Origin of the sequence: Mucilaginibacter metallidurans, assembly GCF_003286435.2 — a bacterium.
GTDB classification, from domain to species: Bacteria; Bacteroidota; Bacteroidia; order Sphingobacteriales; family Sphingobacteriaceae; genus Mucilaginibacter; species Mucilaginibacter gossypii.
Genome location: NZ_CP043449.1, coordinates 4,315,617 through 4,776,989, shown reverse-complemented (window position 1 = coordinate 4,776,989; position 461,373 = coordinate 4,315,617). Strand labels below are relative to the sequence as shown.

Here is a 461,373-nt window from a genome sequence, read left to right as displayed (position 1 = left end):
AAGGATAAAGGCGGGTGGCAAGATATTTCTCTACTGCTTCGTAATCGTCAACGATCGCGTTAAAATCCTTATCGAACAGATAAGTCCTTATCAGTGCATCAAAATGGCCGGAAATTAATTCATAGTAGTTTCGCCTCTCGTCTTGCTTGCATAATTGTGCAACATTTGTTAAACCTAAAATATTCAATCCAAAATCGTTAGGCCCAACCTTTATTGAAGCATCATCTTCTATCTTGTAACTGATGTTCTTCTTGTAAAAAAACTTATCAATTGCCTTAATAAAATCCCGGTATTCAGCGTCACTAAAAAAAGAAGCCCATTGGGGTGCTACAACATTATTACGATGGCATTTAAAAAAGGAAAACATATTTAGGATTTTATGTTAAAGATGCCGAACTTTTTTCCATCCACAAATAAATTAACTACAACTACGGGTTTCCTCCACCATTATTTTGACATTCGCCTACCCAACCTTCCCCTGCAAAATCCCTATCTTTGCGGCAACATAAATTATCATCTATGCTTAAAGGATTTTTTAATGTTCCGGCACCGGTAAATGAGCCCGTTTTAAATTACGGTCCGCGGAGTTTGGAGCGTGTGGCGCTTAAGGCAGCTTTAGAAGCCGGTCGTGCCCAACAATTAGATATACCTATGTACATTGGCGGCAAGGAAGTACGTACCAACACCAAGTTGGAAATTCGTCCGCCGCATGATCATAAACATTTGCTGGCTACCTTCAGCGAAGGTGATGCAAGCCACGTTACCGCAGCCATTGATGCTGCCCTTGCAGCCAAAGCCGACTGGGAAAACCTGGCCTGGGAACAACGTGCTGCCATATTCCTGAAAGCTGCCGAACTGATTGCCGGCCCATACCGTGCCGAAATCAATGCAGCCACCATGCTTGGTCAGTCAAAGAACGCTTACCAGGCCGAGATCGATTCGGCTTGCGAGCTGATCGACTTCCTGCGTTTCAACGTGGAATACATGACCGAGATCTACAAACAACAGCCGCCGGTATCGGGCAAAGGTGTTTGGAACCGTGTAGAACAACGCCCGCTTGAAGGCTTTGTGTTCGCGCTTACGCCGTTCAACTTTACGGCTATTGCCGGGAACCTGCCGGCATCTGCAGCCATGATGGGCAACGTAGTGGTTTGGAAACCTGCTTATACGCAAATCTACGCTGCTAACGTGATCATGAAGATTTTTAAAGAAGCCGGCGTACCCGATGGCGTTATCAACCTGATTTATGTTGATGGCCCGGTTGCAGGCGAGGTGATCTTTAACCACCCTGATTTTGCTGGCATCCACTTTACAGGTTCAACCAAAGTGTTCCAGAACATCTGGCAAACAATTGGTACTAACATCCACAAATACAAAACCTACCCGCGTATTGTAGGCGAAACAGGTGGTAAAGACTTTGTGCTTGCCCATCCGAGTGCCAACGCCGATGTGGTAAGCACTGCCCTTGTTCGCGGCGCTTTTGAATACCAGGGACAAAAATGTTCGGCTGCTTCAAGGGCTTATATCCCGGCTTCATTGTGGCCTGCGGTAAAAGCAAACATGCAGCGTGACATTACTTCGTTTAAAATTGGCCCGGTAGAAGATTTTGAAAACTTCATCAACGCGGTAATCACCGAAGTATCATTTGATAAACTGGCCAAATACATCGACGCTGCCAAAACCGACGAGGGTGTTGAAATTGTTGCCGGCGGTAACTACGATAAAACCAAAGGTTGGTTCATTGAGCCAACCGTGTTAAAAGTTGAAGACCCATATTACGTAACCATGTGCGAGGAGCTTTTCGGCCCGGTATTAACCGTATATGTTTACGAAGACGATAAATTTGATGAGATCCTTGAGGTTGTAGATAAAACATCTATCTACGCGCTTACAGGCTCAATCATCTCGCAGGACAGATATGCTATTGAAAAAGCTACTACCCGTTTACGCAACGCGGCAGGTAACTTCTACATTAATGATAAACCTACAGGAGCGGTAGTTGGTCAGCAGCCATTTGGCGGCGCCAGGGGATCGGGCACTAATGATAAAGCCGGTTCAATGATCAACCTGTTACGTTGGGTATCCCCACGAACTATCAAAGAGACCTTTGATCCGCCAAAGGATTACAGGTACCCGTTTTTGGCGAAGGAAGTATAGCCCCCCGGCCCCCTAAAGGGGAGCAATGGACAACGATATAAAAAAGCGATGAGTTTATTAATTCATCGCTTTTTTTGTGCAAAAAACTCAAAAACAACTTGTCATTTCCTTTGGTTTAAAGGAAATGACATTTTTTTAAATAGAAAAGCGATGAGTCGACAGACTCATCGCTTTTCTATTTATCCTCTATTCCTCCCCCTTTAGGGGGCCGGGGGCGACTATTTAAATTTAAACACAGCATCCATTTTCTCATTGCTGGATGTGCTTACTTTCATATCGTTGATAAGGCCGGTGCTGAGGCTGTAAACCCAGCCGTGTACCGAAAGTTCCTGGCCGTTTTTCCAGGCATTTTGCACTATGGATGTTTTGCAAAGGTTGTTTACGTTTTCTATCACGTTTAGTTCAACCAGGCGGTTACTGCGCTCGGTTTCATCCGTAATAGCGTCAAGCTCATCGGCGTGTAAACGGTAAACGTCTTTAATGTGGCGCAGCCAGTTATCAATCAGGCCGAATTGGTTGTTACTCATAGCGGCATTAACACCACCGCAACCGTAGTGACCGGTAACAATTACGTGTTTTACTTTTAATACGTTCACGGCATAGTCAAGTACGCTCAACATGTTCATATCCGAGTGGATAACCATGTTGGCGATGTTACGGTGCACAAAGATCTCGCCCGGGGCGGTATTGGTGATCTGGTTGGCAGGCACGCGACTGTCGGCGCAGCCTATCCAAAGTATAGGGGGCTTTTGCCCGTTAGCCAGTTTATCAAAATATTGCGGATCTTCGGCTAAAGCACCTTCAATAAATTTTTTGTTTCCTTCCAGTAAGCCTTCATAGGTGATATGACTGGTATCATGAATTTGAGCACACATATATTTAAAAAATTGATGTTTTAAGATGCGGTTTGACGTTTTCTGCCTGATGCAAACATACGGCTAAGTTTATGCAAAGCAAGCGGCGAAACATCATAATACATAATGGTGAGCAAAATAACAGGGATAAAATAAAAAATGGCAAACTCATACAGGTTAAAAAAGTATCCGCCTGCCAGTGCACCAAACAGGTAAAAGCCAAGCACCGTAAACCTGATCAGTATTTTATTACCGGCGGCTTCCGTATTTTTGGTACGCGGATGGAACCATTCGGCCACCTCACTGCCCAGGTCGGTAAATAAACCGGTTAAATGACTCGATTTGATCAGGCCGCCCGAGATATTGGAAACCAGGCTATTCTGCAATCCCATCGAAAACAAAATAGCGCTGATCACAATTTCGCGCTCCATCTGTGTTTCCCGGTAAAAATTATGCCCGTAAATGGCAACTCCCAGTAAAATAACAGCTTCAATTACCATTGGGGTGGAGTTTGCCCGCCACCTGCTTTTATCATCAAATGAGCGTACAATAAAACTGGATACAAAAGCCCCGGCAAAGAACATTAGCAGCCAAACTAAAAATATGATCATCTGGCGGTAGTTTTGTTCAATGATGTGTTTGGCGAGGTTAGCCACATGCCCGGTAATATTTGAGGTAAAAGCCAAAAAAGCCAGCATGCCCGCCACATTGGTAACGCCTGCTACAAATGCCGTTGATGAGGCCAGCATCAGGTTTTCTTTAAGGGTACGTTGTTCTTTTACAGCTTTAAGCATAGATATTTCACTGCAGGGGTTTCTGTTAAAATTACAAAAAACTTAACCGCGTTTATGCCCGCTTGTTTGATACAACGGATAATAATTTAAACGAATTGGGAATAATATAAAAAAATGTCATTTCGACGAACAGTGCTGGGGAGAAGTGGGTGAGAGCGAGGAGAAATCTTGTACGCCTGGTATATTGAACTATGCGCATCCGCTTTACAGGGCGTAGAAGATTTCTCTTTCGCACCTGCGCTCTATCCCCACGCTGCTCTATCGAAATGACATTTTTTATTAAAGATTTTTAAGCCCTCCCTTCCGGGGAGGGTTTGGGTGGGGTGGTAAAAAAAATCCCGGCCACTTCCTAAGAGCCGGGATCAACTTAACAATCAAACCTCCCTACGCCCCTTACGGCGTCGGAAGCACTGATCAAATTATATTTTAGTGTGCTGCTACAGCTTCAACGTCAAGCTCGTATACGTAGCCTAAATTATGAGGGCTGCTGCTGCTAACTTTCAGATCTTTAACCAGGCCGCTGCCCAGGTCAATTACCCAACCGTGTACTTCAAGGTCATGACGTTCTTTCCACGCGTTTTGGATAATGGTGGTTTTACACAGGTTATATACCTGCTCGGTAACGTTAAGCTCAACCAGGCGGTTAACTTTGGTGGCCTCGTCGGTTATACGGTCAAGTTCATGGCTATGCAAACGGTACACATCCTTAATATGGCGCAGCCAGTTATCAATTAAGCCAAATTGTTTGCTGCTCATAGCAGCGGCAACACCGCCGCAACCGTAATGGCCGGCAACAATAACGTGTTTTACTTTCAGTACGTTAACGGCATAGTCAAGTACGCTCAGCATGTTCATGTCCGAGTGTACGCATACGTTGGCAATATTGCGGTGCACAAATACTTCGCCGGGTTTGGTTCCGGTTACTTCGTTAGCCGGTACACGACTGTCTGAGCAGCCTATCCACAGCACTTCAGGGCTCTGACCTTTGGCCAGGTTCTTAAAGTACTCACCATCCTCGGCAAGTTTACGCTCAACCCAGGCGGCGTTGTTTTTAATTAAAGTACTGTAACTGCTTGATTGGGCCAGTTTAATATTGTTTGTATCTATTACGGCTTTGCCGTTTGTTTTTTCTTGTGTTGACATTGTTTTTCGATTTTTTAGTTAGGGTTATAAACCAGTTCTTTTAAAGGAGGTACATCGTACTTGTCCTTTACTTCGTTCAGTTGCACAATAATGCCCTTGGTATAGGCATTGTGCTTGTAATTGTGGATGATCTCCAGCACATCCGGATCGATGTACCTTGAGTTCGATCCGTCGATCACCACTTCGGCGCCTTGAGGTAAGCTGGTAAGCGTTACCTGTATGGCAGCCTTGTTCAGGAAGGATACTTCCTCGGCCAGCTTAATCCTGATAACTTTTTTGCTGCCGTTTTTTTCCAGATGATAGAAATAAGGATTTCGCAGGTTGGTACGCAGAATATAAAAGATCCCCACCAGCATGCCTATGCCCACACCAATAAGCAAATCGGTCATAACAACGGCCACAATGGTAACTACGAAAGGGATAAACTGGCTCAAGCCTTGGTGCCACATGTGTTTGAAAAGGCTTATCCGGGCCAGTTTATACCCAGTCATAAGCAGGATCGCTGCCAAACACGACAGCGGGATATGGTTAATTAAAGACGGTATCGCCAGTAAAGCAACCAATAACAATATACCATGCAGTATGGCGCTCACTTTAGTGCGGGCACCGGCATTTACGTTTGCCGACGAACGAACAATTACTGCCGTCATGGGTAAGCCGCCAAGCATACCGCTAACGATATTGGCGGTTCCCTGTGCAAGCAGTTCGCGGTTGGTGGGCGAGATACGTTTGATTGGATCTATTTTATCTACAGCCTCCAGGCTCAGCAGTGTTTCTAAACTGGCAACCACCGCAATGGTGAAAGCCGTTATCCAAACCTGCTTGTTGCCTATCTGGCTAAAATCAGCTGATTTAAACAGCGCAAAAAATTCGGCACTGCTGTTTACCAGCGGTATGCGTACAAACTGCTTATCAAGCAAGGCAAGGCCTGTTCCGGAAAACGCGAGGCTTAGCCCGATACCGGCCAGTACCACCAATAAAGGAGCCGGAACTATAGCCAGCTTTTTGAACTTAGGCCAGTAGATCATAAAAGCCAGGGATACCACGCTGATGATCACTGCGCCATAGTTTATCCTGGCGAAAGCGCGTGTTATACCCGAAAAAGTGTTATGTTCATCAATTTGGCGAAAGCCCTCATCGCCCTCAAAATCGGCATCATAGCCAACTGCGTGCGGAAACTGCTTCATGATCAAAATAATACCTATCGCTGCCAGCATCCCCTCAATAACCGATGACGGGAAGTAATTGGCAATGGTGCCGGCTTTAACAATTCCAAGTATGATCTGGAAAACACCCGCCAGTACCAGGGCCATTAAAAAGGTTTCGTAAGCGCCAAGCGTAGTAATGGCATTAAGTACAATTACTGTTAAACCAGCCGCAGGACCGGCCACACTCAGTTGCGAGCCGCTAAGCGTACCTACTACTATACCGCCAATAATGCCTGTTAATACGCCCGCGAAGAGCGGTGCGCCTGATGCCAGCGCTATACCTAAACATAGCGGCAAAGCCACCAGGAATACAACGACACTTGAAGGAATATCCCTTTTTAAATTTTTGGGCAGAAAATATTTTTTTAGGTTGAGATTGCCCATAGCAGCCTCACCTTGCTTGATTTGCATAAGAATGAAAGTTGAGTAAGATTGTTAAAATGAATTAAAAAGCATTGCTATCCGGATAGGGAAGTATCCGGTTAAATTCACCTTATGCGTTTGGAGGGGGTGTAGGAACTACAGGGTGATAAACCTGTTTATATAAGGCGTTTTCCTGGTTGTGGAGAACTTTGGTTTCGGCAATAAATGTGATGAAGTTTATGGTATGAAGGTCATACTCATCGAAGATTTTTTTCTCCTTCACAAGGTCTTTTTCGGGGCTGTCTTTTTCAGTTTTGCTTTCCTGCTCCAACTGTAGGATCACCGCACTTACCGTTTTATTATCAAGATATAAAAAAACAGGTGCAAGCGAGATGCCCATCTTTATTACAAAGACGGTCATGAACAGCGCCACTACCCATATCTTATTATTCCTGATCTTCATCAACACAAATATATAAAAATCCGTTATTAAACCACCAGAATAAGTAAGCAAAAGCTATTCTTACAATATAATTACTATTTTTAGACAATTACTAACAACCTGAATTGTGGATAAAAAGCTTGATCTGTTAAGGCTAAAACGTCATGAAGCCATGCAGGGCGGAGGCCCGGTACGTATTGAAAGTCAGCATAAAAAAGGAAAATTAACGGCACGTGAACGTTTGCATTTTTTATTGGATGAAGGCTCGTTCCAGGAGATAGGGATGCTGGTTACCCACCGCTCCATTGATTTTGGTATGGAGAAAGAAAAATATCCTGGCGACGGTGTTGTTACAGGTTATGGCACCATAAACGGACGGCTTACCTACGTATTTTCCCAGGATTTTACAGTGTTTGGTGGCTCGCTTTCCGAAACCCATGCCGAAAAGATCTGTAAGATCATGGATCTCGCCCTAAAGAATGGCGCTCCCCTTATCGGCCTTAATGACTCGGGCGGTGCGCGCATCCAGGAGGGTGTGGTATCCCTTGGCGGTTATGCCGATATTTTTTACCGCAATACCATGGCATCGGGCGTTATTCCGCAAATCTCGGCTATTATGGGGCCATGCGCAGGCGGTGCTGTTTACTCGCCCGCCATTACCGATTTTATTTTAATGGTTGAGCATACCTCATACATGTTTGTTACCGGGCCTAACGTAGTAAAAACGGTTACGCATGAAGTGGTAACCTCCGAAGAACTGGGCGGCGCCAACACCCACGCCAGCAAATCGGGTGTTACTCATTTTGCCTGTGCCAATGAAATAGCCGCCATTCAGCATATCAAAAGCCTGCTGAGCTATATGCCTCAAAATTGTGAGGATAAAGCTCCTGCCGCTCCCTACGAAAACGGCGACGAGCTTAGGCCCGAGTTAAACACCATCCTGCCATCAATAGCCTCACAACCCTATGATATCCGCGAGGTTATTGATCATATCATCGATAAAGCTTCGTTTTTGGAAGTGCATAAAGATTTTGCCGAAAACATTGTGGTGGGCTTCGCGCGCCTGGCAGGCCGCAGCATTGGCATAGTCGCCAATCAGCCCGCTTTTTTAGCCGGAGTATTGGATATCCATTCATCAACCAAGGCTGCCCGTTTTGTGCGCTTTTGCGATTCCTTCAACATTCCGCTGCTGGTGTTTGAAGATGTTCCCGGCTTTTTACCCGGTACCGACCAGGAATGGAATGCTATTATCACCAATGGCGCTAAACTATTATATGCTTTTTGTGAAGCCACCGTTCCGCGTGTTACTGTAATTACGCGCAAGGCTTATGGAGGTGCTTATGATGTAATGAATTCCAAACATATTGGTGCCGATATGAACTTCGCCTGGCCATCGGCCGAGATTGCGGTAATGGGAGCCAAAGGTGCCGCCGAAATCATTTTTAAACGGGAGATCACGAAGGCCGAAGACCATGAAGCCAAGTGGCTGGAGATGGAACAATTATATTCCGATACCTTTGCCAATCCCTACCGCGCTGCCGAACGCGGATTTATTGATGAAGTTATTGAACCCGCCGAAACGCGCATTAAACTGATCCAGGCATTTAAAATGCTGGAAAATAAAGTAGTAAACAACCCGAGGAAGAAGCACGGGAATATTCCTTTGTAGGTTAAAGGCGAAAGGTAAAAGGCCAAAGGTTTGCATGTCCGTTTTTTCTGGCTCAAGTATTGTAGGGCTGCCAGTGCAGGGATTACTTGTGCCTTTTAGCCTATCCGGTGCCATTAAAAGCTTTGCGTTTGGCGAATTTGAAAAAAACCTTTTACCTTTCGCCTTTACCTTTCGCCTCAAAAAAAATGAAAAACATTTCTATCGAACAAATCCGTCCGGAGCTTACCTGGCGGTTAAGGCAACGTATCTTATATCCCGAAAGCAAACTTTATGAAATGGAGATGGAGGAGGATAACCATGGGTATCACTTTGCTGCTTTTAAAGATAATCATATCATAGCGGTAGTATCCCTTTTTAATAAAGGGAACGATTGGCAGTTTCGCAAATTTGCTGTTGATGAAACAGTTCAGAAAATGGGCATCGGTAAAGCAATGCTGGAGCATATAACCGATTTTGCCCTTACCAATGGAGGCGCGTTATTATGGTGCAATGCCAGGGTATCGGCCATTGGTTTCTATTTAAAACATGGCTTCACACATACCGGCAAGCTTTTTTCAAAAAACGGCTTCGACTACGAGATCCTCGAAAAACAACTTATTCCTTCCCCAGGCCAGCAATAACAAGAGTGGTAAGCTATCGAGCGCACAACTGTTTTAGGCTTTGTGCATTTTGCTTTCCGCTTTATAATTACTCTTTCATCAAATCAACAATAATAGCTTTGGCAAAATCATTGGGCTGTTTCTGGTTCGAGATCTTAGCCACCTCAAGTGCGGCCTCGATATCGCCCTGCGCCTCATAAACCACCGCAAGGTTGTAAGCAGCCCTGCTGGCCAGTTTTAGATCGGGGCCGTCAATAAGCGGGTTTAGTACCTTGAAAGCCTGATCAAATTTTCCTGCTTTGATCAATTCTACCGAGCTGCTTAGCTGGTCGCCATTGGTATACAGGGGCCTGTCATGATAGTCGGTGTACGGCAGGTAATCCTTTAGGGCATCCAATGCCGAATTACGGATAGCATCAAATAAAGGTCCGCCATGGGCAAGTAAGCTGGATGCATTACCATAAGGATTATTATCATTTATTTCAGCCTCGCCGTTTAGCCTTTTAAAGTAGATGCCATTGGCTTCATAAAGGGTAAAGCTGGTTTTAACCACCGATACCCGGTAAACCGACGGTACGCCGTTATAATACTCCTGCTGCAATTTGGTTTCGCCTTTAAAATCCTCAAACGCGAGCACATAAGAAGCGTTGTATTTTTTTGCCAGAAACTTCACCGAATCGGTATTGGCGGTAAAGTTAACCGAATCAACCAGTTGTACAACTTTTACACCGGGCAGCGCATGCAGCTGTACCGCTGCATGGTTTATAGCGGTATAAGCGGCGGCTTTAAATGTAGTTAATACGCGTTTATTGCGGTTACGGGCCGAATCGGGCATGTAGTGGTTAATGACCACGATGGTTGTTTTTGCCCTGTTGAAATTCAGCTTCGGCGCGTAATCAACCGGAACATTTACATATTGAGGTACGCTGCATGCCGTTAAAAAACATGCCGCAAATAGGATACAAGTTAGCCTGAATAGTTTCACCTTATTAAAAATTAAATATCGCGGAAAGGTATAACATAAGCATGAAAGCTTTATGAAATAACCGGTCATTTTTGTATCAAAACAAACCAGTGCCTTCATTGTGACTAAATATTTTCAAAAACGTTTAATATTGATTTTATATAATTGATATACCGCTTATATCCGGTTTAATTTTAGTGCAATGTCATGAGCTTTATTATATTTGCTGTATTACTACATTTAGATTGAAAACATTAATTCAATATGGCTAAAAAGAAACCTGACGCCCCGCAGCATACTTCCGTTGTAAACGAAACTTCCCTCGCGTTTTTTGAAAAATATATCAACAACCCCTCACCTACAGGTTTTGAATGGAAAGGCCAGGAGCTTTGGCTCGAATACCTGAAGCCCTATATTGACACCCATTATGTTGATAATTATGGCACCGCGGTTGGCATCATCAATCCCAAAGCCGATTACAAAGTAGTTATTGAAGCTCATGCCGATGAAATTTCATGGTTTGTGAATTACATCACTAACGATGGCTTAATATATGTTATCCGCAATGGCGGCTCCGATCATCAGATAGCGCCTTCAAAACGTGTAAATATCCATACTGATAGTGGCGTGGTTAAAGCTGTTTTCGGCTGGCCTGCTATCCACACCCGCCTGGGCGGTGATAAAGAAGAAGCGCCTACCCTTAAAAATATCTTTTTAGATTGCGGTTGCACCTCAAAAGAAGAAGTTGAAAAACTGGGTATCCACGTAGGTTGTGTTATCACTTACGAAGATGAATTTATGGTGCTTAACGACCGTTATTATGTTGGCCGTGCGCTTGATAACCGTGCAGGCGGCTTCATGATTGCCGAGGTTGCCCGTTTACTTAAAGAAAACAATGTAAAACTTCCTTTCGGTTTATATATAGTTAACGCGGTACAGGAGGAGATAGGTTTACGCGGTGCCGAAATGATAGCGCATAAAATTAAACCCAATGTGGCTATTGTTACCGATGTTACGCATGACACTCAAACGCCAATGATCAACAAAATTACCCAGGGCGACTTAGCCTGCGGTAAAGGCCCTGTTGTATCATATGCTCCGGCAGTACAAAACAACCTGAATAAGCTGCTTATTGAAAGTGCTCAAAAAGCGGGCATACCGTTCCAGCGTCAGGCATCATCACGGTCAACAGGGACTGATACCGACGCCTTTGCTTACTCAAACGACGGCGTACCATCTGCATTGATCTCATTACCTTTACGTTATATGCACACTACCGTCGAGATGATCCACAAAGAAGATGTTGATAACGTGATCCGTTTGATATACGAGTCTCTGCTGAATATCCAGGCCGGTCAGGACTTTAGGTACATCAAATAACAAAAAGTACAATTTGTAAAACAATAAGGGCAAAAATCCATTCCTTATTAACATTAATTATAAAATAGCTTTTAACAAATACCCCCGATACTATCTATGAAACCAACCTTACTGATATTGGCCGCAGGGATGGCCAGCCGTTATGGCAGTATGAAACAAGTTGACGGCTTTGGCCCCAACGGCGAAACAATTATTGATTACTCAATATATGATGCTATAAAAGCTGGCTTTGGCAAGGTGAGTTTTATTATACGCGAAGAGTTTGCCGAAAACTTCAAGGCGATTTTTGAGCCTAAGCTTGCCGGCCGCATTGAAACAGACTATGTATATCAAAGCTTTGATCTTAAGCCATTCGGTATTGATAAAGAGATTGAACGTGCCAAACCATGGGGAACAGCCCATGCTGTGTTAGCAGCCCGCAACCAGATCAACGAGCCTTTTTGTGTGATCAATGCTGATGACTTTTACGGCTATGATTCATTTGAAAAAATGGCTAAATTTTTAACCACCGACGTTAAAGACGACCAGTATTCAATAATAGGATACCAGATTGACCGTACATTATCTGACTATGGCTCGGTATCGCGTGGTGTTTGCAGCGTTGATGATAATGGTAACATGGTTGAAATTAACGAACGCACTGAAGTTTATTTTAAAGAGGACGGCAGCGTAGCTTATAAAGATGCAACCGGCGAACATCCGCTTGATAATGAAACACGTGTATCGATGAATTTCTGGGGATTTACACCGGCTATTTTCAAGCAAAGTGAGGATATGTTCAGGGAGTTTGTTGCTGCTAACGAAAACAACCCGAAATCGGAGTTCTTTATTCCCCTGGTTGCCGATAAGCTGATCAAAAATGGTACAGCCTCTTTTAAGGTGATCCCAACCGGTGCAAAATGGTTTGGAGTTACTTACAAGGAAGATAAACCAATAGTGCAAAAATGTATCTCCGACCTGGTTACAGGCGGCGTTTACCCCGAAAAACTTTGGGACTAATTAATATTTGCTCCTTCAAACAAAAAGCTCCCGTTCCAACCGAACGGGAGCTTTTTGTTTGATATGGCTTCCTTAATTAGTCCTGGTAAATAAAGAATGTTTTTTGATCACCGTCTTCATAAACGTGCAGGGTTTTCTTAACTACCTGGTTATTGGTTTTAACTTCCATAATGTAATCACCATCTTCAAGGTTGGTTAAAACATAACCCCTTTCAACATCGGTTTTGGTTGATACAACGTCTTTCAGCAAAAGTTCATTTTGTTTGCTGTAAACGCGTACAAATGAACGGCCGTTTTCTGATTTTGCAAGCGTTAACTTAACACCGCGGTCGTGGTCAAGAGCTTTAAAGGTAACAACCTCTTTAGCTTTAGGAGTTACATCGACGGCTTTAGCTGCTGTAGTAGCAAATACACCTGCGCTTAATAAGAAGAATAATGCTGATAATTTTATTGAAGTTTTCATGATTTTGAGCTTTTAAGTATGTTAAATATTTTGTGTTTGTTATTTTCAATGATCAAATGAACAACATTAATTTTAACTGCTAAAAAGTGTTATACCAGCACCGAAAAGATATAGACCAATACCCGAAAGCATTCGGCAAACACCAAAAACTCATTAATTATCAGTATTTTACAAGTTGGTCGAAAATTAAAGGGCGTTTATCGGGCAGGAAAGCGGGTTGGTCGTTTTCGGGGATGAAATAGAAAAATCTATGCAACGTTTTTGAAGCTCAATTAACAACCATGTCGTTGCGAGGAGCCGCAGGGGAAGAAGCCCCTGGGGCGACGTGGCAATCTCGTAGCTATACAGATCGGACTTGCATTGGCTACGAGATTGCCGCGCTGCGCTGCAATGACAACTTAAAACGGGTGTCATGCTGAGTGTTTAAATCCGGGGCTTCTGAAGGTGAAATGACAAATCCACCACGTCATTGCTGAGTTACGAAGCAATCCCCGACAGGATGGTAACGGGCTTCATTAGTATTTGACTTACATCGTCGCGCTCCTGGCCGCGCGGGCCAGTTACTTTTGTCGCCACAAAAGTAACCAAAAAGGCTTGCAGCAGAGAGGCTTCTTTGCGCACAACCTGGCCCCATAGCCATCGGCGCGGCCTTCACCCTGCAAAACGAACAGAACCACGGCTGCAATTATTTTGCCCCGCTTCGCACACAATGCCACCACTTCTGCAAAAACTTGCTATGCCCTGCAGCCGCACCGCCTAGCATCGTTCTGCTCGTTTTCACCCGAAGCTGATCTGCTGCGAAAAACCACATTTTTTATCTTGTCATGGGTAGCCTGTCGAAGCATGGTGGGTAAGCCTCTGCGCGCGAGTCTTCGACAGGCTCAGACTGACTGGCCCTCTTTTGTCATTTCACCTTCAGAGGCCTCCGGATTTAAACGTAATGACATTGTTTCTATTTGTTTTCCAAAGCAACTTTCTTCTTCCCAATACCTATGGTTACAAACGAGCGAGAGCTAAATGAAAGAGGAAAATCCGTTGACGTTTTATCTCAAACTCACATTTTACAAAACCAAGCATAACAAACGGCGTTGCCTTTAAGTACCTTTATCTATTCCGGGTACACCACAGGCATGAATTTAGAAATTGCAGGTAACGTACAGGGCTTTAAACAACAGGATGGTATTTTAACAATTAAAACCGCCGAAGCCGAAGCAAGGGTTTATATCTATAGCCCTACAATTATCAGGGTAAGCATCAGTAAAAATTTCAACCCGGATGATCCTTCCTTTGCGGTAATCAGGCAGCCACTGGCCGATTTTGATTTTGATGAGTCATCGGCCAATATTGATATTACTACACCAGCCTTGAAGCTCAGTATTCAGAAATCGCCTTTAAGGTTCAATTTTTTTACGGCTGCAGGTAACTCGCTGAGTGAAGATGACGCCCGCTTTGGTACAAACTGGCAGGGCGAACGGGTGATCTGTTATCGCCGGTTGTTTGAGGGTGAACGGTTTATTGGCCTGGGCGAAAAAACCGGTAACCTCGACAGGCGTAGCGCGGCCTATGTAAATTGGAATACCGATGCGCCAAACCACACGCCAGAATCCGATCCGCTGTATAAAACCTTTCCGTTTTTTATAGGATTACACAGCGGGTTAACTTACGGTTTGTTTCTCGACAATACCCATAAAAGCTACTTCGACTTTGGTGCATCCACAGATGAGGAAACAAGCTGGTTCGGTGCAGATGGCGGCGATTTGAATTACTACTTTTTCGGGGCACAAGGTGTTGCGAAAATAATTGAAGATTATACCTGGCTTACCGGCAGGATGGAAATGCCGCCGCTCTGGAGCCTGGGCTACCAGCAATGCCGATGGAGTTATATGAGTGCCGATGAAGTGTTGAACATCGCCCAAACCTTCCGCAAAAAACAGATCCCTGCCGATGTAGTGTACTGCGATATCGACTATATGGACGATTTCAAGATCTTCACCTGGAACAAAAAAACTTTCCCTAAGCCCAAGCAAATGCTTGATAAACTAAAGGCGATGGACTTTAAGCTGGTTACCATTGTTGATCCGGGAATTAAGGTAGAAGAAGGTTATAAGGAATACGATGAGGGTATTGAGCAGGATTATTTTGCCAAATATCCCGACGGCGAAAATTATACCGGCTATGTGTGGCCGGGCCGCTGTCACTTTCCGGATTTTTTCAGGGAAGAGGTACGCGAATGGTGGGGAGCAGCCTTCACCGCTCTTACCCAACCCGGCGTTGAAGGTTTCTGGAATGATATGAACGAGCCTGCCGCCTGGGGCAAAATATCCCCTGGATAGTAAAATTTGGAGATAAGTTTATGCCGGAAGTGCGTAATGCCTATGGTATGCAAATGGCCCGCGCCACTTATGATGGCACAAGAAAGATCATGGGAAACAAACGGCCGTTTGTACTTACCCGCGCCGCCTATTCGGGCACGCAGCGCTATTCGGCCGTGTGGACGGGCGACAACACCGGCACCGATGCCCATATGCTTTTAGGACAACGACTGGTAAATAGTTTGGGTATTACAGGTATGAGTTTTATCGGGGTGGATATCGGCGGCTTCAGCGGCAACCCTACGCCCGAGCTCATGGTACGCTGGAACTCATTGGGCGTATATACCCCAATGTTCCGCAACCATGCCATACAAGGCAGTAAAATGCGCGAACCATGGGAATGGGGTAAAAATAATGAACAGATCATTAAGAAGGACATTGAACAACGGTATAAACTCCTGCCCTACCTCTACAGCAGCTTTTATCAATCAACCCAAACCGGCCTGCCGGTAAGCCGTACATTAGCTATTGAGCACAGTTTTGACGGGAATGTTTTTGATGAGCGCTTTCAAAATGAATTTATGTTTGGCGACGCGATACTGGTTACTCCTGTTGAAAGCACTAAACTAACCGAAGATGTTTATCTGCCCCAGGGCTCGTGGTATAGGTTAAGCAGCGATAAGTTTTATGAGGGAGAACAGATTGTTAATGTTCAGGCGCCGCTAACAGATTTGCCGGTATTTGTTAAGGCCGGCGGTATTATCCCCATGCAAAGTGTTGTACAAAGCACCAATGAAAAAGGCGATGGTATTTTGAGAATCCACATCTGGAATGGCAGGGAAGCAAATAGTTTTATTTATTACGAAGATGATGGCGTATCATATGATTATGAGCAGGGTGTTTATTACAAACGTGTTATCAGTTTCAATCCCATAGAAAAGAGCCTCAGTTTATCGTTAGTTGAAGGCTCATTTAAATCGAGGTTTATGCAGTTGAGATTTGTTTTGCATGGTTTTGATGGGGTTAAGCTGCAGGAAGAAATAGTAGAGAATAAAAACGGAGAGATTGAAGTGAAATTGTAATTGTTGTTTCATTTGTTTGAGTAGTGATTGAACCAGTCTCATGGTTTGTAATATGCGGCGGGAAGGGCTCAGGCGCCCAAAACAGGCTGGCCTGCCATTCGGCCTCAGAGAGGTATGATAGTCATAGAAAATTTAAAGAATGGCGGGCTTCAGCGGAGTCTCCAAATCGTGGGCTAAACATTGGCTAACCTTTTGCCGGTACTCATCGTTCAAAATGGGTATAAACAACATTATAGTTTTTTCTGTCCTTAAATATTTTCAAAATTTCTTTAATTAATTGATAATAAGTAAATTTGTGCGGAATTAAAATCCTAAACATGAAACACAAGTACATAATTATAGTATTACTGCTTGCCGGTATTACTGCCATTTACACCTCGTGCCATAAGCTTAACATGGCGCCTAACAATCAAAGTACAGTAAGTAAAAAAGAAGCGAGTGTGCAAATTGCGCAAAGCCTTGTTGGTATTTTTAACCCCGAAAACGGCGGGTTTGATTTTAAGAGCGGTTTAAGTATGCCAACCGATCTTTCCTTGAACAAAAAAGGTAAGATCAAAGTACAATCTGTTGACCCTCAGCCACAGTGCGGCGCCAAAATGGATACCACGATAGCATTTAATTTAGATCAAAGCGATACCTCTAAAATTGATATCTGGGCTAAGGTTAAATATGAGCTTACCTGTACCAATGGAGTGCCTTCAGGTGTTACTGCTAACGATAGCTTAAATATGACTATGGCAGGCAGCGGTTTTACAATGGTTTTAAAAATGGGTGAAAACCTGATACTCAGAAGCCTTAATCCGGGTGTTGAACATGCGCAATACTCTTTTGATGGCCCTGTGAATTATTATGCCAGGGTTAACTACACCAAACCTACAACAGACCAGCCAAATGTTGAAGGCACGTTTAACTACAATTTTAAATCAATTGTTGTTGATCCAACAAAAGCCCCCGATTTTATTTTAAGCGGAAGTGCTGCCTTTTCGAGTAAAGGAAGTATTGGAAAAAATGTCTGGAACTATAAAGGGACGATAACATTTTTAGGGGGACACAAAGCAACGATCACTATAGACGGTACGGTTTACACCGCCGATCTGATGACCGGCGAAGTTAACTAACCAGGTTTTAAAATATATGAAAAGCCCTGCTCCCTAACCGGATGCAGGGTTTTTTATATGCTATGGTTTTTTAAATGCGGCATGCTTTTTATAGCCGACATACTTGACAAAAAAATGGGGATTATTTTCCACGTATTTTTCCCCGAAGCGGGGAAAGCAGGTAGTGGGTGTGTTTTGTGTTCCGTTGCTATCAGTAGTATAAATCGTTAACTGTTTTATAAAAAAGGAAAATGAGCCTAAAAACACATATCCCGGCCGTTTTTTGGCGAATTTTTTACCTGGTGGTATGCTTATTGCCAATTGAGGCAAAGAGATCTAAACTTTATCTTATACGTTTATGAAACTAAATCTACGCAGTGTATTACCTTTATTAGCGGGTGTGGCTATTCTTTATTCGGCCTGTACAAAAACAGGAATTAATGTAAAATCCGATCCATCAACTGTAAAAGCAAGCGATAATGTAGCCAGTTCGGCAATCGCAGATAACCTGGCAAAATCATTGGCCGGTTCTTTTGGAGGGGCCAGCCTTGACGACGGTGTTACCCCCTCAACCAATGCCTCATCAAAGCTTAAAGTACAGAGTACGTATAGTTGCGGTTTTTATATTGATACCAGCCTGAACCGAGTATTTAATCAAGGTGACACCTTAAAAGCAACCAAAACAGGCGGTACCAAATATTATTTTATTTGTGACGGCAACAAAACTGTTGGTTACGATTCGGTTGATTCATTAAATACGGTAGGCAGTGGCCCGGGTTATTCATTCGTTTACAATATTGTTCAGAAATATAAGGTTAGGGGCCTTAACACCAATAACTCAAACTTCTCGCTTGATGGTCCGATGAAAGCCTATGTTGATAACGAATACACAAAATACAAAACGTTTAGCAGGGTGCATAATACCTACGTGTTCACTAACCTGTATGTACATGGCAACGATAAGTTTGATATCACCAGCGGTACAGCTACTTTCCGTTCGGAAGGAAAAACAAACGGCGGGGGCTGGGATTACAGCGGCACCATTGTTTTCCTGGGCAACCACAAGGCAAAGCTAACTTTCCTTAATAAAATTTTCTTAATTGATTTACTAACCGGTAAATCAACACCTGCATAATCACGATCTTTCAATCAATAAATTATGCCCTGTGCCGGTTTCCGGTACGGGGCTTTTTTGTGCCTGAAACAATAACTTATTATATTGCCGTCCCATCCTGTTGCTCCCCCTTTAGGGCGCCGGGGGATCAATCATGAAACGCCTCTTATCAAACCTAACTTTCCAGGTACTTATTGCCATTGCCCTTGGGGTAGTGGCCGGCTTATACGTTAAAGGCTTTGCCCCAACTGCCGAACTCATCAGCAAAACGTTTATCAGTCTGATCACCATGTTAATTGCGCCTATCATATTTTTAACCATTGTGCTGGGCATTGCCGGCATGAGCGATATGAAAAAAGTGGGCAGGGTAGGTGGTAAAGCTTTGTTGTATTTCGAGATCGTAACCACCTTCGCGCTTGTCATCGGCGTTACCGTAGCCAATATTATTAAGCCTGGTGCAGGTTTTGAAAACCATGCTGCAAAAATGGATACCGGCAAATTAGCCGTTTACGAAAAAGCTGCCGCCGAAATGCACTGGGGCGATTTTATTGCCCATATAGTCCCCTCAAATATGTTTAAAGCTTTTGCTGAAGGCGATATTTTGCAGATCTTGTTTTTTGCGATACTGTTTGGTTTTGGGTTAAGCCGGATGGGTAAAAGTGGCGAAGCGGTTATCCAGCTATTTGATAAACTTTCGAAAGTGTTTTTTAATATCATGAAAATAGTGATGAAGGTGGCGCCGATAGGGGCCTTTGCAGGGATGGCTTTTACGGTAAGCAAATATGGTATCCAAACCCTTAAACCGCTGGCTTTGTTGATGGGCTCGGTTTATCTGACCATGTTCCTGTTCATATTTGTAGTATTGAATATTATTTGCCGGCTGTTTAAGTTCAGCCTTTGGGAATATCTGAAATACATCAGGCAAGAGATCCTGATCGTGCTTGGTACATCCTCATCCGAATCTGCTTTACCTGCTATGATGGAGAAAATGGAGAAGTTTGGCTGTTCAAAATCGGTTGTTGGTTTGGTGATCCCCACGGGGTATTCTTTTAATTTGGATGGCACTACGATTTACTTGTCCATGTGCGTGATATTCCTGGCGCAGGTGTTTAATATCCCGCTTTCATTAGGGCAGGAGTTAACGATTATCGGGATCCTGATGATCACTTCCAAAGGAGCAGCAGGTGTAACCGGAAGCGGTTTTATTGTGCTCACCAGCACGCTCACAGCCATCAAAATAATCCCGGTTGAAGGTTTGGCGATATTAATAGGGGTCGACAGGTTTATGTCGGAAGCGCGGGCCATTACCAATGTAATTGGCAATGGTGTGGCGACAATTGTGATTGCGAAGAGTGAGGGGGAGTTTGCCCCAAGAGAATGATTTCGGAATTCGGATGTTCGAGTTCGGGTTTTGTCTGAACCGGGATTTGAAGGATTTTTTTGATTTACGGTTTTTTTTGTCTGAACCCGAATCTACCAGAATGAAAAGCAAATTCAATAAATTGCTAAAATTAATTTAATTCGAGTTCAGACAAATAGCCTGGGCCGCAGGCAACGCCCTAATTTAGTTGGCAGTAGATAGTTTTCAGTTGGCAGTTTTATTCAACGGGAACTTTATAATCATAAAAAACTTAAAACACGTAAACACCCTGTAACCACATCCATTCCTCTCTAAAAGTCACTTTTATGTTAACATATAAATTTAGATTACAATAGGGTTTGACATTCGGGCAAAAACTTTAGCTTTGCCGTACTAAAACGAAAAAACCAATGAGTGTACTCGTAAATAAAGATTCAAAAGTTATTGTACAAGGTTTCACCGGTAAAGAGGGTTCATACCATGCCGAGCAAATGATTGCTTATGGCACTCAGTTAGTTGGTGGTGTTACACCAGGTAAAGGTGGTCAGACCCATTTAGACAGGCCGGTTTTTAACACGGTTAAAGATGCCGTTGTTGCAACCGGTGCCGATGTATCCATCATTTTTGTACCTCCTGCTTTTGGTGCAGATGCTATTATGGAAGCTGCTGAAGCCGGCATTAAGGTTATTGTTTGTATCACTGAAGGTATCCCTACAAAGGATATGATTGCAGTAAAAGAATATCTTACAGATAAGGATGCACGCCTGATTGGTCCTAACTGTCCGGGCATCATTACTGCTGATGAGAGCAAAATTGGTATCATGCCTGGCTTTATTTTCAAAAAAGGTAACGTTGGCGTGGTTTCAAAATCAGGTACTTTAACTTATGAAGCGGTTGACCAGGTGGTTAAAGCCGGTTTGGGTATCACTACAGCTATCGGTATCGGTGGCGACCCGATCATTGGTACACCAACGAAAGAAGCTGTTGAGTTATTAATGAACGATCCGGAAACTCATGGTATCATTATGATTGGTGAAATTGGCGGAAACATGGAAGCTGATGCTGCCCGCTGGATCAAAGCAAACGGTACTAAACCGGTTGTTGGTTTCATTGCTGGCCAAACAGCGCCTCCGGGCCGCCGTATGGGCCACGCTGGTGCTATAGTAGGTGGTGCTGATGATACAGCTGCTGCTAAAATGAAGATCATGGCCGAGTGCGGGATCCGCGTGGTTGAGTCGCCGGCTGAAATTGGCGCTGCCATGGCAGAAGAATTGGCTAAGTTAGCGTAAAGCTTAAGGCGAAAAGCCGAAAGCGAAAAGCTTTTTAATATTGAAGATCCCGGTCATGATTTGGCCGGGATTTTTTAGTTTAAGATGATTACTTCTTAAATCTCAAAAAATATGTCATTGCGAGGAGGAACGACGAAGCAATCGCATGCTATACAGGGCGGTTATGCCTAGCCACGCTGCGTTTGCAATGACATATTTTATTAACAGTATTCAAATGGATGAAATAGCTCAAAGCGATAGGATTCTGCAATTCAGATTCAGACAATTTTTCCGTATCTATGTATATGGTCAAAAATCTACTTAAATCCGCTTTTGCCCTCTTGTTGGCTACAGTAAGTTACACCTCCACTGCCCAACCCTACAAGCCCGCAACGTTTACTGATCCCGACAGGTTAAAAAAAATCCGGGCTACGTTCCCTGTCATCGATCAGCTTTATAAAAAATATGCTGAAGATAATCACTGGCCGGGATTGGTGTATGGCATTGTGGTTGATGGTAAACTGGTGCACAGCGGTGGTTTAGGGTATACCGATATTGATGCTAGGATCAAGGCCGATTCATCGTCGGATTTTCGGATCGCCTCCATGACCAAAAGCCTTACCGCTATGGCTATCCTAAAACTCAGGGATGAGGGCAAGCTAAAACTGGATGATCCGGCTTATATTTATATCCCCGAGATGAAGGGGTTGAAATATTTGACCAAAGATGCTGTCCCTGTAACCGTAAGGCATCTGCTTACGCATACAGCAGGTTACCCGGAAGATAACCCATGGGGCGACAGGCAACTTGCAGTTAGCGATGAAGAACTCCTGGCGCTATACAAAAAAGGCATTTCATTTTCCAATAATCCTGGTCAGGGCTATGAGTACAGCAACCTTGGTTTTGCTACGCTGGGATATATCATCAAAAAAGTATCGGGCAAAACTTACGAGCAATACATCACAGAAAATATCCTTAAACCGTTAGGTATGATACATACCTATTGGGAATATACCAAAGTGCCCAAAGATAAACTGGCGCATGGCTATCGCTGGCTTGATGGTAAATGGATTGAACAGCCTCTGCTGCATGACGGGGCTTACGGTGCGATGGGCGGCCTGATAACCACTATTGAGGATTTTAGCAAATACATGGCTGTACATATGGATGCCTGGCCCCCGCGCGATGATGCCGAAGCCCTGCCTGTAAAACGCAGTTCTATCCGGGAAATGCAATACCCCTGGGATGTGAATTATTTAACTGTAAATGCTAAAACAACCACAGGAAGGCCATGTCCCAATGTAAGTGCCTATGCCTACGGTTTACGTTGGGCAAAGGATTGTGATAACCGCGTATACATTGGTCATACAGGGGGCTTACCGGGTTTCGGCAGTCAGTGGAATATCTTGCCGGAGTACGGTGTGGGCGTTGTTTCGTTTGCCAACCTGACTTATGCCCGTGCTGGTTATCCCAATAACCAGGCTCTGGATACTTTATTGGCTCTTTCGGGTATAAAACCACGGCAATTGCCGTCATCAGCCATATTAGAGCAACGTAAAAATGATCTGCTTAAAGTCATCGCTGATTGGAGCAAGGCTAAAGAAAGTGGCATTTTTGCTGATAACTTTTTTATGGATTATTTCCCCGATAAACTTCAAGCAGCCGCAACGGAAGCTTTTGCAAAAACGGGCAGAATAATAAGCGCCGGTGATATTGTTGCCGAGAACCAGTTGCGCGGTTATTTTATAATCAAATGTGAAACTGGAAATATCAAAGTGAGTTTTACACTTACACCCGAAAACCCGCCATTGGTGCAGGAGTTTCATTTTGATGTGGTGCAGTAATAATTGTTAAAATCTTGGGCTCGTTTGTGACGAGCGCGCTTAATATGGTTTGGTGATTGCATTGCCTCTTGCGTTACAAACGCAAACCCAGGTTGCGCACTCGTTACAAACGGGCTCGAGTATAAAGCTTGTTTGCAAATGAGTGCAAGTAGGAATCTCAAAAAAATGTCATTGCGAGAAGGAACGACGAAGCAATCGCATGCTATACAGAGCGGCTATGCCTCCGTGCGGTTGCCACGCTTCGCTCGCAATGACATTTTTATTATACATCTTTTAAAAGCAATCACGTCTTCTGCTTTTTCTTCTTCGCCGCCGGGAAAAGCACATTGTTTAATATCAGCCTGTAGCCAGGAGAATTGGGATGAAGCTTAAGATCTGTCGGCGGATCATTTACAGCATGCTGGTAGTCTTCTGGGTCGTGGCCGCCGTAAAAGGTCCATTGGCCTTTGCCGTATTCGCCGTGAATATAGCGGGCCTCGTTGGCGGTTTTCATTTCGCCCATGATGGTAACGCCGGGTTTGAGCATGCTTTTGTTGTAGGCCGTAGTTAAGCCCATAAAACCTTTTATTACTTTGTCATGATCCTGCGTAAGCATGCTCGGCACAACATCCCATTTGGCCGAAAAATCAAACAACGTAAAGAAATCCCGGGTACGATCAACCTGGCGGGTGGTGGTAACGTCGATATTGCTGAAGGAATGTGAAATGGGGTTCATATCCAGCGTAAAATTCTGAAAGGCGAACGTTTGACTAAAATCGAGTTTGGATTGCGCGTCCTGGTCGGCAGCATCACCGTCGAACATACGTTCGCAGATATCTGTGTTAGCAGCCGATAGTGCAATGTCAAAAGTATCGGTACCTGAGCACATGGCAAACAGGAAGCCGCCGCCTGCGCAAAAATCGCGGATGTTTTGGGCTACGGCCAGCTTCATTTTTGATACCTTGCTAAAGCCCAGTTTATGGGCCATGGCCTCCTGGATCTTGATATCATCGGTATACCATTGCGCATAACGGAACGCACCGTAAAACTTGCTGTATTGCCCCGTAAAATCCTCATGGTGCAGGTGCAGCCAGTCATACTTGGGTAATTCGCCGTGGATCACCTCTTCGTCGTAAACTACGTCGTACGGAATTTCGGCATATTTTAAAACCAAGGTAACTGCATCATCCCAGGGCAGCTTGTTTTTGGGGGAGTAAACCGCCATGCGGGGGGCTTTCTCCAGTTTAACCAGGTCCATATTTACCGATGGATCGCTTACTTCGGTAATAATTTCGGTGGCTTTGGCATCGGCAATAACTTCGTAGCTCACCCCGCGAATCTTGCATTCTTCCTCAACTTTTTGGCCGTACTTCATCATGAAACTGCCACCACGATAGTTGAGCAGCCAGTCGACTTCTTCGCCGTTTTTGAGCACCCAGAAAGCTATCCCGTACGATTTGAGATGGTCCTTTTGCTCATCATCCATAGGAATTAATATAGATGCAGCCCTCGACGTAAAAGGTAAAAGGTAAAAGGCGAAAGGTAAAAGGAACTTTAGCTTTATAAGTAAAAGACGAAATGTAAGAGGTGAAAAGTTATTGCCTGATGAATTATTCACGATCCTTGTTGATTTGTTTACTGCCGGGTTATCAAATGTAACGAATAAAGGGCTAATGTATTTTAACCATTTTTAACACATAAGGGCTTCTGGCTTTATGCATGTTGTTTTAGTTTTATGGCGTTGTTAAATCCGGTCCTTAAATGAGTTTATCTGTTACTATCAGAAATATTTTCCTTGTCGGTATTTTATCAATATCCTGTTTGGCCGCGTACGCGCAGAATGGAAGTAAGGGTATGCGCCTCAATCGTAATGTGTTGATTAAAAAGCTTACAGAAGCCGATAGTAGTCTTGTTTTTAAGCAGGACACAGATATCAGCCTGCTACCAAATTTTGTCGCAACAGATGCCAATGGAAGCCGGGCCCAACTAATTGGCAAGCCCGATGAGCTGGCAATAGTTAAGTGGACTTACGTTTTTACGGCCGACGAAAAAGTGAACCTTGCCGAACTGCAAAAACTGGCCTGGTTTGCTAATACTTTAGGTGATCAGGAAGGACTCGACTGGTTTTTTGCCCAATTGGCCGAATTGGGTAAAGATTATAAAAAGCCGCTTTTGGAAATTAAAATGTTTGATTCAAAAAGCAAAGGCGAGATTAGTTATTCGCCAAAAGAAAAAGTACTTACCATAACTTTTACACCCTGGTAACCAATAAATATTGCAAACCTTTCGCTTTTTACCTTTCGCCTTTAACCTTCTATTTTATTACCTTTGCCAACTGTTTTCAAAAAAACAAAAACATGAGCAAAGCAATAATCAAAACCGAAAAAGGCGACATGACCGTAGAGTTTTACGATCAGGATGCCCCTAATACCGTTGCTAACTTTAAAAAATTAGCAAAATCAAACTTTTATGATAACGTGATATTTCACCGTGTTATCCCTAATTTTATGATTCAGGGCGGCGATCCAACCGGTACCGGTGCTGGTGGTCCAGGCTACAAAATTGATTGCGAGCTTACCGGCAACAACCAATACCATGACCGTGGTGTGCTTTCAATGGCACATGCAGGCCGCAACACTGGTGGCTCACAGTTTTTCATTTGCCACAACCGCACAAACACTGCCCACCTTGACCGTAACCACACCGTTTTTGGTAAAGTGATTGAAAATGTTGACGTTGTTGACGCTATTCGCCAGGGAGATAAAATTTTAGGAATCGAAGTTATTGAAGATTAAGTGAGTAGTTGATGAGGTGAGTAGTTTATTGGTTAAACATAATAAACTACTCATCTAATCAGCCCCAACAAAAAATATATGAATTTACAGGGAATTGTATCGGTATCAGGAAAACCGGGTTTATGGAAAGCTTTGGCACAAAATAAAACCGGCTATGTGCTGGAAAGTTTAGATGCACAGAAAACAAAGCTGATAGCCAACCTTTCTACAGCCAAATTAGCTGCTTTAAGTGAGATCACCATTTTTGGTGTTGAGGATGATATCAGGTTAACTGATGTGCTTGAGCGCATGAAATCAGCATCAAACATACCTGATGTTAAAGCCGATGGAAAAGCATTGCGTACCTTCTTTTATGAAGTAGCGCCTGATCATGACGAAGAGAAAGTTTACTCATCGGATATTAAAAAGGTAATAGCCTGGTTCCAGATATTAAAGCCGCTTCCAATTTTTGAAGAGGCCGATCCTACCCAGGCACCTGCCCCGGTTGCAGAAGAACCCGTTGCCGAAGCTGTAACAGCTGAACCGGAAGCTGAACCAGCAACTCCAAAAGCAAAAGCTAAAAAAGCCACAAAAAAAGCCGAATAATCGGCTTTTTTTAGTTTAAGATATATTTTACTTCTTAGCTAAATAATTAGGATTGGGGATAAAATCTCCTTCAATTATTCCACTTGAATCCACTTTCCAGGCGCCTTTGATAGCTTGCGGCGGCACGTTTACATCATGCTCAAATGTGGCGTCTATTTCATACACCCAACCGTTAGCATGATTCAACGCTTCTTTTATTGCGCCGGGCGCTGGCCTTCTTTTTAAAAGTGGTGTTTCCTCCGGAGTAATAATGTCGGCGCAGACTTGTTTCGCGGTAAATAGGTTTTTGAAATTAAACATCCATCGCATCATAAACAATAACCTTTTCCCAAAGGTGGCTGCAGTTTTTAATAAACTCCAGGTGGATAGGGTGGGTTTGATAGGTTGCCTGTCCGGCCAGGTCGCTGAAAAACATCAGCTCGGATACCGCCCAGGAGTTATCTACTACGTCGCGTTTTTCGGTACTGGCTACAATACCTACACGAAGTTTGCGCACGGTTTCAATTTTGGCAAGGGTTTTAACACCCGCTACCAGTTTATCGCGGTCTTCTGTTGATCCCGGATTTTTAAGCCAGAAAAATACATGGTGAACTATTGGCCATTCCTCTTTTTGCTCTTTCAGCGATATTGCCGATGCTGTAACTGTACCTGCAGCCAGTGCCGCTGTTGTGGTTATAAATTTTCTTCGGGTTGATTTCATGACAGGTTAAATAATCGCTTTCAAGGTAGTAAGAATTATTTAAAAGGTTTATAAGTTGTTTCAATCAAAACACATCCAAAACATAAAGCAGCGCAATAACAGGCAGCACATTTAAAAATATTACAAGCCCTATGTTCTGATCCTGCACGTCTCTTTGCGCATAACGGGACAGGAATATGATAAAAACCACATAGTAAATAAGCGGAAAAACGAATATTACGGAAAGCAGCAGTCCCGCCGAGCTCATAAGCTGGCCCCAGCCCAATATAATTGGCCATACCACCATTCCGACGATTTCAAGAAAGGTGATAACGGATAGTACTTTTAAGGTTTGGGCTTTGCTCATTTTAAGGTAATTGTTTACCTTAAAAATAAGAAAACTGAGGGGTTTTATGAAATATGAAGAAGTAGCCTATAAACACTCCGGCTGCTTACACCCTTCTTCCGAAAATTCGGGTTCAAAGGTACTGTGGCTGATATCAAGATGCTCCAGCCGATGACGGAGATCATGCTTGATATTATCAAAATCGGGCATTGCTTCGGGTTTGATCACCAGGTGGGCAGTAAGTGCGTTTTCGGTGGTGCTGAGTGCCCAAACGTGCATGTGGTGAACATCAACCACACCTTTGGCTTTTTTAAGTTCGGCTTTGATCTTGTCAAGGTCCATTTCGGCAGGTACGCCGTCCATTTCCAAACGCAGGCTGGCTGTAAGCAGGCTCCAGGTGCCGCGTAATATCACAAAACCAATTATCAGGCTCACTGCGCTGTCAATCCAGTACAGTTTGGTAAAGTATATGATAATACCAGATATCACCACTCCAAAGGATACTATGGCATCAACAGCCATGTGCAGGTAAGCGCCTTTAATATTGAGGTCGGTATCTTTATCTTTCACAAACAGCCAGGCTGTAAAAGCGTTAATGCCAATGCCTATAAAAGCAACCCAGGCCATGGTGCCGCCCGATACTATTTCGGGGTTCATGAAGCGCGTAATAGCCTCATAAATAATAAAACCAACGGCTGCAAATAATATTACCGCGTTAAAAAAAGATACGATGATAGTCGACCGCTTATAGCCGTAGGTATACTTACTATTAGCGCTTACTTTGGTGAGTTTAAAAGCAAGTAAGGCTAATGCGAGCGAGGCCACATCGCTCAGGTTATGACCTGCGTCGGTTAACAGTGACAAAGAGTGGGTAATAAAACCTGTAATAGCCTCAACCACCACAAACACCGAGTTAAGTACGATGCCCCAAATAAAAGCCGAATTTAAATGACCAAGCTTAGGGGCATGGTCGTGATGATGGTGCCCGTGCGAATGTGAGTGTGAATGATCGTGACCTGCTGACATTTAGCAAAGGTAGGGGAAAATTTCAGATGTGAGGATGTGCAAATATGCAGATTCATCTATTGTTCATTTTCTGAACCCGGATTAAACGGATGTAAGGATTTACAGGACTTTATTTTCAGCTTTAGTAGCAAGTATTGAAAAAATCCTGTGATCCGGAAAATCTCCCCAAATCCCGGTTTTACTCATGATGATAAGGCTCTCCCTTCATAATAGTATATGCCCTGTACAGTTGCTCCACAAAAAACAGGCGTACCATTTGGTGCGAAAATGTCATGCGCGAGAGAGAGAGCTTGTCGTTAGCCCGCTGGTAAACGGAAGTATCAAAACCATAAGGCCCGCCTATGATGAATATTAAATTGGCAGATGTGGTAACTTCTTTTTTATTGATATAGGCTGCAAACTGGCTTGATGTAAATTCCGTCCCTTTTTCATCCATCAGGATCACAAAATCAAGCGGGGTGATTTTCTTGAGAATCAACTCGGCTTCTTTGGCCTTTTGCTGCTCGGGGCTCAGGGCTTTGGTGTTCTTCAGCTCGGGGATTTCGGCAAGCTCCAGTTTGGTATAGTGTTTTAGCCGTTTTACATATTTATTAATGCCTTCCTTCAGGTAGGCATCCTCTGTTTTTCCAACGGTAAGGAACGTGATCTTCATATCTGAAACAAATAAACGTTTATTTAAAATATATGTGTTTATTTTGGTTGAATTTATCTGCACATGGAACAAACAATTATAAACGATTATACCCAAAGGGCAAGCCTCGCCGCTGCAGAAGCGGCCAAATATAAAAAGCTTGCCAATACCTATTCACTGCTGAGGCTCGGCATTTTTGCCATGGTGGCTGTAACTATAGCCTTTGCCATTCATTTCGACAATTTTAGCATCATCGCCATTGCCTTTGTACTGCTGGTTTTTGCCTTTGCCTGGCTGGTAGCGCGCCAAAGTGCGTTTGAAAAGCAGAAACAGTATTATGACGATCTGCAGCAGGTAAATGAAAACGAGATAGTTAGTATCCAAACCCACGGCAATATCTACAACGATGGCGCGCGCTACGCTAACGACAAACACTTTTACACTTCCGACCTGGATATTTACGGCAATGCCTCCTTATACCAACTCATCAACCGCACCGCCACCACGCCGGGTAATAGTAAACTGGCGGGTTGGCTCAATGCCCGGCAAGCAAACAAACGGTGTTACAACGTCAGGACGCCGTTAAAGAAATAGCCGCCAGGAACAGCTGGAAGCTCGACCTGCAAACACGGCTCATTTTCGCCATTAAGCAGGATGTTAACCAGCTTAAAAACTTGTTTAAATACCTGCACATTCCGCTCGATATGCCAGGCGAAAAATGGCTCGCCGCCTATACCAAAATAGCGCCTTACCTGTTTACGGCGTTGCTGGTAGTCGCTTATTTTTATTTGCCGACTAAGCTTGCGGCCATCGTGGTTGGCTTGTTTAATATGGGGGTGGTGTTTTCAAAAGCAGCCTACATCAGCAAAGCCGATCTTATTGCCGGTAAAATAGGCGATACTTTATCCAACTATGCAAATGTATTTAAGTGCATTGAAGACCAGCAATGGCAAGCTCCCTATAACAATATATTAGCACAACAGCTTAAAACAGATAAAACATCGGCTAAAATAAAAGAACTGGGGCAACTGATCAATAAACTTAATTATCATCTTAACCTATTAATCGGCTTTGTGCTTAACCTGTTTTTCTTATGGGATATCCGCCAGATTATTGCCATTGAAAACTGGAAACGTCAAAACCAGGACAGCCTTGAAGCTTCTTTTGATGCCATTGCTGAATTTGAATCACTCCTGAGCCTGGCCGGTTTAGTAGTAAACTATCCGGATTGGAGTTTCCCTGTTATTGACGACAGGCCGGGCTATACCCTTACAGCTAAAGCCATTGCCCATCCGCTTATTGACGCCACCAAACGTATCGAAAATGACTACGAACTGGATAATACCTTTAAGGTTGATATCATAACCGGATCAAACATGGCCGGTAAGAGCACCTTTTTGCGTACCGTGGGTATTAATACCGTGCTGGCCTTAAGCGGTGCACCTGTGTGCGCCAAAAGTATGCAGGTATCGGTGATCACCATGATCAGTTATATGCGCATCAAAGATTCGCTCAATGAAAGCACCTCAACCTTTAAGGCCGAGCTCGACCGTCTGCAAATGCTGTTGGCTGCCGTTGAAAATGAGCCAAAAGTATTTTTCCTGATAGATGAAATGCTGCGGGGTACCAATTCGGTTGATAAATACCTCGGCTCAAAGGCGGTTATCGAGCAGCTCATCCGCAAAAATGCGGTGGGTATGGTAGCCACTCATGATTTGCAGATAGCCCATCTCGAAACCAAATATCCTGATTACGTACGTAATTTTTATTTTGATATCCAGGTAATGAACGGCGAAATGCTGTTTGATTACAAGATCAAGCACGGCGAGTGCAAAACTTTCAATGCCTCGCTATTGCTTAAACAGATAGGGATTGAGGTGGACGCGGAGTAGAACCGGGATTTTAGGGGATTTACGGGATTATAGGATTTAGCCTGCCCCTTGATTTATGGATTTGCTGGATTATGGAATGGTTTTGTCAACCAAAAGAGAAAATCCAAAAATCAGAAAAATCCTCCCAAATCCTGGTTCAGAAAAAGAGCCGGAAGCATTTACGCTCCCGGCTCTTTAGTTTTTTCTTATATCCTGACTCTAACAGTCTTGACTCTTAAAGATTATCGGCCTCCTGTAGGTGAACCGCCGGCACCCTGGTCGCCTTGTTTCATGTCATCATTGTTGATGCCTTTTTTCTGTTGATTAGGGTTGCTGAAGCTTAATTTACCGAAGCTGTAGCTAAACGTTACACCAAACGAACGGAATGGGAACGCGAATTTGCTGCTTTGTGTAAATGTTGGCGTTTTTATGTCGGTATTAAAGTTTTTGTAAGTATTGAATGGCTCAATGGCATTAATACCCAATGCAAGTTTCTTTTGCATAAACTGTTTTTTAAAGCCAAAGCCCATAATGCTGAACGATGGGTTTGAGCCCTGAATGGTGCGGCGTGCCGAATTTTCAACAGCAAATGCCTCAGCTATAAAGTTGTTTGGCAGTGTAAGCTGAGCACTTAAAAATGCGTTGTACTGCACATAAGTATTGGTTTGTGTTTGCTGGTGCGTAAACTGGTCAATAGCGGTTGGCTTATAGGTGTAAGCGTTGATTTGCCCGCGTATGGTCAGGATTTTGAACGGGGTTACCGACCCAAAAAAGCTTGCGCCATATGAGTTATTTACACCAATGTTTTGATAGGTAGTTAAAGTAGCGTTCTGATCACCATTAGGTGGCAGGTTTTCAACTATACCTTCAATTAAGCCTGATGTATGCTTATAATAAGCAGACAGGTTGATCACAGACGATTTTATGAATGTGTTGTAACCCAATTCAACTGTTTGCGATATTTCGGGCGCTAAGTCGGGGTTACCAACTGTTTGCGCTGTAATATTGCTCCTGTTAACAAACGGGTTCAAAAACTGTAAGCTTGGGCGTGTTATACGCTTGCTATATGATAATTTGATAGTTTGAGTAGGTGTAAGCGCCTTTTGAAAAGTTAAGCTCGGTATAAACGTATTATAGTTTTGATCAAAAGGGCTAAGGTTTTGAGCGCTATTGATTGGCTCGCCGTGAATATCCGTATTTTCAAGCCTTGCACCTGTCATAATGGAGTAGCCTTTAGGCAGAGAGAAAGTTAATACGGTGTAACCGGCCCAAACGGTTTGATTATAATTATACCTGTTTGAGTTTGGATCGCTGAATACAAAACCGCCGTTTCCGTCCGGTACAAAATAATCCGAAATACTTTTTATCCTCCTGATGATGTTTTTACCACCGGCTTCCAGCTTAAGTAGTTTGCTTACGGGTAAAGTATAGTCGGCTTGTATGGTATACTCGTTGTTTTTACCATTAATATTGTTTTCAAGGGAATCAAACACCGCCGAATACAGGTTAGTATAATCGGTAACAATTTTGCTATGGCTCCATTGTGCAGACAGGTCCAATTCATGACCTTCTTTTTTAAATTTGTGTGTGTAATCAATGTTCCAGTCAAAGCCACCAAAACTATTGTGACCGCGACCATCAGAAGTGTAAGACTGGTCTTTGGTGTGATCAAAATAATAAGTTTGATTTGTGGTTGACAGCGAATGCGGATCAAAACCACCCTGATTTAAACGGATAGAAGTACGTAAGTTGTTGTACGCGTTAAAATCATAGCCAGCCGAAACAGAACCTATTACGCCGTGACGTTTAACGCGGCTGGTTCCGGTAGATGTTTGCTCATAGTGTTTGGTAGGATCGTTATAATTAAAATTCTGATCACTTGAGGTAAGCGAGGTTTGAGGCCATGTTGCGTTACCACCTGCGTTTGCCGATAAGCTAAACCTGTTGTGGTTATAGTTGATATTGGCGTTGCCGTTGTTTTGACGTGTACCAACACCACCGCTGATTGAACCGCTGATACCTGAAACATTTTTTTGCTTGGTAATGATGTTCAAAATACCGGCCGAACCTTCTGCATCATATTTGGCAGATGGTGAAGTTACCACCTCGATACTCTTGATCTGGTCGGCGGGGATGGTTTTCAATACATCCGATAAGCTGGCAGATGTAGCACCGGATGGCTTGCCATTGATCAATACACGTACGTTCTGGTCGCCGCGGATGGATACGTTACCATTTAAGTCGACAGCAACCAAAGGCACTTTCTGTAACACATCGGTAGCGTTGCCGCCAGCGGCAGTAAGATCTTTCTCCGCGTTATAAACTATCTTATCGATCTTATTTTCGATTAATGCGGCCTGGCCAACTACCGAAACTTCTTTAAGCGCGTGTGAGCTTGGGGCCAACAGTACCTGGCCAAGTTTAGCATCTGGTTTTGATGGGGTAGTGGTTACCTGATCAATATATTTAGTTGGGTAACCTATAAAAGAGATAGCCAGCTTGTATACGCCCGGCTTTACATTGTCCAATTTAAAGTTACCTTTTTCATCGGTTACAACACCGGTAATTGGCGATTTGCCTCCGCTGCGATATAAACCAACCGAGGCGTAGTCCATTGGTTTTTTGGTTAGCGAATCAATGATAGTGCCTGATATTCTGCCTGTTGTTGTAGGTCCGCCGCCGCCCACACCAAACTGGGCCTGAGCCGATAACGCGAAGCAGAATAATGCAATAAGTATGTAAAAACGTTTCATTTAGTATTATTTTGGTAATTGGAGGCGAAAATACTTTAAATGTTACATGCTGAATTTTTATTTTTTTACAAATAGTGCATTTGTAATGTATAAGTTACACTATTATGATGTAACCGGGGATTTTACAATGGGGGATTAAAAAGAGGGATTTGCAATGAGGTGACAATGATATAAAAACCATGTCAATTAGGAGTGATAAAACTTAGGGAAGATTTACGAAGTTTTGAAACTTGGTAAATCTGGATTCAACCGTTTTTTAGGAAAGGCACAAGTAAGCCCGGACCGGGGCAACTTGTGCCAGTAGAATATTCAATACCAATTATCAGATTTTACTCTGTCGTTACCCTCAAATTCAAGGTATCGGCTTGCATAGCGGTAAAAATACCGAGGCCGTTAACAACATTGGTTGGGGTATTTACCAGGTTTTGTGAGCTGCCGCGGGTATTGCTGGTTAATATATTAATGTATTCGTCGTTTACCCTTAGCAATATTACTTTATAAGCCCCGTAGTATTTGAAAGTGGTTTGCGTTATGCTGTATGTAGAGGCTCTTTCGGTATTGATCTCGAAGCTTGGGTTCCTGTTGTTCCTTACCGCTATAATCTCAAAAGGATTACTATCGGTGTTTTTGAAAAGCAACATATGCTGTAGCGAATCGGGGTTGGTCCAGGTAATGGTAGCGCGCACCTTATCGTTATAAGCCTGATCAAGCGTATTAGGCTCATGGAATACACTGTCGGTTAGTTTAAATCCAACTGGTTTGCCCGGCATCACTGTTGACGCGCTCACAGCCACATTATTATAAGTAAACTGCATGGAGTAAGTTTTACCGGCAGTTACGAACGAGGCATCGCTGTAAGTGTAAGTTCCGTTTGTTCCTTCGGTAAGTTTTACGGTCTGTGTACCATTGCTTACATTAATTGTTAGCCCGGTAATGCCTGATCCATAAGTAGCAGTATCCGTCAGGTCTTTTTGCTGATAAACTTTTACTGAAAGCGGTTGGCCGGCAACCAGGTATGCTTCAACAACAGGTTTGTTCACCGCATCCGTATCAGAAGAGTTTTTTTTGCAGGCCGATGCCATCATCAGGCAGCCGGCTATCAGTGCAAAAAATCGTATGTATGTTTTTATTTCCATCTTAAGCTTAATGTAACGTTAGGGGTAAAGCCGAGGTAGTTAACGTCGGTGGTAATAACCTGGTTGTTCTGCATTTGGTATTCGCGGTACCAGGTGTTGGTATGATTGTAAACGTTAAACAGCGACAAGCCTATAGACCCTATTTTATGCCCGTCTATCTTCAGCAGGTCATATGACACCGACATGTCCAGCCGGTGATAAGCCGGCAAACGTTCGGCGTTTTTATCGCTGATGTTGAGGTAAGTGATGCTGTTGCCGTCGACCGTTCTAATGGTATAGCTGGATAAGGGGGCAGTATAAGGATGCCCGGTGCTGAACAGGAAAGTAGCAGCAAAATTCCAGCGCTCATAATGATACATGTTGATGGATTTAAACTCATGGCGCACATCCTGGTCGGCGGCGTAATAATCAGTGCCAAAAGCTGAGAATTTATTCTGCGCCTGGGCAAGGGTATAGCTGATCCACCCGGTATAACGCCCCATTTTTTTCTGCACCAAAAATTCAACGCCTTTGGCACGACCGGTTCCCTCGTAAAAGTTTTCAGTTACGGTTTGTGTTTGATTTTGGTTAGCCTCCATCCTGAAACCACCTCCTGCGGGCTGTGTTTGCCTTACGGTATACTGGGTAAGGCCGCTAAGCGTTTTGTAGTATCCTTCAACGCTAAATAAAAGCTCGTCTGTTTCGTAGCTGGTGCCCAATATGAAATGTCTTGACCCGCCAACGGGGATATTGCTGTTGTTTGATAGTACCCAGAAATTACGGTTCCCCGCCAGTATATCCTCGCGGATCACCTGGTTTTCAAACTGGTAAAACTGCCCGGTTGCGCCTTTTATGGTAAATTTATCGGTAAGACTATAACTTGCCGACAGCCGGGGTTCAAAGTACGGTTTGGATGTAGGGCCGAAATAACTGGCCCGCAAACCAGGCTGAATATGAAATTTATTGTTTGGGTCGATAGCCAGCTCGGTGTAGAAACCCGCTAACATGGCATTGTTATGCTGGTTGATGAGCTTGCTGGTATCGTTTTGGGTATACTCGTAATCTATTTTTTTGTAGGATGCAAAACCGCCGAAGAGCAGCTTATACTTGTTACTAACTGTCCATTCCCACTCAGATTTATAGCTTGCATCCTTCAGGTTGTTGGTTTCAAGCGTGCCGTTGCTCAGCGTATGTGAGATACCGTTGGTATCAATTTGTGAAAAGCCCGAAGTACTGCGGTTCCTGTCGTTGAAATAGGACGAGTAGGTGATGTAGTTATTGGAGTATAGTTTCTTATTCCATTGCCTGAACCATTTGATACTGCTGCCCAGGTTACCGTATTTAGTATAATCGGTTATGTTGATACCGCTGCTGCCCGACGACAGGAACGATGGCAGGCCCAGTTCCCTGCTGTTATCTGTTTTATCGGTACCTGTGTACAAAGTCCATGATACTTTATCTTTTTGACTGATGCTGTACGTGTACTTGGCATCAAAATCATAAAAGTAGGAGCTTGGGGTTATCTGGTTAGCAAAACCGCCGCCGCCAAAGCCTCCCCGGCCGCCGCCACCCGGACCGCCCCCCTGCGTGGTTGATGTTTGATTAAACTGGTTAAAGATCTTGTTATAAAACGGCCCCTGGTATGAGCGCCTTACTGCTAACAGCAAGGTCGATTTATCAGAAAGCGGCGTTTCCAGGTAACCGCTTGCGCTCAGCAAACTCAAATCGGTACCGATGTTGGTTTCGTTCTTGTTACCCTCTTTGCCGTTGAGTTCGGTAACGCTCGAAAGCCTGCCGCCATATTTGGCCGTAAAGCCGCCTTTATATAATTGCACATCCTTAATGGCACTGGCATTGAAAGCACTGAAAAAGCCATACAGGTGATCAACCTGGTAAATGGTAAAACCATCCAGTACAACCAAATTTTGGTCGGGGGTACCGCCGCGTACGTATGCACCTGATGATGACTCGTTGGTACCGCTTACGCCGGGCATCAGCTGGAAAGCCCGCAGCACGTCCTTATCGCCCATGGTTGGCAGCTTATCTAAATTGGCCGGCGAAAGCTGTAACACGCCAACCTGCCTGCTATCGGTATTCATAACGCCGCTTTTTTTACCCGTAATAGTAACCTCGTTTAAGCTATTGAGCGATGAATATAACCCACAGATCAGCGGCGAATTCAGCTTTTCGCTGCTCAGCCTAAAATAGTCCGTTTGGTAACCTGTATAGGAGACCTCCACTACCGATGTATCTGAAGGTACCCTGAACATCGTAAAATAACCATCAGCATTGGTCATAACGTTGAGGTCGGTCCCCCTGATCTTCACCGTAGCCGATGGCAGCGACTCGCCTGTTTGCTGATCAATTACCCGCCCGTTAATACTCACCAAAAAATGTTTGGGTTTGGCTTTGGGCGCTTCAATCTCTTTAGCCTTTACCGCATTGGCTGCCTGCAATGACAACTTGTTGAGTTTTTGCAGCCGCGCCAGATCGTCGGTGTTTTGGAGGATGTAGATAGTGCCGGTTGATTCTATCCAGTAATGCAGACTGTTTTCATTGCAAACCTTGGCAATTACATTTTTAAGCGGTTCTTCAAAAAAGTGCTCCACAACGTCCATTTCATGTAAAGGCTCCCGTTCAAATACTATGCGGACTTTATAGTTCATGGCCAGTGTATCAAAGAGCTCATCAAGCGGGCACGAAAAAAAATGGTTAACTACAATCTTTTTTAGCTTTTGTTGGGTTTGCTGACTATGGGCCACCGTACCGCACAAAATCAGGGAGCTTATTAACATTAGGGAAAATTTCTTCATGTAGGGGTATATTTTCTTCGATGCCGAAAATGCACCATGTTTTGAAGCGCCTCAAATAAAATCGACCATGGGAGGCTTTGTGTAGACCAGATGCCCGGATGTGTGGCAGGGGGATTTTGCTTAGTAGCAGTTGTTGTGCTATAAAAAGAGGGGGGAATATACGATTCCCCTCTTGAGAGGGGCGGAGGGGTGTGTATCTGCTTTGATATGCCTATTGTAGAAACACACCCCTGCTACCGCACTTTCTATCGCGCCCCCTCTCAAGAGGGGAATTTGAAAATATCGATTAAATTATAGGGAATGTCATTCGAAGCAGTAACGATTAAGCAATGACATATTTTTTGTATTGAAGGCCTACACCTTCCCAATCATCCTGTTTATCACATCACGATATCCATCACTTAATGGTATCTCGGTGTTGATGAGTTTGATACGGGCACGGCGCATTTGGGATACATGGTCGAGGTTAACGAGGTATGATTTATGTACCCGGAAAAACTGGTCTGGCGGTAATTGCAGCTCAATAGCTTTGAGGCTGATGCGGGATAATACCGGTTTTTGCTGATTGATGAGGTGAACTTTTATATAATCTTTAAGCCCTTCAATGTATTCAACCTGGTCAAAACTGATCTTAACGAGGTTATAATCAGCATGCAAAAAGAAATAGTTTTTAGTGGTTGGCTGCGGCACATAACTGCGGCGAAGCTCATATAAGTCGAGCGCTTTATGGCAGGCTTTTAAAAAACGGTCTAAGGGTACGGGCTTAACCAGGTAGTCAACCACATCAAGTTCAAAACCTTCAACCGCAAATTTTTCATAAGCGGTTACAAATATCACCATGGGCTTCTGTGTCAAGCTCCTGATGAGTTGTAAACCGTTAATACCCGGCATGTATATATCGCTGAAGATAAGGTCTATCTGTTCTTTTTGCATGGCAATGATCGCCTCGCCCGCGTTGCGGCAACGCGCCACTACCTGTATGGTGTTTACATGCTTCAGGTTGTCTTCCAGCAAGTCGAGCGCAAGCGGCTCATCGTCAATTATTAAACATCGCATCATTTAAGTTCCAGTTGCAGCATAACTATATAAGCCTGCTCGTTTTTGTTGATATATAGATTGTGTTTGCCGGGGTATAACAGCTCAAGCCGGCGTTTAACATTAGCCAGACCAATACCCGAGGCGTTATCTTTACTTTCTTCGGTTGGGTTGTACACGTTTTGTACGCTGAAACGCAGGTTCTTTTCGTCGGTAAAAAGTGTGATGGCTATAGCCGGCGACTCAATATCGCCCGTGCCATGTTTAAAGGCATTTTCAACAAAGGGGATCAGCAGCATGGGTTCAATACTTTTTTCGGGAGCTTTGATATCCGAGCTGAAGCTGATCTTTACCTGGTCGCGAAAACGGAGCTGCTGGAGTTCGATATAGCTGCGGAGGTAGTCTTCTTTTTGGCACAGCATAACTTTTTCGGCATCGGTTACATAAAGCATATAACGGAGCAATTTAGAAAGCTGGATGAGTGTAGGCTCAACTGCCGAAGGGTTTAAACGTGAAAGCGCCACCGCACTGTTAATCACATTGAAAATAAAATGCGGACTGATCTGCGAACGTAAAAATGCCAGTTCAGAGATCAGCGAAGCATTATCAATGTCCTTTTTTTTATTGATGGCTTTAAACTGATCGGCCAGGTAGTGATAAGCAAAGCTGCCGGCGGTAACAGATAATAAGGGGAAAATAACCAGGAACGGCCCCGGCGGGCGACGATGATGCCCCATCCAGGGAAAATGAGGCACAGGGAAATAATGTCGTACTTCCATTAGTATTACATTGAACACCACAAAGGAGGCAAGCAAGGCAAAAAAGTAAAGCCAGATATTATTTTTTAAGATCCTGGGAATAAGAAAAAACGCATTCAGGTAGAATTCGGCCGCGAGCACCAGGTTAAAACTGATAATGTGCCCCAGCGAAAAAGCAGGCTGCGGAAAGCCGCGCATATCCGGCCTGGAAATGATGGGCGTAAAAATGATCAATGCCCAAAATAACAGGTGGATACAAATTTCGATAATCAACGCTGGCTTTATCCGTTTAAACATATCATGCTAAGGTAGCCTCATTTTAAACCCGCACTCAATGTAATAGACGATGGGGCAAAATGTGCCGACGAAAGTACAGTATCTGTTGTACGGAAACCTAACTTCAGGTGCTGCACAAGGCATATTTAACATCTATTAACATTTGAAGGCAGCTAATTGAAAACAAGCGGTTTCGCTGTATAAAAAAGGTGGCATTTTCCGTTAAATTTGTTTAACAACTAATTACCTATGTCAATAACAAAACCCATCCTCCGAATTTTTGATTATGATAAAGCCATTGAATTTTATATCAACTGGCTTGGCTTTAAAACTGATTGGGAACACAAACCCGAAGGTGTGCCGGTATACATCCAAATTTCCCTGCGCGATGTAGTGCTTTACCTCTCCGAACATCATGGCGATGCCAGTCCGGGCAGCCATATAGCGATCGATGACTTTAGTGAGCTAAGGGATTACCACGCCCACCTCATCGCCAAAAAATATAAATACAACCGCCCCGGTTTGGAAGTGCCCGAATGGAATGACAAGGCTATTATGATGACGGTTCACGACCCGTTTGGTAACCGGTTAACCTTTAGTGAAGAATTGAAGGGGTAAGGCTGTTGATTCCTTCCTTTTTTAGCGCAAGTGTTGTGTGGTTGGCTGGAGGGGCGCTCACTTGTGCTTTCTTTATGCTTTTATAATTGTATTTAACTATTTTCAGTGCGTGAGTACTAAATACAAATTCGCTAATCCGGAGGGGATATACTTCGTGACTTTCGCCATTGTTCATTGGGTCGATGTTTTTACAAGAAATATCTATCGTGATATCTTACATGATAGTTTTCGTTATTGTATAAAGGAAAAAGGTTTAATTATTTATGGGTTTGTTATTATGAACAATCATGTTCATTTGCTCATAGGCAAAAAAGGGGATCAAAGTCTATCAGCCATTATGCGGGATATGAAAAAGTTTTCATCTGTTAAGATTATCAGGGAAATCATAGAAAATCCGGTAGAAAGCCGAAAACTCTGGATGCTTAAACTCTTTGCTGACACAGGAAAAGCAAATACAAATAATACCCATTATCAGTTATGGCAACAAGAAAATCATCCGATAGAAATTGAGCCACACTCAAATATGTTTGATCAAAAGTTGAATTACATTCACCAAAATCCTGTTAAAGCAGGATGGGTTAACGAACCTTCAGCATATGTTTATAGTAGCGCCGCTAATTATGAAGAAAAGGGTGGGGTTTTGTTGGAAGTTGAAGTAGCATATTGATTTAGATTTTTTTTGAGTTTTAGCGCAAGTCTTGAGCCCCCGGAGATGCGTAGTTGGAGACTTTGTGCTTCGACAATATGTCTTGCTGTCTAAAGCCAAAAGGCACAAGTCATCCACCCCCAATGCCAGCCACACAAGACTTGCGCCAGAAATGATAATAAAAGCCCGAAACTAACTTAATTTGTTTCGGGCTTTGTATTATATAAGGTTAGTCTAATTATAAAACGTCCATGAAACGCCGAACTTCAGGATGGCATCCTGTTGTGGGTAACGGTTAACCGTGTAATAGCCTTTACTCCAGGCCCGCTGGTTGATGTAATCATAAGCAACAAACAGGTTGGTACGCTGCAGGGTTGCTTTGAAAAATACACCAAATATTGGATAGGACGAAAACGTTACGTTTGCGCCGTTATAAAACTGGCCCAATCCCGGGGCATATGAAGGGGCAACATATTCTGTATTATACCTTCCATTTATACCCATACTGGCATGCAGTACATTAAGTAAAACCCTGTTAATATATAAGCTGCTGTAAGCATATACTTCCGGGGTACGAAGCGTGTTTTGATAATCGGTTTTTTGGTATACCACGTAATTATCAAAGTGCAGGCTCCGGTAAGTGAAGTTTTTACCCAAACTTACTTTTAACAGGTTGATAGAGTTGTTAAGCTGAGCCGGGCGCGCATCGGTACCGCCATCCTGGGCTGTAAAATACAGGTAATTGCTGATCAAAAAGTATTCGGCTTTTAAATCAATTTGCAGGGCATTGTTAATGTAGTTGAACGAAGCGCTGGTTGTTTTTTGATTACTGAAATCATTATGAAAAATATAATGATTAGAGATCCAGTTATTATAAACCAGCGGAGGCGAGCTGTTTTGTGAATAGGCTTCTAAAACGATCTTGCCGGTTTTTTTGCCGCCTGCCAGGGTAAGTTTGGCATCATATAAGTAATTACCAAAATCACGGCCCTGGGCAATCTGCCTGAAATCGGCGTCGAGCGCAATGCGGTCGCTAAAGCGATAACCCAGTTTGGCTTTCAGCGTAATATCCTGGAAAGTGTTGTGCTGTACCTTGTCCTGGTGAACGTATTTTACACCATACTCGTTTAGGGTGGTATCGCTAACATATTGGTTATACGAATAAAAATCGTGTACAAGCCCTAAGTCAAGCTTAAGCTCGTTCTTTACAAATTTTACTGATTTACTTCGCAGATAAAAGCTATACGAAAACTCATTTTGAATATGCGTGACGACTGTTGAATCCCTTGACCGGTTATTGCTGTAATAATAATCGGGGAACACATTATAGGTATCAACACCGCTTTGCTTATAAAGGTACCTGCTGTTTGATACATGAAGGGTATGCGATACACGTTGGGTAGGGAGGATCTTTGAATTGTCTTTCCCCTTATTCAAACTATCTATCCGGCCTAAATAATAAAACTGTTTAATGTAAAGGCCCTTATCGTTCCAGTTTTCATAACTATACGGTAAACGTACCGCTGCCCTGTCTTTTGAAAAGGCGTTGTTTACATTGGTACTGGTAAATACCGAATCGTTGAGAATGCTGCCGGTTTCGGGGGCCTTAAGATTGTTGAACAAAAGGTTGGCCAGCAGGTTATATCGTTTGCTTTTTGATTCGTACCAGGTAAAAATAGAGGCATTCAAATCACTCACGTTTTGGCCAAGCACATTGTTAAAATTGTAGAAACCCCTTGATCCGTTGAAATTAAGGTTAAAACCGATGTTCCAGTTGGGCTTTATGTTTTGGGTATGAACGATATTAAACAGTTGGATGGCCGAACCACCAAAGGCATTATACAATGTTAGTTTGGTATAAGGTACACGCGTGTTATAGTAATTAATATCCTGGGGCTTTAAAGCGTAAATATCAAGCGCATGCAAGCCCAGGTCAAAGCCTATGGTTCTGCTGGGCTCAAAAAGCAAAGGCCGTTGTGACAAACCAATATTACCCAAATGAATTCGGGGACTGCGCGGATCAATGAGCGGGCTATAAATCTCAAAGTTGGTGATACCAGTATCAATCGGAAACAGTTGTGTACTATCATTCAGCAAACGCTCGTTGGTAACGCGGATAAATTTGGAGCTAAAAACTACCGAATCCTTTTTGTTTTCTTCCTTTCGCCTTAAACTGTCCAGCAGCTGATCGTCGGTCATTTGTTTTTCCTGCCGGCGCGCGGTATCACGGGTAGGCAGGTTACGCGGATTTGTACGGGTACCATACTGCGCAAAAGCGGCCTGTACTGATAAGCACATCAGTAATAAAAAAATATATTTGAGCTTTTGGCGCATTAATTACCGGCTATCAGTTCTTTAAGTATCAGGGTCATTTTGGGCTCGGCTTCCTGCGCAATAGCAATAATCTCCTCCAATGTTATGGGCTTAAGCACTTCCGGGAAGCCTTCATCTGTTAATACCGAAATAGCAAAAGTCGGGATCCCCATATGGTTAGCAACAATAACTTCGGGTACGGTGCTCATACCAACGGCATCGCCGCCAATGATACGCAGGTATTTGTATTCGGCACGGGTTTCCAGGTTAGGACCGGTTACGGCTACGTATACCCCTTTATGGCAGGTGATGTTATTTTTCTGAGCGATGGCTAAACCCTTTTCGATCATATCATGACGGTAAGGTTCGCTCATATCCGGGAACCGTGGGCCAAGCTCTTCATAATTGCGGCCAACCAGCGGGTTTTGAGGCTGCAGGTTAATATGATCTTCAATGATCATCAGGTCGCCCTTTTTAAAATCGGGGTTAAGCGAGCCGCTGGCGTTTGAAACATACAGCGTTTTAATGCCCAGGTATTTCATCACCCTAACCGGGAAGGTGATCTGCTGCATATTGTAACCTTCGTAATAATGCAAACGGCCCTGCATGGCCACAACTTTAACACCTGCAAGGGTACCAAAAATCAGCTTACCCGAGTGGAACTCCAATGTTGAGATAGGGAAATCAGGAATGTTGGAATACATGAGCTGTTTTTCAACCTCAATTTCTTTTACCAGGCCACCAAGGCCGGTACCTAAAATTATACCCACTTCGGGTTCAAAATCGCCTATCCGGTTTTTGATGTACCGGGCGGTGCCTTCAATATTGTCTAACATATGTTTGTACTAATTCGTCAAATTGTTGTTGCCCGTTATTTAAAAAACTAATGCCTATGGGCAGCACCAAAATGGGCAGTTTTTTAACCATCGCAAGCAGGTCCTGTTCCCCTAAACGCTGTGCATCCTTTTCTGTTGTGATGATCACTTTTTTTTGTGATGCACAGGCCGAAAATTCATCGGCAAGTTTAGTGATATTTTTTAAGCTAAAACGGTGATGGTCGGGATAATTATGATGAACAACCAGGGGTGTTTGCTTTTTCAGATGCGACAATAAAGGTTTTGGATTAGCTATTCCCGTAAGCAGGAAAACCGTGGTTTGATCGTCGATGGCATTTGTAACCGGGGCACCATAGAGAGTTTGGGCCGGCAGATAGTTTATGGTGGTAAAAAATAGCGACTGGTGCGGATACGGTTTGACTCGTTTAATCACGCAGCCTTGTTCCAGATCGGTAAGCGAAGCCGGACATTTACTGATGATGATGACATCCGCCCTTTTACGCCCGCCGAATGGCTCGCGCAGGTTACCCGCCGGGAGCAGGAAATGAGGTTCGTTAACACGGCTGTAATCAAAAAGCAAAATGCTCATGCCCGGTTCAAGCGCGCGGTGCTGGTACGCATCATCCAAAATAATAACATCATGATCGTCTTTTAACTGCTCAACGCCATCAACCCGTTTTTCGCAAACGGCAACATCAAGACCCGGGAATTTATGTTTGAACTGCGCAGGTTCGTCACCGATATCCGAGGCTTTACTTTCGCTAGATGCCAGCAAAAAACCTTTGGTAATACGACCGTAGCCCCGGCTAAGCGTGGCAATTTTATAATTGTCCTTCAACAGCCTGATCAGATATTCGGTCATGGGGCTTTTACCGGCGCCGCCAACATCCAGGTTGCCGACTACGATCAGCGGCATGTCAAAACCTGTGCTTTTGAAAATTTCCCGGTCGTAACACCAGTTGCGAATAGCCGTAACCAGGCCATAGATCAGCGAAAATGGAATTAAAAGCCAGCGGAAGAATTTCATAAATGATTTTGCGGGCCGTCATTGCGAGGTACGAAGCAATCCCCGATGTGCAGGTCGGCAGTGCAAGCCCCTCTGTATAGTTTGGGATTGCTTCGTACCTCGCAATGACGTCTTTCTTCTTTTAAATTTCTGAAGAACAACAAAGTTAATATTTGATGCCGATTTACTATCAGTCTATCACCCCAAACTGCTTCAAATGATGTGTAAAATGCTTTCCGTGCCATATGGTCCACTCATAATAATCCATAGGGCCAAAGGCGCCGTGGATCACTTTAACATCGGGGGTATTAAAATACCTGTCGAAAGTGTCAAGTTCTTTCATTAGCTGATTAATAGCTGTTTCCAAATTGGGGTAGATTAAGGTATCCGCCAATTCTTCCACAAAAATATTACGGGGTATTTCTGCATCGGTATAAATGGCGGCGTGTTTACGTACAGCTGTATTATCATCCGGGCCATCCCAGGCTGGTATTTTTACACCGTTGGTATACTGAACCTGGTCAATAAGGTGTTCGATCATTTGCTGCGGTTTCATTTTGCCCCAAAGTGGCGCTGCTTCGGGCCGCAGGTTGACCATTAAGCGGTACAGCACTTTGCGGTTGGTAATATCAACAAAATGGTTCATGGGCTAACGGATGTTTTAGCAAATATAAACGAGTGATTGCCTGTTATATTAAAATTTGTATTTTCATTTTTTAAATTGCTATCACATGAAACATAAACTTACCTTACTGTTGTTGACATTGTTAGCAGCACCGGCATTTGCACAAACCGACAGTAAACTCACCGCTAAATTGAATGAAGCTGTCAAAGATTTTCAGGGCCAGGTTGGCATTTATGTACATAATTTAAAAAACGGCAAAACGGCGGAGATCAATGCAGATACGCTGTTCCCTACAGCCAGTATGATCAAAGTAAGTATCCAATGCGGGGTGATGGATAAGATAGAGAAAGGTGAGCTAAGGTATAATCAAAAATTAGTTTACCGCGATTCATTGCTTTATGCCGGCGAGGATTTGCTGGGCTCGTTCAAAGATAAAGACACTGTACAATTGAGTAAAGTGGCTATGCTCATGATCACCATGAGCGATAATACCGCAAGTTTGTGGCTGCAAAAGCTGGTGGGCGGCGAATATATCAACAACTGGCTCAATCAAAATGACTTTAAGGTAATGCGGGTAAATTCACGTGTGGCGGGCAGGGAAGCTATCCGCAAGGTCTATGGTTGGGGAGTAAGCACCCCCCGCGAAATGTGCCGCCTGTTCGCTATGATCCGCGAAGGTAAGGCGGTAAGCCCGGCAGCCAGCGAGCGGATGTACCGTAACATGGGCCGCATTTACTGGGATGAGCACGCGTTGTCGCAAATTCCGCCTTATGTACATACCATTTCCAAACAGGGAGCGGTTGATGAATCAAGGTCGGAAACTGTGCTGGTAAATGCCCCGCATGGAGATTATGTGTTTTCGATCATTACTAATCATAACAAGGATACCAGCTGGACACCCGACAATGAAGCCGGATTGCTGATCAAAAAAGTATCGGCCCTGCTTTGGCATTATTTTGAACCTGGAGATAAATGGCAACCTGCACAAGGAGTTGACAAGTTTATGTTGAATGAGTAAATAATTACAAGGCATTGCTGCTTCTTTTAGCGTAAAGTCTTGAGAGAAAGCCGAGAGACATATGTTTTCGGTATCCGGATAGAACGATGCAGACACCATTCTGAATATACTGTTAAATTAAGATGAAAAAAATATGAGATTTATATAAATGGATGTTATATGGTGCAAAAGAATTAAATTGTAACAAACCCCATAAAATTATTAAAAATCATTTTTATATTTACAATTCAATTACGGGTATCCAAACCCGGATTTGTGATAAGGTTTAGGTTTAAAGCCCCATGCAGCGAGTGCTATGGGGCTTTTATTTTAGGGTATCATACTCAAAAAACTTAAAAACTAAACTTGGTAAGTCTGCGCATTTGCACTGCTAACTGCCACTGCGCACTGCCGGCTTACCTCATGGCGCTTCACTAAACTCTTCATCCACACTTTCGCGTAAATCATACAGTAACCATTGCTTACCGGCAATTGATCGTGTTTTTGACTGCAGTAGTTTAATGAAATCGTTAACGCCTACAGGTTCATTGCCGTTTCCGTGTATGAGCACAATACTGCCATTTTGGGGTTGTTGGCCTTTAGCCAGCCATGCATCGGTGCCAACCGGGATCAAGCCGAAACCGGTAATCCGGTATACTAACTGCTGATCAGATACCAGGCCGGGAAACCTGAAAAATACCGACGGCAACAGGCCATTACGCAGCATGGCCTGTTCCGTTTCCAGTACTTCATAACTAATATCTGTTCCTGGTTCAAGTAAAAAGTTTTCTTTAAGCGGGGCTTTCAGGCTAACCCGGTGATTGAAGGAATGATTGATCCAGGTAATGTAGATCTCACGGTTGGCCTGCATTTGTTTTAGCCAGGCCAGGTCCTGCGGGTGCTGGCGCATCCAGATGCCGGTTATGGAAAGCGCTATTGGTACTGGTCGTTCTACTTTTTTAAATTCGGTGAAAATGTCGGTGAAGATGCGCTTATCCAGCGGGCGGTGCGATGGGCAAAGGTCGGCGGTAAGGCTGATGCCGGTTTGTTTGGGGATTCCGCTTTCGATGCCTGCGTCCTGAATGTTGACAGATTGTTTTTCGGCTTTACTGAGCGCTTTTTGATAAGGTGTACTTTTAAAAAACTCACGCGCCTGCCCCACCGTCATGGGTTTGATCTGGTAAAAGCTGCTTTCGTTTATTTTGGTTTCCAGTGTTTGCGGGTTCACCATCAACAGATAATTGCGCCCCTCATTATCAAAGCAGCGAAGGATCATCCAGTCTTGCGGATAGTTGCGCGCCCAGCCATAGTAAACCTTGTAGTTTTCTATTTTGCGATAAACGGTTTGTGCAAAAGTACCGGTACAAAGAAGTGCAAGAATAAAGAGCGGTAGAGATATCTTAAGAAATTGTTTGTTCATGGGTATTTGTTTGCCAGTTTTTACCGGTAAGTATACTGCTTACAACTAATATCAACATAAAAATGGTTATTGGAATAAACATGTAATTATCAAAATGTTGATGTCTGGTTATTTCGGCAGATGGAGATTGATGGCCTAAAGCCGAAAGCGGGGGATATATCGTCCAGCCGCCTTTGGTGTTTACATCCAGTGTTTGCTCTAAAAGCAAAATCATCCGATATATCCTTATCAGCATAATAATCAACAAAAAGTCGCTTGTTATTAAAACGATATTGACTATTTTGTTTTTATATCGTTTGACAATAGCACGGATAAAATAGATTAGCGTAGTCAAAATGGAAAAAGTCCCCAATACCAGGAGCTGAAAAGAGGATGCTGACATCACAAAATAGGTATCGTGCATGTTTATATCAAGTGTCATATTGCCGTATATTGTTCCTGACAAAACAGGCCAACAAAAAAAGGCCAGCGCATATATGGCAAACAGTACGCACAGTTCGATAATGACTTGTTTAGGCTTCATGGTTTAAAGTTAAATATATCTGCCAACTTATCTAAATGATCTATAACTTTGAAGTATGACCCGTCTATCTGTCAACATCAACAAAATAGCCACCCTTCGTAATTCGCGTGGCGGCAATAATCCCGACCTGATCCAGGTTGCTAAAGACTGTGAACGTTTTGGCGCGCAGGGAATAACGGTGCACCCCCGGCCCGATGAGCGCCACATTCGTTATAGCGATGTGTTTGAGCTTAAGAAAATTGTTACTACCGAGTTTAATATTGAAGGTAATTGCCAGGAACAAAAATTTATCGATCTGGTGCTTGCCAATAAACCCGACCAGGTTACCCTGGTACCTGATGTATTAGGGCAGATCACCTCTAATCATGGCTGGGATACCATCACTAACTATCATTATTTAAAAGATATGATAGCGGTATTTAAAGAAGCCGGGATCAGGGTATCTATTTTTGTTGATCCAATACCTGCAATGGTTGAGGGCGCAGCCAATACCGGTACCGACCGTGTAGAACTTTATACCGAAGGCTATGCTACTCATTTTCCGCAGGGGAAAGAACTTGCTATTGCTCCTTATATCGAGGCAGCAAAAGCGGCTCAGCAGGCTGGTCTGGGTCTTAATGCCGGTCATGATCTGGATTTACATAACCTGAAATATTTTGCAGAAAATATACCCGGCCTGCTTGAGGTAAGCATTGGCCATGCCCTGGTAAGCGATGCCTTGTATTATGGTTTGGAAAACACTATCCAAATGTACCTGAGGCAATTATCGCTAACGGATAATGCTTAAACTGCCCGATAATAAGCCACAGCCCGAGCTGAGGTTAATGATATAATAATAGCTGCCCGTAGGTAATGGTTTGCCATTATAGGTGCCGTTAAACGGGTGGCTGTATCCTATGGAGTTAAAAATATTTTTGCCATACCGGTTAAATATTTTTATGGTGGCCAATGGATAGTTTTCCATTCCTGCTATCTGCCAGTAATCATTGATACCATCGTTATTGGGGGTAATTACATTGGCAATATTAAGGTTTGAAAGGCCTACATTTACATCAACCTTTGTGCGGGTGCTTTCACAAGCGTTGCTAAAACGGCTTATATAATAACTCCGGTTGGCGGTAACGTTCACTTTAAATTTGCCATTGGGCTCTTCATCAAGCGGAGTAGTACTGGTTTCACTATCATAAAGCCTGTAGGTTGACGTTGCTACGGGGTTTTTTACTGGTATTATTGTTTCGCCCGGACCGCACAATTGAAAGCTGCTTATCACAGGCGGATCGATAACAAGCTCCTGGTTAAGCAGGGTAATGTGATAGGGCACGGCGCAACCGTCCGGATCGATGGTTAATGTATATGTTCCGCCGGGAAGCCCGTCGATATCCAGTGTGTTGCGTATTACATCTCCGGCTTCATTTGTCCACCTTAATGGTGGTGTACCGCCGTTTGTATTGATAAGCTTTAAATTACTGATGCTGCCATTTGCTGCATCGCAGGAAGCATTCACTTTTTGAAGCCCTGAATCATCTATACCGGGATTTGAACTGGTTAAGGTTATGGGGATAGATTTGGCAAAACAATTTCCGTTATAGCATTTGGCGTAATAGGTGCCAACGCCAACACCCTCCAGTTTAGGGCCACCGGATTGTACTAATTGATCCTGGTCATTATACCAGTCAACCCCGATAACGTTCTTTAAGTTTTGCAGGGTGATTGATCCGTTGTTTTTAAAACAAGTAGGATTAGCCTTCACATAATCGGCGGCCGATGTCGAAATCACCGGTTGGGTAAATTCGGATGAGCTATTGTTAAGTGTAGCATTTGCCACCAGTTTTTTGTTATGCAGATCGCCGGTAAACTTCCAGTTACCCGCTGCATCTGCAACAACCGTAACCAGGTACTGTACCGGGTTGCAAACAGAACAATCTGTATTGTCATTATAAATATAAATTGCGGCTCCCGGCGATGCCGTTCCTGAAAATTCGGCGGCACTGTTTACAACTATATTAATGTTGGGAATGGCTGTGCCACTTGATATCAGGTATGGTGTTGTATTACATGAGATACTGTTTTTGGCAATAGTAATATTGTTTGATTCGACCGCATAGAAAGCGCCGCCGTCATTACTAAAGATATTGATATCGTTATCATTATCATCGCCAATAAAAGCATTATTGCATTTAAATAAGTACATACCCGAATTACCCGGTATACTGCTTTGCTTATTACGCATAAAAGTGAAGCTGTTTACAGATATAAACTGAAATTGTGTAGAACAAAAATCATTGTCGGCTACCTGCGTATTGCTTCCCTGAAACCGTACAAGTATGGATGCCCCGTTTACGCGGTTGTCCTGCCCGTTCACATCAAGTGAAAGCGAGTTGTTGATAAACTTATTATCAATTCCGTTCAGGGCTATCGCGGTAGCAAAATAGTTTCTTTCTTTGGAGGTAGGGCCACCCACTAATGAGTTATCGGCGGTTATATCAAGTGCATACCCTAATTCAACAACATTTGTTCCCGATTCATCATAACCAATAAAATTTGATTGGATATTGATATTATCATTATTCTTTGAGTCGGTTAGTGAGTTGGTGCCGCAATACACACCGTAGATGTTATCGCAAAAAACATTTCCTTTATCCGGTGCGCCTATGGTAATATTGGTACAATCGTAAGCGGATATAGCGGTGAAAAGCAGGTTGCCGTTAAAGTTTGTGAGTTTGCTGCTGTAACCTTTTATGCATAAGCCATATATTTCCACATTGGTAACTTCGGTCATGATCAGGGCTGCTGCCTTAGTCCCCGGAAAAGTATAGCTAACATCAGGTATGATATAAACCCTGGCGTCACTTCTGCCGAGTTTGGGTGTTGGCTGTGTGCTGCCGTCGATAATTAAATTAGAGGTAACCTCGGGGAGCTGCGTAAAAAGTGTGATGGTCACGCTGCCCGGCAGGTTAAAATTAATAATATCCTGCTGAATTGTGCCGTTAGCGGCTGCATTAGTAAGGGCCTCACGCAGTGTGCCTGTTCCTGCATCGGCATTACTCGTAACGGTAAATACCGTGGCCTCTGCATTTAAACAGGTCAGCAATAGAAATAGCGTAAACAGAAACAACTTGTGTTTCATGGCGGCAACACAATCTGGAATGTTAGTTTATAAATTGATTTGGGCAATAAACCGGTTCGTTAGTATTGGTTGATATTGCCTGCCAGTAAGTTACGATTTTTGTTGATATATTGTATGTAATATACCCGCCGCAAAGGGGAGCGGCAGGTTATTCATGATGTTGTTAAAATTTACCTGATCAATGTAAGATTGCCCGATAGCAGCTTACAAGGAGTATTGAGGTTAATGATGTAATAATACACCCCCGAAGGCAGCAGCCAGCCATTAAACTGCCCGGAAAATGGCGTGGCGTATTCTTTTGATTCGAATACCCTTTTTCCGTAACGGTTAAAGATCTGAACTAAGGTGCCGGGGAATTTTTCAAGGCCTTCTATCTTCCAGTAATCATTTACACCATCGCCGTTGGGGGTTATGGTATTGGAGAATTTTACGTCGACCAATACAACTTCGATATGTGTTTTGGTGCGCGGGCTTTCGCATGACCCTATGCTGTATGAGATATAATAATCACTGGTTTCGGTTATTAATACTTCAAAATTACCGGTATTACTGGTTTGAAGCGGCGTTGTTGATGTAGCATCGGCATATAAATTATACATGCCTGTAGTTTTGTTTAAAACAGACAGGCCCACTTTTCCGGGCAGGCAGATCCGTTGGTCGTTTAATACAGGAGCGTCTGGGATAAATTTTTGGTTGCCAACCTCCTTGCTGAATGGTAACGGAATTGCACAGGTGGTAGCATCAGTAACTATTAACGAGTAAGTGCCTTTACCCACGTTTATTAAATCTTTTTCGTTTCCTACGGTATTGCCGGTGGCGTCGGTCCAGATAAATTTATATGGAGGCACACCGCCGGAAACATCGATGCCCGTAATGCTGCCCAATAGCTGGTCGCACTCATCGGGCTTGGCTACCGGGGCATTATTCGCCGAAAATTGTAGCAAAGGGGTTGCCTGTATTACCCAGGTACCCAATACAGAAGCACAGCCATTTTTATCGGTTACATGAAGCGTATATGAACCGGGGGCGGCGTTTGGAACATCGGTACCGTAACTTACTGTTGTACCGGCTGCATCAACCCATTGATAAGAACTTGGCTTTATACTTCCCTCAAAATCAATATGGAGGCTGCCATTGTTGAGCCCGCAGGTTGTGGGAACGTTAATAAGGTTCTTGATTGTAAATACTTCCGGAGCCAAACGGCCAACCGGAAAATATTTATCATTACTACAATGCGTAATAGAATTTATCGCACTTAGCCGGTATAAGCCATCAGCAAGATTAAAAATGTCGAGGTTTGCAGGATTGGTAGGGATGGGATTACCCTGAGGATCATACCATTGTAGTTGATTGGCATTTTGATATCCAACACCGGTTATCGAACCATTATTTTCACCACATTTGGCAGGGGTAATAAAGCCATCGTAAATGATTACCGAATTTGTTTCTGAGATAAATAATGGTGAAGTGGCATAGGGGCTACATTCACTTTGGTCCATCAGCACCAGGGTATACAAACCGCCTTTTACACCTACCAGGTCTTTCGAAGTACTGACGGTGTTGCCTGCAGCGTCGAGCCATTTGTAGGTAAGCGTACCAATACCAACTTTGGTTGTAATATTTTTTATGCTGCCGTCGGCTATACCGCAACGGGCAGGGGTCACAGCCATTGTAGATAAGTCATAATCGGGGCCCGGTTTGGCTTTTATAGGTGGCGTAAGGGTTGACGTTGCCGAACACCCGGCCTCGTCCTGAATAGTTACAGTAAATGAGCCTTCGGGTAGGTAGGGGGTCTGGGTATTGGCCACTACGTTGCCGTTCTTGTCCTTCCATGTAAAAGTGAGATTGCCTGCACCACCGGTAAAGTTTACGTTAAAAGGGAACAGTTTTTGGCGGCATTCCGGAACCGGAACAATTACGTTTTGGATCTTGATCCGAAGATCTTTTATTTCAAAAAGTTGTGTTACCTTCTGGCAGCCACCCGGGTATTGAACCGTGAGCTGATAGGTGCCGGGTAAAAGGCCCGAAACATTCTGACCATCTTTTATTGCTGTAAGGCTGCCGTTCTGCTCCTTTTTATCCCAGTGAAATAATAACCCGCTTCTGTCTTGCTTTATAGTGATGCTGCCGGGGGTACAGGTATAATGTTTAACAACTATATCATCATCACGTATTACCAACGATGAAAACGGAGAAGTGTTGTTACTGCCATCGGTAGCAGTGGCTATTACTGCTTTGGCGATACTGCCTGAATATGTCCATTTGCCGCTCGCACCCGACTGAACGGTGGTAATATAGGTTTTGCCCTGACATATAGTTCCGCAATCGTCTGAGAAGAAAAGTTCGATAGCCGAGTTTGGTGTAGCTACTCCCGATACCGCTGTACTGCTAAAATTGAGCACCTGCACAAAAGGAACGGTGTAATAATTACTTATGACGCTTATGCCATAATCTTTATTACAAAAAATGCTGTTCCGGGTTATGAGTGTATGCCTGCTGTTAAGGGATTCAATGCCATACTGATTATAACCAATGTAGTTTTTATTTGCTGCATTCGGCCCTCCAATGGTGCCCGACGAACTTTCGCCAACCCTGATGCCTTCGCCGTTTCCCAGATCGGCCGTGCCGGTTATATCAGTACCTATCTTATTACCTGTAATGTTAAATGTAGCCTGCTCAATAGCGATCCCTGCAAAACGTTGCCCCGAAATAATATTGGCGCTGATATTCGCCGTAGTATTAGTAGCATTGATACTGATGCCATAAGCCTTCATAAACGCGTTCTGCTGAAATATCGGGATGTTTTTAAAATCCTTTTTGCCGGTATAATCAGTGCCTATTTTGTTATTTTGAATATTGATAGTCCCTGGCACCACAGTAAAATTGGACGTGTTGCCGATACCGATGTTTACAGCGTTGGCCGATATGATGTTGCCCATATTGGCATTTGCACCACCTATGTTAACAGTTTTGCTGATAAAAAGGTTCAATCCGTCAAAATTGCTGGCGGCTGTATAGCCGTCGTCAAGTAAACCGATTATATTGCTTTGAATGCTTGCATCGGCAAGGCCGTTAACGTTATAGTAGTTTGAATAATTAACAATACCATTAAGGTTTCCGCATATAACGTTGCCTTTGCCCGGCGCGCCTATTATGATATTTGAGGCATCACCTAAAATATAAATACCCGAACCCTGGTTAAAATCGGGATTGGAGAAATTGGTGATCTTGGCAAAGTTGCGGATATACAGGCCGTAGATCTCAATGCTTTTTGCTACCGCCCCTCCCGAGTTTGGATCGCCGTTAATAAAAAGACCGCTGAAATTTACAGGCGTTGTTTCAGGCTCGATGATAACCCTTGCATCAGACACGCCGAAGGCTATACCGGGCTGACTTGTTCCATCAATAACAACGTTAGATGTAATGGCAGGCAACTGGCTTCTTAGCCTGATGGTTCTATCAGATACGAGTGTTCCCGGTAATTTAAACTGGATGATGTCCTGTGTTGCGGTACCGTTAGCTGCTGCATTTGTTAAGGCTTCGCGAAGTGTTCCGGGACCGGCATCTATATTGCTGGTTACTATAAATGTAGCACCGAGAGCCACATTGCAACACAAGATCGATATGAGTAGTACTAAGAGTGATAATTTTTTGATAAACATGATTTAGGTAATCAGCTGCAAAATACACTTTTTTGCTGTAAGTACACTGTGAATATTATATTGATCAGGTGGTGCTTATACAATAAACAACATCAAAATGGTGAAATGCTGTATAGTTACCTGATGATTGACAAACTGCCTGAAAGCAAATTGCAGCTTTTACCGAGATTTAAAATATAATAGTACACTCCCGAAGGAAGTTTGGTGCCATTATAAGTTCCGTCAAATGGTACGCTATAACCTTTTGATTCAAATACTTTTTGCCCGTACCTGGTAAATATCTGGACTATTGCCTGCGGATAGTTTTGAGCATTGTTTATTTTCCAGTAGTCATTTTTACCGTCGCCATTAGGTGTGAACGCGTTTGGGATATCAATAGCAGATAAGCTGATGGTTATTTGCGCCTGAGTTCGTTCGCTTTCGCACTGGCCGCTAACCCGGCTTATATAATAAGTGCTATTGGGGTTTGCTTTGATTTTGAAGATGCCATTGGTTTGTTCATCCTGGTACTGAGTGCTTGTTTGCGAATCATAAAGACGATAGGTATTCCCGGCAGATGGGGAACTGACGGATAGCAAAGCTTCGCCCGGGGCGCATAATTGCAAGGGGGCGATTAGCGGCGCATCTATGCTGCTGTTTTCATTTAAAACGGTATAAATGCGACTTGCCATAACGCCGCAACCACTGGCGTCCTGAACCTGCAGCGTGTAATCCCCGGCACCGACGCCTGTAAGATCTTGCGATGTAACCAAATGCTCACCGGCTACATTAAGCCATAAATAGGTGTAGGGTTGTGTGCCGCCTTTAACCTGAATGTTTTTTATACCCCCCGTATTTAATCCGCATTGATCATCGGTACGGGTTTCTGAGTTTGCCACTATTTGCAGGGGATCAATTTCGTTAACGGTAAAATCATGCGGATAAAGCGTTTCACAGCCGCTGGCATCGGTAAAGTAAACTTTATAAGTGTCGGGTTTAAGGCCGTGTGGATTTGCATCCGTGCCTGCGGGCTGCCCGTTGCCATCAATCCAGCGCATGGTTTTAACCAGGGGATCGGTTGTAAGAGTGATGGAGCCACTGTTTTGGCCGGAACAACTGTTGGTAATGGAGAAGGGATAAACAGGGTAGGTGGTGGGTCGGGTGGTGTTTATGGTATACTCTATGCTTTTTTCGCTACATCCGAAATCATTGTTTGCAGTCAGCTGATAAGTACCTGGTCCAACATCTCTAAGATCGCTTGAATTGCCTGCAATTTGGTTGTTGATTTTATTTATCCACTGATAACGTGTTGCGTTTGATGCGGTTATGCCGGTAATTGAACCAGTAGATCCATTACAGCCCGCATTGGTTGTTTTTAAATTAGAAAGGTCAAGGTTGATAGTAAGTGATTGAAGCTGAATTGGTTTTGAAAATGCTGAGCCGCATCCACTTCCCTTAACCTCGAGCGTATAGGTGCCGCTTGGTACACCGGTTAAATCAAGGTCGTGTCCTACCTCAATACTGTTTTCATTTGTCCACGTGTAGGAATAAGTATCGTTAGTTCCACTAAGGTTTGTGATTTTTATATTTTTAATAGAGCCGTTGCTCATATTACAGCCGGGCAACATTTTAACGGGATTGGAATCATCAAGATTTAAAAAGCCATACGGGTCTGAAAAGGTTGAAGTATAGGTATTTGCCGTTGCTGAAGCTATTACGCTACCGTTAACCGGACCATTGTAAACCCAGTTACCGGCATTGTCGGCAGTGGTGGTACCAAAATAAGTTTTAGGAGCAGGAGGGCCGCAATCGCAGTCGGCTATAAAGAGTTCGATAATTGCCCCCGGCGTGGCAATGCCACTAACGTTTGTTGTACTTACGGTTTGTATTTTAATAAAAGGATTGCCGGATCTGTTGCTGTAAAACAATGCATGATCATTATAGCAAAATATGCTGTTCCTTGAAACAATAAAACCGTTAGTTGGGGTACTTATAATGGCATCGGAGCAATAAGCGATAGCGTTTCTTTGTGCGGTGTTAGTGCCGCCTATCAATACCTTTGCACCACCAGAAAAAGCAATGCCACTTGTTGCAATACCCTGGTTATTTGTATTTAAGTTGATTGTCCCAGCCTGGTTGGTGTTGATACCATTACCCTGAATAGTAAGATTGCCGCTTGGTGCATTTACAAGTAAAACAGCTGTTTGATAAGTATTGGCCAATAAGTTATTGCTGATGCTGCCATTTACAGGTGTGTTTTTTGCTGCTCCGGTTGAGAGTGAGCTGGGGTATATACTGATTCTTGGATTTTGCACTACACCCGCCGGTGCATTTGTGCCTTCAATGTTAGTCCCCATTTTGTTATAACTAATATTGAAATCGTTGTTAACCGGATTGTCTATAACGATTTGCATAAAACCACCTATCATATTTCCAGTGCTGGCGCTGCCTCCAATAGTAATTTTATCGCAGCTGTTAATATCCATGCCTCCATTATACACTTGCTGACCATCAAGGCTGCTCCAGCAAATATTATCTTGAAACGTTAGTGTTTTCCCTTTATTGAACCCGATATATGCGGTTTCTACATAGTTTCCTTTTGATGCTGCGCCTATCGTAATATTACCGTAATCATTAAAGGAAAAGGCGTCGGCGTCGCCGTTTAACCATATACCATATATTTCAAGTTCATCGATATTCTTGCCACCAAAAGTATATTGGTTACTACCAGGTATATAGAAGCTTCTTACTTTAACTTTAGTATGAGTAACTCCAAAGCTGCTTCCCAGTTGGGTTGTTCCATCAATTGCCAAATTTGATGAAACATCAGGCAATTGTGTCAACACCGATATCGTTCTCCCAACCTCGCTTAAATCTGGTAAATTAAAATAAATATAATCTTTGGTAACACTGCCATTGGCCGCGGCAAGCGTTAATGCTTCGCGCAAAGTACCCGGCCCCGAATCTGCATTGCTGGTTACCGTGAAAACAGCTGAAAAGCTTCTAAAGCTGATAAAAAGAAAACCAGTGATAAAAAGTAAAACTCGCCTGCCCGTCATGTTTAGGTATTCAAGAGCCAAAATACATTTTTTTCCTGTAAATGCATTGTCAATATCATATTAGCTAATTGTTACTCATGTTGCAAAATCGTACCTTTGCGGTAAATTTAAGAGGGACGATTAATTCATGAAGTTGAATACAACCTATCAGGAGCAGTTTCAGTCGAGGCACATTGCTCCAAGCGCGGCCGACACGGCCAAAATGTTAAAAACCATCGGTGTAAGTACGCTTGATGAATTAATAGAGCAAACCATACCGCAAAAGATCAGGCTTGCCAAACCGCTTAACCTGCCCGCGGCAAAAAGCGAGTTCGATTACCTGAACACCTTAAAGCAAACGGCTTCAAAAAACAAAGTTTTCAAGTCATTCATCGGCAAAGGTTACTATGATGTAATTGTACCGGGCGTTATTCAGCGCAATATTCTTGAAAACCCCGGATGGTACACGCAGTACACCCCATACCAGGCCGAAATTGCACAGGGCCGCCTGCAGGCTTTGCTAAATTTCCAAACCATGGTTATTGACCTTACCGGTATGGAAATTGCCAATGCTTCTTTGCTTGATGAAGGTACTGCCGCTGCCGAGGCTATGTTTATGCAATATACCTTGCGTAAAAACAACAGCGCCAATGTTTTCTTCGTTTCTGAAGAAGTGTTCCCGCAAACTATTGATATCTTAAAAACCCGTTCAGAGCCTTATGGCATTGAGCTGAGAATAGGCGACCACCGTACCGTTGAGTTAACCGACGATATGTTTGGCGCTATTGTACAATATCCTGCCGGCAATGGCGCGGTTTATAACTACGCCGATTTTGCTGCAAAAGGTCATGAAAAAGGTATTAAGCTTACCGTTGTTGCCGATATCATGAGCCTTGCGCTATTAACCCCTCCGGGCGAATGGGGCGCCGATATCGTTGTTGGTTCATCGCAACGTTTTGGCGTACCGATGGGCTTTGGCGGCCCGCATGCCGCTTTCTTCGCTACTAAAGAAGAGTATAAACGTTCTATCCCGGGCCGCATCATCGGTGTTACTATCGACAGCGCCAATAATTATGCCCTGCGCATGGCCCTGCAAACCCGCGAGCAGCATATCCGCCGCGATAAAGCTACCTCAAATATCTGCACCGCACAGGCACTGTTAGCTATTATGGCTGGTATGTACGCCGTATATCATGGTCCGGATGGTATTAAGCTTATAGCAGAGCGCATTCACGGCTTAGCAGTATTATTAGCCAAAACCTTAGGGCAGCTTGGCTATGAGCAATTGAACGAAGCTTACTTTGATACTGTTAAGTTTGATGTGGGCAACCTTGTTGGGCCTATCCATTCGGAAGCATTAAATAACGAAATGAACCTTAACTACGAAGGTTCAATAGTAACTATAGCAATTGATGAAACAACTTCGGTTGAGGATATCAAAACCATAGTAAGGTTCTTTGCCAAAGTTAAAGGTAAAACATTTAACGATGTTGATTTCGATGGCGTTAATGCAAGCCTTGAAACGGTTATTCCTACAGAACTTCAGCGTACCTCTGCATATTTAACGCACAGCCTGTTCAATACCCACCGGTCTGAACATGAAATGCTGCGTTATATCAAATCATTGGAGGCGAAAGATCTTTCGCTTTGCCACTCTATGATAGCTTTAGGCTCTTGTACCATGAAACTGAACGCTACCACCGAAATGGTACCTGTTACCTGGGCCGAGTTCAGTAAAATCCATCCATTTGCCCCAACCGACCAGGTTGGCGGTTACATGCAGTTGTTTGATGAGATCAACAATTGGCTAAGCGAAATCACCGGTTTTGCAGCCATGAGCCTGCAGCCAAATGCCGGTGCGCAAGGCGAGTATGCCGGTTTAATGGTAATCCGCGCTTATCACAATGACAGGGGCGATAGCCACCGTAATATTGCTCTGATCCCTTCATCGGCACACGGTACCAACCCTGCATCTGCAGCTATGGCCGGCATGAAGATAGTGGTGGTTAAGTGCGATGATAACGGAAACATTGATGTTGCCGACATGCGCGCCAAAGCTGAGCAATACAAAAACGAGCTTTCATGCCTGATGGTTACTTATCCATCAACGCATGGTGTGTTTGAAGAAAGCATTATCGAAATTTGTGAGATCATTCATGAAAACGGCGGCCAGGTTTATATGGACGGTGCTAACATGAACGCGCAGGTAGGTTTAACCAGTCCGGCCAATATCGGTGCCGACGTTTGTCACCTTAACCTGCATAAAACATTCTGTATCCCTCACGGTGGCGGTGGCCCCGGCATGGGCCCAATTGGTGTTGCTAAACATTTGGTTCCTTACTTGCCTGGTCATGCTGTAGTTGATATCGACAGGGGGAAATCAATCCATGCAGTATCTGCAGCGCCATGGGGCTCTGCATCTATCCTCATCATATCACATGCTTACATTGCCATGATGGGTGCCGAAGGCTTGACTAACGCTACCCGTTATGCTATCCTGAATGCCAACTACATTAAAGCCAGGTTACAGGAGCATTACCCTGTACTATATGCTGGTGCTAATGGCCGTTGTGCGCATGAAATGATCCTGGATTGCCGCTCATTTAAATCGGCAGGTATTGAGGTTACGGATATTGCCAAACGTTTAATGGATTATGGTTTCCATGCGCCAACTGTTTCGTTCCCGGTTGCGGGTACGGTAATGGTTGAGCCAACCGAATCAGAGCCTAAACATGAGCTCGACCGTTTTTGCGATGCCATGATCTCCATCCGCCATGAAATTGCCGATGTGGTAGATGGTTTATCTGATAAAACAAACAATCCGTTAAAAAATGCACCTCATACCGTAGCTGTAATTACCGGCAACGAGTGGGAGCATCCTTATACCCGTCAAAAAGCGGCATTCCCGCTGCCTTACGTTGCTGCCAATAAATTCTGGCCTTCGGTGGGCAGGGTTAATGACACTTATGGCGACAGAACGCTGATCTGCTCATGCCCTCCGCTGGAAGAGTATGAGTTTGAAGAAAGCGTGATTGAATAGCTTTTAAATCAACCCTCCCCTAAACAAGGAGGGTTTTTATTTTTCACACAAATATATATTATGAGTTTAGCTAATCCCGAAGGCAATACAAAAGTCTCCCCCTTTAGGGGAGATTTAGAGGGGCTTATCGCCCAAACACCACAGCCCCCTTATTATGCGGTAATATTCACATCGGTACGTACCGGTGTAGAGGAAGGCTATGGCGATATGGCTAATGAAATGGTTGAATTGGCGCGGCAGCAGGAAGGTTTTCTGGGCGTTGAATCGGCGCGTAACAATGTTGGAATTACGGTGTCTTATTGGCAGTCGGTTGAAGCTATTAAGAATTGGAAAGCTAATGCCCGGCACCTGTTTGCCCAGCAGCAGGGGCGCGATAAATGGTACCTGAATTATAAAGTACGCATTTGCCGGGTGGAGCATGACTACGCCTTTTAAATTCAATGGCTAATTTCTGTCCCGTATTTTTTTGAACTTTATTTAAGTGGCCAGATCAAATGAAATATTCACGCTGCAGAGCCGTTTAAATGTATTGTTTTTTATAATTTACAACTATAAGGAATATAACTTTTTGAATCGTGGTCTCGTATAAAACAACGCGCTTAAATTTTAGATATGAATATTAACAATAAAGCCATAAGTGTATTACTGGTTGATGATGATGAGATAAATAACTTTATCTCCATAAAACTGATAAAGAAAGCTTTACTTAATACAGAAATTATGGCCTGCCTGAACGGAAAATATGCGATTGAGCAACTTTCTGATATCCAGAGAAAAGACCCTAATAAACTGCCCGATTATATTTTGCTTGATATTAATATGCCCATTATGAATGGCTGGGAATTTTTGGATGAGTATAAGCGCCTCAACCTTGATCCCCTGGGCAAAAGCAAGATCTATATTATATCATCATCAGTTTTTAGCAACGATATTAACAAAGCGCGTTCATATCCGTTGGTTAAAGATTTTATCTCCAAGCCGCTCAACGTTGAAAAGATAAAAGAACTTTTTGAGGTAGCTGCCGAAAATTAAACCGGTTTAACCTTAAAATGGTCTCCTTCTGTTTCAACGGTTCCGATAGTGAATGATTTAGCATGGTAAAACAGGCATTTCCATCCTTCGGCGGCAGCCTTTTTACCATATTCTTCGCGCAGCATCATAGCCTTGCGGCCGTCCATGTCGTACTTGGCTATGAATTTCCTCAACAGTTGCTCTGGTTCGGGAAGCTCATCACCGCCAAAAAATACTTTTTCGCCTTCTATATCAAACCAAAATACCTGATGCGCCGGGCAATGACCACCCGAATGTTCATACCTGATACCCGGTTTAAACTCACCGCTGCCTTCAACGAAAGTTATCTTAGCTCCTTCGGCCTGTAACGCTTCAAATATTTCAACATGGTATGATGAGCCTTTGCCGCTGATCCCAAACTCCCATTCCTGTTTATTGATCACGTGCTCGGCCTGCGGAAAGCTGGGTACTAATTTACCATTCCGTTCAACTACCAAACCGCCAGAGTGGTCATAATGCAGGTGAGACATCATCACCAGGGTTACATCATCCGGATCGAAACCCGCATTACGGATGTTTTGGTGCAGCATGAGCTCGTCGCGGGTATCTTTAAAGCCGAGGCCGGTATCCAATACAATCAGATCGGTTTTTGTTTTGATGAGGAAGGGGTTAACGTGAATAAACAACGAAGCCGGGCGGTCTTTGGGGTTATCAGTTTCCGGGTTAAACGGGATAAATTTCTTGGTTGCATCAACCGAATATGAGCCCTCACCTAAAGCAAAAAATTCCATAGTAAACGTAGTATCAGATTTTGAATGTACCTTTGGCTCTTTAACAGAGCATAAGTATATTTACTGTTTCAAGCTGCAAAGATATGAATAAACGTTGGGCGCTAAAGGATAATACAAACCATGATGATGTAATAAAATTAGCCGCCCAACTCAACATTGATACCGTACTAAGCGCTATGCTTGTGCAGCGTGGTATTACCACCTTTGAAGATGCCCGCTATTTTTTCAGGCCCGATCACCGGCATCTGCACGATCCATTCCTGATGAAGGATATGGAAAAGGCCATCCTCCGTATTGAGCAAGCCATAGCAGCAGGCGAAAAGATCATGATCTACGGTGATTACGATGTGGATGGCACCACAGCTGTCGCGCTAACCTACAGTTTTTTCAAAAAGCTGTATACCAATATTGAATATTATATCCCCGACCGCTACAAAGAAGGTTATGGGATATCTACCCAGGGAATTGACTATGCTGCTGAGCACGGAATCACCCTGATCATAGCGCTGGACTGCGGCATTAAATCAGTTGATAAAATTGACTACGCCAATGAAAAAGGCATTGATTTTATCATCTGTGATCACCATTTGCCAGGCACATCTATTCCGGCAGCGGTAGCGGTGCTTGATCCCAAACGCGAAGATTGTGAATATCCATATAAAGAATTATCCGGCTGCGGCATTGGCTTCAAGCTGATCCAGGCCTATGCCGAAAAAAATAATATTCCAATTGAAGAAGTAAACTGCTATCTCGACCTGGTGGTGATCAGCATCTCCTGTGATATTGTTCATATCACAGGAGAGAACAGGGTGCTAGCTCATTTCGGCCTGCAAAAAATAAATACTGACCCATGTATAGGCGTTAAAGCCTTGATGGAGATAGCGGGCAAGACAGGGACATATACTATATCGGATGTTGTATTTTCGCTTGGTCCGCGGATTAATGCAGCCGGCAGGATAGACGACGCCAAACATGCGGTTGAATTACTGATAGCTACCGATAAAGACGTTGCCAAAGAAAAAAGCGCCATGATCAACGTGCGCAATACCGAGCGAAAAGGGCACGATCTTAACATTACCGACGAAGCGCTTGGCATGATAGAAAGTGATGAGGTGCTTATAGCCCGTAAATCAACCGTGGTGTTTAATGAAGATTGGCACAAGGGAGTTATTGGTATTGTTGCCTCAAGACTAACCGAAAAATATTACCGACCAACCATTGTGCTTACCCGTTCAAACGGGCATGTAGCCGGGTCGGCACGTTCGGTTTTAGGATATGATTTGTATGAAGCGCTTTGTGGCTGCAAAGATCTGCTGATCCAGTTTGGAGGGCATAAGTATGCAGCGGGCCTTACCATGGCCCCCGAAAATCTTGAAGCTTTTATTGAAAGGTTTGAAGAGGTGGTAAGCTCTACCATAAAACCCGAACAATTGATACAGCAAATACAAATTGACGCCGAATTACGTTTAAGCCAGATAGAACCAAAATTTTTCAGGATCCTGAGTCAATTTGCTCCTTTCGGACCTGAAAATATGGCGCCGGTTTTCATAAGTAAAAATGTGTATGTTAGTGGTAACGCCGGTTTGGTTGGCGGCTCGCACATTAAAATGAGCGTAATGCAGGAAGGATCGGCAGCGTTTGATTGCATAGCCTTTAACCACGGCCAGTACCTGGAACAATTAAGGCCGGGTGTTCCGTTCGAAATGTGCTATTCGATAGAAGAAAATGTTTGGCGCGAAAGAAGAACCATACAGTTGAATGTGAAGGGGATAAGGTTTAGTGATTAGAGGTTGGTGATTGGAGATTAGTTGGGCTGGCAAATAGTTCATGGATCATAGTTCATAGTTGAAAGTTTTTATCAGCGAAATCAAAAGAATCAACGGTTAAAACTAATCGGTGAAATCAAAATAAACAATCGGTGTAATCCCGGTAAAAAAATGATACTAAGAGCAGATAATTTAGTTAAGAAATACAAGCAGCGTACCGTTGTTAACGACGTGTCTTTTGATGTGGCACAGGGCGAAATTGTTGGTTTACTTGGGCCTAATGGCGCGGGTAAAACCACATCATTTTATATGATAGTAGGTTTGATAAAACCTAATGAAGGTACTATTCACCTGGATGATGAAAACATAACCCAGGACCCCATGTACCGCCGTGCCCAAAAAGGGATAGGCTACCTGGCGCAGGAAGCCTCGGTATTCCGCAAACTTTCGGTTGAGGATAACATCAAAGCCGTGCTGGAAATGGGCGATATGTCAAAGGATAAGCAAAAAGACAAGCTGGAAGAGCTGATCGATGAGTTTAGTTTGCACAAAGTGCGTAAAAACCGGGGCGACCTATTATCGGGTGGTGAGCGCCGTCGTACAGAAATAGCCCGAGCGCTTGCTGCCGAGCCTAATTTTATCCTGCTGGATGAGCCCTTTGCCGGGGTTGACCCGATTGCGGTAGAGGAGATCCAGGCGATGGTGGCCAAACTGCGTACCCGCAACATCGGGATATTAATAACCGACCACAACGTGCAGGAAACGCTGTCGATCACCGACCGCGCATACCTGCTTTTTGAAGGTAAAATATTAGAATCAGGCGTACCCGAGGTATTGGCTGAGAATGAAATGGTGAGGAAAGTGTATCTTGGGGCAAACTTTGTGCTTAAAAGAAAGGTTTTTCCTCAATAATAGCCCTATGACCCTCTTTAACTCCGTATTTACCTGGTTCATGAAAAAGCGTATCCACCAGATAGAGCTTTTTATGAAGTACCCTAATGAAGTGCAGGAAGAATGGTTTGAGCAACTGGTATCGGTTGCTGAAAACACGGAGTGGGGCAAAAAACACCATTATAAAAGTATCGAAAATCTGGGCCAGTTTAAGGAGCGGGTACCTATACAAAATTATGATACGTTAAAGCCTTACATCGAGCGGATGCTCAAAGGCGAAAAAAATGTGCTGTGGCCTTCAGAGATCCGCTGGTTTGCCAAATCATCGGGCACTACCAGCGACAGGAGCAAATTTATCCCGGTAAGTGAGGAAGCGTTGGAAGAATGCCACTTTAAAGGCGGTAAGGATCTGCTTACCATTTATTTTAATAATCAGCCTAACGCGCGTATGTTTACAGGGAAAATCCTGACGCTCGGGGGCAGCCACCAGATCAGTCAGTTAAGTCCGGATACTTCCTTTGGAGATCTTTCGGCGGTGATCATGAAAAACCTGCCCATGTGGGCCGAGTTTCACCGTACACCGCATTTAGACATCGCCCTGCTCGAAAACTTTGAGGAAAAAATTGAGAAGATAGCCCATGCTACCAAGGATGTTAATGTTACCAGTATCAGCGGCGTACCCACCTGGAACCTGGTGTTGTTTAAACGCATCCTGGAGATCACCGGCAAAAATAACCTGCTTGAAATTTGGCCCAACCTGGAAATGTATTTCCATGGCGCGGTGAATTTTACACCTTACCGCGAGCAGTTTAAAAAGCTGATCCCTCACGAGGATATGTATTACCTCGAGAATTATAACGCTTCCGAAGGCTTCTTCGGCATACAGGATACCAAAGAACCCGGCGATATGCTGCTGATGCTTGATTACGGTGTTTTTTACGAGTTTTTACCGATCGAAAACCTTCACGATGAAAACCCTGAAACACTTACCCTTGATGAGGTGGAACTAAACAAAAACTACGCGCTCATTATATCAACCAATGCAGGCCTGTGGCGCTACATGATAGGGGATACCATTAAGTTTTCGTCACTTTCGCCGTTCAGGATCCAGATTACCGGTCGCACAAAGCATTTTATTAATGCCTTTGGCGAGGAGGTGATCATTGATAATGCTGAACGTGCTTTGGAAGAAGCATGCCTTCAAACAGGAGCTGTGATCAGGGAATACACCGCTGCCCCAGTTTATTTTAACGGCGATGAATGCGGTGCCCATGAGTGGATCATTGAGTTTGAAAAGAAACCGGCCGAGTTTGAGCGTTTTGTTGACCTGTTGGATGAAACCCTGCGCCGCATCAATTCTGACTACGACGCCAAGCGTTTTAAAGACCTTGCACTGCGCCGCCCGATAGTACGCCGCGCACCTGATGGTACTTTCTTTAACTGGATGAGGGAAAAAGGAAAATTAGGCGGTCAGCATAAGGTACCACGCCTGGCTAATGACAGGGAATATGTTGATGCTATTTTGAAAATGATGGACGGGGCTTTTCAGAATCAGGACTTTAAGAATTAAGAAGCAAGAAAAAACGAATTAACAGGCCAGACGCCTGGTGATAGTTACCACTCACTCGGCAGGAGCCGAGCGTCAGCGGGAATTAGAATCAGGATTGTAAAAGTCAAGCGACAAGAAAGATTAGAATACTCTGTTCTGCTATATAACCGAGCGTCAGCTCATAATTATAGCCGCAACATCCTCCCAGCAAATCCAATGCTCATTTAAATGCCCGCCGCCATATTTTATATAAAATGCCCGGTAGGGGGTATTTTTTGCAATGCCAACGCATAAGCTTTTCGTGTGCTGCGTTTCAAGCCAGTTTACTGCATTAAGTAATAGGCCTGTTCCTATCCCTTTTCGCTGATATTCCTTAAGTACATAAAACGATTGGATCTCTGCATCTTTTTCATACCGGGTAGTTAAATGAACAGCGATATAGCCAATTATAGAATTATCTGCTACAGCTTTAAACAAAACCCGCTGCGGTTTGGAAGTGGCTGGTGATTGCGCTGCGAACCATGTTTTCCAGCGGTATTGCCGGGTTTCAAAATCAATATCATGAGGTTCAACCAAGCTCGGAAATGAAGCCATTTTGCTCCTAATCTCCACGTTGGTGATCTCATCAATATCGTTTGTTGTCGCAGGTAATATCTCCATAAGTAAGAATTATTGGCAAGCCTCCCAAATTTGCACCGCTTCCGCAGCCTCCTTCACGTCATGCACCCTCAAAATATTGGTACCTTTCGTCAATGCAATAGTATTTAAAGCTGTAGTACCATTCAACGCCTCTTCCGCCGTATTCCCCAATAAACCGTAGATCATCCTTTTACGGGAGATACCAGTAAGCACCGGTAAACCCAATATATTAAATTCATTCATCCGGCTCATCAGTTCATAACTATGCTCCGCTTTTTTAGCAAAGCCGAAACCTGGGTCAAGGATCACATCATGTACCCCAAGGCGTTTTAATTCGCTGTATTTCGAGATAAAATAATCAAACACCTCACCAAATACATCATCATATTTGGCTAGTTGGTTCATGGTTTGCGGGGTGCCTTTCATATGCATCAAAATATATGGCACCTGCAGGCGGGCAACAGTAGCAAACATGTCAGCATCAAGCATGCCGCCTGATATATCATTGATAATATGTGCGCCGCCCTTTACAGCTGCTTCGGCAACATTCGCCCGGAAGGTATCTATCGACATAATAACCTCCGGGAATTGGGCAGCAATAGCTTCAACAACAGGCAATAACCTGTCCGTCTCTTCCTGTGCTGAAATATCAACCGCTCCGGGGCGTGATGAGTATGCGCCGATATCCAGAAATGTTGCACCATCGGTCAGCATTTTTTCTGCTTGTTGTAAGGCTTCATCAACGCCGGGTTTGCGGCTGTCGGCAAAAAACGAATCGGGTGTGATATTGATAATGCCCATCACTTTTGGCGATGAAAGATCAATCAATCGGCCCCCGGCATTAAGTGTAACTTTTTTACGGAAAAATGTATTTTTAGTCACGGTTAGTTAAGTGTTACAAAGTTATAATACGGCAAAGTTAACTAACTTTACAGGCGCAGGCTTCAAAACCTTCCAACATTTAAGCTTTACAACGTTACAACAAACAAAACACATCATCTTTTGACTAATACAGCAGCAGAATACGAAGGCGTTATTAATATATGTAAGGGCCTATTCATGAAAAAGACCCGCGATTATGGCACCGCATGGCGCATCCTCCGTCCGCAATCCATTACTGATCAGATTTTTATCAAGGCCCAGCGAATCCGCACTTTAGAAGAGAAGAAAATTTCAAAAGTGGGCGATGATATCACCGGCGAATACATCGGCATTGTTAACTATTGTGTGATAGCCATGATGCAGCTGGAATGCGGCCCCGAAATGTCGACCGAGCTTAACCCTGATCATGTGAGCCAGATGTTTGACGAGAAGGTGAATGAAACCAAAGAGCTGATGTTTGCCAAAAATCATGATTACGGCGAAGCATGGCGCGATATGCGCATCAGTTCATTGACAGATCTGATACTGATGAAACTGCTCCGCGTAAAACAGATAGAAGATAATCAAGGCCTTACAGAAGCTTCAGAAGGTGTAAAAGCCAACTACCAGGATATGCTGAACTATGCCGTTTTCGCGCTGATCAAGCTTAATATACATCTGGGCAAATAAAGCTTATGAAAAATACATCATCAAATAGCGCTGTAATATGGATCCCACGCTTATTGGTGGGCTTGTTGTTTATATTTTCGGGAGCGATCAAAGCCAATGATCCGTTGGGCTTTTCGTATAAGCTGGTTGAGTATTTCGAGGTATTTCATATCACGTTCCTTAACGGCCTGGCGCTAACGATGGCGATTGTGCTTTGCGCGCTTGAAATGCTATTGGGTTTTGCTTTGTTGATAGGTGCGCGAGCTGTTAAAGTTGCCTGGGGCTTGTTATTGCTGATTATCTTTTTTGGCTTTTTAACTTTTTACTCGGCCTTTTTTAAAGTGGTGCAAACCTGCGGCTGCTTTGGCGATGCCATTCCCTTAACACCATGGCAGTCCTTCAGTAAGGATATGGTTCTGCTTGCTTTGGTGCTGGTATTGTTTGTAAAGCGCAAAGAAATTAAGCCATTATTTAGCGCGAAGGTTGGCGATAAGTGGCTGATCTGCGCTGCCGTAGTTTCGGTTGGCTTCGGCGTATACACTTACAACTTTTCGCCGGTCATTGATTTTTTGCCATACAAAATAGGTGCTAACCTACCCGATGAAATGAAGATTCCGCCCGGTGCACCTCTTGACGAGTTTGAACTTACCTATCACCTCAAAAACAAAAAGACTGGCGCTACCAAGGTGATGAACGATAAGGAATACCTTAAAAGTAATATCTGGAAGGACGCCAGTTGGGAAGTTGTTGGTGACCCGGAAAACCGCCTGGTGAAAAAGGGATATGAGCCTAAAATTCGTGACCTGGCTATCCAGGATGAACAGCGGAACGATTATACCAAAGAATTACTTTCGAGCCCTTTTTATAGCCTGTTCATTGTAGCCTATGATTTGAGCGAAACAGATAAAGATGCGATCAATCGCTTAAACGCATTGGCCATTAATTTGACTGATAATTATAATATCCGTACCGTACTGCTCACTTCAAATTCCGCAGCCGATGCCAAAGCGTTTGCCAAAGAGCATAAGCTGATCAGCGAGATCTTTTATGCAGACGGTGTTCCGCTGAAATCAATGGTGCGTTCCAATCCGGGCGTTTTGTTAATTAAGAATGGCACCGTTATTAATAAGTGGCATTATCATTCGGTGCCTAAATACGAAGACATAGTAAAGGAATACTTACAGAAATAACCAAATGATCCCTTACCTGCTCCGCAAATTAATGTACGGGCTGGCAGTAATGCTGGGGGTAGTGTTTGTTGTTTTTTTTCTGTTCAATATCCTGCCTGTGGATCCTGCCCGCATGACCCAGGGACAGCGTGCCGACGTACAATCGCTTCAGGCCGTACGCAAAGAGTTTGGGCTGGATAAACCGGTGCCGGTGCAATTTGCCTATTATCTGAATGATCTTTCCCCATTAGGTATCCATCTTAATACGGCTGACGAGCAACAGCGCTACGGCTATGTAAAACTATTCCCGGTGAGCAAAAGCAAAGTGCTGGCGTTGAAATGGCCTTATTTAAGGCGTTCATACCAAACCCGTAAAGATGTAGCTTCATTATTGATGGAAGTGATCCCGAATACACTGGTGCTTGCAGCTGCCGCTATGATCTTCGCTATCATTATCGGTGTTTTTTTGGGCGTGGCAAGCGCGGTGAACAAAGATACCTGGATTGATAAGCTGGCTATTAGTTTTTCAACACTGGGCATTTCTGCCCCCTCTTTTTTTGCCGGGATTATCATTGCCTGGACCTTTGGTTTTGTGCTAAGTAACTACACGCACTTAAATATGTCGGGCAGTTTGTATAGCTATGACCCGTTTAAAGGCGAAGTGATCACACTGAAAAACCTTGTACTGCCGGTAATTACTTTGGGTTTGCGTCCGTTGGCCATTATTGTACAGCTTACACGCAATGCGATGCTTGATGTTTTGGGGCAGGATTACATCCGAACTGCCAAAGCGAAAGGATTAAGTAACCGGACGATTATTTACCGTCATGCACTTAAAAATGCCATGAACCCCGTAATTACCGCCATTGCCAACTGGTTTGCGTCGCTATTGGCAGGTTCGTTTTTTGTGGAATACATTTTTGGTTATAACGGATTGGGCAAAGCCACGGTTGACGCTTTGGAAATGTCGGATTTTCCGGTGGTGATGGGCTCTATATTGTTTATCGCGTTTATATTTGTGGTGATCAGTATCCTGGTGGATGTTATCTATGTTTGGATAGACCCGCGAGTAAAATTAAGCTGAAGGAATTTTTATGAAATATTTTATTGTGGGCTTTATGGGGTGTGGCAAAACAACCTGGGGCCGCAAACTGGCCGCCAAATGGGGCTATGAATTTATTGATCTTGACCATGTGCTCGAAGCCAAAGCAGGCATGAGCATAGCCGAATATTTTTCCTCATTTGGTGAAGATGCATTCCGTAAACTGGAATCGCAGGTATTGAAAGAAACTGAATATGCCGAAAATACGGTGGTATCAACCGGTGGAGGATTGCCTTGTTTTTTTGATAACATGGATTGGATGAATGCCAACGGTAAAACCCTCTACATAAAACTATCTCCCAAAACCCTGGCCGACAGGTTGGAGAACAGCAAAACCATTCGTCCGGTATTGCAAGGGAAAAAAGGTGATGAACTAATTGAATTTATAACCGGCAAACTGGCCGAGCGCGAAGGCTTTTATCTGCAGGCAAGCAACATCGTTGAAGGGATAGATATGTCGGTTGAGAAGCTGGAAGAGGCGTTGGGGTATAATTAACCTCTACGATGTCATTGCGAGGTACGAAGCAATCGCATGCTGTGCAGGGCGGATCTGCTTATGTGCGATTGCCACGCTATCGCTCGCAATGGCATGAATTTTATATATTCTGTATCTTACCTCAAATAAACCGCATCCTCTTCACCATCTTCTTCGTCAAGCACTACATCAACATGTTCTTTAATAACGGTTGAAAGGGCTACACCTGCAAAGTCAGTAGTGATAGGGAAACTTTTATGATTGCGGTCTACCAGTACCGCGGTACGGAGCTTTTTTAGCGGAACATCTAAAAACACACCAAAGCCATAAGCAAGGGTTTTACCGCTGTTCAGCACATCATCAACCAGGATCACTACTTTATTGCTGCACTCTTCAACCTCAAAATCAATATTGGCGCTCAGGCTGCTGCTTTGTTTTTCCAGCTCGATGGTGATGATACGGCTTTTGAAAGGCGCAATGCCGTCAAGTATGGTTTTCAGGCGTTCGGCAATGTGGTTACCGCGCGGCAGAATACCGGCTATCAATATTTCATCCTCGTCAAAATTATCCTCCAGTATCTGGTAGGCCATCCTGTCGAGCTTTTGCTGGATCTGTTGCTTATTTAATATGAGAAGCTTTTTTTCAGGCATTTTTATCAGCATTATTTGTTGCTCTTTTTAAAAGAGCTTTTATGCGGAATGGTGATAAAACTACATTAGGTTTATTTCCCGCACGTCTCAAATTTATATAAATAAAACTTACTTAGCGTAAGGGAAAAACACAAAGTTTGCGCCTTCGGGAACCACTACAAATACGCACATAAATTGGTACGGATCTTTGTAGCTGTTAACAAAGCGCTCTTTCAGTACAGGCTTTATAACGTCTCGTTCTACAAATTCTTCCAATGTAGAAGCATGAATGCTCCATTCCGAGTTTAAATCATGACGATCAAGGATTAATTCGCCTAAACTAAGTTCGTGCTGATGAGCTATGAAAATAGGGTAGGAAGAGAGTCCTTCGTTAATGATCTCTTCGGCTATCTCTTTAATTGAGTCGTTAAAATATTTCAGGTCACGCTCCAAACTTATCAGCGGACTCTCAGCCGCCGGTTTGTTGCGTTCATTTCCTTCGTTAAGCAGTTCTTCAGGGTTCATGACCGTTGATTTTTTTGATTACGCTGATTTCGTTGATTTTTTGGTATTTCACTGATTATTAGATGATTAAACCGATTTGTTTTTGTGATCGTACCGATTCTTAAACATCATAGCTATGAACTATCAACCATGAGCCATGCGCTAAGAACAACTAATCTCTAACCTCCAACCTCTAATCTCTTAACAAAAGTAACACCACATTCTCCACGTGCTGGGTATGCGGAAACATATCTACCGGCTGAATTTTAACCGTATCATATTTTTCTTTTAGCACCAGCAGGTCACGGGCCTGGGTGGCGGCATTGCAGCTTACATAAACAATTTTAGGGGCTTCAATTTCCATTAAGCGGGCTACTACATCAGGGTGCATGCCGGCACGTGGTGGGTCGGTAATGATCACATCCGGTTTGCCATGCTCAGCTACGAAATCGGCCACCAATACATCTTTCATATCACCGGCATAAAACTTGGTGTTGGTGATATTATTAATGGCCGAATTTACCTTAGCATCTTCAATGGCAGTAGGTACATACTCAACACCAACAACTTCGCGCACGTGACCGGCAACAAAGTTGGCAATGGTGCCGGCGCCCGTGTAAAGGTCATAAACCAGTTCATCGCCTTTAAAATCAGCGAAATCACGGGTTATTTCATACAGACGAAGTGCCTGGATGGAGTTGGTCTGGTAAAATGACTTAGGCCCTATACGGAACTTGATGCCATTCATTTCCTCGTGGATATATTCGGGGCCTTTAAAGGCTACAACATCCTGGTCAAAAATAGTATCGTTCTTTTTCTGGTTTACGATATATAACAATGAAGTTATTTCCGGGAAACGGGCGTCAATATGGCTCATCAGGCTATCGATCTCGCTTTGTTCTGCGTAAGCGAAAACTACAATCACCATGATCTCGCCGGTTGATGAGGTACGTACAACCAGATTGCGGAGCATACCGCTGTGATTACGCAGATCGTAATACGTATAACCCTGTTGAATGGTAAAATCACGGATCTCATTACGCAGACTGTTGGAGGGCTCGGCCTGCAGGTAGCAATGGTTTACATCTAATATTTTATCAAACCTGCCCGGAATGTGGAAACCCAGGGCATTCATATTTAACGTGCCGTCTTCCTTGTTTTCACCATCATAAAGCCAGCGTTTGTTGGAGAAGGTAAACTCAAGCTTGTTACGGTAATACCTGTCGGCAGGCGAAGGTACGATAGGCATAATGCCTTCAACGTTGATCTTAGCCAGGCGACTTAAAGCATCGACAACCGATTTTTGTTTGAATTTAAGCTGGGCCTCGTAGGTCATGTGCTGCCATTTGCAGCCACCACAGGTGCCGAAGTGTTCGCAAAAAGCTTGCGTGCGGTATTCAGAAGCTTGTTTTAATTCGGTGATCTTGCCTTCGCCGAAGTTTTTCTTACTACGGTATAGCTGTACATCTGCCACATCGCCGGGTACGGCCTTATCTACAAAAAGCACAAAGTCATCGGCTTTGCCTACCCCTTTGCCTTCTTCGGCAATGTCAATGATCTGTACATTCTCAAAAAACTTTGGTTTGTTAGCTTTACTCATCAGGCTGCAAAGTTAACCCTATTTATTTAATCCTGAAAATGGGAGAGGAGGGACAAAAGAAAGCCGGTCGCCTTTAAAAGACGTTACGATACTAAAACAAGCTTTTTAAACAAATAAGCTTAGCAAATATTTAACCATATCAGTGGTATCGATATCTTCTATCTCAAATTGCTCATCAATCAGGTCGGAAAGCTCTGTTAGTTCGCGGCTCATAAAACAAAAAATTTACTATGCTAACATAGTAAATTTTAAACTAAAAACCAAATCGGTATAAAGTTTAATTAATAATCAGCAAAGATTTCCGAAACCTTTGCTGATTAACGCATACAATAACTAATTTTTATCCCAGTTTATCTTGCGCGAAAAGTACATCAATACAGCTATAATGATAAACAGCGCGATACTGCCAACCATTAAGGCAAGATCTTCCAGTTGAATGATCACAAAGATGAAGGTATAAAAGACAGCCAAAATAAAGGCGAACAGTAACGCCGCCTTCCCGTTTTTGAGCAGGGATGATATAAATACCGATATAAGCGCTATGGTTGATACAGAAGCAATTAGATAAGCCATGTTGTAGCCAACCTGCTCTGAAAACGATAATAGCAACGTATAATAAATAACCATAGCCGCACCAATCAGTATGTAATTGAACATATGTATCGGTTGCTTGCGGATAACCTCGGTTAAAAACAAGGAGATAAAGGTGAGCAGGATAATGAATATCGCATACTTACTGGTACGCATGGTTTTCTGATACTGGTCAACCGGGAGACGAAGTTTTACACCAAAAGTGGCCTCTTCCAGTTTTTTGTCGTTATCCAACGTTTTTTGCTGACCGGTCCACTGTTGCGGGAATGGCCGGTTGTAATACATCATACGCCAGCTGGCGCTAAAGCCGCCGGTGTCAACTTTAGCATCATCGGGGAGGAAATTGCCATCAAAGCTCGGGCTGCTCCAGTTGCCATTTACCCGCACATCGGTAGTTTTACCCATTTGTAAAAAGCTTAATCCTTCACTGCCTTTCAAATCAAGCGTGAAATCAAATGGAATTTCGTTATTGTTTATTGCTGAAAGATTAACACCGGCTTGCAAACCATTGCCAAATACGGATTCAAGTGAAGGTTCGGCGCCAAGTATGGGTTGAGTTGTTTTTATAACTGGGTTACTTTTCAAACCTTTCAGATCGCTCACACTAAATTCAAACCTGGCTTTGTTTAAAAGAAGCTGGTTTATATTTATACCGAGTGAGGAGAGATCAAGCCTGGCAAAATTACCGCTTACTTTTACCTGCGTATTGTACACCGCCACGTCAAAAATGCCCCGGTGCCTAAGCTGTGTTGTAAGGCCTGCCTTAATGTGAAGGTTGTCGGGCAAAATGTACAGGTTTTCTATAGGCGCCTGCTTAGCGGTATCGGTCATATTTATTCCTTTTTTATAAGGGATAACCAATATAGGGCCTTTGATGATCTGGCTGGCCGACCAGCTTTCTGATACCTCTTTGGCCGTTTCACCCTGTCTGACTGCACGTTCGGTTACCAGGTTTTGGACGAACGCTGATGGAATTAAGAGTAAAAGCGCCAATAGCCCGATAAAGATCAATTTAAATGTTGCCGACTCCCTGAGCCAGCCCAATGTTGTTTGTTTTGGTGATTGTTCCTCTATCATGATTGTTTAAATATGAAGTACTTTGTATTTCAAAGTTTATAATTAAAAAGAAAGGGCTCTTTGTTAAGCCTGTGACAAATATAGTATAAAGTACTTTGTATTTCAAAGTAAATAATGGAGATTTTTACTCAAATAGTTAAAAACTGTTTGAAGGCCGGTCAGATAGCTATCAAATAAATTCATTGCCGTTGACTTTAGTCGACGGAATTATTGCCGAAAGACAGAAGGCTTTAGCCGAAATACAGCTTGGATTTGGGCTGAAGCCCGGCTGTCGACTTCTTTAATCCGTTGACTAAAATCAACGGCAATAAGTAGGTCTTCCTTTAGGTAGTTTTTAATTGAAAGGTATTCTTACACCGAAACCGCAGCCTTAACCAGATAAGGTAAAATCTCTTTCTGAAAAGAAACAAAATTTTTCCTCACATCCGAATCGCTTACCGAGGTAAAGGCGAAACTGAACACAATGCTTTTACTGCACTTGATCAGGAAGCGTAAGCGCTGCTGGTAGGTTTCGTGCTTGCGGATACCTGGCAGCTGGATAAACGATGCCATAAGCAATTCTTCCAGCTCATTAGAGAGATTTTTTAAAAAATCCTGGGAATTGGTTGATTCTCGGATAAAGTCCCAGCCAATAAACTCGTTACAAACGGTGTAGGAGAGGCGGCAGGTTTTCATGATGAGGTTGTTGAGATAGGCCTCTTCATCAATATCGTTGGCGTTGACTTGTACCAGGTCGTCAACACTGGCTTTAATGTAGTCCATCAGCAGTACGTGTAATACTGCCTCTTTGCTGTCGAAGTATTTATAGATGGTTGCCTTGGCAATTTTTGCCTTTTTGGCAATTTCATTAACACTGGTTTTATGGTACCCGAATTTGCGGAAAAGTTCCTGTGCCGCCCGCTTAATACTATCTTTTATTTTATCGGCTTCCATTAATTAGTTACTTGAATTTCAAACTGGGTAACAGCTACCCTATAGGTTCTTAATGCCTTTGTTGCCGGGGCTTTTACCGGTGTGCCATCTTCAAGGCTAAACTTTGAACCGCTGCAGGGATCGGTTACCGTAAAGCCTGTATTGTCAATTGTTACGGCGCATTTTTTTTCGGGCTGATAGCTGCTGCACCTGTCGTAGGCGGCATAAGTGCCATTCACTTTACGGTAAATGATCAATCCGGACACACCATAACCATTAATGGCCACCGCGCCGCCCGCAACGTTAAGGGGGCTCAATGCCGGTGTGCCCAACGCGGCCTGGAAATTAACAGGTACGCTCGGTACATTATCGGTTGCTTTTCCGCACGAAAAGCAACCGATAACTACCAATAATATTATAGTGAGTTTCCTCATAACATTTCAGTTTGGAACTGTTTAAGGAAACGTACATCGTTTTCTGAAAACAGGCGCAGGTCGCGGATCACATATTTTAGGTTGGCGATACGCTCCATACCCATACCAAAGGCAAAACCTGTATATTTTTTACTGTCGATACCGCAGTTTTCCAAAACGTTAGGGTCAACCATGCCGCAGCCTAAAATCTCTACCCAACCGCTGTGTTTACACATGTTACAACCGGCACCACCGCAAATGGTACACGAAATATCCATCTCGGCTGATGGCTCGGTGAACGGGAAGTATGACGGACGGAAACGTACCCTTGTACCTTCGCCATAAAGCTCCTGTACAAAGTGGTAAAGGGTTTGTTTCAGATCGGAAAAAGATACATTCTCATCAACATATAAACCTTCAACCTGGTGGAAAAAGCAATGTGCACGGGCTGAAATAGCCTCATTACGATAAACCCTGCCCGGCATAATTGCACGGAATGGTGGTTTGCCTGCTTCCATCATCCGTACTTGTACCGATGATGTATGGGTACGCAGCGCAATATCATCTTTACCATTATTCTTTTTAATAAAGAAGGTATCCTGCATATCACGTGCAGGGTGCTCTTCGGGAAAGTTCAGGGCCGAGAAATTATGCCAGTCGTCTTCAATTTCCGGTCCTTCGGCAACAACGAAACCTAAGCGCTTAAAAATATCGATGATCTCGTTACGAACCAACGACAGCGGATGGCGTGAGCCAACAGTAAAGCCATCACCGGGTAAAGTAAGGTCAAGGTCATTGCCTTTGCTTTGAGTGCCTGTAACAATGTTTTCTTTTAGTTCGTTATACTTAGCCTCGGTCAGTTGCTTAAACTCGTTAAGTACCTTGCCAAAGGTGCGTTTCTCTTCCGGACTAACGCTTTTAAACTGCTCAAAAAGGTCTTTAATAATACCCTTGGTGCCTAAAAATTTAATACGGAACGCTTCCAGTTCGTCGGCATTGGCTGGCGAAAAAGCATTGATCTCGGCGGTATATTGGTCTATCTGAGCTTGCATTATAATGTATTTAAAAATTGTTCGGCTGTTAAAACCGGTATTGTTGAATTTTTATAGTCTTTTATATTTCGGGTGATGATGGCATCGCAATTATGTTTTTGGGCAATGTGAAATTGGATGGCATCTTCAAAATCTGTGATATCACTTAATATTGCTGTTTCTATTGCATCGAATTCGAAAGGCAACACTTTTGCAGAATTAAACAGATTCTTTAAATTCTCCTTGGCTTTCAATATCCCAGCCTGTTTCCTCAACACGTAAACTATGTTTGCTATTACCAATGAGGAGGTTCGCAATTCGATATTTCTTTTTATGCACTCAATTAGCAGTATCTGAGTGTGAAAGAAAAAAGGTTCCCTTTTCAAAAACATGTCCAGTAAAACATCGCTATCCAGAAAGAGGCGTTTATAAGCCATATTTCTCTTTGAAGTATTCCTGTTTCATATCGTCGTAGCTCATATCCGGATTAGGATCTTTCACTATACCTGTAAGTTGTGTTATCCATTCAGGTATTTCCACATTTTTATACTTCTCTTTTATCGGATCGTCCTTTTTTTCCTGCTCTGCTATGCCATCAAGAAATTCCTGCACCAGTTTGGATACACTGGTGTGCTGCCGTTTGGCATACTCCTTAACAAGAGATAGCGAATCGGCCTTGACACTCAAAGTTAACTTTGTACTTTCCATAAAAAGGAATTATATCTACAAATATAAAAAAACTACGCGTGTTATTTAAGCACTCCCAGTTGCTTCCCAACCTTAGTAAACGCTGCGATAGCTTTATCAAGGTGGTGCATATCATGCGCTGCCGAGATCTGTACCCTGATCCTTGCTTTACCCTGCGGTACAACCGGATAGTAAAAGCCTATTACATAAATACCTTCGTCAAGCATTTTGGCTGCAAATTCCTGGGCCAGCTTGGCATCATATAACATAACCGGGACTATAGGATGCACGCCGGGTTTAATGTCAAAACCAGCTTCGGTCATTTTTTGACGGAAGTATTGCGTATTGCTTTCCAGTTTATCGCGAAGCTCTGTGGTTTCGCTTAGCATATCCAGTACCGCAATTGAAGCGCCGGTAATTGCTGGTGCCAAAGTATTAGAGAACAAATACGGACGCGAGCGTTGACGTAGCATATCAATAATTTCTTTACGACCAGATGTAAAACCACCCGATGCGCCACCCAAAGCTTTACCTAATGTACCGGTGATGATATCAATCCTGCCCATCACATTATGATGTTCATGCGTACCACGACCATTTTTGCCCATAAAGCCCGAACAATGGCTCTCATCTATCATTACCAGCGCGTTGTATTTATCGGCCAGGTCGCAGATTTTATCTAACTGGGCAATGGTGCCGTCCATGCTGAAAGCACCGTCGGTTACGATGATGCGGTGGCGTAACTCCTGTGTTGCTTTTAATTTTTCTTCCAGGTCGGCCATATCATCGTGCTTGTAACGGTAGCGTTGGGCCTTGCAAAGGCGCACGCCGTCAATGATCGAAGCATGGTTCAGTTCGTCAGATATGATAGCGTCCTGATCGTTAAATAAAGGTTCAAACACGCCGCCGTTGGCATCAAAAGCCGCAGCGTAAAGTATGGTATCTTCAGTGCCCAAAAATTCAGCTATCTTTTTTTCAAGCTCTTTGTGTATGTCCTGTGTACCACATATAAACCGTACAGACGATAAACCGTAACCATGCGTATCCATGGCATCTTTGGCGGCCTGTACTACTTTGGCATTACCCGATAGGCCGAGGTAGTTATTGGCGCAAAAGTTAATTACTTCGGCACCGCCCTGAACAGTAATATCGGCGCCCTGGGGCGAAGTAATGATCCGTTCCTTTTTGTATAACCCGGCGTTTTCAATTTCGGTTAACTCCTGTTGTAAAACCGGCTTTAGTGTGTTGTACATAGCATGCGTGTTTAAAGAGGGCAAAATTAAGCATTCGCGGGCATTTGATAGGGTTTATTAAACCTTAAATAATTATTAAGTGAATAATAAAACATTTTTAAGCCCTAATGCATTACACATAAGTAACATATGAGAAAATATATACTACTATTAATCACGGCTTTCAGTGTAATAACCGCCTCCGCACAGCAATCCCTTTTAACAGGGAAGATAACCGATAAAAACGGGCAGGTTATTCCATTTGTTTCTATTTATATCCGCAATTCCACCTATGGTACAACGGCCAACGAAAACGGAATTTACCAGTTTAAACTTGCCCCCGGTACCTATAACGTCATATATCGCTATGTTGGTTATACTGAAAAGATTGAAGAGGTTACCATAGCTGATCATGACCAGGAGCATAATGTACAAATGGCCGATGAAGTATTTGCCACCAACAGGGTAGCCGAAACCTATCGTAAAAACCGGGATGCTGCCGATACCATCATGAAGCAGGTGCTAAAAAAACGTAAGTACTATATTGAGGAAGCTACTTCGTACTCCTGCGCGGTTTACATCAAAGGAGTGCAAAAATTACTGAGCGTACCTAAATCATTGTTGGGGCAGGAGGTAAGAAAAACCCTCGACCTGGATACCAATGGCCGGGGAATCCTTTATCAATCCGAGTCACTATCTGAATATAATTTTCAAAAGCCCAACAAGGTACGGGAGATTACCATTGCCAACCGGATGGCTGGCCAGAATACAGCATTTGGCTACAAAAAGGCATCTGATCTACAGGCTAATTTTTACCAGAATGTATTTACTATAAACGGGTTAGCTACCCGTGGCTTTGTTTCTCCGGTTGCTTCATATGGTCCCAGGTTTTATAATTACAAATTGCTGGGAACTTCTGTTGAAAATGGCCATACCATCCACAAAATCCAGGTGATTCCGAAACGCGGGCATGGTCAGTATTTTCAGGGCGATATTTATATTGTTGACGGCGACTGGCGTATTTATAGCGTTGACCTGTTTATTGAAAATAAAACAAGTAACCTCAACCTGGTTGATACATTAAAGATCAGGCAGCAATACGTAGCCATAACCGATAGCGTATGGATGCCTGCATCAACCCAATACAGTTTTAAAGGGGCCGTTTTCGGATTTAAATTTGGCGGATATTACGCCGCTGTTTATAATAACTACAAAATCAACCCGACATTTCCTGATAATTTTTTTACCGGTGAGATACTGAAAATTGATACGGTAGCTAATATAAAAAAACCGGGCTACTGGGCCGATGCAAGGCCCATACCTTTAACCGCTTTTGAGGATCGTGATTACAAAAAAAAGGATGCCTTTGAAGAATATAAAAAGACGGATACTTATCTGGATTCGCTTCAGCATCATAAAAATCATATCAACTATCCTGGCTACCTGATTTTTGGTTATGCCGCCAGCAATAAAAGCAACAGGGATTCATTATACATCTTCCCGTTCATACAAACCTTTTATTACAACACGGTTGAGGGTTTTGGTATTAACGCAAAGGTAAGCTATATCCGTACCATTGATGATTTTCATTCATTGACAATTACACCCGCCTTGCGTTATGGTTTCTCTAACAAAATCTTCAGCGCCAACATGGGTTTTGAGTATAAGAACGATCCTTTCCATAACGCTAAGTTTTATGCTGATTTTGGCAGCGATGTGCTTGATCTTAACAATGTAGGCACGCGTTCCTTATATTTCAACACGCTGAGTACGCTTCTGAGCGAAAATAACTATGTTAAATATTACCGAAGCCATTATGGCGATTTCGGCTATCAGCGCGAAGTGTTAAATGGCGTGTTTTTAAAAGGAGGTTTGTCGTATTCAAGTCGCTCGCAGCTTTACAATACGTCTTTTAGCAAGATAAAGGATATTAAAGATCGCCAGTTTACATCAAATAATCCATTAGCCCCTCCGGGTACTCCGGCAGATGATCATTCCTTTTTGTTTCCGGATAACCAGGCGCTGGTATTTAACGCATCGGCTACTTTTACTTTTGATCAGCGGTATGAAACCCGCCCCACCGGCAAGTTTAATCTGCCTTCAAAATATCCAACCTTAACGGTAAACTACCGTAAAGGGTTTAAAAATATCATCGGCTCGGATGTAGATTACGATTTTGCTTCTGTCGATCTCTCGCAGGACCATATCCGCGTAGGCCTTTCGGGCTATTCATCATTTAAAGTATCGGGCGGAGGCTTTTTCAATAACAACAACCTGTACTACATGGATTATAACCACTTTTTAGGTAACCAGGGTACCACTTTTGATCCTACCTATGTAGGTAGTTTCCACTTCCTGCCTTTTTATACCTATAGTACCAACGGTGCGTTTTTAGAGGCGCATTACCAACATAATTTTGCAGGTTCACTATTTAATCATATCCCGTTGTTAAGAAAGTGGAAGCTTGAAGAAATTATCGGTGCCAACTACCTCACCACAAAAAATAACCGCAATTACCGCGAGTTTTACGTAGGTGTACAGCGCCTAATTTTCCGTGTTGACTACGGTATCTCCTACGCCGGCGATAAAAAATACATCCAGGGCTTCAGGATCTTTTACGGGATAAGGTAAGCTTAAAGCCGAAAGCTGAAAGCAAAAAGCTTTTTAGAAGCGCTCGGTTTTTTTAGCTTTAAGCCTTTTGCTTTGAGCTTTGAGCTCAATTTCGTATCTTTGCGTCGCTCATTTAACACTGTTTGCAGCAGTATCAATGATTTTATGAAAATGTACAATACCCTACTATACTATTGTTATTCGACAATAGCTAATGCGGAGCAATTTGCTGCCGATCATTTAAAATTTTGTAAAAGCTTAGGTTTAACCGGGCGCATTATTGTGGCCGATGAAGGGCTTAACGGTACTGTTTCTGGTACCGTTGAGGCATGTAAAACCTATATGGATACCGTACACGCCGACGAGCGTTTTGCCGGTATCGACTTTAAAATTGATGAAGTAGATACGCCTTCCTTTGTAAAAATGCACGTGCGTTATAAATCAGAGATCGTACACTCTGGACTGCGTGACCCTAACGTTATCGACCCGAAACAAAAAACCGGCAAACACCTGGAGCCAAAAGAGTTTTTGGCTATGAAAGACAGGGACGATGTTGTTGTTTTGGATGTGCGCTCAAACTATGAACACTCATTAGGCAAATTCAAAAACGCGGTAACCCTTGATATTGAAAACTTCCGTGATTTTCCGGCAATGATCAATGAGTTGGCGCAATATAAGGATAAAAAGATCCTGACTTATTGCACCGGTGGCATCAAATGCGAAAAGGCATCGGCCTTGTTGTTGCACGAAGGTTTCCCCGAAGTGTACCAGTTGCATGGCGGCATTATTAAATATGGTAAAGAAGCGGGCGGCGAGGATTTTGAAGGCAAATGCTATGTGTTTGATAACCGCCTTTCGGTTGATGTGAACAGCGTTAACCCGGTTGTTATTTCAACCTGTTTAAATTGCGGCAAAACCACACCAAAAATGATCAATTGCGCCAACCCCGAGTGCAACGAACATTTTACCCAGTGCGATGAATGCGGAACCGCTATGGACGGCTGCTGCAGCGATGCTTGTAAAGAGCATCCGCGTAAACGGGTTTATGATGGTACCGGGTATTATGTAAAAGTACCTCAACCGGTAAATGTGAGTAAAAACAAACTGCAGCCAATAGCATAACAGCTGTGGCACAATTAATTATATAAGGCTTACCCTCAAGGGTAGGCTTTTTTATTTTGTCGGGTACAAACACTACTTTAGCAAATTGAGCCGCTACATCCTATGCGTAAAACCTTGTGTATTATTATCGTTCTTGCTTTTATATCGGTTTGGCCCGCGTGGTCGGTAGATATTAAGAGCGTAGGTGTTCCGTATGTGCAAAATTATACAAAGGCCCTTTACCAGTTTGGTAACCAAAACTGGTCGGTAACGCGCGATGAGCACGATATCATGTACTTTGGTAATGCCGAAGGCCTGCTCACCTTTGATGGTAAATACTGGCAGCAGTACCACATGCCCAATGGCTTAATTGTACGCTCAGTTAGTGCTGATGGCAAGGGCAGGGTGTATGCCGGCGGATATGGTGAATTTGGCTATTGGCATAACGATGGTAAGGGCATTTTAAAATACACCTCGCTGATTAGCTTGGTACCGAAAAACTTTTTACCGGTAACCGAAGAGATCTGGAAAATATATTGCGATAACAACAGGGTGCTTTTCCAATCATTTGGTGCTATCTATATTTATTCGGCTGGTAAAATTGAAGTGGTAAAAACACATGAGCCGTATTTGTTCCTTTTTAAATGTGGCAGCCGCTATTTTGCAGAGCAATTAACAAAAGGGCTTTTTGAGCTTAAAGGTTCAAGGCTTGAATATATTGAAGGCAGCAATATTTTAGGTGCAAGTGGTGTGTTATCTATTTTGCCATTTCAACAGGGGAAATATCTCATTGGTACGGCAAAAAATGGTTTATTTATCTACGATGGTAAAACAGTTAAGCCATGGGTGAGCCAGGCAAATGATTTTTTAAAAACCTACCAGTTGAATAATGGCGCGGCCATCGCCGATAAGTATTTCGCCTATGGTACCATTCTTAATGGTATTGTGATCGTTGATACTGCCGGTCGTGTAGTGCAGCATATCAATAAAGCCAGCGGTATGCAAAACAATACGGTGTTAAGCCTTTATACTGATGCCAGCCAAAACCTTTGGGCCGGACTGGATAATGGTATCGATAGAATTGAGGTTAACTCGCCTTTGTATTTTTATTTCGATAAAACCGGGAAATTCGGTACGGTTTATTCAAGTATCATTTTTGATAAAAAGATCTATCTCGGCACTAACCAGGGGCTATTTTACAGCGATTGGCTGCCCGATAATCATAACAGCCCCTTTCAAACATTCGACTTTAAACTGATCCCCGGTTCGCAGGGGCAGGTGTGGGATTTGTCGTTACAGGATAATAGGTTGCTTTGCGGCCATAACGACGGAACCTACCAGGTAAACGGAGCTTCGTTAAAAAAGATCTCGGATGTAACAGGCGGTTGGACCATTAAGAAAATGGCCCCCGATATGCTCATGCAGGGTACTTATACCGGCCTGGTGATCTACCGGAAAGATGCCGCGGGCAATTGGCAATTCAGCCATAAATTAGCGGGTTTCAGTGAACCTTCACGCTATGTTGAACGTGATGCCAAAGGTCAAATTTGGGTAAGCCACGCTTATAAGGGTATTTATAAACTCACTTTAAGCGCCGATCAGCGCACTGTGGTATCTCACGTTTATTACGACCAAAAACAGGGTTTGCCGGGTAGTTACAACATTAATGTATTTGATCTCGATAACCGCACGGTTTTCTCGTCAGATTTGGGTTTTTATGTGTATGATGATATTACCGACAGGTTTTATAAATATCAGCAACTTAATAGCAAACTGGGCACATTTGCCACCTCAAGTAAGATCATTAAGGCCATAGGCAAAAAATACTGGTTTATTAACCAGGGCAGGGTAGGTTTGGCCGATATGTCTGTTACCGGGAAGCTAACCATCGATACCAACAGGTTTTCAATCCTGAACGGACAGATGGTACAGCATTATGAAACTATTAACCGTATCAACAACTCAACCTATTTGATAAGTGTTGATGACGGGTTTGTGATATTAAACGATGCAGATGCTCAACTGCCCAATAGGATCAAAATACCTGATGTTTTGATCAGGAGGATAGAGAATGTTACCGATAAGGTATCGTTGATAACTGAAGCAGCAGAACAGAGCAATAACATTGAAATACCTTACGCCGAAAACAACATTCGCATAAGTTATTCTTTGCCCTATTATACGCAAGCCAAAATAAGGTTTCAGTATTATCTGGAAGGCTATTCGCATCAATGGAGTGAGTGGATGCCGCAAAGCCAAAAGGAGTTTACCAATCTTAACCAGGGTACCTATAATTTTAAGGTGAGGGCTAAGATCAATGATCAGTACCAATCTGCCGTTTCAACAATAACTTTTACGGTATTGCCGCCATGGTATGCCGGCAAAATAGCGCTGGTGTTTTATGTATTGCTGGCTGTATTGCTATTTTATGTGATCAGGTATTACTACGGGCTTAAATTGAAAAAACATCAGCAGCAGATCCAACAAAAGCTGCAGAAAGAGAAGGAAGAATTTTTGAAGCAGGAGGCTATAGCTAATGAACAGCATATCATCAACATAAAAAATGAACAGCTGCAAGCCGACCTCGCCAGCAAAAGCCGTGAACTGGCGAATTCGGCCATGAACATAGTTTACAAAAATGAACTGCTGCAAAAAATAAGCGACGAGTTAACCCACCTGAAAGGGGGCGATGGTAAGAAACTTGCCGACGAACAATTGCGCCGCATCCAGAAAGTGATTGATGAAGGTATGAGCGATGAGCGTGACTGGAACATTTTTGAAACCAGTTTTAACGAAGCGCACGAAAATTTCTTTAAAAAATTAAAAGCCGGTCACCCCGACCTGGTGCCAAATGACCTTAAGCTATGCGCGTACCTGCGCATGAACATGAGCAGTAAGGAGATGGCTTCATTGCTTAATATTTCATTACGCGGTGTTGAAATTAGGCGATACAGGCTGCGTAAAAAGCTCAATTTGGAGCATGATAAGAATCTCACCGAGTTTCTCATCGAGCTTTAACACTACATCATTACCTCTCATGGTGTCATTAATACATCAATCCGGTGTAGCCGGTTGTGTAGTATGTACGGTATATACTTTGCGTATGCATGTATTTAATTATCAGTATATTATAAAATAGTAAAATAGCTTTTGAGAAAGTATTTTTATGATGATGTATTAATGTTGAGTATCAATATTTGTTAAAAAAACATTATCTGTTCAGCTTTGTAGAATAATAAACCAATTATTTCTAATCCGCTTTTTATTTAATTAACCACTATGAAAAGAATTTTTACTATTTCAGGGTTGATGTTATTGCTTCTTTTTTCTTTTGACGCTGCGTTTGCACAAAACGTTACAGTAAAAGGAAAAATAACCGACGCTGCTACCGGCGAAGCCTTGATAGGCGTATCGGTACAAGAAAAAGGAACAACTAACGGCACCCAAACAGATGTTAACGGCCTTTACTCAATTAAGGCATCAAAAAATGGAATCTTAACCATTACCTATATCGGTTATGCAACCAAGTCTGTACCGGTAAACGAACAAACCACATTGAATGTAACGCTGCAGGCACAAGCAAACGAATTGGCACAGGTTGTTGTGGTTGGTTACGGCACCCAGCGTAAGCTTGATGTTACCGGTTCGGTAGCATCGGTAAAAGGTACCGAAATTTCAAAACAGGCTTCGGTAAACCCAATAAGTGGTTTACAGGGTAAGGTTGCCGGTGTGCAGATCACCAACAGCGGTTCTCCGGGCGCTTCACCTGCGGTAAGTATCCGCGGTTTAGGTACTGTATTTGGTAATGTAAGCCCATTGTTTGTGGTTGACGGGGTTTGGTATGATGATATCAGTTTTCTTAACCCGCAGGATATCGAAAATATCTCTATTTTAAAAGATGCCTCAAGTACTGCTATTTATGGTATCCGTGCAGCCAATGGTGTTGTACTGGTTACAACCAAGCGCGGGGCCAAAGGCAAACCTGTTATCAATTATAACGGTTATGCAGGCTGGCAGTCGGTTACCAACCAGGTAAAAATGGCTAATGCTACCGAGTACGCAACGGCTATTAATGAGCTTTATACTTCTAATAACGTAAGCCCGGTATTATTCAGCGATCCGGCAAGCTACGGAAAAGGTACTGATTGGTATGGGCAAATCTTACGCAATGCTTTTGTAACAAATCATGAACTTTCAGTAAGCGGCGGCACCGAAAAGGTAACATACCACCTTTCATTCGGTTACCTTGACCAGGATGGTTTGGCTAAAACAAACAATTACAGGCGTTACACACTTCACTTATCAAACGATTTTAAACCTGTAAAAGGGCTTAAATTAGGATATACGTTAAGTGGTTTATCCGGGAAATCGGCCGATGTAAACGGTGGAATTTTCCATCAGTTGTTTGGTGTGGCCCCAACCTTACCTGTTTATTATAAAGATGGTGCTTATGGCGATCCTAACGATTACCATACAGGTGATGGTAATAACTATAACCCGCAGGCTACACTTGATTTTTTCAATCAGAAATCAAGAAACATGCGCTTTACTTACAATGGGTATGGTGAAGTATCTTTTCTCAAAAACTTTAAATTTAAAACAAGCTTTGGCGGCGATATAGGTCAGGCCGAAGTTAGAGGATACACTCCGGTTTATGCCGCCACATTTGCACAAAAAAGCCTTGTATCAAACCTGGACGTTAACCACAGCGAAACCCGTAACTGGATCTGGGAAAACACACTTACCTACGATGTGAAAATCAAGGATCATAAAATAACCGCTTTATTAGGTTACAGCGCGCAAAATTATCGTACCAAACAGTTAGATGCGCATGCGCAAAATGTACCTTACGTTAGTAGCGGCAGCCAGCGCGGTTCGTTCCCTGATACGGCTAAGGTAACTTATTACGCTACTCCGGGCTCGCAGGTATATACCCGCGCTTTGTCGCAATTTGCGCGTGTTAACTATTCGTTTAAAGATAAATACCTCTTAAACGCCTCTATACGCCGCGATGGTGCATCGCAGTTTTACGGCGACCATACCTACGGGTACTTTCCGTCGGTAGGCGGTGGCTGGGTTATCACCAACGAGGATTTTATGAAAGATCAGAAGGTGTTTAACACTTTAAAACTACGTGCCAGCTGGGGTAAAGTGGGTAACTCAGGTGTACCTATTAACCCGAGCATCCTAACCGTATCTGCCGATCCTTATTTAACAGCGATATTTGGCACACCTCAAACAACGTTCCCTGGTGCAAGCGTTAACACAGTAGTACCGCCAACTATATTTTGGGAAAAAACCCAATCGACCGATTTTGGTATAGAGGGTGCTATTCTTAATAGCAAATTATCGTTTGAGGCCGATTATTATGATCGTAAAACCAAAGATGCCATCTATCCTCTTCCAATACTTGGATCGTTGGGTACAAATGGCGGCGTAGTGCTTGGCAACCAGGCTACCATCCAAAACCGCGGCGTCGAGTTCTTATTAAGCTGGAAAGACCAGGCTACCAAGGATTTTTATTACAGCATCAGCGCTAACCTTGGCATTAACACCAATAAAGTGTTAAATGTATTATCAGGGAATATTCCTATTTACCAGGGCGGTAATGGCATTGCCAATGGTCAGTTGGCTACCCGTACTGTGGTTGGTCAGCCCATCGGCGAGTTTTATGGTTACCAGGTAACCGGTATTTTCCAAACGCCACAGGAAGTTGCGGCATCAAAACAAACCAGCGCCAAACCTGGCGACTTTAAATACCAGGACACCAATAATGATGGTGTGATTGATAGCAAAGACCGCGTAGTTTTAGGTAGCCCGCTGCCAAAATATAACTACGGTATCAATACCTCGTTCACTTACCGAAACTTTGACCTGGCTCTGGATTTTCAGGGTACTGCAGATGTAAGTGTTTATAACGCCAATATTGCTTACCGTTTTGGTAACGAAAACTTCACCAAAGATTTTTTTGATCATCGCTGGCATGGCCCGGGTACTTCAAATACCTATCCATCAGTAAACGTGGGCTCGACAGACAATGCAAAACCTAACTCATTTTATGTAGAAAGCGGTGCGTACTTCAGGCTCAGAAATGCGCAGTTGGGTTATACCTTGTCGGGCAGCATCTTAAGCAAATGGAAAATTCAAAAAGTCAGGCTGTTTGCCAACGCTCAAAACGCCCTTAACTTTTTCGGCTACAAAGGCTTCAGCCCCGAAGTTGGCGGCTCTATAGGCAATATGGGTATCGATGCTAATGTATATCCATTATACGCAACCTACAATTTTGGTGTTAACGTTACTTTTTAATCAATATAAAGATGAAAAACAGTAAAAAAACTTTATTGCAAAAGGCTGTTATTTTAGGCCTCGTTGCATCCGCAATATCATTTCAGGCTTGTAAAAAAAGCTTCTTAAATGTGGCTCCGGCGGGTAATCAATCTGCCACACAGTTTTGGAAAACGCAGGATGATGCTACCAAGGCCGTAAATGCCATGTACGCAAACCTGCGCGAGTGGAAAAACATCGCCTTTGCCCCGATAGCTGTTGAAAGCATGGGATCGGACGATGCAGAAAAAGGCAGCAGCCCTACCGATGCTACCTTTATGAACAACTTTCACAATTTTACGGTTACAGCGGGCGAAGGCCAGGTTTCCGATTTTTGGGCAGGTCAGTATCAAACCATCAACTTCGCCAACCAAATACTGGGCAACGTGCCCGGCATAACTATGGATCAGGGCCTGAAAGCAAGATACCTTGCCGAAGCCAAATTTATCCGCGCTTATGCTTATTTCAGGCTGGTACGCGCTTTCGGTGATGTGCCACTGCGTTTATCGTTACCCAAAAATGCTTCTGATTACAACCTTCCACGTACTGCAAAGGCGCAGGTTTGGGCAGCTATTGAAAGCGATTTGAATGATGCGGCGGCGGTTTTACCGCAATCATACGCTTCGGCCGATATAGGACATGCCACCAAAGGCGCCGCGCTTGCTTTACATGCAAAAGCAGCCCTGTATCAAAAAAAATGGACCGATGTGGTTACCTATACTACCCAGGTAATGGGATTGGGTTACTCGCTGTATCCTGATTATGAGCAGTTGTTCCGTACTACGCACAAGAATAATCAGGAATCTATTTTCGAGGTACAGTGCATGCTGGTACCTAATAACCCGGATGCTTCTAATTCACAGTATTCGCAGGTACAAGGCGTACGTGGCTCAACAGGCGGCGGCTGGGGCTTTAATGTACCAACTGCCGATCTGGCGGCTGCCTATGAAACAGGCGATCCACGCCGTGATGCTACCATCATCTTCCGCGGTGAAACTACGCCCGAAGGTGATAAGATCCCGGCCGATGGCGATAACCCGATGTACAATCAGAAATCGTACGTGCCATTTAGCCTGTATGTATCTGGTTTTAACGAAGGCTGTCAGCAAAATAAAATTGTTTTGCGCTATGCTGATGTGTTGCTGATGAATGCCGAAGCCAATAATGAGTTAGGTAACTCAGCACCTGCCTTAGCATCGCTTGAGTTGGTTCGCGCCCGCGCAAGGGCTGGCAACGCGGCTATATTGCCTAAGGTAACAGTTACAGGACAGGCCGATTTACGCGCCGCTATTTACAAAGAGCGCCGTGTTGAATTTGCTATGGAGTTTGACCGCTATTTTGACGTGATCCGCCAGGGACGAGGCGCTGCCGTATTTGGTTCACGAGGCTGGAAGGCTGGCAAAAATGAGGTATGGCCTGTGCCGCAAAATGAAATTGACATTAGTGGCGGCACCTTAACACAAAATCCGGGTTATTGATCATCAAAAATTCAGCAACAATGAAATTACTACTTAACAATAAAATAAAAGCAATTCTGCTGGCCGGTGCTGTAGCGTGTGCCGGGATTACATCGTGCCAAAAAAGCTTTGACGCTAAATCGTACGCGCCGTCAAAACCGTTGCCAACTTATGGCGGTTACAGCAGCAGTAAAGATATCGAGCCGGCCAGCCTTGTGGCATATTACCCATTCACAACCAACCTGGCCGATAGCATTGCAGGTGGTACCGGTGTTGCCACCGGAACCAGTTTTGCCAAAGGTTTAAACGGTAACGGCTTAAAAGGAGCAGCCAGCGCTTACGCGCTTTATGATACCCCTGCCGGCATTAAAGCGTTGAAAAGTTTTACTGCCAGTATCTGGGTGAATATGCCTCAGAACAACGCCGCCATAGGTTTAATGGATATTCAAAATGATCAGCCCGGCGGTGCCGGTTTTTGGGGCAGCCTCGCCATATTTTTCGATAATGGCGGCTCGGCATCAAAAGGTGTACTTAAGGTGCATGCCTTTAACGTAGCAGGCAGCTCGGCCGGTGTTGATGGCTGGGAGGGTGGCTACAGCGTAGATGATCCATGGAATAAATGGATCAACGTAACCGTTTCGTTTGATGCGGCAAGCTCAACCATTTATGTTTATTACAACGGCGCGCAGGCTGGTAAAAACACAGTTACCGGTTTTGCACCGATGGATTGGAGCAAGGCTGCGAAAATGGTATTCGGTACTTTACAGTTTCAAACCACGCCTTCGCTTACCGCAAATACAGGTGCGCAGGGTTGGGCAGGCTATGTTACAGGTACTTTAGATAATATCAGGTTTTATAATAAAGCGCTTACAGCATCGCAGGTTTCGGCCCTGTACAACCTCGAAGCTGCCGGAAGATAACACACAGTTGATTGATTTGGGTTGCCCTGCCCTTGGGGCAGGCAACCTTTTTACACCCTCTCTACAATGATGAATACTAAAAGCAATTTGGTATTTGGAGCCATCGTTTTGTTTTTTGCCTGCGGTAAAAGCTCAAAAAGCAATCCCGATCCGGTTACCCCTGTGTCATCGTCATTTACTTTCAGCACACTTAAAGTTAATGGACAGGCCAGCGGTTTCATTTATACAAACGTAAATGCAAAGCCGGCTATAGCTATTTCATTTTCCACCCCGCTTGGCCAGGCTTCGGTAACGGGAAGTGTTAGTCTTGCTACTAAAGCCGGAGCAGCTGCAGCTTATAGCGTGGCTTTTCAGCATCATGATAGTACAGTTGTGATAACACCTACGGGGCTTTTGCCCATTACGCAATACTCACTTAAAGTTTCAACGGCTTTAAAATCTGCAAAAGGCAGTAATCTGCAATCGGCACTTGAGGTACAGCTTACTACCGCAATAGACAGTACTGCAAAGTTTCCGACCATAACCGATGAACAATTGCTTGATCTGGTTGAAAGGCAAACACTTAAATATTTTTATGATTTTGGCCATCCCACCAGCGGCCTTGCCCGCGAACGTAACTCATCGGGCGATGTAGTTACTTCGGGAGGGTCGGGTTTTGGCATTATGGCTATTGTTGCAGGTATAAGCCGCGGCTATATCTCTTACGCCGACGGCCTGGCCCGGATTCAAAAAATAGTGAGCTTTTTAAATACCAAAGCTCAAAAGTTTCATGGCGCGTTTCCGCATTGGCTAAACGGCGCTACAGGTGCGATAGTGTCATTCAGCACGCAGGATAACGGTGCCGACCTGGTTGAAACATCATACCTGATGCAGGGATTAATCACTGCCCGACAATATTTCAGCTCGGCCAATGCAGCCGAAACTCAATTGCGTGCAGACATCAATACTTTATGGAATGGTGTGGAGTGGGATTGGTTTAGGCAAAATGATCAGAATGTGCTGTACTGGCATTGGAGCCCAGATCAGGGCTGGGCTATCAACATGAAAATAACCGGTTGGAATGAGGCTCTTATTGTTTATGTACTCGGCGCGTCGTCAACAACACACAACATCCCAAAGACAGTTTATGACCAGGGATGGGCAGGTAACGGCGGTATTAAAAATGGTAAAACCTTTTATGGCGTAACCCTTCCGCTTGGGCCTGACAGGGGAGGACCATTGTTTTTTGAGCATTACTCATTTTTGGGTATTAACCCAACAGGTTTAACAGATGCTTATGCCAACTACGAAACGCAAACCAAAGCTCACGCCATGATCAATTACAACTATTGTGTGGCTAATCCTCTGGGTAATGGCGGTTATAGCGCCAACTGCTGGGGATTAACAGCGAGCGATATTGAGGGAGGGTATACGGCAAGCTCACCAACTAATGATGTAGGGGTGATTGCGCCTACTGCCGCAATTGCGTCATTGCCTTATACGCCAACCCAATCGATGGCTGCCTTACGCTTTTTTTATTATACCCTTGGTGATAAGTTATGGGGCCAATATGGCTTTTATGATGCTTTTAACTTAACCAACCCCTGGTTTGCCAATTCGTACCTGGCTATTGACCAGGGTCCTATCGTGGTTATGACCGAAAACTACAGAAGCGGGTTACTCTGGAGACTTTTCATGAGCGCGCCGGAAATAAAAACGGGAATGAAGAATTTAGGCTTTAGCGGACCAAACTTATAATGTGATTAATGATATATTAAATGAAAAAACTAATATTATTCTCCTTGTTAATGATGCTTGTATTGAGCGCCTTCGCCCAAAAGCAAACAAAAAAAACAGAAGACGGCATTAAGCCTGTAGGTATTATCAAAAACCTTACGGATAGTGCTTTGCTTGATGTGGTGCAGCGACAAACCTTCCGTTATTTCTGGGATTTTGGCCACCCGGTTAGCGGCCTGGCCCGTGAGCGCAGTAATACTTCTTTTGATTACGGTAACGAGGTGGTAACAACAGGTGGTTCGGGCTTCGGTATCATGTCGCTCATCGTGGCCGATAGCCGCAAATGGATCAGCCATGAGCAGGCGGTTGACCGTATGGTGAAGATCGTTAACTTTTTATACAAGGCCGATGCTTTTCATGGCGCTTTCCCGCACTGGTTAAACGGCGAAACCGGTAAAGTGATCCGTTTTGGCCGTAAGGATGATGGGGCTGACATTGTGGAATCGGCTTATCTTTTTCAGGGTTTATTGTGCGCGAGGCAGTATTTTACTGCCGATGATCCGAAAGAACGCCGGATCCGGGATGTGATTAACTGGATGTGGGGCGAAATGGAATGGAGCTGGTTTACCCGCGATGGCCGCGACTACCTTTACTGGCACTGGAGCCCCAACAATGGCTGGGCCATGAATTTCCCGATCCACGGTTTTAACGAATGTTTGATCACTTATGTGCTTGCCGCATCTGCTGAACGTTACCCCGTTAGTGCCAATGTTTACCATAATGGCTGGGCTCAAAGCGATTTCTTTAAAAACGGGAAAACTTTTTACGGTTTTAAACTACCGCTTGGTTTTGATTATGGCGGTCCGTTGTTCTTTTCTCAATATTCTTTCCTTGGCCTTAATCCTAAAGGTTTAAAGGACGAGTATGCCGACTATTGGGAACAAAATAAAAATCATACGCTGATCAATCACGCTTACTGCGTTGATAATCCTAAAAAGTTTAAAGGCTATGGCGAAAACTGCTGGGGACTAACTGCCAGCGATAACTTTGAAGGATATAACGCACATTCTCCAACTAACGACCTCGGCGTAATTACGCCAACGGCGGCGCTATCTGCGTTCCCATATACGCCGGAATATTCGATGAAAGCGTTGCGCCATTTTTATTATGACCTGGGCGATAAGATTTGGGGCGAATATGGCTTTACCGATGCCTTCAGCGAATCGCATAACTGGTACGCCAACTCCTATTTGGCCATCGACCAGGGCCCGATCATTGTGATGATTGAAAACTACCGGACCGGCTTGCTCTGGAAACTTTTCATGAGTTGCCCTGAAGTACAGGGAGGCTTGAAAAAGCTTGGTTTTGAAAGCCCTGCTATCGCCAAAAATTAAATCGATATAAAAAATAAACAAAAGGCCGTTAAAGAGGTTAAATTTGTTTTGAAGCCCGGGTGGCAATCACGCCGGTTGTAAAACAAAGAAGTATTTAACCCATGATTAAAGTAATACGAATTACAGGAATGCTAAGCTTGCTCTTAGCATTCTCTTTTTTAGCCAGATCCCAAAATTTGACCTCGTTTGACAGGGGCAGCTTTATTTTTAAAGTAGACACACTGCCATACCGAATTTTATTTCCGAAACATTTTAATCCGGGTCAAAAGTACCCTTTATTGTTTGTATTACACGGTTCGGGCGAACGGGGAAACAATAATGAGTCGCAACTGGCTTATGGGGCACAACGGTTCTTACAGGACAGCTGCAGGGAGTTATATGAGTCTATCATTGTTTTTCCGCAATGCCCGGCAAAAAGTTACTGGAGCAATGTAAAGCAGGTTACCGATTCGGCAACCAATAAGCGCAAATTTATTTTCCAGGAAAATGCGCCGCCAACAATGGCGATGATCATGTTGATGGGACTGGTTGACCAGTTTTTAGATAAGCCATTTGTTGATAAGCACAAAGTTTATATGGGAGGCCTTAGCATGGGTGGTATGGGGACATTTGAAATCATTGGCCGCGAACCTAATGTATTTGCAGCAGCCTTTGCCATTTGCGGCGGCGATAATACGCTGAACGCGAAGAAATACGCTAAAAAAGTTCCGCTCTGGATCTTTCACGGTAATAATGACCCGGTAGTACCTGCCGATCACTCGCAGGTAATGGTTGATGCTATTAAAGAGGCGGGAGGCAAGCCGAGGTTTACGCTATATCCAGGTGTAGGGCACAACAGCTGGGATAATGCGTTCAACGAGCCTGATCTGTTGCATTGGTTGTTTTCGCATAGTAAGTAGAGGCGGGTAACATAAAAATCATATCATTGAGGAGGGAAGGCGAATCAATCGCATGCTATACAGGGCGGTCACGCTAAACAAAATGAAAATTGCTTTAAATAAAAAATGTCCTTTCGATTGAGCAGAGGTGGGCAATAGCGCTGGGGCGATAGAGAAATCTTATACACCACGCAAGTCCGATAAGCATGTCGGCTCAGCAGGGAGTATAAGATTTCTCACTCGTTCCTCTATCGAAATGACAATAAATTTGTTGAAAGTTATTAACCTATTCGTCCTCTTCTGATTTCTTGGGAAGATTTTTGGCGTTAAAACGTGGCTTGAATCCCAATTTAGGTGCCGGAGTTTCTTTAGCCGGCGACTGAGGTTCTTCAGTTGGCGTATCCTCTTTTTTATCTTCTGAGGATGCTTCGGCCTCAGTAATTGTCGGCTTCATTGCAGCTGCATTAAAGCGTGGTTTAAAGCCAAGTTTTGGTGCGGGAGGTTCAGAACCCTGTTTTGCTTCTTCAATTGTTGGTTGCGGAATCTCGGCTGATGGTTTTGCCTCTTCAACTGGTTGTTCCGATTCAACCGGTTTAGGTTTCATCATAGCCGCGTTGAAGCGTGGCTTGAATCCCACTTTAGGGGCAGGTGCTTCGGTTACCGGCGTTTGAGGCTCTTCAGGCGGAGCATTCTCGTTTTTCTCTTCAGCAGGCGCTTCATTTTCTACCGGTTTGGGTTTTACCATACCGGCATTAAAGCGTGGTTTAAAGCCTATTTTAGGTGCCGGTGCATCCGCAGGTGGAGTTGTCGGAGTTTCTTCCTTTTTGTCTTCTGCCTGTGTTTCTGTTTCAGCTGGTTTCGGTTTTACCATGGCAGCATTGAAACGTGGTTTAAAGCCAGGTTTGGCAGTTGGTGCAGGTGTTTCTGTAGCAGGAGCCCCAGCTTTTTGTTCCTTTTCGTTTTCAGGTGATGCTTCGCTCACTGCTGGTTTAGCTTTTGCCATAGCCGGGTTAAAGCGAGGCTTGAACGTTGGTTTGGGGGCAGTTTCAGGGGATGAAGGTTCTGACGTTGGGGGCTCAACTGCCTGTTGTTTAAATTCTTCAGCAGGAGCTGCAGGTTTTGGTGCAGCCGGACGGAACTTAGGCGTAAAGCCAACTTTGGCCGGCGTAGCGGGTTCTGTTAAACTTTCGGTTATGGTTTGTTCGGCAAGCGGGTTTTTGATATGTGCTTTTTCGGTTTTAACTTCAAGCGGAACCGGGAACCGCCGCCTTAGTTTATTAAACCAGTATTTTTTGGTATGGTCGAAACTTTTTTCGCCCATTTGTTCAAAGTGATCTTTAAATTCAGAAAACAAAGCAGGTTCGCCCTGTTGCAGAGCAGCAAGATCAATTCTTTTCTTCTTTAAAAATTCTTCAAAAACCATTTTTGTTTAGATATGAGATGTTAGATATGAGATTTGAGATAATTGAAGGTTTAGAGCCTTGTCTCATATCTCACGTCTCTTATAATGTTACATCTACACCCAGCTTGTTAAAACGGATGCCTTTTTCGGTTTGGCTCCAGTCTTCACGTTCCTCATCGGTAGCGTTTAATAACTGTGGAAACCATTCCAACGGGAAAGCCTGCGGCTTGCCACCATCAGTTTCCACAAAAAGAAGGCCGTTAGCAAAGGTAACCTTTACTTTTTTCTCTCCTTTACGTGTGTTGAATAGTGGCATGATGTTTCTTCTTTATGTCATTGCGAGGAGGAACGACGAAGCAATCGCATGCTGTACAGAGCGATGATGCTTCTGTGCGATTGCTACGCTATCGCTCGCAATGACATGGTGTTTATTGTTTGAGTGGAACTAAATCGAAATCGAAATTCCGGAATCCGATACTTGGATTACTCCGCCATATTATGGTAAACAGCCTGCACGTCGTCGTCTTCTTCCAAACGGTCAATCAGTTTCATAATTTCAGGCACCTGCTCTTCGCTTACAGCATGGAATGACTGCGGGATACGCTCCAGCTTGGCCGATTTTACTTCGATACCCATTTCTTCCAACGCTTTTTGCATTTTACCAAAATCTTCAAAAGCTGTATGGATTACCGCAATATCGTTGCCATTTTCATCGGCTTCAACAAATATTTCTTCCAAACCTGCGTCTATCAATTCAAGTTCAAGCTCTTCCAGGTCGCGATCGCCTGGCTCAAAAGTGAAAACTGATTTACGGGTAAAGATAAAATCAAGCGAGCCGGTTTTTCCTAATGAGCCACCGTATTTGGTAAAATAGCTGCGTACGTTGGCAACGGTACGGTTAGTGTTATCGGTAGCGGTTTCAACCAACACGGCAACCCCGTAAGGCGCGTAACCTTCGTAAACAAGCTCTTCGTAATCTTTTTCGTCGCGGCTGCTGGCGCGTTTAATGGCGGCTTCAACACGGTCTTTAGGCATGTTTACAGCTTTGGCGTTTTGCACAGCGGTACGTAAGCGCGAATTGGTGTTAACATCGCCGCCGCCGGCTTTTACAGCCATTACAATTTCCTTACCTAAACGGGTAAACTGCACTGCCATTTTGGCCCAGCGCTTAAACTTTCTTTCTTTGCGGAATTCAAATGCTCTTCCCATGTTTTTTTAGTTCATTGTTCATGGTTGATAGTGATAGATCAACCTTGTTGTATTACAAAGCTTTGCCTTATAAAGACAAGGCGGTAAATATAATATTTGTTTATATAATGACGGATAAAAACCTTTATCCTTTCGCCTTTAACCTTAAATTATCGTTTTCAAATTGGTCAACATGTCGGCCACCATTTTTGGTAAGTCATATTCCAGTTTCCAGCCCCAGTCGTTTTGCGCGTAACTGTCATCTATTGATTTCGGCCAGCTATTGGCGATGGCTTGCCGCGGGTCGTTATTACTGTAACTGATTTCAAATTTAGGGATCAGCTTTTTGATTTCAGCCGCCAGTTGTTCGGGCGTAAAGCTAATGCCAGCCAGGTTATATGATGAGCGGATGCTGATCTGTTCGGCAGGTGCATCCATCAAACTGATGGTAGCCCTGATGGCATCATCCATATACATCATCGGCAGGGCAGTCCCTTCGGCCAGAAAGCTTTCATAGCTGCCCGTTTTTAATGCCTGGTGAAATATATGTACGGCATAATCTGTAGTGCCGCCGCCCGGATTGGCTTTCCAGCCGATCAGGCCCGGGTAACGGATACTGCGTACATCAAGACTGTATTTATTAAAATAATATTCGCACCAGCGCTCGCCGGCCAATTTACTAAAACCATAAACCGTGTTAGGATCCATTACACAATACTGCGGTGTATTATGCTGCGGTGAATGCGGCCCGAAAACCGCTATAGAACTTGGCCAAAAAACTTTACTTACTTTAAACTCAACTGCAAAATCAAGCACATGCAGCAAACCGGTCATATTCAGGTCCCAGGCCATTTTGGGTTTTTGCTCGCCTACTGCCGAAAGAATGGCAGCTAACAGGTAAACTTGTGTTGGGCGGTGCTTATCAAATATATGGTGCAGGTTGTCTTTATCAAGTACATTGATCAATTCAAACGGTCCGCTGCTGCCACGCATAGCATAGGTAGGGCTGTTAATATCCGAAGCTATAACCGCTTCGGCCCCGTGTATATTTCTCAAAGCCATTACCAGTTCGGTACCGATCTGGCCGTTGGCGCCTATCACTAAGATCTTTTCGCTCATGCAATATTGAGTTTACCGCGCAAAGGTAGGGTTTTTAGGTGAGTGGTTAATTAAGTTGATTAGGTGAGTGGTTGTTTTGTTTTTTGAGATTACGCCGATTAGGGGATTGATTACGTAGATTTTTTGTTTGTGTTGCCTGTTGGTTTAATGCTTACGGGTGCTGCGTTAGCGATAGTAGCGGATACCGGCCTGTGGCTAATGCCTGTGCAGTATGAGCGTATAGCACGGGCCGCAGGCAACGCCATTATTCTGAACCTGGATTTTTACGATTTAAGGATTGTCAGGATGTGATCTGAAACTCGAATTAAACGAATTGTTTGAATTTCTGAAATTTTGCATGGTATTCACTTAATTCTAAAAATTCCGGTTCAGACAAATTAATCGTTTTTTAGAAGTCACAAGTCAGCCACCCATTAGGCCTTCGCTCAAGACTTGCGCCAGTAAGGGAAAATTTTGATTCAGACAAACAAACCACTCACTTAATCAACCCAATCAACCAATGTCCATAAAAACCATAGACTTTATATTTTCAGGATAGCAAAAAAATGTGCATATTTGAGGGTTTAACTTTTAAAACACATAATTAATTAAAAACAGGCGCTGTGAAGCAGCCTGATACATTTCAAAAACAATTTAAAAAATGAAAGTCGCAGTAGTAGGTGCTACAGGATTAGTAGGCACCAAAATGTTGCAGGTTCTTGCAGAACGCAACTTCCCCGTTACAGAATTAATTCCCGTAGCTTCAGAAAAAAGTATTGGTAAAGAAATTACTTTTAAGGGTAAGCAGTTTAAGGTGGTTTCTGTTGAGGATGCGATTAAGATGAAGCCGGACGTAGCAATTTTCTCGGCCGGCGGAAGCACTTCATTACAGCAGGCTCCTTTATTTGCAGCTGCTGGTACAACTGTTATTGATAACTCATCGGCATGGCGTATGGACCCAACCAAAAAATTGGTTGTTCCTGAAGTAAATGCTGATGTACTTACAGCCGAAGATAAGATCATTGCCAATCCAAATTGCTCAACCATACAAATGGTAGTGGCTTTAAAACCACTGCACGATAAATATAAAATTAAAAGGGTGGTAGTTTCAACCTACCAATCTGTTACCGGTACCGGTGTTAAAGCTGTTGATCAGTTATTTAACGAGCGTAAAGGTATCGACGGCCCTAAAGTTTACCCTTACACTATCGATTTAAACGTGATCCCGCAGATTGATGTATTTACCGAAAACGGTTATACTAAAGAGGAAATGAAAATGATCCTTGAAACCAAAAAGATCATGGGTGATGACAGCATCAAAGTAACTGCTACAACAGTGCGGATCCCGGTTATGGGTGGCCACTCGGAATCAGTTAACATTGAGTTTGCGAAAGATTTTGACCTGGCGGAAGTTCGTGAACTGTTAGCTAACGCGCCGGGCATTGTTGTGGTTGACGATACTGCTAACCTGAAATACCCTATGCCGCTTGACGCGCATGATAAAGATGAGGTATTTGTAGGCCGCATCCGTCGTGACGAAACCCAGGACAATACGCTTAACTGCTGGATAGTATCTGATAACCTGCGTAAAGGTGCAGCTACCAATGCAGTACAAATTGCCGAGTACCTTGCTGCTCAGCACCTGATCGGTCAGCCGGTTGAGGCATAAGTAAATGAGAAAATATAGGCCCCATAGCACATATGCTATGGGTTTTTTTGTGAAGAATATTTCTTAAATTTGAATATGAACGAAATATTTTTCCTTGTTGAAGAAGCGATAGAGGGCGGTTATAACGCGAGGGCAATCGGCGAGTCGATTTTTACAGAAGGAGATACGCTTGATGAGCTAAAAGCCAATATTCGCGATGCTGTCCATTGTCATTTTGATGAAGATAAACTTCCTAAAATCATTCGGCTCCATTTGGTTAAGGAGGAAGTGATAACCGTTTAATTTTTCTGAAAATAGCTATGTCTCCAAGAGCTCCCCGTGATGTTTCAGGAAAAGATCTGATCAAAGTTTTATTGAAATATGGTTACGAGGTTATAAGACAAACCGGAAGCCATATCAGGTTATCGATTACGCTTAATGATGGCGTAAAGAATATTACCATCCCAAATCACGATCCTATAAAGTTAGGAACACTTATGGCGATCATCAATGACGTTGCGGAACAGCTGAAAATTAATAAAGAAGATATTATCAATAAATTATAGGATAGGGATAGTCGTTTGATTATCCCTATTTTTATGCTGTAATATTTGGGTATGAAAGCCTTGAACCTGATTGTTATTTTATGTTTTATCACATCGGTTAAACTCTTCGCGCAAACACCGCAAGCTATTGAAGCCGACTTACTCAAATCATTTAAAAAGATTGAATATTGGGACGAGCAGCAAGGCAAAGGGAATGAAAATGCGGGCGATTCCCTTATTAAAGCCAATGATGCTTTTAGTAATAAATTAAAACGTTATACAGAAACCTATCCTTATACTATAAACTTACCTTTTAACTCGCTAAAAAAAGCGCAACTTGATATTTTCACTTCGGCGGATGGATTGTTCAGGATCTACTCGTGGGATACATGGACTGGAGGCACTATGCACATTTGTGCCAACGTGTTACAATACAAAGCCGGCGATAAAACAAAGTCATCTTTGATGAACAACCCAGGGGACGGCGGCGCTCCTTTTTATTCAAACTTATATACTTTCAAAGCCGGCGATAAAACTTACTATTTTGGCATTTATGGAGTTATTGAATCATCAAGATATGCCGGTACCGGGATCAGGTTATTTGCCATTCAAAACGGTGTTTTGAATAATGATGTAAAGATCATTAAAACGCAATCGGGTTTTCATAATGAAATTTTTTATGAATATGATTTTGGATCAGTGGTTGATCTGCCGTTTGAAAAACGGCCGACTATCACTTTTGATCAAAGGACACAAACAATACGTATACCTTTGGTAAATGCCAAAGGACAGGTTACCGCAAAATTTATCAATTACAAATTCAACGGACAGTATTTTGAAAAAATAAAAAGCTAAAAAACAGCTAACTGGTAATCATCGCAACAGAATGTCTGCCGGATTTGCTTTTTTTGTGTATCTTGTTTACCGATGAAAACCTTTAAGTTAATAATTGTTTTCTGCTGCTGCTTTTACTCAGCAAATTTGTTTGCTCAAAGTCCGCAGGCTATTGAGGCCGATCTGTTACGGATTTTTAAAAGGGTAAACTATTACGGCTCCCACAAAAAAGAGTGGAAAGCAATTGATTCATTAGAAAAAATGAACAAGATCTTTGGCTTTAAGCTGAAGTACTATACCTCCAAATATCCCGGAACAATAAACTATCCCTTTACCGAACTGGTGAAAGAGCGGGTTGTGATAGCCACATCTGCTGATGGTTTGTTCCGTACTTATTCGTGGGATACCAGGTTGGGCAGCACCGGCTATGATTTTGATAATGTTTTGCAATACAAGGTTAGCGGCAAAGTATCGTCATCGCTTAAAATGGATTCCGTTGGCAAAAAGCATAACCCGGTTTACTGGTACTCCAAAATTTATACCCTTAAGGCGAATAACAAAGTTTATTACCTGGCCGCATATAATTCGGTACGTTCAAGTGTTGATGCTACCCAGGGCATCCAGTTTTTTACTATCGAAAACGGGAAGTTAAACGGTACCGTGTTACTGGTTAAAACCCAAACCGGCATGCATAGTAAGTTATATTTTGATTATAACTTCCTTTCGGTAGTTAATATGAAAGTGATCCCGACTATTTATTATGACGCGAAAACACAAAGCATCCATAGTCCGTTAGTTAATGCAAAACGAGAGGTTACCCGCGACTATATCGTATATAAATTTACAGGTAAGTACTTTGAACGGGTAAAAAATTAACTTTGCCCCATGATCTCTTTCGCCCATCGTGTATTTATGGAAGTTGCCGCCAACCTGAGTTTCAGTAAGGCTGCCCAGGTGCTGTTTATTACCCAGCCGGCCATCAGTAAGCATGTTAAAGCGCTTGAAGATCAATATAAAGTGCCCCTGTTTGAGCGTAAGGGCAACAGTATTTTATTAACCGAAGCCGGAAATAAGCTAAATGAGTATTTACAACAGGCAACAGAGATAGAGCGGAAGGTAGAGTATGATCTTTCGGTGTTAAGCAATCTTTCGCAGGCTGCCGGGCATTTGCGTTTGGGCGCAAGTACAACTATTGCCTTGTATATTTTACCTTCGATACTTTCTGGTTTTCAGCGCGAGTACGCCAATGTTGATGTACAGCTTGTAAACCGTAACAGCGAGTACATCCTGAACGCTTTGTTAAATCATGAGGTTGATATTGGTATAATTGAGGTTGATAATAAACTCACTACCGTATCATACAAGCCTTTTATGAGCGATGAGGTGATCCCCGTTTGCTCTGCTAAAAGTCCGCTGGCAGGCAAGTCATTAACATTAAAGCAGTTTGTAAAAACACCTCTGGCCGTGAGAGAGCGTGGTTCGGGCACGTTGAATGCCGTATTAAAAGCCTTGTCTGCTTTGCATATTAAACCGGCTGATCTGTCGGTAAAGATCCGCCTTGGTGGTACCGAGGCTTTGAAAAACTTCCTGCTGGCCGATCAATGCCTCGGCTTTATGCCGCGCCCATCTATCATCCGGCAGTTGGCCGAAGGTGATTTGGTTGAAGTGCCTATTGAAGGTTTGAAAATTAAGCGTGATTTCTTTTTTATCCGCCGCAAAGGGACTGAGGATTATGGATTGACGAGCAATTTTATAAACTACGCATTGCAACATATCGGACAATCGTCTGAATAATTAAGTACACAAAAACACAAGGAAAGAAAGTTGTGTTTTTTCGTTTCCGGGAACAAATTTATGGAGCCTAATCAAGATAGGTACTAATCAAGCTGTTATAACCTCTTTTAAAAATTCCGAAACTATCCCTGTTCTGGTCTGTATTTATATTGTATTTAATTTTTATAATCATTAATTAATAAATTATAAATTATGGCAAGTTTAAATGGTCGTAAGGTGGCAATCCTTACCGAAGAAGGATTTGAGCAGGTTGAATTAACAAGCCCAAAACAAGCCCTTGAGCAGGCAGGTGCAACAGTACATGTGATATCACCCAAAAGCGGAAAAATCAAAGCTTGGGATAAAACTAACTGGGGTATCGAAATTAATGTTGATAAACAGCTTAATGAAGTAAACCCTGATGATTACGATGCGCTGGTTTTACCTGGCGGTGTGCTTAATCCCGATAAGTTGAGACAAAATAAAGATGCCGTTGCCTTTGCATCTGCGTTTTTGGATGAGGGCAAGCCGGTAGCGGCAATATGCCACGGCCCGCAATTGCTGATAGAAACAGGCATGATCAACGGCAGAAGGTTAACGTCATATCCATCTTTACAAACCGATCTTAAAAACGCCGGTGCTGATTGGGTTGATGAAGAGGTGGTGGTTGATAATGGCCTGGTAACAAGTCGCCGCCCTGACGACCTTGAAGCATTTAACCGCAAAGCTATTGAAGAGATTGGCGAAGGCGTTCATCATGTGTAGTTTTTAAGCCGGGATTTTTATAGGATTTTTGGGAGTACAGGATTTTTCTCTGGTTTAAAGAGATCCGATCAATGTGATTGCAGTTTATAACATTTGACATTAGTTGGATTTTTCTAATCAGGTCAGAAAAAATCCTGTTAATCCTAAAAATCCCCGAATCCCGGTTATCTTTACCCATGCCTCTCCCCAAAAAAGCTTTAATTATTGGTGCCGGTATAGCGGGCATTGCGACAGCTATCCGCCTGGCGGTAAAAGGATATCAGGTTGAAGTTTATGAAGCTAATAGTTACCCCGGTGGTAAGCTGAGCCAGTTTGAGCAGGATGGTTACCGCTTTGACGCCGGGCCGAGCCTGTTTACCATGCCGCAATATGTTAACGAGCTTTTTAAGCTGGCCGGAAAAAACCCGTCTGATTATTTCAGGTATCAAAAGCTGGATGTTGTTTGCAGATATTTTTATGAAGATGGTACGCGTTTAACCGCTTACGCTAATGCAGGCAAGTTTAGTGATGAGATACAGGAAAAGACAGGAGAACCTGCCGCAGCTGTAAAGCATTACCTTGATAACAGCAGTACGGTCTATAACGTTACCAACCACGTTTTTTTAGAGCGCTCCCTGCATCGGCTTAAAACCTATCTGCGCTGGGATACCGTCAAATCAATATTTCAGTTTGGTAAGATAGATGCCTTTCGCACTATGCACAAGGCCAATGAGGTCTTTTTCAAGGATAAAAGGATAGTGCAATTTTTCGACAGGTATGCAACCTATAATGGTTCAAACCCTTATAGCGCACCAGCCACGCTGAACGTAATCCCGCACCTGGAGCAGCATTTCGGCGCTTATTTTCCGGAGGGTGGGATGTATGACATAACTTCTTGCTTAGTGGCGCTGGCCGAATCATTAAGTGTAAAGTTTTACTACAATAACCCGGTAGCAGAAATTGTATTGCAAGGTCACACAGTAAGGGGGATCAAGACGAATGATGGAGTAATTGATGGGGATCTTGTGGTATCCAATATGGATATCTGGTTCACCTATCACAAGCTGCTAAGCAATTATCCCAAACTTCATCCTCAAAAAATATTAAACCAGGAGCGAAGCAGTTCGGCCCTGATATTTTATTGGGGGATCCGGGATCAGTTCAGGGAACTTGACCTGCATAATATTTTTTTCAGTGCTGATTATGAGGCGGAGTTTAATCACATTTGGAAGGAAAAGGAGATTTATCATGACCCTACCGTTTACCTTAACATCAGCTCCAAATATAAACCAGACGATGCTCCTGAGAGTTGCGAAAACTGGTTTGTGATGATCAACGTACCTGCTAATACCGGGCAGGATTGGGATGCACTGATAGCCGGAGCGAGGGAAAATGTATTAAATAAGTTAAGCCGTTTGCTAAATAAAGACATCCGCAAACTTATTGCTAATGAAAGCATCCTTGATCCGCGGAGTATCGAAAGCCGCACGTCCTCGTACCAGGGCTCCCTTTATGGTACCAGCTCCAACACCCAGTTTGCAGCATTTTTACGGCATGCCAATAAATCGTCTAAACTAAAAGGTTTATATTTTTGCGGGGGAAGCGTACACCCGGGAGGAGGGATCCCTTTGTGTTTGCTGTCGGCAAAAATTGTGGGTGAGTTGGCTGGTTAAGGGAGGAAGATTGGAGTTTAAGTTACCAATATTCCCCCCTTTTGGCTATTATGTATGACAGTTTCTATTAAATGAAAGTGTCAGTAAGTTTAATATAATAGATGTCCAGACTTGGGAAGTTAAAAGCTTCGTAAATCTTCAACTGCTTTTTTAGCATCCATCGGATCCAAGACTTTCCCATGATATAATAAAAGGGGTGTCACGCTGAGTGATTTAATCCGGTGGCCGGTGAAGGTAAAATGACATCTGCGTCACGTCATTGCTGTAAGGAATGAAGCAATCCCCGACAGGATGGTAACGGGCTTCATTAGTATTTGACTTACATCGTCGCGCTCCTGGCCGCGCGGGCCAGTTACTTTTGTCGCCACAAAAGTAACCAAAAAGGCTTGCAGCAGAGAGGCTTCTTTGCGCACAACCTGGCCCCATAGCCATCGGCGCGGCCTTCACCCTGCAAAACGAACAGAACCACGGCTGCAATTATTTTGCCCCGCTTCGCACACAATGCCACCACTTCTGCAAAAACTTGCTATGCCCCTGCAGCCGCACCGCCCAGCATCGTTCTGTTCGTTTTCACCCGAAGCTAATCTGCTGCGAAAAAATACATTTTTTATCTTGTCATGGGTAGGCCCTCGAAGCATGGCGGGCAGGCCTCTGCGCACGAGTCTTCGACAGGCTGACTGACAAGCCCTCTTTGTCATTTTTCCTTCACCGGCCACCGGATTTAACACTCAGTAAGACATGACGGATATGCATGGATTTATAACTATCAGCTCCCTTTCCTTTTCCTCCCGTTATAGCTTGTTATGGTTACCTCTGCTGTATTGGCATCCAATTCCAATATCCTTGACGATTGCGATAGATAGGTTGATCCATAATAAAATTCAATATGCTTTTTGCCTCCGTTCTTGAGCGTAATATCAGCATAAAAATCATCGGCCTTTAATTTAATATATCGCCTGGCAGAATTAACGCCCGTTTTGCGGAATACTTTAATGCTATCCTGATTTTGGGTAGCTACTAAAACCCCGCCTCCTTTTGCCGATTGCACACTTGCCAGCCCTTTACCGTCGCCCGCAATATAAATACCGCTATTAGCTACTGATAGCGGAGCAAAGCTGCCTTTTCCATTGCCTTTCATATATAAACCCATAAAAGCATCATGCCTCCCGGTAAAAGGTTCCATACCAAAGTCGTTACCAGTCATTACCAGGTCGAGATTGCCATCGTGGTCAACATCTTCGGCTATCATGCCGTACACCGGGGCCATTTGTACATCTTGCGGTAATGCACTGATACTAAAAGTACCAGTGCCTTTGCCGGTGATAAGGCTGGTGTTCATATCTGTAGCTTTAAGTACCACAGCACCTGCTTTGTCTTTTTCGCTCCAAAGATCATTCATTGTCGCATGACCAAAGCCGCGATAGCTTGGATATTTTTTGCGGATGGAGATCACCTGGCTGATGAGGTCATCGCGGGTATGCATGGGGAAGGGTTTCTGTGAGCCGTCCTCATCCTTCATAAAGCAAAATATCATGGCATCGAAGGAGCCGTTACCATCCAGGTCTTTACCCATAATGGTCATGGGCTGTTCAAATGATGCTTTGTAGTTTGAGTTTTGGCCCAGGTTGCCGGCCACATAATCGATATTACCATCGTTGTTAAAGTCACCTGCAACTATGCTGTTCCACCAGCCCACATGATCATCAATTCCCGATTTGATCTTGCTAAGGCCATGGCCGGTGTTTTTGTAAAAGGTAACCGGCATCCATTCGCCAACCACCACCAGGTCCGCCTTGCCATCCTTGTCAAAATCCGACCAAAGCGCGTCGGTGATCATGCCGCCATGTATCAGGTCGGGGCAAAACTGGCTGGTAACATCGGTAAATTTACCATCATCGTTCCTGAGCAAATGGCTAACGGGTGATGAAGGGTAAGCGCCTGAAACCGATCTTGAACCTACAAAAAGGTCAAGGTCTCCATCGCCGTCAAAATCGGCGGCGCGAACGCATGAACCGTTATCGTATTCCACTGGCACCGCGGCAAGGTCGCGGGTGAAATGGCCTTTTTTATCGTTGATGTAAAGCCTGTCCTGAGCCGTGGTATGCCCTTTCTGGAATTCGTAACTACCACTTGCGATATACAGATCAGGGAAGCCATCGCCATTGGCATCAAACAATAATGCACCCATGTCTTCCTCTTCTTTAAAATCTTCGTGCATAAAACGGTTGTTATCCATAGCGAAATGACCGGTTGCATCCTGCATAAAAAATACCCCTTTGTTACCTGCTGAACCTCCTATAAAAAGGTCATCGTAACCATTGCCATCCACATCGCCAACGGCAATAGCCGGGCCATACTGGCTTAGCTTGTGCGGCAGGGTAGGCTGTATATTATAATCGATAGCGTCTTTTTCCTGGTGCACGTATTTTATGCCTGTTTGGTTGTTAGCCTCCTGAAACACCGGGATGATTTTGCCGGGTGCCTCTGGCGGGAAATAGCCCGACGCGTTTTTATATTGTAATGTAAGTGTTTGGTTTCCCTTAACATTGGTAAGCAACTGGGTTTTACCATCGGGCCAGCGTACACGCAATGAATCGACAAATGTAGTGGCCCCTATGCCGAAATGCCCGCGGGCATCATCCGTACTCATATAGCCGCGACAGGGTTGCTGGTCATAAAACTGCTGCTTGCCTTTGCAATAGATACGGATGGTAGCACCAATACCGCCAATGTTTTTGCTGTCGCCCTGTAGTGCAACAGTTAGGTAGTTGTGATCTTTGGCAACCTGCGTTTTGCTGTTAGCTGTGTTTTCATAAACAAAAGCATCGTCGTCAATATTATTGATCACGAGGTCAAGATCGCCGTCATTGTCCAGGTCGGCATAAACACCGCCGGTTGAAAAGGTAGGTTTTACAATTCCCCAATCTTTCGACTGATCTTTAAACAAATACCCGCCTGCATTCCTGAAAGCATAACTCGGTGTTTTTACAACCGGAAATGAATCGGCAGCAGCTAAAGTAGTGTTCTCTTTAACGGTACGGCCCTGATCGTTACTGTACAGGGCGTGATCAAGATCTGTAACGTCGCGGGGATAGCCGTTGGTGATCATCATGTCACGATAACCGTCGTTATCAAAATCGGCCACAAGGGGTGTCCAGCTCCAGTCGGTTTGATAAACACCGGCCTGGTAAGCTATTTCGCTGTATTGCGGATGACCGGCGGGTGTTTGCCCCTGATTAAGCTGCAGCACATTGCGGATGTACTGGTGCTCGTATTTAAACTTGTTGTTGTTGATATAGGTAATGTAATTATCGCCAACAAGCATGGTTTTTTTACGTACGTTTTCTTCGGGCAGCATCTCTAACGATACCAGGTCGGCCTTGCCATCGTTATTGATATCAACCATATCCGATCCCATTACCGACCAGCCCGTGTGTTTAAAATATTCGCCCGCGCGGTTGCTGAATGTGCCGTTTTTATTGTTCACCCACAGTATATCATTCGATATAAAGTCGTTACCAACATAAACATCCGGCCAGCCATCGTTATTGACATCGCATATAGAAACCGAGTTGCCAAAACCTTCTATCAATATCCCGGCTTCTTTGGTTACATTGGTGAAGGTACCATTACCATTGTTGCGGTAAAGCCGGTCGTTATTCTGGGCGCTGCCATCGGTTAATTTGGGGCGATAGGCCACCGGAGTTTCTTTACCTAAAAAGTTGGTGAGCAGGTACATGTCAAGGTCGCCGTCATGGTCGTAATCAAAAAATACGGCTTGTGTGCTGTAGCCGGTATCCTGCAGTCCATAAGCTGCTGCCGATTCTTTGAAGGTTGGCATGCCATCTTTATTAGTTGCCTGGTTGATGAAAAGCAGGTTTTTGCGATGGCTGGGATCGCTTTTAAATGATGAGCAGACATATATGTCCGGCCAGCCATCGTTATTGATATCAACTACTGATACACCTGCGTACCAGTCGCCATTACCGCCTAAACCCGCCGCATCGGTAACATCTTTAAAAGTAAGTGAGCCCTTGTTGATATATAATTTATTGGCAACCATGTTACCGGCAAAGTAAACATCGGGCAGGCCGTCATGGTTAAAATCGCCGATGCCAACACCGGCGCCATTATACAGGTAGGGGTGGTTAAGGATGTTGATGCTGTCACTTTCGGTAATGGTATTTTTAAAATCGATACCGGTTTGTGAAGCGTCGAGCAGCTTAAAGAGCGTTGGGCCCGATGACTTTTTTGAACATCCGGCACCCAAAAAAAGTAACAATAAGGTAGATAGTTTAAACGCCTGGGGTAAACTTTTTATCATGCAGATATGGTTAATAATTGATTGATGGTTTATGCTTTGGTTAAGCTTTAACTTATTGGTTATAATGCAATAAGCCATTGTAAAGAAAACGGATTTTACAATTCCGGTTTCTGCAAATTGTATCAAAAGTTAGTTAATTACTATCGGCCCATACTTAAATATTGATTATCTGTTAGCTTTGATCTGAACCCCTGATTTGAGGGGCAGACCAATTAAACTGATCAAGCCGTTGCTGTTCATCATGATGAAAAGACTATATTTTGCATTTATCGTTATTATAACCTGCTCATCATGCGGTAAAAAAAGCTGGGAAAAACCAGCGGAAAATCCGGATTTTATCCACCGGTCTATCAAGGATGTTACTGATGTGGTAAGGCATGATATTTATTCGCCGCCGGTTGCCAGTCGTATTTATGCTTATATCAGTGTGGCTGCATACGAGGCTGCGCGAAATGGTGATAATCATTACCAATCGCTTGAAGGACAACTAAAAGGGCTCGACTCGGTGCCTAAGCCTATAGCCGGTAAAAAATACTGCTTTACGTTATCCGCATCGCATGCTATTTTAACCGTTGGTAAAATACTGGTGATGAGTGAGGGCAGGATAGAGGGTTTTCATGACAAACTGATGCAGGAGTTTAAAAATACCGGCATGCCCGATAGTGTGTATGATAACTCGATAGGATATGGTAAGCTTATTGCCGACAGGATCATTAAATGGGCAGGCAAGGATAACTATAAACATACCCGCTCATTATCAAAATATGATGTGCAAACAGATGACGCAAGCTGGAAGCCTACCCCGCCGGCCTACATGAAAGGTATTGAACCGCACTGGAACGAGATCCGCCCGTTTTTGCTTGATTCGGCGCAGCAATTTAAACCGGCCCATCCCTTTACCTTCAGCAATATCCCCGGCAGTAATTTCTATAAACTGGCTATGGAAGTATATGATACCGGCAAGCACCTCACCGATGATGAGGCAACTATCGCCACCTTTTGGGATGATAACCCCTTTAAAGTGAATACCAACGGGCACACCATGTTCGCCACAAAAAAGATCTCGCCGGGAGGGCATTGGATCAATATCACGGCGCTGGCTTGTCGTAAGGCTAAGGCCGGTTACGTGAAAAGCTCGGAAGCTTATGCCTGTATAGCTGTAGTTATTGCAGATAGTTTTATAAACTGCTGGGACGAAAAATACCGGAGCAAGGTGATCAGGCCCGAAACCTACATTAACCAGTATATTGATCAAAGCTGGATGCCATTGCTGCAAACGCCGCCCTTCCCTGAGTATACCAGCGGGCATAGTGTTGTATCTACCGCATCAGCAGCCGTGTTAAGCAAATTATTTGGCGATGAATTTTCGTTCATTGACTCTACAGAAATGGAGTTTGCTATCCCCGCGCGGAATTTCAAATCCTTTAAAGCCGCGGCCGAAGAGGCTGCTATCAGCAGGTTTTATGGTGGTATCCATTATATGCCATCTATAACTAACGGTGTAGATGAGGGCGATAGGATAGGGCAATTTGCATTAACTAAACTACATACTAAGAGGTAGCCGGAAGTATGGGAAGTAACTTTTTTAGCAAATTCATAAAGGCATAATCAAGGCGAATTTATAAGTAATTAAAAGGTTATTTTCCATCAGTTGAACCTTTAGTCGAGGGGTAATTATGGGATAATTTATAATATTAAACAATGAAATAACTTTTTGTATGAACATTTAAGTTATGAAGCCCTGAAAGTAAATAATCGATACCAATAATTGCTGCATAGTTAGGTTATTAAAAATAGAGTAAGTCACTGCATCATTAACGTTCCATACAATATATAACTATCCTGTTTGGCGAATTAAAACACACGCTTAAACCATGTAAATACATAATTAACCTTTTTACTATCTTTAGCCATACTTATTTCCTCATTAAGGTTAGTAAAAGCCGTTATGAAATTAGCCATCGACCATAAAAGCCCTATTCCACTCCATATACAGGCCGAGCAATTGCTTCGCGAACTGATCAAAGACCCGGTTTACCAGGCTGGTAAATTATTACCTAACGAGGTAGAGCTGGCAAAAAAGTTGGCTATATCCCGTACAACACTGCGCCAGGCTATTAATAAACTGGTTTATGAAGAACTGTTGATCCGCAAAAAGGGTTTTGGTACTAAAGTTGCCAACTCGAGGATCAGTTCAAAATCAATGAACTGGCTCAGCTTTTCGCAGGAAATGAAAGCGAGAGGTATTGCCGTAAAAAATTATGAGCTGCATGTAAGCTGGGTGTTTCCTGATGAAAGCACAGCCAGCTTTTTCGATATCAGTACAGAGAAAAAAATTGTGAAAATGGAGCGCTTACGGGGTAGCAGCGATAATCCTTTTGTTTATTTCATATCTTATTTTCACCCGCGGATAGGCCTTACCGGCGAAGAAGATTTTAAACGCCCGCTTTATGAAATGCTTGAGGACGAATATTCTACGATAGCAAATCTGTCAAAAGAAGAAATCAGTGCACTGGAAGCTAATAAGTTTATTGCCGCCAAGCTTGAAATTGAAACCGGCAGCCCCGTATTGTTCAGAAAAAGATTTGTTTACGATCAGGGCGAGCGCCCCATGGAGTATAACCTTGGCTATTACAAAGCCGAAAGCTTCATATACACCGTTGAAAGCCGCAGGACCTGATCCTGAAGGCTTATTGGCAGCGACATAGAACCGAGAAACCCTCTTTAGAATCAGTTGATGTATGTATATCTTTTAAATATTAATTGAGAATCGAAGAAGATGTCATTTTGAGCGAACACTGGTGGGGCAGCGCGCAAGAGTGAGGAGAAATCTTCTACATTGTGCTAAGCTGCCATGCAAAGTTTATCGCTCGTATGAGATTTCTCACTCGTTCCTCGTTTCGAAATGACAATTGTTTTTATTAGATGAACTCAATAGCCAGGAGGGGTACAGCCACCTGTCACTTAAATTTAACAGCATTGGCATACTAACTAAACGGAAGAGACGTTAGAGCTGTACTATATTTTGCAAAAAAAACCGGCAGTTTTAAAATTATTGCAATTCATTGCCAATTATCTATAAACCAATCGTTATCTATAAAAATATACCAATAAAAATAAAATTTTCATATTAAGATGACAATAAATGTAAATATTACACGTATATTTGTAACATCATGTGAATAGCTGGCAGGCAGCGCCACCGGTTCGACTCCGGGTTTACATCTCTTCTCATAATTTAGGTTTATAATTGGTTAGAACGCATTCCTGCCCATCAGGAGTGCTTCTTTTTTTATAACCTTTTGAAGCGGAAGGCTTAAAGCCGAATACTCAAAGCTTATTGAAATATTTATCAATGTTGATTATTTACCTACCCATATGTAACAAATTTGAAAATATTAAAGTGATTTTTGGATAACCTGTGTCGTATTATTACCATGCTTAACATCCTTTACACACCTAAAGCCAACGTGGTTTGTTGCCGAGCGATATTCGCCCTTGCCTCTTGAGCCTACCATATAGCGGGTGCAGTACTGGTCGGTACATAAAAATGAACCTCCTCTTTGAACTTTCTTTTTTTGCCCCGGCTCCTGAGGATCTGAAGAATCAGAAGGCCCTTTAGGATTGCGCGCAACCATATTGAGATTAAAGCTATTATAATAATCATTACGGTACCAGTCGGCACACCACTCCCAGGCATTGCCGGCCATATCATACAAACCGTAAGCGTTCGCCGGGTATTTTTTTACAGGGCCAAGGCCAGTTTCACCATCTTCGGCATTATCATGATCAGGAAAAGACCCCTGGAATGTGTTGGCCCTCCAGCGTCCGTCCTGTTTTAACTGGTTGCCCCAGGGATATAGCTCACCGGCTTTACCTCCTCTTGCAGCAAACTCCCATTCGGCCTCTGTGGGCAGGCGTTTTCCGGCCCATTTGGCATAGGCAACAGCATCTTCCCAGGCTACCTGTACCACCGGGTAATTTTCCTTCCCTTTTAAGTCGGAGCCCGGCCCGAGCGGGTGTTTCCAGTCGGCCCCGTTTTGGTACGACCACCATTGCGAAATATCATCTAACTGCACTTTATGATTGGGCGGGGTAAAAACAACCGATCCGGCAACCAGATCTTCGGCGGCAACACCGGGAAATTCTTCGGCCGTAGGCTTTTGCTCGGCTACGGTTACATAACCGGTGGCTTTTACAAATTTGGCAAACTGGGCGTTGGTCACCTCGGTTTTATCCATGTAAAAACCATCAACAAATACCCGGTGAACAGGCCGGGCATCGTCCATAGCTTCCGTACCGCCATCAGTCATTCCGGTTGGATTAACCCCACCCATGCTAAAAGTACCACCGGGGAGCCAGGCCATATCTGCATTAGATTTTCCGGTTGTTGTGTTAGCCAAATTAATTACCGTAGGTTTAAATGCCTCCCCTCCCTGGTGCATGTATAAAATGCTGTCCTCTTTGAACATCCCGTTTTTTGTACAGGAAATAGCAGCTTTAATTTTAAACCCAACTGCTGATGCGGCTATCGGTCTTGAGCTTGTGCTATCAGCTTTTTTACGATCAGCAGTGTGACACCCCTCAAAGGCGAAGGATAATAGCATGAGGACAGGCGCAATCGCCAATGTAATTCGGGGAATATGGGGAGGCTTAATTTTCATCAAATTCAAACTTAATGATCTTTACGCAAAGTGTGGTTGTGCTTTTTAATTGAATAGTTTAGCAATTATTTCATACTTATTGTTTGCCAACTTGTTTTGCCATCAAGGAAGTTACAGATCGTAAATTTACCTTTGGATATTTTCTTAACTAATTGATCAAATTTAACTTTAGAAGGATCTTGCGTAAAAATATCGAAGTCTGAATCTCCAATCTGCTCCCATAGTCCATTTTTAAGACTAAAGATTTTTAATACTTTATACCTACTTGCACAGGAAGAATAATAAATCCCTATTTCTTTTACGCCGTCTTCATCAATATCTCCGACCACAAATAAATTATCAGGGTGACAGCAATATGAACCGGTATATAGCCGCGGTAATGTTTTGTTATAAAAGCAATATGATTGTCCGTCATCGCAGTGATTGAAAGGAGGCATAACAAAAACGCTATCGGTTACTTCATTCTCTCTTATACCTTTTATTTCCTTTACACCTTCAAACCCTGCCTTTAAAATACTATCCTTGTACACAATTATCCCACAGCTATCCGTTTGATATTTTGCCATATAGGTTTTCATAACAGCTCTGCCTGTTTTTAATAAACTATCGGCGAAAAAACTCTCATTCTGTTCAAGGGCAATTTTCAAAGTATCTGTTTTTGCCGTATTAGCCAATTTCGGACTATTTTGGGGGGCGTCTGATTTTTTGTTGTTGATACAAGAACATGTAAAAATCATTACCGTTATTAAAAGCAAAATATATTTAAGCATCCTTATTAGTGGTATTGATTAAATAGCCACGACTTACAGCTATTATAATGAATAATTTATTATCAACACAATAATTTAAAGCGGGTTATTAACAATCCGTTTTTTCATATTTTTATAAGTCATGTTACATCATAAATGCGGCAATTAAAATGAACCGAAAACGCTTCATATCCTCCTTAGTAACTGCCGGAGCTGCGTTATCAACAACGGGAGCATGGGCAAATACACCTGAAGTTCCTCATACAAATACCCATCATAAAATCCCACCCTATTTACAAGCCGGAGATACAATAGGCATCGTAAGTCCATCGGGATATATGAGCCTGGCCGACCTTATGCCGGCTGTACAACTTATACAAAACTGGGGCTTTAAGGTGCAGATTGGCGATAACACCGGCAAAAAGGATTTTATATACGGAGGAACAGATGAAGAACGCGTGGCAGACCTGCAGCAGATGCTGGATAACCCCGAGATTAAAGCCATTATGTGTGCAAGAGGGGGTTACGGATTGGTGAGGATCATTGACCGACTCAATTTCAAACAGTTTAAGAAAAATCCTAAATGGATCATCGGCTTCAGCGACATTACCGCGCTGCATTGCCATATCAACCGCAATTTTGGCATTGTTACCTTACACTCGAAAATGTGCAACAGTTTCCCGGATGATTGGGCAAAGGCCGATGCCGTACAAATAGCTACCATTCAATCCATAAGGCAGGCACTTATGGGCGAAAATATGGATTATTCGTCGCCTGCTGTAGCACAAAACCGCCCAGGAACAGCCGAAGCCATTTTAGTAGGAGGAAACTTGAGTTTAGTTACTACGCTTTCGGGCACCCCATCAGACCTGGATACTGATGGAAAAATTTTGTTTGTAGAAGACACACATGAATATCTCTACAATATCGACCGTATGTTCTGGAACCTGAAACAAACTGGTAAACTTTCGCAGCTGGCCGGATTAGTTATAGGTGGTTTTCAACTGAAGCCGGATATAGAGAGCGAAGAATTTGGTCGCACCATTTATGAGATTGTTACCGAAAAGGTGAAAGACTATAACTACCCCGTTTGCTTTGATTTTCCGGTGGGGCATCAAAAAAACAACTTCGCCCTTAAATGCGGGGCAAGGCATATACTTAAGGTTGGTACAGATGGCTGTATGCTTAAATCGCTCTGATCTTATTTCAGGTTTTCATCAAAATCAATAAACAGGTCGGCTTTATCATTATCATAAACGCCCCCGGCAATAATACTTTGCCCGGTTGTTCCGGGGTTATTGCCACGCCCCAATGGCCATGAACCTTTTGAATTGGTAACACCAAAACCGGCATATGAAGCTGCCTGCAATGCAAAATCGGTACAGTTATTTTTCGATAAATGATACTCCAGGCCATCATATTGCTGGGTAAGCTTCAGGATCCTTTTAAACCGGCGTTCGGTTATAAACTTGCCCATTACTTCATCCCATTTGTGCGCCTCGTCGTTTTTAAAAGTACCCGAAGTTTCCGGCTCCCATGGGGTGGCCGAAAATATATTATCTTTTTTTGGATAGAACCCGAACGAAACAGAAACCGTAGTTGAATCGGTATTATACTTGATGAGTGTTATAAAAGTATGACCGGTGTTAGCCCGTACAAATACAGTCGGTTTACCCGGTTTTGGTTGTTTTACATGAAATAACAGCGCGTAAGCAGCCGCTTTTTTACCATCGTTAAAGGTATTCAGAATGCGGTTATAAGTGATAGACTTGCTCTTCTTTTCTTTTTTATCTTTTAATTGAACCGGGGTGTTTACAAATACTGAATCGTCATTTGCACTGATAGCCAGCAATCCGCTGTTTAAATGTAACTGCCGGCTGGTTGTATCAGGAATAAGAGAATCTGGCGCAGCGGGTACAAGATCACTCCCCGCTTTTTTGGATACCATCGCCTTAAAAAAGCACTTCATGGCCAAAGGATACAAATGCAGCCTGGCAAATACATTGGCAAGCTTATAATATGATTTAACTTTAGCCTGGTTATAACTACTTTCGCCGGTATTGTTGGCCGATAGCTCTTTTAAATAGCTCAAAACCTTTTTACGGCCGGCATGGGTATCCAGCTCACTTTCCAGGTCTGTCTCAAAAGCGGCATCGGCTTTGCCAATAACAGGATTGTTTGATACCCCCGCAAGCAGTTTGGACGAATAACTATCATCTATTATACTATGGGCAGATGTGTCGGGCAACAGGTTAAGCTTGTATCGCACCGAAGCCGAGAGTTGGGCGGATGCCGGAAGTACAGATAACATATAACTAATGATTACAAGGGCGCTGAATAAATATTTTGTACGATAAGCGGTCATGATCAATTTTAAGCTTGTGATAATTGTTGTGTTACAGATATAATAACGGGTAGGGGAGCGGTTACGATTTACCGGCAACAACAATAACCTTGCTGGTTATAGCTTAAAAAACGAAAACGGGGCAGCATAGTTTTCATATCAATACAAACGTAACAATATTTTAAATAGTCTACAAGTTTAGTAGACTATTTTATTAAACTTGCATCGCAGATATAACTCATAAAAACGATGGATCAATACGCATTAGTTACGGGGGCCGGTAAAGGCATAGGACGGTCACTCGCCATATTGCTGGCGCAAAAAGGATATAACCTGTTGCTGGTTTCCCGGACAGAAAGTGACCTCATAGCATTATCCGCTCAAATAAAAGCCGACTATAAGGTTGAGGCTGATTATGTCGCGATTGATCTTTCGGCCGCCGGTGCATCCCTCCGGATTTTTGACTGGGCTAAAAACTTAAATGTACCTTTATCGATATTAATAAATAACGCGGGGCATGGTGTGTGGGGAAATTTTCATGAGTTGGATTTGGCAGCGCAAACCGGCATGATGCAGGTTAACATGAACGCACTTACCGAACTGTCGTATTATTTTATCCCGATTTTAAAACTACAGCAACAGGCCTTTATACTTAACGTTGGCAGTACGGCGGCGTACCAGGCGGTACCAACACTTGCCTTATATGCGGCAACAAAGGCATTTGTTTTGTCATTCAGCCGGGCTTTACGATATGAACTTAAAGACACTACAATAGCAGTAAGCTGTTTATGCCCTGGCCCTACCGATACCGGGTTCGTTCACCGCGCGGGGATGGATGCCATCGCAGATCTGGCGGCGAAATTCAGTATGACTGCCGACGATGTAGCGGCAATGGGAGTAAAAGGAATGTTCAACAAAAAAGCCGAAATAGTTCCAGGCTTATTAAATAAACTTTCGGTAACAGGCTCTGTCCATCTCCCTAAAAGCATCATCGAGCGTATCGCTGCCGGACTTTACAAGCGTTAAAATTATTTTCATAAATATTTGGTGTGATTAACAATTTGTTTACATTTGCAATAGTCTACTAAAAAGATAGATTTTATATACATTGAACAATACGCATAACATATTATTTGCATCCCCAATGCGAATGCCCTTGATAACAAGGGTCATGTGCAGCTGTTGTTGTTAATTTCCCTTAAAAGGATCAGCTCCTTTCCTACCCTACCGCTTAAGCGGTAAAAGCGTTTACAAATTCATTTTCAGGTTACAATAATATCTTTCCACCACATGGCAACGTCATATCAAAAATTCACATTAGGCTCAACAATTACGCCCGAACAACAAGCTTTTTTTAATCAGCACGGCTTTATCCATTTTAAAAACTTCATTAAGCCCGAAACAGTTACCGACATCATCAATGCATCAAAACAGGTTGAAAATGCCTGGATCAGCAACAAAACTGAGAAGGTGAATGGCGTACCTATTAAATACGGCAAAGATCTTGACGGGTCGCCTATTGTGCAGCGTTTTGCTTTTATCAATCAGCACCATAACCTGTTAAATGAATTCACCAAAGATCCACGTTTCGAGGTGTTGCTTAACCTGATAGGTGAAGGTTCGCGCCTGGGCACCGACGAAAAAGACGGCATGGTATTTAACCACTATGTAAATGGCCCCGAAAGCAGTTTTACTAAAATGGGCTGGCATACCGATGGCTTGCGTGATATTTTTCACGGCCAAAAGCTAAACCCGATGTTGAATGTTGGCATCCATCTGAGCACATTGAAACCAGAGAACGGCGGTTTACGCATCCTGCCCGGCACACATAAGCAAAACCTTTACCAGATGCTTTTCCGTAAAAAGTACTTCCTTGATCATGATACCGACGAAAATGAGGTAGCTATTATCCCCACTGCGGGCGACCTGACCATACATGATGGCCGTTTATGGCACCGCGTAGCCCAGTCAACCGTAATTGGTGAAGCAAGCCGCCGCAGGGTAATATATATCCCCATTATTGCAGGCAAATATGAGCCAAAGCATGCCGACAGCCCTACCGCCTTTTATCAACGTTTTGCAAGTATTGTTAAGTAAAAATTTATGTTAATTGCCTTATTCATCAGCTATCTCATCCGCACCGGGAAAATAGCCGCCCTTAAAAGTTTCTTTACAGAACGGGCGTTGGTTAAAGTCCCTGTAAAATATGCACCGAAATATTTAAGAAGAGAAACAGCGGTTCAGGCTTGAGTTATTACCTACGCCGTTGTTGGTGTTGTCACCAACAACGGCGTAGACTATAAAAGCGATGTCATTGCGAGGCGCCGCATGGGTAAAGAGCATCTGGCGCGACGTGGCAATCTCGTAGCTATACAGATCGGATACGCATGGCTACGAGATTGCCACGCTGTGCTCGCAATGACATTTTTTTATTTGATTCTTTACTTTAACCACACCGTCTGTGTATAAGCACCATCAACGGCGGCATCCCAAACTTCAAGTCGTACCCATTTGCGGCCTTTCATGTTCAACACTTTGTTAAAAGTTTTTGTGCCGAAGGCTTGGGTTGAAGTAAGATCGATCCGCTCCCGGTAAACTTTTTTACCATCGCCCGAAATGATTTCGGCAAAATTGAGCGGGAATGTCCAGCTGGTTTTAAAATTCACCGTGCACTTGCCGTCAGCCGGGAGGGCAATAGTTTCTCCTGATGAATGGCCATTTACTGTAAAGTCTTCTATTAAAACTTCGCCCGTGGTTGAAAAGAATTTGCCTTGTTCGAGCGCATCGAGTACCGGCTGCCAGCCATTTGTATATTGCGGCTGTTTGGCAAGTTTCAGGTAGTTTACGTTGAGATGGGCATACATTTCGTTTTCTGGCTCGATACTGAAGAGGTCGGCTTCAGAGAGTATTTTCTTTTTCAGCCCCCAATTATTCATATCATCCATCAGGTCAAATACCCGTTTACCCAAACGCGGTTCTGACAGATCGGCCGGTAGGGCTTTCCAGGCAGCTCCTAAAAATCTGTCGGACAGGCAAAAATCTTCCTTCTTATAAGCATCCGGGAAACCGGTTGATCCCTTTGTACGGGCATGCGCTGTCCACGCCAAACCATTTTCCGCTTTAAGCAGGTTCAGCATATCGGCTTTGTCACCAATGTGGTAAACTTTGCCATGTTCGGCATCGGTACTTTCAAAAGGCGTACCCGCCTTGCGCGACATGATCCAGTAAACCGGCTTAGGGAAAAATGCCAGCCAGTGCCCGCCGAAAAATTCATTAGGCTCTTCGCCGGGCAGCAGTAAAAAATTAGAATCAGACAAACGGTTACACTGATCAAACAGCGCTTTTAATTCTTTAAGGCGCTGCTCGTCCGGTCCTTTAGGGTGCGCTGTGTAATGAAACTCAGCCAAATGAACTATGTTGATGCCTTGACGCTTTAATACTTTTACAAACGATGGGCTATCAGGCACAGGCTTACCCGACAGTACAACACTCATGATAAATTCGTTATGAAAATGGCTTGCCATGGTTTTATAGCCGGGAAGCGGCTTGTAACTATCATTATGGGTGAATTGCTTTACTTTATTCAGCAGATTATCGGCACCATCATTACCCAGCAGGCAAAAAAAGTTGAGCCGTTGTTTGGTTCCCGGAGGGGCATTAAACCAGGGCACGAAACGCTTATCGCCCTGTAACTCCTGCCTTATGCCAAGACCATAGCCAGGAAGCAGATTACGGTAATTGTTACCGTACCATACAAATTTGAGATTGAAAGCTTCATCCAAAGGATAAAAATACTGGTGCGGCGCGGGGAATATGGCTATACCGGCATTATCATTTGCGCCTATGATGGTGCGGTATTTTACAGCGAGGCTTTTAGCTGTATCAGGCTTATTAACATCATTGGTTTGCAGGTGTTCATACACATCACTGTAATTGACAGCTTTAACCGGGTTGGTTTTCGCTACCAAACCTGCATCATACAAAATAGCCGTCGAATCAATTTGGGTTGATACAACTGCTGCAACGTTAAATAAGGGTTGCCCGTTGTAAAGTGTAATTTCCAGATCGCCCTTAAAATTGGGAGCTTCTAATCCGGGTATGGTAATTACTGTTCGGGTGCCTTTACCGCTTACATTGATTGACTTTTTATGAAAATTTACCTTATAGGAATGGTGTGGCTTCAGCGGTACTTTATCAAAAAAGATGTTCCAGCCGTTTTGAGAGATAAGGTCGCGCTGGCCTTCTGTAAGGATAAACTGCGGATCAACATTTTCAATTACCGGCTTGTAAATACCTCCTTTACTTAACTGTACGCTGGTAAATAGCGGTTGGCCATTTTTTAAATTTAAAACAAGTTTAGCCTTGCTGTTAACCCCTGCCGGCCAGGTTACCGTTACGTTTGCGGTATTTGCCATTACACTTACGCCGGCCGCCGGTTTAAAGTTTTTATAGCCTGATACCTGCGCCTGAACTTTAAAAAAAGCCAGCGACAGTAATCCGCAAACTACAAGATGTTTTAATTGATGAGCCATGTTGTTTTGTTATTTAACGTGAGTTCGGTTTAAGCAGCTAAAAGCAATTGATTGTCTTGTTCCTCGAAAACAATATTTAAGGAAGGTTTTTTAGGGAAGAAGTGGTAAGCGCAAAGGGACCCCATTATGTTCATTAAGAAGTTGTTGACGGAGCGGTGTCGGGTATGCTGAAGTTTGCAGATATTCTTTAATTCATCATAGACACATTCGATGATCGCTCTTTTTCTGAGCATGATCTTATCGGCTTGTGAAATATTGAAGTCCTTCATGTTTTTGCGCGGCTTAGTAATCATCTGGATACCATTTCCCCAAAGCAGATCGGCCAGCGCTTTAGATATATAGCCCTTGTCACCAAACAGTTTCCCGAATATTTCTTCTGTCATTGAAGTCATCAATTTGACATTGCGGTCATCTACATTGCCTTTGGTAAGATAAAAAGACAGTATTTCCCCTTTATCATTAATGATGAGGTGTAGTTTAAACCCGTAGAACCAACCTATGGAACATTGCCCCTTTCTGCTGTCGCTGCAAAGACTTTATGGTTATGAATGCGCCGGTTATGACATACTTTGATATGCGTGGAATCTATAAAATTGATGCCCCTGGAACGTCCAAGGCAGTGCGTTTTCAGGAATAACATCATCGGAACAGCTACCCGTTGCTGCAATTCAACAAAACGATTATATGACACCAGCCCGGGAAAGAAATCTTTATAGTGCGAGCAGATATGCGTTATATAGAAATGCTTGAGGTTGGTGAAGTGCCCACTGTGAAAAGCGATTACGATAGTAATGATCTCGCTGTCCGCAAGTGATGCTTTTCTATCTCTGACCTTGTAATTCCCTGCATCAAGCTTGTGTTTAGCGATTTGTTCTTCACATTCTTTGCAGAAGTCATCCACTTTAACGAAAATTTCAATAATTTTATCAGAAGTAAGCATAGATTGTTATCATTTAGATTCGACACTTAAATATAATAAAATATGCTTACTTATTGATATTCAATTTATTATATATCTAAATCTTTTCCATAATCTTCTTTTCGTTATCCCGAACTCACGTTATTTAGTTACCACCGGCCAGCCGTTTTGATATTTGATAGGGCTGATACACATTACCCTCCCTTTTTCCTTGCGGACTATTTCGATAGCGTGATAAGCTATAAACTTGTTTCCCTCTTCGTCGGTAAAAATAGAATTATGACCAGGAGCCGTGTAAACAGCATCTTTAACCAATATAGCGCTATTGAGGGTTTTATCACTTTCACCCAACCTTAAAAACGGGCCAAGCGGATTATCGGCCTTCGCTATCATTACCGCATAATTGGCACCCACTCCACAACAGTTATCACCCGAGTAATACAGGTAATAAGTGCCGTTATCATAATCGAGCCATGAGCCTTCAATCAGGTTGCTGTAGCTTTTATCCTTGCCCGGTTCTACAGCAACTGTTGGCTGTGAACCATCTTTAAAGTCCGACCAGTCATCTTTCATTTCCTGTACCCGCAACGGCTGAAAGTCCGATCCCCAGTAAAGAAAATGCTTCCCGGTTTTAGGATCAACAAAAGCTTTAGGATCTATACAGTGAAAACTTGGGCCTTTCATAAATGGTGTGCCTCTATCGATAAAAGGCCCAAGCGGGTTATCAGCATAGGCTATCCCCATCCATTTGCCGGTTAATTCATTTGGATCGGCAGAAAAGAACATGACGAATTTGTTGAGTTTGGCATCGAAGAAAACATCCGGTGCCCAAAAGTTTTGGGTATTAGAAGCCCATGAAGGTTTTTGAGGCAAAGCGTCACCCGCATATGTCCAGTGTTCATGATCGGTTGACCAGGCCACCTGGATATTGATCATCTTTCCATCACCACCCGGCGATTGGGTTGCGTAGGCATAATACTTGCCATTGTGACTGATCACTGTAGGATCGGGGAAATCCCTGTCAAGCACAACATGGATAAGCCCACTATAGGGCGCTGGCTGCTTAGTTGGCTCAATTTGCTGTGCATGGCTGCGGCAGGCGGTTATAGTGCCGAACAGGCCCAGCATCAGATAATTAAAAAACTTCTTCATAGGTGTAATTGGTTTATAACTCGGAACAAGACTTACGAAGTTTTTAAAACTTCGTAAGTCTGTAATAAACCCGCATTTCACGTGATAAGCAGATTTGTGTGATAAGTTAACGCGGGAGATGAACAGGAATGGACGCGTCTCTATTTAAAACGGTGGTCTCAGCATTCGGAAATCAGCTGCATATCCGCACATCTGAAACTATCTTTCGGTCAATTTCTTGATTAGGTTTGTTTCTTCAGGGATGTAGGCAGTACCATCCTTACGGAAAATATCATGGAACCACAATTTAGGTTCTTTGCCATCAGGCATTGGGGTATCCCAGGCGTAAATGGTGTTGGTTTTGCCGCTTACAAAACCCCAGTTTATAGCGCCCACGTTTTCTTTTTTAAGCATTGGCAATACCGTGCCAAACAGACTATTGCGCGGACGGGCCATGTATTCGGTACAAATTAAAGGGCGACCGTTCATTTTCAAAAATTGCACTGTTTTTAGGTGATCTCCTTCAGGCGTATAATCATGATAGGTTACAACATCCGAATTAGCTATCTGAAACTTGTTCAAATCCTCCAGGTCCCAACGCCAAACACCGGCGCTAATTGGTTGGCTTGGATTTACCTGTCTTGCCCATTTAAACACACTTTTAAGTAACGGTAAGGTTTTGTTCCCTTTATCCGAGTTGCCCGGTTCGTTGTACAGGTCCCAAAGCAAAATGCGTTTATCATTAGCGAAGCGCTTCAATACATCCTTTACATATTTTTCAAGCACAGGAGAGTTGGCTGCGTTATCAGATGCAGGCTGTCCCGGATCTTGCATCCATCCCGAATTGTGAATACCCGGTTTTGGCTCTGGTTGTTTACCTATTTTAGGTACTTTATTCCAGCAGTCATCAAAAAATACAAACATGGTTTTTACGCCGTGTTTACTTGAAATAGCCAGGTATTCGTCCATGCGTTTTTTGAAACCTTCCGGATCCTGTTTCCAGGCTAAATGGTGCAGGAATACGCGCATCACATTCATGCCGATGCCCTGTGCATAGCCTAATTCCCTATCTATCGTTTTTGGATCGAAGGTATCAGCCTGCCACATTTCCAACTGGTTAATGGCCGTACTTGGAATAAAATCGGCACCAACCAACCATTGCTGCTGTGCATACCATGTTTTTGCCTTCTCCTGCGACCATACCTGTGCCGGCGCTTTTTGCTGCGCCATTACCCTCATCCCCAATGGCATTGCCAAAGCAAGCGCCAATACTTTTAGTTTTGTTTGCATCTATAAGTGTTTAATAGTTTAATTCTTCCTATTTTTTAATTCCCCTCTTGAGAGGGGGCGCATAGGATAGTGTGATGGCAGAGGTGTGTTTCTTCAGCGTTTATTCGTCGCTTTGTTAAACACACCCCTCCGCCCCTCTCAAGAGGGGAATCGCACATTCCCTTGCCTTTTACCTTTTTATTACACACGCCGCCGCTCGGCTCCAGCCGAGTGGCAATTATCCCAAGGCCTCTGGCCTGCTGCTCCAAATTCGGCGGCCAGAGGCCGCTTAATAACTGCCACTCGGCTGGAGCCGACCGGCGGCTAAGATTTGCTTATTTATTCTTTATCACTCTTCCCTTTATCATCCATATCTCCGTCCCTTTCCCAAAGGCATTGGTTGATGTAAGTGCAATGATGGTGTCATCATTAAGCACACATAACGAGTTCCAAAGCCCGTGTTTATCAACCGGAATATTGAACGGTGCTGGTACACTCATAAAATTTTCAGCGTCGCTATTCCCTAAAGCTACCTGCATACAAGCCTGTTCCCAATTATGATTTCGGTTTTGCGTACTTTGATAGGATAGTACTGTTTCGCCGCTGAACAGTTGCCTTAAATAAGGCGCTCCGGCGTAAACTGTATCCTGCAATTTGGGTGAGAGTGCGTATGTGCGTTCGGTATCATTGGGGCCAACCGTTTTTTTCCAATTTTGGCCGATGCTGTTGCGGATGATAGACGGTTTAAAAGTTGCACCGGCATTATCCTCTATCGAAAAAGCAATTTCATTTTTTCCTTTCAGGATGACGGGTACCGGCATACCATCTCTATGGCCCGGCCTGAAAGATACAATTTGAGGTTGTTTTGTCCAGCTTAAGCCGTTATCCTTCGACCGGAATATGGAAATATTTTGCTCGTTTGATTTGGTGTAGACACCCTCGTTTGAAAAGAACAACTGGATCTCGCCCGATGGCAATTGAATCTGCGATGGCTCCCAGCAGCCATCATCAAAATTATAACGAGCCTGATAAATCAGGCGTTCATCCGTCCAGGTTTTGCCTTTATCGTAGCTCTTTTTTGTGCAGATGGCAAAGTGTTTGGTTGTATCCCAAGCACCGTTTACTTTATGTGGGCGAGGGTTGTATGATGCCAGTAATGAATGATCTTTCAACTCCAGTATCTCGGGCACCGCCATATTTACGCCAAGCACCGGTTTTGCAATTACAACAGGTTGATTCCAGCTTTTACCAAGATCATTGCTTGTAATACATTCAATACCTCCGGCGCTTTCATAAACACAAAACAGGTTGCCATTACTTAACTGGATCATGCGGGCGTAATTGCCGTTTTTGCTCCCCACCTGTTTTAAGGTGGCTTGATCCCAGGCAATGGTTTTATTATTAACGGCATAGTGTTGCCCCAGAACCATCACCGGGGCAAACACACCCATTAACCAAATGAATATCTGCCGCATAACCAATTATATTTTCTATATTTTTGTTGATAGTTATTTGACATCGGCCAACCAAAAACCAAATGGCTTATCCCTGTCGCAAATCAATGTTTCGCCGTTAAACTCCAATTCGGCAGCATGGATGGATGTGCGCTTGGTTGTATAGCTGTAAGCACCATCGGCATCAAGCCCACCATCTTCAAAATGCTTTTTACGACCGGGGTGGGTAAAGTAAATGATATAAGCATGGCCTTCACTTACTACCACATCGGCGTGAGCTCCTGTTGGTGTATCTTCCGGCCGATGACCAGGCTTATCCAGCACCAAACCCTGATGCTCCCAGGTTTTGGCATCTTTTGATCTGTAGACACGTTGACCTTGCCACTCGTCGGTTATCATCCAGTAGTAATCTTTAAACCTAAAGATCTTTGGACCTTCATGTGCGCGTCCTTCAATAGCAGGTTTATCGTCTGCTTTCCAGTTCACCAGATCATTACTTTCGGCAGTCATGGTGATGCTGCCCAACTTTTGATCCTTGTACCACATATGCCATTTGCCATCTGGCAGTTTCATGAGTGTTGGGTCTATGATGTTATGATCAGGCAAGTTCAGTGGCCCCTCATATTTCCAGTCCCATAGGTTTTTACTGGTGTAATGTACCAGGTGCGAATCGCCACCCCACTGGCTGTACACTCCGGGGATATATACTACAAACATGTGGTATACGCCTTTATCAAAAACCACATCGGGTGCCCAAAAAGTGTTTTGACCTCGCTCATGCTCCAGGTTTAACGCTCCTCTGTAAACCCAGCTATGCCCATGATCCTTAGAAGTGGCAACACCGATGGCAGTACCATAACAAAATGCCACTCCCGGCGATTGTACATTGGCCCGGCGTTGGGTATACAGCATTGTCCATTCCTTTTCGCCCTTGTTATAAACTAATACCGGGTCGGCAGCGCCATCGTAAATCGGATCACGATAAAGCGGCGACGGCGGCTGGTTTTTAACCACAGCATCCTGTGCTACGGCAGTAAAACCAGCCATCATCATTAAGCCGCATATTATTCCTTTTATCATTGATATGCTTTTCATTATTCAGCAACCGGGAAAGCCGAAATCCTTAACCTTGCGCCTCCCATAGGCACCAGCGTAAGCTCTTTAGCAGGTTCTGCTGTTTTCACCGGACTTTGCGGCAATACACCGCATAAGCCCGTTTCATCAATTTTCCAACCGGGTAGCTGTTTTCCCTTAGCTTTTAATTCAATAGGCGCATTAGCGTTGGAAAAAGGGTTATTATCCTTTGGCCATGCGCGGTGAATAACCTCTATTGATTTTTCAGGGTGTTGCTCATCTATCAGCAAACCATAGTTCCATGGCGATGCAGCGTAGATATTGTAAGAAGGCCATTTTTGAGGATCGGCGCCCTGCTGCCAGTGCGAATCGCCCTGAGCATCTTTCAGGTTATCTCCTTTGGTATATTGCTCTTCTATTTTCAAAGAATAGGTAAGCGGGCCATAGCTAACACTTACGCTATTTTTGTTTTTAGCCCATTCCTTCACCTTAAGCTGCATTGGCAACTGAAGCGTTACTTTATCGCCATTTTTCCAGTTTTTAGTTAAGCGGATATAATCGCCTGTTGAGGTATTTACATCTACAGCTACGCCATTAACTTTTACCGATGCGCCTTTGCACCATTCAGGTATGCGCAGGTAAAGCGGAAAATCAACTGCTTTAGGTGTAGTAACCGTAAAGTTGATCTGATCCTGGAAAGGATAGTGGCTTGTTTCTGCGATGCTTACCGCAGTGCCATTACCAACTTTTGCGTTCACCTTACCTTCGGTATAAAGCAAGGCAGCAACGCCATTATCAGGAGTAGCCATCCAGCTGTTTTCGGCATAATATACCCAGCCTGCGGCATGGTTATGCTGGCAACAGCGGCTACCAAAAGGATTCATCATTAAAAACGGACCTTCATTGGCAATGCCCGGATGGTGGTTTTTACCATCACTCACCACCATGTTAGGTGCAGTTAGATAACGTAAAGCACGATAATCGGGCATAAAGGCAGCCGGGAAGGTATTGAAAGCTACGTCCTCGCAATTCTCTGCCCAGAAACGGTCGCCGGTATTGCCCAATAACATCTGGTCGGATGTCATTTGCTCTACCAAACCACAGGTTTCTACTGCCTGACGCGGATCATCATAACCTTTACGGGCATTTTCATCGGCACCGAACATACCGCCCGGAACCTGGCCGTAAATATCACGGATCAGTTTAAAATCATTGTAGGTAGCATCCAGATCTTTTTTATCGTGGCTTTGCAGATAATAAGTTGCCGGCTCGCGGAAACATTGCGCTACGTTAACATTATGCCAGTTGGGCAGGTTATTAGCCTGGCGCCAGTCGGCTGTATTTTTGTCAAGTTTGGTAGCTAAGTCAAGCAAAAACTTATCGCCGGTACGGTTGTACAACCAGTAAACACTCAGCATATTGTCACCGCCGCGACTGTTTTCCCAGTAGTCCTCCAAAAACTTGTTATCCGGTGTAGCTAACTCATACTTAAAATACTTGGTCATGAAAGGGATTACGCGGGGATCTTTGGTGTATTCGTAATATGATTGCAGGCACCAAAGCATCGGCATATTAGTCCAAAGGTCACGGTTGCCGTTATGTTCAACCGCCGGACCAAAATCACCGTTGTCACGCTGATTATTCAATACTGCATCAATCCAAAATTTGGTTTCGGCAATCATCTTTTTATCCTTCAGCGTGTAAGCTATATCGGCATAACCTTTTAGCCAATAAGGCAGCTCCTCCCAGCCATATTCGCCTTTGCCCTCTTTATTAAGCCAGGCATTATTTGTTTTTGAAAGCCATACGCTGATCTCGCCAAGGTTACCGGTTAAGCCGTCGCGCTGCAACTCCATCATTTTTTTGAGCCAGCCGCCTGCTTCAATACTACCTGTAGGCAATTTGGTAAAATATTGTCTTTGCAAAGGGGCACGATTATTTACATAAAAAGCATTTGCGCCTTTGTTATCAACCGTTGCAACCGTAGTTGCTTTCACACCCTGCGCATCCACAGTTGCAAAGCCCGCACAGATCATCGCCACAGAAAGACAAACTTCCCTCCGTATTAATTTTATACTGTTTTTTATAGTCATTACGTAAAGATATTATTTCACCAGGGCAGGATCATACAATTTGCTATTGGCTTTTTGTAACAATTCAACAGGCATTTTAATAACCTTACGGTCATAAGTCATGAAGCCGTTCACTTCGCCCTCCACATCTGTTGTTTGTGTATATACTGCTGCCGAAAGACCAACCTTAATCAACTCCTGTAACCTGTCGGTAAAGGTTGAATATCTTTTAAACAGGTCGTCGCCGTTTTTGAAGTTTTGATACCCCCAGTTTTTGTTAGCCTGCCAGGTATGGCCGTCAACCGGCCAGCCCAAACCACCAAACTCGCCAAGTACCACGGCTTTGGTTTTACCGAAAATCTCGGGACGCGGCATAGCAGGGTGCGGATAGTTATGCAAATCGACAATGTTACCGGTATCATAGAAGTTGCCACCGCTGGCACTGTTCACCAAACGTGATGGGTCTTTTTTCATCGTCCATTCGGTGATCTCCACGGTTTTAAACTGGCCCCATGCTTCGTTAAACGGAGTCCATACCACAATGCATGGGTAGTTGTATAATGAGTTCATGATTGCATTCCACTCTTTACGGTAGTAGCCTTCAGATTCGGGAGTACGCTGCTGATCGGTAGCGCCGTCAAGCACACCCGGGCGATTTTCCCAATGGTTACCTAAATCGCCGCTCGGCATATCCTGCCAAAGCAGCATACCTGTTTTATCGCAGTAAGCATAGTAACGTGCAGGTTCAACTTTAATGTGCTTACGGATCATGTTAAAGCCCATTTCCTTAAGCTTATCAATGTCAAAGCTCATGGCCTCATATGTCGGCGGGGTGTATAAACCATCAGGCCACCAACCCTGATCAAGCGGGCCATATTGAAATACAAATTTGTTGTTCAGCAACATACGCTGGATACCATTAGCATCGGCACCAAGCGAAATTTTACGCATAGCAAAGTAGCTGCCTATTTCGTCAACCGCTTTGTTGTTGCGGATAAGGGCAACTTTCAGGTCATACAAAAACGGATCGGTAGTTGACCATAAGTGCTGGTCTTTAATATCCAGCACGGCAGTTTCGCTGGCGTCAATTGTTTTTTCGGATACAAGGGTTTTGCCGTTCCAGGCGCTGATCTTCAGTTTATCGCCCGGCTGGCTATTTGAAACTTCGGCAGATACCGATAGTGTGTGATCGTCAATGTTAGGGGTTTGTTTGGTGGCTTCAATGTGTGTTTTAGCTACACCTTCCAACCAAACAGTTTGCCAGATACCGGTAACAGGAGTGTACCAGATCCCTTCGGGCTTTTTAACTTGTTTACCACGCGGCTGCGGACCATCGTCTGTTGGGTCCCATACGCTTACGGTAATTTCTTGCTTTGAACCGCCTTTTAAGAAAGGGGTAATATTAAATGTAAAAGGATCAAAGCCGCCTTCATGGATACCGGCACTTTTACCGTTTACAAATACTTCGGTACGCCAGTCAACCGCACCAAAATGCAGCAGTACGTCTTTACCTTTTAATGTTTTGTTTAAGCTGATGGTTGTTTTATACCACAACATGCTATCCTTGCCCACCGTTTTACCCACTCCCGACAGGGCAGATTCAACCGCGAAAGGAACCAATATTTTTCCTTCATATTTGGCAGGCCCTGTGGTTGCTTTAGGCACTATGGCATAGTTCCATAAACCATTGAGGTTTTGCCAGTTGCCGCGTACCAATTGCGGGCGCGGATATTCGGGTAGCGGCGCCTTAGGGTCAACCTTTTCGGCCCAGGGGGTTGTGATCCTGTCTTTTATCAAATGCCATTCGCCTTGCTGTGCATTGGCAGATAGATAAGTAGTAATAAAAAGAGACAGGCAAAGCGATAGTTTCTTCATCAGTTAAATGGTGTGTAAGGATATTATGTTAATTTAAATTATGCAGGGATATAAAAATGGCCCCCACCGCAACGGCAGGGGCCGGTAATTTATTGTATGGTTATTTTTGATACTGGTGAGAAAACAAGATCTTCAACACCGGCAATTTTTAAACCTATACGTGCAAATACATAATTCTGAGTAGGAGTTATAGTAGGCACGTCAAAGCTCAAACTCAGGTTGCTCATACTTGTAATGGCAGAACCTGCAATTGATGGCGGATCGCCATCACCTATACGGTAACCACCTGACACAAACTGTGTTTTGTTAACATATAAATAAACACGATCGATGTTTTTTGCATTAGCATCAGTGATTATTTTCTGTATATCAAAAGTAGCAGTTACTTTTCTGCCGGTTGCTGTAAACTTGGCATTTTGCACCAGGTAATAAGGGGTTACCTCAATATCAACTGTTTGGCTGCCTTTTAGGTTTACGGTTAAACTATCGCGGGTGCCGGCCGGTAACTCTTTCCACATAAAGGGGCCCTGGTTTGCAGGGATAGTGAATTTGTAGGTACCATCAAACAATAACTGCGCATAGTTACCATCGGGATCAAAGGTTCCCTGTATGGCCGATTTTGTTGCAAAACCTGGTTGATATATTTGGTAAGGGACAGCGTTATACTCAACGTTTATAGCTTCGCCTTTGTAAACCAACCTGCCGCTCAGTCTTGATGTGGGCGCATCGTAATTGTCTTTCTTACAGCCCGAGGCAGCAAGAAAAAGCCCTATTAAAATATAATGAAACTTGATTTTCATAAACACTTTTCTTTAACTCTTATTGATTTGGTTGTTTAACAATTTTTGGGTTTGCTGCTATCACATCATCACCAATGCGTGAATAGTAGTTACCCAACAGGAACCTGTTTGAACCTGTAACCGGCGAAGGTTTTGTTTCTTTAAATATCCACTTTCCGTTGTTAACATTACCCGGATTGTAATATTTATATGGCCACAAACCGAACGGCTGCGTGTTACGTTTAGTTGCTTTGCCAATATTAGCCACCAGATCGGTAACTGACATTGAGTTACCATCCCAAACGGCATCGGCAATTCTCCAGCGTTTCATATCAAATAAAGTATGGCCTTCAAAAGCAAGTTCAACACGGCGCTCATGAACAATGCGGTCAAAATAATTAGCTGCGCTTAGCACCAATGGAGTAGTAAGGCCGGCCCTTAAACGTACCTGGTTAATGTAGCTTGAAGCTTCTGCATAATTACCTAATTCGGCATCTGCTTCGGCAGCGTTCAGCAATACTTCGGCGTAGCGGTAACGGATAAAGTTAACATCACTACCACGGCCGCGGCGACCAGAACCTACAGTTGGATCAAGGTATTTGCGGATATAAAAACCGGTTTGAGTACGGAATTCTGCGCCGTTAACCGGGCCATCTTTACCTACTACCTGTACTTTACCTAAGCCTGGAACATCCTGTGTAATAGTAGCATCGCTGCTTGAAATCACAGTACCGTTGCCTAATTGATAACCTGCATATACCTCGGTGCGTTTACCTTTAAACAATCCATTAGGCAATAATACAGTACCGGCAAGCCTTGCATCGCGGCCGGCAAACATATCTAACTGGTCGGTATAGTAAATAGGGTTACCTGATCCGTCTTTAGTTGCCATTGGGGCATAAGTATTGTCAAGCTTTTCAAATGCTTCAACCAGGTTTAATGATGGGTTTAACCTGCCTGCGTCCAAACCTTCGTCTGAAATTGAGAAAGGCTGATCGTTAGTGGTGAAGCCGTGTGTTTTACCACCGTTGGCCTTGAAATCCTCAACCCAGATGGACTCCGAGCTGCTTTTATCAAGGAACAAGTTGGCAAAGTTATCGCTTAAATCAGGTAATTGTTTGTAAAGCGAATAATTACCTGCTGTGCCTGATATGATCTCTTTAGCAGCAGCAAGAGCTTTAGTGTAATAACCAGTAGCAGCGCTGGCCGGGATACCTACTTCTCCACCAGGCAATGAAACCTGAGGTGTTGTGGCACCATACTTAGCTATTGAAGCAGCATATAAAGCAGCCCTTGATTCCATAGCCAATACAGCAGCAGGGGTAGCCCTTGATTTTTCAGAAACGTTAACCGGTAATAAACCTTTTATTGCTTCTGCCTCGCTGATGATAAAGTCATAAACTTCCGACTCTTTTGCACGTGGGATCTGTAAAGCTTCAACGTTGCCAGAGAAATCGTAGTTAAGCGATTTGGTGATCAATGGAACACCGCCCATTCTTTTTACCAGCTCAAAGTAATATTGAGCGCGTAAAAAACGGCCTTCGGCAATAAACTGGTTTTTCTGCGCATCCGTTAACTTGGTAGCGGCAGTAGCGCGCTCAATAAATAAGTTCAGATCACGAACATATTTATAATCCCATGTACCCCATGAGCCAAAATCCCAGCCTGTACGCTGTACTATATAATAGCTACCATTTTCTGAAGGGAACGACTCGCTGAAATCAGCAAATGATGCCCAGCCGTTATCCAGGCCAGAGAAATCATAAACGCGGTTATATAGGTCAGCAAGAATGGAAAGTACAAGGTTAGGGTCGGAGAATGCGACATCTGAAGTTACCACCTGCTTGGGCGGTACATCCAAAAAGGCACTGTCTTTTTTGCAGGCACCTGTAACTAACAGGAGTGCAAATGTTGATATAATGGTTGTTTTTTTCATTTGGTTTAAACTTGAGGAATCAATTAAAAGGTTAAATTAACACCAAAGTTGAGCACCTTGCTCTGTGGGAATTGTAACCCGTTATCATCCGTTGTTTCAGGGTCAACGCCAAACTGTTTCAGGTTATCAAACGAGAACATATTGTAGGCGTTAACATAAAATCGCGCTCTCTTGATCTTCACTTTAGCCAGCAGTTGGGTAGGCAATGAGTAGCCTAACTCCAGTGTACGTACCCTCAGGTATCTTACACTGTGCAACCAGAAAGTTGAGTTACGGTCATAATCGCTGTTGGTTGTACCCGGGTTAACCCTGTTGGCAGGATATTTACCTGGTACCCATGCACTGTTTATATCAAATGGATCTGTACGGTGGTACCTGTCTTCAAATATGGTATTTAAGTTACCGTTGTTTTGGAATGCCCACCTTGTTTCCCAGTTCTGGAACCAGGTATAACCTGCACCGCCTGAAAAATCTGCGTGGAAATCAAAGCCATGATATGCAGCACCCAATGTTAAACCAAAGTTGATATTTGGCTGTTTACCGTAACCATAACCAATAGGACGCGTATCATATCCATCAATTTTACCATCACCGTTCCAGTCTTTGTACATTAAATCGCCGGGAAGCATTGTCCTGTTACCCTGGCCATCGTTATTGATTTTGTAATTGTTAATCTGCTCGATAGATGAGAACTGACCAACAACTGTATAACCCCAATCAATATTGGCGTAACGGTTTATTGCCGAACCAAAATATTGTTCTAAAGAGTTACCAAAATATTCGTTCCTGAATATTGATTTCTGACGGGAGTAAGAAATGTTGCCACCGATGTTATAGCTTACTTTTCCAATCCTGTCGTTCCAGTTCAACGAAAACTCACCACCTGATTGTGAATCACTGCTTGAGTTTTCTGCAGGTAATGTATAACCTACTTCCAGCGGCAACACCAATTTAGATGGTGGGCCAGCCAAGCCAGTACGTTTACGGTAGAAATAATCAACAACACCACTCAACCTGTTGTTAAGCATGGTGAAGTCCATACCCACATCGGTCATTTTACTTTTTGACCATGAAATATTGGTTGTTACTAAACCTTTATCAGTTGAAGTAACGATAGCATTACCGTCAATAATAGCGGTACCTGCGTTATAATTGTAACCCGGCAGGTAAGCATAAGGGGTTACGATCGGGTTATTAGCGTTATTAGGATCGCGGTCATCACCCAATACACCATACGATGCACGGATTTTCAAATCGTTCAGGAAGCTGTTTTCACCAAGAAGCTTCTTCATGAAACCTTCCTGGGTAATACGCCAACCGATAGATCCACCTGGGAAGTAACCTACACGTTTATCAGGAGCAAACAGGTACGAAGCATCCCTTCTGCCAGATAATTGCAGATAATATTTGTTATCGTAGTTATAATCAATTCGGCCGATATAACCTGTACGGGCTTCTTTGTTGTCGCTGTCCTGGTACTGATCCGCGGTTGGGAAGTAAATAAGCGGCAGGTTGTTTGATACCGGTGAAGCGTGGATCCAGTTACGCAGGTGCTGTAGCTCAATACGTTCAGAAACAAACGTAGCACCTATGGTGTGTTTACCAAAAGTATTGTTGTAGTTAATTTGCCATTGGTAAGTTTTAGCAAATTCTTTTTTCTGTTCACGTTCGCGCCAAGGGTTGGTACTACCACCGGTTACATCATAAGTATCAGTTGCAGGGCGGTAAGTATACGCGTTATAAGTATATTCCTGGTTATTTAACAAATAATCAGCAATATAATATGAGTACAAACCTTTTACCAATAAGCCTTTAACACCAGGCACCTGGTATTCCGCACCAAAATTGGTTTGTAAAACGCGCCAATCACTGTGATATAAACCCGATAGCTTTTTGTTAAGGAAAGCATAGTTTGACTCGGTGTGACCGATATCATTCAAGTAAGCCGGGTTATCATTGGCATAAGGGCGCTCAAGCGGCGTATTTCTTAAAACGGCAAAGCGGGCAAGGAAGTAATCATCACCTCCCGGTACGCCAGGATTTTCGCGGGTTTCGATACGACCGTTAACGTCCATGCTAACCTTTAAACCGTTGGCTACTTTCAGCGATATGTTAGATTGAATATTTGAACGATTAAAAAGGTATTCTTTACCTAACTGAGAGTTTTGATGCAGGTTAGTTGCCGATACATAGTAGTTTAATTTATCGGTACCACCGGTAAAGTTAATATTGGCTGAGTTTTGAGGAGCATTATTATTGGCTTTCAAAACATAATCGCGCCAGTTAAAGCTTTGGTAACCTTTTTCGGTACCGGCTTTATATTTGTCAAGATCGGCCTGGGTAATAGTAGTTGAACCGTTGCTGTTAACCTGTGCATCAGCTAAATAACGCATGTAATCATACGAATTGGTCAATACGTTAGGGAAACGATAAAAATTTTGGTAACCGGTATAGGCATCGATGTTGATCCTTGATTCGCCCGAACCTTTTTTGGTTGTTACCACAACAACACCGTTTGCCGCACGTACACCGTAAATCGCAGCAGATGCGTCTTTTAGTACCGCGATGCTTTCTACGTCGTTAGGGGCAAGGTTGTTAAATTGACCCTCGTCCTGCTGGATACCATCAATTACAAATAAAGGCGCCCCCATATTACGGATCTGGATGGCGGCGCTGGCACCCGGCCTGCCTTCTGACTGCCTGAAGGTTACACCCGGAATTTTACCGGCAAGCGTGGTACTAACGGTTGAACCCGCGTGCACACGATCAATGTCCTTACTGGTTACACTGGAGATAGCGCCAGTAATAGAGGCTTTTTTCTGCGATCCGTAACCGGTAACAACAACTTCCTGTAAGGAAGAATTTGTTTCGCGAAGCCGAACTTTCAATGTTGTTCTGCCTTGCAGGGCAATCTCCTGTTTGACGAACCCGATGTAAGTAAACGTTAATGTACTGTTTGCATTAGGTACATTGATTGAAAAGTTACCCTGCGCATCTGTCGTTGTTCCACCCTGCGTGCCTTGCACCCTTACCGCTACGCCTGTCAGGGCCAGGCCGGTGGTGTCTGTCACGTTACCTGTAACCTTAATTTTATTTTGTGCGGATGCACTAAATGAAAAAAGGAAACCGGTCATGATGAAAAAAGCGATTAGCATTACTTTGGGGCTCCATTTACTGGGCGGCCACTGCACATGAGGGTTCCCCCCATGCCTGAGTAGTAAAAATTTTCTCATAAATGATCTATTAATTGGTTAAGTTTTGATTTTAAAAATGTACAATTGACATATCTAAAATTATGTTGTAAAGAAAAAGGATTTTGGGCCCGGCGCTTAACCAAATCATATCAATACTTAGTCAAAAAGTATCAATTTTCGGGAGAGGGGAAACGCTGCAACAGATTGGTTATATTTGCGTTAAGCTGATTATTTTGAAACCACTATACATATTTCTATTATTTTTTACAGTATCATGGGGCATTTGCAATGCCCAGACCTACTACTTCAAGCATTACCAGGTTGAGCATGGTTTATCGCATAATACCGTTTACTGCAGCCTGCAGGATAAGCACGGTTTTTTGTGGTTTGGTACCAAGGATGGGCTTAACCGCTTTGATGGCTATACCTTTAAAACATTCAGGCATAACCCTGCCGATAAGGGTACTATATCCAACAACATGGTACATACGCTATGTCTTGATAAAGAAGGTTCGCTTTGGATAGGCACCGACGAAGGGCTCGATAAATATGACCCACTATCTGAAACATTTACGCATATAAATACAGCAAACATTAACGGTGTACGCAGCATTACCTTTGATGAGCATAATAACTGCTGGTTTGTAGAAGGCGCTTCATTGATAAAATATAATACACAATCCGGCGAAAAAATTGATTACTGGCCATGGCAGCACTTTGAAGCTACATCTGTAATTATCATTAATGGTACAGTTTGGGTATCAACTTCATGGGGAGTTATGGAAAAGCTGGACCTCGCCAGTCGTACTTTTACCGCCTATAGCGTTTTTAAGCCAACCGATAATGTTACCTCAAAGTTTATAGAAAAGATTTTTTACGCCGGTAACAACAAAATATTTATAGCTACTAACAGTCATGGCTTTAAGGAATTTGATTCTAAAACTGGTGCATACATTGACCTGCTTAACTACAACCCTGATAAAACAGCTATTTATGTACGCGATTTTTTAAAATACAGCGATACCGAATATTGGATAGCAACAGAATCTGGCGTGTTTATTTATAATTCGGTAAAGGGAACATTCCTTAACCTGCGAAAGCATTTCAATGATCCTTACTCTATATCAGATAATGCTGTTTATTGTCTTTTTAAAGATTCGGAAGGAGGGGTTTGGGTAGGTACCTATTTTGGCGGCCTTAATTATTACCCCAGGCAATATTCAACCTTTAACAAATTTTATCCCGAGCCCGAGCCAAATTCGCTTAAGGGGAACGTGGTGCGTGAAATTAATAAAGACATGTACGGCAACCTTTGGATGGGGACTGAAGATAACGGGCTTAATAAATTAGCACCCGATAAACACACCTGGACGCATTACGCTCCTGGTGGCAACGCCAGTATCTCTAATACCAACATCCATGGAATATTACCTATAGGTAATGAACTCTTTATAGGCACTTTTGAACGCGGGCTGGATGTCATGAACATTAAAACCGGCAAAGTTGAACGTGTTTACCTGACAGGTAACCGTAGTAATGACCTCAAAAGTAACTTTATAATTTGCTTTTGTAAAACCCGTAACGGCCAAATCTTTATTGGTACCACCCGCGGCATGTACAGGTACAATTTATTAAGTAAGGATTTTACCCTGATAGATAAATTACCCCCATATGATTTTATTTACGCCATAACCGAAGATCATAATGGTAAACTATGGGTTGGTACCGTGCGCGATGGTATTTACTGTTACAATCCGGCCGGTAATACCAGCACTAAATTAAACTACCGGTATCCCGTTAAAAACGTACTTAATACCACTACGGTAAACGGTGTTTTTGAAGATAGCAATCACAAGTTATGGTTTGCCACCGAAGGTTTGGGTTTATGGAAATATGACCCGGAGGCCGACAGTTATAAGTTTTATGACAGCAACAAGGGCTTTCCGAGCAACTACATTTTCAGGGTGGAAGAAGATAGTCGTAAAAACCTGTGGATCAGCACCACACGTGGACTTGTTTGTTTCAGCCCGGCTACAGAGGCCATAAAAATTTACACCAAGGCAAATGGTTTGCTAAGCGACCAGTTTAATTATAACTCATCCTTTAAAGATGCAGATGGTACCATGTATTTTGGCTGCGTACGCGGTATGATTAGCTTTAACCCTGCAAATTTCAAGGAAAACTATTTTATTGCTCCGGTTTATATCACCGGTTTCCAGGTACATAATAAAGAAATCTCTGTCAATGGTGCCGATTCCATCTTAAAACAATCTCTCATCAGCACAAAAAAAATCAACCTTAATTATAACCAGTCATCATTTAGTATTGATTTCGCGGCGCTTAGTTTTCCATCGCCCGAAATGACCCAATATAAATATACGATGAAAGGTTTGGATAAAGGCTGGACTGAACTTAAACGCAACCGAAAAGTTTATTTTACGCAACTGCAGCCCGGTCATTACACCTTTGTAGTAAAAGCGGCAAACAATAACGGCACCTGGACCCAAAAAGAAACAAGTATTGAAATTGATATAGCGCCACCTTTTTGGGAAAGCGTTTGGGCATACATTGCTTACTGCCTGTTATTTTTATTAACAGGTTACTACCTGCTCAGAAGCTATCACCGTAAAACCCGCGAGAAAAACAAACGTATTATCGAAACCCTTGAAAACGACAAGGAGAAGCAGATCTATAATGCCAAGATCGAATTTTTCACTAATGTGGCCCATGAAATCCGTACACCTTTAACGCTTATTAAAGGGCCAATGGAAAAAGTGATCAGGCGGGCGGAGCAAGTCCCGGATATTCAGAACAACCTGAAGATCATGGAAAAGAATACCAACCGGCTGCTTGATCTTACTAACCAATTGCTTGACTTCAGAAAGACCGAAACCAATGGCTTCAGCCTAAGCTTTGTTAAAACCGATATTATGGATCTGCTTGCTGATATCTTTTTGCGGTTTAAACCTATGGCCGAACAAAAGAACCTCAGCTATACCTTTATACATCCGGTTAAAACCGTGTATGCTTATGTTGATATTGAGGCATTCACCAAAATTATAAGTAACCTCATCAACAACGCTATTAAATACAGTACATCGGTTGTAGAGATCGAACTGCTCGATCATGCGGAAAACGACCCCACCTTTACCATCGAAATAAGGAACAGCGGGCATCTGATCCCTTATGAAATGCGTGAAAAGATCTTTGAACCTTTCTTTAGGATGAAGGAATCTGAAAAGCAAATTGGCACAGGAATAGGGCTTTCCCTGTCCCGCTCGCTGGCCGAATTGCATAAAGGTTTATTAGTGTTGAATAAATCTATTAACGATTTTAATATATTTAACCTTACTTTGCCTGTTCACCAGGAAAAAGAATTCGACCTGTATATTACCCCCGATGAATATGAGCAGGCTGACCTAAGTAACAGAGAGGAGAATATTGACTTTATGAAACCAGTTATACTTTTAGTAGATGATAACCCGGAAATACTTGATTTTATTTCGGATGATCTGAGCGACAAATATTCGGTTATTAAAGCCCTTAACGGACAGGAAGCGTTGGATATGATAGCCATCGAGAACATCCAGCTTATTATAAGCGACGTAATGATGCCCGGAATAGATGGGTTTGAGCTGTGCAAAACCATTAAAACCAATTTCGATTACAGCCACATCCCTATCATATTGCTCACTGCTAAAAATACCCTGCAAAGTAAAATTGAAGGACTGGAAGTTGGCGCCGATGCCTATATCGAAAAACCGTTTTCGCCCGAACATTTGCAGGTGCAGATAGCTAACCTGCTTATCAACCGTAATAAAATTAAGGAGCATTTTGCGAGTTCGCCGCTGGCGCATATCAAGTCGATGGCGTACTCAAAACCTGATGAAAGTTTTCTGGATAAGCTAAATGGTGTTATCTACAAAAACATCCAAAACGCCGAGCTTGATGTAGAGCAGATAGCCAACCTCATGAACATGAGTAAGCCAACGCTGTACCGCAAAGTTAAAGCTATATCCAATCTTACTATTAATGAGCTTATCAATATCACCCGCCTCAAGGCTGCCGCGCAATTACTGGAAGAAGGTGATTATAAGATCTATGAAGTAGCCAACATGGTAGGTTACAGTTCTCAATCACACCTGGGCCGTAACTTCCTGAAACAATTTGGTACAACACCAACTGAATACCAGCAGGCTAAGCGCAGTAAAGTAAAACAGGTTTAATCTTACCAGGATGGACTATCAGGCTAAGTCAGCAGCAATGGTCTTTATATAATAATACGGGCGTCCGGGAGGGTAATTCCACTCAGTTACAAGCTGCAAGCCTTTTGCATCGGCGATAGCCCATGCAACCCATGTACTATTAAAACAACCCTCTTTTTTACAATTCTTGTTTATTACCGAAGTCCCTGAATACCGTAAGTGTGCGATTTAATTGTGCGGGCAACAATATCTGAAAAAATAACGTAGAACTGCCGGTTCCACACAACAGGGAATGGTTGATTATCAAAACTCTTTCAGATTAATAAATGAGAAATAACAATTACTTACTAAGCATGATAGCTGGTATGCTGGTAATATCATGCTTCGCGTGTTCAAAAAGTATAGACAAAATTGAGACACCGGCAAGTTCAATTCCGGAGCAGGGTGGAAAACTGCAAAGTTTGAAAACCAGGCCGGTAACTACCTATACTTACACCGTTAAAACTACCGAGTGGATGGTTGACGGTACAAATATCCCCGCGGGGGCTATAATATATATCCCCGCCGGTGAACGTGGGGCTTTGCTGCTTAAAAACTTTAAGGGTACAGCCGCCGCTCCAATCTTAATTGTTAACCAGGGTGGCAGGGTGTCATTCACTGCTGAAACTACCGCCTCGTATGTATTTAAGACACAAAACTGCCAGTACTTTAAGGTAATGGGAAATGGCGTTTCCTCAATTAAGTACGGGTTTGATATAAATGGCGGCAACATCGGTATGACGATGGACTATCTGAGCTCGGATTTTGAGATCGCGAATGTTGAGGTGCGTAACAGCGGGTTTGCGGGGATCATGGCAAAAACCGATCCAACATGCGACGCTGCGACCTGGCGGGGCAATTTTACGATGAGTAATGTAATAATTCATGATAACTACGTTCACAAAACAGGAGGGGAAGGCCTTTATATAGGAAATTCTTTTTATCAGAATGGCGTTTCAACTTCCTGCGGTACAGTTTTACCTCATGATATCGTAAATGCCAGGATCTACAAAAACCTTGTTGACTCAACCGGTGCCGAAGGTATCCAGGTTGGCAGTGCTACGTCGGGATGCATGATCTATAGTAACACCGTTAAAAATCCGGGGATAAGTCCGTTTGCTTCTTATCAAAATAATGGTATACAAATAGGAGAAGGTACCGGCGGCCAATGCTATAACAACCTGGTTAAGAATGCGCCCGGCAACGGCATCATTGTTCTTGGCCTTGGGGATAACCAGGTATTCAATAATTATATTATTGACTCAAAAGCTTACGGCATTTTTGCTGATTCACGGTATACGCCGGGCCCGAATTTTCAGTTTATCAATAATACCATTGTGGGTTCTGTTTTAGGTGGCATAAAGTTAAACTCCGAAACTATCCCCATGAATACCGTTATTAATAATGCTATCATACAATCGGCATCAGTACAGTCGATAATTTTAAAAAGCACCAGCGTTAAACTTACCGAATCAAATAATTATGTAAACACAGATGTAAGTGTTTGCGGGTTTGTAAATTATGCCGGAGATGATTTCCATTTACAACCGTCATCGCCGCTTATCGATCAGGGGGCAAACGTTTTATCATACGGCATAAAATTTGATTATTATGATGCTGTACGCCCATCGGGTACGGCTTTTGATATTGGGGCTACCGAGTATTAATATGCAGTACATCAAGCGTTTTCTCTGTCTGGAGTAAAGGGAATTCCTGTAAACGTAAAAAGGGACGGTAGCACTGCCATCCCTTTTTACGTTTTAAAGTTTTAGCCTTAAGCTATGTGCATTAGGCTTTTAGCTAAAATCAGGGGCTTACTATCATGCGCAATGGTGCCAGATTGTTGATCTGAACAAAGTATACACCGGTCATATACGAGCGGGTTAACTGAACCCCAAGGTTACCACCAAAACCACGATACCTGCCGCTTTGCATAACCTTGCCAAAATTATCCCGGATAACCAGGTTGATCTCTTTCTGCTCCAGGTCGGGCGTTAGTTTAATGTTGAAGCTGCGTGCAGCCACCGGGTTTGGATAGATCACATTGTTTTGAATGGTACCGATAGGTGTGCTGTTATCTTGTACAATACCGGTTTCTTGACCTATGGTTGAAGCCAGCGAATTGCTGCTGAGCAATGTAGGTTCCGTTCCATAAATCAGCTGATCTTTATAATAAACGGTGATATGGCTGTTAAGCGCCATAGCAGCTTTAGCAGCAAACGAATAATCATTGGCCTCGTTAAATGCCGACCAGTCTGTTTTATTAACCTGGTATTGAATGTTACCGGTATTACTTAGGGGGTAAAATGAACCTGCCGATGGATCGATGGTTAATTCAAGATAGGTGTCTGCCCCGGTTAAAGGGGGACTTAAAGTAACAAACCGGTTGTTGATTTTGCTGTTGCCCAGTTTGGCATAGCTTACCGAGAAATTCAATCCTGCTGTGCCTTCGCGGCTAAACCAATAACGAACGGAAAGATCGCTGTAATTGACAGGCACGTTTCCGGTATTGTTAAGCGCCAGGTAGGTACTGATCGTATTTCCGGAAGTGCTTTGATTTTGGTTTTGATAAGACACAGTAAAAGCCGTGGTAGCTGTAACTGCAGCCGGCACAGTACCGTAAATTAACTGCCCGTTGCGGTAAAGGGTGATATGGCTGTTTGCGGCATAGCTCCCTGTGTATGGCAGGTACGAATAATCATCGGCCTCCGAAAAGTTTGACCAGTCCTGGTTGGCAAACCTCGACTGAATAACCCCGGAATTGCCGCCTGCGCTGAGTTGGCCGTTTGTTAGGAAACCATATTCTATATATCCAAATGCCCCGGTGTGCGGGTTGGGTAACTGAACGTATTTCATGGTAACGTTACTATTCCCTATTTGGGCATAATCAATCCACGAATTGATCCCGGCATAATTTTCCGCGGTAAACCAATATCTCATGGTCAGTTCGTTTAAATTAATGGCGACAGAATCCTGGTTAACAATTTTCAGAAATGGCTTAATGAGATTGTTTACAGGCTGGTTGTTATCACCGTCGGAGGATTGTACCTGGATATTGTATGGCAATACGATGAAGGTTTTGCTTGAGGCTGTCGTATCAAAACGAGCGTTGCCACCTTGCTGCGCTATGATAGTACTGCTGCCCGCACCTACAATATGCAGCTTGTTATTGATTACCGTAGCTACGTTTAGGTTTGAGCTGGTGTAAACAACCGTAAGCCCGGAAGTAGCTGTAGCATTCAGGTTGACATCTGCATCGCCAGGCCTGCTTAAAGGCAAAGCGGCAAAACTTATGCTTTGGCTCAGTTTGTTAACAGTTAAGGTTTGTGTAACCGGTGGTGCCGCAAGGTAATTAGCATTCCCACCCTGCGAGGCGGTGATCACGGCTGTACCCGCACCGGTGATGTGCAACTTTGTGCCCGCTATCTGAACTACCGTACTGTCGGAACTGCTGTAACTTACCGCAAGGCCAGAACTGGCTACAGCACCGGCCACAAAATCGCTGTCGGCAACTGTTTTTGCAGGGATCGCATTAAACGTAATAGTTTGTGCTTTTTGGCTAACGGTGAGGTTTTGATTAATAGAAGTAGCTGCTTTAAAACTGCTGTTTCCGGCCTGGGAAGCAGTGATGGTTGTTGTTCCGGCCGCTTTAATGTGGATGGCGCCATTGATCACACTGGCAACAGTAGTATCTGAACTGCTGTAAGAAACCGCTAAACCTGATGAAGCTGTTGCAACGGGCACAAAATCGGCATCGCCAAATGTTTTTCCATCGATGGAGGCGAAGGTTATTGTTTGATCGCCCAATACATCGGCAGCAATTTCGGTGCTGCTTAACGCCCTGCCGTAGATCTTGAAATTATCAATGGAGCCTTTGAACATCGGATCGGCAAACTGCGATTTGCCCAGGTAATTTTGTGTGGTGCTCCCGAGTGCCGATGGCTTGATGGTAATATTTGTTGAGGAGGTAACTGATGTACCATTTACATAAAGTGTGGTAGTAGTGCCCGCCCGCGTTACCGCCAGGTAGGTCCAGGTATTTAGTGGGAAGGTGTAATTGTAATTGATATTCTGTTCTGCAGCCGAGCCATTTTTAGTAGCATAACGAATGGTTGACTGCCCGTTGGTAACACCGGCCTGTACAGTAAGGAACATGTATTGGGTGGTGCTTGAGCCAAAGTCAAAAACACGCATCCAGGTACTTATGGCGTCCATCCGCACCCACGCAGATATGGTAAAATCGTTCAGGGTACTGAAAATACCGGCAGGCAATGTTGAATACGCGTTCGCCGAACCATCAAGCAGCAAAGATTTTCCATATTTACCCGCAGCACGACTTGCTGTTGCCGCGAGTGCAGCATGGTTGGCGCCCCAGGCATCAATGCCTTTACTGCTGCTTTCCTCATCAAATTGATAAAAGTCGCGTTGCCCGGCATTGGGTTTAGCAACCGCTTCTGTGCTTTGGGTACCTTCGCCGGTACTGTCTGCAGGAGCTATCACATAAAAATAGGTTGTGCCATTGCTCACATTGCTGTCGGTGAAGGTAAGGTTACTTACTGAGCCAAGTGCGGTATATGGCCCGCCGGAAGTTGTTGAACGTTTAACGTTATAACTGTAGCCGGGAAGTGATTGCCATTCAAGGATGTTTTTGGCATCGCCCGCGGCAACTGTCAAAGAGTTTACAGCACTGCTAAGCACTGTGAGTGCCAATGTCGAAGTACCTGTTGTACTGCCGTTGCCTGCCGACAGGCTTACATTAAAGGTGCCTGATTCTGTTGGTGTTCCTGAAATTTTGCCTGATAAAGAATCAATTTGTAACCCAGCCGGCAATCCGCTGGCCGAAAAATGGTTGGGCGACTTAATTCCGGTTACGGTATAAGTCATAGGTTTTCCTATCAGCGTGGTATCCGTTGGCGCGCTGGTGATAATTACCGGTAATGGTCGGTCGTCCAGCAGCACAATATCATTGCCCGTACCGCCTTTATAGCTGATGCGCAGTGTAAAACTACCAACGGTTACCGGAGCAAGTTCAGGCAAGCCTTTAAATGTACCGGATATTGCCGCACTTCCGGTGTTGTCAATGATAGTGAACGAACTTCCCTGGGCCAGGCTTGTCGAGTCGATAGCCGTGATCTGCAGTTTAGGCTGGTTCACTAAATTAACAACGGCTGTACTTACCTTATCACTGGTGGCCGAACTGGTGCTTAACTCTGCTTTATAGGTGGCATCGGCATTCATGGTGAGGGTGCCCACTTTTATGGTGCCTATGGCCTGGTTACCGGGTGCCAGTACCGCGCCTGAACCTGAGCCTGTACCAATAGTAACCGATGATGTGCTTTTGCCACTGCCGCCAAACGTGCCGGCCGTTGCAACCACCGGACTGGTGAATGTGCCGCTGTTAGGATCGTTATTGAGCAAATAAGTGCCGTTTTTTATCGTCGTTGTTCCGGAATAAGCCTGGTTACCGGTAAATGCCAGAATAGCTGTACCAACTTTCTCTACGTTCATACTGCCGGTCATCGTTCCGCCGTAGGTGGTAGTTATGTTCAGTGCACCGATGCTGATGGTTGGGCTGCCGCCACCATCTGTACGGATAGCACCGCGGCCGCTTAACGCACCAAAACTGATGGTACCGGTTGGGAACATAATGCCCTGGCAATCATTACCGTTGGCGTCAAGGTTCCATGAAGCATTCGCGCTGCCTGATTGCGGCACTTCAAAACGGGTACGTGAGTTGCCGCTGCGTAATTTGGATACAAAGTACCCGGTAAAGCTGCTGTTATCGGCAAACAAATGTAAACCGGCATATACGTTACCATCCTGAATAATTGTTCCGCTGCCGGTAAGCCGCCCGTAAAGGTTCAATGCGTTGCTGGTTTGGTAAAAATAACTGGTTTTTCCGGCAGCGATTTCAATATCGTTGTATAAGGTAGCATCACCGTTCGCCGAAAAAAGCGCGCCGCCGTTCATGGTTATTTTTCCGGTACCGAGCGGGCCTGATGTAGGGGCGGAGGGCGCTCCTGTACTTGTTCCGGATATTTCCATCCCATAAACCGGCGGCCAGCTTTGCCCGTTTCCGTTGAGGATAGTACCGCCGGAGTAGGTGTTATTGCCCCCTGCATACAGGAACCCGATACCGTTCTTGAGCAGGCTGCCTGTGCCTGTTATTTGCCCGGTTAATGATACGGTGCCGCTTACGCCGGGAGTATTTACATTAAGCAACGTATCGAGCGTTACAGGCATCTTCAGGTTTTGATACCCCGAGCTGTTATTAACCAGGTCATTTCGCAAATGAATTGCTGCGCCGTCAATCGTATAACTGCTCGCGTTTGCATTAAACTGGATCCTCGAGGCTACGAGGTTTGGGATGTCGTTGGTCAGTACGGTATCTGCACTGTTTTGAAAAGTAATAATGGCTGGATTAACAGGTGTCGCGTTTTCCTGCCAGTTGCTGGCCAGGGTAAGCGAGTCGGACTCGGGCTGCTGGCTCCATGTTGAAGTGCTTGAGCCGGGCACGCCAAATGTTTCGGCCGAATTGGAGCTTTCTTTGGTTTGGCCAACAGATGAAACAACATAATAGTATGGGCTTCCGTTGCTTACATTCAGATCCGCGTATGCCGTAGTTGAAACATTGGCTACAGTAGTATAAGGACCGCCGCTTATGGTAGCGCGTTTTACATTAAAAGTAGCCGCCCCTGCTGCTGCATTCCAGCTCAAGTCAACCTCCTTGTTTTTATTAACAGCTGCAGGCTGCGCCGGGGCAGCCGGTGGTACTGATGAAAAAATAACATTTGAGTTTCCGCTTTCCAATGTTCCGGCAAGCGCGGTCACTACATAATAATTGTTTACCTCGGGTACAGGGCTGGCATCAATATATGATGTGTTGGTTATGCCTGATTGTATAGTGGTAAATGGCCCGGTGGATGACGACGACCGTTTTACCGAATAGCTGGTAGCATTGGCCGAAGCTGCCCAGGAAATATTAATTTGTGTAGCGTTAACAACCGCTGCCGCAGCTGAAGCGGGCGCTGCCGGCGCCTGGTTATTGACCACATTCAGCATGAGGGTTGCCGTGCCGGTGCCGCTGGCATTAGTGGCGGCTATGGTAATTTCGTTTTGCCCTAACGCGGTAGGTGTGCCCGAGATGATACCGGTGGCCGCATCAATGCTAAGCCCTGCAGGCAAGCCGCTGGCACTATAAGAAGATGGACTAGCACTGGCTATGATGTTATAACTGAAAGGCGCACCACTGGTAGCTGTGGCGGTGGTAGCACTGCTAATCTCAGGAGACCCAGTAGGTGCGGATTGACTATAGGCCACATTACTGAACGTGGCTATATTTAGCGCCGAGTTATTACTGGAAAGGGTATAAAATCCGGCATACAAATCAGTGGGGAAACCTGTTGCAGAATACCAGCAACCGAGACCGGTCCAACTAATGCCATCCTGCGAATGGTATGTAAATATGCGGGTGCCTACACGCTCAATTTTTAACCACCAGGGGGCTTTGGGTTGGTAGTGGTTTCCGGCACCGCCTGTCGCTTTAAGGAAAATATCATAAAAAGCCGAACCGGGCGCCAGCGATTGGCGTAGCATGACCCCGCAACCACCGGTATTTAACGACATATTCTCAACTTTTACTACCAGTCCGGCATCGCCGCTAATTTTCTTAAAATTAAAGCTAAAAGCATTACTGGTGGAAGTTCCGGCACTTTGAAGTGTCCAAACCCCGTTATTGTAGGCAGCGCTGCCCGCCAACCCGGTATTACCGATATCAATATTGGTGAGATTGCTCACCGGCTGCACATGATCAGCAGGATAATATACCTGGGGCAACTTTACCGCGGTAGATGTATCTGATGATTTCAGGTATAAGAAATTGCCGCCGGCAGGAGAATAATTGGTGGCACCAGGCTGCATTAATGCGGCTCTCATCCTGTCGGTATTAGGGGTAGGGATTCCTTTGCGTACAGCATAAGCGCTGTAAATAAGATTAGTCATGTCGCCGACCCTTGCTCCGGGCTGAATCCCCCAGCCGGTCCAATAACTTGCATAGCCCCCCAACGGGATAAAGGTCATTGTTGCTCCGTCAAAAGCGTATTTATGATACAACTCACCGATAGCCAATACACGGTTATCCAATTCGGCAAACATATCTGCACCTTGCTTGTAGGCAACTTCTGCGCCCCAGGCCAGTGCGGCTGCCTGTACGCGCCAATGGTCGTCGCGGCCCGAATCCCCAACTTCGCCACCGGGCAATGAATTGCGCATCCCACCTCCGGCATCCATCCGGTACACTTCCACCGCCTGGTTAAACCGGGTTACATCATCACAAAAAACTGATGCGGCAAGAGCTATTTTTAACTGGAGAGCTCCTTTATTCGCGTCGCGCAAGGGGCTTGGCACCCAGGAAGTAGGGAATAAAACATTAGCAAAATAATTTTTTACGTGCTGTGTGTTGGCTGCGGTCCAACCGGGAAAAGTACAACGAAGGATTTCAGCACCTACGCCCCAATACTGTGCATAGTCGCCAATATCCAGCATTGATTCTCCGCCACCCCAGGTAGTATTGGTTACTGCCCAGGCATCCAACATATTGGTAGCTTTGCGGGCGTAAGTAGAGTCGCCCGTAAACCACCACATCCAGGCCAGGTTGTGAATAGCCTGCATATCATCAATCCAGGCGCTGTTGTTGAGATTGGGCGCTCTCGTAACCGTTGCAAAAGGCCCCTTTTGCCCATAACCTAATTGTGAATGCGAGTCGTTTTTAAATGCATTATAACCGGATAGCCATGGTTCGCGGCCAATGTTGGCTTTCAATTGATCCAAATCGGCCCGGTTAAAGGCCACGCCAGGATGGACAAAAGGTTGGGCGCATACACCCATCGTGACAAACATCGACAGCGAAAACAACAGCAGCCTTATCTGCCGGTGCGTACCTGTCAAATAATTACAAAGCGTAAAAAGTTTTTTCATGGTTTAATTGTTTAGGTAAACATATTTACTGCCGTTCCGGCATGTTTGGAAGTCGTGTAAGGGCGTGGAACAAAACAGTTTTATAATCGGACACACCAAAGACAATGACTGCTGTAAATGATACTCACAGCAACGTGGTGTTTTTTGAAATTTTTATGACGTTAAAGCGCTTGGAATAAGCTGCTTTGTGTATGGGTAAGTATTGTAGAAGTAATTAAAGATTCTTTCAATTCCTTTCTTGAGCTATTGTCTGTACACTCCTTCAATGATTTATTATCAATTGAAAAACGATGTCATTTCGACGAACGTAGCGTCGGGAAAGTGTGCTGGGGGAGGAGAAATCTTCTACAACATGTCCGCGAGCTTTTCACGTTACTTGGCATATCGTATAAGATTTCTCTTTCGCTCGCTCAGGCCTCCACAGCTCTATCGAAATGACATTTTCTTTTAGTTGAAAAGAAGTGTACACAAAAGTAGTTTCCCAAGAAGGGAATCGCACAATTTAATACCTTAAAAATATTAGTGGAGATATAAAAGATTGCACACAAGGACAGGTAGTCAATCTTACCCTCAATCCTTGCGCAGAAACTGGACCCCGTCCACATGTTCACCCACAAATATGTTAGCCATATCGCTTGTTTTATAAAAGCCGGGTTTGCCCGGCATCTTATCATAGATCAGGGCGCCGTTTATCTTCAGGTTTTCAAATATAACGTTCCTGATGCCGCGCTTGTCATCGTAGCCGGCTATAACAGACATATTAGCCCGCTTCCCGTTATAATTAACATTCCTGAACAGTATGTTCTCGATCCCCAGCCCGGGAGAAGTGTTATATTTCCGGTTATACATCACCCTTAAATTAAACAGTTGCCCTTTGCGGATATCCTCAATCTCCACATTTTCAAAACTGGCGTTCCTGATCAGGTTGCTGTCGCCGGCATTAAGTGCTATGCAGCCCTGGTAATCAAGCTGGTTTTCATTGTGGTCAAGCACAGTCATATTCTGAACCCGGATATTTTGTAAGGTATCCGGATGGTCAGTATCTCCATGTGTGCCTATCAACAGCGGGTGGGCCACATCTGCCCATAAAACGGCGTTATCAACTTTGATATCAGAGGTGTTGCCGTAATAGTTCCAGCGGTGACCATAAATAGCGATACAATCGTCAGAATTTCGCATATAGATGTGATCGATTTTAACATCCTGGCTGCAAAAAATGTCGATACCATCGGCATTACCGGTTGCACTGAAAGCTTTGAAATTACTTATACTCACATGCTTTGATTCGCCCATCAAAATAGAATAACCCGTTGGAAGCTCAATAATCCCGTCGACACTGATGTTATTGCTGTTCTGGATGATCAAATGATCGTTTCTGAATTTCGAGAATGTTCCTGTAGTATTTTGGGGTTTAACGCTGTCGCTCTGTACCGGGTGCTGTGTAAGGATTCCACGGCCACAGATCCTGACATTCTCCGCATGATCTATAACAAATGAGCCTTCAACAATAGCACCGCCGGCCACATATACGGTTTTACCCGAGGGGATCACCATCCGGCCTATTTTATGGATGCCCGGGCCGAAATAAAGCGTTTGCGCATCAGCTTTTGTGGGACGGCTGCTTTCTATAGGGTTTGCAAAAATCTGCAGGTTCTCAAAAATGTTACCGTTTACCTCTAACGAAACATATTGCGAAGCGCTTAATTCAAACTCGACAATGTTGCCTTTAACCTCGGGCTTAATGCCGTATGCGGTAGGCCTGATCCTTACTTCTTTGATATTCCCCTGGTTTAGCTTAACCCGAAGCTTTACCGAACCGGAACAATCAAAATAAGTAAAAGCGGTTTTTTTAATAATGCGCTGCGCGTCAAAACGAGCCGCGACATCGGCGGTATATACATCTACGGGCTGCCAGTTGCCTGTGCCCTGCCGCACATCTACTTTAATTGTATGATTAACTAAGTTACTTTCGGGTGCCTTATAAGTTATGATTTCTGCCTTGACTGTTTTTAATAAAAATACGACTGCACATGCCAGTGCCAGGAATTTGTTCATAGAAGTTTTTATAGTGTATAGAGGAAGACAATAAAGGCGGATTCTTATACTCAATAAAAAAACTATATCGAAAAAATAACTGCATTTGCCGGAGATAATGTGCCCTAATGAGATACCTTGAACAATTTGAACTAAATCACTGACCTCTTTGAGTATATTTAAGAGCATTGCTTGTCCTTATTACTGTTGTTGCCCTGTATCCTGAACAATGAAGAATAAATACCTTTTTTTAGCCTTTTTTTTAGCCCTTTCTCCCTTTTGCAATAATGCTGTGTCCACAAAGCAAAAGGTTGTTGCGCTGCTTTATTCACCAGATAACCGTACGCGGGCGCAATTTTCACTGGATGAGCAAGGGCAGCTGTATTATCGGTTAATTTTCAACACACGGTTAGTTGTTAACTGGTCGCGTTTGGGGATCGAAACTACCGGTTCTTCATTAGTTCAGGGTATCACGTTAAAGGGATCGACCAAAAAAGAAATCAATGAAAAGTTTTTGTGGCCTCTGGGGGAGGATGCCAGCCTAGTCAACCATTGTAACGAGCTCACGCTTCATTGCACCTCTGGCAGGGGTAATTATAATATTATCGTAAGGGTATATGATGGAAGCCTGGCGTTTAGGTATGTCTGTAAGCAGCTTGGGGATAGTATTGTACAACTTAAATCGGAGCTGACGGAGTTTAACCTTGCAGCGAACTACCGTATTTACCAATATCATGAAGAATCTGTTTTCCGGCCGGTTACGGTCGACTCATTGCCGGGTACCAGTGACCTTCCTTCAACGCTTACGGCCGCACAGTCATATATAAGTATCGGCGAAGCCGATAACCGCAATTATACCAAATGCGTATTGGTTCACGGCAGCCGTTCCAATAGCCTGGCGCTACAATTTTATACGGATACCCTTTACCGCGACCGCCGCGTTCAGTCCGTTCGGAAGGATTCATTAATCCGGTTTACTGATAGTCTCTTTACTCCCTGGCGAACCATCAGTTGCAGTAATACTGCCATAGGTTTGCATGTGTTTAGTCAGCTTAATCTTAAACTGGTTAAACCGCTTAGTAATGAGGTACCTGATTATGTAAAACCCGGAAAGGTTTTCAGGGTACCTATCAATACGCAGGGCGCCCTTGATGGAATTGATTTTGCTCAAAAAATGAACTTTCAATACATTTTGGTTGATGCAGGCTGGTACGGTGCCGAATTTCGAACTACTTCTGATCCTACCAGATACTTACCTGATTTCCACTTGCCGGATATCATTGCCCATGCCCGGCAAAAAGGCATCGGCGTTATTTTATATGTAAATTATGTGGGGCTCAAAGCTAAGATAGATACCATATTGCCGCTTTATAAAAAGTGGGGAGTTAGCGGACTAAAGTTTGGGTTTGTAGATGGCGGCACGCAGAAAGGCCTTGCCTGGCTTGATTCGGCCATGAAAAAAGTAAGTGATTATGGCATGGTACTTAACGTACATGATCATTATAAACCCACAGGTTTGAGTCGCCGGTACCCGTATGTGCTGAGCCAGGAAGGGATCAGGGGCGATGAAAACAGTCCCGATGCTTTCCATAATACCGTATTGCCGTTTACGCGTTACCTGGCCGGCCCTGCCGATTTTACCTTTTGCTACCCCAACAGGGTGAATGATTACAGTAAAAATATCCGGGTAAGCAAAGCTCAGCAAATGGCCCTGACTATTGTATATTTTGACCCGTTGCAGGCAATTTTCTGGTACGGGCGGTCGCAGGATTACAAGGATGAGGCGGATATCGACTTTTTTAAATACGTGCCCACGGTATGGGATGAAAGTAAATATGTGCAGGGAGAGATAGGCGATGGCATTACCGTAGCACGCCGTAAAGGCCGTACCTGGTACCTGGGCAGCGCTGCCGGTCTTCAGAAATGGGGAGCAAACTTCAAGCTCGATTTCCTGGAGAAAAATCAGGTATACACCGCTACTGTTTATGACGATGACGGACAGGGCGGCATACAGGTAAAAAAGATTGAGCTCAGGCACAATGATGATTTTGTTGTTGACCTGGATGCAAAAGGGGGCCAGGCCGTTATCATAAGACCTCAAATAAAATAGAGGGCGGGGCTTTTGTTGTGCGGTATTATTAACGATTGTATTAGTTTGACTTAAGGAGGATCCAGCTTTGGGCGAAATGAAAAAAAAATTGGCTTTGAAAGATATTGCTGCCGCGTTAAAAGTGTCGGAAGCATCTGTTTCCTATGTTCTTAATGGCAAGGCGAGGCAATATGGCATCAGCGTGGCGCTGGAAAATAAAATACTGAGGTTTGTTGAAAAGGTAGGTTACCGGCCAAACCGGCTGGCAGCCAGCCTGCGGACAGGAAAAAGTAAAACGGTGGGCATGATTGTGGAAGATATCAGCGATCCTTTTTTTTCGGCCATCGCCAGGGTTGTGGAAGAGCATATTTATAAAGAAGGTTACCGCGTTATTTATGGCAGCTCAGAAAATTCGACCGTTATTGCCCGTGACCTGCTGCAAACCTTTAAAAATTACCAGGTAGATGGGTACATCCTGGCGCCTACTGCAGGTTTGGAAGATGACATCAACCAGCTTGTAAAGGAAGGTTACCCGGTAGTGGTGTTCGACCGCGCCTCGCCTGATCTGCAATGTTCCAAAGTACTTGTCGATAACTTTCGCGGCAGCGAGACTGCGGTTTTACATTTGATAGATAACGGCTTCCGTAACATTGCCATGGTTACGCTTGCGGCCGGGCAGGATCAAATGAACGAACGTGTTAACGGTTATCACGCGGCCCTCCAAAAACACGGGTTGCCGCCTATCCTAAAAGAAATTATCTATAATGAAGATTCGCACAAAACCATCCAGACCCTTAAAAGCCTGCTGAAAAGTAAAAAGGATATAGATGCCATTTTCTTTGCAACCAACTATCTCGCCTTAAGTGGCCTGCAGGCCCTGAAAGAATCAGGACTGATTATTACCAAAGATATCGGTGTTGCTGTATTTGATGATATTAACAATTTTGCCCTTTTTAACCCGGCCATAACCGCTGTAGCCCAGCCAATTAAAGAGATCGGGCTAAGGGTTACCAAAATTTTATTGGAAGAGCTTCAGGATAACCACATAATCGATTCGCAAAATATTTTATTGAAAACAAAACTGATCATAAGGGATTCATCAGCAAGGTTACCGGTTTAATTTATCCGAAAAAAAAAGCAGAAAAAAATGAGTATAAGATCTACAGGAGCTTGTCTTTATAGTATCTCTTCCCCTAATAAACCGTTCGGTTTATATTAAGTTGGTTATAATAAGGCTTTCGAAAGGAAGCCCTTTTTATTAATGATAAAATGTAAAGGGGGATTGGGTGACATATCGGCATAGCTGACTCACCCGGTCTACGCTACGCTGGACCACCCTCTCTCCACCTTTGGCGGAAAGAGGGTAAGGGAAAATAAGAATAAGAGAATTCCCTCGTTACGCTTGCGTAGAGAGGGGTGACAAGCGTAGCGATGTCGGGGTGAGTCAATATACGTGATGGCTTTCACGGCTATGTTTTCACGAACATTACCTGCTCATTATTTGTCAGATAGTTATATTTTTGTTTTGAGTAAATGTTACAGGGTGCAGACATGATAGTGTATCGATTTATGAAAAAAAAGCGAAACGAAGCGGAACCCTTAGAGCTATTTCAGATAAAGAATCCGAAAGCAGACGAACAAACGATCAAAAAAAGCTGGGATTCAATTGTTCAGAAAATAAATCAGGAACCTAAAAAGAAGCGCCAGGAGTAATGTTTAACCTGAAGGGACAGTTTTTGAAACACAAACCAAACGTTTCGCGGCACTTATATTCAAATTGAGCAGTATTCAACAACCGGCGTCCTCCTGTATGCGGCCATTTAGAGCAGCTGCACGGTGGTGTTGTGTAATTATTTTAGGAGCACTGATTTTAAACAGCAATGCCGCAGCGCTTGCTTTGCCCAATATTCAGCGGCTTGGCCTCAAAGACGGGCTTTCCAACAGCGAAGTACGATGTATTTTCCAGGACCATTCGGGCTATATGTGGTTTGGCACTTATGATGGCCTGAACCGTTTTGACGGATATGACTTCCGTATTTACCGCAATCAGCCCGAAAAGCAACATTCAATTATTCATAATTTTATTAATTGTATTGCAGAGGATGCAGCCAATAATTTATGGGTAGGTACACGCCAGGGCATAAGTATTTTAAACCCGGTAACAGAAGAGTTTTCTCCGGCATATGCAATTTTGGCCGGCAAAGAAACGCCGGTGACATCCTTTATCAGGGATATCAAAACGGACCGCTCCGGGCGTATTTTCATTGCCACCCTTTCCAACGGCCTTATCATTATGGATAAAGGTAAGCGGACGGGCCGTGTTATACCATACTATGATAACGGAAAAGCTGTACAGCGTTATAATGTTGGTGCGTTGTATGTGGGGCCAGGCGACCAAATCTATGCGCTAATCAGCGGCGCGGGCCTTTTTACATATGATGCGGTACACGGTACTTTGAAGTTACTGAACACTTCGGTCACCGGCGCTACCTGCATTTATCCGGAAGGCAATGGTTTATGGGTAGGCACAACCCAGGGCCTGCACCATTATGATTTCAAAACTGGGCAATATGACTGTCTTTTTGATGAGTTTAACGGGTCTTTCAAATCGGGCAGGATAACGAGCCTGCAAGTCATGCCCGATAGTACACTTTGGGTGAGTACCGATGGCGGCGGGATCCAGATCATGGATAAAGGACGCGACAAGATTACCTATCTGCCTGCGGGGAGTGACGAGCACTCCCTTTCAAGTGATGCTGTTTATGCTTTATTTTTAGACCGGGAAGGCAGAAAGTGGATAGGTACATTACGGGGCGGAGTAAATGTTATTGATGAGGTAAAAGAACGTTTTATAAATATCAGGCATAATGAACTGAACGCCAATAGTCTTATCAGTAACTTTGTTAAATCGTTATATGAAGCACCCGATGGCAGGCTGTGGATAGGCACCGACGGCGGCGGATTGAGCATTTGGGACCGGCAGGCCCATCGCTTCACTAATTTTCGCCATGATGCCTCACAGCCGGGCACCCTAAGCTCAAACTTTGTAACCAGTATTGCCGGGGATAGGGAAGGCAGGACCTGGATTGCCACTTATGGGGGCGGTATTAACCTGTTCCAGCCGGGTTCCAATACATTCACTACATTTCGGGGTGTAGACAGGCAGGGAGCTGCCAGCCGGATAGTGTTCTGGTGCCTGTACCTGGACCATGCTGGAAATCTTTGGGCCAGCGGCTTACAGGACGGGCTGTTTCTATATGATAAGCATAATAACCAATTCAGGTTGTATGACGCGGCTCTGACCAATATCCTTTCAATGGGCGAAGATCATTTTGGAAACCTTTGGGCTGGAAATTTCGAAGGGGTTTATAAGATTGATCAAAAAAGCAACTCACGTAAGTTTTATCCGGTAGGTAAAGCGGTAAGATCAATGCAGAAAGCAGGCAACGGCGATATGTGGTTAGGTACAGAGGCCGGCTTGTTGTATTTTTCAGCATCTAAGGAAAAAATAATTCGTCACTATACCACCAGTAACGGACTTAGTAATAATACGGTACTGGCCATTTTGGAAGACGCGCAAAAGCGTTTGTGGCTAAGCACTTACAATGGGCTTTGCCGCTTTGATCCCAAAGCCGTTAGTTTTACCAATTTTTTTGAAAGCGATGGCTTGGCGAGCAATGAGTTTAACTTTAACGCTGGCTTAAGGCTAAACAATGGTCAGCTTGCGTTTGGGGGGATCAATGGTGTCACGATGTTTCATCCGCAGGCAATCCTGCCCCTGCATGATATCCCCAACATTGTTATAACTGATATTAAAATTAACAATAAGCCCATAAGTACTTATCCGGACTATGTGAAGACGGATGCAGGGAATGTTATCCGGTCGTTAGAAGTTCCTTACGATCAGGCATCAATAGCCGTTAGTTTCGCAGCTATCGAATTTACCGCGCAGGATAGGATCGGTTACCGTTATACGCTCCAGGGCTGGGACAGGGGATGGGTGTATGCAGCGCATCAGCGTAATGCGCTTTATACCCGTTTAGCGCCCGGTACGTATACATTAAAAATTAACTGTACCAATGCCGAAGGGCAATGGATCAGCCGTGAAGTCCACCTTCATGTCATTATTTTGCCGCCCTGGTATCGTACCATCTGGGCTTACCTCATTTACGCGATGTTGCTTGCGGGGGTTGTTTATTGGTACCTGCGTTATAGGTTCAGGGAAACGCGGCTTAAATATGAAGTACAACTGGCCAATGCCGCCGCTGCACACCAGCGCGACCTGCAGGAAAAGGAACGCGAATTGAATGACCGGCGCGTAGAGTTTTTCACGGGCGTTTCTCATGAGTTTCGTACCCCCCTTTCTCTCATCATCAACCCGTTAAGGGATCTGCTTGCAAAAATTGGCCCTGAGAACCGTGCGGAACTTAATATTGTTTATCGTAATTCAAGGCGGCTGTTAAGCCTTGTTGATCAGCTGCTGCTGTTTCGTAAGGCCGATTCTGGCGCCGGGGTCCTGCAAATTGCGCCAATGGACATTACCCTTGTTTGCCGGGAGGTATTTTTATGTTTTGTGCAGCAGGCCAGGCTTTCGGGTATCAGTTTTGAATTAAAGGTACCGGAAGAGCCGGTACTGATTTACGGAGACAGGGAAAAGATTGAGATTATCCTGTTTAACCTCATATCCAATGCTATTAAATATACGCCGGCCGGGAAAGCCGTGTGCGTTGGCCTGCAATCGGGGCCGGGTGAGGTGGTGATCAATGTGACCGATAATGGCCCGGGAATATCCCCGGAAGCGGGTAAGCATATCTTCGAAAAGTTTTACAGGTCAAATACGCATGGCCACGCGGCAAAAGGGGGCTTTGGGATCGGCTTATTCCTGGCCCGCCAGTTTACCATAGATCACGGCGGCTCATTAACGTTTGAAAGTGGGCCGGGTAAGGGCTCTGATTTTTGTTTAACCCTGTTAAAAGGGACAGCTCATTATTCGCTGGATATGGCAGCGGCAGCCGATGCTGCTGATTTATCGCCCTTGCTTAGTGAAATGGTTGAAGACCAGCCGGCGATAGCTGAAGCCAGCCAAATTAATGATATTGATTTTGAAGCGGATAAGATTTTTACCGACAAGCAAAGGATCCTGGTTATTGATGATGACAGCGAGATCAGATCTTACATTCGTTCCATTCTTGAAAGCCGTTACAGGGTTTACGAGGCAGACAATGGTTTGACCGGTTTACAGAAAGCGAAAGAAAAGCAGCCTGATCTTATTATCTGCGATGTAATGATGCCTGGTTTAAATGGCATTGAACTTTGCTCAACCATTAAGCAGGACCAGCAATTGAGCTATATCCCGATGATTTTACTGACAGCCAGCTCATCTGCCGAAAATAAGATCAAAGGGCTGGAAAGCGGCGCGGATGACTATATATCCAAACCTTTTAATAAAGATGTGCTGGTAGCGCGCATTGCCAATCTGCTGCAAAACAGGAGTAACCTTCAAAGCTATTTTTATAATACCATTACCCTGAAATCGGTTAACGTCACTATTTCGGATGAGTATAAAAACTTCCTGGAAAAATGTATCGAAATTGTTGAGCAGCACATTACCGACGAAAACTTCAACATCAAAATATTGGCTTCAGAGATCGGCATGAGCCATTCAAATCTTTACCGCAAAATTAAATCGCTGTCGGGTCATACCGTTAATAGCTTCATCCGCTACATACGCCTCAGAAAGGCGGCTGAGCTGCTGATCCAGTCGGACATGAATGTTAATGAAGTAGCCATTGAAACAGGCTTTAACAGCATCAAATACTTCCGCGATCAGTTTTTTAAACTGTTCGGCGCTAACCCATCAGACTTTCTTAAGCAAAAAAGACCTGTATTTAAGAAAAATAAAAACATAATTAATTGATATTGAGTTATTTGTGTGTGTTCTCTCCATTGCTTAATCAATTGAGTAAATTGATAAATTGCCGAATTTATACCGCATAAATGACCAATTTGAGTCCCATCTGCCGAATAAAATCTATTCATATTAGCTTATATAAACCAGTTATTAGAACCATAGGCAAACTTACTTAATCGATTATGTAAATCGGTTTTCAGCTTAGGTTCCTAAAGTCGGTAACGACCAATTTAAAGAGAAACCAGTTTTTAAAGCCAATATGAACAATTGTAACCAGCTAACTACATGGTGGGAAGAAGCCCTCCACGGAAATGTCAAATCTTTTGGCAGGATACATGACGAACTGTATTCCGGTTTGTATTTCTACCTCTATAAAATTATTAAAGATGAGGATGCAGCCCAGGATGTTTTACAGGAACTGTTTATAAAAATGTGGGAGCGGAGGATAACATTTGGACCTATTAAAAATGTTAAATACTATTTCTTTAAATCGGCACGGTCACTTGCCATTAACTTTTTAAAGGCCTCGCGGCCGGAGTTTGTAGGCTTATCCGCAAGTCATGATATCGATATTGTTTTTTCGAGGGAAGATGTGCTTGTTTTGGAAGAAACCGGGAGAGAAGTGGAGCACATGCTTGCCCTTGCCTTGAATACCTTGCCAAAGCGCCAAAAGGAGATGATCTTTTTAAGATATTTTGATAATTGGAATTACGATCAGATTGCTGAAGTAACGGGGTTACAATATCAGTCGGTAGTTAATCATGTACACAGGGGAATCAATCAACTGCGTATTAAACTTTCTGAAGGCAGTAAGATAGTCACAACCGAACTGGTGCTTTCATAAAAACGGTATATAAGATTTCCTGACCTTCAAAAAACACCGAATGATTAAAAAAATACTTTTAAAAAGAATAACCATGGCTGTCATGACTTTGCTGATTACAGGCAAGGCATATGCACAGCATCAAAAAATCATAAACCCCGGAGCAGTTTGGCCCGATAACCGGGGAGAACATATCCAGGCGCATGGAGGAGGGATTATAAAAATAAAGAACACATACTACTGGTATGGAGAAGAAAGACGTCGGGGACTGGATTCAAATAAACGTTATGTTAGCTGTTATGCGTCAAAAGACCTGACGAACTGGACATTCAAAGGTGATGTTGTTCAGATGACCGATCCTGAAAACCTGGGGCAGCGCTGGGTGCTGGAAAGGCCCAAAGTTTTCTACAGCAAAAAGAGCCGGCAATATGTCATGTATTTCCATCTTGACAATGCAACTTATAAGTTTGCCCGGGTTGGTATTGCCGTAAGCGACCGCCCTGATGGTGATTTTAAATACCTGAAAAGCTTCAGGCCCCTGGAGCATGAAAGCCGGGACATTGGCCAGTTTATAGATGATGATGGTACGCCATATCTTGTTTTCGAAGACCGTCCGCTTGGGTTTCATATCGTCCGGCTTTCGGAAGATTGCCTCAGTATTGACCGCGAAATGTGCCTGATAGCCGAGCATATGGAAGGCGGAGCTATAGTGCATTATAAGGGCCTTTATTACGCAATAGGCTCCGCGCTTACCGGCTGGAAGCCCAATCCTAACCGGTATGCCACAGCAAAAACCCTGAAAGGCCCGTGGTCGGAGTTTAAAGACATAGCACCTAAGGAAAAAAATACATATGATTCGCAATCTACCTTATTGCTTAAAGTTAGCGGGAAGAAGGATACAACGGTATTGTTCCTGGGGGATATCTGGAAACCGAAAGAACAATGGGATTCCCGGTATTTATGGATGCCTGTTCAGATCGGGGATGGCGAGCTTTGGCTTCCGGAACCTGCTCCGTTTAAGATCGACGTGAAAAACGGTACTGCAAATTAATCAGCATTTTTATACAATTCATTCTTGATAAGGTCGGTTAATAGATTAAGGGGCAGCCGTGCCTCTTTTTTCGTTCCATCAGGGTGTCTCGCAGATTTAAATGGACTTCACATTACCGCGGTGCTAATAACGCGCCGTTTTTTGATCGTAAAGTAGGTATCGGTTAGCGCCCGCTGATTTCCATTCATTTTGTTACAATCAAACTGGTGATCTTCGCCCATGATTTAATAATGTATTAATATTGGTGGTCTACTTTTACCGGCATATCCTTGTTTTATGTCACCGAAAAAAATGCTATGCCTAATCGTTTTGCTGCTTATCTGCAGCAAGTTCGTTCGGGCGCAAGATCTTGCCGCTATTGAAAATAAACGGGTAAAATTGCCCAATGGGTGGTCATTAACGCCCGTGGGCAAAAGCCTTCCCCTGGGCGATCTGCCCCTGAATATCGCTGTGAGCAAAAGCCATCATTATGCTGCGGTTACCAATAATGGGCAAAGTGTTCAAACCATTCAGCTTTTAGACGCACGTACAGATCGTGAACTGGACAAAGTACTGATCAGCAAAGGCTGGGGAGGCCTGGTTTTTAGTGCAGACGAACAATCACTCTACGCTTCGGGGGGTGACAATAACTGGATTATTCGTTATGCCATCAATAATGATAAGCTGATTGCAGCTGATACCATAAAACTGGGAGAAGCATGGAGCAAAAAGCCTAATTCGGCGTCCATTTCACCTGCCGGGCTGGCGCTTGACGATAAGCGCGGTGTTTTATACGTGGTTACCAAACTGGATAACAGCCTGTACCTTATCGATCTCAAAACAAAAACAATCATGCGGCAGGTTAAATTGGGCACAGAGGCTTATACCTGCCTGTTATCGCCCGATATGTCAAAATTATACATCAGTCTTTGGGGTGGCGATAAGGTAGCTGTATTTGATACAAAAGAAAATAAACTCACAGATGCAATTGCGGTAGGGGATAACCCCAATGACCTGTGCATTTCCCGGAATGGAAAATACCTGTATGTAGCCAACGGCAACGACAATACAGTATCGGTAATTGACGTGCGCAAAAGTAAAGTACTGGAAACCCTGAACACGGCAGTATCGCCTACGCCGCTTAGCGGTACTACCAGTAACTCGGTAGCCCTGAGTAAGGATGGTAAAACATTATACATTGCCAATGCCGATAATAACTGCCTGGCCGTGTTTAATGTAACAAAGCCAGGTGCCAGTCAGTCGCTTGGTTTTGTGCCCACGGGCTGGTATCCCAGCGTTGTGCGTGTTATAGATGATAAATTATACGTAGCCAATGCTAAAGGCTTTTCGTCGCTGCCTAATCCGCGCGGGCCTAACCCGGCAGCCAAAAGTCAAACCGTTGTACTGCATGGAGGCGATCCATTCAGGCCCGCGCGTACAGAATATATCGGCGGCGGCTTATTAATAGGTACTTTGAGCATCATCCCCACGCCAACAGAAAAGCAGCTGACGGTTTATTCGCAGGCAGTAGTTCGTAATACGCCTTATCACCGGGAACAGGAAACAGGGACTTATAGCGAAGAAGGCAATCCCATTCCGGCTAAAGTAGGGGCTGCATCGCCAATAAAATATGTTTTTTATGTTATCCAGGAAAACCGGACCTATGACCAGGTACTGTCAGATATGCCGAAGGGCAATGGTGATACCAGCCTGCTGCTGTTTGGCAAACGGATTACGCCCAATCATCACGCTTTGGCCGAAAACTTTGTGCTGCTGGATAATTTTTATGTAGACGGCGAGGTTAGCGCCGATGGGCATAACTGGAGCCTGGGCGCGTACGCTACCGATTATATGGAAAAAAACTGGCCTACCAGTTATGGCGGCCGCGGTCCGGGCGCTGTAGACCTCACTGCAAAAAATAAGCTCTACATCTGGGACCAGGCCAACCGGTTCAACGTAACTTTCCGTACTTACGGCGAGTTTATCAATGCCGATAATACGCCACAGATACCTATCCTGAAAGACCATTTTGCAAAAGCCTATCCAACCCGCGACTTGCGTGACCCTGATACCCTGCGGTACCAGGCCTGGGAACATGATTTTGACTCGCTGATGCGCAACAATGCCTTGCCGCGGCTAAATACTATCCGGATGCTATCAGATCATACGGAGGGCACCACCCCGGGCAGGCCTACACCCTTTGCCCATGTGGCGGATAATGATCTTGCTGTTGGCAGGCTGGTAGAGCATATTAGTAAAAGCCCGATATGGGAAAACAGCGTGATTTTTATACTTGAAGATGATGCACAGAATGGTCCTGATCACGTTGACGCCCATCGTTCGCCTGCATACATGGCCGGGGGATTTGTAAAACGTAATTTTGTTGATCATACTATGTATTCCACTTCGTCGGTGCTGCGTACTATCGAGCTGATTCTCGGGCTGCCGCCTATGACCCAGTATGATGCATCGGCTACAGCCATGTGGCGTTGTTTTAATAAAACGCCCGATACCAAACCATTTAACAGCCTGCGTTCAAATATTAACCTTAATGAACTTAACCCTAAGGGCACAAAGCTTGCAGCAATGGCCAGGGGGCTTGATTTTTCGGCAGTTGACCGGGTACCCGACGAGATCATGAACAACATGATATGGAAAGCGATTAAAGGAGAAAATACAATTGTGCCCACGCCGGTACGGGCAGCCTTTGTAAAAGCTGTTCAAAAAGCAGACGATGATGATTAACATAAGAAAAGCCTGATAAGGATGAAAGAAAAAATTGTCCAGTCATTTTTATCAGGCTTCCCGTGTTTCATCAGAGGTTTGGAGATTAGGTTAGCTCATAAAAATTGATGGTATTTCACCTGTAAAGTGATTTACCGCCTGGCCTATCGGCTGACTTAAAGCTTCAAAAAACCCGATGGGACTGTCAGGTTAGTCCCTGCTCCAACAATTCCTGAAAAATATTTTTCATCAGTTTTCTCTCCCCCAAAACCACTCTATTTTAACTAAACCTATAATTCATACCCAATACCAAACTGTTCTTGATTTGCAGGCTTTTACGGGCAAACCAATCTCGTTTTTTATACGTTATTTTGTAGTAACCAATTATAAATGTATGGATACTTTGTTAACCGATACCCCCTCAACAGATGGGTATGATTTTGCTATGAACGAAAATCAGCAAATGGTTGGCCAGATGGCCAAAGACTTTGCCGAACGTTATATCAAACCTCATGTAATGGAATGGGACGAAGCCCAGGTTTTCCCTATCGACTTATTTAAACAATTGGGCGAGCTTGGCATGATGGGTGTTTTTGTGCCCGAACAATATGGCGGCTCCGGTTTCGGCTATTTTGAATATGTAACCGTGATCAGCGAAATAGCCAAAGTTTGCGGTGCTATAGGTTTGTCGGTTGCCGCTCATAATTCGCTTTGTACGGGACATATCCTTGCCTTTGGCAATGAAGAGCAAAAGCTTAAATGGCTGCCCAAACTGGCCACTGCCGAATGGCTTGGCGCCTGGGGATTAACCGAGGCCAACACAGGTTCGGACGCGCTGGGTATGAACACCACCGCCGTTTTGGATGGCGACCATTATGTAGTGAACGGCTCAAAAAACTGGATAACCCATGGTAAGTCGGGCGATGTGGCGGTAGTGATGGTGCGTACAGGCAACAAAGGCGATTCGCACGGGATCTCGGCACTGGTGATTGAAAAAGGTACACCGGGTTTTACCCATGGCAAAAAAGAAAATAAACTGGGTATGCGTGCTTCAGAAACTACGGAGCTTATTTTTGATAATTGCCGTGTGCCAAGGGAAAATTTGCTGGGTGTTGAGGGAGAAGGCTTTAAACAGGCTATGAAGGTTTTAGATGGCGGCAGGATCTCGATAGCTGCACTTTCATTAGGAATTGCAAAAGGTGCTTTTGAAGCGGCGGTTGCTTACGCCAAAGAACGCCGCCAGTTTGGACAACCCATTGGTAATTTCCAGGGGATAGCATTTAAGCTGGCCAATATGGCTACCGAAATTGAAGCAGCCGAACTACTGATCATGCAGGCTGCCGATCTGAAAAACCGCCACTTGCCGGTCACAAAACAATCGGCCATGGCCAAATATTTTGCCTCGGAAACGGCAGTGCGTACGGCCACCGAGGCTGTTCAGATCTTCGGTGGGTATGGTTATACCAAGGATTTCCCTGTTGAGAAGTTTTATCGCGATGCCAAACTTTGTACCATAGGCGAAGGTACGAGTGAGATCCAGAAGATAGTGATTAGCAGGGAAGTGTTGAAAGGATAAGGAACCCGGTTATTCTGCGTGTTATTGATTTACAATTATATTATTTGTAAACCCTCTGTATGTAAAACATATAGAGGGTTTATTTTTTGTATTTTAGAGATTCTTCTGAACATACCCTAAAATGCTTTATAAAAGTTTTTTTTTTGTAGAGACGTATCACATGCGTTTCTCATAGGGCAAGCTGCTTTTAAGAGCGTTACTATTCATCTTGAATTGCAAACGGGAGACGCGTGTGATGCGTCTCTACATTAAAAAATTGATGTTTTTAAGCAGCTATCTTACAATTCAAATTTAGATAAGCCTACAAACTCCTGGATCCGGGCGGCTATTTCCTCTTCGCTAAGGTTTCTTAATCTTTCTGAACCAAATTTTTCAACACAGAATGAAGCCAGGGCCGAGCCAAAAATGATGGCGTTTTTCATGTTGTTGAAATTAATGGTGCCTACTTTGGCCATGTAGCCAATAAAGCCGCCTGCAAAAGTATCGCCCGCGCCTGTGGGGTCAAATACTTCGGCCAATGGAAGGGCGGGGGCACTAAAAATCTTATCTTCATGGAACAGCAATGCACCGTGCTCACCTTTTTTAATGATGATGTATTTAGGGCCCATGGTTAATATTTTGCGGGCGGCCTTAACTAATGAGAATTCGCCGGATAATTGGCGGGCTTCGGCATCGTTAATGGTTAGCACATCCACCAGCTGGATGGTTTTTAAAAGCTCATCAAGGGCAATATCCATCCAAAAGTTCATGGTGTCCATTACAATAAGCTTAGGGCGGTTTTTAAGGCGCGCTATAACAGTTTGCTGCACTTGTGGAGAAAGGTTGCCCAGCATCAGGTATTCGCAATCCTGGTAACTATCAGGGATAATTGGATCGAAAGCTTCCAATACATTAAGCTCAGTTACCAGGGTATCGCGGCTGTTCATGTCGTTATGGTAACGCCCGCTCCAGAAAAATGATTTTTCGCCCTGTTTTACCTGCAGGCCTTCGGTATTAACGTTGTGCTTTTGCAGGTCCTCAATCTCGTGCTGCGGGAAATCATCGCCAACAACCGCAACAATTTTTATTTTATCATAAAAGTAAGAAGCGCCCAAACTTGCAAAGGTTGCAGAGCCGCCTACTATTTTATCGGTTTTACCAAAAGGGGTTTCAATGGCATCAAACGCCACAGTGCCAATAACTAACAAACTCATGTAAAGATATTTATATTTTTTTTGCCGCAAATATTGTGAAAATTAAGGGATAATCATTCATTGATGCCTGTTTGCGATGCCAATTTTCATTTGAGAAAACATAATTTAAGCAGTTTCAGAAACCTGGCGGCAGAAAAAAGGGGCTCTGCGGAAAAAAATGCGGGAACTAAAAAAAACTATAATGTGTCTTTGGGTTTTAAGTAGCACATAATCAGAGGCAAAAAAAGCCTGTGAAAAATATTTTAAATTTTTTTTAATAAAAATTGTGAAATATCCGTTGAGTTTTTACCTTTGCCCCACTCCAAACCGGATTAGATTCCTGAGTAGCTCAGCCGGTTAGAGCATCTGACTGTTAATCAGAGGGTCGCTGGTTCGAGCCCAGCCTCAGGAGCAAAAGCCTCACATGTCTGTGAGGCTTTTTTTATATCTGATATTCTGTAGATTACTTTGCAGGCAATGATCCACAAAACATGCGAAAATGAGACGATATGCGTCTATTTTGACACGATATGAAGATATCCTGGCATCACTTTCACTTATTTTTACGATCTGAATATGACTTCAATTATATACTGTTCATGAACCAATCTAACCGACTTAAGTCATTGGTCTTACCGGCCTGTATATGCACAGGAAAGAAAAACACCCGCTGAACATCGGCAACGCCTGCTTTAGCATCCGGCCAAATATCTACCAATTCTAATCTTATATATGGACAATAATAAACTGATCACCAAACCGCATTATCCGATACTGGATGGCTTACGCGGCGTTGCAGCCATTATTGTAGTTACCTTTCACCTAACCGAACCATTGGGAAGCGGTCACCTGGATATCATAGTTAACCACGGGTACCTGGCTGTCGATTTCTTTTTCCTGCTGTCGGGTTTTGTTATTGGCTATGCTTATGACGACCGCTGGCATAAAATGACAATCGGCAGTTTTTTTAAACGCCGTATCGAGCGACTTCAGCCAATGGTAATTCTCGGGATGACATTGGGTGCCATAGGTTTTTATTTTACAGATTCTACGTTGTGGCCGCTCATTCATACTGTACCAATTTGGAAGATGCTGCTGGTAATGCTGATCGGTTATACCATCCTGCCGGTACCGCTATCCCTGGATATACGCGGCTGGCAGGAAATGCATCCTCTTAACAGTGTAGGATGGTCATTGTTCTTTGAATACATCGCCAACATTCTTTATGCGGTTTGGATAAGGAAATTTTCAAAAACTACATTGTCGGTATTGGTATGCGTTGCAGCTGTAGCACTTGCGCACCTGGCTATCACCAATGGAGATGTCAGCGGCGGCTGGACACTTAACGTGGAACAGGTGCGCGTTGGCATTACCCGCACCATATACCCATTCTTTGCCGGCCTGTTGCTTTCGCGTGTTGCTAAACCTGCCCGCATCAGGCACGCATTTTTATGGTGCAGTGTTTTAATAGCAATAATATTGTATATGCCGCGCATCGGCGGTGCTGCCCATCTTTGGATGAACGGGGTCTATGAGTCCGTTTGCATCATTATCATTTTTCCGCTTATCGTTTATCTTGGTGCCGGCGGTAATGTCCATACCCAAACGGAGAACAGGGTATGCAGGTTTCTTGGCGATATATCCTATCCTCTTTACCTGGTGCATTATCCGTTGGTTTATTTTTACGTAGCATGGATCAGCAATCATAAAGGCGTAACCATAGTGCAGGCCTGGCCTTATGCCTTAGCTATTTTGATTGGTGCAATTTTCCTGGCATATATTACTTTGAAATGGTATGATGAGCCGGTTCGTAACTGGCTGCGAAAAAAACTTGGCTAAAAAGAGATCTTGAACAAAAGCGGCCTCAGCGTACCTTGACAGGCAAAGCATTAAAGCATTAAAACATGGCCTGAATTTCTTAAATTCGTAGCACAGGAGATAAAACTTCCTGTAAGGCTGGATCAGCAAATTAATATTGAGCTAACTTTCGAAATACCGGTTAGCAAAGTGTTAGTGAACAAAAGCATTCAATTTATCTATAAAAGCATAATACCTTACCACCTATGAAAATAACACGCGTTTTTATGTTTTCCTGCCTCATCATATTGGGCTGCGCCGGGCCAAAAAAGCTGGCTGACGCCGGCAATGCCGAAAAAGGTTGGACGAAGCTGTTTAACGGGACCGACATTAACGATTGGTTTGTAAAGATCAATCATCACCTGGTTGGCGAAAATTATGGCAATACCTTCCGGGTAGAAGACGGCATGATCAGGGTTAGCTATGATCAGTACGGCGATTTCAACGATCAGTTTGGTCATTTGTATTACAAAACCCCATTCTCGAACTATCACCTGCGGTTTGAATACCGCTTTGTTGGTAAACAGCAAAAAGGCGCGCCAGACTATACACTCCTTAACAGCGGTGTCATGTTTCATTCACAGGATCCCCGAACTATGTTAAAGGACCAGGATTGGCCGATATCGATAGAAATGCAGTTATTAGGCGGCCTGGGCGACGGGAAACCAAGGCCAACAGGAAACATGTGCTCGCCCGGCACCGATGTTGTTTATAAAGGAAAAGTTTCGCCCGACCATTGTATCAACTCTACTTCAAAAACCTATGACGGTGACCAGTGGGTAAAAGGCGAGCTGATTGTTCAGGGCAACAAATTAATTACCCATATTATCAACGGCGATACCGTACTTCAATATTCAAAGCCTACCATTGGCGGCGGCGTGGCACATGGCTATGATCCTAAATACAAGCAGGATGGCAAATTACTAAGCAGCGGATTTATCGCTCTGCAAAGTGAAGGGCAGCCCGTCGATTTCAGGAATATCGAGATTAAACAGCTGCCGGATTCTGACCGGTAGGATGTAAACGAAAGCCAGGCTTGTTAATATTTCTCCTTAGTTAACAACAGCCGTTAATTGGGCGAAAATAACACGTTATACGAAACTATTTCCCGTAAATACCGTATCACTGGCAAGCAGGACTAACTTAAAACAATCTCCTGTTAACCCGGAATTATTATGAACGTTAAAGGCGGTTTTGTCAATATAAATTCTTGCCCGATAGAACTTATTAAGACTAAACTCCTGAAACCCAACTAAAAAATTCCGCAACTTAAGAGGCATTTATTTAGCCGCTGCAATGCTTGTTTTGGCTTATAACATCAAACGGAATAGAAATACGATAAAACTACCAGCAAAATAATAATGAGGCCAATATTGCTTTTTATCTGGTGTTTATACCTGCTTTTTTCCGGATTATCCTATTCGCAAACATCCGCCCTTAAATTTAAACAGCTTAGTACAAACGAAGGCCTTTCCCAAAGCCATGTAGTAACCATTATTAAAGATAGTCGCGGCTTTATGTGGTTTGGCACCGAAGATGGCCTTAATAAATACGACGGTTATAAGTTTACCCATTATAAGCACGACCAGAATAATAAAACAACCATCAATGATAACTATGTATTAGCTATAACGGAAGACAGTTATCATAATTTATGGATTGGAACCGAAAGTGGGCTTGACAGATTTGACCGGGCCACAAATACATTTATCCACTATTCCAATCACTTAACTTTTGCTATACAGTCTGTTTTTTTGGATAGCAAAAAAAGGATGTGGCTGGGAACCAGCAAAGGTTTATATCTGTTTAATGCTGCAAATGGCTCATTTAAAAAATTTACACATGCTGCAAATGGCACAAACAGTATAGCTAACGATTTTATTTACCAGGTTACTGAGGATAATAATGGTTGGTTATGGATAGGTACCGATGACGGGCTTTACCATTTTAATCCACAAAACGGTAAGTTTATTGGTTATGTTCATGATCCTGCAAATCAAAACAGCATCGGCGCCAGCTGGATAAAAGCGGTATACAAAGATAGCAAGGGCAATATTTGGGTGGGTACACATGGAGGAGGCCTGGCATTATATAACAGTAAAAACAATTCATTTATAAATTTCAAACACAACCCTAATAACAGCAACAGTATTTGCCATAACGATATTCTTTCGATACTTGAAAACAGCGACGGGAAGCTCTGGATTGGGACCGAAAATGGCGGCATAAGTGTGCTCGACTATCCGGCCAATAAATTTACTTGCTACAAAGTTGACGCAAACGATCATCACAGCCTGAGCAGTAACTCGGTTTATTGTTTATATAAAGATGATACAGGGAATACCTGGATAGGCACTTATTCGGGCGGTGTTGATTTTTTGCCGGGTTTTGGCGATAAATTCAGTTCGTACAGCCAAAACCCAAACAATCCGAATAGTTTGAGCAATAATAATGTACTGGCCATCTCCGGCGATGATAGTGACGAAAATATTTGGATAGGCACCGATGGAGGCGGCCTTAATTTATTTAATCGCAAGAAAAAGACCTTTGTTCATTACCTGCATAGTGATAATAACAGCAACAGCATAAGTAATAATTATGTAATGGCCATAGTGCCAATAAATAAAGATGTTATTGGTATTGGCTATCACATTGGCGGGTTTGACCTGTTTGATAAAAAAAAGGGGACCTTTATACATCACATGCCCCAGGCAAACAACCCTCACGGTCTTTCCCTTTCAGATATCAACAATATGTATAAAGACCGTGACGGAAATATATGGTTAGCAACCTGGAAAGGAGGGCTTAATCATTATAACGTGAAAACGGGCCTCTTTACACAATACAGAAACAGCCCCGCGGATAATAACAGCATAAGCAGTGATATTGTTACATCGGTGTTTCAGGATAAACATGGCGATATGTGGATAGGCACTGATGACAACGGGTTGAATGTATTTAACCCTAAAACAGGCCGCTTTACGCACTACATGCACGATGAGCGGGATAAACACAGCTTATCAAACAACACTGTCGAGTCGATTATCGAAACCGATAACGATGATATATGGATAGGTACCAACGGCGGCGGCCTTAACCTGTTTAACAAGCATAACCAAACATTTACTATATACACCGAAAGAGAGGGTTTGCCCAATAATGTGATCTATGCGATTTTGAAAGACCGCAAAGGTAACCTCTGGTTAAGCACCAACAAGGGGATCTCCCGGTTTAATCCCAAAACAAAAGCCATCAGAAACTATGACATTTCTGACGGGTTGCAGGGAGATGAATTTAAAGGCCATTCGTGTTTTCAAACTGCCGACGGGGAAATGTTTTTTGGCGGCGTAAACGGCTTCAGTACTTTTTATCCCGATAGTTTAAAAGATAATGACTTCGTACCTCCTGTTTATATTACCGGGCTGCAGATTTTCAATAAGGAGGTAAACGCCGGTGCTAAGAACTCCCCGCTTCAAAAAGATATCAGCGTAACAGACTCCATAAACCTATCGTACAAACAATCGGTACTTACATTTGAGTTTGCGGCCCTGAATTATACCATCCCCGAAAAAAACCAATATGCCTACAAGCTGGAAGGATTTGATAAAGATTGGAATGATGTTGGCAATAAAAGAACGGCCACTTATACCAACCTTGATCCGGGTAGTTATACATTCAGGGTTAAGGCATCAAATAATGATTGCAAATGGAATAACAAAGGCACATTTATCATCATTAATATTAAGCCTCCTTTTTGGCTTACCTGGTGGTTTAAATTAATTGTAGCGTTAATTTTTATAATCAGCGGCCCGGCATTTTATCTTATCCGTACACGTTCTATATTAAAGCAAAAGGCCGAGCTTGAGCGCCAGGTAAAAGAACGCACCGGGCAGCTGGCCCGTGCCATAGAAGTTGAAAAAAAATTAGCCCTCGAGGCCGAGGAGGCTAACAAGGCTAAAAGCATATTTTTGGCTACGATGAGCCATGAGATCCGCACACCTATGAATGGGGTAATCGGGATGGCTTCCTTACTTGCCGAAACTCCTTTGGACGAGGAGCAGCGAACTTTTGCCGAATCTATACAAACCTGCGGTGAAGATCTGCTGGCGGTGATCAACGATATTTTAGATTTTTCGAAAATAGAATCGGGCAATATGGAGCTGGAGGAAAAGGATTTTAGCCTGCGCACCTGTATTGAAGAAGTTTTTGATGTTTTTGCCTTAAAAGCGGCCCACCTAAAGCTGGACCTGGTTTACCAGATTGACTATGATGTACCGGCGCAAATTATTGGCGACAGTTTAAGGCTTCGCCAGATCCTGATCAATTTAATCAGTAACGCTATCAAGTTTACCAAAAAGGGTGAAATTTATGTAGCCGTGCATTTGCTCAGCATATCAGATGATAACCACATCGAATTAGGTTTTGAGATAAAAGATACCGGCATTGGTATTTCTGCCGATAAGCTGCACCGTTTATTTAAAGCATTTTCGCAGGTCGACTCATCAACCACCCGGCAATACGGAGGTACAGGCCTTGGCCTGGTTATAAGTGAACAACTTGTAAAATTAATGGGCGGCAAAATCAGCGTAGAAAGTGAAGTTGATAAAGGAAGTACGTTCAGGTTCTCTATTCACTCGCAAAAAAGTTTACTGCAGGACCCTGTACAAATAAACCACACCATGCAGGGTTTTGAAAAGAGTGAAATTTTGGTTGTTGATGATAATGATACCAATTGCCGGATTTTAAAAGCTCAGCTGGAGCAGTGGCAACTAAGCCCGGTAGTAGCCAAATCGGGCGAACAGGCTCTTGAGATCCTGGCGCAGCAGCAGCATGATTTTAAGCTGGTTATTACCGATATGCAAATGCCCTTTATGGATGGGATTGAACTGGCAACCTTAATACGGGCCAAATACCCCGAATTACCTATAATGCTGTTGAGTTCCATCAGCTATGTTTTCCACAAAGATAACCCCGGTTTGTTTTGTTCTATATTAACCAAGCCTGCAAAACAGCATAACTTATATAAGCACATTATAAAGGAACTTGGGAAGCATGTAGATTCTGCCACTCATGAGCCGCTGCACAGCGATACTGCAAATCATAAATTGCCCGATAATTTTTCGGAAAGTTACCCATTGAGGATTTTGGTTGCCGAAGACAACCAAATGAACCAAAAACTGATCATGAAGATATTGAGTAAGTTAGGATATGAAGCCGCTTTGGCAGCAGACGGCCTGGAGGTATTGGATTTGGTTAATAAAAAAACGTTCGATGTTATTTTAATGGATGTACAAATGCCCAAAATGGATGGCCTGGAAGCCACGCGAATAATAAAGAAGCGTTTCCCCGAACGGCCATTTATTATTGCGATGACGGCCAACGCCCTCCAATCCGATCTGCAAATTTGTATAGATGCAGGTATGGACGATTATATAAGCAAACCATTTAAATTGGATGACCTGGTTAAAAAACTTGTAAAATGGGCAGGGAAGAATACAAGTACCACGTAACGCTGAAACAGCAGGATATAACAAGTTGAATAAAATTGCGAAATATCAATGAAAATTATACTTTTGCAATCCCCAGCCGGACAACACTCCTGAGTAGCTCAGCCGGTTAGAGCATCTGACTGTTAATCAGAGGGTCGCTGGTTCGAGCCCAGCCTCAGGAGCCTGAAAATCAATGATTTAACCCAACTCTGGCGAGTTGGGTTTTTTTATTCTCACACATTTCTCACACATTTTTTAACTTTTTTCATTTCGGTCAAAAAATAAGTGAGATACTATATAAAGCAATTTGGCATGATTCAAAGCGTAGATTAGAGGCGTTTTTAATTTTCTAAAAGATCTTCGTAATAAGCCAAGCAAGTGGTGCAGGTATTTATTAAGTCATCACACAGACACCTAAGGTTAATTTGTTAATAACATTTTACTAAGGAATTCGTTAAAATAATGTTACTTTATTGGGTGAATATTTTAACATTTGCAGATTATTTACGAAATTGGCTAAAGCCTAACACTTATAATCAAACCCTTAATGGCAAGAGCTGATCTATTATTGAAACTGGTTAAAGCTGGAAGTGTTGGAGATAAAAACCTCTTTACCAAAGTCGTGGAATCTCTAATTGCAGAAGAGCGGAACAAGCAGCACCATATCGTTGCAGATCAGTTGGCAGATATTCTCAAAAATCAGCAATTTTCAAAAGATCAAAGCTCTAAAGTTGTCCCCAAAACATTACTCGATGAAAAGCTGGAGAGTTTTCTTTTTAGGATTTATCCCAGTAAATCTCTTGATGATATTGTATTAAAAAGGGAAAACCGGGGAATTATTGACGAAATGGTTCAGGAGCATCATAGAAGCGACCTGCTTCGGTCATATAATTTAGAACCAAGAAACCGTGTTTTATTGGCAGGCGCTCCGGGGAATGGTAAAACTTCATTAGCTGAAGGTATTGCGCAATCGCTGATGGTGCCGTTTTATGTCATCAGATATGACGGTATAATTGGCAGTTATTTAGGGGAAACAGCATCAAGGCTAAAGGCCATGTTTGATTTTATCAGGACACAGGAATGTGTGCTGTTTTTTGATGAATTTGATGCGATAGGTAAAGAAAGAGGCGATACGCACGAAACAGGAGAGATTAAACGTGTGGTGAGCTCATTACTATTGCAAATAGATCGCTTACCAAGTTATGTGGTAGTTGTCGCCGCAACTAACCATCCTGAGTTATTGGATAGGGCAGTTTGGCGGCGTTTCCAAATCCGAATGGAACTTGAAAAGCCGGACCGGTTAATGATTGAAAACTGGCTTAAAAAATTTGAATCTCGTGTAAAATATAGCTTACAGCATTCGCATAAAACTATATCGGGAAAATTGGAGGGTTTAAGTTTCTCTGAAATAGAGGAATTTGTATTGGATATTCAACGGAAATATATATTGTCGCTTCCAGAAGTTGACGTTAAAAAAATAGTTGATGAATCCCTAAACCAAATATCCAATAAGTACCAACTGCGAAATGGCTAAAAAACCGCTCCTTATCTTTCCACGGGCATCATCCGGTTCCCGTGACACTTTACAACCTTTTACCGGTAATATCAAATACCCTGAAAAAGAAACCCAAGTTCAAAAATTTGAAAATCGAATTTCGGAATTAGACCGGGTACTTGAAAATCAAACCGCATACTTAGGGGCCAACCCGGCTAACCTGATTGCAGAAATGATTTTGGTATTGGAAGTCGCTGGTGACCTAAAGGATTTTTTTAAAGCAGTGGCTGCTACTCCGGGCATGGAATTTTTGGGTGAATTACAGTCAGAAATTGACCCGGATGAAAATTTTTATACCGTAAATGGGGATGGTGAACGTGTAGATAAACGTTTTGGTGCAAGGTTATTTCTTACCATGACTAATCAAGCCGCGCTTAGGGAACTGCGAGCTTATTGGGAGAAATACAAGTTAAATAGGGATGAGCAAAATTTTGTTCATGGAACAAGTAAATTTAGAATCTTGTTTGATCGGCTAAAAGATTTGCGACCATATAGTATTGCTGATCGAATTTACGATACGGGGCTTGAAAATTATTTATATGAAATGCGCCTGCTTGAGGTTGACCCGGTAAAATTTGAAATCGAGTTAGCTTTTAAAAATGATGCAGCAAAAGATGAGCGGGCTTATGATGAAGTGAACAGCCTGCTACAGCAAAACAATGGAAGAATTATTGAAAACTCCCGGGTTATAATACCGGAAATAGCTTACCATGCTTTTATTGCCGAGGCACCTATCGGCAGTTTCGACGATCTAACTGAAAATACGAACATTACCTTTCTAAAATCACAGCAAATTTTGTTTTTTCGTCCGGTAGGTCAATCCATTTTTGATCTGTCCGAAGAAACTCAACTTTTCAATTATAACGAAGAAGTGGCTGGAATTCAGCCCGGATTAACTCCGATTGTAGCTTTGCTGGATGGCCTGCCGCTTGAAAACCATGCACTATTGGTTGGAAAGATAAACGTTGACGATCCCGATGATTTTGCACATAATTATTTAGCACAAAACCGGGTTCATGGAACTGCTATGGCCTCACTGATTATAAATGGCGATTTAAGCGAAGATTCAGCTCCTTTAAGTCGGCCTATTTATGTAAGGCCCATCTTAAAGCCAATTGCAAATAACCAGTCCGGGGGGAATTTCTGCCAGATGATAAATTACCTATTGATCTTATACACCGGGCAGTAAAGCGGATGTTTGAGGGTGAAGACGGTAACCCACCGACAGCGCCGCAAATAAAACTGATTAATTTCTCTATTGGTGACCCTTTTCGCCCCTTTCATCACAATATCAGTACTTGGGCAAAATTAATTGACTGGCTGTCTTATAGGTACAACGTGTTATTTATAATAAGTGCAGGTAATAAGGTTGATGATATTGTATTGGATATTCCGGAGGCCGATTTTGATCAAACAAGTGCGGCGGATGTGCAAATAGCCACGCTGAGAAAAATGATCGAAGGCAACTTTGACCGTAAAATTTTAACTCCGGCAGAGTCGATTAATTCCATAACTGTCGGCTCTTCGCATCATGATAGTCATGGGCCGTTTAATTTCCCGCAACGAAAAAATCTGATTACAAGCCCCTTTCTGTTAAGTCCGATTAGTAGAATTGGATTTGGCTATAACAACTCCATAAAGCCGGAAATATTAATGGCTGGGGGCAGACACTTGTATAGAAAACATATTCGACAGACAGATCCTGAAAAAACACATTTGAAAATTGAAACAGGAGAATCTATCGTGCACCCGCCCGGGAATTTAGCAGCGATGCCCGGCGCGCCGGGTGATATGCAGAAAGTTGGGTATTTAACAGGAACCAGCAATGCTGCAGCATTAACCTCAAATCTTGGTGCAAAGCTTTATGAAATGTTGCTGGAGCTAAATGAAGAACTCCCCAACGATCAGAAAATACCCGAAAGATATTTTACTGTCATTCTTAAAGCATTGCTTGTACACGGATCGAGCTGGGGGGAAGCACAAGAAATAATCACACAGATCATTCGCACCTTGCCTGGAATTTCGCCGCAAACCGTCAAGAGAAATATATATCCCTATTTAGGTTATGGCACCGTTGACAGCGAAAAGATATTGTATTGCACCGACCACCGTGTCACATTAATTGGTTTTGGCGAGTTAACTACCCGTACTGGTCAGGATGCCCACACCTATTCTTTTCCGTTACCCCCTTCTTTGGGAACGGTGAATATTGACAAGAGGTTAGCTATTTCATTGGCCTGGATAAGCCCATTGAATTTTAAAACTGCACAATACAGGAAAGCCCATTTATTTTTTGATAACCTGGAAAATAATGGGCATCTGGCACTTTCAAGAAATAGCCATGATTTTAAGTTGGGTCGCAAGGGCACCGTTCAACACGATGTACTGACGGGGGAATATGCGGATGTATTTCAGGACGGTGATACGATCAATATAAAAGTAAGTTGCAGAGAAGACGCTTCTGGGCTGTCAAGGCAGGAATCAATCAAATACGCCTTAACGGTTACGCTCGAAATCAGGGAAAATGTACATACCATGATCTATGAGGAAATACGATTAAGGCTTCAACAACGTATTCGTGAGAGAATATAATTGATGTGACTGAAGTAAAAGGCTAATTTTAGTTATCAAATTATGCAGCATCTAAAAGAATTTCTAACCCGCATACAAACTTTTAATCTTAGAGTAATCAAGCAGGAGGTTGTTGACGCAAGTGATTTTAATAAAATCAAAAGACAGCAAGGGAATGCTTACGATATTACCCGTGAAACGAATTATTATGATTCTTTCTCTTATAAAAGCGAATTAAGGGTACTCAAAGACATGGCGCTAATCGACCTGTTGACATTGGAAGAGGGTCTAATGAGCTTGCAACTGGAACAATTACAGAAGGTTTTGGAGCGTATTAAACTCCTTTGGAAGAATTGGCACAGCCATCATAGTGAATGGCTGCAAGATTACAAAGACGACTATATTTTTTCCATTGACCTTGACAAATTGTTTATTGTCCACAATCTTCAAAGCAGTAGCTCTGACATTGGAATAACCGGCGCGTTTGTCGAAGACCTGGCTGATTCGATCAAGCTCCGTGAAAAGTTTTTAAGAGAACTGATCCGTGATATCGAATTACGATTGAATCCTCCTAAGCCTAAAATAACCTATGAAGAGTTTCGCAAGGCCAATGGCTTTCCTGTAGAGGGAAATGAAAATGACCGCCTTTCTGATGAAGATCAGACAAACGCAGAACCAAATAAAAGTGCCATACGTTATCCAACTTTTGCTGCCGGCATGTCAAGCCAATTTTATGAGGTACTTAAAGACTACTTTGTTACAGAAGATCATGTCAAGTTAAAAAAACTGTTACTTAACGATCAAACGTCAGAATCTCCCCTTATATTCCGTGGCAATGGTAATCAGCTGGCAGATGCCTTTAAACAACTTTATGATGCCAATTTAATCGTAGGATGCCAGCAAGCCGACCTCGAAAAATGGTTAGCCCCCAAATTCCTATATTTGTCCCCAAAGGGTAAAACCAGTGAATTTACAGAGGGCTATTTGAATGACCTGATCTCGACCAACATGCGGCCTTGCAAATCTCCAATTCTAAAAATCGAGCAGAAAGAAGATAAATTTCTCATCCTACCGGTTCCCCGGAACAAAAAATAACAAAAAAACGAGGGGGAGCAGTGGGGTTATCAGTAACCCCTTGTAACCCTGCAAAACAACTCCCTACAATTGCAGCATTAAACAAAATTAATGCGCAATGAAAGATACACTCACCTTTGACCAGTTACCCGAGGCGGTAACTAAGATGCAAGAAAAGCTGGACAACATAGAACAGCTTTTACTTCAGCGACAAGAACAGTCGCCGGAGCAGGAAGAGCTTATGCCCATAACACAGGCAGCAGCATTTTTAGACTTGGCCATCCCGACCGTTTATAGCAAAGTATGCCGCAAAGAAATCCCAGTGAATAAGCGAGGAAAGCGCCTGTATTTCTATCGTTCAGAATTAACGGAATGGATCAAGTCAGGCCGCAAAAAAACAGCAGAAGAAATCAGGGAAGAGGCGGTACAGCATCTGGCAATCAGCAATAAAAAAACCAAAGTATTTTAAGGCCGATGGAGCGCATTAAAACCGCCTGGTCATCAATGGCTATGCCATTGAATTGACGGCATCACAAACGATAAAAAGCCCATCAAAAAGCCAACGTCTTTTGGACCGCACCGATACACCCGCCCTGATGGGGCGGCGTACCGTCGAGGCACCAACGGTGTCATTGGCAAAAAACAATCGGTCAATCAGAAGTGGGAGTACAAATAGACCGGCGACAAGTCGCCGGAGAAAACGAGCGGCACCTTTCGTGCCACCGTTTTAACAGCCGGATAATCGCAACAGCGATTATCGAAGAACACCGAAAGCAGCAGGCCGCTTTTGGTGGGGCAGCACCTTTGGGTGCTGCATCAACAGCCGGGCAGCGGAACAGGCCTTTGGCCTGTAAGCGGAGCCAGCTATGTTTCGGCCATGCCGAAACTTGCTGGCCCCCGCTCATGCTATCGCATTCGGGGGATTTTTTTAAGGATTTTTTAACGAATTAAAGATTATGGAAAGTACGGTTAAAAAGATAACAAACACCAAAGGCCCGGCCGTTACGGGCCGGGTTAATAAAGGCGGCAGGCCGAAAGTGCCGCATAAACGGCGCACCGCCGTGAGCGTAATGTGTACGCTCATCGAGAAAAGAATTATTGAAGCAAACGCTAAACGGGGGGGCATGAACCCATCGGTCTTCCTGCGGAACCTGGGCTTGAATACGCGGATAGAAGTCAGGGTCAAAACCCTGCCCAAGCCCGTTTTAGAAATGCGCGGTAGGCTCAATCACATTGCCGCCAACCTCAATCAAATTGCCAGGAGGCGCAACCGGGGCGACGACCTGAGCACATTGGAAAGAGCTATGCTCGACCAGGACGTACGAAGCTTGCGGGCATTGGTGAAGAACATTAACGCTTATGTATCATGATCGGAAAAGTAGGTACAGGTAAAAGTTTCCGGGGCGTATTGCATTACCTCTTTGAGGGCAGGCGGCAAGAAAGCAAAGAACTACAAATGCAGGAACTTGAAAAGAAGCAGGTCGAGGTCATCGCCTATAACCAATGCTTTGGCACCCGGCTTGAACTGGTGCGGGAAATGATCGAAGTAGCCAAGTTAAACCCTGACCAATCAAAGCCGGTGTTTCACTTTTCATTAAGCTTCGCCCACAGCGATGCCGGGAAGTTAGGCTTACAGGATAAAATCGACATGGTGGAAATGCTGGCAGAAAAATTTGATTTTAAAGATCACCAGTATGTGGTGGTGGCGCACAAAGATACCGATCATGAGCATCTGCATATCGTCGCTAACCGCATCGGCTTTGACGGCAAGACAGCCAGTGACAGCAACAGCTATAAGCATTTTGCCGAGTTCGCCCGGAAGATGGAACTGGAATACAAATTAGAGCAGGTGTTAAGTCCGAACAAGTTTTTAAAGCCGGAGCAAAGGGTTGCACAAAGCCAGCGTGTTGACAACCGTAAGGAAACCCTGAGGAAGCATCTGCAAACAGCGATCAAACAAAGTAAAGATGTGCAGCAGGTCAAAAAGTACATGGAGCAGCGCGGCTACGAAGTAGAATTAGGCCGGGGTATCGCTTTTACGGATGCACAGCATGTACGCTTTAAAGGCAGCCAGGTCGGCTACGCGCTGATGGATATTGAGAAGAAACTGAAGCAGGAACAGCTTTTACGACAGCAACAGGAGCAAAACAGGCAGGTGCAGCTACTAAGACAACAGCAGGAGGAATTAAAGAAACAGCAACAGCAGGAAAAGGAACAGCAACAACAAGTACATCAGCATACCCCAAGTATAGGCCGGTAAACTATGCTTAATCTACAATGAACAGAATTATGAACCATTTAATGATGACATCATGAAACCAAATGAAGAAACCCCAATTGATGAGATCACCTTAACATCCGTGTTGAACGAGCATGCCACAGACTTAAAGGAGATCAAAAATTTTATAAAAGAGCAACAACAGCAGATCGATCAAAAGAATGCGCTTATTGCAGCAATGGATAATCATACGCAAAAGCTGATCAGCAGCTTTGAACAGAAATATCAGAAGATCGAGGTCACCGTACCCCCACCAAGTACTTTAGCCATTTCCAAAATTGCCAGTGACGGTTTGACCGCCACAAGAACAGCCGTCTTACAGGTATTGCATGAGCTGTTTTCCAAAAACAGAATTTTGGTATTACCGGAGGATGCCGGGAAAGGCTTTTTAAAGACGATGGCTAAGCGTAGTATGTACTTAACTGCTTTAGCGATCATCATTGGCTTGGTTAGTTGGTTCGGCTTTCACAATTTGTATAAGGACAGCCAGAACAGCCGCTACCGTAAAGCCTGGTACTGGAACTATTTGATTGCAGACAGCGCTAAAAGGCAGAAATTACAAAGCCAACTGGACAGTCTGAATATATCAGCGATCAATCAATACCGAACTGACAGTATAGAACGTTACCTCGAAATACAGACAACGGAATTGAGGATTAAGCAGTTGGAAAGGGAGGCAGACAGCTTGAAAGCGCTGAGGCGGAAACCCTGAAATGATAAGCCTGAAAGATTAAAAGGAAATGAAAAGGAAGTAAAAAGCATACTAAATAGTTTATCAGCGACACGACTAATACAAATTGCTATTTTTGAAAACTGGTTATTTCCTGAATGGAATACCATGATTTAGAACGCTATCCATATATTAACAGTAATGACTTTCAAGACTATGAATTTTATAGTGACGGGCCCAAAGGATGGATTAAAAAAATTGTCATGTTTACAAAAATTCCCAATTCGGCACCGCCAATTTATAATTTAGGGTTTGGCGATCAAGACCCAAGGCTACCGTGGCAAACACTATTGTCGAGTTTTGTAACCGCTATAGTAACCATTATATTTATGTAAAGGGCAGTACAACTGCACGTACCAGAGTATATCAAATGGGGATAGCGGTGTGTGGGAGGAAATTAGTAAGGATTTTGATGTGTATGATTAAAAGATGATGCTTGGCATGTGTTTAAGCCCAGCACTATCAATTATGAGGCGTTTTGGTAAACAGAAGTAATTAGAAAGACCTTAGACTTTATTTAAAAAAGTGCTTTTTGAGAAATAAAAGTTGAACTGGGAGATGATTATTTCCCCTTTAAGATTTCGTTCTTTTCCTTTTCAGCTTGTAACAAACGCTCGTAAAGCTTCTTATTTTCTTCAAAGAGTTCAACCAATTTTTCTATTGGATTGAAATTAAATTGATGACCCACATTAGCACCTTGATTATGCGAGCCTTCATAATTATTCTGAATATTGTAGATCACCGCTTCATCGCTGTAATTTTTTATAGCTTCGGCTGAAACCCCTAGTACCCCGGCCACTTTAGCTAAAACATCATCCTCGATAGTTTCGCTTTGCTCCATGCGGGACACAGTTTGCTGGCTCACACCCAATTCAGAGGCGAGGGTTTCCTGTTTAATACCCCGCAGTTCACGGATGCGGCTTATTTTTCTTCCGATATGGGTATTGGTTGGTTTGGTAGATGTTTCCATAGTTTCAAATATACAAAGTTTTCTTTTTGATAATAATAGGGGCACTGTATATATCGGCACCCAATAGAATACCATGCGTTTCGGCAGACGGCTTCATTGCACCACGCACCACGTGCCGGGTTCCATTCCGCCGTCCGCCTCTCCGCCGCACCGCAAAACTGAAATTCGTTCCTCATAACAGATTTGCGCCCGGCCACCGCCCTTTGACGGGACACATTCCATATTCACCTGTACAGCGAAGATAGCCCACGCCGGGATAAAAAGTAAAGGCTATAAGGAGCAGGCAGCAGTGTTGTTTTTTAGCGGCTTGCCTGGCCTTGACTTTTTACCCGGCTACGCGCTGTTGGTTGCTTAACAGTTGAGTATGGCCTGCGTGTTCATAACCTCTTTCGACTCAACTGAACGCGGCCGAGCATTGGCGGTAAACAACACGGTCGTATAAGTAAAATACACGCGCTATGGGTTCGGTACCGCTTTACACGTGCCGAAATTTGAATATAACGTAAAGCAAATTCACCATGAAAGTCATTATTAATAATATCAATATCTACTTTAACACCGGGTATAAAAGCACTATTAATATAGGTACAGAAAGAACAACTGTACCGGATTTACAGGATTTCTCCCCTCATATCGTCGTAAACGATGGCGTTGTAACCGATGATAGCGCATTTCTTGAACGCCTAAAGGAACGCCTTACCCAAAGTGAACAAGAAGTAAAAGAATTTCTGGAAAAGCATAGCGCAAAAAACCAATAAATGCTATGGAAAGAAAGCATGTCAATCTCTCTCCTTTGCAGTGGAGGGAACTGCAAGGGCTCATTATCCCATTGGTAAGCCAATATAAAACAGAATATATCATTTGCTTTGGCTGCCTGAATGATACTAAGGCGACAACGAGCTGTTTTATTGAAGACGTAAAGCAAAGTAATACGCATTACTTTTTGCTCATGATTACGACAGCGGTCACCCGTATAGAGCACGAAGTACAGGACTATGTAAACAGCCATTTTGATAAGGCAGGTATTACCATCATCGTGCATGGCCTCGAAACGATAACCAATGCGATAAGCCAGGGCAGCCGTTTTTTTACCGCTGCTTGCCGTGACGGGATGCAATTATATACCGCCAGTGGCCTGCGCCTAAATATTGACTATCCGAATTTGAACCCTGCCACCACGCTGGCAAAAGCGGAAAAGCATTATTATCACCGGTATTGTATGGCTTTAGGCTTCATGGAAGCGGCAGGTGAATGTTTTGAAAAGGAATATTACAACAATACCATTTTTATGCTGCATCAGGCCGTGGAACAGGCTTGTATCGCCATGATCCGGGTATTTATGGCTTATCGGTCAGATATACACAATCTTTCCCGCCTGCTGAATCTATGTCATTGTTTTTCAGACGAACCCGCCGCCTTATTTCCACGCAAGACTACGGAAGACCAGCGTTTGTTCCAACTGTTACTTAAAAGCTACACAGATGCCCGATACCGGGATGAATACAAAGTGACCAGCCAGGATGCGGGTATGCTTTGTACACAGGTAAGGGCACTTATCGAACTGACCGAGAAACTTTGCATTGACAGGATAAATGACTTACGGACGGCGGTTATTGATGTTTCTAAACAGGATTGAACTTTAAACTTAAATATCAAATCATGCCAGCTAAAAAAACAAGATTGGGTACGATCTTATCTCCCGGCACTTTCTTTTATACTATTCCATTTGAACGAGGCAGCCAGCGTTTAACAAGGGAGATATTGGATAAATACTATCCTGTACCAAAGGGGAGAAAAGCTTTTATGGGGAATCACTATGAATTTAAAAGCTATGTAAATGGTATGGTATCAGTCAAACTAAATCTAAACGATGGTTCCGAAAATATGCTTTACCTGCATACCGGGTTAAACGAATTGCATATAGCCTGTACCTGCGGAATGCCGGATGAAAAGCTTTGTTATCATGCTTATATGGGGTTAAACAGAATCATGTGGCGGGATTACTTGGATTTTCAGATGTATTACTGGCCGGGATATGAATCCGATGAAAGCATCAGGAAAAAGTTTCTCAAAGTAGACGTTAGCAAGGAGCGGATATTTGTTGAGCCGAAATTAAGGTATGGCAATATATTCCGGCCCGACATCGGGTTTACTGATAATAAACATCTGACCATACAGGAAAAGCCAGTTTCGCCTGAAAAGGAGCTTATGGGTAACAGGCCCGTTATAGCATATTGTTTAGCTTACAGTTTTGGCGGTTATTTCGGTGCTCATTTACCTACTTTGATACCATGTTTAGGACTAACCAGTAAGGACGACAAGTTTGTGGTAAGCTTTCAGCAGTTTAGCAGAAAGGATAAGCCGGTAAACCAAATCGTTTATACTTCCAACCAGCAGCAACTTAATGAAATCAGTTTTAATCAATATGCCATTGCTAAAAGACATGACGATCTTCCTAATGAGGAAAAAAGAACTGGATTGCCGAATGCAAAGCAAGCTATGTTTGCATTATGGCAGCAGGCCATTCCTTTGCTGTTGAACGAAAAATACAATTATCGCTATTATACCTACTGGCTTAAATATCTAAAGGATAAACCACGTAAAGCAGACATGCGGGATTGTAAATACAGTTTGGAAAGCCCTGTTTTAAGTTTCCTCTTAAAATTCCACGAGGATCATTTTTCATTTGTTGCGGTAGTTTCAGTAAACGGTAGCCCCCTGCAATTTGACTATAAGCCGCATTTTTTTGTATTTGACAACAAAACCGGGCTTTGTTACCTTATGCCATCGGTTCAGGACGATGATTTGCTGATGTGGGTATTATCCAATAACAAAAGGTTAACAGTGCTTAAAACGCATTTTAAAGAGTTTCATGACACCTTTCTTGTTAAGGTTAGTTCATTTTACCCGGTACTATTTGTCGATCCTAAATCTCAAAAGGCTGTCACTTACAATTTTGAAACGATTTCCAATGAAATAGTTAAATGAAGTATCTATGGAAAACGATGATATCGAATTTAAAGAATTATCACCGGGAGAGATTAAGGAAATGCTTTTGGGAATAAGGTACATTTTTATCAATTACCCACCCGAGAAGCTTAAAGAAATAATATGGCAATTGTATCGGGGATGGGTTTACAATTCCGCCGAGTGGGTACAGCAGGACGATATAAAAGATATGCTGTTGTTTTATGATTTTATAACTCATCTAATTGATGATCTATTTGAATATTCCCAATATTTAAATCGCTAGGAATAAAACGGCTATACAAACCCACTTTCTTTTTGGACATCCTTCATTCACCGGTACAGCGATAGCCACCGCCTGATAAAAAGTAAAGCTATATAAGCGGACAATTGTGTTTTGTATTTTAGTGGCTTGCCTTGACTTTTTACCCGGCTCGCGCTGTTGTTTGCTTAGGTGGCAAATAAGGAACGGCGGGGTCAGTTGGCTGACTTTTAAGGGTAAAAATCGTGATTTTAGGTGTTGTATATTATGGAGATAGTGACCACCCTGTTTCGGGCCAAATTGACCCAGGGGTTAGCTGACTTTTGGGTTGCAGCAAATGCTATAAAAGCACGTACAAAAATAGTTATTTAAAAGGTAATTTCATTAGTGGCTGTTTTCCGGTTCTACGTTACGTTTTCTTCTCATAGATTCCCCCTTTAGCTCGATACGGTGTGCATCATGAACGATCCGGTCCAGGATAGCATCAGCAATCGTTTTTTCACCGATCACCTCAAACCATTTACTGACCGGCAGCTGCGAAGTAATGATCAGCGAGGTCTTTCCGTGCCTGTCTTCAATGATCTCCATTAGTGCCGCCCTGCTTTGTGCATCAAATGGCTGGATACCAAAGTCGTCGAGTATGAGCAGTTGCTGGCGTTCGATCTTAGCCAGCTCTTTCATATAGGAGCCGTCGGCCTTGGCCATCTTGAGCTTGGCAAATAGTTTGGGCGTACTGGTGTACAATACCCGGTAGCCCAATACACAGGCCTGGTAGCCCACAGCAGAAGCAATATAGCTTTTACCGATACCTGTACTCCCGGTGATCAGCAGGTTCTCGAAGCGGTCAACAAACGTACAATCCGCCAGGCGCATGATCTGGTTGCGGTCAATACTTCGGTCAGCATGATAGTGAACATCTTCAATTGAAGCTTTATAGCGGAACCGGGCATATAGGATGGTGCGTTCAATACGCCTGTTCTGCCGGTCGTCCCATTCTGCATCTACCAGGTGGGCCAGCAGTTCATCTGCCGTGTAATCGTTTGTTTTACCGGTTTCCATGCTGCTTTTAAAGGCATGGAACATGCCGAAGAACTTCATCTTCCGCAGTTTGTCTAAGGTGCTTGTGTTCATGTTATTGTTGTTTTAAATGGTTATTTGTAATAGTCTTTTCCCCGGATATTACCATGATCAGGCATGGGCAGCTCATCGGCAAATATGCTTTCCTCATAGTTGTCCATCTTGTTTTCCAATATGGTTTGTATCGTTTTATAGCTATAAAGGCCATAACTGAGCCCTCGCTGACAGGCCATTATTAACCGGTCGTTCCCTGCTTTTTTTGCAAAGCCAAGTACTCCCAGGCAGGACTTGTAAGCCTGTTCGGGGTGTTGTTTACGCTCCAGTATCTGAAGGATATATAACCTGACATCCTCGTGGATGGAGGCCGCCCAATTGAGGAACATATCTGGCGTCCAGTCGCTTTTGAAGCGGTGGGCACTGGCCATGTGTTCTTTGTCGGTCGTATAACCATAGGGGTTCTTTTCGCGCGGGTGCAAAGCGATACGCTCATAATTGGAGTAGATCTCTACAATGGTACGGGAATATAACAGCTTAACCCGCTTGCCAATAAAGCGGTAAGGCACACTGTAATAGTGCTTATCAGGGCCGAGATTGACATGGCCGTTTTTGATCACCCTGGCATAGAAGTGCTTTTTGAACTGGTAACGCAATACCGGCAGCGGTGCCAGGGTCTGGCGCTCGATCTCTTCAAACTGTAGTTTCCTGCTGTAATTGCGCCCCTTGAGCAACTGGCTGTTATGGACTTCCAGAGCTTGCCGGATCGCCGTATTGAGTTCTGATAAAGAATGATAGATATGCTTGTTTAAAGGGGCGTATACCTTGGTATAAATGATCTTAACGGCGCCTTCTACTAATGCCTTGTCACGCGGGCGGTACGCCCGCGCTGGTAGAATGGTAGTCCCATAATGGTCGGCGAAGTCCTCAAACGTTTCGTTAAGGGTTGGTTCATAGCGGCTGCTTTTGGTTACAGCCGCTTTCAGGTTATCCGGTACAATGGCGGCAGGAACGCCGCCGATAAAGTGCAAAGTATTCTCGCAGGCCGCTATAAAGTCTTCCTTTTGCTGGCTCATAACAGCCTCTACGTAGGTGAGCTGGCTGGCACCAAGGATTGCTACAAAGACTTCTACTTCAATGACTTCACCGGTTTCCTTGTCCGTATAGTTCATCTTTTCACCCGCAAAATCGACGTATAGCTTGTCCCCGGCCTTGTGATCCATGTGCATGGTCGGGTTGACCCTGGTCTTCCATTGGTTGTAATACGTGCAAAACTGGGTATACTTATAGCCGTCGGGAAACTCTTTGATATAAGCTTCCCACAGGAGCTGCCGGTTCATCCCGGTCTTTTTGAGCTCTTTATCAACGTGTGGAAAGCAGCGCAGCATGGATTGCATACGGCTGCTTGGCTGGTTGTTTTCTCTGGTCTTGCCGAAAAGGTCTTCCAGTTCCTTATCATTCAGGTTATTAACTTCTTCAAAGGTAAAGCCGCTCTTCTTAAGGACCGCCAGGTACTTTCTTACGGTATTCCGGGATGATTCAATCTGGGCAGCTATAAATCGCGTGCTGCGACCCTGGCTGTTCATCCTTAAAATCTTTCTAATCTTACTCATGCTGATTGTCAAATTGGCCATCTTAGAACGGGTCTTTTGCCCTCAAAAGATGGTTGCTTCTACAGCATTTGCTATGCGTTTTGGTGGGTCAGTTTGCCCCGAAATACCATGGTCAGTTTGCCCCGAAACAGTGGGTCAGCTTGCGCCGAAATGGTGTGGTCTCATTCATCATAATCTCCAAACCAAAATAAAGGGGTTAATTGAGGCAAAATATTGAAAAAATTGCTTCGGAGTTGGGTCATCGAAACAATACAGAAGGCAAGATTATGGCATTATCACAGCCAGTCTTTTCTGTAAGGCCCAAAACAAACTTTACAAAGTTTGCTATCTTGCGGGCGGCAAATTATATTGCAAATATAATAATAGATTACCAATAAATTTCAGTAAAAATTATTGTAATGGTAAATTTTGTGTCAATTTATTTTAATATCATTCCAATTTAAAACCGATATAAATAAGTTATTTTAAAAAGACAGGTCAAATAATAGGCATGTCTAATAGTTTTAAAGTACCTTTTCTAATTTTGAAACGTTATGATTCTACAATACTGCTCCGACCTACATTTAGAGTTTTCCCAAAATGAAGCTTATATAAAAGCCCACCCAATTCAACCTGTCGGAGAAATTTTGGTGTTAGCAGGTGACATTACTTTGTTTACCCAGATAGACCACCAAAAAGACTTCTTTAATTATGTCAGTAATCATTTTAAGGAAACGTATTGGATACCTGGAAATCACGAATATTATCAAAGCGATATTTCAAATAGATCGGGTTCATTTGAAGAAAAAATCAGAAATAATGTATATCTGGTAAATAACGTAGTTAAAAATTTTGGCACAAATCAGCTTATATTTTCCACGTTGTGGTCTTCCATCAGCCTGTTAAATGGCTGGCGGATAGAACGTGGCTTGAATGATTTTTATCAAATTAACTATAATGGGAAACGTTTTCAAATTCCTGATTATAATAACTTTCACGAAAACTGTCTTACGTTTCTGCGCGATGCTTTAGAAGCAGATACAAAGGGCAAAAAAGTAGTGATCACACATCATCTCCCTACTTTTAAACATTATCCGCCTGAATATAAAAGCGACTATCTAAATGAAGCTTTTGCAACCGTGCTGGATGATTTGATTTTGGATACCACGCCGGATTATTGGATTTATGGACATCACCACCGGAATATTCCTGAATTTAAAATAGGGCATACAAAAATGTTGACCAATCAACTTGGATATGTTCAACAAAATGAAAATCTATTTTTTAATAGTGATAAATGTATCGAACTTTAAATTATGCATTTGGAAGTTCGTAAGGATTGGGATGGCAGCGAAGCATATCTGATAGCAATGGTGTCAGATGCTAAAAAAACTAAATCGGACTTTTTAGCCATGGTTGTTTTGTAACTATACTCACTGGCTATTTGGCAATTGCCTATATATCGCCCCTATAAGGTTTCTTTGCCTCTATACAAGGTGTAATATATTGCCTGGTAACAAGCAGTCACAAAAGCGGCAGCTTATTTATCAAGGACTGCTCTAAATAATGTTGGGTATTTAAAAGAACTTTGTATATTTACTTTTAATGTAATGATAAGACCCATTTTTTAGGTCTTATCATTACACTTGAAGTAATATGGCACATAGCGTTTACATATCATCCAACCTTACGCAACAACAACTTGAATTTATGAAGTTGCTGGATGACTATGAAATTGAGCTATTTCAATTTGATGAAATTGAAGGTCAAATCAATAGAAAGTTTGATAACCTCAATGAGGTTCTTGAAAATTTAGTTCATAAAGAACTGCTTTCCCGAATAGAACGGGGGAAGTTTTGCAAAGCTAATTTCCGTGATGAAAATGTGATCGGCACGTTTGTGGTAAAAAACAGTGCAGTTGCTTATTGGTCGGCTTTAAATCTACACGGGTTAACCGAGCAATTTTCTAACACAATATTTATCCAGACCACGCAGAGGAAAACCGATAAGGCCCTTTTTGGAACCCCTTATAAATTTGTCACTATAAATCCTGGTAAGCGTACTGGCATTATGTACAACGGCTATGGCAATACAAAATATCCTATAACGGATATTGAAAAGACCATCATAGACTGTTTCGATCAACCACAATATTCCGGAGGTTATGCTGAACTAATAAGGGCTTTATCTCAGGCAGAAATTACCGCTGATAAGATGATCAATTATTGCCGACAAGTTGGCAATAACGCTGCTACTAAAAGAATAGGTTTTTTGGCAAAGCTATTTGAAAAGCCATCGATGGATAAATTTATTGATTTCGCAAAAGAACAAATCAATGATAAGTATAACCTTTTTGATCCGCAGGGAGCAGAAAAAGGCGAATTTGTAGCAAGTTGGAGGCTGAGATTAAATATCAGCAAAGATGAATTACTTAATCTAAAAGACAAACAATATTAATGATACTAAAGAAGGAAATAGAAAAAATTGCACTGCATGAGAATGTATCACGTAGTACGGTGGATAAGGATTGGGTATTAGGTCATTTTATTGATGCCATATTCTCTATTCCATTATGCCGGGATAGTCTCGTATTTAAAGGCGGCATCTGTTTGAAAAAGTGTTATATAGCTGATTACCGATTTTCAGAAGACCTGGATTTTACCTCTGTAAACCCTGACTTTTCATTAGACCGGGAATTATTACAGGAAATAACAACACTCATAACGCAAAGAACAGAAATTCCTTTGTTTATTGATTCCATAAAAGAATTGAAGCATAAGGACATGCTTACCGGGTATGCGGCAGTCATTAAGTTTTGGGGTGCAGATCATTTAAAGAATCAGGTGCCTCCTCCCCCGGAAAGATGGGCAACAAGCGTAAAAGTAGAAATCATTCTTTATGAAAAAATGCTATTCCCGGTTAGTTCGAGATCTATAACGCATGCGTATTCTGATAAACTGGCTTTAGCGGGTCAAACCATCCCTTGTTATGATTTGCAAGAAGTAATGTCAGAGAAATTGAGAGCATTAATACAACGTTCCTATTCTGCACCGAGGGACTACTTTGATATATGGTATCTATCCCATAAGCTTACAGCTATAGAATGGCCGATAATAGTAAAAGCGTTTCACGAGAAAATGAAATTTAAGAACTTGGTATTTACTGGCATAGACCAATTTTTAAATGATGATGTAGATAAAAAGCTTACGGGAGCATGGAAAAATAGCCTTGCGCATCAGATACCTCATGAACAATTACCACCTTATGGCCACGTGAAAGAAGAATTATTAGAGTTGTTCAAAATAATATTTAATACCAATTAGACTTATACATCCGCGGTTAAAGGCTCCCGATCACAGGGTTACCAAAATAACATCAAAGGATTTGAAGCGGAGTGTTTTTTGCATTGCGTAAATTAATAGCTTAGGAGTTAGTGAATGCGGAAATAATAATAAATATTGGCAATATTTCCATACTTTGGGATATTATAAAAGTTGAAAGCCCAACCTATCTTATACCGATTATATGATAATAGACAATGATAATTCAAAACTTAAAGTTTATGAATGGATCGCGAAATATAACGAAGAGGGAAACTTGGATGTTGTAACCGGATATTTTACTATCGGTGCTTTGGCATATCTTTCCAAAATAACCAAGGAAAAAATTAAAGACTATCGTTTTATTCTCGGTGATATAGTAAGCTTTGACGATAAAGTAGATGCCCTTAATTTACTTAATGAAAACATAAGTATTGATACATCCCTAAAATTGAATGCTTTAGCAAAAGAAGCGGTTGCTTTTTTGAAATTGGATAATGTTGTTGTTAAAACATTAGAGCCTAATTTTTGCCACGCAAAATTATACCTGAAAACCGCAACGGCTGACGAAAGAAATCATTATTTTATTTCTGGAAGTTCGAACTTAACCGAGGCGGGTATAGGAATGAAATCAACAAGCAACGTTGAACTTAATATTGCTGAAACGGGCGATGGCAATCAATATAATGAGTTAATCAAATGGTTTGAGGGCTTATGGAATAGGCCCCAAGCACATTCGAAAAAAACTTTGATAAATCCCGAAGGTAAAGTCATAAAAAAAGATTTTAAAATTTATCTTATTGAAGAAATCTCGCGTCTGTTCTCAATCTATTCTCCTGAGCAAATCTATTTTAAGATACTTTATGAATTATTTAATAAAGAGATAAATGACCCTGAAGCAGAAAAAAAATTAGTTAAACTGGAAGACACTACGATCTTTAATAGATTATATGACTTTCAAAAAGGGGGAGTAACTAGTTTAATTAAAATGTTAAATAAATACAACGGAGCAATCTTAGCAGATGCTGTTGGTTTAGGTAAAACATGGAGCGCATTGGCAGTTATGAAAGCCTTTCAAAATGATCATAAGATCATTTTGTTTTGCCCCAAAAAATTGGAACAGAATTGGCAGCAATATTTAGAGGGGAATAATTCAAGTTTAGAGGCTGATAAATTTGAATATTTAATTCGCTTTCACACGGATTTAAGAGATGGAGGAATGAGATCAAGAGATATTAAAGCCAACTTTTTTTCTGATGATAAAAAGAAACTAATTGTTATCGACGAGAGCCACAATTTAAGAAATGACAAATCAAGTAGGTATCAATATCTAATTGCTGAAGTTTTACAAAAGTCACAAGGTGAAGTTAAGGTATTATTACTATCAGCGACACCAATTAATAATTCATTTAAGGACGTCAGAAATCAATTTAAACTGATGACTAAGGGTGATAATAGTGGGTTTAAGGAGAGTTTAGACGTTAACAATATTGAGCATACTTTTAAGGATGTCCAAAAGGTATTTAATGATTGGAGCCAGGAAGATGAACCAAAACTGGCTGATTTTCATCAGAGGATTAAAGACAGTAACTTTTTTAGGTTAACAGATCATTTGTTGGTTGCAAGAACACGAAAAAGAATTCAAAGTCACTTTAATTCTTCTTTGTCCTTTCCTAAGCATAAAAAGCCTATTAATATTTTCAAAACGCCATTACGTTTTGGAGATGTAGAAAGCTTTGCTGAGCTAATGGAGAATTTAAAACTAAATTTATCCGCTTATCAACCTTCTTACTATACTATTTCAAAAGAAACACGCTTAAAAAAAATTAAGGAAAAGAAATTCAGAGAAAGAAAAGGAGAAAAAGGAGAAAAGGATGCTATCTTGAAAGATGATGTACAACGTGAATTTTTCTTGGTTAAAATGATGATGATTTTAATGCTTAAACGCTTAGAATCATCCTGGTTCTCTTTTAAAATAACAGTTGAAAGAATTTATGAACATCATGATAATGCCTTATTAAAAATTAATCAATATCAAGATACGAAGGCGGAAATTTCAATTGATTTGAATGCTGGGTTAGAAGAGGAAACTATGATTGATGACGAAGGTGGTGTTTTAGACAGCTTTACATTTGGTAAAAAAAATCCAATATCACTAAGATTAATCGATATAGCTGGGAATCTTGATGATTTTAAAAGTGCTATTAAAACAGATAAGAAGAACCTGAAATACATATTGGATAATGTTTTTGCTTTTGAAAGTAAAATCAATCCTGAAAAAACGCTAAAATCTGATGATAATAAATTAGAGGCCCTACTTCAAATTCTTAAAGAAAAGGAAGAATCAATCAGCAAAAAGTTAGTGATATTTACTGCATATAAGGATACAGCAGAATATTTGTTCGAACAGTTGCTAAATAGAGGGTTTGAACAATTTGCTATGATCACGGGTGACGAGAGCAAGGCATGGAATGAAACCCAAAGCAATAAGAATCATGAATATATATTACAAAGGTTTGCCCCATATACCAAACTTTTTAGAGACAAAAATTGGTTAAATTTTAGACCAACAGTTAAAAATGTTGATTCAATCGAATGTTTTGAAGAATGGAAGGCTTGGGTAAAGAATATTGATTCCGATACTGCCGATAAACTTCAAAAGCCATTAAATATCTTAATTGCTACAGATGTTTTAAGCGAGGGACAAAACCTACAGGATGCTGATTTAGTCATTAATTATGATATACACTGGAATCCTGTACGTGTAGTACAACGTGTTGGGCGTATAGATAGAATTGGGTCTCCGAATACAGAGATCCAAAGCATAAACTTTTGGCCAGCGTCTGATATTGACGATTACATTAACTTAAAGGCACGTGTCGAGAAAAGAATGGCGATGATGAAGTTGGCCGGCTCAGAAGTAATTAACGATTTTACGGACGACTTTAATGCAATGTCCGCAGATGAAAGCCTAGAGGATCGGCAAAATGCTAATATGTTAAGGCAAATGGAACATAGTTTGGAGAACATTGAAGGTGAAAAGACATTGGGTTTCGACAGTTTTTCTTTCGACAGCTACAGAGAGTTATTAAATAGAATGTTGAATACTAAACGAGATGTCGTTGAAAAAATGCCAAATGGTATATTTTCAGGTTTTATTGTTGGCGAAAATGAAGTTCTTCGAACGGGCTTAATTGCATTATTAGGTTATCCAGCTCAAAAAAAATATTCTCCGGAAAATGGCTACTCATCTTATGAATTAATTCATATAGATATGGACGGTAATCCGATTTCCAGTAATCAAAAGATCATTCTAGAACAATTACAACTACACTATTTAAAGCCGAGATTTGTAGAGCCTAAGGTTGAAAGTGGCGATGAAGAAACTATTCAAAGGCTTAGTAGTGCTTTAAGAAAATGGGTAGACGGGCAAGCTAGGACAGAAATTGAATTAGAGGATGGAAGCGTAAAAACCGTTATGTCAACCGCGGTTTTAGATTTTATGCAGCAGTTGAAAACTTCTGCTGGAAAAATCACTCAACAGCTTAAGTCAGAAGGGGCCTTATCTGAAAAGTATGATTTCGAAAAATTTGATTTAATTACATGGCTTATTGTTAGTTAAAAAGTCTTATCATATAATATGAACCTTACCTTATTCACCACAGAACCGTTTATCAAAGCTTTAAAATCCTTTTTTACTAGCTTGAATATCCCAATAAACTATATTACAGAAGAACCTACTAGTGCAAAGGAGCTTTTAAAGGCACCTCACTACAAAGACAATGACACTTTTAAACTAATAGACAATGTATACGCTTTAGGAATTATAGACGATGCAGCATTTGAAAACAGTGTTGGTACTGCATTTGATAAAATAGAAAGCGGACTACAATGGGATTTTGGTTTTCGGCGTTATATTGAAGGAACGGTCAAATAGCTTATTACCCACACGTAGTCAACTGGCCGAAATAACAAGAGCGTTCAATAAGGCTTATCCTTATTTACCAGTAACCTTGGTTTTCAAGTATCAGCATTACATCGCTCTTTCTAACTCGGAGCGTACACAATATCAACAAGCGTGGCGCTCTGGCGAAAAGGTTGGTAAGGTCACTATCCTAAGGGATATTAATCTTAAACAGGTACATGAAGGGCATAACCGCATTCTGCAGCAGCTGGCCATTACACGCTCCGGGAAAAATGGTGTCAATTCGTTTAAGGAGTTACATAAGTATTGGAAAGAGGTTTTCAGCGTATCAATACTTAATAAGAGCTTTTATAAAGAATTATCGAATTGGTATTTCTGGGCGATAAAAGAAGTCAATTTCCCTAATAATCCTTTACGTATTGATTCACCTTCAGATGAAGCTTATGAAGAGGCATTAAAGGAACATAAAGGAAAAAATGTAATACGCCTACTTACTCGTATATTATTTATATGGTTTATCAAAGAAAAGAACCTAATTCCTGAAGAGATCTTTGATGAAAAGATTATTGCCGAAGATTTTATTGCGGACTTTACGCCACAAAAACCACATGGAGTATTTGCTACAGGAAAACATAATAGTCAATATTATCGCGCGATTTTACAAAATTTATTTTTTGCCACATTAAATCAAACAAGGGGCAAACGTGAATTTAGAAAGGAGGGGCATCAACACCAAAATATTACGCAATTGATGCGTTATCAGAGTTATTTGAAAAACCCTAAAGCCTTTATAAATTTAATGGAAAAAACTGTACCCTTTATGAATGGAGGCTTATTCGAGTGTTTAGATAAGCCACACCCAACAGCAAAGGGTAAGCAAGGTGGCGATAGAATAATTTATGTAGATGGATTTTCGGACAAAGCTGACAATGTATTGCAAGTGCCTGATTTTTTGTTTTTTGATGCGGAAGAAACTGTTGATTTAAGTGATGATTACAATGATAAAAAATTTAAAACCGCCAATACCAAAGGACTTATCAATATCTTAAAGTCATATAAATTTACTATTACCGAAAATACTCCTATAGATGAAGAAGTAGCCCTAGACCCAGAACTTCTTGGTAAAGTGTTCGAAAATTTATTGGCAAGTTATAACCCGGAAACAAAGACCACCGCACGTAAGCAAACCGGCTCTTTTTATACACCACGTGAAATTGTCAATTATATGGTGGATGAAAGTCTGGTAGCATACCTTAAAAATGAATTAGAAAACAAATCATATGATGGAAATTTGGAGGAGAAGTTACACGAGTTGGTATCATTTGGTGATAGCAATCCCTTTGATGATGAACCTGAATTTCAAAGATACATTATAGAAGCGTTAGATGATTGCAAAATACTTGACCCCGCGTGTGGCTCAGGTGCCTACCCAATGGGCATTTTACAAAAAATGGTGCATATTTTGCATAAAATTGATCCAAATAACAATGAATGGAAGCAACGTCAAATTGACAAAGTTGAACAAGCAATCGAATTATTGGAAGACACTCCAAGCAATAAAAGCAGTATAACGGAACTCCAAAAACAAATAAAGGACATAGAGGGAGCGTTTAATAATAATGAATTAGATTATGCGAGAAAACTTTTTTTAATTGAAAACTGCATCTATGGTGTGGATATTCAGCCAATTGCGACACAAATTTCAAAGCTGAGGTTTTTCATATCACTCGTAGTTGATCAAAAAGTAGATGCCGAACATGAAAATTTTGGTATTCGACCACTACCTAATCTTGAAGCTAAATTTGTTGCAGCAAATACGTTAATTGGGATAGATAAACCCGTTAAGGGAAAATTTACAGGCTCTTTATTTGATAAAAAAGAGATAGATGTATTAGAAAAACAGCTAAAAAATATAAGACATAAAATCTTCAGCATAAAAAGCCCTGGGCGAAAGAGGGAATTAAGAGAACAAGATAGAATATTACGTGAGCAAATTGGAGATTTATTGATTGCGGACTATGGAAATGATACCGCTAAGTTGCTTGCTTCTTGGGATCCGTATGACCAGAATATTTCTTCGCCATTTTATGACACCGAGTGGATGTTTGGCTTGTCTAAAAAAAATGGTGGTTTTTTTGATATAGTAATAGGAAATCCACCATATGGCGTGTCGATTAAAGGATCTTCGAGAAAAACGATTTCAGAATCTTTGGGTAAGGTGCCAGATTTTGAAATATATTATTACTTTATTGAACTTGCTAATACTCTGTTAAAAACGGATGGAATCAAGGCCTATATTATCCCAATACTTTTTTATTCAATGTATTCGCCTCAGAATACAGAAAAAGATTATTAAATAATTGGGATATATTTATTATTGACTGCACGGCATTTAAAATTTTTGAGGGTGCTACTGTTTTTAATGCAATTACTATCTTCAAAAAATCAACATTTAATGACTTCTTAAAATATAAAATCACAAGTGATTCTAATACCTTTTCAGATTTGATAAAAAGCGGTAATGGTATTATTTCGAAATCTTACTTAATAGAAAATAACCAAAATTGGTGTTTAGTTTTTAAATTAAATACGAACGTTTTAAATCTAATTTCAAAAATTAAAAAAGGAAAAAGAAAGCTACAACAATATTTTCCTGAAATAAGCCAAGGTTTAATAGCATATGATAAGTACCAGGGTCAAACCGACGAGATTATAAAATCACGGGCGTATCATTATCAGTCCAACATCAAACCAAATTTAAAAAAATGGTTATGGGGAAGCGATGTTAACAGATTCTCAGTTGTGTGGAACGAAAGGGAATGGATTGATTATTGTGATGGTATTGCAAACCCCAGAAATCCTAAGTTCTTTAAGAACGAACGTTTATTAGTAAGAGAAATAACCAATCCGTCAATTTTTTGTGGATTTACAGATCAGGAGTTATACCACGATCCGGCGAACATTGTTATATTAAAAGGTGGATCTTATAGTTTGAAAGTATTGTTAGCAATTCTTAATTCGAAACTTGCAACTTATTATCATTTTAATTCTTCTCCTAAAGCGACAAAAGGAGCATTTCCCAAAATTTTGGTCGAGGACATTAAAAATTTCCCCTTACCTGAAATAACAGAACAGGATCAATCAAAATTAACATCCTTGGTCAACAGATTGCTAGATACGAGAGGCTCTAATTCCACAGCAGATGTGAATCACATAGAGTGGAAACTTGATGAATTTATATTTAAATTATATAACTTAACATTTGATGAAATTAAATTAGTTGAGCCTAATTTCCTAGAGCTTGTAGAAGAAGAGGTAAAGTGAAGTTTATTTGATATGAATATTTGTTACCTCATATTAGGCTAAGCTCTATTTGCATTCAGGACAATAAATTATTTATTGTTCTATTAAATCAATTTCTGAATCTGTAAGTTCATATAAACTATAAAATATCTTATTTATTTCATCTTCAAGAGTTTCGGTATGGGAAGTCCACAATATCTTATCCACAATGGCAACAATTTTTTCTATGACCATATTTTCAGGTATATATATTGGAATTTGCAACAATGGTTCTTTATCTAATTGATAATTATTGCCTTGCATCTTCCCCTTATTTTTCAACCAAAACGCTGTCAGTTTTGAATTAAAAAACGCTGTTAAATATTTTTGGCTAACTCTATCTGTTTTTATTATGTAAAAAGTCGCAGATACGTAACATTCGAAATCAGTATATGTGAATTTTGGATGATCAACACATTTTCGTAAGACTATAATTTTTTCTCCTTTAAAAAACTTCTCATCCCGACTTCGATGCAAGCCATATGGACTATTATCAGAAGTTATTATCGAATGAAATTTATCCAAATGCTTTTTAATATTAGGATAAGATTTTATGTTTTCGGCGTTTTTAAACTTTGAGCCTGTATATATTATCCATTCATTTGTGATTGGATTTGCATTCCACCTTTTGATTTTCTCGGTGGTGTAATAAGGTTTAATTAAATTAAGTTCAATCGCATTTAATTGTAAACTTTCCTTTTCATCTGCATTTATTACAAAAACGCCCTGTCCAACTTGAAAGTTAGCCCCCAAAATTGACTGGTTCTTTTTATTTAAATAATCTTGAGGATGAACTATTCCTTGGGCTACTTCGCTTTTCTCGTTAAGGACGAAGTTCCTTTTATTATTAATCTTTAATAGCAAATCTTCGTTATTAGTGTTACTAAAGGAAAATGTTTTATTTAGAAACTCTTCTTTTGAAATTATAGGTGATAAAAACTCGTTGTCTTTAGATTTAATATCTTTCAGCAATTCTAAAACATTATTTATAGTAGCACCTTCAGTTTTAATTCGCTTTAAATCAAAATTGTATTGAAAGTTATTTTTAGTTTTTGACAGCAAGAAAATCATTGTTTGTATATCGGCACTTTCAAAAATCATGTAACTACCGAAATCCAATATCTTATTGATTTTCGTTTCAGAAATAATTTTATTTCTGAGTTTATACGCTCCTGAATTGGTAACCCAATTATTTGGTGCTATGTAACTCAAGCTTGCATTGTCTTTTAGCATATCAATTCCGATACATGTAAAAAAATACCAAAGGTCCATCTTCCCTTGATAGTAACTAGATTGCCTTAAACCGTTAAATACGCTTTTATCCGTATATTCTTTAATGTATGGTGGATTTCCTATTACTATATCAAAAAAACCACCCGAAAATATCAACTAAAATTGTCGGTAGTTTTAGTGCTTTTAAATTATACACATTCTAACTTATTATTAATCATGATTTACGGATATATTCGAGTAAGCACAGATAAACAGACAGTAGAAAATCAAAAGTTTGAAATTAATGGGTTCTGCCAACAACAACAAATTCTAGTAGGTAAATGGATCGAAGAAACCATTTCGGGTACCAAGGATCTTGAAGACCGTAGGTTGGGTAAACTTCTAAAAAAAATGAAAAAAGATGACATTTTAATATGTAGTGAATTGTCTCGACTTGGAAGAAATTTACTAATGATAATGGGTATCCTAAATCATTGTATGAAAAAAGATGTACAAGTATGGACGATTAAAGATAACTATCGTTTAGGTAGTGACATAAACTCTAAAGTTCTCGCTTTTGCATTTGGCCTTTCCGCAGAAATTGAACGAAACCTAATATCACAACGTACCAAGGAAGCACTTGCTCGTAAAAAAGCGGAGGGTGTGATTTTGGGGCGTCCAAAAGGTCGAAAATCTTTGAAAACCAAACTTACTGGAAAAGAAAAACAAATTGAAAGGCTTTTGAAAGACAAAGTTTCATATAGCGCCATATCAAGGATACTTGGTGTTCACAGATTAACAGTTACATCGTTTATTAAAGGTAGAGCCTAATAACCGCCCATATTCACCACATCCGCGAATATAGCCCACCGCCGGGATAAAAAGTAAAGGCCACGCAGAGCAGGCCGTTTTGTTTTCTTCCAGCGGTGGCCCGTATTCTAAGACTTTTCCAAATAATATTTCTTCATCTTAACTCGACAACAAAATTCTCATTTTGGCCGGAACCCGTCAAGGGTACATAAACAGCGCAGCCGCACAAGCCCGCCCTTCGCTGCCCTTGACAGAACCCGTCCAAAATAAGGGGAGTTGTTTAAGAGTTAAGATGATAAGCCCTAAGCTGCATATTTCATCAGATCTACATAGCCCGAGCCGCGATTGACAACAGCAAACATTCTGGAAATGATCTTGTTGCGTATAACATTTAGTGTACTCATCTTATTTTTCCCCTCGCTCACTCTTCTTTTATAATAGCTTTTCATCTCTGGATTATATGCGCAAGCACATATAGCCACCATGTGGATTAATTTTTTTAGTTGCTTGTTGGATAAACTACTGACTCGTGTTCTTCCTTTTATACTCGTGCCAGATTGGTGTTCAAAAGGAGCAGTTCCCACATAGCAGGCGAACTTTCGCCAGGTAGCAAAACGGGTAAAGTTGTGCGTATAAGCAATCATATTTGCGGCCAGTACAGGTCCTACACACTTAATACTGGTCAGTAATTGATAGTTTAATTTAACTGCTTCATCACTTTCTATAACCGCCTTTATTTGTTCTTCAATCTTTTTAACTTGAACCGTTAGGTTCATTATCAGGCTTTTATAAACTTGAAATATCCCTTGTGCTCTTTTCCTTCCAATGCCTTTTTCTGTTCTTTCCATGTGGCTTCATACCCTCCACGATCACATACCAAGCGATTTCGTAATGTAAGCAGCGACTGAAGTTTGAGAATACTTTTAGCTGGTAATAGAGTTGCCTGAATGGTTTCGCGGTGTAGCCAAGCATATTCAGCGATTCTTTGTGCATCGATCTGGTCATTCTTTCCTCTTCTGATCCCTATAGATTGTTTAATCTGAAGCGCAGGAAGCATGGCGAATGGGATTCCAATATCATTTAGATAAGTGGCAAGTTTAATTGAATACATACCGGTATGCTCGAAGCATATGATCATCTCCGCCGGTTCCGATTGTTTACTATGCTTTTTTACCCAACTTAAAAATAAAGCAAATCCTTTTTCCTCGTTACTGAATGTTTTGGAGGCACCGATTCCGTGCAGGTGGACATCAATAGTAAGCTTTGATACATCGATGCCGATAAATACTTTGTATTTCATACTAAATAAATTAATGTGATGTACTCAGACTAAAACCTTTATAAGACCTGGTGTCTAAAATTCTAACTTGTCATTGACATCGACTTGTGACTCGAAACAGGGACTAATACGGGCCATAGGTCTTTAGCCTGGGCCTTGACTTGGTTCACCCTATTCTTTGTCAGCAAGATACTTTCAATAATAATCACAAAGCAAATCTAAAGGGGCCTTGACTATTTACCCGGCTCGCGTTGTTGGTGGCTTAAGAGGTAAATATGGAGTGGTGTGTTCATTTCCTGACTAACGGATTTAGGCAGTTGATCTACAAACTTGAAAAATAATAGCTCGCAAAAACGCGAGTGCGAATTTGATTTATCCAAAATCCATCAACTTATCAGCTATTTCCTGCTTAACGTTATCCTCGAATCCTGCCCAGTAGTTTTGAGTAGTATTTAAACTACGATGGCCTAAACTTTCCTGTATCAATTCCATTTTAGCACCATTACGGATCGCAGCAGTTGTGAACGAATGCCGTGCGTAATAGGTAGATATATCGCCATCCAAGTCCAGGTCTTTTGCCAACTTCTGGATATGCTGATTAACAAAGCGGATAAAATTTTGGTTAACCCTTAGTTTTTCAGCTTCATCCATCTTTTTCGTTAGAATTGGGAATACATAATTGTCTGGCAAAAAAGGACGGGTACCGTAGCGTTCAATAATTGCCTTAATATTTTCGGTCAAAGGAATAATAATAGGTTGGGGCTTGTCTTTTGTAGTGTGAAGCGTTTTATGCCGTAAAAAAGAAATTGACTTTTTATTGATATTCTTATACTTCAATTCCGCAATGTCGCGAAAATTCATCCCATTGCACTGATAACTGAAAAACCAAAAATCCCTTGCTTTTTCTTTAGGACTGCCCGGCTCTATCGGCGCAGTATATAGTTTCTTTAATTCTTCCTTACTTAACGCCTTCTTTATATTTTGGCCTGTAGGTATCTTGTATTTTTTGAAAGGATAGAGTTCAGCAGCAATACTGCCTTCTTCTATAGCTTTATTGAATATAGCCCTTAATGGTCGTAAGTAAATACCTACAGTTGTCTTGGATTTGTCGGCGGCTACCATCCAATTTTCATATCTGTTTAAAAAATCAACTGTAATGCGAGAAAATGAGAGACTTGAAGCTGGCTTATTATCCTTTCCGGCAAACTCCAATAGAGACTTTAAGCTTAAGCGGTAATTCGAAGCCGTTCCGGCACGGCCATTTCTCGTCAGTTCATCTATATAGTCCTGATAGTAGGCGCACACGTCTGTAGTGGCGGCTTGAGAGCGAAACATTTCCCGCTCAAATTTATCAAGGATAAACAAGCCAGCCATTTTAGTGATAATTCCATTCGCCTTTGCTTCTATGGCATCTAAACATATTTTAATCTCCTGAAATGCTTTCTTAGGTTTTTCGGTTAGATACGATTGTTGGAACTGTTGAGCCGTTAGGTGCATGTCAGTATGGTAGTGCCTAATATCGGTACGGGAGATATATAACCTGATTTTTACCGGCGCTTTTTTACCGGTTTCAACCTTCCGTTCATCTAAATATAAGTTAACTTTTACTGCCATTTTCATTAAAATTAGGTAAAATGCCCGTTTCTCTCACACAAATTTTTTAGAACATGCGAAATTACGCAAATTTCCAATAAAATCACCTATTTTGCTCTCACACATTTCTCACACAAATGGGCAAAAAATGGCAAAAAACAGCAAAGTAGCACATAATGACATTTTCATAAATTATTGATATATAATAATTTAATTAAAAAAACAAAACATAGAAAAGTGCCTCCATAGACTGTTAATCAGAGGGTCGCTGGTTCGAGCCCAGCCTCAGGAGCCTCATAGTCAATGATTTATCCCCACTCTGGCGAGTGGGGTTTTTTGTTTCTCACACAATTTGCAAAAAAAAGCTGGAATAGCTCAATTAATCAGAGGGTCGTTGGCTCGGGCCCAGTCTCAGGATCATAAAAAGTTTTAATTCGTTTAATACGAGTATCCGATCTAAAAGGTGGTTCGAATTTCGCATAATTAAAATGCAGTCATGTATTATTTGACGTTGCTTTATGAGTTTAATTATCAGTAGATTATCATGAGCCGGATTCCTTTATTTTTCTTTATGGGTCGAAAGTTATTATTGATTTTGCTTTCATATAAGATATTATTGAAAGGAAGAAAATAAAAGAGCACCTCCATTTTTATGTTTTTAACTTATCCTACTATTGAGCTCTTCTTTTCTCATCAAAAGATATGGTCTTGTTGTTTCCCGAAACCTTTGATCTTCCAAATAAATAGGTAAGGCCAAGGCTAAAGGTGTTATAATTATAGTCTGTTTTGTCTGTTTGTATAAACCCACTATAACGGTATTCATATTTCGTTGTGTTACCTAAAAAATAACCCGGGCTGATGATCAAATTGTTATTCAATAACTTTAATGTGGCTCCCACTCTAAAACTACGCTGGCTATAGGTATAAATATTGCCATAAGTTGATGGAAGGTTCTGGTTGTAATTCAGATAAAAACTTAGCTGTTTAGTTGTCTTGAAAGCATTATTGAAACTAAACGAGCCGGAAATTCCGTTCGGAGTGCTGATAGCTGTTATTTTAGATTTTGGCGATGCATAGGAAAAAGAGGCGGAGATGCTGTTGTCCCACCATTTAAATAATGACCGGTTAAAGGATGCATAAGCCCCCAGATTATCCTGCGACAAAAAGTTTTCTGTGCTTGTATGAACCTCCGGGCCATTAACGGTTATGAGGTGCGAGATCATATCACTGGTATGTTGTGTATAGACAGTAAAAGAAAACATGCCTTTATAGAGGTAGTTAAACTCAAAATTGTTACTATAGGATGGCAAGAGCGATGGGTTGCCGGTAAAATAAGTATAAATATTTGTATAATAGGCAAATGGATTGAGGGAATTAAGGCTCGGACGGTTGATCCTCTTTGAATAATTTAAAGAAAAAACATTGTTTTTATCAGCCTTATAAACAATGTAAGCCGTAGGGAATAAGGCACCATAATCACGTTTATTACGCTGATTTAAAGTAGGCGAATAACCATCCATCAGGGTATACTCATAACGCAACCCTGCTTTGGCTGTCCATTTTTTCGATAGGTCAGCTTCCATACTGTAATACGCGGCCAGGTTATTTTCGGTATAGTCGAAATCATTACTGCGCGTTTGGTCCAACACGAGGTTATCGAGGATTTGATTATAATATGCTATGCTGGCACTGTTATTATAGGTAGCAAACTTGGCACCTGTTTCTATTTTAGCCCATTTATAAGGTAATGTTAAATCTGATTGAACGGACCAGATATGGTATTTTGACAAGTTATTATTTTGAACTGAAGCATAGGTGTTTTCAGATTCAGAAACAAAATCATTTCTCATTTCAGGTTTATTCGTGAAAAAGTTGAAGGAGCTACTCAATTTTTTTCCGGCCGAATCAAGCTTCAAATCGTGATATAAATTGAAGGTTTGTGTAAATACCGGCCTTGAAATTTTTCCTGTAGTGTTTAAAACAGAATCGATAGCATTACCGGTAACAAAGCTATAGTTGTTACTAAACGTTGTATTCGATTTATAGTCTGAAATATTATAAATAAAACCGATGTTATTGTGTTTATTTAACTCGTAATCTATACTTAAACCGGATTGCAAACCCGGCGAGCTGCCTAAACGACGCTCGTCACTAAGGATTTGGCTCGGCTGCCCGGTTATATCTCTCGATTCTTTAAGAATAAAGCGATAATGTGACTGATTAAAAGTAAAAGAGCTGCTCACTTTTTTTGACCGGAAAAAAAGAGCCATACTATTATTTAAGGATGAGTAGGTGTTCTGATAATAGGTGGAACTAACCGACCCTCGCCAGCCTAACGATTCGTTTTTCTTTAAAACAATATTGATCAGACCGGCATTTCCCTCGGCTTCATATTTTGCCGGCGGCGTGGTGATAATCTCAATTTTTTCTACATTTTCAGCCCTTAACGTTTTCAGGTAATTGGCCAGGTCAGTTCCGCTTAAATAGATTATTTTTTCATTTACCATAACCGCCATACTGCCTTTGCCAACCATAGAAATGTTGCCATTCTCAGACACTGTTAAAAGAGGCGTCACCCGCAAAGCGTCAAAAAGGGAAGCGCCACTTGCTGCCATTGTGTTGTTCAGGTTAAATATTAGCCGGTCAACCTTCCGTTCAAGAATGGGGGTTTTGCTGGTTATGGTTACTTGTTTAAGTTGTTTGATTGATGCATTTAATATGATATCCGGTAATTGAACCGTTTTCATGTCTCCCAAAGTTAGTGCAAGAGACAAACTATCCTTACTAACTTCCGAAATTCCGATCAGATAATCCCCTTTTTCTGTTGCTGTGAGCCTGAAATATCCCCCGGTATCGGTTTGTGCAGACTGGATTATTTTATCAGTAGCAACCTGCTTTATGATCACGTTCGCAAAAGCTATTGATTTATGATTTACATCTACTACACGGCCTTTGATCTCATAGGTGGTTTGCACGGTATTACGTTCGATCAATATATTACCTTCGACCTGTCGATACGAAAGAAATGTATTTTGTAATAGTTCCTGCAAGGTTTGTTCTATAGTTCTGTTCTCCAAAGCCAGGTTAAGCCCGATAAGTGCTTTAATTTCCGCCTTGCGGTAATAAAAACGAAGCGAGGTTTGTTGTTCGATTTTTTTGAGACCACTGGCAAGACTTTCATTCCGCAGGCCGATAGTAACCATGTCCGATTGCATATTTTGGCCCTTGGTGGTAGTAGCCAGTAATAACTGGAAAGTGGTTAATATAATTAAGGTAGTGACAAAGCTTAGGCGCATTAACTGAAAAATAAATGACTGGTTTAATTTTATTCCACCGCTGAGGCCAGCACATACGCCTCCCGGCTTCCGCATTTTTGCAGAAATATTCATATTTTTAAATGTTTTAAGTGACGCAATTATTTAAAACCCCGGTTTTCCGGGACGCCTGTGAGCCGATGACCGTCGGTTTACAGGTTGTTATGACTTATTATCCTGCCTGGAGGACGAAAGTATTTACAAGGCTTAGCTATTGTTCATTTTTTATTTTCTTAATTTTTAGTATTACAACCCGGCCCATCTATCACGATGCTGCCGTCTGGCTTGATCTCATAAATGGCGTTGTTGAAAGCACACATTACTTTTAATATTTTGTCCAATTCTTCACCTCTTAAAGAAGTGCCCGTAAAATGGCAGTCTTTCAATTTTATATTTCTGAAACTGATCTCAACATTGAAGTGTTGTTGCAATTGCACAACAGCATCACCAAAGCTCACATCTTCAAAATGCAGATCGCTTTGCTGCCAGGCAGCTACAGCATTTGCATTAACAGTTGCTTGTACAACTTCTGCTTTTAAAGTATTAAAGCTGATCTGCTGGTTAGGGATAATTACACCTAATAGTTTATTGCCATTGGCAACACTTACCTTGCCACGGGCGACTGTGACCTGAATGGTGTGTTTGTATTTATCCTCTTTGATATTGAATGCTGTACCCAGCACTGTGGTCAGCACAGTTCCTGTATGAATAATAAAAGGTTTGCCTGTGTCATGCCGAACATCAAAAAAAGCTTCGCCGGAAAGATAAACTTCCCGTGTTTTACCATTGAATGCCTTTGGATATTTTAACTCTGAGCCAGCATTTAACCATACCCGGCTGCCATCAGTCAGCGTTATCTCGCTTTTCTGATTAATAGGTACCCGGATGACTGTAAGTTCAACAGGATGTAAACGGCTTTGCAATGATGGCCATTCCAGGTACAAAGTAAAAGATATTAATAATACCGCTGCTGCGACAGCTGCAATGCTTCGCCATAACCCAGGCTTTCTTTGCGGCAGCGGCATTACTTTAGCCTCCGTTTGGTGGATTGTGTTTTTAATTTCGCTAAAAAGGCTGGAAAGCCATTTATCTTTTGCTAAATGATCTAAATTATCCCACTGAGCGTTAATATTGTTATTTTCTTCCAGCCAGCGTTCCACCAGCTCATTTTCTTCATTTGTGGTTTCACCCTTAAGATAACGATCCAGTAAGGCGGCTATTTGATGACGGCTCATTTGTAATCCATTTCACAGTAGCCGTATGAGATGCCATTTGGTACTATAGGGAAATGAAATATTTTTTACAGGTGCAAGTTTAGCCAATTATAAGAAGTACACTTTGAAATAAGGAGAATATAAATGCCAGGGATACCGGATTTAGGACAGCCATAACAATAATGCAGCGGTAGAAACCATTGCCAGTGAAGCTCGTAAATGTTTTAACGCGGTAGAAAGCTGGTTTTTTACAGTTTGTTCAGAAAGTCGCAATTTGTCGGCGATTTCTGTTATACTTAAATTTTCCTCCCTGCTTAATAAGTAAATTTCTTTCACCCGGGGTGACAATTCATCAAGCGATGTTTCAATGCTTTGGGTTATTTCTTTTGCAGCTATTTTTTGCTCAATTGTCGCTTCGTAGCTAACAGCCAACGAGTCTAACATAGCCGCATATTCACGGCGCGTAATATTCTTTCTAATTTTATCAACTATCCGGTCGCGGGTTAGCTTAAAGAGGTAAGCTTTTACATCCCGGTCAACTTTTAATTGTGTTCTTTCCTGCCAGAGCTTAATAAATACATCATGGATTATATCCCTGCCGTCCTCCAAGTCAAAAAATTTAGAACTTGCAAAACCTGCCAACGCATCCGCATATCGACTGTAAATTTCGGAAAAGGCATTCTCATCATCTTTTTTTAAAAGATTGATCAATTGCATATCATCTAAGGCTAAATATACTGTCATTGCTTGTTAAAACTAAGATACCATTATAAAAGACATACACTAATCACAATTAGTTACACTTTATACCAATAGAGATAAATTTTGCATTTTACCCCATTCTCAAGGATCGTAATGTCCTTAGGCTGGATTCGGATAGCAAAAGATCGGCAAGACCGTTTTTCAGTCAGTTCTTGTTGCATATGCGCTCAAAACCACGGATAAAGGTTAAATTCAAAAGAGAGTTCGAAAATCGCCCAGTTAGGGGAGCAAAGCCTCACAAACATTTGGGGCTTTTTACATTGACACAGCCCGGACTGATCCATTAAAATTCAGATCTCTCGTTTCCTGAAACCAAAAGGTTCAATAGCTTTGCAATCCAACAAAAAGGTTAATTATTATGGAATACTCGAAAACCTATATTGCAAAAGATGAGCATATAGATGTACAGGAGATCATGGATGGCTTATATTATCCGTTTTATATGGAATATTGCAGGCATGATTATATCAGGGAAATATTGGGGTTTGATTTTGAAACCGAAGCTAAAAACGGCATTTACATGGTACTGTCAAACTATAGCATCAGCTTTCTCAGATCACTAAAAAAGGGCGATGAATTTAAAGTTACCTGCACCTTGTATACTGATAAAGGGGGCTTGCCAAAGCTGCACTTTAAACAATCTATAATATGCAACAATAAGGTTATGACCAAAGCTGTATTTACGGGCACCTGTGTGCCGGCAACAGGCGGCAGACCGTATTTACCGGCCTCGGTATTAGAAAAAATAAAGGATGCCCCTGTTCTTGAAGATTAAGCGACCGGCAGAGCACCTGTCCCTGCCGGATAATTATGCGGCAGGGTAATATTATACAAAAGAGGCTACCTGTGGGATAGCCTCTTTTGGGATTGCTTAAAGCCTGAAATTATCGATGTATTATAAACCGGCCCGCTGCAACTTAGCATTTTATGCAAGGGAAAGGGCCGTGTGTGTGGCCGGATAAAGTTTACGGAACATCATGTAGGTTACCGTTACCATGATAAATGCAACAATGGCATCTATGGTGGCGGGAAAACCGAGTACAGCGATTTTAGACAAAAAAGCAAATATAATATCGAAGAAAATACCTGCAAATACCCATTCTTTTAATCTAAGCAATCTGTTAGGTGTTAAAAGAACTGCTACTCCCGATAGTTTAGCGACACCAAGGATGTAAATAAAGTGCGGAGGATAGCCCAGTTTTAAGGTGATATCCCACACAAACTGGTTTTTGGTCAGCTCGCCAAATCCGCTTGCTGCAAACCATAATGAAGTCATTGCTGTTCCTATCCAATAGATTGTTTTTACTGTTTTTGTTGTCATGATATGTAGTTTTGAGTTGTTTGATGGCTCAAAATTGTGGCAAAATCAACGGAGATCTAACCACTTTCGGGATGAAGCAGACAAACCGAGCTGCCGGCCGGACAATCCGGGCCCCAACTTGCATATGTCATTGATACAAACTGCTTCAATATGCTAATTGAAGCCTGCCATAAAGCTTTTTGTCCTGTCGATAATGGTTGCAGCGATCCTGGTGATAGGCGTATAAACCCAACACGACGGGGGCGGAAAGACGGGTTTTATCCTGCTGTTAAATGGATTAACATGCAATGCCCGGCCCTAATTTTTTCAATGTTTGAAATGCCCGGGTCAGGCACTTCTTTGTCGGGTTAAAGCACTTGGGCTCAACGATGATTGCACCAGAGGTGCAAAAGGGTTTTAGAAAGGCAGACAGGTGTGAGCATCTGCTTTTAAGTAAACAAAAAAACCAGGATAGGAGATGCGTTTTTAACATTTCCTATCCTGGTTACTGTGTTATTTAAAAAGAGGGATTATTTATCTGGCAAAACTTTCGGCTTCTATAATGGCGTCAGCAAAAGCTTTAGGGGCTTCCTGCGGTAGGTTGTGGCCTACGCCCCCGGTAATAGTATGATGTGCATATTTACCTTTAAAGCGGGCAGCATAATCAGCAGGCTTAGGATGAGGAGCACCGTTGGCATCGCCTTCAAGGGTTACGGAAGGTACAGTTATAGGAGGCGCGGTTGCTAATTTTATTTCCATGTCATCATATTTTGCCTCACCTTGGGCAAGGCCCAGGCGCCAGCGATAATTATGGATCACGATAGCAACATGGTCGGGGTTGTCAAAAGACGGGGCGGTTTGCGCGAAAGTAGCGTCGTCAAATTTCCACTTAGGTGATGCTGTTTCCCAAATGAGCCTGTTAAAGTCACGCCTGTTTGCCTCGTAGCCCAATTGGCCGCGCTCGGTACTAAAATAAAACTGGTACCACCATGATAGTTCTGCTTTGGGCGGCAATGGTTTTTTATTTGCTTCCTGGCTGCCTATCAGGTACCCGCTTACCGAAACCATTGCTTTGCAGCGCTCGGGCCATAATGCCGCCACGATATTTGCTGTACGAGCGCCCCAGTCAAACCCGCCAATAATTGCACGGTCTATTTTCAGGGCGTCCATTAGTGCGATAACATCAGTAGCTATTGCTGCCTGCTGCCCGTTCCTGAAAGTTTGTGCCGAAAGAAATTGCGTTGTGCCGTGGCCGCGCAAATGAGGCACAATAACCCTGTAACCGGCTTTGGCAAGTATGGCTGATACCTCAGTATAGCTATGTATATCATATGGCCATCCATGAAGCAGGATAATAGGCTGTCCGTTTGCCGGGCCGCTTTCTGCGTAGCCAATATTAAGCAGGCCTGCATTTATCTGTTTGATCGAGTCGAAAGAAGCTGTAGAAAAAAGAGTATTGTTTTGCCGTGCCGGTGAATCTGCCTGTTTGGTTTCGGCTTTAAGTATACCGAGACCGCCTAACTCTGCTGCTGCAACTGTTAATGCGGAGATACCAAGAAAGCGGCGACGGCTGAATGTTGTTTCGTTGTTCATGTTTTTCGGATTAGTTTGGTTAATAATTCGCTTTCAGATGCTTTGCTCATCGTCGGGCATAACAAAAGTACACCAGCACCAGGATTATGAAAGTGGTTGATGCATGAACCGGACAAATGGTGACTTCAGTTGGACATATTCACCGCCAGATTTGCCATTATCTGAAATTAGTTGGAAGTGGCAGTGCTGGTTGGAGCGCAGTAACGACTAATCCTTACGTTTTACAGTATGGCCAGGTTGTTTATACCTCATTATTTTGCTCATGCGTGTAACAATTAGCAATGATTGCTGTATTTTGCTGAAATTTTTTTGTTAATACGCTGTCTGAAAATGAAGTTCATCTCCAAAATTGCAAACCGGTTTATTTATATAATTTTCTTGTTGTTTCCGTGGCCGGTTTTTGCCCAAAACCTGGTTAAATATGTACAGCCTATGGCCGGTACAGCTATTGCCACTACAGCTTCCGCACTAAAACATGGACAGGCGGCTGATACACGGTTTGCCAACACTATTCCCGCGGTTGCTGCCCCCTTTGCCATGACACAATGGACACCCGAAACCGAGAGCGGCGAAACCAAGTGCGTACCTCCATATTATTATAAAAACAGCCTGTTCAACGGCCTCCGTGGTTCGCACTGGTTAAGTGGTTCATGTACGCAGGACTATGGCAGCTTTACCATTATGCCCATCACAGGCAAGCTAACAACAGCTAATTATAGTGCTGCATTTAAACATGTTGATGAACTATCGTCGCCGTACCTTTATAGCATCAATCTTAATCAATATAAAGTGAATGCCGCGGTAACATCCACAGAGCGTTGCGGCATGATGCAGTTTACCATGCAGCAGGCCGACAGCCTTTATTTATTGATCAAAGCTAATAGCGATTATCATGAAGGCTTTGTAAAAGTGGATCAACAAAAAGGCGAAATATCGGGTTATAATCCTGCTCACCGTATTTACCAGGGATGGGGAAAAAGCGCAGGTTTCAGCGGTTTCTTTGTGATCAGGTTTGAACGGAGTTTAGGTAAAACGGGCACTTTTGCTGGCGATAAAATATTTATTGCAGATAGCATCAAAAACGACGCAGGTACCGGCATTTATGCCGGATTTAAGCTCAATAAAGGCGAAAAACTAACCATCAGGATAGGCACTTCGTTTACCAGTTTGGAAGGCGCCCGCAAAAACCTGCAGGCCGAGATGCCGGGGTTTGATTTTCATAAGATGGTAGAAAGCAGCAGGTTAAAATGGGAAAAGGCTTTAGGACAAATCAATATTTCAACTAAAAATGAGCAGGATAAACGGATCTTTTATACGTCATTTTACCATGCCATGCAGCATCCGCGTCTTTTTAATGATGTTGATGGCAGATACCCCCGTTTTGCCGGCGATTATCAAATTGAACAATTATCAGGCGGCAATTATTATGATGATTTTTCGATGTGGGATATTTACCGGGCACAGTTGCCGCTGTTTGAGATCCTGAACCCATCTTTAATCAATAACCTGGCAAAATCACTGATTTTGAAAGGTAAACAAGGCGGGTGGATGCCTGTTTTCCCCTGCTGGAATAGCTATACATCCGAAATGATCGGCGATCATACGGCTTCTGTAATCAGTTCGGCATATTTAAAGGGGATCACTGATCTTGACGCTAAAGAAGCTTACCAAATTTTAAGGCATAACGCTTTTGAACTACCCGCCAATCGCGCCGATTATGTAGAAGGCAAGGGCCGCAGGGCATTGGATAGTTATTTAAAATACCGATACATCCCCTTGGAAGATAGCGTACGCGATGCCTTTCATAAAATGGAACAGGTAAGCCGCACAATGGAGTATGCTTATGATGATTACGCGCTGGCGCAATTTGCAAAAGCTTTAAAAAAATCTGCCGATTATACCACACTCACCAAACGGGCAAAATATTATGCCAATGTATTTGATGCTACAAGTGGCTTTGTTCGCGGTAAACATGCTGATGGTACGTGGATATCCCCCTTTGATCCTGATAAAAAGGCGACTTATATTACAGAAGGTACCGCACGTCAATACACCTTTTATGTACCGCAGGATGTACCCGGTTTGGCAAAGTTGATGGGTGGTGCGAAGAAACTGGAACAGTCGTTAGATAGCCTGTTTGAAAAAGGCGAATACTGGCATGGCAATGAGCCGGGGCACCAGATCCCTTTTATGTATAATTACACACCATCGCCATGGAAAACGCAAGCCGCCGTACGCAAGATCCTGGCGACAGAATACAGTGATGGTCCGGGTGGTTTGGGAGGAAATGATGATGCCGGCCAAATGTCGGCCTGGTATCTGTTCGCCGCGATGGGTTTTTACCCGGTAAACCCGGTTTCGGGTGAGTACCTGTTGTGTTCACCTTTGTTTGATAGAATTGCTATCACGCTTCAAAATGGCAAAAAGTTCGAGATCATCTGTCATAAACCGGGCCCCAGATCAATGTATATCCGCTCGGTAAAATTGAATGGTAAAATGATGCCCAATAATTTTATCCGTTATAGTGATATCAGCAACGGCGGTAAGCTCGACATATATCTGAACGATCAACCGGGAAATAACTGGGCAGTTAAACCATTAAATCAACCTAAGGGGATGTGATAAATGCGCAATCCCGCGTTTTTTATTCCTTAACCCAGAAATGTTCATTGGGCAGATTAAGTAAAAATCAGATGACGTAGGTGCAGTTTACCCGGAAATATGTAAATTGTCATAAACCAAAAAACATACCTATGAATTCTCGTCGTGATTTTTTACAAAAGTTGGGCTTATCGGCCCTGGCCCTGCAACTTGTACCATACTCAGGATGGGCGGCAGGAACAGATAAAACTGAACAGGTTTATGACGGCCCGGTATTGCGCGTGGCTATTATGGGACTTGGAGGCTATGGAACCATAGTTGCAGAAGCTATGCGTAAATGTACCAAAGCTAAACTGGTTGGGGTAATTAGCGGAACCCCATCAAAAGTTAAAGCGTGGCAAAGCAAATATGGCATCCCCGAAAAAAATTGCTACAACTATGAGAATTTCGACAACATCAAAAATAACCCCGATATCGACGCGGTATACGTTATTACACCCAATGGCTTGCACCACGATTTTGTGATCAGGGTAGCTGCAGCCGGTAAACACGCTATATGCGAAAAGCCAATGGCCGTGAATGCCAAAGAGGGGCAGGAGATGGTTGATGCCTGTAAAAAGGCCGATGTAAAGCTGTTGGTTGGCTACCGGATGCATTTTGAACCAAAAACACTTGAAGTGATCAGGATGAGGCAAACCGGCGAGTTTGGGAAGATCAGGTTTTTTCAGGGGCAATGCGGGTTTACCATCGGCGATCCCACACAATGGCGGTTGAATAAAAAGCTTGCCGGTGGCGGCTCTATGATGGATATTGGCATCTATGCCATCAACGGATCACGCTATATGACTGGTGAAGAACCGATATGGGTTACCGCCCAGGAAACTAAAACCGATACGGTGAAATTTAAAGAAGGGGTTGATGAAACCATCCAGTTCCAGTTCGGCTTCCCAAGCGGGGCCGTTGCGTCCTGCCTGTCAACCTACAATATGAACAATCTCGACCGATTTTTTCTTGATGGAGAAAAAGGCTTTGCCGAAATGCAGCCTTCTACCGGCTACGGGCCAATTAAAGGCCGCACCCATTTGGGCGAACTTAATCAGCCTGTTACCACACACCAAACCGTACAGATGGATGAAATGTGCGAGATTATATTTAATAATAAAAAGCCCGTTGTACCGGTAAACGGCGAAGAAGGAGTGAAAGACCTTAAAATTATTGATGCCATTTACCTTGCTGTTAAAACCGGGAAGAAGGTGGAGATAAGTGTTTAATATTGTTCGAAGGTAAAAACATACGTATGTGCCGAATTATTTCGGCACCTCACTGGATATTCACGCTTGCCAGGTTTTACAATTAATTCTTGCAGACCTGTCCATCGCTTACTTTGGAAATGGGGGGCCGAAATAAATTCGGCATGACGGTTTTGCTTTTTTTGTAACCCATTGAGAAGCCTTTGCAGTAAGGAAATTAATATTCCACCTGCTATTGGCATATTTAGCCAAACCTGTAACAAGCTGCTGGTATGCTCATCTAAATATAAAAACTTAGAAAAAACATGAGCACCAAAGAAACATTTTCAATTAACGGTGAAGCGTTATTGGGAAAGATAAAAGAGATAATTAACGAAGGTAAAGCCAGCAGGATCACCATTTCAGACAAGCACGGTAAAGAGCTAATGACTTTTCCGTTAAGTGTTGGCCTTTTCGGGATGATCCTGGCACCGGTTTTTGCTGCCGTAGGTACCCTGGCCGCACTGGTTACAGAATGTACTATAACGGTAGAACGGGAAGAGGAAGACAAAGAAGATACCCCCAAAGAATAAGGTATCTTCACAATATGATCCTGCGAAACTAAAGACCTGAAATTTCAGGTCTTTAGTTTAAATTCTCATTAAAAAAATCTATAGTCCTTTTCCAGGCCAGTTCTGCCGCGGCTTTGTCATAACGTGGAGTTGTATTATTATGAAAGCCGTGGTTCGCGTTTTCATAGATATAAGCCTGGTATTTTTTGCCATTCTCTTTAAGCGCTTTTTCGTATGCCGGCCAGCCATCTGTAATCCGGGTATCCAGGGCCGCGTAATGTAGCAACAGCGGCGCTTTAATTTTAGGGACATCCTCAACAGCCGGCTGACTTCCATAAAATGGAACGGCGGCAGCCAAATCGGGAACACGTACAGCCATCATATTGGCAATTCCTCCGCCAAAACAAAAGCCTACAACACCTACCTTACCATTGCAATCCTTATGGTTTTTCAGGTATTCATAGGCAGCTATAAAATCTTCCTCCATTTCGCCTTTATTTCGTTTGGCCTGCATGGTACGTCCTTCGTCATCATTGCCGGGATAGCCGCCAAGCGGTGTTAGCGCGTCGGGTGCAAGGGTAATAAACCCTGCAAGGGCAGCTCTTCTCGCCACATCTTCAATATAAGGGTTTAAGCCCCGGTTTTCATGAACTACCACTATGCCACCCAGTTTCTTCTTTGCATCTGCGGGCTCTGATAACAGGCCTTTAATTGTACCGCCGCCTTTGGGCGAAGGGTAATTAATATAGCCCGATTTTAAACGTGGATCGTCGGATTTTACCTGTATGGCACCCTGGTAATCGGGCATCAGGAAACTCATTAATGCGGTTACGGTAAGGCCGCCCACTGCATACATGGAGAGCTTTTGCACAAATGAGCGCCTGTCGAGGCGGCTATGTGCGTAATCATCATACAGGTCGAACACTTCCTGTTTGATATCTTCTTTGCTGATTTGGTTCATATTTCCGGAGGCTTTGTTCAAATTTACCGGTTAGGTTTTGTTTAGGGTGTAACAGTCTCGTTACCGGTAATGTTTTTTGTGTTGGATTGCGAGAGTTTCTACATGGTATGTTTTTATTTCCTTACAACCTGAAACTATCAGACCGGTAACCACAGACTTTGAAAGCTTATTTTAACCGCCGGGCTGCTTTTTGTTTTCAGAGGTAATGTTTGATTATATTTTTGATTCCGGCGTGATGAAACTTGAACAAACTTGAACCTGTTATGAATATGCGGGCTCCTTCCGCTCTTTTACATTTGTTTACCAGGCAGCATGCCTTGTAGTTTAACTCATGAAACCCACTGCATTAAAATTCTTAAGCTTTATAATATTATTGATTTGGAGCATTCCGCTGAGTGCACAAACACTATATGTAGATGCAAGCCGGGGCAGGGATGATGCCCCGGGTACGCAAAGTGAACCGCTGGCAAGCCTGGAAAAAGCGGTTATCAAGGCAAATACGTTTAGCGGTGAAGAGCCCGTTACCATTAAGATTGCGCCCGGCCTTTATCTCATTAAAAGTGCATTGGCAATTCGTGATGAAAGTAACCGGCAGGTTGCTGAAAAATACACTTTCGAAGCGATGGTCATGCCCGGTGATCCCGACTGGGCACCGGCCAAAATGCCGGTTATCCAATGCGTGGCCGATTCCAATAGGGCTGGTAAATTAAAGCATGCCAGTTCCGCTTTCCAGGTCGCCCGTAATCATGTAGTAATTAAAGGACTTAAGTTCACCGGTAACCCAAACCCCGCATCAGAGTATTATTACGTTATAGAAAGGAGGGACAGCACATTGACCGGGCTGGAAATTTCCCAGTGCTATTTTGTCGGGGAAAAGAATTCTGCACCTATACAAGGAGGGTTCTTTGCCCAGGGTGCCGGTATCCGCGTAGATCACTGTATATTTTATGGGGTAAAAAACGCCGTTATGGTATTCCTCGGGATCAGGGATTTTTCGCTCACTCATTCTATCATTTACGGGGCCTATGAAGGTGCTGTTTGGTACGGCTACGGCCCGAGTTCCAATATGCCGTTTACGTTCAGTGATAATATCGTTACCAATTGCAATTATTTTTGGATAGGTTACCGTGGTGCACATGCTAACTATAAGTTTGCCAATTCGCTCATCTCCCAAAACGCTTTTTATTTGGGCTTTAACGAAGAGGATGTAAAGCCCGACCGGCTAAATAAACCTATAGAACAAAATATCCAAAAAGTTGGAAAAGTAGCCCTGAGCGAAGTACAAACCAGAGGCATACCAAAAGATTACCTGAACCTTTCATCTTCATCACCGGGAGCGCACATCGATGCAGGTATCTTTATAAGGTAAAAACAAATAATGTGCTTGTTTAATGCAGATTTAGATCAATGCCCTTTCCCAAAGTTTTTTTCACCCGCTTCAACAGCCATATCAACCCGGTTTTCGTCGGGAGGTTTAGGGCATGAATAGCCGCTGCTGAAAGCGCAGTATGGGTTGTAGGCTTTATTGAAATCTATAACAATCGAGCCGTTTTTAATGTCTTTGGTGGTAAGGTCGATATAGCGGCCTCCGCCATAGGTTTCAGAGCCGTTTGTAGCATCGGTAAAAGGCAGGAACAGGTAATTGCTGAAAGCAGGGTTTTGCGACAGGGCTATGCTTTTGTAAATGGTTAACTGCATTGGTTTACCCTTAAGCGTAAACGAAAGTTGTGCATAACGTACATATTGGCTACCTGCACCGCTGAAGGTAGGTATAATAAAAGTTGATTGATTAGTCAATAATTCAGCTTTAGCAGTTACGCGGTAGATACTATCGGCATCATAAAACCTTAAAAATTGCAGGTCATCCTGTTTAAGCGGAGATCGCGGGTCTTTTAAAAAATCATCCTTATAATTTTGCCTGAAGGCAGCAATTTGTTCTTTATGAGTTTGTGCAAAACTGTGTTGGCCAATGAAAAAGATAAATAGAAGAACAATGAAATATTTCATGTGTGGTGCAGGGATTAGGCTCAAAGATAACTTAGATACAATTCAAAAAAAAGCGTCATTTGCGAAGCACGAAGCAATTCCAAGCTTCTGTCCCATCAGGGTCTCTCGCAGAGGACCCTGATGTTCCTGACTGTGACGGGAGACAATAACATAACATGCGCCAAACAGGCGTACTTGCTTGGCGAAGACATCAGGATCCTCTACGAGAGACCCTGATGGAACGTAACTTTACGAGCTACAAACCTTTTGCACCTCTGGTGCATCTGTCCTTGGGCAATTAATACATGTTTATTAAATTGTAAAATCCCCCAGAAGGAGAACAGGTTTGTACAAAACGTCACAGCCCTTACCCGAACCCGAGAGTGGTTCAACTTATCAGGATTACCCAATTTGACTATTGATTTTATGGGTAAACTTAAATCTGCGAGAGATCCTGATGGAACACAAATGAGTTTATGATATGCTGTATGACGTTAAATCACCCCTTCAATAAAAAACTTATTGATCCCTTCAACATCACTCAAATGGGTAGTTATCCGGCTAATCTTATTGTCAGTAATATCGCAAACTATGGCTACCTGCTCATCCAGGATCAAATCGCCACGGCTGGCAGTATTGTGAAGCGACAGGACTACACTATCCAATCCGTATAAAATATGGTTAAATTGAACCATTACCCCAAAATCACGCAGCTGACCGGCACGTTTAATCACGGCATCGGCACCAACAGCAGGACCCGAAAGCAAACTTGTTCCCGGCAGGGTCCAGGTAACATCATTGGCAAGGGCCGAGCGCATGAGCTCCCAATCACGATTTTTTAGGCCTGTTAAAAACTTATTGGCTAACTGTCCTTTTACTTCTTCTGTGGTTTTCATGATGAAATGTTTTAGATATTAGTTAAGAGGCTCAGCGGCAGGAAAATCTACCGGAACTTCGGTGTTGGCAAATACGTAGTTAGTGTACACACGTATGGTAATAAAGGCTATAAGGTCCATCAAAGCGGCTTCATCAAAACCGGCTTCGTAAAAGTTATTTACTATGGTTTCATCGCCTTTACCTTTATTTTCAACAATTGATTTGGCTAAACCGATAATGGCATTCAATCTGTCATCAGCTGTATGGCCTCTCCTGATATCAAGGGTTTGTTCTTTAGTAAAGCCGCGTTTCATGGCCAGCATACTATGACCGGCTAAGCAATAGGCACAACCGTTTAACTCAGAAACAATGAGGGCAATGGCTTCCCTTTCTTTGGGGGTAAACACGCTTTTGCTCATGTCATCTTCCATATCCATAAACATTTTAAGTGCAGGTGCCGAATAACCCATGGTGGCATAAAGGTTAGGTACTTTACCAACGCGTTTTGTGAAGGTATCAAACATTACCTGCGCTTCGGCACTTACCTGTTCGCGGGTGGGAACATTTATAGTTTTCATGATTATATTATGGTTTAATATTATTTACTTGTTGTTTTACGTTTTAGATAAAGTTGCGCGGTTTCGCTCATAGTGATGATGGCACCGCCAAGGATCACGATATCTTTAATAACCAAACGACCGCGGCCTGACAGGTATGGGAAGCCCCATTGGTTATCGGTTAAATGTGGTACCCAGCTTTCGGGCGTGGTGACCAGGAAGGAAAGCGTGCCCAAAGTCATGATAAATACCAGGATACTGGCAATCATGCTTGGTATTGGTGCAACTTTATAAAGCGCAACCAATATGCCCAGTGTTACCAGGAAAATACCCAGACCAACAGAAAAGCCATAAGTATTATTTTCGATATGCCATTGGTGGTTGGCAGCAATCAGTTCGCCTTCTTTATTGATGTGTTTTTTGTATTCTGTTGGATGATTGTAAAAGAATGACATCACCGGACTGTTGGCCACAAAGGGTACAACGCCATCGGCTTCGTAAGTGAAAAATTTAAGCCCGCCTATCCAAAGGAATACGACTACGATGCCGAAACGGACTGCTTTTTTACCAAGCTGATCAAGGCCTGCTATGGTATTTATGATTGAAGTTTTCATGTTGTTGTTTTTTGATAAAGCAAAACTACAACGCTATGAGCCCCGCAAACATGGACGAAACGGGGTTTTATTTGTACAAATCCGCGACGATGGAGATGCCTGTTTTATCGCGAAAAGTTTGGGGCGATACTTTGGTGAACTTTTTAAATACCCGGCTAAAATAAAACTCATCCTGGAATTTAAGGTTATAGGCAATTTCTTTGATGCTTTGCCGGGTTAAATGAAGCTGTTTCTTTGCTTCGAGGATAAGCCGTTCCTGGATAAGCTGTGATGGTGATTTGCGAAAGTATTTGGTACAACGCCGGGTTAAATTATCAGAAGATATGGCGAGTAACGAGGCATAATCTGATGGTTTATGCAGGTCAAGATAATGCTGGTTAAGCAACGTCCGGAACTTTTCCATTATTTCATCTTTTTGGGGTTTATCCTCACCGGTACTGATGCCATTTATTTTTATGCTGCTGGCCTTGGCCAAAAAAAGCTGCAGGTAGGCCCGCAATACAATTTCGGATGGTTGCGGCTGCATAAATTCGTCGTTCATCTGCATCAGTAACAGCTCAAACACTTTTACATCCTGCGGGGTAAGCGCAACTATTGGATCAATATAGATGTTGTTAAATAATAACCCATTGCAGGCTACTTCTTCACGGTGGTACTCGATACAATAAAAATCACTGTGAAATTGTAAGATATTGCTTTTTATGGCGCGGCACTCATCTACATAAATAATCTGCAGCGGGGTTGAAAACAACAACACCGGGCCTGTAAAAGGGAATGCCCCAAAATCTGCATGAAAGATACCCGACCCTTCAGGAACGAGGTAAACGGTATATTCAGAAAACTGGGCAGGCGTACATAAAATATCTTCCCGTACATCCTGTAACCCAAGTAAAAATTCGCCTGCTTTATCGCGGATTGCTTTCAATGGCCAATGATTTATGGCACTAATATAAATATACTCTGCTTTTTATAGCGACAACGACTTTTATGAGGCCGAGTTTGCGCTCAAAAATTACAAAACATCAATAGATGCTGCCGTTTGTTGACAGCTTTTATCAAGCGAGTTTAAGCGTTTTTCGCTTGAACTGTAACCCCGCTATTGTTGGTGACAACACCAACAATAGCCGGGGCGCTTAATCGTGCGAATGTTAAACACTCACTCTAACCAACTCCTCTAAAACTCCGTATAAGGTATCAATCTCCTCCTCTGTATTATAATAATGTACTGAAGCCCTTACAATATTGCCCAGTTTGTTTTTGTTCATATAGATGAGGGTTGAAACCGCCTTGCCAACCGATACGTTGATGTGCTTTTCGGCCAGCTTGTTTTTTACCGTTGCGGCCTCCATGCCATCAACCGAAAAAGTTACGATGCCGCATAACTCATCGCCAAAATCAAGAACGGTTACGCCGTTAATATTTTTTAGTTTTTCGCGTAGTAAGCCGGCTAAATATTGCACCCGCTGCCAGGTACGGTCAACACCAATGTTGAGTGCATATTCAACCGCTTTGCCAAGACCAAGTGTTAAGGCGCGGCTTTTTTCATACACCTCAAAACGGCGGGCATCATTGCGCGGTTTAAAATCAGTTTCGGTTACCCAGTGGGTAGTAAAGCCATCCAGGAAAAACAACTTCAGCTTATCCTGAATTTCTTTGCGGACATACAGAAAGCCGGTACCCCTCGGCGCCCGCAAATACTTCCTGCCGGTTACTGCCAGCATATCGCAGCCAATGGCCTGTACATCCAGTGGCACATGGCCCACGCTCTGGCAGGCATCAAGCAGGTACAAAATATTATGCCTGCGCGCTATTTTGCCTATCTCTGCTACCGGGATCATGCCACCTGCGGTTGAGGGGATATGGGTTACGGCTATCAGCTTTGTCCGGTCAGAAATAGCATCTTCCAAAGCCTGCAGCCGGAAATTACCCTGATCATCATTGGGGATTACTTTAAACTCAACACCCAGTGTTTTTTTAGCGTGCAGCAAACCTATCAGGTTGGTTACATATTCCATTTCGCAGGTAATGATCTCATCGCCGGGTTTAAAATCAATGCCGTTAAAGGCAAACCACCAGCCGATACTGGCGTTTTCAACAATGGCAATTTCATCCTTGCGGGCGTTGATGAGTCGGGCTATGAGGTTGTAGGTGTTTTCAAGCTCTTCGCGGTATGTGTACTCGGTTTCGTAGCCGCCGTTTTGCGCTTCTTCGTACAGGTAATCTATCACGGTATCAACCACCACATCGGGGTGCAGGGACGAGCCTGCATTATTGAAGTGGATGGTTTTTGTTGTGCCCCGGGTTTCGGCCCTTAGTTGCTGTACTTCCTGTTCGCTTAGTATATTTTCCATTAGGCTTAGTTATTTGTAAAGTTTATTTCCATCATGATATCCGCCCGTTTGTAGGTGCCCGGCTCAACTGGGATTTCGGTAAAGCCCAGCTTACGGTAAATGTGGATGGCATTTTCAAGCACTCTGTTTGAAAATAGTACCAGCTTTTTTACACCCAGTTCACGCGCTTTATCAATACCGGTTTGACATAGAAACTGACCGGCGCCAGCTCCGCGACTGGCTTTATCCACCGCCATTTTGGTAAGCTCGTAAACACCGTCTTCTATATATCGCAGTGCTACGGTGCCAATAATTTTTTGGTTCGAAGTGATAAAGTAAATGCTGCCGCCTGTTTTAATGATGGCCTCGTCGGGGTTTTCCAGCACCCATTTGTCAAAAGGCTCAACGGTAAAATACTCTTCAAGCCATGCTTTGTTAAACTTTTCAAAATAGGGGGCATGTTGTGGCTGATAATCGATAATCTGTAGTTCCATGTGCTTAATTATTTGATCATTACAAAATAAAAACATCCGGCAATAGAAAAACAGATGCAGTTTTATTAATTTTGAGCATAACAGATTTTGCATGGAAAGCATTGCTCATACCGCGGATTACGAGTTTTTATACGCACAAATTGCAGCCCGGATTGAAAAGCAGATTAAACAAAACCTGCTGAAACCCGGCGACAAGCTGCCGTCGGTAAGGATGCTGAGCCAGGAGCAGGGTATTAGCATGAGTACAGCTTATAAGTCCTATGTTGAGCTGGAAAACCTGGGTTTGATAGAGGCACGTACCAAATCGGGCTACTATGTAAAATACCTGCCCGCCCGTTTTACCAGCGTGCCCGAAACCAAACCACCGCTTAAAAAGGTTAAACAGGCCAGCGTTGCCGAAATGATTGCGATGGTTTACCGCAACATGTCGGAAGACAGCGTTTTGCAGCTCTCGCGCTCATCGCCGCCGCTCAGCCTGATCCCGCTGGCAAAGCTCAGTAAATCCATGATGGAATCTATCCGTAATAGTCCATCGGGTAATATCACTTATGAAAACCCGCAGGGTAATATTGCTTTGCGCAAACAGGTGGCTAAAAACGCCTTTAACTGGGGTGGTTATATTACCGAAGATGATGTGATCACAACGCAGGGCTGCCTGGAAGCTTTAATATTTTGCTTAAGGGCGCTTACCAAGCCCGGCGATACCATTGCCATTGAAAGTCCCACCTATTTCGGGATCTTCAATGTGATGCTTAGTCTGGATTTGAAAGTATTGGAAATTCCGGTTAATCCCGATACGGGCCTCGACCTGGAATATCTGGAACGGGCTATGAATGAAGTGCCAGTAAAAGTATGCCTGTTTGTTACCAATTTTAGTAACCCGATAGGGGTTTGCATGTCCGATGAGCGTAAGCAGCAACTGGTGCGCCTGCTTGCTGAAAAGCAAGTTCCCTTAATTGAGGATGATATTTATGGTGAGATCTATTTTGGAAAAAGCCGTCCGCGCACCTGCAAAAGTTATGATAAGGATGGCTGGGTGATCCTTTGTTCATCGGTATCCAAATCAATAGCGCCCGGTTACCGGGTAGGTTGGTGCATTCCAGGCAGGTTTAAAGAACAGGTGCTGAATATTAAAATGATGCATTCCATAGCCTCGGCCACACCTACACAGGCAGCCATTGGTCATTTTTTTGAAACCGGGCGATATGACCTGCACATGAGGCATTTGCGGAAGGCGTTATATACCCAGTGCCTGCGATATACCCAGGCTATCGCAACACACTTCCCGGCAGGTACAAAGATCAGCAGGCCACAAGGCGGCTATGCGCTTTGGGTCGAGCTGGATAAAAAGGTAAATGCCTTTGAATTGTATCAATTGGCAATAGAGCAAAACATCAGCATAGCTCCCGGCCAGATCTTTAGCGTGGACGGGCGGTTTGCCAATTTTATCCGCATTAGTTTTGGTTTAGCTTTTGATGAGATGGTTGAAGAAAGTTTTAAGGTGTTGGGGAAATTAGTGAATGGCCTTATATTCTGAACTACAACATCACCAAATAAACTTAATTTTTTCTGAATGGCTGATTAGTAATAAATTAGTATTTTATCTATGGTTATGCCAAATAGTTATCTATAAGGCATTTATTGAATTTTTTATTGTATTTTAAGTTCTGTTTTTAAAAGACGGCAGCACGTTTTAATGGTTATCCCCTTTATCATGAAATTTAAATTTTTACTGCTATGTGTTGCTGTTGTGTGCGTGACAGGACAGCTGCGTGCGCAATCTTCAGCCTCGTTGCAATCGCAAATTCAAAAAAGCAAAGCTGATACCGGCAAAGTGAAGCTGTTGCTTGCTTTAAGCCGTGTTATCCTGCTCAAGTCGGGCGCGGGAGCAAAGGAAACAGATAGTTCTTACCGGTTTATGAAACAAGCCGAACAATTAAGCATTCAGCTTAATGATGTTAAAGGGCAGGGGAACACTGCGTTGATGGCAGCAATGATCAGCAATAAAAAAGGCGATCATAAAGCCGGTGCTGCATTGGCCCAGAGGGGGTTTGATTTTTTTAAGTCGATAGATGATTTGCCGGGTATGGCCGAAGCTTATGTCATTATTGGGCAGCATTATGGAAATGAAGGCCAGGACCTGGATAAAAAAATAGCCTATTATCAAAAAGCCATTGATATTTTTCGGCAAGCGGGTTTAAAGGACAGGGAAGCTACAGCTATCGTAGATATGGCCGATCTGCAAAGCATAAAAGGATCATATGATATTGCTGTTAAAAACCTGCGCACGGCATTGGCAATATACCAATCGATAGGGAAAAAAGACCTGGACGGTTTGTATAACCTGCTTGGCGGCTGCCTTACCTTCCAGGGAGATGCTGATAACGCCCTGAAGTATCAGCTGAAAGCGGTGAGGCTTGCCGAAGGTCGCGGTGATACCAGTTTGCAAATGTGTACAATATACAATCGGTTTGCCCTTTCGTACTATACGCTGCATAAATTTGGCGATGCCATAATTTATTTTGATAAGGCTGTAAAAATTGCCCAAAAATATAATGACACAGCTTCAATAGTTGTAATAAACGGTAACCTGGCCATGAGCTACTATAAAATGGAACAGCCCGAAAAAGCGCTTGCACGGCTGCAATTGCTCAAAAATATGAACCTGTTTACATCAACGCAGGAAAGATTTGAAAACTACTATGATTTTTGCCTGGTTTACATGAGGCTTAAACAATATAAAATGGCCAAAATGTACATCGACAAAATGGAGGCGTTAAAAAAAGATGCAGGGGCAAATTATACCGAAATGTTAAGGTCATATATTAATTATTATATAGCCATAGGGCAGTATAATAAAGCGTATCCCTACTTGCAGGAAAATGAAAGTTTTTATCAAAAAACAAAGGTGCTGCCTTTTTTGGCACAGAACCAGCTCAACTGGTTTAAGGCCGATTCGGGGATGGGCAGGTACCAAAGTGCTATTAAGCATTACCAGCGCTACAAAACGCTTACCGATTCGGTTTACCTGGTTAACAATAACAAGCACACCTCCTTTTTGCAAATTGAGTTTGATACGGATAAGAAGAATAAAGACCTGCAACTGCAGGCTAAGGATATACAACTGCTTAAAAACAATGAGCAGTTGCAGCGCAGCCGGTTTTTAGCGGCACAGGCCGATCGTAATTTGCTTATTGGAGGCTCGGTAATGTTGTTGCTTTCGCTGGGGGTTGGTTATAATCGTTATCGGTTAAAGCAGCGCAGCAATGTACGGTTACATGCTCAGCAAAACGAAATTAACAAGCAAAACCAATCATTGCAGTTGTTGAACAGCAAACAGGAAAAATTACTTAATGAAAAAGAATGGTTGCTCAAAGAGGTACATCACAGGGTTAAAAATAACCTGCAAATTGTGATGAGCCTGTTAAGCACGCAATCGGCATACCTGGAAAACAACGCGGCCATCGAAGCCATCACTGAAAGTCAAAACCGGGTGCAGGCCATAGCGCTTATACACCATAAATTGTATAGTGCTGATAATGTGGCCAGCATTTATATGCCATCATACGTAACCGATCTGATCCGCAACCTCACCGATTGTTTTGACTCGGTTACCCGTCGTATCAGGTTTGAGCAGGTGGTTGAACCCATTTATCTCGATCTAACCCAGGCTGTTCCGTTCGGCCTGATACTTAATGAGGCCATAACCAACGCTATCAAGTACGCGTTTAGCAGTGAAGGCGGGCAGATCGTCGTCGCGTTGAACCGCGTAGGCGAAGACGGAGTGATACTAACCATTGCCGACAACGGAAAAGGGCTGCCGGCAGGCTTTGATCTTAAAACAGTAACCTCATTAGGCATGGAAATGATGAAGGCCTTAAGTAAACAACTGGGTGGCACTTTTAAAGTTCAAAATAAGTCGGGTGTTACTATCAGTGTTGAATTTAAAATTGAGAAAGTAAGGCACCATAGCGAGTTAGAAAGCAATTTCTTATAATGATCTTTATTTGCAACGTGTTGTTTCCGCGTTTTTAAATGATTCGTTGAGTAATTGCCTGAGCACAGTATTATCTACATCGGTCAGTTTAACAATATGTGTACAGCCGCCGCTTTGCTTGTGCTTGCCTAATTTTTGCAGCAACTGTTCCTTGCTCTCAAAGCCTGGAAGATAGAGTGTTAAAGAACTTTTACGGGGCGAGAAGGCTATGAGCGGAGCGTCACCTTCACGGCCGCTTTCATATTTGTAATGATAACTGCCAAAGCCTACAATGGCCGGCCCCCACATTTTTGCTTTGTGACCGCTGGCTTCTTCCATCAATTCGCTAAGTTTAAAACTGTCGGCGCGTTTGGTCTCATCCGTAATGGTGTTGATGAAATTGCTTACGCTTGCTACGGTTTCCGTGGTTTTATTGGTGTTTTTGGCCATGGCTTAAGCAGGATAAAGGTTAAAAACGGATATATAAATATATCACGAAAATTTTATTTTATCCCACAGTTTATTAGCAACAACCTGCCGGATCACCTGCTCGCGGTAATTGCGGCTGATAGGGATGCGGTGCTGCCCGATAAAAATATCATTCCCCTCAATACCATCAATTTTGCCGGTTGATACGATGTATGATTTGTGTACGCGGATAAAGAGCTTGCTATCTAAATTTTGTTCAAGGCTTTTGAGGTTAAGCAGCGTGATATATTTGCCTTTGGCAGTAAATATGGTAACGTAATTTTGCATTCCCTCCACGTACAGGATCTCATCAAAGTAAATCTTTTCGTATTTATTACCGCATTTGATAAAGAAGTTGCCTTCATCCGCGTCCGTTTTTGGTGTGCCGGGTTGGGACCAATTGTTAAGCAGGCGGTGATAATCTTTAGCCTTATTGGCCGATTTGAAAAAGCGGTCGAACGTGATGGGTTTCAGCAGGTAATCGAGCACATTGAGCTGGAAGCCTTCAAGCGCATAGCTGGGGTAGGCTGTAGTGATGATCACCATCGGCGGTTTCTGCATGATCTTTAAAAAATCAATACCGTTCATTTTCGGCATCTGGATATCCAAAAATATCAGGTCGATAGCCTGGTGGTCAAGTAGCTTGATCAGCTCGAGCGGGTTTTCGCAGGTTCCTGTCAAGTTCAGAAAATCAACCTCGCGTACATAGCTGGCTAATCCTTCGCGGGCTAAGGGCTCATCATCTATTATTACACAGTTCATCATAGTGAGGCCATTTGAAAGGCTGCGGATGATTGTTCCAGTTCGGTTAAAGTTAATTGCAGGTGTACCTCAAAGCGGTCTCCGGTATTTTGGATCTCCAGCTTATAGAGGCCGGGGTAAATCAGGTCGAGCCGGCGCTTTACGTTTTTCAGGCCGATACCCCCATAGTTCACAAGCCCGGTTCCCGGGTCGTTTGATGCGCTGTTGGCAACATAAAAATCGAGCTGATCGTTTTTCAGTCCCAATCTAATCGCAATCCAGTTAGGGTGTTCCGCGTCTTTGGATACATGCTTAAACGCGTTTTCTACAAAGGTCATCAATATAAAGGGGGCTATGCCTAAATGACCGGGCATCGGTTCATCTGCCTCAAAGGTAACATGCATATTATTGTTTTGCCGAAGCTTTTCCAGCTCGATAAAGTTTTCGAGATAGCTAAGCTCTTTTCCTAAAGAGATTTGCTGGTCGTTGCACTCGTACAACTGGTACCGCAGCAATTCGGAAAATTTGGCCAATGATGCCGATGCCATACCGGGGTTTTTATGGATCAGGAAAAATATGGAGTTGATGCTGTTGAACAGAAAATGTGGGTTAAACTGGTATTTCAGGAATTTAAGTTCGGTTTCCAGTTTCTCTTTTTCGAGCAGCTGCTGGCGGTGCTGGGTTTGCAGCCAGTTTTTGGTGAGTTTGATACTCATTCCCAAAGTCATACTGGCTACGGTAGAAGGGAAGGAGGTATTATAGAAGCTCATGAAATTGCCCGGATCAACGCCAAACATTTTTTTTACTGAGCAGCCTGCAAAAAAAGCACTTAAATAATAGCCGCCGTTAATAAGCGATGATGTGCCGATGATGGTTAGCGAAAGATAAATTACATATTGGGTAAGCCGCTCTTTTTTCATAAACCGCGGCATTAAGAAGTAAAGGTTAAAATATACTGCCAGTGCCTGGAAAACTACATAAGCCAGGATCTTGACACTATAAGCCGAAAAGAACATCGATTTAGCCGCTGCCACAGGGTTAGCCACCGCTATGGTGAACCAAAAATAATGGTATACACACCAAAATGGGATGTGGTACAGCTTGTATTTAAACAGCCAGTTTTGGTTTAATGTATCAACGGATAAACTGTTCATTTCCTTTAATTGTTGAGATGCATGTCATTCCTTTCCCTGCAGGGGGTTTCTCGCAGAGGCCCTGATGGAACGTTAACAATAAATAAGGTCATGTTGAACTTGTTTCAACACCCCATTTGCTAAGCAACCACGCTGAGCAAATCGACTACTTGTCCTGTGGGCTGCCGAAACAAGTTCGGCATGACGCCGGGAGAGCCCTGTCCCCTCAGGATCCTCTGCGAGAGACCCTGAGGGAACGTTATTTTTTTTCGACATCATATCTAAAGATACAGCAATTGCACTGATTTATATTTCGTTATTGTATCAACCTGCACAAATAATTGACCAAATGCAGGCTTTAACATATAAGCCGTAAAAAAGGCAATATAGTTTTGGTTTTAAACCGATTAACCCGCTTCTGTGTATCTCATCAATTATCTCACGTCACTCATCATTCATGTTTTTTAAAGTTTAAAGCACTGTTTTTATTTGCCGGCATAACCTCCAAAAAGGTTACACACGCCATATGAAAACTTTATGCATCAGCCTGTTACTTATTTGCCTGACACAAATAGTAAATGCCCAGGTGTCGGGCAGGGTTACCACGGCCGGCAGCCAGCCCTTGCCATATGTCACTGTATCGCTTGTCAGAACTGCAGATTCATCTTCAGTTAAAAGTATGCTTACCAATGAGCAGGGGGGCTATAATATTGCGGATGCCCCTTCCGGAAATTACCGGCTGCGGTTAAGCAGTATCGGCTATCAAACCTGGTTTTCATCACCTTTTGAAATCAGCGGGAGCAAGGATGCAAAATATCTTGCTGTTATTGTGATGAAGGAGGACACCCGGCAATTGGGCGAGGTGGTAGTGCGGGCTACCAAGCCACTGTATCAGCAGCGTAGCGATGGCTTAGTGGTAAATGTTGAGAGCAGTGTACTTACCAAAGGCAGTACGGCCCTGCAGGTGCTGGAACGTTCGCCTGGAGTAACTATCGATCACCGGGATAATGGTATTGCCCTGAACGGTAAAAGCGGGGCTACAGTAATGATCAACGGCAAGCTGGTGCGTATGCCGCTTGCCCAGGTTATGAATTTGCTTAATGGTACCAGTGCCGATAATATTGAAAAAATAGAGCTGCTGAGCACCCGCCCGCCGGATACGATGCTGAAGGCAGTGCCGGCATCATCAATATTGTAATGAAGAAAAGCAAAAAGCAGGGAACAAACGGCTCTTATTCCTTAACTGGCGGTTACGGCATGGGCGAAAAAGGCACTGCGGGCATCAACCTCAGTCATAATACTAAGAATATCAATCTGTACGGCTCCTACACGTTTCAGCATGACCGGACCTATACCGATCTTTTTATTACCGGAAGTCAGTACATGCCTTTTATCGGAGGTAATGCCGAGGTAGAATTTTATACCAAAACAAAACGGATCAGCAATAATCACAATGCCACCCTGGGTACTGATATTAAGCTTGATCCTAAAACTACCATAAGCGGTAACCTGAGCTATAACAACAGCCATTCGCCCACTTATACATACAGTAACGCGGGGTATAAGATCCTGCCCGATTCACTGCTCAGGTACATTGGGCATATTAATGGGAACGGGCACTGGGATAACCTCACCAGTTCGCTCAATATTGAACATGTGCTGAAGGAAGGGGAGAAGATAAGCGTGGAAGCCGATTATATCCATTATGGAAATAACAGTCCAAGCGAAGTTAATACTTCCTTTGTAAACAAATACGGTGAGCAGGTGTACGCCAACAACAGTGTAAGCGCGCAAAGGCAACGCGGATTTGCCAATACGGCCATCAACGTAGGCGTGTTTAAAGCCGATTATGCCAACCAGCTATCACCCTTACTAAAACTGGAAACAGGTATTAAAGGAACGCATACCGGCAGTTCAAGCTCATCAGGTATCGAAAGTTTTAACAATGGGGCCTGGGAACGCAATATGCAGACCGCCGCGAACATATACATGAAGGAAGATATTGGCGCGGCTTATCTGTCCCTTAACTGGCAGCTTGGTAAAAGCATAAGCCTTAACACAGGAGTACGTTATGAATATTCCTATACCAATATGGATAACCCACAAACCCGCAGCAATATTGTAGACCGTAAACTTGGAAAGCTGTTCCCCACAGTGCTGTTTACCAAAAAGCTGAGCAACCGGTCCGAACTGCAGCTATCCTATACCAAAAGGATCAGCCGTCCATCATATGACGACCTGGCCTCATACTTTGCATACAGCGACCCTACGGCGGTTTACACCGGCAATCCTTTTCTTAAACCAACCATCACCAATAATATAAAACTGGGCTATAACTATGGCGACTATAGCTTTTCCCTGCTTTATAGCCGAGATGATAATGCCATAGCCCGCTATCAGCTCAGCGAAAGCCCCGCGCACGATATTTTGTTCATTTCGCCACAAAATCTGCCGTATCAAAACTACTTTACCTTGCAGGCCAATGTGCCGGTTAAAGTGAGCAACTGGTGGGAAATGACCTATAGCCTGGTTGGCGGCCTAAGGCAGTTTAAGGAGGATTATACTTTACATCCATTAACCAAATCATACTTCGGATATTCCTTTAATTTTAATCAGTTGTTTAAGCTGTCCGGCAGCTTTTCGGCAGAGGTATCGGGGCAATACAATTCCCTGTCGTATAATGGCACAACAAGGGTTGATGGTTTTGGGCTGATCAATGCAGGGATCAAAAAAGAGCTGAAAAATAACGGGGGCAGCCTGCAGTTATCAGTGGCCGATGTGTTTAGTGCCGCGCAGATCCATGTGCGGTATGGCACACTTACACGTGAGGCTTTTGACATAAAGAGCAACGTACTTGTCAATACCGAAACCAGACGTTTCCCGGTAATTAAGCTTACTTATTCAAAGTCGTTTGGCAGCACAAGACCGGCCGGCCGGGGGAAACCGGAAAGCGGTTCAAAAGAGGAGAGTGAAAGGATGAGGAGTAACTAAGTCATCTGTTTTATTCCCTGGCATTCCTCGCCACCGGCTTTAACCCGAACCTGCGTCGGCCTACCGCTTATGTGTTTTCCTGTACTTTGACGGCGACATACCAATCAGCTTGGTAAATAGCCTTGAAAAATAATAAGGGTCGTCAAAGCCCAGTTCTGAGCAAATTTCCTTAATGCTCCTGTCGGTAAAGTACAGGTACTGGCAGGAGGTTTGAATCTTAAGCAGGTTAAAATAGTTAATAGGTGATGAGCCCGTTTTTTGTTTAAACAGCCGCAAATAATGTGATGCCGAAATTCCCTGCTGTTTCGCCAAATGCATCACTTCAAACTTTTGACTAATGTGTTTTTTCATATAAGCGATGGAGTTGCTCACAAAATCGTTATCATAATCAACCGGGTTGGTTTGCTTATAATACACCATCGAGGAGATAAAATTGAGCAGGTTGATGTTAACAATCTCCATTTCTTTTTCATGATAGCTGTGTTCAAGCACGGCGTAGACCTGTTCGTACAGCTTAATCCGGCTGCTGTCGTAGGGAACGGATTGTACTGCAGGCTGCCCGTTTTCGAGCGAGCGCTCATAGATCAGGTGCGAATTTAGCCCGCTGAAGTGTACCCAGTAAATGCTCCAGGGATTGATTTCCGAGCTTTTATAACGGTGTGCCACATTACGGGGGATAATGAAAAAAGTATTGGGTTTAAGGGTGTGGCCCTGGCCCTCCAAATAAACATAGCCTTCTCCATCAACACAATAAAGAAAAATATATTCGTTACTGCCTGTACGGCGTTCACGGTCATGAAAGGCCGCTTTGGGATAATAGCCGATAGCGGTAAGGTAAAAGCCTTTGATCAAAGCATTGCTGGTGATGGCTTTTTTTATGTTTGGTGGCAATACGATCATTTTTTGACCGATAAAACCTTCTTTGATCCGTTTTTTAGGTTCGGCTATCACATTCATAACGCTGCTGTATAACTGGCGATTAAAGGTATTTATTTTTTTTATCCCGGCAAGATTTTAATAGCTGCCAGTAAATGATAGTATTATCCATCACTTTTTAAAGAATATCCATTTTTTTAACACCTGTTTCATAGTAGGTTTACCAAAACCAATTAGGGCTAAAACAAGTCAGGCAAATTACCTGGCTGTTTAATGAAGCTGATAACTTATGAACAAACAATTTAAATATCTGAACGTACATGGCTGTTAACACCACAACCCGTTTATGGGGGCAGCATAACGGTCATAACGTTTATCTTTTCAAAATTGAAAACGAGAGCGGGGCCTATGTTGAACTTACCAATTACGGCGCGGCCATTGTATCAGTTGTGGTGCCCGACAGGCTGCAGCACTTTGAAAACGTGGTGGTTGGTTTTCCTGAGCTGAACGGGTATTTAACCGATAGCTGCTACATCGGCTCAACCATAGGCCGGTACGCCAACCGTATCAGCAGGGTAAAATTTCAGATCGAAGGCGAAACTTTTCACCTGGATGCCAATGAAGGTAAAAATTCCAACCATGCCGGTAAAAGCGGTTTTAACTATAGGGTGTTTACTGCCGAAGCTTTTGATAATGGTGTAGTGATGACCCTGACCAGTCCTGATGGCGATGGAGGTTATCCCGGTAAGTTGGAGCTTATGGTTATCTATACCTGGAACGATGATAATGAGCTGCTGATCAATTATAAAGCTACTACCGACAAAGCTACGATAGCAAATTTTACCAATCACGCTTACTTTAATTTATCGGCATTTAAAAGTAAGATCTATAACCACAAACTTACCCTGCTATCGGATAGTATTGTGGATTTACACGAAGACTATACGCCGAGCGGGGCAATTATACCAGCAGGGCAAAAGGCTTTCAATAATAACAAGCTGGGCGATAAATTTAATATAGATGAAAACCATGTTGAGGGCCTTAACCTGTTTTACATTATCAACAGGGGAGCCGGGAAGAACGGCTTAACTTATGCCGCTCTTTTAACCGACGAAGCATCGGGCCGTGCCCTTAAAGTTTATACGGATTATCCCGGCGTGTTCCTTTATACCGGTGATTATTTAAGCAGCACCGAACCTATACATACAGGTAAACCTGCAAAACCTTTTGACGCGCTGTGCCTGGAGTGTCAGCATTATCCGGATAGTATCAATCATCCTGATTTTCCGCAGGCTGTACTGCGGGCAGGCGATGTATACAATCAAAGTATTTTATACAAGTTTGGCACCCTATGAAGCTGAAAGCAAAAGGCAGAAAGCCCAAAGCTTATTTAATAACCGACTTTAATTAAAGTAAATTTATACAGAGAGAAGAAACTAACCAATATCAAATGACCATCGATTTTAAAAAAGAAGTAAAATTTAACAGCGGCTATATTATAGGGATCTCCTTTATATCGGCACTGGGCGGTTACCTGTTCGGCTTTGATTTTGCCGTAATATCGGGTGCGCTGCCGTTCCTCCGCAAGGAGTTTGCGCTTGACCCTGTTTGGGAGGGCTTCCTTACCGGTTCCCTGGCGCTGGGCTGTATCGTGGGCTGTATCATAGCCGGCCGCATTGCCGAAAAATACGGCCGTAAACCCGGTCTCATGGTTGCGGCGTTTATTTTCGCGGTATCGTCACTGGGTATTGCCTTTTCAACTGGGCTCACTTATTTTATCATTCTGCGTTTTGCAGCGGGCATAGGGGTAGGGATGGCATCAATGCTTTGCCCCATGTACATTGCCGAAATTTCCCCGGCACAGGTTCGGGGGCGTAATGTAGCTATCAACCAGCTTACCGTGGTATTGGGCATCCTGATCACCAACCTGTGCAACTATTTTTTGGCCGACAGCGGCGATAATGCCTGGCGGTGGATGTTTGGTTTGGGCACGGTACCTGCCGCGGTATTTTTATTAGGGGTTATTGCCCTGCCCGAAAGCCCCCGGTGGCTGATCAAGGTTGGTCGCCGCGCCGATGCCGAAAAAGTGCTTTACAAAATAGGCTCCGAAGAGTTTGTTACTTCAACACAGCAGGCTATTGAAAAATCGCTTACCGGCGCAAAAAAGCAATCGTACCGCGCCGTATTTGAAAAAAGCGTACGCCCTGCCGTATTGATAGGTATTACGCTGGCTGTGTTTCAACAGTTTTGTGGCATCAATGTGGTGTTTAACTATACTTCAACCATTTTTGCCTCGGTGGGTTCAAGCTTAAACCAGCAGCTGTTTGAAACTGTTTCTATTGGTATTGTTAACCTGGTTTTTACCCTGCTGGCTATGTGGCAGGTTGATAAGCTCGGCCGTAAGCCATTGATGCTCATTGGTTCATTGGGCTTATCCATATTTTATATTGTATTGGCTTACCTGCTGCAAAATCACTTAGCGGCCGGGCTGGTATCCATATTTGTGTTGCTGGCCATCAGCACTTACGCGCTTTCGCTTGCGCCTGTAACCTGGGTACTTATTTCAGAGATCTTCCCTAATAAGATCCGTGGCGCTGCATCAACAGTGGCCATTGTATCGTTATGGGCTGCCTATTTTATATTGGTGTTCACCTTCCCTATACTGGCTAAGGTGCTGGGCACTTACGGGCCATTTTATATGTACGCGGTGATCTGCTTTTTAGGCTTTTTGTTTGTGCTTAAAAAAGTGAGAGAAACCAAAGGCCAAACCCTTGAAGAGTTAGAAGAAAATTTAGTAAGACATTAATAATCATAAGCCACATGAATAATTTGTATGTAAATGTTTGGGAAGAGAAGGTAGTTATCCCAACCTACGGTATAGGGAAGCCCGATAAAAACCCCATGTTTTTTGAAAAGCGCGTTTACCAGGGTAGCAGCGGCAAGGTGTACCCTAACCCGGTTATCGAAAAAATTTACGACGAAAAAGAAGATAAAGAATACGCAGGCCTTTACCTCGAAAATAAATACCTCAAAGTACTCATCCTGCCCGAGCTTGGCGGCCGTATCCAGATGGCTTATGACAAGATCAGGGACCGCCATTTCATCTATTATAACCAGGTGATTAAGCCGGCACTGGTAGGGTTAACCGGCCCCTGGATTTCGGGCGGTATTGAATTTAACTGGCCACAGCACCACCGCCCAAGTACTTTTGAGCCGGTTGATTATAAAATTGAAGAAAATGCCGATGGCAGCAAAACTGTTTGGGTTAACGAGGTTGAGCGCATGTTCCATACCAAGGGCATGGCCGGTTTTACGCTGCACCCGGATAGGGCTTACATCGAAATAAAAGCAAAACTCTATAACCGCTCGGCCCTGCCGCAAACTTTTTTATGGTGGGCAAACCCGGCGGTGAAAGTTAATGACGATTACCAGTCGGTTTTCCCGCCTGATGTGAACGCGGTGTTTGATCATGGTAAGCGTGACGTATCAACATTCCCAATTGCTACCGGTACCTATTATAAGGTTGATTATTCGCCGGGTACAGATATCTCAAGGTATAAAAACATTCCGGTGCCAACGTCGTACATGGCTATCAACTCCAATTACGATTTTGTAGGCGGTTATGAGCATGACAGTCAGGCTGGTTTGCTGCACGTAGCTAATCATCATGTATCGCCCGGAAAAAAACAGTGGACCTGGGGCCACAGCGATTTCGGCCTGGCCTGGGACAGGAACCTAACCGACGAGGATGGCCCGTACATTGAGCTCATGACAGGTATGTTTACCGATAACCAACCCGATTTTACCTGGCTGATGCCGCACGAGGAAAAGCATTTTACGCAATACTTTATGCCATACCGCGAGCTTGGCGTAGTAAAAAATGCTACCAAAGATATCCTGCTGGCACTTGATTATAAAGAGGGCAAACTACTATTGAAAGTTTACGTAACCGGCGAACAAAACAACCTGAACATCAAACTGCAGCATGATGGAAAAGTATTATTGAGCGAAAAAGTTTCCATTGTACCAGAACAGGTTTATACCCGCGAGATAGCCGCTAAGGATATTAACGAGAACCTTTTGCTGCTTACTGTACACTCAGAAGCGGGCAAGGAACTCGTCAAATATGATGCGGCAAGCAATAAGTTGAGCAATATCCCTGAAGCAGCTAAACCAGCTTTATTGCCTGCCGATGTGGAAAATAACGAGCAGTTGTTTTTAACCGCGCAGCATTTGGAGCAGTACCGCCATGCTACTTATAGCCCGGTGCCTTATTATGAGGAAGCTTTACGCCGTGATCCAAAAGATATCCGCAATAATAATGCTTTAGGTTTATGGTACCTGCGCCGCGGACAGTTTGCTAAAAGCGAACCTTATTTCCGCAAGGCGGTTGAAACCATCACCCAGCGTAACCCTAATCCTTACGATAGCGAGTGTTATTACAATTTAGGTTTGGCGTTGAAATTCCTCGGCAAAAAAGAGGATGCGTACAAAGCGTTTTATAAAGCTACCTGGAGCAATGCCTGGAAAGATAGCGGCTATTTTTCGGTAGCACAGATCGACCTGGAAAACGGCGATTACGAACTGGCGCTTGATCACTCGCTGTCGTCATTAGATAGAAATGCCAATAACAGTAAAGCCTATGTTTTGCGCTCGGCGGCTTTCCGTAAGCTCGGGCGTTTTGAAGATGCTGTCGAGGTAGCTACAGCGGCAATAAAAAGGGATGCGTTTAACCTGGGCGCTCTGTTTGAGCTGGTTTATGCTTACAAAGCTTTGGGTGATGAAGAAAAAGGCACTGCCACCCTTAATGAACTCATTAAACTATCGCGCGGTTATTACCAAAATTACATTGAATACGCACTTGATTACGCCAATGCCGGCCTGTACCAGGAAGCTGCAGATTTGTTGAATTATGCGGTGAACGGTGATGCTACCAGTCCGATGGTGTATTATTACCTGGGCTACTTTGCGTACAGGTTAGGCAATAATGAACAGGCTTCTGCATGTTTTAAACAGGCCTCAGCTGCCGATTCGTACCTGTGCTTCCCCGATAGGCTGGAAGAGATCAGCATACTGAAACTGGCCGCTGAGCTTGTGCCCACCGATGCCAAAGCACCTTATTATTTAGGTAACCTGTTTTATGATAAACTGCAATATGATGATGCCATCGCGGCCTGGGAAACATCGGCAAAACTGGACGATACGTTCCCAACTGTATTCAGGAATCTGGGTATAGCCTATTATAATAAACGTAATAACCCGGCAAAAGCTTTAATTTGTTTTGAAAAAGCCTTTGCGCTGGATGGAACAGATGCCCGCGTACTGATGGAACTTGACCAGCTTTACAAAAAGCTGAACTATCCTGCAGAAGCACGACTGAATTTTGTTGAAGCTAACCTGGAGACTGCCAAACTTCGTGATGATGTTTATTTAGAGCGTGCAACGCTGTATAACTTTTTAGGCGAGCACCAAACCGCGTTTGAACAGGTGATGCAAAGAACATTCCACCCATGGGAGGGCGGCGAAGGCAAAGCTTCGGGGCAATACGTTGCCGCGCTGGTTGAAATGGCCAAGCAAAACATCCGCGATGGCAAATACAATGAAGCCATTGAACAGTTAACACAGGCACAAACCTACCCACATAATTTAGGCGAGGGTAAACTATTCGGCACACAGGAAAATGATATCTTTTACTGGCTGGGCCAGGCCCACGAAGGGCTGCAGCAAACTGAACAGGCTAAGGCTTATTTTGAGCAGGCAACCATAGGTTTGGAAGACCCGACAGCGGCTGTTTTTTATAACGATCAGCAGCCGGATAAGATCTTTTATCAGGGTTTGGCAAAAAAATGTCTGGGTGACAGTACATCGGCCGAACGAATCTTCAAAAAACTGCTTAATTATGGTATCGGGCACATGGATGATAACGTAAAAATTGATTACTTTGCCGTCTCGCTGCCAAATTTGCTCATTTTTGAAGATGATCTGCAGGTAAGGAACCGCGTGCACTGCTATTTTTTACAGGGACTGGGATACCTCGGTTTACGTGATTCTGAGCAGGCACAAAAGGCCTTTACCGAGGTTCTGAAACTGGATGCCGGGCATTTTGGGGCGAGGATACATCAAAACATGATAAACCAAATTACCGAAGCAGCCGGTTAAACCCAAAAATCACACGTGAGAACTACTCAAACAAAAACTTTACCACTGGGCCTGCTTTTCGCAGGCTCAATGCTGTTTGCCGGCAGGGCAGCAGCGCAGCAAGTAACCATTCCTGTTGAAACACAGCACAACGCTATTGTATTACAAACCGATGCCGAAAAGCACCTGAACATGGTATACCTGGGGGCAAAGCTTGCCAATACAGCCGAGTATGCAGGCATCTCAAAAATGTACAAACAAGCCGATGATTCGGGCGTACAAAACGATGCTTACACACCATCAGGTTCAGCCAGTCTTGGTGAGCCGGCTATTACAGTTACCCATGCGGATGGTAATAAATCATTAAACCTAACTTACGTAAGCCATACGGTAAGCAAGGTTGATGATGATATTTCATTACTGGTAGTAACCATGAAAGATCCTGCTTATGATTTTGAGGTGAAGCTATACTACAAAACCTATTTTAAAGAAGATGTAACCGAGCAATGGTCAGTTATTAAACATAACGAAAAGGGGATAGTAACGCTTGATAAATATGCGTCGGCCAATTTAAACCTGAAGGGCAATACTACCGGCGGTTTCTGGCTGAAGCAATACCACGGCAACTGGGCTATGGAAATGCAGCCCGAAGAAGCCCGTTTAACCCACGGTATTAAAACAATCGACAGCAAACTGGGTACCCGTGCCAACCTGTATGAGCATTCGATGTTCGCCATATCAATGGATAAACCTGCTACCGAAGATGAAGGCAAAGTATTATACGGCGCCATGGAATGGTCGGGCAATTTCAGGATTGATTTTGAACTGGATGTGGCCAATAACCTGAAAATTATTGCAGGTATTAACAATGCTGCTTCCGAGTATCATTTGAAACCAGGTGTTGAATTTACTACGCCAGCTTTCCTTTACACTTACTCCGACCACGGTAAGGGTGATGCCAGCCGTAAGCTGCAAAGCTGGGCACGCCAATACAAAATTGTTGATGGTAATGGTTCAAGGCTTACGTTGCTAAATAACTGGGAATCAACCTATTTTGATTTTAATGAGAGCAAGCTTGCAGGCTTGTTAAAAGATACAAAAAAGCTGGGTGTCGACCTGTTTTTATTGGATGATGGCTGGTTTGGTAACAGCCACCCGCGTAACGGTGATAACGCCGGCCTTGGCGACTGGCAGGAGAATAAACAAAAACTGCCTAACGGTATCAGCTCGCTCGTGAAAGAAGCGCAGGCCAACGGTGTAAAATTCGGCATCTGGATTGAACCGGAAATGGTTAATCCTGCCAGCGACCTGTACAAAGCCCATCCTGATTGGGTGATTAAACAACCCAACCGTCCTGAAAAATACTTCCGTAACCAGTTGGTGCTTGATCTGGCTAACCCTAAAGTGCAGGATTTTGTATTTGGCGTGGTTGACGGTCTGTTCACCAAAAACCCCGACCTGGCTTATATCAAATGGGATTGTAACGCGGTAATCTATAACGCGTATTCAGCATACCTGAAAAAAGATCAGTCGCACATTTATGTTGATTATGTGAATGGTTTATACAATGTATTGAAACGCGTTCGTGCCAAATATCCTAAAGTGCCTTTGATGCTTTGCTCGGGCGGCGGCGGCAGGGTTGACTATGGTGCACTGCAATACTTTACAGAGTTTTGGCCAAGCGATAACACCGATCCGCTGGAGCGTGTATTTATCCAGTGGGAGTATTCATTCTTCTACCCGGCAATCACCAGCTCAAACCACGTTACCGATTGGGGCAAACAACCCATCAAATTCCGTGTGGATGTGGCCATGATGGGTAAAATGGGTTTTGATATTGTGATCGGCAAATTAAGTGAAAGCGAGCTGAGTTTCTGTCAGTCTGCGTTGAAAAACTATGATGCTTTAAAAGATGTGATCTGGCATGGCGACCAGTACCGCTTAGCTTCGCCATGGGACAACGACGCGGCATCTATCATGTATGTAAGCGACGATAAATCAAAGGCAGTAATGTTCAACTACCTGGTGAATAACCGATACGGCTCGGGTACCAAAGTGCCCGTGCGCCTGAAAGGCCTCGACCCTAATAAAAAATACCGTGTTAAAGAAATTAACCTTTATCCGGGCGCGGGTTCGGTTTTAGGCAAAGAGGATTTAACTTTTACCGGCGATTTCCTGATGAATGTGGGTATTAACCCCGGAAACAGCGCTTATCACACCAGTGTAGTGCTGCAGTTGGAAGCGATTTGATAAAATCGATTTGATATTATAAAGAAGCCCCGGAGCATTAATTGTTCCGGGGCTTCTTTTATTTAGGGGGTTGCTCAAAGATATGTCATCCATCGCTGCAGCAAGGCTTTGCCTGGTGCCCCCTTTTTTGTTTGTCATGTTGAACTTGTTTCAACACCTCACTCGCTAAGCAATCGCGCTGAGCAAATCGGCTACTTATGCTGTGGGGTGCCGAAACAAGTTCGGCATCACGACGGGGATTTATAGCCTGTTACCGCAGCTTATCTGTCATATCAAAATGCTCAACATGTGTTGCGGCACCCAGCGGTAGTTTGCTGCAGGCGGAGTAGAAAATATAGTCCTTATCCTCAGTAATACCCGGTAGTAGTTTGTCAATAACTTTCCCGATCTGCACATTCTCGCTTTTTACTGCGTTGGTATCGGCAATGTTTACTTTGGTTGTATAATAAATTACCGGGAACCACCCGTGGCTGTTTTTTTGATTGCCTATCCGGAATACCCGTGGTTCGCCTGCAACACCATCAATTACTACCGGGAAACGGTATTGTTTTACTGTTGCCTCGGCAGCATCTTGGAACAATTTGCCTGCATCCGTATCGTGTATGTATTGCCAGTAGTCGTTAGGGGCGGTACATTGTAAAGCAAGTTCAAGTGTTAAACGGGCATCGGCAAAGTGCCGGTTATTGTATTTCTTTTTTCCCAGCTCATAAAGCTCCGGGGCTGTTTTACCGTTAATTTTGTAAGTATTTACATTTACCGAGGTTAGCTTCCAGCCGTAATCGTATTTGGCATACAGTGCGGTGATCATTTCCTGGTTTGGCTGGTTCTTATCCTTCGGCAAAAAAAGCGCCATGTACATTTCATGGGTAATGCCATTATAGATCATTTTGTAGCTGTTAATGCCTGCCGACGGATTGCCTATGGTATCTGTACTGCGGTGCTTATTTACAATGTAATATTCATCGTAAATATCATAGTCGGTAGTTTTAACAGCGTTGCCTACTAACTCTATTTGCCTTAGATTTGACTTGTCGTCCAGCATCTCCCGCGATTCCATATTGCTGATATCATCACTGTTGCCGGTGCGGAGATCATGGAGCAGTTGTTGGTTAAGTTTGTGGAAATCGTCGCGTTTACCGCCGGGAATCTGGTCGTTTCGCCATGCTCCCGGCTGTTTAATACAGCTTTGTAATGATATAGCCAGTAAAGCGAAGGGGATGAGTTTAATTGTGTTTTGGTATAGGGTTTTCATATTACCCGTAATAATATGAAAAAACACTCAATTGTACTATTGCTACCGGTTTATGAATAACAAAGGTTTTGCATAATGGGATATAGCGGCTGTTTCACTTTAAGCAGATAAAATCCGGTTTGGAAAAGTTAACATTACTGACATTTTGCTAAAGAATCCTGCCAGTTTATGTTAAATATTTATGGGTGTCATAAAAAATGGTTTCTTTTGAATTTGGCTTTTCACAACCTGTGGCTATATTGCTTTTAATTACCAAATGTGTTGCGTTCCCTTACAAGGGGAACTGAAATTTATATGGAAAACTTCAATGAGATTTTTGATCTGGAATACTTCTTTCGCTTGTCGCCCGATTGGTTATGTGTTGCCGGGTTTGATGGTTACTTTAAAAAAATTAACCCGGCTGTTTCCAAAACTTTAGGTTATACCGAAAGCGAACTGTTTGCAAGGCCTATTGATTCATTTGTTTATCCCGAAGACAGAAGTATCACCGCAAGTAAACGTGAGAGTATAAAGAAAAACAATCCGCTGTATAATTTTGAAAACAGGTATGTAACCAAAAGCGGAGAAATAGTATGGCTTTCATGGATCTCGATGCCAGTACAAAAACAGCAGCTGGTTTTTGCTATTGCCAGGAATATTACCGACAAAAAGAAACTGGAAGAATTTAGCAAAGTATCACTCGTATCGGTAAAAAATAACGAAATTGAAAGAGGGGCGGAGTTAAGTACACATAATCTAAAGCCAATCAGTGAACTTTCTATTGCCGATCAGCTTTGGCTTTATGAGCTTGAAACGCTGGTAAGAAAATATATTGGAAAAGTTGATTTAATCATTGTATTGTTAAGTAACGAAATGGGTTTAAGTGAAAGGCAACTGCACCGGCGCATAAAAAACACCACGGGTATTACGCCAAATAATTATATCCGGCGAATCCGTTTACTGATGTCGATGGAGGCAATTAATAGTGGTAAATACCGTACCGTGGCCGAAATATCCTATATAGCAGGGTTTGAAACCCCGGCTTATTTCCGGAAACTGTTTAAAGAATTTTATGGTCGTGATATAGCCGAATTTTTGCAATAGATATAAAGCCGCTCCTCTCTTATTTGACTCTTTTCATCGGGAATTGTATTGCCTTTTGCCTGCCTTTCCTTGTCCCCGATATTTCGGCCACCAACGAGTCGTTAGTGATTTGGGTATAGGTTATTTTTTGCGGGAAATCATGCTCCGGATTTTCAAAAACGAGGTGTTTGTTGTTAGATGAGGTAAGCGTAAAAGTTACCGCTTTGCCGCCATTTTGATTTTTTACCGTTGGGATATAGTAAAGCTTGCCTTTATGTTGCTCCATACGGATATGTTCGGATGATACCGTATCTGCACCAGTCAACGAATAGCTTCTGCCGATAAAGGTGCTGTCGTTAAGCTTTTTCCATGTTTCAATATCCACTGTTTTTGCCGATTGATTTTTCCAGCTGCCGATCAACCATTTAGCATGCGTGATAGGCTGTTTTTTTTGCTGGCCAAAAATGCTATGAGCAGAAGTAATGCATAATACAATAAGTAACTGCAATTTGAATTGGTGGAGCAGGGTCATGAGTGGTAAATAAGTAATTGAAGTTACAAATTGAAAGGAGGAAATCCAACGCCTGAGTGACGGGTTCGGCTAAAGCCGAAGCTTCATTTTAATTCTCCGTCACTTAAAAGTTACGGCAATGAAGTTGTAATGATATTTTATGTCTGTTTTTGATTCATTGCCGTTGGTTTTAACCAACGGGTATTTAGTGAAGCTGGCTTTAGCCTAAATTTTAAACGAGATAGTGAGTATTCATTTGTCGCAAATACACCCGTTATTTGTCGCGGGTATAACCTTGCTTTGGTATTCGTTTTCAGCATCTTTGAATAAATCAATATGAATCATGGAAAACTCAACAGCTAACAACCCCGAAGTCATTGTTATAAAAGAAACTCAAAAGGTACTTGATGTTAAATGCGCTATACTGAATGGTTCAAGCTTTGAGCAAATGATGATGAACAATGCAAGCTTTAAGGATGTTTGTATAACCGGGCTTAAAATTGAAGATGCCAACCTAAGCGATCTGGAAATAAAATATGCCCAACTTGGAGGAGCTTACATCCACGATATCGGCATGCCGCCCGAAGGGCACCCGGCTTATGATCCTGCTGCCAAACAACGCCCTCTTAAATTTGAAAGCTGCGACCTGCAGGGCAGCACAATAACTGATTGCAACTTAAGCGGCGTCAATATTGCCGACTGTAATTTAAGCGGTATGAAAATTAACGGTATCGATGTAGATGAACTGCTGAAGGCGTATCAGAAGCAGGGGGAATAGTGAATGTGTATGGCGCATGCATCAGGGTGCTCTGCGAGTTTAAAATTGCTTGTGGTTTGAAAAGTCGTCGTGTTTTGCCCCTCTGGGGCAAGGATATTTTATAACTGAACAAGCTACAAACCTTTTGCACCTCTGGTGCACCTGTCCTTGGGCAATTAATACATGTTTATTAAATTGTAAAGATCCTCCGGAGGGGAAAAAGGTTTGTAGAAATAAGGTCACACCCCTTACCCGAACCCGGGAGGGGTTCACCGCGTGCTATTGAACAGCGAGCCTGCATAGCGTATAAATCAGGATCTCTCGCAGAGGATCCTGATGGGACGTTTTTTGGGTTATCACATTATTAGCTTTCGGCTTTCGGCATTTAGCTTTCAATTATTTAGCACTTACCCACACATTATCCTTTTTATTGCTGTCGGGATCATAGGTAGTACCAAGTACAATCTTTTTAACCGCTTTTTTTGCAGTGAAATTAACTGTGGTTGTTTTGTTACCGGTACACCAAACAGCAATACTTTTGTGTATCAGTTCGGTAGTGCCATCGGTATAACTAATGGTTAGGTTAACGGGGATGGGCTTACTGCCAACTTTAGTAATTGTGGCAGCATATTTTAACCCGGCGTTAGTCACTTTGCTGATGGCCAGATCCGTTACGCCATTATCAAAAAACCAGGCTTTCCAAAACCAGTTAAGGTTTACGCCCGAACCGGTGTTCATACAATTAAAAAAATCGTAAGGCATAGGGTGTTTGCCATGCCATTGTGTAATATAGTAATGCAGGGCTTTGGTAAACAGTTCATCGCCAAGCATATCTTTTACATATAAATAGCCCAGGCCTGGTTTGGGATAGCTGTCGGTAAAACCGGCAGGGCCTGTGAGCATTGGTGTAAGTGTCATTACCGGCACATCAACCTCGTGGCCGGCGCTTTGTTCAACAGCGGCAACACCATATGGATCCACTATGGAGGGATCAATCTCCGGACTTACCAGCCATTCGCCGATGGTTGCCCAGCCTTCGTCCATCCAGCCGTATTTGGTTTCGTTAATGCCCATGTAAAACGGAAACATGGTATGAAAGATCTCATGATCGGTAAGCTCAATGGCATCGGCCTTATCTTCCAGCGGATTATCATTCACCATCATCGGGTACTCCATTTGGTCTAAACCATCAAAAACGGTTTCATGCTGGTATGGATACGGCCATTTCGGGAATTTGTAGCTCATCACTTCCACCGTTTTACGGGCGTAATCAACTACTGCATAATAGTCTTTATGCTTTTCGTTAAACACCGCATCAACGCGGGTACGCCTGCCGGTTTTCGGATCAACCACCAGGCTCGATGCTTTCCATAAATAATGGTTGCTGGCAGCAAAAACAAAATCGGTAACGCTATCAGCCTCAAACTTCCAGGTGTTAGTTGGATTGTTTTTGGTGATGTTGCCCGCTTTGATATCATCTTCGGTAATTATATCCGTTACCTTATCACTTACGCCGGCATTGGCGATGCGTTTAATGATCCTGCTGTCGTAAACGTCGTCGGCGTTTTTTAGATCGCCTGTCGCCCAAACTTTATAGTCGCCGGGTATGGTGATCTCCGCGCTGAAATGGCAAAAATCGTTATAAAATTCCTGTGAGCCAACGTATGGATAATCGTTCCATCCATCAATATCGTCATAAACTGCTACGCGCGGGAAGAAATAGGCAATGAAGAATGCACCGGTATCAACTTGACCAGTACGGATATGTGAGCCCTTGTTTAATGTATAAGCATAGCTGATATCAAAATGTACTTTTTGCTTTGGAGCAATAGGGGGAACACGCTGCGTCATGTTTGTGCCGTTGATGCGGCGGGTTTTAGCGCTGTCGGGTGTTTTATTATCTATGCTAAGGCTTTTGATCTGTACCCCATCGGTCAAGTCAGCGGCCGAAACCTGCATTTGGCGTACCGAGCCTTTTTTATATAAGTTAGGGTAAAGTTTAAATTGTACCCGCTTTAACGTATCGGGGCTGTTGTTAACATAATCAATACCAACCGTACCACTTAACAGGCGGGTTTTAGGGTCGAAATTTACTTTTATCTTATAGTCGGCCGTGTTTTGCCAGTAATTTTTGCCGGGTGCCCCGGTTGTTGTGCGTGTTCCTTTGGTGTATGTTTTTTGCAGGTTTACAGCTATGGGTAAGCTTTGCTGGGCTAATGCTGCAGTACTGCTAAATAATAAAACAAAAGGCAATAATTTTTTAATACTGATCATTTATGCGGATATATATAAGTTATATTTGATGTAAATATAATAAACCGTTACAGAACCCGGTAAGCGATAATTTTGTATCGCCGGTATGTTACAGGGCAAATCAACTCACGGTTTTGAGTAGTTTATCCATTTATATAAATAGCATCCATGACTGCCGAAAAAATGATCATTGTAACCGGTAAGCAATACCTTGAGCTTAAACAAAGTTTAGAAAGCGGCGAGGGGCTTACCTATAATATAGGTACTGATAAGCATCCCGAAATGGTTAAGATCACCAACATTTATATGGACACTGATCCTGACTTTACCCGCAACCCGCGCCAGTTTGCCCGGATGCATGAAGACCTGAACGTGCAGGTGAAACTGGAGTATGTAGCAGAGTAGATAAAAAATCGAACAAACCAGGGATGGGTTTTGTGTGTCAGGAGGTGAGGGGAAATCTTCTACGCCCGGCTTTTACAGGTTTAGTTGTAAAGCCCGATGTAGAAGATTTCTGTTTCGCGCCATTACTCACAACCTGCGCTGCTCTGTTGAAATGACATTTTTTTAATAAAAAGATGTCTATTTTTAGGCCATGCATCATCCTGAAGATAATCCCTGGAAAATAACATCTCAAAAAGACATTTACGATAACCCCTGGATCAACGTTACCGAATACCAGGTGATTAACCCAGCCGGTAATCCCGGTATTTATGGCAAAGTACGCTATAAAAACCTGGCCATAGGTGTTTTACCTTTAGATGAAGAATTAAATACCTACCTCGTGGGCCAATACCGTTTCCCGTTAAACCAGTACAGCTGGGAAATGCCCGAAGGCGGCGGCCCTGAGGGGACGGATCCGCTTGAGTCGGCCAAACGTGAGTTACTGGAAGAAACCGGTTTGAAAGCTTCACGGTGGACAGAGATCCAGCGCTTGCACCTCAGTAATTCGGTAAGCGATGAACTCAGTATATTGTACCTGGCCCGCGGTCTTGAGCAGTTTGAAGCCGAGCCTGAAGAAACCGAGCAGTTGATTATCAAAAAAGTGCCTTTTGCTGAAATGTACCGCATGGTTTGTAATGGCGAAATTACCGATGCCATGACTGTAGCCGCAGTGCTTAAAGTACAGTTGTTACTAACAGAAAACCGTTTGTAAGTTACCGCTTTGCCGAAAAAAATATAACTTCGCCTACTGATGAAAAAGTTATTAGGATATATCCTGTCGCCTATTGCTATAATTGCCTTTTTTTTAGCCCTGGTTATTTTTCAGCCCATCCAGTGGATCTGCTTTCGTTTTTTTGGCTATGCCGCGCACAAACGTTCGGTTGATATCCTGAACTTATGCCTGTTTCGCACTTTTTATATCATTGGCGATACGGTAACTTTCATCAATAAACAAAATTTGCCGATGGGCAGGCCAATTATATTTGTGGCCAATCATCAAAGCCTGCTCGATATCCCCCCGCTTATTTATTACCTGCGTAAGTATCACGCCAAGTTTGTTTCTAAAATAGAGCTTACCAAAGGGATCCCTTCTATCAGTTATAATCTGAAACACGGCGGTGGTGCTAATATCGACAGGAAAGACTCCCGTCAGTCCATGACCGAAATGACAAGTTTAGGTGAGCGGATGAAAGCCAATAACTGGTCGGCAGTGATCTTTCCGGAAGGCACCCGCTCCAAAGATGGCGTAGTACGGTCTTTTCAGCCGGGAGGTGTTGCCATGCTGCTAAAAAAATGCCCTGAGGCATTGCTGGTGCCTATCGCCATAAAAAATAGCTGGAAAGTTGTACAATATGGCTTTTATCCGCTTAATACTTTTATATCCATGACCTGGACGGTACTTGAACCCATTGAGCCCGGTAAAACCCCGATTGGCGACCTGGTATTGGAAGCCGAGAACAGGATCAAGGCTGCGCTGTCCTGATTTCGGAATTCAGAGTTTCGATTTCGGGTTTTTTATTTTTTGCCTCGCGCGGATAAAAAGCGTGGGAATGTGCGATTCCCCTCTTGAGAGGGGCGGAGGGGCGTATTTCTACTTTTTTAACAAGCTTCCGTCCCATCTGGGTCTCTCGCAGAGGACCCTGATGATCTACGCCATGCCAGCTGCTATGTTTAAAGTAGCCTCACCGGTCTCACATGGTTTATGTCTGTCCAAAAATCCCGATAATCTATTATGGTTAAAAATTCATGAGGCTTTGCAGAATGATAAAAGGCTGCACTGCTATGTGGGTATTTAATAAAATCATCGCATAATAACCATTTTCCGGATACCGGATTATGATGAATATAATCTATTTTTTGATAGAGAAAGGCCGTAGAGTATATGGGCTTGGCATCAAATGACAGTTCAAAAACTTTATGCTTTTGTCCTTTGTTTTTTTCTTTTTCGGTACATGCCGCCGAAAGTTGATTAAGAAGGTCGATTTTGCCTGATGCTGTTAGCTTTTTTACAAGTTCATAAGCCATAAATCTTTTGCCATTACTAATTATCTTGTTAATCCCTACTTCTGTATCGGGCATTTTAATAATCAGATGAACATGATTAGGCATCAATACAAAAGCATGAGTTTGCACCTTGTAATTCTCTGCTATAAATCGAAGCCAATCATATAGCATTTTATACGATTTTGTGATTTCGAATAAAGGAATCCAATTATAACAGGTAAAAGTTATAAACCAGGTCTCGCCGGGATCATTGTGTAAAGTTCGGGTAGCCATAGTTAAATATAAAGATATTTATGAATCTAAAGATGATTGCCAACCTCAGGGTCCTCTGCGAGAGACCCTGAGGGGACGAAAAATGTGTTAAGCTTTCAGCTTAACTATACCATCAATTTACTTTTCCGCTTCCGCAAGCAGAATGCTTGCCTTGTTTTGGGACGAAGTTACGCTGTCGCTAAACTTCGACCAGTAAAAGACCCTGTGGGGACGGAACTTCGGCCAGCAAAAAATATTCCCCCAAATCCGAAATCCCAAATCCGATATTGGAAATACAACCAACCTGTTAATAATCAGCTAAATGTTAACAAATAAATCACATGTTATTTACGTTAATATGAAACGTTATCGCTTATTTTTATAGACCCATAAAAGAGGTCGCCTAAAATTTACCTAAAATAATTTTTATGACCTGGAGAAAATTCAGCGGCGAAGTAATCCAATCGCCCATTATGGAAGAGGTTGAAAAGGCAATTGAACGCGAAGCCCTCCTCGGTAACAAGCTAAAAGTATGCATCGGCACCGATTCACAAGTTAAAGGATCCATAACGGATTTTGCGACGGTGATCGTGTTTCTGCGCGAAAAACGCGGCGCTTTTATGTTCATACACCAGGAACGCACTTCGCAAAAAATGAGCATTAAAGAAAGGATGCTGAGCGAAGTGCAAAAGTCTATCGACATTGCTTACAAGCTTTGTGATTTGCTCGACCTGTATGATGTGGAGCTTGAGGTACATGCCGACATAAACACCAACCCGATGTTTAAAAGTAACGCGGCCCTGCACGAGGCTATGGGTTACATCCTGAGCATGGGTTTTGTGTTTAAGGCCAAGCCCGAGGCTTTTGCAAGCTCATACTGCGCCAATAAAATAGTGCAGTAAATTTGCCGAAACCCAAAGCGTGTATCTATATTTGATATTAAAACATATCAGATATACCTATGTCGCCACTTATTGAAATCAACGACCCGGCTTTAGCCGCACAGGATACTATTCTTATTGATGCCCGCGGAGGGCAGGACTCTTACCAGCGTTACCTGGCAGGCCATTTAAACCACGCCATCTACGCCGACCTTGATCAGCACCTTACCACTAAACCCGATGACCCGGCCTTTGGCGGCAGGCATCCGTTGCCTAATATACAGGAGTTTGCTGTATTGCTGGGCAACTGGGGCATCACACCTAAGAGCCACGTAGTGGTTTATGACGACAAGTCGGGAGCGTTTAGCGCATCGCGTTTGTGGTGGATGCTGCGGGCAATTGGTCATGAAAACGTACAGGTCGTAAATGGCGGCTTACAGGCTGCTAAAGATGCAGGTATAGCATTGAGCACTGAAGTTTATGCCCCGGTTGCCGTTGATCCGTACCCGGTGACACACGAATATGCAAATACTGTTGAGATAGCGGAGGCTGGAGAAGCTGCACAGGATCCCTCACGACTGGTAATTGACGTACGCGAAACACCACGCTACCTGGGCCAGACAGAACCTTTGGATTTGATAGCCGGCCATATCCCCGGTGCTTTAAATCTGCCTTATATCAACAACCTCGGTGCCGACGGAAAGTATTTACCCGCCGATGAGTTGCGTAAGGCCTACGATGCCGCAATTGGCGATGTAGCGCACAGCGAAGTGATAGTTCACTGCGGATCGGGTGTTACAGCCTGCCATACTCTGCTGGGCATGGATTACGCGGGCATCAGCGGCCCAAAGCTTTACGTGGGCTCATGGAGCGAATGGTCAAGAAGGGATTTGCCGATAGGGAAGGAAGAAAGGTAAATTAAAATAAAATGCGATTGCTGTTAGGAATGACGCGATCGCACAGAACATAGCAGCTTTAAATCAAAACTCAACTTATAACTATTTTTTATCCCATAGTGAGAACATACGTTTTAAAAAAAGAACAATCCATTCCGATCAGCCTTGATCAAGCCTGGGATTTTTTTTCGTCGCCATTAAATTTAGCCAAAATCACACCCAGTGATATGAACTTCGTAGTAACATCTGATTATACCGCCGAGACGAAAATGTACCCCGGAATGATCATTACTTATAAGATCTCGCCGTTATTAGGTATTAAAATGGACTGGATGACAGAGATCACGCATGTTGATGAAAAAAAATATTTTGTTGATGAACAGCGTTTTGGCCCTTATGCATTATGGCATCATCAGCATCATTTTAAAGCAATAGATGGCGGTGTACACATGACTGATCTTTTACATTATGCTATTCCTTTTGGCGCAATAGGAAGATTTGCAAACACTGTTTTTGTTAAAGGGAAGGTGGAGCAGATATTTGATTATCGTACCAAGGTGATTGAGGAGATGTTTGGGAAATTATAAGTAACTGCCGCGGGTTTAGCGCAACGTAACCCGTGGTATAGCATGGTGTAAGCTTTCAGCTTACCACTCTCCGGCTGAAAGCCGGAATCATGGTAACCACGGGCTGAAAGCCCGCGGTAGATTTATAATTTAATCCTCAATTAATCCCCAACCAACACAGCTTCCTCTTCAGCAATCTCAACCTTTTGCCTGCTGAGTGTTAACGCAAAGAATGCACCGGTTGTAGCCATGATCACGCCAACAATTTCGGGCGAGGTAAATCCCAGTCCCCAGGCTATGGGTAAGCCGCCAAGGAAAGCTCCTAATGCATTACCGATATTAAAAGCAGCTTGTGTAGCAGCTGCGCCAAGCATTTCGGCGCCTTTGGCGGTATTGATCATTAGTGTTTGTATCGGTGAACCAACTGCCATTGAAAGACCACCTGTTATGAATGTCATAACGAGCGACAGGATTTGATTTTGCGAAACAAAGAAGATTACAACCAGCGATATGGCCATAGTGATCATCAGTATTAAGCAGGCTTTTACGGGGGAAGCTTTATCCGCCAGTTTACCGCCAACGAAATTCCCTACAACCATCCCAAGGCCTGCCAAAATCAAAACATAAGGCACGCTACTTGCCGAAAATTTGGAAACTTCGGTCATGAGCGGGGCTATGTAGCTTATCCATGCAAAAAGACCACCGGTACCAATAGCAGTAAGACCGATGATAAGCCATGCCTGTTTTTTTCTGAAAAATGAAAGCTCCGAGCGGATGTTTCCAGCATTATTTGGAGCCAGCTGTGGCAACCAAAGTTGGATAAATGTTAACGTTAATAAGCCTATCGCTGCAATCATCCCAAAAGTATAACGCCATGAATAATGGTGACCAATATAAGTGCCCAGCGGAACGGTGAGCAGATTGGCGATGGTAAGCCCGGCAAACATAATGGATATGGCCTGGGCTTGTTTTCCTTTTTCGGCAAGGCGGGTGGCCACTACCGAGCCCACACCAAAAAACGCCCCGTGGGGCAATCCGGCCAATAGCCTCGAAAACAGCAAAACGTAATGATTAGGGGCAAATGCCGAACATGCGTTGAATACCGTAAAAATGATCATCAATACTGTTAAAATCTTTTTAGGCGGATAACTGCTGGTAAAGGCAACCAGTAGCGGTGCTCCGATGACTACGCCTAATGCATAGGCCGAAATAAGGTGTCCTGCAACCGGAATGCTGGTGTGAAAATCATTGGCAATATCTGGCAGCATCCCCATCATTACAAATTCGGTAGTGCCTATGCCGAGGCCGCCTAAAGTTAACGGTAGTAAACTCTTTTTCACGTTGTTGTTTTGTATTAAATGATATTGATGCCTATTCCCCTGTATGCCGAAAGCTCTTCATTGTCGGGAGATACATCGGTAATGATGGTATCCAGTTCTGTTACCGGGCCTATATAATAAGAATCGGCTTTATTTATTTTTTCTAAGGTGGATAAGGCGATAGTTTCTTTCGATACTTCTATCATGGTTTTCTTGATCTCGGCCTCTTCATAATCCCTGGTGGTGATGCCGATGGCAGGGTGCACACTGCAAATCCCGAAAATGCAAAGATCGGCCCGGATATTCCTGAAGGCGTTGATGGTTTCGTGACCGATAGTGGTAAAGGATGATTTGTACAAACGACCACCGGCAAATATTACTTCAACCGTTGGATGGTCTTCAAGTGCACTTGCAACCGGAAAGCTGTTGGTAACTACGGTGATCCTCAAGTCAGCCGGCAGGCTTTCTGCCACAGCTAAGGTTGATGTACCGCCGTCAAAAAGTACAACCTGTCCGTCTTTTAAAAAGCTCAACACTTTTGATGCGATGACTTTCTTAGAGGCAATGTCATGCTTTTCCCTCGCGCGGTAATGGTGCGGAATGGGAGAGTGGGCGACCGCGCCGCCCCTTACTGCTGTTAATAACTTCTGATCGGCCAATACTTTAATGTCGCGGCGTACAGTATCTTCCGAAACATTGAGTTTTTCGCTCAGTTCGGCAAGCATAACTTTGTTATCTTTTGATACGTGATCTAAAATGATCTGGAGTCTTTCTTCTCTTACCATGTTTGCAATATAATGCAAAGTTATAATTTATTTGCAAAATATTGCAATAATTTTTTATTTTGCTGCATGAAATTGCAAACAAGAAAAACTATCGCCATCGATATGGATGGCGTTATGGCCGATGTCGAGCCGCAGCTGATCAAATATTATGAACGGTTGTACGGCATCACTACAACCCTTGAGGCTATTGATGGCTTATCACATGCCGAGGCTTTCCCATTGGATGCTACAACGAAGGCTTCGTTGAATTTACCCGGATTTTTCCGCACACTGCCCGTTATGCCGGGCGCTATTGAGGCAATTAAAAAGCTGATGGAAGATTACGAGATATACATCGTATCGGCCGCTACGGAATTTCCGCTGTCGTTATTCGAAAAGTTGGAATGGCTTCAGGAGCATTTTCCGTTTATCAGCTGGCGTAATATTGTGCTGTGCGGCGATAAAAGTATCATCCATACCGATTACATGATAGATGACCATTGTAAAAACCTCGACTATTGCAGTGGCAAAGCCATCATGTTTAATGCGCACCACAATAAGCACGAACACCAGCATGTGCGGGTTTACAATTGGGATGAAATATTGAACCTGTTTGAAATGGAAAAAACTTCTGCAGATTTAGCATAGCAGAATCTAAAGAAGTTTTTTGATAACGATACTATTGCTTTAAGCTTTATGCCTTCCGCTTTTAGCTTTTTATAAGGCTATTTCGTATCTATCCGGTAATTAAGTGATGCCGAAAAGCTGGTGCCCGCGCCGGTATTTCGCCCGGTAACAAAGGTGCCGCCGGTTAAAAACAGCGACAGGCTTTTGGCAAATGCATGCCCGTAGCTTAGCGATACCTGGTTAAACGCAAAGTTTTTACTGGCGCTTGGGTTTACGTTAAAATCTTTATTGATACTGGTGGCATAAAAGCCGCCTACACTTAGGGAAATCTGCTCGCGGAATTTTTTATCAAGCGTTAAGCCGTATGTGGCATTGTACCTGTCCTGGAATACACTTTCGTAACCAAAGTATTCGCGTACACCGTTTTCAAGGATAAAGAATGAGTTTTTCCCGAATAAATGCCCGCTACCGGCAAAGGCCAGTTTAAGTTCGGCTCCTTTTTGGTTATAGCCCAGCGCGGTGTTGGTATACATAGGTACAATAGCTGTACCCTGCAGGCTGAAATAATATTTATAGTTGATATTGGCCAGGTAATACCTGATACCCACTTCCAGATCCTGGAAGCCTGAGCTTCTGCTGGTGCCCAGATCTGTACTAAAGGTGTTCATCACATACGGTGCCAGCACCGACAGGGTAAACCTGCGATTTAAACCAACCTCCGAATATAAAGAATAGCTCCATGAACTGAACTTGCCGTTATTGGCAAAGGCCCCTTTATGGCTGTCGGCATCCCAGGCTTTATTGGCAAAAAAGTAAGTTGCCGAGGGCGACAGCGAGATCCTGCCCGGCCTTACCGGGAAACCTCCGGCATAACTTTTACCCGTGGCTAAGGCAAATATTACTATCCCCGCAAGTAAATATTTTGATAAAGTATTTTTCAAGGTCATGTGTGTAGATTTTAGTCGTTTTAAAATAAACCAAAGGTGTCGCGCATCCAACGGCCTTCATAATCCTTATATACCTGGCTTACCTCGTGCCCAAGGTTTTTAAATACCATTAAGTGCTTATCGCCATGCATTGAATTGAACACCGCGTAACCATTGCCTGGTGGTACATATGGGTCCAAAAGGCCTAAACCCAAAATGGTTGGGCATTTTATGGTTGTTGCAAAGTTTTTGGTATCGTAATAATCAAGGTTGTTCAACACCTGGTCAAACGTTACACCGGGTTTGCTTAAAGTATATTTTTTAATATCGTTGATAGGCCACTCTACAGCGCCAACCAAATTGCGGATATCGCTCATGATGGGGTTTTGTGCAGAGCAAAGGGTAACGCGGTGGTCAAGCCCAGCAAGGGCAATGGATAAATATCCGCCCATACTGCCGCCGGTTGCCATGATCTGGTCATGCCTTAAATTGGGCTGCGCGTAAATGAAATCAACAGCGCGTACGCAATCCATAATTACACCGCGCATTACGTATTTGTTTTTATCCTCAATATGGTAGGAGATAAAGGCATCGCGGTCGGTGTGGATCACATCGCGACTGGTGCCTTGTCCGCGAGTGTTCAGGGTAATGATCACCAGGTCGGGGTCGAGGCCTACTATGGGGTATAGCTTTACCTGGTAGCCGGGTAAGCCAAGCAATACCGAAAACTTCTTGTTTTTATTTTTGCTGATGGGTACCGTCATGTAACCGCGGATGGTAAGGTTATCCAGCGATTTCATTTCTATTTCGTAAACCTTGCGGTTTTCGGTGTTCATGGATGGTACTTCGGTGATTTTGTAATTGGGTTTCACTTTGGCCAGCTCATCTTTGGCGGTTTGCCAAAACTGGTCAAAATCGGCCGGCCTGGCATATTGCGACCGGATTTCCTCCGGCCTGATCCCAAAAGCGCGACGGGTGGTATCGTCATAATCGCTCACATTGATCATCATGTTAACCTTGTAAAAACCTGTTTTTAGGTTGGGTACCTCAAAATCATATTTGGAAGTGCTTTTTTTGCCCAGGTTTACCGGCTTTGACAGGGTTTTAACAATTTGTCCATTTTCGGTAGTGATATTGTATGATATGCTGCCTTCCTGGTTAGTATCATAAGTGTTTTTAATTTCAAAGCTGAACGAGGCTGTTGAACTGAATATACCATCCTTATTATTGATAGTTAATACCGTTGATACTTCATCATCACCACCGCTTTTGTCGGTATTCTCCGCCGGGTCTTTTTCGGTTTCCTGTGCCAAGGCCGGCAGGGCGGCGCACCAGGTCAGTAAAGCGAAAGCAATAATCAGTAATTTGTTGGCGTTTTTTAGCATGTTGTAATTAGGCTTTGATCTTAGCTGATTCATTTTCGGGATTGCGTGCTTTGTTTTTAATCAGGAAATCAGACTTACGGATATAATGATTAAGCGGTTCTTCAATTAATTTAAACAACGTTATGGAAACGACATTTAAAACGATAAAGGCGTAAAAAAGGTTTAAACTATCATACTCAAAAGGCGAATGCCAGTCGACACCCCATTTATCATAAAGCTCAAAAACATAATCGTTAAGATTGTTCATGCCCTGATGGATAAAATTGTATATAAAGCCTAAGTGGATCAGGTAAAATATGTAGGAGCTTTTGCCCAGCAGTTCAATAAAGGGGTGTGCTAAAAACTTTTTAAGGAGGGTAGTTTCGGTGAGCAGACCATAAAAGAAAATGGCAATCGAGGTAGCCAGCAGATAGTTATTGGTTACAATGCCCCAGGGATTATGCAAACCGGCCTCATATCCTTTCGGGATAGTTAACGCAGACATGATCCACACGCAAAAAAAGATCAGGAAAAAGCCCAGGTAAGTGAACTTCTTTTTGCTTGTGCCATCCAGTTTTTGTTTGCGTACTATAAGCGCCAGCTGAATGCCCGCATAAAACTCAAAACATCGGCCTAAAAAGGTGTACAGCATCATGAAAGTAAAGTTGCCGAAGAAACCGAACCAGTTTACATGACTAAAGATGAGCACAAGCAAAGCCCCTAAACCGGTAACCGCGATAGGCTGGATATAAAACTTTTTGTATTTAGTGGCGATAAGGAAAATAAATGGCGCCGAAAAGTAAAAACATTCTTCAACCGTGAGCGACCAGCCCTGTGCAATGCCCGTAAACTTAAACTGGTCAAAAAAGCCGCGCACAAAAATGATGTTCATGAAAAACATAACCACAGGGTTTTGTCCTGCCGTTACTGTTTGGTTTTGGGTAAAATGATAAGCTATGAACGCGCCAATGGTAAGCAAGGCATACATGGGATAGATGCGCGCCACCCGGTTTTTAAGGTATTGCAGAAACCAGGCTTTTGTTAATTTAAAACTATCAAAATAACGAAATGCGATCAAAAAGCCCGAAAGCACAAAGAAAATGGTAACCCCGATATGGAACTCGTTAAAGAAACGTTGCACAGAGTGGGGAAATTTCTCATCAAACACATAGGCAAAATGCGAGATGAAAACCAGGTAAGCCGCCATGGCCCTTACACCGGTTAATGCCGGGATATAATTGGATTGTGCTCTTTGTGACAAAATAGACGTATTTAACTTTCAGATCAATTTAATTATACGTAAATGTTTGCAAAAGGGATACCAATGTTTAGGAAGTAACAGCCAACAAGTGGTGATATTTTAAGTTGCAGTGGCAGTTTTTAGTTGTAGGGAGAAGAGTATTGATTTGCTTATTCGTTAACCCTGAACCGGGATTTGGGGAGATTTGCCGGATTAGTAGATTTTTATTATTATAATTTCCTTTCCCTCGATCTGTGTCCTCACAGGTCGTGTTGGCAGAAAGGAAGGGGCATCGAGCAGGTATTAAAAAATCCTCACAATCCTAAAATCCTATAAATCAAGGTTCAGGCCACTTCCCTGCACCACGCCCTTGCTCAAAATCCTTTGATCAATATAATACTGGATTTCTGATTTTTTCAATCCCCAGTTGGGAGCGATGAGCAGTTCGCGGTCGCTGAGACCGAAGAGGCGCTGGATCACGATATCAGGGCGAACGAGGGGGAGTAACTCGCACAGAAAATCGGCATATTCATCAATACCGAACAGGTGGAACGGTTCGCGTTTGTATTTTACGCCCATTACCGAGCCTTCAACAATATGCAGGTGGTGGAATTTTACAAACTTGATCTGTTTAAAGCGGTTGATCTCGTCGGCATATTTCAGCATCATTTCTTTAGTTTCCCAGGGGAAACCGAAAATCGTATGTACGCAAATATCCAGTTTTGAATTTTCGACCAGGCTCAGGGCTTTCACCAGCTCTTCATGGCTGCAGCCGCGGTTAATCTGATTTAGGGTATCATTGTAGATACTTTCCATACCCATTTCCAGGTCCACATCGAAACGATCGGTATAGCTTTCCAGCAGGGCAATCTTTTCGGCATCAATACAATCGGGACGGGTACCTACCGATAGGCCTACAATATCTTCGGTGCCGTAGCTCAGGGCTTCGTCGTACAGCATTTTAAGGTAATGAGCCGGCGCGTAGGTATTGGTATTGGGCTGAAAGTAAATGATAAACTTATCAGCCTTGTTACCTTTACGGGCACGTTCCATACCTTCCTCAACCTGTTGGCGTACTGTGGGGGCGTTGCGGCTAACCGAAGGGGTAAAGGAATCAACATTACAATAGGTGCAACCACCATAGCCTTTTGAGCCATCCCGGTTGGGACAGGTAAAACCGCCATCAACAATTACTTTAAACACGCGATGGCCTTTGTATTTTTCCTTAAGCCATGGCCCGTAATTGTTATAGCCTTTTTCCCAGGTTGTTATTGTTTGCATTTATGATTTCACCGATTTTTGGATGAAGGCACCGATTAACAGCTGCTTTCACCGATCAGGGGGCAAAGATAATGAATTTTGATGAGGGAGAGGTTTATTGTTAGGAAGGCTTATATAGCACGTTATGTACTTTATATTTAATTGACTGCCCGGCGATACACAATATTAATTATTATTGTATTATAAATAATCTAAATTCCAAAGCGTGTTACACAAGGCTCAACGCTCGAAACAATTGGTTTACTTGGTGTATATCTGTGTAATATTCCGCTATATATTTATAAAATACTGCGTGCAGTGTTTACAGGGCAACACCTTCCCGGCTATCGGCATCTCTTTTATATACCTCAATGGCTTAACAATTATGTAAAGTTTTTTGGAGCAGGAATACTGGTATTGTTTTTTGTGCTGATTGCAATTTACAAATAGGATCTCCCGCTTCTTCTTGCAATTTAGCGTTTACCCAGCGCTAAACATCTAATTCACCTTCAAATAAGTCTTTTTATAAGTACTCAAAATCTCAGTTATTTTGGATGGGTCCCGTTTTTCAAACAGGTGAATGATCCATACGGTAATACGCAGCATCCCAACGGGGTTAACAATGCCAAGTCCCAGTTTATTGATATCACTATCCCTGCTGGCAATCTGCTTAGGGTAAGCATCCCCGTTACGGGTAAACAGGTCTTCGGCAAAGCACCAGGCGCCATCGCGGGCATTGCCAAGGGCAAACTGGATGAGGATAGAATTATTTTGCGCGTGCAGGCCCGCCAGTGACAGCAGCGGCGAGATCCGGTTCAGCTCGCTGATCACCTCATAAGTAAGTGCCGAAAGTATAGTATTGATGGAATTAAAATCATTATGGACCTCGGTTAGCGGTTGGTTAAGGTTGCGGGCTACTTCAACAACGGCAACACCCAAATCAAGGTTGATATGCGCGTTCATGCCAATGAGCAGGTGCTGTAATACCAGTCTCGACGATTTATCAAAAATGCTAAAAGCCAGCTCCCACGACTGTGAGCAGGGTTGCTTTTGCTGCCAGCAATGGTAAGCCATAATGTACCTGTTGGCGAAAATGACGTCCAGCTGTTCCATGCGGGCAGGGTTTTCAAACTCACCGTTCTGGATGCCTTCCCTTACCTTGCAGGTAACCTTATGATATAGGGCCGCAAAATATCCGGCGCGGCTATCGGTTTTTATTGCATCGGCAATAATGGCTTCTAACTGTTCAATAATCTGGTTAATAGTTTGAGCTGGTGCAATAGGTTCCATAGCAGGCAGATAAGTCCAGGTAAATTAATTATTTTAAAGATATGTTTTTTGTTGATGGCTTAAATACCCGGTTTTATGCCTTTTTTCGTTGCGGTTATTGCCTTTGCCGCTCAAAGCAGTGCTATTTCGGCCCGGGCGAGGGAAATAAATAGGACAAAAGGATTTCGATTTTATTGCTGGTTTGCCTTTATTGCTAATAATATCCTAATTTTTTAACCTGAAAGAAATAATAATTGTAAAAGTGCTTTCTCAGTATCAAAAAACGGTTATTTAATAAAACTATAGCCAGTTTTATCCGTACTAATTATAGTATTAATTAATTATTCACCTAAAATTAAACACTATGATTACGTTATTATTGGCATTAAGCGCAAGTGCATTATGCGGTTTTTTTGTTGCGCACAGTACAAAGGAGAATGAATGTTAAAAATAATAAGTTAAACGGGTAATTATGTGAAGAGGCTAATCAGAGATGGTTAGCCTTTTTTGTTGAGGGCTTCTTTCGCTACGAACTGTATCCTGACTGCAAGCATGTACTATTTATAAAAACTCAATATCAATTAAACCCTTGCCATCTGCATAATCTATCGCGCTTGAATATTGCCAATATGAAGGTTCGGTAACAAAACCGGCTTCCACAGGGTTATTATGAATATAATCGGCCTTTTGTTCAATTACCGCTACAGTCCAAAGTTCGATAGGCTTATTATGATGTTGCCAAATTGATTCTGTTTAACATTACTACTTTTTGAAGCAGCGCGTTTAAACATCCACAACATCCAGTCTCTTCGTGATTCCTGGATGTTTGATGTAATTGTTGCTATAAGTTGTTTAGCCGTGTATTCTTTAAACCGACCTAATATAATTTCAGGATTGTTGTTCTTTGCGCTGTAAATTAAATGGATATGACTTGGCATAATACACCAGCAGTATAGTTCCATGCCTAAATTCTTTTGACAATAGGTAAGGCTTTCAATAATAATTTGATTGTATATAGGTCGGATAAATACATCAATCCAATAAACTGTGGCAAAACTTACAAAGTATAATCCTTCTTTGTTCAAAAACTTGTATTTGCGACTCATGGATGTGTTTTAGGTGTATAAAGCTACAATAATAAGGTTCAAATATTAATACACATAATTGATTTGTTGAAACTGAGTTTTATGGCTGGTGCACGCGTGCCGCGTGTACCTAATTTGCTTATAAAAGATATGCAGATGACGAGGGATAATGGATTATCGAGCATGCAGGCACATATATAGGCAAGCATGAGGTGTTACTTAGCATGCGGGACACACGCGACACGCGTGCGCCAGCGAAAGGGTGCTGAGTGTCGTAAAATCATTTCAACTTCTCACCAGCAAAAAAGGCAACACAAAAATGTGATGCCTTTAAATTAAGCTTAGCCATGCTACTTAACTACCGTAACTTTCAAAAAGGTAGCCTTTATGTTAGTATTTTGCTCCCCACCCGTATTTTGGTCATTGAACAAAGCTTCCAGTTCATGTTGCAGTTCGTCGCTTTTGTTGTTTTTTTCGGCAGCTTCAAACGCGTTCATGGTTGGGCCATAATAGTTTTTGAAAACCTGAACAAAGTTGGCCGGGGCGTAAGGAGCCTTAAACGTAAAGGATTCTTTGGTAAAAGAAATATTTTCTTCATTTATACCGGCACTTTTAAAACGTTCTGTAACGTTTGCTTCAATACCCCATAACATCGGGCTTACAAAACCTTCGGGCGGTGGCGGCGTATAGGCCGAACTTATCTTAAGGATCTGTGCTACCAGGGTAGGGTCGCCGGGTATCCAGTTACCCATGATTATTTTGCCGCCGGGCCGGGTTACGCGCACCATTTCTTTAGCTACGTCAAAAGGCTTTGGAGCAAACATTGCTCCGAAAATGCTAACCACAGCGTCAAACGAACCATTTTTTAATTCGTGAAGGTCGGTCGCGTCTCCCTCATAAAACCTGCATTGACCCAGTCCTTCGGCCTTTGCCCTTGCGTTACCTGCTGCAACAAGGTTAGCGGCTATATCAACGCCGGTAACATCTGCGCCAAGCCTGGCTTCCGGTATAGCGGTTGTACCATCACCGCAACCCAGGTCAAGTACCTTCATCCCTTTGGTTATTCCCAGTTTATTAACCAGTTCCTCGCCGCTTTCGCGCATGGTAGCTGCTACCTGGGTGAAATCACCCTTTTCCCATAGTGCTTTGTTTGGGTTCATATTTTTCATGGGTTTAAGTTTTTGATTTGTATTGTGTTATGTTTATGATATTGAAACAAAGTTAATGAAAGCGGTAAGAATATTTTTGTCTGAAAAGCCCAGAATAATGATCTGAAAGTTCAAAATAATTAAATTAGCTTATAGTATTGCGTTATGAATAATTTGTACGACAGGGTGCTGCAACACCCCAACTATTATCGTCAGTTTAACTGCAACGAGTCGCTGATCACTATATTCAGCTGCCCCGCCGAAGCACGCCTGATGAAGAACAAATTTTCGCCGCTCTGGACCCAATACAATTACCTATTTTACGTAGTGGAGGGCAGGAAGATTTGGCATACCGCCGAAGGGTCGTACGATATTGGTGCAGGTAGCTGCGTGTTTATCAGGAAAGGGGCATTCGTACTTGAACAATTTTTTGACGAAGGATTTTGCCTGGTACTCTTCTTTATTCCCGACGACTTTATTTGCCAAACCCTCGGCCAAAAATTTAGCGCGCCTGTAAAAAGCGCCGGGCACAGGCAGGTGATCACTTTGAATTCCAGCGAAACCCTGGCGGGTTTCTTTCATTCCATGGCTTCTTACTTTGCCGAAGCCAGGGAACCTGCGCAATCCCTTTTAGAATTAAAATTTAAGGAGCTGATCCTAACTATAGCGGATAATCCCGTTAACAGCGAATTGCTCTCCTACTTTTGCTCATTGGTGAATGAGCCCCGCGCAGTAAGCCTGGAAAGGGTAATGACAGACAATTACCGTTACAATTTAAAACTGGAGCAATTTGCCCAATTAGCCAACCGCAGTCTTTCGGCATTTAAAAGAGATTTTCAGGCAACCTTTAACAGTACGCCCGGCAAGTGGTTATTAGAAAAGCGCCTGCAATACGCCAGGAGCCTGCTGAGCATGTACAGTGAAAAAACGATAAGCGACGTGGCTTTTGAAAGCGGATTTGAAACCACAGCCCACTTCAGCAGATCATTTAAGCAACGTTTTGGCGTAACGCCATCTTCGGTAGGCAGCAGCTAAATATCTCTGCCGATGCGAATGGAATAAAGCCTGCTGATTTTGATATGTTGCCAAAGGGCCTGCCCGGGACAATATACCTTTTGGGCAGTTTACCAGCCGCCGGTTTAGCGACGTATATTTATTGCGTATGTCAGGATTTGCTTGCGGTGGCGGGGAGGCATGGCTGATACTTTATGTAATGCAGATGCATGATTTATACCTTGCATGCGGGCCACAAGGCACAGCCTTGCGGCAGCGTTCCCGATTTTTTTGCTACCGCAAGGCTGTGCCTTGTGGTAAATATGCTATGTCTCGAATTTGGCTTGCGGTAGCAGGGGCTACAAATTTATATTTAATCGTTTTATAAAGCTATCCAAACGCTCAGGAATGATTGTTCGAGGGCCTATTATTTCTATTGCATTTGCCAAATTTACATTGGTTCTGACTTTAGATTCAAAGCCTTCACTATCCCGCAAATATTGATTTAACTTGTTGAAAAAAGTAATTAAATACCAAGAATCAAATTTACCTCTTATTACGAGTTTTGTTGATGATTGGTCGTCAATTATATTATACCAATTTTTAAAAATTGATAGCCCTATTACAGGGGTCTGCGTATTTGTAACACGTTCTAAATATTCGATTCTATTAACTTTTTGGTCAAGAAAAAACAATTGGTTATTAATGCTAAATAATCTTGAAAGATCAATTTGGTTAAGATTCGCTTTTAAATTGTGACTTCTAATTATCAATATCCAAGCGAGAATTGGTTTTATTGACTTGAAAAACTGATGATATCCTTGTTCGAATTTTTGAAGTATACGGTTAATAACTTCTTCCTCGTGGAAATGTAAAATTTCGTTAATAAGCCTTCTAAGAATGAAGGAATTAACAATGTAATTTTCAATTGAATAGTAGGTGGTTTCATAAATGTTGATATCAGAAGGAACAGTTTCCTGCAATATCCGAGAATAATCTCTGTCAATAAAAATAATGATTCTCCTCTTATCATAAACAGTCCAATCCAACTTATTATAAAGTTCAATTGAATGTTTCTTTCCCATACTTATATATGTTACAGAGTTCGATGCCCAATTTTGGAAAAAGTTGAAATAAAATGATTGATCTTCGTACCCTTCAAAAATAAAGTGTGATTCATCTGAATTGAATTTATATTTCTGCAAGATTTTTAAATAAATATAATTCGGACCGAAAGCATTTTGCTTCAAAGACGTAATATTCATAATTCCATCAATTAGCTTTTAACAGTGATGAATTCGTTAAATCCTTTTGTATAAAGGTCAAGTTCATTACTGAAGATGTAAGGGGAATGCGTAACCGCTATAATGCCGGAATTATAAGCGTTTTGTATGTCAGTTAGAAATCGCTCTTGCCAGCTTACTGACAATGACAATTCAGGCTCATCTATGATTACAAAGAAGTTTTTTGTTTCCGATAAATAAAGGTGACTGAACAGCGATACAATTTGTTTTTCGCCGGAACTTAATTTAGCAAAACTAATTTCTTTATTAAGGTCCTTTAAGAATACTTTGATTTTTCGTTCTTCTCTTGAATAGATAAAATCCTTATTAATACAATAAGTATTGCAGATATTAACAAAACTTATTACATCCGCCTCTTCAACAGACTGTTTTTGATAGATATCCACGAGTTTTTGAATAAAATATGCAATGATTTTATCTTCATTATTTATGGCTGTTGGATTACTTTTATAGTTGTCTACAAATCGGGTAAGGCTATCTTTCTCTTTAGTCTGTAGAATACTATTGTCTATGCGACTAAGTATTTCTGTTAATTTCTCCGAACTAATATTTTGTATAGAGGCATAGTTATATTGTCCATAATTTTTATTTAAGATGTCTTTGAGATAGCCTCCCATCAAGGACTGTCGGAGGTTATTTGTAAAGTTTATATAAAGTGAATTTAGCTTTTGATCTACCTTAATTTGTACATCATCCATTCCAAACTCGACAAGTTCAATATATTTCTTGTTGTTCTCACCGGTTTGAGTCATTCTTCGATTTCTTAGAGTATCAAGATTCGTTTCAAGATCCGGAAAAATGTTTTTTAGATCTTTTTCGATGCGCCTATAAGTCGGTAAATACAATATTTGAGCACTTATCTCTTTAGATAAAAAAGTATCCACCTCAAGTAATGCTTCTTTAAACAATTCATCTTTAGAAAAATATATTTCGTGTGATAAGTCATATATAAAACCTGAAGGGACTTCAAATTTTTTAGCTATTAATTCTAATTCTGTTGGGCTATTGAGTAAATGTGGGAGAAGGTTATTTTCAACAAGGTAATCCGCAACTCTGGAATACCTCGGACTTAAGTTTTTTCTATAAACAGTACGGCCTTTAAGCCTTCGATATTTAATATACTCAGTTAATTCATCTCGTGATATGACAAGATTAGTGCCGTTTATAGTGAATTCTATTTTACTAAAAGTATATTCGCTCAATTTATACCATTGCTGCGATAAAGTGTAATAAATAATATTTACTATCGTGGTTTTGCCAAGGCCATTTTCAGCTACGATAATGAGTTTGTTATCACGGACTTTTATTTTGACATCCATGTCTCCATGAAGATCCAAAATATTAAAACTTGTTAATAAGAATGACATTTTTAAATATGATTTAGGTTGGCTATTGTTTGGCGACAATTTGCAAATCGTATATTGTTTACAATTATAGGTATTTTCTTTGTGTTGAAGAACCTATAATTCAGTTATTAATAAATAACTTAGTAATACATCAAACCAATCATCCCCCCGCACTCGCTGCCGCAAGCGTCCTCGCTTGTGGCCCGCGTTTAGGTCTGCAATGTGAAAAGCATAGCTTAGCATGAAGCCCACAAGCGAGGACGCTTGCGGGAGCGTAATTAGAAAAATTCATCTTCCTTCCGCAACCCCCAACACCCTGTTCACTGCCGATAAGCTCATCTCCAACCGCCCGGCAATCTGCCTTTGGCTCAAACCCTGTTTATGAAGCGCCAGCACATCGGCCGCCCGGCGCTGGCGCTCTACCTGGCTGTAGCGGCGCAGATGTTTAACCTCGTTATCGGTATGGGAAAATACAAATTTTAAAAAGCCCTTTTGCCTTTCCAGTTTGCCGAGGCATACGTTATGGCTGCCATACATTTCGGCCGTGCTGCGTTGTTTTACCTGTTTCAGGTAGCGGTAGCCGGGCAGGGTCTGGCTTTCGGCCATGGCGAAAGCGCTGTCGGCAAAGTTGATGAGCATTTTGCTGCCTTGCAGGTCGTTGCGGGTAATAGGCAGTGAAGGGTTGCGCTTGGGCGTGTGGGCCAGCACCAGGATGCTGAGGCCATGCCGGGTTTTAAGCAATTTGAGCTGTTTCATGAGCGAGAGGGCCTGGCTGCTACGCTCGGTACCGTTGCGCAGGCAGGTAATATTATCAATAATGAGCACCCTGGCGTCGGTACGTTTAATAGCGCGACTAAGCGCATGGGTAATAAACTCATCAAACGTTTTAAAATCATGCGGCAGGCCGGTCATCTGGTTAAACTCACCCCGGTAAAAATTTTCGTGAAAGGTGTGGGTGGCGCTGCCGTCGGTATAGCGCTGTTCAAATTGTTTGCCGGTTAGTTCAAAATCAATGTAGAGGACCGGGCAGGGTTCGGCGTCCATTTTAAACGGTGTGATGGCTTTGCCGCGGGTAATGCTGTCGCCCAGTTGTACAGCCAGCAAACTTTTGCCCATATTGGTATCGGCAAACAGGATGCACAGCTCACCCTCAAGCCAAAACTCGCCAAACAGCATCCGGGGCGTTTGGCGTTCGCGTTCCATCGCCATCCATGTACTGGCCTGGTGAATAATAAAAGCATCGGGAGGGATAGCGTCAGGGTCATAAACCCTTGGTCGGATCCCTCTTTTAGCGTCTCTTCGCGCCGCCTCGCGCACATCGGCGCGGATCATTTCCACAACCAGTGGTCGTCCATTTTTTTCAATCATAGCGTTATGTCGTTGATAAATTAATGCTTGGTGTTTAGGGCAAAGTCGTAAGTCCCGGGTAAAGCGGCATAAGTGTTCGGAAGAAGTAAAAAAAGCGAGGGATTGAGCGATTCCCCTCTTGAGAGGGGTGGAGGGGTGTGTTACTCTACGCGCGACTTATTGCTTGTATAACACACCCCCTGCTCCCGCTTTTTTCCAACGCGCCCCCTCTCGAGAGGGGAGTTTGATGCGTTTAAGCTGAATTAAACTCTTAAGTTAACGGCTATGCTCCCAGCGGAGGGAATTAAAAACCTTCCGAATATTTACGGCATAACGGGAAGAACTCCGACTTATGGCTTCCGGCTTAGAAATATTGACTTAATGCCCCCGGGGAAATTTTCATAAGCCCTCTCCTTTGGAGAGGGGTGTGTGAGGGGCAAATTTAGCTGTAGGTTTTTGCAATATTGGTGGCGCTGTTTTGTCAGTACCTTTCGGTAAAATGGAGGGTTCAAATAAAAAACCCAAGAAACAGCAAAAATACATTAAAAATACAAGGTGAAAAACGCGTTGAACCGCTGCTTTAATGAGTAGTTAAATTTACTGGTAAAAAGCTTTAATTGTTGATAATCAAATATTTAAATCTGTTTCGCTAAAAATGCTAAATGGTTGATTTTTAAGGTGTTTCATTAAACGCCTGTTTCGCGTTCGGATCTCAAAAAATGGGACACCCGGTTTTTTAAAAAAAGAAGGGATCAGGAAATTTCACTTTTTTTTCGGGAATCAAAAAAATGGGACACCTCATTTGTTACAATTCCGGGGTGCAGGCTAAACACCACTTTAACTTGTAATACCACACTTATAACAAGGCAAAACAACCATGCCGCAAACCATTTAAGCGATAGCCGGGTACTTATAATGGCCTTAAAAAAGAATATCGTCATTACCAGCAGGGAAAAAGCCATGGCGTAGGTGAATTGCTGCCAGCTGCTTACGGGCATATATCTGAACGCATAAACAGAAAACATGGCGCAGCTTCCCGCCAGGCTGGCAAACGCCGTCCGCCTGATAAATAACCATTTGTTTTCTTTAAGTAAAACCATTGCCGCAATCGTCATCACTACCCATTTAATGGCTGCAACAATGTTGGATAGCAATATAGCATCTGGAGTTACCACATAGCCAAACTTTTGTTCAATGAACCATGCCGTTATCATAACTGATACAGCAAAATAAATGATAGCGGTTACGGCATTACGGGTATTAGTGGGCATTAATTAGGTTCGGGGGATTTTGGGTGATAAATGTATGTATTTATAATTTAATTAGGAAGGAGCCTCACCCTAAATCCCCCTCCGGCGGAGAGGGGCTTCAATTCTCCCCAACCGGGGGAGATATAGAGGAGGCTTAAACAACAATAGCGACAGGTAAGCCCGTCGCTATTGCGTATATTATATAGGTGTAATTAATTACAACCCGAAGGCTGCTTTAACCTTATCAACATGATCAAGCTTTTCCCAGGTAAACAGCTCAACTTCGCGTTCCAACTTGCTGCCGTCGTGGCCAACAAAAGTTTTGGTAACTATTTCGTTAGGCCTGCCGAAATGGCCGTAAGCCGCGGTTTCGCTGTAAATAGGGTTACGTAGTTTAAAGCGGGTTTCAATGGCGTATGGGGTCATATTGAAAATGCCTTCTACTTTTTTGGCAATGTCGCCGTCGTGCAGGTCGACCTTGGCGGTGCCGTAAGTATTTACGTAAATACCCATTGGTTGCGCTACGCCGATTGCATAGGATACCTGTACAAGCACTTCATCGCACAAACCGGCGGCAACCAGGTTTTTAGCAATGTGGCGGGTAGCGTAAGCAGCCGAGCGGTCGACCTTTGAAGGATCTTTACCCGAGAAAGCGCCGCCACCATGTGCACCTTTACCACCGTAGGTATCCACAATAATTTTGCGGCCGGTTAAGCCGGTATCGCCATGCGGCCCGCCGATAACAAATTTACCGGTTGGGTTAATGTGGTACTTAATATCGTCGTTAAAAAAGTGGGCGTATTTAGGATATTTAGCTTTAACACGCGGAATCAGGATACTAATGATATCGGCACTGATTTTGGCGAGCATGGCCGGTTCGTCGTCAAAATCATCGTGTTGAGTTGATATAACGATGGCATCAATACGCTGTGGCTTGTTATCGTCGCTGTACTCAAGCGTAACTTGCGATTTTGCATCCGGGCGAAGGTATTTGATCTCATTGTTTTCGCGGCGGATAGCTGCAAGCTCAATTAATAAAGCGTGGGCTATATCAAGGGCAAGCGGCATATAGTTGTCGGTTTCAACAGTGGCATAGCCAAACATCATACCCTGGTCGCCGGCACCTTGTTCTTCTTTGGCGGTGCGGTCAACCCCCTGGTTAATATCGGGCGATTGTTCGTGGATGGCCGATAGCACACCGCATGAACTGCCGTCAAACATATATTCGCCTTTGGTATACCCGATCCTGTTAATCACCTCGCGGGCAATCTTTTGTACATCGAGATAGGCTTTTGATTTTACTTCGCCGGCTAAAAAAACCTGGCCTGTGGTTACCAGCGTTTCGCAGGCAACTTTCGATTCGGCATCAAATGCTAAAAAATGATCAATCAGCGCGTCCGAGATCTGATCGGCCACTTTATCCGGGTGACCTTCTGATACAGACTCTGAAGTAAATAAATATGACATAAAATTTAAATAAGTAAAGTAAAAATCGACTGGGAGGGTTTTAAGACGGATCGGGCAGTAAAAAGAAGCATGGTTTTAGCACTTTTTTACGTGGTTGCAATCCAGCTCCGGTGTAAAAGGGAGCATTAAATCAGTCCACATTCGGGCGGTAAAAATAAAACAAATTTCACAAAGCCGAAAATACATTTACTTTTGACGATTGAAATAATATATATAGTTGAAACGGAAAGCGTTATTTATAATAAACCCAATTTCGGGCGGGAAGAAGAAGGACGGGGTGCCTGAACTGATTAAAGATACTGTTGATGCCGGTGTAATGGAGCCGGTTATAGCGTTTAGCGATGGCGTAGCCCATGCGCGGGTAATAGCGGCCGAGGCTGTAGGCAAATTTGATACCGTAGTGGCCGTTGGCGGCGATGGCACGGTTAATGAAGTGGCTTCGGCCATTGTAGATACGGATACATCGCTTGGCATAGTGCCATTTGGCTCAGGCAACGGGCTTTCAAGATTTTTGGGGATCCCTATGGATACAAGGGATGCTATTAAAAACCTTGCCTCGGGCCGTACCGAAATTATTGATTCGGCCAGGATTAACGGGCAGCCATTTTTTAATATGGCAGGCATGGGGTTTGACGCTCACATCAGCGAGATTTTTTCGCATGGTAAAAAGCGTGGTTTTATCAGTTATATAAAATCGTCGATAAAAGAAGTGGTTGGCTACCAGCCGCAAAACTATCACCTGGATATCGACGGAAAGAAATATGATTATAAAGCATTCATGCTTAGTATAGCCAATTCTTCGCAATATGGCAATAATGTGCATATATCGCCCAAGGCAAGCCTGCAGGATGGCTTGCTGGATGTTTGCGTGATAAAGCCTTTTCCGTTGTGGAGGTTTCCGGAAATGAGTGTGCGCATGCTCATTAAAGCTACCGAAAGCTCCAAATATGTAGAAATTATCCGCGGTAAGCAAATCCTGATCAAAAGGGAGCATACCGGCCCTATTCACCTGGATGGCGAACCCCAGGTGGCGGGTACAGGCATAGATATTAATATATTGCCAAAATCATTAAAGGTTATAGTTGGCCCGTCATTTAAAAATTGATCAATATGGCTAAGAAAAATTTTACAGGCGTAGTTTACTCAACCGACCCCAATTTTCAATACCAGGAAACCGGTGGGGGAGGGGCCGAAACATTGCCGCCACAGCAGCAAAATCTTAAAATATATCTTGACCGTAAAGGAGGCAGCAAACTGGTTACGCGCATTGCGGGGTTTATTGGCGCCGATGCTGACCTGGAAGCGTTGGGGAAAAAATTGAAATCGAAATGCGGGGTTGGTGGCTCGATTAAAGACGGCGAAATACTGATCCAGGGCGATTTCAGGGATAAAATACTGCTGTTATTACAAACCGCCGGTTATAAAGCTAAAAAAGCCGGCGGGTGATCTGAAAAAAAAATAAACAATTATAAACCGGTAGTTTAACAAACTTATTTGAAAGAAGCATTTTTAAACAAAGTGCACAACTATCTGTTACAAAGCTTGCATCATAGTTAAAAGGTACAGATACCTTTTATAAACTTAAAAAAAACGGGCTATTTTAGCTTGGTAACACAAATTTTATGTGTTATCACTTGCTATTTTTAAAAAAAATGGTTTTCATTGCATATAATTGTGTTGGTAACACACAATAAAATTGTAATGTTGCGTTTATATTCACCAACAATACACAGAATGATATTCTGTATTAAAAAATTGTAAAGAATAACATAAATGGTTTTTTTAATTCAATAAAATTCTATTTTTGTTATTCCCAACAAACAGCGCATTTTAACTAACTTATAAAATAAACAAAAACAAAAACTAAAAATTCAAAAGTAATGGCAAACGCACCAACAAAACCAACTACTCCTGTTAAGAAAGAAAGCTCAAGTGCATCTGGCATGTTTGCTTCTTTAACCATTCCAATCTGTCTTATTGTTACAACTTGTATCTTTATATTCATTTTAGGTGATCCAAGTCACTTTAAAGGTGGTGATGTTAACGCTTACCCAACAGACATTTTCGGCACAGTTCACAGTGGTGGTGTTATCGTACCGGTGATCATGGGTTTCTTATTAATGGTTATCGTTTTCTCTATCGAGCGTTTCATTGTTATCAGCAAAGCTTCAGGTACTGGTAGTGTTGATAGCTTCGTAAGGAAAATCCAATCTCTTTTAAATGCCGGTAACATTGCAGGTGCTTCTGCAGAGTGCGACAAACAAAAAGGTTCTGTTGCTAACGTTATCAAATCAGCACTGAAAAAATATGGCGAAATGGAAGCTGAACCAAACCTTGACGTTGACCAAAAAACTTTAGCTATCCAAAAAGATATAGAAGAAGCTACAGCTTTAGAAATGCCAATGCTTGAGCAAAACTTAACTATCATCGCTACTTTGGTATCTATTGGTACATTAACCGGTCTGTTAGGTACGGTTGTGGGTATGATCAAAGCGTTCTCTTCATTAGCAACTGCCGGTGTACCTAACCAGGTTGAACTATCAGCTCACATTTCTGAAGCCTTGATCAACACTGCATTCGGTATCAGTACTTCAGCTATTTCAATTGTTATGTACAACGTATTTACATCAAAAATTGATAAGTTGACTTACGCTATTGACGAAACCGGATTTAGCATTGTACAAACATTTGCTTCATCTCACAAAAACAAATAAGAATATATTAGTGCTATGCCTCATGCACAATAAGTTAGGGGCAAGATAGTTAATACTGAAACACTATATATTTTTAAGAAATTTAACATGGCAAGGATAAAAGTTCCAAGAAAGAGCACCGCAATTGACATGACCGCTATGTGCGACGTGGCGTTTCTGCTGCTTACTTTCTTCATCATGACCGCAAAAGTAAAAACCGAGGATCCGGTACCTATTGATATACCAAAGTCTTCAATCCAGCAGCCAGTGCCTGAGTCTGATTTTGCTACAGTATCTGTAGGTAATCAAAAAGCTTTCTTTGGTGTTGAAGGTGTTGATATCCGTAAGGAAATGTTGAACCAGATGGGTTCGATATATCATATGACCTTTACCCCTGAAGAGCAAACACGTTTTTCTTCTATCAATTCATTTGGCGTGCCAATGAACCAGTTGAAACAGTTTATTGCTTTATCTGCCGATCAGCAAAAGAAATATGCACAGCCGGGTATCCCGAGAGACTCTGTTTCGGCAGAGCTTACCAACTGGATTCGCCAGGCCCGTATAGCTACCAAAGCCTTACACAACAAGGAACTTCGTTTAGCTATTAAAGGTGATAGCAAAGAAGAATATCCGGTTATAAAGGATGTTATCGGTATTTTGCAAAAGCAAAAAGTTAACAAGTTTAGTTTAATTACGGATTTGGGCAGCGCCGGTGGTGCTCCAAAAAAATAAAAGACCATGGCAGAATTAGATACCTCCGGGGGAGGCAAACATAAAGGCGGTAAGGTTCGCAGTAAGAAGCAATCGACCCGTGTAGATTTAACCGCAATGGTTGACCTGGCTTTCTTGTTGATCACCTTCTTCATCATGACCACTACACTCGCTAAACCAAAAGCGATGGACTTGGCCATGCCTGATAAGGATGAGAAAACAAAAGATCAGATGGATATTGCCGCTTCACGTTCGATGACCATTTTATTGGGAAGCGACGATAAATTGGAGTGGTACATCGGCGAGCCGGGAAAATCAGCGCCCACAATTGACAATTTTGGCCCTAACGGGTTGCGTAAAACGTTAATTGAAAAAAGCAAAGAAGTACAGCAAAAAACAGGCAAATACATGTTTGTTGTGATTAAACCAAGCGATAAATCAAAATATAAAAATATGGTTAGCACGCTTGATGAGATCAATATCGCCAATATCCAAAGCTATGGTATCGTTGATATAACAGCACCGGAGATTGAGTTGCTTAAAAAAGACGGCTTGTACAACGATAATAAATAATATTAAATAACGTTATAAACTTCCATTAAAGCCTTAACAGATGTTAGGATCAAAATTAGACATACTAAAGCAGGAATGGATCGACGTTGTTTTTAGTAATCGTAATAAAGCCTATGGCGCTTACGAGCTAAGGAAAGAGAATTCAAAAAACACCAGCAGGTCGTTGATCATTGCTATAGTGGTTTTTGTATTTATAGTTTCTTTGCCAACTATCATCAACAAGATCAAAGGTCTTATCCCAGCGAAAGACGAAAAAGTGAAGATAACAGACGTGGTTCTGTTACCTCCGCCACCGGTTGACCAAACCAAAAAACCACCTCCGCCGCCACCTGAACCACCAAAACCAAAGGTAGACCAGGTTCGTTTCCCTCCTCCGGTTGTAAAACCAGATAACGAGGTTAAGGAGAAAGATCCACCAACAGTAAAAGAGCTTGCTGTTGCCGATCCGGGTCAAAAAGACCAAAAAGGTGACCCTAACGCCGATATCAGAATTGATGAGCCGGTAGGTAACTCAGACGTTAAACAAGTGGTAGAAGCTGATCCTAACCAGATCTTTACTTCAGTTGAGCAGGTTCCAGAATTTGCCGGCGGTTTGGAGAAATTTGGTCAGTATTTGAGCAAAAACATTAGGTACCCGGCCGTAGCCCGCGAAAACAATACACAAGGACGTGTAATTTGTACATTCGTTGTGGAAAAGGATGGTTCTTTAACCGATATTAAGGTTGTAAGAGGCATCGGCAGCGGTTGCGACGAAGAGGCAGTTCGTGTATTGAAAAATTCACCAAAATGGAAACCGGGTATACAAAACGGTCGTCCGGTTCGTGTACAATACAGTGTTCCAATCAGCTTTACTTTAGCATCTGAAGAATAAGTAATGCCATTTAATTACAATAAAGAGCAAAAATCGCCCAAAAGGCGGTTTTTGCTTATTTTAGGAACTGCTGCATTTATTTGCTTTGTGGTTTTAGGTCTCATGATCATGTTTTGGGACGCGCTCCCGCTGCAACTGCAACATTATCAACGTTTACTTTTCGGTGCGTTTATTATAGGATACGCGATTTTGAGGTTTTCGAGATTGTTTAAGAAGGATCAGTATGAAGATTAAATTAGGGGTTGTATATGTATTGGTTTTAATTGTTTTAATAGCCGGTTTACAGGCTTGTAAGCAAAAACAAGTAAAATCCGTACCAACCGACAGCTTCAACGCCGGAAGAGCAACTTTCGTAGCCGATGAATCTTTTTCGCCTATAGTAGCACAGGAAGAATATGTTTACAGAAGCCGGTACCCCAACGCCGACCCGGTATTTATTTATAAAACAGAAAACCAGGCTGTAAATATGTTGTTAAACGACAGTGTCAGGCTTGCGGTATTATCGCGCACGCTTGATACCGCGGAGCGTAATATAATAACGCGCCGTACATTGAGTGTTGAGGAAGTACCTTTTGCAGTTGATGCAATTACATTGATAGTTAATAAGGCATCGAATGATACCGCTATTACTGTCGCTCAATTAAAAAAGGAGCTTAAAGGCCAGGGGAACGGAAATAAAACTATAGTTTTTGACAATCCGAACTCAAGTTTGGTAAGGTATTTGAAGGACTTCTCTGGTAATAAGGAGTTTAAGCAGAAGAATATATACGCGCTTAAATCAAATATCGAAGTTATTAAGTACGTAAGCGAACATCCTGACGCATTAGGCATTATAGGCTTTAGCTGGATTAATAACCCGGAAAAAGAGTATGCGGATTATGTTGAAAAAGTGAAAGTTGTAGGGGTTAGAGATGAAGGAAACAAACAGTATCCTAATGAATATTTTAAACCTTCACAAGAATCACTTGTCTTAAAACAGTATCCCTTGAGCAGGAGTTTATATTTGATCAATTGCTCAAGTAAGAATGGTTTGGCAGCGGGATTTGTTACGTTCCTGGCCAGTGATGTGGGGCAACGGATAATATTGAAATCGGGTTTACTACCTGATTCAATTCCCCCGAGAGAGATAATTTTAAAAAAGTAAACTATAACTAAATAAAGATGAAAATGATCAGTAAAATAGCTAAGGCTTCATTAGGACTGGTATTTTTAGGTTCATCATCAGTTTTTGCGCAAAGTCTTGCCGACGCCAAAAAAGCTATTGACGCCGAACAATATCAGAAAGCAGAGTCGATGCTCAAAACGCTTACTACTACTCAGCCAACTAAAGATGAAAACTTTTTTTATCTGGGTTGGGTGTACATTAAACAGGACTATGCTGATTCGGCGAAAGTCGTTTTCAATAAAGGTATTGCTGCAAATCCAAAATCAGCATTAAATTATGCCGGTTTAGGTGCTGTCGCTCGTTTGGATAAGGATAATTCCGGAGCAACAACCAACTTTAATCAGGCTGTAGCTTTGGCAGGTAAGGACGCAAAACCTTACACGTATGTAGGTTTATCATATTTGCTGCCTACTACTACCGATAAAAAAGTTGCGCCCGCTGATGCAGATGCTGCTATTGCAGTACTGACTAAAGGAAAAGCTATCAATGCAAAAGATGTTGATTTGCTTATCGCTTTAGGTGATGCTTACCGCTCTGTGTTAAAAAGTAACGAAGCGTACTCAAACTATTCTGACGCTTCTACGCTTGACCCTAAGAACCCAGCGGCCAAGGTAGCAACCGGTGTATTGTATAAATTTGCTAATAACTTTGATGGCTCTGAGCAGCAATTTAAAGATGCATTGGCTATTAATGCAAATTACGGCCCGGCTTACCGCGAATGGGCTGAAACCGATTTGCGCTGGTCTTTAACAGATCCTAAAATGGCTTCTGCTAAAATTAAAGAAGCTGTTGATCACTACAAACAATACCTGAGCTTAACAGATCAATCGGTAGAATCTCAAATGCGTTATGCCGACTTCTTGATTCTGGCTGGTGATTATAAAACCTTACAACAGGTAGCTACTGATTTGTCAAAATCAGCAAGCACCAATGCAAGGGTTTATCGTTACCTGGCTTATGCCGCTTACGAAAACAAAGATTATCAAAACGGTTTAACTGCAATCAACACCTGGTTCCAGAAAGCTGACCCAAAACGTATCATCCCGCGTGACTATTTATATCAGGGTCGTTTGCAAATGGCTACAGGTCAGGATTCAGTTGGTATCAATACTTTGAAAAAAGCTTTAGAGCTTGACAGCACTCAAACTGATGTTTACGGCGAAATTGCCAAAGCATTATATCACCAGAAAAAATATGAGCAGGCAGGTGATGCGTATCGCCAGGTTACTTTGAAAGCCGGCCGTAACGTAAAATTGACTGACTATTTTTACGAAGGTATCAGCTACTACTTTGGTTATGACGAAAAGAAACCAAATGCCGATTCACTGCTTGTAAGGGCAGATTCAGCCTTCAGCTACGTAAACCAAAAAAGCCCAACTACAGCTGATGGCTACTTGTACCGTGCTTATGTCAACGATATGAAAGAAAAAGATCGTAATAACATTAACGGATACGCTAAACCTTTCTATGAAAAATACATTGAGCTGGTAACTGCTAAAGGTGCCCCGGACGAAAAAGCTAAAAAGAGCCTTGCCAATGCTTATGCTTACTTAGGTACTTACTATGAGTACAAAGAAAAAGACGATGCTAAAGCGACCGAAAACTTTACTAAAGCCAGAGAAAATGATCCGACCAACAAACAGGCGGTAGCTTTCTTCCAACGCAAAGGTGGAGCCGGTAAAAGCAAATAAATAAACTTTAATTGATATGAAAGGCCTCTTTTAAAAGAGGCCTTTTTTGTTTACCCAATTTGAAAAATTGACCTGGAACGATAATTTGTTATCAAGATTAGTACTGAATTGCAGAAATGATTAACAACCTTATAAATCACACTTTTTTATTATTAAGGCATTAGTATATTTGCAGCATGGAAGCACAAAGTTTACCGGTTAATTATTTACCCATCATATTTCAAATGGTGGTTGCTTTAGGGTTTGTGGTAACAACAATGTTTGTAACGCATAAAATAGGGCCCAAAAGAAAAACAAAAGATAAGCTGACCCCTTTTGAGTCGGGTATTGAGGTGGTGGGTAATGCCCGTACACCAATCTCCATTAAATATTTCCTGGTGGCCATCTTATTTGTGCTGTTTGATGTGGAGGTTATTTTTATGTACCCCTGGGCGGTAAATTTCAAGGCTTTAGGTACTACCGGTCTTATTGAAATGTTTATTTTCATGGCGACACTTCTGCTGGGTTTTATCTACGTAATAAAAAAGGGAGCTTTAGACTGGGATTAAGTTTAGATTGATTCTAAATATACCCGCTCTATACCTGTAGTGTACTTTTTACATCGTTATTATTGTAAATTTGCTGCTATTATCCACATTTAGTGGTGATGGTTTTTCTATCAATTTAGTTCAATGAGTGATATTCAATTAGTTGATGCCCCTGCCGGAGTTGAAGGCGCCGGGTTTTTTGCTACCTCGCTTGATAAAGTAATAGGCATAGCACGCTCAAATTCATTATGGCCTTTACCATTTGCTACTTCGTGCTGCGGTATTGAGTTTATGGCCACCATGGCATCTCACTATGATCTTTCACGTTTTGGTGCCGAGCGTTTGAGTTTTTCACCACGACAGGCCGATTTGTTAATGGTTATGGGTACCATAGCCAAGAAAATGGCTCCTGTATTGCGCCAGGTATACCTGCAAATGGCCGAACCGCGTTGGGTAATGGCTGTTGGCGCGTGCGCTTCAAGCGGTGGCATATTTGATACTTACTCCGTTTTGCAGGGTATTGACGAAGTTATCCCGGTTGACGTTTACGTACCTGGTTGCCCACCGAGGCCAGAGGCTATTATAGATGGTTTTATGAATATTCAGGAGCTGGTAAAAACGGAATCCCTGCGCCGCAGGAGCGAGCCTAAATACCAGGAGTTATTAGCTAAATACGGAATTCAATAATGGCTAAAATACCTAACGAAGAGCTTATTAAAGCTATAGCCGATAGATTTGATACTTCAGTAACGGTTGTTGGTGAACCGTATGAACTGCTTACAGTTGAAACTGACCGTGAAACAATCATCGATCTGCTTACTTTCCTGAAAACGGATCCGGCCCTTAAATTCATTTTCCTGACAGATATTACAGGTATTCATTACCCTGAACAGGAAAAGCCGATAGGCGTTATTTATCACCTGCATAGCCTCACTACTAATGCCCGTATCAGGATCAAGGTATTTTTGGCCGATGCTGATGTGCATATCCCAACTGCTACGGTGCTTTGGGATGGTGCAAACTGGATGGAACGCGAAACTTATGACCTTTTCGGGGTGCTATTTGACGGTCACCCGGATTTGCGCAGGATTTTGAACGTAGATGATATGACCGCTTTCCCAATGCGTAAGGAGTTTCCGCTGGAAGATCCTAACCGTGTTGACAAGAAGGATTTCTATTTCGGAAGATAATACATAGATAGAAACAAGAAATTGAGACATAAGAAACAAGAAATAGGAAAGTAAGAAAGGGGGGAGAAGTTTTCCGTCTTGACTCTTTATTTCTTGATTCTTGACTCTAAAAATTCCTGACTCTAATTAATAATACTGATGCAAAATCATCCTGTATATACAGATAACGATCCGCAAAGCGAACTATCAACCCTTAACCTGGGGCCAACTCACCCTGCTACCCACGGGGTGTTTCAAAATGTGCTTCAGCTTGATGGCGAACGCATCGTTAGCGGTGTATCAACCATTGGTTATATACACCGCGCATTTGAAAAAATTGCCGAGCACAGGCCTTTTTACCAGATAACCCCGCTTACCGACCGTTTAAACTATTGCTCATCACCCATCAATAACATGGGCTGGCATATGACAGTTGAAAAGTTGTTAAATATCCAAACTCCAAAGCGCGTTGATTACTTGCGCGTAATTGTGATGGAGCTTGCCCGTATAGCCGATCATATCATTTGTAACGGTGTATTGGGTGTGGATACCGGCGCGTTTACAGGCTTCCTGTACATGATGGAGCACCGTGAGGCTATTTATGAAATATATGAAGAAGTGTGCGGATCGCGCCTTACAACCAACATTGGCCGTATCGGTGGTTTTGAGCGTAACTTCAACAGCCGTGCATTCGATAAGCTGCGCGCATTTTTAAAGAACTTCCCTAAAACCCTTAAAGAGTTTGAAAGCCTGTTTAACCGTAACAGGATCTTTGTTGACCGTACCAGGGACGTAGCTGCTGTTAGCGCTGAAACCGCTTTGAGCTACAGCTGGACCGGGCCGCTTTTACGTGCTGCCGGTGTTGATTACGACGTAAGGGCTATGAACCCATATTCATCATACGAAGACTTTGAATTTGAAGTGCCGGTAGGCGACAATGGTGATGTTTACAGCCGTTTTTTGGTTCGCAACGAAGAAATGTGGCAAAGCTTAAGGATCATTGAACAGGCTTTAGCCAAACTTGATAAAGAACCAAGCGATATTTTCCACGCTGATGTACCTGAATTTTACCTGCCTCCAAAAGAGGAAGTATATAATAACATGGAAGCTTTGATCTATCACTTTAAAATTGTGATGGGCGAAATTCCAACCCCCAAAACCGAGGTTTATCATTCGGTTGAAGGTGCTAACGGCGAGCTGGGCTTTTACCTGGTTAATGATGGTGGCCGCTCACCGTACCGTTTACATTTCCGCAGGCCAAGTTTCATCAATTACCAGATGTATGCACCAATGAGCCGCGGTATGTTATTATCAGATGCTATTATTAACATGAGTAGTTTAAACGTTATAGCCGGAGAGTTAGATGCTTAGAGTTGACGAAGCTCAGGAACCGGTTGAATTTTCGCCGGCACTGATCAGCAAATTTGATGAAATAGTTAGCCGTTATCCGCAGGGGAAGCAAAAATCTGGCTTACTGCCAATCCTTCACCTGGTACAGGCTGAGTTTGGCTGGGTAAGCGCGCCCGCGATGGATAAGGTTGCCGAATATTTAAGCATCCTGCCTATTGAGGTATACGAGGTTGCTACATTTTATACCATGTACTTTTTACGCCCGCAGGGCAAGTACGTGCTGGAAGTTTGCCGCACAAGCGGTTGCTGCCTGGTAGGTGCCGAAAAGATCATGGATCATATAGAGGAAACCCTTGGTGTAAAAGAAGGTGAAGTTACTCCCGACGGCTTATTCAGCTGGAGAGGGGTAGAGTGCCTTGCCGCCTGTGGTTTTGGCCCCGTATTGCAAATTGGCCCTGAATATACTTTTTATGAAAACCTGACCAACGAGTCGGTAGATAAATTGATCAGTGATTTAAAAGCGAAAGCTAAGAATTAAGTTATGGGACGGAAATTACTTTTAGAACATATAAACGTACCCGGCATCAACACATTTGATGTTTACCGTTCAAAAGGTGGCTATGCTTCTGTGGAGAAAGCATTGAAAACCATGTCGCCTGAGGCGATTGTTGAGGAGGTTAAAAAATCGGGCTTACGCGGTCGTGGCGGTGCGGGTTTCCCTACCGGTATGAAATGGAGCTTTTTGGCTAAGCCCGAAGGCGTTGCGCGTTACCTGGTTTGTAATGGTGACGAATCGGAACCTGGTACTTTTAAAGACCGCTACCTGATGACTTATATCCCTCATTTGCTGATTGAGGGCATGATTGTATCAAGTTTTGCGCTTGGTGCTAATACATCATACATCTACCTGCGCGGCGAAATGATGCCACAGGTAAGGATCCTGGAAAGAGCTATCGCTGAAGCAAAAGCAAAAGGCTTTTTAGGTAAAAATATCTTAGGTACCGGTTACGATCTTGAGCTTTACGTTCAGCCAGGCGGTGGCGCTTATATCTGCGGTGAAGAAACCGCTTTATTGGAATCATTGGAAGGTAAACGTGGTAACCCGCGCATCAAACCGCCATTCCCGGCTATCGCAGGTCTATACGGTTGCCCTACCGTTGTAAACAACGTTGAATCTATAGCGGCGGTTGTACCTATTATTAACGAAGGTGGCGACGAATATGCTAAAATAGGTATCGGTCGTAGTACAGGTACCAAATTGATCTCTGCAGGTGGTAACCTGAAAAAACCGGGGGTTTATGAAATTGAACTTGGTGTACCTGTTGAAGAATTTATATATTCTGATGAGTATTGCGGTGGTATCGCCAATGGCAAGCGTTTAAAAGCGGTTGTTGCGGGTGGTTCATCAGTGCCAATTTTACCGGCTAACCTCATCCTGAAAACTATCAATAACGAAGCCCGCTTGATGAGCTACGAGTCATTGTCAGATGGCGGTTTCGTAAGCGGTACTATGTTGGGGTCGGGTGGTTTCATCGCTTATGATGAAGATGCCTGTATTGTACGTAATACCTGGAACTTCGCGCGTTTTTATCACCACGAGAGTTGCGGACAATGTTCGCCTTGTCGTGAAGGTACCGGCTGGATGGAAAAAGTGTTACATCGCCTTGAGTATGGTCATGGCAAAATGAGCGACATGGACTTGCTGGTAGATGTATCTAAGAAAATAGAGGGAAATACCATTTGTCCGCTGGGTGACGCGGCAGCATGGCCTGTGGCCAGTGCTATTCGCCATTTCAGGGATGAGTTTGAATGGCACGTAACTAACGCCAGCGAAGCAACTTCAAGAAACTACGGTTTGGCACATTATGCTGATCCGTTGAAAGTTGCAGAGACAGCGTAAATATATAACTATATGTCATTGTGAGCGGAGCGTGGCAATCTCGTCGCATGAAAAGAATAGCTACGAGATTGCTTCGTGCCTCGCAATGACATAGTGGTTTAGCTTTTAAAATTGATTTAGAGGCGAAGAATTTTAGAAATTAACAAACGACGTTATTATTAAATGTCAATGAAAGTAACAATAGACGGAATAACCGTTGATGTAGAACCCGGAACAAGCATCCTGAACGCTGCAAGGCAAATAGGAGGTGATATTGTTCCGCCTGCAATGTGCTATTACTCTAAGCTGCAGGGTAGCGGCGGTAAATGCCGTACCTGTTTGGTTAAGGTTACCAAAGGATCAGAAAAAGATCCGCGCCCTATGCCTAAACTGGTGGCTTCATGCCGTACCGGTGTTATGGATGGGATGGAGGTACAGAATATTACTTCGCCAGAAGTTATTGAAGCCCGTAAAGGCGTGGTAGAAATGCTGCTGATCAATCATCCGCTTGATTGCCCTGTTTGCGACCAGGCCGGCGAATGCCACTTGCAGGATCTGGGCTTTGAGCATGGAGCAGCTAAAACTCGCTATGAATTTGACCGCCGTACATTTGAAAAGATCGACATAGGTGACAAAATTCAGCTGCATATGACCCGCTGCATCCTTTGCTACCGTTGTGTGTTTACTGCCGATCAAATTACCAATACCCGTTTACATGGCATCCTGAACAGGGGCGATCATTCTGAAATTTCCACTTACATCAGCAAAGCTGTTGATAACGATTTTTCGGGTAACATGATTGACGTATGCCCAGTAGGTGCTTTAACTGATAAAACTTTCCGCTTTAAAAACCGTGTTTGGTTTACCAAGCCTGTTGAAGCACACCGCGATTGCGATAAATGCTGCGGTAAAGTAACACTTTGGTATAAAGGCGAAGATGTGATCAGGGTAACTGGCCGTAAAGATGTTTATGGTGAAGTTGAGGAATTTATCTGCAATACCTGCCGATTCGATAAAAAGAAAACTGCCGATTGGGTTATTGAAGGCCCACGTAAAGTATCTCACCACTCTGTGATCAGCGCTAACCATTACGAGTTTACACCGCTGCCGGTTGTTAAAACCAACCCGGTACTGATGGAAGCTAATAAAGAACAATTTGAAAGGGAGACCCGCTTATAATGGAAACTACCGATTTAATATTCAGGATCGTACTGATCGTTGTGATTTTCGCTATCAGCCTGGTTGTGGCTATGTATTCAACCTATGCCGAACGTAAAGTTGCTGCATTTTTCCAGGATAGGATAGGCCCTAACCGTGCCGGTCCCTGGGGTATTTTACAACCCCTTGCCGATGGTGGCAAGATGTTTTTGAAAGAAGAGATCATCCCTACCAATGCAACCGGCTTCCTGTTCATTGTGGGCCCTTCACTGGCTATTTTAACTGCTTGCATCGGTTCGGCTGTTATTCCATGGGGATCGGCTATCCAAATTGGCGGTCGTACGTTTGATCTGCAGGTTACCGATATTAACGTAGGTGTACTTTACATTTTTGGTGTGGTATCATTAGGCGTTTATGGTATTATGATTGGCGGCTGGGCTTCCAATAATAAATACTCATTATTAGGCGCTATCCGCGCGGCATCACAAAATATCAGCTACGAAATTTCGATGGGTTTATCCATCATCGCATTGCTGATGCTTACCGGTACTTTAAGCCTTAAGGAAATCGCAGAGCAACAACATGGTTTTGCCTGGAATGTTTGGAGACAGCCACTTGGCTTCCTGCTGTTCCTGGTGTGTGCTTTTGCCGAAACTAACCGTTCACCATTCGATTTACCTGAGTGCGAAACCGAGCTTGTAGGTGGTTACCACACCGAGTATTCATCAATGAAATTAGGTTTTTACCTGTTTGCCGAGTATATCAACATGTTCATTTCATCGGCAGTAATGGCTACCCTGTACTGGGGTGGTTACAATTACCCTGGTATGGATTGGGTTGCGGCTCATGCCGGACCAACCATTGCACCGCTTATTGGCGTTGTTGTATTATTTGGTAAGATATTCTTCTCTATCTTCTTTTTCATGTGGGTGCGTTGGACTATCCCGCGTTTCCGTTATGACCAGTTGATGGACCTTGGCTGGAAAATATTAATTCCATTGGCCATCACCAACATCGTGCTGACAGGCGTGATTAGTACATTACTTAAATAGATTGGAGTTTTTAAAAAATGGAATCATTAAGCAATAAACGAAAAGTACTGGAAGTTAAGCCACTCAATTTTTTAGAGCGTGCTTACCTGCCGGCCATTGTGGGCGGTTTATCCACTACAATGAAACACTTTTTCAAAAAGCCGGTAACCATCAGCTATCCTGAAGAAAAGCGTGAATTTTCAGAAAATTTCCGTGGCATGCACTCGCTTAAACGCGATGAGGATGGCAGGGAGCGTTGCACAGCCTGCGGCCTTTGCGCATTATCGTGCCCGGCAGAAGCTATTACCATGACAGCTGCCGAACGCCAGAAAGGCGAGGAGCACCTGTACCGCGAAGAGAAATACGCTGCTGTTTATGAAATCAACATGCTGCGCTGCATTTTTTGCGGTTTATGTGAAGAGGCCTGCCCTAAGGAAGCTATTTATCTTGACGGTGATATCGTACCTGCCGACTACTTAAGGAAGGATTTTATTTACGGTAAAGACAAATTAGTAGAAGCACCCTTAAATCAATAAAGAAGTTTTATACCTTTGCCCTGCCTAAAAGGGTAAAGGTATTTTGTAAATAAAAACATGAGTACATTTTACTTCATCGCATTTTTGTCCATATTCTTTTCGATATTGGTAATCTCGGCCAAAAATCCGGTACATAGTATCCTTTATCTAATCCTTACTTTTTTTACTTTCACCATTCACTACATTTTGCTTAACGCTCAATTTTTGGCGATAGTAAACTTCATCGTGTACATGGGCGCTATATTGGTATTGTTCCTGTATACGCTGATGCTCATCAACCTTAACAAGGAGTCGGAACCTGTAAAGCCTTTCATGGTTAAAATAGCTGGTGTTTTTGGCGGCGGCATCTTGGCTGTAGCTGTTGCATCTTCACTTAAACTGATGGGCGCATCTAACCCGGTATTGTTACAAAACCCTGATCTGGGCCTTGTAAAAAACTTGGGTAAAGTATTGTTCAACGAATTTTTATTGCCATTTGAAGTATCATCTGTATTGCTTTTATCAGCTATGGTAGGCGCGGTATTATTGGCTACTAAAGAAAAAGAACCTAAAGCAGCATAATGGAAAGTTTAACAAATACTATGCACGCCGTGCCGCTTAATCATTATATATTGTTAAGCACAATCATTTTTGCTATAGGCGTAATGGGCGTATTGATCCGCCGTAATGCCATCGTGATCTTCATGTCGGTTGAGTTGATGCTTAATTCGGTTAACCTTTTGCTTACCGCGTTTTCGGTATACAGGGGTGATGCAACCGGGCAGGTATTCGTGTTTTTTATCATGGCGCTGGCCGCTGCTGAAGTTGCAGTAGGTTTGGCTATTATCGTGATGATCTATCGTAATACAAACTCAATTGATATCAACGTACTGAACAGGTTGAAGTGGTAACAGTTATTTCGGATTTCGGAGTTTCAATTTCGGAATTGTAATAGCTGATTAGTAATAAAACAAACGTTGTTGCCTCTTTCCCGCAATAGCGATTAGATAATTAAAAACGTATAACGTAACGCGTAAAACGTACAACATCGAACATGGATAAATATATCTGGCTTATTCCAATACTACCGTTAGCCGGTTTTGTTATAAACGGACTTGGCCGTAATTCATTATCAAAAAGTGTAATTGGCTTTATTGGCAGTTTGCTTGTACTGGTATCATTTGGTTTAAGCATTGCAGCTTTTTTCCAGGTAAAATCAACCGGAGTTCCTATTAATGTCAACTACTTTACCTGGTTTGCGGTTGGGGCATTAAAATTTCCTTTCGCATTCCTTATAGATCAGTTAAGCGCTATCATGCTGCTGATCATTACAGGTGTTGGCTTCCTGATCCACCTGTATTCTATTGGCTACATGCATGACGACGAAGGTTTCGGGAAATTTTTCGCTTATCTCAACCTGTTCGTTTTTTTCATGCTGCTGCTGGTTTTAGGTTCAAACTACCTCATCATGTTTATTGGATGGGAGGGTGTAGGCTTGTGCTCATACCTGCTGATCGGTTTCTGGTTTACCAACCCTGATTATGCAGATGCAGCGAAGAAAGCGTTTGTAATGAACCGTATCGGTGACCTTGGTTTCTTATTAGGCATCTTCACCATTATTTATGTTTTCGGTAGCATCCAGTTTGCAGAGATCTTCCCGAAAGCAGCTGTTATGAAATCAGGCGCTGGTCCACTGTTTATCATTACCATTTTACTATTCATTGGTGCCTGCGGTAAATCTGCGCAGTTGCCGTTGTTTACCTGGTTGCCAGATGCGATGGCTGGCCCTACTCCGGTTTCGGCTTTGATCCACGCTGCTACCATGGTTACAGCCGGTATCTATATGATTGCCCGTTCAAACATATTCTACACTTTATCTCCGGATACAATGGAGATTATTGCTTATGTAGGTTTGGCAACGGCGCTTATCGCGGCTCTTATCGCATTAACTCAAACTGATATTAAAAAAGTATTGGCTTATTCAACTGTATCACAATTAGGGTATATGTTTTTAGGTTTGGGTGTTGGTGCTTATACAGGTGCTTTCTTCCACGTGTTAACACACGCTTTCTTTAAAGCTTTATTATTCCTTGGCGCAGGGTCAGTGATCCATGCTATGAGTGGTGAGCAGGATATGCGTAAAATGGGCGGCTTGAAAGGCAAGATCAAAACTACTTTCACCACCATGATGATTGGTACTGTAGCTATTGCCGGTATCCCGCCATTGGCTGGTTTCTTTTCGAAAGATGAGATCCTGGCACATGCTTTCGCACATAGCCCTATATTTTGGGCTGTAGGTGTATTAACCGCTATGTTAACCTCATTCTATATGTTCAGGATGATGTACCTTACATTTTACGGAAAATTCCGTGGTACTCATGAGCAGGAGCATCATTTGCATGAGTCGCCTCCAACAATGACTATTCCGCTTATTGTATTAGCTATTCTTTCAATTTTAGGAGGCTTTATAGGTGTGCCGGAAGTATTACACGGACATCATGAACTGGCACATTTCCTTGAGCCTGTTTTCCATAAATCAAACGAAATTTTGGGCGAGCATCATTTGTCCGAATCACTTGAATACGCGTTAATGGGCACTTCGGTAGCATTGGCTTTAGCTGCTATGGCTTATGCCTATATGAAATATGCTAAAAATGGCAGTGTACCTGTTGCTGATACTGAAGAGCGTCCGGCGTTGACCAGCTTATCATACCACAAGTTTTACCTTGATGAACTTTATGACCTGATTGTTCGCAAACCACTCGACTGGCTTTCAACCTTCTTCTATAACATCATAGAGCGTTTAGGTATCGATGGTTTGGTGAACGGGATTGGCAGAGGAATGATTGAAACCAGTAAAGGCCTGCGCCTGCTGCAAACCGGTAACGTAGGGTTCTACATATTTGTAATGGTACTGGGAATTATCGCGGTATTAGTGTATAGCGTATTTGGATTAACTAAAATATAAACGATAAGCGTTTAGCAACATAAAAATGACCGTTAGTATATTACTTTTTTTGCCAATAGTTGCCGCTGTTATAACTGCCCTGCTAAAAAACGGGATAGCTAAACATGCTGCATTATTTTTCTCTGTTGCCCAACTGGTAATAGCGCTTATATTTTTAAGCAAGTTTGTTCCGGATGCATCAACCCAGTTTGTAATTGATGTGCCATGGATCAGCAGTTTTGGAATTTACTTCAGTGCCGGTATCGACGGGATCAGTATGATCCTGGTTTTGTTGACCACTGTGCTTGTACCATTAATTATTTTAACAACCTATCAGCATCAATACAAAAACGAAGGTGCTTTTTATGGCCTCATTTTATTTATGCAGGCTGGTATGCTGGTTGTATTTACCGCCCTCGACGGATTTTTGTTTTACGTTGGATGGGAAGCGGCATTGATCCCGATCTACTTCATTTGCGCCCTTTGGGGGGGGGGAAACCGCATCCGTATTACCATTAAATTTTTCATCTACACCTTTGCCGGTTCGTTGTTCATGCTGGTAGGCATTATCTACCTGTACCTCCAATCTCCCGACAAAACTTTCGACATCCATAATTTCTATAAAATGACTTTGGATGTTAAACATCAGAGCTGGATCTTCTGGGCGTTTTTTCTGGCCTTTGCCATCAAGATGCCTTTGTTCCCTTTCCATACCTGGCAGCCTGATACTTATACCGAAGCTCCATCTGGGGGTACCATGATGTTATCAGGTATCATGCTTAAAATGGGTATTTACGGTGCTATCCGCTGGATGATCCCTAATGCCCCGCTTGGCTTTTATCATTTCCAGGCGTTGGCCATGATCCTTGGGGTTATAGGTGTAGTTTATGCTTCTATTATCGCCTTTAAACAAAAAGACGGAAAACGCCTGGTAGCTTATTCATCAATAGCACACGTTGGCTTGATTGCTGCGGGTATTTTTGCCTGGAATATTGCCGGTGTTCAGGGCGCCATGATTCAGATGCTTAACCACGGTATTAACGTTGTTGGTATGTTCTTTATCTGGGACATCATCAGCCGCAGGCTGAACACCCGTGAGATAGATCAGCTTGGCGGTATCGCGAAGGTAGCCCCTAAATTTGCAATAGGTTTCCTGATCATATTATTAGGTACAGTGGGATTACCACTTACTAATGGTTTTATTGGCGAGTTCCTGTTGCTGAAAGGTGTATTTGATTTTAGCGTACTGCACTATGTAAACCTGGTACTGGCTGCCGTTGCGGGCCTTACCATCATTTTTGGTGCGGTTTACATGTTACGCCTTTATAAAAACGTAATGCAGGGCGAAACCAACCCGCTTACAGCGACTTTTGCTGATGTTAGCGGTACTGAAAAGTTAACGTTGTGTATCATTTGTGCCCTGGTTATTGTATTGGGCATTTATCCTCAGCCTATTCTGCATATCTCTGAAGCTGCGGTAACGCAACTGGTAAATCAGATAGGTTCAAAGTTTACAATGTAGGTTTAAGATTTTAAAGAAAAGAATGAATACTATAATCATCATATCTGTTTTACCTATAGTGCTGCTGTATTTAGGGCTATATAAAGCGCAAAAGGCTTTGCTGCCCGTTACTGTTATAGGATTGCTGGCTGCCTTGGGTTTTGCAATTTGCCAATGGACTTCAAAAGATACAGCCGAACCGCTCTATACCGGCATGCTGTTGTTCAACAATTTTTCAGTTGTATTTTCAAGTGTTACCATTATATCTACCATACTGATCCTGTTACTGTCAAAAGGATACTTTGAACGCATCAGCAGGCATACCGCCGAATATTATGCCATCATTCTGTTTTCGCTGACAGGTATAATTGTAATGGTATCTTTCAATAATTTGGTTATGCTGTTTATCGGCATCGAAATCATGTCGGTGAGCTTATACATCCTGGCGGGTATTAAAAAGAGCGATTTCGCTTCAAATGAAGCAGCTTTGAAATACTTTTTGATGGGTGCTTTTTCAACCGGTTTCCTGCTGTTTGGTATGGCGCTGTTGTACGGATCGTCGGGTTCATTCAATATCGATACTATCAGGGAGTATGTAATTAACCATCCACATATCGACCCTATGTTTTATACAGGCATAGCCCTGATCATTGTAGGTTTATGTTTTAAAGTAGGTGCAGCCCCCTTTCATTTCTGGACACCGGATGTATACGAAGGTGCGCCTACGCTGATCACGGCTTTCATGTCTACAGTAGTTAAAACAGCGGGGTTCGCAGCCTTCCTGCGTTTGTTCTCTGCCTGTTTCCAGCCATTGTCTGACTTCTGGACACCAATAATACTTGTAATTACTATTATTACCTTATTTATAGGCAATATCACCGCGCTGTATCAGCAAAGCTTTAAGAGGATGCTTGCATTTTCAAGTATCTCTCACGCCGGCTACCTGTTATTTGCAATCGTGTCATTAGGCGCTGCCTCAGGTAATTCGGTATTTGTATATGCGACAGCATACTCGATAGCTTCAATCATTGCGTTTGGCGGTTTAATATTAGTACAGCAACAAGGTGGAAGTGATAACTTTGAAAGCTTTAATGGTTTGGGTAAGAAGAACCCGTTCCTTGCCTTTGTATTAACTGTAGCCATGCTTTCATTGGCGGGGATTCCGCTTACTGCAGGCTTCATCGGTAAATTCTTCATGTTTTCGGGAGCGGTAAGCCGTTATCATATCGGTTTAGTTATTATAGCTGTGATTAACGCTATCATTAGTATCTTTTACTATTTCAGGGTCATCATCGCCATGTACTTCCGTACCGACGAACGCGCAGAGCTTACTGTGCCGGTTTATTATAAAGTAGTATTCGCACTTTCAGCTCTCGCCACAATCCTTATTGGTGTTTATCCCGATCTTATAGCCCGTTTCATATAATCGGTATTGATAACTGCAAATTGATATAATATTTGTAGTTTTACAGATATAGTGAATGGAAAGTTTCTGGGAATACCTTCAAAATTTAACTGACGCACAATCCATAATAAGCAGGGGTGGTTTTTATCTCTTGCTTATTGTTGTTTTTGCTGAAACCGGTTTATTCTTTGGTTTCTTTCTGCCCGGCGATTACCTGCTGTTTATGGCCGGTTTATTGTGTGCCGCTGGTAAAGTTGATGTTTCTATAACTACGCTGGTATTGTCATTGATAGGCGCCGGAGTATTAGGCAATTTTACGGGGTATTGGTTTGGTTACCGAACGGGGCCGGTATTATTCAATAAAAACGACTCACTATTTTTTAAGCGGCGCTACGTAGTACTGGCCAGTGAGTTTTACAACAAACATGGAGGGATGGCGCTTATTTTAGGGAGATTTTTCCCTATTGTTAGAACATTTGCTCCTATATTTGCAGGTGTTGTTAAGGTTGATATTAAAAGATTTTCGGTTTATAACCTTATTGGCAGCGTGGCCTGGGTATGTGTATTTACGCTGGGCGGTTTTTTTTTAGGGCGAAGGTTTCCTCAACTGCAGGATTATCTGCAATACATTGTACTGGGATTAATTGTAATTACAACAATTCCGCTTGTTGTTGCTTATGTTAAAAAGAAACTTCGTGAAAAAAACGAAAAAATAGATTAGTTAATAATTTTATTTACTATATAATAAAGATAAATGAGTACTCTGCATCCATGGCACCAGGTTTCACCAGGTGATAATATCCCTGAAATAGTAAACGCTATTATTGAAATCCCAAAAGGATCAAAAGCGAAATATGAAATTGATAAAGAATCAGGCTTGTTGAAGCTTGATCGTGTATTATTTTCATCTGTAATGTACCCGGCCAACTACGGCTTTATCCCTCAAACCTATTGCGATGATAAAGATCCTTTGGATATCCTTGTACTTTGCTCAATTGATGTGTTCCCAATGTCTATCATCGAAGCTAAGGTTGTAGGTGTAATGCATATGGTTGATAATGGTGAGCAGGATGATAAGATCATTGCAGTGGCTAAAAATGACATGTCGGTAAATTATATTAACGACTTAAACGAATTGCCTCCACATGCCATGACCGAAATTGTTCGCTTTTTTAAAGACTACAAAAAATTGGAAGGCAAAAACGTAACCATCGAACATTTGTTAGGTGTACGTTATGCCCATAAAGTGATAACCGAGAGTTTGGAGCTGTACAAGTCTACGTTCCCTGTGTATCAATCATAAATAAATGGACCCCGCACATTACGAGATTAGTTTATTTTACATTTTCGCTACCATGTTTTTGGTTTTACTCAATGGCTTTTTTGTAGCCGCGGAGTTTGCCATGGTAAGGGTTCGGGGTTCGCAAATTGAAATTAGGGCCAAAGGCGGCAGTGGCATAGCCAAAGTTGCCCGGGGCATATTGCATAATTTAGATGGTTACCTGGCTGCCACACAGCTGGGTATTACCATTGCGTCGCTGGCGCTCGGTGTTGTGGGTGAGGAGGTTGCTACTAACATCGTTATCCGCGCTTTCCTGAGCGTGGGCATAACCCTTTCTCCCGGTTATATCACGGCCAGTCATATCTTGGCTTTTAGCTTTATTACCATCATGCACATTGTTTTTGGTGAGCTTGCGCCTAAATCGTTAGCTATCCAAAAATCGGTACGTACAGTGATGGCTGTTTCATTGCCACTCAGGTTCTTCTTTGTAGTTTTCAGGCCATTTATATGGGTACTTAATAATTTCGCAAATTTCATTCTGAAATTATTGGGTATAAGCACCGTTGAAGGCAGTGAAACCCATCATAGTTCGGAAGAACTGCAATACTTGTTGGAGCAAGGTAAAGAGACCGGCGCACTTGACTCAAATGAGCACGAACTGATCCAGAACGTGTTTGATTTTAACGAGCGTGTGGTAAAAAACATCATGGTACCGCGTACCAAAATCTCGGGAGTCGATATCGCTTCAACCAAAGAAGAGTTGCTGGATATGATCATCAACGAAGGTTATTCGCGGATGCCGGTTTATGACGATGTGATAGATAAGATCATCGGTATTGTACACGCCAAAGATATTTTGCCACTACTGGCCCGTAATGAAGAGATCGTACTGAAAGATATTATCCGCAAACCGTATTTCATCCCCGAAACCAAAAAGATCAACGATCTGATGGCCGAATTGCAGCAAAAACGTATCCAGATAGCTATTGTACTTGACGAGTTTGGCGGCACGGCCGGCATGGTTACGCTGGAGGATATTGTAGAAGAATTGGTAGGCGAGATCCAGGATGAGTATGATGAGGAAAAGCCAATTGTTGAAAAGGTAAATGAGCGTGAGTTTATAGTTAATGCGCTTGCATCTATTTACGATGTGAACGAACATTTACCGCATGATTTACCTGAAGATGGCGACTTTGATACCGTATCGGGCTGGCTTGGTGATATCTTCGGAAAGATCCCCGATGTGGGTGAGCAGAAAGAATCGAACGGGTACAATATCACTGTACTGAAAAAATCCGACCAGAATATTGAATCAGTTAAACTCGAATTACTGATAAATGAAGAAGATGCAGTAGATTTACATTAATCTGCCCATTCATAATGCAACTTTTTTATACACCTGATATTGACGCCTCGAATCCACAATACTTCCTGAGCGAAGAAGAAAGCAAACATGCTATACGTGTGCTGCGCCTTGAAGCAGGCAACGAGGTACAATTGATTGACGGCAGGGGCAGTTTATACACAGCCCTGATCCATGACGCGCACCCCAAGCGTACCATTCTTAAAATTACATCCGTATCTACCGAATTTGAAAAACGCAACCATTACCTGCACCTCGCGGTAGCTCCGACCAAAAATATCGAACGCCTGGAGTGGTTTTTAGAGAAAGCTACAGAAATAGGTATTGATGAGGTGTCATTAATTATCACCCAGCGATCGGAACGTAAGGAAGCCAAGACAGAGCGTTTAAATAAAATTATTACGGCGGCTATCAAGCAATCCCTTAAAGCCTATCATCCGTTATTAAATGAGCCTTTAACGCTAAATCAACTATTCGATAAACCTTTTGAGGGGCAAAAGTTTATTGCCCATTGCGAGCCCGGAGAGAAATTTAACCTGAAAGACGAAATAACCCACAGGGCCGTTATTTAATATTGATAGGTCCCGAAGGGGATTTTACCCCTGCTGAGATAGATAAGGCTTTGCATAACGGGTTTAAACCAATATCTTTAGGTACAAGCCGCCTGCGTACGGAAACGGCCGCGCTGGAGGCTTGTTTTGAGGTTAATTTTTTAAACAGGGTATGAAAAAGATCAGGTTAGCATTAATTGTTGTGTTTGCGGCTATAGCAATGAGCAGCTTTAATGCCCCTGCCTATAAAATTGCCCGCCTCAAATACAGCGGTGGCGGCGACTGGTATGGCGACCGCACAGCGCTGCCTAACCTCATCAAATTTTGTAATGAAAACCTCAAAACCAATTTTGATGATGACGATGAGGTGGTTGAAGTAGGCAGTGCTTCTTTATTTAATTATCCTTTCACTTTTATGACAGGGCATGGTAACGTAATCTTTTCCGATCAGGAAGCCCGTAACCTCCGTAAATACCTGACCGGGGGGGGCTTTTTGCATATTGATGATAACTATGGTTTGGATCAATACATCCGCCCGCAAATGAAAAAGGTATTTCCCGAGCTTGATTTTGTGGAGTTGCCGGTTAATCACCCCATTTACCACCAAAAATATGACTTTCCCAATGGCTTGCCTAAAATTCATGAGCATGACGGCAAACGTGCCCAGGGCTTTGGTTTGATATATAAGGGCAGGCTGGTTTGTTTTTACACCTATGAGTGCGATTTAGGCAATGGTTGGGAGGATTATGGTACTTATGCCGGCGATACCCAGGAAGCCCGCCAAAAGGCCCTCAAAATGGGCGCGAATTTAATTCAGTATATTTTTACTCAATAGGAGCTGCTCTTATCCGCAGCTTTCAATTCTTTTAACGCTATCGGAGATGGAATTTACTCGTTGCTGTATTGCAAGTGAAATTATACAGGGTTTATTAAAGGTTTTATGTAAAGCAATTGAATAATATTAATATTAAGCTATAAGCTTTTTGAATTTTACTTTCAGCTTTTATATAATATGTTTAGCTTTATATCAATCCCCTAATATAAACCGCTTATCCTCAAATCCAAATCCTATGTATAAATTGAGTATTAATGAACGCTACAGTATTGAAGCTGAAAGAACCGTTGCGGCAGGCTTACTTATTAACGGGGTTAAAAGTGAAGCCGATATTAAACAGTTAAGGCCGGGAATCTATCATGTTATTGAAAACAACCGCTCATACAACGTCGAGATAGTTAATTTTAACGGTGACGAAAAAATTGCTGAAATAAAGGTTAATAATCATATTTATCATATCACCGCTAAAGATCAGTTTGATATATTACTTGATAAGCTTGGATTTAGTGATTTAAACAGTGCCAGGATTAGTGAAATAAAAGCCCCCATGCCGGGTTTGGTTTTAAAAGTATTTGTAAATAAAGGAGATACCATAAAAAAAGGTGATAATCTTTTTGTGCTTGAAGCCATGAAAATGGAAAATATTATCAAATCGCCGGCCGATGTTGTGGTAGAAAAAATATTAATAAAATCAGGGGATAAAGTTGAAAAAGGGCAGATCTTAATGTCGTTTTAACTGAGTGTTATAGCTTAAATATGCGATAATAACATTTTTGCAATGAACTGAACGTAATTTTAAGGCTTTTGTTGTTTCTGCACATTTTTTTTACGAACTTACTTTCTTAATTAACAATATTAACTTTTATGAAGAAACATCTACTAACAGTCATGTTACTGTTTTCTTGTATGGCTATGGTTTTTGCTCAAAACCGGGTTATTACAGGTAAAGTAACCGACCAGAAAGACGGCTCGCCCTTACCGGGAGTAAGCGTAACCGTAAAAGGCCTAACAGGGGTGGGCACCCAAACCGACATTAATGGCAGTTACAAATTAAGTGTACCTGCTACCGCCAAAGTTTTGGCTTTTAACTTTTTGGGATATAAACTTGCCGAACAATCAATTAATGGTAGCATTGTTGATGTTCAGTTAACAAGTGATTCGAAACAGCTGACGGAAGTTGTAGTAGTGGGTTATGGTACGCAGAAGAAGGCCAATATTACAGGTTCAATATCTTCAGTATCTGCAAAGGAAATTGAAGGCACCCCAACCACTTCTATTGAGCAGGCTATACAGGGTAAAACAGCTGGTGTATATATTCAGTCAGGAAATGGTAAACTTGGGCAAGGGATCCAGGTTAGGGTACGCGGCTCATCTTCAATATCTGCCGGTTCGGAGCCATTATATATTTTGGATGGTATGCCAATTACCACTGATAACTTATCAAGCACCGATGCGCCAACCAATCCGCTGGCGGACATTAACTTCAATGATATCGAATCTGTACAGATTTTAAAAGATGCATCGGCAGCTGCAATTTACGGTGCTAGGGCTTCTAATGGTGTAGTTGTAATTACTACCAAAAAAGGCAAGGCAGGTACTCCTAAAGTTAATTTTTCAGCATCATATGGTAAAAGTACACCGTCAAGGCACCGCGAGTTCCTGAACGCCAAACAATTTGTACAGATAATGGAACGTGCGGGTGAGGGTGCAGCCAAGCAGGACTTTGCTGCCGGGGCTTACGATACACTCGACGACGCACTTGCCGATTATAAATCATATGTTGAAGATAATTTTACCTCCCTTTCGGCTGGTACTGATGATTGGAAAACAGGCAAGATCAATACAAACTGGGAAAGGGCTGCATATCAAAGTGCTCCACAACAGCAATATGATTTAAACATATCTGGAGGTAACGACAAAACTACCTATTATATGGGGGGGCAATATCTTGATCAAACGGGTATATTGATTGGTAACAGCTTTAAAAGGTACTCGGGGCGTTTAAATTTGGATAGCAAGGTAGATAAAAACTTGAGTATCGGTATGAACCTAAGTTTTGCTAATACCATTAATAACAGGGTTTCAAACGATAATGCTTTCAGTACACCTTTGCAATCAGTGGCTTTATCGCCAATAACACCATTAATTGACCCTCGCAGCGGTTTAATAAGCGGTACCCCTCCGGGCGAATCAGAAGATTTTCCATTGTATTATAACCCGCTGATCAGCAAGAACAATGCGTTTTATCAGGCGACAGTTTACCGCACTATCGGTAATGTATATGCCAATTGGGAAATTGTAAAAGGCCTAACCTTCCGGTCGGAATTTGGTATTGATCAATTAAACCAGGCTGAAGATAGCTACTATGGAAGTGCTACTTTCCGTAATACAGGTACTAATAATGGTTTTGGTCAAAATACAACCACACAAGTATTGAACTATAATACCAATAACTATTTTAGTTATAAAACTATTTTTGGTCAGGATCATTCACTGGATTTAACGTTGGGAACAACCTATCAAAAATCCCGTACTGTTGGTAACGATGTACAGGGGCAGGAGTTTGCCTCTGATGCTTATAAAAAACTAACCGCGGCAGCAGTAATTGTTTCAGGTGCATCGTATGATAGCCCGTACAGCTTTTTAGCCTATTTCTTCAGGGCCAATTATGCCTATAAAGGAAAATACCTGTTTTCGGGAAGTATCCGTAGAGATGGATCGTCAAGGTTTGGTGTGAACAATCGGTATGGATTTTATCCATCAGGCTCGGTAGGCTGGATACTAACAGAAGAGGACTTTTTGAAAAACAATAATCTGCTAAGTAATTTAAAAGTTAGGGCAAGTTATGGTTTAACGGGTAACGCCAATATTGGAAATTTTTCGTCATTGGGTTTATTTTCCGCAGCAAATTATAATGGTGTAGGCGGTCAGCGCTTTTCACAAATAGTTAATCCAAACTTAAAGTGGGAAACAACCGCAGCACTTGATTTAGCTGTTGATTTTGGTTTCTTTAACAACAGGTTATCGGGTAGTTTTGATTATTATAAGAAAAACACCCGCGATCTGCTATTAAACGTGAACCTTCCTGGCACGTTAGGCATTTCAAGGCAATTGCAAAATCTTGGTAAACTATCTAATAAAGGGTTTGAGTTGGAGTTATCATCAGATAATTTTGTGGGTAAGTTCAAATGGTCAACAAGTTTGAATGCTTCATACCAAAAAAATTTAATTACCGATATAAAAGGCCAGGTTATAACTGATAATAATATCAATTATGTAATGGCCGGTCAGCCGATAGGTGTATTCTACATGCCCGAATATGCAGGAGTAGATCCTGCCAATGGAGATGCTTTATATTACAAAAACGCAAAGGGAACCGACGGAAAGCTGGATCGTACTAAAACAAACGATCCTACCCAGGCACAAAATGTTGTAGTAGGCTCGCCAACACCTAAATACTACGGAGGTATTACAAATACATTTGGTTATAATGGAATTGAATTGGCGGTAACCTTCCAGGGTGCATTTGGCTACAAAGTGTATAACAATGGAGGCCAATATATGAGCACAAGTGCAGGCAATGGCTTCGATAACCAAACTATCGACCAGTTAAAATACTGGAATAAGCCCGGTGACATAACCGATATACCTGAGCCTCGTTTATTTTATGGAAATGGCATCAGTACTTCAAGCAGGTACCTTTCAGGAGCCAGCTACGTTCGTTGTAAAACAGTAACGTTAGGTTATACATTGCCAAAAGCTGTAGTTAGCAAATTGAGGCTGCAAAAAATAAGGGTATATGCTAGCGCCTATAACCTGTTTTTAATTACCAAGTACAAAGGATGGGATCCTGAAGTAAATTCAGACGAGTTGCCAAGTAATGTTGATCTGAGTAATGACTTTTACTCGGCCCCGCAGCCCCGTACTATAATATTTGGTATTAATATAGGCTTATAATATTAAAAAATTACAAAAATGAAAAAGATAAAGTTTATATATATATCGGCAACAGCATTGGCACTTTTCTTAAGTGCATGTAATAAACAACTTAATATAAAGCCGGTTGAATCTGTTGATCAAAACCAGGCTATTAAAACAGCCAAAGATGTTCAGGGCGTTTTGGTAGGCACTTATAACCGGTTGGGGCAGGTTGACCTTTATGGCGGGCGTATATTTATGGAGCCCGATTTGTTAGCTGCACAGGCTGAAATTACCTGGACTGGCACTTATACAGGTTTAACGCAAATTACTGTACAGGCTATAACGAGAGATAATAGTTTTGTTGAAAACACATGGTTGGATGCCTACCAGGTAATAAATCAGGCCAATACTGTGCTTGCCAATTTAGATAAAGCTGATAACGCGGATGATAAAGCAAGATGGGAGGGGGAAGCTAAATTTATAAGGGGTTTGATGTATTTTGACTTAGCCCGCTTGTTTGGAAAGCCATGGAATGATGGCGATCCGTCAACTAACTTAGCAGCCGCTATCGTATCAAGTCCAACTACTTCTGCTGATAGCGAAGGGGCTAAAGTTGGCCGGTCTACAGTAAAGCAGGTTTATGATCAGGCGATCAGCGATTTGACGGCTGCCAAAAGCAAGCTGCCGGAGGATAATGATTTCTATGCCAATAAATATTCCGCCTCGGCAATCCTTGCAAGGCTTTATCTGCAAAAAGGCGATTATACCAATGCCTTAAAGGAGGCCAATACTGTTATTACATCCGGCGCGTTTTCTCTTGTGCCTGATTACACCAAGGAGTTTTTACTGTCAAGCAAACCATCGCATCAGGAAAATACTACTGAAGATATCTTTGCTATACAGGTTACTCAACAGCAAGGTATAAATAGCTTGAATGAATTTTATGCCTCATCTGCAAACGGAGGGCGCGGAGATATTAAAATAACAGATGATTTTTTGGCAGAATTTGAAGCCAACGACGTAAGAGGCCAGTTTTATACTGTTACATCGGTTAACAGAACTAAAAAGTTCGATAATCAATATGGAAACGTACATGTCGTGCGCCTTGCAGAGATGTATCTTATCCGTGCCGAAGCTAACCTCCGTGGTGGAACATCCACAGGTGCAACGCCGGCAAGTGACGTTAACACCATCAGGGAGAGGGCAGGCCTTGACCCTTTAGTAACTGTAAATCTTGCTACAATATTAGCAGAACGCAGGCATGAGTTATGTTTTGAAGGAGGGTTTTTTCTGCATGATGCGAAAAGGCTTAAACAAAGTGCAGGCGGGCTTCCTTACAATTCACCAAAACTGGTGTTCCCTATCCCTCAGCGCGAAATTTTGGCTAATCCAAAGTTAGTTCAAAATGAAGGTTATTAATTGTTAATAGATATTTATTAAATAAAATCCCGGATAACGCATTGTTTTCCGGGATTTTTTGATTGTAGATTTGTATTAAGTAGTAAAACGTAAAATGTTAAAATATGATTAGATTGTTGTAGATGCAATAAGCTAAACCCAATGAAACCTAAATTAAAAATAAAAATAAACCATGAACAAATCCTTGCCGCCCTGAATGCTCATTGGCAAGCCTCGGCAGCCGGGGATATCAACGCGGAGCATGACATTTACGATGATGATGTGATCTATGATTATCCCCAGTCGGGCGAACGAATTTTTGGACGAAGTAATTTACAGGCCTTGCGCGGACATCATCCGGGTAAGCCATCGGGTTTCCGTGTCAGGAGGATTCTAGGAAAAGGCGATACCTGGGTCACGGAATATACTATTGACTATCAGGAGCAGCAGGCTTACACGGTAAGCATTATGGAGTTTCGTGAGAATAAGGTAATACATGAAACACAGTATTTCGCAGATCCCTTCGAAGCCCCGGCCTGGCGAAGCCAATGGGTTGAGCCGATCGATGGATAGATACAACTTAAAACAAATAAGGCCTCTCATTGCTGATAGGCCTTATTTCAAATTTCTGTTATGAAAATTATCTTGTTTTAAACGGCTTAGCTTTTTTAACCGGGTAATGTGGTTTGCCATTAGGGTTAATTTCAGGAGCGCCAACTAAGGTCATTGCACAGCGGAAACCAACCTCCGCACTCGCCTCGTCCTGATCCATAAAACGACGGGTAGCAGGGTTTAGCCAAAACGCCATATCGTTCCATGATCCACCTTTGTATACTTTAGAATGGTCGTTAACCAGGGTGGTTGTTCCGTAAAGAGCTTTATTAACTTCGTCTTTTTCGCCCCTCGCATCCGGGTTGTAAGCTTTGCCCGAGTTTTTAGGTAGCAATGAATCAGCCGGCAATGAACCTGTTTGAGGAGTAGTTGCAAGGGGCGCGTTTGGATTGGCGCTTTGCGCGACGGTATTCTGTTGCTGTAAAGCTAAAAGTTCGCTGTATTTTAGTTTCTTATTAGCATGTGCCGGATCTTTAATTGGCTTGCCGTATTTATCTTTTGCATAAAGTCCTTTGCTTGGATCTGCAAGGCGTTTGTTTGAAAACTCATTACCGCGGAAAGGGTTAAAATCTTCAAACTCCTCAAATGACGTTTGGCGGTAAGTATCAGCAACCCATTCGTTAACATTACCCGCCATGTTATATAAGCCAAAATCATTAGGTGCATATGAACGTACAGGGGCGGTAATGTCTGCCTTATCGTTCAGGTAACCGCCAACACCGGCATTGTCACCGTTGCCGCGTTTAAAGTTTGCCATGATCAGGCCGCGTGTTTTCTTTTTTGCCGAACGTACACCCATACCGTTCCATGTATATATTTTGCCATCATCGATGTTTTCAAACTGGGTGTTTCCTGCAAGGGCCAATGCTGCATATTCCCATTCGGCTTCTGATGGCAGGCGATACGCTTGTTTAAGGATCCCGTCTTCCATACGTACAGGCCTGACGGCTTTGCCGCCCTTTCCTGTACCTGCCTGGGCATTAGGGCTCAGGTTAGGCATCATTTTTTTACCATCTATGCCTGCCCCGGTCATCTGGCCGTTCAGGTAAATATCAGTATTAAAAGGCTGTCCGTTCGCTGCAATGCCGGCGTCACCGCCACCACCTTTTTTGCCCATATCTTTCCACGCTACCATTTTTCCGGTTTCGCGTAAAATATTTTCGTTGGTACGGTCGGTTCGCCATGAGCAATAATCCTGTGCCTGGTCCCAGGTTACGCCTACAACAGGATAATCCTGAAAAGCAGGGTGACGCAGGTAGTTATCTACATATGGCTCATTATAAGATAAAGGATGGCGCCAAACCAATGTATCAGGCACCGCATTGTAATATAACTCGCGATCCTGCGGGAACGTAATGTTTATCCAATGCAGGTAATCAAGCCAATCCTGATTTGATACTTCGGTTTCATCCATGTAAAAAGAGGGTACGGTAACCCTGCGGCGTACATTATTATAATCGTAAGTTATGTCCTGGTCGGCACTGCCTCCCATAACAAAAGTACCACCCTCAATAGGCACCAGTCCGGGTCCCGGAGATGGATGGCTTTGCCTGAAACGCTCATAACCGCCGTTGTTTTTATCGTTATAAGTTATACCCGTTTTTTGCGATTGCTCGCGTTTACTGCAGCTACTCATCACGGCACCTAAAGCCAACAATCCCAGAGCAGTTTTAGTAAAAAGTATTTTCATATTTTTACAGTTATATTAAGTGGTAAATTTATAAAAAAATGGATACAGTGCTTATGCTAATGAACCATTATTTAGAAATAAATACTACAATTATCAGGGGTTTTAACGAAAAATTAATGAAATTAGTTGCGTTGATTTAAATTTTTGATTTAACTTTCAGCAAAAGTGCGGACTTGAAAATGTGAAGCAAGTCATGGTCCTATATTTATAAAATACAAATTGTTAAAACCTAACTCCGACAAATGAAGTTTTTTACATTTCGAGGCCTTGCTATCATTACCCCATTTTTATTGCCACTTGATGCAACTGCGCAAACAAATCCTAACGGAAGTAATATCAATGCAATTCCCACCGAAGTGCCTTTTTTAAATATTTCACCTGATTCGCGTTCGGGGGCTATGGGGGATGCGGGCGTGGCTTTGTCGCCGGATGTAAATGCGAATTTTTGGAATCCGTCAAAGCTTGCATTTTTAGAAAGTAATGATGCCTTATCTGTATCATATAGCCCCTGGTTAAGGCACCTTGTTCCTGATATCAGCTTATCATACCTGAGTTATGCCCATAAAATTGATGAGCGGAATACAATAGGCGCTTCGCTCAGGTATTTTAATTATGGTTCCATTCAGCTTACCGACGATAATACAAACGACCAGGGTACTTACACACCAAACGAGTATTCGTTAGATGTTTCATTTGCCCGTAAGTTTGGGGATAATTTTTCGTTAGGCCTTACTGCGAGATACATTCATTCTAATATATCAAGTATCTCATTCGCTACCGGCTCAAGCCAGGCAGCAAAGGCGGGGAATGCCTTTGCTGCAGATGTTTCATTGTACTATACAGCGCCTTATGGTGATGGCAACACTTTTGCATTTGGAACACACATTTCAAATATTGGTACAAAAATCAGTTACAGCGATGTGGGCAACAAGTATTTTTTGCCGGCCAACTTGAAATTAGGTGTGGCTAACACCTGGCAGTTAGATGATGTTAATGAGTTTACAGCAACCTTTGACATCAACAAACTGCTGGTACCAACCCCGCCCCTGCGCGACAAGGATGGTAAGATCATTAAAGGCAAGGATGATAATGTATCGGTGCCGGCGGGTCTTTTTCAATCATTTGGCGATGCACCGGGTGGTTTCAGTGAAGAGTTGAAAGAGATCAGCTTTTCGCCGGGTGTTGAATATTGGTACAACAAACAGTTTGCTGTACGGGCAGGCTATTTTTATGAAAACCCTAACAAAGGCGACAGGCATTATGTTACCATGGGTATTGGGTTTAAGTACAGTGTTTTTGATTTTGATTTTTCGTACCTGGCAGCCAGCCAGCAAAATAGTGCCCTGGCCAATACTTTGCGCTTCACTTTGTCGGCAAATTTTGGCGGTACAACAAATGCTTCTAAAAGATAATGGGTAAAATTAAGGTAGGTTTTGGGTTTGATGTACACCAGTTAAAAAAAGATCATCCGTTTGTTTTAGGCGGGGTTAAACTTGAGCACCACGCTGGTGCCTACGGCCACTCTGATGCCGATGTATTGTTACACGCCATTTGTGATGCCCTGCTGGGTGCAGCAAACCTGCGCGATATAGGCTTTCACTTTTCAAATAAAGACGACCGCTGGAAAGGCATCAGCAGCCTGGTCCTTTTGCAGCATGTGGTTGCCCTGATCAAAGAAAAGGGTTTCACTATCGGCAATATTGATGCTATGGTATGCCTTGAAGCGCCAAAGATCAATCCGCATATTCCGGAAATGAAAACCTATATAGCCGAAGCGGCCGCTATTAATGAAGAGGATATTTCCATTAAAGCTACTACTAACGAGCAAATGGGTTTTATAGGCCGTGAAGAAGGTGTTGTGGCTTATGCAGTTTGTTTGATTGAAAGGGGGTAAGGCACTTAAATAAGGTCATTAATGAAGCTGTTCTCCATGGTTATACCTTTATTATAGCTTTTTTTACCACTATATTGTGTTTTAGCTCTTCAAAAAATTTTTCCAGCTCATTGACTTTATTCAGATTAACAATGTCTGATTTTTGATTGTCCGAGGCAATCAAAAATCAGATCAGTAAAATCGGTATAAGGTTTTAACTGTGTTATAACGTCTTTTCTCACAGATATAAACAACTGGTAGCGAACTAAAGTTTTTAGTTGGTTACCAATTTTGATGAGTTTGCACGCAGCAAAACTCAGTCTATGTATTTGTAAGCCACAGGCTGTTTGTTTAACTGTAATGTTTATACAACAAATACACAATAACCGCAACTATCGCCACGCCGATTACCATATATATCGGCTGTGCTTTTTTGTTTCCCGAGCCATCAACTTTCACATTACCGGTGCGCTTAAGCACTCCCCATCCGCTCAATTCGCCTTTCAATGCTTTTCGTAGCGATTTAAACAGCACGTAATACATTAACTGCCGCCACATAAAACGCTGCGGAATGATATAGATGAGTTTCTTGTAGTCTTCCTTTTCCATCCGGAAAGCGATGATACCCACTATAAAATCAACCACCACAAATGCTACGTAATAAAGCAGCATCTTTTCGGGTTTCTCACCGAACAGGGCGAATAGCATCATCAAGTCTGCCAGAGGGGAGAACAGCGGTAATATGATTTGGAAAATCAGGATGTTAGGCATCCCCACCATTCCAAAAAACTTGTACTTTTTGTTAAACAATGCATCCCGGTTTTTCCAGAAGCTTTGCATTACGCCAAAACTCCAACGGAAACGCTGTTTAAGCAGCATGTTTATCGTCTCCGGCGCTTCGGTATAAGCAATGGCTTCGGCGCAGTTACGCACTACGTAGCCTTGTTTCAGGATACGCATGGTAAGGTCGCAATCCTCGGCAAGAGTATCATAGGTGAACCCGCCGGCCCGGAAAATAGCCGATTTACGGAATGCACCAATAGCCCCCGGTACAACCGTAATACTATTGATGAGGTCAAACGCCCGGCGGTCCATGTTTTGCGCGGTGATATATTCTATCGACTGCCAGCGGGTGATGATATTGGTTTCGTTGCCAACTTTAACCGTTCCGGCTACAGCGCCAATTTCCTCATCGGTAAAGTAGGTCATGAGCTGGTACACGGCATCCGTTTTAAGTTGGGTATCGGCATCAATACAAACCACAAAATCATTTTGGGCATGGGTTATACCAAAGTTTAATGCTGATGCCTTACCTCCGTTTGGTTTGGTTAGGATCTTGATGAGCGGATTACCTTTATAGGCGGATTCTACAACCTCAAATGTTTTATCTTTTGATCCGTCATCAACAAAAATAATCTCGAATGATGGATAATCGGTTTTAAGCAAGCTTTGTATAGTTGCTACTGCATTCACCTCTTCGTTGTAGGCCGGCACAATAATGCTCACGGCGGGCATCACATCGGTATTGCGATCAAGCTTTTTGGATTTTTTATCCACACTTCGCTGCCTTACAGCCAAAATGCCAATAAGCACAATGCGGCCAATAGCCAGGAATATGGCCGACAGGAATATATAGATCAGCGCCCAGTTTACATAGTAATAACCATGAATAAAAACATCATAGGCGGGCCCGAAAATGCCTGTGCTTGGATCCGGTTTAATCGGCGGCATCAGGTCATCCTTAGTTTTGCCCAGCACATCGGCAATAGTGGTAAACTGGTATCCTTGCGATTTAAAGTAATGAATGATTGCAGGAAGGGCTTTAACAGTCTCTTCACGGGTATCACCGCCTGCATCATGCAGCAATATCATCGATCCGTTATCTTTTTGCCTTATGGTGCGGGCAATAATACTATCGGCAGTTACGCCGGGCTGCCAATCCCACGGATCGATAGATTCGCCGATGGTGATATAGCTTTGACGGCGGCTTTCTGCAACCGGAATAACCTCGGCAAGGGTTTGCGGCTCGGCATCGGCATTAAATGGCGGGCGGAACAGGATAGTGCTTCGGCCGGTTACCGATTCAATAAGTTTACGCGTGGAGTTAAGCTCCAGGATCACCCTTTTTAAGCTGATGGTTGAAATATCGGGGTGGAAAAACGTGTGATTGCCTATTTCATAGCCTTCTTCGTATTCGCGCCGCAGCAACTGTATGTTTTTTTCGGCCATGGAACCCACAACAAAGAATGCTGCCGGTACCTTTTCGGCTTTAAGGATATCTAAAATACGTGGGGTAAAATCGGGGTCGGGGCCATCATCAAAAGTTAAAACTACTTTCTTGGGAGCATAACCATACCTGCGGATCACATATTTAGTGGGAAGTTTTATATAATGCTGATCGAGAATGGTAAACGTAGATGTATCCATTTTTACATTAATTACCCCGGTGGTAGGCGTGGTAATGAGGTCAAGCACCTCGCCATCACCATCGTAGTCAACATTTACACGATTGTTTAACCCTACAGATGTAAGTTTCCGCATATCCACACCTGTTTTTTTTAATGAGTCTATCGACAGGTTTTTCTGGAAAAATGTCCACAAACGCGGATCTTCGGCACCTAAACGCCATAAAGCCACGCCACCGGTGGCCCAGTCGTCGGCCATGCGGATTACGTTAAAGTTTGTTGCCGCGTCTGTAAAGTAAATGGTATGGTCAAGGCTGTCCTTGTCCATATAAGTGAAGTGTAAATTTGCCGAATTTGGATCAAAGGTGATTTTGCTTTTTTGCTCTTCGGCCGTACTGATAGCCTGCTGATAACCTATAGTTTTACCTACACTGCCTTCGGGCCAGTCATAGGCGCCGCCTGCGAATGTTAAAATTATTTTTTCTGACGGAACTTTCGAACATACATCATCGAGGATTTGCTCAACCCAGCGCTGATTTGAAAGATCGCCGGCATTAGTTGCTTCATAATGTTCATCAATAGCCATGATGAACAGGAAATCGTTTACATGCTGGAGCTTTGTGATATCAAAACTTTCATCCTCCGGCACTACGTTTTGAGTAACCAGGAAACCTTTGGCATGCAAGGTTGTATAAAGCTCATTTTGAAAGGCTATGTAATTTTTACTGTTTCGGTCCCTTAGCTCATCAAAATCAACATTGACACCCTTCAACTTGTTTTTGGTAAGCGAGTTAGCTATGCTGTTAATAAAATTACTACGAAGTGTTTTATTGTTAACAATACGGTCTACATCTTTAGTATCATAGCCGCCATGTGTGTTGTTGTAGTTTACGTAGTTTGACAGTGATACAATAATCGGCTTGTTGTATTTTTTATTGAGGTTCATCAGCCCGGTATCGAGCTTGGTTACAACGGTATCAGTTTTAGGTAATATAGAAAAGCCTTCGCTCACTACCATATCCAGGTGGCCAATATTCACCACCAGCGAGTTATAAGCCTGAGGTTCCCACGCACGATAAAAAGCGGCGTTTATACGGTCTTTATTGTTAGGTTGTTTAAGCTGATGTAATTTTTTAGCCCTCTCAAGTGCTTCTATTTCAGATTTTTGAATTTTGAACGATTTGAACTTCGTTGACTTTTTTAATTGCTCGAGCTCCTCCCTGGTCATTTTTTTGGGAGCAGGGTTAAGATTGGGAAGCTCGGGTAATAGGTTGAGCGGATGGTAACAATAACGGCTATTATACCAATAATCAATGCAGCCAGTAGTACACGGCTCAACCATTTAAAACGGTTCCACCTACCGGGATTATCAGCCTGAAAAACTTGCTTGCTTGATGACATTAAGAAAAATTACTTTATTAAAAGTATAGGTTACTTATGAAGATTGTATGAAATAAGAATTGGGCATTATTTGGTGGTTTTTCCGGGTTCGATACCTGAAAAATCAACACCGCATTTGCAATTGCCGCCGCAGCTTTTTTTTGTAGTAAGCGCCCTGTACATCATACGGCCAATGTAAAAAACAGCGCCTGCAAAAAGTATCGCGATAATGATGATCTGCATATTCATAAAGACAAAATTAAGCATTATTTAATATATACGTACAGACAGGGTAATTAGTACAAAGTTTAACGGGGCATAAAAGCAACCGTGCCGCCAACCCAGTTGTAATCTTTATTATAACGTACGCCTATCATTTTTCCACGGCTTAACCGTGCAAGGTTTATTGCAAGTGTGGGTTTTTTATCCCCATCGGGCCAGAGATAAAGCAACCTGATCTCGGCCTTTACACCGCCTTCCGGCGATTGCACAACAGCCTCGTAATTCACCTTTTCCTGTAAGATCCAGTTTTCAGGATCTGTAATGGTTTCTATGTCTTCCTTACTAATATCGATAATCACACCCTGACCTGCAAAGGAGAACAATGGTTTAAGCACATAGTTTTCCAAATTAGCAGGGATTTGCTTTAATAGGTGCAAAAACTGAGTTTTGGGAATGTAATTGCCTGTTAAAAAAGGCATGGTGAATTTACTGACCCGATAAAACCAGTTGGGGTGTGTGATCCATTCAACCTCAAGGGGCTGCCTGATATCTGCCACTTTGGTAAAAATATCCGGATCACCGGCTATTTCATCAAAAATAAGGCGATTGTAGATGCGCTTAATTAGCTTCTTTTGATCGCCTGCCATGTAATAAAGCTTTTTGCCATCCTGGATCAGGTCGCTCAACGATACCACCGGCGTACCAATGTATTTTTGTGTGAGATAAAAATCAACTGCTGTTTTTTGTTCTGGGGCGTTTACGTCCATTAATACAACTTCATCGGACTGGTAAGGGCCAAGAATAGTTTTTTTGAGCAGATCGAGGTAACTTTCCTCCTTCAGTCCCCCAAAAAAGATGGTTTCATCCGCGGGGGTATCATAAACCTCCTGATAAGTATCTCCCAGATGCACCTGGAAACTGTAAAGTGAAGGAAATCCCTGCAATTCAATAAGTTTTGGCACGATATTACCCTGCTCATCTTTACAGATCCCAAAATCAAGTGCGATAAAATGAGGATGATCATTTTCATTGGATACCCGCCAAAAATCAGGGATGGCCCGTTCTGTAAGTTCTTTGAAATTGGGCTTGAGGATAGTATGAACAATATCATTGCCGGCGGAGATAAGCTTATCACGGAAATCAGCAGTTAAAAAAACGGGGGTTTCCGCAACACGGAAAGGAACGGGTTCTTTTAAGTCACTATTGAGTTTGCTAAGAAACTGGCTGTACTTTTCTGTGCTAAACTTTTCGTTGAATACTTTTCTGATTGATGGATTCATGATTAGCCCTCTAAATCTCCCCTTCATGGGCGATTCTCTTATTATGATTTAAATAAACTATTTATTCTTCTTTAACCTCTAAAAGCCCTCTGCTTTTAGGGAGGGTTGGGTGGGGCTAACCGCCATATCCAAAAAATTAGGGATCAGTGTACGCTGGGTATACGTTATTTTATCCGGATCGTCGAGGCGTTCAAGCATCTCATGATATTTAACTTCTCCGTGTTCGCTGATGACTTCGTCTTTTTTTTCTTCGCGAAGCAACATCCCCTTCATCCCTCCGGCATCGGCTTCGGGGTGAAATTGTGTAGCAAAGAAATAATCATTATACCTGATGGCCATCATTGCCCTTGGTAAATCAACATGCGGGCGTTCTTTTTCTATCGCTACCAGTTGCATGCCCAGCTCTTTAAAGCGTTTTTCATCCGGGTTGATCACCTGCCAGCTGCGCGAATCAACAGTGTAAAAAGGTTCGGCTAAACCTTCAAATAATGGCTCATTTAACCCAGGCTCAGTTTTATTTACCGGCAGTACGCCAAATGACGGGGAGCGCCGCATATTGATATCGCCCAGCTTGTAATGGCGGCACATTAACTGAAACGAGTGGCACACAAAGAAAACATGCTTTTTATTGCTGTTGTTGGACAGGTTATAATCTTCCAGCTTATCAACCAGGTTAAAGTATTTCTTCTCCCATTCGGTACCTTCTGTTTCCAATGGGTTACCCGGGCCTCCGCTTGAAATATAAATATCAAAACCGGTGCCCGGCATCTCGCATTTACGGCGTACATCAAAGATCTGGTAACTTAAATTTAAATTGTGTTCAGCCCTGTAACGTTTTAAAATATCCTGGAAACCACGCATTCCCTCGTTCGCTATCCCATCATACAAGTCAAGTATGGCTACTTTTATTTCCGGTTTCTCAGTCATCTGCTGCATCTTTCTAATATTATCCTTGCTTTAGGATTCCGTATTTACCAATTTAAAATAATTGTCATTTCGACGAACCAGTTGGGATTAAGCGTTGGTTGTGAGGAGAAATCTTATACAATATGCGCTGAGCAATTATGTATTTGTATGGTGTATAAGATTTCTCTTTTTCCCCATCGGCTCAGCCACGGTTGCTTTATCGAAATGACGTTGTTATATAGTCGCTGAGGGGGCTTACAACCCCTTCAATGTTTGTGAGGTGATATAATCCACCACGTCGGCAAAGTTATTGTTTTGCTGATAAATAGCCAGCTGCCTGTCGGCTCCGGTGCCATGCTCCAGGATATTGTGTACATATTGAAGGTCATCGCGTGAGCCAAGCTCATCAACTACATCATCTACAAAATCAAGTAGCTCCAAAATCAGCGAACGGGTGTTTACCTCCATTTCCTTACCAAAATCTATCATTTTGCCGTCGATACCGTACCGGGCTGCACGCCATTTATTTTCGTTAATGAGCGCGCGCGAATAGTTAATAAACTTCATGTTTTGCGCCCTGAGCTTGTACAACTTGGCACATAAAGCCTGGAATAAAGCGGTAAACGCAATGGTTTCATCAACCAGCATAGGGCAGTCGCAAATGCGGAACTCAATAGTTTCAAAGAAAGGATGTACCCGGATATCCCACCAGATTTTTTTGGCGTTATCAATGCAATTGGTTTTTACGAGCAGCTTTATGTAGCGGTCATACTCCTCGATACTGCTAAAATAATCGGGGATACCGGTGCGCGGAAACTTATCAAAAACCTTGGTACGGAATGATTTGAAGCCTGTGTTCCGCCCTTCCCAAAATGGTGAATTGGTTGAAAGGGCATACACATGCGGCAAAAAATAGCGCACCTGGTTGGCAATGTGAATAGCCATATCGCGGGACTGGATGCCAACATGCACATGCAAACCAAAAATGAGATTGGAGCGGGCCGCCTCCTGCATCTCATCCACAATTTCAAAATACCTGGGGTTATCGGTAATCAATTGATGCTGCCAGTGCGAAAACGGGTGTGTACCCGCGGCGCCAATCCGCAGACCAATATCACCTGCCAGTTGCGCTACCGTGGTACGAAGCTTACTTACCTCCTTGCGGGCTTCCTGGGTATTGCGGCAAATATGGGTACCCACCTCAACTACAGCCTGGTGCATTTCGGCTTTTACCTGGTCTTCATGGATTTTTTGGGCTGCATCCACAATTTTTTGCTCATGCGATTTTAGCTCCCGCGATACCGGGTCAGTCACCATAAATTCTTCTTCAACACCTAAGGTAAATTCGTTCATAATTGGTTAGGGTTAGTAATAAAAGCGTCATGCCGAAACAAGTTCGGCATGACTTAAAATTATTTCTTAGCTGCCTTTTTAGGCTTAGGCGCTGCTTTTTCTTTTATTGCTGTTGCTTTCGCAACAGGCTCTTTTACCACAGCGGTTTTTACTGCCGTTTCGTTCACTGCGGCAGCTTTTACCGCCGGTTTTTTTGCCACAGCTGCTTTTGCTGCGGGTGCTTTGGTTGTTTTGGTTTTCTTCGGTTTGCCCTCGTCTTCAATAGCATGGTCAACCACAGCCACGGAAACATCTGCTTTAACAGCCGCTTTTTTTGCAACTGCTACCAACGGCATTTTTGCTGCCGAAGTTTTTACAAATTCGCCCCAGGTAAGGTTGTCTAAGCCGTCTTTTTGTTTTTTTGCGCGTTCAATGGCATAATCGGCGGCTGTTTCAACCACCCATTCAAAGTTTTCCTGGCCTACGCTGGTAACTTCGGCGTCGGGGGCAGGGTTACAAAAATCAATAGCGTAAGGTATGCCATCGCGAACAGCAAACTCCACTGTATTGAAGTCGTAACCTAAGTATTGGTTTAGTTTTATCACATAATCCTTAATGGTGTCCAATAGCTTTTTAGATGCAGGTGCTTTACCATGCTCATAGCGCAGGTGGTGCGGGTTGCGCGGCTCATACTGCATGATGCGCACATGCTTGCCGCCAATGCAATAGCAGCGAAAGTAATCGTCAAAAACAATCTCTTCCTGCAGCATCATTACATACTGTTTGGTTTTATCGTATTTGCTGAAAAAATCTTTCTCATTTTCCAGTTTATAAACTTCTTTCCAACCGCCGCCGTCAAAAGGTTTCATATAGGCAGGGAAACCTACATAGTTGAAAATACCATTCCAATCTAAGGGGTAGGCCAGGTTGCGGAATGATTTATTGGTGGTATCATCAGGCAGTTCCTTTGATGGCAGAATTACGGTTTTAGGTACAGGCACTCCGATTTTTACAGCAAGAGCGTTGTTAAAAAACTTTTCGTCGGCACTCCACCAAAAAGGGTTGTTGATTACCGCTGTACCGCAAATAGCCGCATTTTTTAGGGCTGCGCGATAGTAAGGCACATCCTGCGAAATCCGGTCGATGATCACAGCATAGTCAAGCGGTTCGGCCTGCATTATTTTATCGAGCCGTACAAACTCGGCACTGATGCCTTTTTCTGCTTTTTGGTTTACACGGTCAACAAATGCCTGCGGAAACGAATCTTCCTGGCCGAATAAGATACCGATTTTTTTCATGATAGTAGGTGTTTATATGTTTGTTTTTCTTTGGGTTTCAGGTTGATGTAAATCTTGCTCTTTATTTTCCCATTTTAAACTCTTGCTTCTTACTCTCTTGTTTCTATTTAATCGTTGATAAATAATGCGGGAACATTTCGCGCCAGATGGGCCAGTCGTGATTGGCAAACGGGCGGATATCCAGCCAGTGTTTAATGTTTTTTTGTTTTAAAATGTTTGAGAGCTGGATGTTATATCCTTTGCATATGTCATAGTCGGATGTGCCGAGAACAATGTTCATTTGCCAAAGGTCATGATGGTTGCTGCCCGGCAAAAAATCGACCGGGTTGTTATAAAAAATGTTATCATCATAATAACCATCAGTAAACATTTTGATATCAAAAGCGCCGCCCATGGTAAACAAATGCCTAACCTTTTCAGGATGTTTGAATGCGAAATTGGCGGCATGATAGCCCCCAAAACTACAGCCGGCGAGAGCTACGTTGCCAACGCCTGTTTCGTGCATGGCCCAGGGGATGAGCTCGTTTACCAACATGCGATCGTACCCTGCATAAGTTTTGGCCCTGTCGGCCGGGTGAATGCTTTTGTTGTACCAACTGCGGTCGTCGATGGTATCGGGGCAATAGATCTTCACCAGGCCATTGTCAACAAACCATTTTACACTCCCGATCAGGCCAAAATCTTTGTTTTGATAGTAGCGGCCTTTGGTAGTAGGGAAAACGATCACAGGATAACCGCGGTCGCCGAATACCAGCATTTCGAGGTCGGTGTTGGTGTTGGGTGAATGCCAGCGGTGAAATTTTTCGGTCAAAGCTTGTAGTTTTTATAATGACTGTAAGTTAGGAGGTTTGTTTGAAAAAGGCAACAGCCTGATAATATTAATCCTTAGCCGCCAAAAAGTAAAATGGATAGCTTATTTTTGCGCCCTTAATTTTAATTTAGAAAGAGATGTACCCGGGCTGGCTTGATACTGAAATGACAATAACCGAACAAGAAATAAATATAACCTCTACACTGCTTGAGCGGGAAGTGACCTTAACCATCCTGAAGCCGGAAGACAGTGATATCGCCGAACCGCTAAACCTGCTGCTGCTTAATGACGGACAGGAGCTTGAAAACCTCGGATTAAAAACCACGCTCGAAACGTTATATAATACCAATCGCCTTAAGCCGGTGCTGATCGTAGCTATCCATGCCGGAGATAGCCGCCTGGATGAATATGGCATTGCCGGTAAACCCGATTTTAAAGGCCGGGGTGCCAAGGCTGGTTTATATACTCAATTTATAAAAGAAGAATTGCTGCCGCAGCTACAACAGCTAACCGGTTTTAACGAATTTGATACAACGGCCTTTGCAGGCTTTTCGCTTGGTGGTTTATCTGCATTTGATATTGTTTGGAATAACCCGGTGTTATTTGATAAAGCGGGCGTTTTTTCGGGCTCGTTTTGGTGGAGGGGAAAGGACCTTGCCAAAGGCTACACTGATGCCGACAGGTTGATGCACCAGGTAATACGGGAAACCAAAACCAAACCGGCTATCAGCGCCTGGCTGCAAACCGGTACCAAAGATGAAACCAGCGACCGTAATAAAAATGGCATTATTGATGCCATTGACGATACCATAGACCTGATCAAAGAAATGGAAGCCAAAGGTCTTAAACGCCCGGAAGAAATTCAATATGTTGAAGTAGTAGGAGGTACCCATGACACTGCTACCTGGGGCAAGGCGATGGCCAGGTTCTTGGTTTGGGCTTTTGGGAGATAACGTATAGTTTTTTTAAATCAGCTTAATTAAGTTTAAGAACATGGTTAGTGCTGCACTTATAAAAAAGCTTGATCAATTGCCCCCTGATTTACAAACTCAGATAGAGAAAGATGTGGATAGGCTTTTGAAAAAAATTACTAATGCTGATTTGGTAAACAGTGATCAAACTATAAGAGGATATGGAAGTTTAAAAGGGAAAATTTGGGTGTCGGAAGACTTTGACGAACCGCTTGAGGATTTTAAAGATTATATGTAATGCAATTGCTTATAGATAAACAAGCAATTCTTTGGTTTCAAGCTTCTGATGACAGACTATCTAAAACAGCCAAGCAATTAATTGAAAACCCCGATAACCAATGATATATAAGCATGGCATCACTATGGGAGATGGCTATCAATGTTTCTTTAAAAAAGCTTAATATCGAAATTGGTTATGGGAATTTTTATAGCTATTTGATAGGGAAGCAATTTGAGGTTCTTGATATAGCACATTATCATTTAAGTAAATTAATATCTCTGCCTCATCATCACGGAGATCCTTTTGACCGCCTTATTATCTCGCAGGCTATCTCTGAAAATCTTACGATCATTTCGGCTGATCAACACTTCAAAGCCTGCCCTGCAAGCGTACTTTGGTAAACTCAATGTTAATTGTAAACAATAACCGCTAAATGCTTTATAATCTCATAATTTAACCTTACCTTTGCGCCAAATTTAGAGAGGCATTTTCATGCAAAAAATCAGAAATATTGCGATCATCGCGCACGTTGACCACGGTAAAACTACTTTGGTTGATAAAATCCTGCACAGCTGTGCCATTTTCAGGGACAATGAGCAAACCGGAGAGTTAATCCTTGACAACAATGACCTTGAACGTGAGCGTGGTATTACCATCGTTTCAAAAAACGTATCTGTAAGGTATAAAGATGTTAAGATCAACATTATTGATACCCCTGGTCACGCCGATTTTGGTGGCGAGGTTGAGCGTGTATTGAAAATGGCCGATGGTGTATTATTACTTTGCGACGCTTTTGAAGGTGCCATGCCTCAAACTCGTTTCGTAACTCAAAAAGCTTTGGCTTTAGGCCTTAAGCCAATTGTGGTTGTAAACAAAGTTGATAAAGAGAACTGCCGCCCTGAAGAAGTTTACGAACAGATTTTTGAATTATTCTTCAACCTTGAAGCTACCGAAGAGCAGCTGGATTTTCCGGTTATCTACGGTTCATCAAAACAAGGCTGGATGAGCACAGATTGGAAAAAAACAACGGAAGATATATTCCCGTTGATGGATGCTATCCTGGAAAACATTCCGCCTGCACCTATCGCTGAAGGAACACTGCAAATGCAGATCACTTCGTTAGATTATTCATCTTTCGTAGGTCGTATTGCTATCGGCCGTGTTGCCCGCGGTACTATCAAAGAAAACATGCCGGTGTCGTTGGTAAAACGTGATGGCACTATCCAGAAATCAAGGATCAAAGAACTTTACACTTTCGAAGGTTTGGGTAAAGTAAAAGCTACCGAAGTAAAATCGGGCGATATCTGTGCTGTAGTTGGTATCGACGGTTTTGATATCGGTGATACCATTGCTGATTTTGAAAACCCTGAGCAATTAGAGGTTATCAAAATTGATGAGCCAACCATGAACATGTTGTTCACCATCAATAACTCACCTTTCTTTGGTAAAGAAGGTAAATTTGTTACCTCACGCCACGTACGCGACCGTCTGTACAAAGAGATGGAGAAAAACCTGGCACTTAAGGTTGTTGAAACTGAATCGCCTGATTCATACCTGGTTTATGGCCGTGGTATCCTTCACTTGTCGGTATTGATCGAAACTATGCGCCGTGAAGGTTACGAGTTACAGGTAGGTCAGCCGCAGGTTATCGTTAAACACATTGACGGCGTTAAATGTGAGCCGGTTGAAACCCTGATAGTTGACGTACCTGGCGAAGTTGCCGGTAAAGTAATTGAACTGGTAACACAACGTAAAGGTGACCTGTTGATCATGGAGCCAAAAGGTGATTTACAGCACTTAGAGTTTGAAATTCCTTCACGCGGTATCATCGGTTTACGTAACAACGTATTAACTGCTACTGCCGGTGAAGCTATCATGGCGCACCGCTTTAAAGCTTACGAACCATGGAAAGGGCCAATCCCTGGCCGTTCAAACGGTGTATTGATCTCGATGGAAAAAGGCAACACAACTGCTTATGCGATTGACAAATTGCAAGACCGTGGCCGTTTCTTCGTTGATCCGGGTGTTGATATTTACGAAGGTCAGATCCTGGGTGAGCACATCCGCGATAACGATTTGGTGATCAACGTTGTTAAAGGTAAACAGTTAACCAACATGCGTGCATCAGGTAGTGATGACAACGTTCGTATTGCACCGGCTATCAAATTCTCGTTAGAAGAATCGATGGAGTATATCCAGGCTGACGAATACATCGAAGTTACGCCGCAAAGCATGCGTTTACGTAAAATCTACTTAACCGAAAACGAGCGTAAAGTAAACGCTAAAAGGTTTGTTAATCAATAATTTTCAATAAACAAGTATATAAAGCCCTCCGGTTAACCGGAGGGCTTTTTACTTATCAGCTTACCGTTATAAACTACTTTGCCATTTAGTTCGATGGTATAAACATACACGCCTGCCACGAGATTTACGGGGATGGTGTTTTGTAGTTCATTGATGCTTTTAACCAGGGTTAACTTACCATCGATGCTGTATAGTTTAAATTCGTAATTATTGATATCGCCGCTGATGATATGGATTTGGCCGGCAACAGGGTTGGGGTATATAACAAATTGGTTGGGCTGTAAATAAACAGCATCGGCTATGTTGGAGTAAATGATATTGCCGTTAATTGTGGTGAGTTTTGCCCGGTAATATTGTTTGCCCCGTCGGGGATTATTGTCGGCGTATATGTAATCCACCGCTGTACTAAGCGGGATGGTATCTAAAGTAACGTATTGGCCCGCAGCTGTTGTTTTTTCCCAGGTGATGGATTTAAGATTATAAACGCTGCCCAACTGCAGGTTGAGCACAATGGTATTGTTAACCACGTTTGCCAGTAGTGTTTTTACATAGCAGCCAACTCCCTGCGTGGTAGCATTAATGGTATAACTTTTTAGGCCTTCAAAGCTATTACCTGTGGCGCTCACCGCAAAATAAGTTGAAGTTTGTTGTTGCGCGGGTATAATGATGCTGGTATCGGCTGTTGATACAAGTTTTTGAAGCAGGTTATCTTTAATTGTATAAATGTTGTAGCCTGTGCTTCCTGGCTGGGGTTTCCATTGCAGGAGTGTGCCACTGACGCAATTATACCCTATATCAAGTGTTAAAGGTTTTGAAATACTGAATTCCGCGCTGGTAAAAGTTTGACTCCCGATATCCATTTTAAGCATAGTTTTGGTAAAAACATCGGGCGTTGTCCAGGTATAATAGCGGTTTTTAAGGGTGGCATTATTAATGGCCTGCCAGGTTTGGCCATGATCATAGCTAACGCTTATTGTACCCGATGCGGTATTGAAAGAGCTTTGCCATCTCAGGTAATTATCCTCGCCGGCAAAAAGCTGGTCGCCAACCGAGGGGTAGATCCATTCGAACCGGTTTGATATAGTCTCCTGATGAGCAATATGAAATTTTTGAGCACTGTTAGTAATCCTTCTGCCTTTAACATGCACTATGTATGTGCCGGCTGCCGGGTTTTGTAAAATTACCTGTTCTGCATTGTTTAAGGTATCTGTTCGTCTTTTTGCCGGGGCAGATAACGAATCGGCAGAGGGGAAGCTGCTGAGCACCCATGGTAAAATTTGCTGCCCGGATGGTGTGGTGACAGTAAGATCGAGATCATTTACCAATGCCCATGGTGCATTAACAGCTGCTGCGGGGTCATTCCAGGCTAACGAAACTTTAAGCTCCCTGCAATTTACTGGGACAGTTATGGAATAGTCTGTTTGTGTAGCATTGCTAACCGAGCCGGTAAAAATGCGTTTTTCATTGATGGTGCGTAATGCTTCCAATGCATTCAACGAACCATAGCCTGTTTTATGGTTGGGGCCGGATGAGCCTGTTTCATCGGCCGAGTTAATGAGCACGCTTTTTATAAGCGCGGTAGATGGCAGTTGTTTATATTGTGTTTTATAAGCTTGTTGCAGCAAAGCTACCGTGCCTGATACCAGGGCTGCCGCGCCAGACGTGCCATCTTCACCATCCGCGATCAATTCGGGTTTGATGCGGCCATCGTATGCTGGGCCGGCCGAGCTTAAGGATTCGGGGACACCCGTCCTGCCGGTACCGCCAACCACCAATACATTTTTAGCCTGCTTAAAGTCGCCGGAGAGATTGGCTACCCCGCTTATACCGCTGTAAACTCCGCTTTCAGGTGCCGAATTGCCGATATTGCCCGATGAAAATACATGCACCAGCGAATCATTTTCAAAAATCTGCTGATCATAAGCGGCACTTTCGGCCCCATAATAATTTTCAATGCCGGTACCGTACGAGTGGTTTTGTACCGAAATTCTGAATGATTTAAAAATGGTAGTGCTGTCGGGCATTAATTGCGCAAAAGATGATGAGGTGAAATTTACCTTAGGAGCAACTCCCAAGCCTTTGATATATGAGTTGCCGTTGCCGCCTATGAGTGTTGCCATGGTGGTAGCATGGCCCGATGTGATATCAGAGGCTTTAAAGGATGTAAAGCTACGGCCTAACAGGTCGAGATCATTATCATAGCGGTCTTCTTTTACCGAAATGTTAATGCCGGATCCGGTTATGCCCGGAAAATTAGCCCCTATGGACGACATGGTATTTAAACCAAGATCAATATCGCTAATGGCAAGTTCTGCATGAGGTTGGCGCACTTCATTGGCAAATAAAATATAGTCCTGCTGAAGTAAGGCAGGCAGGTTTTCTAATTTAATGTTAAGACGTATTAGGTTGCCGGTTTGACCTGTAATGGCTCCGGATTGTTGGATGTGGTTGATAACCGTGTCATTGACAGCGGTAACGGCAACCTCGACGGCTTGTGTGCGTGCCGGATGCTGCTTCCAGTTCTTCGCAAGTTTATCCGAAGCTTTCCAGATGGGGGAAGCGGCGCTGTTATCTATAATATTAGCATCGCTTTTGACAGCCGAGGCTGATGATACTACATAATAGTTATAGGAAACCCGTTTGATGATATTGTATTTCCGGTTATCGATATGTGCTGGATCTTTAAATTTTACAAGGTAATACTGGTTGGGATTTTTTTGCGGAGATAAAGATGTTGCCTTATAAAGTGAAGCAATTGCCTCGTCGCTCATGTGTTTTTGTGACCATGACACTTTAAAGCATAAAAAAAGGAGTAATACGGTAACAGGTATTCTTTTTGTCATAGGCGGTAATGTGATCAAACCAATAAAGGGGAGCTGCAGCATCCCCTTTATTGATAAAGCTATTTAGTTGAAATGTAAAAACAACTATAGGCGTTATTAGTATAAATAATTTAAAGCTATCTGATCGTTGGCATTAAACGTACGGTCGGTACCGCTTGAGCAGGCTAACATCCAAGAGCCGGCATCCGCCTTGGTTGGTGTGCCCGGAATGTTGATAGCGCCTATGCCTGCCGAACCTTCGTTTACATGTCGGCCGCCGCAGCTGAACGCGCGGTTCATATAGTCGGTATGACGGAAACCGATACAATGGCCCAACTCGTGTTGAATAACTGATGTTACATAACCCAGATCAGGGTTTGTGCCATAAGCTTGTTCGTTGGTGTTCATCTGGATCTGGTTATACGGGTCGCCAGATGAAGTCGGGAAGCCTGATGAACCTAAGGTGATATAACCACCGCTTGGCCCCTCGTTAAAGCCGATGATGTCGATTGTGCCGCCGCTGCTAACCATTTGAAATTTAAGCGTGAGGTTTAAAGCATTGTAACGTGCAACTGCCGCGGTAGCCGCGTTAAGGTAAACAGTAGGCAGGTTTGTAACTGAGACGGTTACTGTTCTGGGCAGATTTTTAACCAGGTTTGTGGTACGGTACTGCTCAACATCGGCAATTCTTAAAGTAGGGCTGGTGCTTGCTTCGGCTAAATTGGCTTTAGTGAGCAGGATATCACCTTCAACAAGATAGCCATCGCCCTGCCTGCGCACTTCATCTGTGCTGAACCCTAAGTTTGTAATGCTTTTCAGTACATCATCCGGGATAGCGGTTGGGCTGGTAGTTGTAGTTTTTGCAGCCTTGTCTTTTGAACAGGAGAATAGTACAGAGATTCCGACAAGCACGCTTAGTCCGATCCCTAATAATAGTTTTCTTTTCATTGTTTTCGTTACGTTTTAGATGTAAAAGAAGAATTAATTTCAGCAGCCGGCCAGCGCTTTTAACTTATACGCAATATATAAATAAAATGTTATGGATTTAATAATAGAAAATAACAAAAAAATATTCTTTTTAGGAATTATTATCTTTTTATTTGATTAATATCGAAATTATAATTGTCATTTTGACTATTATGGCAATTATAGCTTTGTTTAACCGAGCGGGTGTTTTTGGGAACAAACCCTGTTAATCAATTAAAATTTACCTTCGGATAGATAAGGTACCGCGTTTGCTTGACAGACTTTTTTTAGTTTTAGCACCCGTTTCCCATAATCAATAACGGCTTTATATTTCATTAAAATATCTCCGCCCAAAACACCCAGTACCTGCGGGTGCCCCATTTGGCCGTATGCGGCATTAATAGTGGAAAGATCAAGTACAGCTACTTCAAATTCGGCTATAGGCAAGTCGCCGATGTGGAGGTCACTTACTGTTGCGGTAAAAGATTCCATGGTATTGGTGCCGAGGCCCGTGGAGAGTTTATCGCTGGCTAAGATGTTCATGGTTTCATTGGCTTCGGAAAGCACCGTTTGATCAAAAGCAGTTTTTGACGCGCCGGTGTCCAGCACCATGATAAAAGTTTTTTCAAACAATACGACTTCAACCAGCGGGTGGAAACCGTCGTCATGCAGGTCGATAATACGGAGCGGGACAGATATAATCATTGCAGGTATGCCAATTACAGATGTGCAAATGTGCAGATTAAAGCAGTGATTATTATTGGTCCTGTTAGAAAAAAAATCCGGCAGTAGTTTTAGGATTTAATTAGATGACATCTTTCACGGTGTGATCTTTCAATTGTGATAAGGTTTAGGCTTTAAAGATCACCAACAGGGAAGTTAATTTTAACAAGGCCTTTTAGTTTCTTTATAGCGCTAAATTAGCGTTAACCATTAAGCCCTGCAATACTGAAAAAGTGGTATATCAGATTGCGCGAAATTTATTAATAGCTTCTACTTTATTTTGTACCTGCAGTTTGATGTAGGTATTGCGGATGTGTTTTTTAACGGTTCCGGTAGAGATATCAAGGCGATCGGCGATTTCCTTGTACTGGAGGCCGCGGGCCAGGTGGTTAAGTACTTCAACCTCGCGGTCCGTAAGGCTTTCGGCAGCAGGGGCAGGCGGTTTATCGGCGTCGGCATTGAATGATGCTATGACCCTTCTCGAGATATAGGCGCTCATGGGCGAGCCGCCGGCCGCGATTTCGATAATGGCATTCCTGATCTCATCGGCCGAAGATTCTTTGAGCATATAGCCAGTTGCGCCGCTCTTTAAGGATTCAAAAATATTGGTGTTGTCGTCGTTGATGGTGCACATCAAAAATTCGGCATCCGGGACAAATGGCTTGGCCCGCCTTATAAATTCAATGCCCGACATGCCTTCGAGGTTTATATCCACTATAAAGATATCCGGTTTAAGCAGATCAATTTTTTTTAATACGGCTTCGGCATTGGGATAAGAACCAATTAAAGTTACGCCGCTCATATCATGAATAATCTGTTCCAGCCCACGCCGGTAGTGTAAATTATCCTCTAACAAAATTATCTGGAGCATGCTTTGCGGTAAATATAAAATGCTAATTTCCTAAATTATCCCGGGTTTCTTAATACCTATTATGGGGTATACGCTAAAGGTTTAGTTTAAGGCTGATGGATGTGCCTTTACCGTGGGCGGTATCAATTTTGAGTTCGGCGTTCAATCTTTTTGCCCGGGCGTAAATATTCCGGATGCCCATGGTTTCGTGTTTGCGCACATCAGGGTCAAATCCGCGCCCGTCATCACGTATGCTGATCTGCAGCCGGTTTTTGTAAAGGTTGATTTCCAGAAACGCGTTTTGTGCCTCCGAATGTTTGACAATATTGTTTAATACTTCCTTAACAAGGAGGTATACCTGTCGCCTTTTTTCGCCGCTGATGGTAACCGGGGTTTCGCTAACGGAGGTATTTACATGAAGGTCAATATTGCTGTATTCAAATATTTTAATGGCTTGTTTATGAATAAAGCCGGCCAGGTTGCTTACTTCGTCGTTTTCGGCATCAAGGCTCCAGATAATTAATCTTACCTGGGTAGATATATCGGTGATGGCTTCATGAATAGCGTCTATCTCCTTAAAAGCGGGTTGATCGGCCGTTTTGCGGCTGAGCAATTCGGTCCTGAGCTTAATGCCGGAGATGCTTGCCCCTAAATCATCATGCACCTCGCTGCTGATCCGCTGTCGTTCGCGCTGCAGGGCAAGGGCATTTTCATAGTCCTTTTTTTGTAAGCCGATGATGGATTGATAATATTTCCGTACCAGCAGGAAAGCGATGATTATGGCACTTAATACAGCCACCACCTGTAGCCATAACTGTTGGTACCATAAAGGCATAACGTCAAATTTAAAAATGAGCGGCTGGCTTAACTGGTTAAAACGGTCGGCAGCCACGGCTTCTAACTCATAGTTTCCGGGGGGCAGCAGGTCGAACCGTTTTTCGCCGGAAGGCGCGACGCTCCAATTTTTGTCAACCCCCTTAAGCCTGAAGCGGTATTGTATTTTACCCATGCTTTTGTAGGATAGGGCAACGCAGTTAAAAACAACAGGCCTGCCGTAAGTAAAGCTGCTTTGAGTTCCGGGTATCCCGTCGTTAATCAACACAGGTTTAGGCAAGCTCGTATTTCCTAAATTTTGAGTGACGGCTATGCCCTGATCGGTGGCTATATAATAATCATGCCCGTTCTGCACTACATCAGCAACGTTATCAGAGGGTAGCCCGTTACTGGTATTGAGCAAACTTATGCGGTAATTTTGATAATGATTATAGAAACTGATAATGCTTACACCGTTTGCGGTACAGACCCATAAAGTATTGTCATCTGTCCATACCAGTTTACGGATATCGCCTGAAAAAATAGCAGGAGATCTAAATTGAACAATTTTTTCGCCGGCCAGCAAAAACACCCCCTTTGCCTCGGTGCCTATCGCACATACTTCATTATTTGATGCCAGGCATTTAACAACATCAATCCCTTTATTGGGCAGTATTTTGGCGTAATAGGGAGTTTTGCTTGTGTTAGGTGTAAACTTATATAATCCGTAAAGTGAACCTATTAGCATGTTATTTTTATACCATGCAAGAGATGTCAAACGCAGATTTTCAAAAGCATAGCCTTGTTTATGCTTGAGCTGACCTGACGATGCAAGAACGGAATTTTGTGAAATAAAACAGATTTCTTTATCGGGCCGTTGAGCAATTCCTTTTATAGGGCCAAAGAAGTATTTTACAGAATGCCATAACGCCGGGTTCTTGTTGGAAATATCTAATCTGAATAAGCCATTATCGGTACCAATCATGAGCCTGTTACCCGGAATTGTAAGCAGGCTGGTTATCCGGTTAAAGTCAGACCGGTTTTGATTAATGGATATGGTGCCTGTTAATGACGATTGATTTGTCCCAAGTTTCATATAACTCAGTGTGCTTAAAACATGCCCGGTAAACAGGTAACCTCCTGCAATACCCAGTTTTAAAACATCTTCATTGGCCAGCCCGCTTTCTTTGTTAATGATTTTTATTTCGGGATTGGTACATAGAAAAAAGCCTTTGTCATAGCTGCCAAACCATAAATTATTTTCCCGGTCAATAACCGTGGCGGTAGTGATGTTATTATTAAGGTAATTTTTCCGTTCGCCGGTAAGGTAGTTAATAATGTAGGTGCCCTGTTTTACCGTTGTAACGGCAAACGTATTTTTGCCGGTAAGATACACTGAAGTTACATTCCCGGTAAAAAAGATTTTATTGAGCGGGATGATCCCGGTTTTTTGATACCGATAAACATGTACCCAGTCTTTAGTTATCAATAGTAAATAATTTTGATGTAAAGCCAACCGGTAAGGTTTGATATTGTTATTGGCGGTTTGAAAACTTAACTGGCCGGCCTTAAGCTCTTCTTCGAGGATGTCAAGGTCGTTTTCAGATAGGGTGATCTCTTCTCCGTCAGAACCATAAATGTACCCGTTCAAATACCGGATAGCATGTCTTTTCGATTTTAACTCTTCAAAATGATATACTTTGGTACTAAGCCTGTAATTTACACAGAGCTCATTATAGCGGTTAAAAAAGAAATTGGCGAAGGGTAAAACGATTACTTTTTGAGATGAGTTAAGCTTATGTATAAGTCCGTTTTCATAATAACAAACCCGGTAGTTATTACAGTAAAAAAAGATCCGGTGATAATTATCCTCGGCAATCCGGAAACACTCATTGTTTTCCAGCCCATCGGCCGATGTGAAGTTTTTAAAGTGCTGGCCGTCAAACCTGCTCACGCCTTTATCGGTGGCCAGCCAGATAAAACCCCTGCTGTCCTGCATTAAATAGTTAACCCTTGAACTGGGCAGGCCATCAGGCGCGCTATAATTTTTCAGGTAAACTAACTGATATGGAATGTCGGCATATACCCGGCCCGGGAATAGAAATAGTGCTAATATTAAAAGTTTAAAAAAAAGGCTTTTTAGCGGCATTCTATAATTTGTATACATCGCTGCTTTTATCAATATGCAATGATACGGTGTATGGCTTTGTTTTGTTGTATCACCGATAAATTTAAAAAGAAATGATTTGTATTGAAATACGGTTTGAAAATGGCGAGGGAGCCGATCCAGTGTAAGACAGACGCGTATATGTATGATTGATTGCCTATTAAAGCAAACAGCACAATAGTTTTTGGCTAATTGTGCTGTTTGACGCTATGCTATATGCTAAGCTTAATTTTCGTTATATTTAGACTGTAAAATTAAAACGGATACCCGATTGCCAGGTTAAACACACTCCGGTTAAAGTTGAAATCCCAGCGTGGCTCATTAACACGTACATATGGTGTACGAAGAGGGATACCTAAATCTGTGCGCAATACCAGTACGGTTAAATCAAACCTTAAGCCGAAGCCGGCATCAACGGCAAAATCGTTATAAAATTTATTGCCGAACACTGCTCCTGGTTGTAAGCTGTTTGAGTGCAGCAGCCAGATATTGCCTGCGTCAACAAATAATGCGCCACGCACAATGCTGAACAATTTTGGGCGGTATTCGATATTAGCTTCTATTTTGATATCGCCCGATTCATCTGCAAGGAAACCTCCGGCACCTAAGCCGGTTTGTGGATTAAATGAGCCCGGCCCAATAGCCCTTGCCCGAAATCCACGTAAACTGTTTGGTCCGCCAATAAAAAACTGCTGGCTGTATGGCAACTGGCTTGAGTTACCATAAGGTAAACCAACACCCACTATGAACCTTGTGGCAATAGTGCTGTTGGGTGCGGTTTTATGGAAATACCTGATCTCGTTTTCGAACTTTACAAACTGGTTAAATATCGCGCCGAAAAGTTTTTTAGGTTTTCCACCGGCACTATCGGCACCGGTTACCAAACCATATATGTTATTTGAGAGGGTTACTTTGCCATTGTAATAAAACGTATTGGTGCGGTAATCTTCGTTGGTATTGGTAAAGGTATAGCTGTAGCTTGGGCCTAATATAAACTGCTTATCAATTACATGCTTTAAGGCCGGATTAACAGGGCCATTAGCCGGATTGATACTTGCCTTATATTCGTCAGAAACACTCAACGGATTTACAAATTGAAAATTGATGAGGTTGAGCTCATGCGAACGATGTTCTGTTTCGCGCCATTGATAACCAAATGATAAGTTAAACGAATTTAAGTTGTACAGTTTTTGGCGGTTTACAATAGAATATCCCAGGCTCAGGTTAGTATGCGGGATATAAGCATCGGCAGCCTTCGGGTAAATAGGCCCTATAAAGCGTGGCCACGACAGTGTGGTTTGAATACCGGCCTGGTACACATTATAGCCAGCATTTTGCCCCCCTGCCTGCACGTCGGTACTACCAAACAGGGTTACTTTTAAAGCTTCGGCACCTTTAAAGGCGTTGCGATTAAGCCAGTTGAGGTTAACCTGTGTACCCGTATAGTTGGCCGATGTTGTACGGCCCAGGATATCAAGCGATAGTGATTTCTTTTTATACTGGGTTAAAAAATAATAAACATCCAGCTTTGATGAATCGGCAGATACATCTTCAAACCTGTTTTTAACAAATTTATACGGACCCAGATTAATGAAGCGGTTAAGCGAGTTGTTATGTGCGGTACGGTTGTAAACCTGGCCCGGGCGCATCAGCACCGTATTGGCAAAAGTATAAGTATGTACAGTGTTACGGCGTTCAACAATGTTATACCATTTATAAAAAACAGCTTTATCCTTCATCAGCGAAGTATCCCTTAACGAGTAACTCGGATACACATAAATATTGTTGATGGTATAAATGTTTTGGGCGCGACCAGGTGTTTCATTTTTAACAGCCACAAAAATATCAACCTGATGCCCGGCTATAGTGCTATCCACGTGCATGATCAAATGTTCGGGTGAGAAATAATAAAAGCCTTCTTCTTTCAACCGGGCATCAATACGCAGGCGTTCGGTTTTAATAACATCAAGGTTGTATTTATCGCCAACTTTAAGCAGTGTTTTTGCCGATGTTCCGGCTACGGCGGTATCGATAGTGCGGTTACCCTGCGGAAATACTACCTTCCGGATTTTATAGCCCGGCCCGGTTACTGCTGTATAAACCGCTTTGGCAACTTTTGAGGTTGGTTTTTTGCTTATTGTATCGCCGCTTACCTGCGCCTGGAAGTAGCTTTCGTTTTGCAGCCTGTTTTGAAGGATCTTGCTGTTTTGCTCAAGGTTTACTGAACTTACAAGTACAGGAGGCTCACCCTTTTTATTAAGCCAGTGGGCCAGCCCCTTGGTTTTATTGGTTTTGGTTTTAAAATACAGCCAAAGTTTAAAACGCATGCCTAATATAGTACTGTTAGGCACGGGCCTTAATAAAGCCCCAAGTTCCTCACTTAAAGCTTTTTTCTCGCTCTTTTTTAAAACGGAGTCTTTTATCACTACTTCGCCGCCAGTGTAAAGCTTTTGGCCGGGAGCCAGAAATTTAGTGGTACTGCAGGCACTCAGTAAAATAGATGATGATAGCAGTATATATTTTAAATGTTTGGTCATGGGCTTAGTTTGAAGTAGTTTGCGGTTTGTTGTCCTGTTGCTGTTGCATATTCTTCTGCTCCAGCGCCTTGTCTGCTTCCTGTTGTTTTTGTTTTTCCTCTTTTTGCTTCTGCTGATACTCGCGGCGCAACCTGCGTTCTTCAGGAGTACGCTTGCGGAAGATCTCTCTGAAACGGTTATAATCAACTGTTAGGGTAAAGCCCACACCGGTTTCTATGATCTGGCCCTGTATCACTATAAATTCATCGCGGCGATAAGCGCGCAGGGTGTAACGGCCATCTTTACTTAGTTTATAGGCTATGGATACATCGCCCGCGATGTTTGATGCTTTTTGACCGGGTTGATTGCCTTCCAGGTTAAAATTATTGCCAACACTTACGGTAAGCCTGTCGTTCAGGAACCGTTTAGACAGGCCAACATTCAGGTCTGTCCGGTTTGTAGCCGTTCCCGACGAATAATCCTCGCCGGATGTAAGACCGAAATTAAGGTCAACACCCGAGATCAGGCTACCTGCCAGCCGGTTCAACTGATCGGATAGTAAACTGCTTACGCTGTTACGGATGGTGCCTTCAACGGTAGTACCAGCACCCTGGCTTTGCAACGGGTTATCGCCTATAAAGTGGCCCAATACCAATACCCCCAAAACCTGTTTATTAAGCTCGTTAGGATCCTGGCGTATTTGGGTAAGGCGGGTATTAACCGTGCTTACCACATCTGATGATACGGAATACGAGCTATCGGGCAATACAATGTCAAAGCTGATATTAGGTGTAAGCAGTTGATCTTTTAGGTTAAGGTTAACATTGAAAGGCAGTTTCTGCTTGTACATGGTACTGTTTTGCGCGTCCGAAAGCTGATTTGAAACCAGGTCAATAGGTGGTACATTGGCTACGTAAATAGCGGTAAGATCAATATTGGCACTGGTTGGGTCGCCGGTCCAAACAATGGTGCTGCCTTTTTTAAAATTAAAAGTGCGCTTGACAGTTGCATAGGCCAGGTTGTACGAGCCCGAGTTAACCACATAAGTACCGGTAAGGTTTATTTTGCCGCTTGGATCAATGCCGCCATTCAGGCTGGCCTCGCCTTTAAGGTGTACGATATCGCCGTTTCGCTCATCAACTACAATAGTAAACGCAGCATTTTTATTTACGTTGATAGTTGCAGAAACATCCAACCCTGTAACATCCGATTTTTTAAGCGAATCCAATTGCCTTGCCAGCAGGATGGAATCCATTTTTGGGGCATCCTTATCAATAAAGTCAACCACGCCTTTGCGGTCTTCTATCGCCGGGTCATTGGTTGGCAGTACAAAGGTCATGTCTGTTTTATCATTAACAGTCAGGTTTGCATCAACCACCGGCTTGGCCATATTGCCACGGATCTTGATGCGGGTATCTACATAAAGCTTACCATAATAAAGCTTGTTATCAGCCTCGGTTGAGTTGGTAACCTTAAAGTTGTTAGCGTTGATATCCATACCGAAGGCGAAATCGGTATAGGTTTTGGTGTAGATGCTGCCGCTAACCACAGCCTTATTGCCGGTCGAATCAACCAACGTAAAGTCATTAAAGCGGATGCCTTCGTTGTTAAACGTAATGCTTTCCTGCGGCATCCTGAAATAGGAGTTGAGCATAGCCACATTAAAGCCCACCTTGTTAAAATTGATATCGCCCCGAACCGATGGTGCATCTGTTGTCCCAGATATTTTGAGCGCCCCGGTAATATTACCCGTAGCATTACGCAAATTACCGAAGCTAAAGCCCTCGATGCTCTTCATGCTCAGGTTCACGATATTCAGGTCGAGATCAAAACGGCTTTCGGGGGAGGTGTAGTAAGTGCCGTTCAGGTCAACCTGATTGCCTTTGCCGGTAATGCTCATTTGGGCGACGTAGGCATTCTGCGTTTGGTTATTTACTTTGAGGGCTACATTGCCCACCGTATCGCCCTTAAAATTAAAATTATCAACGTTTATGGCAGCGGTAAATACAGGACTGGTTTGGAAGTTGCTTACGGTAGCATCTCCATTAATGATACCACCCACCTGTAACGAGTCCTGTTTGGCCATTTTAGTAAGCGCCTCAATATGGAAATTATTGAACTTGATATTCAGCGGGCTGTTAAACTCTTGTGTGCTGCTGTTAACGCTAAAGATTTGGTTGTTGTTGCTAATAGTGAAGTTATGCGCCAGGATCCCTTTTGGCCCGTATTGTAAAAAGTTATCGTCACTAACGGCCCATGGCAAATAATCCAGTAGTAAGCCATCTTTATTAAAGCTAAACTGGTATTCGTTTGGTAGCAAACTGAAAGTACCTGCTACTCGGAAACGTTCTTTTTTAGCTGCGTCGCGGATTTGAACGCTCAAGCCTGCTTTGTTATCCTGTGCGGAACCTGAGATGCTGGTATACAACAGATCGACAGAACTTCCAACCTTCACTTCATCAACAGAAAAATTATAATTGAGCGCATTATTAGCAGTGTTAATATTAAGCGATGCTTTGTTAACTGTGTTGGTGCCGTAAACAACTTTTGGTATGGAGCCTTTAACAACAAGTTCGCCGGTTTGACTATTAAAGCTGCCGTTCAGTAAAACAGGGTCAAGCTGTTTCAGGTCGGGGGCGAACTGGGTAAGCAGCGGGGTTTTAACCAGCCGGGCTTCAAACTTAAATTGCTGGGCATCGTATTTAACTGCTGGTGCTGGCTTGGTTTTGACGGGTTTACCGCCTTTGGTTTTTACTGCCACTTGTTGACCACCGGCGATAGCAGTGTTAAAATATTTATTGATCACATCCTGCAAGGCTGGGGCAATTTGGGTAAGCTTGTATTTACCGGCCATGTGAGCGCTCATGACAGCAGTTTTTAAACTAAGTGTACTGCTGTCGGCACTGGCTGTAGAGATGAGGCTGATGGTATCCATCCGGATACGCTGGCCTTTGTTTACTACCAACAGGTCGGTTGCTTTAATATCGGCGTTCAGGTAATCGGGATCGGCAGTTGGTACATCGGCCACAATCTTGCCATGAAAACGCATATCATCCTTCACAAAGTTCAGGTTTTTGAGGTTTATGCTATCCACACTTAACGTGGCTTTAACTGCCGGGTATTTTTTGTTGAGATTGGCTTTAGCATCCAGGCTGAAATTAATGTTAGGATCTTTCATGGTAGCAACTGCTGTATAGGCCCCATTGCTTGATGTACCTTTCATTACCAGGTTTTGGTAAGTGTAGCCTTTAACATAAGCTTTTGCAATATTGCCGTTAAAAGCGATGCTGGCTTTTTTAGGATCGAGGCTTGTGCCTTTCACGTTGGCGCTCATGGTTATGCGGCCAACCATTTGCGGCTGTTTGGTAAGCGCGCCCACATTAAGTTCATTCGCCTTAATGTTGGCGGTATAAGTTGCCGCGTTTTTGTTTTTCCCGTTTTTTAAAGCAGCTACCAGATCAACTGCGCCATAACTCGAGCGCAAGCCCATTTTGGTATTAAAGCTGTACATGCTGCCTTTAAAAGTACCTTTCAGGTTCATTTTTTCGGGAATGCTCACATTTGGCGGAATGCTGCCCGCCGGAGCGAGCTTAGCGATGTCATTGCGACTCGTGCTGAAATCGGCAATGTTAACATCAAACGTTGCCTTATTTACATCGGGCAGGCCTTTCATTTTGGCCGAGGCCTTGATATGCGTACTGCTTAAGCCGGTTACTTCCAGGTTAGGGATCTCGAGGTTGTTTACCTGCCCACTCACCCGGCCGTTGATTTTGAATACCGTACCCGGTGACGATTTAAAGGGTTCCATGCTGGCCATGGTTGGCATCAGCAGTAAAACATCCTTTAGACCCAAACGGCTGCCATCTAAATTGGCATTGATACCCAGCGCGCCAATGTTTTTGGTGATGGCATCAATAGAAGGGTAACGTACCTGTACCGACTTTTGTAGTGTGGTATTCGGCGTTTCCAGCAACAGGTCATTCATATAAGTGTTAGTTGGCCCGTACAGGAAGGCAGTATGGAACTTGTTGATCTTTAAGCCGCTTTTTTCGGTAAAGGTAAAGGAGTTAATTTTGCCCGAAATGGTATCAGGGCTATAGGAAATATTTTCAGCTTCGGCATTAAGACTTCGGATGTCCATATGGCCAAAATCGAGACCTTTAAGGATAGCCTTCTGCGCTTCATTATCGAACTTAATATTATCGTTAGTAAAAGTTACTTTTCCAATTGTTGCCCGCCAGGCAGATTTGGTAGGAGAGGATACCAGCGTATCCAGTTTTTTAATGGTTTTAACAACTTCTTTAACTACTGTTTTTGGTTTGGCGAGGGTCAATCCGGCGTTGGTATTGCTCAATTCAATGTTTTTGATTCCAACTTTTTGGTTTTTCAGGTCGATCTTATCCATCTCCACCAAAAATTTGCTCAAATCTACCTTGGCACCCATTTCGGCACTTTGGTAATCGACTTTGATTTTAGAGATATCGATCACCCCTAAATTCAAATCCATATTCAAAGGTGTGGTAGCGGTATCAGGTGGTGGGATGGCGTTGGTCGGCGATTGGATGATCTTAGCATTTACATCGCTCAGGGTAATTTTCGGTATGGTGAACTTCATCTTATCCATATCAAAATCCTTAACGCGGGTGTCAAAATGGCCAAGCAAAAACTTTACATCGTTGCCTGTAATGGCATCCTTGTATTTTATGTTGATCTTATCGAGAACGATCTTATCAACAGAAAACTTCATGGTTGATGTAGTATCGGTAGGTTTTACTTCTTTCTTTTGTTCGCCAACAAAAGCCTTGATAATGTAATCGAAGTTGAACACACTGTCGGCCCCACGGTTTACATTGGCCGTAATGCCCTGCAGGTTTACCTCGTTTACTTCAACCTGGCTGTGCAGCAGCTTGAGCATGCTGATATCAACCTTTAATTTTTCGCCGGCTATGAGGGTGTCTTTTTTCTGATCTTCAAAATACACGTCCTCCAAAACTAACAGTTTAGGCAGGCCAAGGCTGATATGGCCAATCTTAACTTTGGTGTGGATTTTATTCTGTAAAAAAGTTACGGCTTTGTCTTTCGCGAAGTTTTGAACAGCAGGAACCTGTATCAAAATTACTACAAGGATAACCAGCAGAACTACACTTACCAGTATCCAAAGTATTGTTTTAAGGGTTATTCGTAGTATTTTTTTCAATTGTATTTGTATTTCAAAGGTGAAGATGCTGTTGATCAATATAAACAAATAACATGCTAAGTATAGCAGTTTGCTGTGTGTTGTTGTATAATTTACAAAATGGGGCGACTTTAATTAAATTTCCACAGCGCTACTTTTTAACAGTCTACATCCCTAACTTGTTTTAACTTTGTACTTCATAAAGATTTTGTCGAAACGGATTAACTATGCCTGATTTTTCTCACCTCCACGTACATACCCAGTTCTCATTGCTTGATGGGGCAGCCGATATATCCAAGCTGTATAAAAAAGCCGCTAAGGACGGAATGAAGGCCCTCGCTATTACAGATCATGGTAATATGTTCGGCGTATTTAAGTTTGTAGCCGAAGCCGGCAAACACAATGTAAAACCCATTGTAGGTTGCGAGTTTTACGTGGTTGAAGACAGGCATAAAAAGCAATTTACTAAAGAAAATAAGGATATTCGCCGCCATCAACTGATGCTGGCTAAAAACCCTACGGGCTACAAAAACCTGGTTAAGCTATGCTCATTGGGGTATATGGAAGGGCTGTATAGCAAATGGCCTCGTATTGATAAGGAACTGATCTTAAAATACCACGAAGGTATCATTGCTACTACCTGTTGTATTGGGGCTTCGGTACCACAAGCTATTTTAAGGGATACGCCCGAAAATGCCGAAAAGGAGTTTAAATGGTGGCTGGATTTGTTTGGTGAGGACTTTTATATCGAGTTACAGCGTCACGAAATCCCGGAGCAGCAAATTATCAATAATGTGCTGCTCACTTATGCTAAAAAGTATAACGTAAAAGTGATTTGTTCAAACGATTCGCATTACGTAGATCAGCAAGACTCAAACGCGCACGATATTTTGCTTTGCGTAAACACAGGCGATATGCAAAGCACCCCAATAGCTACCGACGAGGAAGGTGGTAAAGGCTATCGTTTCGGTTTCCCTAACGATCAGTTTTACTTTAAAACACAGGAGGAAATGGGCAAGTTGTTCCATGACCTGCCCGAGTCACTGGATAATACCAATGAAATTGTTGACAAGGTAGAGACGCTAAAACTGAAACGTGATATTCTGCTGCCCAACTACGTTATCCCCGATGAATTTAAAATTCACAACACGCCCGATGCTGATACCCTGAACCAGTGGGAATACCTGAAGCACCTCACCTTTATGGGTGCTAAGGAACGCTACAGGGATATAAGCCCGGAAGCCGAAGAGCGTATCAACTTTGAGTTGTTCACCATCCGTACTATGGGTTTTGCTGGATACTTTTTGATCGTTGCCGACTTCATCAGAGCCGGCCGTGATATGGGGGTGTTCATTGGTCCGGGCCGTGGTTCGGCAGCGGGATCGGTGGTAGCGTATTGTATCGGTATCACCAATATCGATCCTATAAAATATAACCTACTGTTTGAGAGGTTCCTGAACCCCGATCGTAAATCGATGCCCGATATTGATACGGACTTTGACGATGCTGGCCGCCAGCGTGTTATTGACTATGTGGTTGATAAATATGGTAAAAACCAGGTAGCCCAGATCATCACCTACGGTTCTATGGCTGCCCGTACCAGTATCCAGGACGTAGGCCGCGTGCTTGATATGCCGCTGGCTGATGTAAGCGCCATGAAAAAGCTGGTACCCGAAACACTGGGTATCACCCTGAAGGATGCTATTGAGCAAGTACCGGAGCTAAAAGAGATCCTGAACGGTAACGACCTTAAAGCCCAGGTACTTCGCGAGGCCGAAAAGTTGGAAGGCTCGGTACGTAATACCGGTGTACACGCCGCGGGGATCATTATTGCGCCATATGACTTAACCGATATTGTACCGGTAGCTACGGCTAAAGATTCGGACCTGCTGGTTACCCAATATGACGGACGAGTAATCGAAGACGCAGGTGTAATTAAGATGGACTTTTTGGGTTTGAAGACCCTTACCATTATTAAGGATGCCCTGCGCATGATCAAACAAAATCACGGGGTGGTAATAGATATCGACTACATTCCGCTTGATGACCTAAAAACTTATGAGCTTTATCAGCGTGGCGATACCAATGGCACTTTCCAGTTTGAAAGTGACGGTATGCAAATGTACCTGCGCGAGCTTAAGCCTGATAAGTTTGAAGACTTAATTGCCATGAACGCCCTTTACCGCCCGGGCCCGATAGAGTACATTCCAAACTTTATTTCCCGTAAGCACGGCCGCGAACCAATTGTGTTCGACTTACCCGACATGGAGGAATACCTGGGCGAAACTTACGGTATTACCGTATACCAGGAACAGGTGATGCTTCTGTCGCAAAAGTTAGCAGGCTTTAGTAAAGGTGATGCCGACGTTTTGCGTAAGGCGATGGGTAAAAAGCAGATTGAGGTACTGAACAAGATGGAAGCCCAGTTCATGGACGGGGCGATAGCTAAAGGCCATCCAAAAGATAAACTTACCAAAATCTGGACCGACTGGAAAGCATTTGCCCAGTACGCGTTCAACAAATCGCACTCTACATGTTATGCTTTCGTGGCATACCAAACGGCTTATTTAAAGGCGCACTACCCATCAGAGTATATGGCGGCGGTTTTGAATAACCAGAATAACATTGAAAAAATTACCTTCTTTATGGAGGAGTGCCGCCGTATGGGTGTTGAGGTATTAGGTCCGGATATCAACGAGTCGGACATGGCTTTCGCGGTGAACAAACGTGGCCAGGTACGTTTCGGTTTAACCGGTGTAAAAGGTGTGGGTGATAAAGCGGTGGAAAGTATCATTGAAGAACGCAACGCCAACGGCCCGTTTGAAACAGTATATGATTTCGCAAGGCGCTCCAACACCCGTAGCGTCAACCGTAAATCGTACGAGAACCTTGTTTATGGTGGTGCGTTTGATGGCTTTGGGATTCCGCGTGCGCAGTTTTTTGCCAAAACTGAGTTGGGTACATTAACAGGTGTTGAACGCCTGATCAAATATGCTAACGATTATCAGAATGTACAAAGCAGTTCGCAATCGTCATTATTTGGCGGTTCGGTGGCATCATATGTACCGGAGCCTGCTATGCCCGATGTTGAAGAATGGCCGCTGATAGAAAAGCTGAAGTACGAAAAAATGGTTATCGGAATTTATTTGACCGGTCACCCCTTGGATAATTATAAGGTTGAACTTAAACGTTTTTGTAACGCAAATATTAGCGATCTGAAACTGATGCAAAAAGCCCGCTCGGGCGAAGGCGGCGAAGATGTAACTGCGGCGTTTAATGAACTGCGTCGTCGCGGAGAGTTAAGGATAGGTGGCCTGGTATCAAGCGTTCAGCATAAAATGACCAAAACGGGTAAGCCATTCGGCACGTTTGTGTTTGAGGATTATAATGAATCGTACGAGTTTGCTTTGTTTGGTGATGATTATGTGAAATTCCGTAATATGATGATGGAGGGCTACTTCCTGCATATTAAAGGAACCATAGAGGAGAAATTCCGCCAAAAAGATAACTGGGACCTGCGGATCATGGTGATGGACCTGCTATCAGAAATGCGCGATAAGCTTACTAAATCATTAACTGTTTGTATTGATGTGCAAATGCTCAACAGTAAACTGCTGGATGATATCCAGCACATGATAGATGATAACAACGAAAAATACCCTGTCAAAAACTGTAAGCTCCGTTTCCAGATCAAAGACAGGGAAGAAGTTATGCTTGTTGAGCTTTCATCCAAATCATTCAAAGTAAACCCAAGTGATGATTTTATGGCTGGGATACATAGTTTGACAAATGAAGAGCCGGTGCTGAGTTAATTTCAAGACTAAAAAAAACATGTCATTGCGAGTAACCATCAGGGAGCCCTGAAAAAAAATGAAATGACATGCATTGCGATGAGAAGTAAGATATTTGTCTTGAACATCGGGCAAACTACACACCCCGTATAACCTTGGGGCCTTTAAGAGCCCGCTTGCGAGTTTGGGACTGTCGCTTTTTGCAAAAAACATTATAGGGAACCACCAGTTCTGACCAACTGGTGGTTTACCGCGCTTTTAAGCTTAGACTTTTTAAAGCGGCAGAGTTTGCCCTGTTTTTTAAAAATATGGGCAAAGCTAAACAAAACAAAAAGAAGAAGGGGCAGGAACTCCTGCAGGTTCAAAAAAGATGGAACGATTTGGGATTCTTTACCCCAGATCAGCCGGGATCGATGTAGGGAGTATGCTCATGGTCGTATCTTACACTGATTCCAGGGATCAGATCCACCTGAAACAGTTTGACAGTTTTACCTCCAGTCTTAATAAACTGGCCGACTTGCTACAGGGGGAAAAGGTGGAGATCGTAACGATGGAATCAACCGCCAACTATTGGATGCCCCTGCATAGTATCCTTGAGTCCCGGGCATAAAGGTGGTGATGATCAACCCAAGCCATTATCGGAATGTATCGGCACGAAAAACGGATATTAATGATGCGCAGTGGTTGCATAAGCTGCTTACCCATGGCCTTTTACGCGAATCACATATTGCGCCGGCCTTTTACCAGGACCTGCGGCAATATATCCATGAAAGGCAGATCTGCCAGGACCAGAAAAGCGATACACTCAACCGTATCCAAAACACCCTGACCAAAATGAATATCAAGTTCCAGCACCTGATCAGCGATATTGAAGGTGTATGCGGTATGAAGCTTTTGCGGATGATCTGCTCAGGGATCTCAGATCCCGAAAAACTGCTTTGTAGCATCGATCATAAACGGCTAAAAGCAAGTCAGCAGGAATTGCTCCATTCTCTTGAAGGAGACTACCGGGACAGCCGGATCAATACACTCAGGGGCAGCCTAAAGGCATACGACTTTTTTAAAGAGCAGATGCTTTATTATGAGCAGCACATCGAACAAACGCTTAAACTATTGGCACCGGAGATAAAAAGCTCAAAGAAGCAGAGCATGGTCCGCAAGAATCAATATCATATCAACTTAAAAGATTACCTAATAGCCATATTAGGCGTAGACCTGACAGCAGTGGAAGGCCTGGATGAGATCGGCCTGCTAACGATACTGGCAGTAACAGGGCCCGATATGAGCAAATGGCCTACCGCAGGCCATTTTACAAGCTGGTTAAACCTGTCACCCCGTCCTAAAATAACAGGAGGCAAGCTGGTAGGCTATGAAAAACGGATCACACACAACCCGGCTACCCAGGCTTTCAGGCTTGCGGCAAACTGCCTATGGCAAAGCAAGGGCCCGTTAGGACAGCAATACCGAAAATTAGCTGCAACCAAAGGAAAGGCTAAAGCTATTAAAGCAGTGGCCAGGAAAATAGCCGTGATATTCTATAATATGATACTCAAACAACAGGCTTACGATAGCAGTAAAGTTCAACAGGATATCGAATTACAAAAGGCAAGAAAGATCAGCCGTCTGCAAAAAGAAGCTCAAAAACTTGGTCTTACTCTCCAAAATGCAGCTTGATTATGAATGTCTTACAGGCACGTCATTATAAGCGCAGCGTGGCAATCGCACGGAAGCATTGCCGCCCTGTATAGTATGCGATTGCCACGCTGCGCTCGCAATGACATAATAAAACAAGGTCCTAAACTCGCGCTCGTTGCAAACGAGCACAAGAGCTTATACGCTTTCCTTCACCACCTCATTATCCTTCACCAAGGTATAACAAGTATAATCGGGCTGAATTACTTCGCCGTTGGCGTTAGTAACGGTCATGTAATGGCTGCCCCATCTTTCGAGAGTGTAAAATATAGATGATAATTCCTGGCCGATAGGAGTGAGGGAATATTCAACCCTTGGTGGTACTTCGGGAAAAATATGGCGGGATACTATGCCGTCTTCTTCCAGTTCGCGGATCTGTTGTGAAAGCATCTTTTCGGTCATGCCGAGAATGGCCCGGTTTATTTCGCTGTAGCGCTTCTGTCCGGATAATAATTGGTTTATTATACTCAGTTTCCACTTACCACTAATCACGCTTAGGGCTGCTGCCATAGTGCAGGAGTGATCGGAATGTCTGTTTTTTGTCATAATGAAAAAGGCGATATGTCGATTGCATCAAACCGGTCCATAACCTACCAAAAAGTAAGTTGCACACAAAATGGTGCATTCTTGTGGGGAGCTATAACTCACTGTACCTTTGATGTATCAATAACAAAGATAATGAAAAAGTTACAAGGAAAAACAGCAGTAATAACAGGCGGCAACAGTGGTATAGGCCTGGCCACAGCACAAGAATTCATCGCACAAGGTGCAAAAGTGATCATCACCGGCAGGAACCAAAAATCAATCAACGAAGCACTTGAAACACTTGGTGCTGATGCTCAAGGTGTAATTGCAGATAGCGGCGACATCAACCAGGTTAAGCAATTGGGCGAAAAAGTAAAAGCTATTGCCGAAAAAATTGACATCGTATTTGTTAATGCAGGTATTGGCCAGTTCAATTCAACTGAGCAAATGAGCGAGCAGATGTTTGATGATATCATGAACATCAACTTTAAAGGTGCCTACTTCAGTATTCAGCAATTGTTGCCATTAATTAATGATGGTGGTTCAATTATCCTTAATACTTCAATTAACGCACATATTGGTATGGCCGGAGCAACTGTTTATGCAGCAAGTAAAGCAGCATTGCTTTCATTAGCTAAAAACATTTCGGCCGAGTTGTTGCCACGTCGCATCAGGGTTAACTCTGTAAGCCCTGGTCCGGTTGTAACACCTTTACACACTGCCGATAAATTAGGCTTAACCCAGGAACAATTGGAAGGCATGGGTTCCGAACTGATAAAACAGATCCCAATGGGCCGGTTTGGTTTGGCTGAAGAGATTGCCAAAACAGTAACCTTCTTCGCTTCTGACGATTCAACATTTATAACCGGTGCCGAATTGATTGCTGACGGCGGTATGGCTACTTTGAAAGGTGCATAAACCTCTCTAAACGGTGTAGCCTTCATGAGCGCTAAAAATAAATTAATTGCGAATAATCTCCCCTGAAGGTGAGACTTTAAAATTGCTCCCGGAATAAATTGGATGAGATAATGTGAATCGGAGTAATATATTAAACGATCGGTGGTTTAACTGCCGATCGTTTTTTATTGTTAAGTTTAGCTACGTAAATGGTATAAATAGCGGGCGTGGTAAATATCAATAACAAAAATTCCAATGGTAGCAGGCCAACACAACCCGTTGCGCATTTGATATTAGAAGGAAGTAATGACATTGAAATAAATACTGCTGGCGCTGAAATTATCATTCCTAACATAAACATCAGGAAAGCGATAACTCCCAGCCGTAACGATAACAAACCGTTGGCGCGTTTCGCGGAAAGCAATATCTGTAAAGCGGGCGCTATAAGCAACATTAACAGCGGTATAATTTGCATTACTTCAGGTTGATGATCAATACTTAATACACTAATTATTTAAAGGTAACCCGGTTTATGACTTTTTTAACTAAGCGATAGTAGCGATGGTTTTCTGTTTAATGATGTATATAACATAACTAATGATGAAAGTTATGGGAGATGTGATCGCAATTAAAAGAATCCCACCCAAGGAAAATATCATCATTGGAGAACAGTGAAGCGCTGTTGCAGGGATTGACGCTAAATCGTCAATATAAGCTGTGAACACGGAAAACGCTATTCCGATTACTATTGATAAAGTCATGATAACGATGAGCGGCGATCGGATTTCCCCTTTATCCTCAACACCGAAAATATGATTTGCAACACCGGAGCTGCTATAATGAGCACGAGTGAGAAAATTACCAAAATCATAATTTATAGTTGTTATGTTGATTAATACCCCAGTGTTAAAAAGTAACCCATTATCGTAGTTGTAAATATCCGCTATAAACAGGTTATTTGTGTTAATACGTTATGTCGCAAGGTGGTATTTAAGGGTGTAAATGCGACAAATGGTCATGCCTGCGTTAAGGCTGTGTATTATAATAATATAATTGTCACATTGTCAGTAGTACACTTGTGGCAAGCAATTTGAATAGCATATATTTGTAAGTACAAAATTTAAAAAATAGAAATCATGGCTTTAGAAATAACTGATGCAAACTTTGACGAGCTTGTCCTGAAATCAGACAAACCGGTATTAATTGACTTTTGGGCAGAATGGTGCGGTCCGTGTAGGATGGTAGGTCCGGTAGTTGAAGATATTGCTAAAGAATATGAAGGCAAAGCTGTTGTTGGTAAAGTAGACGTTGACAACAACCCAGGTATATCTGTAAAATATGGTATCCGTAACATCCCTGCCTTATTGTTCTTCAAAAATGGTGAAATTGTGGATAAACAAATTGGTGCTGTGCCAAAATCAGTATTAACTGATAAACTGGTAAAACAGTTAGCATAACCCTTAAGCGTATTTAATGCTACACATTGTAGCATTAACACAACATATATTAGTGAAAAAGCGTTGCAATTTTGCAGCGCTTTTTTTATGCCTATATTAGCCTATGCCCAAATTAAATGATGATCAGCAAATAAGGCAACTGGCCAATCTTGAATTGCTGGCCCGGCAGGTGGTTGAAGGTTTTATTACCGGTTTACACCAAAGCCCCTTTCATGGTTTTTCGGTTGAGTTTGCCGAACACCGATTGTATAACAACGGCGAATCGGTAAAAAATATCGACTGGAAGCTGCTGGCCCGTACCGATAAATTGTTTGTAAAGCAGTTTGAGGAAGAAACCAATCTTCGCTGTTTTTTGCTGCTGGATACTTCATCATCCATGAACTTTCCTGAAACGGGTATCAATAAGCTCCAGTTTTCTGTTTATGCCATAGCATCGCTCATGTACCTGTTTAAAAAACAACGCGACGCTTTTGGACTTTGTCTTTTTTCGGATAAAATAGACTGGATCAGCGCGGCGAAATCAACCACTACGCACCTGTTTTATTTATATGCCGAGCTGGAAAAAATGTACGCCAGTCCAAAAGTAAATACGCAAACCAATATTACCAATGTGCTGCATCATATAGCCCAGGAAATTCATCAGCGTTCGTTGGTGATCATTTTTAGCGATATGCTGGAGAATAATCTGAATGCCGAAAAGCAGCAGGCTTTATTTGCGGCAATTCAGCATTTAAAGTTTAATAAGCATGAGGTAATAATTTTTAATGTTACTGATAAGCAAAAAGAACTTGAGTTTAATTTTGATAACCGCCCTCATCACTTTGTTGATATTGAAAGCGGCGACGAACTGAAGGTAAACCCGGCCCGCATCCGCGATGCCTACAAGGCGTCGTTAAAAGAATACCGGCACCAGTTGGAGCTAAAATGTGCGCAGTATCATATTGACCTGGTTGATGCTGATATTCATGAAGGCTATCATCATATCCTGAATACCTACCTGGTTAAGCGGAATAAGATGATATAAGAGATTATTTTGTAAAAAAGGCGTCATTGCGAGGTACGAAGCAATCCCCAATACGCCGGGCCGCTCTGTATAGTTTGGGATTGCTTCGTACCTCGCAATGACGGTAGTTTTTTGATTGGGTTTTCTTGAAAACAAAAAAAGGCCATTCCCATCTGGAAAACGGCCTCTATAGTTAAATAGGGGATCTACTTACAAAATAAACTTTGTAAAGGTATTGATACAAGGTGAAGATTAAGTGAAGTCAAGCTCGCGGTTAAATATGAGATAGATACTGGTACCCCTGTCTTTTACCGAATCTATTTTTACCCGGATGCCATGAAAAGCGGTAATACTTTTCACAATAGCTAAACCAAGGCCATAGCTTTCCTTTTCTTCAGTCTCAAATTTTTCAAAACGGTTAAAAGCGTTTTCTATTTGTTGTTGGTTCATCCCCGCACCTGTATCTGTAATTTCCAGTATATAAACATCTTCCTTCAATTCATCGGCAACGGTAATACTGCCTTTGGGTTTATTGTATTTAATTGCATTGTTTATCAAATTGAACAATAGGGTATGCATTAGGGGGCGGTTACCCATAATGGAGTAGATGTATTTAATGTTATTGTTGAAGGTGAGATGCTTTTCTTCCAAACGGTCTTCCAGTTCTTCCTGTATCTCCATAATTACGCCTGCTATCATCACCACATCGGTCTTGGCATACTGGTTATTTTCAACTTTTGATATTAGCAGCAGGCTATTAATGATAGATTTAAGCCGGTTTAATGTTTTCAGCGAAGCGTGCATTTTGTTTTCGCTGGCTTCGCTGAGTTCTTCCTGCAATAAAATATTCTCCAGCCGCGAGCTGATAATTGATATGGGCGTAAGTAACTCATGCGATACATTGGCAATAAACTGTTTTTCCAGAGCAAACAGGTTACTGATCTTTTTCATGAGTGTGCTGATACTGTCATCAAGCAGTTCGAAATCCTGTGTGGTGGTCTGGATCTTTTCATAATCAAAGTTCATAGGATCATTTACTTTGATCAGCTTGCGGTCGATGATCTTATAAAAGGGGGCAAGCAAAAATTTGGTAAACACCAGATCGCTTACCAGCGTGAGGGCGAGTGCTATTATCAATGTCAAAAGGGTAAACCTTTTAATGATGGATTTTAATTCCTCAACAGAGGTAACCGCTACGCCAATTTCAAGTAAATAGGTATGGTTATTAAAATTAAACTGATGAGTAAGTATGCGATAAGTTTGCGTTACACTTTCATTAGTTCGGATTTCTGTAGTAAACTTTGCTTCTTCGGTAACTGTGGGTTCAAACTTAACCGGTTTTATAATAATAAATTCCTCTTTTAAAATATTGTAGTCCTTATACGTTCTTTGAGTTGATAGATAGCCATTGATCTCTTTTGAACTTAGGTTTTTGAGTATTTCCTTTTCATCATCCTCCAATCTAAGCTCAACATGGTCATAAGAAATTTTTTCGATAGAAAGCAGGATAAGCAGGCCAGTGAAAAGTATAATGGCTAACTTGGTTAACGTATTATAAAGGGCCAGTTTTACCTGTAATTTCATGAGGCTGTTAATTTTCAGATGTTGATACGGTAGCCGATGCTCCTTACGGTTTCAAACCAATCTATAGGAATATATGCCGATAGCTTTTTACGCAGGTTTTTAACGTGCACATCCACAAAGTTAGAGTCGGAATTTATTTCCAATACATCGCCCCAAACATGTTCGGTGAGGTTGGTGCGCGATATTACCCTGTTTTTGTTTAGCACCAGGTAGTTGAAGATCTCGAACTCTTTTTTGGTGAGGGTTATGCGCTCATCGTTGTAAGTAACGGTACGGTTTTGAATGTTGATCTTTAGGCCTTTAACATTGATGTCATTACTCTCCAGGCGGTGTTTGCGGCGGGTGATGGCGTGCATGCGGGCTAATAGCTCGTTTAATGAAAACGGCTTTGCCAGGTAATCGTCGGCACCCTGTTCAAGGCCCGATACCCGGTCGTCAACAGCGCCGCGTGCGGTGAGGATAATTACAGCATCTTCGCGCTCGTTCATGCCTTTCAGCATTTTAAGCAGGTCAAAGCCGTCACCGTCGGGCAAGCCGAGGTCAAGCAGGATAAAGTCATAATTGTTTACGAAAATTTTTTCAGATGCCGATTTTTTGGTGCGGGCATGTTCAACCGTAAAACCTTCGTGGCTTAAAAATTCATCAACCTCAAGCGCAAGGCCTTTTTCGTCTTCAACAATTAGTACGTTCATAATTGTGCATTTACAGGAACTATCAATAAGGGTTACAGGATCAAGATTATTCACGGCAGGCAAAGTACCGTACCGAAGATTAATAAAGTATGAAGATAGGCTTTTATAGCGGCCTGTAAAGTGTCATTTTTTAAATCTTGCGTTTAAATTAAAAAAGCGCAAATCAATTTGCGCCGATTGGTGTTACAAACTAAAAGCTACCACTTCATCGTATGAGACTTTCTATCGAACGCAAACCCATCCGGGTAAATCCAGATCCGAAACGTGTAATAGCAAGATTTTTTTTTAATGGGAACGATCGCGCCAAAGAGGTTATTGAGCGTGTAATGTTAATCAGCGAAGATGATGCTTTTGGCATTGTATCGCCCTTGCTGCAGGAATATTCCAAAAGACACCGTAATATTACCCGGGTGCTCAACAGGCATTGCAGCAAGCTTAAGCCTTTGTTTTTAGAGCTCAATATTGATTTTGATACGCTTACCGTTTACCGCAAGCTGCTCATTGGGTCTTATTTTACGCATGAGTATTCTATTGAATCGGCCGCCTTCTTTAATCCCTCGATAGTTGAAGATCCCGACCAAACTGAGCTTGAAGACGGCCAGCGCAGGGTGATCATCAGCTTCCGGGCGGTAGGCGAGGGGCATATCTCTTCCATAACTTTTCGCCGGGCCTTGATAGATAAGGATAACAACATCAGCATACAACCTGCGGGCAGTTATATTGATGAGGCCGAAATTGTGAGGAATGCCATTTATAATAAAAAGCTTTTTTTTGAAAAAGCTGCCATCACCCAAATTAATATTGATGTTATAAGCGAGCTGGAATCAAAACTCGATCATCATTTTGAGTACGCCAACCTGCGCCGGATCATCATGGATTCGCAAAAACTGCAGGAAGACGACATGAAGCGGCTGGAGTATGATAAAGTGCTTTGGCTTGCAGATTCCTATTATGAAATTGTTTTTTCACTGGATACCGATATTTCCGACAGGGTGATCTTCCCGATATCCGAATATGAACGTAAGGGTATTGAGGATGCCCGTTTTGTACAGTTTACCAACGATGACGGCAGTAAACTGTACTATGCTACTTATACCGCCTATGATGGCTCCCTCATTATGCCTAAGCTGCTGCAAACAACTGATTTTTATAACTTTAAGATCATGCCTTTGTACGGCGCGGGCGCACAGAATAAAAACCTGGCCTTGTTTCCGCGCAAGGTGAACGGCAAGTATGTGATGATATCGCGGATAGACGGCTGCAATAACTATATCATGTATTCGGATAAGATCAATATCTGGGAAAAGCCGGTAATGCTGCAACAGCCTAAATTTAGCTGGGAGTTTGTGCAGATAGGTAATTGCGGCTCGCCGATTGAAACACCCGATGGATGGATCATGATAACCCATGGCGTTGGTCCCATGCGCCGTTATGTGCTGGGTGCAAGTCTGCTTAAACTGGATGACCCAACGGTTGAAATTGGCCGCCTGCGCGAGCCTTTGCTAATCCCCAACAGTGATGAGCGGGAAGGCTATGTACCTAACGTGCTTTATTCATGTGGGGTAATTGTACACAACAATAAACTCATTATTCCATACGGTGTTTCCGACTCGTCAACTGCCTTTGCCGAAGTATGCCTGGATGAGCTTTTGAAAAAGCTTAAAGCCGTTATTTAAGCGCAAAGCCGAAGGTTGAAAGCGAAAAACTTTGTATTTGAAAAGCTTTCAGCCTTGAGCTTTCAGCTTTTAGCTCGTATTTATATTGTTGATTATAAGTCATTTAACTTTCATGTAAATCTCATAATGTATTATTAGTTAAAACTTATTCTTCTTTTTCAAGTTAAATAAATATGAAAAAGATAATTTTAAGCTTAAGCATAATACTGTTTTCGCTTACAGGTTTTAGCCAGGCACTTAAACCTGTAAAGATAGATAGCCTTGTCACGGTTTCATTACCCGAAGGCTTTACTAAAAAGGATACATTAGGCCAGCAGATATACCAGGGTAGTGCATCATTAGGTAATATTCTTGTTTTACGCGTGCCAAACGCTAACACAAAACCTTTAAACAAGGAGAGCGACTTGAAAGATGTATTTAAAACCTACATCAAAGGTATTCAAAAACAATCTGTTAATGGCAGTGTAATGTATCCGCGTGATACCACTATCGGTAAACTGGAAGGAAAGGTATTCACCCTCAGGATTGATAACAGCGGCTCAACCGGTGAATCTCCGGAGTTAAGAAATTTTATCCTGTTATATACCCAGGACGTAACCTACACTTTTGAATATAACTATCCGGAGCAAAGACTTGATCTGGCAAAGGCCGAACTGAAACAATTTTCCAGTTCTATCAAAATCGCACCTACTTTAGATCGCCGCGATCAGTATTTGTCTGACGCAAAAGGCATGTCTGCCCCGGCCAAAATAGGTATTTATGGCGGCGGCGCCGTTATAATACTGATTATCGTGTTAACCGTGATCAAACGTAAAAACAGTCAGTTGGAAGCTGGAGTTTAATTAGCGACAGGGGCTTTTTTGAATACGTTATCGAGCAGGCCCCGGTTCCATTTGGCCGAATTGATGAACTGCTTACCGTCAAGCCATGTTAGCCAAAATATAGTAACAAACACACCAATAGCCGAGCCGGCAAGCACGTCTTCATAAAAGTGCTCGGTTAAATAAATTCTTGAATAGCCAACCATTATGGCAACAAACAAGGCTGGGATTCCCCAGCCTTTGTTTTTACAAAGGTACGTTATGACCAGCGCGGCAGAAAAAGCACTCACCGTATGTCCGGACGGAAAACTGTATTTCTCCAATATATAAACTCCTTCTACGGTATGTACCCTGCTCCACTGGCTGGCAAAGTATAGCTTTGGCCGGGGAGCGATATAAATGTATTTAAGGATTTGTGCCGCGATGGATGTTATGGCATAGCTGGAGGCCATTAACAGCCAGCTGCGGTAGCTGAATAAAAGCATAGCAAGTGATACTATCACCGCTGTGGTGCCGTCGCCGATATCTGTAACATAAGGCTCAATGGTATCAAGCCAGGGGTGGTGCCAACCATTAACCGTAAAAAAAATAGCTTCACGGGTAAATAGCAGTTTGATAGTCAGGCAGGTGGCTAAAAGGATAAGGTAAAGGATAAAAAAAGGGCGGATCCGGTGCAACACGTCTTTTATTCCTATCTTCATGCTGCAAAGTAAGCATATACTTATTCAATGCAAAAAAATGATTAATTTTGAGATTGGTTAGCACTTATTAATTAAACTACATGTCGAAAAGTATCTTTCGTAAAAAGTCGGTAGCAAAAATTTTAAATGATGTTGAATGTGGTTTTAGTGATAGTGAGCATCCCGGTACAACGTCATCCCAACTCAAAAAAGAACTTAACGTAAAAGACCTCACCCTCATGGGGATAGCCGCCGTTGTGGGGGCAGGTATATTTTCTACAATTGGCGAAGCCTCTTTCCACGGCGGCCCTGCGGTTTCCATCCTGTTTATTTTAACCGCTGTTACCTGCGGCTTTTCGGCCCTTTGTTATGCCGAGTTTGCCTCGCGCATCCCGGTTGCGGGTAGTGCGTATACCTACGCTTATGCCTCTTTTGGTGAATTGATAGCATGGATCATTGGCTGGGACCTGTTAATGGAATACGCCATTGGTAACATCGCGGTAGCCATTTCCTGGAGCGAATACTTTGTAAACCTGCTGGAAGGCTTTCATATCCACATGCCCAAGTTTCTGACTATGGACTATGTTTCGGCCCTGCGCGGGCATGAGCAGGTTCAGGCAGCCGGTACAAATCTGGCTGATATCAGTGATAAAGTAAAAGCAGAAGCACTGGCCTGGGATCAGGCGCCGGGCATAGGCGGTTTTAAGCTCATTGCCAATTTACCGGCCCTTTTAATTGTTATCATCATCACTTACCTGGTTTATGTGGGCATCCGCGAAACAAAAAAGGCCACCAATGCGATGGTGGTTTTAAAGATAGTGATTGTTATAGCAGTTATAGTAGTTGGCTTTTTTTATGTAACACCTGCCAACTGGCACCCGTTTATGCCTAACGGTTTCAGTGGCGTTATGAAAGGCGTATCAGGGGTGTTTTTTGCTTATATCGGCTTTGATGCGATCTCAACCACAGCCGAAGAATGTGAAAGGCCCCAGCGCGACCTGCCCCGCGGCATGATCTATTCGCTGGTGATTTGTACAGTATTGTATATCCTGATAGCATTGGTGCTTACCGGCATGGTGAGCTATAAAGACCTGCAGGTTGGTGACCCACTGGCCTTTGTTTTTGCAAAGGTGGGCTTAAATAAGATTAGCTATGTGATCTCCATTAGTGCAGTTGTTGCTACAGCGAGTGTATTGCTGATATTCCAGTTAGGCCAGCCCAGGATCTGGATGAGCATGAGCCGCGATGGTTTATTGCCTAAAGCATTTTCACGTATCCATCCAAAATATCAAACACCTGCCTTTGCCACCGTGGTGACCGGTTTTGTGGTGGCGATACCTGCTTTGTTCATGAACCTTACCGAAGTAACCGATTTGACCAGTATAGGTACCCTGTTTGCATTTGTACTGGTTTGCGGCGGTGTGCTGTTGCTGCCGCGTGAAGAGGCTGTTAAAGGCAAATTCCATTTACCATACGTGAACGGTAAATTTATTATACCAATTATCACACTGGTGATTTTGGGTTCGGTAGCCTGGTTTAAACCGGCCGCGCAGGTTGAAATGATGCAGTTTAAGAAGCTAAAAGACCGTAGCGACATCATTGATAATATGGACAACAATGACGAGCTGAGCCTGCTTAAAACTACCAATCAGCTTTATAACGCTAATGTAACTGCCCAGCCCGACTCGGCTAAAAAATATTTTAAAGATATAGAGGAGGATAAATTCAATACCGCGCTAAGGCAAACTAACGATATCAGCGATGCTAAGAAATATTATCTTGGTTTTGACGGCTTCCTGTATAATTTCCCTAACTATCTTTTCTTTATCCTGATCATCGTAATTGCGGTTTATAGTTTTATTAAAAACTTCTCGCTTATCCCTGTTTTGGGGCTGATGAGCTGCTTTTACCTCATGACCGAGCTTGGCTATACCAACTGGCTTAGGTTTTTGATATGGCTGGTGATTGGCTTAGTGATTTATGCTACCTACAGTTATAAAAACAGCGTGCTGGGTAAAGAAACCAAAGCCGCTTAAAACCTATGTGGAACTGCCCCTTATGCGAACGTGAATTTACCGCTACCAACCAGGTGCATTCATGCCGCGACAGGGAGCTATCGGAAGCGCTAAGCGGCAAAACGGCCCATACCATAGCGCTGTTTGATCATTTGGTTGACGAGTACCTGCAAATTGCCAAAATTAAAGTTTATCCTACCAAAAGCATGATAGCATTGGGAGCAAGGATAAACTTTGCTTATGTTACACAATTAGGTAAAAACTTTATTGATGTGGTATTTCCCTTTAAACAGGTTTATGACGATAACCTGTGCTTCAGCAAAATAAAACAAGTGCCCGGCACCGATCAGTATAATCACTACTTCAGGATGTATTTTAAGGAAGATATTAATGATGAAGTGCGGAAATATATGCGGATGGCCTGGGAAAAAAGTAGATAACTATATAACTATCGCAGTCTTTCAGCCTGTGGGTGGCATAGTATAAGCTTTCAGCTCACACCCTTGAGTTGAAAGCCCGTAGTAGATTGAAAAACAAAAGCCTCCCGTTTCCGGAAGGCTTTCAATATTTAAAAGGGTTCTCTTAATTAACCCGGTGGATCTCTATCGCCTCAGGTATAGCAAGTACCAGCGGTACTTTCTCTACTGTTACAAAACTCAGGTCGAGGCCAAAACCGCGCTCTTCGGATAAGCTCACTTTTTTAAGCTGCTTGTAGTAATCCATTATAAATCTTTCGATGAATGACAGGTTGTGTGAGCGTGAGAAGATCTTTTCGATCACCACAAAACGGAAATCGCCGACAATTTTATGCCTGTTCAGTGACTTGTAGGTACTGGTAATATCAACCTCGCCTTTTTTAACCAGATCTTCTACTACTTTCCTGAATAGCAGGTTTATTTGCTGTTCAACGCGGAAACCGAGCTTAAAGTCAATCCGGATGAGTTTGTTTGGCACTAAATGGTCAACTTCGTATTCGCGTTTGTAAGGTTCGTCCACTACGTCAACGTGTACCAGCCAGTAAACATCGGCACGTTTAGGCTGCTTTTGAAGTATGGAATAAACAATTTTTGATTCAATTTCTGAATTGAAGTTGGCGCTGGTTAAATAAACCAACTGCGAAGCATATTTAGGCACACTTTCATCAGAGCTTAGCTCCTTTATTATATCAAAATAATCTTCTATCTCAACAAACTTCACATATCGGTTCCTGATTTTGCGGGCGGTATGCCATGTCCACATTACGGTGAACAGCACAAAACCGATGGAGAGGGTAAACCAACCACCATCTAAAAACTTGTGCAGGTTACCGGTAAGGAAGGTTCCTTCAATAAGCAGGTAAACCGCCAAAAACGTATTGATGATATAGTTAGGTACTTTTTTGCGTTTCAGGAATTTGGATACCAGTATGGTGGTCATGAGCATGGCTACGGTGATACTTAAACCGTAAGCAGCCTCCATTTTATCCGAGTGTTTGAATATTAGCACCACACCTAAACAACCGGCCCAAAGGAGCCAGTTAACGCTGGGTACATATAACTGTCCTTTTTGCTCGGATGGATAGTTGATCCTAACTTTTGGCCAAAGATTAAGCCTTACAGCTTCGGCAATGAGCGTAAACGAACCTGATATCAGCGCCTGGCTGGCAATGATAGCCGCTACTGTAGCTATGCCGATGCCATATATCAGGAACCATGTTGGCATGATTTGGTAAAAGGGGTTTTGAGCATTAAGGTCCATAACGTGGCCGTTACGCTGTAGCAACCAAACTGCCTGGCCTAAATAGTTTAGGATAAGACAAATTTTTACATACACCCAGCTTACGCGGATATTGGCTTTACCGCAGTGGCCAAGATCGGAGTACAATGCTTCGGCACCTGTGGTACACAGAAACACGGCACCCAATATAATGAAGGCGCCATCGCTTGAACTCGACGTAAGCAATTTAATGGCATAGTACGGGTTTAACGAGCGGATAACCCATGGATCATGTACAATATAGGTAACACCTAAAAAACCCATCATCGTAAACCAGACGAACATGATAGGCCCGAATGCCTTACCTACCAGCGATGTGCCAAATTGCTGTATGATAAATAAAGCAGTAATAATAGCCATTACCACATATACAGTAGGCAAGTTAGGGTAATAGGTCTGCAAACCTTCAATAGCCGATGATATGGTAATTGGTGGGGTGATAATACCATCGGCCAAAAGGGCGCAGCCACCTACAACCGCCGGTATAATAAGCCATTTTGCTTTACGCCGTACTAATGAAAACAGCGAGAAAATGCCGCCTTCGCCCTTGTTATCGGCCCTTAGGGTTATCACCACATACTTTAAAGTAGTTTGCAGGGTTAATGTCCAAAAAATGAGCGAAACACCTCCAAGAATTAATGTTTCTGAAATTTGACGCTGGCCAACTATAGCCTTGAATACGTATAATGGGGAGGTACCAATATCACCGTAAATTATTCCTAAACTGATTAGAAAGCCCGCGGCCGACAGTTTATGCAGATCTTTATGATTTGACACTTTTATGATTTAGAGATGGCAAAAATATTAATTTTTTTGGTTAAACCATTACAATGATTAAACGTATAAGGAAATTATGTGTCTATTATACAATAAGGCTGTGCATTTTGTTAAAATTTGTTAAAAAGTTTTACAAAAACACTAATATTTAATGGGATGAGGGCATTATTTATACTTTTGTAGAATCATACTAAATAATGAGGCGAAATTTTACATATTCTTATGTTTATACCTATACATGGGTCGTGATAATTGCGATGGCAATTTTCGTGAACTTCGCCTTTGTTGCCGATGGTCATTCGCTAAAGTCTGATACCGTGTATCTTAGGGGTAAAACTAAAGCCGCCAAAACGTCTTATTTAAAGAATGGCTTGCACCTTTCGCTTCCTCCATTAAAACCCGCTGTTACTTCAAGTGTAAAATTGAATGTATCCCGGCCCGACGATAAACTACTAAGCGATGTGCAATTGTACCCCAACCCGGTAACCGACCAGATCAATCTTAAATATTCCATTTCGCGCAATGCCAACGTAACCATTAAAATAATGGATGTGCTGGGCAACGATATTTCTACCCTGTTTTCTCAAAGGGTTGAATCCGGCGATCATAATCTGAATTACCCGATCAGCAATAAGCTGGTCCGTGGTTTTTACTTTGTCCGCGTTGTTGCCGGCACCGAATCTGTTATCAAAAGGATTTCGGTTATTAATTAAATTCGATTAAACTTAATTTTTTCATTTTTGACTGCCCCAGCGGGGCATAAGGTTTGTAGCAATTGAATGAACCCCATTTTGGGCGTGCCAGAGGTACGCAACTTGCCTGCGTAAGTTTTACTTGAGGGGAAAGTCAAATTATTAATACAACATTATAAACCTTCCTCCCAAACCCATCAAATTTTTTAGCTTTGGCGATTATAGCGTTCATTTATGAAAATTATTGCCATTGGCCGCAACTACGCCGAACACGCCAAAGAACTCAATAACCCGGTACCCACAACGCCGGTTATCTTCATGAAGCCCGATACGGCCTTATTAAAAGAGAACAAACCTTTTTACCATCCCGATTTTTCGGAAGATGTACACCATGAAATTGAATTGGTTTTGAAGATCAGTAAAGAGGGCAAGCACATCAGCGAAAAATTTGCCGCTAATTATTATGAAGAAATTGGCTTAGGTATTGATTTTACCGCGCGTGATGTTCAGGCACGCCACAAAGAAAAAGGCCTTCCCTGGGAACTGGCTAAAGCCTTTGATGGCTCGGCGCCCGTCAGCACTTTTGTGCCTAAAACCAAGTTTGAATCTGTTTATGATATCAACTTTAAGCTGGATATTAACGGTGAAACCCGTCAGCAGGGCAACACCCGCGACCTGCTTTTCTCTTTTGAGAGCATCATCGCCTTTGTTTCAAAATACATTACCCTAAAAAAGGGCGACCTAATATTTACCGGCACCCCACCAGGTGTATCAAAAGTAAAAATCGGCGACAGACTTGAGGGATACCTCGAAGATGAGAAAATGCTCGATTTTTACGTTAAGTAAGCATGATAAAAAAAATATTGGTTACAGGCGCAATGTGTTTGGCGATTTATTCAAACGCATTTGCTCAAAATATTATACAAAGCAGGGCTTACCCGCAAAACTATTTCAGGTATCCGCTTGATCTTATGCCGCCCACTACAGCCGGTTCATTTGGCGAGTTAAGGCCGTCACATTTCCACTCCGGGCTCGATTTTAAAACCAACCAGCGGACAGGCTACCCTGTATATGCAGCTGCCGAAGGTTACATATCAAGGGTACGTGTACAGTTTGGTGGGTTTGGGAGGGCTATTTATATTACCCATCCCAATGGGTATACTACGGTTTACGGCCATTTGCAAAGCTTTAGCCCGGCGGTTATTGATCTGGTAAAGAAATACCAGTACGAGCACCAAACCTTTGAGGCTGATTTTAATCTTACACCAACACAGGTGCCGGTAAAAAAGGATGAGGTTGTAGCTATTTCAGGAAATGCCGGTGCATCGGCCGGGCCGCATGTGCACTTTGAGATCAGGGACAGTAAAACAGTGGAAACTATCAATGCACAGCTATTTGGTTTAACCATTCCTGATAAAGTGCCGCCTACAATTACCGCTATTGGTATCTATCACCTCAACGGAAAACCGTTCAGTGAAAAAACACCCAGGGAGTTTTTAGGCGTTACGGGCTCAGCAGGTAATTATCATCTCCTTAAACCACAAACGCTGGAACTAAGCGGCAATATCGGATTCGGGATTAATACCAGCGATATGAACAGCACGTCGTTTAATCATAACGGCGTTTATTCAATAGAGCTAAAACTGGATGGCAAAACCGTGTATACCTTTGCGGTTGAACGTTTCGCGTTTGATCAGACCCATGCTATCAATGCGTATATAGATTACCCTGCATTTGAATCATCCCACAGGTGGATGCAGAAATGTTTCATTTTGCCCGGCAGCCGGATTTCATTATATCCGCAATCGGTAAATAACGGCATCATTACGTTTGATGATAACGCGACGCATGATGTGGAGTATATTGTAAAGGATGTGGCTGGCAATACAGCATCGCTTAACCTGAAGGTTAAATCATCTCCGTTTACAAACCCACAGCCTGTAAAACCTACCGGTACTATGTTTTACTATGACAAGCGGAGTGAGTTTAGCAACGACAAAGTGAAAGTGATCATTATGCCGGGCAATTTGTATGATGATCTGGATTTTCAATATTCGACTTCGGCTAAACCTGCAGGGGCTTATTCGGCTATGCACCATATCCATAACCGTTTAACCCCTATTCATGACAGCTATGAAATTTGGATCAAACCCGATGTTGACCTGGGTAAGTACACTGATAAGGCGGTTATTGTAAGTTCATGGGGCGGCTGCCAGGGCGGTTACTTTAAAGATGGCTATGTGATATCGCAGGTGAGCGCCTTTGGCGACTATTATATCAAGGTAGATACGGTAGCCCCGGTTATTCGCCCGCTCAATATCAAAAATGAGAGCAATATGAAGGCTGCCCGCAGTATTAATTTCAGGATGAGTGATAATTTATCAGGAATTAAGAGCTATACAGGAACAATTGATGGCAAATGGGTGCTGATGGAGCACGATTATAAAAGTAAAATATTAAGTTACACCTTTAATAGCGATATTGCACCCGGTAAACACGTGTTTAAGTTGACTTTAGTTGATAACAAGAATAATTTTTCGGAATTTTCCGCCGATTTTTCCAGATAAGTACCTAAATAAGCCATGACAACATTAAAAGAAGGCGATAAAGCTCCTGCTTTTACCGCTAAAGATCAAAACGGCAAAGAAGTATCCCTTGCCGATTACAAAGGGAAAAATGTGATCCTTTACTTTTATCCTAAAGATGATACCCCCGGCTGTACTGCCGAATCATGCGATTTCAGGGATAACTATCAATCGCTTTTAAGCAAAGGTTTTGAGGTGATAGGGGTAAGTACCGACGATGAAAAATCACACAAAAAATTTGAAACTAAATATAGCCTGCCATTTACCCTGATAGCCGATAATGAGCTTAAAATTGTTGAAACTTACGGTGTATGGGTTGAAAAAAACATGTATGGCAAAAAATATATGGGTACAGCCCGTACCACATTTATAATTGATGCAGAAGGGGTTATTACGCATGTGATCAGTAAGGTTGATACTAAGGCCTCGTCACAACAGGTGCTCGATCTTGTAAAATAAGTGTTAAAAACACAATCAAAATAGCTACTTTAGCAGTTCCTAAATTCCATTAATGAAAGCAGACTTACAAACATTAGAAAAAACCGCGTCACAAATCAGGCGCGACATTGTACGCATGGTACATGGCTGTCAATCAGGCCACCCGGGCGGCTCATTGGGCTGTACCGATTTCTTTACCGCATTGTATTTTTCGGTAATGGACCACGATCCTAAATTTAATATGGATGCAGTTGGCGAAGATATTTTCTTCCTGTCAAACGGCCATATTTCCCCCGTGTTTTACAGCACATTGGCACATGCCGGTTATTTTGATAAAGCCGAACTGGCAACTTTCCGTAAACTGAACGCGCGTTTACAAGGTCACCCAACCACACATGAGCATCTTCCGGGCATCCGTATTGCTTCGGGTTCATTAGGCCAGGGTTTATCGGTAGCTATCGGCGCTGCATTGGCAAAAAAATTAAACGGTGATAAATCATTGGTGTTTACCCTGCATGGCGATGGCGAAATCCAGGAAGGCCAGATTTGGGAAGCTGCGATGTTTGCCCCGCACAATCATGTTGATAACCTGATCTCAACTATCGATGTTAACGGTCAGCAAATTGATGGTCCAACCAAACAGGTACTTTCATTAGGCGATCTTCGCGCTAAATGGGAAGCTTTTGGCTGGGATGTATTGGATATGAAAGGTAACGATATGGCCGATGTGGTTAGAGTGCTTGAAGAAGCAAAAAGCCGCACAGGTCAGGGTAAACCGATCATGATCCTGATGCATACCGAAATGGGCTACGGTGTCGATTTTATGGTAGGCAGCCACAAATGGCACGGTGTTGCGCCAAATGATGAGCAGCTTAAACTGGCGTTAGATCAGTTAGAGGAAACACTGGGCGATTATTAATTCACCCCCTCCGGCTCCCCCAAAGGGGGAGAGTTAAAGACATCAATTTTATTATTACGATTTAATGCCAATCCCTCTCGATTGCAGGGGGAATTTGAACAATGAAAAAATACACTTACACAGATAAAAAAGATACCCGCTCGGGCTTTGGCGCCGGGTTGCTGGAAGCAGGCCAGAAAAATGACCAGGTTGTTGCACTTTGCGCCGACCTTATTGGTTCGTTAAAAATGAACGATTTTATTAAAGCATTCCCTGAGCGTTTTGTACAGGTAGGTATTGCCGAAGCTAACATGATCGGTATTGCTGCGGGTATGACCATCGGCGGTAAAATCCCTTTTACCGGTACTTTTGCCAACTTTTCAACTGGCAGGGTTTATGATCAGATCCGCCAGTCGGTAGCTTATTCAAACAAAAACGTTAAAATTTGCGCTTCACACGCCGGTTTAACTTTGGGCGAAGACGGTGCTACCCACCAGATTTTGGAAGATATAGGCCTGATGAAAATGTTACCAGGCATGACTGTTATCAACACCTGCGATTACAACCAAACTAAAGCTGCTACTGTTGCTATAGCTGAGTATGACGGCCCGGTTTACTTACGTTTCGGCCGCCCGGTTGTTCCGATCTTTACCGATCCCGATCAAAAATTTGAAATTGGTAAAGCATGGATGGTGAACGAAGGCGCTGATGTAAGTATCTTTGCTACAGGTCACCTGGTATGGCAGGCTATCCTTGCAGGCGAAATTTTAGCTGAGCAGGGTATCGATGCCGAAATCATCAACATCCACACCATTAAACCGTTGGATGAAGAGGCTATTTTGAAATCGGTTGCCAAAACAGGCTGCGTAGTTACTGCCGAAGAGCATAACCGTTTGGGTGGCTTAGGCGATAGCGTTGCCCAGGTGCTTGCAGTGCACAATCCATCACCACAGGAGTACGTAGCTGTAAATGACAGCTTTGGCGAAAGCGGTACACCTGAACAGCTGATGACCAAATACGGCCTGGATGCAGATCATATTGTGGCAGCGGTGAAAAAGGTGATAGAAAGAAAAAACAAAAAAGGTTAATTAAACCTTTAACATTAATAAAATTCTAAAAATGTCGGTACAGGTTGAAGATTCAGAGATATTAAGCAAGTTTCAGGACGAAAAAACCCGGAATGAGGCATTTAACCTGTTGTTGAAAAAGTACCAGCAAAAAATATACTGGCACATCAGGCGCATGGTTGTTGATCATGACGATGCTGATGATTTGGTTCAGGATGTTTTTGTAAAGGTTTGGAAAAACCTGGCTGGTTTCAGAAACGACGCGCAACTGTACACCTGGATGTACAGGATAGCATCCAACGAATGCATTACTTTTTTGAATAAGAAAAAACAAAAAAATAATGTTTCGTTGGATGATGTTGCTTATGAGCTGGCCGATACACTGGCCGACTCAACCTATTTTAACGGCGATGCGGCGCAGCGTAAGCTACAGGAAGCACTGCTTACCCTGCCCGAAAAACAACGGCTTGTTTTCAATATGAAATATTATGAAGACATGAAGTATGAAGAAATGTCGCAGGTTTTGGGTACCAGCGTGGGGGCTTTAAAGGCTTCGTTTCATCTGGCAGTCAAGAAGATAGAAGCTCATTTGCTTGGCAGGGATTAATTTTTTAATTTACGTTAAACCTTTTAGCACTATACCAATCTATAGTTGTGTATGAAAAGCGATATGGACAATAGGGAATGGCTGGATGATTTCATCGCACTGAAACAGGTTAGCAAAACTAACCCGTTCACAGTGCCTGAAGGCTATTTCCATGAGTTAGCGCAGCACATTACAACACGTATAAGGCTTGAGGGATTAAAAAACTATCCATCTGCAGGGTATACCATACCCGAAAATTACTTTGACGAGCTAAGCAGCAACATCCGGAGCCGTATAAATATTGAGCGTGCTTTTAGCGCCGGTGATTCGGGGTTTACCGTTCCCGAAAATTATTTTGATGAGCTGAGCAGCAATATTCAAAGCCGTATTGTGGTGGATGAAGCCATGAATGCGGGAGAGGGCTTCACGGTGCCCGAAAACTATTTTGACGAGTTAAGCAGCAATATCCAAAGCCGCATAGCGGTGGAGGAGGTCATGAACCTGGCTGATGAAGGCTTCACCGTACCCGAAAATTACTTTGATGAACTGAGCAGCAACATCCAAATCCGTATAGCGGTTGAGGAAGCCATGGGCGATGAAGGGTTTACTGTTCCTGAAAATTATTTTGAGGAGCTAAGTGCCAATATTCAAAGCCGCATAGCAGTTGAGGAAGCAGTAAATGCCGAGCACGAAGGCTTTGTTGTACCGATAGATTACTTTGATAAGCTTAACCAGCGTATCCTGGATAAAACAGTTAATGCTGAAGTTGAAGAGGAGCAGGAGATTGATAATGTTATAAGCATTAACAAAGCAAAACCTGTACAGAAAAAAGGAATGGTGAGGAGGCTTTGGTTGTCGCCAACCATCAGGTATGCTACAGCGGCCTGCTTTGCTTTAATATTAGGTGTGGGTGTTATTTTCAGGGGAGATATCCAGGCGCCGGATCATAACCATTCTTACTTGCATGAGCAGGTATCATCGGTACCGGTTGATGAAATAAAAAGCTATCTTCAGTTACATATGGATGCAGGCGATACCCGTACACTGATAGATGCAAACCAAAAAAGCAACGCAAGTAATGCAGACGAAGATCTGTCGGATTATATAGATAATTAAACAGAGGAAAAAATTTAATGAGTAAATTGATCAGGCATATTTGTATTGTGTTATTTGTTATGGCAATAGGCTATGAAGCTGTGGGGCAGGTTAACCGCTTTGTTCCGGCTCAAACGCCCTCAAGGCCCCAACTTAACCCGGTACGTCCTAATGGCAACAAAAAGGGCGCTATGGGTAAGAGGCTTGAGGCTGCCCGTAACAGGTATATCAGCCGCCAGCTTGATCTTACCGATGAAGAGGCTAACAAATTTTGGCCGCTTTATAATCAGTACCAGCAGGAACTTACTGCTGTGCGCATTCTGAAGCGTTTAAATAACTCTACTTCATCAACCAACGGCACCGAGCAAATAGATAAGGAGATCTATTACGAAAGCCAGCTGGTTGGGATCCGTAAACGCTACCGCGATTCCTTTGCCAAGATCCTTCCGCCCGAAAAGGTGAGTGTCCTGTACAAAAGCGAACAGGAATTTAACGATGAGCTCATCAAACAACTCAGCGAACGCAGCGAGAGAGCGGGGAATTAGGGGTAGTGATTAGAGGTTGGAGTTTAGAGATTAGGTTTCTTTTCTTCCTAATAAATCAAGATCATTTTAAAAATACGTTTACAGATGGATTTTCGTCCATCTGTTTTAGTTTATCTTTGTCGGTAAATCTAAGTAGGTCATCATTGCGGACCTAAGACTTACGAAGTAATTATGTAAGAAAAGCATAGCGCAGAGTATGCGGTCATCCTCTTTTGGAGGGCCGAAATTTAATTTAGAGGCGATAACTTTAAGTTTCGCAAAATAACAATTAAATAACCGCGCTATGCCAAAAACAAAATTGCAAAATGGGAATGACTTTAGTGGTCAGAAATTTTATGTTGGACTTGATGTTCACAAAAAATCATGGGCAGTAACGATCCGGAGCCTTGGGATTGAGGTATCCCATTTTAGCCAGGATCCGGGAGCAGAGCGATTGGATGCTTATTTACAGCGGGAGTTTCCCGGAGGGGATTATTATTCAGCGTATGAAGCGGGCTTTTGTGGCACGGAAGCCCACGGGCAACTATGTAAGCTCGGAATAAAGAACATCATTGTACACGCAGCGGATATTCCCACAACAGACAAGCAAAAGAAGAATAAAACAGATCTTCACGACAGCCGGGCACTTGCAGACCATTTGGAGCGGGGCAATTTAAAAGGGATCTATGTACTCAACCAGGATCAACAGGAATTAAGGAGCCTGTTTCGGATGACGGAAAGCAAGGTTATTGACGTAACCAGGGCAAACAACAGGCTCAAAAGCTTTTTGATGTATTATAGTATAAAGCTACCCGAGACCATCTCAAAAAACGAGTTTTTATCGGGTAAGGCGCTGGCCTGGCTGAACATTGAGCTGGGTAGTTCGCCTGGCACGTTTACCTTACAGCAATATATAGAAGAGTTAAAATATCAGCGGAAGCAATTATTCCAAATAACGAAATCCCTGCGGTTGCAGATTCAGTCCTTGCATAAGGAAACTTATACGAACCTGTTGACAGTTCCGGGCATCGGTGCAATTACAGCAATGGGATTACTGGTAGAGATAGCTGATTTCAGTCGTTTCGAAGCGCCGGACAAATACGCCAGCTTTCTTGGTTTATGCCCATGGGAGGATAGTTCAGGTCCGGTTATTAAAACCAAAGGTGTGCAGCCACGCTGCAATGGTCACTTGCGTCCATTACTGGTAGAAGCATCATGGAAAGCGATAGCTAAATCCCGCTCATTGTTTGCTTATTACAGCAAACATGCAAACAAAAGTGGTAAAAAGGCGATCATTAAAGTAGCACGTAAACTGGCTATGATAGCCAAAGGGGTTGCCACAAGCGGACAGCCCTACAAAGAAGATTATTTAAAGAATAAACAAAACGAAAAGGGCCTGAAAGCTGAAAGGTTTTCTTTAGGCATGACAGAACAGCATATAAACAAACAGCCAGGCAGTGGACTACGAATAGAAATGCCTGGCTGATATGCTTTATCCGGCTGTAATATCCCTGGCAGGTTGCTCCTCAGCAGAGCCCGCTTCCGTTTCTTACAGCATACTAAATTTATTAAAAAAGAGTTTCAGTAACAAAAAGCATCTCAGATCAACATTAAAGAGGAAAACGCACATTTGAAAACTGTATTTAATTACATTACGAAGTATTCGTACCTCTTTTAAATTCACACAATTACTGGCGGCATTGATCGCACATAGCAGTTTGAGTCTTTTTAATTACTGAAAATAAAACTATAACTTTATGTGAATCGAAAAATCTCATACATCTTTGCTATGCTTTTCTACATAGCAGTTTTTAAAACTTCGTAAGTCTGGGTTCTATTACTCGTCATTGCGAGGTACGAAGCAATCCCCGATTAGCAGAGCTCTCGCAATGACGGTTTGGATTTTAACAATTTTGAATACAACTTAAAAACATGCCAACTCTTCGCCAACTCTTTCTTGCCAATAACGCCCAAACTACCAACTTTCCCTTATTGCTTGAATTTGAGCGTGCCGAAGGTATTTACATGTATAATAGCGAAGGCAAAGCATTTATCGATCTGATCTCAGGCATCGGTGTAAGTAGCTTAGGCCACAGCAACCCTTATGTTATTGAGGCTATTAAACAGCAGGTTGATAAATACATGCACCTGATGGTGTACGGCGAGTATGTACAAACCCCGCAGGTGCGCTTTGCCGAAAAGCTTGTTTCGGTATTACCGGCGCCCCTCCAATCGGTATATTTTACCAACTCGGGTGCCGAGGCCGTCGAGGGGGCATTAAAGCTTGCCAAGCGTTTTACAGGCAGGCAGCAGATTGTGGCTTGTCTTAACTCATATCATGGCAGCACACATGGCGCATTGAGTGTTATGGGCAATGAGGAGTTTAAACAGGCTTATCGTCCTTTATTACCGGGCGTAAATTTTATCCGTTTTAATAATCCGGAAGATCTTATGCTGATAACTGAAGAAACCGCCTGCGTGATTATCGAAACCATCCAGGGTGAGGCCGGCATCCGTGTGCCGGATCTTACCTATATACAGGCCTTACGTGCCCGTTGTACCGAAACCGGTACGCTGTTGATCCTCGATGAGATCCAGGCGGCGTTTGGACGCACAGGCAAGCTTTTCGCATTTGAGCATTTTGATATCGTACCAGATATCCTGTTACTGGCAAAAGCTTTAGGCGGTGGGATGCCGATAGGGGCGTTTATTTCATCAAACCAGATTATGGACGCGTTGAAAGAAAACCCGATCCTTGGCCATATCACTACCTTTGGCGGGCACCCGGTATGTTGCGCGGCAGGCTTGGCTGCGCTGGAGTTTCTGCTGGATAACAATCTGGCAGCTGCCGTGGCCGAAAAGGAAGCTTTGTTTCGGAACTTGCTTGTACACACCGCTATACAACAGGTACGCGGTAAAGGCCTTATGATGGCTATCGAACTGGAAAACTTCGAGCTCAATAAAAAGATAATTGACCGTTGTATTGAAAACGGGGTAATAACCGACTGGTTTTTACATTGCAGCAACTCTATGCGTTTGGCGCCTCCTTTGATCATTACCCACGACGAGATCAGGAAAGCTTGCGATGTAATTATAGAAGCGATTGATTTCTATACTAATAAATAAAATATAATGCCTCGTTGTCATACGAACGAGGAGAAACCTTGTATGATATGCTAAGCGAACTATGCAGGTTGAATTTGCGTGGCGTATAAATTTTCGCTTTCGCCCCGGCGCGCAATCCGATCTCAGCTGTATAATTTGCTATTCCTCCTGAAATGTAACCTCATCCCTTTATCGAACTGATAACATTTACAACAAATGCTTTATCCCTGTAACTTGCCTGTTACAACCGGCTAATAATGTTGCTGGATTTAAGTTTGAATTAAATTGGTATAGTTTATGCATTTGTACAGATGTCTATGAAAATGCTGCTTTGAATGTGTCAAAAGCAATAATTAAGGTCACTTATTGCACTTTTTTGTAGTCATTCAGTTTTTACAATTAATTAAATTTTTTGTAAAACGGATCAATACAAAGCATCTATACACAATCAACATATGAAAATAGCATATATATCAACCTATCCCCCCCGCGAATGCGGTCTTGCAACATTTAATAATAATTTGATGCGTGCCATCAGTTCAAATTTTCCTGAAAGGCACACCTTAGCACAAAATGGCTTTGTTGTGGCACTTAATGATTCGGAAAACCTGCAGGAATATGAATATCCGGAGGAAGTTAAATATATCATTCGCCAAAATCACCAGAAAGATTATATCCGTGCGGCCAATTATATCAACACCAGTAATGCCGATGTATGTATTATGGAGCATGAGTTTGGCATTTACGGCGGCGAAAGCGGCATTTATATTTTACCGCTGATCAATCGTCTTGAAAAGCCGCTGATATCCATTTTACACACGGTATTGAAAGACCCGAGTTATGTGCAGCGCATCATTATCCGCGAAATTGCCGAGCAATCATCAAAGGTTGTGGTGATGAGTAAACGTGCTGTAGATTTCCTGACCGATATTTATGAGATCCCTGCCGATAAGATCCAGATCATAGAGCATGGCGTACCTGATGTGGAGGCCCCTGCCGAGAACCCGGTTAAAAGCTTGTCGTCTTTTAAAAACAAAAGGGTGATGTTAACCTTCGGTTTGCTAAGCCGCAACAAAGGTTTGGAAACCGTAATAAAAGCATTGCCTAAAATAGTAGCGAAACATCCTGATGTGATGTACGTGGTATTGGGTAATACACATCCCGGGGTTATCAAAAGTTCGGGCGAGGAGTATCGCGATCATTTGAAATCGCTTGCAGCGCAGTTAGGGGTGTCAAAGAACCTGGCATTTATTGCCAAATTTGTGTCGGAAGAGGAATTGGTAAATTATTTAACTGCCTGCGAAATTTACGTAACACCATATTTAAACGAAGCACAGATCACCAGCGGTACGCTATCATACGCTGTTGGTGCAGGTGCAGCAGTAGTTTCAACTCCGTACTGGCATGCTACAGAATTGCTGGCGGAAAAGCGCGGCAGGTTATTTGATTTTAAAAATTCGGAAGCGCTGGCCGATATCGTTATTGAATTGCTTGATCAGGACCGTGTGCTGAACGAACTGAAAGAAAACGCTTACCAATATGGCCTGCATTTACGATGGCCGGTTATCGGTGCCGAATTTATTAAGGTGGCGCAGGAATCAATGGTTCGGTATGACTTTAGTGACAAGATTCTGCGTAACAGCATTGTTGATCCGGAGATCCTGCCAAAGTTCAGCTTGACACACGTGTTACGGCTTACCGACGATACCGGGATTGTACAACATGCCAAGTATGGGATCCCGAATTTAAAAGAAGGGTATTGTTTGGATGATAACGCCCGTGCGCTCATTATGGCACTAATGGCTTATCAGCGTAACGGAAGCAGGGAAGCATTTGAACTGCTGCCTATTTACCTGAGCTATATCCACTATATGCAAACTGATGATGGTAACTTCCGCAACTTCCTGAGTTTTGACAGGCGCTACCTGGACGAGGTTGGGTCGGAAGATTCATTTGGCCGTACCATTTGGGCTCTTGGTCATTTGATTGGCTGTGCGGCCAGCAATTCATATCGTGAATTCGCCCTGGAGATCTTCCATAAATCGGTGCCGCATTTTTCAGCGCTGAAACATTTAAGGGGTGTGGCAAATACTATAATTGGTATCAGTCTTTACCTGCAGGTTTACCCTACAGATGAGGGTATGGTTAAAATATTGGCCAACCTTACCCAGCCATTAATTGATGCTTATAACAACACCCAGTCTGATGATTGGCAATGGTTTGAGGAAAAGATGACTTACGATAACGCCATCCTTCCGCTGGCCTTACTGCACTCATGCGAGATTACCGGTAATGAAGAAGCCAGGAAAATAGCTTTGGCAACCATGGCTTTCCTTGATCAGCTTACATTATCAAACGGATATTTAAGTCCTGTTGGTAATGATGGCTGGTATTACCGTGGCGGCACATTCCCTACATTTGATCAACAGGCTATTGAAACTATGGCTATGGTGCTGATGCATTTCCAGGCATACCAGATCTTCAGGATACCGCAATACATTGAAAAAATGTTCCTGAGCTATAAGTGGTTCCTGGGCGAAAATACTTTGCGGGCACCACTGTATGACCATGAAACAAAAGGCTGCTGCGATGGTTTGCTGCCTGGCGGCATTAACCGTAACCAGGGAGCTGAAAGTACACTGGCTTATCTGATATCGCACCTTACGGTGTTGAAAGCCTTTGAGCTGGAATATGAGTACAATAAATACGGCCAAAAAATGCAGATCTGTTAAATGAAGGTAGCTGTATTAGCCCCTGTTGCCTGGCGTACGCCGCCCAGGCACTACGGGCCCTGGGAGCAAATAGCATCAAACATAACCGAAGGGATCATCAAAATGGGGGCGGAGGTAACACTCTTCGCCACGGGCGATTCGATAACCGCGGGTAAACTTGATGCTATTTGCGAGACGGGTTACGAGGAAGACAGAACGCAGGATGCCAAAGTGCTGGAATGCCTGCATATCAGTAACCTGATGGAAAAGGCCGGTCAGTTCGACATTATTCATAATAACTTTGACTTTTTGCCGCTTACATACTCAGGCCTGATTAAAACGCCGTTACTCACTACCATTCACGGGTTTTCATCATCAAAGATCATCCCTGTTTATAAAAAATATAATAGCCGGGGGCATTACGTTTCTATCAGCAATGCCGACCGTAGTCCTGAGCTTGATTATTTAGCCACGGTATACAACGGCCTCGATACCCGTGATTTTCAGTTTTATGAACAGCCGCATGATTACCTGTTGTACTTCGGTCGTATCCATCCCGATAAAGGAACTGCCGAAGCTATCGATATCGCCAAAAAAAGTAAACGGAAATTACTGATAGCCGGTATAGTTCAGGATACAAACTACTTTAAGGAAAAGATAGAGCCATTGTTTTGTGCTGATGTGGAGTATATAGGCCATGCCGGGCCTGATAAGCGCCGGGAGCTTTTAGGCAGAGCTTATGCACTGTTGCATCCCATCAGCTTTGATGAACCTTTTGGCTTGAGTGTGGCTGAAGCAATGCTGTGCGGTACGCCAGTCATTGCTTTTAACCGAGGCTCGATGCCAGAATTAATCAAAAACGCACAGACCGGCTTTTTGGTTAATACGGTTGATGAAGCCGCCGAAGCAGTTGGCTGGCTCCGTCAGATTAGCAGGGCTGATTGTTATAACTGGGCAAATTCGCAGTTTTCGAGCGATAAAATGGTGAAGGATTATTGGGAGTTGTATAATAGGGTATTGGATTAAAAGCAAAAACTGCCGCGGCAGACAGGTATAAAATAACAAAAGCGCCATTGGCGCTTTTGTTATTTATGAAAGAAAATTTTAATTCAATTTATCCAACTCTGCTTTAACAAACTCAGCCAGCTCTTTTACATAGGCAGCGCTAAAGTCAAACTTGATCCCTGCGGTTTCGTAAATCTCTTTAATAGTTTTAGTGTAACCGAGTTTAAGGGCGTCTAAATATTGTTGCAAGCCCTTTTCCGGATTTTCTTTGTAGTTTTTCCATACAGCGATAGCGCCTAACTGGGCCATGCCGTATTCGATATAGTAAAATGGCACCTCGAAGATGTGCAGCTGTTTTTGCCAAAGATTTGCCAATGCTTCGCGATGTTCGCTCCAATCGGCAAAACCTGCGCCGAATGGCTCAAAGATCTCGATCCAGGCGGTTGTGCGGTCGGCATCGGTATGGTCAGGGTTGGTATAGATCCAATGCTGAAACTGATCGACAACGGCCACCCAGGGCAGGGTTTTCAATACGTCAACTAATTGATCACGTTTAGCGCGTTTAAGATCTTCTTCATTATCAAAATACACATTCCAGTTATCCATCGAGATCAGCTCCATCGACATGGAGGCTAATTCGGCAACTTCGGATGGGCAATGTTTAAAATCATTCAGTTCCAGATCGGCAGTAAGGAAAGTGTGTACCGCGTGACCGCCTTCATGTACCATAGTAGTTAAATCGCGGAAGGTATTGGCCGAATTCATAAAAATAAAAGGTGCGCCGGTTTCGGCCAGTGGATAGTTGTAACCACCCGGGGCTTTGCCTTTACGGCTTTCCACATCAAACAAGCCGTTATCTTTCATGATCTCCAAACGTTCGCCTAAATAACGATTGATGTTGCTGAAGCACTGGATAGATTTTTCGATCAGGTCTTCGCCATTCTGAAATGGTTTAAGGGCTGGTTTGCCTGAAATATCCACATCCATATCCCATGGCTTAAGGGCAGGTAAGTGCAAAGCCTCGCGGCGCTTTTCGGCTTGGGTTCTTAGAATAGGCACTATTTCGGTTTCGATAGCTGCATGAAAAGCATAACAATCCTGCGGGGTATAATCGAAACGGCCTAAAGCCTGGAACATATAATCGCGGAAGTTTTCAAAATTGGCGTTTGTTGCTACTGTGTGACGAAGCTTACGCAAATGGTCGAAAAGTTCATCGAGTTTGTCTTTATCCTGTAAACGGCGGCTGGTGATCTTTTCCCAAACTTCCTGGCGTTTAGCACGATCAGTGCCTTTTAAAAATACGGAGGCTTGTTCTAAAGTAAATTCCTTATCATCAACATGAACAGACATGGAACCGGTTATAGATTGGTACTTCTGCTGTTCCACCTGGATTTCGGTTTGTACCGGGATATTTTCCTCGCGGAAAAGTTCCAATGCTTTTTTTACGGCCCGTAAAAAAATAAAATATTTTTCGCCATCCAGTTTATCAACAAACGCGCTGGCAACCAGCTTTTTGTTCAGTTCGTTACTATATGGAGCAATTTTGGGCTCAATTTCGGTAGCAAAGTACTGGAACTTTTGAAGCAGGTCTTCGCTGGTGGTATCGCAGGTCATGCGGATATAGCGCCATGCAAAATCTTCTTCCAAAGCTGCTTCCAGCTCACTTTTATCGCGCAGCCATTTCTCCAGTTCTTCAACTGAGTGGATTGGACGATCTAATAATTCTTTATAAAAAGGCTCAAGGGTTTCCCATTTAATATCAAGGGAAGCCGGGATATATGTTCTTGTTTTTTTGTGGATCATGATTTTTAGATGTGCAGATATGCGTATGTGCAAATGTGCAGATTATGGTTGGAGAAGTGCAAATAATACACGTTTAAATGTGTTTTATTTGATAAAAGAAAAGTAAAAAGTCCGCAAGGAGCAACAGCAACTTGCGGACTTTAATAAATTAAAAAAACTTAAGACTAAAGGCTTTTGACTTAAGACTTATGAAGCGTTTTCGATATCTCAGTTATCGCATCCTCGTAGCTTGTTGGTTTAAAGTTGAACGCTTTCTCAAATTTGCTGCTGTCGAAAATATAATCGTGATCGTACTGGTAATACATTTCTACAGTACCCATTACCACCTTTTTAAATAAACCGAACAGCCACAGCATTACTTTATTAACGCGTGTATATTTTGGTTCAACTTTATAAATCTTGGCGGCAATATCCAAAAACTGTTTACCGGTGATGGCCGGCGGAGTAGGGAGGTGCCAGATCTGATTGCCGCTATTGGGATTTTGACCAAGCATGAACATAGCTTTACCTGCATCGGGCACATAAATAAAATTGTGTTTACAATCCGGATTGCCTATCCATTGCGCGTTTTGTTTTTTGGCGTAATTGCTCAGCACCATCATATCAATAAAGCTGTTGACCGGGGCGCCATAAAAATCAGGTGCGCGGGCTATGGTTGCGTTGATATTGCCGGCTTTAACTTCATTCATGAGCATTTCGGCGATGCCCGCTCTTATTTCGCCTTTAACGCTGCTGGGTTTATACGGGGTATCTTCGGTCATGGAGCCGTTAACCAGTCCGTACATGTAAACGTTATCAAAAAATATTAAACGGGCACCGGTGGCTTTGGTAACATTGATCACATTTTGCATGATCACCGGCCATTGCGCCCGCCAGATGTCTTTATCATAAACCAGGCCGGCCACGAGATAAATTACTGTCGATCCTTTTGCTGCCGACAGTACTTCATCGTAATTGAGCAGGTCGGCTTTTTGCCAGGTTACTTTATCATTATTATTTGTGTTAACCGGTTTGCGGCTAACTAAACGGATGGTTTCGTTATGGTTGATTAATTCTTTGGTGAGGATGTTTGCTACCGGACCGCCGGCTCCTAATATAGTATGCATGATCTTTTTTCGTTTTGTGTATTACAAAGGTAGGCCGCCTTTGTAAATCAAAACGTTAACAAAAGATAAGGAATTTCACCTCTCCTAAATCCTCTCCAAAGGAGAGGACTTTAAAATGTATGCTTTTCTCCCTCTCCTTTGGAGAGGGTTGGGGTGAGGTCAGGCGCTTATCTTCATGATCCTTCTCCTGATCCGCGAGAGCGAAACCGGAGTGATCCCTAAATAATTGGCAATATAATGCTGGGGGATGCGGTACAAGGCTTCGCCACCTGTTTGTAAAAGATCGGCATAACGTTCTTCGGGCGATTGAGTGATAAAGGAAGTAATACGTTCTTCGTAACAGATAAGATAGTGTTCGGCTGTTAATCTCCCAAAACGCTCCATCTTAAAACCGAGCAGCTCATTCATGCAAGCTTGTTTCAGATTATTGTGGCTTAAATTCACTATCACCGAATCTTCAAGCGCCTGGATATAATTTGCCGCCGGTGTGCGGGTAAGGAAACTTTTGTATGAGCTTAGCATTTCATCTTCAAAGCTGAAATAGCCGGTTATTTCCTCGCCGTCTTTAACATGATAATAGCGTACAGATCCTTTTACCACCAGGCCGATATGATCGCATACTTTACCGGCCTCTACATAAAACCTTTTCTTTTTTAAGGCATCTACCGTTAGGTATTGCGATAAAGCTTGCCACTCTTCATCAGTAAGCGGAACATATCTTTCAAAATACTGCCGAAACTTTTGGAGGGCGGTTAGTGAATCCATATCCTGTCGAGCAAAAACAATACAGCAAATACTACGCTGGCAATGCCATTGGTAGTCATAAAAGCAAAGTTAACGCGGCTCAGGTCGTTTGGTTTTACAAGCAGGTGCTGGTAAACAAGCATGGCGCAAAAAAACGCGATACCAATGTAGTACAGGAAGCCTACCTGAGTTTCAAATGCCGGCATCATAATGAAAACGGCCGAAAGCACATGTAAAAAGGTAGATAGTCTTAAGGCGTTCACTTTACCTAAATACGCCGGGATAGAGTGCAGGTTTTGGCTTCGGTCAAAATCTTCATCCTGCAGGGCGTAAATAATATCAAAGCCGCTTACCCAGCAAAGTACGGATAGTGAAAAGAATATAGGTGTAAGGGCAAACTGACCGGTAACCACTAAGTAAGCGCCGATAGGAGCAAGCGATAAACCCAATCCCAATACCAGATGGCAGAGTGCGGTAAAACGTTTGGTTGCGCTGTAGCCCATTACCACAAATAAAGCTACCGGCGATAAAAAGAAACAAAGCCTGTTGATGAACCAGGTAGCTGTAATAAACAGCAGGCAGTTGATAATAACAAATGTTAAAGCAGCTTTTGGGCTGATCCGGCCGGCTGGGATATCGCGCTGTTTGGTACGTGGGTTTTGAATGTCGATATCCCTGTCAAGGTAGCGGTTAAAGGCCATTGCCGAATTACGGGCAAATACCATACATAAAACCATCAAAACCAGCTTAAGCCAGTCGAAATGATACTGGGTTGTGGTTACTGCCAAAAAGAAGCCGATAAATGCAAACGGCATGGCAAAAATGGTATGGGCGAAGGTTACTAAGGATAAGTATTTTTTCATTGTTTATTATTCTCAAGAGGGGAACTAAAAAACTGCGGTACTTCAAAATTTTGATTTACTGCATCAATAAACTCAAGTATCTCTTCGCGGCCTTGCTGTGTTTCCGACGATGTGATGAAAAACTGCGGCATTTCATCAAATGTAGCCAGCAGGGCTTTCCTGAATTTGGCAATGCTTTGGTCTGTTTTAATGCTCGATTGTTTATCGGCCTTGGTAAATACCAGCACAAATGAAAGGCCTTTTTCGCCCAGCCAGTTGCAAAATTCAAGGTCGATCTTTTGTGGCTCGAGACGACTGTCTATCAACACCATTACACATTGCAGGCTTTCGCGCTTGTCCAGGTAAGTATGGATGAACTTATCCCATTTGGCTTTTTCCGTTTTTGATGCGCGGGCATAGCCATAACCGGGTAAATCGACAATGTACCAGCCCTCGTTGATCAGGAAATGATTGATCAGCTGCGTTTTGCCGGGAGTTTGCGACGTTTTAGCAAGACCCTTTTTACCAGTTAATGTATTGATAAGGGATGATTTGCCCACATTTGAGCGCCCGATAAAAGCGTACTCCGCTTTAACGGGTGGAGGTAACTTGCTTACCTGGCTATTGCTGCAAATAAATTCGGCCGATTTTACGATCATTCTGCAAAGGTAGTATTTTTACTTAATGCGTTCATTGCGGTAATAGTATGGAATAAATAGCCATTGCTTATTTATAAGCTTGTTTTACAATAGGAAAACAAAAAGTAGCGCAATAATAATTAAATTTGATGTTTGAACATGTAATTATATGAACGATTATAAAATACCCGCCCAAACCCGCATTGGTCACGTACACTTAAAAGTAAGCGACCTGCAAAAATCTCTTGATTTTTACTGTGGTTTGTTAGGCTTTGAAAAAATGGTGATGTACGGCGATCAGGCTGCATTTATATCTGCAGGTGGTTATCACCATCATATTGGCTTAAATACCTGGCATAGCAAAGGCGCTTCACCAGCCCCGGAATACGCACCGGGCTTATACCATACTGCCATCTTATATCCCGAAAGAAAAGACCTGGCCATTATACTTAAAAGGCTGATTGATGCCCGTTACAATATTACAGGAGCATCTGATCATGGTGTATCTGAAGCCATCTATCTTAACGATCCCGATCAAAACGGGGTTGAGCTCTACTGGGATCGCCCCAAAGAACAATGGCCTGTAGATCAGGAAGGGAATTTGACCATGTTTACCCGCAGGCTGGATATAGAAAATTTACTGCAACTGGCTAATTAACAGATAAAAAGCAAACAAAAAAACTCATTGTGGGTTATATATTCAACGGGGGATCAAAAGATAATCAATCTTTCCCGGTCATTGGGAGGCGGAACGGCGAAGCAGTCCTCTGCCGGCGATATTGCATGGTTGCCTGCTGTTAAGGATTGCTTCGTACCCCAATGAGTTTTTTGATAAAGATAAAACCGTTGCGCGAAGGTACGAAGCAAAAACTATAAATTTTATAATTCCTTTATTTTAATGCTCCTGAAATAAGCTTTATGCCATGGTCCTGCAGAGCGATTAAGCCGGTTTTGGCGTTGCCATAGTCGGGATAATCTTTCCATTTACCTTCGGCTTTTTTCCTTTTCCAGTCGCTGGTCCAGGCTTCAAAAGCTAAAATCTTTTTGCCGTTGAGCCAGTGTTCAACATGCCCGTTGTTGAAAATAATTTTACTGGTGTTCCAGGTGCCAACCGGGGCTACTTTTTTTGAGGCGTTTGGCAGGTACATGGCATAATCACAGCCTGTCTTTTGCCAGTCTTCCAATTTTTCGGGCCAGCCGGCATCGTCAATGATCTGGTATTCGGGGCCGGTTTCATAAGGGCCGTGGTATTTCGGATCTTCAACCACATGGTATATTACACCGCTGTTACTGCCTTTTTCTATTTTCCATTCCCATGAAAGCTCAAAATTGGTATAAGCTTTATCGGTTACTATATCTCCGCCGGTATCACCCTGCGCTGCACCAAGACAAACCAGGGCACCGTCAACAATGGTCCAGTTTTTTACCGGACCCTTTTTGTTGAAGCCATGCCAGCCTTTTAACGTTTTGCCATCAAATAAATTTATCCAGGTACCTTTTGCAGGAGTAGCCTGTTTAGGAAGTTTAGCCTTATGAACCGGAATCCCTGACGTTTGTACGCAAACTAAGCCTGCAGCAGCCAGTGCCAAACCCAATTTTTTAAACCTTTGTTTCATAATAAGGTATTTGCTGTGATCTGTTATTTTTTGACAACCTGCATTTTTTCCGGATCCCAGAACATGGGGCTGTTATTGTAATAGCTGTCATTACACAGCAGGGCAGGGGCTGCCGCACGATAGCCAAATATCGCATCTTCAGTTACCTTGCCTTTATTGCGGATAGCGGTAAAAAAGTTCACCATATGATCATACGGCCCGCCTTTGTATCCTTTTTCGGCATCATATGTGATCTCTTCGGGCGGTAGCATTTTTTTGCGTTCGGCATAACCGCTACCTGCTTTTTTTAGTTTATCAAGATAGAATGGGTCATCAGAATCCATCACTTTATTGCGTTTAAGCGTCACTTTATCCCATGTTATATCCATTGAGCCTTCGCTGCCTACCAGTTTAAGGTAAGTTGTGCCGCTGGTGCCATCCACAAAGTTACACCGTAACGAAAGGTTAAAGGCCGGGTGTGCCTGTGTTTTACCATAATCAAAAGTGCCTAAAAGTACATCAGGTACTTCGCGGCCATCATTCCAGAAACGTAAGCCGCCGGATGCATAAATTTTGTTAGGGCCAACTGAATCGGTTATAAAATGGAGGCTTGAAAAAAGGTGAACAAAAAGGTCGCCCGCCATGCCTGTACCATAGTCGGTATAATTTCTCCAGCGGAAAAAGCGTTTTTCATCAAACGGACGATTTTTAGTATTGCTGATATAAGTTTCCCAATCAACAGTTTGAGGCGAGGCATCTTCAGGGATAGGGTATTGCCAGACCTCAAGCGGCGCGCGGCGGGCCCAGAAACCTTCGGCATAGTTTAATTCGCCAATAGCACCGCTTTTTAATAACTCGTGTGCTTTTTCATTGCCTAATGATGATACCCCCTGGCTGCCTACCTGGAATATCATTCCTGTTTCTTTTTGCGCTTTGATCACCGCCGGCCCTTCGGTAATGGCATGAACCATCGGTTTTTCGCAATACACATGTTTACCGGCATGCATCGCATCAACAGAAATTTGCTGGTGCCAGTGATCTGGTGTGGCAATGATTACGGCGTCAATGTCTTTACGGTTCAGGATCTCTTTGTAAACCCGGGTAGTAAAAATGTCGGTTCCCCAGCGGGTCTTGGCATCTTTTAAGCGACCGTCATACAAATCGCATACGGCTACCAGTTTAACACCGGGCACCTGCAGGGCGGTGATGGTATCCTGGGTACCCATACCACCGGCGCCAATGAGGGCGATGTTTACCTGGTCGTTAGGGCTGTTGCCGATGAGGCGTTTTTGGATGGAAAAAGATTTGGCCTGGCTTTGGCTGGCTAAAAAGCCCGATCCGGCCGCTACGGCCGCGGTTGCTGTGGTTAGTTTTTTAATAAAACTGCGGCGCGAGGATTCTTGTTCGTCTTTCATAAGGATAAGGAAACAAATTTTAAATGTGATTTGCCGGGACTACCGGCCGAAATTGGTTTCTAAAAATAGTGAATTGACTTAACATTTACATAATTAGCGCAACTTAATATCGATTTAGTAACAGCGAGGAGCATAGGCAACTCAGCTGGTCTACACTTAGCTGAAGAACGAAAACCACGCTTTGCGAAGCAGAGAGGAGTGACGGGCGCAGCGAAGTAGGGATGAGTTAACTTGTCAGCCCTGTTTCAGTATTCACTTTCAGCTTTCTTAATATTAAAGCATTCACTATACAATCATTATCTTTGCTGCGATGAGCAAAACCATAACACCGTACCATGACGAGCAGGCTACCAAAAAAGAACAGGTAGCAGATATGTTCAACAATATATCAAAAACCTATGATTTCCTTAACCATTTCCTGTCACTTGGTATTGATATCATTTGGCGTAAAAAAGCCATCAACGAATTAAAAAAGGATAAACCAAAGCTGATACTGGACGTTGCTACCGGCACCGGCGATTTTGCTTTTGAGGCTTTATCTATCCTGAAACCTGAAAAAATTATTGGTGTTGATATTTCAAGGGGGATGCTTGACATCGCGGAGCAAAAAATAGCGAAACGGGGTTTTAGCGATAAATTTGCTGTAAAACTGGGCGATTCGGAAAAACTGCCGTTTGAGGGCGCGGAGTTTGACGCTGTTACGGTTGCCTACGGTGTACGTAATTTTGAAAACCTGGAAAAAGGCCTTGCTGATATAATTCGGGTGCTAAAACCCGGAGGAAAGGTGGTGGTGCTTGAGTTTTCAAAGCCTAAAGTATTTCCGGTAAAGCAGTTATATAATTTTTACTTCAGCTATATTACCCGGGTATTGGTAAATTGTTCAGCAAAGATGCAAGAGCATACAGCTATTTACCGGAGTCGGTAGCTGCTTTTCCGGATGGGCAGGCTTTTGTGGGTTTGATGGATAAAGTAGGCTTTAAGAATACCAAATGCAGGCCTTTAACGTTTGGTATCTGTTCAATATACACCGGTATTAAATGATTATAAACCGTTACCTGCTTGTAGTTGTACTTATTTTTAGCAGCAATTTATTGTTTGCGCAGCATGTACCGGCATGGGGTGGCGGCGCCGATCAGCAGGATCTGAGCTTTGGTTTCAGTTTTACTTACGTAAGCATCGATTTTAAAATTGTTAACCAGCCCAATTTTCGCAACGCGTTTTTAGATGAGAACGGTGTGCAGGTTAAAGGGCCGCTTAACAGCATCAGCTCAAAAAGTTCACCGGCTTTCGGAGTAGGTTTTTTGACCCGGTACAGGATCACCGAGCACCTTGAGGTACGCACCACACCGTCATTAATTTTTGCCGACAGGGCTTTGCATTATTCTTATGTCGATCCGTCGGAAGATGTGGATAAAAAAATACAAACCACTTCGGTGGACGTTCCCCTGCAATTGAAATTAAAATCAGACAGGTTGGGCGATTTCAGGGCTTATGTTGTAGGCGGCCTGAAATACACCCAGGCCATAGGATCTAAGAAAAACGCGGATGCGAATCTTGACCTTTCGGAGAAGCTGGTTAAAAACGTAGGTGGCTTTGCCTCGTATGAGGCGGGCGTGGGTTGTGATATTTATTTTGAATTTTTTAAGCTTTCGCCCGAGATTAAGATCTCCAATTCGTTAGGCAACGTGTTGATGCGCGAGTATAACCCCTACTCGGCGCCCCTCAGCAGGTTGGGCTTACACACCATTATGTTTAGCTTGATTTTTGAGTAGAATGTAATTTTCCTAAATCTCGCGCTCATTTATAATGAGAGCGTAAAATAGACTTGCGTTTTCAACCCGATATTGGGGTGGGTAAAATCCTCCCTTTCAAAAAACATCCTTACTCCCAACCGACAATATTTTAAAGTAAAAAACATAATTTCGCTGTTTATAGTTATCAATATCTATGAGTAAGATTGCCTTAATTACAGGAGCTACCGCCGGCATTGGCGAGGCATGTGCACACGTTTTTGCCCGCGAAGGCTATGACCTGGTATTAACCGGTCGCCGGTTAGATAGGTTGGAGAAACTGGCCAAACACCTGAATGATAAGTATAACGTAGAAGTTGCGGTTTCGTCATTTGATGTGCGTAACCGCGAAGATACCATTAACAACCTGGAAGCTTTGCCGGCCGAATGGAGGAAAGTGACGGTATTGGTTAACAACGCCGGTTTAAGCCAGGGGCTTGATCCTATTCAAAAAGGCAGTATTGATGATTGGGAAACCATGATTGATACCAATATCAAGGGCCTGCTGTATGTAAGCCGGGTGGTATCAAACTGGATGATAGAAAATGGTAAGGGGCACATTATAAATCTTGGCTCGATTGCCGGTAAGGAAGTTTATGCTAACGGAAATGTATATTGCGCTACCAAACATGCAGTTGATGCTTTAAATAAAGGTATGCGGATTGATCTTTTACCCCATGGTATTAAGGTAACGGCGATACATCCGGGAGCTGTGGAAACCGAGTTTTCGGAGGTGCGCTTTAAGGGTGATAAGGAAAGGGCCAAAAAAGTTTATGATGGTTTTAAACCATTGGTGGCCGAAGATGTGGCCGAAACCATCTGGTTCATTGCATCACGACCGGCACATGTTAACATTAATGACCTGGTTATCATGCCTACAGCACAAGCCAACGCAGGTACGATATTCAGAGGGTAGGAGGGAAGTCTGAAGTCGGAAAGTCAGTAAAGTCCGAAAGTAAGACAAGGCTGCTTTATTAACCAAACAAATCCTTCGGACTTCCGGACATCGGATTTCCGGACTAAAAAGAAAAAATTCCGGACTTTCCGACATCGGAATTCCGGACTAACATAAAACATATGTCGTTAATTACACAAATAGACCAGGACATTAAACTGGCCATGCTTGCCAAGCAGGCAGATCGTTTACAGGGGTTGCGTGCCATCAAATCGGCGTTGCTTTTGGCTAAAACCGAAAAAGGCGCTGCAGATGAACTAACCGAGGATGCTGAAATTAAAGTATTGCAAAAGCTGGTAAAACAGCGTAAGGAATCGGCCGATATTTATAAGGAGCAAAATCGCGACGACTTGTACCAGGTGGAAATAGCCGAAATGCTGGTTATTGAAGAATACCTTCCGCAACAAATGAGCAAGTTTGAAATTGAAGGCTACCTTGAAGAGCTTATTGGCAGGATAGGCGCTACATCCGTAAAAGATATGGGCCGCGTAATGGGTATGGCCAGTAAAGAGCTTGCAGGCAAGGCCGATGGTAAAACAATATCAGAGGTGGTTAAACAGTTATTAGGTTAAGTTTTTACCATTTAATAGTACAGCGTTTTTTTGTGCAATGTTGTGTTAATGTTAATCTTATTAATAAAAGCTTAACATTACTACATTGGTAAATAATTACTATACTTGCTAAATGTCGTTCGTAATAAACTAATTTTACAGCGGAATAACAGGAAATTGTACTGAAAGCGATTTTGGTATAAGATAAGTTTGAAAAATTAATTTTTAATATTTTATATGGAGTTCGTGCTTAAAGAGGAACACGGTTTTAGTTACATCGATGAGGGCGAAGGAGAGGTGCTGTTACTGTTGCATGGTTTAATGGGGGCGTTGAGCAATTGGGATGGTGTTATTAATGAGTTTAAATCAAAGTACAGGGTTATTATCCCCATGCTGCCTGTTTATGACATGCCGCTGATCAGTACCGGGGTAAAAAGTTTATCGAAATTTGTACATAAGTTTATAAAGTTTAAAAAGCTTAGCAATATTACCTTATTGGGTAACTCGCTTGGCGGGCATGTGGCATTAGTTTATTTAACCACGCATCCCGAAAACATCAGGGCCCTTGTTTTAACTGGTAGCTCGGGCTTATATGAAAATGCTTTCGGCGGCTCTTTTCCGCGCAGGGAGAGTATTGATTTTGTGCGCGAAAAAGTGCAATTTACATTTTACGATCCGGCTATTGCCACCGATGAGTTGGTGCTTGATGTTTTTCAGACCATTAACGACAGGCATAAGGTGATCCGCTTGCTGGCCATGGCAAAATCGGCCATCAGGCACAACATGAAAAAAGATCTGCATAAGATCACCATCCCGGTATCTTTGATATGGGGACGAAATGACAAGATCACCCCGCCTGAGGTAGCTGTTGAATTTCATGAGCTGCTGCCCGACTCGGAACTTCATTGGATTGACAAATGCGGTCATGCACCTATGATGGAGCACCCGGAAGAATTTAATACATTACTTAAACAGTTTTTAGCTAAATTAGAAACCAAAGTAAATGCATAGATGATAGCACTTGACCTGATAGCTGACTCGATACCGCCGGTACACACTTCTGATACCATTCAGAAAGTGCTTGACCGTATGATTGAGTTTCGCCTCAGGCATTTGCCTATTGTAAATGAAGAGCAGTTTTTAGGTTTGCTTGCCGAGGATGACCTGATAGCCGAAAGTGATTATCAAACACCCATAGGTGCGCTGGCCCTTTCGTTGGTTAATCCCTACGTGCTGGAAGATCAGCATATTTATGATGTTATCCGCCTGTTTTATGAGCAGCAGCTCTCTGTTGTGCCTGTGCTTGATGCCAAAAAAAACTATCTTGGGTTGATATCTATTAACGCCATTACAGAATATTTTGCTCAAATAACTTCTGTATCGCAACCGGGAGGTATTATTGTACTGGAGATCAACAATAAAAATAATTCGCTTGCGCACATGGCGCAGATAGTTGAGTCAGACAACGCGCAGGTCCTGAGCTCCTATGTTCAGTCCTTTCCCGATTCAACCCGGATGGAAGTAACGCTTAAAATCAACAAGCAGGATATTTCGGCTATAACTGCCAGTTTCCTTCGATACGAGTATGACATCAAAGCTACGTTTAATCACACCGATATCAGCGATGCCACCCGCGACAGGTATGATTCGCTCATGAATTACCTTAATTTGTAGTATTAAGTCGGAAGTTTTAAGTCCTGAGCCTAAAGTCTTAAGTCGATATCGTGGATTATTTTACCAAATATTGAGACTTAAAACCTAAGACTACTGATTTAAAACTTAAACCAAATTATAAGCCTGCGCAAACATCACTGCATCATAATTATTTTTCAGGTGCAGTTTGTTCTTGATGTTTTTACGGTGCGTTTCGGCCGTAGCCGGGGCTATGAACAGTTTCGCACTTATCTCCGCAGAACTCATACCCATGGCAATATATTTCAGAATTTCTTTTTCGCGCCGGGTAAGCGTTAAAAATAACAGGTTATTATGGCGTAAAAAAGCGTTCTCATTCATAAGCCTGTTTACCTTGGTTGTAATATGATGCACAGGATCAAGCCTGCTGGCAATGGTTAACAGATATGCAGCATCGCCCGCTTCATTGCGTGCAAAAACTTTGGTATTGCTCACAAATAACTGCCATTCGGGGTTATCAGGTACACGTACCTGCTGAAAGTAGGATACCTGCTCCTGTGTTTTGCTTTTTATCAGATGCAAAATTTTGGGTACGTATTCGTTGCTGTCTTCAGTGTTAAAATATTTAACGTGATATGTTTCAGGGCCCATGGCCTGCAGTTCATCAAGTGTGGTGCCCAGTATATCGAGACCTACACTGTTCATATACACTATCTGTAGCGTTTCAACCTCATGAATTATTAATGCAGAAGGAAGGTCATCAGCTATTGACTGTATATCCGATAGTTTTTGGGTAAAAGTTTTATCCATCAATAAAATAACCGTTGTTTAAATATTGGTAAGGTAGGCCAAAATAGTTAAACTTAATTATTTTACTTTGAAGTTATTTATCTGTTAAAGCAATTAAAATGACTTTATTAGGAAATATAAGCAAACAATAGTGCACAATTTGCCATTATAATAAAAATGTATGATGATGGATGGATTGTAGTATTTAGTTTATGCGGTATTAATTATTTATGCCTTGCTGCATTAATGTACTTTCAAAGTTCGATATTCGCTTTTTTAAAAAATGAAAATAGCAGTTTACGGCAGGCCGTTTAATGAGCCATCTGTTTTACCTTTTATACAGCAGGTTTTTGATAACCTTGCACAGCATGGTGTTGATATTTATGTACACCAGCAACTCCACGAATATTTGCAGGATAAACTAACCACAGTGCAATATAAAGTGTTGCGCCCCGCCGAAACCTTAAAAGACTTTATTGATATTTTTATAACGCTTGGAGGCGATGGTACCCTGCTTGATACGGTTACCTTGATTCGCGATTCGGGAATCCCTGTTATTGGTATAAACTTTGGCCGCCTGGGCTTTTTGGCCAGTGTTAATAAAAGTGATATTACGGCAGCCATTCATGCCGTGGTGAACAGGCAGTTTACCTGCGATTGCCGCGAATTGCTTACCGTTGACTCGAACCCTAATGTTTTTGGCAGCAATAATTTTGCCCTTAATGATGTAACCATCCATAAGCGCGATGATGCCGCCATGATCATAACCCATGTATTTTTGAACGATGAGTTTTTAAATTCATACTGGGGCGATGGTATTATCATCTCAACATCAACCGGCTCAACAGCTTATTCATTAAGCTGCGGAGGGCCTATTATTTTTCCGCAATCAAATAGCATAGTAGTAACCCCGGTATCGCCCCATAACCTTAACGTGCGGCCTATAGTGATCCCTGATACCAGCAAACTTTGTTTTGAGGTGGAAAGCCGTAGTGCCAATTATATCATCTCCTGCGATTCGCGGACGGAAGTTTTAGATCAAACAGTTAAGTTTCATGTTCAAAAAGCCAGTTTTCAGTTAAATTTAATTCGTCTTAGTAATGAAAGCTATTTAACTACGTTAAGAAATAAACTGCTTTGGGGCCTTGATGCCCGTAATTACTAAATTTGATTAATGCCTAAATTTCTACTTTTTGCCATATTCTTGTTTTTAACTTATCAGCTGCGGGCCCAAACCTGGGAAATAGGCGGATCGATAGGCGGTGCGGGGTACATAGGTGATCTTAACCCCAATAACCCTGTTAAAGTAAGCGGCGTTTCGGCGGGTATCTTTGGTAAAAGAAATTTTGATGGCTATTTTTCGGCTAAACTGAATATCGACGTTGGTAATATATCAGCTTATGACAATCGGTCCGGCTATCAGCAGTTTCGTGATCGTAACCTCAATTTTAAAGATCAATTGCGGGAGGTAAGTGTTATTGGCGAGTTTAACTTTATGAACTATATCCCCGATGCCGGACGAAACAAATACACCCCTTATATATTTACAGGTATTGGTGTTGCATCTTACGCGCCGCGTGCACAGGATTTTGATGGGCACGAGATTGGGTTAAGACAGCTAAAAACCGAAGGCCAGGCTAAGCCTTATGGTAATAACACTGTCGTAATTCCATATGGTTTAGGTATCAAGTATAATTTATCCGGTAAGTTTACAGTTATGGCCGATATGGGTTACCGCTATGCATTTACAGATTACCTGGATGATGTAAGCGGTGTATATGCCGATAAAAGCAAAATGACCACGACCGGCGCTTTACTTTCTGATCGTTCGGGCGAAAAAACCGGCAATTATATTGGCACCGTTGGTTCCCAGCGCGGCGACTTTAAATCGCATGATACCTACTTCTTCCTTAACTTTACAATCTCATTTACTTTTGTAACAGCAAACTGCTACTTCTAATTACATCAGGCCTAACAAGTGTTGTGGATTTATTGCGTCTCTTTAGATAATAATTCAATATTTAATTCGTTTTAAATTCAAAATACAATATTTAATTCTGTTTTTATATTGAATTTTGTAATTTAGTATTGTACTGATTATTAACCTAAAATCTTTAAAGTCATGGCCGAATTAAACTCATCTCCCCAAAATGGCGGCGGAAAGCACAAACGCAAAAAAATAAACGCCCGCGTTGATCTTACTGCAATGGTCGATCTGGCATTCCTGCTTATTACCTTTTTTATCATGACCACCACGCTGGCTAAACCAAAAGCGATGGATTTGGCTATGCCAGATGACGGCGGCGAAGTAATGCCGGTTCCGGCAAGCCGTACACTAAGTGTTGTTTTGGGCAAAAATAATAAAGTTGTTTATTTCCTCGGCGAATTAAAGAACCCGGTTATATCGCCATCAGTTACTGATTTTAGTGCCAATGGCATTCGAAAGGCAATCATTGAAACCAATAAAAAGGTACATGATAACACCGGCAAATCCATGATAGTATTGGTAAAACCAAGCGATAAATCACAGTACAGCAATTTGGTGAGTACGCTTGATGAACTGGCTATTACCGGTATCCAGCAATACGCTATAGTTGATATTATGCCCGCCGATGTTGACGCGCTTAAACAAAAAGGAATATAAAATTGTAACGCAATTGTAAGCAAATTTACGCGCGGTTTTTAAGGCCGGCAGCTTTCATTATCAGGCAGATAATGGCTGCCGGCTTTTTTATTTTTTTGAGCTTTAAACCAAATATTATGAAAAATCATGGTTTTGATAGCTGTTTAGGCAGTTTTAGTATATTATTCGCAATAACATTTTCTTTTAGCGAGGGATACTAAAAAAATACAAAGTAAGTTTTACCTTTGTACCCTGAAAAATCCGTCAATTTGCGTGGCAAAACGGCGGATGCAGGTAATTAATAATTGATTAGTCTAACAACCGAATATCGCAGACCATAGTATTGATGAAAAATTTTACACAAGTGTGTTTGTACAGGGTGGCTTTTGATAAGGAGTAATATGGATTATTTGGATCAGATTGATTTGTCGAGACTACCACAGCACGTAGCTATTATTATGGATGGCAACGGGCGCTGGGCAAAAGGGAAAGGCAAATTAAGGATATTTGGCCATCACAACGGTGTAACATCTGTTAGGGATGTTGTTGAGGGGGCCGATAAATTGGGTATTAAATATGTCACCTTATATACATTTTCGTCCGAAAACTGGAACCGCCCCAAGCTGGAGGTTATGGCTATTATGGAGTTAATGGTAACCACTATTCATAAAGAGGTTCCCGGCTTTATGAAAAACAACATCAGGCTAAATGCCATTGGCGATCTGGACACACTGCCCGAAAAATGCCTTCGTGAACTTAATAATGCTATTGAAACAACAGCAGGTAATACCGGTGTTGTGCTTACGCTGGCTTTAAGCTATAGCTCGCGCCGCGAAATTGTACGGGCTGCAAAAAATATAGCCGTAAAGGTAAAAAACGGCGAGTTGAATGCGGAAGATATTAATGAAGAGGTTTTTGAACAAAACCTTTTTACAGGCGATATGCCAAACCCCGAACTGCTGATCAGAACCAGCGGTGAATACCGTATAAGTAATTATTTATTATGGCAAATTGCTTACGCCGAGTTGTATTTTACAACCAAATTATGGCCCGATTTCAGGAAAGAAGACCTGTATGAAGCAGTGATTGATTTTCAGAAACGTGAGCGCCGTTTTGGCTTAACAAGTGAGCAGGTGAACTAAATTTTTACTTTTAACAAATTTTAACAACTGTATAAATTATTTTTAGCCCACTAAAATATTCGAATGTATAAATTTCTTTTTGCTATTCTTTTCTCGGTTTTGGCTACTACGGCTTTCGCCCAGATATCCAATGGGCCGAGGCCTACGCTTACAAAATCGATACCTGCTGATAGTTTAAGTTATCTTAATCCTAAAGATTATATTATTGGTGGTATTTCTGTTAGTGGCGCAAAATATCTTGATAAAGACATCCTGATCCAGCTATCCAAATTAACCAAAGGCGATCGTATCAACCTGCCGGGCGAACGTAATGCCGAGGTAATTAAAACCTTATATCAACAAGGCTTATTTGATGATGTGCAATTGAACATCACCAAAATTAATATGGATACCATTTACCTGGAGATTGCCGTGTTGGAGCGTCCGCGTTTATCACGCATGCACTTAACCGGTATTCGCAAAGGCGAAATTGAAGATGTTCAGAAAAAATTGAACGACCGTGTAGGCAAGATCGTAAATGAAAACCTCATCAGCACAACAACTGCTATCATAAAAAAGCATTTTAACGAGAAAGGTTTCTTAAACACTACAGTTACCATTACCCAGCGTAAAGACCAGGGTGATGTTAACAGCGTTATACTGGATGTTGCCATTGATAAAAAGACCAAGGTTAAAATCAACGATGTTATTTTTGAGGGCAACAAGGCATTTAGCACCGGAACCCTGCGTGGTTTTTTAAGTAAGACCCGTAAACGTAAATGGTATAACCTGTTTGGCTCAAAGAAATTTAAACAGGACAAATACGAAGAGGATAAACAAAGCCTGGTTGAAAAAATGCAGGCCAGGGGATACCGTGATGCCGAGATCCTGAGCGATTCTGTATGGAAACATGACGATGAAACCGTAAACGTAAAGCTGAAAGTATATGAAGGCCCTAAATATTACTTCGGTAATGTTAAGTTTTCGGGTAATGCCAAGTATACCACCGATTTGTTAAACAGGATCCTTCACGTTAAAAAAGGTGACGTATTTAGCGAAGATGAGCTGAACAAGCGTTTAAGTGGCCCGACTCCGGGTAACGATGACATTTCATCGCTTTACCTTAATGATGGCTACTTAACCTTTAATGCCGATCCGGTACAAACAAGGGTTTATAACGATACTGTAGATGTTGATGTTAGGATTTATGAAGGCCCTCAGTATACTATTAACCGCGTTATGTTAAAAGGTAACGACGTTACCAACGATAAGGTAGTAATGCGTGAGATCCAGACAAAACCGGGTCAAAAATTCAATAAAGAGTTACTAATTCGCAGTGCTCGTGAAATTGGCCAGTTGGGCAACTTCGACGAGCAAAAAACCGAACCTAAACCAACCAACATCAATCCGCAGGATGGTACGGTTGACTTGGTTTATAACGTAGTTGAAAAACCTTCAGACCAGATCGAGCTTTCGGGTGGTTTTGGTGGCGGCCAGTTGGTAGGTACATTGGGTTTAACCTTTAATAACTTTTCTATCCGTAATATCTTCCACCTTAAAGCTTACAAGCCACTGCCAAAAGGCGATGGTCAGAAACTGAGCTTAAGGGGGCAGTCGAGCGGCCGTACCTATCAAAACTTCTCGTTCACATTCTCCGAGCCATGGTTAGGTGGAAAAAAACCAATTTACTTTGCATTGTCTGCTTATACACAGGGAAGTTCAACAGGGCAGTATTATCCAAAAACAAGCCCATACTATAACAAATTGCGTATTAACGGTTTGGGCGTTACGTTGGGTAAACGTTTAAAATGGCCTGATAACTATTTCCAGTTAAACTACTCACTTAACTTTGATCATTACAGCCTTGATAACTACACCGGTTACCTGTTTACCAACGGTACCTCTTATAACATTAAGTTAACCCAGGAGTTGACACGTAACTCAATAGATGCGCCTATTTTCCCAACCCAGGGTTCAAATATTAAATTTACGATACAGGCTACGCCGCCTTACTCATTATTTAATAACATCAATTATAAAATAGCCACCCCCGAAGATCGTTACCATTTTGTTGAGTACTATAAGTTTAAATACGATGCACAGTGGTTCTCGAAACTGGTAGGCAAATTTGTATTGATGTCGCAGGTTAGGTTTGGTTTCCTTGGCCAGTACAATCACCAAGTTGGCCCATCACCGTTTGAACGCTTTAAATTAGGTGGCGACGGTATGCAGAGCTACCAGTTTTTACAGGGTAGTGAGATCATCGGCTTACGTGGTTACCAAAACTTCTCGATTGTACCCGAGGGCTCAAACGAAACTCAAAATACAAACACCGGTAGCGCTATTTATAATAAATACACGCTGGAGCTTCGCCACCCGGTTATTGCAAGCCAGTCGGCAACAATTTTCTTGCTGGCCTTTGCCGAAGGCGGTAACGCGTGGAACCAGTTTAGCCAGTTTAATCCGTTTAATGTAAGGCGTTCGGTAGGTGTGGGCGCAAGGATATTTTTGCCTATATTTGGCTTACTGGGGTTAGATTATGGTTATGGCTTTGATAAAATACCGGGGCAACCGGATGCAAATAAAGGCCAGTTCCATTTTACAATTTCTCAGAGTTTATCCGGCGGATTTAATTAATTTGCGTACCGAATATATGAAGAAGATAATTTTAGTAGCCTTTTTAACGTTAACTGCTTTTGCAGGCGCTTATGCGCAACGTTTTGCTTATGTTGATTCGGAGTATATATTAAAGCACATGCCCGAATATGCTTCATCACAAAAGCAATTAGCTGCATTATCTGATCAGTGGCAGAAGGAAGTTGATGGCCGTTTCCAGGAAATCGACCGCTTGTATAAAGCTTATCAGGCCGATCAGGTGCTGATGACCCCTGATATGAAAAAACGCCGTGAGGCCGAAATTGTTGATAAAGAAAAGGCCGCGAAAGATTTTCAACGTCAGAAGTTTGGTCCGGATGGCGAGCTTTCACAAAGAAGCACAGCGCTGATTAAACCAATTCAGGATAGGGTGTCTAAAGCTGTACAAGCAATTGCCGAAGGCGATAACCTGGATATGATTTTTGATAAAAACAGCGAGGTTATTATGTTATATGCTAACCCGCGGTATGATAAAAGCGCGGATGTTATAACCAGATTGGGACTAAAACCCGGGGTATTTGCTAAATAATTTGAATTAAAATAAATCGAACTATTATTTAAACACAGAAAAAGGAAAATGAAAAAACTATTTAAAGTTGCCTTAGTTGCAGTAGGTTTGTTATTTGCGGGCAGCTTTGCAAATGCTCAGACTAAGATCGGCCACATCAACTTCAATCAATTGATTGATATGATGCCCGAAACTAAAACTGTAACTGCTTCGATACAGGCTTATCAAAAAACATTTATTGATCAGCTTACTACAATGAATAATGAGTACCAGACAAAAGGCCAGGACTACCAGTCAAAAAGGGCAAGCATGACCGATGCTGTACGTACTGCTAAAGAAAACGAGCTTACCGATATTCAAAAACGTATGAATGATTACCAAAACAATGCCCAGCAACAGGTTGATGCAAAAAGGCAGGAATTAGGTAAACCGCTTATTGATAAAGCTACCCAGGCAGTACAGGCTGTAGCTAAAGAAAAAGGCTATGCTTATGTATTAGATTCGTCACAGATCACCTTATTGGTATCTCCTGATGCTGATGACCTGATGGCAGCTGTAAAATTAAAATTAGGTTTGAAATAAGAATACAAAAGACATAAAAAAAGCGCCCTGATTAAACGGGACGCTTTTTTTATGTTTGCCATTTAAATTACCCCATTGTTATTTTAGCCGGGTAAGGATAGCTGTCAAATGTTCCTGTTCATTGTAAGCTCTCCCGAGGTTAGTTCATGAGTAATTTGCTGATACACGTTACAAAAACAAACAGATAATTATTATCCATTATTAAACACAGGACACAAAACAAAATGAAAAAACTATTTAAAGTCGCCTTAGTTGCAGCAGGTATGTTGTTCGTGGGTAGTTTTGCTAAAGCGCAAACAAAAATAGGTTATGTTAATTTTAGCCAGGTTATTGACCAGATGCCTGAAACTAAAACTGTTTCTACAACATTACAGGCCTATCAAAAAACATTCATTGATCAGTTAACCACTATGAACAATGAGTTACAAACCAAGGGTGCCGATTTGGAGAAAAACGGTTCAACTTTGACAGATGCCGCCCGTTCTGCAAAAACTTCTGAATTGCAGGATATACAGAAACGCATGAACGATTACCAAAACAATGCTCAGCAACAAGTTGATGCTAAAAAACAAGAATTAGGCAAACCCATTATTGATAAAGTTAGCCAGGCTGTACAAGCGGTAGCTAAAGAAAAAGGTTATGCTTATGTATTGGATTCATCACAGGTTAGCATGATCGTATCTCCTGCAGGCGACGATCTGATGGCTGCCGTGAAATTGAAATTGGGTTTAAAATAAAATCACCTTTAAGTAAATTATACAAAAGCGCCCCGTAATTACGGGGCGCTTTTTTTATGTTTGTATATGTCAAATCAACCAATTGGTATTTTTGATTCGGGTTATGGCGGGCTAACAGTGTTCCGTTCTATCATTGAACAACTGCCCGGCTATGATTATATTTATATGGGCGATAATGCCCGTGCTCCCTATGGTAACCGCTCATTCAGCACCATACACCAGTATACCTGGGAATGTGTGCAATGGATGTTTGACCAGGGATGCCCCTTAGTGATCCTGGCGTGTAATACGGCATCGGCCAAGGCATTACGTACCATTCAGCAGCAGGACCTTAAACAGATAGATGATCCGTCGAAAAGGGTATTGGGCGTTATCCGCCCTACGGCCGAGGTTATTGGCGATTATACTAAAACCAAAGAGATTGGGGTGCTTGGTACAAAGGGCACCGTACAGTCTGGCTCATACCTGCTCGAGATCCAGAATTTTTTCCCCGACATAAAAGTTTACCAGCAGGCCTGTCCGCTTTGGGTGCCGTTAATTGAAAACGGCGAATATGATAAACCCGGTGCGGATTTTTTTGTGCAGCTGTACCTGGACCAAATCATGGCACAATCGCCCAACATCGATACCATTTTGTTGGCCTGCACACATTATCCTATTATCCAGGACAAAATAAAAGCACATTTGCCCGAACGCATTAATGTTATAGGGCAGGGTGATATCGTGGCTAAAAGCCTTGTTAGTTATTTAAACCGCCACTCCGAAATTGAGCAAAAACTTAGCCGGAACGGCGAAAATAAGTTTTACACCACTACCGATGATACTGCCGATTTTGATCATCATGCTTCGTTGTTCTTCTCGGCCCCGGTAAAATCAACGTTTATATCGGCAAATGATTTGGTGAAGTGTTGAACCGTGATTTCTATAATTATAGGATGATCATGATACAGAGCTTCAGGCGTTGATATATCTGGCAATCCTTAAATCAGATAAATCATGGTTCTCCTATCAACTTAATATATAATTTAATCATTCTAAATAACTCAACATTTAGTAAGTTTGCACCCTTAAGCAAATATTCCTGTTGAACTATTATTTTACATATTTTATTGCAGCAATTGGGTTGTTCAGTTTTTCGGCCTTCTTCGCTTTATTCGGTGTATATGCCGAGCGTAAAATATCAGCTTTTATACAAGACAGGCTTGGCCCAACGGAAACAGGAAAATACGGTTCGCTGCAAACGCTGGCCGATATTTTAAAAATGCTTCAGAAAGAGCTGATCGTCCCGGCAGCTGCCGATAGATGGTTGTTTATGCTGGCTCCGGCTGTAATATTCATAGCCGTATACCTCGGTTTCGCCGCGCTACCCTGGGCTCCCGGGCTTATCCCTTCAAAGACTAATATCGGCCTGTATTATATCTTCGCCATTATTTCCATCGAAACACTGGGCATCCTGATGGCAGGCTGGGGATCAAATAACAAATACTCTATCCTGGGTGCTATGCGTTCGGCGGCTCAGATCATTTCGTACGAAATCCCCGCGGGCTTTGCCATCATATCTGTTGTAATGATTGCTCAAACGCTCGACTTGCAGGTGATCTCTGCTCAGCAGGGTATTTTGGCTGCTGAAAAGATAAAATTTGCCGGTTTTTGGGATGTATCTCAGATAGGTGGTTTATTTAGCTGGAATGTATTCCGAGCGCCACATTTACTCATCGCATTTGTGATCTATTTTATAGCTTCACTGGCCGAAAGTAACCGCGCGCCTTTTGATATTCCGGAGGCGGAATCGGAACTGGTAGCCGGTTTTCATACCGAGTTTACGGGCATCCGTTTTGCGCTGGTATTTTTGGCCGAATATTCGATGATGTTCCTGGTATCCATGATAGCAGTAATATTGTTTTTAGGTGCCTGGAATACGCCGCTGCCAAACATAGGCGGCGTTAAATTGGCAACATGGACAACCGGAGTAGCCTGGGGGATATTATGGGTAGTATTAAAAACATTAGGCCTGGTGGGTGTTCAAATGTGGATCAGGTGGACATTGCCCGCCTGCGGGTTGACCAGCTCATGAACCTTTGCTGGAAGGTATTGACCCCGGTGGCTTTCGCCTGCATGTTGGTATCGGGTGTATGGAGGTTGTGGGTGATGTAGCTTTTCGATTTCGGATGTCGGATGTTCGATTTCGGATTTGGAAAAGTTGAAATATAGAATTTATTAAAATATAAAATAATGGATTTAACGGAGAGAAAGGCAATATCCTGGCAATCCTAAAATCCTAAAAATCATGGTGCAGAAAGTAATAAAAGTGTTTACAACGGCATGGAAAGGTTTAAGCCTTACCATACGCCACCTTTTTGCGGGTAACGGCAAAAGGGAGATTGTAACCGTGAGCGATAGCAATTACTTTAAGCAACTGGAGCATGGCACCAACACTATTCAATATCCTAAGCAACAACTGCCCGTACCTGAAGTGGGCCGCTACCAGTTGGATGTGGAAATGGATGACTGTATCGTATGTGATCTGTGCGCCAAGGTTTGCCCGGTTAATTGTATTGATATTGAATCGATCAAGGCTACGGAAGCTATCGGCCAAACATCCGACGGTACAACCAAACGTTTGTATGCAGCCAAGTTTGATATTGATATGGCCAAGTGTATGTATTGTGGTTTGTGTACTATTGTGTGCCCAACCGAATGCATCACCATGACCAACCAGTATGATAAAACCGTTTTTCAGCTAAGCGATCTGGTTTACCAGTTTTCGGATATGACACCCGAAGATGCCGCCGAAAAGCGTGCCCTTTTTGATAAACAACAGGCCGAAAAACAGGCTGCCAAATTAGCCGCCATGAAACAAAAGGAGGGTGGGGCATGACCTTGGTTCGCTTACTGTTTTATACAATGAGTTTTATTGCCATTGGCTCGGCGCTATATGCTGCTTTAAGTAAAAACCTGGTCAGGAGTATTTTTATATTTTTTGTGACCTTGTTTGCATTAGCTGGCCTGTATGTATTGGCCCTTGCAGATTTTGTGGCGGTAACCCAGGTGGTGATTTATGTAGGGGGCATCCTGGTGCTCATTCTTTTTGCATTTATGCTTTCTGGTCGTGAAACATTGAATGTGATCCAACAGCAGAAAGGGAAATTCATTAATATGGCTAAAGTACCGGCGGTTATACTGGCGGCGCTGTTTTTAGCGGTGATTGTAAACATTATCCTTAAAGCCGATGCTGATAACCTGCCATGGGTAAAGCAGGCCATCGCGCAAAAAAATGAAATAATGCCAACCTCTTCAACTATCGATAATATAGGTATTAACCTCATGACCACTTACTTGCTGCCATTTGAGGCTATTTCTGTTTTATTGCTAATGGCTTTGGTGGGTGCAGCGCATTTATCACGTAAGGAGGGCAGGGCATGATCACGCTAACCGATTTTTTACTGGTAGGTGCATTGCTGTTTTGTACGGGCATGTACATGATTGTATCTAAACGTAACTCCATACAGGTGTTGATAGGTATTGAACTGATGCTGAATGCTGCCATTTTAAACCTGGTGGCTTTTGGTAAATATGATAAGCTAAATAATGGCGGACAGGTCTTCGCCTTATTTGCCATCGTGCTGGCTGCGGCAACAACAGCAGTAGCACTGGCAATCATCCTGAATGTTTACCGGAGATATAAAACCATTGACCCGGATGAGATTAAAAATTTGAGGGATTAAAATATTGTAGAGACGCATAATTGCGTCTCCCGCAGGACAAGCGGAAATGTACATTCGGAGACGCAATTATGCGTCTCTACAGAGAAGATAAAAAACTAATTGGGCACCGCGCTTTTACATACCGATCAAACTATCATCAGCTACACCATTGCAGCTGTGGCCTTACCGTTGACGGCCTCGCTCATTAACTTTTGCCTGCCGGTAAAAAGTAAAGCAGCGGGCTGGATCTCAACGTTGGCCATTTTGGTGGGTTGCGTATTATCAGCCATTGTGTTTGCAAGGGTGTGGAACCAGCAACCGCTGCACACCCAAAAACTATGGTTTACCATTGGCAACACCAAAGTCTTCGCAGGCATCCTGCTTAATAATCTGTCAGCGCTGATGCTGCTGTTGGTATCGCTGATTGCCTTGCCAGTTCACATCTATTCCACTGCTTACATGAAGCATGACGATAGGTACAGTCGTTATTTTACCTACTTAAGTTTCTTTTGTTTCAGCATGCTGGCTTTGGTGGTGGCGGATAGCATGGTATTGTTCTATGCTTTCTGGGAGCTGGTGGGCTTTTCATCATATCTGCTTATCGGTTTCTGGTTCACTAAGGATAAAGCCGTACAGGCCAATAAAAAAGCCTTTATCATGAACCGTATCGGCGATATCGGTTTGCTAAGTGCTATCATTATCATTTTTGCCCAGTTTCATACGTTTGATATTGATGCCTTATTTGGACAACATGGACTTGTTAAGTTTATGGCGCCTGATAACGGGCAATGGGCTTTTGCTCCTGATAGGATGCCTTCTAATTATGGCTCTGTTTGGACACGGGGGGCAATGACTACATTACCCGCGATATGGCAGTATATAGCCTGCGCCGGGATCTTCCTTGCTGTGGCCGCAAAATCGGCACAATTCCCTTTGCATACCTGGCTACCTGATGCCATGGAAGGGCCGACGTCAGTTTCGGCGCTGATCCACGCGGCTACTATGGTGGCTGCCGGTGTATTTCTGCTGGGCAGGGTTTATCCTTTGTTTACCGATACGGAGTTAACGGTTCTTGCTGTAATAGGTTGCTTTACCGCTTTCATGGCCGCCACTATCGCGCTTACGCAAAACGATTTGAAACGGGTGCTTGCTTATTCAACCATATCGCAATTGGGTTATATGATCCTGGCGATGGGGGTTGGGGCTTATGGCTCTTCGCTATTCCATTTGGCTACGCACGCTTTCTTTAAATGTTTACTGTTTTTGGTGGCCGGGGTTGTGATCCACGAAATGCAGCATATCAAGGAGGAAAATAACCTGGATATCGACCCGCAAAATATTCAGTACATGGGTGGCTTGCGTAAAAAGCTGCCATTAACTTTTATTGTGGCAATTGTTGGTTCACTGGCGCTTATAGGTATTCCCCTTACTTCTGGCTATCTGTCAAAAGATGGCATCCTGATCCAGGCGTTTGAATGGAGCGAGGGTAGAAGCGCATGGCTTAAACTGATCCCGGCAGGTGCATTATTTACCAGTTGGCTTACTGCCTTTTACGTATCAAGGTTAATAGTGAAAATATTTTTCGGAGAGTTTCGCTTGTTGAAACATCACCCTGACATTAAACTACATATCAGCGATGGTGGTTGGCAATATCGTGTGCCATTGATCCTGCTGGCGGTTTGCAGTTTGTTCCCCTTATTTTCGCTTAATCCTTTCTTTTATGAAAAAGCCTGGCTATTCGAAAGCTTAAAACCTGCCGAATTCATGGCCCGCGAAAATATATACCATACCATTATTCCGATAGGGGTGAATATCTTAAGCGTTTTTGTAATGTACGCGGCCTATGCCATCTATGTAAAAAGAAATACGTTCTCGTTTCCGCAAACCGGCTTCTTTTACCGCTTATCCTATAATCAATGGTATTTGGATAAGATCTATAAAAAACTAATCGTAAAACCTATACTTGGCCTGGGTAAAACCTGCTTCTGGTTCGACAGGAATATTGTTGACGGACTCATCTATTCAATTGTACGGCTCAGCAGGATGGTGGCAGACCTTACCGCCTGGTGTGATAAATATATTGTCGACGGATTTTTGCATTCAATGGCTGCATTAGTGCAAAGTATTGGCAATTTTGCACGTAAATTTCAAAACGGAAAAGTGCAGTACTATCTATATAGCATGCTGCTCATTGTGTTGGTACTCTTTATTTTAAAAATACTGATCTGAATTTAATGAACCTACTAACCCTACTCATATTTATACCTGTACTGTTTGCGTTGGTGATCGTATTGCTGCCATCGTCGGTTCGGGGGAGTTTTAAATATATTACCCTGCTGGCTACGCTTTTGCAGCTGGGTATCAGCATCGCGATCTACCTTAACTTTAAAACAGGTGCGGCAACTGCAGGTATTAACCATGAAGACCAGTTTCAGTTTGTACAGAAACTGCCATGGATTGCCCTTAACCTGGGCAGCATGGGCAAAATGCAAATAGATTATTTTGTAGGGATAGATGGCATTTCGGTAACCCTATTGGTAATGTCGGCACTGGTGATGGTGGTTGCTACGCTGGCCTCCTGGGAAATCAAGAGCAATCTCAAAGGTTTCTTCCTTTTGTTTTTGCTGTTGGATATGGCCGTGATGGGTGTATTCTGCGCTTTGGATTTCTTCCTGTTTTACCTGTTTTATGAGTTGATGTTACTGCCGCTTTATTTCCTGATAGGGATGTGGGGTGGTGTGCGCCGGGAATATGCGGCTATTAAGTTTTTCTTGTATACCCTGTTTGGTTCGGTGTTTATGTTACTGGTGATGGTAGGTTTATATCTTTCAGTGAGCGATCCGGCAACAGGAAGCCATACTTTTAATATCATCCAGATGATGAACCCGGCTAATTATGCCCAGGGTTCAATATTTTCGGCAGTGGCGCATCAAACTATATTAGGCATGCCTGCACGTACGGTTGGTTTTGTAGTGCTATTTATTGCATTCGCTATTAAAGTGCCGGTTGTGCCTTTACATACCTGGCTGCCCGATGCCCACGTGGAGGCGCCAACGCCGGTATCCATTATTCTTGCCGGTGTACTCCTTAAAATTGGTGGTTACGGTATTATTCGGATCTGCCTGGGAATTTTCCCGGAGATAGCATCATCCGGAGCTTTTTGGCTCGGTTTAATAGGCGTTGTTTCGATATTATATGGTGCCTGCAACGCCCTGGCCCAGCGCGATCTGAAGCGGATGATCGCTTACTCATCGGTATCGCACATGGGTTTTGTGTTACTGGGCATTGCTTCGCAAACTGCCGAAGGTGTAAGCGGTGCGGTAATGCAGATGGTAAGCCATGGCTTTTTATCATCAATGCTGTTCTTTTTGGTTGGTGTAGTTTATAACCGCGTGCACGACAGGGATATTTATCATTTCCGCGGGTTGGGCACCCAGATGCCTCAATATACGGCCTTTGTTATGGTAGCATTCTTTGCTTCCTTGGGCTTGCCGGGCTTTTCAGCATTTGTGGCCGAAGCATTTACACTGGCGGGTACATTTAAATCGCCAACGGTTAACGGTTTGCTGCCATACTGGATGGCTGTTTGCGGTTCGGTTGGTATCCTGTTGGGAGCAGCTTATTTCCTGTGGACATTGCAGCGTATGTTCTTCGGAAAAGTATCACTTAAAGGAGGTGAGGTTTGGAAAATAGCACTTACCGATGTAAGCATTCGCGAAAAGCTGGCATTGATACCAATGGCTGCCGCGGCACTTGCTTTAGGTTTGATGCCATCGTTAGTATTTGGAAAAATCAATGATTCGGTACTGGCATTGATACAGTTTTTACAGGCTAAATAAAAAAATAGTGTTTCAACATAAATTCATTTATGGAAAAGTGCATACACCTGCATCTTTTATTTACGCTGTCCCCGGCAACCCGGGCTTAAGCGAAATAACAGATGGTATGTATTTAACCGAAGGAATTATGTTTAAAAAATTATCCATTGCCGCAGCATTACTTTTTATCACTGCGGCAACCAGGGCCGTTGAAGGCCAGAAAGTAGCCTCCAAAGTTCAAAAAGTAACCGTGTTTTTGAACGGAGCACAGGTAAGTCGTACCGCATTGGTCAATATCAGCCCCGGCACATCAACGCTGGTGTTTGAAAACCTGTCGCCTGGAATTGATGTGCAGAGCATCCAGGTAAATGCAGGCGGCGATTTTACCATTCTTTCGGTTAATCACGAACTTGATTTTGCCGATAATGACATCAGGCAAAAAAACATACAGGCTATTGAGGCGAAGGTAAAAATGGTAAGAAACAAAATAGCCTTGCAAAATAACATGCTCTCTATTTACCAGGAAGAAGCTAATACACTGGCTAAAAACCCGGTGAGCAATGGTACTAATGTTGCGCTGGATCCGGTTAAGCTGAAACAGACACTCGACTTTCAGACAGCTCGCTTAAATGAGATCAAAAAGAATCAGCAAGCCGTAAATGATCAGATAGATTTGTTTAACGACCAGTTGGAAGATTATAACAAACAAATTGCAGAGATTAACAAAGCGGGTGTTAAAACAACCAGTAATGTTTTGGTCACCGTATCGGCAAAAATAGCCTTGCAGGCAAATTTTACTTTAAGTTATCTGGTGCGAAACGCCAGCTGGTTCCCTACCTACGATATCCGTGCTAAAAATGTGAACAGTCCAATAACTATCGTTTACAAAGCCAATGTGTCGCAAAAAACGGGTGAGGACTGGAAAAGCGCAAAGCTTACCTTATCAACCGGTAACCCAAGCGTAAATGGGGCGAAGCCCGAGCTTACGCCTACCTATCTTAACTTTGGTATGTACTATTCAGGTACTGGTGTTCCAATAACTAAAGTAATGGGTAGAGTAGTGAGTAGGGATGATAACAGCCCTATCCCTGGTGTAAGCGTCAGGGTAAAAGGTACATCAATAGGGGCCGTAAGTGATGCCGGTGGAAATTACAGTATCCAGATACCTAACGCCAATGCTGTGCTTACTTACAGTTTTATTGGATATGAGACATTAGAAAGGCAGGCCAATGCGCCAATGATCAACGTGTCGCTAATGTCGGCTTCAAACCAATTGAATGAAGTTGTTGTGGTTGGTTATGGTGAAGTTGAACATAAAAGAGATTTGACTGGTGCTGTTGCGAAAATACAAGATAAAAATATAATTAACACGGTTCCTATCGAAGTAAAAAAAGAAGAAAACCAAACCAATATTGAGTTTAATATCGCCAACCCTTATACGGTGCCAAGCGATGGCAAACAATATGCCGTTGAAATTAGCCAATATAATATCGATGCTACTTATCAGTATTATGTAGCGCCTAAACTGAGTACTGATGTGTATCTGACAGCGCAGCTTACCAATTGGAATAAATACAGTTTTCTTTCGGGCGAGGCCAATCTGTTTTTTGAAGGGACCTACATTGGCAAGTCGCTGATTAATACTGATGCTACTACCGATACGCTGAACCTATCGTTAGGTACGGATAAAAACATTGTGGTTACCCGCACATTGGAGAAAGGTTTGGCCATGCGCCAGTCATCAGGTTCCAACCAAAAGGAAACCCGCAATTGGCTTATCGACGTAAAAAATAGGAAAAGTCAGTCGGTTAATTTATTGGTGGAAGACCAGGTACCGGTTTCACAAAATAAGGATATCGAAGTAGAGGCACAGGAAACTTCAGGAGCGAAACCTGATGCAACAACAGGTAAGGTTTCATGGAATTTCATGCTAAATTCGCTCGATGAAAAGAAGGTGAAACTTAAATACCAGGTTAAATACCCAAAAAATCAATCAGTAATAGTACAATAAAATATAAATGCACGATCTGCTCCCCCATATATCAGTTCAGTTAACCAATGTTTTTGGCAGTATACCCTATTTTATGCCCGAAATTTATTTAACCGGGCTGTTTTTGGTAGTGCTGATAACCGACCTGATATTTGGGCGCAGATCTGTAAAGCTTTGTAAAATTATAGCCTGTACGGGCTTGTTACTGGTGCTGTTTAAAGACCTGCAGCAGGTAGCCCTGATCCTTGACGGCGACCATGTTATTTTCGGCAGTATGTTACTGCTGCGCAGGTCGGCGGTATTTTTCAAGATCATTACCGATCTGTTATCGTCTATCCTGCTATTGAATTTTACCTGGGATGATAAGCTGAAGGCGCATCCAAAAGGCTTATCAGACCTGTATACCATTTCCATAGCATCTATTTTAGGTCTGCATTTAATGGCCATGGCTATTAACCTGCTTTCTGTTTATCTTGCCATCGAGATGGTATCCATAGCTTCATATCTGATGGTGGCTTACCGGTCCGAAACTGCTTTAAGTACCGAAGCCGGTTTAAAGTACGTACTATTCGGCGCGGCATCATCGGCTGTTATGCTATACGGGATCTCGTTACTGTATGGCTTCAGTGGCTCGCTTGATCTGCCGGGTATTGTAGCCCAGTTGCCCAATGTAAACCCGGTGAGTGCTTCATTTGCTTTAGTACTGGTGATGATTGGCATAGGGTTTAAATTATCATTTATGCCGATGCATTTTTGGGTACCCGATGTTTACCAGGGAGCGCCCACGCCGGTTACTGCATACCTGTCAACCGTACCCAAGATAGCAGCTTTTGCATTGCTGGTAAATGTGATGCCTTTGTTCCTTTTTTCGGCCGACAGGAAGGGGATTGATTTTAGCATTGTTTTATCAGCCATTGGTATCGTTACCATGATAGCCGGAAATTTTGCTGCCGTTTTGCAAAGCAATGTGAAAAGGATGCTGGCTTATTCAAGCATTGGCCACACCGGTTTTGCTTTAATGGCAGTAGTTACCTTTAATGTTCAGGGATTATCGTCACTTACATATTATCTTGCAGTATATGCTCTGGCAAATATCGGCGCATTAGCACTTGCATCGTATTTCAGTAACGTTGTTGATGCCGAAGATGTAGAAAATTACAAAGGTTTGGGCTTAAAATACCCGGCAGCTTCGGTTTGTTTTGTAATTATTCTTATTTCCCTTACCGGAATTCCGGTTACTGCAGGGTTTACGGGTAAACTGTTTGTGTTTTCGGCGGCTTACAGCGCTTATGAGCAAACACGCAGTATCTGGCTGTTGTCGCTGATGATAACGGGCGCTATAACCACGGTGGTATCGTTGTTTTATTACCTTAAAATTCCTTTGTATTTATTTCTGAAAAGAACGGAAAATGCTGAAGTTGCCAGTGAAAGATCTTATAATTTACTTGTTTTAGCTATTATTATTAGTTTTCTGCTCGTTTTATTGGGGATTTTCCCGAATTCTATCCTGAAATATCTGTAGTTGTTGTTTTTTTAAACAAAAGTCAATTATTTTCTTTTGTTTTTAGAAAAAACACTAACTTTCATGCCGATTTAAAACATATTTTTTCTGAATAAATGAAGAGGTATTTCCCTTTTTTCCTGATCTTAATTATACTTTCCCTTACTTTCATTTTTCCGTCGGTTGATTTTAAGGATTCCGGTCATCCCAATTTTAATACGGGCGATATAGCCTGGATGCTGATGTCGACGGCGCTGGTTTTGATCATGACACCCGGTCTGGCTTTTTTTTACGGGGGAATGGTTAATAAAAAGAACGTGATCTCCACCATGCTGCAAAGTATTATTTGTATGGTGATCATTACAGTAATGTGGGGGATCTTTGGTTTCAGCCTGGCCTTCGGCGATAGCTTTTATGGCCTTATCGGTAACCCCGGAACTTATTTCATGATGAAGGGCATGCTGGGTAACGCCACCTGGAAAGCGGCGCCAACTATTCCTTTACTGCTTTTTGCTATGTACCAGTTAAAATTCGCCATTATTACCCCGGCGCTGATCACCGGTGCATTTGCCGAGCGGATCCGTTTTAACTCGTACATTATTTTCCTTGTACTGTTTTCTATTTTCATATTCTCGCCTTTGGCGCATTGCACCTGGCACCCGGATGGCATTTTGGCCAAATTTGGTGTGCTTGACTTTGCAGGTGGTACGGTAGTACACATGTCGGCCGGATGGGCTGCCTTGGCATCGGCCTTATATTTAAAACGCCGTAATGAGGCTAATCATTCCCCAGCGCGGATTACCTACGTAATGATAGGTACGGGCTTGTTGTGGTTCGGTTGGTTTGGTTTCAATGCCGGCTCGGCTTTTGGCGCAAACGCCTTGGCGGTTACCGCTTTGGCAACCAGTACCACTGCTTCGGCAGCTGCAGGTGTTACCTGGATCTTTTTTGATATGCTGCTTGGCCGCAAACCATCTGCAATGGGTACCTGTATAGGCGCTGTTGTAGGCTTGGTGGCTATTACACCAGCCGCCGGCTTTGTATCGGTGCCGCACTCGCTGGCTATCGGTATCATATCGGCTGTGGTGAGTAACCTGGTTGTGGAATGGCGTACCCGTACTTCTATTGATGACACGCTTGATGTATTCCCTTGTCACGGCGTTGGCGGTATGGTCGGGATGCTGTTAACCGGCGTATTTGCCAGTCAGCATGTAAATGCTAATAATACAACAGGCAACGGTTTGTTTTTTGGCGAGACACACCTGTTCCTCGTACAGTTGGTAGCATTAGTGTGCGTATCGATATTCGCATTCTTTGGTTCATTATTATTGTTAAAGATCACCGACATGATCTCGCCGTTGAGGGTATCGGCCGAAGAAGAGGAGCAAGGTCTTGATATCAGCCAGCACGGCGAAAAATTATAATCACGTATTTCCAACCAATCCAATAAATCTAATGAAATTCCCGGCCGCAAGGCCGGGTTTTTTGTTTTAAGGGGTAATTAAAAATATTAACGCGGGTTTAAGCGCCCGTGATTGAATGGCTTTTTAACAGGAGCGTAACGCTCCCTGATCTTATGGTAAGCGTGAAGCCATTGGGGAGAAAAACTTAAAAATCTCCTCTTGAGAGAGGGCGCGGAGGAGAGGCCTCTTTTTACGCCCTGGTATAACAAAGCAAAGCCGCACCACAGGCAAATGGTTTACAACTCATCAACTTTAATTCTAAATCATTTTTTAAAGGGTTAAAGGTTGGCTGTCCGTTACCAATCTCGGCACAGGGTTTACAAGCAAATAAAACTCATCAACCAAATCATGTTGAATTAAAGATGATACAAACGAATCTCCTCCATAAACAAGGATGTCATGAGCGCAAAAGGGAGAGAAATAAAACCCCTTTTTGCGAAGCAAAAAGGGGCAACACGTTCAGCGATGTAGGGGGAGCTAATACATAGCGGTTAGCGCTACGCAAAAACTTTCTTACCCATAACTTCAACCGCTTTATGCGTAACCGGGTCAACCCTTTTTATGTGGATATTATTAACCGGTTTTACCACCAGCGGGATCTTTTCAATGCGTGTTTCACTGGTATCAAGCCCAAAAGCTTTAGCTTCTGACTGGGCCAGTTTTTTAATGGCAAAATAGCTGTTGAGGATAAAGCTCTCCGATACGTTGAAAAGGTTATTGTACGACAGGAATTTCTCCATGATCACAAACCTGAAATCGGCAGCCATATTGTATTGTTTTAATGATGGGTAATTGCTGGAGATATCAATCTCGCCACGTTCAACCATATCTTCAACTACTTTACGGAACAATACGTTTACCCGCGGCTGGATCCTGAAGCCCAAACGGAATTCTACGCGGATGACTTTGCCCGGCTCAATCTGGTCAACACTGTACTCCATAGTGTATGGCTCGTCGGTACGTTCAATGTGCACAAACCAATAAGTATCGGCCCGTTTAGGACGGCGGCTCATGATGGAGTAGATGATCTTTTCTTCAATTTGTTTGCCATTATTGGCTTTGGTAAGATAGATCAGGTGCGTAGCGTATTTGTTTATGGTGGTATCATTGCTCAGTGCGTTTAGTAAAGGCAGTTTCTCCTTGATGTCGGTAAAATGAAGGAAGCGGTTATTGATTTTACGGGCCTTAAACCATGTGTACATCGTAAAGATCAGGCCAACTTCAAATCCCACAAAAAACAAACGTTTTAGTATTTTAACCGCGTTAGCTACAAAAAAGGAGAATTCGACGGTTACAAATAAGCACAGGATAATGGTAACCAGCCATACCGGCCAGTGCTTTACATAGCGCATAAAGTAATACATTAAAATGGTAGTGCTAAGCATAGCAATGGTGATGCTGAATCCGTAAGCAGCCGTCATTGCGCTTGAGGTACGGAAATAGAGCGATACCAGGATGCAGCCGATACATAGTATCCAGTTGATGCTTGGAATATAGATCTGCCCGCGGATATTTGACGGGTATTTGATGGTGATCCTTGGCCAAAAATTCATGCTTACCGCCTCACTGATTAGCGTAAATGAACCACTGATTAAAGCCTGGCTGGCAATAATGGTTGCCAGTGTAGCCAAAGCTATCGCAGGTAGCAGGAAGAAATGGGGAACGATTTCAAAGAAAGGGTTAACGCCGGTAAAGTTCTTACCCGGTGCTTGTGACAGCACCCAGGCGCCCTGCCCCAGGTAGTTTAATATCAGGGTTGTTTTCACAAAGATCCAGCTTACCTGGATATTGCGCCTGCCGCAATGGCCCAGGTCGGAGTATAGGGCTTCGGCACCAGTGGTACATAAAAATACCGCGCCTAACAACCAGAAACCTTTAGGGTGGTCCATCAGTAAATGGGCGCCATAATACGGATTGAGAGCTTTAAAAATAGAGGGGAAATGTGTTATTTGTATAGTGCCTAATACGCCCAGCATAATAAACCACAGCAGCATAACCGGCCCGAATGCCGAACCGACCACCTTGGTGCCAAACTGCTGAAAAAAGAACAGCAATAAAATGATGCTAATTACAATAATGAGGATCAGGTTATTACCAGGGACAATAACGGTTGAAAATGCCGGTACTAAATTTAGGCCCTCAATGGCCGAGGTTACAGAGATGGGCGGGGTAATGATACCATCGGCAAGCAAAGTACCTGCGCCAATTATAGCAGGAATGGCCAGCCATTTACCGTAACGCCTTACCAGGGCGTATAATGAAAAAATGCCGCCCTCGCCTTTGTTATCAGCCTGCAGCGTAATAACGATATACTTGAAAGTGGTTTGCAGTGTGAGTGTCCAGAAGATACAGGAGATAGAGCCTAATACCAGCGCGGGGTTCACCTTACCGCCTTCAACCAACAGGGTTTGAAAAACATAAAGGGGAGAGGTACCGATATCGCCAAAAATAATGCCGAGGGTAACGATCATACCCGCGAAAGTGAGTTGCTTAACGTGCGAATTCATGAAGTGTATAAATTGTTAGGGGAAAAGAGGAGATGATACCAGCTGCAATGAAGGAACTTATTGTCCGTTTTGTAAATTTTGCTGTAGCAGCGATAAACAATGCCATCGTAAATTTATTTTGTATTGTGAGGCCGCATGGCCAATAAACATGCCACAACGTTTTTTGCTTTATTTACAGGCTTGTGTTATAGGAGTTTATCAAAATGAGAAAGATTTTCTCAATATGAGGAAAAGCTATCAAAATGATAGGTTTTATCATTCTGATAGCAGAGTGGCCCATCGTGTTTTATGGTATGTAATACGGATATTTGAACATGGATCTATTCAATAATGACCAACTGAACCTGTTTGGCGCACCAAAAAACTTATTACCTTTTGATGGAGAGGTATTGCTTTATCCCCATTTTTATAAGGACGATGTATTTATGCGACTGGTTGAGGAAACACCATGGAAGCAGGATAAAATGAAAATCTATGGCAAGGAAGTGAACTTCCCACGGCTTACGGCCTGGTATGGAGAGCGCGATGAAGTATATGTATATTCGGGTGTGGTAAATGTGCCGGTTAAGTTTAGTCCGCTGCTTAATAGCATTAAGCAGGCGGCGGAGCAGCAATGCGGTCACCGGTTTAATACAGCGCTGCTTAATTATTACCGTGACGGCAGCGACAGTATGGGATGGCATAGTGATGATGAAAGCGAGCTTGGCGGTAACCCTGTAATCGCTTCGGTATCATTTGGCGCTTCGCGGGTTTTTCAGTTTAAGCATAAGCGGCAAAAGAATGCTAAAGTCTCTGTCGTACTTAACAACGGCGATCTGCTGATCATGCAGGGGCAAACGCAGCATCACTGGCTTCACCAGGTACCCAAAACAAGCAGGATGCAGGGGGCAAGGATTAATATAACTTTTAGAAGTATTGGGTGAAGATTTTTTGCTTTGATGATGTGGTTGGTCAGAAGGCGTAATTATGTGTCTCTGCACAAAAAAACTGTTTTGTAACATCCCAAACAAACCGCTATCTTACATTAACATTACTGACCTTATGAAAACATCTTTATTATTATTTGCCGCCTTTTCGGCCTTAATAACAAACGCCAATGCACAAGCCGATTTGCCAACCGATAGCGGTACCTTTTTTCTGCATAAGTTTGAGCAACACATTGGTAAGGAAACCTATTATGTGCAAAAGTATAAAGATGCCGTTCATTACAATATCAATTTTAAGTTTGTTGACCGCGGTTCGCCGGTGCCGCTTACTGCCGAGTTGAAGGTGAACCCCGTAGCCGATCCGCTGGAATTGACTATAAAAGGCAATACTTCAAGATTTTCGACCATTGATGATAAAATGACTATTCGCGGAGGCGAAGCTGCAATCAGGGTTAACGATTCATCTTATACACAAAAAGTACTGCCGCTCAGCTTCCCGGTAGCGGGCTATTCGCCGGGCACTGTGCAGCAGGTGCTCATTCAATATTGGAATAAACATAAACAACCTGCAATTATCCATACACTGCCATTTGGCGCGGTACAGATCAAAAAAGCAGGTATTGATCAGCTTAAGTTTAACGGTAAACCGCTCACGCTTAACCGGCTCACCATAAGCGGACTGGTTTGGGGTAACGAACTGGTTTGGACTGATAATGAAGGTAAACTCATATGCCTGATAACTAATGACGCGGAAGGCGACAAACTGGAAATGATGCGGGTACCTTACGAAGAACTGTTACCGCAGCTCATCAGTAAGGCGGCTACCTATGGTATGGAGCTATTTGCGAAAGCGGCCGCACCAACAGGTAAAGCAGATAAGATAATAGTTATTACCGGTGGTAACCTGGTTGACGTAAATACCGGTACAAACACCCCCAATGCTGTTGTGTTGATTGAAAATGGCATTATCAAACAAACGGGCAAGGTTGGTGAGGTTAAAATACCGGCAGGTGCTAAGCTCATCGATGCCAAAGGAAAATCTATTTTACCTGGCCTGTGGGATATGCACTCGCACTTTGAACAGGCCGAATGGGGGCCGGCCTATCTTGCAGCAGGTGTAACTACCGTGCGCGATTGCGGTAACGAATTTGGTTATATCAACGCTATAAAAGCCGCTATTGATGGCGGCAAAGGTGTGGGGCCCAATATTATTAAAGCCGGCATTATTGACGGCAAAGGGCCTTATGCATTGGGGATTATCCAGGCGGATACTAAGGAAGAGGCTATAAAGGCAGTAGACCGTTATAAAGAAAATGGCTTTCAGCAGATCAAGATCTATAGCTCGGTTAAACCGGCCATAGTTAAAGTTATTTGTGATGAGGCACACCGGTTGGGTTTAACTGTAACAGGCCATATCCCGCAGGGGATGACCCTTCAGCAAGGGGTTGATTCGGGGATGAATATGGTTAACCACGTGCAGTATGTGTATGCCATCATGAAACGGGATAAGGACAGGTCGGTTATTTTCGATGATTCGGTAAGTATCGCGGCTATTAAGTTTATAAAAGACCATCATGTAGTAATTGATCCTACCGTAGGTGTTTTCGAGCTCGCCTTCCGTAATGTTAAGGATGATATAACCAAACTGGAGCCTAATTATTATACCCTGCCGCTGCCGCTTCAGGCACTGTTTAAAAACATGGGCGAAGAACCGGAGAAGGCCGCTAAGCTGAAACCCTTGTATGAAAGCATGAAGAAAACCGTTAAGGTATTGCATGATGCCGGAGTTACTATTGTTGCAGGCACAGATATGGGCTTCCCCGGCTATAGTCTTGACCGCGAACTTGAATTATATGTTGAAGCCGGTCTTACCCCGGCGCAGGCTATCAAAACAGCAACGATAACACCGGCAATGGTGATGGGGCTTGATAAAACAACAGGTTCGGTTGAAGCGGGAAAGCAAGCCGACCTTGTTATTATCGATGGTGATCCGCTGCGCAATATCAGGGAGATCAGGAAAGTATCGGTAGTAGTAAAAGAGGGCCGGATCTATGACCCGGTTAAGCTGCACCAAATGGTTGGGTTTAAGAAATAGGTGAATAATGGAAGAATTAACAACGCTTTACAGGCCTGTAGGGCCACGGGAATTAAAGCTTATAGAGGAATCGGGATTTAAACGTTTTCCGAAACGTTTGGCAGAACAACCCATTTTTTATCCGGTGATGAACGAGGAGTATGCTATTCAAATAGCAAGAGATTGGAACGTGCCTGCATCAGGTTCGGGTTTTGTGACTAAATTTAGTTTGCCTGCTGAATATTTGAAACGCTATGATGTGCAAAATGTGGGTGGTGTTGTACACGATGAGCTTTGGGTTCCGGCCGAAGAACTTGAAGAGTTCAACGGTCATATAGTTGGATATATTGAGGTTACGCGTTCTTTTTACCCCGATAAAGCAGATTAAACAGTGTTGTAAATAAATGCAATGTTATGACAATAGATTTTACCGATACTTCATTTTAAAATGATACCTTTGCAGCCTCATTCCGAATCATGAGCGATCAGATTAAACATGAATGCGGTGTGGCATTTATCCGCTTACTAAAGCCACTATCTTATTATCAGAAAAAGTACGGAACTGCACTGTACGGCCTGAACAAACTTTATCTCTTAATGGAAAAACAACACAACCGCGGCCAGGATGGCGCAGGTGTTGCTACCATTAAACTGGATATTGAACCGGGCAAAAGATACATCAGCCGTCACCGCTCAATGGCCTCAAATGCCGTTGCCGACATTTTTGAATATATCCAAAAGAAATTTGCGGACATTCAGAAAGAGACCCCCGAAAAAATGGCAGACGCTGAGTGGCTTAAAGAACATGTTAGCTTTACCGGCGAGGTTTTGTTAGGGCACCTGCGTTATGGTACCCATGGCAAAAACAGCATTGAAAGCTGCCACCCGTTTTTGAGGCAAAACAACTGGATGACCCGTAACCTGGTTATTGCCGGTAATTTTAACATGACCAATGTTGATGAATTACTGCAACAACTTTATGCATTAGGTCAGCATCCAAAGGAAAAGGCCGACACAGTTACTGTGCTTGAAAAAATAGGCCACTTCATCGATACTGAAAACCAGGGCTTGTTCGATCAGTACAAACGTGAGGGATTAGATGATAACATGGAGATCAGTAAGCTTATAGCTAATGATATGGATGTTGCCAAGATCCTCCGTAAATCGGCCAAGAACTGGGATGGCGGCTATACTATTGCCGGGATCCTTGGCCACGGAGATGCCTTTGTAATGCGCGATCCGGTGGGTATCCGTCCGGCATTTTATTATTATAATGATGAGATCGTTGTTGCGGCATCTGAACGCCCTGCTATCCAAACAGCATTTAACGTGCCGATGGAGGAGATCAGGGAAATTCGCCCCGGCCATGCGTTGATCGTTAAAAAGAATGGTAAAATAACCGAGGATATGTTCAGCGAGCCAAAAGAAAAGAAAGCCTGCTCTTTTGAGCGGATCTACTTTTCGCGCGGCAGTGACTCGGCCATTTACCGTGAGCGTAAGCAATTAGGTCGCCTGCTTAGCCCGCAGATATTGGATTTTGTTAATCATGACATTAAAAATACGGTATTCTCCTACATACCCAACACCGCCGAAGTTGCCTTTTATGGTATGGTTGAGGGTATGCACAAGTATGTAAAGAAATATCAGCACGAAAAACTGCTTGAGATTGGAAGCGACATTACCGAAGAAAAGCTTACCGAAATATTACAGGTAGCCCCAAGGGTTGAAAAGATAGCCATTAAGGATGTTAAACTGCGTACTTTCATCACCCAGGACGCGGATCGCAGCGAAATGGTGGCCCACGTATACGATACTACTTACGGATTGATCAGAAAAGGCACCGATACCTTAGTGGTATTGGATGACTCAATAGTTCGTGGTACTACACTAAAACAAAGTATCCTGAAAATTCTTGACAGGCTTGGCCCTAAAAAAGTTGTTGTGGTTTCGTCTGCTCCGCAGATCCGTTACCCCGATTGTTATGGGATCGACATGTCACGTATGGGTGAATTTGTGGCATTTGAAGCAGCAATCAGTTTGTTAAAAGAGATGGGCAGGGAAGATGTGATCCTGGATGTTTATCAAAAATGTAAAGACAGCCAGAAACTGCCGAAGGAAGAAGTTGAAAATTATGTGAAAGAGATTTATGCCATGTTTACCGATCAGCAGATATCTGACCGTATTGCGCAGATCATCACACCTAAAAATGTGAATTGTGAGGTACAGGTAATTTATCAAACATTAGATAACCTGCACATCGCTTGTCCTGATAACCTTGGTGATTGGTATTTCAGTGGTGATTACCCAACCCCGGGTGGTAACAAGGTTGTTAACCGCGCCTTTGTTAACTGGATGGAAGGTAAAAACCAAAGAGCTTATATGTAATGCCCCCTAACCCCCTAAAGGGGGAATGATATACGAGGCGATGAGTTTTTCATCGCCTTTTTTGTGTTTTAGGATTTTTTATTAGATGTGTGATGTTATGCTCATCTTCCGTCATCCCGAACTTGTTTCGGGATCCCATAAGAAAAGTCGTCGGTTGCTTAACATAGAGGAGACTAAGTGTGTGGGGTGCCGAAACAAGTTCGGCATGACTGTGATTGATAGATAACCTATGATCCTGCCGGTGCCGCAAATACAAAATGGGTAACCAGCTTATCAATCAACACCAGCGAGGCGATAATCAGAGCAATACCGGCAACCTCATTTAAACGGTGAATAAACTTAACCGAAATACGTGCCCGGAGTTTATTGGCATAAAAAGCTTTGAGGGTATCCATACCAAACTGGATGATGAGTATGGTAAGGAACATGACAGCTATATGAAAGGACCTGTGCGGTGTACCTACCAGAAATGTGGTACTGGCTGCACCGATCACTACCGTCCAGTGGAAGAGGAGGGTAGGGTTAAAAATACACATCAGGAAACCTTTAAGTACGTAACCAAAGCGGTCGGCGCCTGATGGTACTTTGTTTTCATAATTGATCTCGCTTTTCTTGAACATGTAATATAGGCCAAGCGCGAATAATATGGCGCTGCCTACAACGCCTGCTATAACTTTGGTATGGTCAGATACATCGATATATTGCGAACCAAACAGGATTGCGCCCACAAAAACCACATCGCTGCAAACCACGCCAAGGGCAAGCGAAACGCCGGCATGAAACCCTTTTTCGATACTGGTTTTAATAAGCGCAAAAAAAACCGGGCCGGTAATAAATGTAAGCACTAATCCAAACCCGATACCCGAAACAATGGCTTTTATCATTAAGTTAAGCTTTGTTCTTTTTTGAACATTGCGAATATGCAATTTTATCTCATAAACAACGAAAGTTAAAATTGTGATTTAATTTATTTAAAAAAGACCGGAGAGTTTTACCAAAATTGAATTATGTTTAGAGATTCAAAAATCAAATCTGTACAACCTATTTTAAAATGGAACAAAACAATGCTAAGAACTACGGCACAGCTTTGTATACGCTGATCACCGTGTTTTTCTTTTGGGGCTTTTTAGCCGCCTCCAACGGTATTTTCATACCCTTCTGTAAAGAGCACTTTCACCTTACCCAATTTGAATCCCAATTAATTGACTTTACCTTTTATGGTGGATATTTCATTGGTTCATTGATACTTTATTTCGCATCACAAGCCAGTAAAGTTGATATTATGAACAAGTTAGGTTACAAAAATGGTATCATTTTAGGCCTTGTTGTTTCGGCGGTTGGTGCATTGGCTATGATCCCTGCTGTAGCTTCGGGGGCGTTTGGATTCATTTTGGCTGTATTCTTTATTATAGCTGTTGGTTTTTCGTTACAGCAAACAGCTGCAAACCCATTTGTTGTTGCATTAGGACCTCCTGAAACCGGTTCAAACCGTTTAAACTTTGCAGGCAGTATCAACAACATAGGCGCTTTATTAGGCCCTGTAGTTGTAAGTGTGGTATTATTTGGCTCGGCAACTGCTAAAACTGCTGCCGCTGATGTTAAAATATCATCAATCAATAACCTCTATTATTTGTTGGCTGGCTTGTTCATTGCTGTTGCTTTGTTCTTTTGGTTTTCGAACCTGCCAAAGGTTACCAGCGATGAAAAGATCGAATCAAGCTCAAAAGCAAATACACCGTTGCTGGTGATGTTTGTAGCATTTTGTTTGATACTTGCAGCCGACCCTATCAGCAAAGCTATAGGCATACCAAGCCAATATTTTGTATATGCTTCGTTAGCTATAATCGTATTTACACTGATAGGTACCATTTTCGCCGCTAAAAAGAGTAAAGAAGGCTGGGGCGCTATGCAATACCCGCAGTTAATATTGGGTATGCTGGCTATATTTACCTATGTAGGTACTGAGGTTACTATTCAAAGTAATATGGGGTCATTATTAAAGACCCCTGAATTTGGTTCTTTTGCTGAGTCGGACATTGCTCCATATATCTCATTATACTGGGGTAGTTTAATGATCGGGCGTTTTGCGGGATCTATTGATGCGTTTAATCTTTCAAAATCGGTTAAATACGTTTTATATATTTTAATCCCGTTCCTCGCATTCGGCATAGTGCTGCTGGTAAATGTTTTCTCGGGCGCTAACGTAAGCCACCTGTACGCTTATGCAATTTGCGTGGCCATCCTAATCGTTGCTTTCTTTATCGGTCAGCAAAAACCAACCCGTACTTTATCGGTACTCGGTTTGTTGGGCGTAGCGTTCATGCTTGCAGGTTTATTTACTACAGGCAAGGTAGCTACTTTCGCGTTTATTAGCGGTGGATTATGTTGCTCAATCATGTGGCCGTCAATCTTCTCGTTAGCTATTACCGGTTTAGGCAAATACACCAGCCAGGGCTCGGCGTTTTTGATCATGATGATTTTGGGCGGTTCGATCATCCCGCCGCTGCAAGGTAAAATTGCCGATGGTGCTGGTAATGTTGTTCCGGGTATGAGCGGTATCCACTTCTCATACATCGTACCTGTAATAGGTTTCGCATACCTTGCTTATTTTGCATGGAAAGTTAGCCGTGAGCTCCGTCATCAGGGTATCGACCTTGACCACGTTGAAGTTAAAGGCGGACATTAATCTTTTTTGAAATTAGAGGTTGGAGATTAGAGGTTAAGCCTTTAATTTTCAACCTCTTTTCTTTTTATAATAATTTTAACTAATCTCAACTCTTTAACCTCCGATCACCGATGACAAAACCCAGCTTCGATCAAATTTTCATGAACCTGGCCACTGATCTGGCCGAGCGGTCGCATTGTGTTAAGGCGCATGTGGGGGCGGTTTTAACGCGTGATACGCGGATTATTTCCATAGGCTATAACGGTCCGCCGGCTGGAACACATAATTGCGATGTTGAATGGCCCGAAACAGGTTGTGCGCGCGATTCAAAAGGCAGCTGTTCACTTGCCCTGCATGCCGAAGAAAACGCGATACTTTATGCAGTAAAAAATGGGGCACGACTTGAAGGCGCTACGTTGTATACTACGCTGTCGCCATGTTTGCCTTGCGCAAGGCTCATTTATTCGGCCGGGATCACCCAGGTTTATTATGATAAATCATATGCCGAATATAAAGGCTTAGCAAGCGACGAGGGGGTAGATTTTTTAAACAGGTTTGGGGTGAAAGCGGAGAAGTTTAACCGTTGATTTTTTTGATTACGTTGATTTCGCTGATTTTTTCCGGGATTTCACCGATTGATTTTTGATTACACTGATTAATTGGGGGATTGGTTTCTGATATAATCATCAGTTTATGAATAAAAAAGCGTCATAAGGTTTTTGCTTATGACGCTTTTTTATTCAAGGGTAAGTAATCTCTTATCTCTGAAAAGAAACTAATCTCCAATCTCTAACCTCCAATCACTAACCGCTACTCCGCAATAAACGGTTCAATATGGCTTATGGCAAACATCAATTGCTCATCCTGGCTCAGGTCGGTGTTGTCTAATATAATGGCATCTTCGGCGCGGGTAAGGGGGCTTTCCTCGCGCGTGGTATCCTGGTAGTCACGGTGTGCCAGGTTATCAAAAACCTCTTCTAAAGTAATGTTAGGGTTGGTTGGTAATAACTCTTTATAACGGCGTTCGGCGCGAATCTTTGGATCGGCAGTCATGAACAGTTTCACCTGCGCGTCAGGGAACACAACGGTACCAATATCCCTACCATCCATAATAATGTTTTTGGAGCGGCCTAAACGCTGCTGCTGCCTTACCATGGCTGCGCGCACTTCTTTTATAGCTGCTACCGAGCTAACTTTATCAGCTACGTGCATCTGGCGGATCTCTTCAGACACGTCCTCTTCATTTAAGGTAATAAAGGTTTTATAATTTTGCGTATGAAAATTAAGATGGATATTATGCAAGGCGTCCGCTATCTGGGCATGATTTTCAAGATCAATGTTATGCCTTAAAAAGTATAAGGTTACGGCACGGTACATAGCGCCGCTATCAACATAGATAAAATGAAGCTCTTTTGCTAAAGCTTTTGCCAGGGTGCTTTTCCCGCACGAAGAATAACCATCAATGGCTACTACGATATTGTTGTTCATAGAGCTGCTAAAATAGCAAATTATTAGCAAATGGCCTGATAGCGGTAACTCAATAAGGCTTATTTTTGAAGATGAATTTTACTAAAGCAGATCTTCAAAAGGAAACAAGTTACAAAACATCAAGAAGCGGGGGAAAGGGCGGGCAAAACGTAAATAAGGTTTCGAGCAAGGTTGAACTGTTATTTTCAATAGGTTCGTCCGCTTTGTTTAACGATGAGGAAAAGCTGCTGCTAACCGAAAAACTGCAGAATAGGCTTAACAAAGATGGTTACGTGCAGGTAATATGTGATGAAGAGCGAAGCCAGTATCTTAATAAAGAAAAAGCAATGGAAAGGTTAACATCGCTGCTAACAAAAGCCCTTCAAAAGCCTAAAGTGCGTAAACCCACCAAAGTAAGTAAGGCCGCCAAAGCCGCAAGACTGGACAGCAAGAAAATGCAATCGGTAAAGAAGGAGAATAGGAAAAATGATTTTGGGGAGTAGTTAAGCGAACTCTCTAAAGCTATGTCATTGCGCAGCGTGGCAATCGCATACTCTACAGAGTGGCAATGCTTCCGTGCGATTGCTTCGTTCCTCGCAATGACATGATGGTTCAGGTAGTGGTTCTTCTAATCACTAACCTCCAACCTCTAATCTCTTTATTTAAACCTGTAAAACCCGGTAATTGATCCCCATTGATGCGAGCGGAGCATTTCCTTAGTGTCTTTGGTGTGGAATATTGCCGCTATATCAAACGCGAAACGGCTGGTTGTAAAAGCTACACCTACCTGCTGGCTAAATATAAACGGTTTCTTTTCTGAAACAACTTCCAGGCTGTTTGGGTCGTCATGTTTGCGGAACAGGCTGCCCTGGATGGTTGCATCATAACCAACCAAATTGGCTAAAGGCTTGTAGTAAAAAAAGATCTCGTGCTTGTGCAGTAATTTTTCCTCACCGCCGGTTGATACCGTACTTTGGGTACTGATGGAATTGAACAGCTGGTTGAAATTTCCCAAGCGTACCATACCCCCGGCGCCAGCGCCGGTAAAGCCGTTACCCAGGTTGGCATATGAGCTAAAGCTCAGGTCAATCCATGAGGAACGGGCCAGCAGCTTATTATACTCGGCCGAAAGATTGAGCTCTACATCATTTTTGATCTGGTATTGCCAGCCGTTGAGTTTGTAAAAACCGAAAGTATTGTGAATAAGTTTCTGCACAGGTTCGCCGCCCGCGGCCGGGCCTACCAAGCCTATCTGGGCGCCAAGCTTCAGATTACTTTCGTTTTTGTACAGCAAGTTAAGTGTTGAGCCTATATAAGTATATGCAGCAAACGGCCTGTCAATATCAAAGGGGCCGCGAACATAGCCCGATTGGGGGTTGAACATTTTTTGCCCTAACTCAAATCCTAAAACTTTGTTTTGGAGTGAATTTTCGGACGGTTTTACGGTTAACGCCTTTCGGTAGTAAAAGAAAATACCATTGGTGTAATACCTGTCAGATCCCTGACCAAGGAATGAGTCATTGTCAGTTTGAATACCAAATTCATGACCGCGGGTTTGTGCAAATAAGCAGGTAGCGCTTAGCAGGCATACCAGTGTTAAAAATAGTTTATTAGGCATTGGGGTTTATATAGTATAATAGTATATATGTGCGCTAATATATAAAAAACCCGATGCAAATAAAGCAGTTATAAATTTAGGAATATTACGGTTTGAAATTTGATTGATGAGTTAAAACAAAGAGAAAAGTATAACGGTAAAAGGTAAAAAGAAATGAATTAGTGTTTTACTAAAAATAAAACGAAATTTAAAAAGCAAAGCAAGCAACCCATAATCCCATATTTTATATGAACGTGCAGCAACAAACCGAAGAGTATATTGCCAGCCAACCTGAACCAAAACGTGGTGATATGCAAACTTTACATAGACATATACTTCAAATATTACCGGGATGTAAATTATGGTTTGAGGATGGTAGAAACGCTGAAGGCCGGATTGTTAGCAACCCTAACGTAGGATATGGATCTTACACTATAAAATATGCTAACGGAACAACCCGGGAGTTTTTTCAGGTTGGTATGAGCGCCAACACCACTGGGATCTCTATCTACATACTTGGTATTAAGGATAAAAAATATTTAGCCCAAACCTATGGAAAAGAAATAGGCAAAGCGAACGTGACAGGGTATTGTATTAAGTTCAATAATTTAAAAGATATAAACATTGATATACTTGAAGCGGCAATAAGGGATGGGGTTGAGATTACAAATGAAAATTAAACTTCGAGCCGCGAACACTATTTTAAGTTGGGCATTATGTTTCGATACCTTGTCATGAAGAACTTCTAAAACAAAAAAGTTTTACAGCGCATAACTGTAAAACTTTTGTTTTATGCCAGAAAATAGTCCTGCTTTAATTAATTGCTGCTTTCTCGTCTTCTTTAACGGTAAGATTTATTGGATTTTTAACCTTTTCATTAAGCAGGGCCAGCGTTATCACGTCCCTCATATCGGTAACGTAATGAAAGCTAAGGTCTTTGATGTAATCTTCCTTAATTTCCAGAATATCTTTTTGGTTCGATTTGCACAGGATGATCTCTTTTATGTTGGCGCGTTTTGCAGCCAGGATCTTTTCTTTGATACCGCCTACAGGCAAAACCCGACCCCGGAGGGTGATCTCGCCCGTCATGGCCAAATTGGGTTTTACTTTACGCTGTGTAAATGCCGAAACCAGTGCTGTAAGCATGGTAACACCCGCCGAGGGGCCATCTTTAGGGGTAGCGCCTGCCGGTACGTGTACATGCACATCCCACTGATCAAACAGTTTAGGGTTGATGTCAAAATCGGCAGCATGAGCGCGCAGGTAAGCTAGGGCTATAGTTACCGACTCTTTCATTACATCGCCAAGGCTGCCTGTAAGTGTTAAGCGGCCTTTTCCGGGGCTTAAACTGGCTTCAATGAACAGAATGTCGCCGCCTACAGAAGTCCAGGCCAGGCCCGTTACAACGCCTGCTACGTCATTGCCTTCATAAAGGTCTTTATCAAAAATAGGTGCACCCAGTATCTTTTCGATATCTTTTTTACTTACAACACTGTTGTAAGGCTCTTCCATAGCTATGTTCTTAGCCACGCCACGCACAACCGATCCAATCTTTTTCTCCAGTGAACGTACCCCCGATTCGCGGGTGTAATCAACTATCACCTTTTCGATAACATCTGCTTTAAGGCTTACATCTTTTATTTTTAAGCCATGTGCTTCGCGCTGTTTAGGTACGAGGTGTTGCTTTGCTATCTCAATTTTTTCTTCAATGGTATAGCCGTTCACTTCAATGATCTCCATCCTGTCTAACAAGGCAGGTTGGATAGTGCTCAGTGAGTTGGCAGTAGCGATAAACATTACGTTTGAAAGGTCGTAGTCCATTTCAACATAATGATCAGAGAAAGTGCCGTTTTGCTCGGGGTCAAGTACTTCAAGCAGGGCCGATGATGGATCGCCCCTGAAATCGTTGCCTACTTTATCTATCTCATCCAAAATAAATACCGGGTTTGATGCGCCCGCCTTTTTTATCGACTGGATAATGCGGCCAGGCATAGCACCAATATATGTTTTACGGTGACCGCGGATTTCCGCTTCATCGCGGATTCCGCCTAATGCCATGCGCACATATTTACGGCCCAAAGCTTTGGCTATTGATTTACCCAGCGATGTTTTGCCAACCCCCGGAGGGCCAACCAAACAAAGAATAGGCGCTTTCATGTCATGCTTCAACTTAAGCACAGCCAGGTATTCAATAATACGTTGTTTTACCTTATCCAAACCAAAGTGATCTTTATCAAGGATTCTTTGCGCACGCTTAAGGTCGAAGTTATCTTTGGTAAACTCGTTCCATGGTAAATCAAGCAACAGTTCAAGGTAATTGATCTGAACCGAGTAATCGGCTGCTGCGGGATTGGTACGGCTCAGTTTTTCAAGCTCTTTGTTAAAATGATCTTTAACTTCCTTTGCCCATTTCTTTTTGATGCCACGCTGGCGCAGGCTCTCAATTTCCAGGTCGGGCGTATTGCCGCCCAGCTCTTCCTGTATAGTTTTTAGCTGCTGGTTAAGGAAATAATCCCTTTGCTGTTTATCCAAATCGACACGTACTTTGGTCTGGATCTGGTTTTTTAATTCCAGCATTTGCAGGTCGAGCGTTAAATGCTCAAGCACAAGGTTGGCACGTTCGCGCAGGTTGGCAATTTCAAGCAGGTGTTGTTTAGCGGTCATATCAGCGTTCATATTTGATGATATGAAGTTGATCAGGAACGATGTGCTTTCGATATTGCGGATTGCGATCCCCGCTTCACTCGGGATGTTTGGCGAAAGCTGGATAATATTCATGGCCATATCCTTAATGGATGATACCATAGCTTTAAACTCTTTATCTTCCTTGATTTTTATCTCATGAAAGGGTTCAACTGTGGCTTTTATATAGGGTTCGCTCTGTACTTCTTCTTTTAAATAAAAACGTTTTTTGCCCTGGATGATAACGGTGGTGTTACCATCAGGCATTTGCAGCATTTTTATAATGAGTGCTATAGTGCCAACTTTGTTAAGCTGGTTAAAAGTAGGGTCTTCAATCCCCACATCCTGTTGCGAAACCACCCCAATCATGCGGCTGCCTTTATTGGCATCGCGGATTAGTTTTATTGATTTATCCCTGCCAACTGTAATTGGGATCACAACACCCGGGAAAAGTACAGTATTGCGCAAGGGTAAAATAGGCATTACATCGGGCAGTTCCTCATTATTCATCTCCTCCTCATCTTCCGATGACATTAGCGGGAAAAATTCTGAATCCTCGTTTATAACTGGTAAAGCATTTTTAAAATCAAACGGATCGAAATTCATTATTATATTTTAGTAGAATAAAACGTCATGTTGTCAGCCCGTAAGATAGTTTTCACTTCAATTACAGGTTAAATTGCGATTATCAATCGCACATAACAATGGTTCAAGAGCTGTGCCAAGTTAAGATAATAAATAGCAACAATTAATCTGGTGATTTAACGTACTGGTTACATGTTTGTTACAAATTTGTAAAACGAATTGTAAATAAATAAGATTTTATTGGTAAAGATGAAAAAAAGTCATAGTATCGCTGTGCTTAAATTATTTGTACGTGTAAAAATTTTTACACAAAACCACAATATGGCATAATAATTTAGGGTATTAATAGTTAATATTATACCATTTTTGTTTTACCAGTAATCCGTTTAATGAAGTTATCAGTTATCCTGCCCCTTCTGATCATGTCTTCGCTCGAGTCGGCTATAGCGCAAAACGCTTATGTGCGGCTCGGCCAGCAGGCGCTTATGGATGGCGATTTCCGTTCGGCGGTGTCACACCTGGAAAAGGCGTGCATAACTGATTCAACAAATGCAAACGCTATGTGGATGCTGGGCTACTCATACTACCACAGCGATAACTACAAAAAATCGATACTGGCATATACCAAGGTAATTGCCGTAAAGCCGGCAGATGCAACAGCTTATTATTACAGGGCAAGGGCAAAAAGCTATCTCGGGAGAGACAGCCAGGCTTCAGCGGCGGATAAGGAATTGTACCTGTTAGGCGCTATTGTGGATCTTACAAAGGCCATTTCTATTAACAGCGATCTCAGGGATAACAAATACTACCAAAACAGGGGCATAGCTTACCGCGACTACGGTATGTTTAAATTGCAGGCGACATCTCGTTTTTATGACAAAGCAAGGGGAATAAACTCGTTAAAAGCTTCAGTTGCCGATCTGGAAAAGGTACTGGCAGATAACCCGGGCCGCATGGACATTTCCGCACTGATCGATCAGTCAAAAGAGAAACTCATCCAGGCTACTACAGGTGTTAATACTTTAGTGAAGCAGCACTAAAATTCGGTCAAACTTTCTCTTTTATCTTTTGGGCAACGTTCCCTGCACCTTGTAATCGTTCCGGCCCATCAATTTCACGTGTTGTGTTTTTTGGATAAGGTAAAGTGAATCGGGAAAATAACTCAATTTTTCGTTGGTTTCGTACAGCAGGTTTTTGGTGTGGTTATAGATCAGGATCCACGCCACTTTATCGCCGGCTTTTTTGATGATGATGCGGCGGGTTTTAAGCTCGGGGGTGCGGGCCTTATAAATAATAGCGCTATCGCTTGTGCTAACTGTATAACTGTTTTTCCAGGCCGGGCGGTTAATGTCCGACTGGATAAACAAATTAAGCTCCTGGTTCCAGTTGCCAATATGTACTACTTTGGTTTCGGTAACGCCATTGTGGGTAACCGTTTTGTTTACCGCGGGGTTTAGCCTGGTAAGCCGTGCCGAATCGGCCCTGAAAAATTCTTTCAGGTCAAAGTAAACCAGTTTGGCACCGCTTTGCCTGTTATCGGGCCGGCAGGAAAATAAATTTGCTATTAACAATAAAAAGCCGCCCATCAGGGCGGCTTTGCTTATATTTTTTGGATTACACCAATACATTACCAGTCATTTCGGGAGGGATGGCAACACCTAATATACTTAATATGGTTGGCGCCACATCGCCCAGTTTTCCGTCTTTTACCTCTTTAACATCCTTGTCAATCACGATACATGGTACCAGGTTGGTAGTATGTGCCGTATTGGGCGACCCGTCTTCGTTGATCATGTAATCGGCATTGCCATGGTCAGCCAGGATAATAAACGAATAGCCATTGGCTAAACCTGCTTCAACAACAGCTTTGGTGCAGCTGTCGGCAGTTTCTGCTGCTTTAACCACCGCGCTAAAAACACCGGTATGGCCAACCATATCGGTATTGGCAAAGTTAAGGCAAACAAAATCAGGCCAGCCGGTTTCCAGTTCCGGGATAATGGCATCACGGATACCGGCAGCACTCATCTCAGGCTGCAAATCGTAGGTGGCAACCTTTGGTGATGGTACTAATAACCTTTTTTCGTTGGCAAACTCTTTTTCCCTGCCGCCCGAAAAGAAGAAGGTTACGTGAGGGTATTTTTCGGTTTCGGCAATCCTGATCTGTGATTTACCTGCATTTTGCAGGATCTCGCCCAAAGTTTTGGTCAGATCTTCTTTATTGAAAACAACCTGAACATTCTTAAACGTTTCATCATATGGTGTCATGGTGATGTAACGGATAGCCAGCGGGTGCATGTTGTATTCGGGGAACGACTTTTGAGTTAACGCGATACTGATCTCGCGGCCCCTGTCGGTCCGGAAGTTAAAGCAGATCACCACGTCGCCATCTTTAATCACGGCTAAAGGTTTTCCTGCGTCATCAACAGCAACTATAGGTTTTACAAACTCATCGGTAACATCCTCAAGGTATGAATGCTTGATTAAATCGGTAACGTTTTGGGTTGGTGTGCCAATGCCGTTAACCATCAGGTCGTAAGCCAGTTTAACACGCTCCCAACGGTTATCACGGTCCATAGCATAGTAACGGCCTATCGCCGAAGCTATCTTAGCGCCGGCACCTGCAATATGCTCTTCAAGTTCGGTAACAAAGCCCAAACCCGATTTAGGATCGGTATCGCGGCCATCTAAAAAGGCATGGATATATACATTGTTAACGTCCAGCTGTTTTGCGGTGTCGCAAAGGCCTTTCACGTGACGAATGTGCGAATGTACACCACCGTCAGATACTAAACCGATAAAGTGTACATCTTTATTGTTTTGTTTAGCGTATTCAAACGCATCTTTCAATACGGGGATAGTTGGCAGCTCATTGTCATCAACTGCCTTATGAATGCGGCCAAGTTCCTGGTAAACCACGCGGCCTGCACCAAGGTTCATGTGACCAACTTCCGAATTGCCCATTTGTCCGGCAGGTAAGCCTACTGCTGTTCCTGAAGCTTCAAGCTTTGAATTTGGATATTGCTTAAGCAGGCCATCAACAAAAGGAGTATTGGCAGCCAGTATAGCGTTTGATTGATCGTTGCGGCCATAACCCCAGCCATCAAGTATTATTAGTGCGAGTTTCTTTTTGTTTTCCACAATGCAAATATAAAGGCAACTGGGTACTTTATATATAATTTTTTAATTTAGGTTAGCAGCCTGAAATAAAACTTAAATTATACTGTTAGTGTTTATTATACAGTTTTAATGAACACAGCTTTTTAGTTTATTAAAAAACGAGTAAACACTTAACCGCTCTTTGTAACTTTAGCACCCATTAGTACGTTATTATTGTATGAAATTAATATACCTGCCGTCGTTTATTTTTTTACTGCTGCTCCCATATGTCTCATCGGCAGATGCTATAGATAACGTGGCCAATCTTTTAAAAACAGGTAATACCAAAGAGCTTTCCAAGCTATTTGCCAATAATGTTGAGATCACCATTATGGAAGACGAGAATGTTTACTCGCAAAACCAGGCTACAGTTATACTGGATAAGTTCTTCGCCCGGAATAAGCCTAAAAGTATTAAGCTGTTACATAAAATAAATTCGGGGGGTAATTATCATTTTGGTGTTTATATTTTGAATACAGATAAGGGCGAATTTCGGGTTGCAATCACCCTTAAAGACGCGGGTAAAGGTACTAACGTTGTTGAGCTGAAGATTGAGGATGAAAAGGTGAAATAATTAATTTGAAAATTTGAGGATCGGTTAATTTGAAAATAAAAGTGTTTTGATATTATCAAATTTTCAAATCGGCACATTTTCAAATTCATTTTATCATACATCGCCGTCAAACCCCTCCATTTAAAAATTGTTGTTACTTTTGACACTCAAAAAGTACACAATTGGATAAAGAACTAATACACCAGTTTATAAATAATGCTTTAAGTGAGGATGTGGGCGATGGCGATCATACCTCGCTATCAACCATCCCGGCCGACGCTACCGGTAAAGCAAAACTTTTAGTTAAGGATGAAGGAATATTGGCCGGTATTGAGCTGGCCGCCGAAATATTTCATGTGGTTGATCCAAACCTTAAACTTAACGTGTTTTTGCAGGACGGAGCCCCGGTTAAATATAACGACATAGCTTTTGAGGTTGAGGGCAATTCGCGCAGTATTTTGACCGCCGAGCGTTTGGTACTAAATTGTATGCAACGTATGTCGGGAATTGCTACAAAAACCCGGCAGATAGTTGATTTGCTGAAAGGGACTAATACTAAAGTTTTAGATACCCGTAAAACCACACCGGGGCTTCGTTATCTCGAAAAATGGGCGGTACGCATAGGCGGAGGCGTAAACCACAGGTTTGGTTTGTACGATATGATCCTGATTAAGGATAACCATGTAGACTATGCCGGTGGAATAAGACAAGCTATTGAAAGCGCTAATCAATATTTAACCGACAGTGGAAAAAAACTTGCCATTGAAATTGAGGTACGTAATCTTGATGAACTGGAGCAGGTTTTACAAACCGGCCGGGTTAACCGCATACTGCTTGATAATTTCAATTTTGATGACCTGCGGCAGGCTGTTGGTATAATACAAGGTCGTTATATTACCGAAGCTTCGGGCGGTATCACCATTGATAATATACGTGAATATGCCGATTGCGGGGTCGATTATATTTCTGTCGGGGCGCTTACTCATTCGGTTAAAAGCCTTGACCTTAGCCTGAAAGCCGTAAAATAGGGTAATTAAAATATCAAATAACACATTGTTAAACAAAGTTTAGTGGTAAAAGCGCTGTGATTAAAACGCTTTTACCGCTTCAATTTTGTAATATTGCAGGAGAATGATAACCGTTTACTCTGTTACAGCACTTATAATGGCTTATCTGTGCGGCTCAATACCTACGGCTGTTTGGATTGGTATGGCTTTTTACAATGTGGATGTACGCGAGTACGGAAGCGGTAATGCAGGTGCTACAAATACTTTTCGTGTGCTTGGTAAAAAGGCGGGCATCCCCGTGATGCTGCTTGATATATTTAAAGGCTGGGCAGCAACAAACTTCGCTTATTTCATTGGTGCATCTGCTACTGGTGCCATCAATTCAACCGCATACACTAATTATGAACTGGCCTTAGGCATAGCGGCAGTTATGGGCCACCTGTTCCCTATTTTTGCAGGTTTCAGAGGCGGCAAGGGCGTAGCAACTTTGTTTGGAATGATTTTGGCTATACATTTTCATGCTGCTTTATTATGTATAGTGGTTTTTATAACGGTGTTACTGATCTCAAAATATGTGTCGCTTAGCTCAATTGCAGCTGCCTTTACTTACCCTATAGGCGTTACATTTGTTTTTCCGACACCTATACGGTCTATAGTAATTTATGGCATGTGTATTTGCGTACTTGTGCTGGTAACCCACCAAAAAAACATTGAACGCTTAATAAGAGGCAAAGAATCGAAAGTTAATTTTTTTAAGAAGAAAACAACAGCTGCCTAATCACCATGAAAAAGTTTAAACCTTTATTAGTCCTGATAGCCATCATGGCTGTCTTTTCCTGTTCAACTGTGCCGCTAACCGGCCGTAAACAATTAAGCCTGGTTGGCGATGCCGAAGTGAACCAGTCGGCAGCGGCAAGCTATAAGCAACTGCTTTCCGACCCTAAAACTAAAGTGGTGGCCAGCGGTGCCGATGCGCAACGTGTTAAAACCATTGGTAACAGACTGGCTGTAGCCATTGAAAAATACCTCAAAGAAAACGGTTATGGCGATCAGTATAGCTTTAATTGGGAGTTTAACCTGATCCAGAGCAGTGAAGTTAACGCATGGTGTATGCCTGGCGGTAAAGTTGCGGTTTACAGCGGGTTATTACCTGTAGCGAATACCGATGCCTATCTTGCTGTAGTTATGGGCCATGAAATTGGGCATGCCATTGCCCGCCACTCGGCCGAACGGATCTCGCAGGAGATGTTGGTACAAGGGGGCGGACAACTGGTAGGAGCAGCGACAAGCCAGCAGTCGCAGGCTACACAAACCGCCATAAGTACTTTATATGGTGTTGGAAGCCAGCTGAAATTGTTGGCGTATTCCCGTAAACAGGAATCAGAAGCCGATCGTTTAGGTTTAACTTTTATGGCTATGGCCGGTTATGACCCGCACAATGCTATTGCCTTTTGGCAACGTATGGCAGCCCAAAACAAAGGTGGGTCACCGCCTGAATTTTTAAGCACTCACCCTGCCGATGCTACACGTATTGCCGATATCCAGAACCTCATACCCGAGGCTATGAAATATTATAAAAAATATTAATCATTTTAGTAGATCCCGCTCGTAAAAAAGGCGGGATTTTCTTTTTATGGCTAAAAGCGAATTTTTAAAAGCCCAGTGGAAAAACCTTGTAATGATCAATTACGAGGTTGATGCGGCAATATTAAAACCTTATACGCCGGCAGGCACGGTGCTCGACCTTTGGGAAGGAAAAGCGCTGGTAAGTATGGTTGGTTTCATGTTTTCGGATACCCGGGTACTGGGTATTAAATGGCCCTGGCATGTAAACTTTGAAGAAGTTAACCTGCGATTTTACGTGCGATACTTTAATGGTACCGAATGGAAGCGCGGAGCTGTTTTTATAAGCGAAATAGTACCGAAAAGCATGATAGTGCTTATTGCCAACAATCTTTACAAAGAGCATTACCGTGCCCTGCCTATGCGTAGTTCTATCACTTCAGCTGCAGATAATCACACCCAATTTTTATATGAGTGGAAGCTAAACGGCCGCTGGAATAAACTTGGTGCCACCGCCAGTAATGAGTTAGTAGATATTAAAGCCGGTAGCGCAGAAGAATTCATTTTGGAACATTACTGGGGATATAATAGCTTAAGCCCCATAAAAACCATGGAGTACCAGGTTGAGCATGTTTCATGGCAAACGGGTTTGGTGCGCGAGTATGTTTTTGATGCTGATGTTGCCGCACTCTATGGTGAAGCATTTAGGCCGTTTTTGGAAAAAGAGCCGGTTTCTGCTTTTTATGCGCTTGGTTCGGATATTGTAGTGCGGATGGGAGAGAAGATTGTGGTGGGGAAATAAAGGTAGGAGGGGGAATTCCAATATCTGCAGTTTGAAAAGTTTTGAACTTTTGATAAATTAATATTGAAAAGGTGAATTGTCGGGCATATTTGAGTTGCCCCAGAGGGGCAAAAGATTTGTAGAAGTTAGTAGCTTTTGATAAATTAATAATATTTGGAAGGGGAATTATTGGGCAAGCCTGAGCTGCCCCAGAGGGGCAAAAGGTTTGTAGAAAAATAAATGCCCCTGCTTTTACAGCCCCAGAGGGGCTGAACAAAGCCAATAAGTTAATTATTGAGGCAATTTAAAGATATATTGTTCGTCAAATTCGATATTGAAATCATTTAGCATTTTCCTGTATTCGTCTAAAAATGTAATTTTTCGATGATGCTCTTGCTGGTTTGCTATGTAGTTTACCACTTTATCAATTTGCGACCTGCTATTACTAAAAGCTCCATATCCTTCCTGCCACTGAAATCCGCCATTGGCTAATTTTTGTTTATTAATCCATTCGGATGAGTCGCTTTTCATGATGCGCACAATTTCAGAAATAGACTGATTGGGATTTAATCCGATAAATAAATGTAGATGATCGGGCATGTTATTAATAGCTATTAATTTGTGCCCTTGGTTTTGAATAATCGAAGTTATATACATTCTTAACCGCTCAGCCCAGGTATCTTCAATTAATGCCATACGATATTTTACGGCGAAAACGATGTGGATATATAACTGAGAATAAGTGTTATTACTTGCCATACGTTGTGATCAGGTTCGTTAAGTTGAGCACCTCTGGTGCTCTAATCAAATTTACATTATTTTTCTACAAACCTTTTGCCCCTCTGGGGCGGCCTGTCAATTTCTTAATTCACTCATAGGCGGCAATTTTACAGTCGGATATGCTTTAAATCCTTATTAAAATAACTATAATTAAATAATCCCCCATTACCCCGTCGTCAAAAAAAATAATCAGTTCATTAATAATCACGTTGTTTGCTATTTTTGCCACCCATACAATTTTTGATACATGGCAAATTACAGCAACCGCATTGCACAGTTAAAAAACGAGATCCATCCTTTACGCGATCAGCTTATCAACCACGAGCTTTATAAAAATATTACATCGCTTGATGAGCTTACTGTTTTTATGGAGCATCATGTGTTTGCTGTTTGGGATTTTATGTCGTTGTTAAAAGCTTTGCAGCAAAAGCTTACCTGTACCGTTACGCCATGGATGCCTACAGGCAATGCCAATACCCGCTACCTCATCAATGAAATTGTTGCCGGTGAGGAAAGCGATATCGATGAGCGAGGTAACCGTGCAAGCCATTTTGAGCTTTACCTGCGTGCTATGCAGCAAGCCGGCAGCCAGGCCGAAGGGATCAACAATCTGTTTAATGAATTAAACTTCGGTAAGCATATTGATGAAGCGCTGATCATTGCCAATATTCCTGTTGCCGCCCGCAATTTTGTGCAGCACACATTTGATGTTATCGATACCAATAAAGATCATCTGCAAGCTGCGGTATTCACCTTTGGCCGCGAAGATTTGATTCCGGATATGTTTGTAAGCATAGTAAAAGAGCTGAGCCAACAATTGCCGGGTAAGGTTGATATATTGTTATACTATCTTGAGCGCCATATAGAAGTTGACGGCGATCATCATTCCCAACTGGCCTATCAAATGACCGCCGAACTTTGCGGCAATGATGACAGCAAATGGGCCGAAGCGACTGTTGCTGTTAAAGAAGCATTACGGGCGCGCATTGCACTTTGGGATGGGATTTTGGAAGCGATTAAAGTACAGGAAATAAGTTCCCTTTAACCATATGCCGGTAGGAAGGTCATTTCGACAGCGCATGGTTAGGGACTTTTCTTTCGCTTCCTAACGCTCGTCCTTTTCTTAGCTCTATCGGTTTGCTATCGTAGTATATAAAAACACCGCCGATTCTCCCAATATTACCTGGTCGCCTTCACTTAGGGGGTGGCCAATTTGAGTGGAATTGAGTTTGATCATCTTACCATCAGCCGCGATATGGATCTTGGTTTTATTGCGCGGGGGCACGCCGCCTTCATCAGCAAAAATCATGAAGCGCTCGCTTTCGCCGTCCCATTCAATATGGGCATGTTGCCTGCTGATGTATTTATTACTTTCGTCCCTGCTCTCTCCCGGAAAAACAAATTGATTTAGCCTGAACGATCCATTTTCGGTAACAGACTTTTTATCCCTCCCGATGTAGAGTTTGGGGTCAGTAGCTTTGATCAGGTATTCTTCTTTTTCGGCCTCACCGCTCAGGATGCGCAAATAGGCTGTAAAGGAAGCCGCATTGTGTGCAACCTGCTTGCGGGTATTCATGATAAAGGCTGCATCCAGGTCAGGAATCCTTTTCGCTTCCGCCGGGAGCTCTTCAGTAAACTCAACATCCAGCGTCCAGTCGGGGGGCAAATTGATGTCAAAATCGTCGGCTATTTTTTGAACCTCGTTTTTGAACAACGCTTTATCATGTACATAAACCGCGCCCTCATAAATAGGCTTATCCTCGGCATCGGCAACTATAAAAAGCTTCAGCTCTTTGATATGGCCGCCCTCTCCACCTTCTATCTTTTGTAACGATTCTTTAATGAAACGTAATATAGCCTCACGTAGGCTTTTTACATCCCAGGGTTGTTTTTCGCCGCTTCTTTTAAATAAACTAAATGCCATTTGCTCTTCCTTTCTGCTTAAACACTATTCTTCGGTAGTGGTTTCCGTTTCCATGCTTTTTATATAACCTTTTTTCAGCAGGAAAGGGATCACATGATTGCCGGCCAGGTGTACCGCGTCTGATGATCCGCGGGTTGATTCTACCCGGATACAAACCACCAAATAGCCGCTGCCTTTTTCTTTTGGTGCAAAGAAAACATACCAGCCATCGTTAACGCTCTGGTTCCTTACAATACGTTCCGGCGTACCGGTTTTGCCCGCTACCTTGATGCCTAATATAGGCGTTTTAGGCGCACTTTGCTCAATCATATATTGTTTTAACAAAGCAGCATAACGCGGATCTTCGGCCAGCTTGATACCGCTTTTTACAGCCACTGTTGAATCGGCAATTTTTAGCGCGTACCTGTTGGGCAGTAATATACCGTCATTAGCCACACCTGATACCAGCCTCGCTACCGCCGCAGGGGTAGCAATCAGCTCGCCCTGCCCCCAGGCCATACCCGAAATACCTTTAGCCCTTGTTTTATGGATATTGTTAGGATCGTACCGTGGTTTGGTATTAAATTCGGTTTTACGCCATAAGGTGCGCCATTTATCTTCCTGGGTGGCATTCAATACCGGTTTATTATAATAATAACCGCCTACGCCATGCAAAAACATCCCTGTTTTAAGGTAAAGCGTTGCCATGTACTCTTCCAGGTGTTCCTGGTTGGCCAGTTTAATAAAATATACGTTGTTTGATTTGGCAATGGCGCGCTCCATGGTGATCATCCCTGTCTCGTCGGGCTCGATGCCCTTGGTACGGATCCGCTCCTGAGTGCTTACATGATATTGTATTGCAGATGCAGCGATGCCTAATTTATTAAATGCCGACATCGCCGTTAAAACTTTAGCCGTTGAACCGGGCTGACTGGCATAGGTAAAACCCAGATCGGTAGTGGTTAACCAGGTAGCCAGTTTATTCTGATCGGCCAGTGGCATAGTCAGCTGGTCCCAGTTGTGCACAGGAGGCAGCGGGTATTGTGCCGATGTAAGCACATCGCCGGTGTTGGATTCCATGATAACTACCGAAACCCGGTTATCATACAGCGAAGTATCGGAAGCGATAGATTGCTGTATACTGGTTTGCAGATCGGCATCCATCGTAAGCTTTACATCGCGGTTTTTGTTTTTGAAAGCTTCTACTTCGGGGCCGTTGATATCACTTACAAGGAGATTGGCTAAAGCGCTGTAGTCTTTTTTAGCTACGGTCATTTCTTTCATTCCGCGGGGCAGGAACCGGTCTTCCTGGTAACGTGATGCCTTCACATTATAATTGGTGATAGGCATATGAAACCCGCGAAGTTCGGCGGCATGCTCATACTCGGCAAAATAACCGTTGGTGCTGCCATTAAATACCCCGGTGTTTTGATCGCCCGTCCAAAAAAACGTTTGCTCTTCAAAAGGATAAAACCTGTCCAGGCGCTTGTGCATAGCCGAATCCAGGTCATAATGCAGCATGCCCGAAGCGCTTAATTTGTTCTTTTGTTTTTCGATAAGCTCGGGTTTGCTGGTAGCCAGGATAAGGCCGTTACGGTCATATATAGTACCGGCCTGCAACCTGTTCATTAATATAGCGATACGCGGGTTGTAGCTAAACATCCGCAGACCGCTTTTATCGGCAACCAAAGCAGGCTTTACAACCCATTGCTTATTATCTGTTGTATAGCGCGATACATTCACCACCAATAATACCACCCCGGCAAGCGCGGCTGCCAATGCAGGTACCAGGTTTTTATCTTGCTGTTTGGTGATATAATCCATTTGCACTGCTGTGCCCCTTACTGATGAAACCGACAGCAGGAAGCCCGCAGCCAGCAGATTTATTACCAATGATGAGCCGCCATAACTTTCAAAAGGAAGGGAAACGCCGGATAATGGCAATGCCCCGATAGAGCCGCCCGCAATCAGCAAAAACTGCACAAAGGTACATACCCCGATACCTGCACTTAGATAAAACAGCAGGGGCATCCCCGTTTGCCTGCCTATGATGATGGAGCGGTGCAGGTACAACAAAAACAAGATGAACACCGCGGCCATGCCGGCCCAGCCAAACTCTTCGCCGATTGATGGCAATATCATATCAGTATGTGCTTCGGGGATAGTTTTGGCAAAGCCCTGCCCAACACCTTGTCCGTTTACCCCTCCACTGGCCATGGCCCAAAGTCCGTTAGCTACCTGGTCGCCGCCGTAAACTTCATTATTCCAGGCGTCCTGCCAAATGGCCTTACGCTCAACCAGGCGTTCCACCGGACCGGGGATAATTTTATCGAGCCCCGGAATTTTATCGATGGTTAAAAAAGCAGTGATCACTACGAGCGCCATAATGGCCGATTCACTCAACCTCCTCCGCCTGAAAAATACTACGCTCCCAAGCGAAAAAAATGTGATGCCCGCGCTAAGCCATATATTATCAAAAAACCAGGTAGTGAGCACAAATAGCACCACAAAGCCCGCCATATAAAGGAAATCGCCGCGTGAAAAAGAGAACAGGATGATGAACGTAAAACAGATCACCATGGCCGGGCCTAAATCGCCTAAAACCAAAAACAGCAGCAGGGTTATTATTGTGGCGATAAGTGCAAAAGAAAAGAACGACCAGCGCTTGCTCCAGCTGGCGTATTGACTGATGAATTTTTCGTTGGTGGCAAAAAATCCGGCAAGGAAAATAACAATGAGGTATTTTACAATTTCGCTTGGCTGAAAACCCAGCAGGTTAACTTTTACACCGCTACCCTCGGGACCGGTACCAAACAAGATGGTGGAAAACAGGATGCCCATGGCAACAATAGCCCAGGGCCAGCCGTTGGCGGCGCTCCTGCTCCATTTAAAAACAAGCAGCCGGTAAAAGCCCGAGTCGGGGTTAAGGCGGCGAAGGTTAAATAGCTGAATGATGCAGATCCCCGCCATACCGATGCCCAAATAAACAAGCGTATCTTTAGCCAGGAACCTATCGCGCAGGGGGTCTTGCAGGCTTAAAAGCGTAAGGAATGAGATACCGGTAAGCATCATGATCAGGGGTAAAATGATCTGATCGGCATCGGGGTACCGGGCGCTTAGTAACAGGTGTACAATGATAAAACCGGCAAAAAAACTGCCAGCTATGATCCAGTACCACATATTAAACTCCTCCTGGTAGCGCACGATAAAGGCACCCTCTTTTTTCAGGATGTTAAAGTCGCGGGTAGAGAGCAGCTTGATGCTATGGGGTGCCTGGCTAAATTTAAAACTTACATCTTTGTCCAGCTCGTCAACGCCCTGCGAGCGGCCAAACTCAAAGCCGGGCTGCATGGGCAATACCGAAAATGCTTTACCGGTTGGCAATTTGGCAAATACAAAGCGCCCTTGCTCATCGGTACGGGCAAAAGCTGTTAGTGACTGCAGCACCTTCTTTTTCTGATCGTTAAGTACATACAGCTTTTTGTATGATGAGGCATTTTCCGAATAAGAGGTTTTAGCCCCGGTCTCCTCATCGCTGAAAATGCTGTCGCGGGGCAAAATCATGGTGAGCTTTACCAGTACACCGGGTACTGGTTCGCCTTTGTGGGCTATTGTACCTTTAATGCTGTATTCGCCAAGGTTAAGGTCTGTTTGAGCGCCCAAAGCAGGAGGATTTTTCAATTCCTGTTCAAAGCGGATGGAATCATCGCCGGTATAGCCTAAAAGTGTGCGGGAGGTAAGTACGCGTTTCTTGAACGTTTCGCCACCTTTTTCAAAGGCCTCGTCGGCATTTACGTAGTATTTGCGTTTGTTAAGTTCGCCGGTATTATCAACCTGTTCGCCGGTTGTTTTACGCGATGCTATGACCGATTCAATGTAATCAATATCCTTCGGATCATCAAAATAATAACCCTTTTTTAGCAGTGCCTTTACGTTTTGAGCAGTATTGGGCGAGTTAAGGTTTACGATGGTCCCGTCCTTCAGGCGCTTATCAACATCAGTGAACTTAAGTTGCAATACGCCGAAAAGCTTCACAAATAAAACGGCCAGCAATATGCCTGTAAGCAACAGGAACAGCCGTTCCATTCTCCTGCCGGGTACTTTGGGATTTTCCTGGGCCATTTATCAGTGGGTAGCTTTAGTTGGAACAGAATCAGTTTTGAACATGCTGCCAAACAACCTGCCCGAGATGTATTTTTTATTAGGGAACATGTACAATGCCTGGACCGGCGTTAAGCAGTTATTAAACTGCACATTTTTTAGCACCAGGGCATCGTTATGTGTTACGATAGCCGTACCAAAGCCGTCAAAAGCAACGCTATCCAATACTACATATTTACAATTAGCAGCCAGCGCGATAGCCGGGCCCGAATAGGTAGAATCTTTTTTAAATACGACGGCACCCTTTGTTTTAATATACAGGCTATCCTTATTGATATGCAGCGTATCGCTCAGCACAATAGGCTGCTGAAAATCAGCTGCCGAAAGTAACAGCGTATGGCCTTTTAATTTGTTAATAGTATCCTGAAGCTTGAGCTCCACCGCATTTTTAATATGCTGAGCTATCAATGTATCTGTTTTTTTAGGAACAGCAGCCTGATCTGCATTCTTTTTAAATTGCCAGATAAATCCACCCAAAAAAATAAAACAAAGCAGGGTAAGTACAGCTACTGTGCCGCCATTGCCTTTGGTTTTCACCACAGGATTAGGTTCTTCCTGCCTTTTTGCCGGGGCGGGCGTAATCGCTTCCGGCTGTTCGGCAGCTTTTACAGCAGCCACCACTGGTTTCGTGGCGCTGTGTTGCTTGCGCTCCTTATCGTTATGTACCAGTACAACGGTCACATTATCTTTTCCACCGCGGTTATTGGCTGCATCAATCAGTTTTTTACCTTTTTCGGGAAGGTTATCGCTGCTGGTAAGGATATTGGTGATCTTGCTTTTATCAACCAGGTCGGTTAAGCCGTCGCTGCAAATGAGCAGGATATCGCCCGGCAAAAAGGGCGAGTTACCAGTCTCCACAAAATCGGGGTCCTGGCCTATCTGCCCGGCAAAGCCAAGTGCTTTATTAATTTCATTGCGTTTGGGATGGTCCATGGCCGCTTCCTCGGTCAGCCGGCCCGAATCTTCCAGGAAGCCTACAAAAGAGTGATCTTTCGAGATCTTGATCAGCGAATAATCGCGCAGCAGGTACAGGCGGGTGTCCCCAACGTGGGCGTAATAAAATTTATTGTTGATCATATCAACCACGGCCAGGGTTAGCACACAGGCCATGTTTTCAAGATCTTTGTTCTGTACTTTTTCGTCGTAGATCCGTTGATTGGCAATGGTAAACGTATTTACCAATAGCGGTACAATATCGCCGGCTATATATTGCAATTGCTCCAGGATGGTGGCGCGGGCAATTTCGGCAGCTATTTCGCCGCCGGCATAACCGCCAACCCCATCAACCACACAGGCAATGATAAAATTACCATCACCAGATTTTTCGGCAATAAAAACGTCCTCGTTGTTTTGCCTTTGCCTACCGGTATCTGTTATCCCGAAAAAATTATTTGCCATGGTTTTAACTGGATTTTTTTATGTCGATAAAATGAGCTACCAATAACAGCACACATATTGCCAGCAGCCCTATTGATAATACCTGTGACATTTATGGTTCGGGTTTAAATATGTTAATACCTACTATGCCATTGAGCAGGATCCTGGAGTTGAACGGCAGCTCAACCCATTGCGGCGAGTTCACGTCGCTCCCGGCTACTTCCAGTTCGTTGATCAGGGTGCGCTCGCCAAAAGATGCCATGTAAAACTTACCATCGGCTTTATTTAACCGGATGCGCAGGTGCGGGGTGTTCACCCATTCAGACGGTACCTTAAACACGGCCTGTTCCTCCCTTTCCTCATCACTGCCCGATACAACAATATCATCATCCTTGATCAGGTACTCCACCTTGCGGCCAACAAACTGCTTATCGGGCATAATGGTTTCCAGCCGGGCCAGTACTTTTGTACCGGGTTTTGCTACGTCCTTTTCGTTATAATGTAGATCATTGGCGTAAGGCAATTCATAATAACCTTCGCTGTAATAAGTAAAGCCCTTTAAAACCTCGTTACTGATATCCAGCGTTTGGGCAACACCCGTTTGGCGTGGAATGAAAGTAACCCGGAGGTTCTCTTCTTTTTTAGCGCTTGTGCCGGGCAGCAGTTTGCCTATAAAACCCTTATCGCCGCGTTTATAATCCGGGTGCGATACCAGCCTGAATACCCATTTTGAGCTTGAAGGCTCCACCTTTTTGCCTACTTCCTGGTGTTCGCGCAGCAGCTCATAGAATTTTTTAACAGATTCGTTAACGATAATGCCGAACAAGCCAGAGCGGTTATTTACAAAATCCTGGTAATCTTCCTCGTTAAAGCTGATGATAAATTCGTGGTAAAAAACTATCCTGTCGGCAAAAGAAAGCTGCTTGATCGATTCCTTGAATTTTTCGATGATGTATAAATACACGTCATCGGGCGTTAGCGCTTTTATTTTTACAGCCTCTTCGTTTACTGGTTTCCCGTTTGGTAAAAACCAGTCCTGAAGGCCTATCCGTTTCCAAAATGTTGATTTAGGTTCCATTCTGTATATGCTAAATCATTAAAAGTTTAAATTAGAGGTATCCGCTTTTTTCACGCTATCGCGATAAAACTGCGTATCTTCCTTTTGTTGTTTTGCCCGTTGTATGTTACGCAATATCGAATCGGCGGTTGAATCAACTTCAGGCGGAATATTGCTCTCATCTTTGTAATCACTGGCCTTAGGCTGCTGTACAGAGTCTTTTTTTTGGGGTAGGATAATTTTATTACTTGCGGCCGAGTCGGTTGCTTTTTTTGAAGGCTTAAACAGCCTGCTAACCACCCCATTATAAATACGCCCGCCAAACTTATCCATCACCACTGCAGAGAAAACGGTGAAACCGCAAAGCAATATCATGAACAAAACAAAAATTGGTTTTGACATGCGCACCGCTTTATTGTCCACAGGTTCGCTGTTAACTACCTGTGCCGGTTGCTTGTTCTCGTTTTCCTGGTAATATAGCACCAGCCCTTGCAGGCGTTCATTTTCCTTCAATAAAACTTCGGTGTTCCACGATTCATCGGGGTGCGTTGGGCTGATAGCGCCGATACTGCCCTGCATCAAAGCTTCCTGCAGTTCAATACCGTTGGCATACCGGTTATTGATGTCTTTTTGCAGGCATTTAGCTACAATCTGTAATAACCAGGCCGGAACCTGCATCTGCATTTCCTTTTTCTCGTCAGACCAGCTTTCGGGCAGGTTTTTGCGGCGCAGCTCCATTACATCAGGTATCTCCGACTCCATATGGGCCAGCATCACGGCGTTGCGTGCTGTTTCGCCATTATCTTTTAGCGGGAAAGGCACCTGCCCGCCAATCAATTCATACAGGATGATGCCGTAGCTGTACACATCTGTTTGGAAATACATCAGGCCTTCATTTTGCTCGGGTGCCATAAATTCAATAGCGCCCGCATGACGGATACTGGTACGGCGCTGATCATCAGACATGGCCGAAAGACCAAAGTCAAGCAGCACGTAGTTTCCGGTATGTACGTTGAACTTTACATTGTTGCTTTTGATGTCGCCATGCTTTACCGAAACTTTGTGGCAGTGTGATAACGCGTTTGCCAGCTGATCGGCCAGTTTGATGATCTCTTTAATGCTGAAGATAGCCTCATGGGGTGGTTTCAGCAGGTCTTCCAGATCGGGGCCATCAATATATTCCATTTCGATAAACGGGAAGGAACCACTTTCGGTAATGCCCGAATTAAGGATCTTAACCACATTTGGGTTAGGCTCTTCGTTTACCTTTTTTAGTTTTTCGACCTCGTTCTGGAAATTGCGAAAATTTTTATCGTCGGTGCTTTCGGTGTGAATGGGAGTGGGCAGGAGCTTTACCGCTGTGATAATAGGCCCATAACGGCGACCTTTATAAACAGAGCCCTGACCGCCCGTTCGTAAAGCCCCCATGTTTTCCAAACCTTCGGTAATAGTAAATACTTTGCTCATTGAGTTATACTTGGGGAATGAGTATTCGTGACAAATATTAAAAACTTTTTACTCAACATAACGCAGGCATTAGTGTTTGGTATAAAAATATAAAAAAAAGTTCGGCAAATTTGAACCATGATTTGCCTGATTAAAGGATTATGCGATGCAAATAGTTATCTGAACCCTGATTTATTTGATTAAAGGGTTAAATTATGCAACTGGTCATCAGGAAATCCTTTAATCAAGCGAATCAAGGTTCATTATTGTATCACTATCTCATCCACCATTAACCATGCCTTTGCCCCGGCAATATACTCACCCGGCGGAATAATCTCTTTGTTGGTTGCTTTTACCCTGATATATCTTGCCTGCTGTGTTTTGATGTTTGCCCTTACAGCGTTGATGCCGTTATCCGGGAAATCAGTCTGGCGGTAAACTTCGGTATAATTGCTGCCATCTGCCGATACCTCAAAGGTTAGCAACGTTGGTTCCCACATTTTTTGCCAGTGGTATTTCAAGATATTGATCCCTAATTTGGATACATTTTGCATCGATCCCAGGTCAACTACCGCTTCAAGGTCATCTCCGGCAAAGCCATACCATTGCCCATCATTATAAAGTTTGCTGCCGAAGATGCCGTTCACTAAACTAAAGGTATTGCCCGGATTAAACCCTCCCTGCGGCTGATTTTTAAGCGCCACAGTTTTGCCAATGGCTTTATGAATGCTAAATGATTTTTCATAGGTTCGGCCCTGCTGCCTGCCATTATTAAAAACAGCTGCTTTAATAATGCCTGATGATGCTATTGTAATTGCACTTATGTAACCTTTACTGTTTAAGCCCGGCTCGGTACCATCTGTTGTATAAAATATTTTGGCGCCGGGTAATGTTGTTTGGAGATTTAACGCTACCTGATGATTAGCTGTTTCGATTACAGAATCGGTGATCTCGTCAAATACCTTAGCAGCATTTATATCCAGATTGCTTAAAGGTTGATGATACCTCAATCGTTTTAAAAAATCATCATAGTTTTTGCTTTGCTTAGGGCTCCATGCTACCTCAGCCAAAGCCAGCATTCGCGGGAACAATTGCCGCTCGGCCTGTGCGGGGCTGGTCATGTATTCGCTCCAGGCATTGGCTTGTACGCCTTTAATGTATTTTGCCTCTTCACCGCTCAGGTCGCCGGTTATTGGTTCATAATTATAGACCTTGCTTAGTGGTGTATAACCTCCGCCTGCTAATGGCTCTGCGGGGTAAAGCGATTGGTAATAGTCAAGGTATACATATTTTTCGGGCGTCATGATGGCATCGTGATGCTGTTTGGCAGCGGCTATGCCGCCCTCTTCGCCAGTCCAGCTCATTACGGTTGCTCCGGAGGTAAGCCCGCCTTCCAGGATCTCGTCCCAGCCTATGATCTGCCGGCCTTTACTGTTCAGGTATTTTTCCATGCGGCCGATGAAATAACTTTGCAGTTCCTTCTCATCTTTCAGGTGTTCGTCCTTAATGCGCTGCTGGCATTTAGGGCAGACCTTCCATTTGGTTTTAGGGCACTCATCACCACCGATGTGAATATATTTTGAAGGGAACAACGGCAGTACCTCATCCATCACATTTTGTAAAAAGGCAAACGTTTCGTCATTGCCGGCGCAATACACATCATCAAAAATGCCCCAAAATGTTGCGGTTTTATACGGCCCGTCTGTACAGCCCAATTGCGGGTAAGCAGCCAGCGCCGCCAACGCATGGCCCGGCATTTCAATTTCCGGTATTACGGTAATGTGCCTTTGGGTGGCATACTTTACAATTTCTTTAACCTCATCCTGGGTATAATAGCCGCCATAGCGTACGCCATCAAACTTATGCGGACTATCCTTTTTATGACCGATAATAGTTTCATCGCGGTAAGCCGAAATGCTTTGCAGTAAAGGATATTTTTTTATTTCAATGCGCCATCCCTGATCATCAGTAAGGTGCCAGTGGAAGGTATTGATCTTGTACAGCGCCAGCAGGTCTATCCATTTTTTGATGGCTTCAGGCTTGAAAAAATGACGGCTTACATCAAGGTGCATGCCCCGGTAAGCAAAACGGGGGTAATCGGTAATAGTGTAACCTTTAACTGTTATTTTATCTTTACCTATATCCAACAATTGAATAAGCGATTGCAAGCCGTAAAAAACACCGGCCTCATCATGCCCGGTGATGGTTATTTGATGGGGTTTAACCACTAAAGTATACCCTTCGGGTTGGCTAATGCTTTTTGGATCGAGCTGAAGCCATAAATTTGACGCAGCCATCTTGTGATTTACAAAAGGTTCGGTTTCGTGGATGTCTCTCGCCAAATTTATGTAATGCCTAAAAAAGGTGACGTTACTTGCTTTGATACTTGGGCCTAAACCAATGACAAATTCCCGGGGAAAGGCATAGGTTATATCGTTACTTTTTATTTTAACCGGCTGAGGTATCACACCCTGTTTATAGATCTGAGCTTTACCCGGCAAGGCAAAGGCAACACACAAAATAAAAACAATAATTTTTATGGGTCTGGAGAAGAATAGGTTATAACTGCTCATCAAAGTAAATGTAAAGCCGAATATACTTTTTTTGCGTAAAGGAGGGTAATGAAATCGTTTAACATCAAAAAATAGCAACCCCATTTTTCTTATCCTACATCAAGTGTCGCCGGCGATTTTGACCGTAATTTTGAATCATAATAACACAGCAAGTATTAAAATATTTAAAACAAGGAAAACAATGGAAAACACTATAAACGGCATTCACCACATCACAGCAATTGCAGGTAATGCCAAAAAAAACTATGATTTTTATACCCGTGTATTGGGCTTAAGGTTGGTTAAAAAAACAGTAAACTTTGATGACCCCGGTACATATCACTTATATTATGGCGATGGAAACGGTACTCCCGGTTCTATCCTTACTTTCTTCCCATGGGAAGGAATTGCAACTGGTCGCCGTGGTGCAAGGCAGGTAACTGAAATTGGTTATTCAGTACCTGAAGGTAGTTTGGATTTCTGGTTGAAAAGGTTTGAGGATAACAATGTGATCTACAACAAACCGGCCGAAAAATTTGGTGAGCAGTATCTTACATTCCTTGATCCTGATGGTTTGAAATTTGAGCTTATCGTTCCTAAAAAAGCCGATAACCGCACACCATGGGAAACTGCCGAAGTAACCGCTGCCAATGCAACCAAAGGTTTTCACAGCATTACCATTACATCAAATAAAATTGAGGCTACTGCCAAAATATTAACCGGTGTATTAGGCTATCGCTTACTGGAACAGCATGTTAACCGCTACAGGTTTATTACCGATGCTGTCGACAATGCAGCTATAGTTGATTTGGTGGAAGTTCCGGGAGAAGTTGCAGGTCATGTAGCAGGTGGTTCTGTTCACCACGTAGCATTCCGTGTACCAAACGAAAAAGTATTGATGGAATACCGTGAAAAGATAGCCAACCTTGGCTTGCATATAACCGACAAAATAGACAGAAACTATTTCTACTCATTATACTTCCGCGAACCAGGTGGTGTTTTGTTTGAGATAGCAACCGACAACCCAGGCTTCGCGGTTGATGAACCAGCTGAATTATTGGGCACAGGTTTAAAATTACCTGCACAGTATGAAAACCTGCGCGGCGAGTTGGAAAAAACATTACCATCATTAGTTTAATCAAACAGATGTACAGGCACACAAAACAGGTTGTTTCGGCGGGAGTTCCCGCCGAACAGGCCAAAAAAGCCATCATTATGCTGCATGGCCGCGGCGCATCGGCAAGCAGCATGATCTCACTTAAAGATCATCTTGAATTAGATGGGTACGCTATCTATGCACCAGAGGCCAATCAACATAGCTGGTATCCCTACAGTTTTATGGCCCCGGTGCAAAATAACCAACCGGCACTTGATTCGGCACTTGAAGTGATTGACGAACTGGTTGAGGACCTCAGGCAAAAAGGAATAGCAAAGGAAAATATCTATTTCCTTGGTTTTTCGCAGGGGGCATGTTTAACGCTTGAATATACCGGCCGAAATGCCGGCAGGTACGGGGGGATTATCGCTTTCACCGGCGGATTGATAGGAGAGGAATTGGTTAAGGAAAACTATAAAGGCGATTTTAACAATACCCCGGTACTGATCACCACCGGCGACCCCGACCCGCATGTACCGGTTAGCAGGGTTAATGACAGTGTTGAAATATTAAAAGAATTAAATGCGGATTTAACCCTCAAAATATATAAAGGCCGTCAACATACTATTTCTCATGAAGAAATTGTGTTGGCAAACGAGATACTGAAGAATTGATTGTTTTCAAAGTTGAGTGTTTAAGAGTGGAGAGCTGCCCGGAGGGGCGGCTCTCTTTTTTTTGCCGGATAGCATTGACCAACCTGTATAATAAATAAGTTATGCCTATGCTTTTGATAACCTTTGGGTTATTTTATATTAATAACCGGTAGTTTGAAATGATGGTTAAGTGATTCATAATTAGCGTATAAGCTTATTTTTACTTTTTAAATATATTAAATTAATATTTAAGTAATTTTAGCCTTTGTTTCCCGGACCAACTTAATTAGTAAACTATGCCCGACAAAATTGTGATGAGCGATATGCAGCTCATTAGCCTGTTAAAGGCTGATGATGAAGCGGCGCTTACCATGATTTACAGGAGATATTGGGCTTCACTTTTTAAAGCGGCTTATAATATCTTAAAAGACAGACAGGCATGCGAAGATATTATCCAGGAACTGTTTATTAAGCTTTGGGATTGCCGGGCCGAAGTGGAGATCAATATATCGCTTAAAGCTTATCTGTATGCATCGGTACGTTACGGAGTTTACAGGCAAATCCGCACAGGTACCCCTGTAAGAAGCGAGATTTTTGACGATCTGATTGAGCGCCTGCATACCCCAGCTACCCACAACACCATTGAGCACAAAGAACTGCTACTGCAAATAAACCAGGTGATTGATACTCTGCCCGAAAAATGCCGGGAAGTTTACAAACTGAGCCGCGAAGAATGCCTTAGTCATAAGGAAATAGCCCTGCAGCTAAATATATCCACTAAAACCGTCGAAAATCATTTAACCAAAGCGCTTCGCCAGTTGCGCGGCTCGTTAGGCTCCGCTTTTATCCTGGAAGCGTTGATGTTTTTTTTAGATAAATAGCATCAAATGAAATCTTAGCTATTTAAAAATGTAAGATATTTATTGCCTTTGGTTTTAACCAACGGTGAAATAATTCGAAAAATCTGGCTTTAGCCCAATTATGCAGGCGGGTTTAGGCTAAAGCCCTCTTTATCGCTATTTAATATTCCGTTGGTTAGAACCAACGGCAATGAAAATTCTATTGAATGATTAGATATTCTGATTGTTTTTAAACAGCTTTTTGCTGGATTTTTTTGGGGGAATAATTGATTTTTCGGCTAACATTCGTTTGTTAAAGCTTATTCATAAAATATTTTAATTTTTTTTCATTTCGACGTAGGGGATACCCCCGTTTTTTTACTCTCCTTATCAAAACCACATTTGTGCAAAAGGAAGAATTTTTACAACTGATAGATAAATACCTGGCCGGGCAGGCAACTGCTGCGGACAAGGAACAGTTGTTGAATTTTTTTGAAAGCTTTCAGGGTGATACCGACGAATGGGATGAAAAAATAATTGGTGTAAAACAGGAACTGGAAGATCGCATGTTAAGCAACATCAGGCAGGCGATAGCCGAACCGGTGGCTAACAAGGGCCCAAAAGTTATAAGGTTGCATTTTTTCAGAAATGTTGCCGCTGCTGTTATCCTGTTGGCCGTGTCGGGCATTGCTGTTTATCATTGGTGTATTAAACATGAACAGCAAAAACTGGTGGCTCAAAACAAAGCAGTTGTAAAACATGACGTTGATCCGGGCGATAACCGGGCTGTTTTAACCCTTGCCAATGGCTCCAAACTGATACTGGACTCGGCTAAGATCGGCTTGCTGAATCAATCGGGTAACACCAGTATTAATAAAACGCAGGATGGGCAGGTGGTTTACACCGCAGATAAGGACCAACAGCAAAATGGCCCGGTTGCCTATAACACCATTAGCACCCCCAGGGGTGGCCAGTATCGGGTAGTGCTTCCTGATGGTTCAAAAGTTTGGCTTAACTCTGCCTCTTCACTGAAATTCCCTACGGCATTTACAGGTACCGAACGTGATGTTGAACTCACCGGTGAAGGATATTTTGAGGTGGCCAAAAATAAGGCGAAGCCTTTTAATGTAAAGGTTAAAGATATTAACGTGGCCGTATTGGGCACACATTTCAATATCATGGCTTACAACGATGAGTCCGCTGTTAAAACCACTCTTCTTGAAGGATCGGTGAAATTAACACAAGGTAATACGAGCAATTTACTAAAGCCCGGTCAGCAGGGCATTATAAATGATGAAAACATTAAAATTATTGATGTTGATACCGACGAGGCGGTGGCCTGGAAAAATGGCTTCTTTGACTTTGAACGGGCAAACATACAAGATATTATGAAGCAGCTTTCGAGGTGGTATGGTACCGAAGTAATATACGAAGGTAAAATACCTGATGATGAGTTTGTAGGTAAGATCAGCAGGGATGTAAAACTATCACAGGTATTGCACATCCTTGAATTAAGCCACGTGCGTTTTAGGATTGAGAACAAAAAAATAATTGTTACGCCTTAAATACCGGCAGCTGATTTTTAACTGCTAAACCCAAACTATGAAGAAACACTGACGATATAATCTCAAAATATTCCAACCTAAGCTCCCCTTATCTAAATCAAAGAAAAGCCGGAAGCGCTGCAACGCTTCCGGCATAATGAATTGGATCAAGCTTTCCTGAGTTTTCAATAACAGATTTTTTTAACCCAAACATCACGAAGTTATGCATTTAAACTTTACTGGTAAAGTATTTAGTGCCTTTGGTACACATTCAAAACTGTTTTTGACGATGAGATTAACCGTCTTATTACTAACTCTCGGCTGCCTGCAGCTAAGTGCTAAAAGTTTTTCACAATCCATAACCCTGAATGCGAGGGGGATAGCACTAGATAAAGCTTTTAAAGCAATTGAAAAGCAAAGCGGCTATTATTTCTTTTACAGGTATAAAGATATTTCAAAAACCAAACCTGTTAATCTTTCACTAACTAATGCTTCATTACAGGAAGCGCTGCAGCAATGCTTTAAGGATGAGCCTTTAACGTATGTGATTGATGATAAAAATATTATTGTAAATAAAAAGAAAACGCCCGATGTAAGCACTGCCCAGGTACCCATAACCATAAGCGGTATTGTGGTAGATGATAAAAATCAGCCGTTACCGGGTGTTAATGTTAAAGTAAAAGGTACCAATGTTGGTGCCATAACCGGGGTGGACGGTAAGTATACCCTAAATGCCGAAGATAACGCAGTTTTGGTATTTACATTTATCGGTTTTCAAACCAAAGAAGAACCGGTTAATAAAAGAACAACTATCAACGTTGTTTTAAGTGAAGATAACAAGGAATTAAAGGAGGTAGTTGTTGTAGGCTACGGCAACCAGGAGCGTAAGGATGTAACGGGCGCTGTAGGTTCGGTAAAAATGGGCAACATCAAAGAGATCAAAACGGCGAGTCTTGATTTGAAACTGGCCGGCCAGCTTGCGGGCGTAACCGTAAACCAGGTAACCGGTACTCCGGGTGGTGGTGTTTCTGTAAATATACGCGGCGCCGGTTCAGTAGGTGCCGGTGATGATCCTTTATATGTAATTGATGGATTCCCCATTTCTCCGGGGTTTGATCAATATCAAAATCCTTTAAGTACCATCAATCCCGACGATATTGAAAATATCAGTGTATTGAAAGATGCTGCTTCTACAGCGATTTACGGTTCGCGCGGGTCAAACGGTGTCATTTTGGTCACTACCAGGAGGGCGAAAAAAGGCGAGTCGTCAGTAACGGTAAATACTTCAACAGGTGTTCAGCATATTTTGTCGCGAAGCAAGCTTAAAATGATGACAGCCGAGCAATTTGCACAGTGGCGTAAGGAGGCTATACAGGATGCTAATGCTGTTAACGGAACAAGTAACCCGATTCCCGTTGAGTATCAAAATCCGGCAGCTTTAGGCAAGGGAACGGATTGGTTTGACGCAGTAACCAGGGTGGCGCCGATACAGAATTATGATGTAACGGTATCTAACGGTACTGAAAAAGCACGCTCCTTGTTTTCGATGGGCTATTTCGACCAACGTGGAACGGTACTCAATACCGGGTTTCAGCGCTATTCTTTAAAAGGCACAATGGATGCTGATGTGGCAAAAAATGTTATTGTTGGCTTAAGTATAGCGCCCACGTACAGTTTACGTAACCAGCAGCAAACAGATGGGCATTTTCTGTCGGCAGCATTAAGCCAGGCTTACCTTGAAAGCCCGCTTACCCCCGTAAAACAACCCGATGGCTCATATACCAATGTTATAGGATCACCCGGTACATTCCAGAACGTGAACCCGGTAAGCGCGCTGGTTAATACCACAAACATGTATAAGCAATTCCGTACGCTGGCCAATGCTTATGTGGAGTGGAAAGTAGTTGACGGGCTTACCCTACGGTCGACCTTTGGTGTTGACTATCAAAATAGTAACGGTGATTATTTCCGGCCGTCGTTTTTAGGAGGCTTTAATGCACCTAACCGCGATGGTAAACAAGTAAAAGCTGTTGGTTCATTTAACTCATCAAACACATTTAACTGGCTTAATGAAAATTCAGCTACCTATAAAAAAACTTGGGGCAATCATACATTGACTGTTTTAGGCGATTATTCGATCCAGCAGGAAACCAATCGTTACCGCTTAACATATGGTACAGATTTTCCTGATGATGCGATCCAATCCTTAAGCTCTGCAACAACTATAACCGCAAACACTATTAATGAAGAATGGAGATTGCTATCCGTAATAGGGAGGGTTAACTACGCTTATAAAGATAAATACCTGCTGAGTGCCTCTATTAGGCGCGATGGTTCATCAAGATTTGCCCCCGGGCACAGATGGGGTACGTTTCCATCGGTTTCGGGCGGATGGCGTATTTCAGATGAATCGTTCTTTCCTAAGACATCTTTTATTGACCAGGTTAAGTTTTCGGGCAGTTACGGCCATGCCGGTAATAACAACGTAGCCAGTTACATGTGGGTATCGCAGGTTGATGATACCAATTATACATTTGGCGGCGCACTTGCGCCGGGTAAGTCTTTAACAGATCTTGGCAACCAGGAACTTGGCTGGGAAACCACTAAACAGTTTGATTTGGGGGTTGATATTTCATTGTTAAAGGGCCGTGTTTATTTAATCGCCGAGTATTATAACCGTTATACCGAAAGGATGCTTCAATATATTCCTGTACCGATAGTTTCAGGCTACAGCGGTGCCTTAACAAACGTGGGCAATGTGCGTAACCGGGGCTGGGAATTTACCCTTACAACCAAAAATATAGTTGGCAAAGGGTTTAACTGGAGTACCGATATGAACATTTCGTTCAACCGTAATAAAGTAATTAGCCTGGGCCCTACACCCTACATATATGATGCACCAATTAACGATAACCCTACCAGCATAACGCAGGTGGGGTTACCATTGGGGCAATTTTATGGTTATATTTTTGAAGGAATATTCCAAAACCAGGCCGAACTTGACAAATACCCGCATTTTGACGGTGAACAGGTTGGTAATATCAGGTATAAGGACGTTAATAATGATGGTATCATTGACGGGCATGATCAGGTGCCTATTGGTAATCCATGGCCAAAGTTTACTTTTGGTTTCAACAACCACCTATCGTATAAAGGCTTTGACATGAATATCATTTCGGCAGGATCTGTTGGTGGGCACGTATTTGATATGTATAAGCAGTTTACTACCAACCTTGATGGGGTATTTAATGTTGAGCAATCGGTTATACAACGCTGGCGTTCGCCTCAGCAACCGGGGGCTGGCATATTGCCAACAACGGTATCTAACACTAACCTTGCACGTGATTATTACCCTTCATATTGGGTTGAAAGTAACTCATACCTGATGGTTAAAAATATTGACCTTGGATATAATTTCAAAACCAAATTCAGCAAGAATTTCAGGGTTTATTTTAGTGCTCAAAATGCTATCCTGATTACAGGCTACAGAGGCGGAAGCCCCGAAGTTGGGATTGAGGGACAGGATGGCAACCGCTCTTTATCGCCCAATGTAAACTTTACAGGTTATCCGGTCTCGGCTGTTTACACATTGGGATGTAACGTAACATTTTAAAGTATAAAAGCTTTTAACGGATCAATTGATAAGTTCAAACTTTAACAACTGAAAAGCATGAAAAAATACATATACCTTTTAGTTTTTCTTTGTGTTGCGATGTTAAGCAACTGTAAAAAAGATTATCTGAGTCTTCAACCCACCGATACTCAAAATGGTATTAACTTTTTTAAAACCAAATCTCAGTTCATTCAGGCCACTAATGGTGCATATGCCCCGCTTCAGGGCTTATATAATGGTTCATTTTGGGCCATGGCCGAAATGCGTTCTGATAATACCTCATACGAGTATGATCCTTATGATCGTTCGGGTACAGGTAACGAAGAAATAGATGAATTCCGGGAGCTAAATAACAATGGCATTGTAGAATCGTTTTTTAGTGCAAGTTATAAAGATATTGGCCGGTGTAATGTTATTCTTGAGCGTTTGCCCGCTGCTAAACTTGATGTTGGAGTTGCAGACACTATCGCCGGACAGGCATCATTTTTAAGGGCGTTTAACTATTTTAATATTGTGCGTATGTTTGGCGATGCCCCTTTGGTACTCACAGAAGCGCAATCTGTGGCTGATGCTTATAAAGTTGCCACTAAAAGCCCGGCCGCTAAAATTTACACCCAGATAATAGCCGATGCGCAAACTGCCATTGCCAAGTTACCGGTAAGGTATACAGCTACCGGCGATAAAGGGCGTGTAACCAAAGGTACCGCCGAGACCATGCTGGCCGAAGTTTATATGACCCAAAAGAAATTTGATTTGGCCATACCGCTGTTACGCGCAATTATCGCGTCGGGTGTTTATAGCTTGAATGCCGATTATGCCGATAATTTTAATATCCATAAAGAAAATGGCCCCGAGTCAATTTTTGAGATCCAATACATAGAAGGCCCGAATGGTTTGGGCAGCGATTTCGTTGATACTTTTATTCCCTGGGATTATTACGATACTGATATTACCGGTTACGAAATAGCTAACGGCGCACAAAATGGCTGGAATATCCCAACACAGGACCTGGTAAATGCCTACGAGGGAGGAGATAAAAGAAGGGATGCTTCATTGACTGATTTTACATCAGACGAATATGGCATCGATTTGCCATTTATTAAAAAGTATCAAAGTATTGGGGCTGTTAAAGGTATTACCGGCAACAACTTCCCGGTTTATCGTTATGCAGATGTTTACCTGATGCTAGCCGAGTGTTTAAACGAACAAGGCTTTGCAGCAGGTGGCGATGCTTTCAAATACCTGAACCTGGTTAGGCAGCGCGCGGGTCTTGAACCTAAATCAATGGGCAATGCTAATCCCGATTTAAATGTTACCAGTCAGGATGGGTTTCGCGCGGCGATAGCTCACGAACGCCAGGTTGAACTTGCCTTTGAAAATCACCGCTGGTTTGATCTTTTGCGTACAGGTAAAGCGACAGAGGTAATGAAAGCGCATGCTACCCGCGAACGGGCTTACAAAAACAGTTCATGGCAAATTAACTCGGCGGCTTACAGCAATATCCGTTTGCTTTTCCAATATCCGGTTGAAGAGGCTAACCTCGAACATTAATAATGTTACATAGCCAGGGTGAAACTTTTACCCGGCTATATTACGTTTATAGGTGTATATTGCGATGAACGCACATTTTGTGGGCAGGCTCGATGAAAAATTTCAGGTGCATATCAAAACAATATTGCTATTAAAGTTTATTTAATAGCATGAACTATTAAAACCCCAAAAAAGGTATGTGTAAAAAGGTATGCACACGCGTTATTATATTGTTTTTTTCTTTTCTGCCATTAATTGTACAAGCACAAAAAGTGCCGCCTGTTCCTCCGCCGTTCCGGGTTGATAACCTGGTTTGTGAATACAAAATAAACCCCATCTCTGTCGACGAAGCCGCTCCCCGTCTTGGCTGGAAACTAATAACCCGGGATCGCAACATTCAGCAAATTGCCTATGAAATAAGGGTAGGCAGTAATGCCGTATCCTTACTGAAAGGTAAAGACCTGCTTTGGACCTCGGGAAAAGTTAACTCCAACGAATCGCTGCATGTTTACTATGGCGGCCCCGCGCTCGCTTCACGTCAGAAAGTTTACTGGCAGGTACGCGTCTGGAACAACAGGCAGCAGGTTACCCCATGGAGCATGGTTAACTCATGGAAAATGGGCCTGCTTAAACCCGCCGACTGGAGTGCCAAATGGATAGAAAATAATTACCTGTCGGACACTACCGGTGGCCCATGCCCCATGTTCAGGAAAACATTTAAGCTTGATCATAAGGTACGTGCGGCGCATTTATACATTACTGCCCACGGTTTATATGAGGCGCAATTTAATGGTAAACGAATTAGCAGCGACTACTTTGCCCCCGGCTGGACGAGTTACAATAAACGGCTGCAGTACCAGGTTTATGATGTAACTGCCGACCTGCTAAAAGGCGATAACGCTGTTGGCGTAACCCTTGGCGATGGCTGGTACCGTGGTTACACCTATAATCGAAAAAAGAATGTGTACGGCACCAAGCTTGGTTTGCTTTTTCAGTTAGAGGTTGTGTACACTAACGGTAAACGGATACTCATTAATTCGGATAAAACCTGGAAGGTTGCTTATGGGCCGATCCGTTCATCATCATTTTTTGATGGCGAAGTTTATGATGCCCGCAAGGAGAAGAAAGGCTGGTCGACCATTGCTTATAAAGATTTAAACTGGGATTCTGTACGCACCATCGATACCGTTAAAGAAAATTTAGTGGCCACATTTGGTCCGCCGGTGCGCAAGCACGAAATGTTTAAGCCGATTAAAGTGTTTACCACTCCTGCGGGCGAGCATGTGGTTGATTTTGGGCAAAACCTGGTTGGCTGGGTGCAGTTTAAATTAAATGCAAAAGCAGGCGATACGGTAAAGCTGTTCCATGCCGAGGTTTTGGATCAGAAAGGGAACTTCTACACAAAAAACCTGCGTACAGCCAAGCAGGAAAACGTATATGTTTTTAAGGGCGATAGCGTTGAAACATTCGAACCTCATTTTACCTTCCAGGGGTTCAGGTACCTGAAGGTTGAAGGATATGAAGGCCAGTTGGATTCTACCAATGTGGCTGCCTTTGCCTTGTACTCGGATATGGTGCAAACGGGTATGTTCTCTACCTCTAATCCACTCATTAACCAGTTGCAGCATAATATTCAATGGGGGCAAAAGGGCAATTTTATTGATGTACCTACCGACTGCCCTCAGCGGGACGAGCGTATGGGCTGGACGGGCGATGCCCAGGCTTTTTCCCGCACCGCTACCTTCAATATGGATGTGGCCGGATTTTTTACCAAATGGCTAAAAGATCTTTCGGCCGACCAGCATAAAAACGGCGCGGTACCCTATGTGATCCCTAACATGCTGGATAGCGCTTCGGCAGCAGCCTCAGGATGGAGCGATGTGGCAACTATTGTCCCCTGGAATATTTACCTGGCTTACGGCGACAAAAAGGTATTGGAAAACCAGTACCCAAGCATGACCGCCTGGGTGGGCTACATTACCCGGCATACCCGAAACGGCCTTTGGGACACCGGCAACCACTTTGGCGACTGGCTGTTTTACGCAGGCACCGATTATGAGGATGGCGCCGCCCTTACCGATAAAAACCTGATAGCGCAGGCATTTTATGCTTATTCAACTCAACTGGTTATCAATGCCGCCACTATATTGGGTAAGGAAGATGATGTTAAAAAATATACCGCGCTGTTAGCTGATATCAAAAAGGCTTTCCAGGCAGAATATGTTACACCTAACGGACGTATGATCTCGGGTACGCAAACATCCTATGTACTGGCCCTTAACTTCGACCTGCTGCCCGAAAACCTGCGCGAATCTGCCGCCAAAAGGCTGGTAAACAATATTGAAGATTATGATGAACACATTACAACAGGCTTTTTAGGCACCCCCTATATCTGCCATGTGCTAAGTCGTTTCGGTCATACCGATATTGCCTATGACCTGTTGATGAAAGAGTCATACCCTTCATGGCTTTATCCCGTAAAAAACGGGGCAACTACCATATGGGAGCGCTGGGATGGCATAAAACCCAATGGTACTTTTGAAGATCCGGAAATGAACTCCTTTAACCATTATGCTTACGGCGCAATTGGCGATTGGATGTACCGTGTTATAGCAGGGATCAACACTGATGAGGGTAGCCCTGGCTTTCATAAAATAAATATCTTCCCGCATCCCGGCGGTAAATTGACCAATGCCAATGCCGAACTGGAAACATTATACGGCAAAGTAAAATCGGCCTGGAGTATTGATAACGGTATTTTTACCCTTGATGTAATTGTGCCGCCAAATACTACTGCTATGGTCACCCTACCGGCGGTTGATGGCCCGGTGACAGAAAGTAATATCGACATTAACAACAATAAAGATATCGCCAACATCAAACCGGCCGGCGGCGATATGCAGATGGATGTAGGCTCGGGTACTTACCAGTTCAAATACATTTTAAAAACCCATAAAAAAAATAGCTAATAGTACTGTAATACATAGCAACTATGGTAATCAATCAGCAGGAAGCGCTTAAAAACACAGGCACAACAAAGACAAGCCGCCCAAGACTTTTGTCGCTTGATTTTTTCAGGGGATTTACCGTAGCTGCCATGATCCTGGTAAATGATCCCGGCGATTGGGGGCATATTTACTGGCCGCTTGAACACTCCAAATGGAACGGCTGTACCCCAACCGATCTGGTGTTTCCCTTTTTTCTGTTTATGGTAGGCGTATCTATCGTATATGCCATGGAAAGTAAAAAAGCGGATATAGCTAATCATAACAAATTGCTGTTATCCATCCTGCGCCGTACGCTGATTATCATAGCCCTTGGCGTTTGTTTACCATTGATCAACGATTTTCAATTCGCGCATCTGCGTTTTCCCGGTGTGTTGCAGCGCATCGGGCTTGTATTTGGCATAATTGCCCTGCTGTACGTTAAAACCGGCATCCGTACACAGGTAATTATCGCTTTAAGCTGTTTAATAGGTTATTTTTTATTGATGACGCTGGTACCTGTACCGGGTTTTGGTACACCTAACCTTGAACCGGCAACCAATTTGGGCGCCTGGATTGACAGATCGGTATTTACCGAAAACCACCTCTGGGGCTCATCCAAAACCTGGGACCCGGAAGGTTTGCTTGGGACAATCCCATCTGTTGCTACCTGTTTGTTAGGTGTATTCACTGGTACCTGGCTCAAACTGGGCAAACTTGCAACCCGTGCTGATCTGCTTAAAATAATGGGAGCCGGCATCGTATTGATCATACTGGCTTTGATCTGGAATCCATTCTTTCCCATCAACAAGCAATTGTGGACAAGCTCATTCGTGTTGCTTACTGCCGGGCTGGCTATTAATATTCTTGCATTATCATACTGGTTTATCGATATCAAAGGGAATAAAGTCCTGCTGCCGCCATTTTTAGCGTTCGGGCGTAATGCCATTGCTGCCTATGTTTTGGCCGATATTATCCCGGCTTTAATAGCTGCCATCCCGGTAGGTAAAACCAATTTATGGTCGTTCACTTATAATCAGTTATTTGTGCCATATCTCTCGCCCGAAAACGCTTCACTGGCCGGGGCTATCCTGACTGTGCTGATCATTTTTATCCCGGTCTGGATCCTTTACAAAAGGAATATTACCATTAAGGTATAATCTTTATCCATCATCTGCCGAAATGAAGAAAACACTATCTTTTAAACATATTTTACTATTCACCTCACTGCTTTTATTGGCAATAACGGTAAACGCACAGTTTCATATCATCCCGCAGCCGGTAAGTTTAAAGGCAGGTAAGGGTAGTTTTATTTTAAGTAACAATGCGGTGATCGGGGTTAATAAAGAGACCGAACCAATAGGCAAATACCTGAAGGATTACCTTAATCTAAATTACGGCCTGCAAACAACTGTAAAAGTTTTTGAAAAGATCCCTGCCAAAACAGCCATCAGGTTAAACAATGTTTGGTCAAATGCTGAGAGTGCCTACACCATGAATGTAAATCCCGCATCGGTAAGT

General features: G+C 42.9%; 365 protein-coding genes, 2 tRNA genes and 3 pseudogenes (2 of these 370 running past the window's edge). 222 read left to right on the top strand and 148 right to left on the bottom strand.

All coding sequences use genetic code 11. The features are described from left to right. A protein-coding gene (locus DIU38_RS20165) for a hypothetical protein (protein WP_112658928.1) crosses the window boundary here: on the bottom strand, nt 1-367 show its beginning. The gene continues 566 nt to the left of window position 1, outside the view; only the first 367 of its 933 coding nucleotides appear in the window; the start codon lies at nt 365-367; its stop codon lies off the left edge, out of view. A 152-nt stretch (nt 368-519) separates the two neighbouring features. On the opposite strand from DIU38_RS20165, the gene pruA reads away from it, so the two are divergent. Further along, nucleotides 520-2,157: an L-glutamate gamma-semialdehyde dehydrogenase gene (gene pruA / locus DIU38_RS20160; protein WP_112658926.1), complete on the top strand. Its 1,638-nt coding sequence runs from the start codon at nt 520-522 to the stop codon at nt 2,155-2,157. Nucleotides 2,158-2,375: 218 nt separating this feature from the next. Here pruA and can (DIU38_RS20155) read toward each other — a convergent pair whose 3' ends face one another. From can (DIU38_RS20155) to DIU38_RS20135, 5 genes are all read right to left on the bottom strand, one after another. Next, nucleotides 2,376-3,032 carry a carbonate dehydratase gene (gene can / locus DIU38_RS20155; protein WP_112658924.1) on the bottom strand — a complete coding sequence of 219 codons (657 nt, stop codon included), beginning with the start codon at nt 3,030-3,032 and terminating at the stop codon, nt 2,376-2,378. Nucleotides 3,033-3,052: 20 nt separating this feature from the next. Beyond that, entirely contained in the window at nt 3,053-3,805 is a 753-nt protein-coding gene (locus DIU38_RS20150) for a YoaK family protein (protein ID WP_091172060.1), read from the bottom strand. A 426-nt stretch (nt 3,806-4,231) separates the two neighbouring features. Beyond that, nucleotides 4,232-4,948 (bottom strand): carbonate dehydratase, encoded by a 717-nt coding sequence (can, locus tag DIU38_RS20145; RefSeq protein ID WP_112658922.1) that lies wholly within the window; start codon nt 4,946-4,948, stop codon nt 4,232-4,234. Between the two features lie 14 nt (nt 4,949-4,962). Beyond that, the gene (locus DIU38_RS20140) at nt 4,963-6,567 is read right to left on the bottom strand and encodes a SulP family inorganic anion transporter (RefSeq protein WP_223266110.1); all 1,605 of its coding nucleotides are present in this window, start codon (nt 6,565-6,567) and stop codon (nt 4,963-4,965) included. An 82-nt stretch (nt 6,568-6,649) separates the two neighbouring features. After that, complete coding sequence (locus DIU38_RS20135) at nt 6,650-6,982, bottom strand: hypothetical protein (RefSeq protein WP_091172064.1); 333 nt, start codon at nt 6,980-6,982, stop codon at nt 6,650-6,652. A 106-nt stretch (nt 6,983-7,088) separates the two neighbouring features. Between DIU38_RS20135 and DIU38_RS20130 the strand changes: the two genes are divergently transcribed. Both DIU38_RS20130 and DIU38_RS20125 read left to right on the top strand, forming a co-directional pair. Then, nucleotides 7,089-8,630: an acyl-CoA carboxylase subunit beta gene (locus DIU38_RS20130; protein ID WP_217633227.1), complete on the top strand. Its 1,542-nt coding sequence runs from the start codon at nt 7,089-7,091 to the stop codon at nt 8,628-8,630. Between the two features lie 185 nt (nt 8,631-8,815). Next, a complete protein-coding gene (locus DIU38_RS20125; RefSeq protein ID WP_112658942.1) occupies nt 8,816-9,250 on the top strand; it encodes a GNAT family N-acetyltransferase in 435 nt (144 codons plus the stop codon). A 67-nt stretch (nt 9,251-9,317) separates the two neighbouring features. On the opposite strand, the gene DIU38_RS20120 is transcribed toward DIU38_RS20125, so the two are convergent. Then, nucleotides 9,318-10,214 (bottom strand): DUF6340 family protein, encoded by an 897-nt coding sequence (locus DIU38_RS20120; protein ID WP_146750450.1) that lies wholly within the window; start codon nt 10,212-10,214, stop codon nt 9,318-9,320. Nucleotides 10,215-10,457: 243 nt separating this feature from the next. Between DIU38_RS20120 and DIU38_RS20115 the strand changes: the two genes are divergently transcribed. Both DIU38_RS20115 and DIU38_RS20110 read left to right on the top strand, forming a co-directional pair. Next, on the top strand, nt 10,458-11,573 hold the full coding sequence (locus DIU38_RS20115; protein ID WP_112658918.1) for a M42 family metallopeptidase: 1,116 nt from the start codon (nt 10,458-10,460) through the stop codon (nt 11,571-11,573). A 96-nt stretch (nt 11,574-11,669) separates the two neighbouring features. Further along, the gene (locus DIU38_RS20110; RefSeq protein ID WP_090534248.1) at nt 11,670-12,572 is read left to right on the top strand and encodes a nucleotidyltransferase family protein; all 903 of its coding nucleotides are present in this window, start codon (nt 11,670-11,672) and stop codon (nt 12,570-12,572) included. A gap of 76 nt (nt 12,573-12,648) precedes the next feature. Here DIU38_RS20110 and DIU38_RS20105 read toward each other — a convergent pair whose 3' ends face one another. Then, a complete protein-coding gene (locus DIU38_RS20105) occupies nt 12,649-13,035 on the bottom strand; it encodes a hypothetical protein (RefSeq protein WP_112658916.1) in 387 nt (128 codons plus the stop codon). A gap of 1,130 nt (nt 13,036-14,165) precedes the next feature. On the opposite strand from DIU38_RS20105, the gene DIU38_RS34495 reads away from it, so the two are divergent. The 7 genes from DIU38_RS34495 (at nt 14,166) to DIU38_RS20070 (ending at nt 23,112) form a co-directional block, all read left to right on the top strand. Continuing rightward, nucleotides 14,166-15,368, top strand: coding sequence for a glycoside hydrolase family 31 protein (locus DIU38_RS34495; RefSeq protein WP_149354134.1), 1,203 nt, complete (start codon nt 14,166-14,168; stop codon nt 15,366-15,368). Nucleotides 15,369-15,388: 20 nt separating this feature from the next. Further along, nucleotides 15,389-16,429 (top strand): glycoside hydrolase family 31 protein, encoded by a 1,041-nt coding sequence (locus DIU38_RS34490; protein WP_149354133.1) that lies wholly within the window; start codon nt 15,389-15,391, stop codon nt 16,427-16,429. A gap of 317 nt (nt 16,430-16,746) precedes the next feature. After that, a complete protein-coding gene (locus DIU38_RS20090) occupies nt 16,747-17,547 on the top strand; it encodes a hypothetical protein (RefSeq protein WP_112652718.1) in 801 nt (266 codons plus the stop codon). Nucleotides 17,548-17,884: 337 nt separating this feature from the next. After that, nucleotides 17,885-18,661, top strand: a complete 777-nt coding sequence (locus DIU38_RS20085) for a hypothetical protein (protein ID WP_112652716.1) — start codon at nt 17,885-17,887, stop codon at nt 18,659-18,661. A gap of 133 nt (nt 18,662-18,794) precedes the next feature. Further along, nucleotides 18,795-20,021 (top strand): C4-dicarboxylate transporter DctA, encoded by a 1,227-nt coding sequence (gene dctA / locus DIU38_RS20080; RefSeq protein ID WP_112652715.1) that lies wholly within the window; start codon nt 18,795-18,797, stop codon nt 20,019-20,021. A 389-nt stretch (nt 20,022-20,410) separates the two neighbouring features. Next, the gene (gene sucD, locus DIU38_RS20075) at nt 20,411-21,289 is read left to right on the top strand and encodes a succinate--CoA ligase subunit alpha (RefSeq protein WP_090534235.1); all 879 of its coding nucleotides are present in this window, start codon (nt 20,411-20,413) and stop codon (nt 21,287-21,289) included. 284 nt (nt 21,290-21,573) lie between these two features. Then, a complete protein-coding gene (locus DIU38_RS20070) occupies nt 21,574-23,112 on the top strand; it encodes a serine hydrolase domain-containing protein (RefSeq protein ID WP_208057752.1) in 1,539 nt (512 codons plus the stop codon). A gap of 283 nt (nt 23,113-23,395) precedes the next feature. Here DIU38_RS20070 and DIU38_RS20065 read toward each other — a convergent pair whose 3' ends face one another. After that, a complete protein-coding gene (locus DIU38_RS20065) occupies nt 23,396-24,577 on the bottom strand; it encodes an asparagine synthetase B (protein WP_112652713.1) in 1,182 nt (393 codons plus the stop codon). 275 nt (nt 24,578-24,852) lie between these two features. Here DIU38_RS20065 and DIU38_RS20060 point away from each other — a divergent pair, with 275 nt between their 5' ends. The 3 genes from DIU38_RS20060 to DIU38_RS20050 all read left to right on the top strand — a co-directional run bounded on the left by DIU38_RS20060 (nt 24,853) and on the right by DIU38_RS20050 (nt 26,471). Next, nucleotides 24,853-25,356, top strand: a complete 504-nt coding sequence (locus DIU38_RS20060; RefSeq protein ID WP_112652712.1) for a hypothetical protein — start codon at nt 24,853-24,855, stop codon at nt 25,354-25,356. Nucleotides 25,357-25,448: 92 nt separating this feature from the next. After that, the gene (locus DIU38_RS20055; RefSeq protein ID WP_090534226.1) at nt 25,449-25,886 is read left to right on the top strand and encodes a peptidylprolyl isomerase; all 438 of its coding nucleotides are present in this window, start codon (nt 25,449-25,451) and stop codon (nt 25,884-25,886) included. Between the two features lie 78 nt (nt 25,887-25,964). Further along, a complete protein-coding gene (locus DIU38_RS20050) occupies nt 25,965-26,471 on the top strand; it encodes a DUF5606 family protein (RefSeq protein ID WP_167516233.1) in 507 nt (168 codons plus the stop codon). A 27-nt stretch (nt 26,472-26,498) separates the two neighbouring features. Here the strand turns inward: DIU38_RS20050 and DIU38_RS20045 are convergent, their stop codons facing one another. From DIU38_RS20045 to rlmH, 5 genes are all read right to left on the bottom strand, one after another. Further along, nucleotides 26,499-26,771, bottom strand: coding sequence for a hypothetical protein (locus tag DIU38_RS20045; RefSeq protein WP_091172092.1), 273 nt, complete (start codon nt 26,769-26,771; stop codon nt 26,499-26,501). Further along, complete coding sequence (locus DIU38_RS20040; RefSeq protein WP_091172094.1) at nt 26,764-27,171, bottom strand: Dabb family protein; 408 nt, start codon at nt 27,169-27,171, stop codon at nt 26,764-26,766. The genes DIU38_RS20045 and DIU38_RS20040 overlap by 8 nt, the downstream gene beginning before the upstream one ends. Nucleotides 27,172-27,235: 64 nt before the next feature. Then, nucleotides 27,236-27,517, bottom strand: coding sequence for a hypothetical protein (locus DIU38_RS20035; RefSeq protein WP_112652711.1), 282 nt, complete (start codon nt 27,515-27,517; stop codon nt 27,236-27,238). A 66-nt stretch (nt 27,518-27,583) separates the two neighbouring features. Then, nucleotides 27,584-28,522, bottom strand: a complete 939-nt coding sequence (locus DIU38_RS20030; protein ID WP_112652710.1) for a cation diffusion facilitator family transporter — start codon at nt 28,520-28,522, stop codon at nt 27,584-27,586. Nucleotides 28,523-28,700: 178 nt separating this feature from the next. After that, nucleotides 28,701-29,174, bottom strand: a complete 474-nt coding sequence (rlmH, locus tag DIU38_RS20025) for a 23S rRNA (pseudouridine(1915)-N(3))-methyltransferase RlmH (RefSeq protein ID WP_112652724.1) — start codon at nt 29,172-29,174, stop codon at nt 28,701-28,703. A gap of 63 nt (nt 29,175-29,237) precedes the next feature. Here rlmH and DIU38_RS20020 point away from each other — a divergent pair, with 63 nt between their 5' ends. Together DIU38_RS20020 and DIU38_RS20015 are read left to right on the top strand one after the other, a co-directional pair. Continuing rightward, nucleotides 29,238-29,747, top strand: a complete 510-nt coding sequence (locus tag DIU38_RS20020) for a hypothetical protein (protein ID WP_149354132.1) — start codon at nt 29,238-29,240, stop codon at nt 29,745-29,747. Then, nucleotides 29,714-31,045, top strand: coding sequence for a MutS-related protein (locus DIU38_RS20015; protein ID WP_149354131.1), 1,332 nt, complete (start codon nt 29,714-29,716; stop codon nt 31,043-31,045). The genes DIU38_RS20020 and DIU38_RS20015 overlap by 34 nt, the downstream gene beginning before the upstream one ends. A gap of 221 nt (nt 31,046-31,266) precedes the next feature. Here DIU38_RS20015 and DIU38_RS20010 read toward each other — a convergent pair whose 3' ends face one another. From DIU38_RS20010 to DIU38_RS19990, 5 genes are all read right to left on the bottom strand, one after another. Continuing rightward, complete coding sequence (locus DIU38_RS20010) at nt 31,267-33,777, bottom strand: outer membrane beta-barrel family protein (RefSeq protein WP_112652708.1); 2,511 nt, start codon at nt 33,775-33,777, stop codon at nt 31,267-31,269. Between the two features lie 329 nt (nt 33,778-34,106). Then, complete coding sequence (locus DIU38_RS20005) at nt 34,107-34,913, bottom strand: DUF4249 family protein (RefSeq protein ID WP_112652707.1); 807 nt, start codon at nt 34,911-34,913, stop codon at nt 34,107-34,109. Then, entirely contained in the window at nt 34,904-37,705 is a 2,802-nt protein-coding gene (locus DIU38_RS20000; RefSeq protein WP_112652706.1) for a TonB-dependent receptor, read from the bottom strand. The genes DIU38_RS20005 and DIU38_RS20000 overlap by 10 nt, the downstream gene beginning before the upstream one ends. A gap of 354 nt (nt 37,706-38,059) precedes the next feature. Beyond that, complete coding sequence (locus tag DIU38_RS19995) at nt 38,060-38,761, bottom strand: LytR/AlgR family response regulator transcription factor (RefSeq protein WP_090534205.1); 702 nt, start codon at nt 38,759-38,761, stop codon at nt 38,060-38,062. Next, a complete protein-coding gene (locus DIU38_RS19990; RefSeq protein ID WP_112652705.1) occupies nt 38,761-39,795 on the bottom strand; it encodes a sensor histidine kinase in 1,035 nt (344 codons plus the stop codon). Before DIU38_RS19990 ends, DIU38_RS19995 begins: the two co-directional genes overlap by 1 nt. Before the next feature lie 228 nt (nt 39,796-40,023). On the opposite strand from DIU38_RS19990, the gene DIU38_RS19985 reads away from it, so the two are divergent. Together DIU38_RS19985 and DIU38_RS19980 are read left to right on the top strand one after the other, a co-directional pair. Beyond that, nucleotides 40,024-40,392, top strand: a complete 369-nt coding sequence (locus DIU38_RS19985) for a glyoxalase superfamily protein (RefSeq protein WP_112652704.1) — start codon at nt 40,024-40,026, stop codon at nt 40,390-40,392. 109 nt (nt 40,393-40,501) lie between these two features. Further along, complete coding sequence (locus tag DIU38_RS19980) at nt 40,502-41,059, top strand: REP-associated tyrosine transposase (protein ID WP_112652703.1); 558 nt, start codon at nt 40,502-40,504, stop codon at nt 41,057-41,059. 213 nt (nt 41,060-41,272) lie between these two features. Here the strand turns inward: DIU38_RS19980 and DIU38_RS19975 are convergent, their stop codons facing one another. From DIU38_RS19975 to DIU38_RS19960, 4 genes are all read right to left on the bottom strand, one after another. Beyond that, nucleotides 41,273-43,336: a putative porin gene (locus DIU38_RS19975; RefSeq protein ID WP_112652723.1), complete on the bottom strand. Its 2,064-nt coding sequence runs from the start codon at nt 43,334-43,336 to the stop codon at nt 41,273-41,275. Nucleotides 43,337-43,371: 35 nt separating this feature from the next. Next, entirely contained in the window at nt 43,372-44,187 is an 816-nt protein-coding gene (locus DIU38_RS19970; protein WP_090534201.1) for a purine-nucleoside phosphorylase, read from the bottom strand. Then, complete coding sequence (gene lpxK / locus DIU38_RS19965) at nt 44,171-45,214, bottom strand: tetraacyldisaccharide 4'-kinase (protein ID WP_112652702.1); 1,044 nt, start codon at nt 45,212-45,214, stop codon at nt 44,171-44,173. The genes DIU38_RS19970 and lpxK overlap by 17 nt, the downstream gene beginning before the upstream one ends. 169 nt (nt 45,215-45,383) lie before the next feature. After that, nucleotides 45,384-45,839 (bottom strand): hypothetical protein, encoded by a 456-nt coding sequence (locus DIU38_RS19960; protein ID WP_112652701.1) that lies wholly within the window; start codon nt 45,837-45,839, stop codon nt 45,384-45,386. A gap of 85 nt (nt 45,840-45,924) precedes the next feature. On the opposite strand from DIU38_RS19960, the gene DIU38_RS19955 reads away from it, so the two are divergent. Beyond that, nucleotides 45,925-46,836 carry a serine hydrolase gene (locus DIU38_RS19955; RefSeq protein WP_112652700.1) on the top strand — a complete coding sequence of 304 codons (912 nt, stop codon included), beginning with the start codon at nt 45,925-45,927 and terminating at the stop codon, nt 46,834-46,836. 400 nt (nt 46,837-47,236) lie between these two features. On the opposite strand, the gene DIU38_RS19950 is transcribed toward DIU38_RS19955, so the two are convergent. Together DIU38_RS19950 and DIU38_RS19945 are read right to left on the bottom strand one after the other, a co-directional pair. After that, nucleotides 47,237-48,235 carry a polysaccharide deacetylase family protein gene (locus DIU38_RS19950; protein WP_243770695.1) on the bottom strand — a complete coding sequence of 333 codons (999 nt, stop codon included), beginning with the start codon at nt 48,233-48,235 and terminating at the stop codon, nt 47,237-47,239. Next, nucleotides 48,216-48,758 (bottom strand): hypothetical protein, encoded by a 543-nt coding sequence (locus tag DIU38_RS19945; protein ID WP_112652699.1) that lies wholly within the window; start codon nt 48,756-48,758, stop codon nt 48,216-48,218. The genes DIU38_RS19950 and DIU38_RS19945 overlap by 20 nt, the downstream gene beginning before the upstream one ends. A gap of 55 nt (nt 48,759-48,813) precedes the next feature. Here DIU38_RS19945 and DIU38_RS19940 point away from each other — a divergent pair, with 55 nt between their 5' ends. Continuing rightward, on the top strand, nt 48,814-49,545 hold the full coding sequence (locus tag DIU38_RS19940; RefSeq protein WP_112652698.1) for a pyridoxine 5'-phosphate synthase: 732 nt from the start codon (nt 48,814-48,816) through the stop codon (nt 49,543-49,545). Here DIU38_RS19940 and DIU38_RS19935 read toward each other — a convergent pair. From DIU38_RS19935 to DIU38_RS19925, 3 genes are all read right to left on the bottom strand, one after another. Next, nucleotides 49,528-51,885: a gliding motility-associated C-terminal domain-containing protein gene (locus DIU38_RS19935; RefSeq protein WP_112652697.1), complete on the bottom strand. Its 2,358-nt coding sequence runs from the start codon at nt 51,883-51,885 to the stop codon at nt 49,528-49,530. The two genes, DIU38_RS19940 and DIU38_RS19935, sit on opposite strands and share 18 nt — an antisense overlap. 170 nt (nt 51,886-52,055) lie before the next feature. Then, a complete protein-coding gene (locus DIU38_RS19930) occupies nt 52,056-55,547 on the bottom strand; it encodes a T9SS type B sorting domain-containing protein (protein ID WP_112652696.1) in 3,492 nt (1,163 codons plus the stop codon). A gap of 116 nt (nt 55,548-55,663) precedes the next feature. After that, nucleotides 55,664-58,585, bottom strand: a complete 2,922-nt coding sequence (locus DIU38_RS19925) for a gliding motility-associated C-terminal domain-containing protein (protein ID WP_112652695.1) — start codon at nt 58,583-58,585, stop codon at nt 55,664-55,666. Nucleotides 58,586-58,712: 127 nt separating this feature from the next. On the opposite strand from DIU38_RS19925, the gene gcvP reads away from it, so the two are divergent. From gcvP to DIU38_RS19910, 3 genes are all read left to right on the top strand, one after another. Then, the gene (gene gcvP / locus DIU38_RS19920) at nt 58,713-61,604 is read left to right on the top strand and encodes an aminomethyl-transferring glycine dehydrogenase (RefSeq protein ID WP_112652694.1); all 2,892 of its coding nucleotides are present in this window, start codon (nt 58,713-58,715) and stop codon (nt 61,602-61,604) included. 60 nt (nt 61,605-61,664) lie between these two features. After that, entirely contained in the window at nt 61,665-62,039 is a 375-nt protein-coding gene (locus tag DIU38_RS19915; protein WP_112652693.1) for an antibiotic biosynthesis monooxygenase family protein, read from the top strand. Between the two features lie 177 nt (nt 62,040-62,216). Continuing rightward, nucleotides 62,217-62,636 (top strand): response regulator, encoded by a 420-nt coding sequence (locus tag DIU38_RS19910; protein ID WP_091172136.1) that lies wholly within the window; start codon nt 62,217-62,219, stop codon nt 62,634-62,636. On the opposite strand, the gene DIU38_RS19905 is transcribed toward DIU38_RS19910, so the two are convergent. Next, entirely contained in the window at nt 62,633-63,406 is a 774-nt protein-coding gene (locus DIU38_RS19905; protein ID WP_112652692.1) for an MBL fold metallo-hydrolase, read from the bottom strand. The genes DIU38_RS19910 and DIU38_RS19905 overlap by 4 nt on opposite strands. Before the next feature lie 83 nt (nt 63,407-63,489). Between DIU38_RS19905 and recJ the strand changes: the two genes are divergently transcribed. From recJ to DIU38_RS19890, 3 genes are all read left to right on the top strand, one after another. After that, the gene (gene recJ / locus DIU38_RS19900) at nt 63,490-65,193 is read left to right on the top strand and encodes a single-stranded-DNA-specific exonuclease RecJ (protein ID WP_112652691.1); all 1,704 of its coding nucleotides are present in this window, start codon (nt 63,490-63,492) and stop codon (nt 65,191-65,193) included. Between the two features lie 150 nt (nt 65,194-65,343). Beyond that, on the top strand, nt 65,344-66,084 hold the full coding sequence (lptB, locus tag DIU38_RS19895) for an LPS export ABC transporter ATP-binding protein (RefSeq protein WP_112652690.1): 741 nt from the start codon (nt 65,344-65,346) through the stop codon (nt 66,082-66,084). Between the two features lie 7 nt (nt 66,085-66,091). Next, complete coding sequence (locus DIU38_RS19890; RefSeq protein WP_112652689.1) at nt 66,092-67,633, top strand: GH3 auxin-responsive promoter family protein; 1,542 nt, start codon at nt 66,092-66,094, stop codon at nt 67,631-67,633. Between the two features lie 153 nt (nt 67,634-67,786). Here the strand turns inward: DIU38_RS19890 and DIU38_RS19885 are convergent, their stop codons facing one another. Beyond that, nucleotides 67,787-68,272 (bottom strand): GNAT family N-acetyltransferase, encoded by a 486-nt coding sequence (locus DIU38_RS19885; protein ID WP_112652688.1) that lies wholly within the window; start codon nt 68,270-68,272, stop codon nt 67,787-67,789. A 9-nt stretch (nt 68,273-68,281) separates the two neighbouring features. Then, nucleotides 68,282-69,133, bottom strand: coding sequence for a dihydropteroate synthase (folP, locus tag DIU38_RS19880; protein WP_112652687.1), 852 nt, complete (start codon nt 69,131-69,133; stop codon nt 68,282-68,284). 177 nt (nt 69,134-69,310) lie between these two features. On the opposite strand from folP, the gene DIU38_RS19875 reads away from it, so the two are divergent. The 4 genes from DIU38_RS19875 to DIU38_RS19860 are packed head-to-tail and all read left to right on the top strand — an operon-like array spanning nt 69,311 to nt 72,548. Then, nucleotides 69,311-69,802, top strand: coding sequence for a DUF1599 domain-containing protein (locus DIU38_RS19875; RefSeq protein ID WP_090534301.1), 492 nt, complete (start codon nt 69,311-69,313; stop codon nt 69,800-69,802). A 5-nt stretch (nt 69,803-69,807) separates the two neighbouring features. Further along, nucleotides 69,808-70,971: a BT_3928 family protein gene (locus tag DIU38_RS19870; RefSeq protein ID WP_112652686.1), complete on the top strand. Its 1,164-nt coding sequence runs from the start codon at nt 69,808-69,810 to the stop codon at nt 70,969-70,971. Nucleotides 70,972-70,975: 4 nt separating this feature from the next. Further along, nucleotides 70,976-72,034, top strand: a complete 1,059-nt coding sequence (locus DIU38_RS19865) for an ABC transporter permease (RefSeq protein WP_112652685.1) — start codon at nt 70,976-70,978, stop codon at nt 72,032-72,034. Nucleotides 72,035-72,044: 10 nt separating this feature from the next. Further along, complete coding sequence (locus DIU38_RS19860) at nt 72,045-72,548, top strand: shikimate kinase (RefSeq protein ID WP_112652684.1); 504 nt, start codon at nt 72,045-72,047, stop codon at nt 72,546-72,548. 116 nt (nt 72,549-72,664) lie between these two features. Here the strand turns inward: DIU38_RS19860 and DIU38_RS19855 are convergent, their stop codons facing one another. The 10 genes from DIU38_RS19855 to kbl all read right to left on the bottom strand — a co-directional run bounded on the left by DIU38_RS19855 (nt 72,665) and on the right by kbl (nt 81,224). Beyond that, complete coding sequence (locus DIU38_RS19855; RefSeq protein ID WP_112652721.1) at nt 72,665-73,177, bottom strand: phosphoribosyltransferase family protein; 513 nt, start codon at nt 73,175-73,177, stop codon at nt 72,665-72,667. A 108-nt stretch (nt 73,178-73,285) separates the two neighbouring features. Next, nucleotides 73,286-73,681 carry a hypothetical protein gene (locus DIU38_RS19850; protein ID WP_112652683.1) on the bottom strand — a complete coding sequence of 132 codons (396 nt, stop codon included), beginning with the start codon at nt 73,679-73,681 and terminating at the stop codon, nt 73,286-73,288. 172 nt (nt 73,682-73,853) lie between these two features. Then, nucleotides 73,854-75,260, bottom strand: coding sequence for a 23S rRNA (uracil(1939)-C(5))-methyltransferase RlmD (gene rlmD, locus DIU38_RS19845; protein WP_112652682.1), 1,407 nt, complete (start codon nt 75,258-75,260; stop codon nt 73,854-73,856). 333 nt (nt 75,261-75,593) lie between these two features. Beyond that, nucleotides 75,594-76,928, bottom strand: a complete 1,335-nt coding sequence (gene creD / locus DIU38_RS19840) for a cell envelope integrity protein CreD (protein ID WP_112652681.1) — start codon at nt 76,926-76,928, stop codon at nt 75,594-75,596. Between the two features lie 351 nt (nt 76,929-77,279). Continuing rightward, the gene (locus DIU38_RS19835) at nt 77,280-77,861 is read right to left on the bottom strand and encodes a TetR/AcrR family transcriptional regulator (RefSeq protein WP_112652680.1); all 582 of its coding nucleotides are present in this window, start codon (nt 77,859-77,861) and stop codon (nt 77,280-77,282) included. Then, nucleotides 77,861-78,274 carry a Rieske (2Fe-2S) protein gene (locus tag DIU38_RS19830; protein WP_091172165.1) on the bottom strand — a complete coding sequence of 138 codons (414 nt, stop codon included), beginning with the start codon at nt 78,272-78,274 and terminating at the stop codon, nt 77,861-77,863. The genes DIU38_RS19835 and DIU38_RS19830 overlap by 1 nt, the downstream gene beginning before the upstream one ends. Continuing rightward, nucleotides 78,271-79,305: a phenylalanine--tRNA ligase subunit alpha gene (gene pheS / locus DIU38_RS19825; protein ID WP_208057760.1), complete on the bottom strand. Its 1,035-nt coding sequence runs from the start codon at nt 79,303-79,305 to the stop codon at nt 78,271-78,273. Before pheS ends, DIU38_RS19830 begins: the two co-directional genes overlap by 4 nt. Further along, complete coding sequence (locus DIU38_RS19820; RefSeq protein WP_112652678.1) at nt 79,305-79,721, bottom strand: type II toxin-antitoxin system VapC family toxin; 417 nt, start codon at nt 79,719-79,721, stop codon at nt 79,305-79,307. The genes pheS and DIU38_RS19820 overlap by 1 nt, the downstream gene beginning before the upstream one ends. Beyond that, a complete protein-coding gene (locus DIU38_RS19815) occupies nt 79,711-79,992 on the bottom strand; it encodes a DUF6364 family protein (RefSeq protein ID WP_112652677.1) in 282 nt (93 codons plus the stop codon). Before DIU38_RS19815 ends, DIU38_RS19820 begins: the two co-directional genes overlap by 11 nt. Before the next feature lie 41 nt (nt 79,993-80,033). Beyond that, complete coding sequence (gene kbl / locus DIU38_RS19810; protein ID WP_112652676.1) at nt 80,034-81,224, bottom strand: glycine C-acetyltransferase; 1,191 nt, start codon at nt 81,222-81,224, stop codon at nt 80,034-80,036. Nucleotides 81,225-81,353: 129 nt separating this feature from the next. On the opposite strand from kbl, the gene DIU38_RS19805 reads away from it, so the two are divergent. The 9 genes from DIU38_RS19805 (at nt 81,354) to DIU38_RS19765 (ending at nt 97,624) form a co-directional block, all read left to right on the top strand. Then, complete coding sequence (locus DIU38_RS19805) at nt 81,354-83,834, top strand: DUF5686 and carboxypeptidase regulatory-like domain-containing protein (protein ID WP_112652675.1); 2,481 nt, start codon at nt 81,354-81,356, stop codon at nt 83,832-83,834. A gap of 144 nt (nt 83,835-83,978) precedes the next feature. Then, nucleotides 83,979-84,935 carry an oxygen-dependent tRNA uridine(34) hydroxylase TrhO gene (trhO, locus tag DIU38_RS19800; protein ID WP_112652674.1) on the top strand — a complete coding sequence of 319 codons (957 nt, stop codon included), beginning with the start codon at nt 83,979-83,981 and terminating at the stop codon, nt 84,933-84,935. Nucleotides 84,936-85,037: 102 nt separating this feature from the next. Beyond that, complete coding sequence (locus DIU38_RS19795) at nt 85,038-87,932, top strand: triple tyrosine motif-containing protein (RefSeq protein ID WP_112652673.1); 2,895 nt, start codon at nt 85,038-85,040, stop codon at nt 87,930-87,932. Nucleotides 87,933-88,193: 261 nt separating this feature from the next. Next, nucleotides 88,194-91,220, top strand: a complete 3,027-nt coding sequence (locus tag DIU38_RS19790) for a SusC/RagA family TonB-linked outer membrane protein (protein WP_112652672.1) — start codon at nt 88,194-88,196, stop codon at nt 91,218-91,220. 11 nt (nt 91,221-91,231) lie between these two features. Continuing rightward, nucleotides 91,232-92,716: a RagB/SusD family nutrient uptake outer membrane protein gene (locus DIU38_RS19785; protein ID WP_112652671.1), complete on the top strand. Its 1,485-nt coding sequence runs from the start codon at nt 91,232-91,234 to the stop codon at nt 92,714-92,716. Nucleotides 92,717-92,736: 20 nt separating this feature from the next. Next, nucleotides 92,737-93,615, top strand: a complete 879-nt coding sequence (locus DIU38_RS19780) for a LamG-like jellyroll fold domain-containing protein (protein ID WP_112652670.1) — start codon at nt 92,737-92,739, stop codon at nt 93,613-93,615. A 66-nt stretch (nt 93,616-93,681) separates the two neighbouring features. Beyond that, a complete protein-coding gene (locus tag DIU38_RS19775) occupies nt 93,682-95,352 on the top strand; it encodes a glucoamylase family protein (protein WP_112652669.1) in 1,671 nt (556 codons plus the stop codon). Nucleotides 95,353-95,372: 20 nt separating this feature from the next. Next, nucleotides 95,373-96,725, top strand: a complete 1,353-nt coding sequence (locus DIU38_RS19770) for a glucoamylase family protein (protein WP_112652668.1) — start codon at nt 95,373-95,375, stop codon at nt 96,723-96,725. A 278-nt stretch (nt 96,726-97,003) separates the two neighbouring features. Next, nucleotides 97,004-97,624 (top strand): carboxylesterase family protein, encoded by a 621-nt coding sequence (locus DIU38_RS19765; RefSeq protein ID WP_243770696.1) that lies wholly within the window; start codon nt 97,004-97,006, stop codon nt 97,622-97,624. A gap of 265 nt (nt 97,625-97,889) precedes the next feature. Here DIU38_RS19765 and DIU38_RS19760 read toward each other — a convergent pair whose 3' ends face one another. From DIU38_RS19760 to DIU38_RS19745, 4 genes are all read right to left on the bottom strand, one after another. Beyond that, nucleotides 97,890-99,026 carry a hypothetical protein gene (locus DIU38_RS19760; protein ID WP_112652666.1) on the bottom strand — a complete coding sequence of 379 codons (1,137 nt, stop codon included), beginning with the start codon at nt 99,024-99,026 and terminating at the stop codon, nt 97,890-97,892. A 79-nt stretch (nt 99,027-99,105) separates the two neighbouring features. Further along, nucleotides 99,106-99,321 carry a DUF2442 domain-containing protein gene (locus DIU38_RS19755; protein ID WP_112652665.1) on the bottom strand — a complete coding sequence of 72 codons (216 nt, stop codon included), beginning with the start codon at nt 99,319-99,321 and terminating at the stop codon, nt 99,106-99,108. 167 nt (nt 99,322-99,488) lie between these two features. Next, complete coding sequence (locus DIU38_RS19750; RefSeq protein WP_091172198.1) at nt 99,489-100,214, bottom strand: YebC/PmpR family DNA-binding transcriptional regulator; 726 nt, start codon at nt 100,212-100,214, stop codon at nt 99,489-99,491. A gap of 144 nt (nt 100,215-100,358) precedes the next feature. Then, nucleotides 100,359-101,312 carry an NAD-dependent epimerase/dehydratase family protein gene (locus DIU38_RS19745; RefSeq protein ID WP_112652664.1) on the bottom strand — a complete coding sequence of 318 codons (954 nt, stop codon included), beginning with the start codon at nt 101,310-101,312 and terminating at the stop codon, nt 100,359-100,361. A gap of 640 nt (nt 101,313-101,952) precedes the next feature. On the opposite strand from DIU38_RS19745, the gene DIU38_RS19740 reads away from it, so the two are divergent. From DIU38_RS19740 to crtD, 8 genes are all read left to right on the top strand, one after another. Further along, nucleotides 101,953-102,960: an aspartate-semialdehyde dehydrogenase gene (locus DIU38_RS19740; RefSeq protein ID WP_112652663.1), complete on the top strand. Its 1,008-nt coding sequence runs from the start codon at nt 101,953-101,955 to the stop codon at nt 102,958-102,960. 75 nt (nt 102,961-103,035) lie between these two features. Then, nucleotides 103,036-103,242 carry a 2-oxoisovalerate dehydrogenase gene (locus DIU38_RS19735; RefSeq protein WP_091172201.1) on the top strand — a complete coding sequence of 69 codons (207 nt, stop codon included), beginning with the start codon at nt 103,036-103,038 and terminating at the stop codon, nt 103,240-103,242. A gap of 17 nt (nt 103,243-103,259) precedes the next feature. After that, nucleotides 103,260-103,505, top strand: coding sequence for a type II toxin-antitoxin system HicA family toxin (locus tag DIU38_RS19730; RefSeq protein ID WP_091172203.1), 246 nt, complete (start codon nt 103,260-103,262; stop codon nt 103,503-103,505). Nucleotides 103,506-103,556: 51 nt separating this feature from the next. Further along, entirely contained in the window at nt 103,557-104,339 is a 783-nt protein-coding gene (locus DIU38_RS19725; RefSeq protein ID WP_112652662.1) for a hypothetical protein, read from the top strand. Nucleotides 104,340-104,411: 72 nt separating this feature from the next. Continuing rightward, nucleotides 104,412-105,194 (top strand): hypothetical protein, encoded by a 783-nt coding sequence (locus tag DIU38_RS19720; RefSeq protein WP_112652661.1) that lies wholly within the window; start codon nt 104,412-104,414, stop codon nt 105,192-105,194. 9 nt (nt 105,195-105,203) lie between these two features. Further along, nucleotides 105,204-106,112, top strand: a complete 909-nt coding sequence (locus DIU38_RS19715) for a LysR substrate-binding domain-containing protein (protein ID WP_090534099.1) — start codon at nt 105,204-105,206, stop codon at nt 106,110-106,112. A 192-nt stretch (nt 106,113-106,304) separates the two neighbouring features. Next, nucleotides 106,305-106,856, top strand: a complete 552-nt coding sequence (locus tag DIU38_RS19710; RefSeq protein WP_112652660.1) for a type 1 glutamine amidotransferase domain-containing protein — start codon at nt 106,305-106,307, stop codon at nt 106,854-106,856. Between the two features lie 176 nt (nt 106,857-107,032). Continuing rightward, nucleotides 107,033-108,508: a 1-hydroxycarotenoid 3,4-desaturase CrtD gene (gene crtD / locus DIU38_RS19705; RefSeq protein WP_112652720.1), complete on the top strand. Its 1,476-nt coding sequence runs from the start codon at nt 107,033-107,035 to the stop codon at nt 108,506-108,508. 766 nt (nt 108,509-109,274) lie between these two features. Here the strand turns inward: crtD and DIU38_RS19700 are convergent. Next, on the bottom strand, nt 109,275-112,832 hold the full coding sequence (locus tag DIU38_RS19700; RefSeq protein ID WP_167516232.1) for a VCBS repeat-containing protein: 3,558 nt from the start codon (nt 112,830-112,832) through the stop codon (nt 109,275-109,277). Nucleotides 112,833-113,073: 241 nt separating this feature from the next. Here DIU38_RS19700 and DIU38_RS19695 point away from each other — a divergent pair, with 241 nt between their 5' ends. Together DIU38_RS19695 and DIU38_RS19690 are read left to right on the top strand one after the other, a co-directional pair. Continuing rightward, on the top strand, nt 113,074-114,393 hold the full coding sequence (locus DIU38_RS19695; protein ID WP_208057761.1) for a vanadium-dependent haloperoxidase: 1,320 nt from the start codon (nt 113,074-113,076) through the stop codon (nt 114,391-114,393). Nucleotides 114,394-114,780: 387 nt separating this feature from the next. Continuing rightward, nucleotides 114,781-115,512, top strand: coding sequence for a GntR family transcriptional regulator (locus tag DIU38_RS19690; protein WP_112656353.1), 732 nt, complete (start codon nt 114,781-114,783; stop codon nt 115,510-115,512). 718 nt (nt 115,513-116,230) lie between these two features. On the opposite strand, the gene DIU38_RS19685 is transcribed toward DIU38_RS19690, so the two are convergent. Next, on the bottom strand, nt 116,231-117,496 hold the full coding sequence (locus DIU38_RS19685; RefSeq protein ID WP_243770697.1) for a formylglycine-generating enzyme family protein: 1,266 nt from the start codon (nt 117,494-117,496) through the stop codon (nt 116,231-116,233). Nucleotides 117,497-117,561: 65 nt separating this feature from the next. Beyond that, nucleotides 117,562-118,266: a hypothetical protein gene (locus DIU38_RS19680; RefSeq protein ID WP_112656355.1), complete on the bottom strand. Its 705-nt coding sequence runs from the start codon at nt 118,264-118,266 to the stop codon at nt 117,562-117,564. A 149-nt stretch (nt 118,267-118,415) separates the two neighbouring features. On the opposite strand from DIU38_RS19680, the gene DIU38_RS19675 reads away from it, so the two are divergent. Next, nucleotides 118,416-119,444: a S66 peptidase family protein gene (locus tag DIU38_RS19675; RefSeq protein WP_112656357.1), complete on the top strand. Its 1,029-nt coding sequence runs from the start codon at nt 118,416-118,418 to the stop codon at nt 119,442-119,444. Nucleotides 119,445-119,446: 2 nt separating this feature from the next. Here DIU38_RS19675 and DIU38_RS19670 read toward each other — a convergent pair whose 3' ends face one another. Continuing rightward, nucleotides 119,447-120,610, bottom strand: coding sequence for a C97 family peptidase (locus tag DIU38_RS19670; protein WP_146750457.1), 1,164 nt, complete (start codon nt 120,608-120,610; stop codon nt 119,447-119,449). 228 nt (nt 120,611-120,838) lie between these two features. Between DIU38_RS19670 and DIU38_RS19665 the strand changes: the two genes are divergently transcribed. The 3 genes from DIU38_RS19665 (at nt 120,839) to DIU38_RS33150 (ending at nt 122,839) form a co-directional block, all read left to right on the top strand. Continuing rightward, nucleotides 120,839-121,615 carry an SDR family NAD(P)-dependent oxidoreductase gene (locus DIU38_RS19665; RefSeq protein ID WP_112656361.1) on the top strand — a complete coding sequence of 259 codons (777 nt, stop codon included), beginning with the start codon at nt 120,839-120,841 and terminating at the stop codon, nt 121,613-121,615. 264 nt (nt 121,616-121,879) lie between these two features. Then, nucleotides 121,880-122,686 (top strand): phytanoyl-CoA dioxygenase family protein, encoded by an 807-nt coding sequence (locus DIU38_RS19660; protein ID WP_112656363.1) that lies wholly within the window; start codon nt 121,880-121,882, stop codon nt 122,684-122,686. 6 nt (nt 122,687-122,692) lie between these two features. After that, nucleotides 122,693-122,839 carry a hypothetical protein gene (locus DIU38_RS33150; protein ID WP_167516231.1) on the top strand — a complete coding sequence of 49 codons (147 nt, stop codon included), beginning with the start codon at nt 122,693-122,695 and terminating at the stop codon, nt 122,837-122,839. 191 nt (nt 122,840-123,030) lie between these two features. Here DIU38_RS33150 and DIU38_RS19655 read toward each other — a convergent pair whose 3' ends face one another. From DIU38_RS19655 to DIU38_RS19605, 11 genes and pseudogenes are all read right to left on the bottom strand, one after another. Further along, a complete protein-coding gene (locus tag DIU38_RS19655; protein ID WP_112656365.1) occupies nt 123,031-125,121 on the bottom strand; it encodes a CehA/McbA family metallohydrolase domain-containing protein in 2,091 nt (696 codons plus the stop codon). Nucleotides 125,122-125,150: 29 nt separating this feature from the next. Beyond that, a pseudogene (locus DIU38_RS19650) lies at nt 125,151-126,061 on the bottom strand (IS982 family transposase). 120 nt (nt 126,062-126,181) lie between these two features. Further along, nucleotides 126,182-127,192, bottom strand: coding sequence for a glycoside hydrolase family 43 protein (locus tag DIU38_RS19645; protein ID WP_112652204.1), 1,011 nt, complete (start codon nt 127,190-127,192; stop codon nt 126,182-126,184). Nucleotides 127,193-127,390: 198 nt separating this feature from the next. After that, entirely contained in the window at nt 127,391-128,461 is a 1,071-nt protein-coding gene (locus DIU38_RS19640; RefSeq protein WP_208057763.1) for a cellulase family glycosylhydrolase, read from the bottom strand. 314 nt (nt 128,462-128,775) lie between these two features. After that, nucleotides 128,776-129,915, bottom strand: coding sequence for a sialidase family protein (locus DIU38_RS19635; protein WP_112652203.1), 1,140 nt, complete (start codon nt 129,913-129,915; stop codon nt 128,776-128,778). A gap of 33 nt (nt 129,916-129,948) precedes the next feature. Next, nucleotides 129,949-130,974, bottom strand: coding sequence for a family 43 glycosylhydrolase (locus tag DIU38_RS19630; protein ID WP_112652207.1), 1,026 nt, complete (start codon nt 130,972-130,974; stop codon nt 129,949-129,951). A gap of 14 nt (nt 130,975-130,988) precedes the next feature. After that, nucleotides 130,989-133,061 (bottom strand): beta-L-arabinofuranosidase domain-containing protein, encoded by a 2,073-nt coding sequence (locus tag DIU38_RS19625; protein ID WP_208057767.1) that lies wholly within the window; start codon nt 133,059-133,061, stop codon nt 130,989-130,991. Nucleotides 133,062-133,073: 12 nt separating this feature from the next. Next, nucleotides 133,074-134,915 (bottom strand): glycoside hydrolase family 2 protein, encoded by a 1,842-nt coding sequence (locus tag DIU38_RS19620; RefSeq protein ID WP_112652201.1) that lies wholly within the window; start codon nt 134,913-134,915, stop codon nt 133,074-133,076. A gap of 89 nt (nt 134,916-135,004) precedes the next feature. After that, nucleotides 135,005-135,715, bottom strand: a complete 711-nt coding sequence (locus tag DIU38_RS19615) for a DUF3823 domain-containing protein (protein ID WP_112652200.1) — start codon at nt 135,713-135,715, stop codon at nt 135,005-135,007. A gap of 19 nt (nt 135,716-135,734) precedes the next feature. Beyond that, nucleotides 135,735-137,630 (bottom strand): RagB/SusD family nutrient uptake outer membrane protein, encoded by a 1,896-nt coding sequence (locus tag DIU38_RS19610; RefSeq protein ID WP_112652199.1) that lies wholly within the window; start codon nt 137,628-137,630, stop codon nt 135,735-135,737. A 23-nt stretch (nt 137,631-137,653) separates the two neighbouring features. Beyond that, complete coding sequence (locus DIU38_RS19605; protein ID WP_243770698.1) at nt 137,654-140,863, bottom strand: SusC/RagA family TonB-linked outer membrane protein; 3,210 nt, start codon at nt 140,861-140,863, stop codon at nt 137,654-137,656. 194 nt (nt 140,864-141,057) lie between these two features. On the opposite strand from DIU38_RS19605, the gene DIU38_RS19600 reads away from it, so the two are divergent. Continuing rightward, on the top strand, nt 141,058-145,050 hold the full coding sequence (locus tag DIU38_RS19600) for a hybrid sensor histidine kinase/response regulator transcription factor (protein ID WP_243770699.1): 3,993 nt from the start codon (nt 141,058-141,060) through the stop codon (nt 145,048-145,050). A gap of 305 nt (nt 145,051-145,355) precedes the next feature. Further along, complete coding sequence (locus DIU38_RS19595) at nt 145,356-146,735, top strand: right-handed parallel beta-helix repeat-containing protein (RefSeq protein ID WP_112652198.1); 1,380 nt, start codon at nt 145,356-145,358, stop codon at nt 146,733-146,735. Between the two features lie 139 nt (nt 146,736-146,874). Here the strand turns inward: DIU38_RS19595 and DIU38_RS19590 are convergent, their stop codons facing one another. Then, nucleotides 146,875-154,044 (bottom strand): cellulose binding domain-containing protein, encoded by a 7,170-nt coding sequence (locus tag DIU38_RS19590; RefSeq protein ID WP_112652197.1) that lies wholly within the window; start codon nt 154,042-154,044, stop codon nt 146,875-146,877. Nucleotides 154,045-154,614: 570 nt separating this feature from the next. Then, nucleotides 154,615-156,099 (bottom strand): glycosyl hydrolase family 28 protein, encoded by a 1,485-nt coding sequence (locus tag DIU38_RS19585; RefSeq protein WP_167516230.1) that lies wholly within the window; start codon nt 156,097-156,099, stop codon nt 154,615-154,617. A gap of 208 nt (nt 156,100-156,307) precedes the next feature. On the opposite strand from DIU38_RS19585, the gene DIU38_RS19580 reads away from it, so the two are divergent. From DIU38_RS19580 to DIU38_RS19550, 7 genes are all read left to right on the top strand, one after another. Then, entirely contained in the window at nt 156,308-158,188 is a 1,881-nt protein-coding gene (locus DIU38_RS19580) for a glycoside hydrolase family 97 protein (protein WP_112652195.1), read from the top strand. 76 nt (nt 158,189-158,264) lie between these two features. Beyond that, entirely contained in the window at nt 158,265-159,287 is a 1,023-nt protein-coding gene (locus tag DIU38_RS19575; RefSeq protein ID WP_112652194.1) for a substrate-binding domain-containing protein, read from the top strand. A gap of 690 nt (nt 159,288-159,977) precedes the next feature. Continuing rightward, nucleotides 159,978-164,084: a hybrid sensor histidine kinase/response regulator gene (locus DIU38_RS19570; RefSeq protein WP_112652192.1), complete on the top strand. Its 4,107-nt coding sequence runs from the start codon at nt 159,978-159,980 to the stop codon at nt 164,082-164,084. Between the two features lie 253 nt (nt 164,085-164,337). Then, nucleotides 164,338-164,922: an RNA polymerase sigma factor gene (locus DIU38_RS19565; RefSeq protein WP_112652191.1), complete on the top strand. Its 585-nt coding sequence runs from the start codon at nt 164,338-164,340 to the stop codon at nt 164,920-164,922. Nucleotides 164,923-164,995: 73 nt separating this feature from the next. Further along, entirely contained in the window at nt 164,996-165,952 is a 957-nt protein-coding gene (locus DIU38_RS19560) for a family 43 glycosylhydrolase (RefSeq protein ID WP_208809192.1), read from the top strand. A 276-nt stretch (nt 165,953-166,228) separates the two neighbouring features. Beyond that, nucleotides 166,229-168,676, top strand: coding sequence for a bifunctional YncE family protein/alkaline phosphatase family protein (locus DIU38_RS19555; protein ID WP_112652189.1), 2,448 nt, complete (start codon nt 166,229-166,231; stop codon nt 168,674-168,676). A gap of 373 nt (nt 168,677-169,049) precedes the next feature. Next, nucleotides 169,050-170,231 carry an acyl-CoA dehydrogenase gene (locus DIU38_RS19550; RefSeq protein ID WP_112652188.1) on the top strand — a complete coding sequence of 394 codons (1,182 nt, stop codon included), beginning with the start codon at nt 169,050-169,052 and terminating at the stop codon, nt 170,229-170,231. A gap of 278 nt (nt 170,232-170,509) precedes the next feature. Here DIU38_RS19550 and DIU38_RS19545 read toward each other — a convergent pair whose 3' ends face one another. Next, nucleotides 170,510-171,424, bottom strand: a complete 915-nt coding sequence (locus tag DIU38_RS19545) for a PfkB family carbohydrate kinase (RefSeq protein ID WP_091172319.1) — start codon at nt 171,422-171,424, stop codon at nt 170,510-170,512. A 317-nt stretch (nt 171,425-171,741) separates the two neighbouring features. Here DIU38_RS19545 and DIU38_RS19540 point away from each other — a divergent pair. The 14 genes and pseudogenes from DIU38_RS19540 to DIU38_RS34915 all read left to right on the top strand — a co-directional run bounded on the left by DIU38_RS19540 (nt 171,742) and on the right by DIU38_RS34915 (nt 187,390). Then, a tRNA-Asn gene (locus tag DIU38_RS19540) sits at nt 171,742-171,815 on the top strand. 320 nt (nt 171,816-172,135) lie between these two features. Further along, a complete protein-coding gene (locus DIU38_RS19535; RefSeq protein ID WP_112652187.1) occupies nt 172,136-173,242 on the top strand; it encodes an acyltransferase family protein in 1,107 nt (368 codons plus the stop codon). A gap of 224 nt (nt 173,243-173,466) precedes the next feature. Beyond that, nucleotides 173,467-174,276, top strand: coding sequence for a 3-keto-disaccharide hydrolase (locus DIU38_RS19530; protein ID WP_112652186.1), 810 nt, complete (start codon nt 173,467-173,469; stop codon nt 174,274-174,276). A gap of 345 nt (nt 174,277-174,621) precedes the next feature. Then, nucleotides 174,622-178,770 carry a hybrid sensor histidine kinase/response regulator gene (locus DIU38_RS19525; protein ID WP_112652185.1) on the top strand — a complete coding sequence of 1,383 codons (4,149 nt, stop codon included), beginning with the start codon at nt 174,622-174,624 and terminating at the stop codon, nt 178,768-178,770. Between the two features lie 87 nt (nt 178,771-178,857). Then, nucleotides 178,858-178,931, top strand: a tRNA-Asn gene (locus DIU38_RS19520). A gap of 365 nt (nt 178,932-179,296) precedes the next feature. Then, on the top strand, nt 179,297-180,283 hold the full coding sequence (locus tag DIU38_RS19515) for an AAA family ATPase (RefSeq protein WP_112652184.1): 987 nt from the start codon (nt 179,297-179,299) through the stop codon (nt 180,281-180,283). Next, nucleotides 180,276-181,493 (top strand): S8/S53 family peptidase, encoded by a 1,218-nt coding sequence (locus DIU38_RS19510; protein ID WP_149354130.1) that lies wholly within the window; start codon nt 180,276-180,278, stop codon nt 181,491-181,493. Before DIU38_RS19515 ends, DIU38_RS19510 begins: the two co-directional genes overlap by 8 nt. 5 nt (nt 181,494-181,498) lie before the next feature. Beyond that, complete coding sequence (locus DIU38_RS19505) at nt 181,499-182,896, top strand: S8 family serine peptidase (protein ID WP_149354129.1); 1,398 nt, start codon at nt 181,499-181,501, stop codon at nt 182,894-182,896. A 42-nt stretch (nt 182,897-182,938) separates the two neighbouring features. Continuing rightward, nucleotides 182,939-183,970: a hypothetical protein gene (locus DIU38_RS19500; protein WP_112652182.1), complete on the top strand. Its 1,032-nt coding sequence runs from the start codon at nt 182,939-182,941 to the stop codon at nt 183,968-183,970. 97 nt (nt 183,971-184,067) lie between these two features. Continuing rightward, nucleotides 184,068-184,418: a helix-turn-helix domain-containing protein gene (locus DIU38_RS19495; RefSeq protein ID WP_112652181.1), complete on the top strand. Its 351-nt coding sequence runs from the start codon at nt 184,068-184,070 to the stop codon at nt 184,416-184,418. 487 nt (nt 184,419-184,905) lie between these two features. Continuing rightward, nucleotides 184,906-185,319 carry a plasmid mobilization protein gene (locus DIU38_RS19490; protein ID WP_112652180.1) on the top strand — a complete coding sequence of 138 codons (414 nt, stop codon included), beginning with the start codon at nt 184,906-184,908 and terminating at the stop codon, nt 185,317-185,319. Beyond that, a complete protein-coding gene (locus DIU38_RS19485; RefSeq protein ID WP_112652179.1) occupies nt 185,316-186,209 on the top strand; it encodes a relaxase/mobilization nuclease domain-containing protein in 894 nt (297 codons plus the stop codon). The genes DIU38_RS19490 and DIU38_RS19485 overlap by 4 nt, the downstream gene beginning before the upstream one ends. A gap of 52 nt (nt 186,210-186,261) precedes the next feature. Next, nucleotides 186,262-186,939: a hypothetical protein gene (locus DIU38_RS19480; protein ID WP_112652178.1), complete on the top strand. Its 678-nt coding sequence runs from the start codon at nt 186,262-186,264 to the stop codon at nt 186,937-186,939. A 116-nt stretch (nt 186,940-187,055) separates the two neighbouring features. Beyond that, a pseudogene (locus DIU38_RS34915) lies at nt 187,056-187,390 on the top strand (DUF6934 family protein). Between the two features lie 129 nt (nt 187,391-187,519). Here DIU38_RS34915 and DIU38_RS19470 read toward each other — a convergent pair. Continuing rightward, on the bottom strand, nt 187,520-187,927 hold the full coding sequence (locus DIU38_RS19470; RefSeq protein ID WP_112652177.1) for a helix-turn-helix domain-containing protein: 408 nt from the start codon (nt 187,925-187,927) through the stop codon (nt 187,520-187,522). Nucleotides 187,928-188,445: 518 nt separating this feature from the next. Here DIU38_RS19470 and DIU38_RS19465 point away from each other — a divergent pair. Genes DIU38_RS19465 through DIU38_RS19450 form a run of 4 tightly spaced genes read left to right on the top strand, consistent with a single transcriptional unit; the run spans nt 188,446 to nt 191,180 of the window. Continuing rightward, nucleotides 188,446-188,685, top strand: a complete 240-nt coding sequence (locus tag DIU38_RS19465; RefSeq protein ID WP_112652176.1) for a hypothetical protein — start codon at nt 188,446-188,448, stop codon at nt 188,683-188,685. Nucleotides 188,686-188,690: 5 nt separating this feature from the next. Continuing rightward, on the top strand, nt 188,691-189,563 hold the full coding sequence (locus DIU38_RS19460; protein WP_112652175.1) for a HEPN domain-containing protein: 873 nt from the start codon (nt 188,691-188,693) through the stop codon (nt 189,561-189,563). Nucleotides 189,564-189,586: 23 nt separating this feature from the next. Then, nucleotides 189,587-190,915 carry a hypothetical protein gene (locus tag DIU38_RS19455; RefSeq protein ID WP_112683120.1) on the top strand — a complete coding sequence of 443 codons (1,329 nt, stop codon included), beginning with the start codon at nt 189,587-189,589 and terminating at the stop codon, nt 190,913-190,915. 7 nt (nt 190,916-190,922) lie between these two features. Next, on the top strand, nt 190,923-191,180 hold the full coding sequence (locus DIU38_RS19450) for a hypothetical protein (protein ID WP_112652173.1): 258 nt from the start codon (nt 190,923-190,925) through the stop codon (nt 191,178-191,180). 360 nt (nt 191,181-191,540) lie between these two features. Here the strand turns inward: DIU38_RS19450 and istB are convergent, their stop codons facing one another. Both istB and istA read right to left on the bottom strand, forming a co-directional pair. Beyond that, on the bottom strand, nt 191,541-192,287 hold the full coding sequence (gene istB / locus DIU38_RS19445) for an IS21-like element helper ATPase IstB (RefSeq protein WP_112659074.1): 747 nt from the start codon (nt 192,285-192,287) through the stop codon (nt 191,541-191,543). Between the two features lie 20 nt (nt 192,288-192,307). Beyond that, nucleotides 192,308-193,840 carry an IS21 family transposase gene (gene istA / locus DIU38_RS19440; RefSeq protein ID WP_243770679.1) on the bottom strand — a complete coding sequence of 511 codons (1,533 nt, stop codon included), beginning with the start codon at nt 193,838-193,840 and terminating at the stop codon, nt 192,308-192,310. Nucleotides 193,841-194,373: 533 nt separating this feature from the next. Between istA and DIU38_RS19435 the strand changes: the two genes are divergently transcribed. The 7 genes from DIU38_RS19435 to DIU38_RS19405 all read left to right on the top strand — a co-directional run bounded on the left by DIU38_RS19435 (nt 194,374) and on the right by DIU38_RS19405 (nt 204,388). Then, on the top strand, nt 194,374-195,132 hold the full coding sequence (locus DIU38_RS19435) for a metallophosphoesterase (RefSeq protein WP_112657922.1): 759 nt from the start codon (nt 194,374-194,376) through the stop codon (nt 195,130-195,132). Between the two features lie 397 nt (nt 195,133-195,529). Then, nucleotides 195,530-196,276 (top strand): type IV toxin-antitoxin system AbiEi family antitoxin domain-containing protein, encoded by a 747-nt coding sequence (locus DIU38_RS19430; RefSeq protein ID WP_208057769.1) that lies wholly within the window; start codon nt 195,530-195,532, stop codon nt 196,274-196,276. Continuing rightward, nucleotides 196,276-197,142 carry a nucleotidyl transferase AbiEii/AbiGii toxin family protein gene (locus DIU38_RS19425; RefSeq protein ID WP_112657926.1) on the top strand — a complete coding sequence of 289 codons (867 nt, stop codon included), beginning with the start codon at nt 196,276-196,278 and terminating at the stop codon, nt 197,140-197,142. Before DIU38_RS19430 ends, DIU38_RS19425 begins: the two co-directional genes overlap by 1 nt. A 202-nt stretch (nt 197,143-197,344) precedes the next feature. Further along, complete coding sequence (locus DIU38_RS19420) at nt 197,345-200,761, top strand: helicase-related protein (protein ID WP_112657928.1); 3,417 nt, start codon at nt 197,345-197,347, stop codon at nt 200,759-200,761. 18 nt (nt 200,762-200,779) lie between these two features. Continuing rightward, entirely contained in the window at nt 200,780-201,076 is a 297-nt protein-coding gene (locus DIU38_RS19415; RefSeq protein WP_112657930.1) for a hypothetical protein, read from the top strand. Nucleotides 201,077-201,152: 76 nt separating this feature from the next. Continuing rightward, nucleotides 201,153-203,420, top strand: coding sequence for an Eco57I restriction-modification methylase domain-containing protein (locus DIU38_RS19410; RefSeq protein WP_149354128.1), 2,268 nt, complete (start codon nt 201,153-201,155; stop codon nt 203,418-203,420). A gap of 149 nt (nt 203,421-203,569) precedes the next feature. After that, nucleotides 203,570-204,388, top strand: coding sequence for a TaqI-like C-terminal specificity domain-containing protein (locus DIU38_RS19405; RefSeq protein WP_167516229.1), 819 nt, complete (start codon nt 203,570-203,572; stop codon nt 204,386-204,388). 72 nt (nt 204,389-204,460) lie between these two features. Here DIU38_RS19405 and DIU38_RS19400 read toward each other — a convergent pair whose 3' ends face one another. After that, nucleotides 204,461-205,795 carry an Eco57I restriction-modification methylase domain-containing protein gene (locus DIU38_RS19400; RefSeq protein ID WP_149354126.1) on the bottom strand — a complete coding sequence of 445 codons (1,335 nt, stop codon included), beginning with the start codon at nt 205,793-205,795 and terminating at the stop codon, nt 204,461-204,463. 60 nt (nt 205,796-205,855) lie between these two features. On the opposite strand from DIU38_RS19400, the gene DIU38_RS19395 reads away from it, so the two are divergent. Continuing rightward, nucleotides 205,856-206,449, top strand: coding sequence for a master DNA invertase Mpi family serine-type recombinase (locus DIU38_RS19395; protein WP_112659176.1), 594 nt, complete (start codon nt 205,856-205,858; stop codon nt 206,447-206,449). A 281-nt stretch (nt 206,450-206,730) separates the two neighbouring features. On the opposite strand, the gene DIU38_RS19390 is transcribed toward DIU38_RS19395, so the two are convergent. From DIU38_RS19390 to DIU38_RS19365, 6 genes are all read right to left on the bottom strand, one after another. Next, complete coding sequence (locus tag DIU38_RS19390; RefSeq protein WP_149354043.1) at nt 206,731-207,276, bottom strand: transposase; 546 nt, start codon at nt 207,274-207,276, stop codon at nt 206,731-206,733. After that, nucleotides 207,207-207,728, bottom strand: coding sequence for an IS110 family transposase (locus DIU38_RS19385; RefSeq protein ID WP_149354044.1), 522 nt, complete (start codon nt 207,726-207,728; stop codon nt 207,207-207,209). Before DIU38_RS19385 ends, DIU38_RS19390 begins: the two co-directional genes overlap by 70 nt. Nucleotides 207,729-208,079: 351 nt before the next feature. After that, on the bottom strand, nt 208,080-209,327 hold the full coding sequence (locus DIU38_RS19380) for a tyrosine-type recombinase/integrase (RefSeq protein ID WP_243770702.1): 1,248 nt from the start codon (nt 209,325-209,327) through the stop codon (nt 208,080-208,082). 644 nt (nt 209,328-209,971) lie between these two features. Further along, on the bottom strand, nt 209,972-212,689 hold the full coding sequence (locus DIU38_RS19375; protein WP_112657534.1) for a TonB-dependent receptor domain-containing protein: 2,718 nt from the start codon (nt 212,687-212,689) through the stop codon (nt 209,972-209,974). Between the two features lie 158 nt (nt 212,690-212,847). Beyond that, entirely contained in the window at nt 212,848-213,849 is a 1,002-nt protein-coding gene (locus tag DIU38_RS19370) for a FecR family protein (RefSeq protein WP_112657536.1), read from the bottom strand. A 141-nt stretch (nt 213,850-213,990) separates the two neighbouring features. Further along, nucleotides 213,991-214,545, bottom strand: a complete 555-nt coding sequence (locus tag DIU38_RS19365) for an RNA polymerase sigma factor (RefSeq protein WP_167516228.1) — start codon at nt 214,543-214,545, stop codon at nt 213,991-213,993. A gap of 403 nt (nt 214,546-214,948) precedes the next feature. Here DIU38_RS19365 and DIU38_RS19360 point away from each other — a divergent pair, with 403 nt between their 5' ends. Then, on the top strand, nt 214,949-215,365 hold the full coding sequence (locus DIU38_RS19360; RefSeq protein ID WP_112657540.1) for an acyl-CoA thioesterase: 417 nt from the start codon (nt 214,949-214,951) through the stop codon (nt 215,363-215,365). Between the two features lie 150 nt (nt 215,366-215,515). Here the strand turns inward: DIU38_RS19360 and DIU38_RS19355 are convergent, their stop codons facing one another. Both DIU38_RS19355 and DIU38_RS19350 read right to left on the bottom strand, forming a co-directional pair. After that, nucleotides 215,516-215,911, bottom strand: coding sequence for a DoxX family protein (locus DIU38_RS19355; protein ID WP_112657542.1), 396 nt, complete (start codon nt 215,909-215,911; stop codon nt 215,516-215,518). Nucleotides 215,912-216,424: 513 nt separating this feature from the next. Further along, on the bottom strand, nt 216,425-217,483 hold the full coding sequence (locus tag DIU38_RS19350) for an alpha/beta fold hydrolase (protein WP_112657544.1): 1,059 nt from the start codon (nt 217,481-217,483) through the stop codon (nt 216,425-216,427). A 330-nt stretch (nt 217,484-217,813) separates the two neighbouring features. Here DIU38_RS19350 and DIU38_RS19345 point away from each other — a divergent pair, with 330 nt between their 5' ends. The 3 genes from DIU38_RS19345 to DIU38_RS19335 all read left to right on the top strand — a co-directional run bounded on the left by DIU38_RS19345 (nt 217,814) and on the right by DIU38_RS19335 (nt 221,906). Further along, nucleotides 217,814-220,105 (top strand): GH92 family glycosyl hydrolase, encoded by a 2,292-nt coding sequence (locus DIU38_RS19345; protein ID WP_112657546.1) that lies wholly within the window; start codon nt 217,814-217,816, stop codon nt 220,103-220,105. A gap of 131 nt (nt 220,106-220,236) precedes the next feature. Next, nucleotides 220,237-221,355, top strand: coding sequence for a Gfo/Idh/MocA family protein (locus DIU38_RS19340; RefSeq protein ID WP_112657548.1), 1,119 nt, complete (start codon nt 220,237-220,239; stop codon nt 221,353-221,355). A gap of 284 nt (nt 221,356-221,639) precedes the next feature. Beyond that, complete coding sequence (locus tag DIU38_RS19335) at nt 221,640-221,906, top strand: DUF4342 domain-containing protein (protein ID WP_090534028.1); 267 nt, start codon at nt 221,640-221,642, stop codon at nt 221,904-221,906. A gap of 52 nt (nt 221,907-221,958) precedes the next feature. Here the strand turns inward: DIU38_RS19335 and DIU38_RS19330 are convergent, their stop codons facing one another. Beyond that, nucleotides 221,959-222,846 (bottom strand): dienelactone hydrolase family protein, encoded by an 888-nt coding sequence (locus DIU38_RS19330; RefSeq protein WP_112657552.1) that lies wholly within the window; start codon nt 222,844-222,846, stop codon nt 221,959-221,961. 331 nt (nt 222,847-223,177) lie between these two features. Here DIU38_RS19330 and DIU38_RS19325 point away from each other — a divergent pair, with 331 nt between their 5' ends. Beyond that, the gene (locus tag DIU38_RS19325) at nt 223,178-224,215 is read left to right on the top strand and encodes a hypothetical protein (RefSeq protein WP_112657554.1); all 1,038 of its coding nucleotides are present in this window, start codon (nt 223,178-223,180) and stop codon (nt 224,213-224,215) included. 35 nt (nt 224,216-224,250) lie between these two features. On the opposite strand, the gene DIU38_RS19320 is transcribed toward DIU38_RS19325, so the two are convergent. The 7 genes from DIU38_RS19320 to DIU38_RS19290 form a co-directional block, all read right to left on the bottom strand. Then, nucleotides 224,251-224,853 carry a DUF1684 domain-containing protein gene (locus tag DIU38_RS19320; RefSeq protein ID WP_112657556.1) on the bottom strand — a complete coding sequence of 201 codons (603 nt, stop codon included), beginning with the start codon at nt 224,851-224,853 and terminating at the stop codon, nt 224,251-224,253. Between the two features lie 473 nt (nt 224,854-225,326). Continuing rightward, complete coding sequence (locus DIU38_RS19315) at nt 225,327-225,728, bottom strand: nuclear transport factor 2 family protein (RefSeq protein ID WP_208057779.1); 402 nt, start codon at nt 225,726-225,728, stop codon at nt 225,327-225,329. 18 nt (nt 225,729-225,746) lie between these two features. Further along, nucleotides 225,747-226,286 carry a carboxymuconolactone decarboxylase family protein gene (locus DIU38_RS19310; protein WP_090534021.1) on the bottom strand — a complete coding sequence of 180 codons (540 nt, stop codon included), beginning with the start codon at nt 226,284-226,286 and terminating at the stop codon, nt 225,747-225,749. 20 nt (nt 226,287-226,306) lie between these two features. Next, nucleotides 226,307-226,879 carry a DUF417 family protein gene (locus tag DIU38_RS19305; RefSeq protein ID WP_112657558.1) on the bottom strand — a complete coding sequence of 191 codons (573 nt, stop codon included), beginning with the start codon at nt 226,877-226,879 and terminating at the stop codon, nt 226,307-226,309. A gap of 67 nt (nt 226,880-226,946) precedes the next feature. Then, nucleotides 226,947-227,804 (bottom strand): helix-turn-helix domain-containing protein, encoded by an 858-nt coding sequence (locus tag DIU38_RS19300; protein ID WP_091175968.1) that lies wholly within the window; start codon nt 227,802-227,804, stop codon nt 226,947-226,949. A gap of 223 nt (nt 227,805-228,027) precedes the next feature. Further along, nucleotides 228,028-229,230: an aminotransferase class V-fold PLP-dependent enzyme gene (locus tag DIU38_RS19295; protein WP_112657560.1), complete on the bottom strand. Its 1,203-nt coding sequence runs from the start codon at nt 229,228-229,230 to the stop codon at nt 228,028-228,030. 5 nt (nt 229,231-229,235) lie between these two features. Continuing rightward, nucleotides 229,236-229,703, bottom strand: coding sequence for a GNAT family N-acetyltransferase (locus DIU38_RS19290; RefSeq protein WP_112657562.1), 468 nt, complete (start codon nt 229,701-229,703; stop codon nt 229,236-229,238). A 91-nt stretch (nt 229,704-229,794) separates the two neighbouring features. On the opposite strand from DIU38_RS19290, the gene DIU38_RS19285 reads away from it, so the two are divergent. Continuing rightward, nucleotides 229,795-231,240, top strand: coding sequence for an aminotransferase-like domain-containing protein (locus tag DIU38_RS19285; protein ID WP_112657564.1), 1,446 nt, complete (start codon nt 229,795-229,797; stop codon nt 231,238-231,240). Nucleotides 231,241-231,417: 177 nt separating this feature from the next. Beyond that, nucleotides 231,418-233,700: a histidine kinase dimerization/phosphoacceptor domain -containing protein gene (locus tag DIU38_RS19280; protein ID WP_167516227.1), complete on the top strand. Its 2,283-nt coding sequence runs from the start codon at nt 231,418-231,420 to the stop codon at nt 233,698-233,700. Nucleotides 233,701-233,706: 6 nt separating this feature from the next. Here the strand turns inward: DIU38_RS19280 and DIU38_RS19275 are convergent, their stop codons facing one another. From DIU38_RS19275 to DIU38_RS19265, 3 genes are read right to left on the bottom strand one after another with little or no spacing between them, the layout of a single operon-like run. After that, complete coding sequence (locus tag DIU38_RS19275) at nt 233,707-234,129, bottom strand: DUF1801 domain-containing protein (protein WP_112657568.1); 423 nt, start codon at nt 234,127-234,129, stop codon at nt 233,707-233,709. Nucleotides 234,130-234,171: 42 nt separating this feature from the next. Further along, nucleotides 234,172-234,912: a LytR/AlgR family response regulator transcription factor gene (locus DIU38_RS19270; RefSeq protein ID WP_112657570.1), complete on the bottom strand. Its 741-nt coding sequence runs from the start codon at nt 234,910-234,912 to the stop codon at nt 234,172-234,174. Next, complete coding sequence (locus tag DIU38_RS19265) at nt 234,909-236,042, bottom strand: sensor histidine kinase (protein WP_112657572.1); 1,134 nt, start codon at nt 236,040-236,042, stop codon at nt 234,909-234,911. The genes DIU38_RS19270 and DIU38_RS19265 overlap by 4 nt, the downstream gene beginning before the upstream one ends. Nucleotides 236,043-236,547: 505 nt before the next feature. On the opposite strand from DIU38_RS19265, the gene DIU38_RS19260 reads away from it, so the two are divergent. Beyond that, nucleotides 236,548-237,219, top strand: a complete 672-nt coding sequence (locus tag DIU38_RS19260) for a carboxypeptidase-like regulatory domain-containing protein (protein ID WP_149354125.1) — start codon at nt 236,548-236,550, stop codon at nt 237,217-237,219. After that, complete coding sequence (locus tag DIU38_RS19255) at nt 237,219-239,012, top strand: outer membrane beta-barrel family protein (RefSeq protein WP_149354124.1); 1,794 nt, start codon at nt 237,219-237,221, stop codon at nt 239,010-239,012. The genes DIU38_RS19260 and DIU38_RS19255 overlap by 1 nt, the downstream gene beginning before the upstream one ends. A 60-nt stretch (nt 239,013-239,072) precedes the next feature. Here the strand turns inward: DIU38_RS19255 and DIU38_RS19250 are convergent, their stop codons facing one another. Then, the gene (locus tag DIU38_RS19250) at nt 239,073-239,969 is read right to left on the bottom strand and encodes an AraC family transcriptional regulator (RefSeq protein ID WP_112657576.1); all 897 of its coding nucleotides are present in this window, start codon (nt 239,967-239,969) and stop codon (nt 239,073-239,075) included. A gap of 239 nt (nt 239,970-240,208) precedes the next feature. Here DIU38_RS19250 and DIU38_RS19245 point away from each other — a divergent pair, with 239 nt between their 5' ends. The 4 genes from DIU38_RS19245 to DIU38_RS19230 all read left to right on the top strand — a co-directional run bounded on the left by DIU38_RS19245 (nt 240,209) and on the right by DIU38_RS19230 (nt 248,276). After that, nucleotides 240,209-241,243 (top strand): aldose epimerase family protein, encoded by a 1,035-nt coding sequence (locus DIU38_RS19245; RefSeq protein WP_112657578.1) that lies wholly within the window; start codon nt 240,209-240,211, stop codon nt 241,241-241,243. A gap of 95 nt (nt 241,244-241,338) precedes the next feature. After that, nucleotides 241,339-242,694, top strand: coding sequence for a sugar porter family MFS transporter (locus DIU38_RS19240; protein ID WP_112657580.1), 1,356 nt, complete (start codon nt 241,339-241,341; stop codon nt 242,692-242,694). A 14-nt stretch (nt 242,695-242,708) separates the two neighbouring features. After that, complete coding sequence (locus tag DIU38_RS19235) at nt 242,709-246,047, top strand: DUF5107 domain-containing protein (protein WP_112657582.1); 3,339 nt, start codon at nt 242,709-242,711, stop codon at nt 246,045-246,047. Nucleotides 246,048-246,062: 15 nt separating this feature from the next. Further along, nucleotides 246,063-248,276: an alpha-galactosidase gene (locus DIU38_RS19230; RefSeq protein WP_243770703.1), complete on the top strand. Its 2,214-nt coding sequence runs from the start codon at nt 246,063-246,065 to the stop codon at nt 248,274-248,276. Nucleotides 248,277-248,526: 250 nt separating this feature from the next. On the opposite strand, the gene DIU38_RS19225 is transcribed toward DIU38_RS19230, so the two are convergent. Further along, complete coding sequence (locus tag DIU38_RS19225) at nt 248,527-249,528, bottom strand: hypothetical protein (protein WP_112657586.1); 1,002 nt, start codon at nt 249,526-249,528, stop codon at nt 248,527-248,529. A gap of 294 nt (nt 249,529-249,822) precedes the next feature. Here DIU38_RS19225 and DIU38_RS19220 point away from each other — a divergent pair, with 294 nt between their 5' ends. Continuing rightward, a complete protein-coding gene (locus DIU38_RS19220) occupies nt 249,823-250,611 on the top strand; it encodes a helix-turn-helix domain-containing protein (RefSeq protein WP_090533985.1) in 789 nt (262 codons plus the stop codon). 19 nt (nt 250,612-250,630) lie between these two features. On the opposite strand, the gene DIU38_RS19215 is transcribed toward DIU38_RS19220, so the two are convergent. Beyond that, nucleotides 250,631-251,122, bottom strand: a complete 492-nt coding sequence (locus DIU38_RS19215) for a DUF6265 family protein (RefSeq protein WP_112657588.1) — start codon at nt 251,120-251,122, stop codon at nt 250,631-250,633. A gap of 322 nt (nt 251,123-251,444) precedes the next feature. Here DIU38_RS19215 and DIU38_RS19210 point away from each other — a divergent pair, with 322 nt between their 5' ends. Continuing rightward, complete coding sequence (locus DIU38_RS19210) at nt 251,445-251,879, top strand: pentapeptide repeat-containing protein (RefSeq protein WP_112657590.1); 435 nt, start codon at nt 251,445-251,447, stop codon at nt 251,877-251,879. Nucleotides 251,880-252,254: 375 nt separating this feature from the next. Here DIU38_RS19210 and DIU38_RS19205 read toward each other — a convergent pair whose 3' ends face one another. Then, entirely contained in the window at nt 252,255-254,132 is a 1,878-nt protein-coding gene (locus DIU38_RS19205) for a M1 family metallopeptidase (RefSeq protein WP_112657592.1), read from the bottom strand. A 147-nt stretch (nt 254,133-254,279) separates the two neighbouring features. Here DIU38_RS19205 and DIU38_RS19200 point away from each other — a divergent pair, with 147 nt between their 5' ends. The 3 genes from DIU38_RS19200 (at nt 254,280) to DIU38_RS19190 (ending at nt 256,038) form a co-directional block, all read left to right on the top strand. Further along, nucleotides 254,280-254,516, top strand: coding sequence for a hypothetical protein (locus tag DIU38_RS19200; protein WP_112657594.1), 237 nt, complete (start codon nt 254,280-254,282; stop codon nt 254,514-254,516). Between the two features lie 190 nt (nt 254,517-254,706). After that, nucleotides 254,707-255,267 carry an NUDIX domain-containing protein gene (locus DIU38_RS19195; protein ID WP_112657596.1) on the top strand — a complete coding sequence of 187 codons (561 nt, stop codon included), beginning with the start codon at nt 254,707-254,709 and terminating at the stop codon, nt 255,265-255,267. 39 nt (nt 255,268-255,306) lie between these two features. Further along, the gene (locus DIU38_RS19190; RefSeq protein WP_091176016.1) at nt 255,307-256,038 is read left to right on the top strand and encodes a lysophospholipid acyltransferase family protein; all 732 of its coding nucleotides are present in this window, start codon (nt 255,307-255,309) and stop codon (nt 256,036-256,038) included. Between the two features lie 188 nt (nt 256,039-256,226). Here the strand turns inward: DIU38_RS19190 and DIU38_RS19185 are convergent, their stop codons facing one another. Next, the gene (locus DIU38_RS19185) at nt 256,227-256,832 is read right to left on the bottom strand and encodes an REP-associated tyrosine transposase (protein WP_112657598.1); all 606 of its coding nucleotides are present in this window, start codon (nt 256,830-256,832) and stop codon (nt 256,227-256,229) included. A gap of 407 nt (nt 256,833-257,239) precedes the next feature. Between DIU38_RS19185 and DIU38_RS19180 the strand changes: the two genes are divergently transcribed. The 3 genes from DIU38_RS19180 (at nt 257,240) to DIU38_RS19170 (ending at nt 259,175) form a co-directional block, all read left to right on the top strand. Continuing rightward, complete coding sequence (locus DIU38_RS19180; protein ID WP_091176022.1) at nt 257,240-257,713, top strand: ribonuclease H-like YkuK family protein; 474 nt, start codon at nt 257,240-257,242, stop codon at nt 257,711-257,713. Between the two features lie 59 nt (nt 257,714-257,772). Beyond that, nucleotides 257,773-258,609, top strand: coding sequence for a sulfurtransferase (locus tag DIU38_RS19175; RefSeq protein WP_112657600.1), 837 nt, complete (start codon nt 257,773-257,775; stop codon nt 258,607-258,609). 206 nt (nt 258,610-258,815) lie between these two features. Beyond that, nucleotides 258,816-259,175, top strand: a complete 360-nt coding sequence (locus DIU38_RS19170) for an SRPBCC family protein (protein WP_243770704.1) — start codon at nt 258,816-258,818, stop codon at nt 259,173-259,175. 140 nt (nt 259,176-259,315) lie between these two features. Here the strand turns inward: DIU38_RS19170 and DIU38_RS19165 are convergent, their stop codons facing one another. Then, on the bottom strand, nt 259,316-260,494 hold the full coding sequence (locus tag DIU38_RS19165; RefSeq protein ID WP_112657604.1) for an MFS transporter: 1,179 nt from the start codon (nt 260,492-260,494) through the stop codon (nt 259,316-259,318). A gap of 14 nt (nt 260,495-260,508) precedes the next feature. Continuing rightward, nucleotides 260,509-261,258 (bottom strand): DeoR/GlpR family DNA-binding transcription regulator, encoded by a 750-nt coding sequence (locus DIU38_RS19160; RefSeq protein ID WP_112657606.1) that lies wholly within the window; start codon nt 261,256-261,258, stop codon nt 260,509-260,511. 66 nt (nt 261,259-261,324) lie between these two features. On the opposite strand from DIU38_RS19160, the gene DIU38_RS19155 reads away from it, so the two are divergent. After that, entirely contained in the window at nt 261,325-261,885 is a 561-nt protein-coding gene (locus DIU38_RS19155) for a 5' nucleotidase, NT5C type (RefSeq protein ID WP_112657608.1), read from the top strand. Between the two features lie 77 nt (nt 261,886-261,962). On the opposite strand, the gene DIU38_RS19150 is transcribed toward DIU38_RS19155, so the two are convergent. The 7 genes from DIU38_RS19150 to DIU38_RS19120 all read right to left on the bottom strand — a co-directional run bounded on the left by DIU38_RS19150 (nt 261,963) and on the right by DIU38_RS19120 (nt 270,177). After that, complete coding sequence (locus tag DIU38_RS19150) at nt 261,963-262,811, bottom strand: hypothetical protein (RefSeq protein ID WP_112657610.1); 849 nt, start codon at nt 262,809-262,811, stop codon at nt 261,963-261,965. A gap of 20 nt (nt 262,812-262,831) precedes the next feature. Further along, the gene (locus tag DIU38_RS19145; RefSeq protein WP_112657612.1) at nt 262,832-264,208 is read right to left on the bottom strand and encodes an acetylxylan esterase; all 1,377 of its coding nucleotides are present in this window, start codon (nt 264,206-264,208) and stop codon (nt 262,832-262,834) included. Further along, a complete protein-coding gene (locus tag DIU38_RS19140; RefSeq protein WP_112657614.1) occupies nt 264,183-265,415 on the bottom strand; it encodes an acyltransferase family protein in 1,233 nt (410 codons plus the stop codon). The genes DIU38_RS19145 and DIU38_RS19140 overlap by 26 nt, the downstream gene beginning before the upstream one ends. A gap of 309 nt (nt 265,416-265,724) precedes the next feature. Next, complete coding sequence (locus DIU38_RS19135; protein WP_112657616.1) at nt 265,725-266,675, bottom strand: TIGR01212 family radical SAM protein; 951 nt, start codon at nt 266,673-266,675, stop codon at nt 265,725-265,727. A 477-nt stretch (nt 266,676-267,152) separates the two neighbouring features. Then, nucleotides 267,153-267,944, bottom strand: a complete 792-nt coding sequence (locus DIU38_RS19130; protein WP_112657618.1) for a DUF5995 family protein — start codon at nt 267,942-267,944, stop codon at nt 267,153-267,155. A gap of 680 nt (nt 267,945-268,624) precedes the next feature. After that, the gene (locus DIU38_RS19125; protein ID WP_243770705.1) at nt 268,625-269,029 is read right to left on the bottom strand and encodes a transposase; all 405 of its coding nucleotides are present in this window, start codon (nt 269,027-269,029) and stop codon (nt 268,625-268,627) included. 329 nt (nt 269,030-269,358) lie between these two features. Then, nucleotides 269,359-270,177 carry a class I SAM-dependent methyltransferase gene (locus DIU38_RS19120; RefSeq protein ID WP_112657620.1) on the bottom strand — a complete coding sequence of 273 codons (819 nt, stop codon included), beginning with the start codon at nt 270,175-270,177 and terminating at the stop codon, nt 269,359-269,361. A gap of 144 nt (nt 270,178-270,321) precedes the next feature. Between DIU38_RS19120 and DIU38_RS19115 the strand changes: the two genes are divergently transcribed. Further along, nucleotides 270,322-271,191: a helix-turn-helix transcriptional regulator gene (locus tag DIU38_RS19115; protein ID WP_112657622.1), complete on the top strand. Its 870-nt coding sequence runs from the start codon at nt 270,322-270,324 to the stop codon at nt 271,189-271,191. A 317-nt stretch (nt 271,192-271,508) separates the two neighbouring features. Here the strand turns inward: DIU38_RS19115 and DIU38_RS19110 are convergent, their stop codons facing one another. From DIU38_RS19110 to metK, 5 genes are all read right to left on the bottom strand, one after another. Beyond that, on the bottom strand, nt 271,509-272,414 hold the full coding sequence (locus DIU38_RS19110; protein ID WP_112657626.1) for a DUF4435 domain-containing protein: 906 nt from the start codon (nt 272,412-272,414) through the stop codon (nt 271,509-271,511). An 11-nt stretch (nt 272,415-272,425) separates the two neighbouring features. Further along, nucleotides 272,426-273,820, bottom strand: coding sequence for an AAA family ATPase (locus DIU38_RS19105; protein ID WP_112657628.1), 1,395 nt, complete (start codon nt 273,818-273,820; stop codon nt 272,426-272,428). Between the two features lie 267 nt (nt 273,821-274,087). Further along, nucleotides 274,088-275,167, bottom strand: a complete 1,080-nt coding sequence (locus tag DIU38_RS19100) for an AAA family ATPase (RefSeq protein WP_112654862.1) — start codon at nt 275,165-275,167, stop codon at nt 274,088-274,090. A 731-nt stretch (nt 275,168-275,898) separates the two neighbouring features. Next, nucleotides 275,899-276,417, bottom strand: coding sequence for a hypothetical protein (locus tag DIU38_RS19095; protein WP_112654861.1), 519 nt, complete (start codon nt 276,415-276,417; stop codon nt 275,899-275,901). A gap of 195 nt (nt 276,418-276,612) precedes the next feature. Next, entirely contained in the window at nt 276,613-277,863 is a 1,251-nt protein-coding gene (gene metK / locus DIU38_RS19090) for a methionine adenosyltransferase (RefSeq protein WP_091175761.1), read from the bottom strand. Nucleotides 277,864-278,080: 217 nt separating this feature from the next. Here metK and DIU38_RS19085 point away from each other — a divergent pair, with 217 nt between their 5' ends. From DIU38_RS19085 to DIU38_RS18930, 32 genes are all read left to right on the top strand, one after another. After that, the gene (locus DIU38_RS19085; protein ID WP_112654860.1) at nt 278,081-278,968 is read left to right on the top strand and encodes a diacylglycerol/lipid kinase family protein; all 888 of its coding nucleotides are present in this window, start codon (nt 278,081-278,083) and stop codon (nt 278,966-278,968) included. Nucleotides 278,969-278,973: 5 nt separating this feature from the next. Beyond that, nucleotides 278,974-279,309, top strand: coding sequence for a translation initiation factor (locus tag DIU38_RS19080; protein WP_112654859.1), 336 nt, complete (start codon nt 278,974-278,976; stop codon nt 279,307-279,309). 434 nt (nt 279,310-279,743) lie between these two features. Then, nucleotides 279,744-280,577, top strand: coding sequence for a MotA/TolQ/ExbB proton channel family protein (locus DIU38_RS19075; protein ID WP_090533930.1), 834 nt, complete (start codon nt 279,744-279,746; stop codon nt 280,575-280,577). Between the two features lie 87 nt (nt 280,578-280,664). After that, entirely contained in the window at nt 280,665-281,288 is a 624-nt protein-coding gene (locus DIU38_RS19070; protein ID WP_112654858.1) for an ExbD/TolR family protein, read from the top strand. A gap of 6 nt (nt 281,289-281,294) precedes the next feature. Continuing rightward, on the top strand, nt 281,295-281,840 hold the full coding sequence (locus DIU38_RS19065; RefSeq protein ID WP_091175771.1) for an ExbD/TolR family protein: 546 nt from the start codon (nt 281,295-281,297) through the stop codon (nt 281,838-281,840). A 40-nt stretch (nt 281,841-281,880) separates the two neighbouring features. Continuing rightward, entirely contained in the window at nt 281,881-282,711 is an 831-nt protein-coding gene (locus DIU38_RS19060; RefSeq protein ID WP_090533925.1) for an energy transducer TonB, read from the top strand. A 223-nt stretch (nt 282,712-282,934) separates the two neighbouring features. After that, nucleotides 282,935-283,855, top strand: a complete 921-nt coding sequence (locus DIU38_RS19050; RefSeq protein ID WP_112654857.1) for a PstS family phosphate ABC transporter substrate-binding protein — start codon at nt 282,935-282,937, stop codon at nt 283,853-283,855. Nucleotides 283,856-283,878: 23 nt separating this feature from the next. Next, nucleotides 283,879-285,567, top strand: a complete 1,689-nt coding sequence (locus tag DIU38_RS19045; protein ID WP_243770913.1) for a tetratricopeptide repeat protein — start codon at nt 283,879-283,881, stop codon at nt 285,565-285,567. 176 nt (nt 285,568-285,743) lie between these two features. After that, on the top strand, nt 285,744-286,115 hold the full coding sequence (locus tag DIU38_RS19040; RefSeq protein ID WP_090533920.1) for an NADH-quinone oxidoreductase subunit A: 372 nt from the start codon (nt 285,744-285,746) through the stop codon (nt 286,113-286,115). Nucleotides 286,116-286,238: 123 nt separating this feature from the next. Beyond that, nucleotides 286,239-286,781 carry an NADH-quinone oxidoreductase subunit B gene (locus tag DIU38_RS19035; protein WP_090533918.1) on the top strand — a complete coding sequence of 181 codons (543 nt, stop codon included), beginning with the start codon at nt 286,239-286,241 and terminating at the stop codon, nt 286,779-286,781. Next, complete coding sequence (locus tag DIU38_RS19030) at nt 286,781-287,284, top strand: NADH-quinone oxidoreductase subunit C (RefSeq protein ID WP_112654855.1); 504 nt, start codon at nt 286,781-286,783, stop codon at nt 287,282-287,284. Before DIU38_RS19035 ends, DIU38_RS19030 begins: the two co-directional genes overlap by 1 nt. A gap of 138 nt (nt 287,285-287,422) precedes the next feature. Continuing rightward, entirely contained in the window at nt 287,423-288,634 is a 1,212-nt protein-coding gene (locus DIU38_RS19025) for an NADH-quinone oxidoreductase subunit D (RefSeq protein ID WP_175490103.1), read from the top strand. Further along, nucleotides 288,627-289,151 (top strand): NADH-quinone oxidoreductase subunit NuoE family protein, encoded by a 525-nt coding sequence (locus tag DIU38_RS19020; RefSeq protein WP_090533912.1) that lies wholly within the window; start codon nt 288,627-288,629, stop codon nt 289,149-289,151. Before DIU38_RS19025 ends, DIU38_RS19020 begins: the two co-directional genes overlap by 8 nt. Before the next feature lie 3 nt (nt 289,152-289,154). Continuing rightward, entirely contained in the window at nt 289,155-290,513 is a 1,359-nt protein-coding gene (gene nuoF / locus DIU38_RS19015; RefSeq protein WP_112654854.1) for an NADH-quinone oxidoreductase subunit NuoF, read from the top strand. 168 nt (nt 290,514-290,681) lie between these two features. Further along, complete coding sequence (locus tag DIU38_RS19010) at nt 290,682-291,671, top strand: 2Fe-2S iron-sulfur cluster-binding protein (RefSeq protein ID WP_371328329.1); 990 nt, start codon at nt 290,682-290,684, stop codon at nt 291,669-291,671. Beyond that, entirely contained in the window at nt 291,671-292,702 is a 1,032-nt protein-coding gene (gene nuoH / locus DIU38_RS19005; RefSeq protein WP_112654853.1) for an NADH-quinone oxidoreductase subunit NuoH, read from the top strand. The genes DIU38_RS19010 and nuoH overlap by 1 nt, the downstream gene beginning before the upstream one ends. Before the next feature lie 17 nt (nt 292,703-292,719). Continuing rightward, entirely contained in the window at nt 292,720-293,217 is a 498-nt protein-coding gene (locus DIU38_RS19000) for a NuoI/complex I 23 kDa subunit family protein (RefSeq protein WP_090533905.1), read from the top strand. Between the two features lie 57 nt (nt 293,218-293,274). Next, a complete protein-coding gene (locus DIU38_RS18995; protein ID WP_090533903.1) occupies nt 293,275-293,778 on the top strand; it encodes an NADH-quinone oxidoreductase subunit J family protein in 504 nt (167 codons plus the stop codon). After that, nucleotides 293,778-294,107, top strand: a complete 330-nt coding sequence (nuoK, locus tag DIU38_RS18990) for an NADH-quinone oxidoreductase subunit NuoK (protein ID WP_090533902.1) — start codon at nt 293,778-293,780, stop codon at nt 294,105-294,107. Before DIU38_RS18995 ends, nuoK (DIU38_RS18990) begins: the two co-directional genes overlap by 1 nt. Before the next feature lie 143 nt (nt 294,108-294,250). Beyond that, a complete protein-coding gene (nuoL, locus tag DIU38_RS18985) occupies nt 294,251-296,164 on the top strand; it encodes an NADH-quinone oxidoreductase subunit L (RefSeq protein ID WP_112654852.1) in 1,914 nt (637 codons plus the stop codon). Between the two features lie 25 nt (nt 296,165-296,189). Beyond that, nucleotides 296,190-297,665, top strand: coding sequence for a complex I subunit 4 family protein (locus tag DIU38_RS18980; RefSeq protein WP_112654851.1), 1,476 nt, complete (start codon nt 296,190-296,192; stop codon nt 297,663-297,665). Nucleotides 297,666-297,687: 22 nt separating this feature from the next. Then, entirely contained in the window at nt 297,688-299,070 is a 1,383-nt protein-coding gene (locus tag DIU38_RS18975; RefSeq protein WP_091175804.1) for an NADH-quinone oxidoreductase subunit N, read from the top strand. Nucleotides 299,071-299,125: 55 nt separating this feature from the next. Further along, entirely contained in the window at nt 299,126-299,770 is a 645-nt protein-coding gene (locus DIU38_RS18970; RefSeq protein WP_112654850.1) for a DedA family protein, read from the top strand. A gap of 33 nt (nt 299,771-299,803) precedes the next feature. After that, nucleotides 299,804-300,352: an inorganic diphosphatase gene (locus DIU38_RS18965; RefSeq protein ID WP_091175807.1), complete on the top strand. Its 549-nt coding sequence runs from the start codon at nt 299,804-299,806 to the stop codon at nt 300,350-300,352. 4 nt (nt 300,353-300,356) lie between these two features. Beyond that, nucleotides 300,357-301,697: a hemolysin family protein gene (locus DIU38_RS18960; RefSeq protein WP_112654849.1), complete on the top strand. Its 1,341-nt coding sequence runs from the start codon at nt 300,357-300,359 to the stop codon at nt 301,695-301,697. A gap of 14 nt (nt 301,698-301,711) precedes the next feature. Next, nucleotides 301,712-302,266 carry an RsmE family RNA methyltransferase gene (locus DIU38_RS18955; RefSeq protein ID WP_317132406.1) on the top strand — a complete coding sequence of 185 codons (555 nt, stop codon included), beginning with the start codon at nt 301,712-301,714 and terminating at the stop codon, nt 302,264-302,266. 2 nt (nt 302,267-302,268) lie between these two features. After that, on the top strand, nt 302,269-302,421 hold the full coding sequence (locus DIU38_RS34725) for a 16S rRNA (uracil(1498)-N(3))-methyltransferase (RefSeq protein ID WP_317132405.1): 153 nt from the start codon (nt 302,269-302,271) through the stop codon (nt 302,419-302,421). Continuing rightward, nucleotides 302,418-303,080, top strand: a complete 663-nt coding sequence (locus tag DIU38_RS18950; protein ID WP_112654847.1) for a DUF4159 domain-containing protein — start codon at nt 302,418-302,420, stop codon at nt 303,078-303,080. The genes DIU38_RS34725 and DIU38_RS18950 overlap by 4 nt, the downstream gene beginning before the upstream one ends. Before the next feature lie 235 nt (nt 303,081-303,315). Continuing rightward, nucleotides 303,316-303,816 carry a biotin/lipoyl-containing protein gene (locus DIU38_RS18945; RefSeq protein WP_112654846.1) on the top strand — a complete coding sequence of 167 codons (501 nt, stop codon included), beginning with the start codon at nt 303,316-303,318 and terminating at the stop codon, nt 303,814-303,816. Nucleotides 303,817-303,968: 152 nt separating this feature from the next. Then, entirely contained in the window at nt 303,969-307,037 is a 3,069-nt protein-coding gene (locus DIU38_RS18940; protein ID WP_244311223.1) for a SusC/RagA family TonB-linked outer membrane protein, read from the top strand. 18 nt (nt 307,038-307,055) lie between these two features. After that, nucleotides 307,056-308,420 (top strand): RagB/SusD family nutrient uptake outer membrane protein, encoded by a 1,365-nt coding sequence (locus DIU38_RS18935; protein WP_112654845.1) that lies wholly within the window; start codon nt 307,056-307,058, stop codon nt 308,418-308,420. A gap of 141 nt (nt 308,421-308,561) precedes the next feature. Then, the gene (locus tag DIU38_RS18930) at nt 308,562-308,972 is read left to right on the top strand and encodes a nuclear transport factor 2 family protein (protein ID WP_112654844.1); all 411 of its coding nucleotides are present in this window, start codon (nt 308,562-308,564) and stop codon (nt 308,970-308,972) included. 67 nt (nt 308,973-309,039) lie between these two features. Here the strand turns inward: DIU38_RS18930 and DIU38_RS18925 are convergent, their stop codons facing one another. Then, nucleotides 309,040-310,701: an SUMF1/EgtB/PvdO family nonheme iron enzyme gene (locus DIU38_RS18925; protein WP_112654843.1), complete on the bottom strand. Its 1,662-nt coding sequence runs from the start codon at nt 310,699-310,701 to the stop codon at nt 309,040-309,042. Nucleotides 310,702-310,943: 242 nt separating this feature from the next. On the opposite strand from DIU38_RS18925, the gene porV reads away from it, so the two are divergent. Both porV and ispF read left to right on the top strand, forming a co-directional pair. Beyond that, nucleotides 310,944-312,113 (top strand): type IX secretion system outer membrane channel protein PorV, encoded by a 1,170-nt coding sequence (porV, locus tag DIU38_RS18920; RefSeq protein ID WP_112654842.1) that lies wholly within the window; start codon nt 310,944-310,946, stop codon nt 312,111-312,113. Beyond that, a complete protein-coding gene (gene ispF, locus DIU38_RS18915) occupies nt 312,113-312,595 on the top strand; it encodes a 2-C-methyl-D-erythritol 2,4-cyclodiphosphate synthase (RefSeq protein WP_112654841.1) in 483 nt (160 codons plus the stop codon). The genes porV and ispF overlap by 1 nt, the downstream gene beginning before the upstream one ends. Before the next feature lie 330 nt (nt 312,596-312,925). On the opposite strand, the gene DIU38_RS18910 is transcribed toward ispF, so the two are convergent. From DIU38_RS18910 to DIU38_RS18880, 7 genes are all read right to left on the bottom strand, one after another. Beyond that, nucleotides 312,926-316,207, bottom strand: a complete 3,282-nt coding sequence (locus DIU38_RS18910; RefSeq protein ID WP_244311222.1) for a glycosyltransferase — start codon at nt 316,205-316,207, stop codon at nt 312,926-312,928. Nucleotides 316,208-316,446: 239 nt separating this feature from the next. Continuing rightward, complete coding sequence (locus DIU38_RS18905) at nt 316,447-316,626, bottom strand: FeoB-associated Cys-rich membrane protein (RefSeq protein ID WP_243770706.1); 180 nt, start codon at nt 316,624-316,626, stop codon at nt 316,447-316,449. A 41-nt stretch (nt 316,627-316,667) separates the two neighbouring features. Next, a complete protein-coding gene (locus tag DIU38_RS18900; protein ID WP_112654839.1) occupies nt 316,668-317,861 on the bottom strand; it encodes a hypothetical protein in 1,194 nt (397 codons plus the stop codon). A gap of 78 nt (nt 317,862-317,939) precedes the next feature. Beyond that, nucleotides 317,940-318,797, bottom strand: coding sequence for a type 1 glutamine amidotransferase (locus DIU38_RS18895; RefSeq protein WP_243771213.1), 858 nt, complete (start codon nt 318,795-318,797; stop codon nt 317,940-317,942). A 225-nt stretch (nt 318,798-319,022) separates the two neighbouring features. Next, nucleotides 319,023-320,120 (bottom strand): carboxylate-amine ligase, encoded by a 1,098-nt coding sequence (locus DIU38_RS18890; RefSeq protein WP_112654838.1) that lies wholly within the window; start codon nt 320,118-320,120, stop codon nt 319,023-319,025. Nucleotides 320,121-320,179: 59 nt separating this feature from the next. Continuing rightward, on the bottom strand, nt 320,180-321,397 hold the full coding sequence (locus DIU38_RS18885) for an ATP-grasp domain-containing protein (protein ID WP_243770707.1): 1,218 nt from the start codon (nt 321,395-321,397) through the stop codon (nt 320,180-320,182). Between the two features lie 103 nt (nt 321,398-321,500). After that, a complete protein-coding gene (locus DIU38_RS18880) occupies nt 321,501-322,208 on the bottom strand; it encodes an alpha/beta fold hydrolase (protein ID WP_112654837.1) in 708 nt (235 codons plus the stop codon). 164 nt (nt 322,209-322,372) lie between these two features. Between DIU38_RS18880 and DIU38_RS18875 the strand changes: the two genes are divergently transcribed. From DIU38_RS18875 to typA, 4 genes are all read left to right on the top strand, one after another. Then, a complete protein-coding gene (locus tag DIU38_RS18875; protein ID WP_243770708.1) occupies nt 322,373-323,161 on the top strand; it encodes an alpha/beta hydrolase in 789 nt (262 codons plus the stop codon). A gap of 40 nt (nt 323,162-323,201) precedes the next feature. Then, the gene (vapB, locus tag DIU38_RS18870; RefSeq protein ID WP_112654835.1) at nt 323,202-323,417 is read left to right on the top strand and encodes a type II toxin-antitoxin system VapB family antitoxin; all 216 of its coding nucleotides are present in this window, start codon (nt 323,202-323,204) and stop codon (nt 323,415-323,417) included. A 113-nt stretch (nt 323,418-323,530) separates the two neighbouring features. Further along, entirely contained in the window at nt 323,531-323,800 is a 270-nt protein-coding gene (locus DIU38_RS18865) for a type II toxin-antitoxin system VapC family toxin (RefSeq protein ID WP_112654834.1), read from the top strand. A gap of 91 nt (nt 323,801-323,891) precedes the next feature. Beyond that, entirely contained in the window at nt 323,892-325,703 is a 1,812-nt protein-coding gene (gene typA, locus DIU38_RS18860) for a translational GTPase TypA (RefSeq protein ID WP_112654833.1), read from the top strand. 32 nt (nt 325,704-325,735) lie between these two features. Here typA and DIU38_RS18855 read toward each other — a convergent pair whose 3' ends face one another. The 7 genes from DIU38_RS18855 to DIU38_RS18825 all read right to left on the bottom strand — a co-directional run bounded on the left by DIU38_RS18855 (nt 325,736) and on the right by DIU38_RS18825 (nt 341,757). After that, entirely contained in the window at nt 325,736-328,546 is a 2,811-nt protein-coding gene (locus DIU38_RS18855; protein ID WP_167516225.1) for a S8 family peptidase, read from the bottom strand. Between the two features lie 96 nt (nt 328,547-328,642). Further along, nucleotides 328,643-329,473 carry a M57 family metalloprotease gene (locus DIU38_RS18850; RefSeq protein ID WP_091175858.1) on the bottom strand — a complete coding sequence of 277 codons (831 nt, stop codon included), beginning with the start codon at nt 329,471-329,473 and terminating at the stop codon, nt 328,643-328,645. Between the two features lie 252 nt (nt 329,474-329,725). Next, the gene (locus DIU38_RS18845; protein ID WP_317131806.1) at nt 329,726-330,196 is read right to left on the bottom strand and encodes an aspartyl protease family protein; all 471 of its coding nucleotides are present in this window, start codon (nt 330,194-330,196) and stop codon (nt 329,726-329,728) included. Nucleotides 330,197-330,455: 259 nt separating this feature from the next. Beyond that, nucleotides 330,456-331,085, bottom strand: a complete 630-nt coding sequence (locus tag DIU38_RS18840; protein WP_091175861.1) for a LuxR C-terminal-related transcriptional regulator — start codon at nt 331,083-331,085, stop codon at nt 330,456-330,458. 73 nt (nt 331,086-331,158) lie between these two features. Beyond that, nucleotides 331,159-334,044: a sensor histidine kinase gene (locus DIU38_RS18835; RefSeq protein ID WP_149354123.1), complete on the bottom strand. Its 2,886-nt coding sequence runs from the start codon at nt 334,042-334,044 to the stop codon at nt 331,159-331,161. Nucleotides 334,045-334,298: 254 nt separating this feature from the next. Further along, nucleotides 334,299-336,581 carry a translocation and assembly module lipoprotein TamL gene (tamL, locus tag DIU38_RS18830; RefSeq protein WP_112653337.1) on the bottom strand — a complete coding sequence of 761 codons (2,283 nt, stop codon included), beginning with the start codon at nt 336,579-336,581 and terminating at the stop codon, nt 334,299-334,301. 4 nt (nt 336,582-336,585) lie between these two features. Next, complete coding sequence (locus DIU38_RS18825; protein WP_112653338.1) at nt 336,586-341,757, bottom strand: translocation/assembly module TamB domain-containing protein; 5,172 nt, start codon at nt 341,755-341,757, stop codon at nt 336,586-336,588. A gap of 206 nt (nt 341,758-341,963) precedes the next feature. On the opposite strand from DIU38_RS18825, the gene dnaE reads away from it, so the two are divergent. From dnaE to DIU38_RS18815, 3 genes are all read left to right on the top strand, one after another. Continuing rightward, nucleotides 341,964-345,548, top strand: a complete 3,585-nt coding sequence (gene dnaE / locus DIU38_RS18820) for a DNA polymerase III subunit alpha (protein ID WP_112653336.1) — start codon at nt 341,964-341,966, stop codon at nt 345,546-345,548. Nucleotides 345,549-345,957: 409 nt separating this feature from the next. Further along, nucleotides 345,958-346,137, top strand: coding sequence for a hypothetical protein (locus DIU38_RS34135; RefSeq protein WP_244311221.1), 180 nt, complete (start codon nt 345,958-345,960; stop codon nt 346,135-346,137). Between the two features lie 8 nt (nt 346,138-346,145). Further along, a complete protein-coding gene (locus DIU38_RS18815; RefSeq protein WP_244311220.1) occupies nt 346,146-347,201 on the top strand; it encodes a transposase in 1,056 nt (351 codons plus the stop codon). A 156-nt stretch (nt 347,202-347,357) separates the two neighbouring features. Here DIU38_RS18815 and DIU38_RS18810 read toward each other — a convergent pair whose 3' ends face one another. Next, nucleotides 347,358-347,729, bottom strand: a complete 372-nt coding sequence (locus DIU38_RS18810; protein WP_244311219.1) for a winged helix-turn-helix transcriptional regulator — start codon at nt 347,727-347,729, stop codon at nt 347,358-347,360. A gap of 168 nt (nt 347,730-347,897) precedes the next feature. Here DIU38_RS18810 and DIU38_RS18805 point away from each other — a divergent pair, with 168 nt between their 5' ends. Further along, nucleotides 347,898-348,662: an SDR family oxidoreductase gene (locus tag DIU38_RS18805; protein WP_112651374.1), complete on the top strand. Its 765-nt coding sequence runs from the start codon at nt 347,898-347,900 to the stop codon at nt 348,660-348,662. A gap of 130 nt (nt 348,663-348,792) precedes the next feature. Here the strand turns inward: DIU38_RS18805 and DIU38_RS18800 are convergent, their stop codons facing one another. Beyond that, entirely contained in the window at nt 348,793-349,116 is a 324-nt protein-coding gene (locus DIU38_RS18800) for a hypothetical protein (protein ID WP_146750389.1), read from the bottom strand. A 661-nt stretch (nt 349,117-349,777) separates the two neighbouring features. Here DIU38_RS18800 and trxA point away from each other — a divergent pair. Further along, on the top strand, nt 349,778-350,098 hold the full coding sequence (gene trxA / locus DIU38_RS18795) for a thioredoxin (RefSeq protein ID WP_090531998.1): 321 nt from the start codon (nt 349,778-349,780) through the stop codon (nt 350,096-350,098). Nucleotides 350,099-350,201: 103 nt separating this feature from the next. Beyond that, nucleotides 350,202-351,122 carry a DUF58 domain-containing protein gene (locus DIU38_RS18790; protein WP_112651370.1) on the top strand — a complete coding sequence of 307 codons (921 nt, stop codon included), beginning with the start codon at nt 350,202-350,204 and terminating at the stop codon, nt 351,120-351,122. Nucleotides 351,123-351,353: 231 nt separating this feature from the next. Here the strand turns inward: DIU38_RS18790 and DIU38_RS18785 are convergent, their stop codons facing one another. Both DIU38_RS18785 and DIU38_RS18780 read right to left on the bottom strand, forming a co-directional pair. Then, complete coding sequence (locus tag DIU38_RS18785) at nt 351,354-352,685, bottom strand: sensor histidine kinase (RefSeq protein ID WP_112651368.1); 1,332 nt, start codon at nt 352,683-352,685, stop codon at nt 351,354-351,356. Nucleotides 352,686-352,699: 14 nt separating this feature from the next. Then, nucleotides 352,700-353,377 (bottom strand): response regulator transcription factor, encoded by a 678-nt coding sequence (locus tag DIU38_RS18780; RefSeq protein WP_091172639.1) that lies wholly within the window; start codon nt 353,375-353,377, stop codon nt 352,700-352,702. A gap of 212 nt (nt 353,378-353,589) precedes the next feature. On the opposite strand from DIU38_RS18780, the gene DIU38_RS18775 reads away from it, so the two are divergent. Together DIU38_RS18775 and DIU38_RS18770 are read left to right on the top strand one after the other, a co-directional pair. Next, nucleotides 353,590-355,053 carry a glycoside hydrolase family 130 protein gene (locus tag DIU38_RS18775; RefSeq protein WP_112651366.1) on the top strand — a complete coding sequence of 488 codons (1,464 nt, stop codon included), beginning with the start codon at nt 353,590-353,592 and terminating at the stop codon, nt 355,051-355,053. Between the two features lie 173 nt (nt 355,054-355,226). After that, nucleotides 355,227-355,895, top strand: coding sequence for a hypothetical protein (locus DIU38_RS18770; RefSeq protein ID WP_091172635.1), 669 nt, complete (start codon nt 355,227-355,229; stop codon nt 355,893-355,895). Here the strand turns inward: DIU38_RS18770 and DIU38_RS18765 are convergent. Beyond that, nucleotides 355,892-356,575: a phosphatase PAP2 family protein gene (locus tag DIU38_RS18765; RefSeq protein ID WP_112651364.1), complete on the bottom strand. Its 684-nt coding sequence runs from the start codon at nt 356,573-356,575 to the stop codon at nt 355,892-355,894. The genes DIU38_RS18770 and DIU38_RS18765 overlap by 4 nt on opposite strands. An 80-nt stretch (nt 356,576-356,655) precedes the next feature. Here DIU38_RS18765 and DIU38_RS18760 point away from each other — a divergent pair, with 80 nt between their 5' ends. Both DIU38_RS18760 and DIU38_RS18755 read left to right on the top strand, forming a co-directional pair. Further along, nucleotides 356,656-358,590, top strand: a complete 1,935-nt coding sequence (locus tag DIU38_RS18760; RefSeq protein ID WP_112651362.1) for an amino acid permease — start codon at nt 356,656-356,658, stop codon at nt 358,588-358,590. A gap of 5 nt (nt 358,591-358,595) precedes the next feature. Continuing rightward, the gene (locus DIU38_RS18755; protein ID WP_243770711.1) at nt 358,596-359,009 is read left to right on the top strand and encodes a DUF5655 domain-containing protein; all 414 of its coding nucleotides are present in this window, start codon (nt 358,596-358,598) and stop codon (nt 359,007-359,009) included. A gap of 142 nt (nt 359,010-359,151) precedes the next feature. Here DIU38_RS18755 and DIU38_RS18750 read toward each other — a convergent pair whose 3' ends face one another. Continuing rightward, the gene (locus DIU38_RS18750) at nt 359,152-361,101 is read right to left on the bottom strand and encodes a KUP/HAK/KT family potassium transporter (RefSeq protein WP_090531981.1); all 1,950 of its coding nucleotides are present in this window, start codon (nt 361,099-361,101) and stop codon (nt 359,152-359,154) included. Nucleotides 361,102-361,358: 257 nt separating this feature from the next. Here DIU38_RS18750 and DIU38_RS18745 point away from each other — a divergent pair, with 257 nt between their 5' ends. From DIU38_RS18745 to DIU38_RS18685, 13 genes are all read left to right on the top strand, one after another. Further along, nucleotides 361,359-361,814, top strand: coding sequence for a T9SS type A sorting domain-containing protein (locus tag DIU38_RS18745; protein ID WP_176844542.1), 456 nt, complete (start codon nt 361,359-361,361; stop codon nt 361,812-361,814). A gap of 213 nt (nt 361,815-362,027) precedes the next feature. Continuing rightward, nucleotides 362,028-362,639, top strand: a complete 612-nt coding sequence (locus tag DIU38_RS18740; RefSeq protein WP_091172625.1) for a fumarylacetoacetate hydrolase family protein — start codon at nt 362,028-362,030, stop codon at nt 362,637-362,639. Nucleotides 362,640-362,641: 2 nt separating this feature from the next. Then, nucleotides 362,642-364,360 carry a M23 family metallopeptidase gene (locus DIU38_RS18735; protein WP_112651360.1) on the top strand — a complete coding sequence of 573 codons (1,719 nt, stop codon included), beginning with the start codon at nt 362,642-362,644 and terminating at the stop codon, nt 364,358-364,360. A gap of 15 nt (nt 364,361-364,375) precedes the next feature. After that, nucleotides 364,376-364,837 (top strand): thioredoxin-dependent thiol peroxidase, encoded by a 462-nt coding sequence (gene bcp, locus DIU38_RS18730; RefSeq protein ID WP_112651358.1) that lies wholly within the window; start codon nt 364,376-364,378, stop codon nt 364,835-364,837. Nucleotides 364,838-364,889: 52 nt separating this feature from the next. Continuing rightward, nucleotides 364,890-365,735: a transketolase gene (locus tag DIU38_RS18725; protein WP_112651356.1), complete on the top strand. Its 846-nt coding sequence runs from the start codon at nt 364,890-364,892 to the stop codon at nt 365,733-365,735. 101 nt (nt 365,736-365,836) lie between these two features. After that, nucleotides 365,837-366,802 (top strand): transketolase family protein, encoded by a 966-nt coding sequence (locus tag DIU38_RS18720; RefSeq protein WP_090531969.1) that lies wholly within the window; start codon nt 365,837-365,839, stop codon nt 366,800-366,802. Between the two features lie 31 nt (nt 366,803-366,833). Further along, nucleotides 366,834-367,388, top strand: coding sequence for an RNA polymerase sigma factor (locus tag DIU38_RS18715; RefSeq protein ID WP_090531966.1), 555 nt, complete (start codon nt 366,834-366,836; stop codon nt 367,386-367,388). Between the two features lie 51 nt (nt 367,389-367,439). Beyond that, nucleotides 367,440-368,483 carry a hypothetical protein gene (locus DIU38_RS18710; protein WP_112651354.1) on the top strand — a complete coding sequence of 348 codons (1,044 nt, stop codon included), beginning with the start codon at nt 367,440-367,442 and terminating at the stop codon, nt 368,481-368,483. 17 nt (nt 368,484-368,500) lie between these two features. Continuing rightward, nucleotides 368,501-369,007 (top strand): hypothetical protein, encoded by a 507-nt coding sequence (locus DIU38_RS18705; protein ID WP_091172619.1) that lies wholly within the window; start codon nt 368,501-368,503, stop codon nt 369,005-369,007. 283 nt (nt 369,008-369,290) lie between these two features. Next, entirely contained in the window at nt 369,291-370,472 is a 1,182-nt protein-coding gene (locus DIU38_RS18700) for an IS110 family RNA-guided transposase (protein WP_112658976.1), read from the top strand. A 446-nt stretch (nt 370,473-370,918) separates the two neighbouring features. Beyond that, nucleotides 370,919-372,112: an aspartate aminotransferase family protein gene (locus DIU38_RS18695; protein ID WP_112654820.1), complete on the top strand. Its 1,194-nt coding sequence runs from the start codon at nt 370,919-370,921 to the stop codon at nt 372,110-372,112. Between the two features lie 434 nt (nt 372,113-372,546). After that, on the top strand, nt 372,547-374,823 hold the full coding sequence (locus tag DIU38_RS18690) for a glycosyltransferase family 4 protein (protein ID WP_112654819.1): 2,277 nt from the start codon (nt 372,547-372,549) through the stop codon (nt 374,821-374,823). After that, nucleotides 374,824-375,828 (top strand): glycosyltransferase family 4 protein, encoded by a 1,005-nt coding sequence (locus tag DIU38_RS18685; protein WP_112654818.1) that lies wholly within the window; start codon nt 374,824-374,826, stop codon nt 375,826-375,828. It abuts the gene before it with no gap. A 78-nt stretch (nt 375,829-375,906) separates the two neighbouring features. On the opposite strand, the gene DIU38_RS18680 is transcribed toward DIU38_RS18685, so the two are convergent. From DIU38_RS18680 to yihA, 5 genes are all read right to left on the bottom strand, one after another. Beyond that, nucleotides 375,907-377,610 (bottom strand): M3 family oligoendopeptidase, encoded by a 1,704-nt coding sequence (locus DIU38_RS18680; RefSeq protein ID WP_112654817.1) that lies wholly within the window; start codon nt 377,608-377,610, stop codon nt 375,907-375,909. A gap of 179 nt (nt 377,611-377,789) precedes the next feature. Beyond that, nucleotides 377,790-378,716, bottom strand: a complete 927-nt coding sequence (locus DIU38_RS18675) for an NAD-dependent epimerase/dehydratase family protein (protein WP_091172607.1) — start codon at nt 378,714-378,716, stop codon at nt 377,790-377,792. Nucleotides 378,717-378,875: 159 nt separating this feature from the next. Further along, nucleotides 378,876-379,481 carry a Crp/Fnr family transcriptional regulator gene (locus DIU38_RS18670; protein WP_112654816.1) on the bottom strand — a complete coding sequence of 202 codons (606 nt, stop codon included), beginning with the start codon at nt 379,479-379,481 and terminating at the stop codon, nt 378,876-378,878. Beyond that, a complete protein-coding gene (locus tag DIU38_RS18665; protein WP_112654815.1) occupies nt 379,469-380,323 on the bottom strand; it encodes a UbiA-like polyprenyltransferase in 855 nt (284 codons plus the stop codon). The genes DIU38_RS18670 and DIU38_RS18665 overlap by 13 nt, the downstream gene beginning before the upstream one ends. Continuing rightward, complete coding sequence (yihA, locus tag DIU38_RS18660; protein WP_112654814.1) at nt 380,320-380,961, bottom strand: ribosome biogenesis GTP-binding protein YihA/YsxC; 642 nt, start codon at nt 380,959-380,961, stop codon at nt 380,320-380,322. Before yihA ends, DIU38_RS18665 begins: the two co-directional genes overlap by 4 nt. A gap of 148 nt (nt 380,962-381,109) precedes the next feature. On the opposite strand from yihA, the gene DIU38_RS18655 reads away from it, so the two are divergent. Further along, complete coding sequence (locus tag DIU38_RS18655) at nt 381,110-381,598, top strand: VOC family protein (protein WP_091172596.1); 489 nt, start codon at nt 381,110-381,112, stop codon at nt 381,596-381,598. Nucleotides 381,599-381,830: 232 nt separating this feature from the next. Here the strand turns inward: DIU38_RS18655 and DIU38_RS18650 are convergent, their stop codons facing one another. Further along, nucleotides 381,831-382,556: a 3-keto-disaccharide hydrolase gene (locus DIU38_RS18650; protein ID WP_208809191.1), complete on the bottom strand. Its 726-nt coding sequence runs from the start codon at nt 382,554-382,556 to the stop codon at nt 381,831-381,833. Between the two features lie 23 nt (nt 382,557-382,579). Further along, complete coding sequence (locus DIU38_RS18645) at nt 382,580-383,950, bottom strand: Gfo/Idh/MocA family protein (RefSeq protein ID WP_112654812.1); 1,371 nt, start codon at nt 383,948-383,950, stop codon at nt 382,580-382,582. Between the two features lie 373 nt (nt 383,951-384,323). Between DIU38_RS18645 and ubiE the strand changes: the two are divergent. The 6 genes and pseudogenes from ubiE (at nt 384,324) to DIU38_RS18615 (ending at nt 388,920) form a co-directional block, all read left to right on the top strand. Further along, nucleotides 384,324-384,991: pseudogene (ubiE, locus tag DIU38_RS18640) on the top strand (bifunctional demethylmenaquinone methyltransferase/2-methoxy-6-polyprenyl-1,4-benzoquinol methylase UbiE). Continuing rightward, nucleotides 384,988-385,722, top strand: a complete 735-nt coding sequence (gene porT, locus DIU38_RS18635; protein WP_112654810.1) for a type IX secretion/gliding motility protein PorT/SprT — start codon at nt 384,988-384,990, stop codon at nt 385,720-385,722. Before ubiE ends, porT begins: the two are co-directional and overlap by 4 nt. Nucleotides 385,723-385,897: 175 nt before the next feature. After that, the gene (locus DIU38_RS18630; RefSeq protein ID WP_112654809.1) at nt 385,898-386,656 is read left to right on the top strand and encodes an SDR family oxidoreductase; all 759 of its coding nucleotides are present in this window, start codon (nt 385,898-385,900) and stop codon (nt 386,654-386,656) included. A gap of 161 nt (nt 386,657-386,817) precedes the next feature. Continuing rightward, nucleotides 386,818-387,267, top strand: coding sequence for a GatB/YqeY domain-containing protein (locus tag DIU38_RS18625; protein ID WP_091172583.1), 450 nt, complete (start codon nt 386,818-386,820; stop codon nt 387,265-387,267). Between the two features lie 216 nt (nt 387,268-387,483). Further along, entirely contained in the window at nt 387,484-388,257 is a 774-nt protein-coding gene (locus DIU38_RS18620; protein WP_090531932.1) for an alpha/beta fold hydrolase, read from the top strand. Beyond that, nucleotides 388,258-388,920 (top strand): CBS domain-containing protein, encoded by a 663-nt coding sequence (locus DIU38_RS18615; protein ID WP_112654808.1) that lies wholly within the window; start codon nt 388,258-388,260, stop codon nt 388,918-388,920. 105 nt (nt 388,921-389,025) lie between these two features. Here the strand turns inward: DIU38_RS18615 and DIU38_RS18610 are convergent, their stop codons facing one another. Further along, the gene (locus DIU38_RS18610) at nt 389,026-389,688 is read right to left on the bottom strand and encodes a response regulator transcription factor (protein ID WP_112654807.1); all 663 of its coding nucleotides are present in this window, start codon (nt 389,686-389,688) and stop codon (nt 389,026-389,028) included. A gap of 262 nt (nt 389,689-389,950) precedes the next feature. On the opposite strand from DIU38_RS18610, the gene DIU38_RS18605 reads away from it, so the two are divergent. The 18 genes from DIU38_RS18605 (at nt 389,951) to DIU38_RS18520 (ending at nt 410,330) form a co-directional block, all read left to right on the top strand. Further along, a complete protein-coding gene (locus DIU38_RS18605; protein ID WP_112654806.1) occupies nt 389,951-390,832 on the top strand; it encodes an NAD kinase in 882 nt (293 codons plus the stop codon). Between the two features lie 9 nt (nt 390,833-390,841). Next, nucleotides 390,842-391,627 (top strand): type IX secretion system protein PorG, encoded by a 786-nt coding sequence (porG, locus tag DIU38_RS18600; protein WP_112654805.1) that lies wholly within the window; start codon nt 390,842-390,844, stop codon nt 391,625-391,627. A gap of 162 nt (nt 391,628-391,789) precedes the next feature. Beyond that, the gene (locus DIU38_RS18595; protein WP_112654804.1) at nt 391,790-392,311 is read left to right on the top strand and encodes an ExbD/TolR family protein; all 522 of its coding nucleotides are present in this window, start codon (nt 391,790-391,792) and stop codon (nt 392,309-392,311) included. A 380-nt stretch (nt 392,312-392,691) separates the two neighbouring features. Beyond that, on the top strand, nt 392,692-393,432 hold the full coding sequence (locus DIU38_RS18590) for an isoprenyl transferase (RefSeq protein WP_112654803.1): 741 nt from the start codon (nt 392,692-392,694) through the stop codon (nt 393,430-393,432). A 63-nt stretch (nt 393,433-393,495) separates the two neighbouring features. Continuing rightward, nucleotides 393,496-396,048, top strand: a complete 2,553-nt coding sequence (bamA, locus tag DIU38_RS18585) for an outer membrane protein assembly factor BamA (RefSeq protein WP_112654802.1) — start codon at nt 393,496-393,498, stop codon at nt 396,046-396,048. Nucleotides 396,049-396,064: 16 nt separating this feature from the next. After that, nucleotides 396,065-396,595: an OmpH family outer membrane protein gene (locus DIU38_RS18580; RefSeq protein ID WP_090532069.1), complete on the top strand. Its 531-nt coding sequence runs from the start codon at nt 396,065-396,067 to the stop codon at nt 396,593-396,595. Between the two features lie 48 nt (nt 396,596-396,643). Continuing rightward, the gene (locus tag DIU38_RS18575) at nt 396,644-397,156 is read left to right on the top strand and encodes an OmpH family outer membrane protein (RefSeq protein WP_090531918.1); all 513 of its coding nucleotides are present in this window, start codon (nt 396,644-396,646) and stop codon (nt 397,154-397,156) included. 224 nt (nt 397,157-397,380) lie between these two features. Then, nucleotides 397,381-397,893: an OmpH family outer membrane protein gene (locus tag DIU38_RS18570; RefSeq protein ID WP_090531916.1), complete on the top strand. Its 513-nt coding sequence runs from the start codon at nt 397,381-397,383 to the stop codon at nt 397,891-397,893. A gap of 66 nt (nt 397,894-397,959) precedes the next feature. After that, a complete protein-coding gene (gene murI / locus DIU38_RS18565; protein WP_112654801.1) occupies nt 397,960-398,805 on the top strand; it encodes a glutamate racemase in 846 nt (281 codons plus the stop codon). Between the two features lie 172 nt (nt 398,806-398,977). After that, complete coding sequence (locus DIU38_RS18560) at nt 398,978-399,967, top strand: complex I subunit 1/NuoH family protein (RefSeq protein ID WP_317132404.1); 990 nt, start codon at nt 398,978-398,980, stop codon at nt 399,965-399,967. Between the two features lie 213 nt (nt 399,968-400,180). Then, the gene (locus DIU38_RS18555) at nt 400,181-400,771 is read left to right on the top strand and encodes a 4Fe-4S binding protein (protein WP_112654799.1); all 591 of its coding nucleotides are present in this window, start codon (nt 400,181-400,183) and stop codon (nt 400,769-400,771) included. A gap of 26 nt (nt 400,772-400,797) precedes the next feature. Beyond that, nucleotides 400,798-401,316 carry an NADH-quinone oxidoreductase subunit J family protein gene (locus tag DIU38_RS18550; protein WP_243770712.1) on the top strand — a complete coding sequence of 173 codons (519 nt, stop codon included), beginning with the start codon at nt 400,798-400,800 and terminating at the stop codon, nt 401,314-401,316. Next, nucleotides 401,313-401,618, top strand: coding sequence for an NADH-quinone oxidoreductase subunit NuoK (gene nuoK, locus DIU38_RS18545; protein ID WP_091222011.1), 306 nt, complete (start codon nt 401,313-401,315; stop codon nt 401,616-401,618). Before DIU38_RS18550 ends, nuoK (DIU38_RS18545) begins: the two co-directional genes overlap by 4 nt. A gap of 99 nt (nt 401,619-401,717) precedes the next feature. After that, nucleotides 401,718-403,826 (top strand): NADH-quinone oxidoreductase subunit L, encoded by a 2,109-nt coding sequence (nuoL, locus tag DIU38_RS18540; protein WP_112654797.1) that lies wholly within the window; start codon nt 401,718-401,720, stop codon nt 403,824-403,826. Between the two features lie 5 nt (nt 403,827-403,831). Next, a complete protein-coding gene (locus DIU38_RS18535; protein WP_112654796.1) occupies nt 403,832-405,436 on the top strand; it encodes a complex I subunit 4 family protein in 1,605 nt (534 codons plus the stop codon). A 7-nt stretch (nt 405,437-405,443) separates the two neighbouring features. Further along, nucleotides 405,444-407,426, top strand: a complete 1,983-nt coding sequence (locus tag DIU38_RS18530; RefSeq protein WP_112654795.1) for a DUF4139 domain-containing protein — start codon at nt 405,444-405,446, stop codon at nt 407,424-407,426. Between the two features lie 7 nt (nt 407,427-407,433). Next, entirely contained in the window at nt 407,434-408,927 is a 1,494-nt protein-coding gene (locus DIU38_RS18525; protein ID WP_112654794.1) for an NADH-quinone oxidoreductase subunit N, read from the top strand. 95 nt (nt 408,928-409,022) lie between these two features. Beyond that, on the top strand, nt 409,023-410,330 hold the full coding sequence (locus DIU38_RS18520) for an ammonium transporter (RefSeq protein ID WP_112654793.1): 1,308 nt from the start codon (nt 409,023-409,025) through the stop codon (nt 410,328-410,330). Between the two features lie 536 nt (nt 410,331-410,866). Here the strand turns inward: DIU38_RS18520 and DIU38_RS18510 are convergent. After that, nucleotides 410,867-412,876: a KUP/HAK/KT family potassium transporter gene (locus DIU38_RS18510; protein WP_112654792.1), complete on the bottom strand. Its 2,010-nt coding sequence runs from the start codon at nt 412,874-412,876 to the stop codon at nt 410,867-410,869. Nucleotides 412,877-413,190: 314 nt separating this feature from the next. On the opposite strand from DIU38_RS18510, the gene DIU38_RS18505 reads away from it, so the two are divergent. The 4 genes from DIU38_RS18505 to DIU38_RS18490 all read left to right on the top strand — a co-directional run bounded on the left by DIU38_RS18505 (nt 413,191) and on the right by DIU38_RS18490 (nt 418,261). Further along, nucleotides 413,191-413,799, top strand: a complete 609-nt coding sequence (locus DIU38_RS18505; RefSeq protein ID WP_112654791.1) for an alpha-ketoglutarate-dependent dioxygenase AlkB family protein — start codon at nt 413,191-413,193, stop codon at nt 413,797-413,799. 118 nt (nt 413,800-413,917) lie between these two features. Next, a complete protein-coding gene (locus DIU38_RS18500) occupies nt 413,918-415,897 on the top strand; it encodes an amidohydrolase family protein (RefSeq protein WP_167516224.1) in 1,980 nt (659 codons plus the stop codon). Nucleotides 415,898-415,904: 7 nt separating this feature from the next. Further along, nucleotides 415,905-416,264: a hypothetical protein gene (locus DIU38_RS18495; RefSeq protein WP_112654789.1), complete on the top strand. Its 360-nt coding sequence runs from the start codon at nt 415,905-415,907 to the stop codon at nt 416,262-416,264. Nucleotides 416,265-416,353: 89 nt separating this feature from the next. After that, entirely contained in the window at nt 416,354-418,261 is a 1,908-nt protein-coding gene (locus tag DIU38_RS18490; protein ID WP_112654788.1) for an amidophosphoribosyltransferase, read from the top strand. 227 nt (nt 418,262-418,488) lie between these two features. Here the strand turns inward: DIU38_RS18490 and DIU38_RS18485 are convergent, their stop codons facing one another. After that, complete coding sequence (locus DIU38_RS18485; RefSeq protein WP_090531882.1) at nt 418,489-419,145, bottom strand: LysE family translocator; 657 nt, start codon at nt 419,143-419,145, stop codon at nt 418,489-418,491. A 167-nt stretch (nt 419,146-419,312) separates the two neighbouring features. On the opposite strand from DIU38_RS18485, the gene DIU38_RS18480 reads away from it, so the two are divergent. Continuing rightward, the gene (locus tag DIU38_RS18480) at nt 419,313-420,947 is read left to right on the top strand and encodes an MFS transporter (protein WP_112654787.1); all 1,635 of its coding nucleotides are present in this window, start codon (nt 419,313-419,315) and stop codon (nt 420,945-420,947) included. A gap of 110 nt (nt 420,948-421,057) precedes the next feature. Next, nucleotides 421,058-421,513: a deoxycytidylate deaminase gene (locus DIU38_RS18475; protein WP_112654786.1), complete on the top strand. Its 456-nt coding sequence runs from the start codon at nt 421,058-421,060 to the stop codon at nt 421,511-421,513. Between the two features lie 223 nt (nt 421,514-421,736). Here the strand turns inward: DIU38_RS18475 and cmk are convergent, their stop codons facing one another. Continuing rightward, the gene (gene cmk / locus DIU38_RS18470; protein ID WP_090531876.1) at nt 421,737-422,414 is read right to left on the bottom strand and encodes a (d)CMP kinase; all 678 of its coding nucleotides are present in this window, start codon (nt 422,412-422,414) and stop codon (nt 421,737-421,739) included. A gap of 71 nt (nt 422,415-422,485) precedes the next feature. Here cmk and arfB point away from each other — a divergent pair, with 71 nt between their 5' ends. After that, nucleotides 422,486-422,896 carry an alternative ribosome rescue aminoacyl-tRNA hydrolase ArfB gene (arfB, locus tag DIU38_RS18465; RefSeq protein ID WP_112654785.1) on the top strand — a complete coding sequence of 137 codons (411 nt, stop codon included), beginning with the start codon at nt 422,486-422,488 and terminating at the stop codon, nt 422,894-422,896. A 155-nt stretch (nt 422,897-423,051) separates the two neighbouring features. Here the strand turns inward: arfB and DIU38_RS18460 are convergent, their stop codons facing one another. Continuing rightward, the gene (locus DIU38_RS18460; RefSeq protein WP_112654784.1) at nt 423,052-424,011 is read right to left on the bottom strand and encodes a lipid A deacylase LpxR family protein; all 960 of its coding nucleotides are present in this window, start codon (nt 424,009-424,011) and stop codon (nt 423,052-423,054) included. 227 nt (nt 424,012-424,238) lie between these two features. Between DIU38_RS18460 and DIU38_RS18455 the strand changes: the two genes are divergently transcribed. Continuing rightward, nucleotides 424,239-424,670 (top strand): DUF1801 domain-containing protein, encoded by a 432-nt coding sequence (locus DIU38_RS18455; RefSeq protein ID WP_112654783.1) that lies wholly within the window; start codon nt 424,239-424,241, stop codon nt 424,668-424,670. A 133-nt stretch (nt 424,671-424,803) separates the two neighbouring features. On the opposite strand, the gene lon is transcribed toward DIU38_RS18455, so the two are convergent. Beyond that, nucleotides 424,804-427,278 (bottom strand): endopeptidase La, encoded by a 2,475-nt coding sequence (gene lon / locus DIU38_RS18450; RefSeq protein WP_112654782.1) that lies wholly within the window; start codon nt 427,276-427,278, stop codon nt 424,804-424,806. Nucleotides 427,279-427,646: 368 nt separating this feature from the next. Between lon and DIU38_RS18445 the strand changes: the two genes are divergently transcribed. Then, nucleotides 427,647-428,297, top strand: coding sequence for a tetratricopeptide repeat protein (locus tag DIU38_RS18445; RefSeq protein WP_090531867.1), 651 nt, complete (start codon nt 427,647-427,649; stop codon nt 428,295-428,297). Between the two features lie 21 nt (nt 428,298-428,318). On the opposite strand, the gene DIU38_RS18440 is transcribed toward DIU38_RS18445, so the two are convergent. Both DIU38_RS18440 and gpmI read right to left on the bottom strand, forming a co-directional pair. Further along, a complete protein-coding gene (locus DIU38_RS18440; protein ID WP_149466841.1) occupies nt 428,319-428,843 on the bottom strand; it encodes a hypothetical protein in 525 nt (174 codons plus the stop codon). A gap of 28 nt (nt 428,844-428,871) precedes the next feature. Continuing rightward, the gene (gpmI, locus tag DIU38_RS18435) at nt 428,872-430,395 is read right to left on the bottom strand and encodes a 2,3-bisphosphoglycerate-independent phosphoglycerate mutase (RefSeq protein ID WP_112654780.1); all 1,524 of its coding nucleotides are present in this window, start codon (nt 430,393-430,395) and stop codon (nt 428,872-428,874) included. Between the two features lie 196 nt (nt 430,396-430,591). On the opposite strand from gpmI, the gene DIU38_RS18430 reads away from it, so the two are divergent. From DIU38_RS18430 to DIU38_RS18410, 5 genes are all read left to right on the top strand, one after another. Then, a complete protein-coding gene (locus DIU38_RS18430; protein WP_091172493.1) occupies nt 430,592-430,987 on the top strand; it encodes a DUF4783 domain-containing protein in 396 nt (131 codons plus the stop codon). A 161-nt stretch (nt 430,988-431,148) separates the two neighbouring features. Continuing rightward, the gene (nadC, locus tag DIU38_RS18425) at nt 431,149-431,994 is read left to right on the top strand and encodes a carboxylating nicotinate-nucleotide diphosphorylase (RefSeq protein ID WP_112654779.1); all 846 of its coding nucleotides are present in this window, start codon (nt 431,149-431,151) and stop codon (nt 431,992-431,994) included. A gap of 103 nt (nt 431,995-432,097) precedes the next feature. Beyond that, nucleotides 432,098-432,751 (top strand): glycerol-3-phosphate 1-O-acyltransferase PlsY, encoded by a 654-nt coding sequence (gene plsY / locus DIU38_RS18420; protein WP_090531854.1) that lies wholly within the window; start codon nt 432,098-432,100, stop codon nt 432,749-432,751. A gap of 5 nt (nt 432,752-432,756) precedes the next feature. Next, complete coding sequence (locus tag DIU38_RS18415) at nt 432,757-433,560, top strand: M48 family metallopeptidase (RefSeq protein WP_112654778.1); 804 nt, start codon at nt 432,757-432,759, stop codon at nt 433,558-433,560. Between the two features lie 46 nt (nt 433,561-433,606). Continuing rightward, nucleotides 433,607-434,338: a YqjF family protein gene (locus DIU38_RS18410; RefSeq protein ID WP_112654777.1), complete on the top strand. Its 732-nt coding sequence runs from the start codon at nt 433,607-433,609 to the stop codon at nt 434,336-434,338. A gap of 270 nt (nt 434,339-434,608) precedes the next feature. Here DIU38_RS18410 and tnpA read toward each other — a convergent pair whose 3' ends face one another. Then, nucleotides 434,609-435,076, bottom strand: a complete 468-nt coding sequence (tnpA, locus tag DIU38_RS18405) for an IS200/IS605 family transposase (RefSeq protein ID WP_112654776.1) — start codon at nt 435,074-435,076, stop codon at nt 434,609-434,611. Between the two features lie 268 nt (nt 435,077-435,344). On the opposite strand from tnpA, the gene DIU38_RS18400 reads away from it, so the two are divergent. After that, nucleotides 435,345-436,142, top strand: coding sequence for a DUF3050 domain-containing protein (locus DIU38_RS18400; protein WP_112654775.1), 798 nt, complete (start codon nt 435,345-435,347; stop codon nt 436,140-436,142). Between the two features lie 84 nt (nt 436,143-436,226). On the opposite strand, the gene DIU38_RS18395 is transcribed toward DIU38_RS18400, so the two are convergent. From DIU38_RS18395 to DIU38_RS18370, 6 genes are all read right to left on the bottom strand, one after another. Then, nucleotides 436,227-437,021, bottom strand: a complete 795-nt coding sequence (locus tag DIU38_RS18395; protein ID WP_112654774.1) for an FHA domain-containing protein — start codon at nt 437,019-437,021, stop codon at nt 436,227-436,229. A 24-nt stretch (nt 437,022-437,045) separates the two neighbouring features. After that, nucleotides 437,046-441,122 (bottom strand): FtsW/RodA/SpoVE family cell cycle protein, encoded by a 4,077-nt coding sequence (locus DIU38_RS18390; RefSeq protein ID WP_112654773.1) that lies wholly within the window; start codon nt 441,120-441,122, stop codon nt 437,046-437,048. Nucleotides 441,123-441,125: 3 nt separating this feature from the next. Continuing rightward, nucleotides 441,126-442,559, bottom strand: a complete 1,434-nt coding sequence (locus tag DIU38_RS18385) for a protein phosphatase 2C domain-containing protein (RefSeq protein ID WP_112654772.1) — start codon at nt 442,557-442,559, stop codon at nt 441,126-441,128. A 91-nt stretch (nt 442,560-442,650) separates the two neighbouring features. After that, nucleotides 442,651-443,616 (bottom strand): hypothetical protein, encoded by a 966-nt coding sequence (locus tag DIU38_RS18380; RefSeq protein WP_112654771.1) that lies wholly within the window; start codon nt 443,614-443,616, stop codon nt 442,651-442,653. Nucleotides 443,617-443,634: 18 nt separating this feature from the next. Beyond that, on the bottom strand, nt 443,635-445,062 hold the full coding sequence (locus DIU38_RS18375; protein ID WP_112654770.1) for a serine/threonine protein kinase: 1,428 nt from the start codon (nt 445,060-445,062) through the stop codon (nt 443,635-443,637). Nucleotides 445,063-445,304: 242 nt separating this feature from the next. Further along, a complete protein-coding gene (locus DIU38_RS18370) occupies nt 445,305-447,614 on the bottom strand; it encodes a glycoside hydrolase family 20 protein (protein ID WP_112654769.1) in 2,310 nt (769 codons plus the stop codon). A gap of 181 nt (nt 447,615-447,795) precedes the next feature. Here DIU38_RS18370 and DIU38_RS18365 point away from each other — a divergent pair, with 181 nt between their 5' ends. From DIU38_RS18365 to DIU38_RS18325, 9 genes are all read left to right on the top strand, one after another. Further along, a complete protein-coding gene (locus tag DIU38_RS18365; protein WP_112654768.1) occupies nt 447,796-448,731 on the top strand; it encodes a ring-cleaving dioxygenase in 936 nt (311 codons plus the stop codon). A gap of 8 nt (nt 448,732-448,739) precedes the next feature. Then, nucleotides 448,740-449,363, top strand: a complete 624-nt coding sequence (locus DIU38_RS18360) for an alpha/beta hydrolase (RefSeq protein ID WP_112654767.1) — start codon at nt 448,740-448,742, stop codon at nt 449,361-449,363. Between the two features lie 275 nt (nt 449,364-449,638). Beyond that, a complete protein-coding gene (locus DIU38_RS18355; RefSeq protein WP_112654766.1) occupies nt 449,639-450,223 on the top strand; it encodes an RNA polymerase sigma-70 factor in 585 nt (194 codons plus the stop codon). 362 nt (nt 450,224-450,585) lie between these two features. Continuing rightward, complete coding sequence (locus tag DIU38_RS18350) at nt 450,586-451,746, top strand: FecR family protein (RefSeq protein WP_112654765.1); 1,161 nt, start codon at nt 450,586-450,588, stop codon at nt 451,744-451,746. A gap of 202 nt (nt 451,747-451,948) precedes the next feature. Further along, nucleotides 451,949-455,338, top strand: coding sequence for a TonB-dependent receptor (locus DIU38_RS18345; RefSeq protein WP_112654764.1), 3,390 nt, complete (start codon nt 451,949-451,951; stop codon nt 455,336-455,338). A gap of 57 nt (nt 455,339-455,395) precedes the next feature. Continuing rightward, nucleotides 455,396-456,889, top strand: coding sequence for a RagB/SusD family nutrient uptake outer membrane protein (locus tag DIU38_RS18340; protein ID WP_112654763.1), 1,494 nt, complete (start codon nt 455,396-455,398; stop codon nt 456,887-456,889). 176 nt (nt 456,890-457,065) lie between these two features. After that, complete coding sequence (locus DIU38_RS18335) at nt 457,066-459,837, top strand: alpha-L-rhamnosidase (protein ID WP_112654762.1); 2,772 nt, start codon at nt 457,066-457,068, stop codon at nt 459,835-459,837. Nucleotides 459,838-459,860: 23 nt separating this feature from the next. After that, on the top strand, nt 459,861-461,012 hold the full coding sequence (locus DIU38_RS18330) for an acyltransferase family protein (RefSeq protein ID WP_112654761.1): 1,152 nt from the start codon (nt 459,861-459,863) through the stop codon (nt 461,010-461,012). Nucleotides 461,013-461,034: 22 nt separating this feature from the next. After that, nucleotides 461,035-461,373 carry the beginning of a beta-N-acetylhexosaminidase gene (locus tag DIU38_RS18325; RefSeq protein WP_112654760.1) on the top strand. It continues 1,932 nt past the right edge of the window, so only the first 339 of its 2,271 coding nucleotides appear in the window; its start codon is at nt 461,035-461,037; its stop codon lies beyond the right edge, outside the window.

Coding starts and splice junctions, on each gene's coding strand:
- pruA (WP_112658926.1), top strand. CDS start 520: ATGCTTAAAGGATTTTTTAATGTTCCGGCACCGGTAAATGAGCCCGTT.
- can (WP_112658924.1), bottom strand. CDS start 3,032: ATGTGTGCTCAAATTCATGATACCAGTCATATCACCTATGAAGGCTTA.
- DIU38_RS20150 (WP_091172060.1), bottom strand. CDS start 3,805: ATGCTTAAAGCTGTAAAAGAACAACGTACCCTTAAAGAAAACCTGATG.
- can (WP_112658922.1), bottom strand. CDS start 4,948: ATGTCAACACAAGAAAAAACAAACGGCAAAGCCGTAATAGATACAAAC.
- DIU38_RS20140 (WP_223266110.1), bottom strand. CDS start 6,567: ATGCAAATCAAGCAAGGTGAGGCTGCTATGGGCAATCTCAACCTAAAA.
- DIU38_RS20135 (WP_091172064.1), bottom strand. CDS start 6,982: ATGAAGATCAGGAATAATAAGATATGGGTAGTGGCGCTGTTCATGACC.
- DIU38_RS20125 (WP_112658942.1), top strand. CDS start 8,816: ATGAAAAACATTTCTATCGAACAAATCCGTCCGGAGCTTACCTGGCGG.
- DIU38_RS20115 (WP_112658918.1), top strand. CDS start 10,458: ATGGCTAAAAAGAAACCTGACGCCCCGCAGCATACTTCCGTTGTAAAC.
- DIU38_RS20110 (WP_090534248.1), top strand. CDS start 11,670: ATGAAACCAACCTTACTGATATTGGCCGCAGGGATGGCCAGCCGTTAT.
- DIU38_RS20105 (WP_112658916.1), bottom strand. CDS start 13,035: ATGAAAACTTCAATAAAATTATCAGCATTATTCTTCTTATTAAGCGCA.
- DIU38_RS34495 (WP_149354134.1), top strand. CDS start 14,166: ATGAATTTAGAAATTGCAGGTAACGTACAGGGCTTTAAACAACAGGAT.
- DIU38_RS34490 (WP_149354133.1), top strand. CDS start 15,389: ATGCCGGAAGTGCGTAATGCCTATGGTATGCAAATGGCCCGCGCCACT.
- DIU38_RS20090 (WP_112652718.1), top strand. CDS start 16,747: ATGAAACACAAGTACATAATTATAGTATTACTGCTTGCCGGTATTACT.
- DIU38_RS20085 (WP_112652716.1), top strand. CDS start 17,885: ATGAAACTAAATCTACGCAGTGTATTACCTTTATTAGCGGGTGTGGCT.
- dctA (WP_112652715.1), top strand. CDS start 18,795: ATGAAACGCCTCTTATCAAACCTAACTTTCCAGGTACTTATTGCCATT.
- sucD (WP_090534235.1), top strand. CDS start 20,411: ATGAGTGTACTCGTAAATAAAGATTCAAAAGTTATTGTACAAGGTTTC.
- DIU38_RS20070 (WP_208057752.1), top strand. CDS start 21,574: ATGGTCAAAAATCTACTTAAATCCGCTTTTGCCCTCTTGTTGGCTACA.
- DIU38_RS20065 (WP_112652713.1), bottom strand. CDS start 24,577: ATGGATGATGAGCAAAAGGACCATCTCAAATCGTACGGGATAGCTTTC.
- DIU38_RS20060 (WP_112652712.1), top strand. CDS start 24,853: ATGAGTTTATCTGTTACTATCAGAAATATTTTCCTTGTCGGTATTTTA.
- DIU38_RS20055 (WP_090534226.1), top strand. CDS start 25,449: ATGAGCAAAGCAATAATCAAAACCGAAAAAGGCGACATGACCGTAGAG.
- DIU38_RS20050 (WP_167516233.1), top strand. CDS start 25,965: ATGAATTTACAGGGAATTGTATCGGTATCAGGAAAACCGGGTTTATGG.
- DIU38_RS20045 (WP_091172092.1), bottom strand. CDS start 26,771: ATGTTTAATTTCAAAAACCTATTTACCGCGAAACAAGTCTGCGCCGAC.
- DIU38_RS20040 (WP_091172094.1), bottom strand. CDS start 27,171: ATGAAATCAACCCGAAGAAAATTTATAACCACAACAGCGGCACTGGCT.
- DIU38_RS20035 (WP_112652711.1), bottom strand. CDS start 27,517: ATGAGCAAAGCCCAAACCTTAAAAGTACTATCCGTTATCACCTTTCTT.
- DIU38_RS20030 (WP_112652710.1), bottom strand. CDS start 28,522: ATGTCAGCAGGTCACGATCATTCACACTCACATTCGCACGGGCACCAT.
- rlmH (WP_112652724.1), bottom strand. CDS start 29,174: ATGAAGATCACGTTCCTTACCGTTGGAAAAACAGAGGATGCCTACCTG.
- DIU38_RS20020 (WP_149354132.1), top strand. CDS start 29,238: ATGGAACAAACAATTATAAACGATTATACCCAAAGGGCAAGCCTCGCC.
- DIU38_RS20010 (WP_112652708.1), bottom strand. CDS start 33,777: ATGAAACGTTTTTACATACTTATTGCATTATTCTGCTTCGCGTTATCG.
- DIU38_RS20005 (WP_112652707.1), bottom strand. CDS start 34,913: ATGGAAATAAAAACATACATACGATTTTTTGCACTGATAGCCGGCTGC.
- DIU38_RS20000 (WP_112652706.1), bottom strand. CDS start 37,705: ATGAAGAAATTTTCCCTAATGTTAATAAGCTCCCTGATTTTGTGCGGT.
- DIU38_RS19995 (WP_090534205.1), bottom strand. CDS start 38,761: ATGCGATGTTTAATAATTGACGATGAGCCGCTTGCGCTCGACTTGCTG.
- DIU38_RS19990 (WP_112652705.1), bottom strand. CDS start 39,795: ATGTTTAAACGGATAAAGCCAGCGTTGATTATCGAAATTTGTATCCAC.
- DIU38_RS19985 (WP_112652704.1), top strand. CDS start 40,024: ATGTCAATAACAAAACCCATCCTCCGAATTTTTGATTATGATAAAGCC.
- DIU38_RS19975 (WP_112652723.1), bottom strand. CDS start 43,336: ATGTGCTTATCAGTACAGGCCGCTTTTGCGCAGTATGGTACCCGTACA.
- DIU38_RS19970 (WP_090534201.1), bottom strand. CDS start 44,187: ATGTTAGACAATATTGAAGGCACCGCCCGGTACATCAAAAACCGGATA.
- lpxK (WP_112652702.1), bottom strand. CDS start 45,214: ATGAAATTCTTCCGCTGGCTTTTAATTCCATTTTCGCTGATCTATGGC.
- DIU38_RS19960 (WP_112652701.1), bottom strand. CDS start 45,839: ATGAACCATTTTGTTGATATTACCAACCGCAAAGTGCTGTACCGCTTA.
- DIU38_RS19955 (WP_112652700.1), top strand. CDS start 45,925: ATGAAACATAAACTTACCTTACTGTTGTTGACATTGTTAGCAGCACCG.
- DIU38_RS19950 (WP_243770695.1), bottom strand. CDS start 48,235: ATGAACAAACAATTTCTTAAGATATCTCTACCGCTCTTTATTCTTGCA.
- DIU38_RS19945 (WP_112652699.1), bottom strand. CDS start 48,758: ATGAAGCCTAAACAAGTCATTATCGAACTGTGCGTACTGTTTGCCATA.
- DIU38_RS19940 (WP_112652698.1), top strand. CDS start 48,814: ATGACCCGTCTATCTGTCAACATCAACAAAATAGCCACCCTTCGTAAT.
- DIU38_RS19935 (WP_112652697.1), bottom strand. CDS start 51,885: ATGAAACACAAGTTGTTTCTGTTTACGCTATTTCTATTGCTGACCTGT.
- DIU38_RS19930 (WP_112652696.1), bottom strand. CDS start 55,547: ATGTTTATCAAAAAATTATCACTCTTAGTACTACTCATATCGATCTTG.
- DIU38_RS19925 (WP_112652695.1), bottom strand. CDS start 58,585: ATGACGGGCAGGCGAGTTTTACTTTTTATCACTGGTTTTCTTTTTATC.
- gcvP (WP_112652694.1), top strand. CDS start 58,713: ATGAAGTTGAATACAACCTATCAGGAGCAGTTTCAGTCGAGGCACATT.
- DIU38_RS19915 (WP_112652693.1), top strand. CDS start 61,665: ATGAGTTTAGCTAATCCCGAAGGCAATACAAAAGTCTCCCCCTTTAGG.
- DIU38_RS19910 (WP_091172136.1), top strand. CDS start 62,217: ATGAATATTAACAATAAAGCCATAAGTGTATTACTGGTTGATGATGAT.
- DIU38_RS19905 (WP_112652692.1), bottom strand. CDS start 63,406: ATGGAATTTTTTGCTTTAGGTGAGGGCTCATATTCGGTTGATGCAACC.
- recJ (WP_112652691.1), top strand. CDS start 63,490: ATGAATAAACGTTGGGCGCTAAAGGATAATACAAACCATGATGATGTA.
- lptB (WP_112652690.1), top strand. CDS start 65,344: ATGATACTAAGAGCAGATAATTTAGTTAAGAAATACAAGCAGCGTACC.
- DIU38_RS19890 (WP_112652689.1), top strand. CDS start 66,092: ATGACCCTCTTTAACTCCGTATTTACCTGGTTCATGAAAAAGCGTATC.
- DIU38_RS19885 (WP_112652688.1), bottom strand. CDS start 68,272: ATGGAGATATTACCTGCGACAACAAACGATATTGATGAGATCACCAAC.
- DIU38_RS19875 (WP_090534301.1), top strand. CDS start 69,311: ATGAAAAAGACCCGCGATTATGGCACCGCATGGCGCATCCTCCGTCCG.
- DIU38_RS19870 (WP_112652686.1), top strand. CDS start 69,808: ATGAAAAATACATCATCAAATAGCGCTGTAATATGGATCCCACGCTTA.
- DIU38_RS19865 (WP_112652685.1), top strand. CDS start 70,976: ATGATCCCTTACCTGCTCCGCAAATTAATGTACGGGCTGGCAGTAATG.
- DIU38_RS19860 (WP_112652684.1), top strand. CDS start 72,045: ATGAAATATTTTATTGTGGGCTTTATGGGGTGTGGCAAAACAACCTGG.
- DIU38_RS19855 (WP_112652721.1), bottom strand. CDS start 73,177: ATGCCTGAAAAAAAGCTTCTCATATTAAATAAGCAACAGATCCAGCAA.
- DIU38_RS19850 (WP_112652683.1), bottom strand. CDS start 73,681: ATGAACCCTGAAGAACTGCTTAACGAAGGAAATGAACGCAACAAACCG.
- rlmD (WP_112652682.1), bottom strand. CDS start 75,260: ATGAGTAAAGCTAACAAACCAAAGTTTTTTGAGAATGTACAGATCATT.
- creD (WP_112652681.1), bottom strand. CDS start 76,928: ATGATAGAGGAACAATCACCAAAACAAACAACATTGGGCTGGCTCAGG.
- DIU38_RS19835 (WP_112652680.1), bottom strand. CDS start 77,861: ATGGAAGCCGATAAAATAAAAGATAGTATTAAGCGGGCGGCACAGGAA.
- DIU38_RS19830 (WP_091172165.1), bottom strand. CDS start 78,274: ATGAGGAAACTCACTATAATATTATTGGTAGTTATCGGTTGCTTTTCG.
- pheS (WP_208057760.1), bottom strand. CDS start 79,305: ATGCAAGCTCAGATAGACCAATATACCGCCGAGATCAATGCTTTTTCG.
- DIU38_RS19820 (WP_112652678.1), bottom strand. CDS start 79,721: ATGGCTTATAAACGCCTCTTTCTGGATAGCGATGTTTTACTGGACATG.
- DIU38_RS19815 (WP_112652677.1), bottom strand. CDS start 79,992: ATGGAAAGTACAAAGTTAACTTTGAGTGTCAAGGCCGATTCGCTATCT.
- kbl (WP_112652676.1), bottom strand. CDS start 81,224: ATGTACAACACACTAAAGCCGGTTTTACAACAGGAGTTAACCGAAATT.
- DIU38_RS19805 (WP_112652675.1), top strand. CDS start 81,354: ATGAGAAAATATATACTACTATTAATCACGGCTTTCAGTGTAATAACC.
- trhO (WP_112652674.1), top strand. CDS start 83,979: ATGAAAATGTACAATACCCTACTATACTATTGTTATTCGACAATAGCT.
- DIU38_RS19795 (WP_112652673.1), top strand. CDS start 85,038: ATGCGTAAAACCTTGTGTATTATTATCGTTCTTGCTTTTATATCGGTT.
- DIU38_RS19790 (WP_112652672.1), top strand. CDS start 88,194: ATGAAAAGAATTTTTACTATTTCAGGGTTGATGTTATTGCTTCTTTTT.
- DIU38_RS19785 (WP_112652671.1), top strand. CDS start 91,232: ATGAAAAACAGTAAAAAAACTTTATTGCAAAAGGCTGTTATTTTAGGC.
- DIU38_RS19780 (WP_112652670.1), top strand. CDS start 92,737: ATGAAATTACTACTTAACAATAAAATAAAAGCAATTCTGCTGGCCGGT.
- DIU38_RS19775 (WP_112652669.1), top strand. CDS start 93,682: ATGATGAATACTAAAAGCAATTTGGTATTTGGAGCCATCGTTTTGTTT.
- DIU38_RS19770 (WP_112652668.1), top strand. CDS start 95,373: ATGAAAAAACTAATATTATTCTCCTTGTTAATGATGCTTGTATTGAGC.
- DIU38_RS19760 (WP_112652666.1), bottom strand. CDS start 99,026: ATGGTTTTTGAAGAATTTTTAAAGAAGAAAAGAATTGATCTTGCTGCT.
- DIU38_RS19755 (WP_112652665.1), bottom strand. CDS start 99,321: ATGCCACTATTCAACACACGTAAAGGAGAGAAAAAAGTAAAGGTTACC.
- DIU38_RS19750 (WP_091172198.1), bottom strand. CDS start 100,214: ATGGGAAGAGCATTTGAATTCCGCAAAGAAAGAAAGTTTAAGCGCTGG.
- DIU38_RS19745 (WP_112652664.1), bottom strand. CDS start 101,312: ATGAGCGAAAAGATCTTAGTGATAGGCGCCAACGGCCAGATCGGTACC.
- DIU38_RS19740 (WP_112652663.1), top strand. CDS start 101,953: ATGAAAGTCGCAGTAGTAGGTGCTACAGGATTAGTAGGCACCAAAATG.
- DIU38_RS19735 (WP_091172201.1), top strand. CDS start 103,036: ATGAACGAAATATTTTTCCTTGTTGAAGAAGCGATAGAGGGCGGTTAT.
- DIU38_RS19730 (WP_091172203.1), top strand. CDS start 103,260: ATGTCTCCAAGAGCTCCCCGTGATGTTTCAGGAAAAGATCTGATCAAA.
- DIU38_RS19725 (WP_112652662.1), top strand. CDS start 103,557: ATGAAAGCCTTGAACCTGATTGTTATTTTATGTTTTATCACATCGGTT.
- DIU38_RS19720 (WP_112652661.1), top strand. CDS start 104,412: ATGAAAACCTTTAAGTTAATAATTGTTTTCTGCTGCTGCTTTTACTCA.
- DIU38_RS19715 (WP_090534099.1), top strand. CDS start 105,204: ATGATCTCTTTCGCCCATCGTGTATTTATGGAAGTTGCCGCCAACCTG.
- DIU38_RS19710 (WP_112652660.1), top strand. CDS start 106,305: ATGGCAAGTTTAAATGGTCGTAAGGTGGCAATCCTTACCGAAGAAGGA.
- crtD (WP_112652720.1), top strand. CDS start 107,033: ATGCCTCTCCCCAAAAAAGCTTTAATTATTGGTGCCGGTATAGCGGGC.
- DIU38_RS19700 (WP_167516232.1), bottom strand. CDS start 112,832: ATGATAAAAAGTTTACCCCAGGCGTTTAAACTATCTACCTTATTGTTA.
- DIU38_RS19695 (WP_208057761.1), top strand. CDS start 113,074: ATGATGAAAAGACTATATTTTGCATTTATCGTTATTATAACCTGCTCA.
- DIU38_RS19690 (WP_112656353.1), top strand. CDS start 114,781: ATGAAATTAGCCATCGACCATAAAAGCCCTATTCCACTCCATATACAG.
- DIU38_RS19685 (WP_243770697.1), bottom strand. CDS start 117,496: ATGAAAATTAAGCCTCCCCATATTCCCCGAATTACATTGGCGATTGCG.
- DIU38_RS19680 (WP_112656355.1), bottom strand. CDS start 118,266: ATGCTTAAATATATTTTGCTTTTAATAACGGTAATGATTTTTACATGT.
- DIU38_RS19675 (WP_112656357.1), top strand. CDS start 118,416: ATGAACCGAAAACGCTTCATATCCTCCTTAGTAACTGCCGGAGCTGCG.
- DIU38_RS19670 (WP_146750457.1), bottom strand. CDS start 120,610: ATGACCGCTTATCGTACAAAATATTTATTCAGCGCCCTTGTAATCATT.
- DIU38_RS19665 (WP_112656361.1), top strand. CDS start 120,839: ATGGATCAATACGCATTAGTTACGGGGGCCGGTAAAGGCATAGGACGG.
- DIU38_RS19660 (WP_112656363.1), top strand. CDS start 121,880: ATGGCAACGTCATATCAAAAATTCACATTAGGCTCAACAATTACGCCC.
- DIU38_RS33150 (WP_167516231.1), top strand. CDS start 122,693: ATGTTAATTGCCTTATTCATCAGCTATCTCATCCGCACCGGGAAAATA.
- DIU38_RS19655 (WP_112656365.1), bottom strand. CDS start 125,121: ATGGCTCATCAATTAAAACATCTTGTAGTTTGCGGATTACTGTCGCTG.
- DIU38_RS19645 (WP_112652204.1), bottom strand. CDS start 127,192: ATGAAGAAGTTTTTTAATTATCTGATGCTGGGCCTGTTCGGCACTATA.
- DIU38_RS19640 (WP_208057763.1), bottom strand. CDS start 128,461: ATGCAAACAAAACTAAAAGTATTGGCGCTTGCTTTGGCAATGCCATTG.
- DIU38_RS19635 (WP_112652203.1), bottom strand. CDS start 129,915: ATGCGGCAGATATTCATTTGGTTAATGGGTGTGTTTGCCCCGGTGATG.
- DIU38_RS19630 (WP_112652207.1), bottom strand. CDS start 130,974: ATGATAAAAGGAATAATATGCGGCTTAATGATGATGGCTGGTTTTACT.
- DIU38_RS19625 (WP_208057767.1), bottom strand. CDS start 133,061: ATGACTATAAAAAACAGTATAAAATTAATACGGAGGGAAGTTTGTCTT.
- DIU38_RS19620 (WP_112652201.1), bottom strand. CDS start 134,915: ATGAAGAAACTATCGCTTTGCCTGTCTCTTTTTATTACTACTTATCTA.
- DIU38_RS19615 (WP_112652200.1), bottom strand. CDS start 135,715: ATGAAAATCAAGTTTCATTATATTTTAATAGGGCTTTTTCTTGCTGCC.
- DIU38_RS19610 (WP_112652199.1), bottom strand. CDS start 137,630: ATGAAAAAAACAACCATTATATCAACATTTGCACTCCTGTTAGTTACA.
- DIU38_RS19605 (WP_243770698.1), bottom strand. CDS start 140,863: ATGAGAAAATTTTTACTACTCAGGCATGGGGGGAACCCTCATGTGCAG.
- DIU38_RS19595 (WP_112652198.1), top strand. CDS start 145,356: ATGAGAAATAACAATTACTTACTAAGCATGATAGCTGGTATGCTGGTA.
- DIU38_RS19590 (WP_112652197.1), bottom strand. CDS start 154,044: ATGAAAAAACTTTTTACGCTTTGTAATTATTTGACAGGTACGCACCGG.
- DIU38_RS19585 (WP_167516230.1), bottom strand. CDS start 156,099: ATGAACAAATTCCTGGCACTGGCATGTGCAGTCGTATTTTTATTAAAA.
- DIU38_RS19580 (WP_112652195.1), top strand. CDS start 156,308: ATGAAGAATAAATACCTTTTTTTAGCCTTTTTTTTAGCCCTTTCTCCC.
- DIU38_RS19575 (WP_112652194.1), top strand. CDS start 158,265: ATGAAAAAAAAATTGGCTTTGAAAGATATTGCTGCCGCGTTAAAAGTG.
- DIU38_RS19570 (WP_112652192.1), top strand. CDS start 159,978: ATGCGGCCATTTAGAGCAGCTGCACGGTGGTGTTGTGTAATTATTTTA.
- DIU38_RS19565 (WP_112652191.1), top strand. CDS start 164,338: ATGAACAATTGTAACCAGCTAACTACATGGTGGGAAGAAGCCCTCCAC.
- DIU38_RS19560 (WP_208809192.1), top strand. CDS start 164,996: ATGGCTGTCATGACTTTGCTGATTACAGGCAAGGCATATGCACAGCAT.
- DIU38_RS19555 (WP_112652189.1), top strand. CDS start 166,229: ATGTCACCGAAAAAAATGCTATGCCTAATCGTTTTGCTGCTTATCTGC.
- DIU38_RS19550 (WP_112652188.1), top strand. CDS start 169,050: ATGGATACTTTGTTAACCGATACCCCCTCAACAGATGGGTATGATTTT.
- DIU38_RS19545 (WP_091172319.1), bottom strand. CDS start 171,424: ATGAGTTTGTTAGTTATTGGCACTGTGGCGTTTGATGCCATTGAAACC.
- DIU38_RS19535 (WP_112652187.1), top strand. CDS start 172,136: ATGGACAATAATAAACTGATCACCAAACCGCATTATCCGATACTGGAT.
- DIU38_RS19530 (WP_112652186.1), top strand. CDS start 173,467: ATGAAAATAACACGCGTTTTTATGTTTTCCTGCCTCATCATATTGGGC.
- DIU38_RS19525 (WP_112652185.1), top strand. CDS start 174,622: ATGAGGCCAATATTGCTTTTTATCTGGTGTTTATACCTGCTTTTTTCC.
- DIU38_RS19515 (WP_112652184.1), top strand. CDS start 179,297: ATGGCAAGAGCTGATCTATTATTGAAACTGGTTAAAGCTGGAAGTGTT.
- DIU38_RS19510 (WP_149354130.1), top strand. CDS start 180,276: ATGGCTAAAAAACCGCTCCTTATCTTTCCACGGGCATCATCCGGTTCC.
- DIU38_RS19505 (WP_149354129.1), top strand. CDS start 181,499: ATGTTTGAGGGTGAAGACGGTAACCCACCGACAGCGCCGCAAATAAAA.
- DIU38_RS19500 (WP_112652182.1), top strand. CDS start 182,939: ATGCAGCATCTAAAAGAATTTCTAACCCGCATACAAACTTTTAATCTT.
- DIU38_RS19495 (WP_112652181.1), top strand. CDS start 184,068: ATGAAAGATACACTCACCTTTGACCAGTTACCCGAGGCGGTAACTAAG.
- DIU38_RS19490 (WP_112652180.1), top strand. CDS start 184,906: ATGGAAAGTACGGTTAAAAAGATAACAAACACCAAAGGCCCGGCCGTT.
- DIU38_RS19485 (WP_112652179.1), top strand. CDS start 185,316: ATGATCGGAAAAGTAGGTACAGGTAAAAGTTTCCGGGGCGTATTGCAT.
- DIU38_RS19480 (WP_112652178.1), top strand. CDS start 186,262: ATGAAACCAAATGAAGAAACCCCAATTGATGAGATCACCTTAACATCC.
- DIU38_RS19470 (WP_112652177.1), bottom strand. CDS start 187,927: ATGGAAACATCTACCAAACCAACCAATACCCATATCGGAAGAAAAATA.
- DIU38_RS19465 (WP_112652176.1), top strand. CDS start 188,446: ATGAAAGTCATTATTAATAATATCAATATCTACTTTAACACCGGGTAT.
- DIU38_RS19460 (WP_112652175.1), top strand. CDS start 188,691: ATGGAAAGAAAGCATGTCAATCTCTCTCCTTTGCAGTGGAGGGAACTG.
- DIU38_RS19455 (WP_112683120.1), top strand. CDS start 189,587: ATGCCAGCTAAAAAAACAAGATTGGGTACGATCTTATCTCCCGGCACT.
- DIU38_RS19450 (WP_112652173.1), top strand. CDS start 190,923: ATGGAAAACGATGATATCGAATTTAAAGAATTATCACCGGGAGAGATT.
- istB (WP_112659074.1), bottom strand. CDS start 192,287: ATGAACACAAGCACCTTAGACAAACTGCGGAAGATGAAGTTCTTCGGC.
- istA (WP_243770679.1), bottom strand. CDS start 193,840: ATGAGTAAGATTAGAAAGATTTTAAGGATGAACAGCCAGGGTCGCAGC.
- DIU38_RS19435 (WP_112657922.1), top strand. CDS start 194,374: ATGATTCTACAATACTGCTCCGACCTACATTTAGAGTTTTCCCAAAAT.
- DIU38_RS19430 (WP_208057769.1), top strand. CDS start 195,530: ATGAAGTTGCTGGATGACTATGAAATTGAGCTATTTCAATTTGATGAA.
- DIU38_RS19425 (WP_112657926.1), top strand. CDS start 196,276: ATGATACTAAAGAAGGAAATAGAAAAAATTGCACTGCATGAGAATGTA.
- DIU38_RS19420 (WP_112657928.1), top strand. CDS start 197,345: ATGATAATAGACAATGATAATTCAAAACTTAAAGTTTATGAATGGATC.
- DIU38_RS19415 (WP_112657930.1), top strand. CDS start 200,780: ATGAACCTTACCTTATTCACCACAGAACCGTTTATCAAAGCTTTAAAA.
- DIU38_RS19395 (WP_112659176.1), top strand. CDS start 205,856: ATGATTTACGGATATATTCGAGTAAGCACAGATAAACAGACAGTAGAA.
- DIU38_RS19390 (WP_149354043.1), bottom strand. CDS start 207,276: ATGGAAAGAACAGAAAAAGGCATTGGAAGGAAAAGAGCACAAGGGATA.
- DIU38_RS19385 (WP_149354044.1), bottom strand. CDS start 207,728: ATGAAATACAAAGTATTTATCGGCATCGATGTATCAAAGCTTACTATT.
- DIU38_RS19380 (WP_243770702.1), bottom strand. CDS start 209,327: ATGAAAATGGCAGTAAAAGTTAACTTATATTTAGATGAACGGAAGGTT.
- DIU38_RS19375 (WP_112657534.1), bottom strand. CDS start 212,689: ATGAATATTTCTGCAAAAATGCGGAAGCCGGGAGGCGTATGTGCTGGC.
- DIU38_RS19370 (WP_112657536.1), bottom strand. CDS start 213,849: ATGAGCCGTCATCAAATAGCCGCCTTACTGGATCGTTATCTTAAGGGT.
- DIU38_RS19365 (WP_167516228.1), bottom strand. CDS start 214,545: ATGCAATTGATCAATCTTTTAAAAAAAGATGATGAGAATGCCTTTTCC.
- DIU38_RS19360 (WP_112657540.1), top strand. CDS start 214,949: ATGGAATACTCGAAAACCTATATTGCAAAAGATGAGCATATAGATGTA.
- DIU38_RS19355 (WP_112657542.1), bottom strand. CDS start 215,911: ATGACAACAAAAACAGTAAAAACAATCTATTGGATAGGAACAGCAATG.
- DIU38_RS19350 (WP_112657544.1), bottom strand. CDS start 217,483: ATGAACAACGAAACAACATTCAGCCGTCGCCGCTTTCTTGGTATCTCC.
- DIU38_RS19345 (WP_112657546.1), top strand. CDS start 217,814: ATGAAGTTCATCTCCAAAATTGCAAACCGGTTTATTTATATAATTTTC.
- DIU38_RS19340 (WP_112657548.1), top strand. CDS start 220,237: ATGAATTCTCGTCGTGATTTTTTACAAAAGTTGGGCTTATCGGCCCTG.
- DIU38_RS19335 (WP_090534028.1), top strand. CDS start 221,640: ATGAGCACCAAAGAAACATTTTCAATTAACGGTGAAGCGTTATTGGGA.
- DIU38_RS19330 (WP_112657552.1), bottom strand. CDS start 222,846: ATGAACCAAATCAGCAAAGAAGATATCAAACAGGAAGTGTTCGACCTG.
- DIU38_RS19325 (WP_112657554.1), top strand. CDS start 223,178: ATGAAACCCACTGCATTAAAATTCTTAAGCTTTATAATATTATTGATT.
- DIU38_RS19320 (WP_112657556.1), bottom strand. CDS start 224,853: ATGAAATATTTCATTGTTCTTCTATTTATCTTTTTCATTGGCCAACAC.
- DIU38_RS19315 (WP_208057779.1), bottom strand. CDS start 225,728: ATGAAAACCACAGAAGAAGTAAAAGGACAGTTAGCCAATAAGTTTTTA.
- DIU38_RS19310 (WP_090534021.1), bottom strand. CDS start 226,286: ATGAAAACTATAAATGTTCCCACCCGCGAACAGGTAAGTGCCGAAGCG.
- DIU38_RS19305 (WP_112657558.1), bottom strand. CDS start 226,879: ATGAAAACTTCAATCATAAATACCATAGCAGGCCTTGATCAGCTTGGT.
- DIU38_RS19295 (WP_112657560.1), bottom strand. CDS start 229,230: ATGGAAAATATACTAAGCGAACAGGAAGTACAGCAACTAAGGGCCGAA.
- DIU38_RS19290 (WP_112657562.1), bottom strand. CDS start 229,703: ATGGAACTACAGATTATCGATTATCAGCCACAACATGCCCCCTATTTT.
- DIU38_RS19285 (WP_112657564.1), top strand. CDS start 229,795: ATGGAAAGCATTGCTCATACCGCGGATTACGAGTTTTTATACGCACAA.
- DIU38_RS19280 (WP_167516227.1), top strand. CDS start 231,418: ATGAAATTTAAATTTTTACTGCTATGTGTTGCTGTTGTGTGCGTGACA.
- DIU38_RS19275 (WP_112657568.1), bottom strand. CDS start 234,129: ATGGCCAAAAACACCAATAAAACCACGGAAACCGTAGCAAGCGTAAGC.
- DIU38_RS19270 (WP_112657570.1), bottom strand. CDS start 234,912: ATGATGAACTGTGTAATAATAGATGATGAGCCCTTAGCCCGCGAAGGA.
- DIU38_RS19265 (WP_112657572.1), bottom strand. CDS start 236,042: ATGAACAGTTTATCCGTTGATACATTAAACCAAAACTGGCTGTTTAAA.
- DIU38_RS19260 (WP_149354125.1), top strand. CDS start 236,548: ATGAAAACTTTATGCATCAGCCTGTTACTTATTTGCCTGACACAAATA.
- DIU38_RS19255 (WP_149354124.1), top strand. CDS start 237,219: ATGAAGAAAAGCAAAAAGCAGGGAACAAACGGCTCTTATTCCTTAACT.
- DIU38_RS19250 (WP_112657576.1), bottom strand. CDS start 239,969: ATGAATGTGATAGCCGAACCTAAAAAACGGATCAAAGAAGGTTTTATC.
- DIU38_RS19245 (WP_112657578.1), top strand. CDS start 240,209: ATGGCTGTTAACACCACAACCCGTTTATGGGGGCAGCATAACGGTCAT.
- DIU38_RS19240 (WP_112657580.1), top strand. CDS start 241,339: ATGACCATCGATTTTAAAAAAGAAGTAAAATTTAACAGCGGCTATATT.
- DIU38_RS19235 (WP_112657582.1), top strand. CDS start 242,709: ATGAATAATTTGTATGTAAATGTTTGGGAAGAGAAGGTAGTTATCCCA.
- DIU38_RS19225 (WP_112657586.1), bottom strand. CDS start 249,528: ATGAAAACCCTATACCAAAACACAATTAAACTCATCCCCTTCGCTTTA.
- DIU38_RS19220 (WP_090533985.1), top strand. CDS start 249,823: ATGGAAAACTTCAATGAGATTTTTGATCTGGAATACTTCTTTCGCTTG.
- DIU38_RS19215 (WP_112657588.1), bottom strand. CDS start 251,122: ATGACCCTGCTCCACCAATTCAAATTGCAGTTACTTATTGTATTATGC.
- DIU38_RS19210 (WP_112657590.1), top strand. CDS start 251,445: ATGGAAAACTCAACAGCTAACAACCCCGAAGTCATTGTTATAAAAGAA.
- DIU38_RS19205 (WP_112657592.1), bottom strand. CDS start 254,132: ATGATCAGTATTAAAAAATTATTGCCTTTTGTTTTATTATTTAGCAGT.
- DIU38_RS19200 (WP_112657594.1), top strand. CDS start 254,280: ATGACTGCCGAAAAAATGATCATTGTAACCGGTAAGCAATACCTTGAG.
- DIU38_RS19195 (WP_112657596.1), top strand. CDS start 254,707: ATGCATCATCCTGAAGATAATCCCTGGAAAATAACATCTCAAAAAGAC.
- DIU38_RS19190 (WP_091176016.1), top strand. CDS start 255,307: ATGAAAAAGTTATTAGGATATATCCTGTCGCCTATTGCTATAATTGCC.
- DIU38_RS19185 (WP_112657598.1), bottom strand. CDS start 256,832: ATGGCTACCCGAACTTTACACAATGATCCCGGCGAGACCTGGTTTATA.
- DIU38_RS19180 (WP_091176022.1), top strand. CDS start 257,240: ATGACCTGGAGAAAATTCAGCGGCGAAGTAATCCAATCGCCCATTATG.
- DIU38_RS19175 (WP_112657600.1), top strand. CDS start 257,773: ATGTCGCCACTTATTGAAATCAACGACCCGGCTTTAGCCGCACAGGAT.
- DIU38_RS19170 (WP_243770704.1), top strand. CDS start 258,816: ATGAACTTCGTAGTAACATCTGATTATACCGCCGAGACGAAAATGTAC.
- DIU38_RS19160 (WP_112657606.1), bottom strand. CDS start 261,258: ATGGTAAGAGAAGAAAGACTCCAGATCATTTTAGATCACGTATCAAAA.
- DIU38_RS19155 (WP_112657608.1), top strand. CDS start 261,325: ATGAAATTGCAAACAAGAAAAACTATCGCCATCGATATGGATGGCGTT.
- DIU38_RS19150 (WP_112657610.1), bottom strand. CDS start 262,811: ATGACCTTGAAAAATACTTTATCAAAATATTTACTTGCGGGGATAGTA.
- DIU38_RS19145 (WP_112657612.1), bottom strand. CDS start 264,208: ATGAATCAGCTAAGATCAAAGCCTAATTACAACATGCTAAAAAACGCC.
- DIU38_RS19135 (WP_112657616.1), bottom strand. CDS start 266,675: ATGCAAACAATAACAACCTGGGAAAAAGGCTATAACAATTACGGGCCA.
- DIU38_RS19130 (WP_112657618.1), bottom strand. CDS start 267,944: ATGGAACCTATTGCACCAGCTCAAACTATTAACCAGATTATTGAACAG.
- DIU38_RS19125 (WP_243770705.1), bottom strand. CDS start 269,029: ATGAGTCGCAAATACAAGTTTTTGAACAAAGAAGGATTATACTTTGTA.
- DIU38_RS19120 (WP_112657620.1), bottom strand. CDS start 270,177: ATGAAAAATATGAACCCAAACAAAGCACTATGGGAAAAGGGTGATTTC.
- DIU38_RS19115 (WP_112657622.1), top strand. CDS start 270,322: ATGAATAATTTGTACGACAGGGTGCTGCAACACCCCAACTATTATCGT.
- DIU38_RS19110 (WP_112657626.1), bottom strand. CDS start 272,414: ATGAATATTACGTCTTTGAAGCAAAATGCTTTCGGTCCGAATTATATT.
- DIU38_RS19105 (WP_112657628.1), bottom strand. CDS start 273,820: ATGTCATTCTTATTAACAAGTTTTAATATTTTGGATCTTCATGGAGAC.
- DIU38_RS19100 (WP_112654862.1), bottom strand. CDS start 275,167: ATGATTGAAAAAAATGGACGACCACTGGTTGTGGAAATGATCCGCGCC.
- DIU38_RS19095 (WP_112654861.1), bottom strand. CDS start 276,417: ATGCCCACTAATACCCGTAATGCCGTAACCGCTATCATTTATTTTGCT.
- metK (WP_091175761.1), bottom strand. CDS start 277,863: ATGTCATATTTATTTACTTCAGAGTCTGTATCAGAAGGTCACCCGGAT.
- DIU38_RS19080 (WP_112654859.1), top strand. CDS start 278,974: ATGGCTAAGAAAAATTTTACAGGCGTAGTTTACTCAACCGACCCCAAT.
- DIU38_RS19075 (WP_090533930.1), top strand. CDS start 279,744: ATGGCAAACGCACCAACAAAACCAACTACTCCTGTTAAGAAAGAAAGC.
- DIU38_RS19070 (WP_112654858.1), top strand. CDS start 280,665: ATGGCAAGGATAAAAGTTCCAAGAAAGAGCACCGCAATTGACATGACC.
- DIU38_RS19065 (WP_091175771.1), top strand. CDS start 281,295: ATGGCAGAATTAGATACCTCCGGGGGAGGCAAACATAAAGGCGGTAAG.
- DIU38_RS19060 (WP_090533925.1), top strand. CDS start 281,881: ATGTTAGGATCAAAATTAGACATACTAAAGCAGGAATGGATCGACGTT.
- DIU38_RS19050 (WP_112654857.1), top strand. CDS start 282,935: ATGAAGATTAAATTAGGGGTTGTATATGTATTGGTTTTAATTGTTTTA.
- DIU38_RS19045 (WP_243770913.1), top strand. CDS start 283,879: ATGATCAGTAAAATAGCTAAGGCTTCATTAGGACTGGTATTTTTAGGT.
- DIU38_RS19040 (WP_090533920.1), top strand. CDS start 285,744: ATGGAAGCACAAAGTTTACCGGTTAATTATTTACCCATCATATTTCAA.
- DIU38_RS19035 (WP_090533918.1), top strand. CDS start 286,239: ATGAGTGATATTCAATTAGTTGATGCCCCTGCCGGAGTTGAAGGCGCC.
- DIU38_RS19030 (WP_112654855.1), top strand. CDS start 286,781: ATGGCTAAAATACCTAACGAAGAGCTTATTAAAGCTATAGCCGATAGA.
- DIU38_RS19025 (WP_175490103.1), top strand. CDS start 287,423: ATGCAAAATCATCCTGTATATACAGATAACGATCCGCAAAGCGAACTA.
- DIU38_RS19020 (WP_090533912.1), top strand. CDS start 288,627: ATGCTTAGAGTTGACGAAGCTCAGGAACCGGTTGAATTTTCGCCGGCA.
- nuoF (WP_112654854.1), top strand. CDS start 289,155: ATGGGACGGAAATTACTTTTAGAACATATAAACGTACCCGGCATCAAC.
- DIU38_RS19010 (WP_371328329.1), top strand. CDS start 290,682: ATGAAAGTAACAATAGACGGAATAACCGTTGATGTAGAACCCGGAACA.
- nuoH (WP_112654853.1), top strand. CDS start 291,671: ATGGAAACTACCGATTTAATATTCAGGATCGTACTGATCGTTGTGATT.
- DIU38_RS19000 (WP_090533905.1), top strand. CDS start 292,720: ATGGAATCATTAAGCAATAAACGAAAAGTACTGGAAGTTAAGCCACTC.
- DIU38_RS18995 (WP_090533903.1), top strand. CDS start 293,275: ATGAGTACATTTTACTTCATCGCATTTTTGTCCATATTCTTTTCGATA.
- nuoK (WP_090533902.1), top strand. CDS start 293,778: ATGGAAAGTTTAACAAATACTATGCACGCCGTGCCGCTTAATCATTAT.
- nuoL (WP_112654852.1), top strand. CDS start 294,251: ATGGATAAATATATCTGGCTTATTCCAATACTACCGTTAGCCGGTTTT.
- DIU38_RS18980 (WP_112654851.1), top strand. CDS start 296,190: ATGACCGTTAGTATATTACTTTTTTTGCCAATAGTTGCCGCTGTTATA.
- DIU38_RS18975 (WP_091175804.1), top strand. CDS start 297,688: ATGAATACTATAATCATCATATCTGTTTTACCTATAGTGCTGCTGTAT.
- DIU38_RS18970 (WP_112654850.1), top strand. CDS start 299,126: ATGGAAAGTTTCTGGGAATACCTTCAAAATTTAACTGACGCACAATCC.
- DIU38_RS18965 (WP_091175807.1), top strand. CDS start 299,804: ATGAGTACTCTGCATCCATGGCACCAGGTTTCACCAGGTGATAATATC.
- DIU38_RS18960 (WP_112654849.1), top strand. CDS start 300,357: ATGGACCCCGCACATTACGAGATTAGTTTATTTTACATTTTCGCTACC.
- DIU38_RS18955 (WP_317132406.1), top strand. CDS start 301,712: ATGCAACTTTTTTATACACCTGATATTGACGCCTCGAATCCACAATAC.
- DIU38_RS18950 (WP_112654847.1), top strand. CDS start 302,418: ATGAAAAAGATCAGGTTAGCATTAATTGTTGTGTTTGCGGCTATAGCA.
- DIU38_RS18945 (WP_112654846.1), top strand. CDS start 303,316: ATGTATAAATTGAGTATTAATGAACGCTACAGTATTGAAGCTGAAAGA.
- DIU38_RS18940 (WP_244311223.1), top strand. CDS start 303,969: ATGTTACTGTTTTCTTGTATGGCTATGGTTTTTGCTCAAAACCGGGTT.
- DIU38_RS18935 (WP_112654845.1), top strand. CDS start 307,056: ATGAAAAAGATAAAGTTTATATATATATCGGCAACAGCATTGGCACTT.
- DIU38_RS18930 (WP_112654844.1), top strand. CDS start 308,562: ATGAAACCTAAATTAAAAATAAAAATAAACCATGAACAAATCCTTGCC.
- DIU38_RS18925 (WP_112654843.1), bottom strand. CDS start 310,701: ATGAAAATACTTTTTACTAAAACTGCTCTGGGATTGTTGGCTTTAGGT.
- porV (WP_112654842.1), top strand. CDS start 310,944: ATGAAGTTTTTTACATTTCGAGGCCTTGCTATCATTACCCCATTTTTA.
- ispF (WP_112654841.1), top strand. CDS start 312,113: ATGGGTAAAATTAAGGTAGGTTTTGGGTTTGATGTACACCAGTTAAAA.
- DIU38_RS18910 (WP_244311222.1), bottom strand. CDS start 316,207: ATGACCAGGGAGGAGCTCGAGCAATTAAAAAAGTCAACGAAGTTCAAA.
- DIU38_RS18905 (WP_243770706.1), bottom strand. CDS start 316,626: ATGCTTAATTTTGTCTTTATGAATATGCAGATCATCATTATCGCGATA.
- DIU38_RS18900 (WP_112654839.1), bottom strand. CDS start 317,861: ATGAATCCATCAATCAGAAAAGTATTCAACGAAAAGTTTAGCACAGAA.
- DIU38_RS18895 (WP_243771213.1), bottom strand. CDS start 318,797: ATGCAGCAGATGACTGAGAAACCGGAAATAAAAGTAGCCATACTTGAC.
- DIU38_RS18890 (WP_112654838.1), bottom strand. CDS start 320,120: ATGAACGAATTTACCTTAGGTGTTGAAGAAGAATTTATGGTGACTGAC.
- DIU38_RS18885 (WP_243770707.1), bottom strand. CDS start 321,397: ATGAAAAAAATCGGTATCTTATTCGGCCAGGAAGATTCGTTTCCGCAG.
- DIU38_RS18875 (WP_243770708.1), top strand. CDS start 322,373: ATGACAATAACCGAACAAGAAATAAATATAACCTCTACACTGCTTGAG.
- vapB (WP_112654835.1), top strand. CDS start 323,202: ATGGTTAGTGCTGCACTTATAAAAAAGCTTGATCAATTGCCCCCTGAT.
- DIU38_RS18865 (WP_112654834.1), top strand. CDS start 323,531: ATGGCATCACTATGGGAGATGGCTATCAATGTTTCTTTAAAAAAGCTT.
- typA (WP_112654833.1), top strand. CDS start 323,892: ATGCAAAAAATCAGAAATATTGCGATCATCGCGCACGTTGACCACGGT.
- DIU38_RS18855 (WP_167516225.1), bottom strand. CDS start 328,546: ATGACAAAAAGAATACCTGTTACCGTATTACTCCTTTTTTTATGCTTT.
- DIU38_RS18850 (WP_091175858.1), bottom strand. CDS start 329,473: ATGAAAAGAAAACTATTATTAGGGATCGGACTAAGCGTGCTTGTCGGA.
- DIU38_RS18845 (WP_317131806.1), bottom strand. CDS start 330,196: ATGATTATATCTGTCCCGCTCCGTATTATCGACCTGCATGACGACGGT.
- DIU38_RS18840 (WP_091175861.1), bottom strand. CDS start 331,085: ATGCTCCAGATAATTTTGTTAGAGGATAATTTACACTACCGGCGTGGG.
- DIU38_RS18835 (WP_149354123.1), bottom strand. CDS start 334,044: ATGTATACAAATTATAGAATGCCGCTAAAAAGCCTTTTTTTTAAACTT.
- tamL (WP_112653337.1), bottom strand. CDS start 336,581: ATGACCAAACATTTAAAATATATACTGCTATCATCATCTATTTTACTG.
- dnaE (WP_112653336.1), top strand. CDS start 341,964: ATGCCTGATTTTTCTCACCTCCACGTACATACCCAGTTCTCATTGCTT.
- DIU38_RS34135 (WP_244311221.1), top strand. CDS start 345,958: ATGGTCGTATCTTACACTGATTCCAGGGATCAGATCCACCTGAAACAG.
- DIU38_RS18815 (WP_244311220.1), top strand. CDS start 346,146: ATGATCAACCCAAGCCATTATCGGAATGTATCGGCACGAAAAACGGAT.
- DIU38_RS18810 (WP_244311219.1), bottom strand. CDS start 347,729: ATGGCAGCAGCCCTAAGCGTGATTAGTGGTAAGTGGAAACTGAGTATA.
- DIU38_RS18805 (WP_112651374.1), top strand. CDS start 347,898: ATGAAAAAGTTACAAGGAAAAACAGCAGTAATAACAGGCGGCAACAGT.
- DIU38_RS18800 (WP_146750389.1), bottom strand. CDS start 349,116: ATGCAAATTATACCGCTGTTAATGTTGCTTATAGCGCCCGCTTTACAG.
- trxA (WP_090531998.1), top strand. CDS start 349,778: ATGGCTTTAGAAATAACTGATGCAAACTTTGACGAGCTTGTCCTGAAA.
- DIU38_RS18790 (WP_112651370.1), top strand. CDS start 350,202: ATGCCCAAATTAAATGATGATCAGCAAATAAGGCAACTGGCCAATCTT.
- DIU38_RS18785 (WP_112651368.1), bottom strand. CDS start 352,685: ATGAAATTACAGGTAAAACTGGCCCTTTATAATACGTTAACCAAGTTA.
- DIU38_RS18780 (WP_091172639.1), bottom strand. CDS start 353,377: ATGAACGTACTAATTGTTGAAGACGAAAAAGGCCTTGCGCTTGAGGTT.
- DIU38_RS18775 (WP_112651366.1), top strand. CDS start 353,590: ATGAGACTTTCTATCGAACGCAAACCCATCCGGGTAAATCCAGATCCG.
- DIU38_RS18770 (WP_091172635.1), top strand. CDS start 355,227: ATGAAAAAGATAATTTTAAGCTTAAGCATAATACTGTTTTCGCTTACA.
- DIU38_RS18765 (WP_112651364.1), bottom strand. CDS start 356,575: ATGAAGATAGGAATAAAAGACGTGTTGCACCGGATCCGCCCTTTTTTT.
- DIU38_RS18760 (WP_112651362.1), top strand. CDS start 356,656: ATGTCGAAAAGTATCTTTCGTAAAAAGTCGGTAGCAAAAATTTTAAAT.
- DIU38_RS18755 (WP_243770711.1), top strand. CDS start 358,596: ATGTGGAACTGCCCCTTATGCGAACGTGAATTTACCGCTACCAACCAG.
- DIU38_RS18745 (WP_176844542.1), top strand. CDS start 361,359: ATGGCAATTTTCGTGAACTTCGCCTTTGTTGCCGATGGTCATTCGCTA.
- DIU38_RS18740 (WP_091172625.1), top strand. CDS start 362,028: ATGAAAATTATTGCCATTGGCCGCAACTACGCCGAACACGCCAAAGAA.
- DIU38_RS18735 (WP_112651360.1), top strand. CDS start 362,642: ATGATAAAAAAAATATTGGTTACAGGCGCAATGTGTTTGGCGATTTAT.
- bcp (WP_112651358.1), top strand. CDS start 364,376: ATGACAACATTAAAAGAAGGCGATAAAGCTCCTGCTTTTACCGCTAAA.
- DIU38_RS18725 (WP_112651356.1), top strand. CDS start 364,890: ATGAAAGCAGACTTACAAACATTAGAAAAAACCGCGTCACAAATCAGG.
- DIU38_RS18720 (WP_090531969.1), top strand. CDS start 365,837: ATGAAAAAATACACTTACACAGATAAAAAAGATACCCGCTCGGGCTTT.
- DIU38_RS18715 (WP_090531966.1), top strand. CDS start 366,834: ATGTCGGTACAGGTTGAAGATTCAGAGATATTAAGCAAGTTTCAGGAC.
- DIU38_RS18710 (WP_112651354.1), top strand. CDS start 367,440: ATGAAAAGCGATATGGACAATAGGGAATGGCTGGATGATTTCATCGCA.
- DIU38_RS18705 (WP_091172619.1), top strand. CDS start 368,501: ATGAGTAAATTGATCAGGCATATTTGTATTGTGTTATTTGTTATGGCA.
- DIU38_RS18700 (WP_112658976.1), top strand. CDS start 369,291: ATGCCAAAAACAAAATTGCAAAATGGGAATGACTTTAGTGGTCAGAAA.
- DIU38_RS18695 (WP_112654820.1), top strand. CDS start 370,919: ATGCCAACTCTTCGCCAACTCTTTCTTGCCAATAACGCCCAAACTACC.
- DIU38_RS18690 (WP_112654819.1), top strand. CDS start 372,547: ATGAAAATAGCATATATATCAACCTATCCCCCCCGCGAATGCGGTCTT.
- DIU38_RS18685 (WP_112654818.1), top strand. CDS start 374,824: ATGAAGGTAGCTGTATTAGCCCCTGTTGCCTGGCGTACGCCGCCCAGG.
- DIU38_RS18680 (WP_112654817.1), bottom strand. CDS start 377,610: ATGATCCACAAAAAAACAAGAACATATATCCCGGCTTCCCTTGATATT.
- DIU38_RS18675 (WP_091172607.1), bottom strand. CDS start 378,716: ATGCATACTATATTAGGAGCCGGCGGTCCGGTAGCAAACATCCTCACC.
- DIU38_RS18670 (WP_112654816.1), bottom strand. CDS start 379,481: ATGGATTCACTAACCGCCCTCCAAAAGTTTCGGCAGTATTTTGAAAGA.
- DIU38_RS18665 (WP_112654815.1), bottom strand. CDS start 380,323: ATGAAAAAATACTTATCCTTAGTAACCTTCGCCCATACCATTTTTGCC.
- yihA (WP_112654814.1), bottom strand. CDS start 380,961: ATGATCGTAAAATCGGCCGAATTTATTTGCAGCAATAGCCAGGTAAGC.
- DIU38_RS18655 (WP_091172596.1), top strand. CDS start 381,110: ATGAACGATTATAAAATACCCGCCCAAACCCGCATTGGTCACGTACAC.
- DIU38_RS18650 (WP_208809191.1), bottom strand. CDS start 382,556: ATGAAACAAAGGTTTAAAAAATTGGGTTTGGCACTGGCTGCTGCAGGC.
- DIU38_RS18645 (WP_112654812.1), bottom strand. CDS start 383,950: ATGAAAGACGAACAAGAATCCTCGCGCCGCAGTTTTATTAAAAAACTA.
- porT (WP_112654810.1), top strand. CDS start 384,988: ATGATTATAAACCGTTACCTGCTTGTAGTTGTACTTATTTTTAGCAGC.
- DIU38_RS18630 (WP_112654809.1), top strand. CDS start 385,898: ATGAGTAAGATTGCCTTAATTACAGGAGCTACCGCCGGCATTGGCGAG.
- DIU38_RS18625 (WP_091172583.1), top strand. CDS start 386,818: ATGTCGTTAATTACACAAATAGACCAGGACATTAAACTGGCCATGCTT.
- DIU38_RS18620 (WP_090531932.1), top strand. CDS start 387,484: ATGGAGTTCGTGCTTAAAGAGGAACACGGTTTTAGTTACATCGATGAG.
- DIU38_RS18615 (WP_112654808.1), top strand. CDS start 388,258: ATGATAGCACTTGACCTGATAGCTGACTCGATACCGCCGGTACACACT.
- DIU38_RS18610 (WP_112654807.1), bottom strand. CDS start 389,688: ATGGATAAAACTTTTACCCAAAAACTATCGGATATACAGTCAATAGCT.
- DIU38_RS18605 (WP_112654806.1), top strand. CDS start 389,951: ATGAAAATAGCAGTTTACGGCAGGCCGTTTAATGAGCCATCTGTTTTA.
- porG (WP_112654805.1), top strand. CDS start 390,842: ATGCCTAAATTTCTACTTTTTGCCATATTCTTGTTTTTAACTTATCAG.
- DIU38_RS18595 (WP_112654804.1), top strand. CDS start 391,790: ATGGCCGAATTAAACTCATCTCCCCAAAATGGCGGCGGAAAGCACAAA.
- DIU38_RS18590 (WP_112654803.1), top strand. CDS start 392,692: ATGGATTATTTGGATCAGATTGATTTGTCGAGACTACCACAGCACGTA.
- bamA (WP_112654802.1), top strand. CDS start 393,496: ATGTATAAATTTCTTTTTGCTATTCTTTTCTCGGTTTTGGCTACTACG.
- DIU38_RS18580 (WP_090532069.1), top strand. CDS start 396,065: ATGAAGAAGATAATTTTAGTAGCCTTTTTAACGTTAACTGCTTTTGCA.
- DIU38_RS18575 (WP_090531918.1), top strand. CDS start 396,644: ATGAAAAAACTATTTAAAGTTGCCTTAGTTGCAGTAGGTTTGTTATTT.
- DIU38_RS18570 (WP_090531916.1), top strand. CDS start 397,381: ATGAAAAAACTATTTAAAGTCGCCTTAGTTGCAGCAGGTATGTTGTTC.
- murI (WP_112654801.1), top strand. CDS start 397,960: ATGTCAAATCAACCAATTGGTATTTTTGATTCGGGTTATGGCGGGCTA.
- DIU38_RS18555 (WP_112654799.1), top strand. CDS start 400,181: ATGGTGCAGAAAGTAATAAAAGTGTTTACAACGGCATGGAAAGGTTTA.
- DIU38_RS18550 (WP_243770712.1), top strand. CDS start 400,798: ATGAGTTTTATTGCCATTGGCTCGGCGCTATATGCTGCTTTAAGTAAA.
- nuoK (WP_091222011.1), top strand. CDS start 401,313: ATGATCACGCTAACCGATTTTTTACTGGTAGGTGCATTGCTGTTTTGT.
- DIU38_RS18535 (WP_112654796.1), top strand. CDS start 403,832: ATGAACCTACTAACCCTACTCATATTTATACCTGTACTGTTTGCGTTG.
- DIU38_RS18525 (WP_112654794.1), top strand. CDS start 407,434: ATGCACGATCTGCTCCCCCATATATCAGTTCAGTTAACCAATGTTTTT.
- DIU38_RS18520 (WP_112654793.1), top strand. CDS start 409,023: ATGAAGAGGTATTTCCCTTTTTTCCTGATCTTAATTATACTTTCCCTT.
- DIU38_RS18510 (WP_112654792.1), bottom strand. CDS start 412,876: ATGAATTCGCACGTTAAGCAACTCACTTTCGCGGGTATGATCGTTACC.
- DIU38_RS18505 (WP_112654791.1), top strand. CDS start 413,191: ATGGATCTATTCAATAATGACCAACTGAACCTGTTTGGCGCACCAAAA.
- DIU38_RS18500 (WP_167516224.1), top strand. CDS start 413,918: ATGAAAACATCTTTATTATTATTTGCCGCCTTTTCGGCCTTAATAACA.
- DIU38_RS18495 (WP_112654789.1), top strand. CDS start 415,905: ATGGAAGAATTAACAACGCTTTACAGGCCTGTAGGGCCACGGGAATTA.
- DIU38_RS18490 (WP_112654788.1), top strand. CDS start 416,354: ATGAGCGATCAGATTAAACATGAATGCGGTGTGGCATTTATCCGCTTA.
- DIU38_RS18485 (WP_090531882.1), bottom strand. CDS start 419,145: ATGATAAAAGCCATTGTTTCGGGTATCGGGTTTGGATTAGTGCTTACA.
- DIU38_RS18480 (WP_112654787.1), top strand. CDS start 419,313: ATGGAACAAAACAATGCTAAGAACTACGGCACAGCTTTGTATACGCTG.
- DIU38_RS18475 (WP_112654786.1), top strand. CDS start 421,058: ATGACAAAACCCAGCTTCGATCAAATTTTCATGAACCTGGCCACTGAT.
- cmk (WP_090531876.1), bottom strand. CDS start 422,414: ATGAACAACAATATCGTAGTAGCCATTGATGGTTATTCTTCGTGCGGG.
- arfB (WP_112654785.1), top strand. CDS start 422,486: ATGAATTTTACTAAAGCAGATCTTCAAAAGGAAACAAGTTACAAAACA.
- DIU38_RS18460 (WP_112654784.1), bottom strand. CDS start 424,011: ATGCCTAATAAACTATTTTTAACACTGGTATGCCTGCTAAGCGCTACC.
- DIU38_RS18455 (WP_112654783.1), top strand. CDS start 424,239: ATGAACGTGCAGCAACAAACCGAAGAGTATATTGCCAGCCAACCTGAA.
- lon (WP_112654782.1), bottom strand. CDS start 427,278: ATGAATTTCGATCCGTTTGATTTTAAAAATGCTTTACCAGTTATAAAC.
- DIU38_RS18445 (WP_090531867.1), top strand. CDS start 427,647: ATGAAGTTATCAGTTATCCTGCCCCTTCTGATCATGTCTTCGCTCGAG.
- DIU38_RS18440 (WP_149466841.1), bottom strand. CDS start 428,843: ATGGGCGGCTTTTTATTGTTAATAGCAAATTTATTTTCCTGCCGGCCC.
- DIU38_RS18430 (WP_091172493.1), top strand. CDS start 430,592: ATGAAATTAATATACCTGCCGTCGTTTATTTTTTTACTGCTGCTCCCA.
- plsY (WP_090531854.1), top strand. CDS start 432,098: ATGATAACCGTTTACTCTGTTACAGCACTTATAATGGCTTATCTGTGC.
- DIU38_RS18415 (WP_112654778.1), top strand. CDS start 432,757: ATGAAAAAGTTTAAACCTTTATTAGTCCTGATAGCCATCATGGCTGTC.
- DIU38_RS18410 (WP_112654777.1), top strand. CDS start 433,607: ATGGCTAAAAGCGAATTTTTAAAAGCCCAGTGGAAAAACCTTGTAATG.
- tnpA (WP_112654776.1), bottom strand. CDS start 435,076: ATGGCAAGTAATAACACTTATTCTCAGTTATATATCCACATCGTTTTC.
- DIU38_RS18400 (WP_112654775.1), top strand. CDS start 435,345: ATGGCAAATTACAGCAACCGCATTGCACAGTTAAAAAACGAGATCCAT.
- DIU38_RS18395 (WP_112654774.1), bottom strand. CDS start 437,021: ATGGCATTTAGTTTATTTAAAAGAAGCGGCGAAAAACAACCCTGGGAT.
- DIU38_RS18390 (WP_112654773.1), bottom strand. CDS start 441,122: ATGGCCCAGGAAAATCCCAAAGTACCCGGCAGGAGAATGGAACGGCTG.
- DIU38_RS18385 (WP_112654772.1), bottom strand. CDS start 442,559: ATGGCAAATAATTTTTTCGGGATAACAGATACCGGTAGGCAAAGGCAA.
- DIU38_RS18380 (WP_112654771.1), bottom strand. CDS start 443,616: ATGGAACCTAAATCAACATTTTGGAAACGGATAGGCCTTCAGGACTGG.
- DIU38_RS18375 (WP_112654770.1), bottom strand. CDS start 445,062: ATGAGCAAAGTATTTACTATTACCGAAGGTTTGGAAAACATGGGGGCT.
- DIU38_RS18370 (WP_112654769.1), bottom strand. CDS start 447,614: ATGAGCAGTTATAACCTATTCTTCTCCAGACCCATAAAAATTATTGTT.
- DIU38_RS18365 (WP_112654768.1), top strand. CDS start 447,796: ATGGAAAACACTATAAACGGCATTCACCACATCACAGCAATTGCAGGT.
- DIU38_RS18360 (WP_112654767.1), top strand. CDS start 448,740: ATGTACAGGCACACAAAACAGGTTGTTTCGGCGGGAGTTCCCGCCGAA.
- DIU38_RS18355 (WP_112654766.1), top strand. CDS start 449,639: ATGCCCGACAAAATTGTGATGAGCGATATGCAGCTCATTAGCCTGTTA.
- DIU38_RS18345 (WP_112654764.1), top strand. CDS start 451,949: ATGCATTTAAACTTTACTGGTAAAGTATTTAGTGCCTTTGGTACACAT.
- DIU38_RS18340 (WP_112654763.1), top strand. CDS start 455,396: ATGAAAAAATACATATACCTTTTAGTTTTTCTTTGTGTTGCGATGTTA.
- DIU38_RS18335 (WP_112654762.1), top strand. CDS start 457,066: ATGTGTAAAAAGGTATGCACACGCGTTATTATATTGTTTTTTTCTTTT.
- DIU38_RS18330 (WP_112654761.1), top strand. CDS start 459,861: ATGGTAATCAATCAGCAGGAAGCGCTTAAAAACACAGGCACAACAAAG.